The organism is Micromonospora sp. SD12, assembly GCF_052068495.1.
Taxonomy (GTDB): Bacteria; Actinomycetota; Actinomycetes; order Mycobacteriales; family Micromonosporaceae; genus Micromonospora; species Micromonospora echinofusca.
The window spans coordinates 113,841-566,092 of sequence record NZ_JBQHDF010000001.1; the positions used below are offsets into that span (position 1 = coordinate 113,841).

A 452,252-nucleotide genomic window follows, 5' to 3' on the forward strand; every position below is an offset into this window, starting at 1 on the left:
TCGCCACCTCGTACCGGCAGCTCACCGACGGGCGGCTCGCGGGCCGGGAGCGGGCCGTGCTCGCCGTGCGGGTGCTGCGCGCCGAGGGCTGGACGGCGGAGGAGCTGCGGCGGGCGCTCTCCGGGACGGTGCGCCGGATCGCCCGCCGGATCGGGCCCGTGACCGCCCGCCCGCTGGGCGGGCACGCCACGCTGCGGGTGCTGGCGGAGCTGGCCCACCACGACGACCACCCCGCGCAGGAGTCCTGGCAGGCGGTCCGGGCCGGCGACCTGCTCCAGACCACGTTCCGGCTGCGCCGCTGGCCCGACGCGCGTACCGACGCCGGTCGGCGGCTGGTGTCCCGGCTGCTCGCGCTGCCCGCGACGGCGACCACCGTCTCGCTCGGCGTGGGGCCGTGGGCCGGCGCCGACCCCGCGTCGGCGCCGACCGAGCTGGCCGTACGACTGGCCGCCGCCACCCCGGCGGAGCTCTCGACCGCGGCGCAGGCGCTGCGCCGGCTGGTGGCCGAGGTGGGCGGCGAGGTGCACCGGCTCGACGGCGCGCAGCTCGACGGGCTGGCCGGCACGCTGCCGCTCGCGGCGGCGGGCGCGGCGGGTCCGGGTCCGGCGCCCGACGGCCTGGAGCTGACCCTCGGCGCGGCGGGGCTGATGGTCGGCACCAACCGGCACGGCGGCGCGGTGACCGTCCGGCTGTTCCGGCCGGAGACCACCCGGGTGATGCTGGTCGGCGGGGTGCGCGCGGCGCAGCTGGTGGCGGTGCGGGCCATGGCGCTCGGCGCCCGGGTGGTGGTGCAGACCGCCCGCCCGCGCGGGTGGGAGCCGTTCGTCCGGGGCGTCGGCACCCCCGGCACGATGATCCCGGTGGTGCCGCCCGGCCGTCCCGTGGGCGAGCCGGGTTCGCCGCTGCGTCCGCTGCTGGTGGTGGTCGACGCCGGTGCCACACCCGCCGAGACGGAGCCGGGTTCGGCGTGGCGGACGACGTTGCTCGTACGCGACGAGCTGACCCCCGCCGACGCCGACGCGCTGGGCCGCGCCGACCTGGCCCTGTTGCAACCGCTCGACGCGGCCGAGGCCGCCGTGGCGGGCGGCGCGCTGGGGCTCGGCGCCTCGGCGGAGTGGCTGACCCGGATCCGCGACGACATGGTGGCGGTGGTCAACCGACGGGCGTTGCGCTGGGCGCTGCTCTCCCCCACCCCGATCGAGTCGCAGCTGATCGGCCGCCCCTCCCGTCGCTGAGCGGACGATCTCGCGGCTTCCGCACGTTGTCCGTCCGTGGCACGATCCCCGCCATGGGTTTCCTCAAAGGTCTGCTGATCCGGCTGGGCAGCACGGCGCTGGCCTTCTGGCTGGCCACGCTGCTCATCCCGGGCATCACGTTGGATTCGGCGTCCGCCGGCGAGGCGGTCGTCACGCTGGTGCTCGTCGCGGTGATCTTCGGCGTGGTCAACGCGGTGCTCCAGCCGATCATCAAGACGGTCGGCTGCGGCTTCTACCTGCTGACCCTCGGGCTGATCGCGCTGGTGGTCAACGGGCTGCTGTTCCTGCTCACGAGCTGGATCGCCGACCAGGCCGGGCTGCCCTTCCACGTCGACGGCTTCTGGCCGGAGGCGGTGCTCGGCGCGCTGTTCGTCGGCATCGTGACCTGGATCCTCGGCGCCGTCCTCGACCGCGACTGACGGGGCCGACCAGCGGCGGGCCGCGAACCAGGTGGGCGGGCCGCGACCAGAGGGCGGGAATTGGCCGCTGTCCGAGGCGGGTGGCCGGGTTAGCGTCGCGGCATGTTCACCCTGACCCGCGCCGACGGCTACCTGCTCAGCACCGACCCGGACCGGATCGACCTGGGCCTCGTGCACCACTGGCTCTCCACGGACGCGTACTGGGCGATCGGGCGGGACCGGGAGACGGTGGCCCGGGCGTTCGCCGGGTCGGTGCCGTTCGGCGTCTACCGCGCCGGTGACGGCCGGCAGGTCGCGGTCGCCCGGGTGGTCACCGACGGGGCCACCTTCGGCTGGCTCTGCGACGTCTACGTCGATCCCGGCGAGCGCGGCCGGGGGCTGGGCACGTGGCTGGCCGGCGCGGTCCGCGACCACCTCGCCGCCCTGGGCGTACGCCGGATCCTGCTGGCCACCGCCGACGCCCACGCGGTGTACGCGAAGGTCGGGTTCGCCCCGATGACCGATCCGCACCGCTGGATGCAGCTCGACCAGCGGGAGCAGCCCGTGAGCCGGGTCACCGGCAAGGATCCGGACGGCCGGTCGCCCCTTACGGTGGACGCGTGACGCCACTCCGCCTCGGCTACCTCTACGGCTTCGTCGCGTACCTGCTCTGGGGGTTCTTCCCGCTCTACCTGCGGCTGCTGCGCCCGACGGGGTCGATCGAGATCCTGGCCCACCGCATCGTCTGGTCGGTGGTCTTCGTCGCCCTGCTGCTGGGTGCGCTGCGCAACGTCGGCTTCCTGCGGGCGCTGCTACGCCGGCCCCGGGCGCTGGCCGGCATCGGCGTCGCCGCCGCGCTGATCGCGGTGAACTGGGGCACCTACATCTACGGCGTGAACTCCGACCGGGTCGTGGAGACCGCCCTCGGCTACTTCATCAACCCGCTGGTGGTGGTGCTGCTGGGCGTCACCGTGCTGCGCGAGCGGCTGCGCCCCACGCAGTGGGTGGCCCTCGGCATCGGCGGCCTCGCCGTGGCCGTGCTGACCGTCGACTACGGCCGGCTGCCCTACCTGGCGCTGGTCCTGGCGTTCAGCTTCGCCGGATACGGCCTGGCCAAGAAGCAGCTCGGGCTGCCGGCCGCGGAGGGGCTCTTCGTCGAGTCGGCGGTGCTGGCGCTGCCCGCGCTGGCGTACCTGGGGTGGCTCACCGCCGCCGGCGACGGCACCTTCGGGCAGGTGTCGGTCGGGCACACCCTGCTGCTGGTGTCGGCCGGGGCGGCGACCGCGATCCCGCTGCTGCTCTTCGCCGGGGCGGCGAACCGGCTCCCGCTCACCGGTCTCGGCATGATCCAGTACCTCGCCCCGATCCTCCAGCTCGGCTGCGGGGTGCTGATCTTCCACGAGCCGATGCCGCCGGCCCGCCTCGCCGGCTTCGCCCTGGTCTGGGCCGCGCTCATCGTCTTCACCGTCGACGCCGTGCGCCACTCCCGCCGTACCCGCGCCGCCGCCCTCGCCGCCCGCCGGGCCGAGGCCGTCGCCGCGACCCGCTGACCGACGCGCGGCGCGGTCAGCGGACGTCGTAGGCGAGGACGGGGGTGCCGTCGGCGCGCAGCAGTTCCAGGCGGACCAGCTCCGCGTCGGTGAACCGGGTGGCGCCGGTGATCCGCAGGTCGTCGCCGGGGGCGGCGAGCCAGGACCCGATCTGCTCCGTCGCGCCGCCCGGGCCGTGCGCCACCAGCCGGAAGGCGTACGCCTTGGCGTAGCCGGCCTTCGCGTCGTACCCGCAGCGCATCCGCACCTCGGTGCCCCATTCGGTGCCGTTGAGGGCGATCTCGGCGTGCACCGGCACCGTGCCGGCGACCGGTTGCATGGCGACCATCCGCACCTCGACCGGGGTCGGAGCGGTTGCCTCCCGGGGCAGCAGGACGGCGGTGCCGACGCCGACGAGCAGGGCCGCCACGGCCGCCGCGAGCGTGGTGAGGGCGTACCGGCGGCGGGTGGCCGAGCGGTCGCGGCGACGGCGCTCCCGCGCGGCGGCGAGCAGTTCGGGCACCCGGGGGTTCTCCGGCGGCGGCAGGAACTGCTCCAGGCCGGCCGGGTCGAGGCGGCCGAGCAGGCCGGGCAGGACGGCGATCTCGGCGACCGCCTGGCGGCAGGCGGCGCAGCCGGCGAGGTGCCGCTCGTAGGCCACCCGTTCGGCGGGAGCCAGCGCACCCAGCACGTACGCGCCGTCGTCGTGCGCGAACTCGCACCGGGTCATTCCGTCACCCCCATCTCGGCCAGGACCAACCGTAGTGAGCGCAGGGCGTAGTGGGTCCGGGACTTGACCGTGCCGGCCGGTACGCCCAGCCGGGAGGCCGCCTCCGCCACCGACCGCCCCTGGTAGAAGCACTCGACCAGCACCTCCCGGTGGGTGGGGCTGAGCCGGTTCAGCGCCTCGGCGACGGTCCACGCCTCCACCGCGCGTTCCGCCTCGTCCACGGCCTGGACGGGCTCGGGCAGCTCGTCGGTGAAGACCTCGCCGACCCGGGCGGAGCGGCGCCGCCAGGCGTCGATGGCCAGGTTGCGGGCGGTGGTGAAGAGCCAGGACCGGACCGAGCCGCGCGTCGGGTCGAGCGACTCCGGGTGCCGCCAGGCCCGCAGCAGCGTCTCCTGCACCAGGTCCTCGGCCCGCTGCCGGTCCCCGTTGACCAGCCGCAGGGCGTGCGCGTACAGCGCCTCCGCGTGCTCGTCGTGCAGCGCGCGGAGCAGTTGGGCGTCGTCGTCGCTGATGGCGGTCTCCTCGCTGTCGGCGCGAGTCCGGCGGTGGCGTTCGCCCGGGAATACGTGCCGCCGCCCGGATCGGTTCAGCCGCAGGTCACCGTGGGATTCCCGGCCGAGGTGTTCACGCCCGGTTCACGCCGCCGCCGACGGTCGCTCACCGCGCCCTCCTAGCGTCCGGCGGGTACGCACGCCAGCGGCTGGTCCGGCGTGCACCGACCCCCATCAGGAGGCTCCTTCCATGAGCGACCGTCCCCGGCTGCTCCCGTTGCTGGGCGCCACCCGCCACGGCAGCCGCGACGCCATGACCTGTCTCTACCGGTGCGGCAACGCGTGCGACCACCCGGTGCCCAACACCTCCGACAACGCGTACTTCGGGGACGTGGTGAACGCGGAGGTCTCCCGGCGCGGCCTGGTCCGGGGCGGCGCGGTCGGCGCGCTGGTCCTCGGCTTCGGCGGCGCGGTGGCCGGTGCCACCCCCGCCGCTGCCGCCCCCGCCGCCCCCGTGGTCCCCGAGGCGGCCGGCTTCGCCCGCCCGGCCGGCGGCGTCGGCAACGGCGCGCTGACCTTCAAGGCGGTCCCGCCGAACACCCTGGACAGTCTCGTCGTGCCCAACGGGTACGACCACGCGGTCGTCATGCGCTGGGGTGACCCGGTCGTGCCGGGCGCCCCCGAGTTCGACCTGCACGCCCAGACCGCCGCCGCCCAGGCCCGGCAGTTCGGCTACAACAACGACTTCGTCGGGGTGCTGCCGCTGGACGGGCGCCGGCGCGCGCTGCTCGTGGTCAACCACGAGTACACCAACGAGGACCTGATGTTCCCCGGTTTCACGAGCCAGGACGCGCTGAGCGTCGAGCAGCTCCGGATCGCCATGGCCGCGCACGGCATGTCCGTGGTGGAGCTGGAGCGGGTTGACGGCACCGGGCAGTGGCGGCCGGTCACCAAGGGCCGGCGGCCGTACAACCGGCGGGTCACGGCGCTGGCCACGAAGTTCGAGCTGACCGGGCCGGCCGCCGGTTCGGCGCACCTGCGGACGGCCGCCGACCCGAAGGGCCGTACGGTCGTCGGCACGCTGAACAACTGTGCCGGCGGGGTGACCCCGTGGGGCACCGTGCTCTCCGGCGAGGAGAACTTCAACCAGTACTTCGTCGGCGGCGACGCGGTGGCCGAGGAGGTCAAGCCGAAGCTGGCCCGGTACGGCATCACCACCACCACCCGTTACCCGAGCGGCAGCCGCAAGTGGGAGCGCGCCGACGAGCGGTTCGACCTGGCGAAGCACCCGAACGAGGCCAACCGGCACGGCTGGATCGTGGAGATCGACCCGTACGACCCGGAGAGCCGCCCGCGCAAGCACACCGCGCTGGGCCGGTTCAAGCACGAGGGCGCGAACGTCATCGTGGCGAGGAGCGGGCACGTGGTCGCGTACATGGGCGACGACGAGCGCTTCGACTACCTGTACAAGTTCGTCTCCGACAAGAAGTTCATGAAGGGCAACTCCTGGGTCGCCCGCCGGCACAACCTGACCCTGCTGGAGTCGGGCACCCTCTACGTCGCCAAGCTCGACGAGACCAGCGCCGGCGAGATCGACGGCTCCGGCCGGCTCCCGTCCGACGGCGCGTTCAACGGCCGGGGCCGGTGGATCAGGCTGGTCAGCGGCAACCGCTCGTACGTCGACGGGATGACGGCCGCCGACGTGCTCACCTTCACCCGACTGGCCGGCGACAAGGTCGGGGCGACCAAGATGGACCGCCCGGAGGACGTCGAGCCCAGCCTGCTCACCGGCAAGGTGTACGTGGCGCTGACCAACAACACCGACCGGGGCAAGGCCGGCAAGCCGGCCGCCGACGAGGCCAACCCGCGCAACCTCAACAAGCACGGCCAGGTGCTGGAGCTGGTCGAGGACCGGGGCGACAACGCGGGCGAGACCTTCGCCTGGTCGCTGCCCATCGTCGCCGGTGACCCGGCGGACCCGTCGACCTTCTTCGCCGGGTACGACAAGACGAAGGTCTCCCCGATCTCCTGCCCGGACAACGTGGCGTTCGACGCCACCGGGAACCTCTGGATCTCGACGGACGGCAACGCGCTGGGCAGCAACGACGGCCTCTTCGCCACGGCCGTCGAGGGGCCGGAACGGGGTCACCTGAAGCAGTTCCTCACCGTGCCGGTGGGCGCGGAGGCGTGCGGCCCGTTCATCACCGGGGACAACCGCTCGGTCTTCGTGGCGGTGCAGCACCCGGGCGAGCTGAGCGGGGCGTCGGTCGAGAACCCGGCCTCGAACTGGCCGGACGGCGACTTCGCCAAGCCGGGCGTGGTGGTGGCCTGGCGCCTGGACGGCGGCCCGATCGGCAGCTGACCCCTCCTCGGGCGGTCCGGCGCTGGACCGCCACCGGGGGCCCTCTCCCAGCCGGGGAGAGGGCCCTTGGCCGTCGCGGCCCGACGCGACCGGCGCCGGGGCCACAGCGGGACACGCAAGCGTGCCCCGGGGCCGCCGGAGCAGCCCGGCCGGGGGCGGGCGGGCTCAGCTGTCGGCGACCAGGTTGTCGGCGATCGTCCGGGCGGCGGTGAGCAGCTTCGCCCGCACGACCCGGGCGGAGGTCATCATCTCGCCGGCCGGCAGCGCGCAGGCCAGCACCACCCGGCGTTCCATGTCCTTGTCGGGGCTGACCAGCACCGCCGCGCAGGCCACCCCCTGCCGGAACTGCCCCAGCTCCAGCTGCATGCCCCGCCGGTCCCCGGCGGCCAGGTCGACCTCGAACGCCTCGGCGGTCGTCAGGGTCGCGGAGGTGAACGGGCGCATGCCGTAGTCGCGCAGGTAGCGGAAGCGTTGCTCGGCGGTCAGGGTGGCGAGCAGGGCCTTGCCGAGGGCGGTCGCGTGCGCCCCCTCGTCGAAGCCGGGCACCAGGTCCTCCAGGTACGGCGAGCGCGGGCCCTCGGCCACGGCCGTGACCGCCACCTGGCCGCCGACGAAGCGGCCGAGGTAGTGGCTGTAGCCGGTGTCCACGGCGGCCCGGCGCAGGCTCTCCCCGACCGACGGCGGCCCCCGGAACGCCGTCACCAGCTCGCGGTAGCGGTCGGCCACCTCCAGACCCACGATGTACGTGCCGTCCTCGCGCCGGATCACGTAGCCCTCGTAGGCGAGGGTGCGGACCAGGTGATAGGTGGTCGCCACGGTCAGCTCGCAGCGCCGGGCGATCTGCTTGACGGTGAGCCCCTTCGGGGCGCGACCGACCGATTCGAGCACTCGTAGCGCGCGGGACACGCTCCGGATGAGGTCCGAAGGTTCCGCCAAGGGGTCGCGCACAACCACCTCCGCCGCCGGGGACTTACACCATATGAAAAACAGGCGCGGTGCGAAATGCCTGTTCGGGTGGAGGATGCCAGATCGTCGTGAACGGCACGTGCCCCGACAGGCACGTTCCGTGACGTAATCGCTGCTCGCGTAGGTTTGCCGGACCATGACCGACACCGCGTTGCAGCCACCCCCGGGCCTCGCGCCGCCCCGGCCCGCCCGGGCGGTGACCGGGGCCGTCGCGGTCACCATCGCCTGCGTCCTGCCGGTCTTCCTGCTCGGCGGCCTCGCGGTGCAGATGGGCGAGGACCTCGGATTCTCTCCGGCCGGCCTGGGCCTGGCCGTGTCGGTCTACTTCGGTGTGGGCGCGCTGGCCTCCGTGCCCTCCGGCGTCCTCGCCGAGCGGTACGGGTCGACCGTGGTGGCCCGTGCCGGCATCCTGCTCTCCGCCGCCTGCCTGCTGGCCGTGGCGGGGCTCGCCCGCTCGTACGCCGTCCTGCTCGGGCTGCTCGCGCTCGCCGGCACCGCCAACGCCCTCGGCCAGCTCGCCAGCAACGCCACCCTCGCCCGGCACGTGCCGCCCCGCCGGCAGGGCCTGTCGTTCGGGGTGAAGCAGGCCGCCATCCCCGTCGCCACCCTGCTGGCCGGGGCGGCGGTGCCGACCGTGGCGCTGACGGCCGGCTGGCGCTGGGCGTTCGTGGCGGCCGCCGGCACGGCCCTGGCCGCGCTGCCGACCGTACCCGCGCGGGAGCCCCGCCCGGCGCGGACGGCCGCCCCCGCCCGCGCCGGCCGCGCCACCGCGGCCCTGGTGGTCGTGGGGGCCGCCGGGACCTTCGCCGCCGCCGCCGCGAACGCGCTCGGCACCTTCGTCGTCGACTCCGCCGCCGGCCGGGGGCTGTCCCCCGGGCTGGCCGGGCTGACGCTCACCCTGGGCAGCGCGGTCTGCGTAGCGGCCCGGATCACGGTCGGCTGGCTCGCGGACCGCCGCGCCACCGGGCACGTCGCCCTCATCGCCGGCATGCTCGTGGTCGGCGCGGCCGGGCTGGGCCTGCTGGCCGTGGCCGGGCCCGTGCCGCTGGTGGCCGGCGTGCTGCTCGGCTTCGGCCTGGGCTGGGCGTGGCCGGGCCTGATGACCTTCGCGGTGGTCCGGCTGCACCCGCGGGCCCCGGCCGCCGCCACCTCGGTCACCCAGACCGGGGTGTACGCGGGCGGCTGCCTCGGCCCGCTCGGCCTGGGTGCCGTGGCCGCCCACGCCGGCTATCCGACGATGTGGCTCGTGGCCGCCGCCTCGATGCTGCTGGCCGCCGCCCTGATGCTCACCGGCAGCCGGATGCTCGCCCGCCGCTAGCGGGCGGGTCGGGCCGAACTACCCACGACCACGCGCACCCGGACGCCGGTCTGCCCCGCTCGACCGGCGCGTCAGCTGGTGCGGTCGGCGATGTAGTCGCAGAGCGATTCGAGGGCGCGGCGGGCCGGGCCCTGCGGGAGCGGCGAGAGCTGCTCCCGGGCCTCCTCGGCGTAGCTGCGGACCGTCTCCCGGGCCCGCTTCAGCGCCGGGCTCTCACGCAGCAGGCCGAGCGCCTCGGCGTGCAGGGCGTCGTCGGTCAGCGGGCCCGTCGCCAGGATCTCCCGCAGCCGCACGGACGCGGCGTCGGCGTCGTCCGAGCCGAGCGCGTAGAGCACCGGCAGGGTCGGCACGCCCTCGCGCAGGTCGGTGCCGGGCGTCTTGCCCGACTCCACCGACTCGGAGGCGATGTCGAGCAGGTCGTCGGAGAGCTGGAAGGCCACGCCGATCGTCTCGCCGTAGCCGGCCAGCGCCTCGGTGTGCTCGGGGGCGGCGCCGCCGAACATGCCGCCGAAGCGGGCCGAGGTGGCGATCAGCGAGCCGGTCTTGCCGGCGATCACGTCGAGGTAGTGGGCCACCGGGTCGTCGCCGGGGCGGGGGCCGACGGTCTCGGCGATCTGGCCGTGCACCAGCCGGGCGAAGGTGCGCGCCTGGAGGCGTACGGCCTCGATGCCCAGGTCGGCGGCGATGTCGGCGGCGCGGGCGAAGAGGTAGTCGCCGACGAGGATGGCGACCGAGTTGGTCCACCGGGAGTTGGCACTCGGCGCCCCCCGGCGCACGTCGGCCTCGTCCATCACGTCGTCGTGGTAGAGCGTCGCCAGGTGGGTGAGCTCCATCACCACGGCGGCCGGCACGACCTGCGCGTTGGTCGGGTCGCCGAACTGCGCGCCCAGCGCGACCAGCAGCGGCCGGAACCGCTTGCCGCCGGCCTCCACGAGGTGCCGGGCGGCCTCCGTCACGAACGGGTCGGCGCTGGCCACGCTCGCGCGCAGCTCCGTCTCGACGCCCTCCAGCAGGCCCAGCACGGACGCCTCGACGCGGGGGTCGGCGAGATAGAGGCCGAGCGCGCCGAACTGACTCGTGCTCACCCTGGTCCGACGGCCGCCGGACCCGGGGGCACCTGAACGTTCGCCAGCCGGATTCACCACGCCATCAACCATGCCACACCCCTCCGACCTGCCCGGGACGGGGGATACGGCGCGGGGGCCGGCACGCCGTGGCGTACCGGCCCCCGCGGGCGTCAGCGTCGGTCATCTGACAAATTCGGCGGCGCCGCTGGCCAGGTCGAGCAGCGGCGCGGGCGCCACACCGAGCACCAGCGTGGCGAGCACGCCGATCATCAGCGCGGCCGAGGTCAGCCCGCCGGGCACGGCGACGGTCGGCGTCGACTCGCCGGGCTCGGAGAGCCACATCATCACCACGACCCGCAGGTACGGGAACGCCAGCACCATGCTGGTCAGCACGCCGGCGATCACCAGCCACGCCTGCCCGCCGTCGAGCGCCGGGCCGAAGACCGCGAACTTGCTCGTGAAGCCGCTCGTCAGCGGGATGCCGGCGAAGGCCAGCAGGATGAAGGTGAAGATGCCGGCGTAGAACGGCGAGCGCCGGCCCAGCCCGGCCCAGCGGGACAGGTGGGTGGCCTCCCCGTCCGCGTCGCGCACCAGGGTCACCACGGCGAACGCGGCGAGCACCGAGAAGCCGTACGCCACCAGGTAGAACATCGTCCCGGAGATGCCGTCGGCCCCCGGCGCCAGCACGCCGACCAGCAGGTAGCCGGCGTTGGCGATCGAGGAGTACGCCAGCAGCCGCTTGATGTCGGTCTGCGTGACCGCCAGCACCGCGCCGACCAGCATGGTCAGCACCGCCACCACGCCGAGGACCGGGGTGAAGTCCCAGCGGGCGCCGTCGAAGGCGACGTGGAACACCCGCAGCAGGGCGCCGAACGCGGCGACCTTGGTGCAGGCGGCCATGAGGCCGGTGACCGGGGTCGGCGCGCCCTGGTAGACGTCCGGCGTCCAGACGTGGAAGGGGGCGGCGGCGGCCTTGAAGAGCAGGCCGATGGCGAGCAGCGCCATGCCGGCGAAGAGCAGCACCGGGCTGGCCGGCGAGTCCGTGACGGCGGCGTCGATGGTGGCGAAGTCGACACCCGCCTGCCGGCCCGGGGTGCCCGCCGTGAAGCCGTAGATCAGGGCCACGCCGAACAGGAAGAAGGCCGAGGCGTACGCGCCGAGCATGAAGTACTTCAGCGCGGCCTCCTGGCTCAGCAGCCGCCGGCGGCGGGCCAGGGCGCAGAGCAGGTACAGCGGCAGCGAGAAGACCTCGAGCGCGATGAACATGGTCAGCAGGTCGTTCGCCGCCACGAAGATCAGCATGCCGCCGATCGCGAACGTGGTCAGCGGGTAGACCTCGGTGAGGCCGTTCTTGCCCTCGGCCTGCCGCCGGTCGTCGGCCGACTCGGCGGTGACCGCGGCCTGGGCGACGAACGCCCCGCCCCGCTCCACCGAGCGCTCGCCGATGAGCAGCAGCGCCATCGCGGCGAGGACCAGGATCGCGCCCTGGAGGAAGAGCGTCGGCCCGTCCACGGCGATCGCCCCGCCGATGGTGATCTTCCGCTCGTCGGCCGCGAGCACCACCATGGTCAGCGCGGCGAGCACCGCCAGCAGGGCCAGCGACAGCTGGACCACGTGCCGGAGCCGGCGGGGCACGAACGCCTCGACCAGCACGCCCAGCAGCGCGGCGCCCAGCATGATCAGGGTGGGCGCGAGCGCCGCGTAGTCGATCGAGGGCAACTTGAGCTCAGTCACTGCGCAAACCTTTCGTTCGCGACTGCGGGGCTCACTCGCTCCGCTCGTTCACTCCTCGCGCTCACTTTGCCGCCTCCTGGACGGTGCCGCCCGAGGTCGGGGCGGGGTCGGTTCGGCCGACGTCCTGCATGGTCGCCTGCACGGCCGGGTTGATCACGTCGGTGACCGGCTTCGGGTAGAAGCCGAGCAGCACGATCAGCGCGATCAGCGGGGCGACCACGACCTTCTCGCGAAGGTTCAGGTCGCGCTTCATGCCGTCGATCTGGGTCAGCGCCGGGTTGAGCGTGCCCTGGGTGGTGCGCTGCACCATCCACAACACGTACGCGGCGGCCAGGATGATGCCGAGCGTCGCGATCACCGCGACCGGCTTGTTCACCGTGAACGTGCCGATCAGCACCAGGAACTCGGAGACGAACGGCGCGGTGCCGGGCAGCGCGAGCGACGCCAGGCCGGCGAAGAAGAGCACCCCGGCCAGGAGCGGCACCAGCTTGCCGGCGCCGCCGAAGTCACTGATCAGCGCCGAGCCCCGCCGGGCGATGAGCATGCCCACCACCAGGAAGAGCAGGCCCGTGGCCAGGCCGTGGTTGACCATGTAGAGCACCGCGCCGGTGCCGGCCTGGGTGGTGAAGGCGAAGATGCCGACCCCGATGAAGCCGAAGTGCGCGATCGAGGTGTACGACACCAGCCGCTTGAGGTCGTTCTGGCCGACCGCCAGCAGCGCGGCGTAGATGATGCCGATCACGCCCAGCGCCAGCGCCCACGGGGCGAACCACTTGGCCGCGTCCGGGAACAGCGGCAGGCAGTAGCGCAGGATGCCGAACGTGCCGACCTTGTCGAGCACGCCGACGAGCAGCGCCGCCGCCCCCGCCGGGGCCGCGCCGCCGGCGTCCGGCAGCCAGGTGTGGAACGGGAAGAACGGCGCCTTGATCGCGAAGGCGAGGAAGAAGCCGAGGAACAGCCAGCGCTCCGTGCCGGTGGAGATGTCCACCTGGGACAGCGCCTGCCAGTCGAAGGTCTTTCCGCCGACGACCCAGAGGCCGATCACCGCGGCGAGCATGAACAGGCCGCCGACCAGCGAGTAGAGGAAGAACTTCACCGCCGCGTACTGCCGCTGGTGGCCGCCGTAGCTGCCGATCAGGAAGTACATCGGCACCAGCATGACCTCGAAGAACACGTAGAACAGGAAGACGTCGGCGGCGGCGAAGACGCCGATCATCGTGCACTCGAGGACGAGCAGCAGGGCGAAGTAGACCGGCACCGACCGCTTGGACGACTCGGCGTCGTGCCACGACGCCAGGATCACCAGCGGTACGAGCACCGCGATCAGCATCAGCATCACCAGCGCGATGCCGTCGGCGGCGAAGGTGAAGTTGACGCCCCAGTTCGGGATCCACGCGTAGGACTCGCGGAACTGGAAGCGGTCACCGCCGACCTTGAAGGTCACCCACATGACCACCGACAGCGCCAGCACCAGCAGTGACCAGCCGAGCGCCACCTGCTTGGCCAGCTCCGGCCGGCTGCGCGGCAGGAAGGCCACCACCAGGGCGCCGACCAGCGGTGCCACGGTGAGCACCGAGAGGAACGGGAAGTCGGACATTATGCGGCCTTACCTCCGTCGTCACTGCGCGGTCCGCCGGTGACGGCCGCCTGGAAGAGGTCGATCACGTCAGCCACCCCGCCTCGACGGCCAGGAACGCCGCCAGGACCAGCAGCGCGCCGGTCAGGATCGAGGTGGCGTACGACCGGACGAAGCCCGTCTGGAGCCGCCGGAGCCGGCCCGAGCCACCCCCGATGCCCGCCGCCAGACCGTTGACCAGCCCGTCGACGCCCCGGTTGTCCAGGTAGACCAGCGCCCGGGTGAGGAAGATGCCCGGCTTCTCGAAGACCGCCTCGTTGAACGCGTCGGTGTAGAGGTTCTTCCGGGCGGCGGTGACCAGCACGCCGGCCGGCTGCGGCGCGGTGGCCGTGCCGTTGCGGAAGAGGAACCAGGCCAGACCCGCACCGAGGATGGTGATCAGGATCGACAGGATCGTGATCACCGTGTGGGAGAGGACGCCGTGCGCCTCGCCGCCGGGCACCTCCCCGAGCACGGGCGTCAACCAGGAGGCGACTCCGTCGTTCCAGGCCATCAGTCCACCGGCCACCACAGACCCGATCGCCAGGAGGATGAGCGGGATCGTCATCAGCTTCGGCGACTCGTGCGGGTGCTGGATGTCCTCCGTCCAGCGCTTCGGCCCGTGGAAGGTGAGCACGAAGAGCCGGGTCATGTAGAAGGCGGTCAGTCCGGCACCAAGCAGCGCCGCGCCGCCGAAGAGCCAGGCAGTCCAGCCCTCCCGCTCGAAGGCGCTCGCGATGATCGGCTCCTTCGAGAAGTAGCCGGAGAGCGGCGGGATGCCGATGATCGCCAGCCAGCCGGCCGCGAAGGTCAGCCAGGTGATCTTCATGTGCTTCGAGAGGCCGCCGAACCGGCGGATGTCGACCTGGTCCTTCATGCCGTGCATGACCGAGCCGGCGCCGAGGAACATGTTGGCCTTGAAGAAGCCGTGCGCCAGCAGGTGGATGATGGCCAGCGCGTAGGCGCCTCCACCAAGGCCGACGCCGAGGAACATGTAGCCGATCTGGCTCACCGTCGACCAGGCCAGCACCCGCTTGATGTCGTCCTTGGCCGCGCCGATGACGCAGCCGATCAGCAGCGTCAGCGCGCCGACGCTCACCACGACGAGCTGGAGCGTGGAGTTGGCCGAGAAGATCGGGTTCGACCGGGCGATCAGGTACACGCCGGCGGTGACCATGGTGGCGGCGTGGATGAGCGCCGACACCGGGGTCGGGCCCTCCATCGCGTCCGGCAGCCACGCCTGGAGCGGGAACTGGCCGGACTTGCCGGTCGCGCCGAGCAGCAGCAGCAGGCCGAGCACCAGCACCGTGGTCGCGGTCAGCGAACCGACCCCGTTGAAGACCTCGTCGTACTGGGTGGTGCCGAGGGTGGCGAACATGATGAAGATGCCGATCGCCAGGCCGGCGTCGCCGACCCGGTTCATCAGGAACGCCTTCTTGCCGGCGGTGGCGGCGCTGGGCCGCTCGTACCAGAAGGAGATCAGCAGGTACGACGCCAGACCGACGCCCTCCCAGCCGAAGTAGAGCATCACGTAGTTGTTGCCGAGCACCAGCAGCAGCATGGCGGCGACGAACAGGTTGAAGTAGGCGAAGAAGCGCCTACGCCCCGCGTCGTGCGACATGTACTCGACCGCGTAGAGGTGGATCAGGAAGCCCACCCCGGTGATCAGCAGCACGAAGACGGCGGCCAGCGGGTCGAAGAGCAGACCGAAGTCCACCCGCAGGTCGCCGACCGTGATGAAGTCCCACAGGCTCAGCTCGACCGACTTGTTCTCCAGCCCACGGAGCTGGAGGAAGTAGGTCAGGCCCAGCACGAACGCGGCGCCGATGGCGGCCACCCCGAGCCAGTGCCCCCAGCGGTCCGCCCGGCGGCCGAGCAGCAGCAGGACCACCGCGCTGACCAGCGGGATCGCCACCAGCAGCCAGACGCTGCCCAGCAGCCCGTCCGCCGTCGCGTAGGCGACGGTGCCCACCGGCTCAGCCGGGGCGTTCGTCAGAATCGTTCCCACCGCAGGACCCCTCAGTACTTCAGCAGGTTGGCGTCGTCGACGCTCGCGGAGCGCCGGGTCCGGAAGATCGCCATGATGATCGCGAGCCCGACCACGACCTCGGCCGCCGCCACCACCATCACGAAGAACGCCATGATCTGTCCGTTGAGGTCACCGTTGATCCGGCTGAAGGTGACCAGGGTCAGGTTGGCCGCGTTGAGCATCAGCTCGACGCACATGAACAGCACGATCGCGTTGCGCCGGATGAGCACGCCGACCGCGCCGATGGTGAACAGCACCGCGGCCAGCACCAGGTAGTAGTCGGGGGTCATTTGTCCGTCCCCTTCAGGGTGGTCTCCTGGTCGGTCAGCTCGCGCAACGGCAGGATGTCCGGGGTGCTCCGGTCGGTCAGCCGGCCGTCCGGCAGGCGGGCCGGGGTGGCCACGGAGGAGGAGGTCGCGTAGACACCCGGGCCGGGCTTCGGGCCCGGGTAGTTGCCCGGGGCGAAGCGCGCCCGCATCGTCCTCGGCTGGTCCAGCTTGTCTTCCTTGCGCCGCTCGATGTGAGCCAGCACCATCGCGCCGACCGCGGCCGTGATGAGCAGCGCCGAGGTCAGCTCGAAGGCGAAGACGTACTTGGTGAAGAGCAGCCGGGCGATGCCCTGCACGTTGCCCTCGGCGTTGGCCTGCTCCAGGCCCACCGCCGTGGTGCCCTCCAGCGCGCGCCACAGCCCGCCGCCGACCAGCCCGGCGAAGCCGAGCCCGAGCACCACCGCCGCCACCCGCTGGCCCCGCAGCGTCTCGATCAACGAATCCGAGGCGTCGCGGCCGACCAGCATCAGCACGAAGAGGAACAGCATCATGATGGCGCCGGTGTAGACGATGATCTGCACCATGCCGATGAACGGCCCGGCCTGGAGCACGTAGAACACGCCCAGGCAGAGCATCGTCAGCACCAGCCACAGGGCCGAGTGCACGGCATTGCGCGCCGCGACCATGCCGATCGCGCCGATCAGCGCCAGCGGGGCCAGGATCCAGAAGGTCACCTGCTCCCCACCGGAGACCCCGCCCGCCGCGGCGAGCACCGTCTGCGTGGTCATGCTCCGTCTCCCTTGGCGGCCGCCGCCCGCTGGGCGTGCTGCTCGGCGCCGGGGAAGGTCACCCCGGGGTGTTCCTCCACCTGGTACCGGCCCGGGTTGTTGGTCGAGTGCTCCGCCCCGGCCGAGGTGCCCGGGTTGGTCAGCGCGCCGACGTAGTAGTCCTTCTCGCTGTCGCCCAGCCGCATCGGGTGCGGCGGCTGCTCCATGCCCGGCAGCAGCGGCGCGAGCAGCTGCTCCTTCGTGAAGATCAGATCCTGCCGGTTGTCCCGGGCCAGCTCGTACTCGTTGCTCATGGTGAGCGAACGGGTCGGGCAGGCCTCGATGCAGAGCCCGCAGAAGATGCAGCGGGCGTAGTTGATCTGGTAGATGCTGGCGTACCGCTCACCCGGCGAGAAGCGCTGCTCGTCGGTGTTGTCGCCGCCCTCGACGTAGATCGCGTCGGCCGGGCAGGCCCAGGCGCACAGCTCGCAGCCGATGCACTTCTCCAGCCCGTCCGGGTGCCGGTTGAGGATGTGCCGCCCGTGGTAGCGCGGCGCCGACACCGGCGGCTTGAACGGGTAGTCGGTGGTGATGACCTTCTTGAACATGTGCGAGAAGGTGACACCGAAGCCCTTGAACGTTCCGGTGATCGCGCCCACGTCACACCTCCCTGGAGTCCGGGCCGGCGGCGATGTTGGCCGGTTCCCGCTCGGCGACCACGCGCCTCGTGCGCGGGCTCGGTGGTACCTGCAGGTCCATCGGGGGCAGCGGGAAGCTGCCGTGCGGCCGGTCGTTGACCTGCTCCTGGACCGTCGGCTTCGGCTGCGGCTTGCGGCTCGGCCAGAGCAGCGTGGCGAGCAGCAGGATGCCGGCGGGGATGCCGACGGCGATCAGCTTGCCGCGCGAGTCCCAGTCCTCGATCGAGCGCAGGCCGGCCAGGACCATGATCCAGACCAGGTTGATCGGGAGCAGGACCTTCCAGCCGAAGCGCATGAACTGGTCGTAGCGCAGCCGGGGCAGGGTGCCCCGCAGCCAGACGAAGACGAACACCAGCATGACGACCTTGCCGAAGAACCACAGCATCGGCCACCAGCCGGAGTTGGCGCCCGCCCAGAATGCGGTGATCGGCCACGGCGCGTGCCAGCCACCGAGGAAGAGCGTCACGGTGAACGCCGACATCGTCACCATCGCGACGTACTCGCTGAGCATGAAGAGGGCGAACTTCAGCGAGCTGTACTCGGTCTGGAAGCCCGCCACCAGCTCCGACTCCGCCTCGGGCAGGTCGAACGGCGCCCGGTTCGTCTCACCGACGATGGCGATGAAGAACATGATGAAGCTGGGGAGCAGCAGGATCGCGTACCAGCCGGGGGCCGGAAGCTCGAAGCCCCCGATGTTCAGCCGGGTGCCGTCGCCCTGGGCGGCGACGATCCCGCTGGTCGACATGGTGCCGGCGGTCATGAAGACCGCGACGACGCTCAGGCCCATCGTGACCTCGTACGAGACCAGCTGGGCGGCGGAGCGCAGGCCGCCGAGCAGCGGGTACGTCGAGCCGCTGGCCCAGCCGCCGAGCACGATGCCGTACACGGCCAGCGAGGAGAAGGCCAGCACCACCAGCACCGCCACCGACACGTCGGTGACCTGCAACGGCGTCCGGTGCCCGAAGATGCTGACCATCGGCCCGAACGGGATCACCGACAGCGCGGTGACCGCGCAGACCACCGAGATCACCGGTGCGAAGAAGTAGACGACCTTGTCGGCGGTCCTCGGGAGGATGTCCTCCTTGAAGGCCAGCTTCAGGCCGTCGGCGAGGGTCTGCAGCAGGCCGAACGGGCCGGCCTGGTTGGGGCCGGGCCGCACCGCCATGCGGCCCACGACCCGGCGCTCGAACCAGACGCCGAGCAGCGTGGCCAGCACGGCGACGACGAACGCGAAGACGATCTTGCCGAGAACCAGCCACCAGGGGTCCCGGCCGAAGTCGGCCAGCGTCGGATCCTGGGCCAGGTAGACCGCGTTCACTGCTGTACACCCCCTGCGTTGAGGAGCGGGCCCGGACGGTCCGCCGCGTCGGCGGCGACCGCGGCGGCGGAGATCCGCACGAGCGCTCCGGACGTCGCGCCGAGGCTGCGTCGCACGGTCGAGCCGGGCGAGTTGGTCGGCAGCCAGACGACGCCGTCCGGCATCTCGGTGATCGCCGCCGGCAGGGTCAGCGCGCCGCGGTCGGTGCCCACCGTCACCGGGTCGCCGTCGGCGACGCCGAGCGCCTCCGCGGTGCCCTTGCCCAGCCGGACCACGGGCGGGCGGGCGGTACCGGCGAGGTACTCGTCGCCGTCGGTCAGGCTGCCCAGGTCGATCAACTGGTGCCAGGTGGCGAGCACCGCCTCACCGGCCCCCGGCTCCCGCACCGTGGCCGGCTCCACCGACGGGGCGGCGGGGCGGTCCGTACGGGTGCGGGGCAGCGCGCCCAGCTCGCGGCGGACGCTGAGCACGTCGCCGGTGCCGAGCTGCACGTCGAGCTGCGCGGCGAGCGCGTCCAGCACGCGGCCGTCGGTCATCGCGGCGGTGTGCAGCACCGCCTCGAAGGTGCGCAGCCGGCCCTCCCAGTCCAGGAAGCTGCCGGCCTTCTCGGCCACCGGCGCCACGGGGAGGACGACGTCGGCCCGGCGGGCCACCGCGCTCATCCGCAGCTCCAGGCTCACCAGGAACGGCACCTCGTCCAGGGCCTTCTCGGCCAGCCGCGGGTCGGCCAGGTCGGCCGGGTCGACCCCGGCCACCACCAGCGCGCCGAGCTGACCGCCGGCGGCGGCGGCGAGGATGCCGTCGGTGTCCCGGCCGGCCTGGCTCGGGATCACCCCGGCGGGGATGTCCCACGCCTCGCCCAGTTCGGCCCGCGCGGCCGGCTCGTTGACCAGGCGGCCACCGGGCAGCAGGTTGGGCAGGCAGCCCGCGTCGACCGCGCCGCGGTCACCCGCGCGCCGCGGCACCCAGGCCAGCTTCGCACCGGTACGCCGGGCCACGTCGGCCGCCGCGGAGAGGCCGCCCGGCACGCTGGCCAGCCGCTCCCCGACGATCAGGATCGCGCCCTCGGCGCCGAGCGCCTCGGCGACGGTGGCGTGCTCGGCGAGCACGGTCGCCTCCTCGCCCGGCACCACCCGGGCCAGCTTGGCGCCGAGCTTCTCCAGGCCGCGGGTGGCGAACGGCGCGATCGCGTAGACCGTCAGCTTCTTCTTCAGGTACGCCTTGCGCAGCCGCAGGAAGAGGATCGGGCACTCCTCCTCCGGCTCCAGCCCGACCAGCACCACCGCCGGCGCCTTCTCGACGTCGGCGTACGTGACGTCGGTGACCCCGGCGACCGAGCTGGCCAGGAAGTCCGTCTCCTCGCGGGAGACCGGCCGGGCCCGGAAGTCGATGTCGTTGGTGTTCAGCGCGACCCGGGCGAACTTCGCGTACGCGTAGGCGTCCTCGACGGTCAGCCGGCCGCCGGTGAGCACCGCCGTGCCGCGTCCACCTTCGCGCGCGGCGCGCAGGCCCTCGGCGGCGACGGTCAGCGCCTCGCTCCACGCCGCCTCACGCAGCTCACCGGTCTGCGGGTCGCGGACCAGCGGGGTGGTGAGCCGGTCGAAGGCGCGGGCGTACTGGAAGCCCCACCGCCCCTTGTCGCAGTTCCACTCCTCGTTCACCGCCGGGTCGTCGCCGGCCAGCCGGCGCAGCACCTTGCCCCGCCGCCAGTCGGTGCGCTGGGCGCACCCGGCCGAGCAGTGCTCGCAGACGCTGGGGGTGGAGACCAGGTCGAACGGGCGGGCCCGGAACCGGTACTGGGTGCCGGTCAGCGCGCCGACCGGGCAGATCTGCACCGTGTTGCCGGAGAAGTACGAGTTGAAGGGCACGTCGCCGGAGTCGGCCTCGTCGGCGCCGGGGCAGCCCGCGCCCACGTCCACGCCGTAGTCCTCGTCCCGGTAGATGTTGATCTCCTCGGCGGACGACCGGCCCATCAGGTCGATGAACTTGTCGCCGGCGATCTCCTCGGAGAACCGGGTGCAGCGCTGGCAGAGCACGCAGCGCTCGCGGTCGAGCAGCACCTGCGTGCTGATCGGCAGCGGCTTCGGGTACTCCCGCTTGTGCTCGTGGAACCGCGAGTCGGCGCGCCCGGTGGACATCGCCTGGTTCTGCAGCGGGCACTCGCCGCCCTTGTCGCACATCGGGCAGTCGAGCGGGTGGTTGAGCAGCAGCAGCTCCATGACCCCCTCCTGCGCCTTCTTGGCGACCGGAGAGGTGAGCTGGGTACGCACCACCATGCCGTCGGCGACGGTCTGGGTGCAGGAGGCGACGGGCTTGCGCTGCCCCTCCACCTCGACCAGGCACTGCCGGCACGCGCCGGCCGGGGCCAGCAGCGGGTGGTCGCAGAACCGGGGGATCTCGGTGCCCAACTGCTCGGCGACCCGGATCAGCAGCGCCCCCTTGGGGGCGGTGACCTCGACGCCGTCGATGGTGAGCGTGACGGTCTCGGTCTGCTTCGCTACGTCGGTCACAGTGCTTGCCTTTCGCTCGCGACTGCGGGGCTCGCTCCGCTCACTCCTCGCGCTCGCATCAGTGCGCTCCCACTAGCTGCTTGTCCGACAGCTTCGGCGCGGTACGTCCCTCGATGTAGTCGAGGTAGTCCTGCTTGAAGTACTTCAGCGACGAGGTCACCGAGCTGGTGGCGCCGTCACCGAGGCCACAGAACGAGCGGCCGAGGATGTTGTCGCACGTGTCCAGCAGGGTGTCCAGGTCCTCGTGGGTGCCCTGACCGGCGAGGATCCGCCGGTAGACCCGGACCATCCAGTAGTTGCCCTCGCGGCACGGGGTGCACTTGCCGCACGACTCGTGGTGGTAGAACTCCAGCCACCGGTAGGTCGCGTAGACCGGGCAGTCCTGGTCGGAGAAGATCTGGGTGGCCGTGGTGCCGAGGATCGAGCCGGCCGCCGCCACCCCCTCGAAGTCGAGCGGCACGTCCAGGTGCTCGGCGGTGAGCAGCGGCGTCGACGAGCCGCCCGGCGTCCAGAACCTCAGGTTGTGGCCGGGCTGCATGCCGCCGGCCAGCTCGATCAGTTCCCGCAGGGTGACGCCCATGCCGCACTCGTACTGGCCGGGGTTGGCGATCCGGCCGGAGAGCGAGTAGATCATCGGGCCGGACGACTTCTCCGTGCCCATGGTCTTCCACCAGTCGGCGCCGCCCAGCACGATGTAGGGCACGCTGGCGATGGTGCCGACGTTGTTGACCACCGTCGGGCTCGCGTACAGGCCGTGGGTGGCCGGGAACGGCGGGCGCAGCCGGGGCTGGCCCCGGAAGCCCTCCAGCGAGTCCAGCAGCGCGGTCTCCTCGCCGCAGATGTACGCCCCGGCGCCCGAGTGCACCACCAGCTCCAGGTCGTACCCGGAGCCGAGGATGTTGCGCCCGAGGTAGCCCTTGGCGGTCGCCTCCCGCACGGCGTTGCGCAGCCGGCGCGCGGCGTGCACCGCCTCGCCCCGGATGTAGATGTAGGCGCGGTTGGCCCGGATCGCGTACGACGCGATGATCACGCCCTCGACGAGGGCGTGCGGGTCGTGCGTCATCAGCGGGAGGTCCTTGCAGGTGCCCGGCTCCCCCTCGTCGGCGTTGACCACGAGGTAGTGCGGCTTGCCGTCGCCCTGCGGGATGAACCCCCACTTGAGACCGGTCGGGAAGCCGGCGCCGCCACGACCGCGCAGGCCGGAGTCCTTGATCAGCTGGATCAGGTCGTCCGGGTGCGCCTTGAGCGCCTTGCGCAGGGCCGCGTAGCCGTCGAGCTTCTCGTAGGTGCCGATGCGCCAGGCGTCCGGCGACAGCCAGCGCTTGGTGAGTACCGGCGTCAGCTTGGCCAGGGTCTCCGGCCGGGGAGTGGTCACTTCTGGACCCCCGTCTCGCTCGCGACGGCGGAGCCCGCGCCACCGGCGCTCGTCCCCGCCTCGGCTTCCTTGAGGTTGCGCTCCTGCGCCCCGGCCTCGTCGCCGGCGGGCTTGCCGTCGCCGGCCGGCGCGTTGGCCGCCACGCCGGCGGCCTCCGCCTCCCGCGCGTCGCGGGGAGCCGGCGGTGCGCCGTCCACCGGAACCTTGGTGCCCGGGGCGTCCGGCACGGCGGTCGCCGCGTCGGGCTGCCGGGTCTCGGCCGTACGCACCTCGGGCGACTTGGCGTCCGGCGCCTTCACGTCGCGGGTGGTGCTGCCGGCCGCCTGCGCCGGGGTCGCCGGCTCGCCGGTGCCCGCGTTGCCGGCGGTTCCCGGGCGCGCGGCGCCGCCGTTCGACGGGGCGGTGCCGGCCGGCTTCGCGGCGGCCTTCGCCTCGGCGGCCTTGTCCGCCTCGCTGCGGGCCTTCGCCTCGGCGGCGGCCTTGTCGGCCTCGGCCTTGCTGCGGATCGGGGTGTTCGGGTCGAAGCCCGGCACCGAGATGCCGTGCTCCTGCGCCAGCCGCAGCCCCCGCAGGGTGGGCTCGCCCGGCCCGCCGTCGGCGACCGCGCCCTCCCGCTCGTCGGCGAAGCCGGCGAGCTGCACCGCCATCTCCTTGAGGGTGCAGAGCCGGGCGCCCCGCGTCGGCATCGGCCGGCCACCGGCGCGCAGCTCGTCGACCACGCCGCGCGCGGTCTGCGGGTCGACCCCGTCGAAGAAGTCGTAGTTGACGGTCATCACGGGCCCGTAGTCGCACGCCGCCAGGCACTCGGCGTGCTCCAGGGTGATCTTCCCGTCGGCGGTCGTCTCGTCGTGCCCCACGCCGAGGTGCTCGGCGAGGGTGTCGTAGACCTCCTGGCCGCCGAGCACGTTGCACATGGTGTTGGTGCAGACGCTCACCAGGTAGTCGCCGGTCGGCCGGCGCTTGTACATGGTGTAGAAGGTCGCGACCGCCCCGACCTGGGCCTTGTTGAGGCCCAGCACCTCGGCGCAGAACGCCACGCCGGCCGGGGAGACGTAGCCCTCCTCGGCCTGCACCAGGTGCAGCAGCGGCAGCAGCGCCGACCGGGACCGGTCGGCCGGGTAGCGGGCGATGATCTCCCGTGCCCGCTCGCGGGTCTCGTCAGTGAAAACACTCATCGGTCACAACCACCCATCACGGGGTCCAGCGAGGCGCCGCCGGCGATCACGTCGGCGATCAGGCCGCCCTCGGCCATCGCCGGGAGGGCCTGGAGGTTGACGAAGCTCGGCTCCCGGTAGTGCACCCGGTACGGCCGGGTGCCACCGTCGGAGACGGCGTGCACGCCCAGCTCGCCGCGGGGCGACTCGATGCCGACGTAGACCTGCCCCGGCGGCACCCGGAAGCCCTCGGTGACGAGCTTGAAGTGGTGGATCAGCGACTCCATCGACTGACCCATGATCTTCGCGACGTGCTCCAGCGAGTTGCCCATGCCGTCGACGCCGATGGCGAGCTGCGCCGGCCAGGCGATCTTCTTGTCGGCCACCATCACCGGGCCCGGCCGGAGCCGGTCCAACGCCTGCTCGACGAGCTTGAGCGACTCCCGGATCTCGGCGAGCCGGACCAGGTAGCGGCCCCACACGTCGCCGTCGGTGTGCGTCGGCACGTCGAACTCGTACGTCTCGTAGCCGCAGTACGGCATGGTCTTGCGCAGGTCCCAGGCGAGGCCGGCGGAGCGCAGCACCGGGCCGGTCACGCCCAGCGCGAGGCAGCCGGTCACGTCGAGCACCGCGACGTTCTGCGTCCGCTCGAGCCAGATGGGCTGCCCGGAGAGGAGGTTCTCGTACTCCTTGAGCCGCTTCGGCATCAGCTTCAGGAACTCACGGATCTTGACGATCGCCTCGTCCGGCACGTCCTGCGCCACGCCGCCCGGCCGGACGTACGCGTGGTTCATCCGCAGGCCGGTGATGATCTCGAAGATCTCCAGGACGTACTCACGCTCGCGGAAGCCGTAGAGCATCATGTTGATCGCGCCCAGTTCCATGGCCGTGGTGGCCACCCAGACCAGGTGCGAGGAGATCCGGTTCAGCTCCATCATGAGGACCCGGATGGTGTTCGCCCGCTCGGTGATCTGCTCGGAGATCCCGAGCAGCTTCTCCACCGCGAGCGCGTACCCGGTCTCGTTGAAGATCGGGGCGAGGTAGTCCATCCGGGTCACGAAGGTGCTGCCCTGGACCCAGTTGCGGTATTCGAGGTTCTTCTCGATGCCGGTGTGCAGGTAGCCGACGACCGAGCGGGCCTCGCGGACCGTCTCGCCCTCCAGCTCCAGGACCAGCCGGAGCACGCCGTGCGTCGACGGGTGCTGCGGACCCATGTTGACGACGATGCGCTCGTCGTTGATCGGGTCGGTGCCCGAGACGACGCTGTCCCAGTCGCCACCGGTGACGGTGAAGACCTTGCCCTCGGTGGTGTCGCGCTCGCTGGCGTAGTTCGACGTGGTCACTGGTAGGACCTCCTCCGGTCCGGCGGCGGGATCTCAGCGCCCTTGTACTCGACGGGCACGCCGCCGAGGGGGTAGTCCTTGCGCTGCGGGTGCCCCTCCCAGTCGTCCGGCATGAGGATCCGGGTCAGGTTGGGGTGACCGTCGAAGACGATGCCGAACATGTCGTACGCCTCGCGCTCCTGCCAGTCCGCCGTCGGGTAGACCGACGTGACGCTCGGCAGGTGCGGGTCCTCGGCGGAGACCGCGGCCTCCAGCCGCACCGTGCGGCGGTAGGTCATCGAGGTGAGCTGGTAGACGACGTGCAGGCGGCGGGCGTCGGCCCCGAGGTAGTCGACCCCGGAGACCGAGGAGCAGAGCTCGAAGCGGAGCGCCATGTCGTCGCGCATCACCTGGCAGACCTCGGCGATCCGCTCGGGGCGGATGTGCAGCGTCAGCTCGCCCCGGTCGACCACGACCTTCTCGACGGCGTCGGCGAAGTCCGGGTACGCCTCCTCCAGCGCGTCGCGGACCTCGTCGAAGTAGCCCCCGTAGGGCCGGGGGGCGTCCTCGATGGTGCGGCGCTGGCGGACGAGGCCGCCGAAGCCGGACACGTCGCCGGAGCCCTGGTTGCCGAACATGCCCCGGCCGGCCGGGCTGGCCGGGGGGTACTCGGCGGGCGCGGTGCTGCTGGCGCCGGCCGGCGTGACCGGCACCGGTACGCCGCCGTCGTCTTGCCTGTCCTGAGGCGCGGTCACTTCTGGACACCCCCGTGCTGCAGGTGGTTCTGGGCCTTCATCCAGTTCTCGATCCGCAGCTGCTCCTCGCGGCCCTCACGGACCGCCTTGGTCCACTCGGCCCGCCGGGCCTTGTCGCTGCGGTACGACGACGGCATCGAGCCGTAGGGGACGACCGGGACGTCGCCGCGGGCCTGGCGTGCCTCGAGCATCTTGCGGCCGTTCGGGCCGAGCGGCTCGTGCCCGATCTTCTCGCGCAGCTTGAGGACCGCGTCGATGAGCATCTCGGGCCGGGGCGGGCAGCCGGGCAGGTACATGTCGACCGGGACGATGTGGTCGACGCCCTGCACGATGGCGTAGTTGTTGAACATGCCGCCGCTGCTGGCGCAGACGCCCATCGAGATGACCCAGCGGGGCTCCGCCATCTGGTCGTAGATCTGGCGCAGCACCGGGGCCATCTTCTGGCTGACCCGGCCGGCCACGATCATCAGGTCGGCCTGCCGGGGCGAGGCCCGGAAGACCTCCATGCCCCAGCGGCCCATGTCGTAGTGCGGGCCACCCGCGGCCATCATCTCGATCGCGCAGCAGGCCAGGCCGAAGGTCGCACCCCAGACCGACGTCTTGCGCGACCAGTTGACCAGCTTCTCCACCGAGGTGAGCAGGACACCGGCGGGGAGCTTCTCCTCGATACCCATCTGAGGTTCCTCCCTCAGTCCCAGTCCAGGCCGCCGCGCCGCCAGACGTAGGCGTATGCGACGAAGACCGCGACGATGAACAGGACCATCTCCACGAAGCCGAAGATCGGCAGGGCGTCGAAGGAGACCGCCCAGGGGTAGAGGAAGATGATCTCGATGTCGAAGACGATGAAGAGCATCGCCGTCAGGTAGAACTTGATCGGGAACCGGCCACCGCCGACCGGCTGCGGGCTGGGCTCGATGCCGCACTCGTACGCCTCGAGCTTGGCCTTGTTGTAGCGCCGGGGACCGGCGAAGCGGGCAGCGGCCACGGAGAACAGCGCGAAGCCCGTGGCGAGGGCGAACAGCCCGATGATCGGTGCGTAAGGCGAGAGCGACATCGTTTTCTCCTGCTCGTCCTTCCCTGCCCCTGGTCCTTGTCAAAAATCACACTATTCACGTCCCTCGCGACGGTTGTCGGCGGGGGTCGATCTCCCATGTCCGCGCCCGCGCCCGTCGCCGACCGTGGACGGGGCCGTCACACGCGTCTGCCCTCGTTCGCGACCGCGGGGGCTCGCACGATCACTGAGTGCTACACGGCCGGCGCCACTCTCGTCATCGCGTTGATGACGCGGTCCATGGCGTCCCCGTCCCGGGGGTCGGTCAGGTTGGCCAGCAGCTTCAGCACGAAGCGCATCAGCATCGGGTGCGGCATGCCGTGCTTCGTGGCCATCCGCATGATCTCGGGACGGCCGATGAGCTTCACGAAGATGCCGCCGAGCCGGTAGTAGCCGCCGAAGCGGGCCTTCAGCTCCGTCGAGTACGCCGCCAGGGCCCGTTCCCGGTCCGCGCCGGCGGGGCGCGCGAGCGCCTGCACGGCGATCTCCGCGGCCAGCTCGCCGGACTCCATCGCGTACGCGATGCCCTCGCCGTTGAACGGGTTGACCATGCCGCCGGAGTCGCCGACCAGCATCACGCCCCGGGTGTAGTGCGGCACCCGGTTGAAGCCCATGGGGAGCGCGGCGCCGAGGATCGGGCCCTCCGCGTTCGCCTCGTCGGTCATGCCCCAGTCGGCCGGCGTGTTGGCCAGCCAGTCGGTGAGCAGCCGACGGTAGTTGGTCTTGCCGAACGCGGACGACGAGTTGAGCACGCCGAGGCCGACGTTGACCCGGCCGTCGCCCAGCCCGAAGATCCAGCCGTAGCCGGGCAGCAGGTTGTCGCCGCTGTCCTTGCTGCGCAGTTCCAGCCAGGACTCCAGGTAGTTGTCGTCGTGCTTGGCCGGCGAGCGGTAGTAACGCCGGACGGCGACGCCGATCGGCCGGTCCTCGCGCTTGGCCAGCCCGAGGGCGAGCGGGAAGCGGCCGGAGACGCCGTCGGCGGCGACGACCAGCGGCGCGTGGAAGGTGGCGGGCTCCTTGCCGGGGCCGACCTCCGCCTCCACGCCGGTCACCCGGCCGTCGGGGCCCAGCACCGGGCCGGTGACGTTCACGCCGGTACGCAGCTTCGCGCCGGCCTCGACGGCACGCCGGGCGAGCAGGTCGTCGAAGTCGAGCCGGGTGCGCACCAGGCCGTAGTTGGGGAAGCTCGCCAGGTCGGGCCAGTCCAGCTCCAGCCGGACGCCGCCGCCGATCACCCGCAGACCGCGGTTGTGCAGCCAGCCCGCCTCGGGCGAGGTGTCCACGCCCATCCGGATCAGCTGCCGCACCGCGCGCGGGGTCAGCCCGTCGCCGCAGACCTTCTCCCGGGGGAACTCGGTCTTCTCCAGCAGCAGCACCCGTACGCCGTGCCGAGCCAGGTGGTACGCGGTAGCCGACCCACCGGGACCGGCGCCCACGACGATCACGTCGGCGTCATGTTCCACCGCGGCCATCCCGCGCCTCCTCCCGCATGCTCGTGAAATGCTTCACAAGCCAGACGGAGGGAGTCTATGACCGACGTCATGACCACGCCGGATCAGGGGTACCTAAGTTGCCCGGGACACGTCCGCCGAGGTCGGGGCCGGGGTGCCGGGCGGGGCGTCAGCGCCGGGCGGCGGTCGCCGGGTCGAGGCCGGCGTCGTGCCGGATCGTCTCCGGCAGGTGCTCGCGCAGCGCGCCCCCGGCCGCGCGGTCCAGGGCCGCCAGCACCTCGACCACCACCTGACGGACGTCGGCGGGATCCGCGCCGGCCAGCTCCTTGAGCTGGGCGATGAGTTCGGCCGCGTCGTCGTCGGTGGCCTCCGCGCCGACCGCCTGGTCTGGTCCCGTCATGGGGGCGAGCTTACGGAACAAAGTGGAGCAAAAAGGGATACTTGCGGAAATCCCGCCAGATCGGCCTATTCGCGGACGGCCCGGTGCAGCGCCGCGATCCCGCCGCTCAGGTTGCGCCAGGCCACCCTGCCCCAGCCCGCCGCACCGATCCGCGCGGCCAGGGCCGGCTGGTCGGGCCACGCCCGGATCGACTCGGCCAGGTAGACGTACGCGTCGGGGTTGCTGGAGACGGCGCGGGCCACGCTCGGCAGCGAACGCATCAGGTACGACAGGTAGACCGTGCGGAACGCCGGGTTCACCGGGGTGCTGAACTCGCACACCACCAGTCGGCCGCCCGGCCTGGTGACCCGGGCCAACTCCCGCAGGGCGGCGTCGGTGTCGTTCACGTTGCGCAGCGCGAAGGAGATGGTCACCGCGTCGAAGCTGGCGTCGGCGAAGGGCAGCTTCAACGCGTCCCCGGCCAGCAGCGGCACCCGGGGGCGGGTGCGCTTGCCGACGCGCAGCATGCCCAGGGACAGGTCGGCGCCCACCGCGTACGCGCCCGACTGGGCCAACTCCTCGGTGGAGACACCGGTGCCGGCGCCCACGTCGAGCACCCGCTCACCCGGCCGCAGGTCGAGCGCGGCGCGGGTGGCCCGCCGCCAGAACCGGTCCTGCCCGAAGGAGAGGACGGTGTTGGTCAGGTCGTAGCGAGCCGCCACGCCGTCGAACATCGCGGCGACCTCGTGCGGCTGCTTGTCCAGGCTGGCGCGCTGGCCCTGCGGGGTACGGCTCACCCCTCCACTCTGCCAGCCCCGCCCGCCGGTACGCCCGGTGGGTCGTCCCTGCGGCGCGGGCCGCTGCTCGACGCGCCGACGCCCGGGTACGCCGCGGGGGCGGGGTGGTCGCCCACCCCGCCCCCGTGTCGTCGCACGTCAGTCGGTCGACTTCTCGTCGCCGGGCGCCACCAGTACGACCTTGCGCCGCCGGGAGAGCAGCAGCAGCGCGCCGCCGGCCAGCAGCACGGCCGCGCCGATGCCGCCGATCAGCCCCGCCTGCACGCCGGTCACCGGCAGCCCGCCGTCGCCCCCGCCACCGCCACCGGTGCCGGGGGTGGTGGTCGGGCCCGCCGTGGGTACGCCGGTCGGGGTGGCCGTGGGCGCCACCGTCGGGGTCGGCGTCGGGGTCGGGCTCGGCTGCGCGGACAGGTCGACGAAGGCCTCGAAGATCGTGTGGTTGTCGCTGATGTCGACCTCGGAGAAGGCCTTCCGCTGCGCCTGGCCGGCCACCCGCGGCTCCTCCTCCGGCTCGCCCTCGGCGGCGTCCAGCCCGTACGCGAAGAGGTCGCCCTCGCGCAACACCGGCTCGGTGACGTCGTCGCCCACCTTCACCGTCACGTCGGCGGTGTAGTACTGCCCCCGGCGGATGATCGCGCCGGCGTCCTCGCAGAACGCCTGCTCCTTGCCGAGGAACACCTGCTGGACGCAGCCCTGCGGCAACGTCACGAAGCTCACACCGGGCGGGAGGGTGATGCCGTAGAAGACGCCGGTGGCGGGCCGACTGCCGTCGTTGTAGACCGCCCAGTCCAGCGGCACGGTCTCGCCCCTACGCACCGGCTTGAGGTCCGGCTCGTCGGCCACCGCGCCGTTGACCACGACGCCTGCCTGGACGTCCTGCACCCAGGCGGTGAGGTCGTAGCCGGGCTTCGTCACGGTGACCGGCACCTCGACGACCTCGTCGCCGAGGTCGCTCTCGGGCGTCGCGGTGGCGACGCCGACGACCAGCGTGCCGCCGTCGCCCCGGCCTCCCGTGCTGAACAGCGGGACGCCGAAGTCCTTGCTGGTGCCGGCGGGCAGGTCGCCGAGGGCACACTGGTAGAGGTAGCTGTCGATGGCACGGCAGCCCTCGGGCACCAGGAAGCCGACGCGCTTCTTCTTGAGGTCCCGAGTGTTCACCCGGTACGAGACGTCCTCCGCCGTGGCCGTGCCGGCGTTGGTGACGGTGAACTTGAACGGCTTGCTCCGGGCCGCGTCGACACCCTTCGCGAGCTGGGTGCTGATCGGGATCACGGCCAGGTCCGGCCCGTCGGCGGCCTGGGCGGGAACGGCGACGGCGGTCAGGCCGCCCGCCGCGAGAAGTGCCACGGCACCGGCGCGGGCCAGGGCCGAGCGATGGAACAGGGTCATCGGTCCCCCGGGGGGTTAGGGAAGAAACGGATGGTTGCGGAACCCGGGCGGACGCTATCGGAGGTCGATGCGGCGCGCCAGCAGGGAGAACGTGTTTCGTCCGTCCGTCCGGCCGATCCGGACGGACGGCCCGACGCACAGCGGGGGCGGGATGGTCACCCATCCCGCCCCCGCTGCCGTGCGTTATGTGAACGACCCTCGCGGGTCGATGGAGGACGACCGTCAGGCCGTCGGCTTCTCGTCGCCCGGGGTCACCAGGACGACCCGACGACGCCGCGCCACCATGAACATGGCCGCGCCCGCGACCAGCACCGCGCCGCCGATGCCGCCGATCAGCGTGGTCTGCGCGCCGGTGACCGGCAGGCCGCCGTCGTCGTCACCGCCGCCGCCCGCGCCGCCCTTGGCCGCGACGATCACGGCGTAGCCGTCGGAGTTGTCGGTGGCGTCCACGTCGGAGGCCTGCAGGCCGGTGACGTTCTCCGGCAGGGTGACCGCGGCCGTCCGCGCCCGGGTGGGCTCGGAGCCGACCGGCTCGACGCTGACCAGACCGCCCTTGAGGGCGCCCGGCTTCACGTCCGCCGCCACGTCGAACAGGTGGTAGAAGCCGTAGGCCGAGTAGAGCTTGTCCTCGGCGTTGGTGTCCTCGTCCTGCGGGATCAGCCCGAAGTTGGCGTAGGTGCAGGTGAAGGTGGACTTGTCGGCCGAGTACTCGCAGCCGGGCTCCACCTCCGTCGGGGTGACGCCCTTGGGCAGCTTGACGCTGATCTTCAGGCCGGCGGCGGCCTTGTCACCCTGGTTGGTGATGAAGTAGGTCAGCGCCGAGCGGCTGCCCGCGTGCAGGTCGCCGGAGTAGACCGGGTTCCCGTCGACGATCTTGACGGCCTGCTTGACGTCCTCAGCGACGACCGAGAGGTCCGGCCCGCTGGCGTCCGAGAAGTCCAGCGTGGCGGTCTTGGAGTTGTTCGCCGCGTTGGTGTCGTCCTTCGAGACGAGCTTGAAGGAGAGGGGCGCCTGGTAGGTGCCGGTGCCCTCGAACTTGAACAGGACGACCGGCAGGTCCGTGGTCTCGCCCGGGCCCGGCAGGCCCTTCTCCGTCGCGTAGCAGATGAACGCGGTCGGCTTCTCCCCGGCGAGCTCCACGTCGCAGCCGTCCTCGACGGCCGGCACGGCGGCGACCTTGTCGAAGTCGACCTTGGAAACGTCCACCCGCACGGCCAGCTCGCTCGGGGTGTTCTTGCCGGTGTTGGTCACCTTGGCGTAGGCGAACTTGCCCTGCGCGTTGGCGGCGACCCGCGTTCCGGCCACCTCGATCGCGAGGTCCGTCTCCGTGCCCGAGGCCTGGGCCGGGCTACCGAGAGCGGTCAACGCGCCGGAGGCGAGCAGCGCGCCGGCGCCGATACGCGCCAGCGAACGGTTACGGAAGATCATGGAAAGGGTCCCCCCGTTGGGGTGAAGGAAAGGTACGGCCGGGGACGTTAGCGGTAAGCGATCACGCTCGCCACCCCCAAGGTCGGGCGCGTTGAACAGCCGGGCTAAGAATCACTTAAGGAATGCCCGGATTGATATGTCTTGCTGCCCAGACCACCTCGCGGCCGACTCCGAACGGCAACCCAATCGAGATCAACGGTCCACGGGAATTCACCCGATCGGCCAGCCGGCGAGGCCGCCGACGATCACTCTCCGTACGGCGGCGCTCCACGCAGGGCCCGCGTACGACGACACCCCACCGCCGGGGACGACGATGGGGTGCCGGGGTCGTACGGGTGAGCGCGTCAGCGGGCGTCGACCAGCGGCAGGGGCTTCCCGGCGCCGCCGCCCGGCATGGCGATCGAGGAGAAGTGCGAGACCACCCGCTCGTCGGTCGGGTCGTCGGCCGGGGTGTGGTGCACGGCCAGCCGGTTGTAGAGGGTGTCGCGCTGGGCGGGGATCCGGTCCGCCGAGCGGATCATGCCGATCAGCTCGTGCAGGTTGGAGCGGTGCCGCGCGCCGGCGGAGGAGATGACGTTCTCCTCCAGCATGATCGAGCCGAGGTCGTCCACGCCCATGTGCAGGGCGAGCTGCCCGACGTCCTTGCCGGTGGTCAGCCAGGACGCCTGCAGGTGCGGCACCGTCTCGAAGAAGAGCCGGGCCACCGCGACCAGCCGCAGGTACTCCAGCGTGGTCGCCTGCGTACGGCCCTTGAGGTGGTTGTTCTCCGGCTGGTACGTCCACGGGATGAACGCCCGGAAGCCCTTCGTGCGGTCCTGCACGTCGCGGATCATCCGCAGGTGCTCGATCCGCTCGGCGGCGGTCTCGCCGGTGCCCATCATCATGGTGGCGGTCGACTCGACGCCCTGCCGGTGCGCCAGTTCCATGACCTCCAGCCAGCGCTCGCCCGACTCCTTCAGCGGCGCGATGGCCTTGCGCGGGCGGGCGGGCAGCATCTCGGCGCCGGCGCCGGCGATCGAGTCCAGCCCGGCCGTCTTGATCCGGGCGATGGCCTCGTCGAGGCTGACGCCGGAGACCTTGGCCATGTGCAGGATCTCGCTGGGGCCGATCGAGTGGATGGCGAGCTGCGGGTAGGCCTTCTTGACCGAGGAGAACAGCTCCTCGTAGTACTCCACGCCGTAGTCCGGGTGGTGCCCGCCCTGGAGCATGACCTGGGTGGCGCCCAGCTCGACCGCCTCGCCGCAGCGGCGCAGGATCTCCTCGGTCGGGTGGGTCCAGCCCTCCCGGTGCTTCGGGGCCCGGTAGAACGCGCAGAACTTGCACGCCGTCACGCAGACGTTGGTGTAGTTGATGTTGCGGTCGATCAGGTACGTGACGACGTTGTCCGGGTAGCGGCGTCGGCGCACCGCGTCGGCGGCCTCGCCCAGGGCGTGCAACGGCGCCTCGGTGTAGAGCAGCAGGGCCTCCTCGGGCGTGATCCGCCCGCCGTCCGCGCCGCGCTGCAGGATGTCGTCGATCTCCCGGCTCACACTCACCCCCCGAGCCTACGTCGCCCGCCCGGGCGGCCGGCCGATGGCCGCCGTACAGCCCGCCCGACGGCCCGTCGGGTGTGACGGCGTTCACCCTGGCTGGCGGCGCGGCGCCGCCCGTCGTCGGACGGCGCCGCACCCCGCGGTCAGAAGACGCGCGGAATGCTGCTGGCCGTCCAGCCGCTGCCCACCGCGCTGGCGCTGGTGGCGTACAGCTTGTAGTCGCCACTCAGGTCCCCGGTCGACTGGAAGCCCAGCATGACGCCGGCGGCGTCCTGGCCGATCAGATCGGTGCGGCCGTCGCCGGTGAGGTCCCCGACGAGGATGCGGGGCCGGTTCGTCGTGCCCCAGTTCGTGCCCACGTACGGGTACGGCCCGGGGAACAGCAGCCCCCCGCCGGTCATCGCACCCGACGACCGGTACGCCCGCAGCCGTCGGTCCGCGAGCTGGGCGACCAGGTCGGTGGTGCCGTCGCCGTCGATGTCGGCGGGCAGCGCCCGGGTGATCGAGGAACTCCGCCAACCGGTGCCGACGACCTTCGCCTCGGCGGTCGCCGGGAAGAGCTTCGAATTGGCGGAGAGGTCCCCGCTGGACGGGTAGCCCTTCATGGTGCCGTCGGCGTACTGCGCGATCAGGTCGGTCATCCCGTCGCCGTTGAAGTCGCCGGTCAGGATCCGCGGCACGGCCGTGGTGGTGAACCCGGTGCCGACGTCCCTCGTCGCCCCGGCGAACATCCGGGCGTCGGCCGACAGGTCGCCCGTCGACGTCCAGACCCGCAGGGTGCCGTTGAGCAGCTGCCCGAGGAGGTCGGTGCGACCGTCGCCGTTGAAGTCGCCCGGGATGAGGCGGGGGATCGAACCGCTGACGAAGGCGGTGCCGACGATCGCGGACGCTCCGGCGAAGAGCCGGTAGTCGGCGGATAGGTCGCCGGTCGACTCCCAGGCGGTCAGGGTGCCGTCGCCACTCTGCGCGATGATGTCCGCCCGGCCATCGCCGGTGAAGTCCCCGGTGAGTGCCCGCGGCCGGTTCGCCCCGCCCCAGTTCGTCCCCACGTAGCGGTAGGGCGACGGGAAGAGCGGGGCGGTGCCCGAGAGGTCGCCGCTCGACCGGTACGCCCGCAGCCGGCCGTCGGCGAGCTGGGCGAGCGCGTCGCTGCGGCAGTCGCCGGTCCAGTCGCCCAGGATCACCACACCCGCCTGGTCGGCCGAACCGTGACTCGCCCCACCGGCGTTGCAGTTGGCCGGCGTGTGCTGGCGGATCCAGCCGGCCAGGTCGTCGATGCGGGTCTCGGTGGCGTCGCGCCGGGTCTCCGTCTCGGCGAGGCAGCCGCCCTGCCAGGAGGCGTCGTGCACGGCGGCCAGCTCGGGGCGCCCGCCCACCACGCGTACCGCCGGCCCTCCGGCGTCGCCCTTGCAGGTGGTGGGCCCACCCTGCTCGTTGCTGATCGCGACCGAGGTGGCCGAGACGGCGCCGACCGTGACCGGCGCGCCGTGCAACCTGTCGGGCACCCACTCGGTGGCGGTACGGCCGAAGCCGAGCGCCTGCAACGTCTCGCCCGGCACGGGTGCCCCGGTGGCGATCGCGACCGGGGGCACGCCGGTCACCGGCACCGTGAGCCGGAGCAGCGCGAGGTTCCGGTCCGGGTGCGGCACCACCCGGTTGGCACGCTGCGCGCGGCCGTCGTTCGTGGTGAGGTCCAACCGGCCCACCGTGACCGTGGTGGGCTGCGCCGGCGCGCCCGCGACCGGGGGCTGCCCCGCGTCGGCCAGGCAGGAGCGGGCCGTCAACACCCACTGCGGCGCGACCAGCGCCCCGGAACACGCACGCACCTCGCCGAAGACGACCTTCGCCGCGAAGGCGTACGCGCTGTCGGTGACCGGGCTGCCCCCGCTGACCGCCCGGGCCGGCACGGCCGCGACGGCACCCGCCGTCAACGCGGCGGCGACACCGATGACGAGGGCTCTTCGCCGTCGTCGTACCTGCTGATCCATCGACACTCCATTCCTCGGGGCACGGCGGCCGGCCGCTCGCGTTCGGCACCGGCCATCTCGACCCGCCGATCCGCCCGGGCGCACCGGTCAGCCGCGTCACCTGCCAGTGACGGACTGGAATATAGATGTTGGACGGTCGCCGCACCGTCCCGCTCGACCGCCGCGATCAGGCCCTCCCGGCAGACCTATCGAACCATTAACATGCGTGGATGATCGTGAAGGCGCCTCCCCCCACCCGTCCTCCCCTGCCTCGCCGGGCGCTGCTGGGCCTCGTACCGCTCGGGGCCGCCGCCGTCGCTGTCGCCACGGCGGGCCGACCGGCGCGCGCGGCCACGGCGCCGGAGTGCCTCGCCGACCTGACGGCGGCCTGATGGCGACCATCCCCTGGCTCGCCGACGTGCTCCGTGCCGCCGGCGTCACCGTGGTGGAGCACGGCAACTGGCTCGGCCGGGTCTCCGGCAGCTCGTTCGCCCCCGTCGGCGTGCTCTGGCACCACACGGCGGCCACCTCCAGCGCCGGCAACCCGCACCCCGCGCTGAACATCTGCATCAACGGCCGCTCCGACCTGCCCGGACCGCTCTGCCAGGCCCTCGTCGACTACCACGGCGTCTTCCACGTCATCTCCGGCGGGCGGGCCAACCACGCCGGCGTGAGTCGCGGCAGCGGCCCCATCCCGGCCGGCGACGGCAACACCCTGATGATCGGCTGGGAGATCGACTACAACGGGGTCAACCAGGCGATGACCGGCGCCCAGTACAGCGCGTCGGTGCTCGCCACCGCCGCCGTGCTGCGCCGGCTCGGCCGGGACGCCAGCCACGCCCGGGGGCACCGGGAGACCAGCACCAGCGGCAAGATCGACCCGTCGTTCATCGACCTGCACTCGATGCGTGCCGACGTGGCCCGCCAGCTCGCCGGCAACCCACCCCTCGACCTCACGGAGAACGACATGAAGCTCATCCAGTCACCCGGCCGCGGCATCGCCCTCGTCGGCCCCGGCTACTTCCGCCAGCTCCGCAACGACGAGGAGGTGCACGCCGCCGTCGCGCTGGCCGGCAACCCGCTGGTCGGCAACGACCGCCAGTTCGACCTGTGGCGCAGCATCGCCTACGACGGCCAGGTCAAGGCCCCGAGCTGACCACCACGCAAGGGGGTCGGCGGGTGCGACGCGGTGCCTGCGCCGACCCGCCGACCCGGCTGCGCCCGCCGAGCGGCGGACGGACCGGTCAGGCGTCGTAGTCCACCGTGAGCCGGTCGGTCGTCGGGCTGGACTGGCAGGTGAGCACGTAGCCGGCGGCCACCTCGTCCGGCTCCAGCGCGTAGTTGCGGGCCATCGTCACCGCGCCGTCGACCACCTTGGCCTTGCAGGTCGAGCAGACCCCGCCCTTGCAGGCGTAGGGCAGCTCGCCGCGCACCTTCAGCGCCGCGTCCAGCACCCGCTCGTCGCGCCGCATCGTGAAGCGCGACGAACGGCCGTCCAACAGGATGGTCACCTCGGCGCCACCCCCCGGCTCGTCGGCCGGGCGTCGCGGCGGGGCCGGGGCCTCGGCGACGTGGAACAGCTCCGTGTGCACCGCCGACTCCGCCACGCCGCGCGCGGCGAGCACCTCCCGGGCGTCCACCACCATGTCGTACGGGCCGCAGAGGAACCACTCGTCGACGGTGGCGCCGGGCACGACGGTGTCCAGCAGCCGGCCCAGCCGGTCGGCGTCGATCCGGCCGGAGAGCAGCGGCGACTCGCCCTGCTCCCGGGAGAGCACGTGCACCAGGTGCAGCCGGGTGGGCCACCGGTCCTTCAGGTCGGCCAGCTCCTCGGCGAACATCACCGTGTTCGCCGTGCGGTTGCCGTACACCAGGGTGAACGTGCTGGCCGGCTCGACGGCGAGCGCCGTCGCGACCAGCGCGAGCACCGGGGTGATGCCCGAGCCCGCGACCACCGCGCCGTAGTGGCGGGCCCGCTCCGGCGCGAAGGCCGTGGTGAAGTGCCCGAGCGGCGGCAGCACCTCGATCGTGTCGCCGCCGCGCAGCGCGCCGCAGGCGTACGCGGAGAAGGCGCCGCCCGGGATCTCCCGCACGCCGATCCGCAGCCGGCCGTGCCGGGCCAGGTCGTCGGGCGTGGAGCAGATGGAGTACGACCGCCGCACGTCCTCGCCGGCGTCCGTGCTGCGCCGCACGGTGAGGTGCTGGCCGGCGGAGAACGCGAACGTCTCGCGCAACTCCTCCGGCACGGCGAAGGTGACCGCCACGGCGTCGTCGGTGAGCCGGTCGACGGCGGCGACGGACAGCGGATGGAATACCGGCCGGCGACGGACCGGGCGGGTGATCGTGACAGTCACAGCGCCTTCAGGTGGTCGAAGGGTTCACGGCAGGAACGGCAGCGCCAGAGCGCCTTGCACGCGGTCGAGCCGAAGCGGCTGACCTGCTCGGTCTCGGGCGAGCCGCAGCGCGGGCAGCGGACGGCGAGGGTCAGCGGCACCACGTTGTCGGCGCGCACGGGCGCCGGCGGGGCGATGCCGGCGGCGGCGAGCTTGGCCCGCCCGGCGTCGGAGATCCAGTCGGTGCTCCACGCCGGGCTGTAGACCGTCCGCACATCGGCGTCGGGGTGGCCGACGGCGGCCAGCGCCCGCCGGATGTCGGCGCGGATCACGTCCATCGCCGGGCAGCCGGTGTAGGTGGGGGTGATGGTCACGATGACCCGGCCCGACGCCGGGTCCTCGTCGACCGCCCGCAGGATGCCGAGGTCGTCGATGGTGACGACCCGGATCTCCGGATCCACCACCGCCGCCACGGCCGCCCTGGGGTCGGTCACCAGTTTGCCCCGGGGTGGGCGCGGTGCAGCACCTGCATCTCCGCGAGCAGGTAGGACAGGTGCTCGGTGTGCACGCCGTCCCGCCCGCCGGCCGGGGCCCAGCCGGACTCCGGCCGGGCCAGCGTGGCCTCGTCGAGGATGGCGGCGACGGTGGCGTCGAAGTCGGCCCGCAGGGTGGCCGGGTCGACCGGCGCCGCCGGGTCGGGTGCGAACAGCTCGTGGACGTACGGCCAGACCTGGTCGACCGCCGCCTGCATCCGCCGGTGCGACTCCTCGGTGCCGTCACCGAGCCGCCGTACCCACGTCGACGCGTGGTCGAGGTGGTAGGCCGACTCCTTGCGGGCCTTGGCCCCGATCGCGGCCAGCCGCTCGTCGGCGCACCCGGCCAGCGCGGTGTAGAGGGGGAGCTGGTAGGCCGCGAGGAAGAGCAGCTTCGCCATGGTCACCGCGAAGTCGCCGTTGGGCAGCTCCACCAGCAGGCAGTTGCGGAACTCGCGGTCGTCGCGGAGGAACGCCAGCGCGTCCTCGTCCCGGCCGGCGCCCTCCAGCTCGCCCGCGTACGACAGCAGGAGCCGGGCCGCGCCGAGCTGGTCGAGGGCGATGTTGGCCAGCGCGATGTCCTCCTCCATCTCGGGCGCGCGGGTGGTCCACTCGGCCAGCCGCTGCGCCGCGATCAGCGCGTCGTCGCCGAGGGCGAGAGCGAAGTCGAAGCGCTCGCTCACAGGTGGGCCACCCCCTCCGGCACGTCGTAGAAGGTGGGATGGCGGTAGACCTTGTCGGCCGCCGGGTCGAAGAAGGCGTCCTTCTCGTCGGGGCTGGAGGCGGTGATCGCGGCGGCCGGCACCACCCAGATCGAGACGCCCTCCTGGCGGCGGGTGTAGAGGTCCCGCGCGTTGCGCAGGGCCAGCTCGGCGTCGGGGGCGTGCAGGCTGCCGACGTGGGTGTGCGACAGCCCGCGCCGCGCCCGTACGAAGACCTCCCACAAGGGCGAAGGACCGCTCACGCCGCGCTGGTCCGTTCGCTCGCTACGCTCGCTCACGCCGCTACCTTCTCCTTCTGCTCCACCCGCTTGGCGGCGTACGCCGCGGCGGCCTCACGCACCCAGGCGCCGTCGGCGTGGGCGCGGCGACGGTGCTCCATCCGCTGCCGGTTGCACGGCCCCTCGCCCTTGATCACCCGCATCAGCTCGTCGTAGTCGGGCTGGGTGAAGTCGTACGCCTGGCGCGACTCGTTCCAGCGCAGGCCGGGATCCGGGATGGTCAGGCCGAGGATCTCCGCCTGCTGCACGCACATGTCCACGAAGCGCTGGCGCAGTTCGTCGTTGGAGAAGCGCTTGATCTTCCAGGCCATGGACTGCGCCGAGTGGGTGGAGTCGGTGTCCGGCGGGCCGAACATCGCCAGCGACGGGTACCACCAGCGGTCGAGGGCGTCCTGCGCCATCGCCTTCTGCGCGGGCGTGCCGTGCGCGAGGGTGTGCAGGATCTCGTAGCCCTGCCGCTGGTGGAACGACTCCTCCTTGCAGACCCGGATCATCGCCCGCGCGTACGGCCCGTAGGAGCAGCGGCAGAGCGGGACCTGGTTGACGATGGCGGCGCCGTCCACCAGCCAGCCGATCGCGCCCACGTCGGCCCACGTCAGGGTGGGGTAGTTGAAGATCGAGCTGTACTTCTGCCGGCCGTTTAGCAGCAGCTCGACCAGCTCGTCGCGGCTGATCCCGAGGGTCTCGGCGGCGGCGTAGAGGTAGAGGCCGTGGCCGGCCTCGTCCTGGACCTTGGCCAGCAGGATCGCCTTGCGCTTGAGCGAGGGGGCGCGGCTGATCCAGTTGCCCTCCGGCTGCATACCGATGATCTCGGAGTGCGCGTGCTGCGCGATCTGCCGGATCAGCGTCTTGCGGTACGCCTCGGGCATCCAGTCGCGCGGCTCGATCTTCTGGTCGGCGTCGATCACCTCGGCGAAGTACGCCTCGAGATCCTCGTCCGGGCCGGGGGCGCCGCCCCGGCGGCCACGTGCGGCGGCCTCCCGCAGGGCCGCCTCCGCTGCCTCGACCTCGCCGAGCAGGCCGCCGCCGGGTGCGTCCTCGGCGGAGAAGTCGTTGCCATACATGGGGTCAAGTGTTACAGCTCGCCTCTCGGGACACCAGAGGGTGTAACAGGTTTCCGGAGACACTTTCGGCACGGTCCGGCGACTCCCGGCAGCCGGTCAAACTATGACTTGGGTCACTATGGAAAGGTGAATCCTCCCAACAGCCGCATAGCGGCTCGATATCCCGCCTACTTGGCAAGTTGCCAGGTGTCAGGTTCTGGCGCCGCGCCGATCCGCACGTAGACTTCCCCCGTCACACCGATCGGCTGTCGACGATCGCCCGAGAAACACGGAGGGCGCATCCCCCGCCTCGACGAGCCGCCGATCCGTCCGACAACCAGCCGGTCCCCCCGGCCCTGACATCTGGAGCTCATCCACTCATGCGATCCCGCGTGACCCTGGTGCTCGCCGTCGTGGCGGTCCTCCTCGGTGGCGGCCTGCTCGTCCCGGCCGCGTACGCCCGACTCGCCGGCGACGACGCCGCGAGGGGCGGAAGCGGCGGCGGAAGCGTCGCGGCGCCCGCGCCGGTCCCGCCCCCGCCGCCGACCCTGGCCGCCGGCCCGGTGGCGGTGGACTTCAAGGGCGAGTTCTTCTCGTGGGCCCTGATGGACCGGGAGACCGGCGAGATCTCCGGGTCGAAGAACCTGGCCTCGACCAGCTCCACCGAGTCGATGATCAAGTCCTGGTTCGCGGCGGACTATCTCCGCCAGCTCGGCGACAAGCCGCTGCCGGCCGAACGCAAGAAGCAGATCACCACCGCCATCCGGGACAGCAACGACGACGCCGCCAACGCCCTGTACGGCGCGGTGGGCCGGGCCGCCACGATCAAGCGGATGATCAGCACCTGCGAACTCACCGACACCAAGCCGGGCAACGTGCCCGGCTACGTGGGCTGGTGGAGCTTCACCCGGATGTCCCCGCGCGATGCCGTCCGGCTCGGCGACTGCATCGCCGACGGCACGGCCGCCGGCCCCAAGTGGACGAAGCTCCTGCTGGACGAGATGAGCAAGGTCAGGGGCAGCACGGCAGCCAAGGACCAGAAGGCCCGCTCCGGCGGTGGCCGCTGGGGCATCATCGACGGCCTCCCCCCGTCGATCGTCAGCCAGGGCCCGGTCAGCATGAAGAACGGCTGGACCCCCCTCAACTACGACGGCAACTGGCACGTCAACTGCCTCGCCGTCACCGAGAGGTGGAGCCTCGCGGTGATGCTCCGCTACCCGCAGAAGAGCGGCCTCAACTACGGCGCGCAGGTCTGCGCCTCGGTCGCCAGCCAGCTCGTGACCTCGCAGCCGGGCGCCGCTCTCAAGGTCCCGCAGCCCGTCGGGAAGCTCTGATGGCGCGGCAGCGTCGGGCCTCCGGGCCGGCCGACGCCTCCCCCGGCAAGCTGATCGTCATCGCGGTGGTCCTCATCGGCCTGGTGCTCGTCTCGCTCCGGTTGCTGCCGGGCTCGCCGTTCGAGTCCACCGCCGCCGCGAAGTGGGGCACCCCCGCCGGCTCCGCCGAACGCGCCGCGACGGCTCCCAGCGACCGCAGCTCGCGGCCGTCCCCGACGCCGAGCCCCGCCCCGGAGCCGCTGCCGTTCGAGGCGAAGGACCTCGACCTCGACATCGAGGGATGGTACTCCTGGAGCGTCCTCGACCGCCGCAGCGGCGAGATCATCGGCTCGGACAACATGGACGAGACCAGCACCACCGCGTCGCTGATCAAGGCCTGGATCGTCGCCGACTACCTGCGCCGCGCCGACGACGCCGGCCAGACCCCGAGCGCCGCCAAGCTCGCCGACGCCACGAAGATCATCCGGGACAGCGACAACACCCGGGCCGAGCAGTTCTACAACACGGTCGGCCGGTCCGCCTCGATCAAGCGGCTGATCTCCCTGTGCGACCTGACCGACAGCAAGGTCGCCGCCGACGGCGGCTGGAGCCGTACCGCCCTCTCCCCCCGGGACACCGCCCGGATGGGCGCCTGCATCGCCGACGGCCGCGCCGCCGGGCCGAAGTGGACCAAGTGGCTGATCGGCGAGATGCGGCTCGTCCGGGGTAGCGGGGACTTCGGCATCCGCAAGGCGTTCCCGGCCGCGGAGCGCAAGACCATCGCCATCAAGAACGGCTGGATCGACCGTACGCGCGAGCAGGAGATGCACATCAACTGCCTCGCCATCGGCGACACCTGGACGATGGGCGTGATGGTCCGCTACCCGATCGGCAAGGGCTACGAGTACGGCATGAAGAACTGCCAGAAGATCACCGAAGCTCTCCTGCGCCCCACCACCTAGACCCGGCCCCGCCGGTCCGGTCGAAGGGCTCAGCCCATGAAGAAGGCGGGGCCCCCGGCGGGCAGGGACGGGGCGGCGCCGACGGCGGCGGCACGGCGGGCGAACTCGCGCAGGCCGGCCACCTGGCGCTCCCCCAGGGAGAAGTCCAGCGCCCGGAAGTACGTCGCCAGCGTCGCCGCGTCGAAGGGTTCCCAGCGGGCGGCCGCCTCGGCCACCTGGTCCAGCTCCGCCAGGCAGAGGTCCCGGGAGCGCAGGAACGCCTCGTGCACCTCCTTGACGAGGCCGGGGTGGGCGGCGGCGAAGTCGCGGCGTACCGCCCAGACGGCGAAGACCATCGGCAGGCCCGTCCACTCCCGCCACGCCTGCCCGAGGTCGGTGACCTCCAGCCCGCGCTTCGGCGCCTCGTAGAGGGCGCGCAGCGCCACGTCGCCGATCAGCACCCCGGCGTCGGCCTCCAGCAGCATCTGGGTCAGATCGGGCGGGCAGCGGAAGTACTCGGGGCTGACCCCGTACCGCTCACTGAGCAGCAGCTGGGCCAGCAGCACGCCGGTCCGCGAGGTCGAACCCAGCGCCACCTTGCCGTGGTCCAGCTCGGCCAGCGGGCGGGTGGAGACGATGTTGACGGACAGCACCGGGCCGTCGCTGCCGACCGCCAGGTCGGGCAGGAGCAGCAGCTCGTCGGCGTGGCGCAGGTACTCCACGTGGGAGATCGGGCCGATGTCCAGGTCACCGGCGACCAGCGCGGCGCTGAGCCGGTCCGGGGAGTCCTTGTGCAGGTCGACGTCGATGAGGGCACCGGAGCGCATCAGCCCCCAGTAGATCGGCAGGCAGTTCAGGAACTGGATGTGCCCGACCCGGGGGCGTGCGACGTGCTCAGCCATGCCCCGACCGTATCCCCGTCGCCGTCCGGCGGCTCAGCGGGCCGGGCGGGGAGTGGCCAACCCCGCATCCGCCGCCGGTCCGTCACGCCGCTGCGCGTTCTCTGTGCGTGCCGCACGGACTGCTGCTAGCCTGGGCTCGCAGGATGCCCTCCGAGGCTCCCGCGCCCGCCTTGAGGCCCGCTCACGCGGGCCTCTCGTGCATCCAGGGTCAGGACTGCGTGGCCATCGGGTCCCAGCACCAGCAGTGGTAGCAGCGGGGCGCGACCAACCCCCACAACTGCTCGTTCACGGCCGCCGCCCGCGGATCGGTACCGGGCAGGTCGAGCCGCTGGAACAGAAACGTCACCAGGTCGACAGCCTGCACCACCCTGCTGGCGTGCGACGGGGCGAAGTGCAGGGTGTCGACGATCCGGGTGAGCTTCCGTGACCGGTACCCCCGGTGCCCGACACCCGGTACCGGCTCAGGTCTGCCCGGTGAGTGGCCTGGTCGTGCACCTCGTCCGCGATGACCAACGCGTACTCCCCCCGAGAGGCCGCGTACCCGTCGACCCGTTCGAGCACGTGCGACAGCACCACCTCGTGCGCGGGCCGAGCGGAGTCGGCGTACCGCTTCGCCAGTTGGGCACGCCGCACCCCGCGCAGGATGATCGCCACGTCGTGGGCGCCGACAGCGGCCATCGCTGCCCGGTAGACCGCGATCCGTGCTCGGGGCGGGATGCCCTTCCACCCCCTGCGACCGTGGAAGATGTCGTATCAGTGAGCGTCAAATCAGCCGAACGTGTCGGCATGTCGCCGGACACTACGGGTGCGTAGCAAGGCCCGGCGCCACCTTCACTCCCTGTCGTTCGGCCTGGCCAATCGGCTCACTGGCGTCGCCGGGGGCGCCGGCCACCCGGACGCGGCGGACGGAACGGACGACGACCGGCACGAAGGCCGCCACCACCAGCAGACCGGCCACACCGGCGCCCGCGATCAGGGGGCGCGGCGCCAGCAGGGCCAGCAGGGCGCCCCCGATCAGGTAGCCGCCCATCGAGCCGCCCTGCACCGCCGCGCCGTAGAGGGCGTACGCCCGGCCGCGCGAAGCCTCCGGCACGCGCCGGGCGGTGAGCAGGTTGGCGAAGACGTTCTCCCCGCCGTTCGCCGCGCCCGCGACCAGCCAGAGCGGGACCAGCAGCGCGGCCGTGGGCACGGCGGCGGCGACGATCACGGTCAGGCAGATGCCGCCGAGCGTCGTCAGCACCCCGTACACCAGGGCGGCGTCGTCGCTGAGGCGGTGGGCGAGCCGGGCGCAGAGCCAGCTGCCCGGCAGCATCCCCGCCATCCAGGCGGCGCCGACCAGCCCGTACGTGGTGGGCGTGCCGCCGAGGGTCTCCCGGATGAAGAAGACCTCGATCACGTTGATGCCGCCCACGGCCGTGATGACCGCGGCCGTGCCGAGGACGACGACCAGCAGCAGCGGGTCGCGGCGCAGCCGCCACGCCGGGGCGCCCCCGGCCCCGCGCGCGGGCGTGGCGGCGGCCCGTCGGCCGCCCCGGCGGGTGCGCAGCAGCAGCCCCGCGACCACCAGCGCGAGGTAGCTCACGGCGTCGATGAGCAGCGGTACGCGCGTGCCGAACTGCCCCACCAGCAGCCCGGCGAGCACCGGGCCGCCCAGCGCGCCCAGGGTGCTGGCCGTCTGGCTGATCGCGCTGGCCCGGGGCAGGTCGGCGGGGCGCACCATCGCCGGCAGCAGGGCCGCCAGGCAGGGCTGGGTCACGGCGAGCCCGCAGGCGAGCAGCGCGACGAGCCCGATGATCAGGGCCGGGTGCTCGGCGAAGGCGAGCAGGGCGCAGACGCCGGCCTGCGCCAGGCCGGCGGTGACCAGCAGCGTCCGGCTGTCCACCCGGTCGGCGAGCCGTCCGGTGAGCGGGGCGAGCACCACCAGCGGGAGGGTGGCCGCCAGCAGCAGTCCGGAGACGGCGAGGCCGCCGGCCCCGGCGGCCTGGAGCGCGAGCGCCAGGGCGGTGGCGGCGAGGAAGTCGCCGCACATCGAGGTGCCGCGCGCGCCGGCGGCGAGCCAGACGTCGGACCAGCGCGACCCGCCAGTTGTGAAGGACATGCTTCGAAAATAATCCTTCACAACTGTGCGGGGCAACCCCTGCTACGCCAGCGGCACCGTCCGGTACTGCACCGCCACCGTGCGCGCCCCGGCCGGCGGATCGGCCTGCCGGTTGCGCTGCCGGTACGGCTCGAACAACGCGCTGACCGCCTCGTTCAGCTCGGCCAGCTCGTCGGCGGTGAGCAGCAGCAGGGTGTCGCTGAACAGCGCGACGTCGTACCACTCGGCGGGCTCGTCACCGGCGCGGCGCAACCAGTCCCGCGTCCGCTGCATGTCGCGGGCCGCGTGCGCCTCCACCAGCGCCTCCTCGGCGGCGCGCGCATCGGGGCCGGCGGAGCGGCCCGCGTCGACCATCAGGCTCCGGCCGACCGTGCGCCACAGCCGCTCGCGCGCGTCCCCCCGGCTCGGGGCCTGCTCCACCAGGCCCGACTTCGCCAGCGCCCGGAGGTGGTAGCTGGTCGCGCTCGGCGACAGCCCGGCGACCTCCGCGCACTCGGTGGCGGTCGCGCCGCCCTCCACCACGCCCAGGTGTTCCATGATCGCGATTCGGGCCGGATGGGCCAGCGCCCGCATCACCTGCGGGTCGCTGACCGTCATCCGGCGCCGCTCGGGACGCGCCTCCGTCATGCGCCCATGATTCCTGGTCGGTCCCCCGCCGCGGGCGGCCGGCCGTGCGAGGGCTCGCCGTCGGGCGGCGGCGCCACGGACGAAATCCGGTGGAGCGTGCCGCGCCGGGCGCGTAAAGTGTCAGGCCGCTGACGGCCATGGTGAGAGTGACCACCGCATCGGACGTCCCGCGCCGGGGGCCGGCCATCCGCCCGTCGGACACGCGAGCGATCGGCAGATGACCCGATGGGATCCACCGTGACCGCACTCGACCTCGACCTCGATGCCGACCTCGCCGCCGAGCGCCAGCACCTCGCCACCTCCCGGGCGGCCCTGGCCCAGATGCGGCAACGCGCCGAGGCCCTCTTCTCCACCGGGGACCAGGTCGCGGGCGACGCGTACGCGGCCGAGACGCTCGGGCGCACCCTGGCCCGCCGGGTCGCCGAACTCGCCGACGACCCCGGCACGCCGCTCTTCTTCGGACGCCTCGACTTCGGCCCGGCGACCGGCGCCCCACCCGCCGACGACCGGCCCGGGGACCCCGGCGACGGCACCGACGGGTGGCACGCGGACCACGCCGGGCGGCGCTACCACGTCGGCCGGCGGCACGTCACCGACGACCGGGGCGAGCCGCTGGTGCTGGACTGGCGGGCGCCGGTCTCCCGGTCGTTCTACCGGGCGAGCGCCCGCGACCCGCAGGGCGTGGCGGTACGGCGCCGCTTCGGGTTCAGCAACGGGACGCTGACCAGTTTCGAGGACGAGCGCCTCGACCGGGGTGAGGAACTGGGCACGGCCAGCCGCATCCTGACCGCCGAGATCGAACGGCCGCGCGTCGGGCCGATGCGCGACATCGTGGCCACCATCCAGCCGGAGCAGGACGAGCTGGTCCGGGCCGACCTCGCCGACTCCATCTGCGTGCAGGGCGCCCCGGGCACCGGCAAGACGGCCGTCGGCCTGCACCGGGCCGCGTACCTGCTCTACCTGCACCGGGAACGGCTGCGCCGCTCCGGCGTGCTGATCGTGGGACCGAACCGCACCTTCCTGTCGTACATCGCGGCGGTGCTGCCGGCGCTCGGCGAGGTGGAGGTCGAACAGGCCACGGTGGAGGACCTGGTGGCCCGGACGCCGGTGCGGGCCGTCGACGACCCGGCGGTGGCAGCGGTCAAGCACGACGCCCGGATGGCCGAGGTGCTGCGCCGGGCGGTCGACGCGTACATCGGCGAGCCGACCGAGCCGATCATGGTCTCGGACGGCTCGTTCCGCTGGCGCATCGGGCTGGACCCGCTGCACCGGGTCGTCGAGGAGACCCGCCGGGAGCGGCTGCCGTACGCCACGGGCCGCGAGCGCGTCCGGGCCCGGGTGGTGGCGCTGCTGCAACGGCAGGCCGAGGCGCGGCGCGCCGAGTCACCGAGCGACGCCTGGCTGCGCCGGATGGGCAAGGCCACCCCGGTCACCGCCTTCCTCGACGCGGTCTGGCCGGCGCTCACCCCGGAAGGGCTGGTGCACGCCCTGCTCGGCGACCCGCAGCGGCTCGCCGCCGCGGCGGACGGGCTGCTCGACGCCGAGGAGCAGGCGCGGCTGCGCGGGCTCGCCACCCCGGCCCCCGCGGCCGACCCGACGGCGGTCGGCGCCACGGAACCGGCGCGTGCCTCGGCGCGACGCCCCGCCCCGGCCGGCACGAAGCTCGGGCGCACGCCGAAGGCCACGAAGTGGACGGCGGCCGACGCCGTACTGATCGACGAGGCGGCCGGGCTCATCGAGCGGCCGGCCGGCTTCGGACACGTCGTCGTCGACGAGGCGCAGGACCTCTCCCCTATGCAGTGCCGGGTGATCGCCCGACGCAGCGAGCACGGGTCGATCACGCTCCTCGGCGACCTGGCCCAGGGCACCGCCCCGTGGGCCGCCGCCGACTGGCGCGAGTCCCTGCGCCACCTCGGCAAGCCGGACGCCGTCGTGGTGCCGCTGACGGTCGGCTTCCGGGTGCCCGCCGCCGTCGTCGCGTTCGCCAACCGGCTGCTGCCGGCGCTCGCCGTCGACGTGCCCCCGGCCGAGTCGCTGCGCCGCGACGGCGCGCTCGACGTGCGTACGGTCGAGGACCTGGCCGCCGCGACGGTGGCCGAGGTGCGCGCGGCGCTCGCGTTCGACGGCTCGGTGGCGGTGATCGCCGCCGACGACGCGGTCGGCGGGCTGCGGGCGGCACTGGACGCCGCCGGCGTCGGCACCGCGACCGTCGACGAGCCGGCCGCCGCGGCGCGCGTCACGGTGGTGCCCGCGACCCTGGTCAAGGGCCTGGAGTACGACCACGTCATCGTCGTCGAGCCGGCGGCGATCGTGGCCGCCGAACCGCGCGGCCTGCACCGGCTCTACGTGGTGCTCACCCGGGCGGTCTCCCGGCTCGCCGTGCTGCACGCCCGGCCGCTGCCCGCCCCGCTCGGCTGACCGGCGACTTGCGCCGGGGCGGTAGACAGGTGTCCGTGACACCCTCGACGAGCGTCCCGTGATCCTCGCCCGCGCCGAGGCGGTCAGCCGCCGCTACGGCGACGTGCTCGCCCTCGACCGGGTCGACCTGGAGGTCTCCGCCGGCGAGCTGGTCGGCCTGCTCGGCCCGAACGGGGCGGGCAAGAGCACCCTGCTGAACCTGCTCGTCGGGCTGCGCCGGCCCACCGCCGGCCGGGTCGAGCTCTTCGGCGGCGACCCGCGCGACCCGGCGAGCCGGCGGCGGATCGGGGTCACCCCGCAGGAGACGGGCCTGCCCGGCACGCTGCGGGTCGGCGAGGTGGTGGACTTCGTCGCCGCCCACCACCCCGACCCGGTCCCCCGGAGCGAGCTGCTCGACCGCTTCGGCCTGGGCGAGCTGGCCCGGCGGCAGACCGGCGGCCTCTCCGGCGGGCAGCGCCGCCGGCTCGCGGTGGCGCTCGCCTTCGTCGGCCGGCCCCGGCTGGTGCTGCTCGACGAGCCGACCACCGGCCTGGACGTCGCGGCGCGGCACACCCTGTGGGAGGCGATCCGGGCGTTCCACGACGACGGCGGCACCGTGCTGCTGAGCAGCCACTACCTGGAGGAGGTCGAGGCGCTGGCCCGGCGGGTGGTGGTCATCGGGCACGGCCGGGTGCTGGCCGACGACACGGTGGACGCGATCCGGGGGATCGTCGGCGTACGCCGGGTCAGCCTGGTCGCCGACGAGCTGCCCGCGCTGCCCGGCGTGGTCCGCACCGAGCGGGTCGACGGGCGCACGCACCTGCTCACCACCGACGCCGACGAGCTGGTGCGGGCCCTGGTCACCGCCGGCGTGGCGTTCGCCGACCTGGAGGTCCGCCCCACCTCGCTGGAGGAGGCGTTCCTCGCCATCACCGCCGCGCCGGGCTCGGAAGCCGGCCGTCCGACGACCGCCGTGGCCGGCCCGCCGGCCACCGCCTGAGGGGACGGATCTGATGCGCCTCGCCCTGGTCCACGCCCGCTACCAGCTCCTGGAGACGGTCCGCATCCCGATCGCCGTCGTCGGCAGCGCCTTCTTCCCCGCCGTGGCGATGCTCTTCTTCGTGGTGCCGTTCGCCGGGAAGGACCCGGTCGCCGCCACGTACGCCACCGCCGCCATGGTCACCTTCTCGGTGATGAGCGCGAACGTCTTCCAGTACGGCGTCGGGGTCGCCGAGGACCGCGACCAGCCCTGGAACCCGTACACCCGGACCCTGCCGGCGGGCCCCGCGCCGCGCTTCGCCGGCCGGGTGCTGGCCGGGCTGGCCCTCACCTACCTCTCCCTGATTCCGGTGGTGGTGATCGGGGCCACGCTCACCGAGGCGCGGATCAGCGCACCCGCGTTCCTGCTGGCCCTGGCGACCGTCACGGTGATCTCGGTGCCGTTCACGCTGCTGGGGCTCGCCATCGGCTACTCGATGCCGAGCAAGGCGGCGATCGTGGTGGCGCAGGTCGTCTTCTTCCCCCTCGCCTTCGGAGGCGGCCTGCTCTCCGCCCCGGACCAGGCGCCCGGGTTCGTCGAGGCCGTCGCGCCGTTCCTGCCGACCCGGGGCGCGGTGGAGCTGATGTGGGCGGCGACCGGCGACTACCCGGTCAACCCGCTGTCGATGGTCATGCTCGGGGTCTGGGTGGTGCTGCTGGCGGTGCTGGCCGGGTGGGCGTACCGGCGCGACGAGGGTCGACGGTTCAGCTGACGATTCCTCGGATCCGCCCCGGGGCGCGGCGGGTCGGTGCCACGATTCCGGCAGGGGCGTGCCGGCGTGGCCGTCCCCCGCCGAGAGGGGTCGTCGTGAGCACCGTCCCGCCGGGCACACCCTGCTGGGCCGACCTCGCCACCCCCGGTCTCGCCGAGGCGCGCCGGTTCTATCCCGAACTGTTCGGCTGGACCGGCCGGATCGACCCGGAGCCCGAGGCCGGCGGCTACACCGTCTTCCAGCTCGACGGACGGGCCGTGGCGGGCGCGGGTCCGCCGGCCATCCCCGACCAGGTGCCGATCTGGTCGACGTACCTGGCGACCGACGACGCGGACCTGGTGGCCGGCCGGGTGGAGCGGGCCGGCGGGCAGGTCGTGGTGCCCCCGTTCGAGGTCTTCGACCAGGGCCGGATGGCGGTCTTCGCCGACCCCGCCGGGGCGACGTTCAGCGTCTGGCAGCCGATGGCGATGCCCGGGGCCGAGGTCTTCGACGTCCCGGGGGCGCTCACCTGGACCGAGCTGGTCACCCCCGATCCGGAGGGCGCCAAGGTCTTCTACGAGCTGGTCTTCGGCTGGCACCCGGACGACCAGCGGGCGGGCCAGGTCACGTACACCGGCTGGCGGCTCGGCACCCGGATCGTGGCCGGCATGGTGCCACCGCTGGGCGACGGGTTCCCCACGGACACTCCCGCGTACTGGTCGGTGTACTTCGCCGTGGCCGACGCCGACGCGGCCGCCGCCCGCGCCGCCGAACTCGGCGGCACGATCCTGGTCCCGCCCCAGACCACCCCGGCGGGCCGCTTCGCCGCCCTGCGCGACCCCCACGGCGCCCTGTTCAGCGTCCTCACCCGCCCCTGACCATCCCCACGGCGCGGGGCGGGACGGTCAGCGACGGGGGCGGATCGGGACCACCAGGGGGCCGTGGTCTCCGTCGATGACGCGGACGGTGGCGCGGTACCAGGTGGCGAGGAGCTGCTCGGTGAGCACCTCGCGGGGCGTGCCGGCCGCCACCACCCGGCCCTCGGCCAGCAGCACCATGCGGTCGGCGTACTCGCCGGCGATCGAGAGGTCGTGCATGGTGGCGAGCACCGTCAGGCCGTGCTCGCGGCGCAGCCGGTCGACCAGCTCCAGCACCTCCTGCTGGTGGCCGATGTCCAGCGCGCTGATCGGCTCGTCCAGCAGCAGCAGGGTCGCGCCCTGGGCCAGCGCGCGGGCCAGGAAGACCCGCTGCCGCTCGCCGCCGGAGAGGGTGGCCAGCTCCCGGTCGTGGAACCCGGCCAGGTCCAGGCCGTCGAGCACCTCGTGGGCGGCGGCCAGGTCGGCGGCGGATTCCCGGCCCAGTGGCGCGATGTAGGGGGTGCGGCCCAGCAGCACGTAGTCGAACACCGACATGCCGGCCGGCACCACCGGGGACTGGGCGACCGTGGCGACCACCCGGGCGCGGTCGCGGCGGCGCAGCGCCTCGCTGGGCGTACCGAAGAGGGAGACGGCGCCCGGCGCGGGCAGCAGGCCGCCGACGGCGCGCAGCAGGGTCGACTTCCCGGCGCCGTTCGGGCCGATCACGGTCACCCACTCGCCGGCGGCGACGGTCAGGTCGACGCCGGCCAGGATGGGCGTGCCGTCCAGGCGCACGTGCAGGTCGCGCACCTCGACGGCGGGCACGGCGGCCACGTCGGGGGCCTGCACGGCCCCACCGTCCGCCGGACGCGCGGCCGGCACGCGCCGCGCGCTCACCCGAGCACCCGGCGGGAGGTACGCAGGACCAGGACGAAGAACGGGCCGCCGAGCAGCGCGGTGACCACGCCGATCGGGATCTCCGACGGGGCGGCGGCGGTACGGGCCACCACGTCGGTCAGGGCCAGGAAGGCGCCGCCGAAGAGCAGCGACAGCGGCAGGATCACCCGGTAGCTCGACCCGGCGAGCAGCCGGACGGTGTGCGGCACGATGATCCCGACGAAGCCGATGAGGCCGGACGCGGAGACGGCGGCGGCGGTGCCGAGCGAGGCGGCGGCGATGAGCAGGTAGCGGGACCGCTGCGGGTGCAGCCCGAGGCTGGCGGCCTCGTCGTCGCCGACGGAGAGCACGTCGAGCTCCCGCCGGTGCAGCAGCACCACGAGGGCGGTGACGAGGAAGTACGGCAGCACCAGCCGAACGTCGTGCCAGCCGGCGGTGGCGAGCCGTCCGAGCAGCCAGGAGTAGACCTGCTGGATGCTGTCGGAGTTGCGTTGCAGCAGGTAGGTCTGCCCGGCGGAGAGGAACGCGGAGACGGCCACCCCGGCGAGGATCAGCGTGGCGGTGGAGCGTCCGCGCCCGCCGGAGGCGCCCAGCAGGTAGGTCATCGCCACCGCGCCGATCGAGCCGACGAACGCGGCCAGCGGGATGGTGAGCGGCAGCCCGGTCAGCGCGCCGGCCGTCCCGGCGCCGAGGGTGATCACCGCGGTGACGGCGAGCCCGGCCCCGGCCGCCACCCCGAGCAGGTACGGGTCGGCCAGCGGGTTGCGGAACACGCCCTGGTAGCAGCCGCCGGCGAGGGCCAGCAGCCCGCCGACCAGCAGGCCGAGCACCACCCGGGGCAGCCGCAGCTCGGTGACGATGGCGATCTCGCGCTCGGTCAGCCCGCTGTCGAGGCGTACGCCGGGGATGAGGTTGAGCAGCTCGGCCGCGACGCTGCCCGGCGGCAGGCTGACCGGGCCGAGGGACACCCCGGCGACCAGCGCGACCAGCACCGCGGCGACGCCGGCGAGGAGCCAGCGGGGCCGCAGCCCGGCGGGCCGGGACGCGGGTAGCGTCCCGGCCGGCCGGGCGGGCGGTGCCTGCACGAGCGGACGGCTCATGGACGGTTGCGACTCACGCGGGGACCTTGGCGGTCGCGTCGACGATCACGCGGAGCAGGTCCACCACGCGGGGCCCCCAGCGGGAGGCGACGTCGTCGTCGAGGGCGACGATCTGGTTGTTCTTGACGGCGGTGACGCCGGCCCAGCCGCCGCGCGCCTTGACCGTCTCGGCACTCTGCTGGCAGCACTTGGTGTCGGCGAGGAAGACGAAGTCCGGGTCGGCCTTGACGATGACCTCCTGGGAGAGCTGCGGGTAGCCGCCCTGCTTGCCGTCGGGGTCGGACGCGTCGGCGATGTTCTCCAGGCCCACCATGCTGTAGAGCGAGCCGATGAAGGTCTTGCTGGTGGCCGTGTAGAGCTCCGGGCCCAGCTCGTGGAAGTAGGTCAGCTTCTCGGCGCGCTTCGGCAGGTCGGCGACGAGCTTGGCGATGTCGTCCTTCATCCGCTTGGTCACGTCGGCGGCCTCGGTGGGGTGGCCGGTGAGGGTGCCGAGGTCGGTGATCTGGCGGTAGGTGTCCTCCAGGGTGGTCGCCGCCGGGTTCAGCAGGACGGGGATCTTCAGCGCGGTGAGCTGCTCGACGATCTTGTTGGTGTCGTTGGCGAGCACCACCAGGTCGGGGCTCTTGCCGGCGATCGCCTCGGCGTTGGGCTGGTAGCCGGAGAGGTCGCTCTTGGGCGCGTCGGCCGGGAAGTTCGACTGGTCGTCGACGGCGGTGACCTGCTTGCCGGCGCCGATGGCGAAGAGCATCTCGGTGGCCGTCGGGGAGAGCGAGACGATCTTCTCGGGCCGCTTCTCCAGCGTCACCGAGCCGACGGTGGCCGGGAAGGCGGCGCCGGCCGAGCTGGCGCCGGCGGCGGGGGTGTCGTCGGAGCTCTTCTCGGCGCAGGCGCCGAGGGCGAGCGCGGCCACCGCGAGGGTCGCGGCGAAGATCCGGGGGGTACGTCTGAGCACGGGTCCTCCTGTCGGTCGAGGAGCGTGGTGCTTCGCCGACAGGGAGCGGTGGCGCCCGTCCGCGAGGCGCCCTTCCTCGAGAGCGCGTGTCGCGACCACGGACGCAGGCGACCTGGCTCGTCCCCGCCGCGGCCCGGCGTTCGGCCGGGGTGGCGGGACATCACAGTTGCGGGACAGCGCCGGTTTCGCACCGGCTTCGCTGCGCGTGGTCGGTAGAACGGTAGCGCACGCCCCGGACGTGCCTCGTCGATCCAGGGCGCATCGGCGTTCGTTGATCATCAACGGCGGCGATATGCCCTGGATCGACGTCTGGTGGCCGGTGGTGGGGCCCCGCCGGGGGCGGAGCGGGGCCCCACCGGTCAGGAACTGGTGATGGTGACGTTGTCCACAGCCGCCTCGACCAGGCTCGCGCCCGAGGCGTCCGCCGCCTCGACGAGGATCCGCACCGACTGGCCGGCGTACGGGGTGAGGTTGGCGTTGGACACCGCCCAGGCGCCGTTGCGGTTGGTGGCCGCCCCGGACTGGGTGAACAGGGCCGTGGTGCCACCGTTGTGCACCACGCTGACCCGCAGGTAGTCGGCCGACGACGCGTTCGAGCCGTGGGCCAGGTACCAGGCGAGGGAGAGGGTCAGCGTGCCGCTCGACGGCAGCGTCACCGCCGGCGACCGGGCGCTGGTCACGCCGCCGTCGACGTCGTAGTCACCGGCTCCCGTGCCGGCCAGCCGGCCGGTGACGAGGTCGTTGCTGCCGGCGTACGGGGCGAGCTGCTTGGCCCCGCTGGAGTTGGTCGCCTGGGCGGCGCCCCGCTCCCACGCCCCGAGGGTCGCGGTGTCGGTGCCGTTCGGGTTGATGGTCCAGCCGGTGGCCGTCTCGAAGGTGTCCGACCAGACCGTGGTGCCGCCGCCACCGCCGCAGTACTGCGCCTGCTTGCCGATGGCCCGGTACGGGCAGTCGGCATACTCGCTGAGCAGCAGGACCGCCTCCCGGTTGCGCGACGTCTGGGCGGGGATCACCTCGTCCGGCGGGTAGAAGCCGCCGCCGCCGGCCGAGCCGGGGTACATCTCGAAGGTGTACGCCCAGATGCCGTGCTGGCCCCACATCCAGTCGATGCTGTCGCCATCGGTGATGTAGAGGTCGCTGGACTGCTGCGGGGTGTAGCCGTTGGTGTTCGCCATCTGCTGGCCCAGGGTGGCGAAGGTGTTGTACTGGTCCGTCGTCATCCCCGGCGCGGTGTTGTTGTACGTGTAGCCGAACGGCCAGAGCACCAGCTCGGAGTACGTGTGGAAGTCGATGTTGGCCTTGATCTGCTGGGTGCCGCCGACGACCCGGCTGTTGACGAAGTTGCGCAGCGCCGCGGTCTCCGGGGCGGAGAACGCCGACGGGCCCCGGTAGGTGTCCGACGAGGTCGAGCCGGACGAGCCGCCGCAGCAGCCCCACTGGTAGGACCAGTTGCGGTTCAGGTCGGTGCCGACGTACGACGAGCCGCTGTTGGGCTGCCGGTTCTTGCGCCAGGAGCGGTACGAGCCGGTGGCGATGTCGTACTCGCTGCCGTCCGGGTTGACCGTCGGCACGATCCAGATCTCCCGGGTGTTCACGATGTTGGTGACCCGGGAGTCGCTGCCGTAGCTGTCGGTGAAGAGGTTGAGCAGGTAGATCGCCATCTCGACGGTCAGGTGCTCGCGGGCGTGCTGCTGCGAGTTGAACAGGATCTCCGGCTCGTTCTCGTCGGTGGCGACGTTGTCGGAGATCTTCACCGCCATCAGGTCCCGGCCCTCGTACGAGGAGCCGATGCTGATCTTCCGGGCGATCGACGGGTGGTCGGCGACCACCTTGTTCACCACGGCGGTCAGTTCGGCGTAGTCGTGGTAGTTGGAGTCGGCGGGCGGGAAGGCGGCCGCGCCGACGTCCCCGTCGGCATGGTCGTGCCCGTCGGCCGACGGGGCGGCGACCGCCTCCAGCCGGAAGCCGAGCCGGGTGATCGCCGCCGCCTCGGCCGGGGTGGCCGAGACGTTCAGCACGCCGTGCTCGACGTAGTCGATGGCGGCGCCGGTGCCGGCGACGGCGGTGCGGTCGTCGACGGTACGCGGGCCGAGCACCCGGTAGGACGTCGTCGCGGAGTCGGCCCGGTCGGGGGCCGGCCGGGCGGTGGCCGGCGCGGCGGCGACCGTGAGCAGGCCGAATGCGGCTGCTACGGCCACCGCCAGGCGACGGCGGAGGGCGGTGTTGCGGAAGGCCATGGACAACCTCCTCGGGGGGCGGGAGAAGATCCCGCTCGGTGGAGGACACTCCACCACCGCCCGCATGGTCATATCAACATCCATCGCTGCCTTGTTCCATGCCATCCTGATCGTCACATCGGCAAGGATTTTCCAACTGTCGACCTCTGGCGAAAGTTCCCTCCGAGCGGGACACTGACCCGCAACGATCCGTCCGTCCCTGCGGAGGACCCATGGCCAGAACACGCCTGCGCACGGCCGCCCTCGCGGCCGCCACCGCGCTCACCCTTCTCGGCACCGCGGCACCCGCCGTCGCCGCCGCACCCGTCGCGGCCCCGTCGACCAGTCGACCGGTGGTCCACGACGAGCAGATCACCTTCCAGGACTGGTCGCGCTACCCCGACTGGCGTCGCGGCAGCCACGCCGGCACCCGGGCCGTCCCCGGCCTCCGGCCCGGCGTGACGCTGGCCCGACCGCTCGGCACCACCGACTACACCGACCCGCACACCGGCGTGACCAGGAGCTGGGAGTACGGGACCTGGACCTCCCCGGTCACCCAGATCGGGTTCGACGCCACCGAGCTGATCGCCTCGTGGAACGCGCAGACCCCGGCCGGCACCTGGATCCAGGTCGAGATGCAGGGCACGTACAACACCGGCGTGCAGACCAAGTGGTACGTCATGGGACGCTGGGCCTCCGGCGACGCCGACATCAAGCGGACCAGCGTCAACCGGCAGGGCGACCCCTGGTCGACCATCTGGACCGACACCTTCAGCATCGACGACGCCTCGGTCGGCGTGCTGCTGCGGGCGTACCAGCTGCGGCTGACCCTCTACAAGGCCCCCGGCCAGCGCGCCGCGCCGGTCGTGCACACCGTCGGCGCGATGAGCTCCAACGTGCCCGACCGGTTCACCGTCGAGCCGAGCGCCGGCGGCATCGCCTGGGGCAAGGAACTCGCCGTGCCCCGCTACTCGCAGAACATCCACACCGGCCACTACCCCGAGTACGACGGCGGCGGCCAGGCCTGGTGCTCCCCCACCTCCACCACCATGGTGATCGAGTACTGGGGCCGCAAGGCGTCCGAGGAGGACACCTCCTGGGTCGACCCGACCTACCCGGACCCGACGGTCAACCACGCCGCCCGGATGGTCTACGACTACCAGTACGACGGCGCCGGCAACTGGCCCTTCAACACCGCGTACGCGGCCAGCTTCCCGGGTCTGGAGGCCCGGGTCACCCGGCTGCACTCCCTGGACGAGGTGGAGCGCTTCATCGCCGCCGGGATCCCGGTCGTGACCAGCCAGTCCTTCCTCGCCAGCGAGCTGGACGGGGCGGGCTACGGCACCTCGGGCCACCTGTTCGTGGTCGTCGGCTTCACCGCCGACGGCGACGTGATCGTCAACGACCCGGCCTCGTCCAGCAACGAGGCGGTGCGCAACGTCTACAAGCGTGAGCAGTTCGAGCAGATCTGGCTGCGTACCAAGCGGACCAACGCCAGCGGCGGCGTCTCCGGCGGCTCCGGCGGCGTCGTCTACCTGATCAAGCCGACTCTGAAGCCGTGGCCGAAGGTCGCCGGCTCCACCAACTGGTGACCTGACACCGACCCGGTCGTTCGAGGGGTCCGCGTCGCCCGGCTCAGCCCGGCGACCGGGCCCCTCGGCCGTTTCCGGCCACCGACCCTCTCGGGCGACCGGGCACCTGCCCACAGCGCCTGCGTCCTCCTGTGGTTCTCCTTCGTGAGGTGCTGGCCGGCTGTCTACGGGTTGGCCGACTTGCGACGTTAATAGGGCGTGACGTTCGAGGAGTACGCGTTCGCTCGCACTTCGGCGCTGGTGCGGCTCGCCCGGTTGCTGACCGGCGACGAGCATCGGGCCGAGGACCTGGTTCAGGATGTCCTCGCCAGGGCGTACGCCCGCTGGGCGCGCATCTCCCGGACGGATCGACCCGATGCGTACGTCCGTCGGATGCTCGTCAACGCCCATCACTCGTGGTGGCGCCGGCGTAGCAACCAGGAAATCTCGGTCGCCGTCGTGAACGATCGGCCGGACGCTACGGACGAGGCCGCCGGTGTCGACGAACGTGACGCGCTGTGGCGGCTCGTCTGCGCCCTGCCGATGCGTCAACGCACCGTCATCGTCCTGCGCTACTACGAGGATCTTGACGACACGATGATCGCCGAGATCCTGGACTGTTCGACCGGCACAGTTCGTACCCACGCGAAGCGGGCCCTGACGGCACTCCGCAAGCGGCAGGAAGCATCCGCCTCCGCCCTGACAGGAGGAGAGTTCTGATGTCCAGCGACCTCGATCAGCAGCTCGCCACGACGCTCAAGCACCACGCGGGCGGCGATATCGACCCCGCGCCGATCGTGGCACACGCCCGGCGGCGCGGCCACCGCCTCCGAGTGCGCCGCCGCTGGCTGACCACCGGGGGGACGGCAGCGGCATGCGTCGTCCTGGTCGCGGCGGTCATGGTGATTCCGTCCGGTCGGGCACCCGATGGCGTGACCGTGCCGGCCACGGCACTCGTGCTGCCGGACGCACCGGATCAGCCCGGCGCCATGGCCCGGCCCGAGGTCGTGGGGGCCGATCCCGGCGTGGTGCACTTCACGACCGACAGCCTGGTCAGCGGGGCCTGGTCCGCGACCTGGAGCGCCGGGCGCGGGGTCGAGAGCGTTGAGTTCCGGGGCCCGACCGAGCAGGCCCGGTTCGTGCTGGCGCGCAGCGTCGCGACGCTGGACGGGCTGCAGCAGACGTTGTCGTCGGCGGGGCGACCGCAGCCGCCGGCCGATGTGCGGGTCGGAGGCCGCCCGGGGGTCGCTTGGTTCGATCCGTCCGGCGACACGAAACTGTGGTTCGTCCGTTGGCAACCCGTTGATGGGCTCTGGGCGCAGCTCGACATCTACGCGCCCAGCCGTGACGAGGCGACGGACGCGGCCAGTCGCGTCCGGTTCGACGGCGCCCACCGCTGCGTGGTGCCGTTCCGCCTGCAGTCGCTGCCGCCAGGTGGGCGTCTGCTCGGATGCTCGGTCACGCTTTCCCGGTCGGAGCCTGGCTCCTTCATCGAGGCTTCGCTGGTGATAGGTGACGGATCCGGTCGCTGGCTGACGGTCCGGGCGCAACCCGTGCCGGGGCGCGACCCCAGGGCCGCCGACCTCGTCGCAGGGCCCTACCGGGCACGCCGGCAGGGCAGCGACGTGCTGGAGATGTTCGTCAAGCCATGCGTGGTCGAGGCGTTCCTCAAGGGTTGGGGCAACGGCTACACCGAGTCGGAGGGCCTGACGGTACTGAGCGGGTACCAGCCGGCCCGCGACCTCGACCGCCCGGACACCTGGTGACACCACCCCGGCGCCGATAGGGCATTGGAGGACCCAACCGTTCACTCACCTGCGAGGCGCATGCGGAAGTCGACATCCGACCAGGGAACTACGCGGGTGAATGCTCGTACTGCTGGGGCCGGGAGGCGGGAGATGACATGAACGCCGGCCGGTGACGCAAGTTCCCTCGCATCGATACCACACAGGTATTTTCATGCCCCTCAGGTATCAGCGTCCCGGCGGCATTGGTGCACCAGCTTCACGCGCCTTGCACGTCTCCCGTCAGCCAGAACGCCGCCAGGACTGCGCGCAGGTCCTAGTTGGGCGGCGTCTCCCCGCCCTGGTCCTCGCCGGCGAGGGCGGAGCGGAGGCGCTCCTTCTCGGCGCGGCGCCGCTCGGCGGCGGTGGCCATCTCCTCGGCCATCTCGTCCCGCCAGCCCTTGAGCAGGAAGAACGACAGGGCGGCTGAGAAGGCCAGCGCCACCATCAGCTTGATGAAGGTGTTCATCTCGACCAGCCAGAGGGCCGCCAGCACGGCGACGAACAGCCCGATCCGGCCCAGCGTGTACTTGACCGCCGCGCTCACGTTCCGCACTCCGTTCTCCGCCGCCGGGACCTCCGGCGGCAGGTTCAGCCCGTCCGGCGGGCCAGCCAGTGGACGCCGTGGAACCAGACCACCGCGTACCCGATGGTGAAGGTCGCCGCCCCCAGCCCGCCGGAGAGCAGCGGCGGGAGCCCGGCGGCGAGGCCGGCCACCACGAGCCCGGCGACCACCCCCACCGCGGCGGCCGCCAGTGCCGCCACCACCCGGGCCGCGCCGAACTCCCAGGCGCGGAAGTCGTCCCAGAACAGCCAGGCCGGCAGGATGATCGCCAGCCAGCCGTTGGCGCCGCCGAAGTCGCCGGCGCCGATCAGCTCGAACGCCCAGTCGAACAACACCACCGCCAGCACGCCGATGACGAGGCCGGCCAGGCTCACCCCGAGCAGGTCGCCCAGGGTGAGGATGCGCCCCTCGGCGTCCCGCCGGGGGAACCCGCTCCGTTGCTCGGTCATGGCCTCAGAGGGTACGTGCCGGCTCAGGCCCAGACCTGCTGCGGCTCGGCGCGGCGCTCGGCCAGGGACGGGGCGGCGTCGTACTCGCGGACCACCTCGTAGCGGGTGTTCCGCTCGACGGGGCGGAAGCCGGCGTCCCAGATCAGGTGCAGCAGGTCGTCACGGTGCATGGTGTTCGGGGTGCCGTACGAGTCGGCGTCGTGAGTGATCTTGTATTCCACGACCGAGCCGTCCAGGTCGTCGACGCCGAAGTTGAGCGAGAGTTGGGCGACCGACAGCCCGTGCATGACCCAGAAGCACTTCACGTGCGGGACGTTGTCGAAGAGCAGCCGGGAGACCGCGAAGGTCTTCAGCGACTCGGCCGGCGAGGCCATCGTCGTACGGGCCTGGATCCGGTTACGGACCTTGCCGTCCGCCGAGTCGACGAAGTCGTGCTGGTAGCGCAGCGGGATGAAGACCATGAAGCCGCCGGTCTCGTCCTGGAGCTCACGCAGCCGCAGCACGTGGTCGACGCGGTGCCGGGGCTCCTCGATGTGGCCGTAGAGCATGGTCGACGGGGTCTTCATCCCCTTGGTGTGGGCCAGCCGGTGGATGCGCGACCAGTCCTCCCAGTGGCAGGCGTGGTCGACGATGTGCTGGCGGACCTCCCAGTCGAAGATCTCCGCGCCGCCGCCGGTCAGCGACTCCAGGCCGGCGTCCATCAGCTCGTCGAGGATCTCGTCGGCGCTCAGGCCGCTGATCTTCTCGAACCACTGCACCTCGGTCGCGGTGAACGCCTTGAGCTTGACGTTCGGCAGCGCCGCCTTCAGCTCGCGCAGCACCTTCGGGTAGTAGCGCCAGGGCAGGGTCGGGTGCAGGCCGTTGACGATGTGCAGCTCGGTGAGCTGCTCGTCCTCCATCTCCTTGGCCTTGCGGACCGCCTCGTCGATGCGCATCGTGTAGGCGTCCTTCTCGCCCGGCTTGCGCTGGAACGAGCAGTACGCGCACGAGGCGGAGCAGACGTTGGTCAGGTTGAGGTGCCGGTTGACGTTGAACATCACCCGGTCGCCGTTGAGCTCGGTGCGCCGGTGGTGCGCCAGCCGGCCCAGCCACGCGAGGTCGTCGCTGTCGTAGAGGGCGATCCCGTCCTCGCGGGTCAGCCGCTCGCCGGCGTACACCTTCGCTTCCAGCTCACGCTTGAGTCCGGCGTCCATCGAAAGCCACGTCCCTTCCACCTGCGGTAGGAATCGAGCGTACGTCGGCCCGCCGACGCCGCCGCAGCACGGTCGGCCCCCGTGCGCCGGCTCACCGAACTCTCAGGCTCCTGTTACCCGCCAACGCATCGACATCGCTGCGTGGGTGCGGTAAGACAGGGTGGGACGTTCGCCACACGCTGGTAGCGTCCCCACGGCCGCGCCCACCCGGTGCGGCGAGTCACGCCGGACGGGGAGCGGAATGGTCGACAGTGGGCGCGGGCGACGACAGCGACGACGGAGCCCGGTGATCTCGCCGGTGCTGCGCCCGGCGCTCTGGTCCGCACTGCTCGGCGCCGTCGCCGCCACCGTCCTGGCCAACCCGGTCATGGCCGACCCGGCGCTGCCCACCAGCGTCCCCGACACCGGGTCCCGCCCCTCCTACTCGGGGCCGCTCCAGCTCCCCGGCGGCGCGCCGGTCCCCGGCCTGCCGGGCACGGTCCCGGGTCTGCCCGGCACGGTCCCGGGTCTCCCCGGGCCCGGCACGGTCCCCGGCATGCCCGCCGGCAGCCTCGGCACCGGCCCGCTGGCCGCCCAGATCTACGCCGCCGAGGCCCAGGTCGGGCAGCTTCGTGACCAACTGCTCTCGCTGCGGCAGAAGCGCACCGAGGCCGAGGGGCAGCGCGCCACCGCCGAGCGCAACCTCGCCCAGGCCCGGGACGCGGTCGCCCGCGCGCAGGAGAGCGCCGACGCCGCCGCCGCGGGCGCCTTCAAGGCCGCCGCCGCCCTCCCGCCCGGCGAGTTCGCCAACGACCTGCACGAGCTGAGCCGGCTCTCCCGGATCATCCGGGGCGAGAAGGCCGAGGGCGGCACCACCGCCGCCGAGGGCGAGGTGTCCCGGGCCCGCGTCGGCGAGCAGGCCGCCAGCCAGGCGATGGTCTCGGCCGAGTCCCGCCTCGCGGGCGCCAAGACGGAGTACGCCGTCGGCGAGAAGGCCCTGCGCGAGGCAGAGAAGAAGCTGGAGAAGCTGAAGCGGGACAACGCCGCACAGCTCATCCAGATCGAGCGCCAGCAGGAGGCCGCCGAGCAGCGCCTCGGCGCCGGCTACCTCGGCAACGAGACCGCCAACGGCCTGGCCGCCCACCCGACGGCCCTCAAGGCCCTGGCGTACGCGAGGGCGCAGCTCGGCGACCCCTACCTGTGGGCCGCCGAGGGGCCGGACCGCTTCGACTGCTCCGGCCTCATCTACGCCGCCTACCGGTCGGCGGGCTACTACGGGCTGCCCCGGGTCTCCCGCGACCAGTACTACGCCACCCGTACCCGCACCGTGTCCCGCACCGCTCTGCTCCCCGGCGACCTGCTCTTCTTCGCCTCCGGCACGAGCTGGACGACGATCCACCACATGGGCATGTACGTCGGCGGCGGCAAGATGATCCACGCGCCGACCACCGGCGACGTGGTCAAGATCTCCACCGTGCGCTGGTCCCGGCTCTATGCCGCCACCCGCGTCATCGGGGCGGTGCCCGCGCCGGCCAGCACTCCCTCGCCGACGCCGACGCCGAGCAAGCCGCCCACGACGAAGCCGCCGGCCAGCCCGAAGCCGCCGGCCAGCCCGAAGCCGACCACCAGCCCGAAGCCCACCTCGTCGCCGAGCCCGTCGACCTCGCCGTCGCCGACCGGGTCCCCCACGCCCACGCCCAGCACCTCGACTTCACCGTCACCGTCGGCGTCGGCGTCGACCTCGCCGTCGCCGTCGGCGAGCGCCTCGGAGGCCTCTTCGCCGAGCGCCTCGACCGGTAGTGTGGCGCCGACCACGGCGCAGAGCAGTTCCGCTCCGTCGAGCAGCACCCCGGCCAGCGCCTCGGCGAGCGCCGGTAGCTGACCAGGGCCCTCGGCGGGCCGTCCGACCGGGCCGGCCAGCCGCCGACCGGGGGCGGGTCGACAAGGCCCCGCAACGCGCTCCGGCTGTGCCGCCGGGCCGGAATGTGGCACGGTGACAGTCAGGCACGCCCGGTCCGACGTAGCGGATCCGGGCGCGAGCGTGCGCGGAGGGCGAGCATGGCCGAGCAAGATGTTCCGGCAGAGCCGGTCGACCACGGATCCGCGCCCGACCGGAGCCGTGCCGGGGCACCGCACCCCCTGACGCCCGCCGGCGCCCCGTCGGCGCCCCCGCCCGGGGGCGCAGCCGCGCCGGCGGCCGGCTCCGCGGGGCCGTCCGGGTCGTCGTCCGAGCCGCCCGCCGACGACGTACGCCGACAGCCCGCCGCGCCGGCCCGGGGCCGGGTGTCCGTGACCACCGCCGCCGCGCCCGCCGAGGGCGACGCCCCGCCGTCGACCGGCCCCAGCGCCGGCACCACCTACCGGGCCGGCGGAACGGCCGCCCCCGCCGCCGCGGTCCCCGGGCAGCGGGGCACGGCGGGGGCGCGGGCCAGCGCCGCCGTACCCGGGATGAGGCGGATCTCGGCCGACGAGGCCGGGGCGATCCGCTCCCGGACGGGCGAGGCCCGGATCTACCGGGCGGCGCCGGTCAACCCGGAACCCCCGGAGCCCGCCCAGCCCCCGGAGCCGGCTCAGCCGCCGACCCCACCGGTCCCGGAGCCCGAGCCGGCGCCCGCCCCCACGCCGCCGGTGCCGGGCCCGAACCCGCCGTCGCCGGCCCCGCCGGTCCCGACCCCCACGCCCCCGGTCCCTGGGCCCTACCCGCCCGGCCCGGTGCCCCCCGGCCCGGGGCCCAGGCCCCCGGCGCCGGTACCACCCGTGCCGGGTCCGCCCGTGCCGCCACCCGGACCACCGGTGCCCGCCCCGCCGCCTCCGCCCGGCCCGATGCCGGCGCCACCGTTCCCGCCGCCACCCCTCACGGCCACGCCCGGCGCCGGATCGGGCCCCTTCGCGGGCGCCCCGCCGTTCTCCGCGCCCCCGACGAGCGCCCCGCCGGCCTCCGGGCCGCCGGCATTCGCACCGCCGTTCTCTGCGCCCCCGGCGAGCGCGCCGCCGTCCTCAGCGCCTCCGGTGAGCGCGCCGCCGGCAGCCGCTCCGCGACCGGTCGCGGCCTCGTTCTCCGCGCCGCCGGCGTCCGCGCCGCCGTTCTCCACGCCCCCGGCGTCCGCGCCGTCGTTCTCCGCGCCCCCGGCGTCCGCGCCGCCGTTCTCCACGCCGCCAGCGTCCGCGCCGCCGTTCTCCGGGTCGACGTCCGCGCCGCCGGTCGTGCCCGCGCCCGCGCTGCCGGCCTGGCCGCCGCCCACCAGCCCCGGCGACCGCCGGCCCGGTGGTGCGGAGCCCGCCGCCGCGCCCCGCGAGGCCCGCAAGCTGGCCGGTCACGCCGGCGGCGGCTCGGCCACGCGCGCCGGGCGGGCCGAGGGCACCGCGGCGGGCCGCTACGACGGCGGGCCCGACCTGGGCACGATCTACGGTGCCGGCACCGAGGGCCCGGGCTTCAGCACGGTCTCGTTGCCGAGCAACCCGGTGGAGAACTCCGGCTCGTTGACCGGGCACATCCTGGCCCAGGGCTGGACGGAGACCCCCACCGAGGAGCGCTCCAGCACGACCAAGGTGGTGGTCGTACTGGCCGCCTCGCTGGGCCTGCTGGTGGCGATCAGCGTGCTCGTGGTGCTGCTCGCCAACGACACGGTGGGCGGGCTGGTGGGCGGCGTCCTGAGCAAGTGAGCCGCGTACGACGTCGATGGTGAGCCCGCCCACTACCCGTCCGAGGTCGGGTGGCGGGTTCGTCCCGTCGCCGTACACTGGTGAGGATCACTGACCCGGCGCGCCCCGCGCGCCCATGGGCGATCTTGCGGGCGATTCGGCGGCGTTCAGCTGCGGCAGGCCATCGCGAAGATGCGCCCCGCTCGAAAGGCATTTCTTGACGACCTTTGCTGAACCCAGCACGTTCACGCCCGCCCTCGACACCGCCGACGCGCAGACCGCCGTCGAGCGGGACGGCACCGGCCAGGACCCGGCCGCCACGGTGACGCCCGAGGCCACCGACTTCGCCGCGTTGGGGCTGCCCCAGCCGCTGGTCCACGCGCTCGCCCGACAGGGCATCACCACCCCGTTCGAGATCCAGCGCGCCACCATGCCCGACGCGCTCGCCGGCCGGGACGTCCTCGGCCGGGGCCAGACCGGCTCCGGCAAGACCCTGGCCTTCGGCCTGCCCCTGCTGGCCCTGGTGGCCGACCGCAACCGGGCCCGGCCCCTGCGCCCCCGGGCGCTGGTCCTGGTGCCGACCCGGGAACTCGCGATGCAGGTCAACGACGCGCTGATGCCGCTCGGCAAGGCCGTCGGCGTGTTCCTGAAGACCGCCGTCGGCGGCGTGCCGTACGACCGGCAGGTCGACGCCCTGCGGCGCGGGGTGGAGATCATCGTGGCCACCCCGGGTCGGCTGGGCGACCTGATCGCCCGGGGCGTCTGCCACCTGGACGACGTCGAGGTCACCGTTCTCGACGAGGCCGACCAGATGGCCGACATGGGCTTCCTGCCCGAGGTCACCGAGCTGCTCGCGAAGACGCCGGCCGGCACCCAGCGGCTGCTCTTCTCGGCCACCCTGGACGGCGACGTCGACGCGCTGGTCAAGCGCTTCATGACCGACCCGGTGACGCACTCCACCGCGCCGTCCACCGCCTCGGTGTCCACCATGGACCACCACATGCTGCTGATCCCGCCGCACGACAAGTTCCCGGTCGCGGCGTCCATCGCGGCCCGGGACGGGCGGACGATGGTCTTCGCCCGTACCCAGCTCGGTGTCGACCGGCTGGTCGAGCAGTTGGCCGCCGTCGGCGTACGGGCGGGCGGGCTGCACGGCGGCAAGACCCAGCGGATGCGTACCCGGACGCTGGCCGAGTTCCGTGAGGGCCGGATGAACGTCCTGGTCGCCACGGACGTGGCGGCCCGGGGCATCCACGTCGACGGTGTCTCGCTGGTGCTGCACGTCGACCCGCCGAAGGACCCGAAGGACTACCTGCACCGTGCGGGTCGTACCGCCCGGGCCGGCGAGTCGGGCGCGGTGGCCACGCTGGTGCTGCCGAAGCAGCGGCGGACCACGCTCGCCATGCTGGAGAAGGCCGGCGTGGCGCCGGCCGAGACCCGGGTGCGGGCCGGCGACCCGGCGCTCGCGGAGCTGACCGGCGCCCGCGAGCCGAGCGGCGTCCCGGTGCGCGTCGAGGTCGACGAGCCGCGCCGGCACGGCGACCGGCCGGGCGGCCCGCGCCGCTACGGCGACCGGCCCCAGGGTGAACGCCGCTACGGCGACCGCCCGCAGGGTGAACGCCGCTACGGCGACCGCCCGCAGGGCGAGCGGCGCTACGGCGACCGTCCCACCGACGGCCGGGGCTACGGCGAGCGGAGCTTCGCGGACCGTGGCGAGCGGCGCTTCGGTGACCGGGACGGGCGCGACGGCGGCCGTGGCTACGGCGACCGCCCGCAGGGCGAGCGCCGCTACGGCGACCGCCCCACCGACAGCCGCAGCTACGGCGACCGCCCCCAGGGCGAGCGCCGCTACGGCGACCGCCCCACCGACAGCCGCAGCTACGGCGACCGGGGCGGCTTCCGGCCCGAGGGCCGGGGGCGTGACGAGCGGCCGCGTGACGATCGACGGGGCTTCGGCGGGCGCCCACCGGCGCGTACGCACTGATTTCCAGCGTCATCGGCGAACGCCGCCTCGGGGCCCGGCTCCGGGGCGGCGTTTCCGCATCCGCTGCCGGTGTCGGCCGGGTCGCGTAACGTCCGGCTCATGCCGACCATGCCGAAGTCGCTCTTCTGGACCCGGACGGACACCGCCGGCGCGGAGCACGCGTTGTTCGACGACGGCCGTGGGTTGACCGCGCGGGGCACCCTGACCGCCGTCGACCCGATCCCCTACACCTGCCGCTACCAGCTCGCCACCGACCCGCAGTGGGCCAGCGCCCGGGTGGAGGTCGAGGCGGAGGGCACCGGATGGCTGCGGAGCGTACGCCTGGAACGGGTGGGCGACGGGTGGCGGGTGACCACGGCCGAGCAGGGTGACCTGGACGCGGCGCTGCGGGCGGCCGGCCACCCACCGGTCGGGCTGCCCGGCACCGACGACCCGGGCGGGCTGGCCGGGGCGGTGGACGTCGACCTCGGCGGGGCGGCGCTGTTCAACACGCTGCCGGTGCACCGGCTCGGGCTGACCCGTGCCGCGGCCGACGTCCCGCACCGCATCGACGTCGCGTGGGTGCTGGTGCCGAGCCTGCTGGTGGTGCCCGCCGAGCAGGTCTACACGCCGCTCGGCCCGGGCCGGGTGCGCTTCTCCAGCGACACCTTCACCGCCGACATCGACCTGGACGGCGACGGCTACGTGGTGCGCTACCCCGGGCTGGCCGAGCGCGTCGATCCGCGCTGACCGGGCTACGAGGCGCCGGCCCGTCGGCTCCGGCCGGCGGGCGGCTCAGGCCGGCCAGGCGCCGGTGGTGAGGAAGCGTTCGACCGTCGCGAGGTGCGGGGTCGGGTCGAGCCCCTGGGCGGCCAACCAGTCGTCGGAGTAGTAGGTGTCGGCGTAGCGGTCGCCGGCGTCGCAGATCAGGGTGACCACCGAGCCGGTACGTCCGGCGGCGAGCATCTCCGCGATCAGCCCGAAGGCGCCCCACAGGTTGGTGCCCGTCGAGCCGCCCACCCGACGGCCGAGCACCGCCGAGCCGGCGCGCATGGCGGCCAGCGAGGCGGCGTCGGGCACCTGGACCATCCGGTCCACCACCGACGGCACGAACGACGCCTCGACGGTCGGCCGGCCGATCCCCTCGATGCGGGAGCCCCGCCCGGTGCGCACCGACCAGTCGGCGGCCTGCCAGGCGGGATAGAACGCGGAGTTCTCCGGGTCGACCACGCACAGCTTGGTGGGCAGCCGCTGGTAGCGGGCGTACCGGCCGATGGTGGCGCTGGTGCCGCCGGTGCCGGCGCCCACCACGACCCACGCCGGCACCGGGTGCCGTTCCAGAGCGAGCTGCGCGTAGATCGACTCGGCGATGTTGTTGTTGCCCCGCCAGTCGGTGGCCCGCTCGGCGTAGGTGAACTGGTCCATGAAGTGCCCGGCCGAGTCCTCCGCCAGCCAACGGGCCTCCACGACCACCTTGGCCGGGTCGTCGACGAGGTGGCAGCGACCGCCCTGGAACTCGATCTGGGTGATCTTCTCGGGCGAGGTGGAGGCGGGCATCACCGCGATGAACGGCAGCCCCAGCATCCGCGCGAAGTATGCCTCGGAGACCGCCGTCGAGCCGGAGGACGCCTCCACGATCGTGGTCTCCGGGCCGATCCAGCCGTTGCACAGCCCGTAGAGGAAGAGCGAGCGGGCCAGCCGGTGCTTCAGCGAGCCGGTCGGGTGCACCGACTCGTCCTTGAGGTAGAGGTCGATCCCCCACGACCGGGGCAGCGGGAACGGCAGCAGGTGGGTGTCGGCGGAGCGGTTGGCGTCCGCCTCGACGGCGGCGATCGCCTCGGTCACCCAGCGCCGGCTGGCCTCGTCGCACCGGTCGAGATGAGTCACGCTCGAAACCTAGCAAGCCGTTCAGTCCCCGGAGGCCCCCACCCGACGGCGCTGGCGGCGCTGGCCGGCCCGGCCGGCCGCGAGGATCAGCGGGGCGAGCCGCACGGCGGCGCCGGGCAGCGCGTCGAGGAGCCGGACCTGCGCGCCGCGCCAGCGGGGGACGCTGACGACCGGGCGGGGCCGGCGGGCCAGCCGCGCGGCCCGCCGGGCCACCCGCTCGGGGGTCAGCAGCGTCCCGGTGAAGGAGGCCGCGGCGCCCGGGTCGTCGAGCCGGTCGTGCAGCATCGGCGTCCAGATCCCGTCCGGGCACAGGCACGACACGTGTACGCCCCGGTGCCCCGCCAGCCGCAGGTCGGCGAGGGTGCCGATGCTGAAGGCGATCAGCGCGTGCTTGCTGGCCGCGTAGACGGTCTCGCCGGGCGCGGCCACCAGGCCGGCCAGCGACACGACGTTGACCACGTGCCCGTGCCCCTGGGCCCGCATGACGGCCAGCGCGGCGAGGGTGCCGTTCATCGCGCCGAGGGCGTTGACCTCGACCACCCGGCGGCGGGTCGCCGCGTCGTGCTCCCACGAGGGGCCGGTGACGAGGATCCCGGCGTTGTTCACCCAGAGGCCGAGCCCGCCCCGGCCGGCCGCCTCGGCGGCGACGGCGGCACAGGCGTCCTCGTCGCGTACGTCCAAGGGGCGGGACCAGCCGCCCAGCGGCGCGGCGGCCCGGGCCACCGCCTCGCCGTCGTGGTCGGTGAGGAGCACCGGCCAGCCGTCGGCGTGCAGCGCGGTGGCGATGGCGCGGCCCAGGCCGCCGGCCGCACCGGTGACCACCGCCGTTCCGGGGGCTGGCTTCGTCATCGGCGCACGCTATCGCCGTCCGGCGACCGCGCGCCAGAGCCGGCCGGGGCGGCGCCGGGGACGGGTCAGGCGGCGGGCGGCACCGGGGCCTGCGGGCGGTTCTCCCACTTGGTGGAGAGGGCGATGCCGGTCCGGGTGGAGGCGACGCCCGGGGTCCGGTTCAGCCGCACGATGAGCCGTTCCAGCTCGGCGATGGTGCCCACCCGGGCCTTGAGCATGAACGACTCGACGCCGGCCATGAAGTAGCAGGATTCGATCTCGGGCATCTGCCGGAACGCCTCCAGCACGTCGTCGGTGTCGCCGCCGGAGTCCTCGACGATCCCGATGAGCGCGGTGACGGCGAAGCCGATCGCCTCGGGGTCCACCTCCGCCCGGTAGGCCCGGATCACGCCGCTGGACTCCAGCTTGCCGACCCGCTCGTGCACGGCCGGCGCGGACAGGCCGACCTGCCGGGCCAGCTCGGCGTAGGACAGGCGGGCGTTGCTGCGCAGCAGTTCCACGAGGCTCAGGTCGATGGCGTCCACGGACTGTGACCCTAGCGGTCGGGGCGTAACGTCGGGCATCCGGCGCGCGTTGGACATGACAGGGTGTAGTCGTTCGCAAACTCGTAGTCGAAGGGGCCGTGCGCAGGTAATATTTCCTAACTTCCCACTCAGTGCGTTTTTCGCGTTTGGCGGACAGGCCAGGTCGCTGGTGCTGTAATTGCCATACGTCCCTCATGACGGCTCTGGGCTCGCACCGGCCGGGGGCAGTGTGTTCAGCCGGGGGCTTCGTCGACGCGAGGAGGGGGCTGTGGACACTGGAGATCGCCTGCTGACACCGGGTGAAGTTGCCGCGCTGTTTCGGGTTGACCCGAAGACTGTGACGCGATGGGCGGCGGCGGGCCGGATAGGCAGCATCCGGACTCCAGGCGGGCATCGCCGGTTTCGGGAATCCGAGGTGCGGGCCCTGCTTGAGGGGGAGGGCATGTTGGACGAGGCGGAAGACGTCGGCAAGCCGCGTAACGCGGGGCCGGCCGCCTCGACCGGGCCCGGCCCGGCCAACGCCGGCATGTACTGAATGGTGCGGATCATCGCGCGGACCGGACACAGGCTCCGGTCCGCGTCCCGGTGAGCTGGGCCCGGGTCACTCCCGCGCCGCGCCGAGCTCGCCCGACCAACGACGGAACAGCGTGTGCGGTACGCCGAGGGCGTCCAGCACCTTGCCGGCCACGAAGTCGACGAGCTGCGGCGCGGAGGCCGACGCCCCGGCGCCGTAGAAGCCGGGACTGGCCGGCAGCACCACCGCCCCGGCGTCGTGCAGCGCGATCAGATGCTCCAGGTGGCTGCGGGTCACCGGCGTCTCCCGGGGCACCACCACCACCGGCCGGCGCTCCTTGAGGTTGACCTCGGCGGCCCGCTGCAACAGGTCCTTGGAGAGCCCGATCGCGATGCCGGCGCAGGCCGCCGTGCTCGCCGGGACCACCGCCATCCCGCGTACGCGGTAGGAGCCACTGCTCGGGCCGGCCGCCAGGTCACCGGCGGGCCAGTGCCGCACGTCGGCTCCCGTCAGGTCGCGGCCCAGCCAGGCGGCGAGGTCCTCGGCCCAGTGCCCGTCCCGGAACGGGCGGCCGGTCTCGTCGAGGACCGTCAGCCGGGCGGCCCGGGAGACGATCAGGTCCACCGGCTCGCCCGCGTCGAGCAGCGCCCGTACGACGGCAGCCGCGTACGGCGTGCCGGACGCCCCGGAGACTCCGATCACCCATGGTTCACGCATGCCTCCAGCCTGCCTGGTCGCCTCCTCCCGACGCCGGGCACCCCGCCCGCTGCGTCCGTGATGTCCCCCTCGGGTGTCGGTTGTCCTGCGGCGGGCGCGATGTCGGGCCGGGAACGCGCCCATCCCAGTGGCCTGACATGCTGCCGGTGGCAATTCGCACGCGAAGCGGATCGCACCCGGGAGGAATCGGTGATGACCGGCGAGGTCCTCTGGTCGCTGCGGTCCGAGTGCCCGATCCCGCCCCGGCTCTCGCCGTACGCCGACCGCGTGCAGGAGTGGCTGGTCGGCGACCTGCTGCCGGGCCTCGGCCTGCCCGCCGACGACGCGGCCCCGCGGCGGCTGGCGCGCGCCGGCGTCGCCCGGTACGCCGGTCGGCTCTACCCCCGGGCCGCCGAGGCCGACCTGCGGGCGTTGACGGCCCTGTTCACCTGGTTCTTCCTGGTCGACGACGCGTGCGACGGGCCGGGCCGGCTCGGCACCGACCGGATCCGGGCGCTGCGCGACGGGGCGCTGACCCTGCTGCACGCCGGTCCCCGGCTCCGGCACGCCGGCCTGACCGGGCCGCTGCGGCGGCTGCTGGTGCACGGGTGGCGGGAGCCGCGCCGGCGGATGCCGGCCCGCTGGCGGCTGCGCTTCGCCGACGCCGTCGCCGACCACCTCGACGGCACGTGGCGGGAGGCGGCGAACAAGGCGGCCGGCCGCCGCCCCGGAGTCGCCGAGTACGTGGCGCTGCGGCGCGCCACCTCCGCCGCGTACGTGTCGTATCCGCTGGTGGAGTTCGTCACCGGGCGCCCGCTGCCCGACGCGGTCCACCACCACCCGCTGCTGCGCGAGATCGCCGACACCGGCAACGACCTGCTCTCCTGGTACAACGACCTGGCCTCGCTGGAGCGCGACGAGGCCACCTCGGGCGGGCACAACCTGGTCCTCGCGACGGCGGCCGAGCAGCGGGTGCCGGTGGCGGCCGCCGTGGGGCTGACGGCCGAGCGCTGGCGGGCGTCGATGGGGCGGTTCGTCGAGTTGCGCGCGGCGGTGCCGTCGTTCGGCCCGGGGCTGGACCGGGCGGTGGCCGACCACCTCGACGGGGTGGCGAACGCCGTACGGGCCACCGTCGACTGGACCCTGGAGAGCACCCGCTACCCCGGCGCCCGCGCCGAGCCCGTCGCCCTCCGCTGAGCCGCCGGGCCTCGCGAGGAGCCAGGGCCGGCGTCGGCGACCGGCCCAGGGTCAGGCGCGCAGGCCCAGGCGGATCACCAGGTCGAGCAGGGCGAAGACGAACAGGGCGATGCCGACGAACCCGTTGGCGGTGAAGAAGGCCCGGTTGACCTTGCTCAGGTCGGTCGGGCTGACCACCAGGTGCTGGTAGCCGAAGGCGAGCGCCGTCAGACCCAGCCCGATCCACCAGAGCCAGCCGAAGCCGATCAGCGCCCCGAACCAGATGAACAGCGCGAACGTCACCACATGCGCCGCGGTGGAGGCGTGCAGCGCGAACCGCAGCCCGTAGCGGGCCGGCACGCTGTGCACGCCGATCTGCCGGTCGACCTCGGCGTCCTGGCAGGCGTAGATCAGGTCGAACCCGCCGATCCAGAGGCCGACGGCCACGCCGAGCAGCCAGGCGGGCCAGGAGCCGTCGAGGGTGCCGGTGACGCCCAGCCAGGCGCCGACCGGCCCGACGGCCTGGGCGATCGCCAGGATGGCGTGCGGCCAGTTGGTGAACCGTTTGCCGTACGGGTAGACGACCAGCGGCACCACGGCGAGCGGCGCGAGCACCAGGCAGAGCGGGTTGAGCAGGGCGGCGGCGGCGAGGAAGACCGCGAGCGCGACCGCCGCGCCGGTCCAGGCCGTCCGCACGCTCACCGCCCCGGTGACCAGTTCCCGGGCGGCCGTACGCGGATTCCGCGCGTCGATCCGGCGGTCCAGGATCCGATTGGCGGCCATCGCGAACGTCCGCGCCCCGACCATCGCCACGGTGATCAGCAGCAGGTCCAGCCACCGGACCCGCCCCCCGTGCACCTGCATGGCGGTGAGCGCCGACAGGTACGCGAACGGCAGCGCGAACACGGAGTGCTCGATCGCCACCAGCTTGAGGAAGGACTTGACCCGGCCCGGCCGCTGCGTCGGTTCGACGGCGGTGGCCATCAGATGCCGTACTCCTTCCAGCGCTTGTCGACCAGGGAGACGACCTCGGGGGCCATCCGCATCTCCTCCGGCCAACCCCGCGTGTAGCCCTCCTCGGGCAGCTTGCGGGTCGCGTCGACGCCCGCCTTGCCGCCCCAGAACTGCTGGTAGGAGGCGTGGTCGAGGTGGTCCACCGGGCCCTCGGTGAGCAGCAGGTCCCGGGCGTAGTCGACGTTGCCGAAGGCGCGGAAGGCGACCTCGTTGTAGTCGTGCACGTCGCAGTCCTCGTCGACGATCACGATCAGCTTGGTCAGCGACATCATGTGCGCGCCCCAGATCGCGTTCATGACCTTCTGGGCGTGCTTCGGGTAGCGCTTACGGATCGACACGATCGCGCAGTTGTGGAAGACCCCGGCGGCGGGCAGGTCGTAGTCGACGATGTCCGGGATCAGGAAGCGCAGCAGCGGCGCGAAGATCCGCTCGGTGGCCTTGCCGAGGCCGTGGTCCTCCTGGGGCGGCTGCGACGTGACGATCGTGTGGTAGACCGGATCGCGCTGCATGGTCATGCACTCGACGTGCATGACGGGGAAGGGCTCCACCGGCGTGTAGAAGCCGGTGTGGTCGCCGAACGGGCCCTCCGGGAGCCGCTCGCCCGGCTCGATGTAGCCCTCCAGGACGACCTGCGCGTGCGCCGGCACCTGCAACGGGACGGTCAGGCAGTCCACCATCTCGACCCGCTCGCCGCGCAGGTAGCCGGCGAACAGGTACTCGTCGATGTCGGCGGGCAGCGGCGCGCTGGCCGAATAGGCGACCGCGGGGTCGGCGCCGATGGCGATCGCCACCGGCAGCCGCTGCCCGAGCCGTTCGGCGACCGCGTGGTGCGCCGTGGAGTTCTTGTGGATCTGCCAGTGCATGCCGATGGAGTTCTGCGAGTGCTGCTGCAACCGGTAGAGCCCCAGGTTGCGCTTGCCGGTCTCGGGGTGCTTCGTGTGCGTCAGCCCGAAGTTGTGGAAGATCCCGCCGTCACCCGGCCAGACCTGGAGCCCGGGCAGCCGGTTCAGGTCGACGTCGTCGCCCCGGTAGACCACCTGCTGGCAGGGCGCGGTCCTGACCTTCTTCGGCGGCATCGAGGTGAGCTGCCTGACCTTGCCGAGGCCGTCCATCATGCCCGAGAGGCCGACCGGCAGCTCCGGCTTGAGCATGTTGCCGATCCGCTCGCCGATCTCGTCCAGCGACTCGACGCCGAGCGCCATCGCCATCCGCTTCTCGGTGCCGAAGAGGTTGACCGCCACCGGCATCTCGCCGCGCGTCGGCCGCTCGAAGAGCAGCGCCGGGCCGCCCGCGCGGACCGTCCGGGTGACGATCTCGCTGATCTCCAGGGTGGGATCGACGGGGGCGCTCACCCGCCGCAGCTCGCCCGCGCGCTCCAGCGCCGCGAGGAAGTCCTTGAGATCGGTGTACGGGAAGCCACGTGCCGCCATGCCTGCCAGTCTCCCGCACCGACGTCGGCGGCGACCACGCCGGGTGGTGTGACACCCGCGATCACCGGTCGGGCGGCGCGGGAACGGCCCGGCCGCTTCGGCCGACGGAGGGCCGGGCCATCGATAACCGGCGCTCCGACGGGCCGGACCGGACGGCCGGTGATCACTAGGATCGGGTCCGCCGATCGGACCGGTCGTGATGCCCCACCGCGGCCTTCCGGACCGGCCTCACCCACGAAGGAGATCGATGACAACTGTGCGTGTCCCGCGCAGCAGGGCGCTGCGCGCCCTGACCGTGCTGGCCATGGTCGCGACGGCAACCGGCACGGCGGCGGGTCCGGCTGCGGCGGAGACCGACCCTGGCCAGGTCAGCGGCTGGTTCAACGACCTCACCGTCGGCGCGGCCGGCGCGCCCGGCCGGACGGCGCGGCTGGACCTGAGCAGCACCGGCGCGACGGCCCCCCGGGTCACCGTCGACCTGACCGGTCTCGCCGGCGTCGCCACGGCCAGCTTCCCCGACTGGTGTGTCACCGAGGGCACCTCGGTCACCTGCCCGATGCCACCGGGGGCGACCCCGGACGAGTACGGCACCGTCAACGGCACGGTGCCGGTGGTGTTCCGCGCCGCCCCCGGCGCCGTCGACGGCGCGACCGGCACGCTGGACTACACGGTGCGGTCGGAAGGGCTGGAGCCGCACACCCAGCAAACGACCGTCAGCGTGCGCTCCGGCCCCGACCTGCTCGACCTGGTCGACGAGCGCGTCCAGGGCGTGGACGTCGGCGACGTCCGCGACGTGCCCGTGGCCGTGGTCAACGCCGGTGATCAGCCGGCCGAGGACCTCCGGCTGACCCTCCGCTTTCCGGTGGGTCTGCATCCCGCCAGCTACCGGAACTGCCGGTACGGCACCGACGTCGTGCTCGCCACGGTGGTGGTCTGCACCGTGCGGGGCACCTTCGCGCCCGGGATCCGGCACGAGCTGCGCAACGGCCTCGCCACCACGGTCGGTCCGGCCGCCCTCGGCGACAAGCGCATCACCCAGTTCGTGGAGCCGCTGGCCACCGCAGGGCCGCTGCCCGGCAACGTGCGGTTGACCCGTCGGGAGGCCGACCGCGCGCTCCGGCTGCGGCCGGTCGGCGAGCCACTCGATCCGATCGCCGCTGGCGGCGCCTACGGCAGCACCTACCTGCCCGGCATCCACGGCGCCTTCGACGTCGTCGCCGTGGGCGCCACCGTCACCGGTGCCGTCGGTGACACCGTCCGGGTGAACATGGGGATCCGCAACGACGGTCCGGGTGTGCCGGACAACACCGTCTCCGGCGGCAGCACCAGCGCGATGATCTTCACCCCACCGGCCGGAGTGACCGTGCTGGCCACCCCGCCCGGCTGCGGGCCGACCCAGGACGACGAGGGCAGCGCTCCGACGGCCTGGGTCTGTTGGCACGGAACCGTGTTCCCCGCCGGGCAGAGCTTCACGATTCCGTTCGACCTGCGGATCGACGGGCCGACGGGCACCCCCGGCGAGGTGCGGATATTCCACAACTACCCGCGTCCGGACGACGATCCGACCAACGACGCCGCCCCGGTCACCCTCGGCTGACCGGCCCCCGCGCCCGCCCTGGACCGGGGCGGGATCGACGAGGAAGGCCGGCCACGGGCGTACCGTGGCCGGCTTTCGCGCCCCCGGCCGATCAGGTGGGCCGGCCCAGCAGACGGCCCCACCTGATCCGATGGCGAGCAGCGTTCCCGAGCGAGCGGGTCGGCTCAGTCCAGGCCGCCGTACGAGTGCAGGCCCTCGAAGAAGATGTTCACCCCGAAGAGGTTCATCAGCATGGTGAGGAAGCCGACGATGGCGAGCCAGGTCGCCACGTTCCGCTTCACACTCGGGGTGGCCCGGGCGTGCAGGTAGCCGGCGTAGATCACCCAGGAGATGAACGACCAGGTCTCCTTCGGGTCCCAGCCCCACGGCCGCCCCCACGCCGCCTCGGCCCAGATCGCCCCGGCGATCACCGCGAAGGTGAAGACCGGGAACGCGAAGGCGTGCAGCACGAACGTCAGCCGCTCCAGCGCGGCCGCCGGCGGCAGCCGCTTCGCCAGCGTGTACGGGAAGCTGCGCCGACCCTGCTCGTAGCCGGAGCGCATCAGGAACGCCACCGCCGGCACCGCGCCCAGCAGGAAGATGCCGGAGGCGAAGACGATGGTCGAGACGTGGATGACGAACCAGTACGAGTTGAGGGCCGGCACCAGCGGCACGATCGGGGTGTAGAGCACCAGTTCGGCGGTCGCCACCAGCAGCACCATCACCAGCGACATGAAGAGCCCGAGGCGGCGCAGCTGCGGGAGCTTCCAGAGCACCGCCAGCCAGGCGGCGACCCCGATCCAGGTGCCCGTGAGCACGAACTCGTACATGTTGCCCCAGGGCATCCGGTCGGCGGCGAGACCGCGCGTGACCAGCGCCCCGAGGTGCAGCAGCGCCCCGAGCGCGGTGGCCGCGACGGCGACCAGGCCGCCCAGCCGGGCGCGTCGGGCCGTACGCTCGGCCGCCGCCGCGCCGGTGTCGACGGACGCGTCGGGGGTGCTGCCCCCGGCCGCGCCGACGCCGGCGCCGACCAGCTCGCGGGCGGGCGCCGCGGCGACCCGGGCGCGGGAGTTGCCCAGCGCGTACTCGACGGCGTGGCTGATCATCGCGACCAGGTACGCCAGGATCGCGAACGACACCAGCTGGTCGGAGAGTGCGGACATCACTCGGCTCCTTCTCGCGCTCCGTCGCGGCCGACGCCGGCCTCGTCGTCCGGCCGCCCGTCGCCGCCGATCGCGGCCACGAGCTGCGCGAACTCGTCGGCGAACCCAGGGTGGTCGGTGCGCGGCAGGCCACCGGCCTCGACCAAACTACTACCGCTCGTCGGAGATCCACTCGTCGGGTCGACGGTGCCGGCCGGCAGCACCCGGAAGAAGACCCGGCGGCGCCGCCCGAACAGCGAGCCCATCAGCCCGACCAGCAGCACGCCGGAGCTGACCAGCAGCAGCGTCGAGCCGGGGTCGTACCGGACCGACAGGGTGATGTACGGCACGGTGCCCAGGAACTCGACCGTGGTGCCGTCGTCCAGCTCCCAGGTCTCGCCCTTGCGGAGCAGCTTCGTGCCGACCTCCTTGACCTTGCCGGCGCGCACCTGCCGCTGGTCCAGCTCGTAGACCGAGCCGGGGATGCCGGCGTCCATGCCGAGGTTGCCCCGGTAGGCGACGAGGTTCAGCGCGGGATTGCGCTCGGTCGGGTACTCGGAGCGGGCGAACGGCGCGGCGGCCGGCGCCGTCGGCAGGTAGAGACCGGAGAAGGCCATCTGGAGGTCCGGGTCGCGGGTGCCCGTGGCCGGGTCGACGTTGATGTCCGGGAACGCCGCCAGCCCTTCGCTGGTCAGCCCGACGTCGCCGGTGGTCAGGAACGGGAAGTTGCTGGTCTGACTCTTGCCGAACCGGTCGGTGTAGCGGATCACCGGGGCGTAGCCGTGGCCGAGCAGGTAGACGTTCGCGCCGTCGAGGCGCAGCGGGGAGTTGACCGAGAAGTTGGCCTGCCGCCGCTCGCCGTCGGCGTCGTCGACGGTCACCTTGGCGTCGAAGAACTCCGGCTGGCCGGACTCCAGGAACCGGGCCTGGAAGTCGTCGAGCTGGATGCAGAAGCCCGGCAGGTCGGCGCTGCTGACGCGGGGGCCGAGCTTGCTCTCGGCGTACTGCTGGCGGGTGTTGCAGAACGCGTTGTCCTCGCCTGCCACCAGCAGCTTGTTGCCGCTCCAGCCGTACCAGGAGCCGAGCGCGACGCCGATCAGCACGACCACCATCGAGCTGTGGAAGAGCAGGTTGCCGGTCTCCTTCAGGTAGCCCTTCTCGGCGGAGACCTCGTCGCCGCGCACCACCACCCGCCAGCGCCGCCGACGCAGCGCGTCCGCGATCGCCGTCGCGCCGCCCTCGGGCGCGGCCAGCACGGCGTGCTGGGGCAGCCGGTCCAACCGCCTCGGCGCGGCCGGCGGCTTCGACCGCAGCGCCCGCACGTGGTCGCGCAGCCGGGGCGTGATGCAGCCGATCAGCGAGGTGAAGAGCAGCAGGTAGATCGCGGAGAACCAGACCGACCCGAACGCCTCGAAGGCGCCGATCCGGTCGAGCACCGGGGCCAGGTCGGGGTGCGCGGTGAAGTAGTCCCGCACGTCCTCCGGGTTGACCCCGCGCTGCGGCAGCACCGAGCCGGGGATGGCCGCCACCGCGAGCAGGAAGAGCAGCACCAGGGCCGTACGCATGCTGGTGAGCTGCCGCCACGAGTTGCGCAGCAGGGCCAGCAGGCGGTTGGGCCGGCGCCGGGGGGCCTCGGCCGGCGGTGCCGGCCGGTCGTCGACGGCGGTCATCAGATGCTCACCTCGCCCACCCCGACGGTGGTCTGCAACCAGATCACGAAGTTCGTCCAGCCGCCGGTGACCAGCGCGAGGCCGATCAGGATCAGCAGCGCGCCGCCCACCCGGGTGACCCAGCGGCTGTTGCGCCGCACGGCGCGGAACACCCCGAGCAGGCGCTCGAAGCCCAGCCCGAAGACGACGAACGGTATCCCCAGCCCGAGGCAGTACGCCACGGCGAGCACCACGGCCCGGTCGGTCTGCCCGCCGACGGCGGCCATGCCGATCACCGCGCCGAGCGTCGGGCCCACGCAGGGCACCCAGCTCAGCGCGAAGACCGCGCCGAAGACCGGCGCGCCGAGCAGCCCGGCGGCGGGCAGCCGCTGGAACCGGAACTCCCGCTGCAAGCCGGGAACCAGCCCCACGTAGCTCAGCCCGAGCACGACGATCAGCGCGCCGATGACGATCTCCAGCGTCCGCTCGTACTCGAAGAAGACCCGGCCGACGCCGGCGAAGAGGATCGCGGTGGCGGTGAAGACGGCGGTGAAGCCGGCGATGAACAGCATCGTGCCGGCCAGCACCCGGCCCTTGACCGCGACCTTCGCCGGCTCGGTGCGTTCTTGCACGGCCACCCCGCCGCCGCTGCCGGCCTCGGTTGGGGACCCCACCCGCGGCCGGCGGGTCTCCAGGTCCGCGCCGGCGAGGCCGGTGACGTACGACAGGTAGCCCGGCACCAGCGGGAGCACGCACGGGGAGAGGAAGCTGACGAGCCCGGCGAGCGCGGCCGCGCCGATGGCGAGCAGCAGCGGCCCCGACTGGGCGAGCTCGGAGAACGTCTCGCCCATCAGCGGGAACCGTTGGGGGCCGGCTTCTCGGCCGCGATCCGCTCGACGATGGGCTGGAGGCCCTCCTGCTTCACCGCCGCCCGGATCACCACGGCGATGCGGCCGTCGCGGTCCAGCACGACGGTGGCCGGGATGGTGTTCGGCGGGATGTCCAGGGCGAGCGCCAGCCGGCTCGGCGGGTCGAAGAGGCTCGGATAGGTGACCTTGAAGCTCTCCTCGAAGGCGAGCGCCTTGTCCCGCTGGTCCTGGATGTTGATGCCCAGGAACGTCACCCCGGAGGCCTTCGTGGCCTGGTAGGTGTTCTCCAGGTCGTCGGCCTCGGCCCGGCACGGCGCGCACCACGAGCCCCAGAAGTTGACCACCACGACCTGGCCCCGGTCCCTCGCCACGTCGTGGTCGCCGCCGGTGAGCAGCTCACCGGCGAGCTTCGGGGCGGCCGAACGCTGGTCGGGGGCGCACTCGATGATGCCGCCGGAGTTGTCGCAGGCCTCCTCCCCGTCGCGCGACGAGCAGCCGGCCAGCGCCACCGTCGCGACGGCGGCGAGCAGACCCGCGGTCCACCTCCGGGCGTTCATCAGGCCCCCTTGGCCGTCCTGGCTGTCGGCGACATCGCGATCAGGTGGGCGGCCGGCTCGGAGTAGCCGATGCCGACGACCTTGGCGCCGTCGAAGTGGAAGGAGGTGAGGCTCGCCAGCCCGCACTGACGCTTGCGCGGGTCGTGCCAGAGCCGCTTGCGCTCCACGTACCGGCGCAGCGTCCAGATCGGCAGCTGGTGGGAGACCAGCACGGCCTCGCGCCCCTCGGCCGCCACCCGGGCCGCCTGCAGAGCGCCGAACATCCGCTCCGCGATCGCGCGGTAGGCCTCGCCCCAGGACGGGGTGACCGGGTCCCGCAGCACCCACCAGTTGCGCGGGTCGCGGAACGAGCCGTCGCCCGGGGAGACCTTCTTGCCCTCGAACCAGTTGGCGCTCTCGATGAGCCGCTCGTCCACGCCGACCGGCAGCCCGAACTGCGCGGCGATCGGCTCGGCCGTCTGCTGGGCGCGTTCCAGCGGACTGGCCACCACGTGCACGACCTCCCGCTCGGCCAGCCCCTGCGCGGCGGCCTTGGCCATCTGCACCCCCAGCTCGGAGAGCCGGAAGCCCGGCAGCCGGCCGTAGAGGATGCCGTCCGGGTTGTGCACCTCGCCGTGCCGCAGCACGTGGACCACCGTCTTGCTCACCGTACGCTACCCCCCGTGACCCGCCGCTGCCGCAGCGTTGGCCGCCACCGGCAGGGCGGCGGCGATCTGCTCCAGAGCGGCCTCGTCCAGCGCCGCAGACACGAACCACGCCTCGAACGCGCTCGGCGACAGGTAGACGCCGCCGGCGAGCATCGCGTGGAAGAACGCCTTGAACGCCGGCACCTGCTGGGTGCGGGCGCTGTCGTAGTCGACCACGTCGGCGTCGGTGAAGAAGATCGAGAACATGTTTCCCGCGTACGACAGCCGGTGCGGAACGCCGGCGGCGGCCAGCGCGTCGGCGGCGAGTCGGCCCACGACGGCGGCCGTGTCGTCCAGCTTGCGGTAGAGCGCGTCGTCGGCGAGCCGCAGCGTGGCCAGACCGGCGGCGCAGGCCAGCGGGTTACCGGAGAGCGTGCCGGCCTGGTAGACGGGGCCGGCGGGGGCCAGGCGTTCCATGATCTCCGCGCGCCCGCCGAACGCCGCGGCCGGCAGCCCACCGCCCATGACCTTGCCGTACGTCCACAGGTCGGCGTCGGAGGGGTCGAGGCCGTGCCAGCCGGCGCGGGAGACCCGGAACCCGGTCATCACCTCGTCGACGATGAGCAGTGCGCCGTGCGCGTGCGCGATCCGGGCGAGCTGGGAGTTGAAGCCGTCGCGCGGGGCGACCACGCCCATGTTGCCGGCGGCGGCCTCGGTGATGATCGCGGCGATGTGCTGGCCCTCGGCGGCGAACGCCTGCTCGACGGCGGCCACGTCGTTGTACGGCAGCACGATCGTGTCGCCCGCCGCCGCGCCGGTCACGCCCGGCGAGTCGGGCAGGCCGAGGGTGGCCACCCCCGAGCCGGCGGCGGCCAGCAGGCCGTCGGAGTGCCCGTGGTAGCAGCCGGAGAACTTGACGATCCGGGGGCGGCCGGTGAACCCGCGCGCCAGCCGGATCGCCGACATGGTGGCCTCGGTGCCGGAGTTGACCAGCCGGACCTGCTCGACCGGGGTGCGGTCGACGATCTCGGCGGCCAGCTCGACCTCGCCGGGGGTGGGGGTGCCGAAGCTGGTGCCCCGGGTCGCGGCCGACCTGATCGCGTCCACGACCTCCGGGTGGGCGTGGCCGAGGATCAGCGGGCCCCAGGAGGAGACCAGGTCGACGTAGCGCCGGTCGTCTGCGTCGTAGAGCCAGGGCCCCTCCCCCCGGACCATGAAGCGCGGCGTGCCGCCGACGGCACGGAACGCGCGCACGGGGGAGTTCACCCCGCCGGGCACGATGGCCTTGGCGCGGTCGAACAGGGCCTCGGAGGCCGGCGCGTCGGCCGGGTAGCGGCCAGATCCGGCGGGAAACATATCGGTCACGATGCCGCCATTGTGTCAGCGTCGGACGGCGAATCGGCAGGCACCCCGCACCGGGGTTACCAGGCTCACCCGGACCGGGCCTCCCACACTCCCCCGGCGGATGCCCGGGACGCCTCCGCCCCGCCTCCCTGAGAGCGGGTCCGCCCGCGCCCCGCCGGGACGGGTCCGCTCCGCGCTCCGGGAGGGCGTGGCCGTCCCGCTCCGCACTCCGGGAGGGCGTGGCCGTCGCGCTCCGGACCCCGGGAGGGCGTGGTGGTCGCCCAGCACCGTCGGGTGGGTGTCGTCGGCGTCCTGGTGCGGGGATGTTTGCGCTGGCGGGAGCGGGGTCGCGGCACTCGGCTGGCTCGGTCGCCACCGCTCGACAGGCCGGGTCACTCGGATCGCGCTAGGCTGACCCGGTGGATCGTGCCGAACTGTCCATCACGCTACACCGGACGGGTGACGAAGCCGTGCTTCGCCTGGCCGGTGAGATCGACATGCTCACGGCCGCCCAACTGTCGACCGTCGTCAACGAGGTGCTCGCCGAGCCGCCGCCGCGGATCGTCCTCGACCTCGGCGGGGTCACCTTCTGCGACTCGCAGGGCCTCGGCACCCTCGTCGTGCTGAGCCGCAAGGCCAGTCACGCCCAGAGCCTGCTGATCCTGACCAACGTGGGCGACTTCCTGCTCCGCGTCCTGGACATCACGGGCCTGCGCAGCGCCCTGATGATCCGCAACGACCAGACCACCGGCTGACCGCCCCCGGCCCACCGGGCTGATCTCCCACCCGTTCCCGGCCCCTCCGCGCCCTGCGCACCGGTCGCACGCTCCGCGCAGGCGGCGAGACCTTGGTGGGAAACGGCCCTCCGGGGGCCGCCAGCCACCAAGATCTCGCTACCACACGGGTGGGTCAGGGGGTGTTGCCCCAGCGGGCCTCTTCGAGGAGCTGCACCGCGCGGTCGCGGGCGTCCGCCTCGTCCAGGCGCAGCATCGTGGTGGCCTCGTCGACCGCGTCCGTCAGCACCCGCAACTGCGCGTCGCGCTCCCGCACCAGGTCGGACTGGGCCGCGAGCTGCCGGGTCTTCACCCACAGCTCGACGAAGACCGACACCTTGGCGCGCAGCACCCACGGGTCGAACGGCTTGGTCAGGTAGTCGACCGCGCCGACCGCGTAACCGCGCAGCGCCAGCTGGGCGTCCCGGTCGGCGGCGGTGAGGAAGATGATCGGCACGTGCCGCGTACGCTCGCGCCGCTTGATGTGGCTGGCCGTCTCGAAGCCGTCCATGTCCGGCATCTGGGCGTCCAGCAGGATCACCGCGAAGTCGTCGACCAGCAGCTGCTTCAGGGCCGCCTCGCCGCTCTCGACGGCGACGGACTGCACCGGCAGGCCCTGGAGAATCGCCTCCAGTGCCATCAGGTTCTCCCGGCGGTCGTCCACCAGCAGCGCCTTTGCCATCTGGGTCACGAACTCTCCTCGGTTCGGCTGCCGCTGATCCAGGACGACATGAGTTCGATCAACTCGTCCAGGTCGACGGGCTTGGTGATGTAGTCACTTCCTCCGGCCGCCAGCGCCGACTCACGGTCGCCGGGCATGGCCTTCGCGGTCAGGAAGACGATCGGCAGGTCGGCGAACCGGTGGTTGCGCCTGATCTGTCGGGTCGTCTCGTACCCGTCCTGATCGGGCATCATCGCATCCATCAGGACGATGTCCACCTCCGGATGCTCGGCCAGCAGGCGGACGCCGTCCGCCCCGTTGTCCGAGTACAACACGGTGAGGCCGTGCAGCTCCAACGCGCTGGTCAGCGCGAAGACGTTCCGGACGTCGTCGTCGACGATCAGCACGGTGGCGCCCTCCAGCCGCCGGGTGGCCGGCGTGGAGGCCGGCTCGGGCAGCTCCGGCGGCGGCATGAGCAGGGACGACGGCAGCCCGGCCCGCGCCGGTGACGGCGGCAGCGGCGCCACCACCGCGTCCGGCGCGAGCACGTCCGGCACGAAGAGGGTGAACGTCGAGCCCTGGCCAGGCGCCGACGCCACCACGATGCTGCCGCCCAGCAGCCGGGCCAGGTCGCGGCTGATCGACAGCCCCAGCCCCGTACCGCCGTAGCGGCGGCTGGTGGTGCCGTCGGCCTGCTGGAACGCCTCGAAGATCAGCGACAGCTTGTCGTCGGAGATGCCGATGCCGGTGTCGACCACCGTGAACGCGATGACCTGCCGCGCGTTGGTCAGGGCCGGTACGTCGAAGACCGTGCTGTCGGGCGCCGGCGCGATCCGCAGCGTCACCGCCCCGTTGTCGGTGAACTTGACCGCGTTGGAGAGCAGGTTGCGCAGGATCTGCTGGAGCCGCTGGGCGTCGGTGACCAGCGCCTCCGGCAGGTCCTTGCTGATCCGTACCTGGAAGTCGAGGCCCTTCTCCTCCGCCTGCGGCGCGAACGCCTGCTCCACGTAGCCGCGGATCTCGTCGAACCGGACCGCGGTGGGCTCGACGTCCATCCGCCCCGCCTCGATCTTGGACAGGTCCAGGATGTCGTCGATCAGCGACAGCAGGTCGGAGCCGGCGCCATGGATCGTCCGGGCGAACTCGATCTGCTTCGGCGTCAGGTTCTGCTCCGAGTTCTCGGCCAGCAGCCGGGCGAGCAGCAGCAGCGAGTTCAACGGCGTACGCAGCTCGTGGCTCATGTTGGCGAGGAACTCCGACTTGTACGCCGACGCCCTCGTGAGCTGCTGGGCCTTCTCCTCCAGGCCGAGCCGGGCCAGCTCGATCTCCCGGTTCTTCGTCTCGATGTTGCCCTTCTGCTCCGAGAGCAGCTGCGCCTTGTCCTCCAGCTCGGCGTTGGTGCGCTGGAGTTCGGCCGACTGCTCCTGCAACTCGTGGGCGAGCCGCTGGGACTGCGCGAGCAGCTCCTCCGTACGCCGGTTGGCCTGGATGGTGTTGACGGCGATGCCGGTGGTGAGCACGAGCCGTTCCAGGAACGACAGGTGCAGCTCGGAGAAGGCCGCGACGCTGGCGAACTCGATGACGCCGAGCAGTTCGCCCTCGAAGAGCACGGGCAGTACGACCAGGTCGGCCGGTGGGGTCTCGGCGAGCCCGGAGCGGAGCATCAGCTTGCCGTCCGGTGCCCCGCCCATCCGGATCGTGCGCCGGGACAGGGCGGCCTGGCCGACCAGACCCTCGCCGGGGCCGAACGTGACCTCGTGTCCCCGGGCGACGTAGCCGTAGGAGGCCGTCAGCCGCAGCCGCATCACGCCCTCGGAGTTGTCCGCCAGGAAGAACGCGCCGAGCTGCGCGTCGACCAGCGGGGTCACCTCCATCATGATCATGCGGCAGACCTCGCCGAGGTCGCGCTGCCCCTGGAGCAGACCGCCGATCCGGGCCAGGTTCGAGTCGAGCCAGCCCTGCTCGGCGTTCTTCTTGGTCGTCTCCCGGAGGGTGACGATCATCTGGTTGATGTTGTCCTTCAGCTCGGCGACCTCGCCCTGCGCCTTGACGGCGATGCGCTGGGTCAGGTCGCCCCGGGTCACCGAGGTGGAGACCTGCGCGATGGCGCGCAACTGGGTGGTGAGGGTCGAGGCGAGCTGGTTGACGTTCTCGGTGAGGTCGCGCCATGTGCCCGAGACGCCCTTGACCTGGGCCTGACCGCCGAGCTTGCCCTCGCTGCCCACCTCGCGGGCCACCCGGGTCACCTCGTCGGCGAACGACGAGAGCTGGTCCACCATCGTGTTCACCGTCGACTTCAGCTCCAGGATCTCGCCCTGGGCGTCGACCGTGATCTTCTGCGACAGGTCGCCCTTCGCCACGGCCGTGGTGACCGAGGCGATGTTGCGCACCTGCGACGTCAGGTTCGACGCCATCGAGTTCACGTTGTCCGTCAGGTCCCGCCACGTACCCGATACGCCCTTGACCTGGGCCTGGCCGCCCAGCTTGCCCTCCGTACCCACCTCGCGGGCCACCCGGGTCACCTCGTCGGCGAACGACGACAGCTGGTCCACCATCGTGTTCACCGTCGACTTCAGCTCCAGGATCTCGCCCCGGGCATCCACGGTGATCTTCTGCGACAGGTCGCCCTTCGCCACCGCCGTGGTGACCGAGGCGATGTTGCGCACCTGCGACGTCAGGTTCGACGCCATCGAGTTCACGTTGTCCGTCAGGTCCCGCCACGTACCCGATACGCCCTTGACCTGGGCCTGGCCGCCCAGCTTGCCCTCCGTACCCACCTCGCGGGCCACCCGGGTCACCTCGTCGGCGAACGACGACAGCTGGTCCACCATCGTGTTCACCGTCGACTTCAGCTCCAGGATCTCGCCCCGGGCATCCACGGTGATCTTCTGCGACAGGTCGCCCTTCGCCACCGCCGTGGTGACCGAGGCGATGTTGCGCACCTGCGACGTCAGGTTCGACGCCATCGAGTTCACGTTGTCCGTCAGGTCCCGCCACGTACCGGAGACGCCCTTGACCTGGGCCTGACCGCCCAGCTTGCCCTCCGTACCCACCTCGCGCGCGACGCGCGTCACCTCGTCGGCGAACGACGACAGCTGATCCACCATCGTGTTGACGGTGTTCTTTAGCTCCAGGATCTCGCCCTGGGCGTCGACCGTGATCTTCTGGGAGAGGTCGCCCTTCGCCACCGCGGTGGAGACCTGGGAGATGTTGCGGACCTGGCTGGTCAGGTTGCCGGCGAGCTGGTTGACGTTCTCGGTCAGGTCGCGCCAGGTGCCGGAGACCCCGCGTACCTGGGCCTGGCCGCCCAGCTTGCCCTCGATGCCCACCTCGCGCGCGACGCGCGTCACCTCGTCGGCGAAGGACGACAGCTGGTCCACCATCGTGTTGACGGTGTCCTTCAGCTCCAGGATCTCGCCCTGCGCCGCCACGGTGATCTTCTGCGACAGGTCGCCCCGGGCCACCGCCGTGGAGACCTGGGCGATGTTGCGCACCTGGGCCGTCAGGTTCGACGCCATCGAGTTGACGCTGTCGGTCAGGTCCTTCCAGGTGCCGGCCACGTTCGGCACCTCGGCCTGGCCGCCGAGCTTGCCCTCGGTGCCCACCTCCCGGGCCACCCGGGTCACCTGCTCGGCGAAGAGCCGCAGGGTGTCGGTGAGGTAGTTCATCGTGTCGGCCAGCTCGGCGACCTCGCCGCGCGCGCTGACCGTGATCTTCTGCGACAGGTCACCCTTCGCCACCGCCGTCGCCACCTGGGAGATCGACCGCACCTGGCCGGTCAGGTTCGACGCCATGGTGTTCACCGAGTCGGTGAGGTCCTTCCAGGTGCCGGCGACGCCGCGTACGTCGGCCTGGCCGCCGAGCTTGCCCTCGGTGCCCACCTCCCGGGCAACCCGGGTGACCTCGTTCGAGAAGGACGAGAGCTGGTCGACCATCGTGTTGACCGTGCGGCCGATCCGCAGGTACTCACCGCGCAGCGGCCGGCCGTCGATCTCCAGGGCCATGTGCTGGGAGAGGTCGCCGTCGGCCACCGCGACGATGACCCGGGCGATCTCGGTGGTCGGCCGGCCCAGGTCGTCGATGAGCGAGTTGACCGCGCGCTGCCCCTCCGCCCAGGAGCCGTCCAGGCCCTCGTCGTCCAGGCGCTCGGTGAGCCGGCCGTCCCGGCCGACGATCCGGCTGATCCGCCGCAGGTCGAGGTACTGCCGCTCCTGGAGCGACACGACCTCGTTGAAGGCGTCCGCGACCTCGCCGGCCCGGCCCGCCCGGCGGGGCAGCCGGACCTTCAGGTCGCCCCGACCGACCCGCCGCAGCGCCTCGGTCAGCTCGCCGAGGAGCGCCTCGTGGTCGGGCGCGGACGGGTCCACGGTCGCCGACTGTTTCGTGGTCATCATTCCTCGCTCAGCTCGGGGCTACCGGCTCCTGCCGACGCCGGCCATGCCCTCATTGTGCCCGCGACCTCCCCCACACCAAGCCCACGCGCCCACCCACGCCGTCCCGACCCCCGCCGAATCCCGCCGCCCCCACCCCACCCGGGCGGTTGATCATGCAGTTGTGGCACGCCGCAAAGCGGGCCAATCACCAGGAGACGTCCGCCACAACTGCATGATCGACAGGGCGGGAGGTGTGGAGTGGCTTGGCAGTCGCGCGGGTGGCGGTGGAGGATACGGGGATGTCGGCGGAGACGGGGCCCGCGGCGACCGGGGGCCGAGACGAGCACGTCCGGCGCGTCAGGCTCCCCGCAGACCGGCGTACGCCCGCCGCCGCGCGGGCCCTCGTGCGGTCCGTCCTCACCGAGGCCCACCTGGACGGGTTGGCCAACGAGGCCATGCTGCTCACCACCGAGCTCTCCACCAACGCCGTGGAGCACGCCCGCACCGAACTGGACATCGAGGTGGTCGCCGACCCGGTCGGGATCACCGTCACCGTGTCCGATTTCGCCGCCGGGCCCGTGGAGGAGCTGATCGTCGGCGTCCGCAACGACGCCACCGACATCGACGAGGTCTCCGAACGCGGTCGGGGGCTGCTGCTCGTCGACCACTTCGCCAGCCGCTGGGGCACCACCTACCTGCCCACGGGCAAGGGAGTCTGGTTCCGGCTGGACCTGCCCGACCCGGCCGGGCGCGACCGGGCGGCGGGCAGGCCCGCCGCGGCGACCGCCGGGGGCGGCACGCCGACGATCCCGGAGAGCTCCGCGCCGAGCGCCGGGGCCATGAGCGAACTGATGCAGACCACCCCCGACCCGTACGCCGAGGATCCGCTGCCCGACTTCGCGACCAGCCTGCTCACCCGGGTGGCGGAAATGGTCGGCGCGGCGGGCGGGGTGGTACGGCTGGACCGGGGCGACGGGCAGGGCACCCAGGCGCTGGCCCGCTACGGCCGCCAGCCCCGGCCCGGCAACGAGCTGCTCCGGGTGCCGCTGGCCGTGCACCGGCCGTACGCCGGCGAACTGGAGCTGGACGCGGCCCCGTCGGCGTACGCGCGGCCGCTGGCCGTGCTGATGGCCGAACGGCTCTCGCTGCACCTGGAGAACGACCGGCTGCGCCGGGCGGACGTCCGCCGGCAGGCCTGGCTGACCTTCCTCGCCGAGGCCAGTGAGCTGCTCGCGCAGTCGCTCGACGTCGAGTTGACCATGGCGCTCGTCCCGCAGCTCGTGGTGCCCCGGCTCGGGCAGTGGTGCGCGGTGCACACGACCGACGAGTGGGGCCGGCTGCGCCTCGCGGCGGCCAGCCACGCCGACGAGTCGGTGCTGCCCCAACTGCACCAGGTGCTCGAGGAGACCGGGCCGGACTCGGTCCAGGCCCGGCTGCGCGAGGCGTCGCGCAACGGCACCCAGATGCCGCTCGGGGCGCCGATGGAGGGCTTCGCCGTCCCGCTGATCGCCCGGGGTCAGCGGCTCGGCACGCTGGCCGTCGGCCGGCACCAGCGGCACCGGCACGACCCGGACGAGGTCGCCGTGCTGGAGGACGTCGCCCGACGGTCGGCGCTGGCGATCGAGAACGCCCGCATCCACGCCGAGCGTCGGCGCGTCGCGCACACCCTCCAGCAGTCGCTGCTGCCGCCGGTGCTGCCCGTGGTCGAGGGCATCGGCTTCGCCGCCGAGTACGTCCCGACCGGCGGCGACGTCGACGTCGGCGGCGACTTCTACGACGTGGTGCCCCTGCCGGACGGGCGCTGGCTGGTGGTGATCGGCGACGTCTCGGGCAAGGGGGTGCAGGCGGCGACCGTCACCGGCCTGGTCCGCGACGTCATCCGGGTGCTGGTGGGCGACGGCAAGCCGCTGCCGGAGGCGCTGGCCCGGGTCAACGAGACGCTGTTCGAGCGGGGCGGCGGGCGCTACTGCACGCTGGCCCTGGCGGCGGTGGGCCCCGGCGACGGCGACCAACTCGACGTCTCCCTGCACCTCGCCGGCCACGACCGGCCGGTGCTGCTGCCCGCCGGCGGCGGGGCGCGTTTCGTCGGCACCGGCGGCACCGCGCTCGGCCTGCTCGACTCGATCGCCTCCCCGACGGCGGTGGTGCCGCTCGATCCGGGCGACGCGCTGGTCTTCTACACCGACGGGGTCACCGAGCGGCGGCGCGGCCGGGAGCTGTTCGGCACCGACCGGCTGCGCGACGCTGCCGCCCCGCTGGCCGGCTACTCGGCCGACGTGATCGCGGCCCGGCTCCGCTCGACGGCGATCGGATTCTCGACCGAGGCGCCGCGCGACGACATCGCCATCCTGGTGCTGCGCAATGACGCCAGCTGACATTTGCACTTCACCCTGAACTCGGGCCTGATCTGCCAATATTCAATTGGTACCCCGCCCACGCCGACCTCCAATTGCCACAGGCCGCAAGCAGCCATCCTTCGGGAGAGCACCACCACCATGGATGACGACTCGAACGCGGTCAGTGAGGGGTGGTCGAGCTTATGGCGGCCCTGGCCGATCACCACGAGGGCGAGCTGATCGAGAGTCTTCAATGGCATGACAGAGATCACAGCAGGCCTCGCGGCGCCCGCTATAGCCCCATTTCATGCATTCGTGGGACACACTTCTTCTCACATTTCGAGAAGACGCAGACCCACCACTCGCATTAGTGATATCCAAGAACGCGCCCACGCGCGGGTGCGCGCGCACGGGCGCACGGGCGCGCATGCACGCGCGATCCAGAAGGCGTATACGCGCGCGCACGCGCGTACGCGAACAGCGCACATAGCTACGTGCGGCCAGATGACCTTTAGGCGAATACGCACGCACGCAACGCGCGATTATCACTCCAATTGCCGCCCGGCAACCCGTTCCAATCGACCCACCCGGGTCGGAAACGGAGTGACTTGACGGCCAATCTGCCAGCCGCTCAAATTGGCACTGGTCAGACCAGAGGATGTCCAGATCGGGTTCGCCTGGACACAAAGAGAACGCCCGGCTGCCACCGGGCGTCCTCGACGACTCCGGTCACCTGACATGTCACCGCAGGCAGGAGGAGCCTTGACGACCGTAACAAGCAACGAGAAGCGGAACAACGAGACGCCGGCTCGGCACCGGTTGGTACTGGCATACCTGAGGACACTGCCCGCCACGCTGACCGGTGTGGCTGCCCTCGTCGCGGCATTGGCCGCACTGTGGAATCGCTGACGGGCTAGTGAACGTGACCGGGCCTGATCTTCAAGGGCCCGGTCACGGCGTCCGCACGTGGCATCGCGGCCCGGTCAGAGGCCGCCGGGGAGGCGGCCCGGGGCGAGGCGGTGGTGGGGGTCGAGGTGCGCCTTGGCCGCGCGCAGCCGGGCCAACCCGGCCAGCTCGCCCCACAGGTCGACGGCCCGCCGGACGGCCGGCGGCGCGGAGAGCACCACGCACCGGCCCTGCCGGGCGAGGAGCACGCCGCGGACGGCGGCCAGGATCGACGCCACCCGGTCGGGCGACATGGCGCCGGGCAGGGCCGCGTGCACCACGCCGAGGCCGGCGGAGCCGCGTACCGGAACGGGCCCGCCGGCGGCGTCGCGCAGCGCGTAGACGGCGGCGTGCAGGTCGGCGATGGGCACCTCGATCCGCAGCGCCGTGTCGCCCGGGCCGAACGGGTAGCGCCGCCACCAGTCGGGTGCGGCGTGGCTCGCGGCCGCGCCCGGGCCGAGGAGCGCGACGAGCCGGTCCGCGCGCTCGGCCACGTCGGCCGGACCGCCCTCCAGCAGCACCACCAGCCGCCCGGCACCGGCCGGGCCGCCGCGGACGCGCCCCGCCATGGACGGGTGCGCGGCCATCGCGGCGGCCCGGGTGCCCTGGCGCGGCCGGGGTCCCGCGCCGGCCGGCAGGTCGAGCTCGACCGCTGCCGGGTCGAGGCGCGAGGCGAGCACGGTGCGGATCAGGTCGTGCACCTCCAGCGGGGTCCAGACGGGTCGGCTGACCCAGATCCGGCCGGCCGGGACGGCCTGCACCCGCAGGGTCGCGGAGACCAGCACGCCCAGCGCTCCCTGCGAGCCGCAGAGCAGGCGGGCCAGTTCCAGGCCGGCGGCGCCACCCCCGGCGTCGACCAGCTCGCCGTCGGCGTCGAGGTAGCGCACCCCGACGAGCTGGTCGCAGGGGCTGCCGTGGCGGTGCCGCAGGGGCCCCGCCTCGCCGGCGGCGAGCACGCCGCCGAGGGTGGCGCCGGGCGAGGGGGCGTCGAGCGCCAGGCGCTGCCCGGTGCGCTCCAGCGTGGCCTGCACCGCGCGCAGCGGGGTGCCCGCCCCGACCTGCGCGGTGGGCGAGCCGGCCGGCTCGTGGCCGATCCCGGCGAGCCGGCCGGTGTCGAGCATGATGTCGACCCGGTCGGGGGCGGCACCCCAGTCGATCTTCGTGCCGGCCCCGCGCGGCACCACCGTCAGGTCGTGCCGGGCGGCGAGCCGCAGCACCTCGGCCGCGGCGTGCGCCCCACCCGGGACGGCGACCCAGCGGGCCGGGCGGCCGGCCACCTCGTCGGCGGGGCCGGCGAAGCGGGCGAACGGCGGGCCGCAGATCTCGGTCAACCGCCGGGTGATGTCGAGGGCTCCGGGCCGGTCGGTGGAACTCGCTGCAGCCGCCATGCCGGCCATCGTACACATGTTCGAAAGGTGTGGCGGCGGGTCGCCGACGAGGCCGCGCGGCGGGCGGCGCGCGGCCGGTAACGTGACGCCGTGACCACCGAGACCCCCGTGCCCACGGCGAAGCGGGTGCCCAGCGAGCGCACCCACCACGGCGACACCGTCGTCGACGAGTACGCCTGGCTCACCGCCAAGGACGACCCGGAGACGATCGCCCACCTCACGGCCGAGAACGCGTACACCGAGGCCCGGACGGCGCATCTCGAAGGGTTGCGCGCCGAGCTGTTCGAGGAGATCCGCCGGCGCACCCAGGAGACCGACCTGTCGGTGCCCGGCCGCAAGGGCGGCTACTGGTACTACACCCGCACGGTCGAGGGCCAGCAGTACGGCGTGCAGTGCCGCCGGGCGGTCCGCGACGGCGAGACCGAGCCGCCCGTCAGTATGGACGGCGCTCCGCTCGACGGCGAGGAGGTGCTGCTCGACGGCAACGTGCTCGCCGAGGGGCACGACTTCTTCTCGCTCGGCGCGTTCGACGTCAGCCCGGACGGGCGGTGGCTGGCCTACTCCACCGACTTCTCCGGCGACGAGCGGTTCACGCTGCGGGTCAAGGACCTCGCCACCGGCGAGCTGCTGCCCGACGAGGTGCCCGGCACGTTCTACGGCACCGCCTGGTCGGCCGACGCCTCCGTGCTGTTCTACGTGACGGTGGACGAGACGTGGCGCCCGAACCGGGTCTGGCGGCACACCCTGGGCACGGCGTCCACCGAGGACGTGGTGGTCTACCAGGAGGACGACGAGCGGTTCTGGGTCGGCGTGGAGCTGACCCGCTCGGAGCGGTTCGTCCTCATCGACGTGCACAGCAAGATCACCAGCGAGGTGCTGGTGATCCCGGCCGGCAACCCGACCGGCGCGCCGGCGTCCGTGGCGCCCCGGCGGCAGGGCGTGGAATACACCGTCGAGCACCACGGGCACCGCTTCCTGATCCTGCACAACGACGGCGCGGAGGACTTCGCGCTGGCCTACACCTCGGCGGACGCGCCCGGCGACTGGGTGCCGCTGATCGAGCACTCGCCCGGCACCCGGCTGGAGGCGGTCGACGCCTTCGCCGACCACCTGGTCGTCTCGCTGCGCACCAACGGGCTGACCGGGCTACGGGTGCTGCCCGTCGGCGGCGGCGACGCGTACGACATCGACTTCCCGGAGCCGCTCTACAGCGTCGGCCTGCACGACAACCCGGAGTACCGCACCGGGCAGATCCGGCTCCGCTACGCCTCGCTGGTCACCCCCGACTCGGTCTACGACTACGACCTGGTCACCCGGCAGATGGTGCTGCGCCGGCAGAAGCCGGTGAAGCCCGGGCCGGACGGGCGGGCGTACGACCCGGCCGACTACGAGCAGCACCGCGACTGGGCGCTCGCCGACGACGGGACCCGGGTGCCGATCTCGCTGGTCTGCCGGGCCGGCACCCCGAAGGACGGCTCCGCCCCCTGCGTGATCTACGGCTACGGCTCGTACGAGGCGAGCATGGACCCGTGGTTCTCCATCGCCCGGCTCTCCCTGCTGGACCGGGGCGTCATCTTCGCCGTCGCGCACATCCGGGGCGGCGGCGAGCTGGGCCGCAGCTGGTACGACCAGGGCAAGCTGCTGGCCAAGAAGAACACCTTCACCGACTTCGTCGCCTGCGCCCGGCACCTGGTCAAGGCGGGCTGGACGGGGAGCGACCGGCTCGTCGCCCGGGGCGCCTCGGCCGGCGGGCTGCTGATGGGCGCGGTCGCCAACATCGCCCCCGACGCGTTCGCCGGGATCGTCGCGCAGGTGCCCTTCGTGGACGCGCTCACCTCGATCCTCGACCCGTCGCTGCCGCTGACCGTCACCGAGTGGGAGGAGTGGGGCAACCCGCTGGCCGACCCGGAGGTCTACGCGTACATGAAGTCCTACACGCCGTACGAGAACGTGCGGGCGGTGGACTACCCGGCGATCCTCGCGGTGACCAGCCTCAACGACACCCGCGTGCTCTACCACGAGCCGGCGAAGTGGATCGCCCGGCTGCGGGCGGTCGCGCCGCAGGGCGACTACCTGCTCAAGACCGAGATGGGTGCCGGCCACGGCGGCCCCAGCGGCCGTTACGACTCCTGGCGCGAGGAGGCGTTCGTCAACGCCTGGATCCTCGACCGCCTCGGCCGCGCCTGAGCTTGGTCGGGCGGGGCCCCTCCGCTCGCCGGTAGGGGCCCCGCCCGACGGTCTCAGCCGAGGACGCCGGCCAGCACCGCCGGGTCGACGTTGCCGCCGGTGACCACGGCGACCGTACGACCGGGCGGCAGCTCGGCGGCGCGGAACAGCCGGGCGGCCACGGCCACGGCGCCGCTCGGCTCCACCACCAGGCGGGCGTCGCGCACCAGCCGACCCATCGCGGCCCGGATCTCTTCCTCGGTCACCGTGACGATGCGGTCCAGCCGGGCCCGCAGGTGGGCGAGGGTCAGCTCGGACGGCGGCAGACGCAGCCCGTCGGCCATCGTCCGGTAGGTGCGCTCCTCGCCCCAGACCACCACCGAGCCGGCCGCCAGCGAGTCCCGCGCGTCGGCGGCGAGTTCCGGCTCGACGCCGATCACCGTCGTCGCCGGGCGCAGGGCGGTGACCGCGGTCGCGACGCCGGAGGAGAGCCCGCCGCCGCCCACGGGCACCAGCACCACGTCGACGTCGGGCAGGTCCTCGACGATCTCCAGCCCGACCGTGCCCTGCCCGGCCACGATCCGCCGGTCGTCGAAGGGCGGCACCAGCACCGCACCCGTCGTCGCGGCGATCCGCTCCGCCTCCGGGCCGCGTCGCGGCGGCGGCACCAGCAGCACCTCGACGCCCAGCGCGCGGATCCGGTCGACCTTAGCCGCCGGGGCGCCCTCGGGCACCACGATCCGGCACGGCACACCGGCCGCGCGGGCCGCGTACGCCAGCGCCAGGCCGTGGTTGCCCGACGAGTGGGTGACCACGCCGCGCGCCCGCTCCTCGGGCGTCAGCCGGGCCACCGCGTGGGTCGCCCCGCGCAGCTTGAACGAGCCCACCGGTTGCAGGCTCTCCGGCTTGAGCCACAGCTGCGCGTCCCATCCGGTCCGCAGCAACGGGGTACGCAGCACGGTGCCCTCGATGTCGGCGGCGGCGTTGCGGACGTCGGTGATCGAGACCAGCTCCATCGCCCCATCCTGCCCGATCCGGGGCGGACGAACGGTCCCGCGCGGTTGCGGCCGGGACGGCGGGGGTGGCGCGCCTAGACTGCCGGGGTGACCGGAGCCGGCGGGGTGGAGGACGAGCCGGCCGAGGGCGTACCGGCGTCGGGCTGGCGGGCGGCGGCGCGCGACCGGCGCGTCTGGGCGATCCTCGCGGTGGTCGCGTTCCTGCTGGTGTGCTGCTGTTCCGCCGCCGCCGGGACGCTGCTCGCGCTCGCCACCGGCCTGTTCGCCGCCTGACGCGGCCCGGGCGGCCCGACGCCGGTTCGCGGGGCGAGCTGGCGGGCCTGCCGGCGGATCACGGGCTCAGGTCGTCCGCAGCTCCTCCACCGCCGTACTCGCGCGCAGGAACAGCAGGCCGACACCGACCGTCACCAGCACCGCCGTCAAGGCGCCGGCGCCGAGCATCGTGAGCTGCCCCAGGGGTACGTCGGGCGGCACGGTCACCTGCGAGGTCTCCACGACCCGGGTGTGGCGCGCCCGGGTGGCGGGGTCGGCGCAGAGCTGCGCGGTGGCGACGCAGACCTCGTCGTAGTCGGTGCCGCTCGGCGCGCGGAACAGCCCCCGGGCCAGCAGCAGGCCCACGGCCAGGGCGACCGCCACCGCCGGCACGGCCGGGGCCAGCGACTGCCAGGCGATGGACCGGCCGAGCGTGGGCCGGGGCACCCCGGTCGCCACCAGGGCCGCGTACGCGCGCCGCCGGGCGGTGATCCCCTCCACCACCGCGACGACCAGCCCACCGGCGGCGACCAGCATGGCCACCACCACCGCCAGGTCCACCAGGTCCATGGTCCGCAGGTAGAAGTCGCCGCCCGCCAGCCCGGCCCCGGTCCGCCGGCTGAGCTCGCCCGCCGCGACGAAGTACTCCCGCAGCCCGGCCGCGCCCGCGCCGAGCAGTACCGCCGCCAGCAGTGCGGCGAAGGTGCGGCTGCCCGCCCACGGGTCGGCCGTCAGCCGCCGGGCGGCGAGCAGCGCGGCCGGCCCCCGGGCGTAACGGTGCAGCAGCCGCCCGGCGGTCCAGGAGATCCAGCCGGTGCCGACGACCACCCCGATCATCGCGGCCAGCCCGCCGCCGACCAGCAGCATCGGCACCAGCCACAGCGGCGCGTCGGCGTCGCGCCGGTCGTAGAAGCGGGTGACGGGTTCGATGGCGGCGAAGGCGGCCAGCCCGGCGACGATGAGGACGCCCGCCCAGGGCCGGGGGCCGCGTTCCCGGCGGTGCGTACGCAGCACGCCGAACGGGGTCGTGCTCACCCGGCGCAGCATCAGCGCGGTGGCCAGCGCCGCGACCACCGGCAGCCCCGCCAGCACCGCCGCCAGCGCGCCCGGGGTGGGCAGCACGTCGGTGGGGAGCGCGAGCCGGCCCCGGGCGTCGGGCCGGTCCCACAGCTCCCGGCCGGCGAAGTAGACCGAGGCGCCGGCCAGCGTGCCGAGCAGGCTCGCCAGGCCCGTCTCCAACACGGCGATCCGGGTCACCTGGCCCGGGGTGGCGCCCGCCAGCCGGAACGCGGCCAGCCGGCGGTCCCGCGCCGGGGCACCGAGCCGGGCGCACTGCCCGGCCAGCGCCAGCACGGGAATCATCAGCAGCAGCAGGGCGAAGGCGGTGCCGCCGCGCAGCCCCGGCTCGACGAGCAGGGGGTTGGAGTAGTGCTGCGACCAGCGGTTGGCGTTGTCGTCCGTGGCGGGTGGGGTGGGGATCGCCAGCACGGTGAGCGCGGCCAGGGCGGCGACAGCGGCCAGGGCGGCGCTGATCGCGGTGAGGACCACCCGGACGGTGTCGGTGCGGGTGCCGGCCAGGGCGAGGCGGGCCAGGGTGGCCGGCCTCACCGGCGTACGCCCGGCAGCGGGGTGTCGAGGCCGAGCCCGTCGCGGTCGACCATGCCGTCGCGGAGGATGATCTCGCGGTCGGCGTACGCGGCGATCTGCGGCTCGTGGGTGACCAGGACGACGGTGGTCTTCTGCTCGCGGGCGAGCCGGACCAGCTGGGTGAGCACCTGCTCACCGGCGAGTGTGTCCAGCGCGCCGGTCGGCTCGTCGGCGAAGAGCACCCGGGGCTCGGTGACCAGGGCCCGCGCCGTGGCGCAGCGCTGCTGCTGCCCGCCGGACATCTCGCCCGGCCGGGCGTCGGCCAGGTCCGCCACGCCGAGCCGGTCCATCCAGGACAGGGCGGCCGTCCGCGCCTCTCGCCGCCGGGTGCCGGCGAGGAGCAGTGGGAGGGCGACGTTCTCGGCGGCGGTCAACTCGGCGACGAGCTGGCCGAACTGGAGGAGCACCCCGAACTCGGTGCGCCGCAGCCGCGACCGTGCCGCCTCCGACCAGGTGTCGATCCGGTGTCCGTTCCAGCTCACCTCGCCGGCGTCGGGGCGCAGGATGCCGGCGAGGCAGTGCAGCAGGGTGGACTTGCCGCAGCCACTCGGGCCGGTGACGGCGACGATCTCGCCCTCGGCGACGTCGAGGGTGACGCCGCGCAGCGCGGGTGTCGGCCCGTAGGACCTGACCACGCCGCGAGCCTGAAGTTGCGTCACGAGTGCACCTCCCGGTGCCAGTCGGCGACGCGGTCCAGGGTGGTCCGCAGCCACCGCAGATCGGCGTCGAGATGGGCGATGGCGAAGTCGGCCGCGACGATGTCGTCGAGGCTGGCCGAGGGCGCCGTCTTCACCGCGGTCAACTCCCGCAGTCGTTCGGTGTGGGCCTGCCGCTGGGCGACCAGGTAGGCCCGGGCCCGGTCCGCGTCATCCACCAGCAGCGCCACGACCACCTTGGCGAAGAGAGTGCTGGCGACGTACGGCATCGGCGGCTCGACCTCGGCGAGCCAGCGCTCCAGCGCGGCCCGGCCGTCGGCGGTCAGCGCGTACGCGGTGCGCTCCGGGCCGCCCTCCCGTTCCTGCCCGGCCGGTGCCACCAGGCCGTCCCGCTGCAACCGGCCGAGCGTCGAGTAGACCTGCCCGAAGGCCAGCGGCCGGGCGCGGGGCAGGCGTTCGTCGTGGGCCCGCTTCAGCTCGTAGCCGTGCCGGTTGCCGGCGGCCAGCAGCCCGAGCAGTACATGCGGGGTGGACACCGCGTCACTATTCACCGGGTGGATAGTGACTGTCAAGGAGGCCCGCGCGGCGGGTGCCGCGCGGGCCTGTGGTTGAGGTGGGCTCGGTCGGGGTCAGTCGAGCGCCGACCAGTCCGGGTCCCGGCCCGTCAGGGCGAGCAGGCGGTCGATCTCCGAGACGTCCGACGACGACGTGCCCACCGGCGCCGCGAAGACGCCCTGCTCCCGGGCCGCCGGCCCCATCTGCTCGCACAGGGCGTACAGCGGGGGCAGCACCTCGGGCGCGGGGCGGTAAGGCTGCCCGGTGGCGACGGCCAGGTCCCAGGCGTGCACGGTCAGGTCCAGCAGCACCATGCTGCCGACCGTCTCCTGCGGCAGCCCCATCCCGGGCGAGATGCCGTCCAGCGCGGCCGGGTCCGACCACGCCTCGACCAGCTTCGCGGTCTCCGCCTCGAACCGGTCCCGCCAGCCCTCGGCCAGATGGTCGGGCTTCTCCGCCCACTCCGGCTGCCGTCTGTGCGCGAGGGCCTGGAAGTTGACCACCACGTCGTGGAGGTGGTTGAGCAGGTCGCGCACCGTGTAGTCGCTGCACGGGGTGGGCAGGTCCAGTTGGTCGTCCGAGATGCCCCGGACCACCGCGACGGCACGGGGGGTCGTGGCTGCGAGCAGATCACCAGTCTTCGTGGCCATGCGCTCAGGGTACGAGGATGGCCCCGGCGTCGCCGCCCCCCGCAAGTCGCTCGCGAAGCCGTACGTGGTGAAGCCGAGGTCGACCGGGGGCCGGCTCAGTTGCGGCGCAGGGCGACCACGGCGACGTCGTCGTGGATCTCCGGCGGAGCCAGCTCGACCAGGAGCCGCTCGCAGAACCGGTCCAGGTCGTCGTCGACCCGGCCGGCGGAAGCGGCCAGGGCGGCCAACCCGTCGTCGATCGTGGCGTCCCGGCGTTCGATCAGGCCGTCGGTGTAGAACACCAGCGTCGCCCCGGCCGGCAGCACGAACTCCAGGTCGGGCGGCCGGGGCGCGCGGACCCCGAGCAGCGGGGCCGAGTGCTGTACGAACTCGACCTTGCCGTCGAGGCTGAGCAACGGCGGCAGGTGACCGGCGCTGGCCAGCCGGATCCGGCCGCTGGGCGGGTGCAGCAGCAGCACGCAGATCGTGGCCAGCTCGTCGGGCAGCAGGGTACGCATGAGTTCGTTGACCCGGTGCAGGATCTCGCCCGGCTGGTGCCCCTCCACCGCGTACGCCCGCACCGCGTGCCGCAGCTCGGCCATCACCGTCGCGGCGTGCAGCGAGTGGCCGGCCACGTCGCCGATCGCCAGGAGCAGGTGGCCGTCGAGCATCACCAGCTCGTAGAAGTCGCCGCCCACCTCGGTCTGCGCGCTCGCCGGCTCGTAGCGCACGGCCAGGTCGAGCCCGCTGACCTGCGGTATCCGGCGCGGCAGCAGGCTGCGCTGGAGGGTCACCGCGATGCGGTGCTCCTCGTCGAAGGAGCGCTGCGCCTCCACCGCCGCCGCCACCGCCTGGGCGAGCTGCCGAAGCACGGGGGTGCGGGCGGTCTGCGTGGCGGTGGGCACGACGACGTAGAGCGGCGCCCGGTCCTCGCGCAGCCGGGCGGCGGCCACCGTGACCGTGTCGTCCGCCGGCCAGCCGACCAGTCCCCAGGCGGCCGGATCGTCGACCCGGACCGTCGTCCCGGTCGGCACCCCGGTGTCGTCGACGATCCAGGGGACGATCGTGGCCGCGCCGTCGGGGAAGTCCGCGATCCCGGCGAGACAGTCGCCGTCGAACGTCTCCGCGACCACGGCGGCCGGGCTCCTGAAGATCTGCGCGGCGCCGGCCGCCGCCGCCTCCAGCAGCCTCGCGAAGTTCGGGGCGGAGTGCACCGCCATGGTCGTGTCGGCCAGCCCGAGCAGCCGTTCGGCGAGCAGTTCCGCGCGCTGCCGGGCCCGGTAGTAGCGCAGCACCGCGTGGGAGGTGGCGACCAGTTCCTCCGGCTCGATCGGCTCCGCCAGGTACGCGTCCGCGCCCCGGGTCAGCCCCTGCGCCCGGTCCACCACGTCCACCGCGTGCGCGGACACGTGGATCACCGGCATCGCCGGGTGCGCCGCCTTGATCCGTTCGCAGACGTCGAAGCCGTTCAGGTCGGGCAGCCGCACGTCGAGCACCACGAGATCGATCGGGTCCACCCCGACCCGGGCCAGCGCCTCGCCGCCGCTCTCCGCCTCCAGCACCGCGAAGCCCGCCCGGGAGAGCCAGCTCACCAGGAGGTAGCGCTTGGTGGGGCTGTCGTCGACCACCAGGACCGTCGCCGGGCCGCCCTCCACGTCACGCTCCGCCCACAGGCAGGGTGACGGTGAACGTGCTGCCCCGGCCCGGCTCGCTGGACACCACCAGGCTGCCGCCGAGCAGGGTCACCAGCCGCCGCGCGTACGGCAGGCCGAGGCCCGTGCCGCCGACCCGGGTGGCGCCGGGCACCTGGTAGAACTCCTCGAAGATCCGCTCGTGCAGCTCCGGAGGGATGCCCGCGCCGGTGTCGGAGACGGCCAGCGACCACTGGTCGTCCCGCCGCTCCGCCCGCAGCCGGACCTCCCCGCGCTCGGTGAACTTGAGCCCGTTGTGCAGCAGGTTGCGCAGGACCTGGGCGAGCAGCACCTCGTCGGTGCGCAGCGTCGCCGGCACGGGCGGCTCCTCCACCACCAGCTCGACGTCGGGCCGGGTGGCGAGGGCGCGCAGCGTGCCGCGCAACTGGCCGAAGACCGGCCGCAGGTCGACCTCACTCCAGTCGGGCTCGATCCGGCCCGACTCGGCCTTGGCCAGGTCGAGCAGCTCGTTGACCAACGTGAGGAGGTCACCCGCCGACGAGCGGATCAGCCCGACCTGGCGGGCCTGCTCGGCGGTGAGCGGGTCGGAGGCGGAGTCGCCCAGCAGCCGGCCCAGCCCCATGATCGCGGTGACCGGGGCCCGCAGCTCGTGGCTGACGTTCGCCAGGAACCGGCTCTTCGACTCGCTCGCCGCGCGCAGCTGGGCGGACTTCTCGTCCAGCTCGGCGTAGAGGGCGACCACGCCCCGGTTGGTCTCCTCCAGCTCCTCGGTGAGCTGGTTGTAGAGCGCCATCACGCCCCGGTTGGTCTCGGCCAGCTCCTCGTTCAGGACGGCCAGCTCGTCGCGCTGGCTGCGTACCTCGTCGAGGGCGGCGATCAGCTGCGCGTTCTGGGCGGCCAACTCGTCCAGGGCGCTGCCCGGCGCGTTCCGGTCGAGCTCGGCGCGCAGCTCGGCGAGACGCTCGGGGGTCAGCACCTCTGCGGTGACCGGAACACGTCGGGACATCCTCACGACCGTATCCCCCTCCCGTGGCACCACGCCCAACTTGTCCACCAACCGCGCCACCGCGCCGGACCGCGGCTCGTACCGCCCGCCGGGCAGCGGACGCACCGGGAGGAGGTCCACCCGCAGGTACCGCCTGCCGTCGGCGGGGTCGTCGACGAGGACGAACGCCACCTCCGCCCCGCCGGCCGAGTGCAGCAGGTCGCGGGCCACCTCGCTGAGCGCCGTGGCGATGCGTACCTGGTCCTGGTGTTCCAGCCCCACCGCGGCGGCGACCTCGCGGCCCCGCTGCCGGACGACGAAGATGTCGTGTTCGACCCGCAGCGCCATCGTCAGCAGGGGCGCCCCGGCGAACCCGGTCACGACCATCCCCGCGCGACCAGGACGCAGGCGTCGTCGCGGCGCGTGCCGGCGTCCCGCAGCAGCGTCGCGGCCACCACCAGGGGCGACCGGTCGACGAGACCGGGATAGTCGGCGAGCTGCCAGCGGTCGACCACCCCGTCACTGTGCATGACCAGCAGGGCGTCGGCCTCGAAGGGGTAGTCGTACTCCCGGATCGGGGGGCGCTGGTGCCCGGCGATGCCGGGCAGCGAGACCAGGCCCCGCCGCCTGCCGTCCGCGCCGATGACGGCGGCGGAGATGTTGCCCAGCCCCGAGTAGCGCAGCACCCCGGCCGACGGATCCGGCTCGGCCACGGCCAGCGCGGCGCCCCGGGTGTGCGACATCGAGCGGTGCAGGTGCGCGACGACCGCCGCCGGCGCCCCCGCCGGCGCCTTGCGGAACGCGTCGAGCGCGGCGTCGGTGGCGGCGGAGGCCAGCGGTCCGTGTCCCAGGCCGTCGCAGACCAGCACCTGGCGACGGCCCTCGACGATCCGCCACGCGTACCCGTCGCCGCTGACCGATTCCCCGGCCAGCGGCCGGCTGAGCGCGCCGACCCAGGGCCACCGCTCGTGCCCGCCGGGGCGGTTCGGCCAGATCTGCACGGCGAGCACCGTGCCGCGCTCCGGCCGGGAGTAGCCGTCGAACCAGGTGGCCTGCCGGACGATCGCGCCGAGGCCGATGCCGAGCGTCCCGGCGGTGGAGTGCCCGTCCTGCGAGGAGGCGGTGAGGTCGGCCATCCCGGGCCCGGCGTCGACGGCGATCAGCTCCACGCCGGCCTCCCCGTCGCGCCGCACCGGCCGCAGCAGCAGGACACCGTCGTCGGCGTGCTTGACCAGGTTGCTGGTCAGCTCGGCGGCGACGATGGCCAGGTCGGCGGTGCGGGCGGCGCCCAGGTCGAGCTGGGCGGCGAGCCGTTCGGCGGCCCGCCGCACCGTGCTGGCCGCGCTGCCGCTCTCGACCCGGAACCAGATTCCGCGGTCGGGGACCGCGTCGTCGTTCACCGGGACCACTTGGTGACCGTGATCCGGGTTCCCTCACCGACGGCGGTCTGGATGTCGAACTCGTCGACGAGCCGGCGTGCGCCGCTGAGCCCGAGGCCGAGCCCGCCGCCGGTGGTGTAGCCGTCGGTCAGCGCCAGGTCGAGGTCGGCGATGCCCGGGCCGGAGTCGGCGAAGACGATCCGCACTCCCCGCCGCCGGCCGTTGTCCACCGTGGCCACCTCGACCGTGCCGCCGCCGCCGTACACCAGGGTGTTGCGGGCCAGCTCGCTCGCCGCGGTGACGACCTTGGTCTGGTCGACCAGCGAGAGCTTGACGGCCACCGACACCGTACGCACCAGCTGTCGGACGCGTACCACGTCCTCGTCGCTGCGGATCGCCTGCGCCTGCGGCTGGCCCAGGTCGACTCCGGCGGTCATGACAACGCCGTCGTCTCGGCGTCCGGTTCGTCGTCGAACGCGAGCTCGCGCTCGTCGGCGTGGGCCGCCGCGATCAACTCCATGCCCCGCTCGACGTTGAGCGCCGTCCGGATGCCGTTGAGCGACAGGCCCAGCTCGACCAGGGTGATGGCGACGGCGGGACGCATGCCGACCACGACCGTCTCCGCGTCGAGCACCTTGGAGATCGAGGCGATGGTCGACAGCATCCGCCCGACGAAGGAGTCGACGATGTCCAGGGCGGTGATGTCGATGATCACGCCGTGGCAGCCGGTGGCGACGATCCGCTCCGCGAGGTCCTCCTGGAGCTGGACCGCCGTCTGGTCGGACATGTCGACCTGGATGGAGACCAGCAGGATGTCGCCGATCTTGAGGATCGGCACCCGTTCCATCAGGCCTCCCGGCGCTGGCGGCGGCCGGTCTCGACCCCGGTGAGCCGGAGCACGTGCCGCAACGCGTCGGCGAGGCTGGCCTTGGTGGCGATGTCGCCGAACTCGATGCCCAGCGCCACGATGGTCTGCGCGATCTGCGGCCGGATGCCGGAGATGATGCAGTCGGCGCCCATCAGCCGGGCGGCCACCACGGTCTTGAGGATGTGCTGGGCGACCTGGGTGTCCACCGCCGGTACGCCGGTGATGTCGATGATCGCGTAGGGCGAGCCGGTGTCGACCAGGGTCTGGAGCAGCCGCTCCATCACCACCTGGGCCCGGGCCGAGTCGAGGGTGCCGACCAGCGGCACGGCGACCACGCCCTCCCAGAGCTTCACCACCGGGGTGGACAGCTCCAGCAACTGCTCCGCCTGGTCGGCGATGAGGCTCTCGCGGGTGCGCACGAAGCTCTCGAAGGTGAACAGGCCCATCTGGTCGATCAGCCCGGAGAAGGCGACGTAGTCGCGCAGCCTCTCGGCGCCGCCCTCGGCCTCCAGCAGCTCCAGCAGCACCTCCTTCAGCGCGAACACGCTGATCGCGGTCTCGGAGGCGGAGAAGCCCTGCCGGGCGCGCCCCCGGGACAGCTCGGAGAGCACGGCGCGCAGCTCCGTGGCCTGCTCGGAGTCAAGGTCGACGGCACCCTGCTCACTCGCAGTGATCATGCTAGAGTGCAGCTCCTGCACCTGCCGGCGCAGCTCGCCCTGGCTGAGCCGCCCGCGCAGGGACGCGGCGACGATCTCCGTCCAGCGCTGCGTGACCCGCTCGGCGTGACCGGTCAGCAGACCGGCCAGCCGGTTGCCTTCCTCCGTGCTCAACGCCATGGTGAACCCCCTTCGACCTCGACGGCGGACTCTATCACCGGAGGCCGGAGCGCTAGTTGCCGCAGGGCAAACGAATGAGCACGGCCACCGGATACCGCCTCCCGTTCTGCGTACCACCCCGATGGTGGGATACCGTTTCCCCGATAACAGGAGGTCTGGCGAATGTCCTTGACGGTGCACACGGAACAGCGCGGCGACGTGGTCGTCGTCTCGGTCGCGGGCGAGCTGGACATGGCGACCGCACCGCAGTTGCAGGACCAGATCACCGACCTGCTCGACAAGGGTCGCAGCCGACTCGTCTTCGACCTGGCGAACGTCTCGTTCTGCGACTCCACGGGGCTGTCGGTGTTCGTCCGCGCCAAGAACAGCTGCGACGAGGCCGGCGGCGTGGTGCGGCTGGCCGCCCCGCAGCGGGGCGTGCTGCGCATCCTCGAGGTGAGCGGCCTCGTCGAGGTGCTGCACACCTACCCCACGGTCGAGCAGGCCGTGGCCGGCGACCCGACGCCCGCCACCTCCTGACGGTTTCCCCTCACGCCTCGTCCTCGATGTGTCGGGGACGGGCGATCACCATGCCCGCGCCGGTCTGCACGGCGAGTGCCACCAGCAGGAACCCGATCGGGACGGTCCACCCGCCGGTGGTCCCGTAGAGGATGCCCACGAGCAGCGGCCCCAGCGCGGCGATGAGGTAACCGACGCTCTGGCTGAACGCGGAGAGCGCCACCGTCCCCTCGGCGGTGCGCGCGCGCAGCCCGATGGTGGCCAGGATCATCGGGAAGGCGCTCTGCCCGATCGCGAGCAGCACCACCCAGAGCAACGCCCCGTCGTGCGGCGCGACGGCCATCCCGACGTAGGCCAGGGCCATCGCGGCGGAGAGCGTCAGCACCAGCGGGTGCAGGGTGCGCAGCCGCCCGGCCAGGGTGGGCATCAGCAGCGCGATCGGCACGCCCAGGGCGGTCACGCCGGCGAGCAGCAGGCCCGCGTCCTGCGGGCGGTAGCCGGCGTCGCGGAAGAGCTGGGCCAGCCAGCCCATGATCGCGTAGGCGCCGAGCGACTGCGTCCCGAAGTAGACCGCCATCGCCCAGCCGAGCCGGGTCCGCCCGGGCCGGATCCGCCCGGGGCGGGGCGCCGCCGCCGTCGGGGTCGCCGCCCGTCGGGCCGCGCGCGCCCGCAGCGCCAGGGGCACCCACGGGAGTACGGCCACCAGGGCCAGCCCAGCCCAGACGGCGAGCCCGGCCCGCCAGGTGCCGAAGAGGTGCGCCACGGGCACCGCCGCCGCGGCCGCCACCGTCGCGCCCACCGTCAACGTCATCGAGTACGCCCCGGTGACCAGCCCGATGCGGTGCGGGAAGTACTGCTTCACCAGGAGCGGGAGCAGGACGTTCGCCACCGCGATCCCGGCCAGCGCCAGGGCGCTGCCGGCGATGAAGACCAGCGCGGAGTCCGTACCGACCCGGACGAGCTGCCCGGCGGCGAGGATCAGCATCGCCACCACCAGCACCCGGGCCGGGGAGTTCCGGCGGACCAGCCGGGGGGTGAGCGACCCGAAGACGGCGAAGGCCACCGCGGGCAGGGTGGTCACGACCCCGGCCAGCGCCCCGGAGAGGGCCAGGCCGCCGCGTACCTCGTCGAGCAGGGCGCCGAGGCTGGTGATGGCGGCCCGCAGGTTGAGCGCCACGAGCAGCATGCCGACGAGCACGAGCAGCCCACCGGCGACCGGTCCGGCCGGGGCGGGGGTGGCGGCAGGAGCCGTCGCATCCGCCGGCGCGGGCACGTCGTCCGGCCCGGCGATCGTCTCCCGCGCGGAACGCGGCGCGGTTCCGGCGTCGACGGCGGCGGTGGTTGGCGGGGTCATGCGTCTGAACCTACAATCATGGGATGAATTCCTGGCGGGTGTTGTAACCAGTGCCACCGTCGGTTGATTCCGCCGCCCCGCCACCCCGGGGGCACCGGGTGCGGCAGACCATCGCGCAGCTCAGGGAGCGGATCCTCGGCGGCGAGTGGCCGCTGGGCGGGCGGATCCCCACCGAGCCGCAACTCGTCGCGGCGCTCGGCGTGGGGCGCAACACGGTCCGCGAGGCGGTGCGGGCGCTGGTGCACGCCGGGGTGCTGGAGTGCCGGCAGGGCTCCGGGACGTACGTGGTGTCGACCGACGAACTGGCCCCCGCGGTGGCCCGCCGGCTCACCGCCGACCGGATGGCCGAAGTGGTCGAGGTGCGCCGCGCCTTCGAGGTGGAGGCCGCCCGGCTCGCCGCGCTGAGGCGTACGGCCGAGGACCTGGCGGCCCTGGACGGCGCGCTCGCCACCCGTGAGGCGGCCTGGCGCGACGGCCGGTTCGACGAGTTCGTGGCGGCCGACGCGGCACTGCACACCGCCGTGGTCGCGGCGGCGCACAACGGCATGCTCGCCGAGCTGTACGCCTCGGTCGGCACCGCGCTGCACAGCACGATCGCCCAGTCGATGGGCGGCGCGCTGGAGCCGGAGCGCTACGCCGACCACTCCCGGCTGGTCGAGGCGATCCGGGCCGGCGACCCGGACCGGGCGGCGATCGAGGCCGGCGCTTTTCTGGAGCCCACGCCCGGGGCATAGGTTGTGCCGGACGGAAGACCGGACACCTCGGGAGTACGGATGCTCAAGGGCTTCAAAGACTTCATCATGCGCGGAAACGTCGTCGACCTGGCGGTCGGTGTCGTCATCGGCGCCGCGTTCACGGGCGTGGTCACCCAGCTCACCAAGTCGTTCCTGGAACCGCTGGTCCGGGTGCTCATCGCGCTGCTCACCGGCAGCAAGAACGGCCTCACCGGGTCCACGCCGACGTTCCGCGAGATTCCGTTCGACTGGGTGGCCTTCGTCAACGCGCTGATCACCTTCCTGCTCACCGCGGCGGCGCTCTACTTCCTCGTGGTGTTCCCGATGAACAAGCTGGCCGAGCGGCGCAAGCGGGGCGAGGAGCCGCCGCCGAAGGCCCCGAGCGAGGAGGTCAGGCTGCTCACCGAGATCCGCGACGCCCTGGTCGCCGCCGGCCACACCACCCCCGGGCAGCAGCGCGGCGCGCTCGACGACGTCCTCGGCCGCCGGGAGGAACCGCCCACCCCGCGCTGAACCCGGCGCACGCACATCGGCCCCTGCGGGAATCCCGCGGGGGCCGCACATTTTCGTACGCCTGTTCGATAGAGTCCCGCCATGGAGCAGCGGAAGCACTGGTGGAACGGGAAATGGGGCCGGCTGGCCCGGCGCGACGTCTTCCTCCGGGTGGACGGCGACCGGTGGCACGTCGAGCAGCGCGCCGGCGGCTCCGAGGGCGTCTCCCGTTTCTACGAGCACGGCACCGCCGACGAGGCCGAGGAGACCGTCCGGGCGCTGCTCCAGGGCACCGACACCTGGCGCGAACTCTCCCCCCGCCCGCCGAGCGCCTGGTCCCCGGAGGTGTGACCGGTACGCCACCACGAGATCTTGGACAGTTGCCGTTCGGCCCGAGCGACAACTGTCCAAGATCTCGACGATGGTTTAGCCGGAGCGGGGTCCGGGAACCGCGCCAGGATGGAGCAGCAGGACACCGAGCGACAGGCGACAGTTTCCCGGGTCACCACGGGCATGCGGGTGGTCGACGTCGACGGCACCGAGGTCGGCACCGTCGACCTGGTCCAGCGGGGCGACCCGAACGCGGTGACCGTGCAGGCGCCGACCGCCGACCCGGGCAGCAGCCTGGACGAGCTGATCGAGTCGACGGCCGTCGAGGAGCCGGACGTGCCGGCCGACCTGGCGGCCCGGCTGCTACACAGCGGCTACCTGAAGGTCTCCACCGACCTGGTCCGCACCGGCGCGGTCTACGTGCTCGCCGAGCAGATCGCCGCCGTCACCGACGACCAGGTACGCCTCGACGTCCCGGCCCGCGACCTGCCGCCCGAGGAGTGAACGACGCGAGGAACGGCCCTGGCCGGCGGCGCACCGGCCACCGCCGCTGATCTGGCATCCCGCCGAGCTTCGGCCTGACGCAACCCGACGGTCGTCCGGACCCGTCGAGCTTGCGGAGGAGGGAGCCCCGATGGCGGATGCCGAGCGTGAGTTCGTGGAGTACGTCTCCGCGCGACTGCCGAGACTGCACCGGACCGCGTTCCTGATGTGCGGCGACGCCCACTTGGCCGACGACGTGGTGCAGCAGACGATCACGGCGCTGTACGTGAACTGGCGCCGCGCCAGCCGGGCCGACAACGTCGACGCGTACGTGCACCGGATGCTGGTCCACAAGCTCGTTGACGAGAAGCGGTTGAGCTGGGCGAAGGTCCGGCTGCTGGGATGGATGCCGGAGCCGGAGCGCCCCTCGGTCACGCCGCACGACGACCTGGCCGAGCGGGACAGCCTGCTCGCCGCGCTCGCCCGCCTTCCTCGCGGCCAGCGCACCGTGCTGGTCCTGCGGTTCCTGTGTGACCTGTCGCTGGCCGACACGGCCGCCGCGATGGGCTGCTCCGAAGGCAACGTGAAATCGCAGACGGCGCGGGCGCTGGTGGCGGTCCGCCAGGTGCTCGACGTCACCGAGATGTCCGGGAGGAATTCGAGATGACCGCGTTGGACGACCAGCGGTTGGCCGCACTGCTGCAAGCGGCGCCGGTTCCCGAGCCTCGGGTCGACGTGGGCCGCGCGGTCCGGGACGGCCGGCGCCGCCGTCAGCGCCGCCGCGTCGGCGGGATCGCCGCGGTGACGGTGATGGCCGGGCTCGGCGTCGTGGGCGCCGTCCAGCTCGGCGGGGCCGCCAGCCGGCCGGCTCCGGCCACGCCGGCCCTCGCGGCGTCACCGGCCGGGACCGCGTCGGCCGCCCCGGTCCCGCCGGTCACCTGCGAGGCGTCGTGGTTGCCGCAGCCGATCGACGGTCCGGTCGCGGTGGCGAACCACGTCGACCCCACCGGGCGGTACATCGTCGGCGATATCGGCACCGGGCAGGAGGACGGGCGGGTCGTGCTGTGGACCGACGGCCGGGCAGCCGTCCTGCCGGCTGGCGCGCGGCACGCGGCCGCAGTCAACGCCGGCGGCGTCGTGGTCGGCACCAACGGCGACGGCACCGGATGGGTCCACCGGGATGGAAAGCTACGCTTCCTGGCCACCCCACCCGGCTACCACGCGGTCCTCGTGCACGCGGTCAACGGCCGGGGCGACATCGTCGGCACCGCCAGGGGAGCCGGCGACTCGCACCACGCCGTGCTGTGGTCGGCGGACCGCCCGCAGGAGTACCGGCTGATCGGCCGGCCGGGATCCGCAGCGACCGGGATCACCGAGGACGGCACGGTCGTCGGCGTGATGGGCCAACTGCCCTACCGGTGGACGCCGCAGGGCGTCGGGGCGGCGCTGGCGGTGCCCGACGGCTACCCGCGTGCAACGGTCGAGTCGGCGCACGGCGCATGGGCGATCGGCATCGTTCCCGGCGCCAAGCAGGGCGGTGCCGTGCAGATGCTGCCGGTACGTTGGAATCTCACGACGGGGGCGGTGAGCCTCCTGCCGTTCCCGGGGACGAGCGGCATCGCCGGCAACGGCGACCTGCTGGTCGGCGGCAGTGAGCCGCAGGTCGTCGCCCCGGACGGCACGTCCCGCCGGTTGCCGGGCCGGCCCGATGTCCGGGCGACCGAGGCGGGCACGTACACGGCCAACGGGATCAGCGACGACGGTCTGACCGTGGTGGGTGCCGTCTTCGAGAACCAGGTGTACCGGCCGCTGGTGTGGCACTGCCACCGCTGAAGGTCGCACGCAGGTCCGTGCCGCTGACGGCGGGCACCCGGAGGGGTCGTTCCGCCGACTCGGCCGCACCCGGCCCGGGCCCGCCCGGCGCAGCCGCAGCCGGCCCGGCCGGCTCGGTCACGGGTCCGGATGGCGATTCCGGCGCGGTTGGCCCGTCGGAGCGCCGGCGGAAGAGCAGGAGCATCACCCCGCCCGCGACCAGGCCCCAGAACGCGCCGCCCACGCCGAGCAGGGCCACCCCGGAGGCGGTCACCACGAAGGTGACCACCGCGGCCTCGCGGGCCGCCGGCTCCGCCAGCGCCGAGGTGAGCGCGGTGGCCAACGCGCCGAGCAGCGCCAGCCCGGCGACCGCCTCGATCAGCACCGGCGGGGCGAGCGCCACCAGCGCGGTCGCCGCACCGGCGCCCAGCCCCAGCAGGGCCAGCCCGATCCCGGCGGTGACCGAGGCGATCCAGCGACGGTCGGGGTCCGGATGGGCGTCCGGGCCGGCGGCCAGGGCGGCGGTGATCGCGGCGAGGTTGACCGCGTGCCCACCGGCGGGCGCGGCGACCACGGTGGTCAGCCCCGTGGCGCGCAGCGCGGCGCCGAAGGGTGGGCGGTAGCCGTAGCCGACCAGCACCGCCATTCCCGGTACGTTCTGCGCGGCCATGGTGACCAGGAAGAGCGGCAACGCGAGGCCGACCATCGCGGAGACGTTCCAGGCCGGGGCGGTCAGCTCGACCGCGGGGAGCAGCCGGGCGCCACCGAACCCGGAGACCGAGGTGGTCAGCGCGATCGCCGCCACCGCGACGACCAGCGCGCCGGGCACCGCCCACCGCCGGGCGAACCGGTGCAGCAGCAGCCAGGCCAGCACCACGGGGACGGCCAGCCGGGGCACCTCGACCAGCGCGCGGACGGGGGCGGTGCACAGCGGCAGCAGGACCCCGGCGAGCATCGCGCCGGCGATCGGCCGGGGGATAGCCGCGACGGCCCGCCCTAGGGCGGGGAACAGCCCGGCGGCCACGATCAGCGCGCCCGAGACGAGGAACGCCCCGACGGCGACGGGCCACCCGCCGGGCATCGCACCGGTGGCGACCAGCAGCGCCGCGCCCGGGGTCGACCAGGCCACGCTCATCGGGATCCGGTGCCGCAGGCCCAGCCACACGGCGGAGAGCCCGGAGGCCACGCACACCGCCAGCAGCCCGGAGGCGGCCTGCGCGTCCGAGGCGCCGACGGCCCGCAGGCCGGCCAGCACCACCGTGAACGAGCTGGCGAACCCGACCAGCGCGGTCACCACGCCCGCCAGCACCGGTTGCGACAGTCCCGCCATCCCACTCCCCCGACCGTTCCGTTTACGGAACAACAACCTGTAGCACCATAGCGGGGTGCCGCAGACGTCACCAGTCCACCGATCGGCCCCCGATCCGGGAGCCGAGGCCGTCGGTCGCCGGGTACGCGCCCTGCGCGAGGAGCGCGGGATGTCGCTGTCCGCCCTCGCCCGGCTCGCCGGGGTGGGCAAGGCGACCCTCTCCGGCCTGGAGAACGGCACCCGCAACCCGACCCTGGAGACGCTCTACGCGATCACCGCGCAGCTCGGCGTACCGCTGACGGCCGTGCTCTCCGGCCCGGCGGCCGGGCCGGTCGTACGCGGCGCTGCCGTCAGCGCCATCCTGCTGGAGGTCTTCGAGGACAGCGACGCCACCTACGAGCTGTACCGGATGCTGGTCTCGCCCGGCCCCGAGCAGCTCTCCCCCGCACACCAGCGGGGCGTCACCGAGCACGTCACCGTCTTCTCGGGCGTGCTACGCGCCGGCCCGGTCGACGCGCCGCTGACCGCCGCCGCCGGCGGGCACCTGCGCTGGACCTCGGACGTGCCGCACGTGTACGCCGCCGTCGGCGACGAGGAGGTCGCCGCCAGCCTCCTGCTCCGCTACCCCCGCCGCTGAGCATCCGCCGGCGATGCGGGCCGCGCCGGCCCGGTCGGGCGTGCGCTCAGCCGTCGACCGGCGTCGGCACCGGCAGCCGCCGCTGCACGGCCCAGATCGCCGCCTCGGTACGCGACGCGGACCCGGTCTTGCGCAGCAGGTTGGACACGTGCACGGTGACGGTCCGCACCGAGATGCCGAGGGCCCGCGCCACCTGCTTGTTGGACATCCCGGCGACCAGGCAGCCCAGCACCTCGATCTCCCGCCCGGTCAGCTCGGCGTCGACCGGGTCGGCGGGTCGCTGCGGCGCCACCCTCGGCGCTCGCGGGGCGGGCGGCGGCCGGAGCAGGGCCTCGGGTCCCCGGCCGGCGTGCGCGGCGAGCAGCTCGGTGAGCGCGTACGGATTGCCGCCGGTGCGCTGCCAGACGGCGCGTACCAGCCGGCCGGACGGGCGCGGGTCCGCGTACACCTGGGTCAGCACCTCGGCGACCTCGGCCGGCAGCAGCGGTCCGAGGTGTTGGCGGACGGCGCCCCGGACGCCGCAGAGCCGGGCCAGGGCGCGGACCGCGAGGTCCGGCGCGACGGCGTCCTCGGCGGGCCGGCTCGCCACCACCAGCAGCGCCGGCAGGTCGGCGGCGGTCGCCAGCTCGCCCACGAGGTTCAGGCTGGCCGGGTCGAGGGCGTGCAGGTCCTCCACCACCAGTACGGCGGGGCCGGCGCCGACGAGCAGCCGGACGACCCGCACCGCGAGCCGGAGCAGGGTGCCCGGCGCGTAGCGCTCGCGCGGCGCGGTGGGCTGCTGGGCGAGCCAGGCCAGCGCGTCGGGCGGCAGGTCGAGCCGGCTCGTGTCGCGGCCCGTGAGGACGGCGGCCAGCCAGTCGTACGGGGCGGGGCTGTGCACGCGGGCGGCGCCGGAGAGCACCACCGCCGGTCGGGGGGTGAACGCGTCCAGGGCGGCCGCGACCAGCAGGGACTTGCCCACCCCGGCCTCGCCGGTGAGCACCGCGACGGCCGGCGCGGAGCGCCGGGAATCGACCACGGTGGACCACGCCCGGTCGAGCTCGACCAGCTCACCGGCGCGCCCGACCATGGACACCGGCATCATTCCCCAACCCTACGCAGTAGTGCGTAGAGACGGCGGGAGGGTGTTCTTGGCAAGCTTGACCCCATGACGCTGATCCTCCGCTCGGCCATCATCAACGACATCGGCCTGGTCCGCACCAACAACGAGGACTCCGCCCTCGCCGGTGACCGCCTCGTCGCGGTCGCGGACGGCATGGGCGGCCTGCCCGCGGGCGAGGTGGCGAGCGAGATCGTCATCCGCATCCTGGACGAGCTGAGCCCGCCCACCACCCCCGACGAGGCGGCCGGAGCCCTGCGGGCCGTGGTGAGCACCGCGAACCGGCGCATCCACGCCGCCATCACGGTCGACCCGGCGCGCGACGGCATGGGTACGACGCTGACCGCCGCCCTGCTCGCCGGGGACGCGCTGGTGCTGGCCCAGGTGGGCGACTCGCGCTGCTACCTGCTGCGCGACGGGGAGCTGACCCAGCTCACCCGGGACGACACCTTCGTCCAGGCGCTGGTCGACCAGGGGGCGCTCTCGCCCGAGCAGGCACGGCACCACCCGCAGCGGTCCCTGGTGACCCGGGCGGTGCAGGGCTCGGACACGCCCCCGGCGATCGGGGTGCTCACGGTGGTGGCCGGCGACCGGCTGCTGCTGTGCAGCGACGGGCTCTCCGACTACGTCGAGGACGGCACGATCGCCGCCGCGCTGAGCACGTACGGCGACCGGCACCAGTGCGGCGAGCAGCTCGTCAAGCTCGCCCACCAGGCCGGCGCGCCGGACAACGTGACCGTCGTGGTCTCGGACGTCGTCGCCGTCTGAGCACGTCCCGGCTCCCGTCGCGGTCAGCCGCCGGCAGCTAGGTAGTTGTGCCAGCTAGGTAGTACCGCTATGTTCCTCGGGTGGATTCCGACCGGCGCGGGCAGTGGCTGCGCGGGGTGCTCGACCTCTGCGTCCTGGCCCTGCTGCGCGAGGGCGAGTCCTACGGCTACCAGCTCGCCCAGGCTCTGGAGGCCGCCGGCATCGGGCCGATCCAGGGCGGCACGCTCTATCCGGTGCTGCTGCGCCTGCAACGCACCGGTCTGGTCACCGCCGACTGGCGGGAGGGCGCGTCCGGTCCGGCCCGCAAGTACTACCGGCTCACCGACAGCGGGCGGGCGACCCTGCGCCAGGGCGGCAGCGCCTGGCTCGCGTTCGTCGCCCCGGTGACCGGCCTCGTCACGAAGGGGGTCGACGGATGAACGCCGACGAGTGGCTGCGGGCGTTCGCGGCCGAGTTGGACCGGCGCCGGGTCCGGGCGGACGCCGCCCGGCACGTGGTCGCCGAGGCCGCCGCGCACCTGCGCGACGGCGGGGGCGACCCGTGGGCCGTCTTCGGCCGGCCGCAGGACTACGCCGCCGCGATCGTCGAGACCATCGGCACCTCGCCCGCTGCGCGCCCCGGACCGGTCCGGCTGCACGCGCGGGGCATCACCAAGCGGTACGGGCGACACACCGTCCTGCGCGACGCGTCCCTGACCGTCCGGGCCGGTCAGATCGCCGCCGTGATCGGGGCGAACGGCTGCGGCAAGAGCACCTTCCTGCGCGTCTGCGCCGGGCTGGTCTCCCCCGACGCCGGGGACGTGACCGTCTCCGGCCGGGTCGGCTACTGCCCCCAGCAGGGCGGCACCGCCGACTTCCTGCTGCCCGACGAGCACTTCGTGCTGATCGGCGCCGGCCGGGGCGTGGCCCGGGGGCCGGCCCGCCGTGCCGGTCGGGCGGCGGCCCGCCACCTCGGCTGGGAGGCCGACGGCGACGTCCTCGCCCGCAACCTCTCCGGCGGCACCCGGCAGAAGCTGAACCTGACCATGTCCACCCTCAGCGAGCCGGACGTGCTGCTGCTCGACGAGCCCTACCAGGGCTTCGACCGGGGCACGTACGTCAACTTCTGGGACCAGCTCGCCCGGCTGCGCGACGAGGGACGGGCGATCGTCGTGGTGACCCACCTGCTCAACCAACTCGACCGGGTCGACCTGGTGCTCGACCTGACCCCGGCCACCCAGGGAGGGCGTGCGTGAACCGGCTCGTCACCGTCGCCGAGATGACCCTGCGGGAGCTGCTGCGCCGTCGGGGCGTGCTCCTGCTGCTGCTGTTGATGCCGCTGGCGTTCTGGCTGATCCGGCGGGACTCGCACGTCGGGCAGTCCGTACGCTCGCTGCTGCTCGGCATCAGCTGGGCCGTCAGCACCGCCGCCCTCTTCGCCACCGGCGCGGCCCGCGAGCTGGAGCCCCGGCTGCGGCTGGCCGGCTACCGCCCGCACGACCTCTACCTCGGCCGGATGCTCGGCCTGTGGGCGACCGGGCTCATCCTGTCCGTGCCGTTCTTCGTGCTCACCGTCGTCGACGCGCCCGAGCTGCGGCACGGCGGGGTGGCGGTGGCGATGCTCTGCTGCGTGGGGGTGGCCGCGCCCTTCGGGATGCTGATCGGCGCGCTGCTCCCCCGCGAGCTGGAGGGGACGCTGCTGCTGCTCACCGTGGTGGCGGTGCAGATGCTGATCGACCCGGCCGGCACCGGCGCGAAGCTGACCCCGTTCTGGTCCAGCCGGGAGATCGCCACCTGGGCCGTGGACCACACCGACTCCGGCTACCTGGCGCGGGGGTCGCTGCACGGGCTGGCCGTCACCGCGCTGCTGATCGGCACCGTGGCGGCCGTGTTCAGCGTCCGGCTGCGCCGCCGCCGGCACCTTCGACACCTGCCGATCGGCTGACCGTCCGCCGGTCCGGTCACCGGCGATTGCGGTTGCGGCGACCGCCGGGTCGGGATGGGATGGGCGGATGACCGTCCGCCGGGTGAACGCCGAAGAAAGACTGTCCACCAGCTTCGCGCTCGGCGCGTACGCCTTCGAGGCGTCGCCGCGCAGCGCGGCCCGGGCGGAGGAGTTCCGCGGCTACCTGCCCTACAACGAGGGCAACCGGACGCTGGTCGTCGAGGAGGGCGGCGTCACGCTGGCCGCCGCCTCGGCGATCCCGATGCGGCAGAACGTGCGCGGCGAGGTGCTGCCGATGGCCGGCGTCGCCGGGGTCGCCACCCATCCGCTGGCCCGCCGGCGCGGGCACGTACGCACCCTGCTGCACCGGCTCCTCGACGAGATGCGCGACGAGGGGCACCAGCTCAGCGCGCTCTACCCGTTCCGGCCGTCGTTCTACGCCCGGTTCGGCTACGTGGGGCTGCCGAAGCCGCGTACGGTCACGTTCTCGCCGGCCGACCTGGGCGAGCTGCTCGGCGCCGACCTGCCCGGCGAGGTCGGCTGGCAGCGCATCGGCGAGGGCTACCAGGACTGGCGCCGGTTCACCGAGCGGTGCCTGAACGAGCGGCACGGCTTCGCGATCTTCCCCAGCTACCGCGACGTGGGGTTGCGCGACCGCGACGAGCACTGGCTGTTGACGGCCCGCACGGGCGGCACGGTCACCGGTGCCGTGATCTACCGCATCGACGACCACGGCGGCACGCTCGCCGCCGGTGACCTGCTCGCCGCCGACCCGGTCGCCCGGGCGCTGCTGTTGCAGTTCTTCGGCCGGCACGTCGACCAGGTGGAGCGGGTCACGGTCCAGGTGCCCGTCGACGAGGTGCCGGAGCTGTGGCTGACCGACCTGGCCGTGCACGTCGAGGCGCAGGTGGCCCGGCCGGGTTCCTCCGCGCCGATGGCCCGGCTGCTGTCGGTCGACGCGCTGGCCGGGCTGCCCGTCGGGCCGGGCCGGGTGCGGGTGGAGCTGACCGGCGACCGGTGGCTGGCCGGGTCGTACCTGCTGGACGGCACCACCGGCACGCTGGAGCTGGTCACCGGCTCCGCCGCCACGGCCGGCTCGCCGCCAACCAGCACGCTGACCGCCGCCGGCATCTCCGCCCTGGCGTACGGGGTGCTGGACCCGGTCGAGGTGGGTCTGCGCGGGCTGGGCGACGTGTCGCCGGAGGCGGCCGCCGAGTTGCGCCGCCTCTTCCCCCGCGAGCACCCGTACGTCTTCGCCGACTTCTGACCCCGTTCCCTCCCGCCCTCCGCCTTGTCGATCAAGAGGTTTGCGTCCTCCGGGGCGTCGATTCGAGGCGCAACCCTCTTGATCGACCCGAATGGTGACGCGGGCCGGCGGGGGCGTGTCAGTAGGGGTTGCCGTGGCCGGCGGGGCGGCCACGCAGCAGGGCGGTGGGGCGGCCAGGGAGGTCGCCGGCCGCCGACATCGGCGGGCCGGCGGCGTGCGCGCCGTCGGCCATGCCGGCGAAGAGTTCCTTCAGTGCGCTGAGCGCGTCGTGGTGCGGGTGCCAGCCCAGCTCCGTCTCGGCGCGCTCGCTCGACATCAGCGGCGCGTGCAGCGCCAGCTCAACCCAACCGGCGTCGATCGGTTGCAGCCGCGCCCGCCAGGTCAGCGCGGCGGCGGCGCGCAGCACCGGGGCGGCGACGGGCACCGTCCAACCGTGGAAGTGCCGGGCCACCAGCTCCGGCGTCAGCACCGGGTCCGCGGCGACGTTGAACGCGCCGCGCGCGTCACCCAGGACCGCGCGGGCGTACGCGTCGGCGACGTCGTCGGTGTGCACCGCCTGCATCCGCAGCCGCCGGTTCGTCGGCACCAGCGGGATCCGGCCGAAGCGCAGCAGCCGGACGGGCGCGAACGGGCCGAGGAAGTAGCGGGTGATCTCGGTGGCCGCCGCCCGCTGGAAGTTCAGGCCGGGCCGCAGCCGCACCACCCGCAGGTCCGGGTGCTCCCGCTCCGCCCGGTCGAGCAGCGCCTCCACCTCGGCCTTGTCCCGGCTGTACGACGAGCCGGGCACCCCGGTCGCCGGCCAGCGCTCGGAGACCGGGTGGTCCTTCGGGCCGGACGCGTAGACGCCGACGGACGACGCGTACACCAGGGCCGGCACGCCGGCGCGGACCACGGCGTCGATCACGGCCGCGCTGCCGCCCACGTTGGTGCGGTGCAGTACGCGCTGGTCGTGGCTGGGCTGAATCTGCCAGGCCAGGTGCACCACCGCGTCGGCCCCGGCGAAGACCTCGGCGAGCTGGTCGGCGGCGCCGGGCAGGCCGACGTCGCAGGAGTGCCACTCCACCTGGTCGTACGGCTCACCGCACTCCGGCCCGGGCAGCCGGCGGGCCACCCCGGCGAGATCCACTCCGCGTTCCCGCCGCAGCCGGCGCAACAGGGCGGTGCCCGCGTTGCCGGTCGCCCCCACCACCACGATCCGCATGTCCGCCCCGTACCCGGTCAGCCCCGAGTCAATCGCCGATCACGACCACTGTCAGGAGTAGGGCGATCGGCCCGCTTCCAGGGGCCGGGCGAGTGGCGCCCGTCAGGGGCGGGGCGAGTGGCGGACCCAGTTCTTCTGCCCGCCCCGGCGACCCTGCGAGGCGGCGAGGCAGCGCGGGCAGATCCGGCCGACCGGGTCCGTCTCGGTGAGCACGTCCGTCGAGGTGTACTCGAACCGCACGTGCGGGAAGCGGCGCAGCCGGGTCCGGCTCAGGGGAAGCCCGCACACGGTCTGGTTCTGCCCCGGCAGCCAGGCGTGCACCTCGCCGGCCGGCCCCCGTACGCCGTCCGGGCCCGTCTCCTCGCTCGACGCCGCCACGGCCGGAGTGCTGCTCATCCTCATGCGGACACGGTTCCCCGCCGTCGACCGCCCATGCCTGCCGCCTCTCGGCCGCGCCGTCGGCCGGGTGCTCCGCGGCCCGCGGGCTGCCGTGGCGGCGGGCCGGCTCGGCGCGGCGTAGCTCAGCCCCGTTCGGCCAGCAGTGCGGCGATCAGGCAGCCGAACGCGGCCACCGAGGAGATCGTGCGGACGAGGTTCCCGCGCACCCAGGCCGCCTCGAACCAGGCCCGCACCTCGCCCAGGTCGGCGATCCGGTCCACCGGGCCGGCGGCCTCCAGCCGGTCGTTGAGCGGCACGTTGAGGCGGATGGTGACGCCGAAGGTGACCAGATAGCAGGCCAGCGCGGCGACGGTCCAGAGCAGGACCGGCCCGCCCCGGGTGAAATGCGTGGCGACGGCTGCGGCGAGCAGCGGCAGCGCGCCGAGGAAGGCGCTCAGGAACCAGCCGTTGAGGATCTTCCGATTGATCGACTGCATGGTGCCGACCAGCGTCCGGTCGTCGGTGGCGGCCAGCCCCGGCATGACCGCGCAGGTGAACGCGAAGAACAGCCCCGCCACCAGCCCGGTGGTCAGCGTCGCCCCGGCCAGGGCTGCGATGCGGATCGTCTCGGTCATCGGTGGTCCTCCCCCGTCGTCGTCCCACCAGTCAACCGGACGCTGTCCCGCCCGCCCATGGCAGAGCCGCTCAACATCTGCGCGACGCCCCGGGCCTGCCTCGTCCCGTACGCCCGGATACGCCCGCCCACGACGGGCGGGCGTATCCGGCGGCGGTTGCCCGCGCTCGGCCGGCCCTCACCCGGCGACACCCACGTCACGTCGGTCGGGGGTGTCCAGCCGCGAACTGATCGTCGTGAAACCCCCGCCGTCCCGGGCGGCGGCGGCGATGGCCGTGAGCACCTCCAGGACGTGGAGCCCCCGTGTCGCCGCGGCCAGCGCAGGCTGCCCCGTCAGGATGGCCCTGGCCATCTCGACCAGGCCCATCCCCATGAATCCGTCGGAGTCGCGTGGGCCGGGGAGCACCTCGACGAAGTCGGTGCTGCCCGCTCCCCTGAGCAGCACGGGGCCGCCCCACGAGTTGGCCTGCGCCGCGACGATCGTGCCCTCGGTGCCGTGGATCTCGAGGTGCGGCGTACGCGTCGCCACGACGTCGAAGCTGGTCACCAGCATGCCCATGGCCCCGCTGGCGAACTCCAGGACGCTGTTGACGTGGGTGGGTGTCTGCACGCTGAAGGTCGACCCCGCGCGGGGTCCGGCCAACACGACGCGCTCGGTACGCGCAGTCGCGCCCAGCGCCCCCACCCGGACGATGGAACCCATGAGTTCGGTCAGGACCGTGAGGTAGTACGGACCGATGTCGAACAGGGGTCCGGCGCCCTCCTGGTAGAGGAACTCCGGCTCGGGGTGGAACCGTTCCGGCCCGGCGTTCATCATGGCGGCGTTCACCGAGGTCGGGGTGCCGATCGCGCCTTCGGCGAGCAGCGCCGCGCAGGTCTGCGCCCCGACTCCCAGGAAGGTGTCCGGAGCGGTGCCGACCTGCAACGACCGCGCCCGGGCGGCCTCGACGATGCGGTGACCGTCGGCCATGGTGGTCGCGAGGGGTTTCTCCGTGTAGACGTGCTTGCCGTGCTCCAGGGCGCGCAGGGTCAACTCGGCGTGCGCCCTGGGTGGGGTCAGGTTGAGGACCAGGTCGATCTCCGGATGGGCCAACAGGTCGTCGACCGGGTGCACCTCCGGCACCGCGTGGGCGGCGCCGAGCGCCCGTGCGCGCGCCGGGTCGGCGTCGGCGCAGGCGACGACGGTGACCGCCGGTTCCCCGGCGAGGTTGGCCAGATAGCGGGAACTGACGTTTCCGCACCCCACGACCCCCACCCGCACGGTTCCTCCGATGGGGACCATGTCAGGACAGCCTGATCTCGTGGCCGGCCCGCGCCGACTCGTAGATCCCGTCGAGCATGCGCATGATCTCCGTGCCGTGGGAGACGGGGGCCACCTGCTCGGCCTCTCCCAGGCACAGCGAGACGAAGTGCGCGATCTCGTTGGCGAACCCCTCGGCGAAGTCGAAGCTGAGGTGGTCGATCTGCGGTCCCACGTTGAGGATGGTGTCGTGCATCTCGGTGGCGATCCGAAGCTCCGGTTCGAGTTCCGCGCCACCGCGCTCACCGAACACCGCCACTTCGAGGCGGTCCTCGATCGCGTGCAGGGAGTAGCTGGTCTCCAGCGTCAGGGACGCCCCGTTGTCGAACCGGATGAAGGCCGCGGCGAAGTCCTCGACGTCGCTCTGGGCCGGGTCGTAGTCCGCGACCTTGTACCGCGACAACGACGTGACGTTCGCCCGGTTGCCCAGCCGAGCGTGGGTGACCGCGCTGACCGTGACGGCCCTGGGGGTGCCCATGAAGTACCAGCAGAGGTCCAGGACGTGCACGCCGATGTCGATGAGCGGCCCCCCGCCGGACCGCTTGTGGTCCGCGAACCAGCCACCGGGGTTGCCGAGCCGTCGGATGTTCGTCGCGCGGGCGTGGTAGACGTCGCCCAGCAGCCCGCTGTCGACGAACGACTTGAGGACCTTGGCGTTCGCGCCGAAGCGCCGGACGAAGCCGACCTCCAGGTGCCTGCCGCTGCGCTCGACGGCCTCGACGAGCGCCTCGGCCTCGCCGGCCGTACGACTCAACGGCTTCTCCACCAGGACGTGCTTGCCGGCGTCGAGCGCCGCCGTGGCGATCTCCGCGTGGCTGTCGTTCCACGTGCAGATGCTCACCGCGTCGATCTCGGGGTCGGCGAGCAGGCTGTCGAGCGTCGGGTGCACGCGGGTCACGCCGAAGGTCTCGGCCTTCTGCGCGCTCCGCTCGTGGTTGACGTCGAACACCCCGACGAGGTGGACGTCCGGGTTGGCGGCGTACGCGCCCAGGTGCATCTCCGCGATGCTCCCGACGCCGATCACGCCCACGCCGAGCCGGCTCACTTGGCCGCCTCCGCCTCGGCGAAGAGCCGCTTCGCGTTGGCGAGACCGATCGGGTTGGCCATCAGGCACTCCTCGATGCCCTCGAACTCGATGGACACGAAGCCGTCGTAGCCGGCGTCGACGATGCCCCGCACGATCCTGCGCATGTCGAGGTCGCCGTAGCCGACGATGGACCCGAGCAGGTAGGTGCCGCCCGGGGTGTGGTGCCAGCCGTCGCCGGGGTACTGCGAGCGGACGTAGAAGTCCTTCAGGTGCACGATGCTGGCGTACGGGGCGTTCTCGGCGACCGCCACCACCGGGTTGTCGTCCACCGACATGAAGTTGCCGACGTCGAGGGTCGTCTTGAAGTTCGGCTCGTCGACGAGGTGGATGAGCCGGCGTACGCGCTCACCGCCGTTCATCAGCAGCCCGTGGTTCTCCACGCTGGTGGTGATGCCGTACGGGGCGGCGTACTGGGCGATCTCCTTGCACGCCTCCACCATGCGGGGCAGCAGCGCCTCGAACTCGGCGACGTCCTTGGCCCGGTGGGCCCACTTGGCGACGTCGTGGCGGAAGAGGGTGATGTCCAGCGCGGCCGCCACCTCGATGTGCCGCTTGACCCGCGCCATGTTCTTCGCCGCGTCCTCGCCGAGGAGGTCGGCCGGGACGACGAGGTTGGACAGGGTGACGCCCTGGTCGGCCGCGCGGGTCTTGATCTCCTGGACGAATCCGGGGTCCTGGTCGAGGGTGGAGGTGTCGTTGGAGATCTCCGGGGAGAGCGACACCGTCGCGATCTCCATGTGGGTGGCGTCGCTGGCGCCGATCCAGTCGATGACCTCGAGGAGGCTCATCCGGCCGGTGCGCAGGTGCTGGTAGAAGGAGTAGGAGCTGAAGCCGAACTGCACGGGTACTTCCTTCGGTCGGGTTGGAGGGGTCAGGACGAGAGCGCGGCGTACTGGCGGCGTCGTTCCGCCTGGCGTGCCGGGTCAGGGATGGGCGACGCCATGAGCAGCCGGTTCGTGTACGCATGGCGCGGTCGTGACGTGACGGTGTCACCGTCACCGGTCTCCACGATGCGGCCCTTGAGCATGACCGCGACCCGGTGGCAGATGTAGCGCACCACCGACAGGTCGTGGGAGATGAAGAGGTACGCGACGCCGGTCTGCTCCTGGATGTCGATGAGCAGGTCGAGGATGCGTGCCTGGGTGGAGAGGTCGAGGGCGCTCACCGGCTCGTCGCAGACGATGAGTCGGGGCTTCAGCGCGAGGGCGCGGGCGATGGCGATGCGCTGCCGTTGCCCGCCGGAGAACTCGCGCGGGTACCGTCGTCCGGCGTCGGCTTCCAGGCCGATCTGGCCCAGCAGCTGACCGATCCGCGCGGAGGCTTCGGCCCCGGGCACCCCCTGCGCCCTGAGCGGCTCGGCGAGGATGCTCTCGACGGACATCGCCGGGTTGAGCGACGAGTACGGGTCCTGGAAGACGACCTGGATGTCCCGGCTCAGGGCCCGGCGGGCGCGTCGGTTCGCCCGGGTGATGTCGGCGCCGTCGAACGTGACCGTGCCGGCGCTGATCGGGGCGAGCCCCAGGAGCGCACGGCCCAGGGTCGTCTTCCCCGAGCCGGACTCGCCGACCAGGCCGACCGTCTCTCCCGCCCGGATCTGCATGGAGACGTCGTGCAGCGCGTGGAAGGACGGACTGCGCCACCGGGACCCGCGATAGACGACATTGACGTCGCGGACGTCGAGCAGTGGGGCGCCGGAATCGTCGCGGGTGCTCATGACTGCGCCTCCTGAAGGTCGTCGCGCGACCGCCGGGGAGGGGCGTCCTCCAGGGTCGCGTCCAAGAGCATGCGGGTGTACTCGTGCTGCGGGTCGGCGAAGAGTTCGGCGACCGGTTGCTGCTCGACGACGAGGCCGTCCCGCATCACCGCGACCCGGTCGCAGAGGTCGGCGACCACACCAAGGTTGTGGGTGACCAGGATGAGGCCCATGTTGCGCTCCCGTTGCAGGTCACGGAGGAGTTCGAGGACCTCCGCCTGGACCGTGACGTCGAGGGCGGTGGTCGGCTCGTCCGCGATGAGCAGCTCGGGATCGCAGGAGACGGCGCCCGCGATGAGCACCCGCTGTGCCATTCCGCCGCTGAGCTGATGGGGGTAGGCGGCGAGCGTGCGGGCGGGGTCGGGAATGCCGACGCGTTCGAGCAGGTGCAGGGCCCGCTCGGTCGCGGCCTTCCTGGACAGGTTGAGCTTGCGCCGCATCGGCTTCGTCAGCTGGGCACCGATGGTGAAGGACGGGTCCAGGTTGGACATCGGCTCCTGCGGTACGTAGGCCATCTTCGGCCCGCGCAGCTTCTGCAACTCGCCCTCGCGCAGCCCGATCAGGGATTGCCCGTCGAGGGAGAGGTGTCGGGCGGACACGGAGGCGTCGGGTGGCAGGAGTCCGAGGATCGCGAAGGACGTCTGGGACTTCCCGGAGCCGGACTCCCCGACCAGGCCGAGCACCTCTCCTCGCGCGACGTGCAGCGACACGCCGCGCACCACGTCCTTGGTGGCTCCGTCCTCGGTCACGTACCGCACCGACAGGTCCTCGACGCGGAGCAGGGTGTCCGCGGGGAGGGCGGTCGCGGGCGTACGGTCGGTTTCGCCCTGGGTGACCGTCTTGTCGTCCCGGCGGGCGGACCGCGTCGCCTGCTTGGCCTTGGGTTTGCGGCTGACCCCCAGCGAATCCGCCAGGGCCGTGCCGAAGAGCACGAGTGCCATGACCGTGAGGCCGATGGCGACGCCGGGTGCGATGACCAGCTCGGGCGCGCGTTGGAAGTTCTGGAAGGCGTTGCTGAGTTCGCCACCCCAGCTGGGGCGCTGCGGGTCGCCGAAGCCGAGGAACTCCAGGCCGGACTGGACGATGATCGCCATGCCGAAGATGAACGAGGACCGTACGAGGACCGGCCCCAGCACCACGGAGAGCACGTGGCGGAAGATGATGCGCAGGTCGGACAGCCCCGCGACGCGGGCGGCGTCGAGGTAGAGCTCCTCGCGCACCGCGATCACGGCGCTCCGGGTCAGCCGGAAGATGTCCGGCGACGCCAGCACGCCAAGGGTGATCATCGTCGGGGCGAGGCCGCTGCCGAGGGAGGCGATGACCACGATGATGATGAGGATCTCCGGCAGGGACATCAGCATGTTGAAGATCCAGCTCGACACCCCGTCGAACCGCTTCGCGTGGTAGCCGGCGAGGAGACCTGCGGGAATGCCGCACAGGAGAGCGACGGCGACCATGATCGCGCCCGCCTGGAGGCTCACCCGGCCGCCCCACAGGAGGCGGCTGAGGATGTCCCGCCCGTTTCCGTCCGTGCCGAGCGGGTGGTCGCCGCTCGGCGGTCGGAGCGCCTCCGAGAGCACGACCAGGTTCGGGTCCTGCGGGGCGAGCAGCGGCGCGAGGATGCTCGCCGCGACGATGGCCAGCAGGACGCCGCCCGCCACCACGCCCATGGGGTTACGCAGGAAGGAGCGGAATCTCCTGGCTGTCAGGCCCGCGCGGGCCGTCACGTCGGCGCTCATGCGTTCCGTACCTTCGGGTTCAGTGCGGCGTAGAGGATGTCGACCGCGAGATTGACGAGCACGACGACGAGCACGGTGAAGAGCAGGACGCCCATGATGACGGGGATGTCACTGTTGCCCGAGGCGTTGATGGCGACGGCGCCGATGCCCTGGAGGCCGAACACCCGCTCGATGATGGCGGCGCCGCTCATCGCCGCGATGAACTGGAGGGAGAGCATCGTCAGCGCCGGCGGAGCCGCGTTGCGCAGGACGTGGGTGAGCAGGATGTCGCGCTGCGAGAGACCCCGGCTGCGCAGCGTACGGACGTAGTCCTGGCTGTTGACGGTGATCACGGAGTTCCGCAGCTGCTGGGCGATCGCGGCGATCGAACCGATCGACAGCGCGACGATCGGCAGGGTGATGGACCAGAGCCAACCGCCGGGTGAGTCGCCCAGGTGGACGTAGCCCGTGGCGGGGAACCAACCCAGTTGCACGGCGAAGACCAGGGCCAGGATGATCGCGACCCAGAAGTTCGGCAGACTGAAACCGAACACCATGAACACCTGGAGTACGCGGTCGAACGTTCCGGGTCGGGTCGCCGCGAGCAGCCCGAGCACGACACCCAGCACCGCGGCCACCAGGACGGCACCCAACGCGAGGGAGACGGTGACCGGCAGCCGCGTCACGATGAGCTCGCTCACCTCGGCGTTCTGCGCGGACGAAACCCCCAGGTCACCGCGTACGACCCCGCTCAGCCAGCTCAGATACTGCTCGACGAGCGGCCGGTCGAGGCCGAGTTGCTCCCGCTTGACCGCGACCTGTTCCTCGGTGGCGTAGAGGCCCAACGCGCCCCGGGCCGGATCGGAGCCGGTGAGCATGAGGAAGAAGAACATCCCCGTCACGACCGAGAACGCCAGCAGCAGGCCCGTGGCCAACCGCCGACCGATGAAGCCCAGCATGCCTGCTACCTCCTAGATGAGCTGTAGTGATCCACCGGATGGGCCGGCCCGTCGTCCGACCCATCCGGGGTTGATCGGCGGTTACTTCGCCGGGGCGAAGAAGCGGAGGCTCGGCATGAGCTGCGCCTGCTGCATGGTCACGTCGATGTCCGACTTGAACAGGTAGACGTTCTCCTGCGTGACGATCGGCGCGAACCAGGCCTGCTCGACGAGGTGGGTGTTCAGCTCCTTGTAGAGGGCGGCCTGCTTGTCACCCTGCGCGGCCGGGATCTCCTTGAGCAGCCGGGTGACGGTCTCGTCGGTGTACTTGAAGTTGTTCCACAGCGAGGTCGGGGTGAGCTTGTTCAGCACGTCCGTCCACGCCGGGATGTTCGTGGAGAACGAGAGCATGAACGCCGGCTGGCCCTTCAGGGTCTCCAGGCCGCCGTTGGCGAAGCCGTTGACCGGCACCTGCTCGACCGTGATGCCCACGTCGCCCAGGTACTGGGTGACGATCGGCACCAGCGGGGACATGAAGCCCTCGCTGTACGAAATCTTGATCTTGAAGCCGCTGCCGTAGCCCGCCGCGGCCAGCAACTCGCGCGCCTTCGCCGGGTCGTACGGGTATCGGGCGTTCAACTCCGGGACCCACGCCTCGCTGGACGGGTTGAAGGTCTGGGTGGAGACCTGGCCGAAGCCGCCGTAGTGGGTGTCGAGGATGGCCTTGCGGTCGAGCGCGTGGTTGATCGCCTGCCGCACCCGCACGTCGCCGAGTGCCGCCGACGCCTTGCCGGCACGGTCCTGGAGGATGATCCCCTGCCACTCGCCGGGCACCGTCTTGACGGTGAGCCCGTCGGTCTTGGCCTTCGGCACCATGTCGGAGGTGCCGTACATGAACTGGATCTGGCCGGTGGCGAGCGCGTTGTACCGGGCGGTGAACTCCTCGTACGGGCGGATCACGACGTTCTCGAAGGGGAACGCCTCGCGGTTCCAGTAGCCGTCGCGCGCCTTGAAGGTGTACTTGACGCCCTTCTCGGAAGCGCCGGAGTCGTACGTGTAGGGCCCGGAGCCCACCGGGTTGGAGGCGATGGTGCCCGAGCTGAGCGCCGTGGGGCTCGCCATGTATCCCAGGTACGTCGCCAGGGCGGCCAGGAGGCCGGGGCTGGGCTCGCTGAGGTGCAGGCGCACCGTGGCCTTGTCCACGACCTCGACGCGCTCGATCGCCCGGGCCGCCTCGGAGGCGCTGCCCGCCCCCTTCTTGCGCGCCTCGAGGTTGACCTTCACCGCGTCGGCGTCGAAGGCGGCGCCGTCACTGAAGGTGACGCCGTCGCGCAGCTTCAGGGTGAGCTCGGTGAGGTCGGCGTTGTACTCGTACGCGGTGGCCAGGTTGCCCTCGATCTTCGACTCGGGCGTCTTGCGGAGCAGCGGGTCGTAGACGGCCTCCGCGTAGTGGATGACCGCGCCTTCCTTCATCTCGGCGGGGTCCCAGGTCAGCACGTCGCCGTTGTTGCCCAGTACGAGCTGGGACGAGCCTGCTTCATTCGCCTGCCCGCCACCGCTACAACCGGCGAGGGCGAGAGCGACTACGGCAAACGCTGCCGTCAGCGTGCGTGTCAGTTGCACCGTGTTCCCTTCTATTGCTGCAAAGCCAGCGCCGGTCGGCGTCGCTCCAAGTGACGGGGATCGGATCGTGCGGTTCAGGCGATCCCGAGTTGTTGGCTCATGACCATGGCGGTCGCGCCGCGCAGGACGATGTCGTCGCCGAGCTCCGAGAGCCGCAGGACGATGTCGCCGTGGACCTCTGTCAGGGCGCGCTGTCGGATGGTTTCCATCGCCGCGGCGGCCAGCGGTCCTTCCAGCACCCGGTGCGGCCCGCTGAGGACGATTTCCGAGACGTTGATGGCGGCCACGATCGGGGCCAGCACGGAACCGAGGGCTTCGCCCGCGGCGGCGAGGACCCGGGTGTGCTCCGCATCGGTACGGGCTTCCGAGAGGTCTTCCTGGATGCGCCGGGTCGACAGCCAGGTCTCGAGGCAACCGAACTTTCCACAGACACAGGCCCGCTCGCTGGCGGTGTCCACGACCACGTGGCCGATCTCGCCGGCCGCGAACCTGCTGCCCAGGACGGGCGTGCCGCCGAGCAGCAGGCCCGCCCCCACGCCAACACCGACCCGCACGAGGAGGGTGTCCGCCGCGCTCTCGCCGTAACTGCGCTCGGCGAGCGCGGTGGCGTTGGCGTCGTTCGACACCACCACGGGGCAGGCGAAGCGCCCGGTCAGCACCGAGCGGAGGTCGAGGTCCTTCCACCCCAGGTTGGGTGCGCTGAGGACGACGCCACCGAGGTCCACGATGCCCGGGGTGCCGATGCCGATGCCGAGCAGCGGCGCCGTCACCTGTTCGCGCAGCGCCCCGACGAGACCGACGACCTTCGCCAACGCGTCGGCGCCGGCGCTGCCCTCGATCTCGACCTGCTGACGAGCCACCACTGAGCCGCCGAGGTTGAACACGGCGCCCCGGTAGAGCGTCGAGTGGCTCAGATCCACGGCGATCGCCTGGTAGGCGTGCTCGTTGAACTCGAGCATCATGGCCGGCTTCCCGGGCCGCGTCCCCGCCCGCGTACCCACCTCGACCACGAGGTCGTCCGCGAGGAGGTCGCTCACGACGTCCGAGACCGAGACCCTCGTCAGCCCGGTGCGCCGCGCCAGATCCGCCCGGCTGTGCGGCCCCTCCCGGTAGAGCATGCGCAGCAGCAACTCGCGGTTGTGCACACGGGCCTGCTCCGGGAGCACCTTCTCGCCGGAGCGGACCCGGGCCGGAACCCGGTCTCGCCGCACGGTCCCCACCGCGCGGCCCTGCGGCTCCGGCGGCGTGGTCCCCGTCTCATCAATGCACGTCACACGGTTAGTACAGGCGGCTAACAAACCGCCGACAAGAACGCGGCTCGCGTTGTTCCCAAGTTGTTACATTCCCATGGCCCGGTTTTTGCGGCAGCTTCGGCCAGTCAACACCCCTGGTAGAGCCGCTGGTCACGGCTCTGGGCGAGCCCAGCAGCGCGCCGACGAGCCGGCACGACGACGAGGAGGGACACCGCGGGCGCCGACTCTCCGATAGGGTCCAACCGGAGTCCCACCAGCCTGCTTCGGGATCGATCGCCGGACCACGTCCGACCCCGGCCCGCCAAGATCCAAAAGGCCCTCAGCGGGCCGCGGCCGGGAGGGCAGTTGACCTCCCGGCACCGTCCGCGCCGCCCGGCCTGACTCTTCCCGTACGCCGAAAGCCCCGCCATGGACGGCGAGGCCCGCTCCTCGCCTGAGCTGCCGGTTCCTCCTACGGCGCGAAAGCCGAGAGTCGCAACCGGCCGCCTTCCGGTAACCTGAGCGCGCGGGCCGCTAGCTCAATGGCAGAGCTGTGGACTTTTAATCCATAGGTTCAGGGTTCGAGTCCCTGGCGGCCCACTTTTCCGCAGGTCACCGGCCCTGACCGAGCTTTTGAACGCCGCGATCAGGGCCGGTACAGCAGCGAAGTACAGCAGTAGGCCGTTCACCGGTCCAGCGCGCTGCCAAGCCGCTTGAGGGCGTCGCGGGTGGCCGCTGACGACACCACCGTGTAGATCTCCATGGTGATGGCGAACTGCGCGTGCCGAAGGATCTGCATCGCCACCCGGGGATGCACGTCCAGGTCCGCCAGGAGCGAGGCGCAGGTCCGCCGGGCGTCCCGGACGGTGATGCGCCGGCCGCCGGCCGCGTCGCAGCGCCGGTCCCAGAAGCGGTTGAAGTTGCGCGGCTCGACCGGACGGCCGTAACGGGTGGTGAAGATCAGGTCGGAGGGGTGCCAGGCCGGGCCGGCGGCGTCCCGGGCGGCGTTCTGGGCGGCACGGCGGCGGTCGAGCACCACGGTGCAGATGTCCGGCAGCGGCAGGGTGGCGTCCGAGGCGGCCGTCTTCGTCTCCCGGTGCAGCAGTTCGGCACCGACCCGCTGGAGCTGCCGATCGATGGTCAACTCCCCCGCGTCGAGGTCGACGTCGGCCCAGGTGAGCCCCAACATCTCGCCCTTGCGCAGACCGAGCACCAGGACCAGGACGTACGCGGCGTAGAGCGGATCGTCGTCGGCGCGGGCCGACTCCAGGAAGCGCCGCGCCTCGTCGCTCGTCCATGCCTTCCGCTTGCGCTTGCGTACCGGTGGCAGCTTCACCAGGGACGCGACATTGCGGGTGATCAGCCCTTCGGTGATCGCATGGGAGAGCAGCGTCCGGAGCACGGTCCGCAGATGGGTGACGCTCGTTGGCGACGGCCGATCCTGGCAGCAGCGGCCGAGGGCACAGCAACGACGCTGGGCGGGTTTGCGCCGCTCGTCCTTGCCCTGGGCGCAGCACTGGCAGGTCCGCCCGACCTCGTTGATCCACGTCTGGACGTCGCTCACCCGGAGCTTGTCGAGGCGCTTCCGGCCCAGTCCCGGCACGAGGTAGAGCCGGACCACCACCTCGTAGGTGACGTAGCTGCCTGGGGCAAGGTTCGGCTTGACGATCTCGCGCAGCCAGTAGCCGGCGTACTCACCGACGGTCGGGGAGCGCGTCGCCACCGGGCCAGTCTTGGCCTGGCCGTGCAGCTTGATCCACTTGTCGTGGACCTCCTCGCGGGTCTTGCCGTAGACCCACTTCCGGCCCCGCTTGCCGTCGGGCTTCTCGACCCAGACGTACGCGGCGAAGCCGTTCCGGTACGGGAAGATGGAGCCTTCGCCGTTGGCTCGACTACGTCCCGGCATCAGGCCGCCTCCTGCCGCTCGACCTGGTCACGGATGTAGTCGTCGACCCATTCGGGGAGGATGCGGCGGTACTTGCCGTCCTTGATGGAGCGCAGCTCGCCAGTGGCGATCTTCATCTTGACCTTGGAGATGCCGAAACCGAGCAGAACGGCGACCTCGGCGGGCGAGTACCAGCGCGGGGTGAGGTCTCTGCTCATGCGGCGGCCCCGACGAGCCAGGCTTCGTGGGCGAGTTCTTCCCGGCCGATGCGTCTGGCCTGCCGGCGCTGGGCGGCTGCGGTGTTGGCCAGGAGCGCATCGCCGTCGGTGAGCCACCCGGAGCCGGCGTAGGTGAGAACGCCAACCGTCACGGTGTCGGTGGGGTCGTCGTCCTCGGCGCGGCGGAAGGTCGCGCGGATATCCCGAAGCAGGCCGAAGGTGACGGAGTAGCGGCGGGCCTTGGTGAGGAAGTGACCGCCGAAGCCGAGCATGTGCGCCCAGCGACGCAGCCCGGCGTAGGCGTTCGGTTTGGTGTCAAGGCTGCCTTGACGGTCGCCGGCCGTTGCGGCGCCGCTGGGTGTTTCGCTGCTGGTGAGCCGCCCGAGGTGCCAGCAGGCGTCGATCAGGCGGGCGAGGTGGTCACCTTCCGGATCGGCGTAGTCGTCGATCGTGGCAGGGGTGAGTCGGGTCGATTGGTGGCCGGTGGCTTCAGTGGCCTTGGTGGCGTACTTGGCCAGGTAGGCGGCCACCTTGCCGTCGGTGAGTTCGCCGCTGGCGCTGTTGATGCGCCGGACGTCGACCTGCTCGCCCCAGGCGACCGCCCAGCCCCGTGGCTGGTCGGGGTGCGGGGGCGTGGTGACGGTGATTTGGCGTGCGGCGGCGTAGACGGCTGCCTCCAGGTCGTCGGCGGTGATGCCGGCCGGCGGCGGCACGAGCGCGTCCAGGTCGTCGGAGTCGACGCCGTCGAGGCGCAGTAGGACGTGGAAGTGCACGGCTGCCCGCCGCTGCATTTCGGCGACCTTCCCGTGCGACACCCGGACCGGCGGCAGCCGGCGCACCTTTCCGGAGTCGGTGATGACCTGGGCGAAGGGGATGCCGCGTCGGCGGCACAGCGCGGCGAGGTGCCGTTCGATGGCCTGCTTGGTGCGCCGCCACAGCTCGCCCGAAAAGTAGTTCCAGACGACCTGGTGGCCGTGGTCGTAGCAGTCCAGGCACAGCGGCTGCCCAAGCCGCGGATCGTCGGCGTCGTGACGGGCGAAGCACGCCGCCGGCTGCCCGTGCCGGCAGGTGCCGGCGCTGCTCCGGGCACGGCAGGGAGCCGGACGGCAGTCGCAGCGCTGCCGGTTGGTGCAGGTGTGGCGGGGGACGTGGCGGTGGTGGACCGGGCCGAAGGACGGCGCGGTGAAGGTGGCGAAGACGACCGGGTGCCGACCGACCGAGGCGGGGACGCCTTTGCCTCCGGTCAGGCCGCAGCGCACGACCTGGTAGGCGTCGCCCTGGTAGACCCAGGCGCAGTCGGGGCAGTGCGATTCACGGCGGTTGCCGCACGCCTTGTAGAGCGCCCCGTCGGGCATCTCGTCGGTGTGCTGCTCGCCCAAGACCCGGCCGGTCTGCCGATCGACAGAGGCGATCGTGCCGGTGAGGCGAACAGGGCGGGCGCAGCCGCCAGCGGTGCGGGTGTGCTCCAGCCAGCCGGAGAACTCAGGCATGGCGGCACGGTGCAGGGCTTGGGCGTCACGGCCGCTGGCAACGCCGGGACGGAACAGGTCGAGGGGTGTGGACACGACTCTCCTCACGGGGTGGCAGGGACGGAAGACGAAGCACCACCAGCCGTGGACGTTTGTCCGCTGGTGGTGTTCGTCGTGTCTCCTGGCACCGCCGGAAGGGCGGCTCACGCCGGAGGGCGGTTGGCTGGTGATGCCAGTTCCCGCCGATAGGTCATGTCCTTTGCGCTCGTGGGCCCGGTGATGAGGGCCGGCACGGGGTGGGGAGCCTGGGATGTCGGCATTTGGCGGGTTGCCGCAGGCTGCCCCCACCCGTGGAGGTGAGCAAATCCGGGCCATCGTGGACGGCAGGGACGCCGTACTGGGCCGCTCAGCGGATTCGGGGAACCGGCACAGCGGCCGGTGCGATTGAGAGCCGGCGGGACCTGGCCCGCATCAGCGGCGGGAAGGCCGCTCGGAATCTCCGACGCCGAGTCCAGCGGTCTGGCCAGAGGGCCGCGCTGGCGTGCTCGACAAGCGCCAGAGTAGCACCGGGTACCGACACGTCAACCCACCGTGACCCAGCGGCAATGGCGGGACGGCCGGCTGCCGGCCTGTCGGGCCTCATAATCCGCGTGTCAGATCAGTCTCAGGACGTGGCTGACACGTCCGACTAGAAGACCTTGCAGGCAGGTAGTGTCCAGGCGCTTGTCCGCAGCCGACCTGGAGGAGCGACGTGGGCGCGAAGACAGCCCTGCTGGCGTTTGCCGATGGAGATCTCCGTCCCGCGCTGCTTGGGGCAACCCGCTCGGCGCGAGCCGAGACCGAGGCGCTGGTACGTCAGGTCCACCCGGGCTACACCGTCGAGCCCGCCGACGACGGCACGTTGTTTGAGGACACCTACCCCCCAGATGACGTCACCTACGCCACGGTGCTGTCCGGTGCCGAGCTGTATTGCAGCCGGCGGCTGGTGCTCGACCGCCCGTCCGAGCTGCCGGACCACCTTCGTCAAGCGGGTGAGGGCAGGCGGATCATCATGCACGGGATGCACTCGGTCTCCGACTCACTTGCCTTCGCAGTCTGGGAGGACGGCGTGCTCATCAGATCGCTGAGCCTGTCGCCTGATAGCGGCGGCATCCGCGAGAACATCGGCAAGCCGTACGACTTCGAGCTGCCCTACTGGGCGGGTGAGCATCCCGTCGAACCCGTACCTGGCTGGCCCAACCAGGACCCGTACCCCTTGCCGTTTCATCCGCTTGAGCTGGGCGAGGAAGCGCTACGCGCGCTCTTCGGCTTCGCCATCGAAGGCTATCCAGACCCGGACGACATCGACACGGAAACCGTTCATCTGCACGGCTTCCGCGTGACCGACCCGACCGGCGAGGAACAGGCCGCGCGTGAAGCCCTGTACGCGGAGGTGCTACGGACCATTGGACCGCCGCAGAGGTTCCGGATGGGACCGGACGGCACGATGCACGAGGTCAACCTCGACAGCTTGTGATCGCCCGGCCCTCGATCGGGAGAGTGTCACGCAGGCCCCGAGACCGGGCAGGCCGGCTGCCGGCCGGCTGCCGCCGGTGTGGGAGGACTTTCTATACGTCTATCAAGGCGGCCCGCAACGGGCCGCACGCGCCGCCGCCTGGGCGCGCGTCCGTCGCTCCGCTGGCGCTCCGACTCCGGCCACCCAACACGCCCGGCGGCTGGCGCGGAAAGCGGAAAGCCCAAGGGGCCGCCGCAGAACGACAGGGGTGCTGACCGGTGAAGGGTGAGCCGGCAGCCGGCCGGGCCGCGCGGCCACGAGTCTCGCGCGGCGTAGGGCAGCGCACGCCGGCCGCGTCGGCGAGCTGGCGGTGGTCACGGGGTTGCGGTTACTGCGCCTCCGGCGGGGGCGCTCCGGCTCCAGGATGGCCGGGGCTGCGTCGGCGGGGCGCGGTCCGTGGGTGGTTGCGGTAGGCCATCCCGCCTGCCAGCGACCCGGGCGAGCCGAGCAGACCACCGCCCGACCCGCCAGCGTCCGAACCTGTGTCAAGGTCCGCTTGACGTGGCGGGCCGGGCGGAGGCCCGCTCCCCAGGTGGGCGGGTCGATGGCAGACGGGATGGCACTGGTCGTGTTCGGCGATCAACAAAACGACGAAATCACGCAGGCATCAGTCGTTCGTGGGACGGGCTCGTTTAGAACTCGCCACGGCATTCTCGATACCAGAGCCGGAAAAGACTGGGTGGTCGCTGCCGAGCGTCTCCGTCACCTCGTACCTACCCAGCTCGCTGAACAGGTTGGGGGTTCCCAACGACGCATTCTCCAGTTGCTTCTTCAAATAGCCATGGAGCGACTCATCGGCATCGCCCGAGATGCTATGACGGCCCTCTTCAATTGATACCAAGGTTGTGACGGCGCTACCAGCGAAGAAATCGAGCACTACCGAGCCAGGGTATGACAGCGACTTCACGAGCCGCCGCACCAACTCCTTCGGCTTCTGTGTCGGATGGCCCACCCGCTCCTTGGCGTTCCCGTTGAGGCGTGGCACGCGCCAGACGTTGGTCGGATTTCTGCCCTTCTCCACGCTCTCCGGTCGGAGCCGCTTGTCTCGCAGGTACAGAGCCTTCGTCTCCTCGTCAAAGGGCTCACGAACAGCGTCCAGGTCAAAGAAATACTTCGAGGTCTTTCCGAACCAGGCAATCTCTTCATGGCGACTCGCGAAGAATCGGTGAGCGCTCATTCCATTTGGATAATTCCAAACGATCAGGTTGACAAGACGCATGGCGCTTCGAGTGCGCATGTCAGCTAGCAGAGTCAGCAGGTCCCCGCTACCGGCCTCCGCTTGGTACTGAAGACCGCCGAAGATTACAAGGTTGCCGCTGTTGCTCAGTACACGTTCTGCCTCTGACAGCCATTTCCGCGCCCAATCCAGGTAGTCAGCGCGTGCATCCCAATGCGCAAGCTGGATGTTGTACGGCGGGTCGCAGACGATCAGCTGAACCGACCCGGTAGGGATTGAACTAAGAAGGTCCAAGCAATCCATCGTCACAACGCTATGGCGAGTGACGTCTGGCCGACCGTGATCGATCGCTGCTTCTGAACCATGCGCCTTACCCTGCTTCCGCAGGGCGTTCATCCCAATGTGGCCGCTGTTAAAATGAGACCTATTCGGCATGCCTCTAGAGCTCCTCGTCGACTTCTAAGTCGTTCCAAGCGTAGCCTGACGTAAGGAGTCGACGCCCGAACAACTCGCGCAGAATCACCAAATCCTCGTCCGAGAGTGTAGCAGTCTTGTCGGGCCACGCAGCTTGCAGTGCCCGCAATCGCCTGACTGAGCCCGCCCGGTCTTCCGACTCATGAGACTTCACGAGTGCCGGAGTGATAAAGAGCTTATCGACTAAGACCTCTGAACGAGAGTTTCTAAGGATTCCGCAGGCGGCCAGGACGTTCAGCAGGAAAGGGCAACGCCGGCGCGACGCCTCGGGAGTCGCCTGCTCAATACCTTCTCGTTCGCAGAACCTTTGCACAAAGGGTGCATTGAAAAAGTCAGAGTAAATCATCGACTTCTCAATCACCGGCTCACGGGCTATCTGGTAGATGAAGGCCATCATTTGTTGGACTGCCGGCATTTTCAGCAACACATGGCGAACCACCCGCGCCGCCGATGCATCGCGCTGTATGGCAGCCAGGATGGCCTGGTTGTAGACTCCCTCGCCTTCTGCCATGCGGGAACTCGGCAGCCCGCTCGCATCCCTCTTGAAGGCGAGGTCGAGCGCAGCGAGATCTTTGTGTAGGGCTTGGCGGAGCTGGAGGCCAGTCGGAGTGAGAGTAGGGGACCGGTCCTCCTGGGGAGGTATAGACCTATCGTCTTCTAGAATGCCGAGTTCCATTGCGGCCTGCAACTTGTACTTTAACTGTCTTTGATAGGTGCCGAGGCGATCTTGGTCAAACCCGCCACGGAGCCGAATGTACCGATCGGCAAAGGCCGTGCCCTCCCTACTTGGCAGTCCAAAGTGCCAGAGAATGGACAGGATGTGCCCTAGGTGAGTACCTTGCGGATAGTGGTAACTGGCCTCGGTGTACTCACCGACATCACGGAGGAAGTCGCGCCAGGTCCCCCATGCCTGTACGTAGAGGCGGCTGGAAAATTGCCCCTGGCTGTCGAGTTCTGACTTCGACGGCTTGTGGTTGAGTTGCTCAGCCAAGGCGAAGTACGCTTCGCGGAGATCCTGTCTGTCCACAGCGAACTCGGCAGCATCCTGCTGGTTGAGGATCTCCTCCACGACGGGGTCGAACTTAACCACGCAACCGGGCGAAAAGTGGTATACAAGCTTCTTCTGACGGCGGCCGTCTGCCCCCGTCTCGTCGCGACGCTCGACGGACTTAGCGAGATACTTGCGAATCTGGTTTGCTCGCTTGTAGTTGCCGATGAAATCCAGAACTCGCACTCGCTCTTTGCCTGCGGACAGCCTGAGTCCGCGGCCCAGTTGCTGCATGAAAACCGTTTTCGACTCAGTCGGCCGAAGAAAGAGCAGGACTTGCACGTTAGCAAAGTCGATGCCCTCATTGAAGAGGTCCACCGTGAAGGCCACTTGAATCCGGTTGTCACGGAAAGCCTGAATTAACTCGTCACGCTGCTCACTATTCGAATGAATCGCCGCCGCGGTAACGCCTTGAGATCTGAAGAAGTTGGCCATACGATCTGCGTGCTTAATTGAAACGCAGAAGCCAATGGCCTTGTCTCCGGCTCCCAAGCCTTCGTCCAAGTAGCTCTGCAGGATCGCATCATTCCGCTCCGGAACGATCAGCAGACGTTCCAGATCGTCTACCCGGTAGCGGTGGTTCTGATACCTGATGCGGCTGTAATCAATATCGTCTGTGAGTCCGACGTACGTATAGGGAACCAGGTAACCCCGCTCAATAGCCTCCGACAAGGGAATCTCGTAGACTTTGTTGTAGTCGAAAAGTTCAAAGATGTCCTTGCGGTCGGCTCGTTCAGGAGTTGCGGTCATGCCGAGCATAAACCTGGGCTTGAAGTATTGGAACAAAGGTTCGTAGGAAGGGCTTTGGCCGTGGTGTACCTCGTCGATAACGATGTAGTCAAAGGCGCGAGGGTCGATTTCCGCTATTTCCGCGCTTCTACGCAGACTGTCTTTTGATGCGAACAGCACATCGCATCGATGCAGGTTGCGTCGCTCCTCGCCTGTCAGGATTCCTTCATCAAGGTTCCCCCACACCTGACGATATGCTTCGACGCTCTGTGCGAGGATGTCGAGGCGGTGGACAACGAACAGGACGCGTCCACCGAACCTCTTCGCGTCTAGCGCAGACAAGATTGTCTTCCCCGTACCAGTGGGTAGGACGACTATGCCCTTTTCCCATCCTCGTACGGTGCGGGAATATTCGAGGGCCTCCAAGGCTTCGAGCTGCACACGATTGGGGTTGACCGTAGTGGCTCGGAGAAGCTCTGGCGCGTGTGCAGTGAATAGTGCCTTCAAGCTGTCGACTACGAGCGGCCGCCAATACGGTGATTGCAGCTGACTGTAGGAGAACCTAAGGAGCCTGTAGCCCTGGGCGAGAATTTCGTTTTGCCTGAACAGGCTATCATCAAACTCTGAGGCAGGGATAAGGCCCTCGGCGTGATACGTCTCCCCATCTACCTCGAACGCTAGGCGCTCGCGAGGGCCGTGGTATGCGAAATCGATCCTGCGCCGCTTCCCTGCTCGGTCTAGGAACGAGTATTGGGGTACAACCTCATTGATTTGCTCCCCAAGGAGCGGATAGAGAAGCTCGTCAATAAAGAGTCGTTCGGATGGCTGCGTGAAGCTTGATCCAAACCGCCGATAGTATTCGTCGAGGGACACTCGCTCTTTCTCCCGACTCAATCTGCAAGCGACCAGCGCCCGCGTGAGCCTTTTCTAGTTGTCGAGATGTTTATGGATCGGCCCGCCGAGCTGAGGCGCAAATGTGGCCAGGGCAGAGACTAGCTGCGTCCTTCTCGCATCACATGGCCGCCTCCCGGCATGTTCCCGACCTCGATTGAGTCGAGCGTACGTAATGCGAGGGCGGGTCGCATCGACCGAAAGGCTCACGTGCGGACCGGTCCGTCCGGATTGCCCATATGGAGGCGATTCCTGGTCTCGGATCTCACCGGCCACCCATCACTAGGTTGATCAACGTCCCTGGGTAGCCGGGGCAGTAGCGCGATGCAGCACGCTGTCGGCCTGTTCGGCCCGGCTAGCAGGATCCGAGCTGTAGAAGCGTTGCATTGCCCGTCCAGCACGTCGTCCATCACTCGCTGGTCCAAGTCGGTGACCCGAATGATCTGCGGCCCGAAGACAGCGACGGCCGGGCCCCAAGTGATGGGGCCCGGCCGCGGCCGGATTAGCGTCTGCTCAGTGCTTGTGGCCCTGCTCGGCCATCTGCTTGCGCACCTCGTCCATGTCGAGCTTCTCGACCTGCTCGATCAGGTTTTCCAAGGCGGACTCCGGCAGGGCGCCCGGCTGCGCGAACACGATCACGCCGTCCTTGATCGCCATGATGGTCGGGATTGAGCTGATGTTGAACTTGATGGCCAGCTCCTGCTGCGCCTCCGTGTCGACCTTGCCGAAGACGATGTCCGGGTGCTTCTCGGACGAGCGCTCGTAGACCGGGGCGAACCGCTTGCAGGGACCGCACCAGTCGGCCCAGAAGTCGACGAGGACCATGCCGTCCTTCTCGGTCAGCTCGTCGAAGTTGCCCGTCGTCAGCTCAACCGTTGCCATTGCACTCTCCGATCGCCCGCTTCGCTTACAAGACGTCAACCTGTCCAGCCTTCCAGAGATTCCCCGAGCAGGGACAGGCTGCTGTGAGACCCAGGGCACGGCTGCTGGACGCCGACCTTGGTCTAGCGGATACCCCGCTACTGGAGCCGTGAACGGGCTGGGGGGGCGGTGCAACAGAGCTTCAGCGCGAGGTCGTAAGGCCGTTCGGCACCTTACGCCAGGCACGTCCTCCAGTACTACCTTCTCGTGCAGCGGCGAGGTGGTCATGGGCCTACCCGCAACAGCTCGTAGCGCCATCGGGGCGTGGCCGGTCGAACATGCCGGGTCCGCCGGGTGCTGTTTCACCAGCTCGCTCCCCGACCAGTCGCTACTGGTCGTCTACCGAGTAGTCGATGCGCCGGGCCCAGGCACTTACCGCGCCGAACAAGCCCAACGGTCCATCATGGTCAACCAGAACAGAGCCGGCACAACCGAGCACGAGTACCGGCGCGGCTGTCGACAGCAACGCTGACAGCAACCGCGCCGGACAGCAGCAGACTGACGAGCCCTGCCTTGGACGAAGCTCCGAGCGTGCAGCCGCCCCCGAACAAGTACGGACGGGGTGCACAGAGCTTGTAAGCGAGGCGTCAAGGTCCCGCCGGGCAGCCAAACGAGCAGCCAAACCGGCGAGCATGAGCGGACGATCGCGAACCGGGACACCGTGTCGGGCACGAGGACCAAGCGGTGGACCAGCGCCGGGCCACCGACTCGTAATGCGTAGATCGACGGCGACCGCCGACGGCCCGGAGGTGGGGCTGGGGTCAGGCCTGAGCTAGATGTGGGCCTGTACTGGCGGCGCTTCCGGCGGTCTGACGCCAACCCGGCAGCCATTAGGCTCGTCATGTCGCCCGCCCTCCTGAAGGGCGTCTTCGAACCTTGCGCCTAAAGGAGATGGGTCTTGACTAGCAGCCAGGTACGCCGAGCCCAGCTTCTCGACTGGCTATACGACTATCCGGGCGACGTAGCAAGCATCGTTGAGTTCCTGGGACAAGAGCCCGACGAGCTGGCGCAGAACCTGTGGCGCGGCACGCTCCGAGCCTTGGACGAGGAAGGGCTCATCAGGCTGGCGGAGAGCATGGGGTTCGACGGAATATCAGCGTTCATCACCGATGCGGGTCGGACAGACGTGGAGGCCCGTCGTGCTCGGAGAGACGATCCGGCTCGGCGCAGGGCCGCCGCCGCGACCGGGCTTCTCCGATGGCTGTATGAGAAAGACCCCTATGGTGAGTTTTGGTGCGAGACAGACCGCATCGAGTCCACCGACTACGCCATGTTCGAAGGCGATCGCCTGCCGAGGCGACTCTTCCGAACCGTGGTCGACCATCTTCATGCCGAAGGGCTTCTCGTCCGCCGGTACCCAACGAATGACAGACCACTCACGGCCCAGCTCACCCGGAAAGGGCAGGAGTGTGTCGAGGCAGGAGGAGACGTGGCCGCGTACGTGAACCGGGGGAAGGAACAGCCCGCCAACATCACCCACTTCCACGGGCCGGTGTCCGGTAGCAACGTCTCTTGGGCCAGCGAGCGCGTCACTCAGACCGCCACGACAACCGGCATCGCCAGCGATGAACTCGCAGCCCTGATCCAGGCCATCACAGAAGCGCTGCCTGTCCTGGGTCTGTCAGGCGAGCAAGCGGCGGCCGTGCAGCACAACGCGGAAGTCATCGAAGGGGAGCTGCAGCGGAGCCAGCCGGACAAACACATCGTGAGAACCATGCTCATGCGGACCGTGGACACCATCGTAGGCGCCGGCAACAGCGCCCTCGGATTGGTGCTTACGGGCTACGCCAAGGAGCTCATGCAGAGAGCCGGTGTACCCATCGAGTAGCCCTACACCCCGGCTTCCCAGTGCTGGATTTCGACGACGATATCGCCGAGGTTGCTGCCGTCCCTCTGCAAGACGTACCGCCACAGGGGCCATCCGCAGCCGTGGAGTTGTGCCCATCCCTGCGCTGTCGGCTCGGGTAGCTCCTCCTCGACGAGGGTGCCCACGTCGCTTGCGACGGTCCCACAAGCGAACCGGACAGGAACTCCGTCGATACTTCGCCACCGGAGGCGGAAGCGATGGTTGCTACAGCCGTTCATCGTCGCCGGATACTCAGAGAAGAACTCCCCGTCCGCGGTCCTCAAGGACGCCCACTGGTCCGCGAAGGCGCGCACCGTAGCGCGCCACTCCCGCACAAGCCGCCAGCCTGGCAGAACATCTGGGAAGATCGGCACTTGGCCGCCATGAATATCGTTGCCGATGTTGGTCGGGCTCCACTTGACCAAGGGGTTCACGCGCTGACGGTACTGCCTCCAGCAGGCACTCCCGTAGTGCCACCTCCGGCAGGGCCGGGCACAGATCCGGCACAACCGAGCGCGAGTAACGACGGAAGATGCCGGAAACCGACGGAAGGCATTTCAGCAGCTCAGAAGCCGTGCCGGGGATCGCATGGAAGGTCGGGAAGCTGGGGCCCTTACTTCCAGCGGAACTGCACGAACCGACACCCCAAGGGTCATGGGCTGGAACGACAGTCTGGGTCGGGTGGAGCTGTCGACAGCACCGGCGCAGGGGCGCCCGTCGGCGGAGGCGTGCGGACAGTCGCCCGAGGTTCACGAACGCGGACAGACGACGTCGGACGATCCACAAAGAGCGGATAGGCGAGGTGTTGAGCCTCGGTGGGCAACCGCCCTTACCGGGGAAGCGTGTTGGCGACGTAGACGCCCTTACCCTGCCGGCCGTCGATCAGCCCTTCGGCCTTGAGCACGAGCATGGCGGCGCGAATCACTGTGTTGCTGACCTTGTAGTGCTCGCAGAGGGCGGCGAACGAGGGCAGCTTGTCGCCCGGCTTCAACTCGCCGGAGCTGACCTGCTCGCGGATATCTCGGGCGACCTGTAGGTAGGCAGCTTCAGACATAGGTGGTGCTCCCAGCTTGGCGGCTGGTGCAAGCAGACCACACCTACCGCTCGACTTACAACGCTATGTGTCGCAGCTGTTGACCCTGCGCACATTGCGTCCTAAGTTGCTCGTGGGACTACCCAGCTTGGCGGCCGGGTCGTCCTGCCGTGGGTGCCCGGTCTCCGGAAACGGCTGACCGGGTGCCCACGGGACCCCAGCGTCGGCGGGAGGCATGAATGACCAGACCGAACGATGCAACTGGTTCGACCGCAGGTACCGCGCGAGATGCCGGCTGCCACCAGAGGCAGAACAACAGCCTGCGGCGTGTGTCCTACGACGAGTACGTCCTGGCGGCGGCGCTGACCCTCGCCCGCCGACACCGGCCCGTCTGGTCCTGGCGGTACTGGCGGCGCATCTGCCGCTGCGGAAGCGACCTACCCTGCCGCAACCGTCATCCCATCCCGATCAACCGCGGCCACTGGCCGAGCCAGGATGCGCCGCAATGACGACGCACCTCCCGGTCACACCGGCTTGGGCATGCGGCGGATGCGGTGCCGACTGGCCCTGCCAGACCCGAAGGCGCGAGCTACGAGCGGAGTACGACCGCGCCCCGGTGTCGCTGGCCCTCTATCTGGCCGCCCAGCTCGTCGACGCCGCCCAGGACCTGGCTGATGTCCCCGCCGGCAACCTGCACCACCGATTCGTCGGCTGGACGCGATGAGCATCCTGCGACGCGGCGACGAGAAGTTCCACTACAGCGACGGCTCCCACAAGTGGATCCCACCCGACCCCGACTACGACCAGGAGGTCTGGGACGAGCAGGTCCGCCAACACAAGCAGGGCCACCTCAGGAACGAGCAGCCCAAGGTCCGCATCCAGCGCCTCGTCTGAGCGCCAGCAGTACAGCAGCGAAGTACAGCAACCGTGCCAGCCGAATCCGGCCGAGAAGCACGCCAGCAGCCCGGATGACCTCGAACCACGCCGCAGAAGGCCGGCTCGCCGGCAATCCATAGGTTCAGGGTTCGAGTCCCTGGCGGCCCACCTGAACGGATGCCCGGACGGAGGGGTTCGGGATCCGGGTGGTCGCGGGCCATGCCGGTGTTCCGGCCGTAACCGCACCGCCCGAGCCCGACTCCCACCCGGTGCAGATGGGCGAGCGACGACGCATTTCTCCGACGGGTACTCGGGCGTGCCGGGACGACCTCGTCCGGTCACACCTTGAGGACGTCCACGTCGTACAACGCTATCGACGCGTCGCGGGTGGCCAGGGTCAAGTTCTCGGTGATCGCCTGTGCCACGAGCATGCGGTCGAAGGGATCGCGGTGATGGGGTGGCAGGCGGCCGGCGGCGATGGCGTGGGCATGAGTTACCGGGAGTTCACGGAAGCCCATGTCCCTTACCCGCTCGGCGAGGTCAGGGGGTCCTGCAAGCTTTCCCACGCTCTGCTTGATGGTGATCTCCCACAGACTGACCGGGGAGAGAGAGATGTCTGGATCGTGACGTAGCTGGTCGAGGAACTCGGTGCCGAGGGTCGCATCGCCGGTGATGGCCCAGAGCGCGACGTGAGTGTCCAGCAGGAGGGTCATGCGCCGATGCCGAAGTCAGCGGCGATCTCGGCGTTGGTCTGAGGGGAATCCCAGTCGCCCGAGAGGTCCAGTTGCCCGGCGAGGGAGCCGACTGCGGTGCGGTTGGCCCGCCGTACCAGCGGCACCACCTTCGCCACCGGAGTGCCCGCGCGGTCGATGATGATCTCTTCGCCACGTTCCACCCGTTCGATGATGCGTGACAGGTGGGTCTTGGCATCATGCATGTTGTAGTGCACGGCTTCAGCCGACATCATTCGACCTCCTCGTTTAGCTAACAGCTTAGCCAACTCGACCAGATATCGTCACCGGCGCACCGGATGAGCTGGGCAAACTCATCGATAGCAGATCGCCGACCCCAGACGAGGCTGAGCAGGCGAGAATCAGATTCCTCCTCGCCGGTACGGCGTTCTTTCGCGCCGGGCAAGTGGCTGCGTGGGTTGGGGTGGACTATGCCCTCGTAGCGTTGATTCAGCGGTTCAGCGGCTGACAGCCCGGCAACCTCAACGGCACGCACGACCGTGCCGCGCAGCCAATTTCACGATCACGAGCCTTCCGACCGAGGTAGCGCCGCGGTTCTGGTGAACCTACGGGCGAGGTGTGCGAAGGCCTCGGTCAGTTCGGCGGGGCCGACGACTTCGATGTCGGCGTCGTACCGGGCGATGGTGGCCGCGAGGCTGGGCCAGGACCAGGAACCGAGGGTGAGGCGGCAGCGGCCGGGGCCGACCTCTTCGAGGATGCCTTCGCGGGTGTACTGGGCGACCGTGGTGGCGGGCAGGTCGAGGATCACCGTGCCCTGGCAGGGCCACCCGCCCCCGTCGCCCGCTCCACGGAACGTGCCGATGAGGTAGGTGGCGACGTCTCCGCCGGGGAGTTCGCGTGGGGTGAAGCGTGGCCCGTTGGGGGTGCGCAGGGTGATCCGGTCGGCGCGGAAGGTACGCCAGTCGTCGCGGTCGAGGTCCCAGGCGATGAGGTACCAGCGTCCGTCCCAGGTGATGACGTGGTGGGGTTCGACGCGGCGCGGAGGCGTGTCCGCGCCCGTGGCGCCGTAGTCGAAGCGCAGGATCTCGCGGGCATGGGCGGCGGCACTGAGCGCGAGCAGCAGGTCGCCGTCGACCGGTGCGGTCGGTCGGGTGGTCGGCCGTTCGACGGCGGTGACCCGCAGGGCCTCGATGCGGTTTCGGAGCCGGGCGGGCATGACCTGCCGGACGGTGGTCAGCGCCCGGGCCGCGGCTTCGGCGAGGCCGTCGCCCGAGGTGGTGGCGACGATCTGTAGGGCGACGGTCAGGGCCACGGCCTGCTCGTCGTCGAACAGCAGCGGCGGCAGCTCGGTGCCGGCGCTGAGCCGGTAGCCGCCGTCCGGGCCCTTGACCGCGGCGATCGGATAGCCGAGTTCGCGCAGCCGGTCGACGTCGCGGCGGACGGTGCGCAGGCTGATGCCGAGCCGGTCGGCCAGCAGCGTGCCGGGCCAGTCCCGCCGGGCCTGCAACAGCGACAACAGGGTCAGCAGGCGGGCGGACGTCTTCGGCATGAACCTGATTCTCCCCGCAGTAGGTGTCACATCCTGGCACCTACTGCGGTGAGGGTTGGTCTCCCGGCCGGAAGCACCGGCCACCCCCTGGATTACGGAGTCTTCACCATGGCCATCACCGCCACCACGCACCTGAACTTCCGTGGCGATGCCCGTCGGGCGCTCGAGTTCTACCAGTCCGTGTTCGGCGGGCACCTGACGGTCGTCGCATACGGCGACTTCGGAATGCCGAAGGAACTACCCGACGCCGACAAGGTCGTCTTCGGCCAGGTCACCGCCGAGAACGGCTTCAGCATCATGGCGTACGACGCACCCGGCCAGTCGCCGGCCACGACCGCGCCGACCGCCACCACGCGCGAGAACGGCATGACGCTGACCGGTGAGCGGTTCTTCGTAGCCGTCGGCGGCGACACCGCCGAAGAAGTCAGCGCGCTGTGGGACAGGCTCGCCGACGGCGCTGAGGTCATCGAGAAGTACGGTCCGTCGCAGTTCGCCCCCGGCTTCGGGATGCTCACCGACCGGTTCGGCGTCACCTGGATCCTCCAGGTCAACGTCACCCCCGCCTGACCCGCGGAGCGCCCATCCCCGTCCGGGGCTGCCGTTCCAGGCCGCCCCGGACGTCGGCGATCGTGCCCGGCCCTGCCGCAGCGTCCGCCCGTCAGGCGGATCACACGAGCAGCCTTGCCCGTCAGCAATGAAAACCATTATCGTCTGACGGTCAACTCGCTATCGGAAGTGCAGGCCGTGACACGTCATCGCAACGCCCTCGCCGCCCTCCTCGTCGCCGCAGCAGTCCTGACGGGCTGCGGCAGCGCCGACCCCGCTCCCGCCACCACGCCGGACGTCCCTTCCGCGCCGCCCGTCGAGCCGGTCACGCACCGGCTCAGCGTCACCGACGTCAAGGGCGCCGCCGTCACGCTCAAGGCGAAGCCGGAGCGGATCGTCTGCCTCACGGGGTTGTGCGACGACGCCCTGGTCGAACTCGGCCTCACCCCCGCGGCGACGACCACACCCAAGCTCCTCACCCGCCCGGACTACCTCGGTGCCGCCGGTGCGGCGGTGCCGGCGCTGCCCGGCACCTTCGGCAACGAGGACGTCGCGTCGATCGCCGCCACGCGGGCCGATCTGGTCATCGGCCTGGCCGGCGTACACGACCAGCTGCGGCCCGCGATCGAGAAGTTCGCGCCACTGTGGCTGGTGGAGGTGAAGACCTACGAGGACTCGGTGCGCTACCTGCGCGACATCGCCACGCTCACCGACCGGGGCGCGCAACAGGCGGGTGCGGAGCAGAGGTTCCGGGACCGGCTCGCCGCGGCCCGGGCCGCCGCCGACCAGCGCGGCCTGCGGAAGACGACCGCGCTGGCGATGTACGGGGGCACGTCGATCGGCGTGAACACCTCCGACGACCTGCTCGGTCACCTGCTCTCCCAGGTCTTCGACTACCCGTGGCCGAGCAAGGGCGGGGGCTTCGACACCGCCCAGGCGTACAGCGTGGAGGAGATCCTGACGCGGGACCCGGACATCGTGTTCATCCAGTCGTTCACCTTCGGCCCGGACGCCAGGACCGTCACCGCCCAGTACGCCGAGAACCCGGTGTGGAAGCGGATCACCGCGGTACGCGAGGGCCGCGCCCACGAGGTTCCCGCAGAACTGTGGGCGTCGGGCCGTGGCACCCGGGCGTTGGGCCTGATCCTCGACGAGGCGGTCGCCAAGGCCACGGCGTGACGGCGCCGGCAACGGCCACCGGCGCGGCGCTCACACCGGCCCGGACGGTTCCTCGGTGGCCGGCGGCGGTCGCGTTGCCGACCACCCTGGCGGCGGCGATCCTGCTGACCCTTGCTCTTGCCCTGCCTGCCGATGCCGAGGTCGCCCGGGTGGTGCTCTGGGAACTGCGGACGCCCCGGCTGCTGCTGGCGTTGCTCGGCGGGGCGGCGGTCGGGGTGGCCGGGCTGCTCATGCAGGCCGCGCTGCGCAATCCGCTGGCCGTACCCGAGCTGCTCGGCGTCTCCACCGGCGGCGCGCTCGCCGCCGCCGTGGTGGTGGTGTGGGCGCTTCCGGTTCCGGCGGCGGCGCAGCCCGTGGTGGCCCTGGCCGGGGCCCTCGGCGGCGGGGCGCTCTGCCTGGCCGCGGCCGGTACCGGCCGTGGTCCCGGTGCGGTCCTGCTCATCGGCGCGGCGATGTCGACCGCGTTGCAGGCGGTGCTGCTGGCGGTGATGGCCGCCGCCGACCGGCTCCAGTACGACACGCTCTTCCGTTACCTGGTGGGCAGCCTCACCGGGATCACCTGGGACCATGCCCGGCTCACTCTGCCGTGGCTGTTGCTCTGCGGGCCGCTGGTCGTGGCGATCCTGCCCGCGCTCGGTGTGCTGCGCCTCGGCGACGAGGCGGCCGGCGCCCTCGGGTTGCACGTCGGGCGGGCACGCGTCGCGGTGCTCGGGCTCGCCGCCGTCCTGGTCGCCGTGGTCGTCGGCCCGTGCGGTCCGATCGCCTGGATCGGGTTCGTCGCCCCGCACGTGGCCCGGCGGGTACGCCCGGACGCGGACGCCCGGGCCCTGCTGCCCTGGGCGGCGGCGTTCGGCGCGCTGTTCACCACCGTCGCCGACCTGGCCGCCCGGCACGCGTTCGCACCGGCCGAGACCCCGTTGGGTGCGTGGACCGCCGCCGTCGGCATCCTGTCCGGCCTGGTCCTGCTCCGCCGTCGGGGCGCGTCGTGAGGTGGTGGTGGGCGGGTGCGGCGCTGATCGTCGCGGCGGCCGCCGAACTCGCCGTCGGGCGGGGCATCGACTGGCCGCAGCTGGATCCGTTGGAACAGCGGATCCTCGTCGAGTTGCGGCTGCCCCGACTGGTCACCGCGCTGCTCGCGGGCACCGGGCTCGGCGCGGCCGGGCTGCTGTTGCAGGCGGTGCTGCGCAATCCGCTGGCCGCACCGGAGTTGGCCGGGGTCAATCCCGGTGCGGTGCTGGGGGTGCTCGGCGGCATCCAGCTCGGCCTGGTTCCGGCCGACTCGGCCGCCGGGGCGCTGGTCGCGGCGCTGCTCGGCGGGGCCGTCGGCGGCTCGCTGATGTGGGTGCTGGCCCGCGACGGCTCCCCGGCACAGGTCGCGGCGTACGGGCTGCTCGGCTCGGCGGCCCTGGCCGGGCTCACCACGCTGCTGCTGGCGTACCAACCGGGCCGGTTCGGCAACGCGCTGCGCTGGCTCGTCGGCTCCGTGGACGGGCGGGTCTGGGCGCATGTGTCCATCGCCTGGCCGTGGCTGGCCACGGCGCTGGTGCTGGCCTGGCTGTGCTCCGCCGGGCTGGGCATGCTGGCGGCCGGTGACGGGCATGCCGCCGCGCTCGGGCTGTCGCCTCGGCCGGTACGTGCCCTGGGCCTGGCCCTGGCGGTGGCGCTGGCCGCCGGCGCGGTCGCGCTGGCCGGCGCGCTGGCCTTCGTCGGGCTGGTCGTCCCGCACGTCGCCCGCGCCCTCTGCGGAGCCGACCTGCGCCGGGCGCTGCCCGCCGCCGCCCTGCTCGGGGCCATCACGGTCGTCGGCGCGGACGCGGTGGCCCAGGCGCTGACCGTGCTGGTGCAGTCCGGGTCGGCGGGGCAGCGGCTCGGGGTGCCCGCCGGGGCGGTCACCGCCCTGCTCGGGGCGGCGGCGCTGGTCGTCGTCGCCCGTCGTTCCCCGCACGTGGAGGTGTCGTGACCGCACCGGTCTTCACCGTCGAGCAGGCCCGCTACCGCTACCGCGACCGGGCCGTGCTCGACGGGGTGTCGCTGACCGTCCGGGCCGGCGAGTCCGTCGCGCTCGTCGGGCGCAACGGCTGCGGCAAGTCCACCCTGCTGCGGCTGCTCACCGGTTCCGACCAGCCCGAGAGCGGCCGGGTGCTGCTGCACGGTCGCCCGGCGTACGGGCAGCGGCGGCGGGACGTCGCCCGGCAGGTGGCGGTCCTGCACCAGCAGTTGCCGCCGGTACCCGGGCTGACCGTCCGGCAGCTCGTCGCGCAGGGCCGCTACCCGCACCGGGGGCCACTGGGCATGCTCTGGCGGCCCGAGGACGCCGAGGCGACCGCCGCGCTCGCCGCGACCGGCGTGACCGGGCTGGCCGACCGGCAGGTCGACACGCTCAGCGGCGGAGAGCGGCAGCGGGTCCGGCTCGCGCTCGCCCTGGCCCAACGCACCCCGGTGCTGCTGCTGGACGAGCCGACCACCTTCCTCGACGTCCGCCACCAGTTGGAGGTGCTGTCGCTGGTACGCCGGCTGCACGCCGAGCGGGGTCTGACCGTGGTGACCGTGCTGCACGAGCTGGACCACGCCGCCCGGTTCACCGACCGTGTGGTGGCGCTCGCCGGCGGCCGCGTCGCCGCCGACGGGTCGCCGGCGGAGGTGGTCACGCCGGCGCTGCTCGCCGACGTGTTCGGCGTACGCGGGCGGGTGCTCGCCGACGCGCACACCGGCACGGTCCGCGCGCTGGCCGACGAGCCGTTGGCGGGCCGGTGATCGTCCACCGGGAACTGGTCCGGCTGGCCGGTGCCGTCACCGGACCGGTCGTCGGGTGCGCGGCGCTGGGCATGGCCGTGTCGGCCGCGTACGTCGGTCAGGCGCTGCTGGTCGCCGGCGCGCTGGCGGCGACGGCCCGGCGGGACCTCGCCGCCGCCACCACCCTGCTGGCCTGCGCGCTCGGGGTGATCGTGGTGCGGGCGGCGCTGCTCTGGTGCCGCGAGGTCGCCGGCGCCGCCGCCGGCGCCCGGATCCGGGCGCGGCTGCGCGACCGGCTGGTCGCCCGGCTCACCGAGCTGGGCCCGGCGTGGCTCGCCGGATCCCGCACCGGCCGCACCCAGGCCACCCTCGTCGACGGCGTGGAGGGGCTCGACGCCTACTACCGCCGGTACCTGCCGCAGGTGCTGGTCACCATCACCGTGCCGACCGCCCTGGTGGCCTGGCTCGCCACCGTGCAGCCGGTCGCCGCCACGCTGCTCGGCACGGCCGTGGTGCTGGTGCTGACCGTCCCCCGTGTCTGGGACGCCACCCTGCTACGTCGCGGGCGCGGCCGGTGGGCGGCGTTCACCGCGCTCGCCGCCGACTTCCTCGACACCCTCCAGGGCGCGGCGACGCTGCGCGCGTTCGGCGCGGTCGACCGGATGCGGGACCGGATCCTGGGACGCACCCACGACCTGCACACCACCACCATGGCGCAGCTGCGCCTGTCGCTGATCGAGAGCGGAGTCAGCGCCCTGCTGATCCAGGCCGGTCTCGCCGCCGCGGCCGTGGCCGCGGCGGTCGCCGCGTACGCCGGGCGGGCCGACGCGGCTGCCGTGTTCCTGGTGCTGCTCGTCTCGGTGGAGTGCTTCCGGCCCGTACGCGACCTGGGCGCGCACTGGCACGCCGGCTACCTCGGCGTCACCGCGGTCGACGGCCTGAGCGAGCTGCTCCACGCCCCGGCCGGCGTCGTGCACCGGGGAGAGGTGGACCGCCGGTTCGACCACGTACCGGCCGTGGTCTTCGACGCGGTCGGCCACCACTACTCCGGCCGGCCCGAACCGGCGCTACGGGACGTGACCCTGCGGCTGGGCCCCGGTGAGACCGTCGCGGTCGTCGGCCGTTCCGGCGCCGGCAAGTCCACCCTGGCCAACCTGCTGCTGCGGCACCTGGATCCGGACGCCGGTCGCATCACCGTCGACGGGACCGACCTGCGCGATCTCACTCGGGAGGCGCTGCGCCGCGCGGTCACCGTGGTCGCCCAGGAGACGTACCTGTTCCACGGTTCGGTGGCGGACAACCTGCGGTTGGCCCGCCCGGACGCCACGGACGCGGACCTGGTGGCCGCCGCCCGCGCCGCCGGCGCGCACGACTTCATCCGGGCGCTGCCGCAGGGGTACGCGAGCCAGGTCGGCGAACGCGGCGGGTCCCTCTCCGGTGGGCAACGGCAACGGCTGGCCATCGCCCGGGCGCTGCTCGCCGACACGCCGGTGCTCATCCTCGACGAGGCGACCTCCGCCGTCGACGTACGGCAGGAGACCGAGATCCTCGACGCCCTGGCCACGGCCGCCCGGGGGAAGACCTGCCTGATCATCGCCCACCGGCTCGACGCGGTGCGGCACGCCGACCGGATCGTGCTGCTGGAACGCGGCCGGGTCGTCGCCACGGGCCGCCACGAGCACCTGCTGGCGTCCTGCCCCGCGTACGCCGACCTGGTCGCCGCGCAGGAGGCGGCCGGATGACCGCGCCGGACCGGCCGACCGACGGTCGACGTGCCGGGGCGCTGCGCCGGCTGCTGCCGGCGATCGCCGGGCATCCCCGCGCGTTCCGGGGCACCCTGGCGGCGAATCTCCTCGGGCAGCTCGCCGGGCTGGCCGCGGCGGTGCTCGGCGCCACCCTGGTGGGTCGGGCCGTGGCAGGGGTCCCCACCCCGGTCGGTGTGGTCACGGCGGTCCTCGGCGCGTTGGTCGCGATCGTCACCGTGGCGACCTGGTGGGAGATGTACGTCTCCCACGACCTCGCCTACCGCATCCTCGCCGACCTGCGCACCCGGGTCTACGACGCCATCACCCGGATCGCCCCCGGCGGCCTCGGCGGACGTCGCTCCGGCGACCTGGCGACCGTCGCGCTGTCCGACATCGAGACCCTGGAGTGGCTGTTCGCGCACACCATCGCGCAACTGCTCACCGCCACCGTCGTCCTCACCGCGGGCACCGCGCTGGCGGCCTGGATCGACCCCTGGCTACCCGCTGTGGTGCTGCCCGCCGCGGCTCTGATCGCAGTGACCCCCTGGCTGCTGCGCCGGCACGCCGACCGGCACGGCGCCCAGGTTCGCGTCGCCACCGCCGAACTGACCGCCGACATCGTCGACACCGTGCACGGCCTGCGCGAGCTGACCGTCTTCGGAGCGCTGGAGCGGCGCCGCGCCCACCTCGCCGCCCGTACCCGGCGGCTCGGGCGGGTCCAGCGGCGCAACGCCGCCCGCGCCGGCCTGGAGACCGCGCTGATCGACGCGCTGGTCGCCGCCGCCGGCATCGGCGCGGTGCTGGTGGTTCTCGACGGCGTACGCGCGGGGCGGCTCGACGTCGCCGCCGGCCCGGTGGCGCTGGTCCTCGCCGGGGCGGTCCTCGGCCCGGCCAGTCAACTGGCCCTCCTGCTCAAGGAGGCCGGCACCCTGCGCGCCGCAGCCGACCGGATCGACGCCCTGCTCCAGGCACCCTCGCCGGTCCCGGCACCGGCTCGACCCGTACCCGCACCCACGAGCGGCGACGTGGTCTTCGACGACGTGCACTTCGGGTACCTGCCGGACCGGCCGGTGCTGCGGGGCGTGTCGTTCACCGTTCGGCCCGGTGAGACGGTCGCGCTGGTGGGCGCCTCCGGGGTGGGCAAGTCCACGTGTGCGCACCTGCTGCTGCGCCACCACGACCCGAGCGCCGGACAGATCACCGTCGGCGGCGTGGACCTGCGCGACCTCGGCGACGCCGACCTGCGGCGCACGGTCACCGTGGTGCCGCAGGACGTCCACCTGTTCCCCGGCTCGATCGCCGACAACATCCGGTTGGGCCGACCGGACGCCACCGACACGGAGGTTCGTGCCGCAGCCGGCGCCGCCCAGCTCACACCGTTCCTCGACGCGCTACCGGCCGGTCCGGACACGCCGGCCGGCGAGCGGGGGGCGGCACTGTCCGGCGGTCAACGGGCCCGGGTCGCCGTCGCCCGGGCCCTGATCACCGGCGCACGGGTGCTCGTCCTCGACGAGGCCGCCGCCAACCTGGACGCCGCGACCGAGGCGGACCTGGCCGCCGCCCTGGAGTCCACCGGAGACGGCCGGGCCACCCTGGTGATCGCCCACCGCCTCGCCACCATCATGCGCGCCGACCGGGTCGTCGTCCTCGACGGCGGGCGGGTCGTCGCCGACGACGCCCCTGAGCAGCTTCGCAGCCGGGGAGCACTCGCCGCTGCGGTCCGGGGCGGGGGAGGCTGAGCCGTAGCTCAGACGGTGCCAGTCAGCGGGCCTTCTTCGCCGCCCGCTTGCGGGGTGGCGTCAACAGGTCCGCGATCGCGGCGATCGCGGACGGCACCAGGCGGTAGTACGCCCAGACGCCACGCTTCTCACGCTCGAGCAGACCGGCCTCGGTGAGGATCCGAAGGTGGTGACTCACGGTGGGCTGGGAGAGACCGAGCGGCGCGGTGAGGTCGGTCACGGACGCCTCGCCCTCCGGCGACGACTGGATCAGGCTGAGCAGTCGCAGGCGGGCCGGGTCGGCGAACGCCTTCAGCACTCCCGCGAGCCGCTCGGCATCGGCACGCTTGATCGGCTCGCCGGCAAGGGGCGACATGGCAGGCGTCGTAGTCTTCGCAGTTCCCACGTCTTGCATCGTTGCAGCAACACCACCCATAGGCCGGTCAAACGAGGGCTGGATCACGACAAGTTCCCCGGGAGGCGAACAACAAGGGTCGCGGCGCGGCGGCTCCCCCGGGTGCACAAGGTACGGCCAGCCGGGGAGCGGACGGCGTCGTCAGCAGCAGGTCATCAGGTACGACTGGAGCTCGGCCAGCGCCGCGACTGCGCCGTCGCGGTCGGCCCGGTAGTACACGGTCTTGCCTTCGCGGCGCGAGGTGACCACGCGCCCCCGGCGCAGCAGGGTCAACTGCTGCGACGCCGTGGCCTGACTGATGCCCGCAAGCTCGGCCACCTCCCCGACCGACAGCTCGGCGCCCCGCGCGAACAGCATCATGATCCGCTGTCGCGTCGGGCTACCCAGTGCCTTCAGGAACTCCTGGGTGTCCGAACCCAACCCGGTCGGCCCGGCGCTTCGCGCCTCGGCTGCGGGTGTCGAGTGGTCCATGGCTCCACCCTCCCGCACTGTCATCATATTGTCATTCAACGAAATGACAATATGATGACGAGGTGAGCGCCTCCTCGGAACCTGTGATCATCGTGGGCGGCGGCCAGTCCGGCCTCGCCGCCGCTCGTGCCGCCCTGTCCGCGCGTCTGCGCCCGGTCGTACTCGAAGCGGGGGAGGAGCCGGTCGGCTCGTGGCCGGACTACTACGACAGCCTCACCCTGTTCTCCCCGGCGCGCTACAGCGCACTGCCCGGCAGGGCGTTCGACGAGAGGGATCCGGACCGCTACCCGACGCGCGGCGAGGTCGTCTGCTACCTGCGCCGCTACGCCCGCGACATCGATGCCGACATCCGTACCGGCGTCGGTGTCACCGCCGTGCGGCAACGCCCGGGCGGCGGCTACCTGGTGCACACCCGCGCTGGTGACGAGATCGCGGCGGCGGGCGTGGTCGCCGCCAGCGGCTCCTTCGCAAACCCGCACCTGCCGGAGCTGCCCGGCCGCGTCGACTACACCGGCGAGGTGCGGCACGTCGCGCACTACCGGCGGCCCGAGCCTTATGCCGGCAAGCGGGTCGTCGTGGTCGGCGCCGGCAACTCCGCCGTCCAGGTCGCCCACGAACTGGCACCGCTCGCGAGGGTCACGCTGGCGACCCGGGCGCCGGTCCGGTTCGTGCCCCAGCGCATCCGCGGCCGGGACCTGCATCACTGGCTCCACGTCACGGGGGCGGACCGCCTTCCGCGCCCGGCGCTCACCCGCCTGGTCCGTCACGCCGCCGTGCTCGACACCGGCGCATACCGCGACGCCATCGCCTCCGGCCTGCTCCCCCGGCGGGACATGTTCACCGCCTTCACCCCCGACGGCGTCCGCTGGCCCGACGGCGCAACCGAGCCGGTCGACGCGGTCATCTTCGCGACCGGCTACCGCCCGAACCTCGGCTATCTCGCCACGCTCGGAGCCCTCACGCCCAACGGCACGCCCCGGCAGATCAGCGGGGTCTCCACCACCCATCCCGGGCTGGTCTACCTGGGGTTGGAGTTTCAACGGTCGTTCTCGTCGAACACCCTGCGCGGCGTCGGCCGCGACGCCGCGTACGTCGTCGCCGCCGTGGCCGAGGGCCTGCGCGGTGCGGGGCGCCGACCGTGGCTCAAGCGTCGGCGGCCGGTTCGACGGTGAGCAGTGCGGCGAGTTGGCGCAGGATGGCGGGCCGGGCCCGGTAGTACACCCAGGTGCCCCGCCGCTCGGCATCGACGAGGCCCGCCTCGCGCAGCGTCCTGAGGTGATGCGAGATGGTCGGCCCGGTCAGGTCGAACGCGGGGGTCAGGTCACAGACACAGGCCTCCCCGCCCTCGGCCGAAGCGATCATCGACACCAACTGCAGGCGCACCGGATCACCGAGCGCCTTGAACGCCGGCGCGAGGACAGCGGCGGTCTCGGCCGGCACCCGGCGCTGCGCCAGCGGTGGGCAGCACGGCGTGTCGGCGGTGAGGTCGATGACGGGAAGCGACGCCGGCTGCTTTGACATTCCTCTAGGTTGACAGACGTCTAATCAGCGTGCAACTCTCTGATTCGACAAACGTCGAGACAGGCGCCACGGAAGAGGGATCCTCATGCCCGGCACGGCTCGGCGGTCGGCGGGAGTGCGGCTCTGCGACCCCTGCGCCGGCCGCCTCCGCACCCGCTACACTTCATCGCCAATCGGCGATAGACGATAGAAGGAGGCGGATGGGTGTGGACGAGCTACTCGAACGGGCGACCGCACAGCGATACGCGTCGTGGTTCCGGGCTCTCGCGGACCCGACCAGGGTGCAGATCGTCGAGTACCTCGCCCGCCACGCCAGGCCGATGAGCGTGGGAGAGATCGTCGCCGCCGTCGGCCTGGCCCAGTCCACCGTCTCACAGCACCTGAAGATCCTCACCGAGGTGCGGTTCGTCCTCGTCGACCCGGTCGGCACGGCCCGGCACTACCGCATCAACGACGCCTGCGTCGGCTGCTTCCCCTCCGCCGCCGACGTCGTCATGGGCCGACCCGCTCCTCACCCGAACGGAGCCTGCTGATGACCGACATCACCGTCCGCCCCATGGCGGCAGGCGACGCCGAGCGGGTCCTCACCATCTACCAGGCGGGCCTCGACGACGGACAGGCCAGCTTCGAGACCGACGCACCCACCTGGGCGACGTTCGACGCCGCGAAGCTGCCCGCGCACCGCTTCGTGGCCGTCGACGGCGACGACCTCCTCGGCTGGATCGCCGTCTCGCCCACCTCGACGCGCGCCGTCTACGCCGGCGTGGTGGAGCACTCCGTGTACGTCGACCCCGCCGCCCAGGGCCGAGGCGCCGGGCGGCTGCTCCTCGATGCGGTGATCGCCTCCACCGAAGCCGCCGGCATCTGGACCATCCAGTCCGGCGTCTTCCCCGAGAACGCCGCCAGCCTCGCCCTGCACCGGCGGGCCGGCTTCCGGATCGTCGGCACCCGCGAACGCGTCGGGCGCCACCATGGCCGATGGCGCGACGTCGTCCTGCTCGAACGACGCAGCCCCGCCATCACCTGACCAACCCCAGCCCGGGCAGAGCGCCCGTCCGCCCAACTGATTCGACAGTCTTCAAGACAGAGGAGTTACCTGATGAGCACGCTGACCGAACTGCCCGTCGTGGTGATCGGCGCCGGCCCGGTCGGTCTGGCCGCCGCCGCGCACCTGTACGAACGCGGCATCGCCTTCACCGTCCTCGAAGCCGGCGATACCCCGGGCGCGGCGGTGCGACAGTGGGGGCACGTGCGGGTGTTCTCCCCATGGCGGTACAACATCGATCCGGCCGCCCGCCGGCTCCTCGACGACGCGGGCTGGGTCGCCCCCGACATCGAGGCCCTACCCACCGGCGCCGAACTCGTCACCGCCTACCTCCAGCCCCTCGCGGAGCTGCCGGCTCTCAAGCCGCACCTGCGCTACGGCACCCGAGTCGAGGCGATCAGCCGACTGGGCCTGGACCGGCTGCGCACCGCCGGCCGCGACACCACCCCGTTCCTCGTCCGCCTCGCCGACGGCGAGGAGGTCCTGGCCCGGGCGGTCGTCGACGCCTCCGGCACCTGGGGCACCCCGAACGTCCTCGGTGCCTCCGGTCTGCCCGCCCGCGGCGAGCGCGACGCGGCCAGGTACCTGGAGCACGCGCTGCCGGACGTCCTCGGCGCCGACCGGGACCGGTTCGCGGGCCGGCACACCCTCGTCGTCGGCGCCGGTCACTCCGCCGCGAACACCCTGCTGTCCCTCGCCGAGCTGGCCGCCGAACAGCCGGGCACCGAGGTGACCTGGGCGATCCGATCCTCCTCGCCGGCGCGCACCTACGGCGGCGGGGACGCAGATGCCCTGCCGGCGCGCGGCGCGCTCGGCTCGCGGCTGCGCACGCACGTCGACGCCGGCCGCATCCGGCTGCTCACCGGTTTCTCCGTGCACGCCCTCACCCCGACCGACGACCGCGTCACCGTGCTCGTCCGGCACGCTGACGGCAGCGAGGAACCGGTCACCGTGGACCGCGTCGTCGCGGCCACCGGCTTCCGCCCCGACCACTCCATCGCCGCCGAACTGCGGCTCGACCTCGACCCGGTCATGGGCGCCACCCGCGCCCTCGCCCCACTGATCGACCCGAACGAGCACTCCTGCGGCACCGTCCCCCCGCACGGCGTGGACGAACTGTCCCACCCCGAGCCCGGCTACTACGCCGTCGGCATGAAGAGCTACGGCCGGGCCCCCACCTTCCTCATGGCCACCGGCTACGAGCAGGTCCGCTCCGTCGTCGCCGCCCTCGCCGGTGACTGGCGGGCAGCCCGCGACGTCCAGCTCGACCTGCCCGAAACCGGCGTATGCAACAGCAACCCCGACGACTCGGCGACCAGCGACAGCTGCTGTGGGCCAGCCCGGGACGCCGAGCCGGCGGGACGAGGGCTGGCCACCGGCGTCTCCGGTGGGCTACTGGCCGCACCGTTGCAACTGGTCACCCTCGACGCCGCACCCGCTGGCGGTCAGGCTGGCGGCTGCTGCGGCAGCTGATGCCCGCCACCACGACAGTGCCCGCCGGCCCCACGGTCGGCGGGCACCACGCCCATGGCTGGCGGATCGTCGCCGCTCTCGCCGTCACCTCGACCGTCGGCTACGGCGTCCTCTACTACGCCTACGCGGTCCTGCTGGCCCCGATGGCCTCCACCCTCGGCGTCTCCACCACCGCCGTCACCGGCGCGCTGACCGCCTCCGTCCTCGCCGGCGCCCTCACGGCCATCCCCGTCGGCCGGTGGCTCGACCACCACGGCGGACGTGCGCTCATGACCGCTGGTTCGCTCGCCGCGACCGCCCTGCTCGTGGCCTGGTCGCAGGTCCACACCATCAGCCAGCTCTACGCCGTCATGACCGGCATCGGGATCACGAGCGCGATGGTCCTCTACGAACCCGCCTTCGCCGTCATCGTCTCCTGGTTCACCCCTGACCGACGCACCACGGCGCTGCTGGCGGTGACGGTCGTGGCCGGGTTCGCCAGCACCATCTTCATGCCCCTGACCGGCCTGCTCGAGGCACACCTCGGCTGGCGCGACACGCTGCTCGTCCTCGCCGCCATCCACGGCCTGCTCACCGTGCCCCTGCACGCGCTCGCCGTCCGCCGACAGCGACGACGGCACCCGCCAGCACCACGCGGACCGGGCACGCCCAGCGGCGCGCGGTCGCCACCGCCGCGATGCGCGACGCCCGGTTCTGGATCCTCGCCGGCAGCCTCGTCGCCCACGGCGCCGCCACCAGCACCATGACCGTGCACCTCATCGGCTACCTCGTCAGCCGTGGGCACCCCACCACCTTCGCCGCCACCGCCGTCGGCCTACTCGGCGTCCTGTCCGTCACCGGCAGGCTCGTCCTCACCGCCGCCCGCCGACACCTGCGGGTCACCACCATCGTCGCCGCCGTCTTCGCCATCCAGGCCGCCGCCGTCCTCGCGATGCCCCTGCTCGCCGGCACCCGCACCGGCGCCACCGCGACCGTCGTCGGCTTCGGACTCGGCTTCGGCATCACCAGCCTCGCCACTCCCGCCCTGCTCGCCGACCGGTACGGCACCACCGCCTACGCCACCATCGCCGGGCGACTCACCGCCCCCGTCACCATCGCCAAGGCCGCCGCGCCCCTGGCCGCGGCCACCCTCCTACACACCGCCGCGGGGTACGTGCCGCTACTCGCCGCCATCGCTGGATGCTGCGCCATCGCCGCCATCGGCATCCTCGCCCGCGCCACCACCACACCACCCGCCCCGGCCGGCTGAGACGGAAACCGCGCGACACCGGCTCGCCACCCGCCAGCCCGGGCCTCAGCCGCGTTCCCGCCATCGGCTCCCTCGCCTGGGCACGGCCATGGACAGGTCAGCGACACGTCGAGACGGTGGCGGACGTGTCCGTTCGGGTGAGCCGCCGTCGTGGTGCGCGCAGAACGGAACCGCGTCGGGCAACTCAGAAGGTGCGCACCTTCGTCCGAGCGTTCAGGATCAAGGTCCTGGGATCGGGGGAGTCGCGACCGACCGCGTCCCGGGTGGCGACGACCGGCAGCACGCCGGGGATTCGCCGTCGGGACGTGCGGGTCGCAGTCCTCGCGAGGCCATGACACGACCGGGTGCCCGGGTGTGTCCATGGTCGGCGCCGCCGCGACGTGCCCGCCGACGAAGTCCGGTCCATGGGACTCACCACCCGGGGTTCGGGCCGTCGATGCCCAGCTCATCCGCTCCGCCCGAGGTCGTCCAGCCCGTTCGACCGTCACTGACATGACACAGTTGAGGAGGACAGCTCGCCCGTGAAGGGAATCGTCCTGGCCGGAGGATCCGGTACGCGGCTCTATCCGTTGACCATCCCGGTGTCCAAGCAGCTGCTGCCCATCAGCGACAAGCCGATGATCTACTATCCGCTCTCGGTCCTCATGCTCGCCGGCATCAGGGAGATCCTGATCATCGGCAAGGCCGCCGACCTGCCGCAGTTCCGGACCCTGCTCAAGGACGGCTCCCACCTCGGCCTGGACCTCACCTACGTCGCGCAGCCGGAGCCGCGCGGGATCGCCGAGGCGTTCCTGCTCGGCGCCGACCACATCGGCGACGACCAGTGCGCCCTGGTCCTGGGCGACAACATCTTCCACGGCACCGCCTTCTCGAAGCTGCTCCGCGACGAGGTCCGGGACCTGCGGGGTTGCACGCTCTTCGGCTACTCCGTCAAGGATCCGGAACGCCACGGCGTGGGCGTGACCGACGAGCACGGCAAGCTGGTCGACATCGAGGAGAAGCCGTCCCGGCCGCACTCCAACCGCGCGATCACCGGCCTGTACCTCTACGACAACGACGTGGTCGACATCGCCAAGAACCTGCGCCCGTCGGCCCGGGGGGAACTGGAGATCACCGACGTCAACCGGGCGTACGTCGCGGCGGGCCGGGCCAAGCTCATCGACCTCGGCCGCGGCTTCGCCTGGCTGGACGCCGGGACGCCGGAGGCGATGCTCCAGGCCAGCCAGTACGTGCGGACGCTGGAGGAGCGGCAGGGCGTACGCATCGCCTGCATCGAGGAGACGGCGCTGCGGATGGGCTACATCGACGCGCAGACGTGCTACCGGCTGGGCACGGGAATGTCGGGCTCGAACTACGGTCGGTACGTGATGGACATCGCCGAGGAGTTCGGGGCGTTGGTGTGACCAGGATGCTCGTCACCGGCGGAGCCGGTTTCATCGGTACGAACTTCGTGCGACACACCCTGGAGCACCACCCGGGCTACCGCATCAAGGTGCTCGACAAGCTGACCTACGCCGGTCACCGGTCCGTCGCCGAGGACGTGGAGTTCGTGCACGGCGACGTCTGCGACGCGGAACTGGTCGAGCGGCTGGTGGCCGACAGCGACATCGTGGTCCACTTCGCGGCCGAGTCGCACGTCGACAACTCGCTGCGGGACGCCGACGCGTTCGTGCACAGCAACATCATCGGGACGTACGCGCTGCTCCAGGCGGTGCGCCGGCGCGACGTACGGCTGCACCACATCTCCACCGACGAGGTCTTCGGCGACCTGCCGCTGGAGGGCTCGGAGCTGTTCCACGAGGGGACGCCCTACAACCCGTCGAGCCCGTACGCGGCCACCAAGGCGGCCTCGGACATGCTGGTCCGGGCGTGGGTGCGTTCGTACGGGGTGGCGGCGACGTTGTCGAACTGCGCCAACAACTACGGCCCCTACCAGCACGTGGAGAAGTTCATCCCCCGGCAGGTCACCAACATCATCGAGGGCCGGCGGCCCCGGTTGTACGGCCAGGGGGTCAACGTCCGCGAGTGGACGCACGTCGACGACCACAACCGGGCCCTGCACCTGATCCTGGACCGGGGCCGGATCGGCGAGACGTACCTGATCGGCTCGGGCGACACCCGCACCAACCGGGAGGTCGTCGAACTGGTGAACCAGCTCATGGGGAGGGATCCGGGCGACTTCGAGCACGTCCGGGACCGGGCCGGGCACGACCTGCGGTACGCCAACGACAGCACGAAGCTGCGCAGTGAGCTCGGGTGGGCCCCGGAGTACGCGGACTTCCGGGCCGGTCTGGCGGCGACCATCGACTGGTACCGGTCGAACCGGGACTGGTGGCAGGAGGACAAGATCTCCACCGAGGCGGGTTACGCACTCGTGGATCAGTAGAACCGCACCACCGACCAGGCGGGCGCCGATTCCCGTGGCGCTCTTTCGCTCCGATCACCCCCCGGCGGACGCGTAAGGGCTACGGGCACACATCGGCGCCCGCCTCTTGTCGCAAACGCGACACATTTCAGTCGCCGCCAGCTCTCCGCATCGGGGTGCCGACCGCCGCCCGTCCGGAAGACGGTCCGCGCCCTCTTCGGCGCGCCGGCGGATCCCCCTTTCTGCCGCGCGCAGCGGAGGGCCGTAACAACAATTACAGGGCCCCGTGAATGGTCTGCCTTCCGCTCCGCCCCGGAGTCGCACGCTCCACCCTTCGCGCCGGCCATCGGTCCCCACCTCGGGTGATCCGCCGTTCCTCGCGCCGCGTGCCGCTCCCCGCCGATCCTCCGCGAGGACGCCCCGACGCACGTGATACAAAGACAACCTCCGATGTCAGGGCGCCTTTGGCGACGCTCGGGCGCCCTCGTCCTGGGCGTACGCAGAGCGGACTAACCGTACTAATAGAACAACTCTCCCATAGTCTACAGATCCACCATAGGCAGGCTATGGCTCAAATGCCATAAAGCCCTATGAATCATCGCGAGGCGGGCGGTAATCGCACGGAAATAGTCCGCCTGAGTCTGATATGCGGACCAGTCATTCGACTACTTTCCGCAACGTTGACCGCCACTTTCCGTTGACATAGCATCGAGTTGGCCCATTGAGGCGCGGACATTGTTTTCGCAACTCGGCAATTGGCAACCAGTCACCCGACCGCACTCGCGCATGGCGAGGCGGGCCTTTCATGACCAAAATCCAAATCATTACCAACGACAGGGTCTCTCGCAACGGTAGCGTCAGGGACCTGTTCGCCGACATTTCCTCTCGTTGGGGGCATGATGGAAGATCACGTCAGAACAGCGATCCAGCGCGTCATCGAGAAAATGCACAGCGATGTGGGTGAGCAGTTCACCGTGGACGAAATGGCACGCACGGCCGGGTTCAGCAAGTTCCATTTCTGCCGGGTCTTCCACCGGATGACCGGGGTCTCCCCCGGGCGCTTCCTCTCCGCGCTGCGCCTGCAACGGACGAAGTACCTGCTCGTCTCCACCTCGTTGAGCGTCACCGAGATCAGTCACCTGGTCGGCTACACCAGCGTCGGCACGTTCAGCACCCGCTTCAGCAGCAGCGTCGGCACCTCACCCACCAACTACCGCCGGCTCGGCGGGGTGCTGCCCCGGCCCCGTACCGACCAGTGCACGCCCCCGCCCGCCGGCACGGGCCCGGCGCTGCGCGGCGAGGTGCGCACGCCGCCGGGCACCAGTCCGTACTGGATCTTCCTGGGGCTCTTCCCGAGCCGGATCCAACAGGGCGAGCCGGTGCGCTCGGTCTTCCTGCCGGGTCCGGGACCGTTCGTCCTCGACCAGGTGCCGGCCGGCGAGTGGTACCTGATGGCGCACGCGGTCGACCCGGGCGCCGGCACGCCCCCGGCCGCGGACGCGCCCCGCGACCTGCTCGTCGGCGCCCACGGGCCGGTCGTGGTCCAGCGCGGCGCCCCGCCCCGGCCCGTGGACCTCGTCCTCCGTCCGCGCGAGGCCTTCGACCCACCGGTGGTGCACGCCGTCGCCGACGCTCCCCCGGGCGAGGGGCTCCTCGACGCGCGGGCCGGCGGGCCGACCGTCGAGCCGTACGGCCCGGTGGGCGACCACGCCCGGTGCGAGGGCGCCGGTCGCTCGCTGGTGGTCTCCGCGCGGCCACGTCGCATGACCGACGGCGTACGGCCCAGCCGGCCCACCCCGACCCGGGCCCCGGGGCCGTCCCGGCCGGGACGGAACACCCGGCCGTACCTTCCGTGGCCACCGCCGCGACCCGAAGGGCCGACGCAGCAGTCCACCGACGAGGTGGACGGCGGCGACCGCGGCAAACAGTGAGGCTCACGGCCCGGCCGAGGTCCCGTCGGCCGGGCCGTGCCACCCCTACGTGTCGACCCGGTCGGCCTTGACCGGGGCCGCGGCGACCCGCTCCCGGGCAGGTGCCGCAGGCGTACGCGCCGACGGGGCCGGCATGTCCCGCGACAGCCAGAGCACCCGGGCGAGCAGCCGGAGCCGCCACAGTTCCCGGGGACGGTCGATCAGGCCGGCGAACCGCATGTACGCCCGGGTGACCTCCGGATCCTTCGTGCTGGCGTACTGCACCCGGCGCAGGTAGGCGTTGTAGATCCGGGTACGCAGGGGACGGGGCGCCACCACCCCCGGGAAGTCCAGGTCGCCCCGCGTCGAGATCTGCCAGGGGTCGATCATGAGTCGGGCCACGTCCCGCAGGAAGGGGCGCGGGTCGGCGGCGACGTCGCGGGCCAGGTGCCGCCGCAGGGCGGTGATCTGCATCGCCGCCGCCGTCATCCCCTGCCCGTAGACCGGGTTGAAGCTGCACACCGCGTCACCGAGTACGACCAGGCCGGCGGGGAACCGGGACAGCCGCTCGTAGTGCCGCCAGACGCTGGCGGGGAACGTGAACGACATCGGGGCGCTGGTCGGCTCGGCGTGCTCGACCGCCTGGTAGATGTCGGGCACCGGCAGCGACCGGACGTACTCCTGATAACCGTCCGGATCGGTCGGCGGGTGGTCGCCGAGGATCCCGGTCAGCGACAGCCGGACGTCCCCGGTGGCGGTCTGGCCGAAGAAGGCGCCCCGGGGGTGGGCCGGCGAGGCCACCGGGTTGATCGCCATCGGGCCGTCGAACGTGCCGGGCGCCCGACGGTAGGTGCGGGTGGTGTAGGCCAGGCCGATCGTCATCCGTTCCTCGGCCGGGCGCTCGTACCCCAGCTCGGCCAGCCACACCGGCAGGCGGGAACCCCGGCCGGTGGCGTCCACCACCAGGTCGGCCCCGACCTCGAACGCCTGCTTGCCCTCCCCCCGCTCCACCAGCCGTACGCCGGTGACCCGGCCCCGATCGGGCGAGGAGAGCAGCCCGAGCAGTTCCGTGGACTGCCGGTAGGTGACGTTCGGCAGCTCCGCCACCCGCGTACGCAGGTAGTTCTCCAGGACCGGGCGGTTGCCGGCGATCGACAGCAGGCCGGTCTCCGTGCGGTACATCGGCCGGCCGTCGAAGTACCACCGCATCAGACCGAAGTCGCGCACCGGCAGGCCGAGTTCCCGCGCGTCCTCCAGCAGGTTCGGAAACAGCTCCGCGAGGATGCCGTACCCCCGGGCGTGCAGGCCGTGCGCGTGCACGGCGTGCGAGGCGCCGCGCCGCGGGCCGACCGCGCCGAGCACCTCGTCCCGGTCCACCACCACGACCTCGCGGTACCACTCGGACAACACGCGGGCGGCCAGGGTGCCCGCGATGCTCCCGCCCGCCACCACGGCCCGCTCGCCGATCAGCCGGGGGGTCGGTGCCGCCGGCGGCCGTCCCCGGATCGCGGCCAGCAACCGACCGACCAGCCCGCCGTCCCGGTCGCCCGTGCCTGCTCCAACTTGGTCGCCCATCGCTCCGATGCCTCCTGTGGGGTCGCCCGGTTCGCGAGGGTGGACGTGGTCGCGTCCACCGTCGCGGCGCCGAGCCGCAGCAGGGCCACCGAATCGCCCGTGCGCACCGCCCGTGTCGTGAGGCTCGGCCGTGTGCTGCTCATGCAACCACCGGGCGTCCGGCCGGATCTTCCTCCAACGTGCCCAATCCCCGCCGCCCCGCGCGACCGGCACGCCCCAGCGCATTCTCGAAGGTGAATCCGGTGTCGGCCTCGGACCATCGTCATACCGGCGGTCGCAGTCACCGCCCCCGCCGTCGGGTGGGCTGCGAGATGAGGACGGACAGATGCCCCAGTTGACTCACAACGAGGACGGTTCCACCACTCTGAGCGTCAACTCCAACGAGTTGAAGGCCCTGCGGGACCTCGTCATCGACCGCGTACCGGAGCTGAAGCGGGTGCGGGAGATCGCCGACAACCCGGACGTCCGGACGACCCTGCGGTTCGTGAAGTCCGTCATCAGCTGACCGCACGACACCACGTGCGGTCGGTCGCCTGTGCGCCTCGCCCGCCCGACTGGAAGGACGATGACGTGAGCGTCATGACGAGGGACGTACGCCGCAGCGGGGGTGCGGGCACCGGCGGCGACCGGTCGCCGGCGATCTTCGGCATCCGGGGCCTGGCCGCGCTGGCCCTGTTGACCGTCCACGTGGCCATGTTCTCGGGGCTGCTGGGCACCAAGGCGTTCGGTACGCCACGCCCGCCGAGCAACTGGCTCGGCGCGTTCTTCGTCAGCGGGCTGCCCTCGTTCATCGGGGTGTTCTTCGTCCTGCCCGCGCTGTTCCTGTACCTGCCCCTGGCCAAGGCGATCATCGCCGGCACCGAGCGTCCCCCGCAGGGCCGCAACGTCGTACGCCGGCTGATGCGGCTGCTGCCCGCGTACTACGCCATGTACCTGGTGGTGCTGGTCCTGCTCAACCGGGACGCGGTCGACGGACTCTGGTACGTCCTGCGGCCGATCCTGCTGCTCCAGATCTACTCGCCCACCCCGTTCGCACCGAACTTCATCAACGGGATGGAGGTCAGCTGGACCGTGCCCAGCATGGTCCAGTGGTACCTGGCGCTGCCGCTGATCGCCGCGGCCACCCACCGGTTCGCGGCCAAGGGCGCCACGCCGGTGAGCCGGGCCCGGCGGCTGCTGCTCCCGGTGCCGGTGCTCATCGGCGTCGGGGTCGGCTGGCTGTTCCTGGTCAAGGGCAACGGCTGGGACAACCGGATGGTGTTCTGGTGGCCGCAGGGCTTCGCGCCCACCATCGGTATCGGCATCGCGCTGGCCGTCCTGCTGGCGTTGTCCAAGGTGTCGCCCGCCGACACCCCCCGGCTGCTCCGCGCGGCGGCGGCCCGTCCCCACCTGTTCTGGTTCGGCGCGCTGCTGGTCTACCTGGTCAACTGCGCCCGCCCGTTCAGCGTGATCGGCATGGACGCGATCTACTCGACCAGCGGCCTGTTCATGACGTACGTGATGGTCGCGCTCTTCGGGCTGCTGGCGTCGCTGCCGCTGATCTCGCCGGGCGCGGCGCCCTACCGGCCGGTCCACGCGGTGCTGACCGCCCGGCCGATCGTCCACCTCGGGCGGGTCTCCTACGGCGTGTACCTGTGGCACTTCGCCGTGATGCACTTCTACCTGCAACCCGGCAACATCCTGCGCGGCGAGGTGCGCCCCATCCGGGAGCTGTACGGCCAGGCCGGGTTCTGGGAACTGGAACTGGTCACCCTCGGCGGCGCGGTGCTCCTCGCCTCGCTCAGCTACTACCTGCTCGAACAGCCGCTGGCCGCGCGGGTCGACCGGCTCCTCGGGCGGGGGACGGCACGCCCGCGCGCGCTGCCCCGTGCCCCGCTGGTCGCGACGCCCGCCGCCGTGGTGCTCAGCGGGGACGAGGCCGCCACCACCGTGGCCACGGTGGTGGCCGACCGGGACGCCATCCAGGCCAACCTCGTCGACCTCGAGCGCGGCTTCGAGCGGCAGCCGCTCGTCGGGACGGAACTGACCGGTGGAAGCCGGCAGAGCAGGGACCGGGCGCGGGCCGATCTGGCCCGGCTGTGGGAGATCTTCAACGCCTACTCGGCGGTCGTCGACGAGGTGGCCCGCCCGCTGGCCGTCGACCGTGGGCCGACCGCCGCCGACCTGGAGCGGATCAGCGCCCTGCTGAGTCAGGCGTCGATCCTGGTCGAGGGAACGCCGCCGCCGCTGGCCCAGCGTCACATCACCGAGGACGGCCGGGTCCGGTTGACGGTCGCGGCGGCGGTCGAGCAGATGAACGAGCTGTTCCACCGGACCGCCGTGCTGGTCGCCGCGGCCCAGGCGGTCCGGACGACCGTCGTGCCCCGGCTGGAGCAGCTCGACGCCGACCTGGTCCCGGCGGGGCGTCTCGTCGCGGACCACGGCGACGAATCGCTCGCCGCCACCCTCGCCGGGGTGCGGGACGACCTCCGGCGGCTGCACGACACGTTCCGCACCGACCCGCTGGCCCGCTGGCAGGACGGCGAGGTCACCACCGCCGACCTCGACGAGCTGCGGGACCGGATCGCGGCGGTGGTGGATCGCGCCCGCGCGCGGACCCCCGAGGCGCAGGACGCCTCCAGCTGACCGCCAGCCGACCGGCTGGCCGTCCCCGACCCGGACAGGAGACCCGCATGACCGTAGCCGTGCACCGTAGCGGCGTGACCACCTTTCGCGGCCGACCGATCACCCTGCTCGGCCCGGAACTGCACGTCGGCGACACCGCACCGGACTTCACCGTGCTCGCCAACGACTTCACCCCGGTCACCCTCGCCTCGTCGGCCGGGACGACGCGGATCTTCTCGGTGGTGCCGTCGCTCGACACCGACGTGTGCGACCAGCAGACCCGCCGGTTCAACGAGGAGGCCGCCCGGCTGGACGGGGTCAGCGTGCTGACCGTCTCGGCGGATCTGCCCTTCGCGCAGAAGCGCTGGTGCGGCGCCGCCGGCCTCAGCGGCGTCGAGACGCTCTCCGACCACCGTGACCTCTCGTTCGGCACGGCCTACGGGGTGGCGGTGGCCGAACTCCGGCTGCTCGCCCGCGCCGTCTTCGTGGTCGATGCCGGGGACCGGCTGGCGTACGTCGAGTACGTGCCGGAGATCGGCCAGCATCCCCGCTACGACGACGCCCTCGCGGCGGCGGCGCGGGCCGGCGGCTGACCCGACCCGCCATCCACCGCGTCGTCGGCGACAGCCCGTACGACACGAGGTGCCCTCCGATTCGGTGACCGGATCCACGTCCGGCCTTCCGAATCGGGGGGCACCGTCCGTGTGTGCGGCGAATCGTCGACGGGTCGGCCCGCCCGTACCCGATAATCCTGGGCATGCGGACCGGCCCGGCGGGGACGCCGGGGGCAGGTGCTCCTCCGCATCCGCGGCCTGGCTGGTCCCGACGATCTCCGGCCGGATGTCGTGACCGGCGGCTCGGCTTCGACATCATCGGGACGGACGTCGCACAGCGGTTACTCCCCAGCGATCCAGGGCAAGAGGAGACGACATGACAACGCCACGGGCGACGTCCCAGCGGGTACGCGCGGCTGAGGAACTGTTCATCCCGGCCAACGACGTCGAGCTCTGCGTCGAGACCTTCGGCGACCCGGGCGCGTCGCCGGTCCTGTTGATCAGCGGTACGGCGTGCTCGATGGACTGGTGGGAGGACGACCTCTGCCGGCGGCTGGCGGCCGGCGAGCGGTTCGTGATCCGCTACGACCACCGGGACACCGGCCGGTCCACCGGCTTCCCGTCGGGCGAACCGCCGTACCGGTTCGACGATCTCGTCACGGACGCGGCGGGGCTGATCGAGCAGCTCGGGGTGGGGCCGGCGCACGTCTGCGGCGTCTCCATGGGCGGCGCCGTCGCGCAGCGTCTCGCCATCGAGCACGCCCACCTGGTGTCCTCGCTGACCCTGCTCTCCACCAGTCCGGCGCTCCGGGTCAACAAGCGTCCCCACCCCGACCTGCCGCCGATCTCGCCGGCGCTGCTCGCCAGCTTCGCCGAGGAGCGGCCGACGCCCGACTGGACCGACCGGGCGGCGGTGATCGACCACGTCGTCGCCGGTCAGCGCCCGCTGGCCGGAGCGCTCGCCATCGAGGAGACGCGGCTGCGCCGCATCGCCGGGCGGATGTTCGACCGCAGTGGCGACATCGCCGCCAGCCTCGCCAACCACTGGATGATCGACGGCGGGTCGGACTACCGCTCCTCGCTGTCCCGGATCGCCGTGCCCGCCCTGGTGATCCACGGCACCGAGGATCCGCTGTTCCCGCTCGGGCACGGCGAGGCCCTGGCCGACGAGATCCCCGACGCCCGGTTGCTGCCGCTGGCCGGGGTCGGGCACCAGATGCCCCCGGCCGCCACCTGGGAGACGGTGGTGCCCGCCATCCTGGCGCACACCGCGGGCTGATCGGCCCTGGCACTTCCGTACTCGTCGATGTCCGACCGCCGGAGGTACCACCCCGGCGGGGCCGGACCGGGGACCCCTGCCACCCGATGGGACAGTCCCTTCAGGACGGATGTACCCGCATGAGATTTCTACCGGCCAGGTTTCCACCGTTGAGCAATCGCGCGTAAGACAGCACGCCCCCGTTCTGGGAGAGTCGACACGGCTTCGCGGCGGTGATCCACCGCAGACCCGAGGCCGACCGACCTGGGAGCGTGACGCCATCACCGACGCCCGACCCGACGCGCAGAGCACCTGCTTCCCGAACCCGCAGGGCCGCGCCGTCGGAGTAACGGCGCGGACGTCGTCGGTCCCGACCCGTCCCGGAACGTACATGTAGAGGCTCGGTGGTGGCCGTGCTCCGTCTCGTCGCCCTGCGCCTCGCGTGGGCCCTGCCGATGTTGTTCGTCGTCTCCTTCTTCTGCTTCCTGCTGGTGTCGCTCGTGCCCGGCGACCCGGCCCGCTCGGTGCTCGGCCCGCTCGCCCCGCAGCAGCAGGTCGACGCGCTGCACCAGCAGATGGGGCTCGACCGGCCGCTGCTGCACCAGTACGTGAGCTGGCTGGGCCGGTCCGTCCAGGGCGACCTCGGCGTCTCCGTGATCACCGGGGCCGAGGTGGGGCCCATGCTCAACGCGCGGCTGGCGCCGACGCTCTCCCTGATCGTCCTCGCCACCCTCACCGCCATGCTGCTGGGCGTGGGCCTCGGCGTGTTCAGCGGGGTCCGCGGCGGCCCGCTCGGCCGGATGGTCGACGTGCTCTCCGTGGTCGGCCTCGCGGTACCGGGATTCTGGCTGGCCCTGATGCTGGTCTCCTGGTTCGCCGTACGGTGGCCGCTCTTCCCGGTGACCGGGTACGTCCCGGTCACCCAGTCCCCGGGCGACTGGCTGGGGTCCCTGGTGCTACCGGTGGCGGCCACCTCGCTGGCCGCCGTCACGGCGGTGGCCAAACAGACCCGCGACTCCATGCTGGACACCCTCGACCGCGACTTCGTCCGGGTCATGCAGGCCAACGGGTTGTCCCGCCGGTCGATCGTCTACCGGCACGCCCTGCGGACCGCCGCAGTGCCGGTGGTGTCCCTGCTCGGGGTCATCTCCGCCAGCCTGCTCGGCACGACCGTGCTGATCGAGAACATCTTCGGCCTGCCCGGGCTGGGCTCCGGCGCCGCCCTGGCCGCCGCCCAGCACGACATCCCGGTGTTGCAGGGCGCGGTGGTCTACTTCACCCTCATCGTGATCGTCATCGGCCTGCTGGTGGACCTCTGCCAGGCCTGGCTCGACCCCCGGGTGCGGCACCGGTGAGCGGGCCGGAGGGCTTCGCGCTGCGGCTGCTGCGCCGGCCGCTGGCCGTGGCCGCCCTGCTGTGGCTGGTCGTCGTGGCGGTGTGCGCCCTCTTCCCCGACCTGGTCACCGACCGGGACCCGCTGGAACAGGACCTGATCGCCGCGTTGCAGGGGCCCTCGGCGGAGCACCCCCTCGGCACCGACCGCCTCGGTCAGGACCTGCTCAGCCGCCTCGTGCACGGGGCCGGGACGACGCTGTGGGGCGTCCTCGTCGCGGTGCTGACCAGCACGGTGCTCGGTGTGCTGCTGGGTCTGCCCGCCGGCTACCTGGGCGGGGTGGTCGACGCGGCGATCCTGCGGGTCTCCGACCTGCTCTTCGCCGTCCCCGCGATCATCATCCTGCTGGTGGTGGTGGCGGTGTTCCCGGAGAACGTCACCATCGCGATGGTCACCTTCGGTGTGCTGCTGGCCGCCGGCCTGATCCGGGTGGTACGCACGGCGACCCGGTCCACGCGGGAGGAGCTGTTCATCGCGGCGGCCCGGGTCTCCGGGCTGTCCTCCGGGCAGATCCTGCGCCGGCACGTGCTCCCCCGGCTGCGTGGCCTCGTCATCGTCCAGGCCTCCCTGATCGCGGCGGTCTCCCTGGTCATCCAGGCGGGGCTGGCCTTCCTGGGCTTCGGGCCGCAGCCGCCGCAGCCGAGTTGGGGCGGCATGGTCGACGAGGCGCGCGACGTGATCGTGCAGCACCCCTGGGCCCTGGTCCCGCCCGGCCTCGCCGTCGCCATCACCGTCCTGGCCTTCACCCTGCTCGGTGACGCCGTACGGGACACCGCCACGCAGTCCTGGTCCTCGTCGAAGCTGGTCCGGTCCACGCCGCGGCGCGGATCGGAACCGGCGCCGAACGGCGCGGCCACCCTGGTGCCCGAGGGCGTCCTGCTGTCGGTCCAGCACCTGTCGGTGGAGATCCCGGTGCGCTCCGGACCGCCCGGCGCGCCCGCGGCCCCGGTTGTCGGCGACGTGTCGTTCGACGTCGCCGACGGCGAGATCGTCGGCCTGGTCGGCGAGTCCGGCTGCGGCAAGACGGTGACCGCGCTCAGCATCCTCGGCCTGGTGCCCGGCGGTGGGCGGGTCACCGGCGGCGCGTTCCTCTTCTCGGGCCACGACCTGGCGCGGGCCTCGGAGAGCGAGTGGCGGGAGGTGCGCGGACGCGGGATCGGATACGTCGCGCAGGACTCCATGGTCAGCCTCGACCCGGCCGTCCGGGCCGGTGCGCAACTCGCCGAGGCGGTCCGGCGGCACACCGGGGTCCGCCGGGCGGAGGCCGCCGACCGCGTCCTGGACCTGCTGCGCGACGTGGGGGTGCCCGACCCCGCACGGGTCGCCCGGCTCTATCCGCACCAGTTGTCCGGCGGGCTGGCGCAGCGGGTGGCCATCGCGTTCGCGCTGGCCGGCTCCCCGAGGCTGCTGATCGCCGACGAGCCGACGACGGCGTTGGACGTCACGGTCCAGGCGGAGATCCTGGCCCTGCTGCGCAGGCTGAGCCGGGAGCGCCGGATGGCCGTGCTGCTGGTCACGCACGACCTGGGCGTGGTGGCCGAACTGTGCGACCGGGCGGTGGTCATGTACGCCGGGCAGGTGGTCGAGGTGTGCCCGGTGTCGCGGATGTTCAGCCGCCCGCGCCACCCGTACACGATGGGTCTGCTGGCCGCGGATCCGCACCGGGCCGCACCCGACGGGCGGCTGCCGACCATCGCGGGAACGGTGCCGGCGCCGTCCGACTGGCCGACCGGCTGCCGGTTCGCCGACCGGTGCCGCCTCGTGGAGGAGCGGTGCCGCCGCGAGCCGGTCGGACTGAGCCGACCCGAACCGGGACACGTCGCGCGCTGCCTGCGTGCCGACGACGATCTCCAGCGAGAGGTTGCAGTGTGACGCGACACCCTCTGCTCGACGTCCGGGACCTGACCGTGGAGTACGGCCGGGGAAGGACCGCCTTCCGCGCGGTCGACGGGGTGAGCCTCTCCGTCGCGGAGGGCGAGACCGTCGGCCTGGTCGGCGAGTCCGGCTCCGGCAAGTCGACCATCGGCCGGGCCGTCGTGGGGCTGGCCGCCGCCACCGCCGGCTCCGTCACCTTCGACGGCGAGGACATCACCCGGGCCACCCGCCGCCGGCGGCGGCAGCTCAGCGCGGCGTTGCAGATGATGTTCCAGGACCCGTACAGCTCGCTGAACCCGGCCCGGACGGTGGGCGACAGCCTGGTCGAGCCGCTCCTGGCCCGGCGCGACGTGGAGCCGCGCCGACGCCGGGAGCTGATCGAGGCCGCGCTGCGCCGGGTGGGCCTGCCTACCGACACGGCCCAGCGCTACCCCGCGCACTTCTCCGGCGGGCAGCGGCAGCGCATCGTGCTGGCCCGGGCGCTGGTCGGCATACCCCGGCTGGTGATCTGCGACGAGCCGGTCAGCGCCCTGGACGTGTCGGTGCAGGCACAGGTCATCAACCTCCTCGCCGACCTCCAGGCCGAACTCGGGCTGAGCTACCTGTTCATCGCGCACGACCTGGCCGTGGTCCGCCACCTGTCGCACCGCGTCGTGGTGCTCTACCGGGGCCAGGTGATGGAGTCGGGCCCCGCCGAGACCGTCTACTCCCGACCCGCGCACCCGTACACCCGGGCCCTGATCGCGGCGGCGCCCGTGCCCGACCCGGCACGGGCGCGGACGGGAGCCGACTCGCCCGTCCAGCCGGACCAGCCCGTCGAGCGGTCGGCACCGGCCGGCGGGCCGGGTTGCCGTTTCGCCGCGCGCTGTCCGTACGTCGTCGACGAGTGCACCCGCCGGCGCCCCCCGCTCACCCAGGCCTGGAGTGGTTCCCAGGTCGCCTGCCTGCGGCAACGGGAGATCGCGGACCTCGCCCGGCCCAAGGTCGCATCCATGGCCCACTGACCACCACTCGCCGAACCCCCTCCGACACCGGCGGTACGCCGGGAAAGGACGACCATGTCTCGTCATGTCCTACGAGCGGGCACGCGCCGGGTACGTCTCCTGGCCGCCGCCTCGCTCTTGGCCGCCGCGGCGCTGACCGGATGCTCCGGCGCCGCCACCGACGGCGCGTCGAACGCCGACACCCAGACGCTGACCCTGGCGATCTCGGCGCCACCCAACCTCGACCCGTACAAGGCCAACATCGACCTCAACAACATCCCGACCGTCGCGTTGGCCTACGCACCCCTGATCCGGATGAACGCCGACCGCACCTTCACCGGTGAGCTCGCCGAGTCGTTCGGGTACGTCGACCAGCAGAACAAGACCTTCCAGATGAAGCTCCGCCCCGGGCTGACCTTCGCCGACGGCACGCCGTTGGACGCCAAGGCGGTGGTGGCCTCCCTGGAGTACATGCGCAAGGTCAGCCCGAAGGCGAAGACCTGGGCGGGCACGATCACCAGCATCACCGCCCCGGACGCCAGCACCGTGGTGGTGACCAACAAGGCGCCCAACCCCTCCATGCGCCAGATCTTCAGCCAGGCGGTGCTGTCCGGCTCGATCATCTCGCCGGCCGGGCTGGCCGACCCCGACCAGTTGGCCCAGCGGACCTTCGGCGCCGGGCCGTACGTGCTCGACGCGGCCGAGACCGTGCCGAACGACCACTACACGTACGTGGCGAACCCCCGCTACTGGAACAAGGCGGACCAGCACTGGAAGAAGGTGGTGGTGCGGATCATCCCCGACTCGAACTCCACCGTGCAGGCGATCCAGTCGGGTCAGGTGGACTACGCCGCGCTGAACGCCGACGCCGGCCCGGCGGTCAAGGCCGCCGGTCTGCGGCACGTGACCGCCAGCGTCGCCCTCGTCGGCGTGGTCCTCGCCGACCGGAACGGCACCGTGGCGCCGGCGCTGAAGGACGTCCGCGTCCGCCAGGCGCTCAACCACGCCATCGACCGGGCCACCATCACCAAGACGGTCTTCGGTGACTTCGCGCACCCGACCAGCCAGACCGCGGCGCCCGGCTTCGACGGCTACCAACCGGCGCTGGACGACCGCTACCCGTACGACCCGGCGAAGGCGAAGCAGCTGCTGACCGAGGCCGGCTACCCGAACGGGTTCACGCTGAAGGTCGAGGCGCACACCCCCGGCATCGGCGTGGTCACCCAGGCGGTGATCGGGCAGTGGAAGAAGATCGGCGTCAACGTGGAGCTGACCACGGACACCCAGGTGCAGCAGTGGCTGGAGAACGTGCTGTCGCGCAAGTTCCCGGTGGTCGGCTTCGGCTACGGCAACCTGCCCACCTACCTGTCGTCGCTGGACTTCATGCGTCCGGTGCCCAACCCGTTCAACCCGTTCGCGACCGCCGACGCCGAGCTGGCCCGGCTGCTCGACCAGGCCATCGCCGAGCCCGACCAGGGGAAGCAGTCCGCGCTGTTCAAGCAGGCGGTCGCCCGGACGACCGAGCTGGCCTGGTTCGCTCCGGTGGTGCGGATGGACGGGATCGGTGTGATGGGTCCGCGTACGGCCGGGGTGCAGACCACCGCGGACAACGGTCTGCCGAGCGTGGTGACGCTCCGGCCGGCATCCTGAGTCGCTGACGAGCGGATGTGCGACATCTCTGCCAGATAGGGCAATCGGGGAGATGTCGCGCATCCGCTCCTCTGTCACGATCAAGCCGCAACATCAGCAGCCGGTAGGAACCGCCGCCGGGCGGAACGGCACCGGCCCCACCTTCCTCGACCGTGGAGCTCAGATGCGCGTGCTGTTCACCACCGCACCGATGCACGGTCACCTCTTCCCGCTCGTGCCGTTGGCCTGGGCCTGCCGGGCGGCGGGGCACGAGGTGCTGGTCGCCACCACGGAGCACTTCGTACCGAGCGTCGTGCAGGCCGGCCTGCCGGCGGCGCCCGTCGGGCCGGGGATGGCGCTGAGCGAGTTGGCCGCCCCGGCCGCGGCGCACGGCATCGACAACGCCCCGTACGCCCACGGCGAGGTGTTCGGGGCGATGGCGTCGCGGAACCTGGCCGACACCCACGCCCTGGTCCAGTCCTGGCGCCCCGACCTGGTGGTCAACGAACGCTCCGAACTCGCCGGTCCGGTCGCCGCAGCCGCAGCCGGCACACCCCACGCAGAGCTCCGGTGGGGGGTGGCGGAGCTGACGGAGTACCGGGCGGCGGGCGAGGACGTCCTCCGCGACCAGCTGCGGGCACTCGGCCTGCCCGGGCTCCCGACACCCGGGCTGAGGCTGAGCCCGTGGCCGCCGAGCCTCCGGTTGCCGCACGCCCGTGCCGACCTCAGCCTCCGGCACGTGTCCTACAACGGGGCCGCCGTGGTGCCGGCCTGGGCGTCCGCGCCCGGCACCCGGCCACGGGTCTGCCTCACCCTCGGGACGGTGATCCCGCAGCTCTCCACCGACGGCGCGGCCGGGTTCCTGCGCCGGCTGGTGGACAGCCTGGGCGGGCTCGGCTGTGAGCTGGTGATCGCGGTCGACGACGCGGTGGCCGAGGAGTTGGGCACGCTGCCGGAGACGGTGTTGCACGCCGGGCGGGTGCCGCTGGCCGAGGTGCTGCCGGGCTGCCGGCTCCTGATCCACCACGGCGGCCAGGGGTCGGCGCTGACCGGCCTGGCCGCCGGGTGCCCGCAGGTCGTCCTGCCCCGGTTCGACGACGCGCTCGAGAACGCCCAGGCGGTGGTCGACGCCGGGGTCGGCCTGTCGCTGCGGCTGGAGCAGGCCACCCCGGAGGGGGTGGCGGACCACGCCGGTCGTGTCCTCGCGGACCCCCGGTTCCGCGCGGCCGCCGCGACGGTGGCCCGGGAGATCGCCGCTCAGCCGACCCCCGCCGAGGTCGTCGGCGTACTCGAACGGATGGTGGCGGGCGGAGCCGCGGCCGGACCCGGGCGGCCGGCGGAACCGGCCGTCGGCACCGCCACCTTCACCGGTCGCCGCTGAGGCCGATCACGGCCGCCGGGCCCGGCCGACCGACGGCGGGTTCGTGAACGTCGGCGCGGTCGCTGCCGTTCCCCACCACCTCCGGCCCCAGCGCCGGTCCGAGAACCACCGCGTCCGTCGCACCTTTTGTCGTGACCAGGAGAGGAAACACACCATGAGCGACCGCAAGGCCCTGCTGCTGGACGAGGTACGCAAGTACCACCAGGACGTGCAACCCGACCGGGCGTTCGAGCCGGGCGTCACCGAGATCTGGCCCTCCGGTGCCATGCTCGACGCCGACGACCGGGTGGCCCTGGTCGAGGCGGCGTTGGACATGCGCATCGCGGCCGGAGGCTACGCCCGCACGTTCGAGTCACGGTTCGCCCGCACGCTGGGCCGGCGCAAGGCGCACCTGGTCAACTCCGGCTCGTCCGCCAACCTGCTCGCGGTCACCGCGCTGACCTCCGAGGTGCTCGGGGAGCGGCGGCTCCGCCCCGGCGACGAGGTGATCACCGTCGCCGCAGGTTTCCCGACCACCGTCAACCCGATCATCCAGAACGGCCTCCTGCCGGTCTTCGTGGACGTCGAGCTGGGCACGTACAACACCACGGCGGAGCGGGTGGCCGCCGCGATCGGGCCGAAGACCCGGGCGATCGTCCTGGCGCACACGCTGGGCAACCCGTACGAGGCGACCGAGATCGCCGAGCTGGCCCGGGAACACGGGCTGTTCTTCGTCGAGGACAACTGCGACGCGGTGGGCTCCACCTACGACGGCCGGCTCACCGGCACCTTCGGTGACCTCACCACGGTCAGCTTCTATCCCGCGCACCACCTGACGATGGGTGAGGGCGGGTGCGTCCTGACGTCGAACCTGGCGCTCGCCCGGGTCGTGGAGTCGCTGCGCGACTGGGGCCGGGACTGCTGGTGCGCGCCCGGGGACTCGAACACCTGCCTGAAGCGCTTCAAGCACCAGCTCGGCAACCTGCCGGCCGGGTACGACCACAAGTACATCTACTCGCACGTCGGCTACAACCTGAAGGCCACCGACCTTCAGGCCGCGCTCGGCCTCACCCAGTTGGCGAAGCTGGACGACTTCACCGCGCTGCGGCGCCGCAACTGGCGTCGGCTGCGGGAGCAGTTGGACGGCGTACCGCACCTGCTGCTGCCCGAGGCCACGCCGCGCAGCGAGCCGAGCTGGTTCGGCTTTGTGATCACGGTTGCCCCGGACGCCCCCTTCACCCGCTCGCAACTGGTGGCCTTCCTCGAGGATCGCAAGATCGGCACCCGACAGTTGTTCGCCGGTAATCTGACCCGGCAGCCGGGATATCTGAATCAGCCGTACCGGGTGGTGGGTGACCTGACCAACAGCGACATCATCACCGAGCAGACCCTCTGGGTGGGCGTCTATCCCGCGTTGACCGAAGAGATGATCGACTACGTCGCGGCCACGGTCACCGAATTCGCCACCGGTCGCGCATGACGTCCACGCCGGGCTGATGTCGAGGCGTTCCCGTCGGTTTCGACACAGTGGTGGGATAATGGGCGAGACCCATGGAGGTACCGTGAAGTATCTACTCCTGATCACCCATAATCAGCAGACACGGAACGCCTGGCAGAACATGTCCGAGGCCGAGCGCGAGTTGGGTCTCAAGGCTCACGCCGCACTGGGCGACGAGCTGGCCGAGACCGGCGAGCTGATCGTGTCGGAGGCGCTGGCCGACCAGAGCCGCGGCAAGCGGGTCCTCGTGAAGAACGGCAGAGTGACCACCACCGACGGCCCGTTTCCCGAGGTCAAGGAGTATCTCGCCGGGTTCTATCTGATCGAGTGCGACGGCATCGACAGCGCTGTCGCGCACGCCGCCCGGATTCCGGAGGCCGCCTTCGGCCAGGTCGAGGTACGCCCGGTGCTCGGCACCGGGGCCACGGGACGGTGAGCACCGCCACGGATGTCGAGGACCTGCTGCGCGAACACGCGCCACAGGTCCTCTCCGCGCTCGTCCGCCGTCACGGTGGCTTCGACACCTGCGAGGACGCCGTACAGGAGGCGCTGCTGGCGGCGGCGGTGCAGTGGCCGGCGGACGGTGTGCCGGCCAACCCCATCGGTTGGCTGACCACCGTCGCCTCCCGCCGCTGGACCGAGCTCTGGCGCAGCGACGCGGCCCGGCGGCGCCGCGAGCGGACCGCCGCCGCGCTGGCGTCCCCGGGCTCCGGCCCGGTTCCCGAGGCCGACGACACGCTCGCCCTGCTGATGCTGTGCTGCCATCCGTCGCTCACCCAGGTCTCGCAGGTGGCCCTCACCCTGCGCGCCGTGGGCGGGCTGAGCACCGCCGAGATCGCCCGGGCGTTCCTGGTGCCCGAGTCCACCGTCGCCCAGCGGATCAGCCGCGCCAAGCAGCGGATCCGGGCCAGCGGGGCCGAGTTCCGGATGCCCTCACCGGCGGAGCGTCCCAAGCGGGTGGCCGCGGTGATGGAGGTGCTCTACCTCATCTTCAACGAGGGCTACACCGCCTCCTCCGGGGCCGCCCTCAACCGGATGGAACTCACCGCGGAGGCCATCCGCCTGACCCGGCAGTTGCACGCCCGGCTCCCCGACGACGGCGAGGTGGCGGGGCTGCTGGCGCTGATGCTGCTCACCGACGCCCGTCGCCCGGCACGCACCGGCCCGGACGGCGCCCTGATCCCGCTCGCCGAGCAGGACCGCTCGCTGTGGGACGGCCGGGCCATCGCCGAGGGGATCGCCCTGATCACGAGGACGCTGGCCAACGCCCCGGTCGGTCCGTACCAGATCCAGGCCGCCATCGCCGCCGTGCACGACGAGGCGCCCCGGGCCGGGGACACCGACTGGCGGCAGATCCTCGGCCTGTACGACCTGTGGCAGCGCATCGCGCCCGGTCCGATGGTCGCCCTCAACCGGATCGTCGCCGTCGCCATGGTGGAGGGTCCGCACGCCGCGCTGCGTCAGCTCACGGCGGCGGAGACCGACCCGGCCCTGGCCGGCCACCACCGCGTGCACGCGGTCCGCGCCCACCTGCTCGACCTCACCGGTGACCGGCAGGCAGCCCGCACCCACTACGAGCTGGCCGCCCGGGAGACCCTCAGCCTGCCCGAGCAGCGCTACCTCTACTCGCGGGCCCGGAACGCGACCAGCGGCTGACCCCCGCCCGCCCGCAGCCACCCTCCCGGTCGACCCGACCGGTCCCCCGCCACCGGCTCGCGGATGTCAACTCCGCAATTGCGGAGATGTCCGCACCCCCTCGATCAGTCCAGGATGGACGCGGCAGGTCGGTGTCGCTTGCGACCGGGGCGCCGCCGCCCCGGCGTCGAAGAGCCGGGTCTGCTCGTTGACGACATCCGACGACGGGGGCGTGCTCTCGACTGGAGCCTATTCTCGACAACGGGCGGAATCCGGCTTCGGCAATAAGCCGGGCCGCCATTCGACGCGTCTTCATTCGGCGGGCAGAGGGCATTTCCCAGCTCGTTCCGCAGCGCCATCCCTGGCCCGCGCCCAGCTCTTATCCGGATGGCGTCGGTAATCGTCCTGACGGTCGGAAGACACTCAACGGTATCGAGGATTATCTTCGCGGACGCGACCGCGTAATCTCCCCGGAAGCATTCGGCTAGCGTCGGCCACCCCGCTACTCACGGCCGTACGCGGCACCGACCGGACTGCCCTGTCGGGACCGATCGGCAACCGGTACGACGTCACGTAAACGGAGGCCGTCCCGGCAAGATTGGATAGTGGAGAGCAGAACATGGCCATCCCCACAGCAAATGTCCCCAGCACCGCCACCGGCAACTCCGAACGGCTCCACGCGCTCGACGCGGTACGGGCGGGAGCCCTACTGCTCGGAGTCGTCCTCCACACGACACTTTCCTTTCTCGAACCGCGGACCTGGGTGGTGGGCGACGTGTCCACCAGCCCAGCCATGAACGGCGTCTATTTCGTGGTGCACGTCTTCCGGATGACGCTGTTCTTCCTGATCGCCGGCTTCTTCGCGCGAATGTTGCTGCACCGCCGGGGCACCGGCGGCTTCATCCGCAACCGGGCCGTACGGATCCTCGTGCCCTTCGTCGTCTTCTGGCCGCTGATGATGGTCTCGACCGTCGTGGTGATCATCTGGGCCGCCAACCAGGCCGGCGAGGAGGTGCCCGGTCCCACGCCCATGACCCCGAGCACCTTCCCGTTGACCCACCTGTGGTTCCTCTACTGGCTGCTCATGCTTTACGTGGCGGCGCTCGTCGTGCGCGGGATCGTGGTGTCGCTGGACAAGGCCGGCAACCTGCGGTCGCGGGTCGTCGACCCGGTGATCCGGACCATCGTGAAGACCGACCTGACCCCGGTGGTGATCGGGGCGCCGCTGCTCGTGGCGTTCCTGCTCAAGGACGACTGGGAGATCTGGTACGGCGTACCGCCGGCGGAGAACGGCGTCGTCCCGAACCCGGTGGCGGTGGTCGCCTACGGCACGGCCTTCGGCTTCGGCTGGCTGCTGCACCGGCAGATCGACCTGCTCCGCTTCTGGGAGCGGCGCGGGCTGCGCAACCTCGCGATCGCCGTGGTGCTCACGGGCGTCGCGCTCGCGATGGCGGGCACCATCCCGCCCGACGAGGCCGAGCCGATGGGGACCAAGAAGATCGTCTACGCGGTCGTCTACGTGCTCGCGATCTGGGCCTGGACGATGGCGCTGATGGGGCTGGCGATGCGGTACCTGTCCAAGCCCAACCCGGCCATCCGCTACGTCTCGGACGCCTCGTACTGGATCTACATCATCCACCTGCCGGTGGTCATGGCGTTGCAGACGGCCGTCGCCCAGGTGGGCCTGCCGTGGTTCGTCAAGTACCCGCTGATCCTGCTGGTCACCTACCCGCTGACCCTGGTCAGCTACCGCTACCTGGTGCGTTACACCTTCATCGGGCGCCTGCTCAACGGGCGTCGGCGCAAGGGCGAGGCGGCTGAGAAGGCGCCGGAGACGACGCCACCGGTGGCCGCTCACTGAAGCCGGTACCCACCGAGCGAAATGCCCCGCCGCATTCGCGGCGGGGCATTTCGCGTCGCGGGCCGGGCGGCCCCGGCCGGCGGGTCGGACGCGGCGCCGGGAGACCCGGAGGCCGCGACCGGTGGACCCGGAAGCCGTGGTGCTCAGTGACTCGGCGTCGGGTCGCTGGCGACCTGCTCGGGTTCGCTCTTCCGGGGCGCCCCGGTCAGCTCCGGAGACACGGTGATCCGCTCCAGGGCCAGGAGGACGACCACGGCGCAGACCAGGAGCACACCGGCGGCGATCCGCAGCGACAGGGCGTAGCCCTCGGTGGCGGCCACCGCGGGCGCCGCGCCCTCGCCCAGCTGGCTGTTGCCGAACCGCAGGGCCAGCGCGACCAGGACCGAGAGGCCCAGGGCCCCACCCACCTGCTGCATGACGTTCTGCATCGCCGACGCCAGGCCCGTGTCCTGGGTGGTGACCTTCCACAGGGCGGTGTTGGCGGTGCCCGGCATGGCCAGACCGAAGAAGAGGCCCAGCACGATCATGCCCGGCATGATGCTGGCGGTGTAGGTCGCGTCGACATCGATCATGCTGGTGTAGATGAGGCCGGCGGAGGCGCCGACGAGACCGATGATGATCACCGGCTTCACGCCGAGCTTCGGGATCATCCCGGTGGACAGGCCGACGCCGAAGGCGATGCCGAGGCCGACCGGGATGAAGGACAGCCCGCCCTTGAGCGGCGAGTAGCCGAGCACCTGCTGCTCGAAGAGGGTCACCAGGAAGGTGAACCCGAAGAACGCGCAGGACAGTGCGAGACCGACCAGGTAACCCACGGCGCGGGTGCGGTTGGCGAAGAACCGCAGCGGGATCAGCGGCGCCGAGGCGCGCGCCTCGATCAGGACCATGAGCCCGAGCAGCGCGACACCACCGAGCAGCGGCACGAGCACCTGCCAGGCGCCCCACGACCGCTCGGCGGCCTGCAACAGGCCGTACACGATGGCCACCAGACCACCGGTCGCGGTCAGCATGCCGGTGAAGTCCAGCCGCTGGCCGCGGCGCTCCATCCTGGTCTCCGAGACCAGCCGGGGCACCATGATCAGCGCGAAGATGGTGACCGGCACGTTGATGTAGAAGATCCAGCGCCAGCTCGTGTCGTTGGCGATGAGGCCACCGACCACCGGCCCCAGGGTCCCGGCGATGCCCGAGAGACCACCCCAGATGCCGACCGCCTTGACCCGGTCAGCCGGCTCGGAGAAGAGCAGGAAGACCATGCCCAGCGCGGCGGGGGCCGCGATCGCCTCACCGACGCCCTGGAGGAAGCGGCTGAAGATCAGCATCTCGGAGTTCATCGCGGCGCCGGACGTGACCGAGGCGACGGCGAAGATCACCACACCGGTCATGAAGATGCGCCGACGGCCGAACAGGTCGGCCAGTCGGCCGCCGAAGAGCAGCAGACCACCGGCCATGAGCACGTAGCCGTTGACGACCCAGGCCAGGCCGGCCCGCGACATCCCGAGATCGTCCTGGATCCGGGGCAGAGCCACGTTCACCACGGTCATGTCGATCACGAACATGAACTGGACGAACCCGAGCAGGGCGAGCGCGCGCCACCGGCGCGGATCCGTGCCCTCCCCGGGCGCACTCGGCGCGTCGTCCCGGCGCGGTGTTGTACCGGTGCTCATGTAGACCTCCCTCGACGTCGGCGCACTTTCAAGTGCATCCGTCTGCATGTCGAAGCTGCGGGATCGGTTTCGACATGGGGGTGGAAGGTTCGTCCAGCCCCACGGGAGGCAAGCAATGAAGTACATGATCCTGATCAACCACAACAAGCAGACCCGGGACGCCTGGCAGAACATGTCCGAGGCCGAGCAGGCGGTGGGCATGAAGGCGCACATGTCCCTCGTCGGGGACCTCTCCGAGTCGGGCGAGCTGATCGTGTCCGACGCGCTGGCCGACCAGAGCCAGGCCAAGCGGGTCCTGGTCAAGGACGGTCAGGTGAGCACCACCGACGGCCCCTTCCCCGAGGTCAAGGAGTACGTCGCCGGCTTCTACCTGATCGAGTGCGACAGCATCGAGAAGGCCGTCGAGCACGCCGCCCGGATCCCGGAGGCCAACTTCGGCATGGTCGAGGTGCGCCCGGTCCTCAGCGCCGGCGGCCCGGACATGTGACGTCCGTCCGCACCGCAGGGACCCGCGGCACCACGTGCCGCGGGTCCCTGTCCGTCCGCGGCGACCACCCCCGGGCGTACGGCACGTCGGGCGGAGCCGCCTCGCGGGCGGGGTGGACACGACAGGGCCGTGGTGACGACTTCGTGCAGCCGTCACCACGGCCCCGCAACGGGTGGACTGAGCCGGTCGGCGCGCGGGCACCGACCGGCGACGGATCAGCCCTTGACCGGGCTGCTCTGGTGCGACACCAGCCTCACCTGGCCGTCCGGCTGCCGGACGATCACCCAGGTGGCCCTGATGAGGTTCTCCGACGCGATGTCCGTGTCCCCCGCCATGATGATGCCGCCCTCGGTGACGACCATGGCGACGTCCTCGGAGAGGAACGTGACCTCGATGGGCCAGCCCTTCACCCGCGCGCCCTTGAGGCCGCCCGCGAAGCCCTGGGCCATGTACTCCCGGATCTCCTCACGGCTGACCAGCTGGTTGTCCTGCATCAGCAGGCTGCCGTTGTCGGTGAACACCTCGGCGAACGCGTCCGCGTCGTTCGCCGCCCAGGCCGCCTGGACGCGCATGCACGCCGTCAGCGCCGCCTTCTCGTCCGGGGCGGTGAACTGACCGTAGTAGGAGGTGTCCTCCTGGACACCGGCCTTGGCGAGCAGCGTCGAGGCGTCGCCCCACCGTGCCTTCGTGGTCATGGACCCTCTCTCCTGTCGTGACTGTCCCGGTGGTGACGGCGGTCGATGCCACCATCGAAAGATCGATTCCGGAAATGACCCGGTGCGGTCCGCGTACCGGTCAGCCCGTCACCGGGCTGCTCTGGTACGAGGCGAGCCGCCAGTCGCCGTTCTGCTTGACGGCCACCCACATGATGCGGATCCGGTCCGCGTCGCCGAGCGATTCCTGACCGTCCGGAATGATGCCGCCGTCGGTGATGGCGATGGCGACGGAATCGGTCAGCATCCGGATCTCCCGGACGTCGGTGACCAACCTCGACCCCTTGAGTCCGCCGGCGAATGCCTCCGCCATGTACGAGCGGATCTCCTCGCGGTTCATCAGCTGCCGGTCGCCGGCGAGGAAACTGCCGTTCTCGACGAACATGTCGGCCAGCGCCCCGGAGTCGTTGGCCGCCCAGGCGGCGCGGAACCTCAGCGGCGCGGTGAGGACGGCACCCTCCTCACCGTTGGAGTAGTCCCCGTACAGCGTCGCCCACTCCTTGGCCCCGGCCACGAGCGCTGCGGCGTCGTTGCTCATCCTGCTCTCCTTCTCCTCGGATCGGTCACCAGCGCAGGGTGGCGCCCTCGCCGCGCGGGCTGTTCTGGTAGCCGGCGAGCTGCCACTGACCGTCCTTCTTCACCGTGACCCAGGTGGACCGCACGGCCAGCTCGGGCGCGATCTCGGCCTGCCCGGCCGCGAGGATCCCGCCGTGGGTACGGATGAGGGCCACGTCGTCGGAGACGATGCGCAGGTCGACGGGGTTGCCGGTCACCCCGGTGCCCTTGAACGGGCCGGCGTACGCGGCGGCCATGAACGAGCGGATCTCGTCCCGGCCCTTCTTGTAGACGTCACCGGGAAGGATGAGGATCCCGTCCTCGGTGAAGACGTCGGCCACCCCGTCGGCGTCGTTGTGGGACCACGCCCCAACCAGGCGCAGCGGCACGCTGAGGACCTCCTTCTCCAGATCACTGGTGAAGGGCCCGTAATAGGCGTCGAGGGATTTCTTCTGAGCGGTGGTCGTGGACATTTCGGTGACCCCTTCTCCTATAACGAGATGCGAGACCGGACAGCGCCGGTCGGCCGGCGTAATCCGTTTCTCCACCACCATCCTCACGCTTGTGGTGGGGACGGACATCTTTCTGCGTGCGAACCGCAGGGCGACGAGGGAGGACCCATTGTTCGGCCAATGCCGACGCGCACGGCAGCCATTGAATCGACCGGCCGCAGCGCCGGCTCCGGCACCGGTCCACCCGGCGTCGTGGCGTACGCGAAGGTCTCCGGTGGAGGGTCGAACGCAACCCTCCACCGGAGACCTCGCTACCTGTCGGACTCCGGCGCGCGGAGCCCGTCAGGTCGGTGCGGGCCCGGCACCGACCCCGACCGGGGCCCTAGGCGGCCGGGGCCCCGGCCGCGCCCGCCGGGACGGGCTCGGCGTCGGCGGCCGGCCGGAGCGCGTCGATGATGTGCTCGGCGAGCGCGGTGATGGTCGGCTTGTTCCACAGGATGTTCGGCGGCAGGTCCAGCCCGTAGCGGCGCTGGAGCCGCACCCGCAGCGCGACCGTCATCACCGAGTCCACCCCCAGTTCGACCAGCGGGCGCCGCAGTTCGAGGTCGGCGGGGGCCAGGTTGAGTTCGGCGGCGGCCTGCTCGCGTACGTCCGCCGTCACCTGCGCCCGCAGCTCCTCCTCCGGCAGGCTCCAGTCGACGACCGGTCCCTGCGCCTCGACGTCGCCGGTCTCCGACCTGGTCGCGGTCAGCTCCCGCAGCATCGGCATCCGGGGCGCGTTGGGCGGCGTCGGCAGCACCCGCAGGATGGCCTGGTACGGGGTATCGAACCGGTCCGCGAACGCCCAGGCCCGGAACGCCTCGGTCACCGAGACCGCGTCGAGGCCCCGCGAGTTGGCCTCCATCATCGTGGTGGAGATGGACTGGGACATCCCCACCCCGCGCCACGACGTCCAGCCGAGACTGGTCGTCTCGTGGTGCCCGCTGGCGTGCCGGTGGGCGGCCAGCGCGTCGAGGAACGAGTTCGCCGCCGCGTAGGTCGTCTGGCCGGTCAGCCGGGTGAACTGCCCGCAGGAGGAGAACATCACGAAGAAGTCCAGCGACCCCGGGGGGAAGAGCCGGTGCAGCACCATCGCGCCGTGCACCTTGGGGCCGAGCACGTCCCGGAGCCCCTCCCGGTCGACCTTGTCGACCATGGCGTCGCGCACCACGCCCGCGGCGTGCACGATGCCCCGGACCGGCGGCATCCCGTGCGAGGCGGGGTCGAGGGCCGCCGCGACCTCGTCGGCGTCGGTGATGTCCAGCGCCAGGGCACGGACGGTGACGCCGAGCGCCTCGAGTTCCAGCACGCCCTCGATCTGCCGGCGGGTCTGGTTGTTCTGCTCCCGTCCCCACTCCGCGCGCGGCGGCAGACCCCGCCGGCCGGCCAGCAGGATCCGGCGGGCGCCCCGGTCGGCCAGCCAGCGGGCGACCATCAGGCCGAGCACCCCGAGGCCGCCGGTGATCAGGTACGTGTCGGTCGGCCGGCACTGGAGGGCCGCCCCGTCGGAGGGGCGCTCGATCTGACTCAGCCGGGCCACCGACACCCCGTCGGCCCGGACCGAGATGACGTCCTCGCTCCCGCCGAGCTGCCGGAGGACCAGCATGATCTTCTCGACGGTGTCCCCGTCGACGGCGTCGACGTCCAGGACTCCGCCCCACATGTCCGGCTGCTCACCCGCGATGATGCGGGCGATCCCCCACATCGGGCCGTGCGCCAGCGCGCTCTCCGCGGCGGCGTCCCGGACCCCCTGGGTGACGGGCCACAGCCTGGGCAGCGGAGCGCTCGGGTCCCCGCTGGCCGCCTTCGCCTCGATCAGGGCCTGCGCGGAGCGGATCAGCGTCCAGCCGCAGCGCTCGGCCGCCTCCTCGGGTGCCTCGTCGGGCTGGCCCGCCGCCGGCACCACCAGCACCGCGTCCAGCTCGGAGACGGGCAGGAAGGCGAGGTCGTCCGGCGTGGCGACCTGGCGGGTGTCCAGCCCCGCGCCGATCAGGCGCGCGGCCAGCCCGTCGGCGCCGGCGCCGGTGCCGACCACGGCCAGCCGGGTCAGCTCCTGCGCGATGCTGTCGTCGGTCAGCTCCATCGGGCGCCACACCATCTCGTGCACCAGCTCCCGGGGCGCCGCGACCGAGCTGTCCTCGTCCGAGATCGCCGAGAAGCGCAGCCCGCGTACCTGGCAGACGACCCGGCCGGTCTCGTCGGCGACGGACACGTCCACGGTGTCCTCCGGCGAGCGGGGCGACCGCACCGAGTGCACGGTGATCTTCGCCGGCGGGTCCCCCCGGAAGACGACCGAGTCGATGTGCGAGGACATCCACTGGTGCCGGGCGTACTCGGGGGTCACCAGCACGGCGCTGATGGTCAGCGCGCCGTCGATCACGTGCGCCCAGCTGGTGGCCCGCTCCGCCGGCGGCGGCACGATGGTGATCTCCGCCAGCTGCTCGGTGCCGTTGCGGCGCAGCTCGTGCACGTCCCACGGGAAGGCGTACCCGCCGACGCCCATCCGCCGGAACATGTCGTCGACCCGCTGCCACGACCACTCCTCCGGGCAGCGGGCCTTGACCGCGCCGCCGTCCACCCGTCCCTCGACCAGGTCCGTGCTCCAGTCGATGGTCGCGGTGGAGTGCGTGATCCACTCGTACTCCTCGTCCTCGCTCGCGCTGTCGCCCTGACCCGCGATCCGGGTCGCCAGCCGGGCGGTGTTCTCCGACAGGACGATCTGGACGATCCGCGGCGGCGCCACCGCCAACGGCGTACGCAGCACGATGTCGGCCAGGCCCGGCAGCCGGCCGTCCTGCTCCGCCGCCAGGGCGAAGCTGTTGATGATGACGGCCGCCGGGGTGATCTCGACGTCCACCACCTCGTGGTCCAGCGGGTACGGCCGGCTGTCCATGTCAAGGTGGGTCTGCCACACCTGGCGCGGCGGCGCCCCGCTGACCGTCATCCGACCACCGAGCAGGCTGTGCTTGTCCGGGTCGTGGCCGCCACCCGGGCCGGCGTCGGCGTGCGCCTCCGGGAAGATCCAGTAGGGCCGGTGCTGCCAGGCCATCGCGGGCAGGTCGACCAGCTCACCGGCCGGGTGCTCCCGCGACCAGTCGACCGCCGCCCCGTGGCAGTGCAGCTCGGCGAGGCTGCCCAGCAGCGTCTCGGTCTCGTTCGTCTCCCGGCGCAGGGAGTGGATGACGGTGGCCTCCTCCACCCCGGCCCGCTCCAGGCTCTCCCGGATCGAGTGGGTCACCACCGGGTGCGACGAGATCTCCAGGAAGAGCCGGTGGCCGTCGGCGAGCGCGGCCTCCACCGCCTCGGCGAACCGTACCGGCTGGCGCAGGTTGGCCGCCCAGTAGTCGCTGTCCCGCGCGGCGGTCGACCGCGGGTCCGTCATGGCGGTGCTGTAGAGATCGACCCGGGCGGGCCGGACGGTCAGCTCGCGGGCGGCGTCGGCGACCTCCGTTACGATCGCGTCGACGTGCGGGCTGTGGAAGGCGATGTCGGTGTCGACCCGCCAGACCCCCAGGCCCTCGCCGCGCCACTCCTCGGCCAGCCGCTCGACGACCTCCCGGTCACCGGAGACGACGGTCGACTCGGGGCTGGCGGAGATCGCGGCGACGACCTCCGTACGCCCGGCGAGGCGCGCCTGCGCGTCGGCGAAGGAGAGGCCGACGAGCGCCATGCCGCCCTGTCCCTGGAGCCGCCGCAGGGCCGTGGCCCGCCGGCAGGCGAACCGCGCGGCCTCGATCATGTCCAGGCTGCCGGCCGCGACGGCGGCCGCGATCTCGCCCACCGAGTGGCCGATGACCGCGCCCGGGCTGACCCCGTGCCGCCGCCACACCTCGGCGAGACCCACCTGTGTGGCGAAGGTCAGCGCCTGCACCTCGTAGCTGCTCCACGGGCCTCCCGACGCGAGGGCCTCCCGGGGGGTCCAGCCGATCTCGTCCCGGAACACGTCGGCCAGGGCGTCGATGGTCTCGGCGAACACCGGCTCGTCGCGCAGCAGCTGCTGGCCCATGCCGGGCCACTGCGACCCGTGCCCGGAGAAGACCCAGACCACGGGGGACGACTCGCCGGCGGCGACGCGTGCCGTGACCACGCCGGGCGAGCGCTGCCCGTCGGCCAGCGCGCGGAGCCGCTCGGCCAGCTCACGGGTGGAGCCGGCCACCACGGCGGCGCGCTGCGCCAGGTGCGAGCGACGCTGGGAGAGGGTGTGCCCGACCGAGGCCAGCGCCACCGTCGGGTTGGCCTCCAGCCAGTCGGCCGTCCGGGCGGCCATCCCGGCGAGCCCGGCCTCCGACATCGCGGACACCGGGAACACCGCCAGCTCGCGCTGGAGCCCGGCCCCCTCGGACGCGTCCGTCGGCTCGGCGGTGACCGCCGGCGCCTCCTCGACGATGATGTGGGAGATCGAACCACCGACGCCGTAGCTGGAGACCCCCGCCCGGCGCGGCTCACCGCCGGTGGGCCAGGGCTTCGGCGCGCCGACCAGGCGCAGCCCGGAGCCGACCCAGTCGAAGTCCGGGTTCGGCTCCCGGTGCAGGCTCGGCGGGATCTCCTCGTGCCGCAGCGCCAGCACCGTCTTGATCACTCCGGCGATCCCGGAGCCGGCCTCCACGTGGCCGATGTTCGGCTTCACCGAACCGATCAGGCACGGGTCGTCGGCCGGCCGGTCGGCACCGAAGACGGCGGCGAGGGCCTGTGCCTCCTCCCGGTCGCCGACCGGCGTGCCGGTGCCGTGCGCCTCCACGTAGTCGACCGTCTCCGGCGCGATGCCGGCCCGCGCGTAGGTCCGCCGCAGCATGTGCTCCTGGGCCGTGCCGTTCGGGGCCATCATGCCGTCGGAGCGGCCGTCCTGGAAGACGCCGCTGCCACGGATGACGGCCAGCACCCGGTCACCGTCGCTCAGGGCGTCCACCAGGCGCTTCAGCACCACCACGCCGGCGCCCTCGCCGCGGCCGTAGCCGTCGGCATCCTTGTCGAAGGCCTTGCTCCGCCCGTCCGGCGCCGTCGCGCCGGCCGCGTCGAGCGCGACGAACAGCGCGGGGGTGGCCATGATGTTGATGCCACCGACGATCGCCACCGGCGTCTCGCCCTCGCGCAGGCTCTGGCAGGCCATGTGCAGGGCGGTCAGCGAACCGGCGCAGGCGGTGTCGACGGCCAGGCTCGGCCCGCGCAGGTCCAGGAAGTACGAGACCCGGTTCGCGATGCCGTAGTAGGTGGTGCCGTTGACCGCGTACGCCCCGGTGCGCGGGATGTCCTCCAACAGGCGCCGGCCGTAGTCGTTCGAGTTCGCGGCGACGAAGACGCCGGCGTCGCTCCCGCGCAGCGACATCGGCGGGATGCCGGCGTCCGCGAGCGCCTCCCAGGACAGCTCCAAGACGATGCGCTGCTGCGGGTCGAGGAAGTCCGCCTCGCGGGGAGAGATTCCGAAGAAGTCGGCGTCGAAACCCTCGATGTCCTTGAGGAACGAGCCCAGGCGGGTCGTCCGGCGCATGATCGCCGTCGCCTGCGGGCTGGTTGAGGCGTACGGCTCCCAGCGCTTGTCCGGCATCTCGCTAACGGCGCTGTGGCCGCCGGCCAGAAACTCCCAGAACTTCTCCGGGGAGTCAAGGTCAGGGGCGAATCGGCAACTCATGCCGACGATAGCCACTGCGTCAGAAATCTCCCGATCCTGGCTCACGTCCAGGCTCCTCTCCCAGTCACCGACCGGATCCGCTTGCAGGATCGAATCCAGTGATTACCACCGTTCGGAATTGTCATCGGTTCCGCCGTTGTCAGGGCCACGGAAAGCGTCGGTGCGGTGGCCGCCGTCCGGCGGGCGGGCCACCGGGCCCGGCGGCACCGCCCGCGCTCGCACCGGCCGCGAGCTGGTCACCGTCGAAGCAGATTCCCCCAGCCCACGGATCGCATCGACAGGGGCGGACACCGACATTGACTGCGACACATCATGTGTGCGGGCGGATCGGCCCAGCATCTTCCTGTGTGCGATGTGCCGGGCGGCCCACTTCGGCGCGAGAATGCGCACCACCACCGCCCGACCGAACGGGAGTCCGCGCCCCCATTCGATTCTTGTCGGAGATTGCGGTCACCGGGCCGAGCATTTCAGGAGAAGGCTCCGGGCGCATCGGTCCGTACCGTTTCCTCACGGAGACCGGCGCATTCGGCGCGTCGACCGGCACGCACCCCGCCGACCGCGCGGATCCCTTACGCCGCAGGAGGACGAGATGTCTACGCACCCGATCCGGCCGACCCGCGCGGACGTCGTCCCCTGGCCGGAGGACGTGGCGGCCCGCTACGTCGCGGACGGCTTCTGGTCGGGCCGCCCGCTGGGCGCCCACCTCTACGCCGCCGCGGACATCGACCCCGAGGCGGTCTGCCTGGTCGACGGCGCGACGCGGCTGACCTTCGGGGACCTGACGGCACGGGCGGACGGGGCCGCGACCCGGCTGCGCGCCCTCGGCATCGGCGCCGACGACCGGATCATCGTGCAGCTGCCGAACTGCTGGGAGTTCGTGGTCCTGATGGTGGCCTGCTTCCGGCTCGGCGCCCTTCCGGTGATGGCCCTGCCAGCGCACCGCCGGCGGGAGCTCACCGCCATGGCCGAACTCACCGGGGCCCGGGCGATCGTGGTGGCGGACGAGGTCAAGGGCTTCGACCACCAGGAGTTGGCGCACGAGGTGGCCGCCGGGTCGGACACCCTGCGGCACGTGCTCGTGAGCGGCACCCACCTGCGTCCCGACAGCGTCGACCTGGCTCGGTTGTGCCGGCCCGCCGACGACGTGGCGCGAGCGCGCCGGGAGCTCGACGGCACCGCCCCGGACGGCACGGCGGTCGCCCTGTTCCTGCTCTCGGGCGGCACCACGGGGATTCCCAAGCTCATCGCCAGGACCCACAACGACTACGCGTACATGGCGGGCCGGGCCGCCGAGATCTGCGGTCTGGACCGGAGCACGGTGTGCCTCGCCGTCCTGCCGCTCGCTCACGGCTACCCGATGGCGGGGCCGGGCATCCTCGGCACGCTCCTCGTGGGAGGCCGGGTCGTCATCCTCCCCTCCCCGGCGCCGAAGCGGGCCTTCGAGACGATCGAGCAGGAGCGGGTGACGTTCACCTCGCTGGTGCCGGCGGCCGTGCAGCGGTGGTTGGAGTACCGGGAGGAGGACGTCAGCCACGACCTCGGGTCGCTGCGGCTGCTACAGGCCGCAGGGTCCCGGCTCGCGGACAGCGTCGCCGTCCGGATCACGCCGACCCTCGGCTGCCGCCTGCAACAGGTGTACGGCATGGCCGAGGGGCTGCTCTGCATGACCCGCCCGGACGACCCGCCGGAGGTCATCTGGCACACCCAGGGCCGCCCGATCTGCCCCGCCGACGAACTCGTGCTGGTGGACGAGGACGGCGCCCCGGTGTCGCCGGGCGAGCCGGGGGTGCTGCTGACCCGGGGCCCGTACACGCCTCGCGGCTACTACCGCACGCCGGAGCTGACCGCCCTGGCGTACAGCCCCGACGGCTGGTACCGCACGGGCGACATCGTCCGCCTGCGTCCGGACGGCAACCTGGTCGTCGAGGGCCGGGACAAGGACCTCATCAACCGTGGCGGCGAGAAGATCTCGGCCGAGGAGGTGGAGAACTTCGCCTACCAGCTCGACGGCGTACGGCTGGCCGCGGCGGTGGCCATGCCCGACGCCGAGCTGGGCGAGCGGGTCTGCCTGTACGTCGCACCGCAGCCGGGGCGGCAGGTGTCGCTCGGGGACGTGCGTGCCCTGATGGAGCGCGCCGGTGTCGCCCACTTCAAGCTTCCGGAGCGGTTGGAGGTCGTCGACGAGCTGCCGGTCACCCCCGTCGGGAAGATCAACAAGAAGGCGCTCCGCGCCGACATCGCCCGGCGGCTCGCCGCCGGCTGAGCCGGGCGCCCCGGCTGCCCCCGTCCGGCTGTCAACTCCTGGAGTGCGATTCGACCGATCACCTACTGTAGTCGTCCAACTTCCGCAGGTAAGCGGGCCAAAGCCGCTCCGAGAAAGGCATTCGAGGAGATGTGCGCTCAGCGGTTGACCGAGATCATGGGACGGCGCGACGTCGCCGACCGGGCGGCGATCCCGCCGGCCGGGTGCCGCCCCCTCGCGTCGGCGCCACGCACCCGAGGCCACGCCTGTCGACGGTTGGACACCATAGTCAAGGAGACCGGATGAAGGTCCTGTTCGTACCGCACGCCAACAGGGCACACCTGCACATCATGGCGCCGTTGGCCTGGGCGCTACGGACAGCCGGGCACGAGGTCCGCATCGCGAGCCAACCCGAGATCGCCGACGCCATCATGGCCGCCGGCTTCGTTCCGACCGAGGTCGGCCAGGTCCGTACGGCGATGCCCGACTTCTATCCGGGGCGGCGGGCCGACGAGGCCCAGCCCATCGTGATGGCCCCCGGCGAGCGTCAGGAGATGCCGCTCCAGCAGGACCTGAGCCGCGACGGGGCGCTGGAGAAGCTGTCCCGGGCGTCGTGGGGGTTCGCGCTCTTCTCCACCGAGGCGATGATCGCCGACCTGGTCGACCTGATCCGGGCCTGGCAGCCGGACCTGGTGCTCTGGGACTCCATGGTCTACGCGGCACCCGTCGCCGCGAAGGTGTGCGGGGTCGCCCAGGCCCGGATCATGATGGGCCCGGACGCGATCACGCAGCTCCGGCAGGCCACCCGCGGCGAGGGCGACCCGCTGCGCGACTGGCTGGCGCCCGTGCTGGAGGGGTACGGCTCAGGCTTCGACGAGGACGTCGCGGTCGGCCAGTGGAGCATCGACCCGATGCCGCCCTGGCAGTGGCGGCCGGAGGGGCCACACTTCGTGCCGATCCGGCCCATCCCCTTCAACCCGCCCGCCCGGATCCCCGACTGGTTGCGCCAGCCGCAGGAGCGACCCCGCGTCTGCCTGACCCTCGGCGAGTCGCACCGCAACGGCCGTGGGACCGAGGCGCCCACCTCCGATCTGCTGGACGCCGTCAGCGGCATCGACGCCGAGGTGATCGCCACGTTCAACGCGAAGCAGCTCGCCACCGTGGACCGGCTCCCCAGCAACGTCCGGGTGGTCGACTTCGTCCCGCTGAGCGTGCTGCTGCCCACCTGCTCGGCGGTGGTGCACCACGGCGGCGCGGGCACCTTCTCCACCGCGCTCGACTGCGCCGTGCCACAGCTGATCATTCCCGGCACCCACTGGGGTTTCCAGTGGTGGGGTCCGGTCGCCCACGCCAACGGGCTGCAACAGCAGGGCGCGGGCCGCTTCGTGGCCGACGCGGACCACCTCACCAAGGAGGCCCTCGCCGAGGACCTGGCCCTGGTCCTGAAGGACCCGTCGTTCCGGGAGAACTCGGAGCGGCTGCGCAGGGAGATCACCGGCGTACCGACGCCGAACGACATCATTCCCGTCCTGGAGAAGCTGACCAGGGAGTACGGGGCCGGCCCGACGACCAGTTGAGGTGAGTGTTGTGACGGAACAACTGCGGATCCCGACGACGGTGGGCACCTTCGACGCGCTCGCCGCCGGGCCCGGGGACGGGCGGCCGGTGCTGCTGCTGCACGGATTTCCGCAGGGCGCCCGGGAGTGGGACCACCAGCTCGCCGCCCTGGCCGACGCCGGTCACCGCGCCGTCGCCCCGGACCAGCGCGGCTACTCGCCCGGGGTGCGGCCGGACGAGAGCGACGACTACCGGATGGACGAACTCGTCGCCGACGTGCTGCGGATCGCCGACGGCCTCGGCTGGGCGCGGTTCGACCTGGTCGGGCACGACTGGGGAGCCGCGGTGGCCTGGGCGCTGGCCGACCGGCACCCGGATCGGCTGCGGACGCTGACCGCGGTGTCGGTCCCGCATCCCCGCCCGTTCGGCGACGCGCTGCGCGACGACGAGGATCAGCAGCGCCGCTCGGCGTACCTGGCGATGTTCCGTCAACCCGGTCAGGGCGAGCAGATGCTGCTCGCGAACGACGCCGCCGGCGTCCGTCAGATGCTGGCGCGGGCGGTGCCGGCCGAGAAGCTGGAGGAGTACGTGGCGCGGATCGCCGCGCCCGGGGCGGCGACGGCGATGCTCAACTGGTACCGGGCGACCCGTCCCGAGGAGGTCGAGGCCGGCACCGTCACCGTGCCCACGCTGTACGTGTGGAGCACCGCCGACGCCGGCGTGGGGCCGGCGGCGGCGAAGGGCACGGGCGACTGGGTGTCGGCCCCCTACCGGTTCGAGACGTTCGAGGGCGTGTCGCACTGGATCCCGGAGGAGGCCCCGGAGCGCCTGTCCACCGTCCTGCTCGAACACCTGGCCGCGCACCCGGGCTAGCCCGTACGACCGGTCGGCGGCGGGGGTGTCTCGTCCTCCGCCGCCGACCGGCGTGCCGGTCGCACCCACCGACAGCCACCGCCCGGCGAGCGGCCCCCGGCCCTCGCCGTTCCGCGTTGAACCACGGCCACAGAAAGAGACGATCATGACCATCGACACACCGGGCGCCGGGGCCACGGCGTCCACCGTCGACGCGCCTGACTTCCCGATGACCCGCACCTGCCCGTTCGATCCGCCCGAGGAGTACGTGGAGCTCCGCGCCAAGGAGCCGGTCAGCCTCGTCCGGGTGCCGGACGGCCAGCTCGCCTGGCTGATCACCCGGTACGCCGACGTCCGGCGGCTGCTGGTCGACCCCCGGATCAGCTCGAACCGTCATCACCCGAACATGCCGCTGACCGAGTCGGTGACCCCGCAGACCCGGCGCAACATCGCCGCCGTCGGGCGCTCGCTGATCGGGCTCGACCAGCCGGAGCACGGGCCGCAGCGGCGGATGCTGATCCGGGAGTTCACCCTCCGCCGGGCGCAGGAGATGCGGCCGCACATCCAGCACACCGTGGACCGGTGCGTCGACGAGATGCTCGCCGGGCCGAAGCCGGCGGACATCGTGACGGCGCTGTCCCTGCCCGTGCCGTCCACCGCCATCTGCACGCTGCTCGGCATGCCGTACGCCGACCGGGAACTGATCGAGCGCAGCGCCAACGCGCAACTGCGCCGCAACGTCTCCGCCCAGGAGCGTCAGGACACCAGCAGCGAACTGCGTGACTACGTCAACCGGCTGGTCAGCGCGAAGGAGGCCGAGCCCACCGACGACCTGCTCGGCCGCCTGATCCTCCAGAACCGCGAGACGCCGCTGTTCGACCACGACATGCTGGTCGGCCTGGCCATGCTGCTGCTGGTCGCGGGCTTCGAGACCACCGCCAGCATGATCTCCCTCGGGGTGGCCGGCCTGCTGGCGAACCCCGACCAGCTGGCCGAGGTCACCGCCGACCCGTCGGCGATGGGGCTGGCGGTGGAGGAACTGCTGCGGTACTTCAGCGTCGTCGACGCCCTCCCCCGGGTGGCCACCGCCGACATCGAGGTCGGCGGGGTGACCATCGCCGCCGGGGAGGGGCTGCTGCTGTCGTTCGCCTCGGCCAACTGGGACGAGACGACCTTCCCCGACCCCGGCATGCTCAACGTCCGCCGGGGCGCCCGCAACCACATGGCCTTCGGGTACGGCATCCACCAGTGCATCGGCCAGAACCTGGCCCGGGCCGAACTGGAGATCGTGTTCCGGACGCTCTTCACCCGCATCCCCGGGCTACGGCTGGCCGTCGACGTGGACGAACTGCCGTTCAAGAGGGACTCCAACATCTACGGCGTCGACCGGGTGCCGGTGACGTGGTGACCGGGAGGCAGCAGGAGATGCGGCTCGTCGTGGACCGTGAACTGTGCGTCGGGGCCGGGCAGTGCGCCCTGTCGACCCCGGAACTCTTCGACCAGGGCGACGACGGGCGGGTCGTGCTCCGGCGGACGCTGCCCGAGGGCGAACTGGCGGCGAAGTCCCGCACCGCCGTGGACCTGTGCCCGTCCGGGGCACTGACCCTGACCGACGACTAGCGCCTGTCCCACAGGCTGAACGAGGGTGTGATGACAGGCTTCGAGGGAAGAGTCGCCGTGGTCAGCGGTGCCGGCCGGGGCATCGGGCAGGCGATCTGCCGGGCCCTGGCCCACCGGGGCGCGGACGTGGTCGCCGTCGACATCGTCGATCCGGTCGAGACCGTCGGCATGATCGAGGCCGAGGGCCGCAAGGCCGTCGGCCTCATCGGCGACGTGTCGGACCCCGACGACGTACGCCGGATCGGCCAGCAGGTCACCGAGCGGATGGGCCGGTGCGACATCCTGGTCAACAACGCCGGCATCTATCCGGCGAAGAACGTCTTCAAGCTGGACTACGACGCGTGGCGTCGGGTGATGGCGGTCAACCTCGACTCGCAGTTCCTGATGACCAAGGCCGTCCTGGACCACATGTGCGAGGCCCGGTGGGGCCGGATCATCAACATCACCTCGAACTCGGTCGGGCTCGCCCTGCCGGGCTTCACCCACTACATCGCCAGCAAGATGGGGTCCATCGGCTTCACCCGGGCGCTGGCCAGCGACGTCGCCTCGTTCGGCATCACCGTCAACGCGGTCGGTCCCACCCTGTCCCGGACGCCGGGCCTGGCGGAGAGCGTCATCGGCGACGGCGCCCTCCAGCACGTCAGCGGGCTCCAGGCGATCAAGCGTCCCGGCGAGGCCGAGGACGTCGTGGGCACCGTGCTCTTCCTGGCCGGCGACGACTCCGCGTTCGTCACCGGCCAGACGATCATGGCCGACGGCGGACTGGTACGTCTCTGACCGTGCGGCGGTGCCGGCCCGCCCGACGGGCCGGCACCGACCGCCGGGAGACCCGACGGCGCCTGCGGAGGCACACGGTCGCCGAAGGTCCCCGAAGGGTCACCATGGGTGGTGGATGATGTCCATCGGACATGGAGAGACAGCGTTGAGGAGCCACTGTGACTCTGACGAACAGGCCCACGGAGGCCCCCGGTCGGCTGCGGTTGGGAAGCGAGCTGGACGTCAACCGCCTGGGGTTCGGGGTCATGCAGCTCCCCGGGCCGGGCTGCTGGGGACCGCCGAGGGACCGACGCGCCGCGCTGGCGGTGCTGCGACGCGCCGTCGAGCTGGGCGTCGACTACATCGACACCAGCGACTTCTACGGGCCGCACGTCGCCAACGAGCTGATCCGCGAGGCCCTGCACCCGTACCGGGACGACCTGGTGATCGGCACCAAGGTCGGTGTCGTCCGGGACGGCCGGGGCGACTGGCGGCCGGCCGGTTCGCCCGACCAGCTCCGTACGCAGGTCGAGCAGAACCTCGCCCGACTGGGCAAGGACCGGCTGGAGCTGGTCTACCTGCGGGTGGGTGGTGACGGGCTCCTCCCGGCCGGTCGGGACGCCTTCGGCGAGTCCGTCGCCGCCCTGGTCGAGCTGCGCGAGCAGGGGGTGATCGGCGCCCTCGGGCTCAGCGGGGTCACCACCGGGCAACTTCGCCAGGCACTGGCCACGACTCCGGTGGTGGCCGTGCAGAACCGGTTCAACCTGCTCGACCGGGGCAGCGCGGACGTGCTGCGGCTGTGCGAGGAGAACGGCGTCGCCTTCGTGCCGTACTTCCCGCTCGCGGCGGGCACGCTCGGCCCCGGCGGGCGTGGCCTGCCCTTCGGACCGACCCTCGACCGGGCCCGGGCCAAGGTCCTGGACCGGATCGCCGACGCGCACCAGGCGACCCGGGCCCAGGTCTCGATCGCTTGGTTGTTGGCCCATTCGCCGACGATCCTGGTGATTCCCGGTACCAGTTCGGTGGCTCATCTCGAGGAGAACCTGGCCGCCGGTGGGCTGCGCCTGTCCGAGGCGGAGGTGGCCGCCCTCGACGCGCTGGCCTGAGCGGCACCGACGGCCGGGGCATGGCCCCGGCCGTCGGTGGTGCCGTTCCGGGCCGCGCCCTCAGGGCGTGTAGGGCGTGTCCGTGTGGCTGACCTCGACGAGCCGGCTGCCGCTGAGCTGGTAGACGGCCGTACGCCTGACGGCGACCTCCGCCGCGGACGCGTCCTCGGGGCGGGTCAGGTAGACCACCGTCGCCCGCCGGGAGCTGATCGAGACGGACTCGACAGGCGTCCGGTCGCCGATGTCGACCATCGTGACGTAGACGGGCCGACCGTCGATGTTGCCGTACATGACGATCTGCCAGAACTTGCCGGTCCCGCCCCCGTCCATCAGCACCGGGACCAGCGCGTCGGCCGCCTCGTCGCCGGTCAGGTCGCCGATGGCGCAGGGCTGTTGCATGTGGACGACGGTGCCGTCCTCGCCGGACCACATGCCGTCGACCAGCGGGATCGGTTCGGCGTAGCCGTTGTACCGCTCGGTCCCGTTGCCCAGTGCGGCGGTCTTGAGCTGCTCGCAGGTGAGGGCCCGCAGCGTGGCGGGCGCTCCGGGTGTGTCCGGTGCGGCCGACGGCGCCGGGTCCGCGGTCCCGTCGTCCGCCACGCCGGTGCTGACCGTCGGTTGTCCGGAGGCCACCGGCTCCGGGTCGTCCGCCGGTGCGGTGATGGTGACGCAACCGCTCAGCGCCGCCACCAGGGCGAGAGCCGCGACGGGCAACAGGGTCCTACGCATTGATCTTCCCTCTCCTTCAGGTCGCCCGGAGCGTAGTGCGCCCCCGCCACAAGACTCCTATGTGGAGCGGGACGGCGGGGACGGCGGGCCGGAGCGGGGAGAGCGGGCCGGCTCGCGGGAGCCGGCCCGGGCCGGACGAGGTCCGTTCAGGTACGCGGGCCGCCGTGCTGGTGCAGCCGGTCGCGCAGCGTGTCGGCGAAGCCCTCGGCCATGGCGAGCTGGTCGCGTAGCGCGCCGACGCGCGCGGTGGCGGCGGCGTGGAACATGCCGAGCCGGTCGAGCAGCGCCGCCCGGTCGGCGCCCTCGGCGGTGTCGAGGGCGTCAAGGACGGCGAGCAGGTCGCGCATCTCGTCGAGGCTGAAGCCGAGCGGCTTCATCCGCTTGACCACGGCGAGCCGGTCGAGGTCGGGTGCGGTGTAGAGGCGGAACCCGCCGTCGCTGCGGGCCGAGGGGACGATCAGGCCGACGTCCTCGTAGTGCCGGATGGTGCGGATGCTCAGCCCCACCCGCTCGGCGGCCTCACCGATCTGCATCAGCCGCCCTTCGGGCGCACCGCCGACGGGCTCCACCACCGCGCCCGGGCCGGGGTCGGGGGCAGCAGCCGGGCCGGGGACGGGGGCCGCAGCCGCATCGCCGACGGGCTCCGCAGCCGGGCCGCGGACCGGCTGCGGGCCGGCCGTACGGTTGCCGGCGGCCATCAGTGGCCGACGCCGAGCCGGCCGGCGAGGGTGCCGTGGATGTGGGCGCTGGGACGGTTCAGCTCGACGATCTCCAGGGTCTTGCCGCGGGCGGCGTACTTGGTGGTGACGGCGTCGAGCGCGGCGACGGAGGAGGCGTCCCAGACGTGGGCGTGCGTCATGTCGATGACCACGCTGTCGGGGTCGTTGGCGTAGTCGAACTGGCCGACCAGGTCGTTGCTGGAGGCGAAGAACAGCTCGCCGTGCACCGAGTAGATCCGGGTCGTCCCGTCGGGGTCGAGGACGCTGGTGACCTCCACCAGGTGGGCGACCCGGCGGGCGAAGACGACCATCGCGGTGAGTACGCCGACGACGACGCCGACGGCGAGGTTGTGGGTGGCCAGGGTGGTGACGACGGTCGTCACCATGACGGTCGTCTCGCCGTACGGCATCCGCCGCAGCGTGGCCGGGGCGACCGAGTGCCAGTCGAACGTCGACACCGCGACGATGACCATCACGGCGACCAGGGCGGCCATCGGGATCACCGCGACCACGTCGCCGAGCGCGACCACCAGGATCAGCAGGAAGACGCCGGCCAGGAAGGTCGACAGCCGCGTACGGGCACCGGACGCCTTCACGTTGATCATCGTCTGGCCGATCATGGCGCAGCCGCCCATGCCACCGAAGAACCCGGTGACGATGTTCGCCACGCCCTGTCCCCACGACTCCCGGGTCTTGCTGGACGGGGTGTCGGTGATGTCGTCGACCAGCTTCGCGGTCATCAGCGACTCCATGAGCCCGACCAGCGCGATCCCCAGGGCGTACGGGGCGATCAGGGCCAGGGTGTCCATGGTCCAGGGGATCTGCGGCAGGCCGAGCGTTGGCAGGCTGTCCGGCAGCGCCCCCTCGTCGCCCACCGTCGGCACCGCCAGGTGGGTCGTCGCCGTGACCACGGTCAGCACCACGATGGCGACCAGCGGCGCCGGGACGGCCCGGGTGAGCCGGGGCAGCCCCACCATGATCGCCAGCGCGACCGCCACGAGCGGGTACACCAGCCACGGCACGCCGAGCAGGTGCGGCACCTGGGCGGCGAAGATCAGGATGGCCAGGGCGTTGACGAAGCCGACCATCACACTGCGCGGGATGAACCGCATCAGCTTCGCCACCCCGAGCACGGCCAGCAGGATCTGGATCGCGCCGCCGAGGATCACCGCGGCGATCAGGTGGTCGAGGCCGTGCTCCCTGGCGAGGGGCGCCACGACCAGGGCGATGGCGCCGGTGGCGGCGGAGATCATCGCCGGGCGGCCGCCGCAGATCGCGATGGTCACGGCCATCGTGAACGAGGCGAAGAGGCCCACCCGGGGGTCGACCCCGGCCAGGATCGAGAAGGAGATCGCCTCCGGGATCAACGCCAGGGCGACGACCAGGCCGGCGAGGACCTCGGTGCGGAACACCTTCGGGGACAGCCAGGACGGGCGGGGCAGGCGCGGGCGGGAGGCCAGGGACAGCACAGGGGACATACAGCCATTTCCATTCGGAGGGCGCACGGCGCGGCGACCCGACGGACCCTACTCTTCCGTTACGGAAGAGTTCCCTCCCGCGTGGCGATCATCACCACCGGTACGTGCCGCGCGGCACGTACTCCCATGCCCGGCGGCGCGCCCCGGAGGTCAGGTCGGCCCGGCGCCCGGGGCCGGGACCGCCTGCTCGGCGGCACGGCTCACCTCTTCCCAGCCGGCCCAGACGTCCATGCGTCGCTTCGAGATGTCGAAGGCGAGGTCGTACACCATGCTGCCCAGCAGCAGCCGCAGCGGCGGGTCGTCGCTGGCGACGAGCTTCATGAGCGCCTCGGCGGCCAGCCGGGGTTCGCTGTCGATCGACCCCTCGGCCCACTGCCGCGCCAGCTCCTCCCGCAGCGGGTCGTACGCGGGGTTCGGGGCGGCCGTCGTGCTGCGGACGTAGAGGTCGGTCCAGTACCCGCCCGGCTGGACGATGGTGACCTTGACGCCGAAGCGGGCGGCCTCGGCGGCCAGCGCCTCGCTCATGCCCTCCAGCGCGAACTTGCTCGCGCTGTAGAGCCCGGTGCTGGGGAAACCGCCGAGCGCGCCGATGCTGGAGACCTGCACGACGTGCCCGCCGCCCTGGGCGCGCAGGTGCGGCAGGACGGCCTGGCTGACCCAGAGCGCGCCGAAGAAGTTGAGGTCCAGTTGGGCGCGGGCCTCGGCCTCGGTGAACTCCTCCACCATGCCCATGAAGAGCGCTCCGGCGTTGTTCACGACGACGTCGAGGCGGCCGAAGTGCCGTACCGCCCGGTCGACGACGTCGACGACCGCCGCGCGGTCGGTGACGTCGAGGCGCGCCGCCAGCAGGCGGTCGGGGTGCCGGGCGGCGAGGTCGTCGAGCGGCGAGACGTCCCGGGCCGCGCCGACGACCCGGTCGCCGGCGGCGAGCGCGGCCTCGGTGAAGGCGCGACCGAGGCCGCGGCTGGCCCCGGTGACGAACCAGACGCGCGGTACGGCGGTGACTGAGGCTTCCATGCCTGCTTCCTCCTTGGCGAGACGGACCGTCTCGTCTTGTTGAGAGGGCTGACACTACCCGACGGACCTGCACTGTCAAGACGGACCGTCTCGTCTCATCGCTTGCTAGATTGGGCCCCGTGCCCACGCCGAAGGTCGCCCCCGACTCCAGCCGACGCAGCGAGACCGCCCGCCGCGCCATCCTCGCCGCCGCCTTCGACCTCGTCGGCGAAGTGGGCTACGCGAAGCTGAGCATCGAGGGCATCGCCGCCGCCGCCGGCGTCGGCAAGCAGACGATCTACCGCTGGTGGCCGTCGAAGGGCGCGCTGCTCTTCGACGCCTTCCTCGCCCTCACAACCGACGACGGCCAGGGCGGCGCCCTACCGGACACCGGCGACCTGGCGGCCGACCTGAAGCTGGTCCTGCGGGCCACCGTCGACGAGCTGCACGACCCGCGCTACGACCTGCCCATGCGCGCCCTGCACACCGAGATCGTCCACGACCCGGCGCTGGCCGCCGACTACGCGACGCGGCTGGACGGGCCCATGCGGGAGCTGAAGAAGGAACGCCTGCGCGCCGCCCGCCGCGCGGGCCAGCTCGCCGAGGACGTCAACCTCGACGTGGCCGTCGACCTGATCTTCGGTCCGCTCCTCAACCGGTGGCTCCACCGCACCGGCCCGCTGACGCACGGGTACGCCGACCAGGTGGTGGACACCGCGCTGCGCGGCCTGCGTCCCCGCGAGGCGTAGACCTGGGCCGGCCCCGCGCCGCCGGACGGACACAACACCGGACCCCCGGTCGTCGTTGATCCGATCGTACGCGCCCCACCCGCCACGACGGTGCGGGCACCGACCGTGGAGGAGGCACGCCGATGACCAGTCAGCGCGAGACCGTGGAGGTCGACCCGGTCCTGTTCCGCGCCGTCTACGACTCGCCCGCCTCGCTGCCCGGCCGGCACCGGTGGACGACCCCGGAGTCGGACGTACGGCGGATCGAGAAGCTGCTCGGCATGCCGCTGCGCAGCATCGGCGCCCCGCTGTGGGTCAGCGGCGACCAGCCGGACTGCCCGAAGTGCAGCCGCCGGGTGAACTGGTACGACATCGTCTCCTCCGCCCTCTCGGGCGTGCACGACCGGATGATGATCGCGACGGTCATCCTGGGCGACCGCCGGTACGTCAACACGGAGGTGCCGGACGCGATCGCCGGGGTGCGCTGCACCGACTGCCGCACCGCGATCGAGGGGCTGCGCAGCTTCAAGTGCCACAACTGGGCGTACGCCTTCGAGGCGCTGGAGACCGTCCGGCAGCGGATGTCCGGCGCGTCAGTCGTCGGCCGTCAGCCCGCGGGCGAACCGCAGCCCGGGGCGCCCGTCGAGTGACACCTCGCCGACCGGCGTGAAGCCGGTACGCCGGAGCACCGCCAGCGAGCCCGCGTTGTCCAGCGTGGTCTCGGCGGTCAGCCGGCGCAGCCCGTACGCCTGGCGGGCCAGTGCCACGACGCGGCGCACGCCGTCGGTCGCCACCCCGCGCCCGGCGGCCCGCTCGGCCACCCGGTAGCCCAGCTCGGCCCCGCCGTCGGCGACGTCGACCAGGTTGAACCGGCCCAGCACCGACCCGTCCGGCTCGACCAGGACGTGGAAGTGGCAGCCGCCGGTCTCCTGCTCGGCGAGCAGCCCCGCGTGCCGCGCGGCGAAGTCGGCGAAGTACGCGTCGCCCCGGTCCGGCACCGACCGCGCGAACCACTGCCGGTTCTCGCGCTCGAATCGCAGCAGCGCGGCGGCGTGGTGGGCGGCGAGCCGCTGGAGATCCGACACCGCGCCACCCTACCCAGCCGCGCCGTCCCGCCTCAGCGGTCGCCGGCGGAGCGGCGGGTGGGGCGGCGGCCGGGCGGGGAGGGCGGCTCCGGCCCCGGATCGGGCACCTCGGGCATCGGCCGGGTCACCGGCCCGGCGCCGGTGACCCGCAGTGGCTCGCCGTGGTGCCACACCTCGATGCCGGTCCCCGGGTCGGCGTCCGGCAGCTCGTAGCGGGCCTCGCCGGAGGTCAGGGTGACCCGCAGCCGGTGGCCGTGCCAGCGCAGGCTGAAGGCCAGCCGATCGATCGCCGCCGGCAGCCGGGGGTCGAAGGAGAGCACCCCCCGGTCGTCGCGCAGCCCGCCGAAGCCCTGCACCAGGGCCAGCCACGCCCCGGCCAGCGACGCCAGGTGCAGCCCGTCGCCGGTCTTGTCGCCCAGGTCCGCCAGGTCCTGGAGCACCGACTCGGCGAACAGGTCGTACGCCAGGTCGAGGTGCCCGACCTCGGCGGCGAGCACGGCCTGCGGGGCGGCCGACAGCGACGAGTCCCGCACGGTGCGCGCCTCGTAGTAGGCGAAGTTGCGGGCCTTCTCGTCGGCCGTGAACTCCCCCGGGCAGCGCTGCATGGCGAGCACCAGGTCAGCCTGCTTGACCACCTGCTTGCGGTACAGCTCCAGGTAGGGAAAGTGCAGCAGCAGCGGGTAGTCGTCGTCGAAGGTGTTGGCGAAGTCCCACTCCGGCTGCTCGGTGAAGCCGGCCGACTGCTGGTGCACCCCGCGCTTGCGGTCGTACGGGATGAACACCGCGTCGGCCGCCGCGCGCCAGGCCGACACCTCGGCCGCCTCGACCCCGAGCCGGGCCGCCGCCTCGGGGTGCCGCTCGGCGGCGTCGGCGGCGCCGCGCAGGTTGCGCCGGGCCATCAGGTTGGTGAAGAGGTTGTCGTCGACCAGGGCGCTGTACTCGTCGGGACCGGTCACGCCGTGCAGGTGGAAGGTGCCCGTGTCGGACCAGTGGCCGAAGCCGTGCCAGAGCCGGGCCGTCTCGACCAGCAGCTCCAGCCCGGCCCCGGCGAGGAACTCCTCGTCGCCGGTGGCGGCGACGTAGCGCAGCACCGCGTCGGCGACGTCGGCGTTGAGGTGCAGCCCGGCCGTGCCGGCCGGCCAGTAGCCGGAGCACTCCCGCCCGCCGAGGGTGCGCCACGGGAAGCTCGCCCCGGTCAGCCGCAGCTCCGCCGCGCGCTCGCGGGCCTCCGGCAGGTGGGCGTGCCGCCAGCGCAGCGCCGAGCGGGCCAGCGGCGGGTCGAGGTAGGTCAGCACGGGCAGCACGTAGCCCTCGGTGTCCCAGAGCACGTGCCCGTCGTAGCCGTTGCCGGTCAGGCCCTTGGCGGGGATGGTCCGGTCGCCGTCCGCCCGGCCCGCCTGGAGCAGGTGGAACACCGAGAACCGGATGGCCTGCTGGAGTTCGTCGTCGCCGTCGAGCTGCACGTCGGCGGTCTGCCAGGCCACGTCCAGCGCCGCGCGCTGGCCGGCCAGCAGCGCGTCGAAGCCCTCCGCGCGGGCCGCGTCCGCCTCCGCCACGACCTGGCGGGCCAGCTCCGCCGGGGGCACGGCGTCCACCGGGGTGCACTCGTACGCGGCGAACTTGGTCAGTTGCAGCCGCTCCCCGGCGCGCAGCGTCCCGACCAGCGTGAGGCGCAGCCGGTCGGGGGTGCAGTCGACGCCGGGGGCGAAGCCGTCCGGGGCCCGCACGTCGTGCGCGACGGCCACGGCGACCCGCTGCTCGCTGTGCCCGGTGCGGTGGACGAGGACGCCGTCGTACCCGTCGGAGTGCCGGTACTCGGCGGTCAGCGGGTCGGTGATCACGGAGGCGGCGCGGGGGTCGTCGGAGCGCTCCGGCACCCGCTCGTTGGCGAGCAGGTCGGCGCAGACCCGCACCTCGACCGCGTCGCCCAGCGGCTCGACGGACCACCGGACGGCGGCCACCGGGCGCCGGGCCAGGGAGACGAGCCGGACGCTGCGCACGCGTACGCCGTGCCCGGCCGGTGAGATCCACTCGGTGTGCCGCTCGACCACGCCGGCCCGCAGGTCGAGCACCCGCTCGTGGGTGCGCAGGGTGCCGGTGCGCACGTCCAGCGGCTCGCCGCCGACCCAGAGCCGGATCAGGGCCGCGTTCGGCGCGCTGATCACCGTGTCGCTGAACTGGGGGAAGGCGTAGCCGTCCTCGGGGTAGTCGAGTTCGCGCCGCTCGTGGAAGCCGTTGAGGTAGGTGCCGGGCATCCCGTAGGGCCTGCCCTCGTCCAGGGTGCCGCGCCAGCCGACCCAGCCGTTGCCCAACGCGAAGATCGACTCGGTCTCGGCGAGGCGGTCCATGTCCCCCTCCGTACGCCGGATCCGCCAGGCCTCGTCGTCCCCCGTGGCCGGTCCGGTCGGCGGCCGATCGGCGATGGGGGTGTCGTGCACTGCGCCTCCAGGGAGTCCGACGTACCGGGGCCAATCGAAGCAGACCGGGCTGAGAGGTCGCTGAGACGAAGGTCGGGGTCGTCCCCCGACCAATGCACACTGCGCCCGACTTCCAGATGTTCCAGGGTTGTCTGGGAGCTAAACGAGGTATGAACGATCGGTGAGGTGAATCATGGTTGATGTGGACACGCCCGATGTTCCGGAGATCAGTGTCGAGTGGTACCAGGACATCGTCGACTTCGCCGCCGACACCCCGCAACCGGTGCAGTGGTTCGCCGAGCACTTCACCGAGGGCGCGATCCTGCTGCTCGGCGCGCTGTGGCTGATCGCCGCCGTGTCCCGGCTCGGCGGCGGGCCGCGCGACCGGGCGTACGCTCTGGTGTCGCCCGCGCCGGTGGTGCTCGCGTACGGGTGCAGCGAGCTGTTGAAGACGGTGGTCGACCAGGAACGCCCCTGCCGGGCGCTCGCCACCGAGCTCGCCATCATCGCCGGCGAGTGCCCGCCGACGGGCGACTGGTCGTTCCCCAGCAACCACTCCACCATCGCGGGCGGACTGGCGGTGGCGACGCTGCTGCTGTCCCGCCGCGTCGGGCTGGTGGCGCTGCCGTTGGCGGCGCTGGCCGCGTTCTCCCGCACCTTCGTCGGCGTGCACTACCCGCACGACGTGCTCGCCGGCGTCCTGCTCGGCGCCCTGTTCGCCGCGCTGCTCACGCCGCTGTTCGCGCGCCCCGCCGCCGGGCTGCTGCACCGCCGCGCCCGCCAGGCGGAGCGTCCCGTCCGCGACCCGGCCTCCCCGACGTCCCGCCGCTGACCGCAGCGGGTACGCGGAACCCGGGGCGGCCTGCGCCCGCAGGGCGGAGGGCGGCCTGCGGAGGGCGGATCAGAGCAGGAGGAGGGCGGCGAGGGCGCCGAGGACGAGGAACGGGCCGAAGGGGAGGTCGCTGCGCCAGCCGACGCGGCGGGTGGCCAGCAGCGCGATACCCACCGCCCCGGAGAGCAGCAGGGCGCACACCAGCCCGGCCACCGGCACGGCCCAGCCGTACCAGCCCAGCAGCGCGCCGACGCCGAGCGCCAACTTGGCGTCGCCGAGGCCGAACCCGCGCCGGCCGAGCAGCAGCGTGGTGGAGGCGAAGAAGAGCGCCAGCGCGACGCCGGCCGTTGTGGCGCGCAGCCAGGGCCCCGGGCCGGCCCCCGCGAAGGCGGCCAGCCCCAGCAGCAGCCAGGTCCCGCCCGCGGCGGGCCAGGTGAGCCGGTCCGGCAGCCGGCGCACGGCCGCGTCGACGAAGACCAGCGGGATCGCCCAGGCCAGCCACCAGGCCGTGGCCGCCAGCACGGGGGCGGACGACCCGAGCAGCACCAGCGCCCCGACGGCCGCCACGACGGCGAACTCCACCGCGCCGGGCGGCGGGCCGACGCGCGCCCCGCACCGCCCGCACCGGGCCGTCGGGCCGAGCGCCGGCCAGGGCCGGGCCAGCCCGATCGGGGCGCCGCACCTGTCGCACCCGGTCCGGACCGCCACCCCCGGCGGTACGGCGTGCCGGATCGCGACGAGTCGGAGCGCCGGGGCGAGCGCGAGCGCGGCGAGCAGCGGCCCCCCGCGCGCGGCGAGCTTCGGCGCGGTCGGCCCCGCCACCGTCGGTGGCCCGGTCAGCGCCACGAGCGCCCCCCGACCGCCGCGCCGGACACGAACACGCAGGGTAGCGGGCCAGGTGCCGACGAGTGACAGGTGAGGCGACCCCCGCCCCTCCCGCGCGCCGCACCGCGCGGCGCGCGGAAATGGCGCACCGATCCGCGCGGGAATCCCATGCGAACGGAATATCGGTGCGATTCGCTGGGGGACGGATCGGACCAGCCGCCACGTCCGGGACAACAGCCCGCCGCCACGATGCCGCTCTGCCCGCAGCGCGCGGTTTCCACGCCGTCGTCACGCCGGCCGCCCCGCCGACCCCCGCCGCACCGCCCGCCCCCACCAGCCGCCACCACCCGCCGCCACCACCCTTCATCACTCACGGTGTTCGATTGAATTGCCTCTGTTGCATCGGCGAACGTCAGCCTATGCTCGCCCCTTGGGTGTGGTGCAACCCACATCGAGACGACGAGACGAAGCGGGACATCGCATTCGTATAGATCCACAAGGGTAAATGCAGCGGCGCTTTCCGACAGGTCCGGACGACCTCTTCCGGGCGCGCCGCCGCATGCCCGGAGGTCGGCACGCCGGCCCCGGGTCCCCACCGAGGAGGCACGACGTGCGCGGACGGCGGTTCGGCCGATGGGCAACCTGCCTGCTCGCCATCGCGGCGCTCGGCGCGGCCCCGGCCTGCGGCGTCGAGCCCGGACCGGACCCGGGCGCGGCGACCGCCGGGGACGCACCCGCCCCCACCCGCCCGGCCGCCGACGAACAGGCGGCGAGGAGGGCGGCGCTGGAGGCGTACGCCGGATATCTCGCCGCCTCGCGCGCGGCGAGCGGACGCGGCGATCCCCACCATCCGGAGTTGCCCCGGTTCCTCGCCGACCCGCTGCTGACCCGGGTCCGGCTGACCATCCGCGAGGCGAAGGAGCACGGCGCGATGCGTACCGGCACGTTGGTCTCCGACCCCACCGTGACCTCGGTGAGCCTGGATTCGAGCCCGCCCACCGTGGAGATCCAGGACTGCCTGGACGCCACCGGCTACCGGCTGGTCTACGCCAGGGACAAGCGGGTCGTGCCCGGCACCGGCGGCACGCGGCACCTGGCCACCGCCACCGCCACCCGCTTCCCGGACGGTCGCTGGCTGATCAACGCCGGCGTCTCCCACGAGGACCTGCCGTGCTGACGCGGGCGGGACGGATCCGTACCGCCGGGGACGGACGCCGGACGGAGCCCGGCGATCCGACGCACGGCCGGGGCGGGGCGGCCCGCCGGTCGCTCACGGGCGCCGGCCTGGCCCTGCTGCTGGCGCTCGGGGCGGCCGTGCCCGCGATCGCCGCCGGGCGTGCGGACCCCGGCGCGGAGTGTCCGCCGGGGCAGAGCGACTGCAGCGTCTGGGACGACGACCCCGGCACCCCTGGCGACCCCGGCGACCCCGGCGGCGGGGGCGACGGCGGGGGCGGCGACCCGGGTGGCGGGGACGGCGGCGGCAAGTGCCAGTGGAACGGCCGCACCGTCAAGTGCTACGACGACGTGCTCGGCTGGTTCAACAACGGCGACGGCTGCTACTACAAGATCGCCGAGCCGCAGCCCGAGGCACCCGAGGGCCAGCGGTGGTACACGCGCACCTGCAACGGCGGCGACACCGGCACCCAGACCAACGTCCTGCGGGACACCCCGCCGCCCGGCTTCGGCGCACCGCCCGACCCCGAGGAACTCGCCCGCCGGGCGCTGGCGAAGATCACCATCGCGGCGCCCCGGATCGCGGTCGCCCCCCGCCGCAGCAACGGTCCCGGCCTGGTCGGGCTGCCGGTCTGGATGTGGGGCAGGAACGACGAGCGGAAGTACTTCGGGCCGGTCCAGCAGGCGTCGGAGACCGACCGGGGTCTGACCGTACGGATCACGGCGACGTTCGACCGGATCGTCTGGGACATGGGCGACGGCCGGAAGGTCACCTGCCGGGGCGCCGGCACCCCGTACCGGGCCGACGGCCCGCTCGCCGGTCGCCGGTCCCCCGACTGCGGTTACCACAGCGGCTACCCGAAGGCCGGCGACTACCGGGTACGCGCCACGACGTACTGGACGGTGACCTGGGAGGGCGGCGGTCAGAGCGGGGTCATCCCGGTCAACCGGACGACGGGCACGGTGCCGGTCCGGATCAACGAACTACAGGTGGTGGCTCAATGAGTGTGGCGACCCGCAACGGAACGGGACCGGTGGACGCGCCGGTCGCCCCGCCCAGGGTGGTCCGGCAGCGCCGGATGCGGCCCGGGCTGCTCGGCCTGGCCGTGCTGCTGATCGCCCTCGGCGGCCTCGGGGCGGCGTTCGCGGTCACCTCGGTACGCGCCACCGGCAGCTACCTGGCGGTGGCCCGGCCGGTCGAGGTCGGCCGGCAGATCAGCGCCGACGACCTGTTCCCGGTGCAGGTGGCCGGCGGTCAGGGGCTGTCCCCGGTGCCCGCCGGCCGGCTCGACGAGGTGGTCGGCAAGCGGGCCGCCGTGTCGCTGACCCCCGGCACGCTGCTGACCATGGCCCAGCTCACCGACGCCCCGCTGCTCGGGCCCGGTCAGCAGCAGCTCGCGCTGGGACTGGGCCCCGCCGAGGTGCCCGCCCGCAGGCTCCACCCGGGCGACAAGGTCCTGCTCGTGAGCACGCCGGACGGCAACGACGACCGCCCGGCCGGCGCCGCCACCCGGTTCGAGGCGACGGTCATCGACGCCGTCACGTCCGACCGGGACGACGAGGTGGTGGTCTACCTGGCGCTCGCCGTCCGGGACGTGCCGGCCGTCGTCGCGTTGTCCAGCCAGGAGCGCATCGCCCTCGTACTGACCGAGGCGGCCTGAGGATGGCGATCATCGCGCTGGTGTCGGCGAAGGGCTCGCCGGGCGTCACCACCACCGCCCTGGCCTGCGCCCTGAGCTGGCACCGGCGGCTGGTGCTGGCCGAGTGCGACCCGGCCGGCGGCTCGATCCTCGCCGGCTACCTGGGCGGCGCGCTCGACGGCCCCCGGGGCATCGGCGAGTTGGCGGTCGGGGAACTACGCGACGGCAACCTGGAGTCGGCGTTCTGGTCGCAGCTGGTCGACCTGGACGCGCCGAAGCGGGAGCGGCTGCTGCTGCCCGGCGTCGTCGATCCCGTCCAGGCCGGCAGCGTCATCCCGCTCTGGCAGCGGTTCGCCGACTTCTTCGGCGCCCTGGAGGGCGGCGACCCGCCGTACGACGTGGTGGTGGACTGCGGGCGGCTGCACGTCGTCGGTCCACCGTGGCCCGTCCTGCGCGCCGCCTCGGTGGTGCTGGTGGTCAGCGGCGCCCGACTCCCCGACCTCTCCGGCACCCGGGCGATGGTCAGGACGATCGAGCGGGACTTCGCCGAGCACCGGGTGCCGTCGGGCACCCTGCGCCTGCTGCTGGTCGGCGACGGCCACGGCAGCGGGGAGGTCAGCAAGGCCCTGCGGCTGCCGGTCATCGCCCGGTTGCCGCACGACCCGCGTACGGCCGAGGTGCTCAGCCTCGGCGGCACGGTGCGGGCCGGGCGGCCCCTGATGCGCGCGGCCGGGGCCCTGGAGGTGCCGGTCGGGGCGCTGCTGGAACGCCGGCGCGCCCGGCTGGCCTGGCCCGTGTCGCAGGGGGTACCGGATGCGGTTTGAACCGGTCTCCGGCGACCCCCGCCGACAGCCGCCCGGCGCCACCTCGACCGCCCCGCCGCTGGCCCCGCCCAACGGGCGCCACCATCCCGTGCCGCTTCCGGTGCCGGTCACCGCGCCGCGGCCGGAGCAGCCCCCGCCCCGCGCCCGGGTCGACTTCCAGGTGGTCCGCGAGCTGCGCCGGGAACTCAGCGAACGGCTCGCCCTGTGGCAGCGCGGGCGGGAGTTCACCGTCGACGAGGAGGACACCGAGCGCGCCCGGCTCGCGGTGACGGTGGTGGCCGAGTACGCCGACGCGGTGCGCCGGGCCGGCACCCCGATGGCGGCCGGCGAGGAGCGGATCCTGCTCGACCAGGTGACCGCCGAGCTGGCCGGGCTCGGCCGCCTCCAGACGCTGCTGGTCGACGACACCATCGAGGAGGTGCACATCCTCGGCTGCGACCAGGTGCGCGTCACCCGGCACGGCGGCGGGGTCGACTGGGTGGAGCCGATCGCCGACAGCGACGACGAGCTGGTGGAGATCCTCCAGGCGGCGGCCCGCCGGGCCGGGGCCACCGAGCGTTCGCTGTCGACCTCCAAGCCCACCCTCGACCTGCAACTGCCCGACGGCAGCCGGCTCGCCGCGGTGTTCCTGGTCAGCCACCGCCCGTACGCGGTGATCCGCAAGCACAACACCCTCGACGTGAGCCTCGACGACCTCGCCGGTGGCCGGGGCGACCTGGACGAGATGGTCGACCCGCTGGTGCGCGACTTCCTCCGCGCGTCCATGCGCGCCGGGCTGAACATCATGGTGGCGGGCCTCGCGGGCGCCGGGAAGACGACCGTGATCCGGGCGCTGATGGACGAGATCCCGGCCGACGAGCCGTACGTGCTGCTGGAGGAGAGCCGCGAGCTGCTGCCGGCCCGCCGCCGGCTCAAGCACCGGGCGGTGATGAGCTTCGAGGCCCGGGAGGGGCACGGCGAGCGCGGGGCGGACGGCCGCCCGGCCGGCGAGGTGAGCATCGCCGACCTGATCCCGGTCTCCCTGCGGATGGGAGTGCTGCGGATCATCGTCGGCGAGGTCCGGTCCCGGGAGATCGTCCCGATGCTCCAGGCCATGACGACCAGCCGCGGTTCGATGTGCACCATCCACGCCCGTACGCCCGCCGGGGTCAGCGAGCGGATCATCGAGCTGGCGCTCGCACACGGCCGGGAGATGACCGTCGACCAGGCCCGCCGGATGGCCGGCAACGCGCTCGACCTGATCGTCTACGTCACCGTCGAGGACGAGACCGCGATCGGCGGGCGCAAGCACCGCTTCGTCTCGCACGTCGAAGAGGTCATCGGCGTCGGCGACGGCAACCGGATCACCACCACCCAGGTGTTCGGGCCCGGGCCGGACGGTCGGGCCGTACCCCGGCACCTGCCCGAGCGGATCCGCGCCCAGCTCCTGCGCGTCGGCTACGACGCCCGGCTGCTCAGCCGGTGGATCGAGGCCGGCACGGGCGCGTGGCGGCGGCCCCGGCACACCCGGCTCGGACGGCGGTGACGTCGGTGCTGGACAACGTCGAACTCGTCGCGGTGGCCTCCGGGGCCGCCTGCGTCGCGGGGCTGCTGCTGGCGGTCGTCGCGCTGGTCGGCACCCGCCGACCGCCCGGCGGCGGACCCGGCGCGGGCCGGGGCCTGGGCCGGCTGTGGAAGGGCCCGAGCGCCAACCCGCGCGAACAGCGGGCCCACCAGGCACTGCTGGTCGGCGCCCTGGTCGCAGGCGCGCTGGCCTTCCTCGTCACCGGACTGCCGGTGGTCGGGCTGCTGGTCGCGGTGGCCGTCCCGGGCACCCCGTGGCTGTTCTCCGTCGGCAAGGCCGAGCAGCGGGCCATCGCCCGCATCGAGGCGGTCGGCGAGTGGACCCGCAGGCTCAAGGACGTCTCCGCCACGGGCCAGGGGCTCCAGCAGACCATCATCGGCACGGTCACCACCGCGCCGGAGGAGATCCAGGAGGAGGTGCGGCTGCTCGCCGCCCGTCTCCAGGCCGGCTGGCTGGCCCGCTCCGCGCTGCTCGCCTTCGCCGACGATATCGGCGACCCGGTCTGCGACCAGGTGGTGGCGGCGCTGATCCTGCACGTGACCGACCGGGGCGAACGCCTCGGCGACGTGCTCGGCTCGATCGCGCACGCGGCGGCGGCCGAGGTCGCCACCCGCCGCGAGATCGAGGCGAAGCGCACCCAGCCCCGCTTCGCGGTCCGCTTCCTCACCGGGATGACCCTGGCCACCGTCGCGTACGGGCTGCTCAACACCGAATACATCAGCCCGTACGGCACGCCCTTCGGGCAGCTCGTGATGGCGGCGCTCGGCGCGGCCTTCGTCGGCCTGCTGGCCTGGGTGCGGTCGATGAGCCAGCCGCGCCGGCCCGCGCGCTTCCTGCCGGCCCCGGAACCGGAAGAGGTGCTCGCGTGATCGGTTCCGTGGTCCTCAACTGGCAGCTCGCCGTCGCCGTCTGCGCCGGGGCGACGGTCGGGCTGGGCGCCTTCCTGGTGGTCCGCGAGCTGGTGCCGGCCACCCCCGCGCTCGGGCCCGCGCTGCGCCGGCTGCACCAACCGGCCGGCGTCGGGCAGCTCACCGCGCCCGCCGACCGGCGGCTGGAGTGGCTCACCGGGCTGTCCCGCTGGCTGCGGCCACCGCACCGACAGCTCGCCCTGATCGACCGGTCGCCCGAGCAGTACGCCCTGTCGATGCTGCTCTCCGCGCTGATCGGGCTCGCCGCGCCGACGCTGCTCGGCGTCACCCTGTTCGCCGTCGGCGTCCGGCTGCCGGTGGTCGTACCCGTGCTCGGCAGCCTCGGGCTGGCGCTGCTCTGCGCCCTCGTCGCGCACCGGTCGGTGCTGGACCGGGCGGACAAGGCGCGCGACGAGTTCCGCCAGGCGGTCTGCACCTACCTCGACCTCGTCGCCCTGCAACTCTCCGCCGCGCACGGGCCGGTGCAGTCGCTGGAACGGGCGGCGGCGGTCTGCGACGGCTGGGTCTTCGACCGCATCTCCGAGGCCCTGCGGATCGCGCAGATGCAGATGCACTCGCCGTGGGACGAGCTGCGCGACCTCGCCGAGCGCATCGGTATCCCGGAACTGGGCGACGTCGGGGCGATCATGCGCGCCTCGGGCAGCGAGGGCGCGCAGGTGCACGAGACCCTGCGCAGCCGCGCCGACTCGCTGCGCGACCAGATCCGCACCGACAACCTGGCCCGGGCCGAGGGGGTGACCAGCCGGCTCGACATCCCCGGGGCGCTGCTGGTCTTCGTCCTGCTCGGCTTCGCCGTCTATCCGTTCATCGCCCGCCTGTGATCCGACCCCGAGAGAAGGAGCACGTCATGTCCGTCATCACCCGCCTGCACGTCGCGCTGACGACACGCCTGGCCGAGCTGCGCGAGGACGGCGAGCGGGGCGACAGCCCCGTACCCACCGCAGTGATCATCTTCGGTCTGGTCGCCGTCGCGATGGCGGTCACCGCCGCCGCCCTCGGCGCCGCCAACGACTGGATGGACAACATCCCCACCCACCAGGACCCGAAGTAACGCCGGGCCGTGCGCCGAGCGGACCCCACCCCGGTACGCCGGGCGGCCACCGTCGCCCGGCGTACCGCCCTGGCCACCCTCCGGGGGTTCGGCGCGGACGCCGTCCGGCGGCTCGGGGCCGGCGGGGCCGAACGGGGGGCCAACCCGGTCGAGCTGGCGGTGGCCATGCCGGCGATCCTGCTGCTGCTCTTCGCCTCGATCCAGACCGCGGCCTGGTTCGTCGCCTGCTCCACGGCGCTCAACGCCGCGCAGAGCGGGGTCAACGCGCAGCGGCTGCACCAGGCGCCGGCGGGGGCCGGTGAGGCCCGCGCCGTCCGGTTCCTGCGGGCCTCGGGCGGCTGGCTGGTCGGCTGGGAGGATCCCGCACCGAGCTGCCTGACCGCCGCGACCGAGGTGACCTGCACGGTGCGTGGTCGGTCCCTGTCGGTCGTCCCCGGGGTCAGCTTCCCCGTACGCCAGACCGCGCACGGGACCGTGGAACGGTGGACGACGCCGTGAGCCGTACCGCCGAGCGGGGCTCGGTCTCGATCGAGGTGGCGGTGCTCGCCCCGGCCTTCATCGCGTTGATCGTCCTGGCCGGCGTCGCCGGGCGTACGGCCGTGGCCGCCGAGGCGATCGACGCCGCCGCCCACGACGCCGCCCGCGCCGCCTCGATCTCCCGCGACGCCCGCACCGCCCGCGCCGAGGCCCGGGACGCGGCCCGCCGGCAGCTCGACTGGCGCGGCCTGAACTGCGCCGGCGCTCCCGAGGTGACGTTCAGCGGCGCGGTGCGCGGCGCCCCCACCAGCTTCGACGCGGCGTTCCGCAGCCCGGCGGGGCAGGACGCCTCGGTCACGGTCCGCATCGCGTGCACGGTCTCCTACGGGGACCTGCGCCTGTCCGTCCTGCCGGGGATGACCGCGAGTAAGCGCGTGTCGGCGAGCTTCACGTCGCCGCTGGACCGCTACCGGAGCCGGGGATGACCGCCACGGCCGGCCGGCACGACCAGGGCCGGGTGAGCGTCTTCCTCGCCGTGGCGATGGTCGGCGTGCTCTCCGTCATCGGCCTGGCCTTCGACGGCGCGGGCCAGCTGCGTACGTTGCAGCGGGCCGACAACCTCGCGGCCGAGGCCGCCCGCGCCGGGGGCCAGGCCATCGACCGGGCCACCGCCATCGAGGGCGGGCCGACCCGGATCAACCGTCCCCAGGCCCGCCGGGCCGTCGCCGACTATCTGTCCGCCGCCGGCGCCGCCGGCCACGCCGTCAGCTTCCCGGTCGTCGACGGTGAGACCCGGGTCCGGGTACGCGTCACCGTCACGCACCGCCGAGCCATGCTCGGCCTGTTCGGCTTCGACGAGACCGTCACCGTCTCCGGCGAGGCGACCGCGCGGCCGCTCACCGGGGCACCGTAGGAAGGGAAGGCAGCCATGGCCGCATCGGGGCGTTCCGCCGTACGGCGGACCGAACGCATCCTGACCGGGTTCGGCGCGCTCGTCGTGCTCTGCGCGGTGCTGGTCGGCGCGCCGGTGGCGCTGCTCGCCCTCGCCGGCAATCCGCTGCCCGACCACCTGCCCACCCTCGCCGAGGTCGGCTCGACGCTGACCAGCCGCGACGACGGGCGGCTCTTCCTGCGGGCGCTGGCGCTGGCCGGCTGGTTCGGCTGGGCCACGTTCGCCTTCTCCGTGCTGGTCGAGCTCGGCGCGCAGACGCTGCGCCGACCCGCGCCCCGGCTGCCCGGGATGAGTCGCCAGCAGCGGGCCGCCGCCGCGCTGGTCGGTTCGGTCGCGCTGATCCTCGCGGCCAGCCCGGCGGCGAGCGCCGCGACGGCGATGACCGGCCCGTACGCCCTGCCGGCGGCGCCGGCAACGGTCGCCTCGTCCGCCCCGGTCACCTCCGACGACGCTCAGGCGGTCTACCGGGTGGCCCGGGGCGACCACCTGGGCGCCGTAGCCCGGCGTTACCTGGACGGGTTCGCCGACTACCGGGAGCTGGCCGAGCTGAACCGGCTCGGCGACCCCGACCGGATCCACCCGGGTCAGCTGCTGAAGCTGCCCGGGGACGCCGAGGACCGGGGTGCCCGCCGGCACGCCACCGGCCGCCTCGTCGCCCGCCCGACCCCACCCGAGCCCGCTCGCCCGGCACCCGCTCGCCCGGCACCTGGGCAGGCTGCCCCGGAGCGGGCGACGCCGCCTCCGCCGGCAGCCGAGGCCCCCGTGCCGCCCCCGGCGGGAACGAACGCCGGTGAGGCCCCGACCGTGACGGTGGGAGCCGCCCGGGCCGGCGACCCCGATCGGGTGAACCGGCCTCTCGCGGTCTCCGCCGTCCTGGCGGTCGCGAGCATCGTCGGCGCGCAGATCGGCGCGGTCCTGGGCCTACGTCGCCGCCCGGGTCACGTACCGGCCGGCGCGGGCCGGGTCACGACCGCCGCCCGCCGGGGCGCCACCGCTCGCCGGGGCGCCACCACGACCCAGCGCGGCGCGGGTCACCGGGGTGCCGCCATCACCGCGTACGGCAGCACGATCGGGGTCGGCCGGGGCGGTACGGGCACCGGCACCTACGTACGCCCGACCGGTCAGGGTTCCGCGCACCCCACCGGCCACGGTCGCGCGATCACGCCCGCCCCCGGTGCGGCCACCGGCGCCGACGCCTACGACGAACTGACCGCGGGCACCCGTCACGGCCCCGTCCAGCCCGTCGCCAACCCGCCGGCCGGCCGGGCCCACCCGGGCTCGGCCCGCGACACCTCGATCGGCCGTCACCGCCGCCCGTGACCCGAACCTTTTTGATCGACACCGGGAAGGCCGGGGCCGCCAGCGGCCGGGAAGCCGGGGCGCGGCGGCCGGAAGGCCGTGGCCGGAGGTGCCGGCGGCCGGGGCCGGTCAGGGAAGACGGGTCTCCAGGACGCCGTCGACGATGCGGGTCGGCAGGACCTGCTGGTCGTTGCCGGACGGGCCGTGCACCACCTCGCCGCCGTTGAGGCGGAACGCGCTGCCGTGCCACGGGCAGACCACGCACGCGTGCCCGTCGATCTCCTGCACCTCGCCCTCGCCCAGCGGACCGCTCTGGTGCGGGCAGCGCTCCAGCATGACGGTCACCTCGTCGCCGTGCCGGTAGAGGATCACCGAGACGTCGTCGACCTCCCGGGTGATCAGTTGACGCTGCGGCAGGGTGGCCATGTCGGCGAGGGAGTGCCACCCGTCGCTCATCCGGTGCAGCTCGGAGATGCTCTGGTTGACCTGGGCGCCCTGCTTGTACGCGAGGTGCCCCCCGATGTACGCCCCCATGCTGGCCGCACCGAGCCCGAGGAAGCCGAGCGTACGGCCGAGGTTGTGCCGGCCGGTCATCCGGGCGGCCACCGAACCGGCGTAGAACGCCAGGCCGACGCTGTTGGACGCGGCGTGCACCAGGCCGACCCGCCGCTGGTCGCGGGCCAGTGCCGCCCAGTCGTTGAGGCCGGCGACGGCGGCCGGGAGGGCGCTGACGGTGCCCACCGCGCAGAGCGTGGTGGCGGCCCGGCGCTGCCCCGGCATGAGGTCCAGCACCGCCGTGCTGATCCACGCCCCGACCGGCACCTGCACCATCGCCGGGTGCAGCGGATGGCCCAGCCACACGCCGTGCAGCAGGTCACGGACCCGCTGCGGTCGGAGGGTGGCCTGGACGGCGCGCTGCAACCGGTCGCCGACCCGGTCCAGACCGGATGCCTGTTCGATCTTCGTCAGGAGTGCTCGCACCCGTACCGACTTCCCGGCAGGAGCCGCCGCAAACCGGTCGGCGGTGACGGATCCGCAACGGTACGTGAGGAGCGCCCCGCCGGCCCGTAACGGGACGCCCCCACCGAGGTCAGCGCTCCCGTGCCGCCCAGCGGTCGTGGTGGATCGCCTCGACCAGCGGGCGCTTCTGCCGCCAGCCGTGCCGGGCGAGGTCGGGTACCGCCTCGAAGTGGGTGACCGGCCCGAGGCAGAGCCACGCCACCGGCCGGATCCCGTCGGGGATGCCGAGCAGCTCGGCGAGCCAGGGCTCCCGGTAGAACGACACCCAGCCCACCCCGAGCCCCTCGGCGGTCGCGGCGAGCCAGAGGTTCTGGATGGCGAGGCAGGTCGAGTAGAGCCCGGTGTCGGCGATGGCGTGCCGGCCGAGCACGGCGGGGCCGCCCCGCGCCTGGTCGTGGGTGACCACCACCGACAGCGTCGACTCCAGGACACCGTCGATCTTGATGCGGGCGAACCGCTCGGCCGCCTCCCCGTCGAGCGTCGCGGCGAAGGCGTCCCGCTCGGTGTGCACGTGCCCGTGGAACCGGCGGCGCAGCTCCGGGTCGCGCACCACGACGAAGTCCCAGGGCTGCGAGTAGCCGACGCTCGGCGCGGCGTGCGCCGCCGCCAGCACCCGGTGCAGCGTCTCCTCGGGCACCGGCGCCCCGGTGAACTGGGCGCGTACGTCCCGACGGCGGTGGATGACGTCGTACAGATCCAAGGCAGGCTCCCGCTGCGCTCGGCCCACGCCACGCCGGACGCGGGCACCGGACGCGAGGCCGGTCTTCGGACTCCCGGATCGACGCCTGGCCGTCCGCCTTCCCGGCCCGGGCGGGCCAGTGGCTGCGCGTACGCGTGGACGGTGGCTCCCCGGTCACCGCGGCGGGCCCGTGCCGGATTCGCACCGGCTTCCCGATTCTCCCCGCTCGCGCGGGGCACCTCACATGATCGTGCCGTCGGCGATGCTAGCGCCGCCCGGCCCGCCCCGGTCCGGCGGGCGGCGCACTGCACCCGCAGCAGTGAAAATCCGGTCGCGGGCCGCACGCTCCGGTACCACTGTGGTCCGCGTGTACGCACTCTCCTCCCGCCCGCTGCCGGCCGGTCGACCGGCGACCCGACTGACGCTCGCGCTGGGGCAGCCCCGGGCCGTGCCGCCCCCGCTGCTGATGCTGCTCGGCATGCTCTCCACCCAGGTCGGCGCGGCCGTCGCCAAGCAGCTCTTCGGCAGCACCAGTGCGAGCGGCACCACCACGCTGCGGCTCGGCTTCGCCGCGCTCATCCTGCTCGTCCTTGCCCGGCCGGGGCTGCGCCTGGGCTGGTGTACCGCCGGTCTGGTCGCGGCGTTCGGGCTGGCCCTGGCGGTGATGAACCTCGCCTTCTACGCGGCCCTGGACCGGGTGCCGTTGGGCGTCGCGGTCACCATCGGCTTCGCCGGGCCGCTGCTGGTGTCGCTGGCCGCCAGCCGCCGGCTCGCCGACGTGGCATGGGCGGCGCTGGCCGGCGGCGGGGTGCTGCTGATCAGCGGGCTCGGCGGGACGGGGGTGGACCGGCTGGGGCTGCTGTGCTGCGTGGCCGTCGCGGTGGGCTGGGCCGGCTACGTGCTGCTCGGCAAGGCGGTCAGCGCCCGGGTGCCGGGCAGCCGGGGCCTCGCGCTGGGGATGGCCGTCGCCGCGCTGGCCGTGCTGCCGTTCGGGGTCGCCGGCAGCGGCACGGCCCTGCTCGACCCGTGGACCCTCGCGCTGGGCGCGGCGGTGGCGCTGCTGTCGTCGGTGCTGCCGTACTCGGCGGAGATGGCGGCGCTGCGCCGGATGCCGGCCCGCGTCTTCGCGATCCTGCTCAGCCTGGAGCCGGCGATCGGCGCGCTGGTCGGGCTGGTGCTGCTGGGTGAACTGCTGGCCTGGCCGCAGGCCGCCGGGGTGGCCTGCGTGGTCGGCGCCGCGCTGGGCGCCACCCTGGTCCGCCCGGCCCGGCCCGCCCCGCGCTGACACCCCTGGCGCCGCCGGCACCGCCGGGGGCATGCTGTCGGAATGGGCGTACGCGTCGAACGCGCCGCGGCGGTGACCACGGTGATCCTGGACCGCCCGGCGGCCCGCAACGCGGTCGACGGGCCGACGGCCCGGGCGCTGGCCGACGCGTTCCGTGCCTTCGAGGCCGACCCCGACGCCTCCGTGGCGGTGCTCTGGGGGGCCGGCGGCACGTTCTGCGCCGGGGCCGACCTGAAGGCCATCGGCACGCCGAGCGGCAACCGGGTCGAGGCGCAGGGGGACGGCCCGATGGGCCCGACCCGGATGACGCTCGGCAAGCCGGTGATCGCCGCGATCTCCGGGCACGCGGTGGCCGGCGGGTTGGAACTGGCGCTCTGGTGCGACCTGCGGGTCGCCGAGTCCGACGCGGTGCTCGGGGTGTTCTGCCGCCGCTGGGGGGTGCCGCTGATCGACGGGGGCACGGTCCGACTGCCCCGGCTGATCGGCGAGAGCCGGGCCATGGACCTGATCCTCACCGGCCGTCCGGTGCCGGCCGAGGAGGCGTACGCCATGGGGCTGGTGAACCGGCTGGTCGCGCCGGGTGAGTCCCGGGCGGCGGCCGAGCGGCTGGCGGCCGAGATCGCCCGGCACCCGCAGACCTGCCTGCGCAACGACCGGGCGGCGCTGCTCGCCGGCGCCGGCCTGCCCGAGCCTGAGGCGATGGCGGGCGAGCTGGCGTACGGGATGGACTCGCTGGCCGCCGACGCCGCCGCCGGGGCGGCCCGGTTCGCCGCCGGCGCCGGCCGGCACGGCGCCCCGGCCTACTGACCAGGGCAAGGCCCGGCTGGCACGCCCCGGCCCACTGACCGGGCGAAGGTCCGGCCGGCACCGCGCCCCGCCCACTGATCGGCGAAGGCGCGACCAGCGCGCGCCACGCCGACGGCCGGGCGGGAGGCCGGACGGGGCCGGGCGGTGCGGCCACCGCGCGTTCGGTGGCCGCACCGCCCGGGGTTCCGGCCGCCACCACGGGCGGCCGGGGCGGGTCAGTTGCGGTTGATGGTGAACGTCGAGGTGGTGTTCTGGATGTCCACCGCGTTGTTGCTCAGCCGCAGGTTGTTGAAGGTGACCGACCCGACGGCCGGGCCCTGCCCCGCCTCCGGCATCTGGTTGGCCCAGATGCCGAAGCCGGACTTCGCGTCGTAGGCGTCACCGCTCTTACGGGCGCCGCTGATGGAGACGTTGGTGAAGACCGTGTCGGTGATCGGGAACTGCGGCTGCCCACCGACGTAGTTGGTCTGGAACATGATGCCGCTGTAGGTCGGGTCGACGATGTCGACGTCGCTGACCCGGATGCCCTGGAACACCTTCGAGGCGGAGAAGACCCAGATCGCCGGGAAGGTCTGCGCGCCCCAGAAGTGCCCGCCGGCCCGCACGATCGAGATGTTCTCGAACCGGGTGGGCGGGCTGGCGCCGAAGCCGTTCATCGGGTAGCCGAAGTCGAGCGAGCTGATGGTGATGCCGGAGTACACCAGCGTGTCCGCGATGTAGATGTTGCGGAACGTGTTGCCGTAGCCGCCGTAGACGGCCACGCCGGCGGCCCGCCAGGTCAGGGTCGAGGTCAGGTTCTCGTAGATGTTGTCCTTCATGTCCGCGCCGCCCGCGTCGATCGCCGAGAACAGCGCGAAGCTGTCGTCACCGGTGGCCCGGGCGTCGTTGTTGCTGACCAGGTTGTTGGTGCTCCCGTTGGTCATGTTGATGCCGTCGGCGAACATGTTCCGGATCCGGGAGTTCTTGATCGTCATGTGGTCCGTGTTCGCGCCCCAGTAGAGGCACACCATGTGCTCGTTCCAGATGTTGTCGATCACGATGTTCGACACGTTGGCGAAGTCGAACACCTTGCCCGGCCCGTCGATCCGCGACGTGTAGTTGCCGAAGTAGGCGAAGTTCGCGAAGGACGATCCGGCCGCCGAGTTCTCGGCCCGGAACCCGATGTCGGTGTTGTCCTGCGCGGACGGCGCGTTGAACCGGGTGTACCAGGGCCCCGCGCCGGTCACCTTGACCGCCTTGCCGTACACCTGGAACTTGCTGGCGGTGGAGTAGTTGCCCGCCGGCAGGTATACCCCGACCAGGTTGCCGGTGGTGTCCATCCGCACCCGGTCCAGGGCGTTCTGCACGTCGGAGTGGGTGAAGCCGGTCGGCGTGGTGTAGCGCGCCGGGTCCGGGTTCGCGATCGGCGCCACCTGCTCGGTGTTGATGAAGTCGATGGCGTACGTGGTGGTGTTGGCCGGGTCCTTCTGGAGCCGGATCCGGCTGCCGGCCGGCACCGTGGAGTTGAGCATGACGTTGGCTTCGTCGTAGATGTGCCGCGGTCCGCCCGCGCTCGGCGAGTTGCCCGGGCTGGCCTCGTTGCCGTAGAGCCAGGCGTACCGGGACGTCAGGTCGATGGCCTTGTGGAAGCTGCCGTTGACGTAGACGTTCAGCGTCGAGTTGATGCCGCCGCCGCCCGGGGCGTCCGGGATGGAGAAGCGGGTGACCAGGGTGTTCGTGCTGGCCCGGGTGGTCCACTCGACGTAGCTGCCGGTCGAGTTGAGGGTCACCGCCCGCCGGCCGGACGCCTCACCGGCGAGGTCGCCGACGGTCCGGTTCGGCCCGACGACGCTGGCGCCGCCACCGACCACGCCGTCCTCGGCCTCGTACATGTCGTACGGCATGTTGGCGCCGCGCCCCACGAAGAGCGCGCGGTCGCTGGTGTTGTTGGCCTGCTTGACCGGCAGCTCGTTGCCGTCGGCCGCGAGCACCACCCGGACGGTGTACTTGCCGTTCGCGGCCGTCCAGGTGCCCAGGTTGACCGGGCCGACCGTGGCCCCGGCGTTGATCACGCCGGAGTACGAGCCGGTCAGGGTACGGACGACCGTGCCCGCCTCGTTGAGTACGGTGAGCGTGATGCCGTGCGCGCCGGACGCGGAGGCGATGCTGCCGGCGTTGCGGATCGACACCGAGAAGCTGACCGTGTTGCCGGCGGCGGGGGTGCCGGGCGACCAGGCGATCGCCGAGGCGACCAGGTCGGAGCTGGCGACCGGGCTGACCACCAGCGGGCCCGGGTTGGTGAAGCTGTTGTTGGTGTCGTCCTGCTCGACGACGCTGTTCGACTCGTCGACCTTCGCGCTCAGCGGGTAGCTGCCCGCGTCCCGGGTGCCGATGTTGGCGGTGACCGTGGTCGAGGCGCCCGCCGCCAGGCCGCCGACCGGCGCGGTGCCCACCCGGTTGGTGCCGAGGTAGAAGTTGACGTTGGTGGCGCCGGAGGCCGCCGAGCCGGCGTTGCGGACGGTGGCCGAGAGCGTGACGGTGCTCGTCTCCACGGGCGCGGACGGGCTGAACGACATGCCGGTCACGGTCAGGTCCGGGTTCGGCGCGGGGGTGCCGATGACCTGGAACTCGGCGACCTGGCCGGCCGGGGCGCCGGTGTTCGAGGCGATCGAGAGCCGCACGTCGGCCGCCGCGCCGGAGACCGGGATGGTCACCGTGTTGCCGCTGGTCGGGTTGAAGCTGTAGTTCGCGGCACCGACCCGGGTGGTGAAGGTCGAGGAGCCCTGGTCCCGGCCGAGCACGGTGATGTTCTGGGTACGCGCCCCCCAGGCGGAGTCCGGGTTCAGCTTGAGCACGACCTGGCTGAGGTTGGCGTTGGCGCCGAGCTGCACGGTCAGCGTGCTCGGGTTGCCGTTGCCCTCCCAGTAGGTGGCCACGTTGTTGTCGTTGGCGTTGCTCGCCACGAACGTGTGCACGTGCCCGGAGGCGGTGATGGGCTTGCCGACCGCCAGGTTGGTGCCGACGGGCGGGTTGCCGGTGCCGGTCCGGGTCACGGTGTTGCTGTTCGCCGACTGGTTGCCGGCCGCGTCCCGGGCCCGGACGTGGTAGGAGACCGTGGCGCTGTCCGGCTGGCTGTCGGTGTACGTCAGCGTGGACCCGTTGACGCTGCCGCGCAGCGCGCCGTTGGCGTAGACGTCGTACCCGGTCACCCCGACGTTGTCGGTCGACGCGGACCAGGTCAGCCGGATCTGTCCGCTGGCGGGCTGGGTGTACGCGAGGCTGCCCGGGACGCTGGGCGCCTGGGTGTCGGGGTTGCCGGCGGCGCCGTAGACCTCGACCTCGGAGAACTGGGCGGCCGGCCAGCCGGTGTTGCCGGTGACCTGTACCCGGACGTACCGGGTGCTGGTCGCGGTGAAGCTGACGGTCGCGGTGTTGCCGGTGGCCGGGTTGAACGTGTACCCGCCGGACGCCTTGAGGGTGCTGAACGACGAGCCGTTGGTGGAGCCGAGCACCGACAGCGTCTGGGTGCGGGTCTGCCAGGCCGACGACGGCGGCAGCTTGAGCACCACTCGGTCGACGCTGACGGTGGCACCGAGGTCGGCCTGGATCCACTGCGGGAACGCGTTGTTGGCGCTCTCCCAGTAGGTGTCGGCGTTGCCGTCGTTGGCGTTGCCCGCCACGTAGTTCTGGTTGTGGCTGCTGGCGCTCATGGTGGCGGAGAGCCCGGCGAGCAGGGCGGCGCGGGCGGCGGTCGCGGCCGGGTCCGCCGGTGGCGCGGCGTCCGCCGGGGTCACGGCCGGGACGGCGGTGAAGAGCAGCCCGGCGAGCACGCCGGCGAGCAGCCGTCGGTTGGCCGGGCGGATGGACCGGGGGACGGGACGGCGCGCGCCGGTCGGCGCGGTCCCGGGTCTGGTGCCGAGTCTGGACATGGTGTCGCTACACCTCTTTCGGGGGTGGGGTGCGGGTGCGTTGCCCGGTGACGGGCGCAGGGGTACGCCCGTCGTGCCGCGACAGGTGGGGACGGTGCGGGAGGGGGGTCGGGGCGGCGCTGCGCCGGGCCACCGGGCTAGCCGGAGTAGACCTCGAACTCGCTGAGCTGGCCGGCGGGCCAGGCGCTGTTGCCGGTGAACGTCAGCCGCAGGTACCGCTGGCTGGTCGCCGCGAAGGTCACGGTGACCGTGTTGCCGCTGGCCGGGTCGAAGGTGTGGCCGGCGGAGGCCTTCAGGGTGGTGAACGACGAGCCGGTGGTGGAACCGAGCACCGACAGCGTCTGGGTGCGGGTCTGCCACGCCGAGGACGGCGGGAGCTTCAGCACGACCCGGGACACCGACCGGTTGGCGCCCAGGTCCACCGTCAGCGACTGTGGGAACGCGTTGTTGGCGCTCTCCCAGTAGGTGTTCGGGTTGCCGTCGACCGCGTTGGCCGCCACGTACACGTCGGCGTGGCTGGTTCCCGCGGCGGGTCGGCCGAGCGCCAGGTTCCCGTTGGTCGGCGGCGGGGTCGTCGGTGGCGGGGTCGTGGGCGGCGGGGTGGTGGGGCCGCCGCCGTACACCTCGAACTCGGAGAGCTGCGCCGCCGGCCAGCCCGTGTTGCCGGTGACGGTGACCCGGACGAACCGGCGCTCGCCGGCCGGCACGCTGATCGACACCGCGTTGCCGCCGGCCGGGTCGAACGTACGCCCGGCCGACCCGGCGAGGGTGGCCCACGAGGAGCCGTCGGTCGAGCCGAGCACCGACAACGTCTGGGTCCGGCGCTCCCAGCCGGCGGGCAGCTTCAGCACCACCCGGTCGACGGTGCGCGCCGCGCCCAGGTCGACGGTCAGCGACTGCGGGAACGCGTTGTTGGCGCTCTCCCAGTAGCTGGCCGCGTTGCCGTCCACCGCGTTCGCCGCGACGTAGTTCTGGTTGGTGCTGGACGCGGTCGCCGGCCGGCCCTGCGCCAGGTTCCCGCCGGTCGGCGGCGGGGTGGTCGGGGGCGCGGTGGTCGGCGGCGTCGTCGGGGGCGGGCTGGTCGGCCCGCCGCCCCACTGCGGCTCGGGCCACGGCCCGCAGTACGGCGTCGCCGTGTACCAGCCGGAGTTGCCGGTGCCCTGGGTGATCTGGAAGCCGCTGCCGACGCAGTTGTGCATCGGGTTGGCCTGGGCGATCCCGGTGGCCCGCACGTTGGTGAAGGACACCTGGCTGGGCGCCTGCACCTGGAGGGCGTACGTGCCCGCGCCGTCGATGCGCACGTTGGTGAAGCTGATCCCGCTGGTCTGCCCCTCGATCCAGTGCAGCGCCGCGTACGAGCTGTCCAGGATGTCGGTGTCGGTGACGTTGATCGCCGCACCCTGGATGGGCTCGTTGAGCGCGGAGAACCAGATCGCGCCGACGCCGAAGCGCCAGTTGTAGTCCGAGTTGCCGTTGCGGATCAGGGTGTTACGGGCGACGGTGATCGTCCCGGAGACGGCGGTCGGGCCGGTGACGCCGGGGTAGCGGTTGGCGACGTGGATGCCGCCGCCGTTGGTGACCGAGTCGGCCGTGACGTTGTCGGTGATCCTGATGTCCCGCCCGCCGTACGTCACCAGGTGGTTGGCGAGGATCGTCACGCCGATCGTGTTGCGGGTGAAGGAGTTGTTGACGTTCGGCACGCTCTGCGCCCACATGGCGAGGGCGTCGTCGCCCGTGTTGCGTACGAACGTGTTGGTCACCGTGGAGTTGGTGACGCCCCAGTGGAAGTTCACCCCGTCGGCGGTCTGGTCGAGGATCCGGCTGTTGCGGATGGTGAAGTTGTCCATCGGGCCGTCCATCCAGGCCCCGACCTTGGTGTGCTGCATCCAGACGTTGTCGACCACCGAGTTCGACATCGCTCCGCCGATGGCGTTGACCTGGTCCTCGTCCACCCGTTCCCGGATGTCGCCGATGATGGCGAAGTCGCGCAGCGTGACGTTGCGGCTGGGACCGCCGGCCTCGTGCGGCCGGATCTCGCCGCTGTAGCCGCCGCCGGGGACGTACTTGCCGTAGATGCCGGCGGCCCGCTTGCGGTCGGTCGGGTGCCGCCCGCCGAGCACCGAGTACCACGGGCCCGCCCCGCGCAGCGTCACCCCGTCCACCACGACGTGGTCGAAGAGGGTGAACGTGCCGGTCGGGATCCAGACGGCCCGCCCCTGGGCCCGGCCGGCGTCCACCGCCGCCTGGAACCTGGCGGTCGAGTCGGTCGCGCCCGTCGGGTCGGCGCCGAAGTCGGTGACCACGTCGAGCACGCCGGTCGGCTTCGCGACGGGGCCGCCGACCAGCTCGAAGTCGGCCAGGTCGATGGTGAACGTCGGCGACTGGGCGGTCGAGGAGACCTGGAGCCGGATCTTCGTGCCGGCCGGGTACGTGGTCCCGAACATCGTCCGGGTCTCGTCGTAGAAGTGGTGCGGGTTGGTGTCGCCCGGGTTGTTGTTGAACGGGTAGCCGCCGTAGTACCAGCCGTACCGCGAGGTGACCGGCACCGCCTTGACCAGCGTGCCGTTGGCCCGCAGGTCGATGCTGGCGTCCCGGCCGGTGCCGGCGGCGTTGTCCGGCAGGCTGTAGCGGAAGGTCACCGCGTTGGCGGGCGCGGTCAGGGTGAACTCGACGTACTCCCCGACGGCGTCGAGGGTGACGGCCTCCCGGCCGGACGCCTCGGACGGCAGCGTGCCGTAGCGCCGGTCCGGGCCGATCCTCGTGCCGGTGTGCGCGACCTCCTCCGCCTCCTGCTCGACGAACGGGACGGTGGCGCCCCGTCCCGGGATGTCGAACGGCGAGAGTCCCGCCGCGCGGGCCGGGGTCGCGGTGGTGGTCAGCGCGACGACGGAGATCGAGGCGGCGGCGAGGGCGGTTCCGGTGAGGGCGGCGAGCCCCGCGCGGATGCGGCGTCTTCGCTGGTGGTGCCCGGTGGTGTGGTCGGCCATGAGCGGCGCTCCCTTTCCTTGGATGGCCAGGTCCCCCGTGTCGTGCGGTGCGGTGCGCGTACCTCCCTGTCGGCCTCGGCCGGCGCGGGCCGGCGGGGTGGGCGGTACCGGCGGCCGGGACGGGCCGCCGGCGACCGTCGGTCAGGCCGGCGCGGGCCGCGTGTCCGTCGCGGCCGTCGGGGCGGGTGTCGCCTCGGCGGTACGCAGCCAGACGGCGGTGTCCGGGGGCAACCGGTCGTCGTCGAGCGGCCCGCTGGCCAGCAGCCGGTCGGTGTGGGGCGGCAGCGGCACCGCCGCGTCCGAGAGATTGACGAGGCAGGCGAAGCCGGGTGCCCGCCGGAAGGCGAGCACCCCCTCGGGGGCGGGCAGCCAGCTCAGCTTCCCGTCGCCGAGTGCCGACTCGGTGCAGCGGATGGCGAGGGCGGCCCGGTACAGCTCCAGCATCGAGTGGGCGTCGCCGGTCTGGGCGCTGGCGGTGCGGTCCTTCCAGTCGGCCGGCTGGGGCAGCCAGGGCGCGGCCGTCGCGTCGTCGGGGCTGAAGCCGAACGGCGGCGTCTCGCCGGACCACGGGATCGGTACGCGGCAGCCGTCCCGGCCGGGATCGACCCCGCCGGAGCGGACGTGCATGGGGTCCTGCCGCAGCTCACGGGGGATGTCCTCGACCTCCCAGAGGCCCAACTCCTCGCCCTGGTAGACGTAGGCGGCGCCGGGCAGCGACAGCGACAGCAGCGCGGCGGCCCGCGCCCGGCGGGTGCCCAGCTCCAGGTCGGTGGGGATCCCCTCGCGCTTGGCGGCGAAGCTGAACGTGGTGTCCGTCCGGCCGTAGCGGGTGACGTGCCGGGTGACGTCGTGGTTGGAGAGCACCCAGGTGGCGGGGGCGCCGACCAGCGCGTGCGCGCTCAGCGTCCCGTCGATGCTCTCGCGGAGCGCCGAGGCGTCCCAGGCGCAGCCGAGGAAGTCGAAGTTGAACGCCGCGTGCAGCTCGTCGGGGCGCAGGTAGTTGGCGAACCGCTGCCGGTCCGGCATCCACACCTCGCCGATCAGTGCCCGGTCGCCGGGGTACCCGTCGGCGATACGCCGCCAGTCGCGGTAGATCTCGTGCACCCCGTCGAGGTCGCGGAACGGGTGCGGCCGGTCCGGCAGGGTCTCCGGCAGCGTCCCGTCCTTGACCAGTAGCCCGGCCGAGTCGATCCGGATGCCGTCGACCCCCCGGTCGAACCAGAACCGGAGGATGTCCTCGAACTCCGCCCGCACCCGGGGGTGCTCCCAGTTGAAGTCCGGCTGCTCGGGGGCGAACAGGTGCAGGTACCAGTCCCCGGGGGTGCCGTCCGGGTTCGTGGTCCGGGTCCACGTCTCGCCGCCGAACTCGCCGACCCAGTCGGTGGGCCGCCGCTCGCCGTTCGGGCCCCGGCCGGGACGGAACCAGAACAGTTCCCGCTCGGGTGCGCCCGGCCCGCCGGCGAGCGCCGCCTGGAACCAGGGGTGCCGGTCGGAGCAGTGGTTCGGCACCACGTCGACGATGGTCCTGATGCCGACGGCGTGCGCCTCCGCGATCAGCGCCTCCGCCTCGGCCAGCGTGCCGAAGACCGGGTCGATGTCGCGGTAGTCGGCCACGTCGTAGCCGGCGTCGGCCATCGGGGAGGGGTACCAGGGGCTGAACCAGATCGCGTCGACGCCCAGCGCGGACAGGTGGTCCAGCCGGGACCGGATGCCGGCGATGTCGCCGATGCCGTCGCCGTCGCCGTCGGCGAAGCTCCGTGGGTACACCTGGTAGATCACCGCTCCACGCCACCACGGACCGTTGTCTGCTGTGGACACGAGCACCTGCTTTCTGCGTCAGTGCGTCGGCGGGTTCGCCGGACCTTGAGGTGGCCCCGGGTTGGACGGTCGTTGTCCGCCGCGGGGAGATTGCGCCGGGAGCTATCCCTTGAGGCTGCCCGTGGTGAGGCCGGACATGATGTTGCGCTGGAAGATCAGGAAGATGACGACGGTCGGGATGGCGGCGATGACCGACGCCGCGATCACCACGTTCATGGGCGTACCGCCGGAGAAGGCGTAGATGCCGACGCTGACCGTCCGCGTCTCGGGCGACGGCATCACCAGCTTCGGCCAGAGGAAGTCCTTCCAGACCGCCGTCACGGCGAAGATCGAGACCACGCCGAGGATCGGGCGCGACATCGGCAGGACGATCGACCAGAGCGTGCGCAGCGGGGTCGCCCCGTCCATCAGCGCCGCCGCCATCAGGTCCTCCGGGATCGAGTCGAAGAACCGCTTCAGCAGGAAGATGTTGAACGCGTTCGCGACCAGGGGCAGCCAGATCGCGAACGGCGAGTCGAGCAGGTTGACGTGCAGGATCGGCAGGTCGATCACGGTCACGTACTGCGGGACGATGAGGACCATCGCCGGGATCATCAGCGTCGCCAGCATCAGGCCGAGGATCACGTTGCCGAAGATCGGCCGGAGCTTCGACAGGGAGTACGCCGCGGCGGTGTCGAGGACGAGTTGGAACAGCACCGCGCCGGTCGCGTAGTAGAACGTGTTGAACAGCAGTTTGGCGAGGTCGAGGTTGTGCCACGCGTCGGCGTAGTTCTGCCACTGGGGGTCCTGCGGGAACAGCGACGGCGGGGTCTGCGCGATCTCCTGGCCGGACTTGAGCGCGCCGGTGACCATCCAGTAGAGCGGCCCGAGGAAGACGAGCGTGAATCCCGCGACGACGACGGCCAGCAGCGCCCAGTAGACGATCCTGCCGCGCCCCCGCCTGAGCTGGGCGTGGGAGACGAGTGTCCGGGTTCCGGAGTCCTGTGCCATTCCTCGTCCGTCCTAGTCCTGTTTCGCGGTCAGCCGCACGTAGACGGCGGAGAAGCCGGCCAGCACCACGAGCATGATCACGCCGAGCGCGGCGGCGCCGTTGAGATCGTTCTGGAAGAACCCGTGCTGATAGATGAGGTACGCGACGGAGGTCGCCGAGTCCTCCGCGCCCGCGCCGTTGGCGAGGATCAGCGGCTCGATGAAGAGCTGCATGGTGGCGACGATCTGGAGCATCGCCAGCAGCGCGAGGATCAGCCGGGTCTGCGGGACGGTCACGTGCAGGATCCGCCGCCAGAGCCCGGCGCCGTCGAGCTCGGCGGCCTCGTAGAGTTCGCCGGGGATGTTCTGCAGCGCCGCCAGGTAGATCAGCACCGCGCTGCCCATGTTCATCCACGTCGACGCGAGCACCATGGCGGGCATCGTCATCTCGGGGGACTGCATCCACTGCGACGTCGGCAGGTGCAGCGCCTTGAGGATCGCGTTGAAGAGTCCCGCGTCGCTGGGGTCGTACGCGTAGAACTTGAACAGGAACAGCGCCGAGGCCGGCGGCAGCATCACCGGCAGGTAGACCAGGATCCGCAGGTAGCCCTTGGCGTGGCGGAACTCGTTGAGCAGGATCGCCACGAAGAACGGCACCACGTAGCCCAGGACGAGCGCGAGAACCGTGAAGGTGAACGTGTTCTTCCAGGCGGTCCAGAAACTCGGGTCGTCGATGATGCGGGTGTAGTTGTCCCAGCCCACCCAGGTGGTCTCGCCGCGTCGGGTGCGCTGGAAGCTCATCACGACGCCGCGGATCATGGGGTACCAGGAGAACATCGCGAAGCAGAGCACCGCCCCGATGAGGAACGCGTGGCCGGTGAGGTTGTCCCGCACCTTGCGGCCGAGGCTCGTACGCCGCGGCCCCGCCGGCGACGGCGACGTGGGACGACCCGTGTCTGAGGTGGTGGTCCCCGGGGCGGAGAGGATCGCCAAGGCAACTCCTGGTGAATCGGTGACCGGACGTGTGCTGCCGAGGGGCGGGGGCCGGCGCACCGGCCCCCACGCCCGTCGGGTCAGCTCTCCGCGGCGAGGAGCTTGTTGACCTTGTCCTCGGCCGTCTTCAGCAGCGCGTCGATGTTCGCGTTCGGGTTGGTCAGGACCCCGGACATCGCCGCGTCGAGCACCGCGTAGATCGCCTGCGCGTTACGGGGTTCGCCCTTGATCGGGACCGGGCCGGCCTCGAAGAGCGCGAAGTTCGCGGTGTCGACGTTCGCGTTCGCCTTGCGCAGCTCGAGTTCCTGCTTCTGCGCGTCGCTGCCGTTCGCGAACAGCAGCGGCTGGGGCAGGCCGACCGGGTAGTTCTGCGGCTTGGCCCGCACGTAGTCGAACTGGCCCTTGCCCGGCGTCAGCTTCTGGTACGCGATCCACTTCAGGCCGGCCTTGACCTGCTCCGGGGAGAGGCCCTTCTTGAAGAAGTAGCCCTCGCCGCCACCGAGCGTCGCCTTCGCCGGGCCGTCCTGGCCGGGTAGCGGGGCCATCGCCCAGTCCTGGAACTTGCCCTGGAACTGGCTGACGATCGCCTGGGTGGCGTCCGGCGCGCCGATGAACATGCCCACCTTGCCGGCGGCGGCGTTGGTCAGCAGGTCGCCCCACTGCAGCAACTGGCGGCTGCCCATGCTGTTGTCGCCGTACCGCATGTCCTTGAGGTTCTGCAGGACCTGCCTGCCCATCGCGTTGTTGAAGTCGGCCTTCTTGCCGTCCTCGGTCAGCACCTGCCCGCCCTGCGAGTAGAGCAGGGAGGTGAAGTGCCAGCCGCCGGTGTTGCCGGCGCTGTACTCGGAGTAGCCGGCGATGCCGTTGCCGAGGGCGGAGATCTTCTTGGCGGCCGCCCGCACCTCGGGCCACGCCTTGGGCGGGGTGTTCGGGTCGAGCCCCGCCTGCTGGAACAGGACCTTGTTGTAGACCAGGCCCATCGAGTAGTTCTTCGCGGGGACGGCGTAGAGCTTGCCGCCGTCGCTGAAGACCTCCTTGAGCGCCGGGTCGACGCTGTCCCAGGTGGGGATCGTGTCCTTGTTGGCGTACTCGGTGATGTCCATCGCCTGGCCGGAGTCCAGCACCTGCTGGAGGTCGGTCATGTACCCGTAGAACAGGTCGGTGACGGTGCCGCCGGCCAGGCGGGCGGTGAAGTCCGGCGGGTTGTTGCACTGCTCGCCGACGCTCACGCTCCTGACGACGATGTCGGGGTTCTGCCGCTGGAACTCGGCGACGTCGTCGTTCCAGTTCTTCAACAGCTCTTTCTGGGAGCCGACCGGCTGACAGTCGACGGTGATGGTGACCTTGCCACCGGCTGCGCTCGTCGCGTCGTCGCTCTTGGTGGAGCAAGCCGCAAGGGTGAGCCCCAGGCCGGCCGCGAGCGCCAAGGCCGCGGCCTTCCGGTACTGCGGTACGGACATCTGTCCATCCCTTCGGGAACGGGTGTCTCCATGACGTGCGCCGAGCCGAGGTGGTCGTCACCCGGGCCGAGCGCCGTCATTGATCTGCGTCTGCCATGCGACCTGCCCCCGCCAGGTGCGTCGGGGCCAGGTGTGAGTGGAGTCACTGTAGCTATGTGGACTTGCTCCAGCAAGGTTTCGATTCCAATCTGAAAAGAAGCGACCGTGTGACGTCAGATTCGAACAGGATCTTGGAACGCTATCGGATTGAGAGGCTTCGCCCCTTTGATCCGCGCTGGGCCCCTGGTTCGGACCAGCGCCCAGCCCGGGGCCCGGGTTGGGCCGGCGTCCACGGGCGGACAGGGGCGGTCGGCGCGATACGCGCACCCCGTGGAGCGCGACGGCCCCCAGGCACGCGGGACGGCCCCCGGCGACGCGAGACAGCGCCAGCCACGCGGGACGGCCCCCGCCGACGCGAAACAGACGCCGGACGGACGCCGGACGGACGGCGGACAGACGCCACAGACGGTCTGCCGCCGGCCGTCGGCGGCGACGTAGCAACGCGAAGAAGCCGCCGATTGCGAGCAGCAGTCGACGGCCAAAGCGTCGTTCGGCGGCCGGGCTGGCAGCCCGCGACCGGAGGGGTCAGTCGACGTTCAGGGGGATCGGTCGGCGACGGGAACTGCGGCCGGTGACCGGGCCGGAGCGGATCCGGATCAGCGACCCGGGGCGGGCGCGGTGGAGCCCCGTACGACGAGTTCGGGCTCGAACAGCAGCTCGTCGTGCAGCACGCCGACACCCTCGATCTGGGTGACCAGCAGGTCCACCGCGGCCTGTCCCATCGTCTCGATCGGCTGGCGCACCGTGGTCAACGGCGGGTCGGTGCAGGTCATGAACGCGGAGTCGTCGAAGCCCACCACCGACACGTCGGTCGGCACCACGCGGCCCAGCCGCCGGGCGGCCCGGATGGCGCCCAGGGCCAGCACGTCGCTGGCGCAGATGATGCCGGTCACGCCCCGCTCGACCAGCTTCGTCGCGGCGACCCGCGCACCCTCCATGGAGAAGCTGGAGCGCTCGACGTACGTCGTGTCGTCGCCCCAGCCCGCCGCCCGCGCCATCGCGTCCAACTTGCGCCGGGACGGCACGTGGCCCTCCGGACCGAGCACCATCCCGATCCGGTCGTGACCGAGCGAGCGCAGGTGCCCGTACGCCTGCTCCACCGCCACGGCGTCGTCCGTGGAGACCCGGGGGAAGCCCAGCTCGTCCACGCCCGCGTTGACCAGCACCACCGGCAGGCCCCGGTCGGTCAGCCGGCGGTAGTGGTCGTGCCGGGCGTCGGCGAGCGCGTACGAACCGCCCGCGAAGATCACGCCGGAGACCTGGTGGTCCAGGAGCATCTCCACGTAGTCCATCTCGGAGACGCCGCCGATGGTGCGGGCGCAGAGCGCCGGGGTGAAGCCGCGTTGGGCGAGCGATCCGGTGACCACCTCGGCGAGCGCCGGGAAGATCGGGTTCTGCAACTCGGGCAGCACCAGCCCGACCAGCCGGGCCCGCTCCCCGCGCAGCTTGGTGGGCCGCTCGTAGCCGAGCACGTCCAGCGCGGTCAGCACCGCCGTCCGGGTCGCCTCGGAGACCCCGTCCCGGCCGTTGAGCACCCGGCTGACGGTGGCCTCGCTGACGCCCGCCTTCTTGGCAACCTCGGTCAACCGCTTCGTCACGGCCGCAATCGTACGTCATCGCCTTGCAAGAAATGAGCAGCCGTCTGTCGAGCGACTGCTTTCCGCTGCCGCGCCCTGTCCCTCAGCCGGCAGCCCGACGGTCCGGTCCGGTCAGGACATGTCGCGCAACGCGTCCTCGATCGCCCGGTGGAAGGTCGGATACGCGTAGATCATCTGCCGGAGCCGGGCGAGCGGCACGGCCGCGTGCACCGCCACCACCAGCGCGGAGAGCACCTCGCCGCCGGCCGGCCCCACCGAGGTCGCGCCGATCAGCACGCCCTCGTCGGCGTCCGCCACCAGCTTGACGAAGCCCTCGTTGCCGGCCTTGTGGATCCAGCCCCGGGCCGACGACGGCAACCGGGCCAGGCCGACCTGCACGTTGACGCCCCGCTCCCGGGCCTGGTGCTCGGTGAGGCCGACCGCGCCGACCTCGGGGTCGGTGAACGTCACCCGGGGCAGCGCCCGGTAGTCGGCACGCGGCACCGCACGAGCGGAACCGCCCGCCCCGGTACCCGCCGCGCCACCCGTCGCGCTCGCGGTGCCGCTGGGATCGGCCCCGGCGTCGGCGCGCCGGGCGTGGTCGAGCACGTCGGCGACGACGATCCCGGCCTGGTACATCGCGACGTGCGTGAACGCCCCCTCGCCGGTGACGTCGCCGACCGCCCAGATCCCCTCGGTCACGTGCAGCCGGTCGTCCACGGTCAGGTAGCGCCGGCCGGCGTCCACCCCGACGGTGTCCAGACCCAGCTCGTCCAGGTGCGCCCGGCGGCCCGTCACCACCAGCAGCCGATCGGCGGTGAACTCCGCCCCACCCGCCCCGCGCAGGGTGAAGGCGCGCCCGTCGTGGCCGACCCGCTCCGCCCGTACCCCGGTGTGGATCTCCACCCCGTCGGCGCGCAGCGCGGCGGCAGCCACCTCGGACGCCTCCGGCTCCTCGAGGGCGAGCACCCGGTCCAGCGCCTCGACCACGGTGACCCGTACGCCGAACCGGGCGAAGACCTGCGCCAGCTCCAGCCCGATCGCGCCGCCGCCCAGCACCAGCAGCGACTCCGGCAGCTCCTCGACCTCGATCGCCTGCCGGTTGGTCCAGTACGGCGTGTCGGCCAGGCCGTCGACCGGCGGCACGGACGGCCTGGTGCCCGTGCCGAGCACGATCCCGTGCCGGGCCTGGAAGACCCGCTCGCCCACGCGCACCCGGCCGGGGCCGTCGAGTCGGGCGGTGCCCCGGACGAACCGGCCGCCCTTGCCGGTGAACCGCTGCACCGCCACGGTGTCGTCCCAGGTGTCGGTGGCCTCCTCGCGGATCCGCCTCGCCACCGGTGCCCAGTCGGGCCGCACCTCGGTGGAGCCGGCGAGCCCGTCGACGCGGCGGGCCTCGGCGATCGCGTTGGCCGCGCGGATCATCATCTTGCTCGGCACGCACCCCCAGTAGGGGCACTCCCCGCCGACCAGGTCGCGCTCGACGCCGACGACGCTCAGCCCCGCCTCGGCGAGCCGCCCGGCCACCTCCTCGCCGCCGACCCCGAGCCCGACCACGACCACGTCCACCAGTTCCGGATCAGCCATGCCGCCAGCATCGCGCACCGCCCGGCGGCCGGCCAGCCGGCCGCGCCGGAATTGCGCTGCCCGCCGACGTCCCGACCTCCTACCGTGGCCGGATGCGCGCACGCTTCTCCGCCGTCCACGACCGCTTCGCCGAACTGCTCGCCGAGGGCCGGGAGACCGGGGCCGGCCTGGCGATCTGGTACGACGGCGAGCCCGTGGTCGACGTCGTCGGCGGCGAGCGGTCACCGGGACGGCCGTGGCTGCCGGACACGCTGGTGAACGTCTACTCCGTCGCCAAGCCGGTGGCCGCCCTCTGCCTGCTGGCGCTGGTCGACCGGGGCCGGCTCGACCTGGACGACGCCGTCGCCGAGCACTGGCCCGGCTTCCGCGCCCCGGCCACCGTCCGCCAGGTGCTGACGCACACCGCCGGGCTGCCGGCGTTCCCGGTGCCCCGGCCGGCCGCCGCCGTCGCCGACTGGGACCTGCTCTGCGCCGACCTCGCCGCCGCCGAGCCCGAGTGGCCGCCCGGGTCCGTCGCGGGCGAGCACGCCTGGACGTACGGGCACCTGGTGGGCGAGCTGGTGCGGCGGGTCGACGGGCGGTCGGTGGGCCGCTTCCTGGCCGAGGAGATCGCCGGTCCGTGGCGGCTGGACCTCGGCTTCGGTCTCGGCGAGGCGGACCAGCGGCGCTGCGCCGAGCTGCGCTACGGCGATCCGGGCTGGCCGGATCGGGTCGCCGGGGAGCCGGGTTCGCTCTGGGCACGGGCGCTGGACAACCCGCCCGGCGGCCGGGACCTGACGGTGGTGAACAGCCCGCTCTGGCGCGGCGCCGAGGTGCCGGCAGTCAACCTGCACTCGACCGCCGGCGCCCTGGCCCGCCTGTACGCGGGCCTGCTCGCCGGCGGCGTCCTCGACGGGGTGCGGCTGTTCAGCCGGGAGCTGGTGGCTGAGGCGACCCGGGTCCAGTACGACGGCGACGACCTGCTGCTCGGCCGGCGTACCCGGTGGACGCTGGGCATGCAGTGGGAGGAGGACGGCAGCTGGGGCATGGGCGGGATCGGCGGCAGCTCCGCCTGGGCCGACCCCGGGCGCGGCTACACCTTCGCCTACGCCACCTCGCGCCTGGCCGACCACGACCGCGTCGACACCCTGGTGGAGGCCCTGCACTCCTGCCTCTGACGGTCGCCCACCGCTGACCATCCGGTCGCCTCCGACGAACCGGGGGTGGCCGGTCAGCGGCAGGGGACCGTCACGGGGTGGACGGGATCGACGGGCCGGGCGCCAGCGCGGGTCCGGGGATCACCACGGGGGTGCCGGCGGGGGTGATCAGGGCGCGGGCGGCCACCGTCAGCCGGCGGCGCTGCGGCACCAGCGCCCGGTCGGCGAAGACGTCGTAGTCCCGCGCGGCCACCTCGTCGAGGATCCCGCCGTAGAGCGCGTACGCGGTGCGCATGCAGGCCTGCGAGGCGGGCGCCAGCAGGGTGATCCCGGGGGCCGCCGCGGTGTAGTGCGCCTGGGCGCGGCTCACCTCGTACGCGATCAGCTCCCGGATCCGCGGCGTGGCCCGGCCCCGGGCGCGCGCCTCGGCCAATTCCTCGCGGGTGACGCCGAACAGGGCCAGGTCGTCGTCGGGCAGGTAGGTGCGCCCCCGGTCGAGGTCCTCGGCCACGTCCCGGATGAAGTTGGTGAGCTGGAAGGCGAAGCCGAGCTGACGGGCCGGCTCCCGGGCCGCCGCCGGGTCCGAGCTGCCCAGGATCGGCAGCATCATGGTGCCGATCACCGCCGCCGAGCCCTCCATGTAGTCGAGCAGGTGCCCGTAGGTGCGGTACGAGGTGACCGTCAGGTCCATCGCCATGCTCTTGAGGAACGACGCGAAGTCGTCCCGGTCGAGATCGAAGACGGCGATCGTGTGCAGCACGGCCGGAAGCAGGGGGTCGTCCACCGGTTCGCCGTGCAGTCCGGCGACGAAGCGGCCGGCCCAGTCGTCGAGTCGCGCGGCGCGCTCGGCGGGGGGCAGTTCCTCGGTGCGGTCGACGATCTCGTCGGCGTAGCGCGTGAATCCGTACAGGGCGTGGACATGCCGCCGTTTCCAAGCGGGTAGGAGCCGGGTGGCGAGATAGTAGGTGCGGCCGTGCCGTTTGTGCAGCTCACGGCAGCGGCCATAGGCCGCGGTGAGATCGGTTTCCACCGGCCCTCCTCAATTTCGACGCATGAATCGACGCAACTCGTAAGCCTAGGGTACGCTCGGCCGCATGGCCAACGACGCAGTTGCGGGTAATTCGCTCCGCGTGGCCCCCGCCGGCCCGGCCGACGGGGACGATCCGGTGCGCGCGGTTCTGGCCGCGTACACGAAGGACCTGGTCACGGCGGTGGAGGACACCCTCGCCGCCTTCCTGGCCCCGGAGGTCGACGCGCTGGGCGAGATCGACGCGGCGATGGGGGAATTCGCCGCGACGGCCCGCGACTGCGTGCTGGCCGGCGGCAAGCGCGTCCGCCCCACGTTCGCCTACTGGGGGTGGCGCGGCGTGCCCGGCGGCACCGGCTCGCTGCCGCCGGTGCTGCCCGCCTTCGCCGCCCTGGAGCTGCTGCACACCTTCGCCCTGGTGCAGGACGACGTGATGGACGCCTCCGCGACGCGCCGGGGCCAGCCGAGCGTGCACGAGGCGCTTGCCGCCCGGCACACCGCGGCCGGCCATCGGGGCGACCCGCGTCGGTTCGGTGAGTCGGTCGCGGTGCTGATCGGCGACCTCTGCATGGTCTGGGCCGACCGGCTCCTCGCGCACGCGGCCCTGCCGCCGGCCCGCCTGCTCGACGTCCGGCGCTGCTACGACCAGATGCGCGTGGAGACGATCGCCGGGCAGTACCTCGACGTGCTCGGCGAGAGCGACGCCGGGAACTGGTCTGTCGACCGGGCCCTGCGGGTGGCCCGCTACAAGACCGCCAGCTACACGGTGCAGCGGCCACTGCTCTTCGGCGCCCGCCTGGCCGGCGTCGGGGACGACGCCCCGCTGACCGCCGCGTACACCCGCTACGGGCTCGCCGTGGGCGAGGCGTTCCAGCTCTGCGACGACCTCCTCGGCGTCTACGGCGACCCGGCCACCACCGGCAAGCCGGCCGGCGACGACCTGCGCACCGGCAAGCCGACCGTGCTGCTCATGCTGGCCCGGCAGCTCGCCACGCCGGCCCAGCGGCTCGTGCTGGACGGCCTCGGCGGCGGCGTGGGGGACGCGGAGGTCGCCCGCCTCGCCGAGGTGGTCGCCGACACCGGGGCCGTCGACCGGGTCGAACGCATGATCTCCGACCGGGTCACCGAGGCGCTGGGCGCGCTCGGCACCGCGTCGATCGACGAGACCGCGCGCACCGCGCTGACCGGTCTCGCCACCGCCGCCACCAACCGGCGGGCATGATGGTCAACTTCGCACAAGGAGGTGGTCGCGTGCGCACCGTTGACGGGCGTACGGACCGGGTGGTCGTCGTCGGCGCCGGGCTGGGCGGGCTCGCCTGCGCGCTGCACCTGGCGGGCAGCGGTCGGCAGGTGACCGTGCTGGAGCGCGAGCCGGTGCCGGGCGGCCGGGCCGGCCGGCTCAGCGTGGACGGCTACGAGTTCGACACCGGGCCCACCGTGCTCACCATGCCCGACCTGATCGCCGAGGCGCTCGGCGCGGTCGGCGAGGAACTGGACGACTGGCTGGACCTCACCCCGCTCGACCCGGCGTACCGGGCGTACTACCCGGACGGGTCGACGCTGGACGTCATCACCGACACCACGCGGATGGCCGCCGAGATCGCCCGGGTGTGCGGCCCGCGCGAGGCGGACGGCTACCTGCGCTTCGTCGACTACGCGCGCAGGCTCTGGCAGTGGGAACGCGCCGACTTCATCGAGCGCAACCTGGACGCCCCCACCGACCTGCTCACCGGCAACCTGGTCAAGCTGCTGGCCGGGGGCGCCTTCCGCCGACTCCAGACGAAGATCAACCAGTTCTTCCGCGACCCGCGCACCCAGCGGATCTTCTCCTTCCAGGCCATGTACGCCGGCCTCGCCCCGCACGACGCGCTGGCCATCTACGCGGTCATCGCGTACCTCGACTCGGTCGCCGGGGTCTATTTCCCGCGCGGCGGCATCCACGCCGTCTCGCGCGGCATGGCCGGCGCCGCCGAGAAGCACGGCGTCGAGATCCGCTACGACACCACGGTGACCAGGGTGGAGACCGCCCACGGCCGGGCCACCGGGGTGGTGACCGCCGACGGCGAGCTGATCCCGGCCGACGTGGTCGTGCTCAACCCCGACCTGCCGGTCGCCTACCGTGACCTGCTGCCGCCGAGCCGCCCGCGCAAGCTCACCTACTCCCCCTCCTGCGTGGTCCTGCACGTCGGGTCGACACAGGGATATGGGAAGATCGCCCACCACAACATCCACTTCGGACGGTCGTGGAAGGGCACCTTCGATGAGGTCATCAGGCGGGGCCAGCTGATGAGCGACCCGTCCCTGCTGGTCACCAACCCGAGCCGGACCGACCCGTCGGTGGCCCCGGCCGGGCGGCACACCTACTACGTGCTCGCCCCGGTGCCCAACCTCGACCGGGCGCCGTTCGACTGGCGGGGCGACTTCACCGAGCGCTACGCCGATCAGCTCGTCGGCACCCTGGAGGAGCGCGGCTATCTCGGCTTCGGCGCCGGCGTCGAGGTGCTGCGGGCCGTGACCCCGGCCGAGTGGGCCGAGCAGGGCATGGCCGCCGGCACCCCGTTCGCCGCCGCGCACAGCCTCTTCCAGACCGGCCCGTTCCGCCCGTCGAACCTGCACCGGACGCTGTCGAACGTCGTCTTCGTCGGCTCGGGCACCCAGCCCGGCGTCGGCGTGCCCATGGTGCTCATCTCCGGCAAGCTAGCCGCCGGCCGCATCACCGGTGATGCCTGATGGCCCGCCCCCTCGCAACAGGGAGACACCTGCCGTGACCAGCCGCGAGACGCACCTCGTCGAGCTCGTGGACGACGCCGGACTGGCGCGGGGCGAGACCACCGTGTCGGCCGCCCACCAGCCCCCGGGCCAGCTCCACCGCGCCTTCTCGGTGCTGCTCGTCGACCCCGGGGGCCGGGTGCTGCTGCAACGGCGGGCAGCGGTCAAGACCCGCTTCCCGCTGCGCTGGGCCAACGCGTGCTGCGGCCACCCCACGCCCGGCGAGTCCCTGGTCGAGGCCGCCAACCGCCGGCTGCGCGAGGAGCTCGGCGCCGACCCGGTCGAGCTGACCGAGGTCGGGGTGTACATCTACTACGCCGAGGACCCGGCCACCGGTCGGGTCGAGTTCGAGTACGACCACGTCCTGCGGGGCGAGTTCCGGCCGGGCAGCCCACTGCTGCCGGATCCCGACGAGGTGGCCGAGCTGCGCTGGGCCGACCCCGCCGCGCTGACGGCCGACCTCGACGCCGACCCCCGCGCGTACGCCCCCTGGCTGGGCGGGGTGGTGAACCGGCTGCTGCACCCGTCGGGGCCGGCCGCCGGCCCGCCGGGCCAGCCCGGCATCCCGTCCGGCCCGCCGGCGAACGACGCGTCGGAGCGGTCGGGTGGCCGATGAGGCGCTGAGCGCGGGAGCCGTCGCCCGACGGCTGGGCGTGGCCGTGACCACCCTGCGCACCTGGCACCAGCGCTACGGCCTCGGGCCAAGCGAGCACGTACCCGGGCACCACCGGCGCTACACGCCGGCCGACCTCGCGCGCCTGGAGGTCATGCGGCGGCTCACCGCCCAGGGGGTCACCCCGGCGGAGGCGGCCCGCTGGGCCCGCCGGGCGCCGGACGCCGTGCCCGCCGACGCGGCCGTACCCCCACGGGTGCGCGCCGTCGCCGGCCGCGACGGCGGCGGTTCGACGATCCCCGTCGGCCGGGCCGGACCGGCGGCCCGGGGGCTGGCCCGCGCCGCCATGCGGCTGGACTCGGTGGCGATCGGAGAGACGATCGCCCGGAGCCTGGAGGCGAACGGTGTGATCGCCACCTGGGAAGGTCTGCTGCGTCCCGTGCTCTTCGGCATCGGCGAGCGGCACGTCGCCACCGGCGGCCTCGTCGAGGTCGAGCACCTGATGTCGCGCTGCGTCTCGGAGGCGTTCGCGGTGGTCGCCCGGGCCGCCGCGCCCGCCGGGCCGGCGCGCATCGTGCTCTCCTGCGCCGACGAGGAGCAGCACACCCTGCCGTTGGAGGCGCTCGCCGCCGCGCTCGCCGAGGCGGGGGTCGGCTACCGGATGCTCGGCGCCCGGATGCCGCTGCCCGCGCTGCTCGAGGCCGTCAACCGGACCGGGCCGGCCGCCGTGGTGATCTGGTCGCACACCCGGGCCACCGCCGATCCCGCCCAGCTCAACGCCCTCCTCGCCGCGCCCCGCCGGCCGCTGCTGGTGCTCGCCGCAGGGCCGGGTTGGCTGGCGGACTCGCTGCCCGCCGGGGTGGTCCGGCCGGTCGACCTCACCGAGGCGGTCTCGCTGGCGCTCGCCCTGCGCGACTCGCTGGACCAGGCGTCGGCGGACTGACCGGGGATCCCGGGGCGGGACGCCGTCCACTAGCGTCGGGAGGTCCGCCGACCCCGACCCCTCCGGGAGCGAACGATGCGCCCACGCGCCGTGCTGGCCGCCGGCCTGGCACTGGTCCTCCTCCTCGGCGGCTGCGGCGACGGCACCACGAGCGGCCGGCGGGCCGCCGGGCCCGCACCCGTCGCCTCCGCCCCGCTGCCGGCCGAGCCCGCGCCGTCGGCCGGCCCGCGACCCAGCCGCCCCACCCCACCCCGGCGCCTGGTCCGCCCGCTGCCGACCAAGCTGCCGGCGGGGCTGCGACGCACCACCGGCGTACGGACGGTGGCGTTGACCTTCGACGACGGGCCGGATCCGACCTGGACGCCAAAGGTCCTCGACCGCCTCCGGGCGGCCCGGGTAACCGCCACCTTCTGCGTGGTGGGCAAGCAGGCCCGGCGCCATCCCGACCTGGTCCGGCGGATCGTGCGGGAGGGCCACCAGCTCTGCAACCACAGTTGGAACCACGATCTGGATCTCGCCCGACGGCCGGCCGCCGAGATCCGGCGGGACCTCCTGCGCACCAACGCGGCCATCCGGGCGGCGGTGCCGGGCGCCAAGGTGCCGTTCTACCGGCAGCCGGGCGGCCGGTGGACGGCCGAGGTGGTGACGGTCGCCAAGCAGCTCGGCATGCGGTCGCTGCACTGGCACGTCGACCCGCAGGACTGGGGCAAGCCGACCGCCGCGACGATCGCCAAGCGGGTACGCGCCGCGACCCGCCCCGGCTCCGTCGTGCTGCTGCACGACGGCGGCGGTGATCGGGCGGCCACGCTGGCCGCCTGCCCACGCCTGATCGCCGACCTGAAGCGCCGCTACGGCGTCGCCCGGCTCCGCTAGAGCCCCCTGACCTGCGGTTTTGCGGGGCGCTGTGGCTAGGGCCATACCGGTTTGGTCGACGGACCGATCATCACGTAAGCTATCCAAGCCTCCGGCGGGGCCGGATGGGAGCAAGTCCGCTTGAAGTTGCGAGTGTGCAATGATGGCGGGGCCGCCCTCATCGTCTAGCGGCCCAGGACGCCGCCCTTTCAAGGCGGTAGCACGGGTTCGAATCCCGTTGGGGGCACGGTCCGGCTTCGGCCGGAGGCAACAAAGCTAGGTCCTGTGGAGCAGTTGGAGTGCTCGCCGCCCTGTCAAGGCGGAGGTCGCGGGTTCAAGTCCCGTCAGGACCGCCAGCGGAGAACGCCGCGCCCTGCGCGGCGTTCTGCGTATCGGGGCATGTGACCCTCCCGGCGGAGAACCCGCCGTGCGGGTAGCATGAACCGAGCAACACGGCCAGGTAGCTCAGTTGGTACGAGCGTCCGACTGAAAATCGGAAGGTCGGCGGTTCGACCCCGCCCCTGGCCACATAGCCTTTCGCCGGGCTACTGAAGCGCCGACCAGCGGAAACGCCGGTCGGCGCTTCTGCGTACGGGTTGCTGCCGTGGGCCGCCGCCGGGTGGCGACCGGCTCCTCGCCCGCCATTGCGGTGCCCACGTGCCCGCCCGCCGGACGCTTCAGTCGTGCTCGGGGATGCCGCGCACCCGGTGCGAGGCCGCGTGCACGACCTCGGTGACCAGCCGACGCACGTGACCTCCTCTGCCGCTGTAGAGCGCCCGCCGGCCGTCGCGCCGCATCGTGACCAGTCCCGCCAGGCGCAGCTTGCCCAGGTGCTGCGACACCGCCGGCCGCGCCACTCCCAGCGCCGCCACCAGGGCAGTGACGTCGTACTCCCCGTGGACGAGCAGCCACATCAACCGCAGTCGGGTGCCGTCCGCGAGCATCCGCACCATCTCGGTAGCTGCCTCGACGTGACTGTCGACAGGGAGACGTTGTTGCAGGTCGTTGGCACCTGCATCATTGTCGCGTGCGTACATGAGCACATATTATCGCCGCCGTCGGGGATACCTGTCCCGCTGTGCCGTCAGGGACGTTGGGAGACGCGGTGGAAGACCACGAGCACGACCACGACCACCCGCACGATCACGGTCGTCACCAACGGGGCCGGCTCGCCGCCCGCTGGCATCGGCTGACCCACGCGGTCGTCCCGCACTCGCACGACTCCCGCGCGAAGGTCGACCCCGCGCTGGAGTCCTCCCGGGAGGGCCTACGGGCCCTGTGGATCTCACTCGTCGGCCTCGGGGCCACCGCCGTCGCCCAGGCCGTCATCGTCGCGCTGTCCGGCTCGGTCGCCCTGCTCGGCGACACCCTGCACAACGTCGCCGACGCCCTCACCGCCGTACCGCTGGCCATCGCCTTCCTGCTCGGCCGGCGGGCCGCCACCCGCGCCTACACCTACGGCTACGGCCGCGCCGAGGACATCGCCGGCATCATCATCGTCGCGGTCATCGCCGCGTCCGCCGTCGCCGCCGCCTGGACCGCTGTCGCCCGGCTGCTGCACCCGGCCGAGGTGACCCACCTGCCCTGGGTGGCCGCGGCCGGCCTCGTCGGCTTCGTCGGCAACGAGCTGGTCGCCCGCTACCGCATCCGCGTCGGCCGCCGCATCGGCTCCGCCGCCCTGGTCGCCGACGGCCTGCACGCCCGCACCGACGGCTACACCTCCCTCGCCGTGCTCCTCGCCGCCGGCGGGGCCGCCCTCGGCTGGCGCTGGGCCGACCCGGCCGTCGGCCTGGCCATCGCCGTCGCCATCACCCTCGTCCTCAAGGACGCCGCCCGCGAGGTCTACCGACGGCTCATGGACGCCGTCGACCCCGCCATCGTCGACCAGGCCGAAGCCACGCTCCGCGCCGTCGACGGCGTCCGCGACCTCACCACGGTCCGGCTCCGCTGGATCGGTCACCGCCTCCACGCCGAAGCCGAACTCGTGGTGGACGCCCACCTCAGCCTCGTCGCCGCGCACGGGATCGCCGCCGACGCCGAACACCAGCTCACCCACGCCGTGCCCCGGCTGACCAGCGCCACCGTCCACACCGATCCCGACTGCCATCCCGGTGCCCACCATCACGCCGACCTGTCGCACGAGCGCCGGCAGACGATCTGAACGGCCCCTGGCACCGCGCCGCCGGCCGCACCCCGTGTCCGGGGTGCCCGCGTCCCACGGGCCGCCGCGCGTTCAGCTGACGGCAGCCCCGAACCACCTCGGCAGCTGACCGACCAGCCCCGCCTGGTCGTCGCCGACCCAGGCCACGTGGCCGTCCGGCCGCAGCAGCACGGCGGGCACGTCCAGTTCGTCGCCGCCGTCGACGACGTGGTCGACCCGGTCGTCCCACCCGGCGACCGAGAGCCGACCGGTCCGGTCGAGGAGCAGCCCCCGGCCGGCGTGCAGCAGCTCGTAGAGGCGTCCCCGCTTCAGGCCCACGTCGCGCAGCCGCCTGCCGAGCAGTTCGTGGCCCTCGCCGAGGTCGTAGCGGACCCCGATCGCGGTGATCTTCTCGATCAGGTGCCGGTTCACGTCCTGGAAGTCCATCAGCTCCGACAACAGTCGACGCACCGCCTGCGGGCCCGGCTCAGTCGACAGCAGGTGCATCTGCGCCAGGGTGTTGTCCAGCACGTCGGCGGCCACCGGGCGCCGTTCGGCCCCGTAGCTGTCCAGCAGCCCCGCCGGGGCCCAGCCGTCGATCTCGGCGGCCAGCTTCCAGCCGAGATTGAACGCGTCCTGGATCCCGAGGTTGAGCCCCTGCCCGCCCGTCGGCGGGTGGACGTGCGCCGCGTCGCCGGCCAGGAGCACCCGGCCGATCCGGTAACGCTCCGCCAGCCGGGTGGCGTCGCCGAAACGGGAGAGCCAGCGCGGGGAGTGCACGCCGAAGTCGGTGCCGGCAGTCGCCCGTAGCTGCTGCCGGAACTCCTCGATGGTCGGCGGGACGGCGCGGTCCTCGGCCACCCCCGCGGCGGGCACGACGACCCGGTAGCACCCGTCCCCGAGAGGCGCGGCGCCGAACCTCAGCTGGGTCCTGCGGACCTCCGCGACGACGGCGGCAACCGTGGCCGGGTCCTCGGCCACCTCCATCTCGCCCAGCAGCGTCTCGACCCTGGTGGGCTCACCGGGGAAGCCGACGCCGAGCAGCTTGCGCACGGTGCTGCGGCCGCCGTCGCAACCGACCAGGTAGCGCGAGCGCAACCGGGTGCCGTCGGCCAGCTCGGCGTTCACCCCCGCGTCGTCCTGGCTCAGCCCGACCAGCTCGCAGCCGCGCCGCAGCTCGGCGCCGAGTTCGGTGGCGCGCTCGGCCAGCAGGCGGTCGGTGGTGGTCTGCGGAATGCCGAGGACGTACGGGTGGGCGGTGTCCAGCCGGTCCGGCGCCGGCTTGGGGATGCCGGCGAAGAAGCCGCCGAGCGGATGCTGCCCGCCGAGCGCGCGGAAGCGCCCCAGCAGGCCGCGCTGGTCCAGCACCTCGATGCTGCGCGCATGCAGCCCGAGCGCGCGGACGAACCTGGTCGGTTCCGCCTCCTTCTCCAGCACGAGCACGCGTACGTCGTGCAGCCGCAACTCGCTGGCCAGCATCAAGCCGGTCGGCCCGCCGCCGACCACGATCACGTCGATCATGGTGCCCCTCATTCACGAGATGGGAACTGGGCCAGCCGCCGCGTTGCGCCACCGCGCCGGTCTCCCGCAGCCGCGCCGCGGGTCCCGTCGGCGTCCGACGTCCCGCCTCGGCCCGTACGCCGACAACGGCACGCAACGCACAAAGCTCTGATTTCCGCAGGTTCTGGCCTCGGCCGACAATTCTGGGGCACCACCCGGGTCTTGCGGCAAGTCCCCCCGTGCGATATAGGTTGAGGGTGGCGGGGAAAGAGATCTCGCCCCTCCTGGCCCCTCCCCGCAGTCGGCTCGCTCCCTTCGGCTGTCGGACGTGGGCGATACCGTCCCGCCATGGCGACCAGGATCAGTCTGACCCTCGACTGCGGCGACGCGAAGCTCCTCGGGGAGTTCTGGAAGACGGCACTGGGCTACGTCGACGAGCCGCCGCCCGCCCCCTTCCACACCCGCGAGGAGTGGCACGCGAGTTTCGACCTGCCGGAGGACGACCCGGTGGACGACGCGGCGTGGCTCTGCGACCCCGAGGGCGTCGGCCCCGCGCTCTCCATCCTCAGGGTCCCCGAGCCCAAGACGGCGAAGAACCGGTTGCACATCGACGTCCGGGTGCCGGGCCACGGCACCCCCGAGGAGCGGTGGACGCGGATCAGCGCGGAGGCCGAGCGGCTGGTCCGGGCGGGCGGGACCGTCCTGGAGGAGGTCACCGGGCACCACGTCGTCATGGCCGACCCGGAGGGCAACGAGTTCTGCGTCGCCGCCGCCTCGGCGTGACGGTGCTCCCCGTCCGCGCGTGCCGGCCGACGCCGACGGACGGATCCGGGACAGCGGTGGAGGGCCCGGCCGTGCCACGCTGACCCCGACCCGTCCTGGCGACCGGTGTGCGGCGGGCCGGCACGACGGGGGAAGAGACGTGGCCGAACGCTCGACCGCGCGGTCGACCGCACCCCGGGTGATCAACTCGGGGCGGCTCGCGATGGGGCAGATGGTCGTGGTCGGCACGACGGCCGCCCTATTCCTGCGCGACACCACCAGCGGCGGGTGGGTGATGCTCGTGTTCCTCGTTGGCGTGCACGCCTTGCTGCTCGCCGGCGTGGCGGCGCTGCTCGCGGTGACCTACCTGCTCGGCACGCTCACCCGCCACGGATCGCGGCTGACCGAGCGCCCCGGCCCCCGGTTCGGCTGGACCCTGCTCGTCTGGGTCGGCGGCGCCGCGCTCGTCCGCTACGGGCGCACCGCCCTCGGTGACCTCGGCTTCGACCTCGACCGGCACGCCGAGGTCGGCCACTGGTTGCTGGGCCTGGGGGCGGCGCTGGTGGTGGGCGCCTTCAGCCGCTCGCGACCGATGCGCGTCGCCTCCGCCGCGCTGATCGCCGTCTTCGTGGTGGGCACGGCCACGCTGCGAGCCATCGACTGATCGCCCTGGCGGGGGCCGAGCAACAAGCCCGGCGCGGGAGACGAATTCGGTTGCGGCGGGGGCCGCGCTGCGATTGCGTACGCCCATGCTGACCGACGGCGTCGACTCGTACTTCGTCTGCGGCACCCCGCGCACCGGCAGCTCGCTCCTGCTCGGGTTGCTGGAGTCCACCGGCGTCGCCGGTCGTCCCCAGGCATACTTCCGCTCCCCCGACGAGTCGCTGTGGGCCGACCGGTGGCGGCTCCCCCGCACGGCCGACGGCGGCTTCGATCACGCGGACTTCGTACGCGCCGCCCTCGCCGCCGGCCGCACCGACAACGGCGTGTTCGGCGCGAAGCTCATGTGGGGAACGCTGGAGGAGCTGCTCGCCAGGCTCGCGGCGAGCCATCCCGACCTCGCCGGCGACGACGTCGCGTTGCTGGGCAGGGCGTTCGGCCGTACCGGTTTCGTCTTCCTGCGACGCGACGACGTGCTGGCGCAGGCGGTGTCGCGACTGCGCGCCGAGCAGACCGGCGAGTGGTTCCTCGGGGGCAGTGGGGAGATCAGCGGTGACGCCGGGACCGGGCGGGCGCCCCGCTTCGACGCGGACGGCATCCGCCACTACCTTGACGAGATCGGCGAGCACAACGCGGCCTGGGAGCAGTGGTTCGCCTCGCGGGGAATCCGACCGCACGTGGTGCGCTACGAGGAACTGACCGAGGACATGGCCGCCACCACCCGCCGCATCCTCGACTTCCTGCGGCTCGACGTGCCCGAGGACGCCTTCGCCATAGTTCCCCGGCACCGACGCCAGGCCGACGAACTCAACCGGCAGTGGATCGAGCGATACCGGGCGGAGGTGTCCGGCCGCTGACCGTCGGGCCGCCGAGGCCGGCCCAGCGGTGGGCCCGGCCCGACGAGAGTGGGCACGGCCCCGGCGCTCGCCCCGCCGGCCGCCTGGGCCGCCCCTCAGCGCCTCTGCTGGCGGTGCTGGGCCACCCCGTCCTGGATCGCCTCCCAGACGCTCCGGCCGGCCTGCCGGAGCGTCTCCCCCGCCTGCTCGGCGAGCTGCGCCGCGCTCTGCGCACCGCCCGAGATTTCGGGTCGTCGACCCGAGCCGCCCTCGGACGGACCCTCGGACGACTCGGCCCGTCCGGCCTCCTGCCCACCGCCGGGTCCCCGATCCCCGCCGGCCGTTGCGGCCGTACCGCCGCCGGGACCGCCGACCCGCTCACCGCCCGGTTGCCGCGCGCTCTGTTCCTCGCGCCCCGGCCGCTGCCCGCCGCGCTCCTCGCCGCCCGCCTCCGACGTGCCGCGCTCCGCACCGCCCGGTTGCTGCCCGCCCGGCCCGGAGGCAGCCGGCTGCCTTCCGTGTTCGCCGCCCGCTTGCTGCCCGCCGCGCTCCGGGGCGCCCTGGGCGTGTTCCTGTTCCCCGGGCCCGGTCGGCTGGCGGGCCGCCTCGCGCCCCGCCTGCTCGCGTGCGCGCTGCGCCTGCCCCTGCTCGCCCCCGCCCCCGGACCCGCTGGCGAGGCCACCACCCCGAGGAGCCTGCCCGGCTCCGGGCTCCCCGCCCGGCCCACCTCCGGGAGCCCCGCCCGGTCCGCCTTCGCGGGCCCCGCCCGGTCCGCCCTGCGCAACCCCGCCCGGCCCGGGACCGCCCCGCCCGGGACCCTGTCCCACCTCGCCCTGCCCGGGGCCGCCCGGCTCACGCAGGGACCGGTCGGCGACCGCACCGATGGCGCCGACCTGCTGCCCGAGGTCGTCGGTCGCGCCGCCGGCCCGCTCCAACGGGGGCTGCCCCGCCGGGCCGGTGAGCTGCCCCACGGGGCCGACGGCCCGCTCGCCCAGGTTGGCGATCCGCTGCGTCGCCCGGTTGACGTCGTCCAGCGAGGCCGTCGCCGTACGCGACAGCGCCTCGATGATCTGGGGGTTGCGGTCGATGGTGGTCAGCGCCCGGTCGAGGATCTCCACCAGCTTCTCCAGCCGCACCTTCAGCAGCGCCTCGGCGTGCACCCCGGTGAGGTCCAGCTCGACGCCCTTGAGGTGTACCCGGACCCCGGCGTCGAGCTGGAGGAGATTGGCCAGCCGGGTTCGCAGGGAGACGTCGGCGTCCAGCTCGTCCACCGCGAGCCGCACCGAGTCGACCGACACCTCGGGTATGTCCAGCAGGACGTCCGGCTCGGTGTCCCCGCCCCGACGGGCCGGCTCCATCCCCCTGTCGGGGCGGGGCGGCCCGCCCTCCCCGTCGCCCCGGTTCGATCGACCGCCGAGCTGGTCCGGATCCCGCTGCTGCGCGTTCTCGCTCATGCTCCCCGCTCCGCATCCTCCGGCCGGGCCGGCCGGGACCGTTCGGCGCGGGTACCCGCTATCCGGCCGAACATCCCGCCGGACGACCGCGCGAGCGGCCACCCGGGCCGGGACGAGATCGCCGTCGGGCCCGGCCGGCGGAAAGGCCCGGAGCGGGCGGTCGCGAAGCTGCGCACCCGGGCATCAGCCGGTATGGTCCGGGCCTATGGGACAGGAGATGGCTGACCCGGCCGGCATCCGGCAGGAGTCCGAACGGTTCGCGCTGCGCAGCGCCCTCCTGGTCCCCGCTCCCGCCCAGCGGGCGTTCGAGGTGTTCACCGGCGGCCTGGCGCAGTGGTGGGTGGTGGAATACACCTGGTCGGGGCCGGAGCAGCTCGCCGACCTGGGCATGGAGCCGCGCGCCGGCGGCATGCTCTACGAGATCGGCCCGTACGGCTTCCGCTGCGACTGGGGCCGGGTGCTGACCTGGGATCCGCCCGAGCGGCTCGTCTTCACCTGGCAGATCGGGGCGGACCGGGCACCGGTGCCGGATCCCGCCAGGGCGAGCGAGGTGGAGGTGCTCTTCCAGCCGGAGGGGCCGGAGCGGACCCGGGTGCAGGTCGAGCACCGGCACTTCGACCGGCACGGCGAGGCGGCGGAGGGCTACCGGCAGGCCCTGACCGCCGGCTGGCACGAACTGCTCACCCGCTACGCCGCCCGGGTGGCCGACCGCGCCGCCGACTGACCGGCCTACGACACCGCACCGCCCGTCGCCGGCCTCCGTCTGCCCCGGTGCGTCGCCGCCAGGGCCGTGGCGCGTCAGCGGCCGAGGCCGGGGCGCGCGGCCCGCGCCGTGGCGGCGTCCCGCCCGCCGAGGTCGGCGCGGCGGCCCGCCTCAGCGCCCCGGCCGAACCCGCCGCCCGCGAGCCGGCGCGGCGCGGCGGTACGCAACTGCGGGTACACCTCGGCGACGCGGTGCCGGACCCGGTCCGACCGGTCGGCCAGGACCAGTGCCACCGAGGGCGCGCCCGCCTCGGCGACGGCCCCGGCCTCCGCCGCCCGGAGCCGCACCCCGACCACGTGGGCGAACCCGGCCAGCCACGAGCGCCGGAAGGCGGCGACATGCGCGCCGGCCGGCGGCTCGGCGCCGGCAAGCCCGTGCGCGGCCTGCACCAGCAACGACGTGAACAGCAGTTCGACGCGTTCCAGGTCGCTGGCGAAGCCGAACAGGTGCATGGCGAAGCCGGTACCCTCCCGGCGGCGGACGCAGCGGCAGCGCAGCGCGTCGGCGACCGCGGCGAGCAGGCCGGCCTTGTCCCGGGCGTACGGGGCGACGACCTCGACCACCCGGTCGCCCACCGGGTCCGAGGCCGGGTCGCGGGCGGCCAGCAGCGCCCGGTCCACGCCGTAGCGGGCGATCAGCTCGGTCGCCTTGGCGGTGAACGCGGCCGACTCGGCGGGGGTGCAGGCCGGGTCCTCGGCCTGGGCCAGCAGCTTGCGCACCTTGCTGAGCATGGCGTCGGACATGCCGCTCAGCCTGTCACGCCGGCCCGGCCTCGCCGCACCGCGACCGACCGGCGGACGACCCGGTGACCGGTCACGCCGGCCCGATCTCGCCGCATGGCGGCCGACCGGCGGGTGGACGCGGTGACCGTGCCGACGACCGGCGGGCGGGCGCCCAGCGGAAAGACGGGTCAGACGGCCCGGCTACGCAGCGTCGCCACGGTCGAGCCGGCGAGCGTGAGTAGGCACTCCGGCAGCAGCCCGTCGGCCGCCGCCGCACCGAACAGCGCCTCGCCGGTGTCGTCGTCGGCGTTGGCGTACGCGCTGACGAAGCGCGCCACCCAGCGGGTGTCGTAGCCCGCCTCGTCGATGCCGGGGAAGTCCAGCGCGCACGTGCCCGGCGGAACCGGGTCGCCGACCATGGTGGCGGCGAGACACCAGGCCACCCCGTACGCGCCGGCCAGGCCGGACCGGTCGACGACCGCGTCGAACGCCCCCGCCACCGCGTCGCCGTCCCCGGCCAGCGCCGAGCGGAGCACGGCGGTCGCGTCGTCGAGCGTCTGCTGTGGTGAGTCCGTCACCCACAGCACGGTAGGGGTTGGGGTCAAGCCACCCGGCGGCGGTTACTTTCCGTAGTTAGGGCGGGCGACCTGCGGATTGAGCCGCCTCCGTGGTCCCGCGGCGCGGCCCAGCACGCTAATGTGCGCAGCGGACCTTCGCCGGAGGAAGGACGACCATGTTCAAGTCACGCGCCTCGCGGGCGGCCACCCTGGCTGCCTGCGCGACGTTCCTGCTCGCCACGAGCGCCTGCGGGACCGAAGAGCCCGAGGAGGCGACCACCCATCAGGTGCGCCTCTACGGCACCGACGGCAACATGCTGAACTCGTACCCCGCCGAGCTGAAGGATCGCGCCAGCCTGGTCGACGGCATGAAGGGCACGACGCCGCTCACGCCCCTGCCCGAGGACTTCAAGAACCGGCTCCGGTCCCTCGACCCGAAGCTGGGCGACTTTCTCTACTCCGCCGAGGCGTACGACGCGGTGGTGATCAGCGCGATCGCCGCCCAGCTCGCGGGCACGACGGACCCGGCGGCCATCGCGAAGCAGATCGTCGGGGTGACCAACGGCGGGCAGCGCTGCGAGACGCCAGCGGAGTGCCTGACCCTGGCCCGCGCGGGACGCGACGTGGAGTACCGCAGCGTCTCGCTGACCCGGGCCGGCTTCACCGACGCCGGCGAGCCGTCCACCGCGAGCTACGGCACCCTGCACTTCGACGGCCAGCGGCTCAACGACGGCAAGACGGAGTTCGTCGGGGCCGGGGACGAGTCGGCGGCGAGCACCAAGGCGCCGCCGAAGGCGAAGAAGCAGCGCGGCGGCCGCACCGACCGCAGCGACGGCTCACCGCTGGTCATGGGCGGCCTGCTGCCGCAGACCGGTGACCTGGCCCTGGCGTACCCGCCGATCTCCGCCGGCACCAAGCTGGCGATCAGGGAGATCAACGCGGCGGGCGGGGTGCTCGGCGAGCCGGTGGTCTGGATCGACGGCGACGACGGCACCAACCCGGCGGTCGCGAAGGCCACCGTGGCCAGCCACGTCGCGCGGAACGTCCACGTCATCATCGGCGCCGGCGCCTCCGGCATCTCCCGCGCCGTGCTGCCCGACGTGGTGCAGGCCGGGAAGGTGCTGTTCGCCCCGTCGAACACCGACGCCAGCCTGACCGAGTTGGACGACAACGGCCTCTACTTCCGTACCGCGCCGCCGGACAGCCTCCAGGGTCGGGCGCTGGCCGACGTGATCCTCCGCGACGGGCCGCAGAAGATCGCCATCGTGGCCCGTAAGGACTCCTACGGCGAGGGGCTCCAGAACACCGTCCGGGCCGAGCTGGAGCGGGCCGGCATCGGCGGCGACCGGCTCAAGCTGCTGACCTACGAGCCGCCGGCCGACGCCAAGGCGAACCCGGTGGACTTCGTCGCCGGCGCCAAGGAGATCAAGGACTTCGGCGCGGAGGCCGTGCTGATCATCGGCTTCGCCGAGTCCGCCCAGGTGATCCGGGCCCTCGCCGACGCCGGGGTGCAGATCCGACACTGAGCCACCTTGGAACACGGACGGCCGCACCGGTGACCGGTGCGGCCGTCGTCGTTGCGGGAATCAGCGGGGTCGGCGCCGCTCGAGGAACTCCGTCATCCGCCGGTGCTTCTCCTCGTCCTCGAAGAGCACCGCCTGGCTGACCAGGTCGAGGTGCGGGTGCGCGGCGGCCGGCGCGTCGACCGCGAGCTTGGTCAGCCGCAGCGCCAGCGCGGAGCCCTTCGCCATCTCGTCGAGCAGCCCGTGCGCGGTGGGCAGCAGCTCGCCGGGCTCGGCCACCACCCGGTTGACCAGCCCGATCCGCAGCGCCTCCTCGGCGTCCACCCGGCGGCCGGTGAAGAGCAGCTCCTTGGCCCGGGCCTCCCCGATGAGCGCCGGCAGCCGGTGGGTCGCACCCGCGCCGGCCAGGATCCCCAACCGGACCTCCGGCTGGCCGAACACCGCCCGCGCCGTGCAGACCCGCAGATCGCAGGCGTACGCCAGCTCGGCGCCACCGCCCAGCGCGGGCCCGTCCACGGCCGCCACGGTCGGCATCGGCAGCGCCCGGATCCGGGCGAAGGCCGCCGAGTTGATCGCCGCGAGGGCGTCCAGCCGGCCCCGCTCGCGCAACTGCCCGATGTCCGCCCCACCGGCGAAGATCCCCTCGGTGCCGCCGGTGAGCAGCAGCAGGCGGGGCCGCGCCTCCAGGTCCGCGCAGACCTGGTGCAGCTCGGCGATCAGGTCGGCGTCGATGGCGTTGCGCTTCTCCGGCCGGTCGAGCGTCACCACCAGCCGGTCCGGGTGCTCCTCGATCCGCAGCCCGCTCACGAGCGCACCCCGCCTTCCCAGCGGTAGAAGCCCTCGCCGGACTTCTTGCCCAGGCGGCCCGCGGCCACCATCTCCTCCAGCAGCGGCGGCGGGGCGAACCGGTCCCCGTACGCGGCCTGGAGGGTGCGCGCGATGTCCAGCCGCACGTCCAGGCCGACGATGTCGGTCAGCTCCAGCGGGCCGACCGGGTGCCGGTAGCCGAGCACCATCGCCTTGTCGATGTCGGCGGGGCTGGCCACCCCGTCGGCGACCATCCGGATCGCCTCCAGCCCGAGGGTGACCCCGAGCCGGGAGGTGGCGAAGCCGGGCATGTCGCGTACGACGACGGGGTCCTTGCCCAGCCGGCCGGCGAGCGCGACCGCCTCGGCGGTGGTCTCCGTCGCGGTGGCCGGGCCGACCACGACCTCCAGCAGGGCCATCGCCCAGACCGGGTTGAAGAAGTGCAGCCCGAGGAAGCGCTCGGGCCGCGCCAGCCCCTCGGCCAGCGCGGCGATCGGGATGCTGGAGGTGTTGCTGCCCAGCAGTGCCGGCCGCAGCGCCTCGGCCTCGCGCAGCACCGCCCGCTTCAGGTCCGGCCGCTCCGGTACGGCCTCGACCACCACGGCCGGCTCCTCGGCGACCTCGGCGAGCCCCGTGCGCAGCGTCACCCGCTCCCGGTTCGCCGCGGCCCGCTCGGCGTCCAGCTTGCCGCGCGCCACCGCCCGGTCCCACAGCTCGCCGAGCCGTTCGAGGGCCGCCGCGCCCCGCGCCCGGTCCACTTCGACCAGCTCCACGGCGTGCCCGGCCCCGGCCGCCACGTACGCGATGCCGAGCCCCATCGTGCCGGCCCCGACGACGACAAAGCGGTCGCTCATGACGCCTCCCTGTCTCCGGTGGCGGGACGGGGTCGACCCGTGCCCCGCCGCCCGCTCCACTCGCTCATGGGCCGACCCTATGCAGCGGCGATCTCCCCGGCATGCGTGGGGGCGCGACGGATCGGGTACCACGGCACCAACCGAGGGAAGGACGGGCCAGATGAGCCAGGCACCGGAGACCGTGCACGCCGCCGACACGGCGGAGACCGTGGAGACCCGCGGGGACGAGCGGGTCGACCTGCTGCGTGCCGACACCAACAACGACGGCCGCACCGACGTCTGGGTGGCCGACACCGACGGGGACGGCAAGCCCGACCTGTTCCAGTTCGACACCGACCACGACGGCAAGGTGGACATCACGATGGTCGACCTCGACGAGGACGGCACCCCGGACGAGGTGGTCGACGGCGACGGTGGCCTCCCGCCCGAGCAGCTCCCCCCGACCGTCCAGGTCTGACGCCCGCCCCGGATTCCCGCCGCGGGCGGGAATCCGGGCGCGCGACCCTCCGCCGGGGCGTCAGCCGGCGAGGCGCAGGGTGGCAAGGTAGTACGGCGCGTCCCGGTCGTCCACGTCGGTCAGTCGCCAGCCGCTGCCCCGGACCAGCTCGGCCAGCTCGTCCGGCGAGCAGACCAGGTAGTCGAACCACTCGGTGCCCAGCTCCCGGTAACGCAGCCGGAGCCGGAGCTGCCCGCCGAAGCGCCCCCGGCGCCGGTTGCGCTCGTGGTAGCCCGTGTGCACCGGGTCCCGGGTGCCGTACGGGTCGGTGCCCTGGGCGATGACCTGTGCTCCCGGCCGGGCCAGCGCGGCGAGCGCGGCCAGCAGGGCCGGCGCCCGTTCCCGCCCCTCCAGCAGGCCCACGCTGTTGCCGAGCAGCAGGAACGTGTCGTAGCGGCGGCTGTCGGCGACGTGCGCGTCGACCGTGCCGTGCACCAGGTCGCGTACGCCCCGGCGGCGGCAGACGGCCAGCGCCCCGGTCGAGGTGTCCAGCCCGGTGACGGGAACCCCCCGCTCCTGGAGCAGCAGCGCGATCCGGCCCGCCCCGACGCCGACGTCCAGGGTCGCGCCCCGGACGCGGTCCACGGCCCGGTGGTCGTACGGCTGCCAGTCCGCCGGCGGATCCAGGTAGTGCGCGGCGGGCGCGCCGTTGATGAGCCCGTCGTCGCGCTCGATGATCTCGATGACCGGTCGCGGCAGCCGTCCGCCGGCCAGCGGCCGGGGGCCGACCCCGGTGGCCACGGCGTACGCGTCGCGCAGCATCTCTCCGAACACGTCACCGATCCGTGGCTCCACCGTCACGGGCTTCACGCTATCCGGCCGGTCAGTCGACGCGACGGCCGTATCCTGGCGGGATGACCACTCTGGACCGCCTCGGCGCGGAGAAGTACATCCTGCTCACGACCTTCCGCAAGGACGGTCGGGCGGTGCCGACCCCGGTCTGGGCGGTGCGCGACGGCGACGCGCTGGCGGTGTGGTCGGCGGCGGACGCCGGAAAGGTGAAGCGGATCCGGCGCAGCGGCGACGTCACGGTGGCGCCGTGCGACGTGCGGGGCCGGCCGCACGGCGAGGCGGTCGCCGCCCACGCGACCCTGTGCGACGCGGCCGGCACGCGGCGGGTACGTGAGCTGATCAAGCAGAAGTACCGGCTGGTCGGCCGGCTCAGCCTGCTCGGCAGCCGCCTGCGTCGCGGCGAGAGCGGCACGGTCGGCATCCGGGTCGTCCTCACCGACCGGCCGCCGACCGACGTTTGACCCACCCGCCGTACGCGGGCGGGCCGAGACACGACGAAGGGCGGCGGACCGTGTCCGCCGCCCTTCGTCCACATCTGTTCACTCCCGGTCGGTCAGTCCCCCTGCCGCTGCTGCGGGATCTGACCCTGCAACAGTGCCCTGACCTCCGACTCCCGGTACCGACGGTGGCCACCCAGGGTGCGGATGGCGCTGAGCTTGCCCGCCTTGGCCCACCGGGTCACCGTCTTCGGGTCGACACGGAACATCGACGCCACCTCGGCCGGTGTGAGTAGCGGCTCTGGTTCGTGCGTTCGCGATGCCATCGGTCACTCCTCCACATGTATAGACATCGGCCGGGGTCCCGCCGGCCGACGCGTCTCCCATGGTCCGGCTAGTCCCCGATGTCCGACATGGGCCGAACGGCCGAACGTCCCTAGACGGACGGATGAACCATGCCCGATTTATGCGACTTTTACACGGCAGAAAGTACCTTATTCGGACTCATGATCACGGTTCGTGATGAGTCAACTACGAGCTCACCTCGGCTTGGGAGCGCTCCCTGGGCGTTTTCGCCTCAGTTGCACCTTTCCAGCAACTGGACCGCCCGCCAGCGCGCGACCAACCGGTCGTACGCCGCCGACGCCTCCTCGGCCTCGCCCCGGGACAGCCCGGCCAGACCGGTCGCCACCAGCTCGGGCGAGTCGTCGGCGGCCAGCGTCTCGTCCGACAGCAGCTCGACCAGGCCCCCGTAGTCCAGCTCCACCATCGAGCGGGGGTGGAACTCCTCCAGCCAGCGGGCGGCCTCCTCGACCGCCTCCGTGATCGGGGCGTCGCCGATCGACTTGCGCAGCACGGACAGGGCCCGCGACGACCGACGCCGCGCCTTGGAGATCTCCGTCCGGTAGCGCAGCGCCCGCCGCCCGGGGTGGGTCACGTGGTTCCGCTCCTCCGGGTCGAAGAGCACGAACCAGCGCAGCGGCACGCCCCACGTCGCGGTCTGCTCGTGCACCCGTGGCACGCCGTGCTCCAGCACCCGGGCCCCGCTGCGCCAGTCCTCCACCGCCGCCTTCGCCTGCCCGGCGAGCACCGGCGGGACGAAGGCGTCGGCCAGCACCGGCGGCACGCCGTCGCGGGCGTTCAGCGCCGCCTCGGCCACCCGGATGCGCAGGTTCCACGGGCAGACCAGCAGCGTCTCGTCGGTCTCCAGGACGTACGCCTCGTCCGGCAGGTCGGGCAGCCGGGTCCAGCCGGCGCCGAGCGCCTCCAGCACCGACGTCCGTTGCCGGCCCGGCCCCTCCACCGGTGCCACCGCCCGGCCCTGCTCGACGTAGCGCCGCCAGTACGACTGGCGGTCCCGGTCGAAGGCGGTCAGCGGCTCGTACACGCGCAGGTATGAAGCGAAGAGCGACGGCACGGCGCGATCCTCCCACGAATCGGAACCCGGCCGACGTCGGCGGCCCGATCACGCGCGCCTTGGGCGGCCGGACGGCGTCGGCCGATACTAGGCTCACCGGCACCGGCAGCATCCCGCCGGCGGTCCACAGGTCCGCGTCCCACAAGGACGCACCCCACACCAGGAGCGAGTCATGGGCGTATTCGCCACCACCGAAGACCCGGGGTCCAGCGGTCACGAACAGGTCGTGTTCTGCCAGGACAAGCAGACCGGCCTCAAGGCGATCATCGGCATCTACTCCACCGCGCTCGGCCCCGCGCTGGGCGGGACCCGGTTCTACCCGTACGCCAGCGAGTCCGACGCCCTCGCCGACGTGCTCGACCTCTCCCGGGGCATGGCCTACAAGAACGCCCTCGCCGGACTGGACCTGGGCGGCGGCAAGGCCGTCATCTGGGGCGACCCCGAGCGGATCAAGAGCGAGGCGCTGCTGCGCGCCTACGGCCGCTTCGTGGAGTCCCTCGCCGGGCGCTACTACACCGCCTGCGACGTCGGCACCTACGTCGCCGACATGGACGTGATCGCCCGCGAGACCTCGTACGTCACCGGCCGCAGCGTCGAGCACGGCGGCGCGGGCGACTCCTCCATCCTCACCGCGTGGGGCGTCTTCCAGGGCATGCGGGCCGCCGCCGAGCACGTCTGGGGCGTCCCGACCCTCGCCGGGCGGCGCGTCGGCGTCGCCGGCCTGGGCAAGGTCGGCAAGTACCTGGTGGGCCACCTGGTCGACGACGGCGCCGAGGTGGTGGCGACGGACGTGAACCCGAAGGCCCTGGAGTGGGCGCGCGCGACCCACCCGCAGGTCGCGCTGGTCGACGACGCCGCCGCGCTGGTCGCCGCCGACATCGACGTGTACGCCCCCTGCGCGCTGGGCGGCGCGCTCAACGACGACACGGTGCCCGCGCTGCGCGCCAAGGTCGTCGCGGGCGCGGCCAACAACCAGCTCGCCCACTCGGGCATCGAGAAGCTGCTGGCCGACCGCGGCATCCTCTACGCCCCCGACTACGTCGTCAACGCCGGCGGCGTGATCCAGGTGGCGGACGAGATCGAGGGCTTCAACTTCGAGCGCGCCAAGCTGCGCGCGACCCGGATCTACGACACCACCCGGGAGATCCTGCGGCTGGCCGACGCCGAGGGCGTGCCGCCGGCGGTGGCGGCGGACCGGCTCGCGGAGCGGCGGATGGCCGACGTCGGCCGGCTGCGCACGATCCACCTGCGCTGAGCGCCCCGGGGGCGGAGCGTCGTTCCGCCCCCGGCCCCGCAGGGCGGCCCGTCCCGTTAGGCTGGATTCACGGGGCTTTGCCCCGTGTCACGGGCGCTCCCGGCGCCGCTCCTTACCGGGTACAATCGGTGACGGCCGGATGACCGCGACGCGCGGTGTCGGTCGGCGGTAACCCGAGGTGCCGAACGATGGCATCCCCATGTACCGTAAGAGCCACGAGAGATGCCTGACGTCATCGGGGCCCGCCTTCGGGCTGCCCCGCATTCTGTGCGAGGGGGTCGAGCCATGGGGCGCGGCCGTGCTAAGGCCAAGCAGACGAAGGTGGCCCGGGAGTTGAAGTACCACTCCCCGAACACCGACCTCACCGCCTTGCAGCGCGAACTGGCGGGTGCTGGTAAGTCTGAGCACAACTTCGACGACGACTACAAAGAGTATGTCGACGACGATGATGAGGATCACGCGGACGAAGACCCGGATCCCTGGGTACGTCCGCCCCGCTGACCTCCGGTAACAGCTGAGCACGCGGTGTCGCCCGCGTGCTCACGCATGTGCCCATCGAAGCGGCGCCAAGACCGACGATCAGGGACCTGCCCGTGCCGGAGAACCGTCCGGCCGATCGGCAGGTCCCTGATCACGGTCCGGCTCAGCGGGGGCGGTTGTTCCAGTTGTAGAACGTCGGGATGTTCTCGAAGTGGTTCCAGGCACACACGGCGCTCGCGCCGTCGCCGCCCGCCACCTCGGCCCGTAGTCGCCGCGCGGCCTCGGCCTCGTGGAGAAGTGCGGAGAGTCCCGGCGCGGCCTGCCGCACCCGATCGGCGACCTCGTCCGGGGTGTCCGTCCTCCGGTCAGGCTGCCGGTGACTGGTGGTCTCGGGCATGCTCCAACACTCCCTCCAGTAAGTGGATCTTGCTGTTGCGGCAGTGCGCGGTCTGCGTACCGTCGAAGCGCCCCTGTTCGAAGTAGCGGTTGGCCGCGTGGCCCCCGCCGCAGAACCCGAAGTAGGGGCAGGACGAACGGCACGCCTCGACGCCGGCGAGGAACTCGCCGACCCAGGGCGTCCGGTCCGCGTGGGCGAGGATCTCGGCCAGCGGGGTGGTCAGCACGTTGCCGCTGCTGAAGTCGCCGTACCGGACGTCGGTGAAACCGGCCAGCTCCGGGGAGAGCACGATCACCGAGCCGTCGTGGCCGACGGTCGGGATCGGGTCCAACCGCCGGGGGAGCACGTCGTCCGCGCTGCCGTCCAGCACCGCTGCGGCGTACCGCAGCGACCACTCGACCTCGCGCAGGTGGATCCGGGGCTCCCGGCGCCAGGCCGCCACCAACTCCGCCCAGAAGGCGGTCACCAGCTTCGCGTCGTGGGAGTTGTCGCGGAGGTTGACCCCCTCGGTCTCCTCGATGTTGACCCCGAGCACGTCGCAGCCGAGGTCGAGGAAGTAGTCGTACAACTCGGTGGCCAGGCCCGGCCCGGGGCGGCCCACCACCGCCAGCGCCGAGAACGGCAGGCCGTGCCGGCGCAGCGCCGCCACCCCCCGCAGGATCCGGTCGTACGCGGGACCGCCGCCCCGGGTGACCCGCTCGCCGTTGCGCTCCCGGGGACCGTCCACGCTCACGCTCACCCGCACCCCGTGCTCGACGAAGAACGCACACCAGGCGTCGTCGATCAGCGTGGCGTTGGTCTGGACGTGGTGCTCGACCTGCGGCCCGAACGGCGCGATCAGCGCGGCGAGGTGCTCCCGGCCGGCGGCCAGCGGCTCGCCGCCGTGCCACACCACCGAGAAGCGGCCCGCCGCCGCCCAGGGATTGACCGACGCGGCAACCGCCTCGGCCACCGGCACCGGCATCCGCCGGTCGACCGCCCGCAGCGGCAGGTAGCAGTAGGCGCAGTCCAGGTTGCACAGGGTGGTGGGTTGCATGACCACGTACGAGGGGACGGCGGCCAGGCCGCGCATCCCGCTGAACGACCGTCCCCGAGCAGCCATTGCCCTCCTCAGCGCCTGAAGGGCTGTCGGGAACCCGGACGGGTGGCCCGACAGCTTGAGGGTGCCCTTCAGGCTAGGCGGCTACGGCCACTCGGGTGAAGCCCTGATCAGGTGCCCGTACGATCACCGCGAGTTGATCAACCCCGGGTGTGCTGGCCGATCATCTGCACGTTGCCCGAGCCCTCGATGATCTCGCCGGCCTGCCACGCGTCGACACCCCGGCCCGTGAGGGTGGCCAGCGCGCGGTCGGCGTCCTCGGCGGAGACGATCGCGAACATGCCGACGCCCATGTTGAAGGTGGCCTCCATCTCCGGGTCCTCGATCCGCCCCTTGGACTGGATCAGGTCGAAGATCGGCTGCGGCTTCCAGGTGGAGCGGTTGACCACCGCGTCGACGTGCTCGGGAAGCACCCGGACCAGGTTGCCGGGAATGCCGCCGCCGGTGACGTGGGCGATGGAGCGCACCTCGGCCTCGGCGATCAGCTTGAGGCAGTCCTGCGCGTAGATCTTCGTCGGGGTCAGCAGCTCCTCGCCGAGGGTGCGCTGCCGGCCGAAGTCGTCGATCACCACGTCGAGCCGCATCCGGCCCGCGCCCAGCAGCACGTGCCGCACGAGCGAGTAGCCGTTGGAGTGCAGGCCGGAGGAGCGCATCGCGATGACCACGTCGCCCACCTCGACCCGATCCGGGCTGAGGATGTCGCTCTCCTCCACGACGCCGACGCCGGTGGCGGAGATGTCGTACTCGTCCGGACGCAGCACGCCCGGGTGCTCGGCCGTCTCGCCGCCCAGCAGGGCGCAGCCGGCGTAGCGGCAGCCGTCGGCGATGCCGGCGCCGATCTCGGCCACCTTGTCCGGCACGACCTCGCCGGTGGCGATGTAGTCGAGCAGGAAGAGCGGCTCGGCGCCGCAGGCCACCAGGTCGTCGACGACCATCGCCACCAGGTCGATGCCGACCGTGTCGTGGATGTCCATCTGCTGGGCGATCACCAGCTTGGTGCCCACGCCGTCCGTGGACGAGGCCAGGATCGGGTTCTTGTACTTCTTCGTGTCCAGGCGGAACAGCCCGGCGAAGCCCCCCAGGTCACCCATCACCTCGGGGCGCCTGGTCTGCTTCACCTTCGACTTCAGCAGCTCGACCGCGCGGTCGCCCGCCTCGATCGAGACGCCGGCGTCCGCGTACGAGACCGAGCGTTTGCGCGCCGGGCGGCCGGTGCCGGCCGTCCAGGGCTGGCGGTCGCCGTTGGCGCCGGTCGGGCTGCTTCCTGCGCCGCTGCGCTCGGACACGTGCGTCACGGTTCTCCCCTTTGGTTCTGGCGCCGCGCCGGCGGTGACCGGCCGCGCCGGGTGGTGCTACGGGCGGTGTGTGGTCACGCCGCCCGGAGTGGCGACGAGCGGGGCGGTGTGCTCCGAGGTGTCGGACGCCTGCGCGGCGACCCGCCGGCCCACCCCTTCGAGCACGTGCTTGCCGATCAGGTTGCCGGCGGGGAGCTCGATCGGGTATTCCCCGTCGAAGCACGCACGGCACAGCCGGGTCTTCGGCTGCTCGGTGGCGGCGATCAGGCCCGGGAGCGACACGTAGCCGAGCGTGTCCGCCCCGATGGAGCGCCGGATGCCGTCGTTGTCCAGCCCGTTGGCCAGCAGTTCGGCGCGGGTGGCGAAGTCGATGCCGTAGAAGCACGGCCAGTTGACCGGCGGCGAGGAGATGCGTACGTGCACCTCCAGCGCGCCGGCCTCGCGCAGCATCCGCACGATCGCCCGCTGCGTGTTGCCGCGCACGATCGAGTCGTCGACCACGACCAGCCGCTTGCCCCGTACGTTCTCCCGCAGCGGGTTGAGCTTGAGCCGGATGCCGAGCTGGCGCAGCGTCTGCGACGGCTGGATGAAGGTGCGCCCGACGTACGGGTTCTTCATCAGGCCGGCGCCGTAGGTGATGCCCGACTCCTCGGCGTAGCCGATCGCGGCCGGGGTGCCCGACTCCGGCACCGGGATGACCAGGTCGGCCTCGACCGGGTGCTCCTTGGCGAGCTGGCGGCCGATCTGCACCCGCGCGGAGTGCACGTTGCGCCCGGCGATGGTGGCGTCGGGGCGCGCGATGTAGACGTACTCGAACAGGCAGCCCTTGGGCTCCGGGGCGGCGAACCGGCTGGAGCGCAGCCCGTCCTCGTCGATCGCGATCAGCTCGCCGGGCTCGACCTCGCGGACCACGCTCGCGCCCACGATGTCCAGCGCGGCCGTCTCGCTGGCCACCACCCAGCCGCGCTCCAGCCGGCCGAGCACCAGCGGGCGCACGCCGTGCGGGTCGCGGGCCGCGTAGAGGGTCGACTCGTCCATGAACACGAAGCTGAACGCGCCCCGCAGCCGCGGCAGCACCTCCAGCGCCGCCGCCTCGACCGACAGGTCCGGGCGGCTGGCCAGCAGCATCGTCACCAGGGAGGTGTCGTTGGTCGAGCCGTCGGCGAGCAGTCCCCGCTCGCTGACCTCGCGCTGGAGCTCCGCCGTGTTGACCAGGTTGCCGTTGTGGGCCAGCGCGATCGTGGTGCCGGACGTGGTGGAGCGGATGGTCGGCTGGGCGTTCTCCCAGGTCGAGCCGCCGGTGGTGGAGTAGCGTGCGTGCCCGATCGCCACGTGCCCGCGCAGGCTGGCGAGGGTCGGCTCGTCGAAGACCTGGGCGACGAGGCCGAGGTCCTTGTAGACCACCACGCCCGAACCGTCGCTGACCGCGATGCCCGCGGCCTCCTGGCCTCGGTGCTGGAGGGCGTAGAGACCGAAGTACGTCAGGTTGGCGACCTCCTCCCCGGGCGCCCAGACGCCGAAGACGCCGCACGCGTCCTGGGGGCCTGGTCGTTGGGGATCAAGGTCGTGGCTCAGCCGGCCGTCGCCTCGGGGCACCTGCGCTCCCTCATGCTGGTCTGGACCGGCCTTGCGGAATCACGCGGGGGCGGGATCCGCACTCCTCGGCCGGGACCACTGTCGTCGCCTGACAGTGTACGCGAATCCGTGTCGATACAGAAAGTCACGATCCGGCTCCGTGACGTCACCGGTCGATGGATATCGCCGCAGCTAGAGCGGCAGGTACGCGGAGAGATCAGCCCGGATTCCGCTCACCCGTACGCGACCCTGGGTGATCGCATCGGCCCATCCGAGCCGTCCGGTGGCCACCTCCAGCCAGGTCCCCGGCTCCATCTCGACGACGTTCGCGGGGGTGCCGCGGGTGTGTCGGGGACCGGGAACGCACTGAACTGCGCCGTAAGGTGGGACACGCACCTCCACCGATCGGCCGGGGGCGCGCTCCGCCAGGACGGTCAACAGGGCACGGACCGCCTCCCGGAGGACCGGTCGATCGGGCGTACGCCCCTCGTCGAGCGCCGACAACGCCGCCGCGACCGCGGCGGACTTAATGTGCGGAGAGGACACGACGGGACGATACGGCTTCAGCGCGCCACGCCTGACGCTGGCCCTGGGTCGCGCCGATCCGGTCAGACAAGGCATAGTTGCCGACGGCGTATTCGTACCGTGATGATCCCCGGCCCGGCGACCCGCCGCCGAGGGAAGTCAGTCCGGAAGGCGGTGGACGTGTCAACACACCGACGTGCCTGGAAGCAGCGGGCCGGTGTGGTCGTGGCGCTGGTTGTCGGCGCTCTGCTCGCTGCCCCCGCCACACCAGCCCTGGCCGCGGACGTCACCGTGTCGCCCGGCTCGGTCACCGTCAACGCCGGCAGCGACGCCGCCGTCACCGTGCAGGTGACTCCCCGGGACGGCGACGAGAAGGTCCAGATCAGCCTCGCCGGCCTCCCGGGCGGCGTGAGCTGCGCCGGCGGCTGCGGGACGATCGACTTCAACAACGACCGGCCGAGGTCCCAGCTGCTGCGGCTGCGGGCCAACGACAACGCCGGCGACGCGAACGTCACCGTCACGGTGGCGGCCGAGGGCGACAAGTCCGGCCCCGGCACCGCCACCTTCCAGCTCGGCGTCAAGGGCAAGGCCCAGCCGTCCCAGCCGACCCAGGTGCAGACCGTCAAGTCGGTCTCCGGCAAGGTCGTCGTCCAGGCGAACGGCAAGGCCGTGCCGAACGCCGTGGTCATGCTCCAGGACGGCGCCGGCAAGAAGATCGACACGATCAGCGACGACGACGGCAACTTCCGCTTCACCGGCAGCAGCGAGAAGCCGATCGCGCCCGGCCGGCTCGCGGTCGGCGCCAGCGTCGGTGAGGTGTACGCCACCAAGAGCTTCGACGCGTCCGCCGGGCAGAGCGTCACCGGCCAGCGCATCGCCCTGGCGATCAAGGTCGAGACGACGCCGAGCGCCACCCCCTCGGCCACCGAGGAGGCCCTCCCCACCGAGGAGCCGGTCGAGGAGACCCCCGAGGAGAGCGCCGAGGCGACCCCGGGCGCGGCGGCCAACGCCAGCAACGAGGACTCCGGCGGCATGGGCTCCTGGCTGATCATCCTGCTCGGCGGCCTGCTCGTCGCCGCCGGTGTCGGCACGATCGTGCTGCTCTGGATGCGGCGCAAGGACAGCGGCGACGAGGTCGACGACGCCCCGGCGGGCGCGGCGGCTGCCGGCGCGGTCCCGGCGGCGCGTGGGGCGTTCCGGGGCGCGGACGACCAGACCCGGGTGGTCAACCGGGTGGGCGTCACGCCGGATCCGACGATGGTCGGTGGCACCGCGCTGAGCGACGCCCCGACGATGATGCACCGCCCCGTGGTCGACGACGTGCCGCCGGACCCGTACGGCGCTCCCCCGCAGCCCTACGGCGCGGCGGGCAACCAGCAGGGCTGGGGCGGCAGCGGCTACGGCGACGAGCCGGCCGGCCCGGGTGGCTACGGCGCCGCCGGCTACGGCAACGCGCCCTCGTCCGGCGGCGGCTACGGCAGCGGCGGGTCCGGTGGCGGCTACGGCAACGCGCCGTCCTCGGGCGGCGGCTACGGCAACGCCCCCGCCTCGGGTGGCGGCTACGGCAGCAACGACTACGGCGCTCCGACGGGCGCGGCCGGAGCCGCGGGCTACCCGCCGGCGGGCGGCGGCCGGGGCTACGGCGAGCGCTACGACGAGCCGACCGGCCGCTACACCGGTGACGCCACGCAGTACCCGGCCCCGGCCGACCCGTACGCGACCGGCGTCTACCAGCCGGAGCAGGGTCAGGGCTACGGCCAGTCCGAGCCCGGGGCGTACGGCCGCGGCGGCGAGTCGACGGGCGGCTACGAGCGGGGCGGCTACGGCCAGCCGGGCGGCTACGGCGGCCAGGAGCCCCCGGCGTCGCGCGGCGGCTACGGCCAGCCGGGCGGCTACGACCAGCCCACCTCGTACGACAACCAGGGCGGCTACGGCCAGGGCGGGTACGGGCAGGAGCCCCCGCAGCAGCGTGGCGGCTACGAGGACCGTGGCGGCTACGGCGGCCAGGAGCCCTCGACGTCGCGCGGCGGCTACGGCCAGCCGGGCGGCTACGACGAGCCGACCGGTCACGGCCGCCCGGACGGCCCACCGCAGCAGGACCGGGGCGGGCGCCGGCTGGACTGGCTCGACGACTGACCCGCGCGGGGTACGCCCCGACGACACAGCACCACGGCGAGGGCCGTCCGGACTCCGGGCGGCCCTCGCCGCCGCTCGCGGCTCCATCCGGAACGGGCCGGACTCCGGGCACCCCTACCGCTTGCGGCTCCGCCGGGATCGGCCGGGTCGTCGCAGCCGGTCGACGGCTGCGCGAGCCCGTACGGCAAATCGCGTCGGGACCCGCGCGCGGCAGGGCCGTCAGGTGGCGGAGAAGACGCCCTGGCGCAGCACCGGGACCACGCCCGACACGCCGACCCGGACGGCGACCTCGACGTCCTCGCCGAAGCCGCCCTCGATCAGCTCGCGGCCCGACACGCTGCCACGGACCGCGGCGGGCACGTCGGGGGTGCTGGCGAGCGCGGCGAGCGCCATCGCCGCCTCCACGGAGAGACCGCCGGGCACACCCGACAGGGCGTCCAGCACGCAGGCCGCCCCCAGCTGGTCCTCCACGGAGGGCCGCAGCGAGCCGTCCGGCCAGCGCTCACCCGAGGCGATCACGCCGATCGGCGCGTCCGTCGCGCCGTACCCCTGGTGGGTGAGCCAACGGCCGACGGCGCGCGCGTTGCGCAGGCACGCCGCGACCACCGGCAGCCCGGTGGCGCTGGCCGCCGCGCTGATCGCCGAACCGTTCGGCGACGGCAGCACGAGGTCGGCGACGACCGGCGCGGTGCTCAGCGCCGCCGGCGAGAGCGACCACGGATGGTCCGGGCCCACCTGCCTGCGGCCCACCGCCGCGACCGCGCCGACCCGCCGCGCGTAGTCGGCCGCCTGCTCGCCCCACGGAAACGGGTGCACCCGCATGCCGCGCCCGACCGCGACGTCCACGGCGGTGGTGAACGACAGCACGTCCACCACCACCAGCACCGCGCACACCCGCCCCAGCTCGGCCGCCCCCGTCAGCCCCCAGTCGAACCGGGCACCGGAACCGGGTTGGACGTGGACGGCCGCGGCCACCGCCTCAGCGCTGACCGGGCTCGGTGTCACCGGGCTCGGGAACCGACCCGGCAGCCTCGGCCGCCGGCTGCTCCGGGCCGGGCCCGGCGGTCTCCGCCGGGGCCACCGGCTCGACGGCACCCGTCGGCGGGACCGGTGCGGCCGACGCGATCGGCTCGCTCGCGACGGCCGACGGGTCCACCGACGCCGCCTCGGCCGACTCGGCGACGGGCAGCGGCACGGCCTCCACCGCACCCGCCACGCCGGCGGCCGGCGCGGGCACCTCGACGACCCCGGCGCCCCCGAAGAGGCGCGGCAGCGTCTCGCTGTGCGCCGCCCGCAGCTCGTCCAGGCCGATCCGGAACTGGCCGTGCACCTCGAGCGCCCCGCCGGTCGGGTCGGTGACGCCGATCAGCTCGAACGGCACGCCCCGCTCGGCGCAGAGGGCGGTGAACGCCTTCTCGTGCCCGCGCGGCACCGACACCAGGACCCGGCCGGCGGACTCGCTGAACAGGTAGACGAACGGCATCGAGCCGCCGTCGAACCGCTCCGGCACCGCGATCCGGGCGCCGACGCCGCGCCGCAGGCAGGACTCCACCAGGCTCTGCGCGAGACCGCCGTCGGAGAGGTCGTGCGCCGAGCTGAGGTGCCCGACCCGCGCGGCCTCCGCCAGCAGTTCGGCAAGGAGCCGCTCGCGGGCCAGGTCGACCTGCGGGGGTACGCCGCCGAGGTGCTCGTGGGTGACCCAGGCCCACTCCGAGCCGGAGAGTTCCACGTGCGTCTCGCCGAGCAGGAAGAGCTGGTCGTGGTCGCCGCCCGGGCGGGCCACGAAGCCCATCGGCACGCGGTCGGCCACGTCGTCGAGCACGCCGAGCACACCGACCACCGGGGTCGGGTGGATCGGCGCCGCGCCCGTCTGGTTGTAGAAGCTGACGTTGCCGCCGGTGACCGGGATGCCCAGCTCGGCGCAGCCGTCCGCCAGGCCACGGACGGCCTCGGCGAACTGCCACATCACGCCGGGGTCCTCCGGCGAGCCGAAGTTGAGGCAGTTGGTGACGGCGATCGGCTTCGCGCCGGTGACGGCCACGTTCCGGTACGCCTCCGCCAGCGCGAGCTTCGTGCCGTTGTAGGGGTCGAGCCGCGCGTACCGGCCGTTGCCGTCCACCGACAGCGCCACGCCGAGGCCGGTCCGCTCGTCGATCCGGATCACGCCGGAGTCCTCCGGCTGGGCGAGCACGGTGTTGCCCAGCACGTAGCGGTCGTACTGCTCGGTGACCCAGGTCTTGTCGGCCAGGTTGGGCGACGCGATCATCCGCAGCACGGTCTCGCGCAGCGCCTCCGGGTCGGCCGGCCGGGGCAGCGTCTCGGCGCGGTCGGCCTGGAGCAGGATCAGGTCGGCCGGCTCGCGCATCGGGCGGGCGTAGACCGGACCGTCGTCGACGAGCGAGCCCGGCGGCACGTCCACCACGAGCTGGTCGCGCCAGGTGATCAGCAGCCGGCCCGGCTGGCCGTCCGGCGCCGGCGGGGTGACCTCGCCGATCGCCGTGGCCCAGACGCCCCACTTCTCGGCGGTCTTGAGCACCGCGTCGAGCTTCTCCGGCTCGACGACCAGCAGCATCCGCTCCTGCGACTCGCTGGCCAGGATCTCGTGCGGCTCCATCGAGGGCTCGCGCAGCGGCACGCGCTCCAGCCACACCCGCATGCCGGTGCCGGCCGCCGCGGCGGTCTCGGTCAGGGCGCAGGTCAGGCCGGCGCCGCCGAGGTCCTGGATGCCGACGACCAGCCGGGCGTCGTAGAGCTCCAGGCAGGCCTCGATGAGGAGCTTCTCCATGAACGGGTCGCCGACCTGCACGGACGGGCGGCGCTGCTCGCTGCCCTCGTCGAAGCTGGCGCTGGCCAGCACCGACACGCCACCGATGCCGTCCCGGCCTGTCCGCGCGCCCATCAGCACGACGACGTTGCCCGGGCCGGCGGCGGCCTTGTTCTGGAGCCGGTCGACCGGCAGTACGCCGAGGCAGAGCGCGTTGACCAGCGGGTTGCCCTGGTAGCAGGGGTCGAAGACGACCTCGCCGCCGATGTTCGGCAGGCCCAGGCAGTTGCCGTAGCCGCCCACGCCGGCGACGACGCCGGGCAGCACCCGGGCGGTGTCGGGGTGGTCGGCGGCGCCGAAGCGCAGCGGGTCCATCACCGCGACCGGGCGGGCGCCCATGGCGAGGATGTCCCGCACGATGCCGCCGACGCCGGTGGCCGCGCCCTGGTAGGGCTCGACGAAGCTCGGGTGGTTGTGCGACTCGACCTTGAAGGTCACCGCCAGCTCGTCGGAGACCTGCACCACGCCGGCGTTCTCGCCGATGCCGGCGAGCAGCCGGTCGCTGGGCGGGGCCTTCTCGCCGAACTGGCGCAGGTGCACCTTGCTCGACTTGTAGGAGCAGTGCTCGCTCCACATGATCGAGTACATCGCCAGCTCGGCCTGGGTGGGCCGCCGGTCGAGGATCTGCCGGATCCGCTCGTACTCGTCGTCGCGGAGCCCCAGCTCGGCGTACGGCTGGAGCTCACCGGGGGTGTCCCCGGCGCGCGGCACGGTGTCCAGGCCGTCGGCCCAGTCGGCGGTCGCCGGCCCGGGACGCCCGGCCGGCGGCACGACGGCGGCCGGACGCGGCTCCACCGGCTGCGCCGGCGCGGCCGGGAAGGCCTCCGGGTTATCCCGTACCTCGTCCGGATGGGTGGTCATGACGTCTCCTCGCTGCGCTCGCGTCCGCCCGACGGGCGGGTGAGCCGACCGATGATGCCGCGCACGGTCACGCCGGCGCCCCCACCAGGTGCTTGAGCACCGAGGTGAAGAAGCCGAGGCCGTCCAGGGAGGGGCCCGTGAGCGCCTCCACCGCGTGCTCGGGATGCGGCATGATGCCGACCACGTTGCCGGCGGGATTCGTGATCGCGGCGATGTCGCGCTGCGACCCGTTGGGGTTGCCGCCGACGTAGCGGGCGACGACCCGGCCCTCGGCTTCGAGCTGGTCCAGCGTCGCGGTGTCGGCGACGTAGCAGCCCTCGCCGTTCTTGACCGGGATCAGCACCTCCTGGCCGGGCTGGAACGCGTTGGTCCACGCGGTGCCGGTCGACTCGATGCGCAGGACCTGGTCGCGGTTGCGGAAGTGCAGGTGCTGGTTGCGGGTGAGCGCCCCGGGCAGCAGGTGCGCCTCGCAGAGGATCTGGAAGCCGTTGCAGATGCCGAGCACGGGCAAGCCGCCCCGGGCCGCGTCCACGATCGTCTGCATGACCGGCGCGAACCGGGCGATGGCGCCGCAGCGCAGGTAGTCGCCGTAGGAGAAGCCACCGGGCAGGACGACGGCGTCGACCCCGTGCAGCTGCGGGTCACCGTGCCAGAGGCGGACCGGCTCGGCGCCCGCGATCCGGACGGCCCGGGCGGCGTCCCCGTCGTCGAGCGAGCCGGGGAAGGTGACCACACCGACCCGGGCGGTCACGAGCGGGCGTCCACGGTCTCGTCGGCCTCGACCACGCGGACCGTGAAGTCCTCGATGACCGGGTTGGCGAGCAACTTGTCGGCGATCTCCCGGGCGCGGTCCAGGTCCGGTTCACCGGTGAATTCGATCTCGATCCGCCTGCCGATCCGAACCGAGGCGACGTCGCTGACGCCGAGCCGGGGCAGCGCGTTTGCGACGGCCTGGCCCTGGGGATCGAGGATCTCGGGCTTGAGCATGACGTCGACGACGACGCGAGGCACTGGGCACTCCTGACTGTGTACGCAGTTGGGTGCCGACCCACAACGGGCGAGCGCAGCCAGCCTACCTGGCAGATACCGCCCCGGACGCACCGGCCGGACGCGGTTCAGGCAGTGATCGACATTCCCGGCGTGGGGCCGGGAGACCGATACGGGTTCGTTGCGATCCCGATGCGTATCCGTTGCCGACCGGCCCGTTTCGCCCCGCTCCGTCGGGACGTCGGACTGCCGCCCGATCGCCCGGCCCGCCATATCACCTCATCCATCATTTCCGATGGATCCCTTGTGAACGACATCTCAGGGGCCCTACCGTACATCGTCGTACGTCGATCGGACGTGCCCGACCGTCGGGCCACCCCCGCCCGCCGGCCGTCAGCTCGACCCGGTGAACCCGGGCCCCGTCCCCGAAGGAGCCCCCATGCGCATCCGATCCATGATCGCGGTGCTGGCCACCGCAGCGGCCGGCCTGCTCGGCGCCAGCTCCGGCGCCCTCGCCGCACCCGTCAGCCCGTACATCATCGGCGGTGGCACCGTCTCGTCGGCCCCGTGGGCCGCCGCCGTGTTCAGCAACGGCTCGTTCACCTGCTCCGGCACGATCATCGCGCCGCAGTGGGTGCTCACCGCCCGGCACTGCGTGAGCGGCACGATGTCCGTCCGGGTCGGCAGCGTCTACCGCTCCTCCGGCGGCCAGACCCGCACCGTCAGCGCCAGCTACAGCCGCTACGACCTGGCCCTGCTGCGCCTGTCCAGCTCGGTGAGCACCTCGTACGTCACGCTGGCCAACAGCAACCCGCCGATCAACTCCACCAACTCGATCTACGGCTGGGGCATGACCTGCTACAGCGGCTGCTCGGCCTCCACCCAGCTCAAGACCGCGTCGGTCCGGGTGACCAGCAACAGCGCCACCGACGCGTACGGCGGGCAGGCGATCCGGAGCACCCGGATCAACGGCAACGCCTGGCGGGGCGACTCGGGCGGCCCGCAGTTCTACAACGGCGCGCAGGTCGGCGTCGCCTCCACCGCCGACGGGCAGAGCATCCAGAACTACGGCAGCGTCGCGTACAACCGGGCCTGGATCTCCCAGACGGCCGGTGTCTGACGGTTAGCGCCACGCTAGGCGCGGATGGCCGGCAGCGCGCCGGCCGTCCGCGCCGCGCCGTTTTGCAGCATCCGATCAGGTGAACAAGGCCGACGACCGGGCGCCCGCCGCCCTGACAGCATCAGAAGCGTGCTGGTCGTGACGACGGAGCAACTACCCGGGTACGAGATCCGCCAGATCCTCGGCGAAGTGGTGTCATCGATGGCCAGGACGCGGAACCCGTACCGCGAGGGGGTCAAGAACCTGCGCGGTGGCGCGTACGACCCGATGGCCCCGGACAACCTCACCAGGTGGCGTACGGACTCGGTGGCCCGGCTCGGCGAGGAGGCCCGCCGCCTCGGCGCGAACGCCGTGGTGGGGATGCGCTTCGACAGCCGCGACTGCGGCGAGATGTGGATGGAGATCTGCGCGTACGGCACGGCGGTGGTCGTGGCGCCCAAGATGCCCGACGTCATGCCGCCCGACCAGCCGCTGGTCGCAGCGGAGACCGCGCACGACCCGGCCTTCGCCGAGTCCCCGGGCGGCATCGCCGAACCGGCGAGCGCCCCCAACCTCCGCACCGCGGCGGAAACCCCCACCCGCGACGCCTGACCCATCCACCCCGCCCGGCGCCCGCCCCGACCCTGGGGGAGTGGTCAGAGGATGGGGGGTGGGGTGTAGGTAGCGGCGGCGGGGTGGGCTTCCGTCACGGCGGCGATGCGGCGGGCGACCGCCTCGACCTGGGCCGGGGCGGCACCTACGAAGGCGGAACGGTCGGCGACCAGCGCGTCGATCTCGGCGCGGGTCAGGCCCAGGCGGCCGTCCGCCGCCAGGCGGTCGAAGAGGTCGTTCTCGGCGGCGCCCTTCTCGCGCATGCCCAGTGCCACCGCGACCGCGTGCTCCTTGATCACCTCGTGGGCGACCTCACGGCCGACGCCGCGCCGGACCGCCGCCACCAGGATCTTCGTGGTGGCCAGGAACGGCAGGAAGCGCTCCAGCTCCCGGTTGACCACCGCCGGGTACGCGCCGAACTCGTCCAGCACGGTGAGGAAGGTCTGGAACAGCCCGTCGGCGGCGAAGAACGCGTCCGGCAGGGCGACCCGGCGGACCACCGAGCAGGAGACGTCCCCCTCGTTCCACTGGTCGCCGGCCAGTTCGCCGACCATCGACAGGTAGCCGCGGATGATCACGGCGAAGCCGTTGACGCGCTCGCTGGAGCGGGTGTTCATCTTGTGCGGCATCGCGCTGGAACCCACCTGGCCCGGCCTGAAGCCCTCGGTGGCCAACTCCTGGCCGACCATCAGCCGGATCGTGGTCGCCAGCGACGACGGGGCGGCGGCGATCTGGGCCAGCGCGGAGAGCACCGCCAGGTCGATCGAGCGCGGGTAGACCTGCCCGACGCTGTCGAGGACCCGGCTGAAGCCGAGGTGCCCCGCCACCCGGCGCTCCAGCTCCGCCACCCGCTCGGCGTCGCCGTCGAAGAGGTCGAGCTGGTCGGCGGCGGTGCCGACCGGGCCTTTGATACCGCGCAGCGGATACCAGTTGATCAGATCGTCCAGCCGCTCGTACGCGATGAGCAGCTCCTCCGCGGCCGACGCGAAGCGCTTGCCCAGCGTGGTGGCCTGCGCCGCGACGTTGTGCGAGCGGCCGGTCATGACCAGGTCGGAGTGCTCGACGGCGAGGCGGGCGAGCCGGGCGAGGGTGGCGACCACGCGGTCGCGGATCAGCTCCAGCGAGCGGCGCACCTGGAGCTGCTCGACGTTCTCGGTGAGGTCCCGGGAGGTCATCCCCTTGTGCACGTGCTCGTGCCCCGCGAGCGCGCTGAACTCCTCGATCCGGGCCTTCACGTCGTGCCGGGTGACCCGCTCCCGCTCGGCGATCGAGGCCAGGTCGACCTGGTCGAGCACCCCCTCGTACGCCTCGACCACGCCGTCGGGCACGGGGACGCCGAGGTCCCTCTGGGCCCGGAGCACGGCGAGCCAGAGCCGCCGCTCCATCCGGATCTTCTCCTCGGGCGACCAGAGGGCGACCAGCTCGGGTGAGGCGTACCGGTTGGCGAGCACGTTCGGGATCGTCACGTACCTCAGTCTTTCACGTCGTCCGGGACGGCCCGGACGAGGACGTCCGCCGCCCACCAGTTCGGACGCCGCGCCCAGCGCCCTGGCCGGCACGATCAAGTAGGTCCCGGGCCAAACTCATGCCCCGGGACGCAGAAAGCACTGGAACAGGACCAGGACCGCGCTGAAGAGTACGGCGACTTTCCGCAGAAGGAGGTGGGAACGTCGGCGCTCCGGCCGCCGAGCAGGCACGCCGCGCGTGCCACCTCACAATCCGCGGCCCGGGTCACCAGGCGGGGCGGGCGGCCGGGTCGAGGGCGAGGTCCCGGAGCTGCTCCGGGGTGAGCACGAACCGCCCGTCATCGCTGCGCAGCGAGATCCTGATCCAGGTGCCGTCGGGGTACAGGACGTCGACCCGCCGGAAGTGGGTCACGTCCCCGCCCTCGACGGCTTCCGAGACGTGTGCGGTCTCCCGGACGCGCGCACCGTCCGGCCCCGTCGACAGGCCGCACGAGTGGACGATCTGCTTCCCGCAGTCCATGACGTCGCGGTTCAGGCCCGGCTGCGGCTCAGCCAGGGCCAGGACGGACAAGTCGTTGCCGAACGCGCCGGTGGGGTCGACCGGATAGGCGCGCACCGAGAAACCGACGTTGCGGTAGTCCTCGGACGCGCCCCCGACCGGCGCGTCGCCGGCCGGACCCGTCGGAACGACGCCAAGGCCCACCGCGGTCGGTGGCACCCACCGGACTCCGGGCACCCGCGCCACGAGGGCCGCCACCACCCCACCCTGGTAGCGCCCGGACGCCTCCGTGGGCAGGTTCTGGTTGCTCTTGCGGTGCGGGGGGCGCGAGGCGGATGCCGGGGCTGCCGGCTGCACGTCCGGACGGTCGACCACCAGGCTCGCGCCCAGCACCAGCGCGAGGACCCCGCCGGCCGCCGAGGCGTACGCCCCGAGCCGGCGCGTGCGGACGAGCCGGCGCTGCCGCAGGATCACCCCGTCCAGGTCGATCGAGGAAGGCGGCGCGTCGCCGATCGCCGCGTCGAAGATCTCCCGGTACGTCACGCGAACCTCCCCGCCCCCAGGGCCGGCTGGTCCACGGCCAGCAGGCGTAGCGACTCCAACGCTCTGGCGGCCTGGCTCTTCACCGTGCCGGTGGTGACGCCGAGGATCTGCGCGGTCTCCTCCACGGAGAGGTCGCAGTAGAAGCGCAGCACCACCACGGCGCGCCGTCGCTCGGGCAGTTTCCCGAGCAGTTCGAGCAGCAGCTCCCGGTCGGCCAGGTCGGGCTCGGAGTCCGGCGCGGCACCGTCGGGAACCTCGTCGGTGCTGCGTTCGCGCCGCCACGGCCGCCGCCGCTCGTCCAGCCAGACGCGCGTGAGCACCCGCCGGGCGTACGCGTCGACGTTCTCCGCCGCGCAGACCCGCGACCAGGCCCGGTAGAGCTTGCCCAGCGTGATGGAGACCAGGTCGTCGGCGGTGTGCCAGTCCCGGCAGAGCAGGTACGCCATGCGGCGCAGGTGCTCCAGCCGGGCCTCGACGAACTGCCGGTACTCGTCCTCGTCCGCCCGCTTCACCCGTTCCGCCTCCGCCGCCTCATGCCCAAGGGACGGAGCTCGGGGCCGGGCAGGTTGCCCGCGCCGGCGTCAGCGTTCGAGGATGGCGGTCACGCCCTGGCCGCCGGCGGCGCAGATGGAGATCAGGCCCCGGCCGCCGCCCTTCTCCGCCAGCAGCTTCGCCAGGGTCGCCACGATCCGGCCACCGGTGGCCGCGAACGGGTGCCCGGCGGCCAGCGACGAGCCGTTGACGTTCAGCTTCTCCCGGTCGATCGCGCCGAGCGGGGCGTCCAGCCCCAGCCGGTCCTTGCAGAACTCCGGGGACTCCCAGGCGGCCAGGGTGGCCAGCACCTGCGAGGCGAACGCCTCGTGGATCTCGTAGTAGTCGAAGTCCTGAAGCGTCAGCCCGGCCCGCTCCAGCAGTCGGGGCACCGCGTAGGCGGGAGCCATCAGCAGCCCCTCGTCGCCGTGCACGAAGTCGACGGCGGCGGCCTGCGACCAGGAGAACCACGCCAGCACGGGCAGGTTGTGCTCGCGGGCCCACTCCTCGCTGGCCAGCAGCACCGTCGAGGCGCCGTCGGTCAGCGGCGACGAGTTGCCGGCCGTCATGGTCGCCGCCTCGGCGTCGGGTCCCTTCGCGCCGAAGACCGGCTTCAGCGCGCCGAGCCGCTCCAGGCTGGTGTCGGGACGCAGGTTCTGGTCCCTGGTCAGCCCGAGGTAGGGGGTGAGCAGGTCGTCGAAGAACCCCCGGTCGTACGCGGCGGCGAGCCGCTGGTGCGAGCGCAGCGCCAGCTCGTCCTGGGCCTGCCGGTCGACCTGCCAGCGCAGCGCCGTGCGGGCGGCGTGCTCCCCCATCGACAGCCCGGTACGCGGCTCCGCGTTGCGCGGGATCTCCGGCTTGAACGGCTGGGTGGGGCGCAGCCTGGCGGCGATCTTCAGCCGCTCGCCGAGGGTGCGGGCGCTGTTGAGCCGGAGCAGGGTGCGGCGCATCTCCTCGTTGACCGCGAGCGGCGCGTCGGAGGTGGTGTCCACGCCACCGGCGATGCCGACCTCGATCTGCCCGAGGGCGATCTTGTTGGCGACCAGGATGGCCGCCTCCAGCCCGGTGCCGCAGGCCTGCTGGATGTCGTACGCGGGGGTGTGCGGGTCGAGCTTCGAGCCGAGCACGACCTCGCGGGTCAGGTTGAAGTCCTTCGCGTGCTTGAGCACCGCGCCGGCCACCACCTCGCCGACCCGCTGGCCGGCCAGGCCGAACCGGGCGACGAGCCCGTCCAGCGCGGCGCCCAGCATGTCGGCGTTCGACGCGCTGGCGTACCGCGAATTGGACCGCGCGAAGGGGATGCGGTTGCCGCCGATGACCGCGACCCGCCGGATGCTCTGCACGATCCCGCCTCCTCGAAAGACTTGCCCTTACCTTACTCGCCAGTAGGCTACGCCTATGACCGACAGGTACGCGAGCTTCGTCCGATCGGGGGCCGGCCGCACGCTGGTCAAGCGCCTCGGGCTGCCCGACCCGCCGCGACTGCGCCGACACACCCCCGGCGACCCCATCGTGCCCGGCCCCGTCCTGCTGGGCGCCGCGACCGGCGGCCGGCTCGCCGAGCAGGCCGGCAAGGTCCTGACCACCGCCGGGGTCGAGCTGCGCGATCCCGGCGCCGCGGAGTCCACCGAGCGCTTCGCCGCCCTGGTGTACGACGCCACCGGCATCACCGACTCCGCCGAGCTGCGCCAGCTGTACGACTTCTTCCACCCGCGCGCCCGCTCGGTGCTGCCCAGCGGCCGGGTCGTCGTGCTCGGCACCCCGCCCGACGAGTGCGGCTCGCCCCGGGAGGCGACCGCCCAGCGGGCCCTGGAGGGGCTGACCCGCAGCATCGGCAAGGAGTTCGGCCGGGGCGTCACCGCCCAGCTCGTGTACGTGACGAGGGACCCGGACGCCGGCACCTGGACCAGCGTGGAGGCGACCCTGCGGTTCCTGCTCTCCGGCCGCTCCGCGTACGTCTCGGGGCAGGTCGTGCGGGTCGGCGCCGGCACGGCCGTCGCCCCGGGCGACTGGGACCGCCCGCTGGACGGGCAGGTCGTGCTGGTCACCGGGGCGGCCCGGGGCATCGGCGCGGCGCTGGCCCGGGTGCTGGCCCGCGACGGGGCCCGGGTCGTGGCGCTGGACATTCCGGCGGCCGGGGACGAGCTGGCGGCGGTCACCAACGAGATCGGCGGCACCGCCGTCCAGCTCGACCTGACCGCCCCCGACGCCCCGCAGCGGCTCGCCGAGCACCTGGCTGAGCGGCACGGGCGGGTCGACGTGGTCGTGCACAACGCCGGGATCACCCGCGACAAGACCCTCGGCCGGATGGACGCCGACCGGTGGGACTCGGTGCTCGACGTCAACCTCTCCAGCCAGGAGCGGATCAACGACGTGCTGCTGGAGCGGGAGCTGATCCCGGCCGGCGGCCGGATCGTCTCGGTCTCCTCGATCGCCGGCATCGCCGGCAACCGGGGCCAGACCAACTACGCCACCAGCAAGGCGGGCGTGATCGGGCTCGTCGAGTCGCTCGCCCCGGCGCTGCGCGAACGGCAGATCAGCGTCAACGCGGTCGCCCCCGGTTTCATCGAGACCCGGCTGACGGCGCGCATCCCGCTGGTGCTGCGCGAGGCGGGCCGGCGGATGAACAGCATGTCCCAGGGCGGGCTGCCGGTGGACGTCGCCGAGACCATCGGCTGGCTGGCGTGGCCGGCCTCCGGCGCGGTCAGCGGCAACGTCGTCCGGGTCTGCGGCCAGAGTCTGCTGGGGGCGTGATGGCGAGGCGAGAACAGCCGGCGCCGGACCCGGACGACCTGTCGGTGCACGAGCTGATCGACGGCCCGACCGAGATCCTGTCGCAGGACACCCTGGACGCGATCCGCGGGCCGGAAGCGTCCGGCCACGACCTGAGCCTCGAACAGACGCACGACCTCTCCGCCTCCGCCGTCGAGGCGACGCAGGACCTCTCGGGCGGGGGTCCGGCCGGGACGGGTGCCCGGGAGCGCGTCGAGCTGCCCCGGATGCCGGCGGCCGGGGCGCTCTACCGGCGGGCGCTGCTCGGCGCGCTGCCCGGCCTCGGCGGTGGGCGGCGCTCGGCGGGCGTCCCGGCGGTCGAGCTGGCCGTCGGCGGGATCGCCGTCGACCGGACGCACCTCGCCGACTACGACCGGGTCTGCGGGTTCCGGCTCACCGACCGGCTGCCCGCCACGTTCCCGCACGTCATGGGCTTTCCGCTGGCGCTGCGGCTGATGACCGCGCCGGAGTTCCCCATCCCGCTGAACGGTGTGGTGCACGTCGGCAACCGGATCACCGTGCACCGCCCGGTCACCGCCGACGAGACCCTCGACTTCCGCGCGTACGCCGAGAACCTGCGCCCGCACGAACGGGGGCGGCAGGTCGACGTGGTGCTCGTCGGCTCGGTCGGCGCGGAGGAGGTCTGGCGGGGCGTCTCGACGTACCTCGGCAGGGAGGGCAAGCGGGGCGGCGGCGGGCGGCGCGACCAGCCCGGGCGGCCCACGACGCCGGCCGGCTCGGCGCGCTGGCGGGTCGAACCCCGCGTCGGTACGGACTACGCGCGGGTCTCCGGCGACCACAACCCGATCCACACCTCGCGCCTCGGCGCGCGGCTGTTCGGTTTCCCCCGGCCGATCGCGCACGGGATGTGGAGCAAGGCGCGCTGCCTGGCCGCGCTGGAGAACCGGCTGCCGGACGCCTACACGGTCGAGGTGGCCTTCAAGCTCCCGGTGCCGCTGCCGAGCACGGTGAGCTTCCGTCTGCTGCCGGAGGGCGGTTTCGCCCTGCACGACTCGCGCGGCCGGCCGCACCTGGCGGGCCTCGTGCGCTGAGCCACCCCCGGCCGGAGCTGGGCCGCCCCCGCCGAGGTTGACGCGCCCCTGACGAAGCTGACACGCCCCTGCCGGATCCGCTCCCGGGCTTGGCAGGGGCGCCTCCGTGCGCTAGGTTGTTCTCACATCGAGATGTTCTCAGGATGAGAGAGACATGGTTGACGAGCAGGACTTCCTGGCCGCGTACGACCCCCGGGCCTATCCGTCGGTCGCCGTGACCGTCGACGTGGTGGCGCTGACCATCCGGGACGGCGCGCTGCACCTGCTGCTGATCCGGCGCGGCCAGCCCCCCTTCGAGGGCCACTGGGCGCTGCCCGGCGGATTCGTCCGCCCCGACGAGGACCTCGCAACCGGCGCCCGGCGGGAGCTGGCCGAGGAGACCGGGCTCGGCGGCGAGGGGCTGCGCCGCGTACACCTGGAGCAGTTGGGCAGCTACGGCGCCCCCGACCGCGACCCGCGGATGCGCGTCGTCTCCGTCGCCCACCTCGCGTTCGCCCCCGACCTGCCGGACCCGGCCGCCGGCACCGACGCCGACGAGGCGACCTGGCTGCCGGTGACCGCGCTGACCAGCCGGCAGCTCGCCTTCGACCACGGCCGGATCATCGACGACGCGCTGGAGCGGGCCCGGTCCAAGCTGGAATACACCCCGCTCGCCACGCGCTTCCTCGCCGGCGAGTTCACCGTCAGCGAGCTGCGCGCCGTCTACGAGACGGTCTGGGGCCACCCGCTGCACGCCGGCAACTTCCACCGCAAGGTGCTCTCCGTGCCGGGCTTCGTGGAGAGCACGGGCACCAGCACCGAACGCGGCGGCGCCCGCGGCGGCCCCCGCGCCAAGCTCTACCGGGCCGGCGACGCCCGGCTGCTGCACCCGGCGCTGCTGCGCCCCGCCCGCGAGGAGACGGTGCGATGAGGACCGCGGAAGCCGTCCGCCTGGTCACGGCGGCCCGCACCGACGCCGACCTGTTCGGCACGGACCAGCCGGCCCGCCGCTACCGCGAGCTGGTCGCGGCCCTGCACCCCGACCGCCTGCCGGCCGACCCGGCGGTACGCGCCGAGGCCACCGACGCGTTCATCCGGGTCACCACCCGCTGGCGGGCCCGGCAGGTCACCGTGCTCGGCGACTACCGCCTCGGCACGCCGGTCCACTCGGGCGACCTGGCCGACCTCTACGACGTCGACGCCGACCGGCTGCTCAAGCTGCCCCGGCGCCCCACCGACAACGACCTGATGGCCCGCGAGGCGCACGCCCTGCGCACCATCGCCGAGCGCGGCGACCCGCGCTACCTGCCGTACGTGCCCCGGCTGGTGGACTCGTTCCGGCACTCCGACGCCGCCACCGGCGCCGAACGGCGGATCAACGTGCTCGCCACCGCCCCCGGCCTGCACGACCTCGACGAGGTTCGGCGCGCGTACCCGGACGGGGTCGACGCCCGCGACGTGGCCTGGATGTGGCGAAGGCTGCTGGTGGCGCTCGGCCTGGCCCACCGGGCGGGCGTCGTGCACGGCGCGGTCCTGCCGCCGCACGTGCTGATCGAGCCGGACGGGCACGGCGTGGTGCTGGTCGACTGGTGCTTCTCCGCGCCCGTCGGCAGCACCGTCCCCGCGCTGGTGCCCGGCTACGACGCGCGGTGGTACCCCGACGAGGTCCCCCGGAAGCGACCCTGCGGGCCGGGCACCGACATCGCGATGGCGAGCCTCTGCATGAGCTGGCTGATGGGGCCACGTGCGCCCCGCGAGCTGGACGCCTTCGCGCGGGGCTGCCGCCAGCGGGCGCTGGGCGCCCGGCCCGACGACGCGTGGCTCCTGCTGCGCGAACTGGACGAGGTGCTGGAGCGGCTCTACGGGCCGCGCACCTTCCGACCCTTCACCCTCACCCCGTAAGGAGCTGTCATGGGCAGTGGAATGTGGTCCACCGACGTGTACGACGCCGCCGACCGCTACCGCCGGAAGACCGGCAAGAGCGCGTTCTCCTACAGCGACAGCGGGGCGCGCAAGGTGCACCCCGCCCTCGACCCCCGCGACGCGATGCGCGAGAGCCGCGACTCGGCCGAGCACCCCCGGTCGACGCCCATCGCGGTGCTCTTCGACGTCACCGGCTCGATGCGCAACGTGCCGCGCGTCCTGCAGACCAAGCTGCCGCAGCTGCTCGGGCTGCTGCAACGGCAGGGCTACGCCAGCGACCCGCAGATCATGTTCGGCGCGATCGGCGACGCCACCTGCGACCGGGTGCCCTTGCAGGTCGGCCAGTTCGAGTCGGACAACCGGATGGACGACGACCTGGGCCGGATCGTGCTGGAGGGCGGCGGCGGCGGGCAGATGACCGAGTCGTACGAGCTGGCCATGTACTTCATGGCCCGGCACACCGTGACCGACGCCTGGGAGAAGCGCGGCCGGCGCGGCTACCTGTTCATCATCGGCGACGAGCTGGCGTACCCGCAGGTGAAGTCCCGGGAGGTGGCCCGCGTCATCGGCGGCGACCTGCGCGAGGACGTGCCGCTGCGGCAGATCGTCGACGAGGTGACCCGCCGCTGGGACACCTACTACCTGCTCCCCGCCGGCAGCCACTACTCCGGCAACGCCAAGGTGCTCGACTCGTGGCGGGACCTGCTCGGGCAGAACGCCGTCGTGCTGGACGACCTCGACGCGGTCTGCGAGACGATCGCGCTCACGGTCGGGCTCGGCGAGCAGGCCATCGACCTGGACGAGGGCCTGCGCGACCTCGACCGGGCCGGCTCCGGCGCCACCGGCACCGTCTCGAAGGCGCTGGCCCGCCTGCGCGGAGGGCGGCGCGCCGAGGTGTCGACGCTGCCCGCGTTCCGCGACACCGGCGGCGAGGTGACCCGGCTGTGAACCACGTGACGACGGTCGCCCTCGGCTCCGGCGGCGGCTGCGGCTCCGGAGGGGAGGCCCGGTGAGCAGGCACGTGGCGGTGGTCGACCTCGGCTTCGGCGACGCCGGCAAGGGCACGGTCGTGGACTGGCTCTGCGCCACCCGGCCCGTGCACACGGTGGTCCGCTTCAACGGGGGCGCGCAGGCGGCGCACAACGTCGTGCTGCGCGACGGTCGGCACCACACGTTCGCGCAGTTCGGCGCCGGCACGTTCCACCCCGGCGTCCGTACGCACCTGTCGCGGCACGTGGTGGTGGACCCGCTCGCGCTGGCCGCCGAGGCCGACCACCTCGCCTCGGTCGGGGTGCCCGACGCGCTCGACCGGTTGACCGTCGACGGGGAGGCGCTGCTCGCCACCCCGTACCACCGGGCCGCCAACCGGGCCCGGGAGATCGCCCGGGGAGCCGACCGGCACGGCTCCTGCGGGCTCGGGGTGGGCGAGGCCGTCGCGTACGGTCTCGCCCACCCCGACGAGGCGCCCCGGGTGGCCGACTGCGCCGACCCGGGGCGGCTGCGCCGCCGGCTGACCGCCCTGCGGGACCGGCTGACCGCTGAACTCGGCCCGCTGGACGCGCCGCCCGTCGCCGACTGCCTGCCCGCGTTCACCGGTTTCGCCGCGCGGGTCGCGATCGTCGACCGGAGCTGGCTGGCCGGGGCGCTGCGCGCCGGCACCTGCGTCTTCGAGGGCGCGCAGGGGGTGCTGCTCGACGAGTGGCACGGCTTCCACCCGTACACGACGTGGAGCACCACCACCTTCGCCAACGTCGACGGCCTGCTCGCCGAGGCGGGCCAGGCCGGTACGGCCACCCGGATCGGGGTGCTGCGCGTGGTCACCACCCGGCACGGCCCCGGCCCACTGGTTACCGAGGACCCGGCCCTGCCGCTGACCGACCCGCGCAACCCGACCAACCCGTGGCAGGGGCGGTTCCGGTTCGGCCACTTCGACGCGGTCGCCCACCGGTACGCCCTCGCCGCCGCCGGCGGGGTCGACGGCCTGGCGCTGACCCACCTCGACCTCGCCGGACCCACGCTGCGGATCTGCCGCCGCTACGACACCACCGACCGGCTCGCCCCGGGCCCGCCCGGCGACCTGGACCGGCAGGCCGCGCTCACCGCCCGCCTGCTGCGCTCCCGCCCCGTGTACGACGACGCCCCGCCGCCCGACTGGACGGCGGCGGTGCGGGAGGAGCTGGGCGCGCCCGTGGTGCTGACCTCGCGGGGCCCCACCGCCGACGACAAGACCCCACACGGCCCGCTGCTCGCCCCGTGCCCCCTCCCGCCGGCCGGAACGCCGGCCGCGGCGTCGGCGTGACGCCCGCCGGAGGCCCGGGCGGGTCGATCCGGCGACTCGCCCACCGGGCGGATCGGGCCCGGCCAGCATGGGAGGCATGGAGTCCGCGCTCGACCTGCTCCGGCAGCTGGTCACCTCACCGTGGGTGTACCTGCTGATCTTCGGGCTCACCGCGGTCGACGCGTTCTTCCCCGCCGTACCCGGTGAGGCAGCCGTGATCACCGCCGCCGTGCTCGCCACCGGCGGCGACCCCAGCCTGGTGGCGGTGATCGTCGCCGCCGCGCTGGGGGCCCTCGCCGGCGACCACGTCTCGTACGCCATCGGTCGCGGCGGCGGCGCGAACCGGCTCGCCCGTTTCCCGGCCGACAGCCGGCGCCGGGCCAGCTCGGAGTGGGCCCGGCGGGCGGTGCACCGGCGCGGCGGGCTGATCCTGACCACCGCCCGGTACGTCCCCGGTGGCCGGACGGCGGTGACCCTCACCATGGGCGCGGTCCGCTACCCGCTCCGGTCGTTCCTGCTCTTCGACGCCGTCGCGGCGGTGAGCTGGGCGCTCTACTGCGCCCTGCTCGGCTACTTCGGCGGGCTGGCCTTCGAGCGCGACCCGATCAAGGGCATCCTCGCCGGCGTGGGCCTGTCGCTGGCGATCACCCTCCTGCTGGAGTCGTTCCGCTGGCTACGCCGCCGCAGGCGCCGCTGAACCGGGCGACGGGTCAGGAGGGGGTGGCCCGTGGGTGCCAGGTGGCGCCACGGAGGAGTTGGCCGGCGCCCAGCCAGGCGACGTTCATCATCCGGGTCGCGGTCTTCTCCGGGTCGGCGTCGGGGTGGTCGGCGAGCCAGTCCGCCAGCGACTCGGTCGCCCCCACGAGGGCGTACGCGACGACCTCCAGGTCGGTCTCGCCCACCTCGCGGCCCTCGGCGCGCAGCGCGTGGTCGAGCATCCCGGCGACCACGTCGACCAGCCGGGCCCGCATGCCGGCCAGTTCGCCGGCGAAGGGCTGCTCGCCCCGGGCCTGCCGGTAGAGCACCGCCCACCCGTCGCGGTGCGCCCCGACGAAGCCGAAGAACGCGCGCAGCCCCCGCCAGAGTCGCTCGTCGGCCGGCAGTTCGGGGGCGGCCGCCCCGGCGATGGCCTGCATCATCCGGGTGCCCTCCCGGTGCAGGCAGGCGACGAAGAGTTCTTCCTTCGTGCCGAGGTACGCGTAGACCATGGGCTTGGAGATGCCGGCGTCCTCGGCGATCTCGTCCATGCTGGCCGCGTGGAAACCCCTGCGTGAGAACACTTTCACGGCCGCGTCGAGCATCTGCTGCTCGCGTACGGCGCGGGGTAGGCGCTTGAAGGTGGGTGGGGTGGACACCTTGCGAGCATACCTACTCGCCCGTAAGGTTACGCACGAGTAGCCAACACCCGGAAGGTGCAGCCCCATGACTGACTTCGACCCGGCCAACTTCGCGAACGTCGGCCCCAAGGAGTTCGCCCAGCTGGTCAAGTCCACCCCGGACGACAAGATCGCCGAGGTGATGTCCGGCGACCTGCGCGGCAAGATCCTCGGTGAGGTCTTCGGCCGGATGCCGCAGCTCTTCCGCGCCGACCGGGCCGGCTCGACCAACGCGGTCATCCACTGGAACATCACCGGCCGCCCCGACGGTGGCACCGACACCTACGAGGTGGTCATCGCCGACGGCGCGTGCACCGTCAACGAGACCCCGCAGCACGACCCGAAGCTCAGCCTCACGATGGGCCCGGTCGAGTTCCTGAAGATCGTCTCCGGTGGCGCGAACCCCGTCATGATGTTCATGACCGGCAAGCTCAAGGCCAAGGGCGACCTGGGCCTGGCCGCCAACATCGCCAACCTGTTCGACATCCCCAAGGCCTGACATGGCCGAGTTCTCGCTCGACCTGAACGAGGAACAGCGGGATCTGCGCGACTGGGTGCACGGCTTCGCCGCCGAGGTCGTGCGCCCGGCCGCGGCCGAGTGGGACGCCCGGGAGGAGACCCCCTGGCCGATCATCCAGGAGGCGGCGAAGGTCGGCCTGTACGGCTTCGAGTTCCTCGCCACCTGCTGGGCCGACCCCACCGGCCTCTCCCTCCCGATCGCCAGCGAGGAACTCTTCTGGGGTGACGCCGGCATCGGCCTGGGCATCTTCGGCACCTCCCTCGCGGTGGCCGCCATCTACGGCGCCGGCACGCCCGACCAGATGGTCGAGTGGGTGCCGCAGTGCTTCGGCACCGTCGACGAGCCGGCCGTCGCCGCGTTCTGCACCACCGAGCCCGAGGCCGGCTCCGACGTCGGCGCGATGCGCACCCGGGCGGTCTACGACGAGGCCACCAACGAGTGGGTGCTGCGCGGGCAGAAGGCGTACGCCACCAACGGCGGGATCGCCGGGGTGCACGTGGTCACCGCCTCGGTCGACCCGACGCTCGGCTCCCGCGGGCAGGCGGCGTTCGTCATACCGCCGGGCACCGCCGGCCTCACCGCGACCCGCAAGCTGCGCAAGCTGGGCCTGCGCGCGTCGCACACCGCCGACGTCTTCCTCGACGACGTACGCGTGCCGGGGCGCTGCCTGCTCGGCGGCCGGGACGCCCTGTTCGAACGCCTCGACCGGGCCCGCTCCGGCAAGCGCGCCTCGGGCCAGGCGGCGATGCGCACCTTCGAGCTGTCCCGGCCCACCGTCGGCGCACAGGCGCTGGGCGTGGCCCGGGCCGCCTACGAGTACGCCCTGGACTACGCGAAGGAGCGGGTCCAGTTCGGCCGCCCGATCATCGAGAACCAGGCGGTCGCGTTCGCGCTCGCCGACATGAAGATGGAGATCGACGCGGCCCGGCTGCTGGTCTGGCGCGCCTCCTGGATGGGCCGCAACAACCGGCCCTTCACGGCCGGCGAGGGCTCGATGTCCAAGCTGAAGGCCGGCGAGGTGGCCGTCTCCGTCACCGACAAGGCCGTACAGCTGCTCGGCGGGGCCGGCTTCCTGCGGGACCACCCGGTCGAGCGCTGGTACCGCGACGCCAAGATCTACACCATCTTCGAGGGCACCTCCGAGATCCAGCGGCTCGTCATCTCCCGGGCCATCTCCGGCGTCCAGATCCGCTGACCGGCCGCCGGCGCGCTGCCGTACCGGACACGTGCCGGTCCGGGCGGCCGCCGCACCCGTACCACCGCGCACCTGATCTCCAGACCGCCCGCGTGGGGCCCCGGCCCGGGGTCCCACGCGCACCGCCTGAGGAGGTTGCGTCATGGACCTGCCGTTCGTCGTCGCCACCCTGACCCGACGCGGGTTGCTCACCCCCGGCCGGCCGATCCGCGTCGCCGCCCAGCTCCAGGCGCTGCGCAGGTGGGGCTGGAACATCGCCGGCGAGCTGCGCCAGGCCGCCGCCCGCGACCCCGACCGCACGGCCGTCGTCGACGAGCAGGGCACCAGGACGACGTACGCCGAACTGCTCGACCGGTCGGAGCGGCTGGCCCGGGGGATGCGGACGGCGCTCGGGGTGCGGCCCGGCGACCGGGTCGGCGTGCTCTGCCGCAACCACCCCGGCCTGGTCGAGTCGATCGTGGCCGCCACCCTGCTCGGCGCGGACGCGGTGCTGGTCAACACCGGGCTCTCCGCCGCGCAGCTCGCCACCGTGGCCGAGGAGCAGCGGCTGCGCGTGCTGGTGCACGACGCCGAGTTCGTCGACCGGGTCGCCAACCTCGCCGCCGAGGTGCTGCGCCTCGACGAGCGCGCCCGGGAGGAACTCGTGGTCGGCTCGCTTTCCGGCGAGCTGCGTCCCCCCGGGCGCGACGGCCGGATCATCGTGCTCACCTCCGGCACCACCGGCGCGCCCAAGGGCGCCCGGCGCCCCACCCCGAACGGCTTCGGCCCGCTGGTCTCCATCATCGACCGCATCCCGCTGCACGCCCGGGACACCGTCATGATCGCCGCGCCGCTCTTCCACACCTGGGGGTACGCCGCCCTCCAGGTCTGCTTCGCCCTGCGCGCCACGATCGTGCTGCACCGCCGCTTCGACCCGGCCGCCACGCTGGCCGCCCTGGTGGCACAGCGCTGCGACGCCCTCTTCGCCGTACCGGTGATGCTGCAACGGCTGCTGGAGGTGCCGCCGCCGGAGCCCCGCCCCCCGCTGAAGGTGGTCGCGGTCAGCGGCTCCGCGCTGCCGGGCGGCCTCGCCCCGCGGTTCATGGACGTCTACGGCGACGTCCTGCACAACCTCTACGGCTCCACCGAGGTCTCCTGGGCGTCCATAGCCGGCCCCGCCGAGCTGCGTGCGGCGCCCACCACCGCCGGCCGGGCACCGCACGGCACCCGGTTGCAGATCCTCGACGCGGCCGGCGAGCCGGTGCCACCCGGGCGGGTCGGCCGCATCTTCGTCGGCAACGAGATGCTCTTCGAGGGCTACACGTCCGGGACCACCCGGGAACACCGCGACGGCCTGCTCGACACGGGCGACCTGGGACGGCTCGACGCCGACGGGCTGCTCTTCGTCGACGGCCGGGCCGACGACATGATCGTCTCGGGCGGGGAGAACGTGTTCCCGTCCGAGGTGGAGGACCTGATCGCCCGGCTGCCGCAGGTACGCGAGGCCGCCGTGATCGGCGTACCGGACCCCCGGTACGGCCAGCGGCTCGCCGCGTTCCTCGCCCTGCACCCCGGCGAGACGCTCGACCCGGAGGCCGTCCGCGAGTACGTCCGGCACTACCTGGCCCGGTTCTCCGTACCCCGGGACGTGGTCTTCGTGAAGTACCTGCCCCGCAACGCCACCGGCAAGGTGCTGGCCCGCGAGCTGCACCGCTACTACTACAGCTGACCGTTCCCCGGCCGTTACTGCCCGGATGCTCCCCCGCCCCTAGGCTGGCGGCACCATGATCGGTTCCGGACCGCGCCGCCGTGCCCGACACCGCCACCATGCCCGTCACCGTCAGCCACGACCCCGGATGGCACCGCTCCTGCTGGTCGAGGCGGCGACACTGCTCTCCAACACCGGCAACGGGGTGGCCAACGTGGCCCTGCCCTGGCTGGTGCTCGAACGCACCGGCAGCCCCACCGCGGCCGGCGTGGTAGCGGCGGCCACCGCCCTGCCGCTGCTGCTGTCCGGCCTCGTCTCCGGCACCGTCGTGGACCTGCTCGGCCGGCGGCGTACGGCGCTGGTCTCCGACACGCTCTCCGCCGTCTCGGTCGCCGCGATCCCGGTGGTCGACGCGCTGCTCGGGCTGAACCTCGGCTGGATCGTGGCGCTGGCCGTGCTCGGGGCGGTGTTCGACCCGGCCGGCCTGACCGCCCGGGAGACCCTGCTGCCGGCCGCCGCACAGGCCGCTGGCTGGCGCATCGAACGCGCCAACGGGGTGCACGAGGCGGTATGGGGGCTCGCCTTCCTCATCGGGCCCGGCGTCGGCGGCGTGCTCATCGCCGCGATCGGCCCCGGCTCGACGCTCTGGGTCACCGCCACCGGCTTCGCGCTGGCCGTCGCGATGATCGCCGCCGTCCGGCTGCCGGGGGCCGGCCGCCCCGAACGCCCCCCGTCCGGGCTGTGGCGCGGCACCGTCGAGGGGCTGCGGTTCGTCTGGCAGGACCGTCTGCTGCGGACCATCGCGCTGCTCACGATGGTGCTGGCCGCGCTCTACCTGCCGGTCGAGGGGGTGCTGCTGCCGGCGTGGTTCGTCGGCCGGGGGGAGCCGGCCCGGCTCGGCGCGCTGCTCATGGCGATGAGCGCCGGCGGAGTCGTCGGTGCGCTCGCCTCCGGGGTGGCGGGCCGGCTGATCCGGCGGCACACCCTGATGGTGATCGCCCTCGTCGTCATCGGAATGGCCCTCGTGGGGCTGGCCACCCTGCCGCCGTTCCCGGCCATGATCGGCTTCGCCGTCGCGATCGGGCTCGCGTACGGGCCGGTCAACCCGCTGTCCAACTACGCCATGCAGACCCGCACGCCCGAACGGTTGCGCGGGCGCGTGGTCGGGGTGATGACCTCCTTCGCGTACGCCGCCGGCCCGGCCGGCTACCTGCTCGCCGGGCCACTGGTGGAGTGGCTCGGCCTGCGTACCGCCTTCCTGGTGCTGGCCGTGGCGCTGCTGGTGGCGACCCTGGGCGCCGCGCCGCTGCCGGCACTGCGGGCGCTGGACGAGCCACCCCGCTACCCGCCCGCCCCGCCCGGCGGCCCGACGAACCGGGTGGAGGAACGCGTCCCGCTCAACGGGCAGTACGCCCCCGCGTCGCACCGGGACGCGCCCCGCGTACAGGGGCGCGTCCGGGTCGAACAGCTGTGGCCGCCCGCCCCGCACCGGGACGCACCCGTTCGAGGCTGACTTCCCGCGTCAGGGATGGAGCGTCAACCCGGGCGTGGTGGCGATGGCCGTCAACTGCGCCACGGTGAGCACCGGCGGCGGACCGAACCGGAACGTCGGCGGCACACCGTCCCTGTCGCCGCCAAAGTTGTCCGTCGTCACCGTCACGGTCGTGCCGTCCGTCCGTTGCACCTGCGCCCAGCGCTGCTCAGCGCCCTCCTTACCGGGCTTGGCCCCGCCGATGGCGAGGGTCCCGCCGTCCGGCAGGCGCCTACTGGTGCAGGTACGGGAATCGGGAGCAGCGGCGCAGCCGACGGGCTCATCGGCAGCCGTCGGGACAAGCGTCACCGTAAGGTTGTCGGCCTGTCCGCCTCGCGTCAGCCGGGCGTGGGCGTAGTAGTGCCAGTGGCTCTTCTCGTAGGTGAACTGGACCAGGTCGCAGCCGGGGATCGTGCCGTCGACCGACAGCCCCGCCGGCACGACGGCCGACAGCGCCGGACGCAGCACGAGAGTCAGCCGGGCCACGCCGGCGTCGGGGCGCTCGGTCGGCCGGTCGCGCTTCGTGTCGTACGACTGCTGGGGCGCCGGCGGACCACTGGGCTCCGGTTCCACCACCGGACAGAGCGACGCGTCGGCGGACGGCGAGTCACCACCGACCGGCAGGGTGAGTCCTGCCGGCCCGGCGGCCGGGCCAGCGAGCAGCGCCGGTGTCACCGCGACTGCGGCTACCAGCGCGACCCCGGTGCCCGCCGCCGCCCAGGTCCGATGACGGCGGCGCTGCCGGTCGGCGGCGATCAGGTGGTCCACGTCGATCCGGGTCGGCGGCGGCGACGCCACCGCGGTGCGTAGCTGCCGGGCGAGTTCATCCATCGGTGCGTGCCCCCTCGGGTCGGGCCGGCACATCGACGAGGCGGCCCCGCAACGCCTCGATCGCGCGCGCCGACTGGCTCTTGACGGTGCCGGTGGTGCAGCCGAGTTCCCGGGCGGTCTCCTCCACGGACAGGTCGCAGAAGTAGCGCAGCACCAGGACCGCGCGGCGGCGCGGCGGCAGCTCGGCCAGCAGGGCGAGGATGGTCAGCCGGTCCGCGGCACCGTCGGTGGCGGAACGGACGGCGCCGTCGGGGACCTCGGCCCAGGCGGCCTCGCGCCGCCACGGCCGGCGCCGCTCGTCGAGCCAGACCCGCAGCAGGGTGCGCCGGACGTACGCGTCGGGGCTGTCCATCCGCGACACGCGCCGCCAGTGCCGCAGCAGCTTGACCAGCGCCGTCGACACCAGGTCGTCGGCCGTGTGCCAGTCACCGCAGAGCAGGTACGCCGTGCGGCGCAGCGGTTCCAGCCGCGCCCCGACGTACTCGCGGTAGCCCTCGATGTCGGCAGGCAATCCCGCCACCTCCTCGCCTCACCGCTCAAACGGAGGCGGGGAGGGTGGAGGTTGCCCGGTCAGCCCGGAATGCTGATCCGCCCCTCGACGGCGGCGGAGGCGATGTCGGTGCGGTGCTGCCCACCGGCCAACTCCACCCCACCCACCAGCGCGTACGCGGCGTCCCGCGCGGCGGGCAGGTCGGTGCCGGTGGCGGTGGCGCAGAGGACCCGGCCACCGGCGGAACGCAGCGCCCCGTCGGCGTCCCGGCGGGTGCCGGCGTGGATGATCCCCGCCGCCTCACCTCCGTTGATCACGTCGCCGGTGCGCGGGGCGGCCGGGTAGCCGTCGGCGGCGACCACCACCGTGACGGCGGCACCGTCGCGCCAGCGCAGCGGCGGGTGCCCGGCCAGCGTGCCGGTCGCGGCGGCGTGCAGCAGCCCGGCCAGCGGCGTCTCCAGCAGCGCGAGCACCACCTGCGTCTCCGGGTCACCGAAGCGGGCGTTGAACTCGATCACCCGGGGGCCGTCGGCGGTGATCGCCAGCCCGACGTAGAGCAGCCCCGCGAACGGGGTGCCCCGGCGGGTCATCTCCGCCAGGGTCGGGTGCACGACGTCGCGCATGACCTCGTCGACCAGGCCGGACGGCGCCCAGGGCAGCGGCGCGTACGCCCCCATGCCGCCGGTGTTCGGGCCGGTGTCGCCGTCGCCGATCCGCTTGAAGTCCTGCGCGGGCAGCAGCGGCACCGCCGCCTCGCCGTCGGTGACCACGAAGAGGGAGACCTCCGGGCCGGCCAGGTATTCCTCGACGACGACCCGGCCGCACTCCTCGGCGTGCCGCAGCGCGGCCGCGCGGTCGTCGGTCACCACCACACCCTTGCCGGCGGCGAGCCCGTCGTTCTTCACCACGTACGGCGCGCCGAACTCGTCCAGGGCCCTGCCGGTGCTCTCCGCGTCCGTGCAGGTGTACGCGCGGGCGGTCGGTACGCCGGCGGCGGTCATCACGTCCTTGGCGAACGCCTTCGAGCCCTCCAGCCGGGCCGCCTCCCCGGACGGCCCGAAGGCGGCGATCCCCTTGGCCCGTACGGCGTCGGCGACCCCTGCCACCAGCGGCGCCTCCGGCCCGATCACCACCAGGTCGGCTCCGGTCTCCACCGCCAGCGCGGCGACGGCCGCCGGATCGCACGGATCGACGGCCCGCAATGACGCGAGCGGAGCGATGCCGGGATTACCGGGCGCCGCGATCAGCTGCTCGACGGCCGGATCCGCAGCCAGCCCCAGCGCGAGCGCATGCTCCCGCCCCCCACCACCAAGAAGAAGTACGCGCACACCCGCATCCTACTGACCCCCTCCCCCCGCCCCGTTGATCAAGATGTTCGCGTCCCATTTCCGCCCCGGGAAGGACCAGAACCTCTTGATCACCGCCGAGCGGGTGGGTCAGTAGGGATGTAGGGCCGCTTTAACCGTGTGGGGGATGTAGTCGGGGCGCAGCGTGTCGGCCCAGGTGAAGCGGAGGATCCGCCAACCGGCGTTGACCAGCCGATTCTGCCGCGCCCGGTCCTCGAAGACCGCCCCGGGCGTGTGGTGGGGTGCCTGCCCGTCCGCCTCGGCGATCACCCGCGCCGCCCGCCAACCGAGGTCGCCGATGCCGAGCAGGCAGCCGTCCCCGTCGCGGACCTCCAACTGAAGTGCGTCGGGCGGTACGCCACCGTCGACGCACCGCAGCCTCGTCCGGGTCTCCAGCGGGGACTGCGCCCGCCCGTCGGCCTCAGCCAGGTGGCGGCGGGCCGCGACGGCTCCTCTACGGCCCACGAGAAGGGCCGGCATCCGGGCCAGGTCGGGCTCGGTGACGACCTGCCGGTTCAGCGCGGAGTCAAGTACGCACACCGCCGAGTAACGGTCCGCCCGGAGGATGACATCGGCCAACGTCCGCAGCGGGGTGGTCACGGGCATCCCGGCGACCTCGCCCACGGCGTGGGGATCGATGGTGAGCTGGTGCACCACGACGTCGGGGTCGGTGATCCGCTGTGGGCGTGGCCGGTTCGGCGGCAGCGACACGTGGATGGCGGACGCCGGACGGAGCCCGGCGATCCGATGAAGCTCCGCTGCGGTGTCGAGAACGACGACGGCGCCCGGCCCCAGGCTGGCGACAACGGCCCGGATGCGGGCTCTGCGGAGCGCGGCAGGGCTCAACTCGAGGGCCAGCACGAAGCAACCCCTCGCCACCCGGAGCCAACGACCCGAGCGACACAGGTGCCGGATCTGGCTCCGACTGAAGCCGGCGGACAACGCCTGCGCCGCCGTCACCATCCCGTCCTGGCGACCGGCGATGCGGCGGAGAACATCGACACTCACCCCACCACGATGGCGACCCGCCCGCGCTCCGCACCCCTCCTGTGGACAACTCCCACCCTGTTCCCACGCTGTCCGTGTTGATCAAGAGGTTTGCGCCCGAATCCAGGCCGGACCAGGACACAAACCTCTTGGTCAACGCGCAGGTTGCCCGGGAGGGGCGGGGGTTAGAGGAGGGGGTGGCGGAGGACGTTTTCCTCGCGGCCCGGGCCCACGCCCACGACGCTGACGCGGGTGCCGCAGAGTTCCTCGACGCGGGCGATGTAGCGGCGCGCGTTCTCGGGCAGCTCGTCCTCGGTGCGTGCCTTGGTGATGTCCTCCCACCAGCCGTCGAGCTCCTCGTAGATCGGAGTCGCGTGGTGGAAGTCGGTCTGGGTCATCGGCATGTCGTCGAAGCGCTCGCCGTTGATCTCGTACCCGACGCAGATCGGCACCTTCGGCAGGCCGGTGAGCACGTCGAGCTTGGTGACCACCAGGTCCGTGACGCCGTTGAGGCGGCAGGCGTACCGGGCGACGACGGCGTCGAACCAGCCGCAGCGGCGCTCCCGGCCGGTGGTGGTGCCGTACTCGTGGCCCACCTTGCGCAGGTGCTGCCCGTTGTCGTCGAACAACTCCGTCGGGAACGGCCCGGAGCCGACCCGCGTCGTGTACGCCTTGCTGACCGCGATCACCTTGCTGATCGCCGTCGGCGGGATACCGGCGCCCACGCAGGCCCCGCCGGCCGTCGGGTTCGACGAGGTCACGAAGGGGTACGTGCCGTGGTCCATGTCGAGCATGGTGGCCTGGGCGCCCTCCAGCAGGACCGTCTCGCCGCGGTCCAGCGCGTCCCAGAGCATCACCCGGGTCTCGGCGATGTACGGCTTGAGCCGCTCCGCGTACCGCAGGTATTCCTCGACGGTCTCGTCGACGTCGATCGCCTTGCGGTTGTAGATCTTGAACAGGAGCTGGTTCTTCTCGCGCAGCGCCAGTTCCAGCTTCTTGCGCAGGATGCCCGGGTCGAGCAGGTCCTGTAGCCGGATGCCCATCCGGGCGACCTTGTCCCCGTACGCGGGGCCGATGCCCCGCCCGGTGGTGCCGATCCGGGAACTGCCGAGGTAGCGCTCGACCACCCGGTCGAGGGCGCGGTGGTGGGGCATGATCAGGTGCGCGTCGCCCGAGATCCGCAGCCGGCTGACGTCGACCCCGCGCTCGGCGAGGCCGTCGATCTCGGCCAGCAGCACCTTCGGGTCGACCACGACACCGTTGCCGATGACGATCATCGCGCTCGGGGAGAGCGCGCCCGACGGCATCAGGTGCAGCGCGTACTTCTGGCCGTCCGGCGTGATCACCGTGTGGCCGGCGTTGTTGCCGCCGGAGTAGCGCACGACGTAGTCGACCCGCTCACCCAGCAGGTCGGTAACCTTGCCCTTGCCCTCGTCGCCCCACTGGGCACCGAGCAGCACGATCGCTGGCATCTTCTCGCCTCCAGAAGGCTCGGGTGCCAGGTGGCGACCGGTCGGCGAGCCCGGGGTGTCAGGCTAACAAGTAGTGGCGGCGCGGCCGGCAGGGGTCGCGTCGGGAGGCAGGAGGCCTTTTCGTGTACGACGTGGTGCTGCTCACCCTCGGCTCGGAGCGCGACGCGCCCGGCGGGGCCTGCGGCAGCGGCGGCTGCTGCGGCGCGGCGCCTCACGAGGGGACAGCGCCTCACGAGGGGGCCGCGCCTCAGAAGGGGGCCGCCTCGGTCGGCGCCCACGCGACCGCCAGCACCACGGCCGGTGCCAGCGCCCCCGCCGGCGGCACGACCACCGACGCCTGCGTCCCCGGTGCCGGCACCACGGCCGACGGGCGCTGCGACACCCCACGGGTGCCGGTGCTGGCCTGCGCGGACGCGCTCACCGCCCGGGGCGCCCGCGTCGAGACGGTCACCGCCCGCTCCGACGCCGAGATCGACGAGGTGCTGGCCCGGTTCGACGGCCCGACCCGCCCCGACGGCCTCACCTGGCCCGACCCGGACTCCAAGACCCGGCTCGTGGTCGCCTCGGCCAGCGACGCCCAGTTGCGCGCCGTCGTGCGCCGGCTCGTCCGGCGGTACGCCCCACCGCCGAGCCGCCGCCCCGACGACCTGCCCGGCAACCGGACGGTGCCGGACCTGCCGCCGATCGGCGTACTCCCGCTCGATCCGGCGCGGAGCACTACGCACCGTGACCTGGCGGCGCAGCTCGGGCTGCCCCGGGATCCGGCGGCGGTGGCCGCCGCGGTGCTGGACGGCACGCCCCGCCGGCTCGACCTGCTGCGCAACGACGGCGGCTCGGTGACCCTGGACGGCGCGCTCGTCGGCGCCGCCGACGACGACGGCCGGCCGCTGCACTGGCGCGGCCGGGTGGAGGTGGACGACGCCGTGCTCTCCAACGGCGACGACCCGCTGCTGGCCTGCGCGATCGGCAACGCCGGCGGGTACGCCCGGCTCGACGACGTGGCCCTGCTCGGCGCCCCGGACCCGACGGACGGCCTGGTCGAGGTGGCGGTGGCCGTGCCCGTGGTGACCCGCTCGGCGTTGGGCAGGAAGCGGGTGCGGCTGGAGGTACGACGCGCCCGGGGGCGGGCCGTGGCCGTGCTGCCCCGCGAGGGGAAGGTCCCGTTCCTCGACGACGGAGCCGAGGGCGAGCTGAGCCGGAAGCGGTCCTGGTGGACCGAACCGGGCGCCTGGGCGGTCTGGGCGAGCTGACCTCGCCCGTCCCCGACGCGACCGACGCGACCGGCCCGTGACGGCCGGCCGGGCGCGGCCACTGGGCCTATCCTCGGCAGGAGGAATGGGGAGGAACCGTGGTGGACGAGAACGTCGACCGGGTCCACGCGCCCGGCCAGCAACCGATGCCGGAGCGGGACATCGAACCACTCTGGCCGCCGGACCAGATCGGCGCCGGCACACCGCCCTGGGCGTCGACCGCCTCACCCCCGGCCCCCGTACCGCCCCCGGTCCGGCCGGGTCAGCCGCCCTCGCCGGCCGACTATCCGTCCCTGACCGGCGGCGTGCCGATCCCCGGCGCGGCACCCGTCTCCGGCGGGGCACCCGTCTCCGGCGGGGCACCCGTCCCCGGCGGGGCCTCCATTTCCGGCGAGGGGACGCCCGCGCCACAGGGCCCGGGCGCCGGGTGGTCGTCCCCACCGGTCACGACCTCGGGGACCGCATCGGCCACGGCATCGGGGCCTCCGCCGACCGCGATCCCGTTGCCCCCATCGGTCGACGCCTCGGGAACCGCATCGGTCGCGGCCTCGGGGGCCTCGGCGGCCGACGCCGCGTGGGGGCCGGGCGCCTCGGCCTGGGCGCCGCCGACGCCCGCGCAGGGCAGACCGGCCACGCCGGAGACGGCCGCAGGCGTGCCCGCTCCCCGGGCCCCGCAGACCGGCCCCGGCCGGGTCGACCTCGACATGCCCTTCAGCCTCGACCAGCCAGTGGCACCCGTGCCCGTCACGTCCCCGCGCCCGCTGACCGCCGCCCGGACCTCCCCGGGTGCGGGCGAGCCCGCCGGAACTGACCACCTCCGTGCGACCGCCGACGCGACGACGCCCGACGGCCTCTCGACGGGAGGGTACGAGACCGGCGACCGGGCGAACGGAATCACGGCGACGAACGACAACTCCCCGGACGAAAGCGCCGGCGGCCCGGCCACCAGGAGTGCCGGCAGTCCTCCGAACGGGAGTGCCGGCGGCCCGGCCAACGGAAGTGCCGGCGGCTCGGGGAGCACCGTTGGCGGCGGTCCGGCCAACGGGAGTGCTGGCGGCGGGGTGACGAGCGGCGGTCCGGTACCGGGCGGCGGTTCGCGGATGCCGGCGGAGTCGCCGTGGGCGCAGCCGCCACAGCGCCCCGCCGCTGCGGCCGCCGAGCCCGGGCCGGGGCCCGGTGCCGCCGGCCCGACGCCCGCGTCCCAGGCTGCCGAACCCCGACAGGTCGCCCAGCAGTACCCGAGCCAGCGCGGCCCGGCCGACCAGGGCCCGCACCCGTGGCACCCGGGCGAGCAGGCCCCGCCCCGGACCGACGCTCTCCACGGCCCGGGCCCGCAGGGCCAGGCTGGGCAGGACCCGCACGCTGGGCAGGACCCGCCGGTCGGGCCCGCCACGGACCTCGGGACCGACCCGGCAGCGCCCGGGCACGATCCCGGACCCGACCCGACAGCACCCGAGCCGGACTTCGGGGCCGCCCCAACGACGTCCGAGCCCGGCCCCGGGGCCGGCCCGGACTCACCCCAGCCGGGCTTCGGAGCCGACCCGGTCGCACCGCAGCAGGCCGCACCGCCCGGGCCCTACCCGCCGCAGCAGGGCAGCCCGTACCCGCCGCAGCAGGCCGGGCCGTACCCGCCATCCCAGGCCGGGCCGTACCCGCCGCAGCAGGGCGCGTCGCCGCCCGGGCCGTACCCGCCCGGGTGGTATCCGCCGCCCTGGCCGCAGGCCGCCCCGGGCGGCCCGGCTCCGCAGCAGGCGTACCAGCCTGCGGAGGGGGTCACCGCGGTACCGCCGGCGCAGCCCGACGCCACCTGGCATCCGGCGATCACCGACCCGCCGACCGCCGAGGACTTCGCCCGCCGCCGGCAGGTGCGGCCCGCCGAACCGGTGGCCACGATGGGCGTACGGGCGGTGGTCAACCGGATGGGGCTGCGGCTGCCGCCCGGCCGCCACGAGCAGGAGGTGCGACGGGACATCGAGACGGTACGCCGCAACTTCGGCGGGCTGCGCCAGGTGACCGTGGTGAACCCGAAGGGCGGCGCCGGCAAGACGGTGGCCATCCTGCTGCTGGCGATGACGTTCGGCCAGAAGCGCGGCGGCTACGTGCTGGCCTGGGACAACAACGAGACCCAGGGCACCCTCGGGATGCGCGCCCAGCAGGACTTCCACTCCCGTACGGTGCGGGACATGCTGCGGGACCTGGGCCAGTTCCAGGGCGCGCACGGGCGGGTGGGTGACCTGTCGCAGTACGTCCGCTCGCAGGGTGAGGGGATGTTCGACGTCCTCGCCTCGGACGAGTCGGCCACCGGCGGCGAGATGCTCACCGCCGCCGCGTTCGCCGAGATCCGCGAGGTGGTCAGCCGGTTCTACAAGCTGATCTTCGTGGACACGGGCAACAACGTCCGGGCCCAGAACTGGCAGGCCGCGATGGACGCCACCGACCAGTTGGTGGTCACCATGTCGGCCCGCAACGACTCGGCGGAGACGGCCGCGCGGATGCTGGACCACCTGGAGCAGAGCGGCCGGCAGCGGCTGGTCCGGCAGGCGGTCACCGTGGTCTCGATGCCGCCGTCACGCAAGGAGATCGACCTGCCGGCGATCCAGGAGCACTTCGCGGCGCGCACCCGGGCGGTGCTGCTCGCGCCGTACGAGCGCCTCATCGACACCGGCGAGCCGATCCGGTACGGCGGGCTCTCCGCAGCCACCCGGGACGCCTGGCTGAAGATCGCCGCCGCCGTCGCGGAGGGGTTGTAGGGCGTCGCCGGTGTCCCCGGTCACGCCACCGGGCGACCTGGGGGCCGCCAGGTGGACGGCCAGAGGCTTGGACGAGCCGACGGCCGGGGCGGGCTGAGCCGCGCCGGCCGTCGGACCCGACGTCAGTTGCTGGCCAGCGCGTCCGCGGCGGCGGGGTCGCAGTCGCGGAGGAACTGGGCGCAGCGGGCCGCCTCGTCGGACTCGCCGATCTCGTCGGCCGCCCGCGACAGCACGTAGAGGCAGCGCAGGAAGCCCTGGTTCGGCTCGTGCGACCACGGCACCGGACCGAAGCCCTTCCAGCCGCTGCGGCGCAGCTGGTCCAGGCCCCGGTGGTAGCCGGTGCGCGCGTAGGCGTACGCCGGGACGACCTGGCCGGCGGTGAGGGCCCGCGCGGCCAGCGAACCCCAGCCGGCGCTGTAGGTCGGGAAGCGCGCCGCCACCTCGGCGTGGGCCTCGTCGCTGCCGGCCTTCTCAGCGGCGGCCAGAGCGGCGTCGGCCTCGTCGTGCGCGGGGAGGAGGGTGGCCGGTGGTTCCGGCAACAGGTTCTGCATCGCCCCATTCAACCCGCTTCGCACCGGGGTGCGCGAGGGGGTTGGGCGAGCCGGCTGGCTGAACGGCTGAGGAGTTGGTCACGCCTGCGGCCCATGCCCCCGGCCGATACTTTCGACTACAACTATTGGTCCGGAGCCTCCCCAGGACCGGGTACTGCGGAAGCCCGGCGGCCACGACCGCCGGGCTTCCGTCGGTCCGGCCCGGATCGGGCGGCGGGCCGGCGCAGGTTTGGCCGGTTGACGCGGCGGGGCAGGATGGCCAGGGTGCCGACCCCACCTCCCGCGGACGTCATCGAGCCGCACACCTGCACCGACGAGATCGAGACCCGCGCCGAGTTCGACCGGCGGCTGACCACCGGCAGCCTGGTCGGGCTGACCGTGCAGGGGCTGCGGCTCGACCTCGATCCCGTCCCCGACCTCACCGCCGCCGAAGTGACCGGCACCCTCTTCGTGGGCTGCCGCTTCGCCTCCCGCGAGGTCGGCGCCGACCTGGTCCGGCGCGGCGCGAACGTCGTACCGCCGTTCTCCGGACTGCCCTACCCGACGCAGCCGTCCCACCTCTACACGCCGGAGGACCTGGCCGCCGGCTTCGCCGAGGGCGGCTTCGCCGGGATGTACGACACCCGGGTCTACGAGCACTTCCGGGCGCACGGCGGGGCGCTGCCGGACGTCCGGGAGGCGCTCGGCCAGCGGCTGCACGACCACGGCGTGGACAACGCGCTGGCCGACGCCACCCGCGCCTGGCTGGCCACCCACGGGCCGCAGTCGGTGGTGGGAATCATGGGCGGGCACGCGGTGCCGCGCGGCAGCGCGCCGTACCGGATGGCGGCGGTGCTGGGCTGGGAGCTGGCCCGGGCCGACCGGCTGGTGGTGACCGGCGGCGGCCCCGGGGTGATGGAGGCCGCCAACCTCGGCGCCCACCTCGCGCTGCGGCCGGTCGAGGACCTGGACGCCGCGATCGACCTGCTCGCCACGGCGCCCGACTTCACCGACCACGACCGTTACACGGCGGTGGCGCTGCGGGTCCGGGAACTCTACGGCCGGCCGGTGGCGCTGCCCCGACCCGAGGCCGCCGACCCCGGCAGCGTCTCCCGCGCCGACTCCGCGGAGCTGGCCCGCGGCGACGTGGACTGGGCCCGCGCGGGCGGGCTGGCCATCCCGACCTGGCTGTACGGGCACGAGCCGGCGAACCTCTTCGCCGGTCGGATCGCCAAGTACTTCTCCAACGCCATCCGCGAGGACACCATCCTGCGGCTGGCCCGGGGCGGGATCGTCTTCGCCCCGGGGCGGGCGGGCACGGTGCAGGAGGTGTTCCAGGCCGCCACGAAGACCTACTACGGCACCGACGGCGCCAGCGGCGCGTACGTCTTCCTGGACCGCGCGTACTGGACGCACGAGCTTCCGGTGGAGGCGCTGCTGCGGCCGCTGCTGGGCGCCTCGCCCTTCGGCGACCTGTCGTCCTCCGTGCACCTCACCGACGACGTCCACGAGGCCGTCCGGGTGCTCACCGCGACGCCCTGACGGCCCCGGACACGCCGACGGCCGGCTCCCGGGGCGGGGAGCCGGCCGTCGGTCGTACGCGTCAGCGCGTCACTTCGCCAGCGTGGTGCCCGTCGAGCGCAGGTGCTCGCAGGCCTCCGCGACCCGGGCGGCCATGCCGGCCTCGGCGGCCTTGCCCCAGACCCGCGGGTCGTACATCTTCTTGTTGCCGACCTCGCCGTCCACCTTGAGCACGCCGTCGTAGTTGCGGAACATGTGGTCCGCGACCGGCCGGGTGAAGGTGTACTGGGTGTCGGTGTCGATGTTCATCTTCACCACGCCGTAGTCCAGCGCCTCGCGGATCTCGGAGAGCAGCGAGCCGGAGCCGCCGTGGAAGACCAGGCTGAGTGGCTTCTCCTTGCCGTACTTGGCGCCCACCGCCTCCTGGATCTGGTTGAGGATCTCGGGGCGGAGCTTGACGTTGCCCGGCTTGTAGACGCCGTGCACGTTGCCGAAGGTCAGCGCCGCCATGTAGCGGCCCTTCTCGCCCAGGCCGAGCGCCTCGACCATGGCCAGGCCGTCCTCGACGGTCGTGTAGAGCTTGTCGTTGATGGCGTTCTCGACGCCGTCCTCCTCGCCACCGACCACGCCGACCTCGATCTCAAGGACGATCTTGGCCTCGGCGGCCCGGTCGAGCAGCTCGGCCGCGATCTGGAGGTTCTCCGCCACCGGCACGGCCGAGCCGTCCCACATGTGCGACTGGAACAGCGGCTCCTGGCCGGCGGCCACCCGCTCCTTGGAGATCTGCATGAGCGGCCGGACGAACTTGTCCAGCTTCTCCTGCGGGCAGTGGTCGGTGTGCAGGGCGATGTTGACCGGGTACTTCTTGGCCACCTCGTGCGCGTACGCGGCGAACGCCACCGCGCCGGTGACCATGTCCTTCACGGAGGGGCCGGAGAGGTATTCCGCGCCACCGGTCGAGACCTGGATGATGCCGTCGCTCTCCGCGTCGGCGAAGCCCTTCAGCGCCGCGTTCAGGGTCTGCGAGGACGTCACGTTGATCGCGGGGTACGCGTACCGGCCGGCCTTGGCGCGGTCCAGCATCTCCGCGTAGGTCTCGGGGGAAGCGATGGGCATGTCGAACGCTCCTTACTTACCGCTGTCGGCCGTCACCGGCCGCTGTTGTCCCTGGGTGCGCCGGACCGCGCTGTCCACCGTCGGCAGTATCCCGTAGAAGACGGGGGCCGGCACAACCGACCCGGTACGCGCCCGGTCCCTGGCCGCCTCGTCACCGCCCCTCCCACCTGTCGGGCACGACGACGCTGATCAGCCAGGTCACCACGGCCATCACGATGGCACCCCAGAACGCGGCCCAGAAACCGTCCACGTGGAACGGCAGGTCCAGCGCCCGGGCGATCCAGTCGGTCAGCAGGAACAGCAGGGCGTTGACCACCAGCGCGAACAGGCCGAGGGTGAGCAGGTAGAAGACGCAGCCGACCACCTTGATCAGCGGCTTGAGCACCGCGTTCACCACGCCGAAGATCAGGGCCACGACGACCAGCGTGAGGGCGGAGCTGGTGCCGGACCGGCCGCTCACCTCCACCCCGGGCACGACCAGCGTGGTCACCCACAGCGCGACGGCGGTGATCACCAGCCGGATCAGGAAGCCCACCGTCCCATCCTGGCACCGGGGGCACCGGCCGGTGGGCCGATTCGGTCGACTCGGCTTCCGAGCGGCGGGCGGGTGCAACCCGTACGGTGTGTGGGGAACTGTCCGCCGAGATCCCGGGAGGGACTGATATGGGTCAGCCCGAAGAGGACTTCGCACCCAGCGACCACCTCAGCCCCGAGGAGCGCGACATGGAGGCCGAGCCGGCCGACGCGGTCGAGCAGGCCGCCGTGGTCGATCCGGGCGACGCCGACACCGAGCCCCACCGTGGCCTGGAGGTCGGCGACTGGGACGCGATGGAGCAGGCGCGGGTGGTCGCCGCCGACGAGGACGACTACCGCTGAGCCGTACGCGGGCCGGACGACGCCGGACGGTCCCGGTGGCGTCCGGCCCGCGCGTCAGCGGGTGCGGTTGACCCGGTCCGGATGCCGCGCCGCCCACTGCGCCAGCCGGTCCTCCCGCAACGCCGCGAGGAACGCCGGGGCTTGCTCCGGATCCGGTGACAGCCGCCAGCCGAGGCCCTCCGGCGGCCCGACCGGGAAACTGAGCCCGACCGGGTCGACGGACTTCAGATCCGGAAGCACCCTCAGCAGGTCCACGAGAGTCGTGCCGTCGCCGTCCGTCATCAGGTCCGCGGCGACGATGTCGGACAGGGTGAGAAGCCTGACCGGGTTGGTCAACACCCCCTGTTCACCGGCCTGCCGGATCAACCCGGCGGCGAAGAGCTGCGTGTGCCGGTCCCGGTCGAGCCCGCCCTCGGGCAGTCCCCGCCGCTGCCGCAGCAGGTCGACCGAGGCGGCGCCGTCGAGCCGCTGGCAGCCGCTCGGGAAGACCCGCTTCGTGTGGACGGAGCGCACCTCGCGCGGCAGGCAGACCTCCACGCCACGGACCTCGTCGGTGAGCCGGCGCAGCACCGGGTAGGTGAGCACCGCGCCGGCGTCCACGCGTACGCCGGTCAGGTCGGTGACCACCCGGCGGGTCAGCTCGTAGCCGCCCTTCGGGTCGGGCCGGCCCTCGCCGGCGCCGTGCAGGAAGGCGGCGTTGAGCTTGTCGGTCCCGTGCCCGGGAATCGACACCGCCAGGTCGCGGGGCAGGGAGATGAGGTACGGCCGGCTGCGGTCGGCCGGGATGTGCACCAGCAGGATCGAGTCCGCCATCCGGGCGGGCTCCTTCGCCGAGCCGTCCGCGCCGAGCAGCAGGAAGTTCAGCGCGTCCGTCGGTGCCGGTCCGGTGGGCTCGGCGAGCAGGGTGGCGTCGCCGGCGACCCGGTCCGGCGTGAGCTGGGGTACCCCGATCCCGAGTACGCCGAGCAGGGCCAGCGCGGCACCGCCGGCCCGTAGCCGCAGCCGACGACGGCGGCGGGCTGCCGCGAGCCGGTCGATGGCCGACCGCAGGGGGCCGACGGGCGGAGCCAGGGCTTCGTGCCGGGCGAAGGCGGCACGCAGGTCGTCCTCGATCACGATCGGGCCTCCACGTATTCGGCGCGCAGCGTGGCCAGGGCGCGGGAGATGGACGAACGCACGGTCCCGACAGCGCAGCCGAGGATGTCGGCGATCTCCGCGTCGGGCAGGTCCTCGTAGTAGCGCAGCACCAGCGTGGCCCGTTGCCGGCGGGGCAGCCGGGACAGCCAGGACCAGACCTGGTCCCGCTCCACTGCGTGCTGGGCGTGGTCGGCCGGCGCCGGCACCGCGTCGTCGGGATCGGCGCGCAGCAGCACCCGCCGCATCCAGGAGCCCCGTCGCCAGTCGACGTACTGGTTGGTCAGCATCCGGCGGACGTAACGCTCGGGCGAGTCGGCGCGGGCCACCCGACGCCAGTTGAGCTGGACCCGGACCATGGTGTCCTGCACCAGGTCCTGCGCCTGGTGCGGATCGCCGGTCAGCATGACCGCGTACCGCAGCAGCGCGGCCAGCCGCGAGTCGGCGAACTCCTCGTACGTCACTGCACCTCCCGGACTCCTGCTCCTGATGACGGATGCGGGCGGCCGGAACGTTGCGGCGGTCCTGGTCAGCTGTTCGGTCGATGTTTGCCCCGGTGGGGCGGACCGGGCAGCGGCAGCTCTTAAGGAGTCCTTAAGATCCGCTGGCCACTCCTGGCATTCCCACGGGAGGAACCCCCCACATGCTCACGCACTCCACCCGGCGCTGGCTGGCCGGGCTGGGCGTCGCAGGCGCGCTCGTCGCCGCCTCCGCCAGCCCCGCCGCCGCCGCGCCGGACGACATCGAGCTCTACTTCCCGGACACCACCGTCGCGCTCGACGCGCCGGGGAAGGTCCGGACGCTTCAGCTCTACACCGAAGTGCCGACCATGCTCCACGACGTCAGCGTCCGGTACGACTACCGGTCACTGGCCGGCAAGGTCACGCTGGACCCGGTGTTCGACGGAAACGACTGCGAGACCCCCGAGGCCGGCGTGCTCGTCTGCCGCGAGCACCTTCCGGTCCAGGTGGACGAGTACTACGGCGCCTGGCTGAACGACCTGGAGATCGTCGCCACCGACAAGGCGAAGCTCGACGACGCCGGCAGCCTGAAGATCAGCTTCCAGGTCGGCGGCAAGGAGCGGGCGACCTACACGGCGAAGATCCGCGTCGGCGAGGGCGTCGATCTGGCAGGCGGCCCCGAGCAGCAGTTCAAGGCTGCGGTCGGCGGCTCGTTCGAGGCGGACCTGACCGTCGCCAACATCGGCCAGACGACCGCCAAGGGTGTGGTCGCGCTGTTCGACAACGACTACCCGGTCCGCGCCAGGGACAAGTTCAGCAACTGCCTCTACGCCGAGGACTTCGTCATCGCCTGCAAGTTCGATGAGGAGATCCCGGCCGGTGAGGGACGCACCACCACGCTGAACTACCGGATCGCCGAGGACGCCTACGCGCCGTCGAACGCGTACGGCAACACCCGGTTCATGACCCCCAGTGACTTCGAGGAACTCTTCGCGGTCCGCGAGGCCTCCGGGGCGAAGGCCACCCGAGGTGGCGCCGGCGCGAAGCTGACCCTGGCCAAGGCCTCCGCCATGGCCGCCCGGGCCGCCCAGACGGACACCGATCCCAACAACGACTTCTCCCCGATGCTGATCGAGATCACCGGGAAGAACGGCGCCGACCTGGAGGCGATCGGCGACAAGCTGGACGGCGCGGCCGGCAAGGTGGTGACGGCCACCGTCGGTTTCCGGAACAACGGTCCGGCGACGCTGGAGAACTTCCGCACGGACTCAGACGTCACCTACGTGAACGTCACCGTGCCGGAGGGCACCACCGCCGTCGAGGTGCCCGGCGACTGTGCGCCCCGCGTGGGCGACAGGACGGACTACTCCGAGGCCGGCACGCCTGGTGCCCGCGAGTACCGCTGCTACCCGGGCCCGTTCGCGCCCGCCGGGGAGGCGCTGACCGTGGAGTTCCGGCTGCGCATCGACAAGGTGATCGACAACGCGACCGGCGCGGTCAAGGTCAACGTCCCGTGCGAGTGCGAGGGCGGCTTCCACGACGACCTCAAGCCCGCCAACGACGCCGCCAAGATCCTGGTGAACGCGACCGGCGGCAACGGCGGCGGTGACGGTGACGGTGACGGCGGCACCCTGCCGATCACCGGTGGGTCCACCGGCCTGATCGCCGGCATCGGCGGGCTGCTGCTCGTCGCCGGCGTCGGCGGCTACGTGGTGACCAAGCGCCGCAAGACCCGCTTCGTCGCCTGATCCACCCGCACCACCGGTGCCCCGCCGACCCCAGGCCGGCGGGGCACCGCCACATCCACACCCGCCCATACACCCACCCCCGGACCCCCACCCCGACAGCACGCGCCCCACCCAGACACCCACCCGACCGCACGCGCCCCCACCCCAGCTGGCCGCAGCCACCGGACGAACCGGGTCCACGACGGGTTTCCGGGGGAGCCCCGCCCGCGCAGGGATCAAGCCTGACCGCCCGGAGCGGGCGGGGCTCCCCCGGAAACCCCACCCGTCGAGCACCCGAAAACGGGACGACGCAAGATCGACGAGGCTGAGACCATGGGCGCGTGCTGCTCACCCTGACCACCACGCACCGCCCGGCGACCGACCTCGGACACCTGCTGATCAAGCACCCCGACCGCGCGCACTCCTTCGACGTGCCCGTCGGCACCGCGCACGTGTTCTACCCGGAGGCCGGCGAGCAGCGCTGCACCGCTGCCCTGCTGCTCGACGTCGACCCGCTGCGGCTGGCCGGCGCGCGGGGCAAGGGCCGCGGCCGGCAGCAGGCCCCGACCCCCGACAGCTTCACCCTCGGGCGGTACGTCAACGACCGGCCGTACGCGGCGTCCAGCCTGCTCTCCTCCGCGCTGTCCAAGGTGTACCGCTCGGCCCTGCGCGGCGAGTCCCGCGAGCGCCCCGAGCTGGCCCGCACACCGATCCCGCTTCAGGTGCGGGTGCCGGTGCTGCGGTGCCGGGGCGGCGCGGACGTGGCCGTCCGGATGTTCGGCCCGCTCGGCTGGGCGGTGACCGCCGCCCCGATCCCGCTCGACGAGCGGCACCCGGAGTGGGGCGACAGCCGGTACGTCGACCTGACGCTGACCGGCACGGTGCGCGTCGCCGACGCGCTCAACCACCTCTACGTGCTGATGCCGGTGCTGGACGACGCCAAGCACTACTGGATCGCTCCGGACGAGGTCGACAAGCTGCTCCGGGCCGGCGAGGGCTGGCTGGCCGCGCACCCGGAGCGTGACGTGATCACCCGCCGCTACCTGGCGCACCGGCGGGCCCTCGCCGGCCTGGCCATGGCCCGGCTCGCCGAGCGGCGGCCGACCGACGAGCCGGCCGCCGAGCCGACGGTGGAGGCGACCGGGAACGAGGCGACCGGCGACGCGACGAACGGCGACGAGGCGAGCGGCGGGGACGGGGGCGTGCAGGTCGCCGCCCGGCGGGCGTCGCTGGCCGCGCGACGGCGGGAGGCGGTGCTCGGCGCGCTGGCCGAGGCGGGTGCGAGCCGGGTGCTGGACCTCGGCTGCGGCGGCGGTGCCCTGCTCGCCGCGCTGGTCGGCGACCGCCGGTTCACCGAGATCGTCGGCACCGACGTGTCCACGCACGCGCTGACCCTGGCCGGCCGGCGGCTGCGGCTGGACCGGCTGCCCGAGCGGCAGCGGGACCGGATCCGGCTGTCGCAGTCGGCGCTGACCTACCGGGACGACCGGCTGCGCGGGTACGACGCGGCGGTGCTGATGGAGGTGATCGAGCACGTCGACCCGTCCCGGCTGCCGGCGTTGGAGGACGCCGTGCTCGGTCACGCCCGTCCGGCGACCGTCGTGGTGACCACGCCGAACGTCGAGTACAACGTCCGCTACGAGGGGCTGCCCGCCGGGCGGTTCCGGCACGCCGACCACCGCTTCGAGTGGACCCGCGCGGAGTTCACCGCCTGGGTCGACCGGGTGTGCGCCACGTACGGCTACACCGCCGCGATCGGCGGGGTCGGCGACGACGATCCCGAGGTCGGCGCCCCCACCCAGCTCGTCGTGCTGACCCGGAAGGAGAACCCGTGACCACCCTCGACATCCCCGAGCTGGCCCTGGTCGCACTCGTCGGCGTCTCCGGCTCCGGCAAGTCCACCTTCGCGCGCCGGCACTTCGCGCCCAGCCAGGTGCTCTCCTCGGACACGTTCCGGGCGATGGTGGCCGACGACGAGAACGACCAGTCCGCCTCCGCCGACGCCTTCGAGGCGCTGCACCACGTCGCCGCCACACGGCTGCGCCGGGGCCGGCTCACCGTCGTCGACGCGACCAACCTCCAGCCGCACGCCCGGGCCGCCCTGGTGCGGGTGGCCCGCGAGCACGACGTGCTGCCGGTCGCCGTCGTGTTGGACGTGCCGGAGGCGCTGGCCTGGGAACGCACCGAGGGCCGCGCCGACCGCACCTTCGGCCGGCAGGTGCTCACCCGGATGCAGCGCGACCTGCGCCGCTCGTACGGGCAGTTGGCCCGGGAGGGCTTCCGGAAGGTGCACGTGCTGCGCGGCGTCGAGGAGATCGACGCCGCCGAGATCCGCTGCGAGAAGCTGTTCAACGACCGGCGCGAGCTGGCCGGCCCGTTCGACATCGTCGGCGACGTGCACGGCTGCCGCGCCGAACTGGAGGCGCTGCTCGTCCGGCTCGGCTGGGAGCTGCGCCGCGACGAGCGGGGCCGGCCGGTGGACGCGACGCACCCGTCGGGGCGTACCGCCGTCTTCGTCGGTGACCTGGTGGACCGCGGCCCGGACTCCCCCGGCGTGCTCCGCCTGGTGATGGGCATGGTCGCCGCCGGGCACGCGATCTGCGTGCCCGGCAACCACGAGCAGAAGCTGCTGCGCCGGCTGCGCGGCCGCGAGGTGCGGCTCACCCACGGGCTGGCCGAGACGATGGAGCAGCTGGCGGCGGAACCGGACGCCTTCGTGGCCGAGGTGGCGAGCTTCATCGACGGCCTGGTCAGCCACTTCGTGCTCGACGGCGGCCGGCTGGTGGTCGCGCACGCCGGGCTGAAGGAGGCCTACCAGGGCCGCGCGTCGGGCCGGGTGCGCTCGTTCGCGCTCTACGGCGAGACCACCGGCGAGACCGACGAGTACGGGCTGCCGGTGCGCTACCCGTGGGCGCGGGAGTACCGGGGCTCGGCGATGGTGGTCTACGGGCACACGCCGGCCGCCGTGCCGGAGTGGGTGAACAACACGATCTGCGTCGACACCGGCTGCGTCTTCGGCGGCCGGCTCACCGCGCTGCGCTACCCGGAGAAGGAGCTGGTCTCGGTGCCGGCCGAGCGGGAGTGGTACGCCCCGGTCCGCCCGCTGTCCGCCGCACCGGCCCGGCCGGACCAGGTGCTGGAGCTGACCGACGTGACCGGCCGGCGGCACATCGAGCACGCGTACGGGTCGCTGACGGTGCCGGCGGAGAACGCCGCCGCCGCGCTGGAGGTGATGAGCCGCTTCGCGGTCGACCCGCGCTGGCTGGCGTGGCTGCCGCCGACGATGGCGCCCTGCTCGACGGCCACGGCGGGCGGCTTCCTGGAGCACCCGGCGCAGGCGTTCGCCGACTACCGCGCGGCGGGGGTGGACCGGGTGGTCTGCGAGGAGAAGCACATGGGCTCGCGGGCGGTGGTGCTCGTCTGCCGGGAGGCCGACGGCGGGCCGTTCGGGCCGGGCGGCGGAGTGGTGCACACCCGCACCGGCCGCCCGTTCTTCGGGGCGCCGCTCGACGCGGAACTGCTCGACCGGGTACGCACGGCGGTCGGCGGGGCGGGGCTCTGGGACGAGCTGGGCACCGACTGGCTGCTGCTCGACTGCGAGCTGCTGCCCTGGTCGGCGAAGGCGGGCGGCCTGATCCGCGAGCAGTACGCCGGGGTCGGCGCCGCCGGCCGGGCCGCGCTCCCGGCGGCGCTGGCCGCGCTGGAGGCGGCGGCCGGTCGGGGCCTGCCCGTGGACGGGCTGCGCGACCGGATGGCCCGCCGCCGCGACGAGATCCTGGCCTACTCCGAGGCCTACCGGGCGTACGTGGGGCCGACCGACGGGCTGCGCGGGGTGACCCTGGCCCCGTTCGCGGTGCTGGCCGGCGCGAAGGCCAGCTACGCCGACCGGGACCACGGCTGGCACCTGGGGCTGGCCGACCGGCTCTGCGCCGCCGACCCGGAGTTCTTCACGCCGACGCGCCGCGAGGTCGTCGACCTGGCCGACCCGGCCGCCGAGGTGGCGGCCACCGAGTGGTGGCTGGCGCTGACGGCGGCCGGCGGCGAGGGCATGGTGGTGAAGCCGTACGCCGGGCCGGCGGCCCGCACCGAGCGGGGCTCGCTGCTCCAGCCGGGCATCAAGTGCCGGGGCCGGGAGTACCTGCGGATCATCTACGGGCCGGGCTACGACGAGCCGGAGCAGCTCGCCGCGCTGCGCCGCCGGTCGCTGGGGCGCAAGCGGGGGATGGCGCTGCGCGAGCACGGGCTGGGGCTCGCGGCGCTGGACGCGCTGGTCGCCGGTGCTCCGCTGTGGCGCCGCCACGAGCTGGTCTTCGCGATCCTGGCCTGCGAGTCCGAGCCGGTCGACCCCCGGCTGTGACGTCGAGCACCGGCGTGGGGGGCAGCCACCTAGACTACGGACGTTCCGTCACCGACCGGCATACTTCGGAGGTCGCCTCGTGCCGACGCCCACCACCACCCTGGCCCTGGGGCCGAGTTGGCTCGATCCAGAGGTGTTGATCTCGACGTTCGGGCTGATCGGCATCCTGGTGATCGTCTTCGCCGAGTCCGGCCTGCTGATCGGGTTCTTCCTGCCGGGCGACTCGCTGCTGTTCACGGCGGGGCTGCTCACCGCGGACGGGAAGTACATCACCTACCCGCTGTGGCTGGTCTGCCTGCTCATCACCATCGCGGCGATCGCCGGCGACCAGGTCGGGTACGCGTTCGGCCGCAAGGTCGGCCCCGCGCTGTTCCGCCGGCCCAACTCGAAGCTGTTCAAGCAGGAGAACGTGCTCAAGGCGCACGACTTCTTCGAGAAGTACGGCGCGCGCTCCATCGTGCTGGCCCGCTTCGTGCCGATCGTGCGGACGTTCACGCCGATCGTGGCCGGGGTCAGCCGGATGAACTACCGCACGTTCGTGATCTACAACGTGATCGGCGGCGTGCTCTGGGGCACGGGTGTGACGGTGCTCGGCTACTTCCTGGGCCAGATCCCGTTCGTCAAGGCGAACATCGAGGCGATCCTGATCGCCATCGTGTTGATCTCGGTGGTCCCGATCGCCGTCGAACTGCTCCGGGCACGGATGGCCGCCAAGCGGGGCACCACCCCGCAGGAGATCGCCGCCGCCGAGGAGGCGATCCGGGAGACCCGCGAGCACTACGGCAAGCACTGACCGCCCGGCCGTCCGGTGCCGTTCCCGTTCGGGAATGGCACCGGACGATCGGTGAAGGTCAGCGCGCCTTCTTGGTGGCGCGCTTGCGCGGCGGCGTCAGCAGATCGGCGATCGTGGCGATCGCCGTCGGCACCAGCCGGTAGTAGGCCCAGACACCACGCTTCTCCCGCTCCAGCAAGCCGGCCTCGGTGAGGATGCGCAGGTGGTGACTGACCGTCGGCTGCGAGAGGCCGAGGGGTGCGGTCAGGTCGCACACGCACGCCTCGCCCTCGGGCGCCGACTGGATCAGGCTGAGCAGCCGCAGTCGAGCGGGGTCGGCGAGGGCCTTGAGGACCCCCGCGAGACGCTCGGCATCGGCACGTTCGATCGGCTCGCCGGCAAGCGGCGAGATCTGAGGCATAGTCATTTCAGCCAACGCAGTTCCCACGAATTCCATCCTTCCACCAGCAGCATCGATCCGCCTGCATATCGGCGGATCCGAATCGGCAGACTTTTACGCCACAAGGCCGAGGTCAGCCAACGTAAAGGCCGCCCGATACGGCAATCCGGCGGCTCGCACCGCGTCGCCGGCGCCTCGATCAACAATAACCGCCACACCCACGATCTCGGCCCCGACCTCGCGAAGGGCCTCGACCGCCGTCAACACGCTTCCCCCGGTGGTGGACGTGTCCTCCACCGCCAACACCCGCCGGCCGGCCACGTCCGGCCCTTCGATCCGACGCTGGAGCCCGTGCGTCTTTCCCGCCTTGCGAACCACGAACGCGTCCACCGGGCGATCGGTGTCGGACGCGGCGTGCACCATCGACAGCGCCACCGGGTCGGCGCCGAGGGTCAGCCCGCCCACCGCTTCGTATTCCCAGTCGGCCGTCAGGTCACGCATCACGCGCCCCACCAACGGAGCCGCCTGGTGATGGAGCGTCACGCGACGTAGATCGACGTACCAGTCGGCCTCGCGGCCCGAGGAGAGCACGACCCGGCCGTGGACCACAGCCAGGTCAGTGATGAATTTACGCAGGTCGTCGTGGTCCCCCATGCCGATAGAGGGTACTGCTCAAGTCTGTACGTCGTGTGTGGGGTCCACCCGGATCAACCCTGGGAACGACCTCGGGTGGCGAGGACCGGCTACGCTGAGCGACCGTTCAGCCGGACATAACGGGCGATCGACGGGGGCCGACGCGACGAGCCGTCGTCGAGCCGCCGCTCAGCCGACGTCGCGGCCGATCCGCCCCCGGGTGTCGCGGGACACCGCCTCCAGCAGTCGCCTGGGCGCGTGCCGCAGCCCCGCCACGGCGAGCTTGTACTTCCACGCCGGAACGCTGACCAGCTTGCCTTTCCGCAGGTCACGCAAGGCTTCGTCGACCACGTCGTCGGCCCGCAGCCACATCCACTCCGGCGTCTTCGACATGTTGATGCCGGCGCGCTCGTGGAACTCCGTACGCGTGTAGCCAGGGCAGAGCGCCATCACGCGTACGCCGTAGGGGCGGGCGGACTGGCCGACGGACTCGCTGAAGTTGGTGACCCACGCCTTGCTGGCGGAGTATGTCGAGCCCGGCATGACCGCGCCGAACCCCGCCACCGAAGAGACATTTATCACTGCCCCGGAGCGCCGCTCGGTCATCGGACGCAGGGCCGCGAGGGTCAGCCGCATCACGGCGTGCACGTTGAGCCGCAGCAGCCGCGCCTCGTCCTCGGCGGACGACCGCAGGAACGGGGTGTTCAGGCTGATCCCGGCGTTGTTCACCAGCAGCCCGATCGGCGTGCCCCCGGTCAGCCGCCGCTCCACCGTCGCGCAACCGTCGTCCGTGGACAGGTCGGCGGGGATCGTCTCGACCTCCCGGCCGTGGCGCCCGGTCAGCTCGTCGGCCGTCGCGGACAGCCGGGCCGCGTCGCGGGCCACCAGCACCAGGTGCCAGCCGTCGGCGGCCAACCGGCGGGCGAAGGCGGCACCGATGCCGGCGGTCGCTCCGGTGATCAGGGCCCGCCGCTCGCTGGTCGGCTCGTCGAGCGTCACGGGCGGTCCTCACCTCGGCGGGTACGGGGGCGCGGGCGGCGCCCCGGGCGGCTGCTGCGGGGGCTGGACGGGTGGCGGCGCGGGGTGCTGCGGGGCGGCCGGCACGGGCCGCCGGCGGAACCAGGCGCTCGCCGCCGGCAGTGCCAGCAGCACGGCTACCACAAGGTAACCGAGCACCTGGCCGACGGAAAGCCCCGCCCCCAACGGGATCCACCAGGACGGGTAGGCGTCGGCGAGGAGGCCGAAGAGTTCCGCCGTCGCCCGGTCGTCCTCCCCCGAGCCCAGCGGGGTGGCGCGCTGGCCGATCAGCAGCGCCAGCCCACAGCATCCGGAGACCAGCCCCAGCCCCGCCACCACCCAGGTCGCGGTGCGGGCGCCGTCGCGGCCGGCCCGCAGGCCCGCTGCGAGACCGGCGAGGAGCAGCCCCGCGAGCAGGCTCACCACCGCCGTCAGCACGGTGGAGACGCCGAGCAGGCCGACCACCCGGTCGACCTGGTCCGGGCCCGCCGAGGTCTCCGCGGCGTCGGCGCGGAACCGGTCGACGGTGCCGCCGCGCGTCGCCACGCCGGCGACGGCGTACGCGAGGGCGGCGACCGCCATCAGCGCCAGCACCGCCACGGCCGCCGTGACCACGGCCGGGCGACGGGCCGGTGCCCGATCGGGGTACGACACGACGAGTCCCTCCGGTAGGCGTTCGGGTTGCAACCTACTCGGAGGGACCGTCGGCGTCGCTGTTATCGACCGGTCAACTCACCGGCGGCGGGGTCGGGCCGGGACGGTCCGACCCGGGCTGCTCGCCACCCGGGTTCGACCCCGGCTGGTCCCCGCCGGACGGCGTGGACGGCGGCGGGTAGCCCGGCTGGTGGGAGCCCTGCGGCTGCCCCGGCGTCGGCGGGTAGCCCGGCGTGGCCGGGTAACCCGGCTGACCGGTCTGCGGGTAACCGGGCTGGCCGGTCTGCGGGTAGGCCGCACCCGGAACCGGCGGCTCCCAGCCCTGCTTCGGCTTGCGGAAGAACTCGTTGGCCTTCGGCAGGGCCAGCAGGATCAGCGCGGCGAGCAGCGCGAGCAGCCCGAGCACGCCGAGGAGGGTGGTGACCGGGGTGACCCAGCCGGGCAGCGCCTCGTCGAGACGACGCTGGATCTCCTCCGGGCTCGGCCCGTCGCCGGTCGTCTGACCGGTGCCGATGCCGCCGCCCAGCCCGCTGACCAGCCCACCGCCCGTGCAGCAGACCATGATGCCGCCGAGCACCCAGGTGGTGATCCGCGATCCGTTGCTGCCCCGGTTGTTGAACACCCCGAGCACGGCGAGCACGACCGCGAGCAGGAGCACGAAGACGGAACCACCGATGGCGAACATCGTGGTGATGTCCGCCAGGTTCTGCGTGCCGTTGGCGTCGGTGCCCCGGTACGCCTCGTCGAGCATCTCCGAGATGGTGCCGATGGTGGACAGCGTGATGATGAGGCCGATCAGCTGGGTGAGCGCGAACAGCCACAGCAGATACGTCGAAATGGTCACCACACCCGGCCGGGTGCGGGCCGGCGTGTTGTGGGAATCGACCATGATTCTCCTTCCCTAGATCGCGGTCACACCGTATCCAGGTCGGGCCACTCCGGCACGTCAGACGGACATCGACCCGCCGTACGACGGGTGGCCGGAGGGCCGGAGAGCGACGCCTCAGTAGCCGCGCCACTCCGCGCGGGCGTACTCCAGCACCCGGGGCTGGAGCAGGGTGGAGGCCGGCACGTCCACCCGGCGGCGGTCGGCCGGGAAGTTGCCGGCGGCGGCCAGGGTCGCCGCGTCGAGGAAGCGCAGCCCGGAGGTGCCCGGCGGCAGGGCCAGGGCGGGCGCGGTCGGCCCGGGGGCCGCCAGCAGGAAGCCCCAGTCGCCGAAGGACGGCACGTCGACGTGGTACGGCGTGGTCGCGAAGCCCGCCTCGCGCAGCGACGCCTCGATCGACCAGTACGACCGGGGCGCGAAGTACGGCGAGCCGGACTGCACCACCAGCCGGCCGCCCTCGGCGAGCACCGTACGCACCAACGCGTAGAACTCGACGGTGTAGAGCTTGGCGGTGGCCGTCTCGTCGGGGTCGGGCAGGTCGGCCACCACCGCGTCGAACCGGTCGGCGGCGGTACGCAGCCAGGCGAACGCGTCGGCGTGCACCACCCGCACCCGGGGGTCGTCGAGCGCCCCGGCGTTGAGCCGGCGCAACTGCGGCTCGCTGCGGGCCAGCGCCACCACCGCCGGGTCCAGGTCCACCACGGTGATCCGCCGGACGTCGGGATAGCGCAGCAGCTCGCGTACGGCGAGGCCGTCCCCGGCACCCAGCACCAGCACCTCGCCGCGCGGGCCGTTCAGCACCGGATGCACCAGCGCCTCGTGGTAGCGGTACTCGTCGACGGAGCTGAACTGGAGGTCACCGTTGAGGAAGAGCCGCAGGTCTGTGCCGGCGCGGCCGGTCTCGGCGACCGAGCGGGTGAGCACGATCTCCTGGTACCGGCTGCGCTCGGCGTGCACCACCGGGTCCCGGTAGAGCTGCTGGCGGGCGGTCAGCTCGAAGTCGTGCGCGGTCACCCACGCGTACCCCAGGCTGAGGAAGACCACGACGCTGCCGGCGCCGAGCGCGACGCGCGCCCGGCGGCTCAGCTCCCGCCGGAACACCGTGCAGACCAGCGCGAGCCCGGCGACGGCGTTCACCGCGCCGACCACCAGCGCCCCCTTGAGCTGGCCGAAGACCGGCAGCAACAGGAACGGGAAGGCCAGCCCGCCGAGCAGCGCGCCGACGTAGTCGGCCGCGAACAGGTCGGCCACCGCGCTGCCGGCGGCCTGCTCCCGGATGCGTTGCAGCAGCACCATCAGCAGCGGGATCTCCGCGCCGATCAGCAGGCCGAGCACGAACGCGGTGCCGATCAGCGCGGGGCCGTAGAGGTCCAGCCACGCGAAGGCCGCGTAGAGGCCGAGCACGGAGAGGCCACCGAGCAGGGCCAGGGCCAGCTCGATCGCGGCGAACGCGGCGGCGGCCCGGGGCTGCAACGGCTTAGCGGCAAGCGCGCCGACGCCCATCGCGAACACCATCACGCCGAGCACGATCGACGCCTGCCCGACCGTGTCCCCGATCAGGTAGCTGCCGAGGGCCACCAGGGCCAGCTCGTAGACCAGGCCGCAGGCGGCGCAGACGAAGACGGCGACGAGCACCGCCGCGCGGGACAGCCGCCACCGCGCGGGCGGTGCCGGCGCCTCGACGGTCACCGCCCCTCCGGCGTACGCCCGCGAGCCGGGACGCCCCTCGCCCGCGCGGTCCCCTCGGCGCCCTTGCGGCGCTGGCGGCCGCGCTGCCAGAAGCCGGCGGCGAACAGCAGCGCGGTGAACAGCAGCAGGCCGATCGCGGCGAGCAGGTAGCCCCAGCGGTCGCGCCAGAGGTCGCTACCCGCGTCGGGCAGGGGCGCCGGCTCGGCGGTCGCCGCCGCCGGGGTCGGCGCCGGCTCCACCACCCCCGCCTCGGCGGCGAGCAACGGCAGCGAGACGGCCGCCCGGGTGACGGCCCAGCCGGGCTCGTCGACGAAGGCGTCCTCGGTCAGCCCGAGCCGTTCCAGCCCGTTCCGCATCCGTAGGCGGGCGGTCGCGGGGACGTCGTCGGACGTCTCCACCGTGACGCGGGCGAAGTCGTTGCTCTCGCTGCTCTCCGAGGTGTATGCGACCCGCGCGACCACCTGCACCCAGCGCGGGCAGGCCGCGTTCTCCTCGACCGCCACCCCCTCGCCGAGGTTCGACCCGACGCTGAGGTCGGTGTAGCGGTAGTAGTCCTGCAGCACCCAGCCGTAGCAGATGCCCTGGCTGTCGCTGGAGCGTTGCAGGATCGGCACGGTGTCGCCGCGTTCCTGAGCGGTCGGCGGCAGCACGTCGTCCCCGCCGTCGCGGCCGTTGACCACACCGATGCCCACGCAGCACAGGACGACCACCCCGATGACCACCCAGACGATCCAGGTGCCCTTGGTCGCGTTCGCGCCCGCCGCCTTCTGCCCGCCGGTGGTCTTCGCCCCGGTCATCAGCTGATCGCGGCGGCGATGATCGCGCCGGTGGCGAGGTGCACGACGGCGGAGACCCAGACCGCCGGGTGCGGCTGCTGGTCGACCAGGATCTCGCCGAGCTTGCCCGGCGTGGCCACGTCGAGCAGCACGAACGCCGCCGCCATGATGACCAGGCCCAGGACCCCGTACGCGGACGCGCCGACGATGCCGAGCACGAAGTCGTCGTCGCTGGCGGCGATCGCGGCGACCACGATGATGCCGACGCCGGCCAGGTTGGAGGCGAGCAGCAGCGCCGCGTTGCGGTTGCGCTCGGTCCAGATCAGCTGGTTGAGCCGGCCGGGGGTGGCGAGGTCCACCAGGACGTAGCCGATACCCATCAGCAGGACGCCGACCGCCCCGTAGGCGAGGGTGACCAGCAGATCGGTGACGAGGGTCTGCACAGGAGGCTCCAGGGTGAGGGGGGTCGGTGCGTCACTTGCCGCTGCCGGGGCCGCCGCCCCGGACGGTGCTGCCACGGCCCCAGCCCCAGTGGGAGCCGACCGTGGAGTGGTAGCGGGGATAGGCGGTGCTCATGCGCTCCAGCAGGATCACCGAGCCGGCGGCGATGGGCAGGATCACCACCGAGTCGTCGTCGTAGCGCAGGTACACGCCGCTGCCGTCGACGTACTGGTCGGCCGGCTGCCACGCGTCGGTGACCTCCTTCGCCACCTGACTCGGCGAGCGGGGCGAGGTGTAGGCGATGGCGTTGCGGCCGATGTCCTGGCTCGCCGCCCGCTTGTACTTGTCCTCCACGAAGCCGCGCGGGGAGAAGCTGCCGTAGAAGATGGCGAAGGCGGCGACCAGGGCGCCGATGACGGCGAACGCCACCCCCACCACGAACCAGCGTCGGTACGTCATCGCAGTGCCACCACCGTCTCGGTCAGGACCAGCTCGTTGGTCTGGGGATACGCGTGCCAGGTGCGCCAGGCGAGGGTGCCGGCCGGCGGGTCGGGGCGGACCGCCAGCGCGGTCACCGCGTCGGCGTCGCCGGGAAACACGCCCACCAGGGCGTACGGGTCGTCGGCCAGGTCGGCGCGGAGGGCGGCCACCTGCTCGCTCAGCCCCGCGCCGGCGGGCCGCAGCACGGTCGCCGTGAAGTGGTAGCCGCTCGCCTCGTCCCGCACCGCACCGGGCAGCTCGGGCGGGCGGCCGGGCAGGCAGGCGACCGTCTCGGTCAGCGTGGCGTCGGGCGCGTGCAGGACCACCTGGTGCGAGGCGCCGAGCAGCCGCAGCCGCAGCCGGACGCCGTCGGGCAGGTCGAGGTCGAGCACGTGCAGCGCGGGCCGCTCGACGTCGTCGAGCGCGAGGCTGAGGTCGGCGGCGCTGGTGTCGACGTACGGGGCGTCGAGGGTGACGAGCATCAGCCCACCTCGGACTGCGGATAGATCATCACGTCGCCGCGGTGCAGCAGCTCACCGAGCGCCACCTCCCAGCCCGCCTCGCCGTACGCCTCGAAGGAGAGCCGGGCCCCGCCGGGCGCCTGGTAGTCGTGGTACCGCATGGTGCCGGTCGGGTCGAGGCCGGTGTTGCCGACGGCGGTGAAGCGCGCCTGGCCGGACTCGTTCCAGTTGTAGCGGCGGCCGGCGAAGTCGATCGTCGGGGCGCCCGGGGTGACGGTGGCGCCCTGCTCGGCCCCCCAGAGCACCAGCTCCAGCTCCGGGTCCTCCTCCACGGAGAGCCAGCGGCGCACGCCGGCGGCGTCGTCGAGCAGGTGTTCCGCCCAGCTCCAGCCGCCCTCGACGAGGCGGATCGAGCCGCGCACCGCGTACGAGGTGCCCCGGATCTCGACGATGTCGCCGGGCTTCAGGCGGCGCGGGTCGCCGCGCAGCGCGTCGGCGTCGCGGTCCCGCAGCGGGTCGCCCGGCCCCTTGGCCCGTTGTTGCGGGCGGGACCGCGTCCGGTTCCAGGCCACCACGGCCACCACCAGACCCGCGACCCCGACCAGACAGCCCACCGCCGCCAGCACGTATGCGATCGTCCCGCTCATCCCGACCACCTCCCCAGGTACGTCGGCGGAGACGGTAACAACCCCGCGCACCTGGGGAAACTGCTTGGCCAGGGAGTGAGAGCGCGGTTACGCCACGTGCCCGGGCGCCGGGGCCGGCTCAGCCCTCGGCCGGGCCTGTTCCCGGGGCTTCCGGCCGCTGCGGAGGCTGATGCGCCGCCGGGTCGGGGCAGCGGAGATGACCGGGCAGGGCGGCACCGTAGGCACCGGGCACGGTCGGCGAGGCGTAGGCGGGATACAGGGGGTACGCGCCAGGCGGCAGCGGTACGACGGGTGACTCTGTCCGGGGCACGAACCACCGGTGGGCGGGCGGCAGCGCCAGCAGCAGCACCACCGCGACGGTGAGCAGCAGCACGCTCAGTACCCCGAGCCCGGCCAGCGGGAACAGCACGGCCTCGAAGGGGTCGGGCCGGGCGTAGAGGGCCTCGATGAACTTCGACTCCGCCCAGATCTCGGCCTCCGCGCCGGCAGGACCCTCCGGCGGGTATTCGCCCTCCACGTACGGCCCGTCATCGAAGCCGAAGGCGAAGAGCAGCGGGAACACGAGCACCCCGACGAGGCTCTGGGCGCAGCAGAGGACCAGCTGGACGCCGCCGGCCACGAAGACCATGACCCGGGCGACGTTGCCGCCACGACGCACCGGCCGCGCGGTGGCGGCGAACCAGCCCGCGAGCAGCAGCGTGGGCAGACCGAGCACCACCGCCATGGTGACGTTGCTCCACCGCTCGCCGCGCACCTCGTCCGGGTCGGCGTCTGGGACCGCCCGCACCGCTCGGTCGATCTGGCCGTCCCACTGGATCGCCTGGGTGACCACCAGTGCCACCAGGCCGAGCAGGACCAGCACGATGACGAGCTGTGACCAGAAGGCGATGGTGACGGTGACGGGTCGAGGCGGGCGTACCGGGGCGTCGGCAGGCGGCGTCATCTCACGGAAGCTACGGAACTGAGGGTCGCCACCGGCACGCCCGAACGGGCAGCGCCGGACGGCGGACGGATCATGCTCCGCCGCGCCGCCGCGCCGCGTACTCGCGCAGGGTGGTGCGGTCCATGACGCAGCCGGTGAAGGTGCCGACCTCGGCGGGATCGTCGCCCAGCGCCACCCACGCGGCCCGCCCGGCCGACGGGTCGGCGCGCTCCAGCAGCGTGGCGGCGTAGACGCGGCCGGCCGGGGTCGCCTCGGCGAGCAGCCGGTCGAGTCGCGGGCGTACGCCCTCGGGGTCCTGGGCGAGCGCCGCCTCGACCCGCTGGTACGCCTCGGTCACCGGCAGCATCGTCCCGGCGATGCCCACGCCGCCGAACGCCACAGTCTCGGCCTGCCGCAGTTCGTCGAGGGCCGCCTCGATCTCGCGGTCCCGCTTCTTCCCGATCCCGAACATGTCCCTGTTCCTTCCCCGTCGCGCCCACGCCCACCCTGTCGATCAAGAGGTTCGCGTCCTCGGCGGCGCTCCCGCGACGCGAACCCCCCGATCGACGAGGGCGGTCCTCAGGCTGCCGAGACCACCAGGGCGTCCTTGGTGTCTGCCAGGTCGACCCTGACCGTGTCGCCGTCGCGGATCTGGCCCGACAGGAGCGCCTTGGCGAGCTGGTCGCCGATCGCCGTCTGGACCAGGCGACGCAACGGGCGGGCGCCGTAGATCGGGTCGTAGCCGTGCTCGGCGAGCCACACCCGGGCGGCGTCGCTGATCTCCAGTGCCAACCGACGGTCGGCGAGACGGGCTCGCATCCGGTCGAGCTGGATGTCGACGATGGCCCGCAGGTCGTCCCCGCGTAGCGCGGCGAAGACCACGATGTCGTCGAGGCGGTTGAGGAACTCCGGCTTGAAGTGCGAGCGGACCACCGCGAGGACGCCCTCCCGGCGCTGCTCCTCGGCCAGCGTCAGGTCGCCGATCACCGACGAGCCCAGGTTGGAGGTGAGGATCAGGATCGCGTTGCGGAAGTCCACCGTGCGGCCCTGCCCGTCGGTGAGCCGACCGTCGTCGAGCACCTGGAGCAGGATGTCGAAGACGTCCGGGTGGGCCTTCTCGACCTCGTCCAGCAGGATCACCGAGTACGGCCGGCGGCGCACCGCCTCGGTGAGCTGGCCGCCCTCCTCGTAGCCGACGTAGCCGGGCGGGGCGCCGACGAGCCGGGCGACGGAGTGCTTCTCGCCGTACTCGCTCATGTCGATGCGGACCATGGCCCGCTCGTCGTCGAAGAGGAACTCGGCGAGCGCCTTGGCCAGCTCGGTCTTGCCGACGCCGGTCGGGCCGAGGAAGAGGAAGCTGCCGGTCGGGCGATCGGGGTCGGCGACGCCGGCCCGGGCGCGGCGTACCGCGTCGGAGACGGAGCCGACCGCCTCGGCCTGACCGACCACCCGGGCGCCGAGCGACTCCTCCATCCGCAGCAGCTTGGCGGTCTCGCCCTCCAACAGCCGCCCGGCGGGGATGCCGGTCCAGGAGGCGACCACGGCGGCGATGTCGTCGGCGCCGACCTCCTCCTTGAGCATCGCGCCTTCGGCCTGGAGGCGGGCCAGCTCCTCCTCGGCCTGCTTCAGCTCGGCCTTGAGGGCGGGGATGCGGCCGTAGCGCAGCTCGGCGGCGCGCTCCAGCTCGCCGTCGCGCTCGGCCCGCTCGGCCTCGCCGCCGAGCCGCTCCAGCTCCTCCTTGGCGGTGGAGAGCTTGGTGATGTGGCTCTTCTCCAGCTGCCAGCGCTCCGACAGGGCGGTGAGCTGCTCGCGCTTGTCGGCCAGCTCCTTGCGCAGCCGCTCCAGCCGCTCGGCGGAGGCGGCGTCCGGCTCCTTGGCCAGCGCCATCTCCTCGATCTCGAGCCGGCGCACCGCCCGCTCGATCTCGTCCACCTCGACCGGCCGGGAGTCGATCTCCATCCGGAGCCGGGACGCGGACTCGTCGACCAGGTCGATCGCCTTGTCGGGCAGGAACCGGTCGGTGATGTAGCGGTCCGACAGGGAGGCGGCGGCGACCAGCGCGGCGTCGGTGATGCGTACGCCGTGGTGCACCTCGTAGCGCTCCTTCAGGCCGCGCAGGATGCCGATGGTGTCCTCGATGGTCGGCTCGCCGACCAGCACCGGCTGGAAGCGGCGCTCCAGGGCCGGGTCCTTCTCGATGTGCTCGCGGTACTCGTCCAGCGTGGTGGCGCCGACCATCCGCAGCTCGCCGCGGGCCAGCATCGGCTTGAGCATGTTGCCGGCGTCCATCGAGCCTTCGCCCTTGCCGGCGCCGACGACGGTGTGCAGCTCGTCGAGGAAGGTGATGACCTGCCCGTCGGAGTTCTTGATCTCCTCCAGGACGGACTTCAGCCGCTCCTCGAACTGGCCCCGGTACGACGCCCCGGCGACCATCGCGCCGAGGTCGAGGGAGACGAGCTTCTTGTCCCGCAGCGACTCGGGCACGTCGCCGGCGACGATCCGCTGGGCCAGGCCCTCCACGATGGCGGTCTTGCCGACGCCCGGCTCACCGATGAGCACCGGATTGTTCTTGGTGCGGCGGGACAACACCTGGATCACCCGGCGGATCTCCGAGTCCCGGCCGATGACCGGGTCGATCTTGCCGTCGCGGGCGCTCGCGGTCAGGTCCACGCCGTACTTGGCCAGGGCCTGGTAGGTCTGCTCGGGGTCGGCGCTGGTGACCCGGCGGTCCCCGCCGCGTACCGACGGGAACGCGGCGACCAGCGTCTCCTCGGTGACGCCGGCGGACTTGAGCGCGTTCGACACCGTCCCGCCCACGCGGGCCAGGCCGGCGAGCAGGTGCTCGGTGGAGGTGTACTCGTCGCCGAGCGGCCGGGCGATCTGCTCGGCGGCCCCGATGGCGTTGACGAACTCCCGGGCCAGGGTCGGCTCGGCGATGCTGGAGCCCCGGGCGGCGGGCAGGTTGTCGACCGAGCGCTGGGCGACCCGGCGCAGCTCGGCGGGGTCGGCCCCGACGGCGCGCAGCAGGCCGGCGGCGGTCGAGCCGTCGGTGTCCAGCAGTGACAGCAGCAGGTGCCAGGGCTCCACGGTGGCGTGCCCGCGCTGGTTCGCCAGCGCGACGGCACCGGTGATGGCTTCGCGGCTCTTGGTGGTGAGACGTTCCGTGTTCATGGGCTCCCCCGGATCGGCGTGTCCACTGAGAAGGACACAACCAGAGTTGAGCCTATTCCGCTCAACCCTGGTGGCGTGAGCCGGATCACACCTACCACCCCGGGCATCCGCCGGGCGGTCGCGGCACACCCCGATGCCGTACGCCATCCTCGCGGCCGGGCACGGGCGTCCGTCCGTGGCAAACGGATACCGGCGGATCACTCAGCGGCAACCGGCCTCCTGACGATATTCGCAGGTGACAGCGGGGAGTAGCCTGACCGCCGTGCGCGTACGTGTCGAACAGACCGCCCTGCCCGGCATCGGGGTCCGTCACGATCTACTGACGGAATCCGGCCGCCGCCTCGGCGTCGTCTCCCACCGCAATGGCCGCCGTGACCTCGTCCTGTACGACCCGGACGATCCCGACTCATGTCAGCACGACATACCGCTGACCGACGACGAGGCGGAGGCGCTCGCCGACATCCTCGGCGCGTCCCTGATGCTCGGCCAGCTCTCCGGGCTGCGCGACCAGGCCGCCGGGCTGCTCACCGAGCAGATCGCCATTCCGGCCGGGTCGAAGTACGTCAACCGCAAGCTCGGTGACACGCAGGCACGCTCCCGCACGAGCGCCTCGATCGTCGCGGTGCTGCGCCACGGCGAGGTGATCGCCTCGCCGGATCCGTCCTTCCGCTTCGCCGCAGGCGACGTGGTGGTCGTCGTCGGGACCCGCAAGGGTCTCGACGGAGTGACAGCCATCCTCGCCGACAGCGACCCGGACGGCTGAGGCCCGGATGCACGAAACGACAACCCTGCTCGTCGAGGTCGGCGCGCTGCTGTTCCTGCTCGGTCTCCTCGGCCGGCTGAGCCGCCGGATCGGCCTTTCGCCCATCCCCCTGTACCTGCTCGCCGGCCTCGCCTTCGGGCACGGTGGCCTGCTCACCCTCAACGCCAGCGAGGAATTCTTCGCGGTCGGCGCGGAGATCGGCGTGATCCTGCTGCTGGTGATGCTCGGTCTCGAGTACTCGGCCAACGAGCTCGTCGGCAACCTGCGCGCCGCCGCCCCCGCCGGGCTGATCGACGGGGTGCTGAACGCCCTGCCGGGGGCGGCGTTCGCGCTGCTGCTCGGCTGGGACTGGGTCGCCGCCCTGGTGCTGGCCGGCATCACCTGGATCTCCTCCTCCGGGGTGATCGCCAAGGTCCTCTCCGACCTGGGCCGCCTCGGTAACCGGGAGACCCCCGTGATCCTCTCGATCCTGGTGATCGAGGACCTGGCCATGGCGTTCTACCTGCCCCTGCTGACGGCGGTGCTCGCCGGCAGCGGCCTGCTCGGGGGTGGCCTCACGCTCGTCGTCGCGGTCGGCACCGTGCTCCTGGTGCTGGTGGTCGCCATCCGGTACGGCAACCTGATCTCCACCGCCATGTCGGCGAAGGACCCGGAGGCGCTGCTGCTCGGCGTACTCGGGATGACCCTGCTGGTGGCCGGCATCGCGGCGAAGCTCCAGGTGTCGGCGGCGGTCGGGGCGTTCCTGGTCGGCATCGCGCTCTCCGGGCCGGTGGCGCACCACGCCACGGAGCTGCTCACGCCGCTGCGGGACCTCTTCGCCGCGGTCTTCTTCGTCTTCTTCGGGCTGGTCACCGACCCCCGGGACATCCCGCCGGTGCTGCTGCCCGCGCTCGCGCTGGCCATCGTCACCATGGGGACGAAGACGCTCACCGGCTACCTGGCCGCCCGCCGGGTCGGCATCGGCGAGCCCGGTCGGTGGCGCGCCGGCCTGGCCCTCGTGCCACGGGGTGAGTTCTCCATCGTCATCGCGGGCCTCGCGGTGGCCGCAGGCAGCGTCGAGCCGAAACTGGCGGCGCTCGCGACGGCGTACGTGCTGATCACCGTGGTGACCGGACCGATGCTGGCACGCCTGCCCGACTTCGCGTGGTTCAAGCGCTGGCTGCGGCAGCGCGGCGCCGCCCAGCAGGCCAGGCCGGCAGCCGTGCCGGACTGACCGTCATCGGCCGAGGGCCGAGGGCCGAGCCCGCAGCCGTGGGCCGTGGGCCGTGGGCCGTGGGCCGTGGGCCGTGGGCCGAGTGCTCGGGCCGGGGGCCGGATCGACCGTACGGTCGGCCCGGCCCTCAGCCGACGGATGTCGAATTGCTCCCCGCGGGGTCTACCGCCGAACAGCGCTCCGGGTTACCGTTTCGCCCCAGCAGCCAGAGCTCGCGGGTGGCCGACGCCCCCTGCGGACGAGAGCGGAAGGTTGGCCGTGAGCGTGCAGGAGTCGACGTTCCACGGCTTCGCCAACCCCGTCGACCCGAGCCCCACCGAGCTGCGCGCCTGGGCCTACCAGCCCGACTCCGTACCGCTCACGTCGATGCCGCCCGACTGGGACCTGCTGGTCTCCGGCGACCGGCTGGTGGCGGTGCTCTTCGACCTGGCGATGGACCAGTCCTGCCCGGCGCGCCGCTTCGCGCTGCACTGCCTCTACATCTACGCCGCCGACGGCATCCGGACGAACTTCCGCGCCCACCCGAAGCGGCGCTTCCGCAAGCTGGTGGAGCAGGCCGAACGCAACGGCGACGACCTGATGCGCACCTGGGCGTACAACAGCCGGGCGTTGCTCGCCCGCCCGGAACTCTTCGTCTACCGGGACTGGTGCGAGGGCGGCCTGGTCCGGGAGAACCGCCGCATCGCCTGAACCCCGGATCGGGCGAACGGGCCGGAACCCCCGCAGGGAACCCCACGGCGTCCCGGCCCCGAAACGGCGAACAAGCCGCGACCCCCGCAGGGAACCCCACGGCGTCCCGGCCCCGAAACGGCGAACAAGCCGCGACCCCCGCAGGGAACCCCACGGCGTCCCGGCCCCGAAACGGCGAACAAGCCGCGACCCCCGCAGGGAACCCCACGGCGTCCCGGCCCCGAAACGGCGAACAAGCCGCGACCCCCACAGGGAACCCCACGGCGTCCCGGCCCCGAAACGGCGAACGGGCCGGGACCCCCCGTGGGTCCCGGCCCGCACGTCGGCGGATCGTCAGTGTTCCGATCCGCCCTGCTCGCGGCGTCCCGCCCGGTCACGCTCCTGGTCGGTGCCGTGGTCGGCCCGGTCGGCGAACGCGCCGTTCTCGACCTTGTCGGTGAAGCGGCCCTCGGTGACCCGGTCGAACCTCTCCCGGGCGTTCTTCGCCACCTCCCGGAGCCGTTCCTCCGTCTGCTCGGCAACCTTCCGCGCGGCTTCCGTCATGGCTCCCCCTGCCATTGGAGTCCGGATTAAGCGGGTTGGACCTGATTCGCAGGTTAGCCGATCCGGCACCTTCCGCGCGGGCGAACCCGCAACCGCGCGCGAGTGGAACACCACGGCTGTCATCCGAGGGCGGTGACACCCGTGGTGTTCCACTCGACGACGCCCGACCGGCGCAAAGGCCTGGGGCAAAGGCCCGGGGCAAGGCGCGCCGAACCCTCATGGGACGGCGCAAGCCGTGCGGAGCCGCCCGGCCGGCACAAGCGCCCGCAGAACCCGCCGGGGCTGCGCAACCGCGCGGGACCGACGGGTCGGCCCGCAGACCGCGCGGGGCCGCCGGGCGGGCCGGGAAGACGGTCGCGCCCGGCCGCGAAAGGGCGGCCGGGCGCGATGCGGTGCGGTGTCGTCAGCGCTCGGGGCGGCGCGGACGCCAGACCACCAGCGCGGTGGAGGTGCGGTTGGTCGGCACCAGGTCGCTGCCGGGGAAGCGGGCCAGCGCCTCCAGTTCGGCGATCCGGCGGTACGCGGCGTCCAGTTCCGCCTCCAACCGGGCCACCCGCTGCTGCGCCTCCTCCAGCAGCCGCTCCAGCCCGATGATCCGCTTCACCCCGGCGAGGTTGATGCCGTCGTCCTGGCTGAGCCGCTGCACCTCGCGCAGCAGCACCACGTCGCGGACGCTGTAGCGCCGCCCGCCGCCGGCTGCCCGTCCCGGCTGGACGAGGCCCAACCGGTCGTACTGGCGCAGGGTCTGCGGGTGCATCCCCGCCATCCGCGCCGCCACCGAGATCATCAGCACCTTGGCCTCGTAGGCAGGGTCACTCGAGCCGACGAACTCGTCCGACATCCCGCTCACCTCCGCGTGCGCTCCACCGAGCCGACTGAACACCGGGTCAACTGAATCGACGTACCCGCGCCTCGAGATGTTCCCGGGCGGCCGGCGGGGTCTGCGCGGCGAAGCTCTCCAACGCCGCACGCGCCTCGTCGGACACCTTCGCGGGCACCACCACGTCGAGCGTCACCAGCAGGTCGCCCGCCTGGCCGTCCCGGCGGACCACCCCCTTGCCCCGGGCCCGCAGGATCCGACCGCTCGGCGTGCCCGGTGGCACCCGCAGGGTCACCGTGCCGTCGAGGGTGGGCACCCGCAGGTCCGTGCCGAGCACGGCCTCCGCGAAGGTGACCGGCACCGTCAGCGTGAGGTCGTCGCCGGTACGCCCGAAGAGCTCGTCCGGCCGCACCTTCACGTGTACGAAGAGGTCGCCCGCCGGGCCACCCCGCGCGCCAGGCTCGCCCCGCCCGGCCAGCCGGATCTTCTGGCCGTCCGCCACGCCGGCCGGGAAGCGGACGTTCAACGTGCGGGTCTTGGTCACCCCGCCGGTGCCCTGGCACTCGGGGCACTTCTCGTCCACGACCGTGCCCACGCCCTGGCAGTTGCGGCACGGTTCGGAGAAGCTGAACGACCCCTGGTTGCGGTTGGTCACCCCGGCCCCGTGGCACACCTGGCAGGTGCGCGGCGAGGTGCCGGGCTTCGCCCCGTTGCCGTGGCAGGTGTCGCACACCCCGGGGGCGCGCAGCGTCAGCGGGAACGTCACCCCGCGTACGGCGTCGCCGAAGTCGAGGGCCACCTCGGCCTCGATGTCCCGCCCCCGGGCCGGGCCACGGGCCGCCGCCCCACCGGCGGGACCGCCGGCACCGCCCGAGAAGATCGAACTGAACAGGTCCTGGAAGCCGGCCCCGCCGAAGCGGCGGTCACCGCCTCCGCCGGCGGCGCCCCCGAACAGGTCGGAGACGTCGAACGGCACGCCGCCGGGCTGGCCGGCGCCACGGGCGCCACGGCGGAAGGCGCCCGAGCCGAACAGCGACCGCAGCTCGTCGTACTCCCGCCGCTTGGCGTCGTCGCCGAGGACGGCGTACGCCTCGGAGGCGGCCTTGAAACGCTCCTCGGCCTTCGGGTCGCCGGGGTTGTGGTCCGGGTGCGAATCCCGGGCCACCTTCCGGTACGCCTTCTTGACGTCGTCGGCGGAGGCGGCCTTGTCCACGCCCAGCACGGCGTAGAAGTCCTTCTCGATCCAGTCCTTGGAACTCACCGGTCCACCCCCTTCCCTAGCTGGGGACCGACCGTCCCGCCTGCCCTCGACGGGCGGGCGGGACGGTCCGGTCGTCGTACGGCACTACTCCGGGTCGGCGACCGCGACCATCGCGGGCCGCAACAGCCGCTCACCGACCTGGTAGCCCCGACGCATCACCTGTACACAGGTGGGCTCGGTGACGTCGGCCGACGTCTGGTGGGCGACCGCCTCGTGCCGGGTCGGGTCGAACGGGTCGCCCTGCTCGCCGAACGGGGTCAGCCCGAACTTGCCGAGCGCCGTGACGAGCTGTTCGGCCACGGTGCCGAACGGGCCGACCAGGTCGCCGTGCTCGCGGGCCCGGTCCAGGTCGTCGAGGATAGGCAGCAGCGCGGCGAGCACCGCGCCGGTCGCCTGCTCGGTGACCAGGCCCTTGTCCCGGTCCACCCGCTTGCGGTAGTTGGCGTACTCCGCCGTCACCCGCTGGAGGTCCCGGGTCCGCTCGTCGAGATCCTTGCGCAGCGCCTCGAGTTCGGCGCCGAACGCGGTCGGACCACCGTCGACCGGCTGCGCCGGGGCGTCCACCACCGGCGGGCCGGTCACCTCGGCCGCCTCGACCTCGATCTCGTCGACGACGACCTCGGACTCCTCGACCAGGCCCTCGGCGGGGGCGTCCGAACCGGCGTCGGCGGCGGCCGGTTCGGACGTCTCGCTGATCTTGCGGTTGTTACGGATGACGACCCGCGGCCCGTCGCCGGCCTGCTCAGCGGGCGCGGAGCCACCCGGCGCCGACCCGGTCGCACCCGGGTCGGCAGCTCGTGGCTTCTCCGTCATGGGGCTACCTCATCCCTCTGCCGTGGTTTCGTGTCCGGGACGAACCGTCACTTCTTGTCCTTGTCCTCGTCCACGATCTCCGCGTCGACCACGTCGTCCGCGCCACCGGCGGAGCCGCCGGCCTGCGGGCCACCGGTCGCCCCGGCGCCGGCGGCACCCGCCGCACCCGGGCCGGCCTCGCCCGGCTGCTCGCCCTGCTGGTTGTAGAGCAGCGAGCCGGCCTGCTGGGAGACCTGCGCCAGCTTCTCGTGCGCCGACTTGATCTTCTCGATGTCCTGGCCGCCGAGCGCGCCACGCAGTTCGCCGAGCGCCTCGTTGATCTGGTCACGGGACTCCGACGGCAGCTTGTCGCCGCTCTCGGCCAGGAACTTCTCGGTCTGCCACTGGAGCGCCTCGGCCAGGTTGCGGGTCTCGGCCTCCTCGCGGCGACGCTTGTCGTCCTCGGCGTGCTCCTCGGCGTCGCGGCGCATCCGCTCGATGTCGTCCTTCGGCAGCGAGGAGCCGCCGGTGATCGTCATCTTCTGTTCCTTGCCGGTGCCGAGGTCCTTGGCGTGGACGTTGACGATGCCGTTGGCGTCGATGTCGAAGGTGACCTCGATCTGCGGCACGCCGCGCGGCGCCGGCGGGAGGCCGGTCAGCTCGAAGGTGCCGAGCTTCTTGTTGTAGGCCGCGATCTCCCGCTCGCCCTGGAACACCTGGATCAGCACCGACGGCTGGTTGTCGTCCGCCGTGGTGAAGACCTCGGAGCGCTTGGTCGGGATGGTGGTGTTGCGCTCGATCAGCTTGGTGAAGATGCCGCCCTTGGTCTCGATGCCCAGGCTCAGCGGGGTCACGTCGAGCAGCAGGACGTCCTTGACCTCGCCCTTGAGCACACCGGCCTGGAGGGCGGCGCCGACGGCGACGACCTCGTCCGGGTTGACGCCCTTGTTGGGCTCCTTGCCGGTGAGCTGCTTGACCAGGTCGGTCACGGCCGGCATCCGGGTCGAGCCGCCGACCATGATGACGTGCTCGACGTCGGAGACCTTGATGCCGGCGTCCTTGACGGCCTGCTCGAACGGGCCCTTGCAGCGGTCCAGCAGGTCCTGCGTCATCCGCTGGAACTCGGCCCGGCTGAGCGTCACGTCGAGGTGCAGCGGGCCCGCCGCGCCGGCGGTGATGTACGGCAGGTTGATGTTGGTGGTGGTGGCGGCGGACAGCTCGATCTTGGCCTTCTCGGCCGCCTCGCGGAGCCGCTGGAGGGCCATCTTGTCCTGGCCCAGGTCGATGCCGTGCTCGCCGCGGAAGGTCTTCACCAGGTGGTCGATGATCCGCTGGTCCCAGTCGTCGCCACCGAGGTTGTTGTCACCGCTGGTCGACTTGACCTCGACGACGCCCTCGGCCAGCTCCAGCAGCGACACGTCGAAGGTGCCGCCGCCGAGGTCGAAGACCAGGACGGTCTGCTCCTTGGAGCCCTTGTCCAGCCCGTACGCCAGGGCCGCCGCGGTCGGCTCGTTCACGATCCGCAGCACGTTGAAGCCGGCGATCTCGCCGGCCTCCTTGGTGGCCTGGCGCTGGCCGTCGTTGAAGTAGGCCGGGACGGTGATCACCGCGTCGGTGATCTGCTCGCCCAGGTACGCCTCGGCGTCCCGCTTGAGCTTCATCAGCGTGCGGGCCGAGATCTCCTGCGGGGTGTACTTCTTGCCGTCGATGTCGACGGACCAGTTGGTGCCGATCTCCCGCTTGACCGAGCGGATCGTCCGGTCCGGGTTGGTCACCGCCTGGCGCTTGGCGACCTCACCGACGAGCACCTCGCCGTTGCGGGCGAACGCGACGATCGACGGGGTCGTCCGCGAGCCTTCAGCGTTGGCGATGACGGTGGGCTCACCGCCCTCCAGGACGCTGACGCAGGAGTTCGTCGTGCCGAGGTCGATACCGACCGCACGTGCCATCTTCGCTTCCTCGCTTCATCACGTTGTGGGCAGGTGACGGGCGACGCCCGTCGAGCTGCCCGGCGGGCGTCGCCCGCAGCGACCCCACCACAAGTTGAGTGAACTTGACTCAATAGTGCCACGCCCCGCGAAATCGTCAAGTCGAGGTTGAGCCGACCCGACGCAACCCCAGGTTCTTACCGATCGGTTGTCTTCCCTTGCGTCGGTCGGGCACGCTTTAGCGGTGACGACGCACGGCGATCCCGCCACCCCGGCCGGCACGCCCACCGTCGCAGCCCGCACCGGCCCCACGGACGCCGGGGAGGACCGGCCCGCCACCACCGGGGACGACAGCCTGCCCGCCGCGCTGGCCGGCCTGCGCGCCGCGATCGGGGCGGCCCGGTTCCCCCTCGCGCTGCCCTCCGCCGAGCCCGCCCGGCGCGCCGGCGGAAGCCTCACCGACCAGCTCGACGACTACCTGCTGCCCCGGCTGCGCCGGCTCGACGCGCCGCTGCTCGTGGTGGTCGGCGGGTCCACCGGCGCCGGCAAGTCCACCCTGGTCAACAGCCTGGTGCAGGCGCGGGTGAGCGCCGCCGGGGTGCTCCGCCCGACCACCCGATCCCCGGTGCTGGTCTGCAACCCCGCCGACTCGGGCTGGTTCCGCAAGGGCGAGCTGCTGCCGGGCCTGACCCGCACCACCGAGCCCAGCGAGGACCCGCGCACCCTGCAACTGGTCACCGCCCCGGCCCTGCCCGCCGGGCTGGCCTTCCTCGACGCCCCCGACATCGATTCGGTGGTCGACGCCAACCGGGCCCTGGCCGGTCAGCTCCTGGCCGCCGCCGACCTCTGGCTCTTCGTCACCACCGCCGCCCGCTACGCCGACGCCGTGCCCTGGGAGCTGCTGCGCAGCGCCCGCGCCCGGGGCGCGGTCATCGCCATGGTGCTGGACCGGGTGCCCCCGGAGGCGGCCGACGAGATCGCCGCCCACCTGTCGGAGATGCTCGCCGCGCAGGAACTGGGGGCGGCCCCGCTCTTCGTACTGCCGGAGACCTGGGTCGACGGGCAGGGCCTGCTGCCCGACCGGGTCACCGCGCCGCTCGCCGCCTGGTTCGCCCGGCTGGCCGCCGACGCCGACGCCCGCGCCGCCGTGGTCCGGCAGACCCTGGACGGCGCGCTCGGCGCGCTGCACCCCGCGGTCGAGGGGCTCGCCGACGCCGCCGAGGAGCAGGTCACCGCCGCCGACGCGCTCGACGAGCGGGTGCTGGCCGCGTACCGGGGGGCGCACCGGACCGTCGAGCAGGGGCTGAAGGACGGTCGGCTGCTCCGCGGCGAGGTGCTCGCCCGCTGGCAGGAGTTCGTCGGCACCGGCGAGTTCTTCCGCACCCTGGAGGCCCGCATCGGGCGGCTGCGCGACCGGGTGGTGGCGGCGGTCACCGGCCGGCCCGCGCCCGCGTCCGAGCTGCGGGACGCGATCGAGTCGCAGCTGGTGACCCTGCTGCGGGGCGTCGCCGCCGAGGCGGCCGAGAACGCGTACACCGGGTGGAAGGCGCATCCCGCCGGGGCGGCGCTGCTCGAACCGGAGCTGGCCCACCCCTCCGCCGACCTGCCGGAGCGGGCCGAGCGGCTGGTCCGGGAGTGGCAGCGGGGCGTGCTGGAGCTGGTCCGCGCCGAGGGTGGCGACCGCCGCTTCGTGGCCCGCACGGCCGCGTACGCGGTCAACGCCACCGGGCTCGCCGTGATGATCGCGGTGTTCGCCTCGACGGCGTTCATCCCCACCGGCCTGGAGGTGGCCACCGGGGCCGGCACGACCGTCGCCGCGCAGACCGTGCTCCAGGCGATCTTCGGCGACCAGGCCGTGCGTACGCTGGCCGCCAAGGCCCGGGCCGACCTGCTGGACCGGGTGCGGGCCCTGCTCGACGACGAGGCCGCCCGCTACCTGGACCGCACGGCGCAGGCCCGGCCCGCCGCGGACACCGCGGAGGCCCTGCGCGGCGCCGCCAACCAGGTGGAGATCGCGCGCAACCGCAGCGGCCTCGCCGGCGCGGCCGTCGCGGGCCTGCCCGGCACCGAGGGTGGAGGGTCATGACCAACATCGTCGGGCGGATGCGCGAGGCGTTCCGCGGAGACCAGCGGGTGGACGCCGAGGCGCTCATCGCTCGCCTCGACGCCGTACGCCGGTTCCTCACGGTCGTCGACGGCCACCTGCCGGACGCGCAGCTCGTGCCGGCGCACACCCTGGTCGAGCGGGCCGGCACCCGGCTGGCGCTCTCCCGCGACCACACCGTGGTGGCCCTGGCGGGCGCGACCGGCAGCGGCAAGTCCAGCCTGTTCAACGCGCTCGCCCGGATGGAACTCTCGACGGTCGGGGTGCGCCGCCCCACCACCGGCGTCGCCCACGCCTGCGTCTGGGGGCCGCTCGACGGCGGCAACCGCCTGCTCGACTGGGTCGGCGTGCTGCCCCGGCACCGTTTCGTCCGGGAGAGCGTGCTCGACGGCGACGACGAGTCCGCCCTGCACGGGCTGATCCTGCTCGACCTGCCCGACTTCGACTCGGTGCAGCGGTCCCACCGGCTGGAGGTGGACCGGCTGCTCGGCCTGGTCGACCTCGTGGTCTGGGTGGTCGACCCGCAGAAGTACGCCGACCGTGTCATCCACACCAGCTACCTGCGCGAGTTCCACCGGCACCGCGACGTCACCCTGGTCGTGCTCAACCAGGCCGACCGGCTGCCCCCGGCCGAGCTGCCCCGGGTGCTGGCCGACCTGCGCCGGCTGCTCGACTCCGACGGCCTGGACGGCGTACCGCTGCTGGCGACGACCGCCGTCGACCCGGCGGGCATGGCCGGGCTGCGGGAGGCGCTGGAACGCACGGTCGCCGAGCGGCAGGCCGCGCTGCGGCGGCTCCAGGGCGACGTGGACGCGGTGGTGGCCGGGCTCGACGAACTGGTCGGGGATGCCTCGCCGGCCGACGGGCCGGACGACGCCGCCGTCACCGCGCTGCACCGGGCGCTGGCCGGCGCGGCCGGGGTGCCGGCGGTCGCCGAGGCGGTCGAGCGGGCGTACCGGCACCGGGGCGCCGCCACCACCGGCTGGCCCCTGGTCCGGGGCTGGCGGCGGCTGCGGCCCGACCCGCTGCGCCGGCTGCACCTGCCGGGCCCCGCCGCCGACCGCGACGCACCGGCGGAGAGCCTCGTCGCCGCGACCTCGGTACCCGACCCGACCGCCGCCCAGCGCTCGGCGCTCGGGCTGGCGATCCGTTCGGTGGCCGACCGGGCCGGGGCCGACCTGCCCGCCTCCTGGCCGACGGCGGTCACCGCCGCCGCCCGGTCCCGCCTCGGCGACCTGCCGGACGCGCTGGACCGCGCGGTGGCCGGCACGGACCTCGGCATGGACCGGCGACCGCTCTGGTGGCGGTTCGTCGGCGGCCTCCAGTGGCTGGTGACCCTGGCCGCGCTCGCCGGGCTGGGCTGGCTGGCGCTCGGCTACGCGCTGCGCGCGCTGGGCCTGCCGGCGCTCGAACACCCGATGGTCGGCGAGGTGCCGCTGCCCACCCTGCTGCTCCTGGGCGGCCTGCTCGCCGGGCTGCTGGTGGCCGCCCTGACCAGGCCGATCGTCCGCTGGGCGGCGCGCCGGGCCCGGCGCCGGGCCGAGCGGCGCCTCACGGCCGCGGTGGCGGCGGTCGGCGAGGAACACGTGCTGACCCCGGTGCGGGGAGTGCTCGCCTCCTACGCCGAGGCCCGTACGGCGCTGGAGGAGGCCGCCGGGCGCTGAGCCGGAAATCCGGTTCCGTCGGCAACCGCAGGTCGGCGGCGTGCCGCCGCGACGCGGGCCGGATGCTCGGGTCGCTCGTACCGTCCCGGGGCGGGTGGCGGCGTAGGGTCGGTGGATGGGAACGCCTCAGACCCCGTACGACGCGGTGCTGCACGCCGCCCGCGACGTGGCCAAGCTGGACAACGCCCTCGACGCGGAGATGCTCGGCGCGGCCCTGCTCGGCAGCGTCTACTCGGTCGCCGAGACCGAGCGTGACGCCGCCGTCCGGGACTTCGTGGCCGGCTTCCTGGCCGCCACCTCCCGCCGCCGCTCGGCCGCGGCGACCACCATCCGCTCCGTCTTCGCCGCGCTGGTGCCCGACGCCGAGGGCGCCGGCCGCGTCCGGCCGGGCGCCGCCACCCCCGCCTGGGCCGCCCAGCTCGGCCGCGTGCACCTGACCGGCTGCTGGTCCTACGGCGACGTGTACGGCGACCAGACCTCCTACCTGGCGACCTTCGCCTACGACGACCCGGCCGGCGGCTCGGCGCACGCCGTGGTGACGCTGCTCGACCACAACATCGGCATCACCAAGGACGTCTTCGTCGGCGGGCCGCCCGACCGGATCCTCGAGCAGGTCCGGCAGATGTGCTCGGGGGACGAGCTGACCTGGTTCCGCGACGAGGAGCCGGCCAGGATGCGCGTCGAGGTGACCCGCCACCTGGCGATCACCGACGGCCTGACCGAACTGCCCGGGGAGGGCTCGCTCGCCACCGACCGCGCCCTGCTCGGCGCCCGGCTGGCACTGCTGCCCCGGGCGGCCGGGGCGGCCCCCGCGCCCGCCGAGCCGCTCTCCGCCGCCGAGCGTACGGACCTGGTCCGCCGCTTCCTCGCCTCGCCCGAGGCGGCCCGCTTCGGCCTGGACGCCATCGACGGGGCGGAACTGGCCTCGCTGCACTTCTGCCTCAGCCTGCTGCTGGACCACGCGGCCAGCTTCCCGGACGCCGACCCGATGCGGTGGAGCCCCACCGTGGCCGGGCTGTTCCTGCTCGACTGGGTGCACCGGCGGGCCGTGCTGGACATGGACGACGCCGCGCTGCTGCCCCGGGTGCTGCGCGCCTGGGCCGGGTACGCGGCCCGTAAGCGCGGGCTGCCCGAGCAGGCGGCGACCCAGATCGACACGGCCATCGAGGAGATGGTGCCGGAGTTCGCGCGCCTCTACAGCACGGGCGAACGCCGCAGCCCCGCCACGGCCGCCGTGGCGCAGCTCATGGCCGACGGCGTCGACCCGGACGACCCGGCCGCCCTGAACGCCTGGATCGAGGCCAACCGCCACCGCCTCACGGACGACCCGGCCTGACCCGCGCCCGCACCTGTACGCGGTTCCGTCAGCGGAGGGGGGCGAAGGTCAGGGCGGCCACCAGGGCGCCCAGGGCCAGGCCCGCGAGCACCTGGGGCACCGTGTGGTCGCGCAGGCGGACCCGGGACCAGCCGACCAGCACGAGCAGCGGTGACGCCGCCAGCGACCCGGCACCGAACGTGACCACCAGTACGACCAGGGCGCCGGCGGCCACCGCCGAGTGGATCGACATCTTCCACCAGTGGCTGACCGTCACGGCGACCACCAGGCCCACGAGCCCGGCGGCGGCCAGGGCCAGCACCGGGCGCGGCGCGCCGAGCACCGCGAGCAGGGCCAGTCCGGCGGCGACCGAGCAGAGCCCGAACAGCAGCGGGACCCGACGCTGCTCCCGTACCCCCACGTGGTGGTCGGTCAGCCGGCCCCGACGCACCCCGCCGAGGATGTACGCGAACGGGATGCCACTGACGAAGAGCGTGGCCAGTAGTCCCCAGGCCAGGCCGTGCGCGCCCCGGGTGCTGTGCCAGCCGACCGCCAGCGTCAGCGCCGAGACCAGCACGGCGGGCGCGGTCATCTCGGTGACGAACCGGGCGAGCCGGAGGGTCGGGCCGGGCCGGGGCACGGCGGTCTGCCGGGTCTGGGGCCCCGCGTCCGAACCGCCCGATCCGCTCAGCGTCCCGCCTCTGCTCCGCCCCGGGCCGCCGCCCGGGACCGTCCCCGTCCGCATCCGGCGCGCCGGCGGGACCGGGCCCCGTCGTGGATCACGTGCCGTCGACGTCACGGTACCCGCGACGAACCGTCCCGGTGCCCGGTCCCGGCGGTACCGCCGGTCAGGCCGGGTCGACGACGCGGCTGGCACCGCCGGTCGAGCCGACCCCGCCGGTCGGGCCGAGGTCGACGCGCCGGCCGGGAGCGCCCGTCGAGCCGGAGCCGGCCTGCGGGCCGTCGGCGGCGGTCGGGCGGGGACCGGCGGTGGAGCCGGGAGCGGCGGTCGGGCCGGGGCCGACGGTCGCGCTGGCGGTCGGACCGTCCGGTGACGGGGGCGCGGGCGTCGCCGTGGGCCCGGGCGGCGGTAGCGAGAGGCTGCTCGTCGGCTCCACCGAGGTCGGCTCGGCGGTCGGCGTGGGCGCCGGACTCGGGCTCGGGCTCGGCGACGGCGACGGACTCGGCGACGGGGAGGGCTTCGGGGACGGGCTCGCCGGGGGCCGCGGGACCGGTCGCCCGCCGGGCCGGGACGGCGGCGGGGGCTTTGGGCGCTGCGCCGGGGGCGGGGCCGGCGCGGCGACGATCGGCGTACGCGGGAAGGGCACGACGGTCCGCCAGTCGCCCGGGGCGGGCACGGCGGGGGACGGGGTCGACGGGGCGGCCGGGGGCTGACCCGTCGCCGGCACCGGGATGACCACCGGGCCGATCGAGGGGGTCGGCAGGAACGGGGTGCTGGTGTCCGGCAGGGCGGTGCTGCCGACGGTGGCGGAGCCGGTGCTGATCGCCGCCAGGATCGGCATCGACGCCGTGCCGGCGAGCAGCGCCACCGTGAACAGGTAGCCCCGGGACGGTCCGCCCTGGCCGGGCGCCCGGTGCGCGCCGACCAGGCGGCGGTAGCCGCCGGCGGCACGGTGCCGGCCGAGGAAGGGAGTGGCGGGATCTCGACCTGGCTCGGACACCACGCACTCCTCCTCGTCGCTCCGGCGGCGGACGGGTCGTACGGGGACCGCCCCGACCGTCCGGGGCGCCGCCCCGACGCGCGGGAGCGGCAAACCGCCCGACGCGGACGATCCCGTGCCAAACAGCCTGGACCAGTGACGCTGGGTCAGCCAACCCTGCACAGCGTGTCGACACGCGTATATGGCCGAACGGTGACGAACCACCGCCGGATCGGCCGGGCGTCGATGCAACGGACACCGGGCACTTCGTGCGACGAAGCGGGCCGCCGCCCCTGCCGGGGGAAGCCGCACTGTGGGCGCGCTCACGTGTGATGCGAATATGGACCACGACGGCAACGCAGCCACGACCTCCGCGCACCCACGCGGCAGGCGCGGCTGGGCGCCGGCGCTCCCGAACCGGGTTCGGCCAGAATCCGGCTCACGCCGCGCGGCAACCCCCACCGGGGCTAGGCGCGGCCGCCAGGAACCCGTCCGGCACCAGCCGGGCAGGCGCACGAGTTGCGCGGCCGGGTGACCCCCCGGTGCCGACGCAGACAGACAGGGAGAGACGGATGGCAAAGGGCGACCCCGGGGTCTCCAGTCGCGGCCGACGGGCCGCACCCCGGTCCAGAAAGGGTGCGACCGGCGACCCGCAGCTGGTGCAGCTGCTCACCCCGGAGGGTGAGCGGATCGAGAGCGCGACCGGCCCGGACGGGACCGAGTACCGCGTCGACTTCACCGACGAGGAGTACCGCGGGCTCTACCGCGACCTCGTGCTGGTCCGCAAGCTCGACGCCGAGGCCACCGCGTTGCAGCGCCAGGGCGAGCTGGGCCTGTGGGCCAGCCTGCTGGGCCAGGAGGCCGCGCAGGTGGGCTCGGGACGCGCGCTGCGTACGCAGGACATGGCCTTCCCGACCTACCGGGAGCACGGCGTCCTCTACTGCCGGGGCATCGACCCGATCATGCCGCTCGGCCTGTTCCGGGGCGTCGACCAGGGCGGCTGGGACCCGAACGAGTTCAAGTTCAACATGTACACGATCGTGATCGGGGCGCAGACCCTGCACGCGACCGGGTACGCCATGGGCGTCCACATGGACGGCAAGACCGGCACCGAGGACGGCGAGGCGGTGATCGCCTACTTCGGCGACGGCGCCACCAGCCAGGGCGACGTCAACGAGGCGTTCGTCTGGGCCAGCGTCTTCAACGCCCCGCTGGTGTTCTTCTGCCAGAACAACCAGTACGCCATCTCCGAGCCGCTGGAGCGGCAGACCCGCGTGCCGCTCTACCAGCGGGCGGGCGGCTTCGGCTTCCCCGGTGTGCGGGTGGACGGCAACGACGTCCTCGCGTCGTACGCGGTGACCCGGCACGCGCTGGACAACGCCCGGCTCGGCCAGGGCCCCAGCCTGATCGAGGCCTACACCTACCGGATGGGCGCGCACACCACCTCCGACGACCCGACCCGCTACCGGATCGCCAGCGAGGTCGAGGCCTGGCAGGCGAAGGACCCGATCGCCCGGATGAAGGCGTTCCTGGAGAAGCAGCAGATCGCCGACGCGGACTTCTTCGCCGCCGTCGACGAGCAGGCCCGCACCGAGTCGGTGCACCTGCGCGAACGGGTGCTCGCCATGCCCAACCCCGATCCGGTGACGATGTTCGACCACGTCTACCCCAACGGGTCCCCCGAGCTCGACGAGCAGCGGGCGCAGTTCACGAAGTACATGGAGTCGTTCGAGGGGAGCGCCCACTGATGGCCACGGAGACGCTCACCCTCGGCAAGGCCCTCAACACCGGTCTGCGCAGGGCCCTGGAGAACGACCCGAAGGTCGTCATCATGGGCGAGGACGTCGGCAAGCTCGGCGGCGTCTTCCGGATCACCGACGGCCTCCAGAAGGACTTCGGCGACCAGCGGGTGATCGACACGCCGCTCGCCGAGTCCGGCATCATCGGCACCGCGGTCGGCCTGGCCATCCGGGGCTTCCGGCCGGTCTGCGAGATCCAGTTCGACGGCTTCGTCTACCCCGCGTACGACCAGATCGTGTCGCAGGTGGCGAAGATGCACTACCGCTCGCAGGGCAAGGTGCGGATCCCGATGGTCATCCGGATCCCGTTCGGCGGCGGCATCGGCGCGGTCGAGCACCACTCGGAGTCGCCGGAGGCATACTTCGCCCACACCGCCGGCCTGAAGGTGGTGTCCTGCGCCAACCCGCAGGACGCGTACACGATGATCCAGCAGGCCATCGCGTCGGACGACCCGATCGTCTTCCTGGAACCGAAGCGGCGCTACTGGGAGAAGGGCCCGGTCGAGCTGGACGCCCCGCTCTCGGGGGCGTACCCGCTGCACTCGTCCCGGGTCGTGCGGACCGGCACGGACGCCACGGTGCTGGCGTACGGGCCGATGGTGCGGACCTGCCTGGACGCGGCGACCGCCGCCGCCGAGGACGGCCGGGATCTGGAGGTCATCGACCTGCGCTCGATCTCCCCGCTGGACCTGGCCGCCGCGTACGAGTCGGTGAAGCGCACCGGTCGCTGCGTGGTCGTGCACGAGGCCCCGGGCAACCTGGGCCTGGGCTCCGAGATCGCCGCCCGGATCACCGAGGAGTGCTTCTACTCCCTGGAGTCCCCGGTGCTGCGGGTGACCGGCTTCGACACCCCCTACCCGGCCGCCCGGGTGGAGGAGGAGTACCTGCCCGACCTCGACCGGGTGCTCGACGCCGTCGACCGCACCTTCGGCTGGTGAGCGGCATGTCACGGATCAAGGAGTTCAACCTGCCCGACCTGGGCGAGGGCCTGACCGAGGGCGAGATCCTCGCGTGGCTCGTCAAGGTCGGCGACGTGATCGAGCTGAACCAGCCGATCGTCGAGGTGGAGACGGCCAAGGCGGCCGTCGAGATCCCGGCGAAGTGGGCCGGCCAGGTGCAGGCGATCTTCCACCCGGAGGGGAGCACGGTCGAGGTCGGTACGCCGATCATCGCGATCGACACCGACCCGGGCGCCGGGCCGATCGAGGAGTCGACGACCGGTGCGCCGGCCTCCGCCCTGCCCACCCCGTCGGCGGCGTCGCTGGCCGCGGTCGAGGTGGCGCCGGCCGAGGGCGCGGTCGAGCCGGGCCTGATCGGCGGTCCCGCCCCGGGCGGCCGTACCGCCGTGCTGGTGGGCTACGGCCCGCGCACCGCGGCGGCCAAGCGCCGCCCCCGCAGGGGCGACACACCGGTGCCGGCCCAGGCTGCGACGCCGGTCGCACCGACGCAGCCGGCCCCGGTGGTCACCGCGCCGTCGAACGGTCACGGACCGTCCGGTGGGCCCGTGCTGGCCAAGCCGCCGGTACGCAAGCTCGCCAAGGATCTCGGCGTCGACCTGTCCACGCTGACCGGGTCGGGGCCGCTTGGCTCGATCACCCGGGAGGACGTACAGCGGGCGGCGAGCGCGGCCGCGACGGCGGCCGAGCCGCTCGCGGTGTCGGCGCCGGCCACGGCGGCCGCGAGCTTCGGCGCGGACCGCGAGCAGCGCATCCCCGTCAAGGGGGTACGCAAGCTCACCGCCGAGAACATGTCCCGCTCGGCGTTCACCGCTCCGCACGTCACGGAGTTCCTCACCGTCGACGTGACCCGGGCGATGAAGGCCCTGGACCGGCTCCGCAACCGGCGGGAGTGGCGCGACGTACGGGTCTCGCCGCTGCTGCTGGTGGCCAAGGCGGTGCTGCTGGCGGTCAAGCGTCACCCGATGGTCAACTCGACCTGGGCCGGCGACGAGATCGTCGTCAAGGACTACGTCAACCTGGGCATCGCGGCGGCCACCGAGCGCGGGCTGATCGTGCCGAACATCAAGGACGCCGGCCGGCTCTCGCTGCGTGAACTGGCGGACGCGATGACCGACCTGGTGCAGACAGCCAAGACCGGGAAGACCTCGCCGGCCGACATGTCCGGCGGCACGCTGACGATCACCAACGTCGGCGTGTTCGGAGTGGACACCGGTACGCCGATCCTGCCTCCGGGCGAGTCGGCGATCCTGGCCTTCGGCGCGGTCCGCGAGATGCCCTGGGTGCACAAGGGCAAGGTGAAGCCGCGCCAGGTCACCACGCTGGGCCTCTCCTTCGACCACCGCATCATCGACGGTGAGCTGGGCTCGAAGTTCCTGCGCGACATCGGGGAGTTCCTGGCCGATCCGGAGGCGGCGCTGCTCGCCTGGACCTGAGGGTCCTGACGCCAGCCGAACGGCCGGTGTGCGACGGGTTGACGCCCGGCACACCGGCCGTGTCCGTTTGGGGGCGTGCTCACGCCGGGCATCGGACCGACTCCAGGGACAGAGGAATGCGTCGGTCACAGCCCCTCCACACCTTCGATTATTCGGCCCGTGTCCCAGCTCACCTAACAATCGATGGAAGTTGGCGCCATCTTGGGGTTCAATGGAGACATCAAGGGCTGACAACCGAATAGCCAGGAGGAGAGACCCGTGAGCATGATCGAGCGAATCCGTAACCGCCGCGACGCCAACCGCCGCGCCCGTGCCATCGAGCACGCGCTGCGCTCCGCGAACTCGCCCGCGGTCCGCGAAGAGATCCTCGCCATCGCCCAGCGTCACATGAGCTGACGCCCGGAACCTTCCTCACCTCCTCCAGATCGATGACCCGCCCGGTCCCCCCGGGCGGGTCATCGGCGTTTCGCAGCGGTTGGCACCGGGATTCCACCTCGCCCCAGCGCCCGGTACGGTGGGCTTCGGTCGTCGCCCGCCGACCCGGAGCAGTCGAGTCGATAGAAGCCGCTCGACACCGTCCGGCCACGGGGAGTGACGGCCGTGCTCCCCGGACGCCCTCGGGTGGTCACCCGATACGGTGCGGGGAGCCGGCACGGCCGGTACACCGGCGACGCCGGCCACCCTGCCGAGAAGACCGATCGGCAGCGGCGGCCGACAGGTGATGGAGGAGGCGCACGCATGACGTCCGAGGGCACGCACCACCCCGGCCAGCAGCCGGACGAGGTGTCGCCGGGCGCCGGCGGACCGGCGCCGTACGGCGACCGCCCGGCACAGCAGGACAACGGCTACGGCGCCGGCGCCCCCGACCTGGGCTGGGCGCCCCCGCCCCCGGCGGGCCGACCGAACCCGCCGGCCTGGGGCGCGCAGGGTGAGCAGCAGGCCCCCGCGTGGGCCGCCCAGGCACCACAGCAGACCGACCCGGCCCAGCCCGGCCAGTGGGGGCCGCCCAGCGGATCGCCGCAGCCGGCGTGGCCCGGCGCGCAGGAGCAGTCCGGCCCGGCGTGGGCCGCCGCCGCTCCGCCCCCGCCGCCACAGCCGCCGCACGCCGGCCCGGAGCAGCCCGCGTGGGCGCCGGCCGAGCAGGCGTCCCCCGCCTGGGCCCAGCCCGAGCCCGCCGCCCGCGGCGCCGCCCGGGTCCCCCAGGCCACACCCGCCCCCCAGCCCTGGCCCGCCCAGGACGACCCCTCCCGCTCCGGCGGCTGGAACGCCGCCGAGCAGCAGCAGGGCGAGCAGGCGCGTCCCGGCGCCTGGGCCGACGGTGCCACGCCGGACGACCGGCCCCCGCAGGCCGACTGGGCCGCACAGCAGGACGACCCCAACCGCTCCGGCGGCTGGAACGCAGCCGGCCAGCAGCACGACGACCCCAACCGCTCCGGCGGCGGCCAGCAGCAGGACGGGCAGGCGTCGCCCGCCTGGGCCGCCCAGCCCGAGCCCGCCGCCCGTGGCGCCGCGCGGGTCCCCCAGGCCGCACCCGCCCCCCAGCCCTGGCCCGCCCAGGACGACCCCTCCCGCTCCGGCGGCCGGAACGCCGAGTCCCCTCAGGACCCGGCCGGCAGCTGGCCCCCCGCAGCGCAGCAGGACGACCCCAACCGCTCCGGCGGCTGGAACGGCGCCGAGCAGCAGCAGGGCGAGCAGCCCGGCTGGGATGCCGGTGCGGAGCAGCGTCCGGACGGGAACTGGACCGCGCCCCGCGACGACCAGCCCCAGGGCGACGAGTGGTCGGCCCGGGACGAGCGCTCCGCACGGGGTGCCGCCTCCGTCCCCCCGCCGCAGCCCGACGACCGGGACGCCAACGGCTGGGGCGCCGCGCAGCCCGCCTCCACCCCGCCCGGCCGCGCCTCCGTCCCGATGCCCGGCGACGGCGGGCAGCAGCCGTGGGGTTCCGCCCCCGAGAGCCTGCCGCAGCGGGGTGCCAGCGGCGAGCGCCCGGCCGTACCGGACGTCGAGCCCTGGTCGGCGGACGAGGCGTGGGGTCGCGCGGAGACGGGCGAGCCCGCACCGGCCCAGGCCGGCAACGGCTGGGAGCCGGAGCGGGCCGAGGAGCCGCCGATCTACCAGCCCGCACCGGGGCCCGGCATCTCGCCGGCCAACGCCGTGCCGCTGCCACCGCAGGAGCAGCGGGTGCCCGGCGCGAGCCTGGCCGCCGCGCCGCCCGCCGACTACGCCCCGCCGGCCCAGTTCGCCCCCGAGCAGCCGGGCCGCGACGGCACCCCGCAGGCGTACGAGCACGAGCAGCCGGGCTGGGCCCAGGCCGGCTCCCGGCACGACGAGCCGCAGTCGCCCGCCGGCCCGGTCGTCCCCGCACCCCGTACCTCGCCGGAGGCAGGCGGGCGGGCCTCCGTACCGTCGCCGGAGGCTGCCGACCCGGCGGCCGGCAGCGTGTCGGCGAGCGCCTCGGTGCCGCTGGCCAGCCGGGTCATGCCACCCACCGACCAGGCCCTGCGGCCGGTCGGCACGCCGGCGCCGCAACCCCGGGTGTACGGCAGGCCGGCACGCCCCGAGCCGGCGGAGGAGCCGGAGCAGGACGCCCCAAGCGGGCACCGGCCCGACCACCCGCCGGCGCCCAGCTTCAACCAGGGACCGGAGCCGCGCTTCGGGCAGGGGCCCGACCCCCAGTTCGACCAGGACCCGCGCTTCGGCCAGGGGCCGGATCCCCGCTTCGACGAGCCGCGCTTCGGCCAGGGCCAGGACAACCGCTTCGGCCAGGGACCGGACGAGCAGTTCGGCCAGGGCCAGGACAACCGGTTCGACCAGGGTCCGGACAACCGGTTCGACCAGGGTCCGGAGGCTCGCTTCGACGACCGCGACCGGGCGCCGAGCGGGACCGCCGTCTTCGGCGCGGTCGCACCGATGGCGCCCGCCTCGCCCCCGGCCTTCCCGCCGGGCGTGCCGTCCTTCGTCGACCCGCCGGCCAGTGACCGGCCGGTGAACGGGGTCCGGCCGCACGACAGCGCGGACCGGCCCGCCGACCCGTTCGGTACGCCGTCCGCCGGCGGCGCGGCACCCGGCTACGGGCCCGCCCCGACCGCCGCGCCCACGTCGGGCGGCGCGTTCCCGCCGCCCCCGCAGCAGCCCGGCCCCTGGGACCAGGGCGGCCCGGAGCAGGAGCAGAACCGCTTCGACTCGTTCAAGCCGATCGCGGAGCCGAAGGCCGAGCCGGCCCCCACGCCCAAGGTCCGCAACGGCCGGGTGCTCGCGGCGGTGCTCGTCGCGGCGGTGCTCATCCTGGCGGTACCCCTGGGCCTGCTCATGCTGCTCGGCAAGGTCGGCGGCGACGACCCGGCCCCGGCGTTCGACCCGGCGGTCGGCAGCTGCGTGAAGAAGTCGGGCGAGAGCGCGGCGGCGGCGCAGTGCGGCGAGGCGGGCGCCTTCACCGTGGTCTCCAAGGTGGACGCGAAGGACAAGTGCGCCGACCCGACCCAGCCGTACGTGGAGCTCCAGGGCGGCGGGACCAACCGGGTGCTCTGCCTCAAGCCGGCAGGCCAGTAGCTTCAACGACGACGGCGGGGCCCCGGGAAGCCGTGGCCCCGCCGTCGTCGTTCCGAACGGCGGCGCGTGCGGACGGCCCGGGCGCGTGAGCGACGTCGTTCCCGCGTCGCGCTGGTCGGCCCGGCGGAACGGGAGCCGCTGGTGACCGCGCGGACGCCGCCACCCGTACGGATGCTGCGGGCCGGCGAGGTCCTCAGCCTGACCCGGGCCGCGTCCCCTCAGTTCGTGGTCCCGATGCGCGTCCGCGTCATCCGTGAGCTTTCCGACCGCTTCCCGCCGTACGGCTGGCTCTGGTTCGAGGGTTACCAGCTCGACGCCAAGGGCCGTGCGGTGGCGAAGCGCGAGCTGTTCGTCCTGCGCGAGGGCCTTGAGTGGGTCGTCACCGCGCCGGCGCCTGCCCGGCCCGCCCTCTCCCGCCGGCCACCGTCTCGCTCTCGCCTGGCGGTGGGCTGATGGCCCACGTCCGCGCCCACGTCCCCAGCCGGCCCACTTGGCGCTGTGCCGCCTGCGGGGTGGCGTGGCCCTGCTCGACGGCGAAGCTTCTCCTCCTCGCGAAGTACCGCGAGAACCGCGACGCGCTGATGGTCCACCTTGCGGGGCTGCGCGAGGAGGCCGCCGGGCAACTCGCCGAGTTGGACCACGGCAATCCGCCGGCGGACCTGACGGAGCGCTTCACCGGCTGGGCACGCGCCCGCTAAGGGACCTCTCGTAACTCGGGTGCCGACGGGTCCATCGGGCGACCACCGAGCAGCCTCGTTCAGGCATCTAGGCGCTACACCTTGACCCACGTGGTCCCAGTACTCTGATTCGATGGTTGTTTCGCCGCCTGGCTCGCGTCCGGAACCCTTTGCGGGGCTGAGCTCGGTTGGCTGGGCGAGGTTTCGACCGCGCAATCCCAGAGACGCCGAACGCGACGCGTGTGAGATCCCAGACCTGATCCGCGGCTTGGCGACGGCGGAAGGCCAGGCGGCACGCGAGTGGGGCGAGGCGCTGAGGGGCGCCCTGATCCACGGCCATTCCGGCCTGTACTACCGCACCGCCGAACCGGCCGCTCCGTTCCTGATCGAACTGTGTCGCGGTGAAAGGCCCGAGGTGGCCGCCGAGGCGCTCGCCCTCCTGCTGAGCTGTGTCGGCGATGACGGCCCATTCCACCCCGAGCCCCTGCGCCCTGGTGACACGCACCTGTCCGAGTTCGTCACCCGGACCCGGGCCGTCATCCACAGCGGTCGGGCGGCCTACTACCCCTGGCTGTGTTCATCACATGTCGGAGCCAGGATCGGCGCGTTGGAACTCCTGGGCGTCCTCGAGCCCAGGGCACCAGAGTTCCAGCGAGAGCTCGCACGGTTGGAAGCATCCGACGGGAACCTCCGGATTCGGCAGGCGATCCGGGAGATCCGGCTCGACCTCTAACGGTGCCGCCATGGGAGGTCCCGCACCCAGTGCCTGTTCGACAGGGGCAATCGCCCGATCGGGTGTTGCTGGTGGCCGCGTTGCCGGGCAACGCCTTCACCGAGTTTCGAGACATCCTTCAGTTCAGGCTCGCCGCTGTCGTCCGGGTCACGGAGCCCGGCTCGGCCCAGCGCGACATGGCAGGCTGACAACCATGGGAACGACACCGCGCGTACGTGCTCCCGAGCTGCGGGGCCGGCAGTGGCTCAACACGGGTGGACGAGAGCTCAAGCTGTCCGATCTGCGGGGCAAGATCGTAATCGCTGACTTCTGGACCTTCTGCTGTATCAACTGCCTGCACGTGCTCGACGAGCTGCGCCCGCTGGAGGAGAAGTACGGCGACGTGCTCGTCGTGATCGGCGTGCACTCGCCGAAGTTCGAACACGAGAAGGACCCGGACGCGCTGGCCGCCGCCGTGGAGCGGTACGGCGTGCACCACCCCGTGCTCGACGACCCCGAGCTGGACATGTGGCAGCAGTACGCGGCCCGCGCCTGGCCCACCCTGTCGGTGATCGACCCCGAGGGCTACGTGGTGGCGACCATGGCCGGCGAGGGTCACGCCGAAGGGCTCGCCCGCCTCGTCGACGACCTGATCGCCACCCACGAGGCGAAGGGCACCCTGCACCGGGGCGACGGCCCGTACGTCCCGCCGGCCGAGCCGGATACCACGCTGCGCTTCCCGGGCAAGGCGGTGCTGCTGGAGAGCGGCAACCTGCTGGTGTCCGACTCCGCCCGGCACTCGCTGGCTGAGCTGGCGCCCGACGGCGAGACGCTGGTCCGCCGCATCGGGGCGGGCACCCGGGGCCGGGCCGACGGTCCCGCCGGGGCGGCCACCTTCTCCGAGCCGCAGGGGCTGTGCCTGCTGCCGCCGCACACCGCCGAGGTCGCCGGCTACGACCTCGTCGTCGCCGACACCGTCAACCACCTGCTGCGCGGCGTACGGCTGGCGGACGGTGAGGTGGTGACCGTCGCCGGCACCGGCCGGCAGTGGCGTTCCACGGTCGACGACCACTCGCACGACGCGCTCTCGGTCGACCTCTCCTCCCCCTGGGACCTGGCCTGGTACGACGACAAGGTCGTCGTCGCGATGGCCGGCATCCACCAGCTGTGGTGGTTCGACCCGGTGAAGCGCACCGCCGGCATGTACGCGGGCACCACCGTCGAGGCCCTGCGCGACGGCCCGCGGGCGGAGGCGTGGATGGCGCAGCCGTCCGGCCTCTCCGTCTCCGCCGACGGCGCCCGGCTCTGGGTGGCCGACAGCGAGACCAGCGCGATCCGGTACGTCGAGAACGACGTCATGGGCACCGCCGTCGGGCAGGGCCTCTTCGACTTCGGGCACGTCGACGGGCCGGCGTCGGAGGCGCTGCTCCAGCATCCGCTGGGGGTGTGCGCGCTGCCGGACGGCTCGGTGCTGATCGCCGACACGTACAACGGGGCGGTCCGCCGCTTCGACCCGGAGAGCGACCGGGTCTCGACGGTCGCCGACGGGCTCGCCGAGCCGAGCGACCTGCTGCTCACCCCGGACGGCGAGGTGCTGGTGGTGGAGTCCGCCGCGCACCGGCTGACCCGGCTGGCACCGGGCGCGCTCTCGGCGGCCGGCGCCAGCACCGTCGACGGCCCCCGGCACCGCACGGAACGCAAGCCCACCGACGTGGCGGCCGGCGAGGTGACCCTGGACGTGATCTTCACTCCCGCGCCGGGGCAGAAGCTCGACGAGACGTACGGCCCGTCGACGCGGCTGGTGGTGTCGGCGTCGCCACCGGAGCTGCTGGTGGAGGGGGCGGGCACCGGCACCGACCTGTCCCGCCGGCTGGTGGTCGACGGCACGGTGGCGGGAGGCGTGCTCCAGGTGACCGCCCAGGCGGCGACCTGCGACGCGGACGTCGAGCACGCGGCCTGCCACCTGACCCGTCAGGACTGGGGCGTGCCGGTCCGGGTCGTCGAGGGCGCCGCCGCACGGCTCCCGCTGGTGCTCCGCGGCCTGGACGACGCCTGACGCCCGGCCACGGCCCGACGCCGGGCGGGTCCCGTCCTTCGCGGGACGGGGCCCCGCTCAGGCGAACGGAGTGAGCGTCACCCCCGCGTCGATCAGGGCGGCGCGCACCAGTTCGGCGCAGCGCACCGCGCCGGGCGTGTCGCCGTGCAGGCAGATCGACTCGACCGGGCACGGGACGACGCTGCCGTCGACCGCGACCACGGTCCGCTCGACGGCCATCCGTACGGCCCGGGCGGCCACCTCCTCCGGGTCGGTCACCAGCGCCCCGGGTGCGGTGCGCGGCACCAGCGAGCCGTTGGGCAGGTAGCCCCGGTCGGCGAAGCCCTCGGCGACCACCCGCAGCCCGGCGCCGGCGGCGAGCTGGGCGAGGACCGAGCCGGGCGGGCAGAGCAGCGGAAGCTGGTCGTCGTAGTCGCCGGCCGCCGCGACCAGCGCCGCCGCCTGGGCCTCGTCGCAGGCGGCGGCGTGGTAGAGCGCCCCGTGCGGCTTCAGGTAGCGGACCCGGGTGCGGAACAGCCGGCAGAACGCGTCGAGGGCCCCGAGCTGGTAGGTGACCTCGTCGCGCAGCTCCGCGAAGGCGTACGCGATGTGCCGCCGGCCGAAGCCGGCGAGGTCCCGGTAGCCGACCTGGGCGCCGACGGCCACCCCGCGCGCGGCGGCGCCCTCACAGACCCGGCGCATGGTGGACGCGTCGCCGGCGTGGAAGCCGCAGGCCACGTTGGCGGAGGTGATCAGGTCCAGCAGCGCGGCGTCGTCGCCGAGTTGCCAGATGCCGAATCCCTCGCCGAGGTCAGCGTTGAGGTCCATGGAACCTGACCGTAGTCCCTGGCCGGGCCTGCGCGAGCGGGGTCACGTCGTCCACCACCCCGACGACGGGGTACCCGCCGGTGGTCGGATGGTCGGCGAGGAAGACCAGCGGTTGACCGTCCGCCGGCACCTGCACCGCGCCGAGCACGATGCCCTCGCTGGGCAGTTCCCCGGCCACCGCGCGGGGCAGCGCCGCGCCGGTGAGGCGCGCGCCGACCCGGTTACCCACCGGGCTCACCGTGTACGCGCTGCCGAACAGCCGCTCCAGCGCGGTGGCGGTGAACCAGTCGTCGCGTGGGCCGAGGCGCAGGGCCAGCCGCAGCTCGGTCGGGACGGGCGCGGTGACGGTGGCGTCCACGCCGGCGGGCGGACCGGTCGGCGTACCGAGGGGCAACCGGTCGCCGTCGCGCAGCGGGGGCGGGCCGAGCCCGGAGAGGGTGTCGGTGGCGCGGCTGCCGAGCACCGGCTCGACGGCGATCCCGCCGCCGACGGCCAGCCAGTTGCGCAGGCCCTCGCGGGGCGGGCCGATCCGCAGCACGGCACCCGCCGGCACCCCCAGCGGCCGGCCCACGTCGCCGGGGCGGTCGTCGATCCGTACGGCGGCGTCGGCACCGGTCACGGCGACCGCCGTCGCGCGGAGGAACCGCAGGTCGCAGCCGGTCATCGTGATCTCCAGGCCGGCGGCGGACTCCGGGTTGCCGACGAGCCGGTTGGCCAGCCGCAGCGCGGTCGGGTCGAGCGCGCCCGACCGGGGTACGCCCAGGTGTGCCCAGCCGGCCCGCCCCAGGTCCTGCACGGTGGTCAGCGCCCCGGCGCGCAGCACCTCGACGGCGCGGGTCACGTGGCCACCAGGCGTACCCGGGTGCCCGGGGTGAGCCGGGCCGGCGGGTCGGCGTGCACGTCGAAGAGTTCCATCCCGGTGCGCCCGACCAGCAGCCAGCCGCCGGGCGAGGCCGCCGGATAGATTCCGGCGTACGGGCCGGCCAGGGCGACCGCGCCGGCCGGCACCCGGGGGCGCGGGGTGGGCAGTCGGGGCACCGCGAGTTCGGCGGGGAGCCCGGTCAGGTACGCGAAGCCGGGGGCGAAGCCGCAGAAGGCCACCCGGAAGGGGGTACGCCGCAGCCGGTCGACCACCCCCGGCACGTCCACGCCCCAGTGGCCGGCGACGAGGGGCAGGTCCTCCCCGTCGTACGTCACCGGGACCTCGACCGGCCCGTCGCCGGCTGCGGCGGTCGTCGGGCCGGGTGCCTCGGGCGGGCCCGGCCGGGGCTGCCAGGCGGCGATCCGCGCGGCCGTCGTGGCCGGATCGGGTACGCCGTCGAGCAGGACGGTGGTGGCCGCCGGCACGATCTCGACGGCGCTCAGCTCGCCGCGTTCGCGCCGCCGCCACAGCTCGGCCCGCCACGCCTCCACCTGGTCGGCGCCGGCACAGTCGATCAGCAGGGCGTGCGCCCCGACGGGTCGGATCCGCATCCCGCCATACTCCCCGACGGGCGCGGGGCGCCAGGGACGGTCGACCGCCGTCCCACGTGACCGAACGCTCTACTTGAAAGTAACCTACGGTGCCGTAACCTAGTTGCGTGACCACCTCCGCACCGCTTCGACTGAAGCCGGTCGACATCGGTAAACCCCGGATGCGCGGCTGGCTGCACACGTACGCGTTCTTCGTCGCCGTCGTCTGCGGCATCGTGCTCAGCGCGGTCGCCGCCACCCGGCCCGGCTGGGCCCCGCTGGTCAGCTGCCTCATCTACAGCCTTACGGTGTGCGGGCTCTTCGGCACGAGCGCGCTCTACCACCGGCGGGTGTGGTCCGAGCGCGGCTACCAGATCATGCGCCGGATGGACCATTCGATGATCTTCGTGTTCATCGCCGGCACCTACACGCCGTTCTGCGTACTGCTGCTGGAACCCCGGCCGGCCGCGATCATGCTGGCGCTGGTCTGGGGCGGTGCACTCGCCGGCGTGGCGCTCAAGCTGGTCTGGCCGCACGCCCCGCGCTGGGTCTCCGCGCCGCTCTACCTGGCGCTCGGCTGGGTCTCGGTCGCGATGCTGCCCGACATCCTGCAGCAGGGTGGCGTCACCGCCCTGGTGCTGCTCGTCGTGGGTGGCGCCATCTACAGCGTGGGCGCGGTCTTCTACGCGCTCCGCCGACCCAACCCGTGGCCCACTGTCTTCGGCCACCACGAGTTCTTCCACGCCTGCACGCTGCTGGCGGCGCTCTGCCACCACATCGCCATCTACTTCGCACTCTTCGCCTGACGACACGCACCGGGGGCCCCGCCCTGCGGCGGAGCCCCCGGAAGAAGATGTCGCGGATCTCAGACGGTGCGGCGCGGTCGACGCACCTCGCGGTACTCCTCCACCACGCGGTCGTCCTGCACCGGCACGACCTGCTCGGCGACGACCCGCTCACCGCGCACCGGGGCGACCACCGCCCGACGGCGCGAGTTCCAGAAGTGGAGGGTCAGCAGCAGGCCGGCCACGCCGGCGAGCATCAGCACCCAGCCGACCACGGCCAGGTTGAGCCAGCCGAGATCCGCCTCCACGGCGAACGCGAAGATCGCACCCAACGCGATCAGGAAGATACTGCCACCAAAGCCCATCTCGTCGCCTCCTCGGCTGTCCCCTGGCGTTTCCTTCCGCCGCGGCCATCGATGAGGTTGCGGCATCCATCGACTTACCCAGGCGCTCTGATCGCCAATCGGGCAAGCTGAGAGCATGACGGACGCTTCCGCCCAGGGGCGCACGCTGGTGCTGCTCCGGCATGCCAAGGCCGAGCCACCCGGGGAAGGGCCGGACGCGCGGCGTCCCCTGGCCGCGCGGGGCCAGGCCGACGCGGCCGCCGCCGGGGTGTGGCTGGCCAAGCACGACCTGCTGCCGGACGTGGTCGTCTGCTCGACCGCCCGGCGCACCCGGGAGACCTGGCACGGCGTGGCGATGGGAATGACCGGATCTCCGCCGGAGGGCGGTTCGGCCGGTCCCGCCCCCGTCGTGCGCTACACGGCCGAGGCGTACGAGGCACACCCGGAGGATCTGCTCACGCTGCTCCGGGCCGTGGACCCGACCGTCCGTACGGTGCTGCTGATCGCACACAACCCGGGCATCTCGCTACTCTCGGTGCTGCTCGACCCCGAACGGGCGGACCAGGACGGCATGCGCACCAGCGACGTGGTGGTGCACCGGCCCGACGTCGACTGGCCGGAACTCGCCCCGAACCGGGCGCCGATCACGGACCGGCACACCGCACGCGGCTGAGCCACCCGCCGACGCGTGACGGGTGGCTCAGCTCGCCGCTCGCGGTCCGCTGGCTCGCGGCCCGGCCGGCTCGCGGGCCCGGCTGGACCGGCTGGACCGGCTGGACCGGCTGGACCGGCTGGACCGCGGACCCGGCTGGACCGGCCCGGCCGGCTCGCGGGCCGTAGACGGTGGGGCAGGACCGACGGCGAAGTCGACGCCGGTCAGGAACGGCCGCGCAGTCGACCGTGGGTCAGGACGGCGGGTGCCCTCTGCGGTGGGTCAGGACGGCGGCGCCGTCGGCGGCGGCGGGTCGGGCGGCGGTGGCATCATCGCGGTCGGGTGCGAGAGCCGGTTCTCCTCGACGATGAGGGTCCGCGCCCGCTTGCGGCGGTCCTGCCAGAACCAGAGCGTGGTGAGCAGGACGCCCAGCCCGGCCAGGATGAACACCCAGCCGACCGCGCGCAGGTCGACCCACCAGACGTTGGCTCTGATGGCGAAGGTCAGGATGGCGCCGATGGCGATCAGGAAGATTCCGCTACCAATGCCCATGTGCGCTGCACTCCCCCGTGCGGTGGCTCTGGGCGTTCTCTGACGTGGCCTCGCGACGGTTACCCGCCACACCGCCCGGCTACCCGGATGAGGTCTGCGAATAGCACCCGCAGGGCCCGCCCGCTGCGGTACCGCATCCGCCGTCCTCGCCTCGGCCGCCCCCGCGTTTCCCTTACGCACGGTGACCACACCCGGAGGGGGCGGCACAACTACCGACGGTCACACAGTTCTGATGCATCGAATCGGACTATCAGCCTTAATGCTGCATTAGCGGCCACCCACAGCCCGATTCACGTTTCACCGCCCACACCCATACGGCCGCTTTGCTCTGCAGCCACGGACGCACCGGTAACTCCGGGTGCCCGGTGCGTCCGTGGCTGCAGAGCAAAGCGTGGGAAGGGATGGGGTCGAGGGATTGCTTGACGTGACTTTCCGTGAGCGATCTTCGCCACTTGCACCGGTGAGTTGGGGGAGGTCGACGTCCGGCACCGCCTCGGCTCGCCAGGCCGGCATACCGCCAAGCCTGCTAGGCGGGCAGGCGGGCAGGCGGCGAGCCTGCACCGGCGCTGCGGCTGAGCTGCGTCCGGTTCAGGGACGGACGACGACGGCCGGCGGGCTGTCGCCCACCGGCCGTCGTGCCGATCATCGTCGAGTCACCGCCGGGTCGCCCCGGCTGGCTCCGTCGCCGCGCCGAGGCGCGCTACGGCGTACCTCAGAATGCCTCCTCCGGGAGGTCCATGATGTCCAGGTCGGTGCCCTCGATGATCCGCCGGTCGGCACCGATGCGGGGCAGCACCTCGCGGGCGAAGAACCGGGCGGCGGCCACCTTGCCGGTGTAGAACGCCTTGTCGGCGGCCGAGACCTCGCCGGCCAGCGCCTTCAGGGCCACGTCGGCCTGCTTCTGGAGCAGCCAGCCGACGACCAGGTCGCCGATCGCCAGCAGGAAGCGGCGGCTGCTCAGGCCGACCTTGTAGAGCGCCCGGGTGTCGCCGCCCTGCGCCTCGCCCAGCCAGCCGGTCATCACGCCGACCATGTTCTGGATCTCGGCGAGCGCCTTGCCCAGCGCCTGCCGCTCCTCCTTGAGCTGGCCGTTGCCGGCCTCGGTGGCGATGAACTCCTGGATCTCACCGGCGACCGCCATCAGGGCCTTGCCGTTGTCCCGGACGATCTTCCGGAAGATGAGGTCGAGGCTCTGGATCGCCGTGGTGCCCTCGTAGAGGGTGTCGATCTTGGCGTCCCGGACGTACTGCTCCAGGGGGTAGTCCTGGAGGAAGCCGGAGCCGCCGAAGGTCTGCAACGACTCGTGGCCGAGCAGCTCGTACGCGCGCTCCGAACCGACGCCCTTGACCAGCGGGAGGAGGAGGTCGTTGACCCGCTTGGCGAGCTTGGTCGCCTTCTCGTCGCCCGCCGCCTCGGCGATGGCGACCTTGTCCTGCCAGGTGGCGGTGTAGCAGACCAGGGCGCGCAGGCCCTCGGCGTACGACTTCTGCAGCATCAGCGAACGGCGCACGTCCGGGTGGTGGGTGATCGTGACGCGCGGCGCGGTCTTGTCCGCCATCTGGGTGAGGTCGGCGCCCTGCACCCGGCTCTTGGCGTACTCGAGGGCGTTCAGGTAGCCGGTCGAGAGGGTGGCGATGGCCTTGGTGCCGACCATCATCCGGGCGCTCTCGATGATCATGAACATCTGCCGGATGCCCTCGTGCTTCTCGCCCAGCAGCCAGCCCTTGGCCGGTACGCCGTGCTCGCCGAAGGTCACCTCGCAGGTGTTGGAGACCTTCAGGCCCATCTTGTGCTCGACGTTGGTGGCGAAGACGCCGTTGCGCTCGCCCAGCTCGCCGGTGTTCTCGTCGAAGTGGTACTTCGGCACCACGAAGAGGGACAGGCCCTTGGTGCCCGGGCCGCCGACACCCTCGACGCCGACCGGACGGGCCAGCACGTAGTGGATGATGTTGTCGCTCAGGTCGTGCTCGGCGGACGTGATGAAGCGCTTCACGCCCTCGATGTGCCAGGAGCCGTCGGACTGCTGGATGGCGCGGGCCCGACCGGCGCCCACGTCCGAGCCGGCGTCCGGCTCGGTGAGCACCATCGTGGAGCCCCACTGCTTGTCGACGAAGAGCTTCGCCCACTTCTTCTGCTGCTCCGTGCCCTCGACCTGCAACACGTGCGCGAAGGACGGGCCGGAGGCGTACATCCACACGGCGGCGTTGGAGCCGACGATCAGCTCGGCGAGGGACCACACCAGCGCCCGGGGCGCGTTGCTGCCGTCCAGCTCGGTCGGGAGCTCCAACCGCCAGAACTCGGAGTTCATGTACGCGCGGTAGGACTTCTTGAACGACTCCGGCAGCGGTGCGGTGTGCGTGGCCGGGTCGAAGACCGGCGGGTTGCGGTCGCTGTCCGTGTAGCTGGCAGCCAGATCCTCACGGGCGAGGCGGTCGACCTCGGCGAGGATGTCGCGCGCGGTGTCGACGTCCAGGTCCGTGTACGGCTCCTGGCTGAACGCCTGGTCCGCCCCGAAGACCTCGAAGAGGTTGAACTCGAGGTCCCGAAGGTTGCTCTTGTAGTGGGTCATGCTCGCTGGCCCCGCTTCCGGACAGGTGTTACCGATCAGTAACCCCGACTGTATTACCGATGGGTAGGCAGCGACAAGCCGATCTCGGAAGTGACGGCGATTACACACTTCCCGTTCAGGTTGCGAACGGGCGTGCGTACCCACACCCGGCGGGCCCGCATGACGCAGCCGAGCGGGGTCCGCACGACGCCCACCGCGCCGGTCGGCTCAGCTCTCGGCCGCGCCGACCTCCCAGCTCGGCACGGCCACCGTCGCGGCGCTACGCGAGCCCGTGTACTCCATCAGGACCAGGGCGATGTCGTCGTCGAGCCGGCCGTGCACCCACTCGACCAGGGCGGTCTCCAGTGAGGCGAGCCCGTCGCCGACGGTACCGTGGCCGAGCAGCCGCCAGGCCCGGTCGGCGGTCGGGAAGAACTCCCCGTCCCGGCGCGCCTCGCCGAGGCCGTCGGTGAAGAGCAGCAGCCGGTCGCCGGGCTCCAGCCGCTCGACCCGGGGGCGCACCACCGGCATGAAGCCCAGCGGCGGGGCGGGGGCCGGCGGTTCGAGCGGGATCACGGCGCCCCGGCGCAGCAGCAGCGGCGGCGGGTGGCCGCAGTTGACGATGGTGAGCGTGCCGCCCCGCTCCTCGACCAGCGCGGCGGTGACGAAGTCCTCGTCGCCCACGCTGCGGGCCACCGCCCGGTCCAGGTCGGTCACGACGGCCCGCAGGTCCGCCCGCTCGTACGCCACGTGCCGGTACGAGCCCAGCACGATGCTGGCGAGCCGCACCGCGTCGAGGCCCTTGCCCCGCACGTCGCCGATGATCATCCGCACCCCGTACGGCGTGTCGACCGCCTCGTACAGGTCGCCGCCGATCTCGGCCGTGGCGGTGGACGAGATGTAGCGGGCGGCCACCGAGAGCGAGCCGACCTGTGGGCCGAGCGGGCGCAGCACGGCCTGCTGGGCGACCGAGGCGAGTCGGGACAGCTCGGCGATCCGCTCGGCCTGCCGCTGTCGTACGGCTGCCGTGGCGACCGCGATCGCGGTGCCCAGCGCGATGCCCGCGACGGCGACCGTGGTGGGCAGCGCCACGGTCTCCTCCCAGAGGGCGAAGCCGGCCCCCAGGGCCGTGGCGGCCAGGCCCACGCCGAGCGTGATCCGCCACGACGCCAGCGCCGCGGTCAGGAAGGGCGCGGCCACCATGAGCGCGATGTAGTTGGCCGGACGGCCGTCGGCCAGCTCCACGGCCGAGACGATCGCGAGCAGGACGAAGGCCGCGCCGAGGCCGGCGCGGGATCCGGGGCTCAGTGGGCCGGGGCCCGACTGGAAGGGTCGCGTGCGTACGAGGGACAGCATGCCTGATTGACGTGAGCGGGTGAATGAACCTGGCCCGTCGTCCGAGAATCTTCTGGCCGGCCGGATCGTGTCCGCGGGCCGATCGCCACCCGGCGCGTGCCGATCGCCACCCGGCGCCTGCTCAGCCGAGCACCTCGTAGCGGACCTCGACGTGGCCGGCGTCGAGCGAGGCGATGTCGGCGAAGGCGGCCCGGGACAGGTCCAGGCAGCGCCCCTCGATGAACGGGCCACGGTCGTTGATGCGTACGGTCACGGACTTGCCGTTCGCCGGGTTGGTCACCCGGACCCTCGTGTCGAACGGCAGCGTCTTGTGGGCGGCGGTCAGCGCCGACGGGTTGAAGTTCTCACCGTTGGCGGTGAGCTGCCCCTCGGAGTAGAAGGACGCGCCGCACGAGCCGCTGTCGACGACCGGGCGGGCGGTGCTGCTCTTCTTCGTCGCGGTGGGCTTCGGCGCGGCGGTACGCGGCTTGCTCCGGGACGGTGCCTGGGTGGACCGGCTGGCCTTGGGGCTCGCGGTCGCGCTCGGCGACACGCTGGCGCTCGGTGAGGCGCTCGCGCTCGGCACGACCGCCGGCGAACTGGGAGCGCCGGTGGGCAGGCCGGTGGGCGCGAGGTCGACGGCGGCCGGCCGGGCGCTCTGCGCGCCCGAGGTCAGCTGTACGGCGCCGACGGTGCCACCGACGGCGAGGGCGACTCCGACCGCCGCGGTGGCCGCGATGCCGGCCGGCGAGGAGAACATGCGGGTACGGGAGTGCCTGCCAGTCACCGGTGCGGTCCTTTCGTCTTCCGAGCAAATCGGGTCGGACCGTAACGAGAGAAGCACTTCCGAAGTCAACGTGATCATGATGGTATGGCCGGAATTGCAATGATACGTGTAGCCGATCATCCGACCCGTGGTGGCCCGGGCGGCCCGGGTATGGCTGCGGCTCGGCGCCCTGGAGCCGGATGCGGGGTGAGGGCCGGGGCGCCCGGGTCGCTCCCGTGGCGGAGGATGGGTGCATGCCATCCGAGCTGAGCGGACGCCTCGCCGCGCTGGTCAGGTGGATCGACCCCGGCCCCGGCGCCAGCCACCTGGTCAGCGACGTCTCCGGCTGGTGGCGGGACGCGGAGGTCCTCGCCCGGCTGGGACCGGCCCTCGTGGCGCCGTTCCGGGCCGCCCGGCCCACGGTGGTCGTCTCGCCGGCGGTCACCGGCTACCTGCTCGGCCCACTCGCGGCGACGGCGCTCGGGGTCGGCTTCGTACCGGCGCACAAGCCGGGCGACGGGCGGCTGCCCGCCGGGCCGCTCACCTGGGCACAGAGCCCGCCGGACTTCCGGGGCCGGCGGGTCGACCTGGCCGTACGCGACCACGGGCTCGGCCGGGGCGACCGGGTGCTGGTGGTGGACGACTGGGTGGCCACCGGGGCGCAGGTCCGCGCGCTCTACGAGATCTGCGCCGCGCGCGGGGCGGAGCCCGTCGGCACCGCCACCGTCGTGCTCGACTGCCCCCCGGCGGTCGCCACCGAGCTGCGCGTCCGGGGACTGGTGGACGGCGCGGACCTGACGGCTTGACCTGAACCTCGGCTCGACTCCGAGGATCGCCCCATGGGTGAGATCCTGCCGCCGTGGCGGCGCTGCGGCCGGCGCGCGTGGCCGCCACCGGACATGCCGGTCAGCTGATCTGAACGAAGTCCTCGACGGCCGTGCAGACCCGGCCGAGCGCCTCCGCCGAGCGGGCCAGCGGGCCCGGCACCATCAGCGCGTGGTCGGCCTGCTCGATCTCCACGACGTGCGGGGTGAGCCGGCGGGCGAGCGAGCCGTCCCAGGATGGATCCGCCGTGCCGCCCACCAGCAGGAACGGCGCGGTGGCGCGGCGCAGGCCGTCGACCACGGCGGGCACGTGCAGCAGCGGGGTCAGCCAGACGGCCGGCAGCCGGCGGTCGGCCGCGAGCGGCGTGGCCATCGAGCCGAGCGACTTGCCGACCAGCAGGTCCGTGGGCTCGGCGAGGGTCGGGGCAACCTGGTCAATCACCCATTCGACGGCCCGCCCCGGCCCCTCCCGGTCGGGCGCCAACCGCTCCGGCACCTCCCACGTGACGGCATGCAGGGCGTAGCCGGCGCGGCGCAGCGCCTCGCCGGCGTAGACGAAGAGCGGGAACCGGGTGTCGTAGCCCCGACCGGGGATGAGCACCACGCGCCTGTCCGCCATGCCGCCTCCCGATCGTCGCCCCACCCACCGTAACGCCCGCCGCACCCACGGTGGGGGCGGAAATGCCACGGCGGGTGGCGGGCGGCGCCGGTACCGTCGGCAGGATGTGGCCTCGGATCGGTGGACTGCGCACCCTCGCCCTCGGCACCCCAGGTGAGCTGCGGACGCGGCTCAACACCCTGGTCCTCGCCGGGGTGAAGACGGCGACCGCCGGGCTGACCACCGAGTACGCCGAGGAGGGCGAGGAGCTGGAACACGTCGGCGAGCGGCTGACCCTCGTCGACGACGAGGACGTGCTGGTCGGCGTCGTGGAGGTCACCGGCGTCGAGGTGGTCCGCTTCGCGGACGTGCCGTGGGACTTCGCCCGCTCCGAAGGGGAGGGTGACCGTTCCATCGAGGAGTGGCGGGCGGGTCACGCCGCCTACTGGGCGCGCGTGGGCACCCCCGTGACCGACGACAGCGAGGTCGTCTGCATCCGGTTCCGGCTGGTCTCGGGCGGCGACGGCGGCATCGCCACGGGGGACCTCGGCACCTGAGCGCGCCCGGCCACGGCCGACCACGACCGGGCAGTGCGCGTGGGCGGCCGCGATCCGCCGCACCGGCCGGGACACCCCGTCCCGCCGCTGCCCGACGCGACCGTCGGCGTGCTCAGGCGCGACGCAGCTCGGGCAGCAGGCGGGTGGCCACGTCCACCAGGACGGCCTCGTCGCCCGCGTACCAGCTGCTGTCGCGGGGCCAGTGCGTGACCACGTCGGTGAAGCCGAGGGCGGCGGCCCGGCCGACCTGGTCGGCGAAGAACTCGGCACTGCTCAGGGAGAAGACCGGCGCGGAGTCGAGCGAGAGGTAGCGGTCCAGGGTGCCCGGGTCGCGGCCGGCCGTGGCGAGCGTCGCGTCCATCCGGGCGGCGGCCTCGGCCACCTCGTCCCACCAGCTCTCCAGGTCTTCCACGGCGGGGCCGGTGGTGACCCAGCCCTGGCCGAAGCGTGCTACCAGCCGCATCGACCGGGGCCCGTTGGCGGCCACCACGAACGGCACCCGGGGCGTCTGCACGCAGCCCGGGTTGCTCCGGGCGTCCACGGCGGAGAACCACTCCCCACGCCAGGTCGTGCCGTCCTCGCGCAGGATCAGGTCGAGCAGCTCGGTGAACTCGGCGAACCGGTCCACCCGCTGGCGGGGCGGCAGCGTCTCTCCACCCAGCACGGCCGAGTCGAAGCCGATGCCGCCCGCGCCGAGGCCGAGCAGCAGCCGTCCACCGGAGACGTCGTCGAGCGCGGTGACCTGCCGCGCGAACGCCGCCGGGTGCCGGAAGTTCGGCGAGGCGACCAGCGTGCCGAGCCGGATCCGGGAGGTCACCGTCGCGGCGGCGGTCAGCGTGGTCACGGAGTCGAACCAGGGCCCGTCGACCAGGTCCCGCCAGCCCAGGTGGTCGTACGTCCAGGCGTGGTCGAAGCCCCACTCGTCCGCCTGCCGCCAACGGCGCCGGGAGTCGGACCAGCGCTGGTCGGGAAGGATCACGATGCCAATCCGCATGACCGCCAGCCTAGGACCGCCGTCGCCCGGCCGCCCGTACGGGCCTTGACCATATATCGATGATCTGACTATCGTGTCGCCCGTGACCGCGATGCGTGAGCCGACCTTCCTGATCCTCACCGCGCTGGCCGGGGGTCCACGGCACGGCTACGGCATCATCCGGGAGGTCACCGCCCTGTCCGCGCAGCGCGTCACCCTGCTGCCGGGCACCCTCTACACGGCGCTGGACCGGTTGCACGCGCAGGGGCTCGTCGCACCCGACCGCGAGGAGACCGTCGACGGCCGGCTCCGCCGCTACTACCGCCTCACCCCGGACGGGATCCGCGCCCTGGACGCCGAGACCGTCCGGCTGCGCCAGCTCACCACCGCCGCCGAGACCCGGCTGCGCGCGCTGCGCCCCGGCACCGCCTGACCGCCCGCACCAGCGGGAGCCCGTGCGCCGCACCGCCTGCCACCTCCCGCACCGGCGCGCCGGTGCGTACCGATCGGAAGGACAGCCATGCCGACGACCGGCGACCCGCTCGCCCGCCGCTACCGGCGGCTGCTGTTCTGCCATCCCCGCGCCTACCGGCGGGCCCGGGCCGACGAGATCGTCGGGGTCCTGCTCGACGCGGCGCCGGCGGGCCGCACCCGCCCCACGCCGCGCGAGGCCGCCGACCTGATCCGGCACGGCCTGCGCTGCCGGCTGGGCCGACCGGCCAGCCGCACGGTCGGCGTCTGGGCCACCCTCACCGCCGTCATCTGCGGCCTGTTCACCGCCGCCCTCGCCACCCGCGCCGCCTGGGAGACCTCCGCCCCGCAGCCCGACCGGGCCGAGACCGCCGCCGTCTTCGCCGCCGTGCTGCCCGGTCACGAACTCGGCGACGTCGACCTGGCGCCGGCGCTCTTCACCTTCTACAGCCAGCCGCTCACCGTGCGGGCACTCGACAACCTGCTGCTCGGCGACGGCGGCGAATACCAGCAGAGCGCCGTCGTGGCCGGCCCCGCCGGACCGCCCCGGATGTCCGCCGACGAGACGCTCGCGCTGGCGCAGCGGCGCCTGCGCGAGACCGGCTGGCAGGTGTACGAGCCGATGGTCCGCAACAACCCGGGCTGTGTCGACAAGACGTGCGTCCCGGTCGTCACGTTCACCGACACCACCCTGCTCGCCCGGCGTGGCGACACGGTCCTCCAGCTCCAGGTGGCCGCCCCGCCCTCGCCCGACGGCAACCACCTGTCGCTGGCCCTGAGCCGCACGGCCCCGCCGGCCGTGCTGCCGGCCGGTGTCGCCGGCGGACTGCTCGGGGCGGCCCTCGGCTGGCTGGTCTTCGGTTGGGCCAGCCGGCGCACCGAGGCGGCACACCCCGCCCGGGGAGCGGTCGGCGTCCTGCTCGCGATCACCCTGTTCCTCTGGTGGACGCCCGTCCTGCTGACCGTTCCCGGCCTGCTGCGACACCACCGCGCCGAGCCGCACCCGACCTGGCACCCGCTGTGGGAGTGGCTGGGTCAGCCGGCGGCCTCCCTGCTGTTCGTGGTGGGTACGGCGAGCGCGCTGCTGACGCTGGCGCTGGCCGCCGTACCCCGACGCAGCCCGCTGCCCACGGCCGCCGTCGGCTGACGCCGCCCGACGTGGTCCGAGATCAGTCCCACCAGAACGACCAGGAGTGCACGCCGAGGAGTTCCTCGGCGTAGGCGGCCAGCGATCCGGCGCCCTGCCAGACGTTGTCCGGGCAGAAGGCGAAGTGCTCGGCCGCGACCGCCAGGGCGTGCCCGGTGGTGGTCGGTGGCGCGGCCACGCTGACGTACAGGGTCGCGAACCCGACACCGACCACGCGCACGCCGAACCGGTCCTCCCAACTCCGCAGCACCGCCGAGATCTCCCCGGCGTCGCCGGTGTGGTTGGTCGGGCCGGACCAACCCGCCACGGCGAGGGTGTCCGCGCCGCGGACAGCCGGCACGAGCCCCAGACGCGTCCGCCCGTCCACGAGAAACTCCGCGCACTCGTCGGCGAGCTGGGCGGGCGGCTCCGCCTGGTCGCCGGGCATGGCGAGGCCGGGCCAGTCCTGGCCGAACGGGGCCGTGACGACCGACCCACCGTCCTCGTCGGTCGTCGCACAGTCGGCCCACCACCGGGCCAGCAGCTCCGCCACGTCGTGCAGCTCCGGCGACGACATGTCGGCCGGAGACACCTCGCCGACGACCCACGGGCGCCTCTCGTCGCTCGACAACCCGGTCAGCAGCAGCGGCCAGAGCCCGGACTCCGGGTGCCGCGACCGCAACCGCGCCCACAGCCCCGGATCAGGTGGAGCGTCGCTCAGCCAGTACGGCGGAGGCCCGCCGTCCTCCGGCTCGACCGTGCGGCCGGACGGCAGCGTCGTAGGCGGTAGCGAACTCAGCAACTGGGAGAGGTCCGGGATCACGGCGAGAGCGTAGGCGGCCCGTACGACCTAACCGGCCCTCCTGCGACGCCCCGGGCCCATGCGGCTCGTCCTGTCGGCGGAGCCCGCCCGGTCGGCCCCGGTGGACCCGGCGGCCTCGCCGCTGGCCGACCGACGTAGGTCGGCACCTGGCCGGGCGTGCCGGACGCCCGGGCGGTCCAGGGCGGCATCACACGCACGCGGCGGCCTCGCCGCCGCCGGACCGGCCGTGGGTCTCGGCGGTGTCGACGGCGCGCAGCGGTACGGGTGTCAGGCCGGCGTCAGGATCAGCCAACCGAAGCCGACGACGTCGCGGTAGCCGTCGAGGTATTCGGCACGCCGCTCGTCGGCGAACGCACGCGCCTCCGGCGTGCCGAGGCGTTCGATGCCCGCACGCCAGTCGGACTCGAAGTCGTCCCACTCGGCGATCGTGGACACGGCGATGTGCAGCGGCCGGAATCCCGCGTCCACCGCGAGCTGGGCCAGGGTCGCCAGGTCGGGCAGGTCGCCGAAGGTCTCACGGACCTGCTCGCCGGGTCTGGTCTGGTAGAAGCCGTCGGCGAACAGCAGTTTCCCCCCGGGGTTGGTGAGCCGGCGCAGCGCGGTGAGGGCTGTCGCCGAGTCGCCCCAGATGTGGCCGGCGCCGACGTTGACGACGAGGTCGGCGGGCCGGTCCCAGGTGGCCGCGTCCGCGCTGTGGAACGTGACCCGCTCGGCGGCTCCCCGTTCCGTCGCGCGTCGCCGGGCCCGTTCACCGTCGTCGGCGTGCCGTTCCACGCCGTCGCCGGCGATGCCGTGAGCCTCGCACAGCCGCAGGAGCAGCTCGCCGTTGCCGCAGCCCAGGTCCAGGGCTCGCCAGCCCGCCCCGGTGGGGGCCAGTCGCCGGACCAGGTCCGCCACCCGATCCTCGCCCAGCGGCGCGTTGTAGGTCAGGTTGGCCGCGGCGGCGGCCAGGTACGTACTGCGGTCCTGGTTCTTCACCGGGCCACGGTACGACAGTGTGCGGTTGCCCGAGGGACCTCGAAGGCGGTGGCCGGGACTCCCCGGTTACACGCAGGGCCCGGAACCGGGGTGGTGCCGGGCCCTCGCGCGCTGGTGAGGTTCAGCCGGCCGTGATGGTGAACGAGGTGGTGTCGTCCGCCGGGTCCACGTCGGTCAGGCTCACCACGTAGTCCGAAGTGGGCGTGTATGAGCCCGTGCCCAGTTCACCCGCCGGAGTGCCGGCCGGCGCGGTGAGGATGACGTCGAAGGTGCGCACCTCACCGGGTACGAACCGGCCGCCCGGTACGGTGAACCAGTCCCCGGAACTCGGCATGTCCTGCGGCTCGATGTGGTCCACCACGACGCCGGCCGGCAGGTCGGCGATGACGTTGAGCCCGAAGGAGGGCGCGTCGTTGCCGTACCGGACGGTCAGCGGCATGCGGCCCTGGAGGCTCCCGTCCGGGAGCCGGTCGAGCCTGACCTGGTTCGCGCTCAACGAGACGTCGGTCTGGGTCGCCTGCACGTAAGGCCGGGGCTTGGTGATCTTGCCCTTCGTGGAACGGAAGAGGGTCGTGAACGGGGCGCTCTGGACCGGCTCCTGATCGCCGTTCGGCACCACGCCGATCCAGCTGCCGTCGACGACCATCGGGTAGTCCCGAGGGGTCGTCCGGACGTGGAACCGGACGCTGTGCGCCCGGCTGGCACCGGACGCCAGCTCGCCGCTCCCGCTGCCGCAGTTCACCAGGGTCCGGACGCCGACCGCGCCCTGCCAGACGCAGGCGTCCTCGGGGAATACGTGGCCCTCCGCGGCGCCGGCCGGTTCGAGGAAGCTCAGGCTGTAGTAGCTGGCGGTCGGGCCGTTGTTCGTGACCGTGGCGTTGAGCGTGCCGACGTAGCCCTGGTCGGTCGGCTCCAGGATCAGCCGCTGCGCCGTGATGGACAGCGTGCCGGTGCTGTGCGGCGCGGCGACGGCCGGGGCCGCGCTGGCGACCGCGGCGGCTGCAACGACCGCCAGGCCGAGCGCGGCAGCCGAGACGCGACGCCCTGTGGACAGAGTGATGGACATGCTGGACGCACCTTCCCCCGTGGTTCATCACGCGCCGTAGCGGACGCATGCTGCCCGAGCAACATAACCAGGCTCGTCCCGTCCACGCTGTCCCCGGGGACGAAACGGACCAGCCGCCTCGATCTGCCCTGCCGGCGCTGGCTCTGCCGCCGGTCCACTCGGGACGAACGCAGCGGCACGTAGCCGGAAGGGACGCGGGGGCGGCCATCTTCTGGCTCCCCACTGACATGCTCGTCGCATGCACCCTCACCAGCCCCGCTACGAGCCGATCATGGTTCCGCCCGTCCGCCCGGGCCGATGGCGGGTGTGGCTGGGGGTCGCCGCCGGGGCACTCACGCTGTCCTACGCCCTGTTCACCATCGGTCAGGTGCGCTACCTCGACGCGAACGGCGTCACCACTCGGGCCGAGGTCGTGGACAGGCAGCTCGGTGGCCGCTCGGACTTCGTGCGCGTACGCGTCAGTTCCGGGGAGGAGACGAACCTCTGGGCGTGGGAGGGCGCTCCCGAGGTCGGCGAGACCATGACGGTGGTTCACCTTCGGGAGTCGAACTGGGCCAAGGACACCCGCGCGTTCGCGCCGGAGGGAACTGTCTGGCAGAACCTGTGGCTGGGCGCCCTGTTCCTCGGCGGAGCGCTGTGGCAGCACCGCCGCACCCGGCGCGCGTCCGAACCGGGCGGGTACTGACGCGGAGAGTGATTCCGGCAGGCCGGACCGGCACCACTCGGGCAGGCTCTCCGGGCGCCACCGGCCGTCGCGCTTGATCGACTGCCGTTGCTGGTTGGCCGGTACCGGGGCAGACCGGGGTTCGATGCCTGGCCAGGACGGCACTTGGCCTGCCGCCCCGGTCCCGGGGCGGCAGGCCAAGGGGTATTCGACCGACGGACGGCGGTCAGGAGTTCTTGGGGAGTTCCTGGGGCCACCGCTGGCGGTCGACGCTGTCCCGCCAGTCGGCCACCGGGCCCGATCGCCCAGCAAGGGCCGCTTCCCGGTCGACGACCGGGAAGTCCGCCCCGCCAACCAGCTGGTGCGTCCCACTCCCCTGCTCCGTCTTCGCCGCCAGCACATAGGTCGTGCCGGGCCGCAGCAAGGGCTCGCCCTCCACCCGCCAGGTGTCCTTGCCGAGGGTCCCACCCAACTGGACCACCCGCAGCGTCTTGACCGGCTCGCCCTTGAGGGTCATGTCCACTGTCACGTCGAAGACGGTGTAGGGCGCGCCGTCGCGCTCCTGCACCTCGGCGACACGGTCCACCGTTGCAACGACGACGTAGTCGGCGAACCCGGCCACCTTCGTCTCATCCTTCACATCGAACGCGTAGGACGAGTGCACCGAGTGCATCTCACCCGCGCGCAGCGAGTCGTAGGCCAACCACCCACCAGAGGCCACCGCGACAGCGACGGCGCCTACGACCAGCGGTCGAACAAGGCGGCGGTTCATGCTCAGGACCCCCATACGCTGTGATACGAGTTGATGTCCCACGACTGCAGGTTGTTGCTCATGTTCGGGTTGTAACAGGCCGGGCACGAGTCCATCACCGCGATCTCCGGCCCGTGACCGGCTGACGCCGCCGATGCGATCATGACCAGCTGGCACGGGGCACCACCGCCGTCTCGACGGGCCCTAGCATCTCCGGCATGGCAACGCGGCTCGTACAGATCAACATGAAGGCTCGGGACGACTCGGCCCTCGGCGGCTTCTGGGCGGAGGTGCTCGGCTGGGGAGTCTCCAGCGAGGGACCCGGCGTGACCAACCTCGAACCCGAGGGCTTCGTCTACCCCGACCCCGTCGCCGTCTGCCTCGACCTCGTCGTCTCCCCGGAACCGAAGACGGTGAAGAACCGCGTGCACGTCGACCTCGCCACCACCTCTGCGGCCCATCAGGCGGAGATGGTCACGCGCCTGAAGGAACTCGGCGCGGCACCCGCCGACGTAGGCCAGGGCGACGCCCCGTGGACGGTCATGGCCGACCCGGAGGGCAACGAGTTCTGCGTCCTGGACCCCCGTCCGCTCCACCGCGACACCGGGCCGATCGCCGCGGTGGTGGTCGACTGCGCGGATCCGCGAGCCATGGCCCGCTTCTGGGGCGAGGCCACGGACTGGACCCTGCACGAGGTGACCGACCACCACGCGGTGCTGCGCTCCGCCAAGGGCGTCGGCCCATACCTGCGGTTCCTCCGCACACCCGACGTGAAGACCGTGTGGAACCGCGTCCATCTCGACCTCCGCCCGTACCCGGGTGACGACCTGGCGGCCGAGGCGGCCAGACTGCGAACCCTCGGCGCCACCGTCATCGACCTCGGCCAGGACGATGTCCCGTGGACCGTCCTCGCAGACCCGGAGGGCAACGAGTTCTGCCTCCTCACCCCCGGCTGACCCGACCCTCGCCAGCCGCTTGCAGAGGGGCGCGGCGACAGGTGGAGCTAGGCGATCGGCTGCTCCGTCCAGGGAACGGACCGCGGAGCGATCGGCCGATAGGCGCTGGCCGTGGAACTACGAAGGCCCCGACCGGATTCAAGTCCTGGTCGGGGCCTTCGCGCTGGAGCGGGTGACGGGAATCGAACCCGCACTGTCAGCTTGGGAAGCTGATGTTCTGCCATTGAACTACACCCGCAGGCGGCACCACTGTACCTGAGTCGTCACGCCGGTGCACCCAGGTACCCCTCCGCCGCTCCCCGGTGTCCCAACCTTGGCAGCGAACGGCCCCACAGGGGCGTGAACCCACCAAGATCTCGCCGCGGCCTCGTCGGGCCGCCGGCCGCCCACCAGCAGACGTCAGCCGCGCCGCCGCCAGGAAAAAGTTTCACCGCGGCAACATATGGGCGTTCTCAAATCCTTCGATCAGTTGTAACGTCTGCCCAACGTTCTCAGCCACGGCGTGACATACCCCCTGTCGCGTCGCCAGAAAGAGGTGGGCCCATGGGACTCCGTCCCAACCTGCTGACCCGGCGTACGGCCGGCGTCGCGTCGACGACCCTCGCGCTGCTGCTCAGCACCGCCGCCGTCGGCGTCGTGCCGGCCGCTTCGGCCTTCTCCGCCGCCCCGGGCGAGGTCTGCGTCGAGCCGGCCGACGTCCACTCGGACGCCCGCATCAAGCCGGGCGGCGGGGCCAAGCACGAGCCGAACGAGCTGACCCTCGCGGAGACCCGCGAGCGCGAGGCCGACCTCGCCGCCGCCCTGCGCGAGCGGGCCCGGTTCCGCGCCGGCGCCGGCGCCACCACGATGGCGGCCAGCGTCACCATCCCCGTGGTGGTGCACGTGATCCAGGAGAACAGCACCCGGGCCGGCGGCAACATCCCCGACTCGATGATCAACTCGCAGATCAGCGTGCTGAACCAGTCGTTCAGCGGGGCGACCGGCGGCGCGTCCACCGCGTTCAGCTTCCAGCTCCAGAAGATCAACCGGGTGACGAACCCGTCCTGGTACCCGATCGTGCAGGGCTCGTCGGCGGAGCGGTCGATGAAGACCTCACTGCGTACGGGCGGCAAGAACACCCTCAACATCTACCTGGGCGAGCTGAGCGACAGCCTGCTCGGCTGGGCGACCTTCCCGACCCGGAAGCTCAACAGCATGGACGGCGTCGTCGTGCTGAGCGAGTCGCTGCCGGGCGGCACCGCCACCAACTACAACCAGGGCGACACGGGCACCCACGAGGTCGGCCACTGGCTGAACCTCTACCACACCTTCCAGGGCGGCTGCTCCGGCTCGGGCGACAGCGTCAGCGACACCGCCGCCGAGGCGTCTCCGGCCTCCGGCTGCCCGATCGGCCGGGACACCTGCACCGCCCCCGGCGTCGACCCGATCACCAACTTCATGGACTACAGCTACGACTCCTGCATGTACCAGTTCACCGCCGGGCAGGCCAGCCGCATGCTGACCGCCTGGAACGCGTACCGCGCGGCGTAGTTCCGCCGTACGACCGCACCGGTGCCGGCCTCGCTCGACGGGGCCGGCACCGGCGTCTGCGCGGCCGGCTGGGCGCGCGGGAGCGGGACGGTGGTCACGGTGTGGCGCCCCGGGCGGGGGATGGCCCGGGGCGCCACACCGCGTCTCAGGCGGCCGGGCGGGCGGCGTGGCCGCCGGCGCTCCCCGACCGCGTCTCGGGCAGCACGGCGGTGCCGGCGGCGGCCGCGCCGGGGTCGAGCCACACCTGGACGGCGGGCCGGCCGTGCGACTCGGCGGCACCGCCTGCCACGCCGGACTCGCGGCGGGCCAGCATCGCCACGTCGACGGTGAACTCGAAGACCCGCCAGTCGACCTGCGGCGCGGCCCGGTGGCTGCGGGCCAGCCGGGCGACCCGGGCCGGATCGGTCACCGGCCGGGCGTGGCCGGCGACGTAGGCCTCGTCGTCGCTCTCCTCGGGCGGGAAGGAGTGCAGCGCGTAGCGGCCGTCGCGTTCGAGGTCGCGCCGCTTGGGCGAGTCGACGACGAAGCAGAAGAGCCCCTCGTCGGTGATCACGGGGGAGACCGGGTGCACCCGGGGACCGCCGTCGGCGCGGACGGTGGCCAGGTAGCCGAAGCCCGGCCCGTACTGCTGCATGAGGAGGCGGATCCCGTCGGCGAGGCGGGGCTCGTCGGCGGCGAATTCGGACCAGGAAGCCATGCCGGCATTCTATCGAACAAACGTACGAAGACGCACTCCGACACGCAGGTCACGCGTGTCGCTCGCTAAGGTGTGCGGATGCTGCTCTCCGACCGCGACCTGGCCTCCGAGATCGAGGCGGGGACGCTCGCGCTGGAGCCGTTCGAGCCCGCGCTGGTGCAACCGTCCAGCATCGACGTACGCCTGGACAAGCTCTTCCGGGTCTTCAACAACCACCTCTACACCCACATCGACCCCGCGCAGCAGCAGGACGACCTCACGTCGATGGTCGAGGTGCCCGAGGGCGAGCCGTACGTGCTGCATCCGGGCGAGTTCGTGCTCGCCTCGACGCTGGAGGTGATCTCGCTCGGCGACCAGCTCGCCGGCCGCCTGGAGGGCAAGTCGAGCCTGGGCCGGCTGGGCCTGCTCACCCACTCCACGGCGGGCTTCATCGACCCGGGCTTCTCCGGCCACGTGACCCTGGAGCTGTCCAACGTAGCGAACCTGCCCATCACCCTCTGGCCAGGCATGAAGATCGGCCAGCTCTGCATCTTCCGGCTCTCGTCGCCGGCGCAGCACCCGTACGGCTCGGCCGTCTACGGCTCCCGCTACCAGGGGCAGCGCGGGCCGACCCCGAGCCGCTCCTGGCAGCACTGGCGCACCTGGCCGACGCGCTGACCCGACCCTCGGCCGCGCGGAGGGCCCCCGCCGGGCAGGGACCCCCCGGGCACGTCAGCCGGGTCGGCCGTAGCTGTGGATCGGGCCGTCGTCGACCTTCTTCATCCTGACCGGCACCCCGGCGCGGGAGGCGTGCACCACCCAGCCCCCGCCGACGTACATGCCGACGTGGTGCAGGTCGCTGTAGTAGAAGACCAGGTCACCCGGGCGCAGTTCGCCCCGGCTGACGGACGCGGTGGCCCGGCGCTGCTGCGCGGCGTTGTGCGGCAGCGAGACCCCGGCCTTCGCCCAGGCGGCGAGCATCAGGCCGGAGCAGTCGTACGAGTTCGGCCCCTCGGCGCCCCAGACGTAGGGCTTGCCGATCTGGGCACAGGCGAACTTCACGGCGGTGCCGGCCGGACCGCCGGGATAGCCGGCCGGGCACGGGGCGGGACGCAGCGGCCCGCCGCCGCCGTTGCCGTAGACGCGCAGCCGCAGCTTCTGCAACCGGTCGATCTCGGCGTTGATCTGCTTCTTCTTCGCCGCGAGCTGGGCCTCGGTGCGGCTGAGCTGGGCGACCATCTCGTCCAGCGGCGCCTTCTTCGCGGCCAGCCGGTCGCGCAGCTCGGCGACCTGCCGTACGTCCTGCTGCTGATGCTGGGCGAACCGGTCGAGCAGTTCGAGCTGCCCGACCATCTCGCCGGGCGACCGGCTGCCCAGCAGGGCGTTGACGACGGAGACGTTCTCGCCCTTGTAGGCGCGGGCGGCCAGCGCGCCCACCTTCTCCATCGCCTGGTCGACCTGCTTCTCCAGCGGCCCGATCTGCGCGGCGAGCGCGTCGGCCTGCTTGCGCCTGGCGGCCAGGTCCTGCCGGGTGGCGTTGTGCCGTTCGATGACCGGTTCGAGCTTGTTCCAGTCCTCGTCGATCTGCCGCTCGATCTCGGCGACCGTCGGTTCGGCGTGGGCCGCCGTGGCGCCGCCGGTCAGGACGACGGCGAACGCGGCCAGGGCGGCGAGGGCGGTGGTGCAGCGGTACCAGCGTGGGCGCGGCGCAGCCGTCGTCGGATCGGCCGGGGCCGACCGGACCGACGGTGGCCGCGGGGCATGGTGTGCCACCGGGTTCCGTACTCCTTCTTCCGGACCGCCTACCGGGTTAGCTGACGGGTTCGGGCGGGAAGGGGCGCCCTACCGCAGGGGCTGCGGATTCACCCCGGGTACCTGGGTCCCCGGCTCGCTCGTGAGCGACTCGGCGGTGTCGGACCGTCACCGCCCTGGGTGGACGGATTGTCACCGGCCGACGAATGACCAGAGTAGAGACGACCGTTATCGATCCGCAACCCTCCGGGCGGTGACACTCCGTACTCACCAGGACCCGGCGGATCCGCAACCCGGAGGACGAAGATTTTCTTCCTTCTGAAGTGTCTGACGGAAAGGTATTGACCGGAGGCGGTGGACGGGGCGAAGGTGGCCCCACCTTTGCCCGCCCGAACTGGGGGTCTGATGCACCTGTCAGCGACATCGAGGAGCAGACGCGTCCTGCTGGCCGCCGCCGTGGCCGCCGCCCTGGCGGCAACGCCGCTCACCGCCGCCGGATCCGCCGCCGCCGCGGCGCCGACGACCGACCGGCAGCAGCAGTACGCCGCCGCGGCGGCCGAGTACGGCGTGCCGGAGAGCGTCCTGCTCGGGGTCTCCTACCTGCAGTCCCGCTGGGACACCAACGCCGGCACGCCGAGCACCAGCGGCGGGTACGGACCGATGCACCTCACCGACGCCGAGCACGTCGCCGCCTCCGGCGGCACCCACCACGACGAGGGAACCGAGGACCCGCGCGGGGACGACTCCCGCCGGTCCCTGGCCGAGGCCCACGAGCCGCCGGCCGCCGCCCCGCCCGCCGAGGCGGCACTCCGTACGGTCGACGCCGCCGCGGAGCTGACCGGCGCCAGCGAGGAGGCGCTGCGCACGGACGTCACGACGAACATCCGGGGCGGCGCGGCGCTGCTGGCCGCGTACCAGAAGGAGATCGGCGCCCCGGTCGGCGCCGGCACCGACCCCGCGGCCTGGTACGGCGCGGTGGCCCGGTACTCCGGCGCGGACAGCGCCGACGCCGCGGCGGCCTTCGCCGACGAGGTGTACGCCACCATCGCCACGGGCGACAGCCGGCTGACCGACGACGGGCAGCGGGTCACGCTCGCCGGCAGCGCGGTCCGGCCGGAGCGCTCCTGGCTGGACCGGCTGCGCCTGCGCAAGCTCGCCCGGCCCGACGGCCTGGAGTGCCCGAGCGACATCTCCTGCGAGTGGATTCCGGCCCCCTACCAGCAGTACGGCCCCACGCTCGGCGACTACGGCAACCACGACCTGGGGAACCGGCCCGTCGAGCAGAAGATCGAGTACATCGTCATCCACGACACCGAGGGCTACTTCGGTCCCAGCGTCAACCTGGTCAAGGACCCGAAGCGGGTGGGCTGGCACTACACCCTGCGCTCCGTGGACGGCCACATCGCCCAGCACATCAAGACCAAGGACGTCGGCTGGCACGCCGGCAACTGGTACGTGAACTCGAAGTCCATCGGTCTCGAGCACGAGGGCTTCGCGGGGCACGGCACCTGGTACACCGAGGCGATGTACCGCACCTCCGCCAAGCTGGTCCGCCACCTGGCGCGGGCGTACAACATCCCGCTCGACCGCAACCACATCATCGGGCACGACAACGTCCCCGGCACCGTCGCCTCGACCGTGCGCGGCATGCACTGGGACCCGGGTCCGTACTGGAACTGGTCGCACTACTTCGACCTGCTCAAGGCGCCGTTCAAGTCGACCGGCACGCACCGCACCGGGCTGGTCACCATCGACCCGGACTTCGCCACCAACCAGCCGCAGTTCACCGGCTGCAACCGGCAGCCGCCGGGCGTGCCGAACCCGCCCCCGGCGACCGCCCCCTGCCCGCTGCGCGGCTCCTCGGCGCTGTTCCTGCACAACGCGCCGAGCCACGACGCGCCGCTGCTCAACGACATCGCGCTGCGGCCCGACGGCACCCCGAACACCATGTACGTCTCCGACCACGGCGCCCGCGTCTCGGCCGGACAGACGTACGCGCTGGCCGAGGTGCGGGGCGACTGGACCGCCATCTGGTACCTCGGCCAGAAGGGGTGGTTCCACAACCCCGCCGCCAAGCCGACGGCGAAGTGGTCCGTCGGGCTCGTGGTGACCCCGAAGGCCGGCAAGGCCACCATCCCGGTGTACGGCCGCGCCTACCCGGAGCAGGCCGCGTACCCGGAGGGCGTGCCGTACCAGGCGATCTCGCCGCTGCAGTACACCCTCTCGGCCGGTGAGCGGTACGCCGTCGGCAACCTGCTCCCCGGCGAGTACTACCGGGCCGTGACCTTCGACGGCTCCGCCCCGGGTGACCGGACGGTCGTCCGCGGCGACAACCGGTACGTGCAGATCCAGTTCGGTCACCGGATCATGTACGTCAACCTGGACGACGTGAACCTGGTGCCCTCCCCGCTGGGCGCGCCCCGCTGATCCACCCGCACGAGAAGAGCCCCCGGTCGATCCGACCGGGGGCTCTTTCGTCGCGTACGCGGGATCAGCCGGGCCTGCGGAACCCGGCCACCGGCATGGTGTTGATGCTGGAGACGTTGACCGGCTTGCCGGCCCGGGGCGCGTGCACCATCTTGTCGTTGCCGAGGTAGAGGCCGACGTGGTGCAGGTCGCTGAAGAAGAAGACCAGGTCACCCGGGCGCGCCTCGGAACGCGGGATGGCCTTGCCCTCGTTCCACTGCGCACCCGTGAAGTGCGTCAGGTGGATCCCCGCCGCCTTGTAGGCGTACTGGGTGAGACCGGAGCAGTCGAACGAGTTCGGGCCGGTGGCACCCCAGACGTACGGGTCGCCGACCTGCGCGCAGGCGGTACGGATCGCGGTGCGGGCCGCGTCGCTGACCACGCCGTTGATGGTCGGGCACTTCTCCGTCTTGACGGTCGTGACCGGCAGCGACGCCTCGAGCTTCTTGATGTCGGCGTCGATCTGCTTCTTCTTGGCAGCCAGGTCGTTCTGCTGCTTCGTCTGCGAGACGATCAGCGTGTCGAGCTTCTGCTTCTCCGCGTCGAACTTCTGACGGACCTTGGTCACGCCCTCGAGCTGCTTACGCTCCTGAGCGGCCAGCCGGTCCAGCAGCGTCAGCTGCTCGGTCAGCGTGTGGGGCTTGGCGCTGACCAGCAGCGCGCCGATCTCCTGCGACGGGCCGGAGATGTAGTAGCGGGAGGCGAGGTCGCCGACCCGGTCCATCGCCAGCTCGCTCTCCAGCGCCAACGGCTGGATCTTCTTCTGGAGATCCTCCGACTTCTTGCGGTTGACCTTCAGCTGCGCCCGCACCTTGTTGTACTGCTCGATGGTGGGCTCGAGCTGCCGCCACTTCTGGTCGATCGCGGCCTCGATCTCGTCGACCGAGGGCTCGGCGTGGGCGGGCGCGGCGAGCATGCCGGCGCCGACGACCGCCGCGGCGACCAGGGTGAGCAGACGGTGGGCGGCCCTGCGTAGGCCACCCGGACGAGCAGACCGTCGAGGTGCGTGACGATGAGGGGGCATGGTTGCCACCGGCACCGACTCCTTTTGCAACCCGGCCGCTTGGCGCCTCGCGCGAGGGAAAGAGGGGCGAGACAGACGACCCACAGCGGCCGGTGCCCAACATTAGGGAAGGCCGGCAGCGGAATCAAGGCGACCGAGGTCCACTTCACGCCTGCGCAACCGCTTGCACACCAAGGGTATCGGCCCGCTGCTCAACGAGGGCAGTCGATGCAGCGGGGGACGTGACGACGCCCGGGAGGGTGATGGCGACCCCGGGCGCGGCGCGAAGGCCGCCCGCTTCACCGGGCCCGGCTACCGTCGGGACATGGCACCGCTCACGCTCGCCCACGAACTCGCCCTGCTCGGCTACGACGACGCGGGCGTCAACCGGCTCGGCCGGCCCACGCTCGACTACGGCCTGGCCGGTGCCCTGCTGCTGGAACTGGCGCTCGCCGGCCGGGTCGAGATCGCCGACGGCCGGCTGGTGGTGACCGATCCGACCCCCGTCGGGCAGCGGCAGCTCGACGACGCGCTGACCCGGATCGCCGCCGACGAGAAGCGGCGCAAGCCGACGGACTGGATCAGCCGGCTCGCCAAGGACCTGCCCGAGCAGGTGCTGGACGGGCTGGTCACCGCGGGCGTGCTCCGCCGCGACTCGGACAAGGTGCTGTGGGTCTTCCCGCGTACCCGTTATCCCTCGTCCACCGGCGCGGAGCCGGCGGTGGAGACGCAGGCCCGGCAGCGGATGGTCGCCGCCGTGGCCGGGGACGGCCCGGTGGACGGGCGTACGGCCGCCCTCATCGGCCTCGCGCGGGCCGTCGGCCTGGATCGCAAGCTCTTCGCGGAACTGTCGAAGGAGCACGTCAAGCGCCGGCTGACCGAGATCGCCGCCGGCGACTGGGCGTCCGCCGCCACGCGGAAGGCCATCGAGGAGACCCAGGCCGCCGTGCTGATCGCCACCACCACGGCGACCACGGCCGTCATCATCACCACCACGAGCTCCTGAACGCCGACGGCGGCGGCACCGGGAGGGTGCCGCCGCCGTCGGGCGTCGCAGGGGGTACGCGTCAGCCGGCGACCGGCAGCCGCTCGGTGTCGGTGCCGCCCGGCGCATCGGGCTTGACCGACCGGAGCAGCACGCTGGCCACGTCGACGACCTCGACCTCTTCCCCGGCGCCCTTGCCGTTCACGCCGTCGTTGAGCATCGTCGAGCAGAACGGGCAGCCGACGGCGACCGTCTTCGCCCCGGTGGACATGGCCTCCTCGACCCGGTCCACGTTGATCCGCTTGCCGATCTTCTCCTCCATCCACATCCGGGCGCCGCCGGCGCCGCAGCAGAAGGAGCGCTCGCTGTTGCGGGGCATCTCGGTCAGCTCACCGGAGATGGCCGTGCCCAGCACCTCGCGCGGCGGGGCGAAGACCCGGTTGTGCCGACCCAGGTAGCAGGGGTCGTGGTAGGTGACGCCGCCGTCGACCGGCTGCACCGGGGTGAGCTTGCCGGTGGCGACCAGGTGCGCCAGGAGCTGCGTGTGGTGGACCACCTCGAACTCGCCGCCGAGCTGGCCGTACTCGTTGCCGAGGGTGTTGAAGCAGTGCGGGCAGGTCGCGACGATCTTCCGCTTGCTCTTCTCCCGGCCCTCGAACGCCTCGTTGAGGGTCTCCACGTTCTGCTGCGCGAGCATCTGGAAGACGAACTCGTTGCCGATGCGACGGGCCGGGTCGCCGGAGCAGGTCTCGCCCTCGCCGAGGATCGCGAACTTCACGCCCGCCTCGTTGAGCAGCGTGGCGACCGCCCGCGTGGTCTTCTTGGCCCGGTCCTCGAACGCGCCGGCACAGCCGACCCAGAAGAGGTACTCGAAGTCGTCGACCTCGCCGACCCGCGGCACCTCGAAGTCCAGGCCCTTGGTCCAGTCCTCGCGGGTGTTCTGCGGGGCGCCCCACGGGTTGCCCTTGTTCTCCAGGTTGCGCAGCATCACGCCGGCCTCGGACGGGAAGCTCGACTCGATGAGCACCTGGTAGCGGCGCATGTCGACGATGTGGTCGACGTGCTCGATGTCGACCGGGCACTGCTCGACGCAGGCGCCGCAGGTGGTGCAGGACCAGAGCACGTCCGGGTCGATGACGCCGCCCTCCTCGGCGGTGCCGATCAGCGGCCTCTCGGCCTCGGCGAGCGCGAGGACGTCCATGTGGGCGAGCTGGGCGGCGGTCGCCTTCTCCTCGCCGGTCAGGTCCTTGCCGCCGCCGGCCAGCAGGTACGGCGCCTTGGCGTACGCGTGGTCGCGCAGGCTCAGCACCAGCAGCTTCGGCGACAGCGGCTTGGCGGTGTTCCAGGCGGGGCACTGCGACTGGCAGCGGCCGCACTCGGTGCAGGTGCTGAAGTCCAGCAGGCCCTTCCAGGTGAACTGCTCGACCTGGGCGACACCGAACTGGTCCTTCTCGGGGTCGGCCTCCTCGAAGTCCAGCGGCTTGCCCTGGCTCGTCATGGGCCGCAGGGCGCCGAGGCCGGAGACGTTGGCGCCGGGGTCACGCTTGAAGAAGATGTTGAAGAAGGCCAGGAAGCGGTGCCAGGCGACGCCCATGGTGACGTTGAGCGCGATCACGATGAGCCAGGTCATCGAGATGGCGATCTTGATGAGCGCGGCGATGCTGACGCCGGCCTCCCAGTTCGGCAGCACGCCGCCGACGGCGTGGCTGAGCGGGGTGGCCCAGACCGGGTACTCGAAGTGGTCGGTGGCGACCTTGAAGCCCCGGATGACGAAGCCCATGATCAGTACGGCGAGGATGATGCCCTCGACGAAGTAGCCCTGCCACATGGTGGAGCCGGTGAACCGGGAACGCCCACCCGGCCGGGTCGGCCGGTTACGGAGCCGGATCGCGATCAGCACCAGGATGCTGACGAGGCCCAGGATCGCGAGCCACTCGGTGACCAGCCCGTAGATCGCCCAGTTGCCGACCAGGGGCAGCCCGCCGGTCGGGGAGACGACCTCGAAGTACGCCTCCAGCACCAGCAGTGACAGCACGATGAAGCCGACCATCACGAACCAGTGGGCCGCACCCACGACGCTCCAGCGGAGCATGCGGGTGTGGCCGGCGGTCTCGGCCAGCATGGTCTTGGTGCGGGTGCCCTTGTCACCGAAGCGGGTCGGATCCGGCTGACCCAGCCGGATGACGGCCACCATCTTCATGACCGCGCGTACCGCAAGCCACACCGCCACGGCGGTGATGGCGAACGCGAGGATCGTGGTGACGATCTGGACGCTGCCCATCGAGTTGGCCTCCCCGGTCTGCTGCCTGTCGAGCGGCTCGGCGACCGGGGCCGGGTCAGGGCGCGATCGGCGAGCCGCAACTGCCGCACCCTCGACCGGACCGGTCGATGACCTCGCTCCGCTCGGTCATGCAGTGCAGCCTACGCGCAAGGTTACCCAGGAGTAACGTGAGTCATCTCGCATCCAGGCCGCGCCGCCCTGCGCACACCATAGGGCGCGGGCACCGTCACCGCCGGGTAGGGGCTCCACGGGGTGACATGCATTGCCGGCAACGGCCGGGCCGCGCCACCGTCGACGGCAGGGGCGGTCGCGCTCGGCGGCCCCGCCGCCGGGCCGGCGGCGGGGCCGCGACGCTCAGCGCCAGCGGGAGAGCAGGATCAGGGAGGCGACCATGGCGCCGAAGCCCACCGCGAGGTTCCAGTAACCCCACGCCATGACCGGGTACTCCTGCTCGGAGAGGTAGTAGACCACCAGCCAGCCGATGCCGAAGACGATCAGGGCGACCGCCGAGACCGGCAGCCAGACCGGGCTAGGCTTGCGCGTCGCCGCCGTCGCCGTCGGACGGACGTCCGTCGGCGGGGTGTACACCTTCTTCTTGCGGACCTGAGACTTGGGCACGACGCTCTCCAGAGGGGTTACGACCTCGTCCGGCCTGACAACCGGGCGCGGGGGCGACGGTCCATGGCCAATAATGTTCGACAGCTAGCGTAGTCCCGAAGGCCCGTCCAATCCACGAATGGGGCGAGGCCGATGCAGCCAGTGACCGAAAAAGGCGGGACTGTTCGGGTCGCCGCAGCGGTCCGCGGCTCCGCGGGCTGAACCAGACGACGGGGAAGGAACGCTCGGTGGAGTACACATCCGGCGCGGCCTCCTGGCAGAAGGTGCTCCGGCGGGCCGTCGCCGGGCTGCTGCCTCGGCGCCCACGGCAGCGACGACCGGGCTGGTCGATCGGGGTGCCGCTGATCGCCGCCGCGGCCGGGCTGCTCTTCACCACCACGGCCACCACCGCCGGCGGCACCGCACTGCGGGAGGACCGCCGGCCCCAGCTCAACCAGTTGATCGAGGACCGGCGCGCGGAGGTGGCGGCCAGCGAACAGCGGGCGGCCAACCTACGCGCCGAGGTCGAGGGCCGCACCAACGCCCTGGCCAGCTCCGACGGGCCGATCAGGGAACAGCAGAACCGGGCCGCCGCCAGCCGGGACGACGCCGGCTTCACGGCGCTCGCGGGCCCCGGGGTGACGGTGGAACTCGACGACGCGCCCCGCCGCAACGACGGCGCGCTGCCCGCCGGGGCCACCAACGACGACCTGGTCGTCCACCAGGGGGACGTGCAGGCGGTGGTGAACGCGCTCTGGGCGGGTGGCGCCGAGGCCATGTCCATCATGAACGTCCGCGTGCTGTCGACCAGCGCGGTACGCTGCGTGGGTAACACCCTGCTGCTGCACGGCCGGGTGTACTCCCCACCATTCAAGATCGTAGCAATCGGCGATCCCGCTGCCCTCCAGCAGGCCCTCGCCGACTCTCAGGGAGTCCGGTTGTTCAGGGACCTGGTCGACGACTACAAGCTCGGTTACAAGGAGACGGTCTCCACGGTGACCGTGCCGGCGTTCGAGGATTCGACCACGCTGCGCTCGGCGACGGTGCCACGGTGAGTCGCCCCCTGGACGACTGGTCCGAGGACCGCGACGGCCACCACCGCGACCAGGGTGACGGGCCGACCGCCTTCCTGCCCAAGATCGACCGGCCCGGCCCCGCCCCCGCCCGTCCCGCCCCGGCCGGCGCCTGGCCGGAGCCCACGCTCCCGCCCCAGTCCCCGGCCCTCCGCCCGCCCCACGTGCCCGGCCCGGCTGCTACCGAAGCCCGCCCGGGCACCGAGTGGTCGCGCGACGCGCCGGGGCCGGGCCGCCCGACGTCGGAGCCGGGTCGTCGCGCCAACCCCGGCCGGTTCCCGAGCGCCGACCAGCCCCGTCATGCCGGCAACCCCGCCCGGCCCACCGAACCCGGCCGTCCCGGTCACCCGGACTTCGACCGGCCGAGCCCTGCCGGCTTCGGCCGCCCCGGCCCGGACCAGCAAGGGTCGGGCTTCGACCGGCGCGGAGCCGACTTCGACCAGCGCGGGTCGGACTTCGACCAGCGTGGGTCGGACTTCGACCAGCGTGGGTCGGACTTCGGCCGGCGCGGGTCGGACTTCGGGTCCGCTGACCTTGGCCGACCAGCGTCCGCCGACTTCACCCGGTCCGCCGGCGGCGACCGCCCCGGGCCCGCCGGCTTCGGCCGGTCGGGTGCGGACGACCCCCGCCGTCCCGGCCCCACGGGCGTCGACCGCCCGGACTCCGCCGACTTCCGCCGGTCCCGCCCGGCCGGTTCGGGCCCGTCTGCGGGACCCGATGCCGGCCCGCCGCCGCCGCCGTGGTCCGGTGCCGGCCCGGTCCGACCGGCCGCTCCGGCCCATCCCGCTCCGCCGTCCGACGACCGCCGACGCCCGGGCGCCGCCGAGGCCGGTGGCGGGCAGCAGCACCCGCCCCGCCCGCCGGTCGATCGCGCCGCCGCCCGGGAAGGCCTGCCGACCGGCGACGCGCCGACCGCCTTCATCCCCAAGGTGGGCGCGTCGGCCAACGGCCCGTCGGCCCCGATCTCCCCGGCCGCCCCGCGCGACGTCGATCCCGGGGCCACCGCCCTGATCCCGGCCGTGCCCGGGCGTACGCAGGCCGCCCCGGCCGCGCTCGTCGAGTCGACCGCGCTGATGGGCGCGGTGCCGCGTCCCCCGAAGACGGACGAGCCGGAAAGCGCCCCTGCCGGCGAGCAGCCTCGGCCGCGCCGGGGCGAGCGGGTGGTCCAGCTCCGCCCGGAGCAGACCGGGGAGGGTTACAAGAGCGTCTACTCGGAGCTCACCCGGCCGTCGCTGGGCTCCCGGCTGCGTACCGGCATCCGGATCAGCGGCGAGCTACTGATCACCTTCGGTCTGGTGGTGCTGCTCTTCGCCGGCTACGAGGTGTGGGGCAAGTCCGCGATCGTCGACGCCCACCAGACCGACCTCAGCCAGCAGTTGGCGCAGGCCTGGGGCCCCGAAGGCGATCCGACGGTGGCACCGTCGGCGAGTGCGTCCGCCAAGCCGAAGCCCCCCGTGCAGGGCAAACCCATCGCCGGGCTCTACATCCCCAAGCTCGACAAGAACTGGGTCGTCGTCGAGGGCGTCACGCAGAAGGACATCCGGTACGCGCCGGGCCACTACCCGTCCAGCGCCCTGCCGGGCCAGGTCGGCAACTTCTCCGTCGCCGGGCACCGCAACCGCGCCACCTTCTGGCGGCTCGACGAGCTGCACGACGGTGACGCCATCGTGGTGGAGGGCAAGAACGACTGGCACATCTACAAGGTGACCGACAACCACATCGTCAAGCCCACCCAGGTCGAGGTGGTGGCGCCGGTGCCCGGCAAGCCCGGGAAGAAGCCGACCAAGGCGATGCTCACCCTGACGACCTGCAACCCCAAGTTCGACAACTACCAGCGCCTGATCATTCATGCCGAGCTGGCCCGCAGCCAGCCGAAGTCGGCGGGACGCCCGGCCGAGTTGGGGGCCTGACGGTGTACGGCTGGATCTGGCGCAAGCTCCCCTTCGGGCTGCCCGGCAAGCTCGTCGGCAGCCTGCTGATCGCCAGCGCGATGGTGGCCCTGCTCTGGTACGTGGTCTTCCCGTGGGCCGAGCCCCTGCTGCCCTTCGACGACGTGCAGGTCACCCAGGATTCCGGCGACCCCGGCAGTGACGCGGTGCCGGGCAGCGGGGAGGGCGACGGCGCCCCCACCGGCGACGAGCACGACCTGCCGTACGACACCGAGCAGAACAACACCCCTCCCGCCTCCCCGGACGAGTGAGCCCCTGATGCGTGTCCTGGTGATCGACAACTACGACTCGTTCGTCTTCAACCTGGTGCAGTATCTGGGCCAGCTCGGCGTCGACTGCGACGTCCGGCGCAACGACGAGATCGAGGTCGCCGAGGTGGGCAGGGTCGGCGCGGCCGGCGTCCTGCTCTCGCCCGGCCCCGGCAGCCCCGACCGCGCCGGCATCTGCCTCGATGTCATCCGCACGTACGCGGGCGAGCTGCCGATCTTCGGCGTCTGCCTGGGTCACCAGGCGATCGGCGAGGCCTTCGGCGCCACCGTGACCCGCGCCCCCGAGCTGCTGCACGGCAAGACCTCCGAGGTACGCCACCGCGACGTCGGGGTGCTCGCCGGCCTGCCCGACCCGTTCACCGCCACCCGCTACCACTCGCTCGCCGTACTGCCCGAGACGCTGCCCGAGGAGCTGGAGGTCACCGGCTGGACGGGTTCCGGGGTGGTCATGGCGGTGCGGCACCGTACGCTGCCGATCGAGGGCGTCCAGTTCCACCCGGAGTCGGTGCTGACCGAGGGCGGTCACCTGATGCTGGCCAACTGGCTGGCCGCCTGCGGCCACCCGGAGGCGCTGGAGCGGGCTCCTGCGCTGGCCGCCGAGGTGGACGCGCGCCGCCGCGCCGCCTTCGCCACGGCCTGACGCGAGGGTCTGGCTCCACCGGCCGGTGTCCGCGCGGTTCCGTCTGTCCGGGCCACAGCCGCCCGGGTCAGCCCTTGAGCGCGTCCTGGAGCGCCGGGTCGGCGGGCGAGCGGACCGCGGGCGGCCGGCCCCGCACCGCGTCCCAGGCCGCCTTGCCGCTTGCGAAGTAGTCGCGGACGCCCTTGCCGACGAGCAGGACGGGTCCGCAGCCGGTACAGCGGGCGGTCACCCCGTCGACGTCGAGGCCGAGGTGCCGGCAGAGCGTCACCGCACGGGACAGGTGGTAGGACTGGGTCACGATCAGGGCGCGTTCGATGCCGTACACGTCCCGCGCCCGGGCGCAGGTGTCGTAGGTGTCCAGGCCGTACGGGTCCGCCACCACACGGCGCGCGTCGACCCCGAGCCGCTCGGTCAGGTGGGCCGTCATCGCCGCCGTCTCGTCGCCGGACGCGCCACCCCCGTCGCCGGACACGAGGACGACCCGGGCCCGCCCGCTGGTCACCAGCGCGGCAGCGGTCTCCAGGCGGCCGGTGAGCCGGTCACCCGGCTGGCGGCGGTCCGCCGCCACCGCCGTGCCCAGGACGATCACGACGTCGGCGGCCGGCGCGTCGGCCTCGCCGTAGACATGACCACGGGCGGCCGTCGTCGTCCAGAGCCAGGGAAGGCTGGCCAGGAGCAATGCCACCAGGCCCAGAGCCGCCGTACGGGTCAGGCGTCGCCGCCACCGGCTCGCCGCGCCGGTCGCCGGCCGTCCGTCGTCGTCGGCAGCCGGAGGACGCCGCCCGGCGGCGCCGGCAGGACGCTGCCCGCCGGCGTCGACAGGGCCCTGACCGGCGGGATCCGCTGGGCGCTGCCCGGCCGGGTCCTCCGCACTCACGAGCGCGTCAGCGCTCGGGGAGCCGGATCGGCGGGGTGGTCGGCAGCGGGAAGCCTCCGCCGCCACCGCCGTCCCCGGGGGTGGTCGGCGTGACGCTGGGCGTCGGGCTCGGCGTTTCGGTGGGCGTCGGCTCGGCCTGCGGCACGGTGACCACGATCGTCACGGTCTTGCCCCGGGCGAGGTTGCTGCCGGCGGGCGGGTCCTGCTTAGTGACCCGGCCGGCCTCCTCCGGCGGCACCTCCCGGCCCTGCTTGACGTCGAACTTGTAGCCGGCCTCGTCCAGCTCCTCCTTGGCGTCGTCCTCACTGTCGCCGACCACGTTGGGCACCTTGCCGACGTTGCCCCTGGAGACGGTGACGACGACCTGGCTGTTCTCGGGCACCCTCGTGCCCGAGGCCGGAGACACCTCCAGGACGATGCCCTCCTGCTGTGGGCTGTCCTTCGACTCCTTCTTGACCTTGAAGCCCTCGTTCTTGAGCCGCTCCTCCACGTTCTCGAAGGTCGAGCCCACGAGGCCGGTCGGGATGACCTTGGTGGCCGGGCCGGCGCAGACCTGGACGATGACCTCGCGGTTCGGCTCCAAGGCGGAGTTCGCGGGCGGGGTCTGGTTGACCACCTGCCCCTCCTTGCAGCTGTCGTTCGTGACCGGGTCGCCCACCCTGGGCACCAGGTTGGCCTGCGAGATCCGGGCGAACGCCTCCTGCTGGGTCAGGCCGGTCACCGTGGGCACCGTGACCCGGTCGTCGCCGTCGCGCTGGCTCAGCAGGGCGGCGGCCAGGGCGATCACCGCGAGGACGCCCACCGCGGCGAACGTCGCGATCAGCCAGGAGGACGCCTTGCGTCGGCGTGGATCGCCGACCCGGGCCGGCATCTGCCGGGTCTGCGGGGCGCCGGGGGCGCCCGCGTAGCCGGCGCCGGCCGGGGCGAGCTGCGTCGTCTCCTCCTGCGGCAGCACCGGGGTCGCCATCACCGGGCGGCCGGCGGCCGCGCGGAGCAGGTCGGCGCGCATCTCGCCGGCGCTCTGGTAGCGGTTCAGGGGGTTCTTCGACAGCGCCTTGAGCACGATCGCGTCGACAGCCGGGTTGACGTCCGGGTTGATGTCGCTCGGGGTCGGGGGCGTCTCGCGTACGTGCTGGTAGGCCACGCTGACCGGGCTGTCCCCGACGAACGGCGGGTGCCCGCAGACCAGCTCGAAGAGCACGCAGCCGGCGGCGTAGACGTCGGAGCGGGCGTCGACCGCCTCGCCGCGCGCCTGCTCCGGCGAGAGGTACTGCGCCGTACCGATGACCGCGCTGGTCTGGGTCATGGTGGTGGCACCGCTGGCCAGCGCCCGCGCGATGCCGAAGTCCATCACCTTGACCTGGCCGGTCTGGGTGAGCATCACGTTGCCGGGCTTGATGTCGCGGTGGATGATGCCGTGCCGGTGGCTGAACTCCAGAGCCGCGCACATGTCGGCGCAGATCTCCAGTGCCCGGCGCGGCTGGAGCCGCCCCTCGACCCCCAGCACCTCCTTGAGGGTCCGCCCGTTGACGAACTCCATGACGATGAACGGCAGGGTCTCGCCGGTGGGCGCGGTCTCCTCGCCGGTGTCGTAGACGGCGACGATCGCCGGGTGGTTGAGGGACGCGGCGTTCTGCGCCTCCCGGCGGAACCGCATCTGGAAGGTGGCGTCCCGGGCGAGGTCGGTGCGGAGCATCTTGATCGCGACGTCCCGACCGAGCCGGAGATCGCGACCGCGGTGCACCTCGGCCATACCGCCATAGCCGAGCAGCTCGCCGACCTGGTACCTGCCACCGAGCAGGCGGGCCTGCGCTGTCATCGCGTCTGTCGTCCTTCGCTCGTCGTCTCGTCGCTGCCCGACCGGGGCAGTTCCTGTCGACGGTACGACGTCCCGGCCGGATCGTCGCGTCCGTCGGGCCACAGCGCGCCGGACGTCACCGTCGGCGGAGTGACCGCGCTCGACTTCGTGCTCTCCCGCACGCTGTAGGAAATCACGCCGGAGCAGACGAGGACCAGTACGGCCACGATGATGGCGAGGAACACCATCCCGGGCCGGGACCGCTGTCCACCCGGCTGGTGCGCCGGCGGGACGGCGTGTCCCGCGTACGACATCGGCCGGGCCTGCTGCACGGGCGCCGCGCCGCGCGGGTAGCCGGTCGGTGCCATCTGCGGGTGCTGGGCCGGCGCGGCGGGCGCGACCGAGGTGGGGCGGTGCGGCGCGGCGGCCGGCCGGGGGTTCGCCACCGGCGGCCGATGCGCCGCCATGGGCGGACGCGGCGGCTGCGCGGCGACGTTCGGCTGCCGGTGGGGCGGCGACACCGGCGGACGCGGCGGCGGCACCTGGGCCCGGCCGGGCGGGCCGGCCGGCGACGCCGGGGCGGCGGAGATGGGCTGGCCTGCCGCCCGAGCCTGCTGGGAGAGCTGGGCCTTCAGCTGGCGGGCGACCCCGGCCAGCGTGGCGGCGCTCGGCCAGCGTGCCGCCGGGTCCTTCGCCAGTGCCCGCTCGACCACCGCCCGGACCTGCGGCGGAATGTCGGCCGGCAGCGGCCGGGGCGTCTCCCGCACGTGCCGCATCGCGATGTCGAGGGGATTGTCGCCCTCGAAGGGGCGGCGGCCGGCGAGGCACTGGTAGGCCACCACGCCGAGCGCGTAGACGTCGGACGCGGGCGTGGCGACGCCGCCGGTGGCCTGCTCCGGAGAGATGTACGAGGCCGTGCCGAGCACCGAGCCGGCCGCCGTGAGCTGGGCGACCAGCTCCGAGCGGGCGATGCCGAAGTCGGTGAGCACCAGGGTGCCGTTGGGCCGGACCAGCAGGTTGCCGGGCTTCACGTCCCGGTGCACGATGCCCTTCACGTGCGCGGCGTGCAGCGCGTCGGCGGCCTGGGCGACCAGCGCCATCGTGCGGGCCGGGGTGAGCCGGCCGACCCGGGCCAGGGTGGCCGACAGCGCGTCGCCCTCGACGTACTCCATGACCAGGAAGGCGATCTGCTGGTCGTTGCCGAAGTCGTAGACGTCGACCACACCGGGGTGGTTGATCGTGGCCATGGTGCGGGCCTCGCCCCGGAAGCGCTCGGCGAAGTCGGGGTCGTCGAGCAGCGCGGGGAGCAGGCTCTTGACGGCGACCGTCCGGCCGAGCACCTGGTCGGTGCCGCGCCAGACGTCGCCCATGCCGCCGCTGGCGATCCGCTCGTCCAGGCGGTAGCGGTTGCCGAGCTGCACCCCGGGGCTCAACATGTCAGCGGCCCCCCGGGTCGGTGATGGCGGCGCGCATGACCTGCCCGGCGATCCGGGCCGCCTCGGCGCTGCCACCGGGGCCGGCCTGCTCCAGCACCACGCAGACGGCGGAGACCGGCGTGCCGTTCTTGTCCAGGGCGAAGCCGATGAACCAGCCGTGGTCCGGCCGGTCCGGCGCGGACTGGGCGGTGCCCGTCTTGCCGCCGACCGTGTAGCCGTTGATCCGCGCGTTCTCGCCCGTGCCGTTCTTGACGACGCTGACCATCATGTCCCGCAGGTCGCCGGCGACCTGGCCGCTGATCGGCTGCCGCAGTTCCTTGGGCTTGGCCGTGTAGTAGCTGGTGGTGCGGTCCGGGGCGAGCAGCTGACGGACCAGGTACGGCCGCATCTGGCTGCCGTCGTTGGCCACCGCCGCAGCGATCATGGCGCCCTGGAGCGGGGTCATCCGCACGTTGTTCTGGCCGATCGAGGACTGCGCCAGCGCGGCCGGGTCGGTGCTGCCGTCCGGGTTCTGCATGTCCCCGGTCCGGCTCGCCGCCACCGGGTGACCGGCCTCGTTGAGGTGGCCGACGGTGAGGTCCTCCTGCTCGAAGCCGAACTGCCGGGCCTTCTCCTTGACCTTGTCCGCGCCGAGCCGTACGCCGAGCTGCGCGAAGCCGGTGTTGCACGACTCGGTCACCGCGTTCATCAGGGTGACCTCGTCCTCCGGGCAGATGGACGGCGCCGCGTTGCGGATCTGGGAGCCCGAGGTGGGCGGCGTGTAGCTGGCACCGGCCGGGATCCGGGTCTCCTGACCGACGCCGTTCTCCAGCGCCGCGGCGGCCACCACGATCTTGAAGGTGGAGCCCGGGGGCAGCACCTCGCCGAGGGCCCGGTTCTTCAGCGGACCCGCCGGGTCCTGCTCCAGCTTGTTGTACGCGGCCGTGGCCTCGCTGGTGCTGTGGCTGACCAGCGGGTTCGGGTCGAAGCTGGGCATGGAGACCAGCGCCTGCACCGCCCCGGTACGTGGGTCGACGGCGATCGCCGCGCCCTTGGCGGCGTTGACCCGGTTGTTGCGCAGCTGCTCGAACGCCGTGTTCTGGGCGCCCTTGGAGATCGTGAGCAGTACGTTGCCGCCGCCGGTCTGGTCGCCGGTGAACATGTCCTTGACCCGGTTGGCGATGAGCTGGTCGCTGGTGCCGGCCAGGAAGTCGTTCTCGAACTTCTCGATGCCGGTCTCGGCGAGGTTGACCGGCTTGTAGCCGAGCACGTGCGCGTACCTCGCCCCGCCGGGGTAGGCGCGCTGGAACTTCAGCTCGCCGCCGGTCTCCTTGCTCAGCGCGAAGGCGGTGCCGCCGGCCTCGATGTTGCCGCGCTTGCGCTCGTACTCGGCGACTTGGACCCGACCGTTGTAGTCGCTCGTGCGGTATTCGTCGGCCTTGTAGGCCTGGATCCAGTTCAGGTTCGCGAAGAGCAGGCCGAAGAGAACCATGACGACGACGCCGACGCGGCGCAGGGGTGCGTTCACGGCCTGATCACCTCCGTGGGGGCACCGTGCAGTTGCTCCGGCGGGCCGCCGGACGGGCGGGCCGCCTTGCCGCCACCGCCGGCGACGGGGCGACGGGCCCCGTCGGAGATCCGGAGCAGAGCCGCGATGAGCAGCCAGTTCGCCATCAGCGAGGAACCGCCGGCGGAGAGGAACGGGGTGGTCTGCCCGGTCAGCGGGATGAGCTTGCTGATCCCGCCCACGATCACGAAGACCTGGAGGCCGAGGGTGAAGGCCAGGCCGCCGGCCAGCAGCTTGCCGAACGAGTCCCGGACCGCCAGTGCCGCCCGCAGCCCCCGCTCGACGATCAGCAGGTAGACCACGAGCAGGGCGGAGAGGCCGAAGAGGCCGATCTCCTCGCCGATGCCCGCGAAGATGAAGTCGTTCTGCACCTCGGGCAGCAGGCCGGGCTGGCCACCGCCCGGGCCGGCGCCGAAGAGGCCACCCGTGCCGAGCGCGAGCAGCCCCTGCACGAGCTGGTAGCCGTCGTTGTAGGGGTCGGCGAACGGGTCCAGCCAGATCTGGGCCCGCAGGTAGAAGTTGGCGAACGGCCCGCCGACCACGTCGCCGAGCACGTACGCCAGGTAGACGCCGCCGAAGAAGAGCACCAGACCGATGAGCAGCCAACTGACCCGCTCGGTGGCGATGTAGAGCGTCACCACGAACATGCCGAAGTAGAGCAGCGAGGTGCCCAGGTCCTTCTCGAAGACGAGGACCAGGACGCTGACCAGCCAGACCGCGACCACCGGGCCGAGGTCTCGCCCGCGCGGGAAGTCGATGCCGAGGAACCGGCGGCTCGCCAACGACAGCACCTCGCGCTTGCGCACCAGGTAGTAGGCGAAGAAGACCAGCAGGGCCAGCTTCGCGAACTCGCCCGGCTGGATGGAGAAGCTGTCGCCGAACTTGATCCACAGCTTCGCGCCGTTGATCTCGGAGAACCGGCTGGGCAGCACCGCCGGGATCATCACCAGCACGATGCCGGCCAGCCCCAGCGTGTACGCGTAGCGCGACACCGAGCGGTGGTCCCGCATGATGGCGAGCAGCCCGGCGGCGAGGATGACCGAGACGAGCGTCCAGGCGAGCTGCCGGCCGCCCGTGCCGGCGAAGATGGCCAGGTCCTCCCGCTCGGCCGGTGCCGCCTTGCCCAGGTCGATCCGGCGCAGGAAGCCCACCCCGAGCCCGTTGAGCAGGGCGACCGCCGGCAGCAGGGCCGGGTCGGCGAAGGGCGCCAGGAACCGGATCACCAGGTGCAGGCCGAGGAACACGGCGGTCAGCGCGGCGGCCGGCATCCAGAAGTCGGCCGTGACCGTGTCGAGCACCTTCGCCTCGACCATCGCCCCGTACGCGGCCACCAGCACCATGGCGACCAGCAGCAGCGACAACTCGGCGTTGCGCCGGGACCGGGCCAGGCGTACGCCGGGCTGCTCGCCCGTGGTGGCGGGCGAGGGTGCCGGAAGGGCCGCTGCGGTCACGGAACGTCCTCGGATCGAGCCGCGCCTACTCCGGCGACCGGCACGCGGCGGGGTCGAGCGCCGGCGAGTCGGTGTCGGAGGGCGGGGCGTCGGGCGTGGTGGTCGGCGCGGCCGGCGTGCTCGGTCGACCGCTGACCGGGGCGCTCGCGCTGGCGGTCGGGGCGGGCGACACCGGGCCGGTGGTCGGCGTCGGGGCGGTGGTGACCGCCACGGCGCTCGGGCTGGGGCTCGGCGGGCAGATGGGCTTGAGGTTCGGGTTCATCGGGTTGTCGCTGGTCAGCTCGGCCAGCCGACGCTCGGCGTCGGGCTCGCTCTTGGCCGGGATGCCCTGCTTGACCTGCTCCTGGGCGGCCAGCGTCAGGTCTTCGAGATCGGCCGGGCTGGTGGAGTGCACGGTCGACAGGTCCATGCCGGCGATCTCGCCCTGGATGCCCCGGAACACGGCGACCTGGCCGTTCTCGGTCGCGCCCACGTAGTACTGGCGCTGGGTGTAGCTCCAGCCGCCGAAGACCGCCCCACCCACGAGGACCAGCAGCGCCACCGAGATCGCGGCGGCCCGCACCGGGCGACGCCTCGGGCGCTCCGGCTCGTCGTCGGCGCCGGCCGACGGCTCCTCGGGAGCGGGCGGGCGGGGCGCGGAGAGGGCGGACGCGCGGGCGGCCGGAGTGGAGACGTCGGCGGAGGTCGCCATGCCCCGGTCCCGGGCGGCCGCACCGCCGACGATCGGGCTCGCCTCGACGATGTCCTGGTCGGTGGCGTCCGCGATGATCACGGTGATGTTGTCCGGGCCGCCGCCGCGCAGGGCGAGCTGCACCAGCCGCTCGACGCACTGCTGCGGGTCGGCGTACTCGCGCATCGTCTCGCCGATGGTGTCGGCGCTGACCACACCCGAGAGGCCGTCGCTGCAGATCAGGTAGCGGTCGCCGGGGAGCACCTGGCGGACGCTGTATTCCGGGTCGATGTCGCGGCCGTCGAGCGCGCGGGTGAGCAGCGACCGCTGCGGGTGGCTGCTCGCCTCCTCGGCGCTGATCCGGCCCTCGTCGACGAGCATCTGGACGTACGTGTCGTCCTTGGTGATCTGCGCGAACTCGCCGTTGCGCAGGAGATAGGCCCGCGAGTCACCGATGTGGACCATGCCCAGCTTGCTGCCGGAGAAGAGGGTCGCGGTGAGCGTGGTGCCCATCCCCTCCAGCTGGGGGTTGGCGTCCACGGTGTCGCGGAGCTGCTGGTTGGCGGTGCCCACGGCCGAACGCAACGCGTCGACGAGGGCGTCACCTGGGACGTCCTCGTCGAGCGGCGCCATGGCACCGATGACGATGTTGCTGGCGACGTCACCGGCGGCCATGCCGCCCATGCCGTCGGCGACGGCGAGTAGCCGCGGCCCGGCGTAGACGGAATCCTGGTTACCGTCTCGGATCAGACCGCGGTCGCTGTGGGCCGCATAGCGCAGGGTCAGAGTCATGGCCGTAATTCGAGAGAAGTGCGGCCGATCCGGATCGGCACGCCGAGGGGGACGGGGGTTGGTCCGGTGACCTTAGCGCGATCCAGGTAGGTGCCGTTAGTCGAGCCGAGGTCCTCGACGAACCACTGGCCGTCGCGGGGCACCAGACGGGCGTGCCGCGCCGAGGCGTAGTCGTCGGTGATGACGAGGGTCGAATCCTCGGCCCGGCCGATGGTGATCTGGGCTTCGCCGAGGGTGATCCGGGTCCCGGCCAGTTGACCGGCGGTCACCACGAGCTGGTGCGCCGCCCTGCCCCGCTTCGCCTTCGCCGGCTTCGACGCCTGCCCGAGCGTGGCGCCGACCGCCCGGGGGGCGGCCACGAGCCGGCCCGACCGGGCACCCGCGAAGAGGTCCCGGCGGATCACGCCGACCACTGTGAACACGAAGATCCACAGCAGGATGAGGAACCCGAACCGGGCGACGGTGATGACGAGTTCCGGCAACGCGGGTCAGCCGTCCACGCGGAAGGTCAGCGTCGTGGTGCCGAGCTGGATCATGTCGCCGGGGTTGAGCGCGACGGCGGAGACCCGCTGGCCGTTGACCATGGTGCCGTTGGTCGACCCGAGGTCGGTCAGCACGACCTGACCACCGTCGAAGTCCAGCCGGGCGTGTCGCCGCGAGATCCCGACGTCGGGCAGGCGCAGGTTGGCCTGGTCGCCGCGGCCGATCACGGTCGAGCCCATCTGGAGGGGGTAGGTGCGGCCGTCGCCGGAGACCAGCCGCACGTTGCGGCCGCCGCCATGACCGGGCGGGGGACCGTAGCCACCCCCCTGGTCGTACGCGGGGTAGGCGGGCTGGCCCGAGTCGTAGCCGGGCGCCGAGACCGGGGCGACCTCGCCGCCGGTGTAGACCTCGGCGGTGACCCGGAACATGCCGGTGTCCAGCCCCTCGCCGCGCTCGATCTCGACGATCACGTCGCCGTAGACCGTCCAGGCCTGCTCGCCGATGAACTCCGCCTGCGACTGGGCCAGCTCCTGGGCCAGCGCGGCGGCGTACGGCGCCAGACGACTGTGGTCGTAGGGCGAGAGATCGATCACGTAGCGGTTGGGCACCAACGTGCGCCCACCGGCCAGGATCGCCTTGTGCGCCTCGGCCTCCCGCTGCATGGCGTTGAGGATCTCCACGGGGTGGACCACCCCTTTGAAGACCTTGGCGAAGGCCCCTTCGACCAGGCCTTCCAGACGCTTCTCGAAGCGTTGCAGCACGCTCACCGGCTCCTCCTCGGGTCCCGAGGACATGATGGTATCCGGCCGGCGCGCGCGCAGCTCACACGCCGCTCGGCCGTCTGACGGCGGCCCGTTCGGACGGGCCGATACTGCCGTGCTACTCTTTCGTCCGCCACGAACGGTAACCGCTCCTCGGACGGTAACCAATCGTCGCAACGATCACGGACCGGTAAGATGTCCGGGCCCGCTGGAGACAGCAGGACCGGCACAGACTACAGTGTTCGAGGTCAAGCCACGGGGAAGTGGCGGAATGGCAGACGCGCACGGTTCAGGTCCGTGTGCCCGAAAGGGCGTGGGGGTTCAACTCCCCCCTTCCCCACCAATACGCGAGGGCTCCGCAGCGATGCGGGGCCCTCGCGCCGTATCGGGGCGTGCCGTACGTCACGCTATGCTCCGATGGTTTCTGCCTCCGACGGACCAGGAGTGTCGTGTGAGTGTCGCGTTCGTGACCGGGTCGGGCGGTCTGATCGGCTCCGAGGCGGTCCGGCACTTCGCCGGCCTCGGTCTCGAGGTCGTCGGCATCGACAACGACATGCGGCAGGAATTCTTCGGCGAGGAGGCGTCCACCGCCTGGAACGTCCGCCGGCTGACCGACGAGCTGGGGTCCGCGTACTCGCACCACAGCATCGACATCCGGGACCGGGCCGCGCTGGCCAAGCTGTTCAAGCGGTACGGCACCGACGTCGCCGTGGTGATCCACACCGCCGCCCAGCCGTCGCACGACTGGGCGGTGCGCGACCCGTTCACCGACTTCGACGTGAACGCCGCCGGCACGCTGAACGTCCTGCAGAACGTGCGCGAGCACTGCGTCGAGGCGCCGGTAATCCACTGCTCGACGAACAAGGTCTACGGCGACCGGCCGAACAGCCTGCCGCTGGTGGAGCTGGAGTCGCGCTGGGAGATCGAGCCGGGGCACCCGTACGAGCAGGGCATCCGTGAGGACATGTCCATCGACGCCTGCCTGCACTCGATCTTCGGTGCGTCGAAGGTGGCGGCCGACGTCATGGTGCAGGAGTACGGCCGCTACTTCGACATGCGTACGGCCTGCTTCCGGGGCGGGACGCTGACCGGCCCGGCGCACTCCGCGACGGAGCTGCACGGCTTCCTCGGCTACGTGATGCGCGCCAACATGGAACGCCGGACGTACAAGATCTTCGGCTACCAGGGCAAGCAGGTCCGCGACGCGATCCACAGCTCGGACGTGGTCTCCGCGTTCGAGGCGTTCTTCCGCAACCCGCGCTCGGCGGCGGTCTACAACCTCGGCGGCGGGCGGCACTCGAACACCTCCAACCGCGAGGCGTTCGCGCTCGCCGAGCAGATCACCGGCCAGGAGATGATCACCGAGTACGTCGAGGCCAACCGGATCGGCGACCACAAGTGGTGGATCGGCTCGAACGAGGCCTTCCACGCCGACTACCCCGAGTGGAAGCAGGTCTACGACGTGCCCATGATCATGCGGGAGATCTACGAGGCCAACGTGGACAAGTGGGTGCCGGGGGCATGACCGGCAAGGGCAAGCGGAACGTCCTCGGGGTCCTGGTCGACGCCACCGACTACGCCGCGGCGACCGAGCAGGTGGTGGCCGCCGCGCAGGAGCGCCGCCCGCTGGCGCTGACGGCGCTGGCCGTGCACGGCGTGATGACCGGGGTGCTCGACCCGGCGCACAACGCCCGGCTGAACTCCTTCGACGTGGTCACCCCCGACGGCCAGCCGGTGCGCTGGGCGCTCAACCTGCTGCACGGCGCGGGGCTCACCGACCGCGTCTACGGCCCCACCCTGACCCTGCACGTGCTCTCCCGGTTCGCCGACGAGGGCCTGCCGGTCTACCTCTACGGGTCGACCGAGGAGACCCTGGCCAGGCTGATCCCGGCGCTGGAGCGGATGTTCCCGGCTCTGAAGATCGCCGGCGTCGAGCCATCCAAGTTCCGGGCGGTGCAGCCGGGCGAGGACGTGGAGATCGCCGACCGGATCAGGTCCAGCGGGGCCCGGCTCGTGCTGGTCGGCCTGGGCTGCCCGCGTCAGGAGGTCTTCACGTACGCCATGCGGCCGCTGCTGGACATGCCGCTGATGGCGGTCGGGGCGGCCTTCGACTACCACGCCGGGCTGCTGCGCCAGCCCCCGCCGTGGATGCAGCGGGCCGGCCTGGAGTGGTTCTGGCGCCTCGGCCTGGAGCCCAAGCGGCTCTGGCGACGCTACGTGATCCTCAACCCGGCCTACCTGACCCGGCTCGCCGGGCAGAAGACGGGGCTGTGGAAGGCGCGGCCGCCGGCCCCCGCCACGGAGCGGCCGGCGACCTTCGCCGTCTGACTACCGACAGACACCGAGAGGGGCCCCTTCCCACGCACGAGGTGGTGGGAAGGGGCCCCTCTCGTCACTCCGTCAGAGGGTGAGGGTCCAGGTGTTCAGGTACCCGGTGTCGCCCGAGTAGACGTCGCGCACCCGCAGCTGCCAGGTGCCGTTCGCCGCCTCGCTCGACAGGTTCGCCGTGTAGGTGGTGTTGATGTTGTCGGCGCCGTCCCAGAAGCTGCTGTTCTTCAGCCGGTAGGACGAGCCGTCCGGGGCGACCAGGTCGATGACCAGGTCACCGCGGTAGGTGTGCACGATGTTCACCGCGACGGTGGAGGCCGACGAGGCGTTGCGGGCGCAGCCGGAGATCACGATCGAGCTGCTGGCCGTGGCACCCGTGTCCGGGATCGCGACGTCGGTGCCGTTGGTGCCGGAGCAGCCGCCGCCACCGGTGCCGGTGACCGTCAGCGAGTAGGTCGCGGTCCTGCTGCCGGAGGCCGCGGTGCCCGTCACGGTCACGGAGTAGGTGCCGGGCGGGGTGCTCGCCGAGGTGCTGATGGTCAGCGTCGAGGAACCGCCCGAGGTGACGGTGGCCGGGCTGAACGAGGCGGTGGCCCCGGACGGCAGGCCGCTGGCCGACAGGCTCACCGACTGGGCGGAGCCGTTGGTGGTGGCGGTGGCGACAGTGGCGGTCACCGAGCCGCCCGGCGCGGTCGAGCCCGAGGTCGGCGAGACCGAGACGGAGAAGTCGTTGGTCGGCGGGGTGTCGCCGTTGACGACGTAGAGCAGCTTGTTGGGCGAGCCGGTGCCCGGGTTGGTCACCACGTTGCTGGTGGCGTTGTTGACCAGGTAGTCGCGGACCTGCTGCGGCGTCCAGGCCGGGTTGGCGCTGGCCACCAGGGCCGCCGCGCCCACCACGTGCGGGGTCGCCATCGAGGTGCCGCTGATCGTGTTGGTGGAGGTGTCGCTCGTGTGCCACGCCGAGGTGATCGACGAGCCCGGCGCGAAGATGTCCAGGCAGGTGCCGATGTTGGAGAACGACGACCGGGCGTCCGTGTTGGTCGTCGACCCGACGGTGATGCCCTCGGCGGTGCGGGCGGGCGAGGTGTTGCAGGCGTTGCCGCCGGAGTCGTTGCCGGCCGCCAGGCCGTAGCTCACGCCGGAGTTGATGGAGTTGCGTACGGCGGTGTCGAGCGTGGTGTTCGCGCCGCCGCCGAGGCTCATGTTGGCCACGGCCGGCTTGACCGCGTTGGCGGTCACCCAGTCGACACCGGCGATGACGCCGGCGTTCGTGCCGCTGCCCTGGCAGTTCAGCACCCGCACGCCGACCAGCTGGACGCCCTTGGCGACGCCGTACGCCGAACCGCCGACGGTGCCGGCGACGTGCGTGCCGTGCCCGTTGCAGTCGTCGGCCGAGCCGCCGTCGACGGCGTCGTAGCCGGAGACCGCCCGGCCGCCGAAGTCGCTGTGGCTGAACCGGATGCCGGTGTCGATGATGTAGGCGTGCACGTTGCTCGCCGTGTTCGGGTACGTGTAGGAGCTGTTCAGCGGCAGCGCGCGCTGGTCGATCCGGTCGAGGCCCCAGGAGGGCGGGTTGGTCTGGGTGCCGCTGATGGAGACCGTGTGGTTCTGCTCGACGTACGCCACGGCGGGGTCCGCGGCGATGCGGGCTGCGGCCTTCGCGCCGACCCGGACCTCGAAGCCGCGCAACGCGGCGCCGTAGGTGCGGGCGACGGAGCCGCCGTGCCGGCCGACCAGCCGCTGCGCGGAGTCATCGACCCCACCGCGGGCGACCGAGCTGTCCTTGAAGACGACGATGTAGCTGTCGGCCACGGCGGTGGCACCGCCCGCGGCGCGGATCGTGCCCACCGGTTCGGCGGCCATGGCCGGCGTGGCGGTGGCCACCATGGCCAGCGCGGCCACCCCGACGAGTACGGACCTGCGTGGAAGACCCATCTTCTACTCCCTCCGACCGGCACCGACCGTCCAACTGTTCGTGACGAGTGAATCGATGAATGCCGATCAAGCTGAGGGTAGGTGGGGATAAACGGGAATTCAAACATGTCGACTTCCCCATACCATCGGGAAGATGGCCCCTAGGGGAGGCGGCTGCGGGACGAACCGGGGACCTGCCCGGATTCACGATCGTCGAAAGCGGGCAAGGCTGTGGGTCATGGAGAGTCACCTCGCCGTGCTGCTGTCGCTGACCGCCGTCTGGCTCGCCGCCGGATGGCTCGCGGACGGGCTGCCCCGGCTGGACCACGCCCGCGCCCTGCGACGGCGCACCGGCTGGGTGCTCGCCCTGACGCTGACCGGCCTGGGGCTGACGGCCGTCGTGCTGGTCGCGGGGCTCTCCAGCGCCGGCGCGACCGCCGCCGACCGGGCGGCCGCCGGGCTCACCCTCGCCGCGCTCCCCGCCCTCGTGGTCGCCGCCTGCACGGTGCGTCGGGTACGCCGGCTCCGGGCGGGCGCGGGCGCGCTCTCCTCGGCGCCGGAGACCCCGGCGCCACACGGCCTGCGGGCCTCCGCCGCCCACCCGCTGATCGGGCTACCGGTGCAGGTCACCGGCCTGGCGATCCTGCCCGCGGTGATCGCGGCGAGCACCCCGGACCTGCTGTTCGGGCCCGGCGTGACCGGGCCGGCGATCACCGTGGGCGTGCTGGGCGTCGCCGCCATCGGCGTACGCCACGCGCTGCGCCACAACCGGCTCGCCGAGCGGGCCGTGCCCGCCCGGCCCGCGTCAGCGCGAGCGGCCGGGCCCCTGCACGTATAGCAGCTCCAGGATCGCCCGGGTGGCCTCGAACCACCGGTCGAGCCAGCCGGGCGGCGGGACGCTGCCCTTCGGCGGCAGCTCCATCAGCAGCCCGCGCAGGAGCGGGTGGTCGACCAGCGACTCGGCCGGCTCCACCGACCAGCCACCGGGCGGGAACGACGGCTCCGTCAGCGGGTTGGGATCCAACGAGGGCAGGGAGAGCGGCGGGCCGGCCTGCTCCGGCGGGGCGGCCGGGGCCTCCCGGGCGCCGATCTCGGCGTCGGTCGACACCACCTCCGTGAGGACGGTGTCCCGGCGTGCCCCCCGGTACTTGCCCCCGAACCGTTCCGGCTTGCCCGGCCCGTTGGTGAGGTTGTCTGACCCGATCGTCGTCATCGTCTCGCCTGCCTCGCTCGGTTGCCGTCCGTGCGGCGGGTCGTCGACCAGCGCCGTACCGAGGGGTACAACGACACGGGACCCGATGTGGCGACGCCGACGGCGGGACGTCTTCGTCGGCCCGGGCGGACGCGGGCACGACGAAGCCCCCGCCCGGCTCCCAGCCGGACGGGGGCACCCCGTCAGATCACGGTCAGCCCTTGTCGAACACACCGCCCCTGGTGCCGGCGACGAAGGCGTGCCAGTCACCGGGAGCGAAGACCAGGGCCGGGCCCGTCTTGTCCTTCGAGTCCCGCACGCCGACCGCCCCCGTCACGTATGCCACCTCCACGCAGTTGTCGCAGTTCGGCCCGCTCTTCGAGCTCTTGAACCACGTCGCCTGCGTCAGGTCCACGGGGAACCCATTGGTCGCCATTTCCACAACGGCTCCTCTGCCAGTTTCGCGATGTGTGCGATGGACTCCTCCGGACGAATGGCCGCCGCTCGGACGTGATCGAAGATGAAGCTGTACTTCTGCAGTTCGTCACTCTTCTCGAGGAAGAGCCCACCCGTGGCATTCTCCGCGTACACGACATCCGGATCACCGGGCTCAGGGAAGCTGAGGATCGTGAAGGTGCCGTCCATGCCGGCGTGCGCCCCCACCGCGAACGGCAGGATCTGGAGCGTCACGTTCGGCAGTTCCGCCACCTCGACCAGGCGTTTGAGCTGGTCACGCATTACCTCGTCCCCGCCCACCGGACGGCTTACCACCGCCTCATCGAGCACCACCCACAGATCGACCGGATCATCCTGCGTCAACAACGACTGACGGCCCAGACGGACACGCACCCGTTGCTGCACCTGCTCCGGCGTGAAGTCGGGCCGGGCGGCCCGGATCATCGCACCCGCGTACTCCTCGGTCTCCAGCAGCCCGGGCACCACCTGCTGCTCGTACGCCCGGATCGAGCTGGCCGCGGCCTCCAGCCCGACGTACGCGCCGACCAGCACCGTGCTGTAGGGGTGCCACCAGCCCTTCTGCCGCGCCTCCCGGGCGATCTGCACCAGCTCGTCGCTCTCGGCACCGACCACGCCGTAGATCCGCAGCATGTCCCGCACGTCGCGCGGGGTGGCCGTGGTGTGGCCGGTCTCGATCCGCGAGACCTTCGACGCCGAGCACTCCAACTGCTCGGCGACCGCCTCGATGGTGATTCCCGCCGTCTCCCGCTGCCGACGCAGTTCGGCGCCGAGGCGACGACGTCGGATGGTGGGGCTGCGCCGCTCGCTCACGGGGCCACCTCGGTCCGTGACCGCGGGTCGGGCCCACTTGTCGCGGTCACGGGATCACCGGCCCCGCTGGTCGGGACCACCGGCTGTCAGGCCTCACCGGTCCACCTCCGCCTCGCCGTGCGCCACTGTCGTCACCCGCCAGGGGCGCGACCGTCGTACGGCGGGCGTCGTTCGCGGCGTGGGGTGGTGCCGGTCATCGGCCGGCCGCGACGGGCGAAACCGGACCCCAGTGTGCCGGGCGGACGTGAACCCCTTCAAGCGCTGCTTCGCGCGAGCCGCTCATGTATCGGCAAAAGTCGACGTGCAACTTGCATGAAGCACGTCGCTGATGCACTCTGTCCGTATGGCACGGGTTACTCACCGTCTCCGTCCGCTTCCCCGCCGTGGTGACCCCACGGGGCGCGGGGCGCGCGGCGGTGGGGCCGCCCGTCAGTCGACAACCAGACCTGCCCCGGGTTGATGACCTCGCCGCTGCACGCCAGTTGGCTGCGGCGGCGGGAGCGGTACCCGGAGCAGCCGGGTGTTGGTCGGGTGGCGGTTCGCCACCAGCGGGTACGGCCCGACCACCACCGCCCGCGACACCGGTCCACGAGGCACGACCCCGCCACCGGGCCACCGACGTCCCCCGACCCGCACCGCCGGCCCGTGCGCCGGCCGACCCTTCCCAGGAGCCCATGTGCTTCCCCGCTCCGGTGACGTACTGCACGTGACTCGCGCGGCGAGTGTCCAGTTCCTCAGTCCCATCATGTTCCGGGTCATCCGGGTCCTCGACTGGCCGACCTACGACGGCTGGATCTGGCTCGAAGGCTACGAGCTGAACGCATCGGGGGACGCGGTCAGCCGGCGCTCGATCTTCGTCCAGCGGGAGGGGCTGCGCCACCTGCGGTCGGCCCCCGAGCCGCGCCCGCACACCGTGCGCGCGCCGCGGCGGCCCGTCGCCCGCACCCCGGTCCGGGTGGGCTGACCTGCGCGATCGGCAGCCGGGGGGCGTGCCGTCGCCATAGAATGAGGTACGCCCACCCCGGCACGTTCCACCCCGCGCGTCCAGGACCCCGAACCTGGGATGGCCATGGTCCTTCAGCCCGCCGCGCGGCGGCACCACCGCTCCCGTATCGCCTACGCCTTCGGACTCCTGGCGCTGATCGGCGCCGCCACCCTGCTGGTGGTAGTGGTCCGTGATCCCGCCCTCTCGTCCACGACGCGGCTGACCACCCCGGTCCCCGCACCGGAGATCACCGTGGTGGACGAGGACCCCGACGACGACGAGCCGGACGCCCTTGACGCCCCGTACGCCTGGGGCGGGCCGGAGGAGCCGGACGCGCTCGGCGCCGCCGACGAGCCCGAGCCGGCCGTCGCCGGGACCGACGTACCCACCGACGCCCAGGCCGGCGCGGCGCAGGCCGCCCGTCCCGCACCGGACGACGTCCGCCGTTCCCTCTTCTGGTCCGGCATCTTCGGCCTGGCCATCTCGCTGGCCGGGCTCGGCATGGTCGGCACGAGGCGACGTATGTGGTGACGCGGCGGCCAGCGGGGCCCACCGGTCAACGGCTCACCGGGTGGCGGTCGGTTCGACCGACGGCGTGACCCCGTCGGTCGGCGAGGCGGCCTCGCGGGCCACCACCAGCGTGACCTCCTCGTCCCGCGGCACCAGCTCTCCCGCCTCCGGCTCGCTGCGGATCACCGTGCCGGCGGGACGGTCGGACGTCTCGTACTCCACCCGGTGGCCCAGCCCGACGTCGTCCAGGATGGCCTGCGCCGTCGCCAGCGGCAGGTTCGCCACCGGCGGCATCGGCAGTTCCGCCGGCACCGAGGGCGACGGGGACGCCGAGGGCGACGCGCTGGTGGGGGCGGCCGAGGTCGGTGCGGGGGTGGTCGGCGACGCGCGGGTCACCGACGGCGAGGGCGACGGCTCGGGCCCGCTCGGATCGTCGTCGCCCGGCTGGAGGGCCAGCCACAGCCCGACGCCGAGCAGGCCGACCAGCAGCAGCACGATCACGCCCCACAGGATCGGCAGCCACCAACGCCGCGCGCCCTGGTCCTCGGCGTACCACTCGGCCTCCGGCTGGTCGGCCGGACCGGCGGGGCGCACCTCCGCCCGGCCCGACCACGCCGCCGGCCCGGACCGCTCCGGCGGCATGGCGGCCGTACGGTCCAGCGGGGCGGTGCCGTCGACGGGCACCTGCCGGCTGGCGTCTCCGGCATCCGCGGCACGCCGGTCGGGGCGGGGCAGTGGCTGCGTACGGTCGGGTTCCGCCCCGGTCGGGGCGTCGCCCGACGGAGGCAGCGGGCGGGTCCGGTCGTCGTGTTCCCCGGCGGGCGGTTCCCGGCGATCGTCGCTCATGCCGGCACTCCGCTCCGCTGCGTGCCGACCCGAGACACCACCGCACTGTGCCGATGACTCGCTCGCTGACGCTCGCTCATCGCACGTCCTCTCCCGGCCCGGGCGGGCGCGCGGGCCCCTGACCGCCAACCTAGCGGTTCCCGGGGCCATCGGCCGGGATCAGCGTGCCGGAGCCGTCACGGTGTCGGGGAGGCCGATCCGTCGTCCTCCGGCACGTCGCCGCACCAGATCGACACCTGGTCGTTCCACCGGCCCGTGCCGTCGCCGGCCGGATCCTGACGGCTGACTTTGCCCGTCTTGCCCGTGCGGTACTGCGGGTAGAAGCCCTCGTCGACGAGTTCGTCCGCCGCCTCGTCGCAGTCGTCGCCCACCACGTCCGGCACGGTGGCGGCCGGCGCCGGACCGCTCACGTAGAGCGTCACGGTGCGCCCGGGCTGCACCTCCGTACCCACCTCCGGCGAGGTGCGCTCCACGGTCGTCCCGGTGCCCCGGCCGAAGACGAGCCGCCAGCCCAGCCGCTTCTCGCGCAGCTCGTCGCGGGCGTCCGTGAAGTCCTCGCCGACGACCGCCGGCACCGTCAGCCCGGCGGAGCGGCTCGGCCCGGTCGTGCGGGGAGCCGCTGGTGCGGACCGGCCCGGGGTCGACCGGGCGGCACCGGGGGTGCCGGTGGCGGAGGGCAGGCGTTCCGCCGCCGCCGGCGGTGTCGCCGGTGGCTCGTCCTCGCCGGCCAGCAGCCAGCCGCCGGTCGCGCCGACGGCGGCCAGCAGCACGACCGCCAGACCGCCCCTGAGCAGCACCGCCGACCGGTCCGCTGCGGCGTCGTTCCGCTCGCCCGTGTCGCCGTCCGTCATCCGCCCACCCCGCCTCGATCACCGGCGACCGTACCCGTCCGCGCCGGCGTCGGCGTCATCGCGGTCCACCCTGTTGGACCGTCACGACTCGCCGCGCCGACCTCGGGACGTTACGCTCCCCCGCATGGCCAGACGGGGCTGGGGAGGATCGATCGCGACCGCGGTCGGCGTCGCTGCCGGCGCGGGCGCGGCCCAACTGGGCTTCGGCTACGGGCTGGGCATCATCAACTGGGCGCCGGCGGACGCGAACGCCGGCGCGACCGCCTGGGTGGCGGGCCTGATCTGGGCCACCTGGATCGCGGCCACCTCGACGGTGTTCGGCGCGGTCTGCGCGCAGCGGCTGCGAGACCGCGCCCCGGCACCGGACGCCGATCCGGCTCCGGCCGGGCCGGGCGGCGGCGCCCTCGGCTCCGCCGCGCTCGCCGTGGCCGCCGGGGTGGGCGCGCTGATCACCGTGCTGCTGGTGGCCGTACCGGCCCGCGAGGCGGTGGCGGTGGCCGACACCGGCTCGCCCCGCAACGTCGCGGCGGCGTACGCGGCCGTCGGCGTGCTGGTCGGCGTGCTGACGGCGGTCTGGGCGCTGCGCTCGCGGGCCGCCGCGACCAACGTCATCGCCACGGTCGGCTGGCTCTGGCTGCTCGCCGTGATCGCCGTCGTGGACGGTGTACTGGCCGGGCGCGGCCTCACCAGTGCCCAGCTCGGGATCTGGCAGCTCGGTCCCGACGACGGGCGCTACTGGATCCGCGACTACTTCTACTGGCCCGGCGCGCTGCTGTCCCTCGGCTCCGCGCTGGTGATCGGTGCCCTCGCCGCCCGCCGGGACGCCCGCGACCCCGACCGTCGGGTCGGGGCGGCCGCCTCGGGTGCGGCCGGGCCGCTGCTCGTCGCGACCGCGTACTTCCTGGCGGTGCCGAGGCTGACCGCGATCAGCCCGGAGCAGGTGTCGGCCCACCTGATCGCGCCGTACGCGGTGATCATCGGGGTCGGCGGTGCCGTCCTGGTCACCGGCCTCGCCCAGCGGGCCGCCCGACGGGCCGCGGCCCGGGGACCGGTGCGGGTGCCCCGCCAACGCGCCGGCGAACCCGCCGACCAGCAGAGTGTCCCGGCCCGTCCGGACGGTCCTGGTGCCGGCGACCCGTCGTCGGGGCGGCACACCCCACCGGCCGGAGACACCGCCGCCACGCCGGGCGGCACCGACACCGTCGCGGCAGCGCCCGGCTCCGGCTCCCTCGCGGCGCCGGGCGGGTCCGGCTCTGTCGCGGCGCCGGGCGGGTCCGGCTCTGTCGCGGCGGCGGGCGGCTCCGGTGACCACGAGACGCCGGTCGGCACCGCGCCGAGCCGGGACGCCGTCGCGGCGGGCGGGGGGACGCCCACGGGCCTCCCCGCCGACCGGGGACCGGTGCCGGCTCCCGCCGCCAGCTTCGCGGCCACGTCCGGCACCTCGACCGGAGAGCCGGCCACCCCGTCCGCCGGCACGCCGGCGTCGGCGCCCGCCGGAGAGCCGGCCGAGCCGGGGGCCGACGAGCCGACGGAACCGCAGGCCACCGGCCGTCGCCCTCGTTCCGGTCGCCGCACGCGCTGAGCGCCGGACCGGCCCGGGTCAGTCGACGGGCCAGGTGTGCACGGGTTCGTTGCCGCGTTGCAGTTCGGCGTAGCGCTGCACCATGTGGTGCAGGGCGGCGTCCCGGTCCATGCCCCGGTGCCGCTCGGCCGCCCACACCGCCTCGGTCTGCCAGACCGCGCCGTTGCGGCCCGTACGGCAGCGCTGCTCGATGATGCCGAGCAGCCGGTCGCGTTCGGCCGGGGCCACCCCGAACCGGTCGAGCCCGGCGGCGGCCGTGGGCAGCAGGACGTCCAGGACCAGCTTGGTCACCGGCACCTCGCCGAGGCGGGGCCAGTGCAGGACGGCGTCCATGCCGCGCCGGGCGGCGGCGTGGAAGTTCTCCTCGGCGGAGCTGAAGGTGAGCTGGCTCCAGATGGGTCGTTCCGCCTCCGCCAGCCCCCGCGCCAACCCGAAGTAGAAGGCCGCGTTGGCCAGCATGTCGACCACGGTCGGGCCGGCCGGCAGGACCCGGTTCTCCACGCGCAGGTGCGGGCGGCCGTTCATGATGTCGTAGACCGGCCGGTTCCACCGGTAGACGGTGCCGTTGTGCAGGCGCAGCTCGCCCAGGACCGGTACGCCGCCGCCGTGCAGGACCTCGACCGGGTCCTCGTCCTCGCAGATCGGCAGCAGCGGCGGGAAGTAGCGGACGTTCTCCTCGAAGAGGTCGAAGATCGAGGTGATCCAGCGTTCGCCGAACCAGACCCGGGGGCGTACGCCCTGCGCCTTCAGCTCGTCCGGCCGGGTGTCGGTGGCCTGCTCGAACAGGGCGATGCGGGTCTCCGCCCAGAGTTGCCGCCCGTAGAGGAACGGCGAGTTGGCCCCGACGGCCACCTGCACGCCCGCGATGGCCTGGGAGGCGTTCCAGTAGTCGGCGAAGCTGTCCGGGGCGACCTGGAGGTGGAACTGGAGGCTGGTGCAGGCCGCCTCGGGGGCGATCGAGTCGGTATGGGTCTGGAGGCGTTCGACGCCCCGGATGTCGAGTTCGATGTCCTCGCCCCGGGCGCCGACGATCTGGTCGTTGAGCACCCGGTACCGCTCGTTGGTGGAGAGGTTGTCCTCGACCAGGTGGCGCTCGGTGAGGGTGGGCAGGATGCCGACCAGGACGATCTTCGCGTCCGACTTGGCGGCCCGCTCGTCGGCGCGCGAGAGGCTGCCGCGCAGGTCCTGCTCGTAGTCGGCGAACCCGTTCCCCTCGATCAGCCGGGGCGGCGCGTTCAGCTCGAGGTTGAACTGGCCCAACTCGGTCTGGAAGAGCGGATCGGCGATGTCGGCGAGGATCTGGTCGTTGCGCATCGCGGGCTCGGCCGCCGAATCGACCAGGTTCAGCTCGATCTCCAGCCCGGTCATCGGGCGGTCGGCGTCGAAGCCGAAGTCGTCCAGCATCAGGGCGAAGACGTCCAGGCAACGCCGGACCTTCTGTCGGTAGCGGACCCGGTCCTCCCGGGAGAAGGCGCCCTGCTCGACGTCCCTGCCCATGTTTCCTCCCGGCGCGAGGCGCAGTCGGGCCGTGCCGGCCCGGTCAGCGCGTGGTGAACCCTCCACGTTAGGAGTGTCGGCATCGTCGGGACCAGAGGAGGTCCCGGCGATCCCACGGCCGGGACGACCCTGTTCCGGTCGGCGGACGCGCTCCCGGCCGCATCTCTACCCAGCCGGTGCCGCCGGCACCGGGCCGGACCGCGAATGAGTCGTGACAAATTACACCCGCCCGGCGCTCCGCACCCCGCATCGGCCCGCGCTTCGCGGTGCCGCTTCCGGGCTCGCACCCCGCGTACACGCGTCACGCCCGCGCTTCGCGTCAACGCCCAGGCCCGCACCCCGCGTACACGCGTCACGCCCGCGCTTCGCGTCAACGCCCAGGCCCGCACCCCGCGTACACGCGTCGGGCCCGCGCTTCGTGTCAACGCCCAGGCCCGCACCCCGCGTACACGCGTCGGGCCCGCGCCGTGGTGCGGCGCGGGCCCGGAAGCGGTACGACGGATCAGGCCTGGCGGACGGCCTCGCCCTCGATCTCGATCTTGATCTTCTTGCCGACCAGCACGCCCCCGGTCTCCAGGGCGACGTTCCAGGTCAGGCCGAAGTCCTCGCGGTCGATCTCGGTGGTGGCGGAGAAGCCGAAGATGTCCTGCCCGAACGGGCTGCGGCCGACGCCCTCGAACTCGACTTCGAGATCGACCGGGCGGGTGACGCCCTTGATGGTCAGCTCGCCGGAGAGGACGAACTCGTTGCCGTCGCGGGACTTCACGCCCGTGCTGCGGAACTCCAGGGTCGGGAAGCTCTCGACGTCGAGGAACTCGGGGCTGCGCAGGTGCGTGTCGCGGTCGGCCTGGTTGGTGTTGATGGTGGCCGCCTGGATGGTGGCGCTCACCGCCGACTGCATCGGGTCCTCGGCGACGGTGATGGTGGCGCTCGCATCGGCGAACTCACCGCGCACCTTGCTGACCATCATGTGCCGGGCGACGAAGCCCACGCGCTTGTGTGCCGCGTCCAGCAGGTAGGTGCCGGCGGTCGGGATCGTGAGGCCGTCCCAGTCGCGGGTGACCGGTGCGGTGCTGCTGGTCATGGAAACTGCCCTCCGTGGGGAAATTGGTTTAGTAGCCCAACGACTGCCACAGCAACTATAGGCATAACAACATTCCCGGTGTCAAGTACTGCTACGATGGACGGGTGGACCAGAACGTGTTCGACGACCCCCGGATCACCGCCGTCGGCCTGCTCGTCGAGGCGCACGCCGGGCTCTCGGCCCGGTTCGCCGCCCAGTTCGAGGAGCACGGCCTCTCACCGGTCGAGTTCGAGGTACTGACCAGACTCGCCCGCTCACCCGGCAACCAGTTGCGGATGACCGACCTGGCCGCGCAGACCTCGCTGTCGACCAGCGGCGTCACCCGCGTGGTGGACCGGATGGAACGCGACGGGCTGCTCACCCGCCGCGCGTGCCCCTCCGACCGGCGCAGCTCGTTCGCCGTGGTCACGGGCTCCGGCCTGCAACGACTCGACGAGACCCTGCCCGGGCATCTGCGGATCATCGAGCAGTGGTTCACCGGCCAACTCGACCCGGCGGCGCTGGGCGCCCTGCTCGACGGGCTGCGCCGGGTCCGCGACGCGGTGCACCCCGGCGCCACCGCCGGAAGCACCGGATTCGTCGCCGATCAGGACGAAAACGGCACCCCGTCCTGACCCGTCCCCGAGGCCCACTCGGCACCGGCAGAAAGAGCGGCAGAACTGCCGCACCCACGCGCCGATAGACGATCAAACCGGACGAGGCCGCGTGCGGGCGGTGGCTAGTCTTCGGGCAGTGGGGACGCACCGGGGGGTGACGGCGCGGACGACGAGCGAGGGGTAGCAAGAGGGGCTCCGTCGTCCGCGCCACCCCCGGTCCGGTCCGCTGACCAGCCCCTTCGCCGACCCGGCCGCCACCGCCGCGGCCCGCCTTCTCCGCGCTATCCGTTCCGGCTAGCGGTCGACGCGCGCAGCAGCTCCTCCTCGTGCGGCAGCAGCCGTACGCCGCTCTGCCGGCAGGCCCGCTCCAGGTGGTCCATGACCGCGGGATCGCCCGAGCTGGCGGCCAGGCCCACCAGCGCCTCCACCACGTCCCGCCGGTCCTGACCGCCAGCGCCCGCCGCCGCGGCGGCCGCGAACCACTCCGCCGCCAGCTCACGATCGCCCCGGTGCAGGGCCAGGTTCCCCTCGATCAACGCGCAGATCCCGTCCTCGGGTCGCACCCCCGGCGTCACGCCCGGAAGGCGCCCCGACGGCCAGGCCTCCCCGAGGCGCGGCGCGGGCGGCCCCGGGGGCGGGCGCAGCTCGGCCAGCACCGCGACGGCCTCGGCGGAACGGCCGGCACGGGCCAGTGCCAGCCCCACCGTGCCGAGCACCCGACGGCGGTGGCCGGGATCGCCGAGGTCCGCCAGCGCCGCCACCACCCGCCGCCCCTGGTCGACGGCGTCGGCGTACCGGCCCTCCAGGCGGGACACCTCGGCCAGGTTGGCCCGGGCGAGGACGCGCAACCGCTGTTCACCGCTCTGCGCCGCGAGCCGGTCGACCGTGGCCAGCCGGCGCCGGGCAGCCGCCAGGTCGGCGACCCGGATGTCGTGCCAGGCCAGGTTGTTCTGCGCCACCGCCATGTCCCGGACCCGCCCGTGCCGGACGGCCAGCGTGAGCACCGTCTCGGCCTGCGTGCGCGCCTCCCCGTACTCGCCGAGGGCGATCAGGAGGGCGCAGAGCACCGTACGCGCCTCCAGCTCGCCCGAGACGTCGCCGGCTTCCCGGAACGCGGCCAGCGCCTCCCGCGCCGCCGGCAGCTCCTCGGCCCCGGCGCCGTGCTCGGCCGCGAGCCGGGCCACCCCGAGCGACGCCCACGCCCGCAGCACCGGGTCGACATCGGCCGTACGCGGATCCGCCAGCAGGCGCCGCAGCCACTGCCGGCCCGGCACGTCGCGCCCCCGGAACCGCCACCAGCGCGACAGCGCCGCCGCCAGCCGCAACGCGGTCAGCGGGTCGTCGACGGCGGCGTGCGCCAGGGCGGAACTGATGTCGCCGCTCACCTCGTCCAGGCGGTGCACCGCCGCCGGCAGGTCGGCGCCGACCAGCTCCGGTGCGGTCCGCGCCACCAGCCGGGCGACGACCTGCGCGTGCCGGCGCCGGATCGCGGTCAACTCGCCGGCGCCGGTCGCCTGCTCCGCGGCGAAGTCGCGTACGGCGTCGAGCAGGCGGAACCGGAACGGCCCGCTGCCCCGGACGCTCAGCAGGCCGAGTTCGACGAGCCGGTCGAGCAGCGGCACCGGGTCCACGACCACCGTCCCGTCGGTGTCGGCGGGGTCGGCGAGCATCTCCTCGGCCAGCGCGACCGACCAGCGGTTGCCGAACGCGGCGAGCCGGCGCAACGCGGCCCGCTCGTCCGGGGCGAGGAGGCGGTAGCTGACGGCCACCGCGTCCCGCAGCGTCTCCGCCACCGCCGCCCGGGGGCTCTCCGGGCGGCCCGGATCCCTCGTGTCCCAGCCCGGCCGCTCGGCCGCCCCGGACGAGGTGGCCAGGTCGAGGACGCGGTCGCCGTACCGGTCGAGCAGCTCGTTGAGGTCGAGGATCCGGCCCCGGGCCGCCATCAGCTCGATGGCGAGCGGGAGCCCGCCGAGTCGGCGTACGAGGGCGGCGAGGGCGGGCAGCTCCGCGGGACCGGGCGGCTCGCGGCGCACCTGGGTGAGGCGGGCGATGAAGAGGGCCACGGCGGGGTAGTCGCCCAGCGCCAACGGCCCTTTCCGCTCGCTGCCCGGCGGCGGTACGTCGAGGGGGGCGACCGGCCACACCCGCTCCCCGGGCAGGCCGACCGGGTGCCGGCCGGTGACCAGCACCCGCAGCGACGGCACCGCCCCGGTGAGGCGGTGCACCGTCTCGGCGACCGCGTCGGGGGCCCGCTCGGCCGCGTCGACGAGCAGCAGCGCCGCTCGGCCGTCGAGGCGGGCGGTCAGCTCGCACAGCCGGGCGACGCCGAAGACGGCGACCGAGGCGGAGAGGACGTCGGCGGCGTCCGAGCCCTCGCCGATGAGCACCCCGGCCGCGCCGCCGGGATGGTCGCCGGCGACCGCGTGGGCCACCGACAGGGCCAGCGCGGTCTTGCCCACGCCGGCCAGCCCGACCAGGCTGACCAGCCGGGGCCCGTGCCCGTCGGTGAACAGCCCGGCCAGCTCGGCCAGGTCCCGGTCGCGGCCGACCAGCGCGACCGGGGGCGGGAGCGTGGCTGGCGTACCGGCGTGGTGGTCGAGGTCGACGCGGGCCGGCGGGGCGCCTCCGGGGGTGACCGGCCCGGCGGCCGGCACCGGCCCCCGGGCGGCGGCCAGGAACGCCGACCGGGCGGCTCCGGCCAGCTCCAGCGCGTTGGCGAGCAGTTCGACGGTGGTGCGCTGTGGCCGGGACGAGTGGCCCCGTTCGAGGTCGCGGACGGTCCGGACGCCGACGCCGGCCCGGCTCGCCAGCTCGGCCTGGGTCAGGCCGGCGGCGAGCCGGTGCCCGCGCAGCAGTGCAGACAGCCCGGTCCGACCGCCCGGTTGCGGCGAACGATCATGATCCGGAGTCATGGCCAGGAAGGGTACGGACGGGGTACGACCGGCGGCAGACGATCGTCGCCCTGCCGACGCACCGGTGCGGAAATCCGACAGGGGCCCGGAGGGACGACGACGCGCGACGGGCCCGGTGGCGCGGAGGGGGCCGCCCCACGCCACCGGGCCCGAGCCGGGTCACATGCCCAGGTCGCGGGCGATGATCATGCGCTGCACCTCGGACGTGCCCTCGCCGATCTCCAGGATCTTGGAGTCGCGCCAGAAGCGCGCCACCGGGTACTCGTTCATGAAGCCGTAGCCGCCGTGGATCTGGGTCGCCTCGCGGGCGTTGTCCACGGCGATGGTGCTGGCGTGCAGCTTGGCGATGGCGGCCTGCCGCTTGAACGGCTCACCGGCGAGCATCCGCGCCGCCGCGTCGTAGTAGGCCAGGCGGGCGGTGTGCGCCTTCATCTCCATGTCGGCGATCTTGAACTGGATCGCCTGGTAGTTGCCGATCGGCTGGCCGAACGCCTGGCGCTCCTTCGCGTACCTGACCGACTCGTCGACGCAGCCCTGGGCGAGGCCGACGGCCAGGGCGGCGATGGCGATCCGCCCCTCGTCGAGGATGCGCAGGAACTGGGCGAAGCCCCGGCCGCGCTGGCCGAGCAGGTTCGCCGCCGGCACCCGGCAGTCGTCGAAGGTCAGCTCGTGGGTGTCCGAGGCGTTCCAGCCGACCTTGGAGTAGCCCGGCGCGACGGTGAAGCCCGGGGTGCCGGAGGGCACGATGATGGTGGAGAGCTCCTTGGAGCCGTCCGGGCGGGTGCCGGTGACCGCGGTGACGGTGACCAGCGCGGTGATGTCGGTGCCCGAGTTGGTGATGAACGCCTTGGATCCGTTGATCACCCACTCGCCGGTCGACTCGTCGAGCACCGCGCGGGTCTGGGTGCCCCCGGCGTCCGAGCCGGTGCCCGGCTCGGTCAGCCCGAAGCCGGCCAGCGCCTCCCCGCTGAGCAGCTTCGGCAGCCACGTCGCCTTCTGCTCCTCGGTGCCGAAGCGGTAGATCGGCATCGCGCCCAGCGAGACCGCCGCCTCCAGGGTGATCGCCACGCTGGAGTCGACCCGGGCCAGCTCCTCCAGCGCGAGGCAGAGCGCGAAGTAGTCGCCGCCCATGCCGCCGTGCTCCTCGGCGAAGGGCAGGCCGAACAGGCCCATCTTGCCCATCTGCCGGATCACCTCGTACGGGAAGGTGTGCTTCTCGTAGTGCTCGGCGATGACCGGGGCGACCACCTCGCGCGCGAATTCCCGCACGCTCTCCCGCAGCGCCTCTTGCTCCTCGGTGAGCCGGAAGTCCATGGAATCCTCCTGTGTGGATGGGCCGCCGGGCGCTCGTGACGCCGGGAACGGACGGGTCGCTGGTGCGCGGTGCGGATCCGGGCCGGCCGGGTGGGCCGGCGACGGATCAGACCGGGGTGACGCCGTGCCGGCGCCGGGAGAAGTGCCGCTCCTTGGTGCGGGCGGCGGCGAACCGGCGGACCAGCTCGACACGCAGCTCGTGCGGCTCGACGATCGCGTCGACGACCAGCTCGCTGGCGAGCCGCACCACGTCGATGTCGCGCTCGTACTCCTCGCGCTTCGCGGCGACGAACGCGGCCCGCTCGGACTCGTCCCCGATCGCCGCGATCTTGTTCGCGTAGACCGCGTTGACCGCCGCCTCCGCGCCCATCACCGCGATCTTGGCGGTGGGCAGCGCGATCGTGGCGTCCGGCTCGAAGCCCGGCCCGGCCATCGCGTAGAGGCCGGCGCCGTACGCCTTGCGGACCACCACGCAGATCTTGGGTACGGTCGCCTCCGAGATCGCGGTGATCATCTTGGCGCCGTGGCGGATGATGCCCTGCTTCTCCACCGCGCTGCCGACCATGAACCCGGGCACGTCGGAGAGGAACAGCAGCGGCACGTTGAACGCGTCGCAGAGCTGCACGAAGCGGGTCGCCTTGTCGGCCGAGTCGACGAAGAGCACGCCGCCCTTGAACATCGAGTTGTTGCCGACCACGCCGACGACCTCGCCGTTCAGCCGGCCGAAGCCGATCGTGAGCTCCTTGGCCCAGAGCGCCTGGATCTCGAAGAAGGAGCCGTCGTCGAGCAGGCCCTTGACGTACCGCCGCATGTCGAACGCCTGCCGCTCGCTCGCCGGCACCAGCGCGGCCAGGTCGGCCGTCTCGGGCGCCTCGACGGCGGGCGCGGCCGGCGGCTGCTGCGTCCAGTTGGTCGGGAGGTAGGACAGGTAGCGCCGCACCACGTCGAGGGCGTCGGCCTCGGTCTTGCAGAGGAAGTGCCCGACGCCGGACTCGGCGCAGTGCACCTTGGCCCCGCCCATGGCCTCCAGCGTGGTCTTCTCGCCGGTGACCATCTCGACCATCCGGTCGGAGCCGAGGTACATGCTGGCGTTGCCGTCGACCATGGCGACCACGTCGCAGAACGCCGGGATGTACGCCCCGCCGGCCGCGCTCGGCCCGAACAGCGCGCAGACCTGCGGGATGGAGCCGGAGGCGCGGACCTGGTTCCAGAAGATCTTGCCGGCGCCGCGACGGCCGGGGAAGAGGTCGACCTGGTCGGTGATCCGGGCGCCGGCCGAGTCGACCAGGTAGACCATCGGCACGCTGGTCGAGTAGGCCCGCTCGATGATCCGGATGATCTTCTCGACGGTGCGGGCGCCCCAGCTGCCCGCCTTGACCGTGGAGTCGTTCGCCATCAGGCAGACCGGGCGGCCGTCGATGGTGGCGGTGCCGGTGACGACGCCGTCGGCCGGGAGCCCTTCGGCCATCGCGTTGGCGTAGAGACCGTCCTCGACGAAGGAGCCCTCGTCCACCAGGAGCGCGACCCGCTCCCGGGCGAAGAGCTTGCCCTTGGCGGCGTTCGCCGCGTGGTACTTGTCCGCACCGCCGGCCCGGGCCCGCTTGCGCAGCTGCTCCAGTGCCTCACCGTCGAGCGTCACGCCGACTCCCTCGCCACCTGAGCCGGTCACCTCGCGGCGGACCGACTGACCTGAACGATCGTTAGGCTAGCGCATCCGCACGGTGCTCGGCGAGCCGCGGGCGCGGAGGAGTCGGCACCGGGTCGCAACCGTCCGCAAGACATTGAAAATCATGGATTTGTGGGGCTACGCTCCGGACACCCCTCCTCCCGGATCGGAGTCAGCGATGACCTCACGACTCAACCGGCTCGCGGCCGCGTTCGCCGCGACGGCGCTCGCCACCCTCGGCGTCACGGTCGCCAACCCGACGCCCGCCTCGGCTGCCATGACCATCTGCTACAACACCAGCCAGGCGGGCAGCTTCGCCGGCACGGCCAACCAGGCCGCCTCGATCTGGAACAACGCCACGTCGAACCTGACGCTCACGGCGAACTGCGGTTCCAACCTGCGGATCTACCAGATCACCGGCGGTGGCTCGTACGCCGTCCGGACCAGCCTCGGCAACGGGCGGGTCTACATCGACACCCAGCAGGCCCAGCAGTACAGCCCGCTGCGGATCATGACGCACGAGATCGGGCACATCCTCGGCCTGCCCGACAACTACAACGGCAACTGCGCGCTGCTGATGTCCGGTGGCAGCGCCGGCACCAGCTGCACCAACCCGTACCCGAGCACCACCGAGGCCAACCGGGTGTCCAGCCTCTTCGCCGGCACTCTCAGCACGAACCGCGTCGGGTCGCAGATCTTCCGCGACAGCTGGCCGGCCACGCCCGCCACGGTGGGCTGACCGACCGGGCACGTCGGAGGGGCCGGCATCGTGCCGGCCCCTCCCCGCGTGCGGTCACCCCGGCAGCGGCGTCTGCGTGTGGTCAGCCCGGCAGCGGCGTCAGCCGGGTACGCGGGCCCGCGCGGAGCACCCCGGACGGAAGCTGCCTGCCGACCAGTTCCTCGGCCAGCTCGGCCACCTCGATCAGGGCGTCCAGGTCGATGCCGGTGTCGACGCCCATGTCGTGCAGCATGTGCACCGCCTCCTCGGTGGCCAGGTTCCCGCTGGCTCCGGGCGCGTACGGGCAGCCGCCGAGACCGCCGACGCTGGCGTCGAACTCGGTCACCCCCAGCTCCAGGGCGGTCAGCATGTTGGCCAGCGCGGTGCCCCGGGTGTTGTGGAAGTGCAGCAGCACGGGAATGTGCGCGTTGCGGTCGCGTACCGCCGTCAGCAGCTCGCGCACCCGCCGGGGCGTACCCATGCCGGTGGTGTCGCCGAAGGCCACCCGGTCGGCGCCGTCGCGGACCACCCGGTCCACGATGGTGGCCACCCGGGCCGGATCGGTGTCCCCCTCGTACGGGCAGCCGAAGCTGGTCGCGACGATCACCTCGGCCTGCGCGCCGGCGCCGTGCAGCAGGTCGATCAGCTCGGCGATGTCGTCCAGCGACTCCTCGGTGGAGCGGTTGACGTTGCGCCGGTTGTGCGTGTCGCTGGCCGAGACCACGACCTCGATCTCGGTGAACCCGGCGGCCAGCGCCCGCTGCGCTCCCCGGGTGTTCGGCACCAGCGCCGAGTAGCGCACGCCGTCGGCCTTCGCGGCCCGCTGCCACACCTCGTCGGCGTCGGCCATCTGCGGGATCGCCTTCGGGTGCACGAAGGAGACGGCCTCGATCCGCTTCACCCCCGTGCCGGAGAGGGCGTCGAGCAGCCGCACCTTGGCCTCGGTCGGGATCGGCTCCTCGTTCTGGAGCCCGTCGCGCGGCCCGACCTCCCGGATCGACACGGAGTTCGGCATTTCCGCCATAAGGGGTCACCTCACTGTGACGCAGTGCTTGTGCTGGGTCCCTCCAGCCTCCCACCCACCCCGCCCGTTCCGCACCCAGCCGCGTCGATCATGAGGTTGACCGCGACAACAGCGACGAATCGCACGGCCAACCTCATGATCGACGCGGCGAAACCGGGGCCGGGGTGGGTCAGCGCATGCGGGAGACGATGCCCGTGTCGTAGTCGCCGGAGAGGAACTCCTCGTTCTCCAGCAGCTCGGCGAAGAAGGGGAGGTTGTTCTTGGGGCCGGCCAGGTCGAAGGCGGCCACCGCCGCCCGCGCCCGCTCGATCGCCTCGGCCCGGGTCGCGCCGTCGACGATCAGCTTGGCCATCAGGCTGTCGTAGAACGGGGTGACCGTGTTGCCCTCGACGTAGCCCGAGTCCACCCGTACGCCCTCGCCGGTCGGCTCCACCCAGGTCTTGATCACGCCGGGGCCGGGCAGGAAGCGCTTCGGGTCCTCGGCGTTGATCCGCAGCTCGATGGCGTGCCCGCGCGGGGCGAGCGCGTCCGGGTCGAAGGTCGGCGCCAGGCCGGCGGCCACCCGCAGCTGCTCCTCGACCAGATCGACGCCGTAGACCAGTTCGGTGACGGGGTGCTCCACCTGGAGACGCGTGTTCATCTCCAGGAAGAAGAACTCCTGCGTCGCGGGATCGAGCAGGCACTCGACCGTGCCCGCGTTGCGGTATTCCACCGCCTCGCCGGCGCGCACGGCGGCGGCCAGGATGCGCTCGCGCAGCTCCGGGGAGACCGCCGGCGACGGCGACTCCTCGACCAGCTTCTGGTTGCGCCGCTGCACCGAGCACTCCCGCTCGCCGAGGGCCACCACCCGGCCGTCGGCCAGGCCCAGGATCTGCACCTCGACGTGGCGCACCCGGGGGAAGTACCGCTCGATCAGCACCGAGCCGTCGCCGAACATGCGCTCGGCGAAGGAGCGCACCTTGTCGTACTCGGTGCGCAACGCGGCCTCGTCGGTCGCCACGCCCATGCCCATGCCGCCGCCACCGGCCGCGGCCTTGACCATCACCGGGTAGCCGATCTCCGCCGCCGCCGCGACCGCCGCGTCGAGGTCGGCCGCCGGGTCGGTGGTGCCGGGCGCGACCGGCACGCCGGCCGCCGCCATCAGGTTCCGGGCGTTGATCTTGTCGCCCATCGCGGTGATCGCGTCCGCGCCGGGCCCGATCCAGACGAGACCGCTCGCCTCGACGGTACGGGCGAAGTCCGCGTTCTCCGACAGGAAGCCGTAGCCGGGGTGGATGGCCTGCGCACCGGTCGACTTGGCGGCGGCGAGGATGGCCTCGACGTTGCGGTAGCTCTGGGCCGGGTTGGCCGGTCCCACGCACACCGCCTCGTCGGCCTCCGTCACGAACGGCAGGTCGGCGTCGGCCTCCGAGTGCACCGCGATCGCGCGGATGCCGAGCCGCCTGGCGGTCCGGATGATCCGGCGGGCGATCTCGCCCCGGTTGGCGACCAGCAGCGACTCGATCATGTTTCCTCCCAGCGTCCAGGGGTCGGGACGGTGCTAGGGAACCATGGCCGGAAGGTTACTGACGAGTTGGCCCGGGGTCAGGAGCCGGGATGGGCCAGGAGGGCGGCCAGGGTGGCGGCGCGGAGCAGCTCGGCACGGCGGCGCCGGTCCACCTCGCCGCCCAGGAACGGCGTCGAGTTCATCAGGCCGAACGCGGCGTGGGCCAGCACCCGTGCCTCGCCGTCGGGCATGCCCGGGTGCAGCGCGGTCAGCACCGTCACCCACTGCTCGACGTAGAGCCGCTGGAGCCGGCGGATCCGGCGGCGCGGCTCGTCGGGGAGGCGGTCCAGCTCGTGCAGGTGCAGGGCGATCACCGCCGGGTTGGCCAGCGCGAAGTCGACATGGAAGTCGATCAGCGACTCCAGCGCGCCGCGCGGGTCGTCGGGGTGGCCGGCGGACCGCTGCTGGCCCCCGGCCAGCAGCTCCTCGCTGACCGGGATCAGCGCGGCGACCAGCATGGCTTCCTTGCCGGCGAAGTGGTGGTAGAGCGCCGGGCCGGTGACGCCGGCGGCCGCGCCGATGTCGTCCATCGAGACGCCGTGGTAGCCCCGGGAGGCGAAGAGGCCGACCGCGATCTCCAGGATCTCGTCCCTGCGGGACCGGCGCCGGCCGGACCCCGCGGCACCGTTCGCCCTGCCCCGTGCCTGCTGCTCCACCGTCACCGGGCAAGCGTAGACCTCGACCGGCCCGGCGTGGAGCCTCCGTTACCCGTCGGTTGGCTCACGTCCGCCGCCCGTGATGCCAGGTCCGGGGCCCCAGGGCGGGCATGCGGTCCTGCGCGCGCAGGAGGAGCGGCGGGGCGGCCGGGGCCTCGCCCCTACGGCGCCGTGGCCCTTGACCCTCGACCGGGTCGAGCCCCGAGGGTCGCCGCATGACCGCACCCCCGCTCGGCCGCGACTACCGACTGCTCTGGTCCGCCGCCGTGTCCTCGCGCCTGGGCGACGCCCTGCGTACGCCGGCACTGGCGCTGCTGGCCGCGACGCTGACCCGCGATCCCCGGGTGATCGCGGCGGTGACCGTGGCCGGGCAACTCCCGCCGCTGCTGTTCGGCCTGCTCGGCGGCGTGTACGCGGACCGCTGGGACCGCCGTCGGACGATGGCGGTGGTGGACGGCCTGCGCGCGGCGGTGGTCGGCGGACTCGCCGTCGCGGTCGCCCTCGACGGGGCGGGCGGCGCCGCGCTGGTGACGGTGGCGTTCCTGCTCGCCGCGCTCGGCACCCTCTTCGACTCCGCCTCGTTCGCGCTGCTGCCGTCGGTGGTGCCGCCGGCCGCGCTGCCCCGCGCCAACGGCCGCCTCCAGGCCGGGTCGGCGGTGGCGGGTGGCTTCCTCGGCGCCCCGGCCGCCGGCGTGCTGTTCGCCCTCGCCGCGCCGCTGCCGTTCGCCGTCGACGCGCTCACGTTCCTCTGCGCCGCCCTGCTGACCCTCGCCCTGCGCCCGACCCCGCCGCGCCCCCGCCGCCCGGAGACGCGACCCCGTCGCCCCGAGACGCAGCCCCTTCGCCCCGATTCGCGATCTCGTCGCCCGCAGAGGGGCCCGGAGAGGGGCCCGGAGCGAGGGCGGGCGGTGTGGCGGGAGGCCGTCGAGGGGATGCGGTGGGTACGCGGCGACGCGATGCTGTGGCGGCTGACCGTGGCGACAGCCGGATGCAACCTGGCGATCAGCGGACTGATGGCGGTGCTGGTGCTCTACGCGCTCGACGTGCTGCGGGTGCCGCCGGCCGGGTACGGCCTCTTCGCCGCCGGGGCCGTCCTCGGTGGGCTCGCCGGGGGACTCGGGGCTGGCCGGCTGGCCGCCCACCTCGGCACGGTGCCCGCGCTGCGCCTCGTACTCGCCGGCCAGGCCGTCGCGCTGACCGGGCTGGCGCTGGCCCGGCACCCCGTGCCCGGCGGGCTGGCGCTGGCCGTGTTCGCGGCCGGCACGACGGTGTGGAACAGCCTCTGGGCCTCGTACGGGCAGCGCCACGTGCCGGCCGCCCTGCTCGGTCGGGTGGGCGCCGCCCAGCGGCTGGTCGGCCTGCTCACCGCGCCGGTCGGGGCGACGCTCGCCGGGCTGGGCGGCGCGGCGTACGGGGTGGGGCCGGTGGCGGCGGCGCTGGCCGGGGTCTTCGTGCTGGTCACACTCGCGGTGTGGCGGTTGCTGCGGCCGGTCCCGCCGGCACCGGCCGCCGCGCCCACCAGCGCCGGGACAGCAGCCCGGCCAGGGCGGCGCCCGTCGCGTTGAGCAGCACGTCGTCGGCCGAGGACACCCGGCCGAGGTCGAGCGCGTACTGGAGCGCCTCGACCAGCACGGAACCGGCCGCCCCGAGCAGGAAAAGCCGGCCGACGCCGGCCAGGGCGGCCACGCGTACCGGGGCGAAGAAGCCCAGCGCGGCGAAGACCAGCAGGTTGCCGACGACCTGGACCACGGCGGTCGTCGGCGGCCCGGTCGGCAGGTCCGCCAGGTCGCGCAGCGGCACCGGGTCGACCTGCCGGGGCGCGGGCCGGGGAGTGAGGATCATCCACACCCACGGCACGGTGCCGGCCACCGCACCGGCAGCCTAGCCGCGCGCCCCGTCGCGGTGGTGCAGGCCGGAGAGGCGCATCGCGACCCGGTGCCGGGCCGGCGGCACGGCGCCGAGCAGCCGGAACAGCAGGTTCCGGGCCGGCCGGGCGGCCGGCGGCAGGGTGGCGAGCCGGGTCAGCCGGGCGGCGAGGGCCACCACCTCCTCGGCCATCGGGCGGCGCCGGGCCGCGTACGCGTCGAGCAGCGTGTCCGAAGCGCCGGCCAGCACGTCGGCGAGCGTGGCGCCGAGGTCGACCGCGTCCACGATGCCGAGGTTCATCCCCTGGCCGCCAGCGGGGCTGTGCACGTGCCCGGCGTCGCCGGCGAGCAGCACCGGCCCCCGGCGGAAGGTGTCGGCGATCCGGTGGTGGATCCGGAACCGGGAGCCCCAGAGCACCTCCGTCACCCGGTCCGGCCGGCGGCTCGGCCCGCGCTCATCGAGCAGCGCCTGGAGGTGTGCCCGGTCGGGGACGGCGGGGGCCTCGGCAACCGCCGCGACCAGCCGCACCACCCCGTCGGGCAGCGGCGCCCAGACCAGCGGGCCGGAGCGGGCCAGGAAGAGGGACACCCGGTCGCGGGGCAGCGCGCTCTCCAGCCGGACGTCGGCGAGGACGAACGACTCCTCGCCGCCGGCCGCACCGGAGAAGCCGATCCCGGCCCGCTCCCGCACCGTGCTGTGCATCCCGTCGGCGCCGACCAGGTAGCGGGCCCGGACCGTCGCGCCGCCTGCGAACGTGGCGACCACGCCGGCCGCGTCGGGGGCCAGCCCGGTCAACGCGTACGGACGCAGCACCGGGACGCCGAGCGCGGCGAGCTGCCCGGCGAGCACCTCCTCGGTGACCGACTGGGACACCATCAGCGCGTAGGCGTGCCGGGAGGGCAGCGTGTCGAACGGCACGGTGAGCAGCGCCCGGTCGCGGTCGCGGACGGTGAAACCCGGCGACCGCAGCCCGCGCGCCACCAGCGGGGCGCCGGCACCGATCCGGTCCAGCGTCTCCAGGGTGTACGCGTGCACCACCGCCGCCCGGGAGGTCTGCGGCGGCCGGTCCAGCCGGTCGACCACGGTCACGTCGACCCCGCCCCGGGCGAGGGTCAGCGCGGCGGTGAGCCCCGTCGGGCCGGCACCCACCACCAGGACGTCCGTGTTCGTGGGCAGCATCGTCGGCCTCCGTCCGTCCATGCCAACGCCTGTTGGCAAACGCTTGTTGGCAACGTTAGGCCGGCCGCCGATGGATTGTCAACAGGTGTTGGCATACGGTCGTGGGCATGACCGACGCCGCGCCGACCCGTACCCGCCGCTCCGACGCCACCCGGGCGGCGATCCTCCGCGCCGCCCGCGAACGCTTCGCCGCCGACGGCTACGACCGGGCGACCATCCGGGCCATCGCGGCGGACGCGCGGATCGACCCGTCGATGGTGATGCGCTACTACGGCAGCAAGGAGGGGCTCTTCGCGGCGGCGGCCGAGTTCGACCTGCGGCTGCCCGAGCTGGCCGACGCGCCACCCGAACGGCTCGGCGAGCTGCTGGTCCGGCACTTCGTCGACCGGTGGGAGACCGACGGGACGATGGCCGCGCTGCTGCGTACGGCCGCCACCAACCCGGCGGCGGCCGAGCGGATGCGGGGCATCTTCGCCGACCAGCTCACCACGGCGGTGGTCCGGGTCGTGCCGGAACCGGCGCAGGCCCCCCGGCGGGCGGGGCTGGTCGCCAGCCAGATGCTCGGCCTGGCGCTGACCCGGTACGTGCTCCGGCTGCCCCCGGTGGTCGACGCCGACCCGGCTGAGCTGGTGGCCTGGATCGCGCCGACCGTCCAGCGCTACCTGCGCGACGCACCCGACGCCTGACCGGCCCCCGCCCATCAGGGTGAGATCCGTCCACCCGGCGCGTGGTCGTCGGTCGCGCCGACGCCGTCCGGCACTCGGGCGAACGGCCGCCCAACCTTTCGCGGGCCCGGTGCGTCTCACTTGTGACACACGACGGCCGGCCGGAGGGAGGGCGGATGGGACCGCCGACGACCGACGACGGGCGCGACGGCTACGTCACCTTCGTCGAGTGCCACCAGCACCGGCTGCTGCGCGCGGCCTACCTGGTCTGCGGCAACCGGCACCAGGCCGAGGACCTGCTCCAGGAGGCCCTGCTCAAGCTGGCCCTGTGCTGGCCCGTCGTGCGGCAGGGCGACCCGGCCGCGTACGTGCGGACCATCCTCTACCGCGACGCCGTCTCCTGGTGGCGACGGCGCCGCCGGGAGTGGCTGAGCGCGTACCCGCCGGAGCGGGCGACGGCCGAGGGCGACGGGACGCTGCGGCTCGCGCTGCGCGACGCGCTCGGTCACCTGCCGCCCCGGCAGCGGGCCGTGCTCGTGCTGCGCTACTTCGAGGACCTCACCGAGGCCGCCACCGCCGAGGCGCTCGGCGTCACCGTCGGCACCGTCAAGAGCCAGTGCCACGCCGCGCTGCGCCGGCTCCGCGAGGTGGCACCCGAGTTGGCGCGCGACGAGGGTCGCTCCGGCGACCTGGTCACCGGCATGGAGGTGAACCCGTGAGGGAAGAGGATCTGCACCGGCTGCTCACCGTCGCCGCCGAGGACGTCCGGCCGGCGCATCCGGCGGCTACCGGCTGGGAACGGGCCCGCCGGGTGCGTCGCGCCCGCCGCGCCGCCGGCGCCACCGCGCTCGCGGTCGCCCTGCTCACCGGCGGTACGGCACTCGCCCTGCGCCCCGCCGACCGGCCACCACCGGCCACCACCGCGACACCGCACCGGAACCCGACCCCGCACCCCGTACCCGTGCAGACGCCCCCGGCCGACCTGGCCTATCCCGGGCACCCGCTGGGCCGCCTCGGCGACCCGGTCGGCGCGACGCTCTCGGCCCGCCCGGTACGCAAGGCGCTGGCGCTGCACCAGCCGGTCGACCCCGAGACCGGCGCCGCCGGCCGGATCCGGGTGCTCGGCGACGACGGCGTCGTACGCGACCTCGACGTGGTCACCCCCGCCCCGACCCGCGACGCCGGGGGCAACGAGGCGGTACCGCTGAAGAGCGGGAGCCTCTCCCCGGACGGGCGGACCGCCGCCTTCGCCCAGACCGACGAGGTGATCGTGGTCGACCTGACCACCGCCGCCGTGCGCCGCCACCCGCTCAAGGGCTACCTGGAGCACGTCCTCTGGTCCGGCGACCGGCTGCTCGTCGGCGACGACGACACCACGTACGAGCTGGACCGGGCCACCGGAACCGCCCGGAAAGTGCCGGTGTCGCCCTGGAACGTCGTCGCGCCCGACCCGACGGCCCCGCCGAACGTCCTGCTCGAACTGGGTGGCACGCCGCCTGACCTGACGGCGGTCCGGTGGAGCGACGACGAGACGCACCGCAGCTACGGCGCGGTCGACTTCCGCGCGCTGCCACCCGGTCACCGGGTCGACGAGTTCTACGGGCGTGGCTGGCAGCGCGGAGACCGGGTGGCTCGCGCCGGCTGGATCACCACGGACACGATGGGCGGGCTGGAGGGCGTCGCGCTGCTGAACGCCCGGACGCGCGTGGTGACTCACCTGCTCGACCTGGGCCGGGACCGCTGGAAGGGCTGCTGCGAGGTGCTCGGCTGGGACTCCGACGGCGCGGTACTGCTGCGCCACAACCCGGGCGGGCTGCTGCGCTGGCGGCCGGAGACCCGCGAGATCACGGGCGTGACACGGAACCTGTTCGGGGCGGTGTCGCTCGCCGCCGGTTGAGCGGGCGGCCGGCAAGCGCCGGGCCGGGAGGTCGACGACGGTCCTGCCGTCGTACGACAGCGGGGTCGGTCCCCGCGCGACCGCGACGGGCGCGCGGGGACCGGCCGACGCGTCAGCCCGCCAGGCCGCCGGGCTGGTCGCCCTTCACGACGGGGGCCCGGACCAGGTTGCCCCACTCGGTCCACGAGCCGTCGTAGTTGCGCACCTGCGGGTAGCCCAGCAGGTGCCGCAGCACGAACCAGGTGTGGCTCGACCGCTCGCCGATGCGGCAGTAGGCCACGATGTCGTCGTCCGGGCTCAGCCCGAGCTGGTCGGCGTAGATCGCGCGCAGCTCGTCCGCCGACTTGAACGTGCCGTCGTCGTTGGCGGCGGACTTCCACGGCTTGCTGACCGCCCCCGGGATGTGCCCGCCGCGCAGCGCGCCCTCCTGCGGGTAGTCCGGCATGTGCAGCATCTCGCCGGTGTACTCGCCCGGCGACCGGACGTCGACCAGCGGGCGGCCCGCCGCCACGTGCGCCATGACCTGCTCGCGGTACGCCCGCACCGGCGCGTCGTTGCGCTGCGGCACCGGATAGTCGGCGTGCGGCCGGGCCGGCTTGTCGCGGGTCAGCTCGCGCCCCTCGGCGACCCACTTCTGCCGCCCGCCGTCGAGCAGCCGCACGTCCGGGTGGCCGAAGAGGGTGAACACCCACAGGGCGTACGCGGCCCACCAGTTGAAGTTGTCGCCGTAGAAGACGACCGTGTCGCCCCGGCCGATGCCCTTGGCGGCGCACAGCTCGGCGAAGCTCTTCGCGTCGAGGTAGTCGCGGGTGACCTGGTCGTTCAGCTCGGTGTGCCAGTCCACCTTCACGGCACCCGGGATGTGGCCGGTGTCGTAGAGCAGCACGTCCTCGTCGCACTCGACCACGACGAGGCCCTCGTCGCCCAAATGCTCGGCCAACCATTCGGTGGTGACCAACCGCTGCGGGTCCGCGTACGACTGGAGTCGGGGATCGGGATCGCTCGGCACAGACATGATCCCCAAGGTACGCCGCATCGCGGGCCGGCGGCCGGTCATCGGCAAGCGGCGTCGCCCGACGGTCAGGCGCGGCGGTGGGCGATCCGGCCGGCGACCACGGTCACCAGGCAGGCGCCGTCGGCGTCGACGACCGCCAGGTCGGCGCGCCCGCCGGGTGCCAGCGTCGGCGGTGCGGGGGCCGGCAGCACCAGGAGGTCGCTGCGCTCCACGGCGGCCCGCAGCGCCGGATCGGTCAGGTGACCGGCCAACACGGCGGTCACCCCGACGCGCAGCAGCGCGTGCACCCGCTCGCGGGGAGTGTCGGCGACCGGCAGCGGCCCGTCGTGCAGCAGCCCCGGCCCGAGCGTGCCGGGCCAGCGGCGGATCCGGGCTTCGGCGTACGCCTCGGTCAGCTCGGCCAGCGGGCCGACCGCGACGATCCGGTCGGCCCGGACCGCGACGGCGGCCCCGGCGACGGGTGCGGCGTCGGGCGCGGTCCGCAGCAGCGGCGCGGCGTGCAGGGTGAGCACGACTCAGTCGGCGATCGGGTCGAGCGACGGGCGCTTGGCGGTGACCGTGTCGCCGGAGGAGCGGCCGGTGAGGCGGCGCTTGATCCACGGCGCCAGGTGCCGCCCCGCCCAGCGCAGGTCGGCGGCGCGGGCGGCCAGCCAGGGCGTGGGCGCCGGATGCGGCGGCACCATCAGCCAATCCTCGTCGCAGCCGACGCCCAGCGCGGTGAGCACCTGCGCGGCGACCCGACGGTGCCCGACCTCCGACAGGTGCAGCCGGTCGGTGCTCCAGAGCATCGGGTTCAGGTACGCGTCGTCGGCGTACAGGTCGACCAGGATCGCGCCGTGGCGCTCGGCGGTCTCGCCGACGGCCCGGTTGAGCAGCTGCACCCGGGGCGCGACGAGCCGCTGACCGGGCAGCCGGGCCATCACGTCGGCGAACCGGAAGAGGACCACGTCGGCGCCGCCGGAGCGCAGCCTGCGCACCACGTCGTCGAAGCGGGTCACCAGGGCGTCCGGGTCGAACGTGCGGCGCAGCACGTCGTTGCCGCCGGCGGCGAAGCTGATCAGGTCGGGCTTCATGGCGAGCGCCGCCGGCACCTGCTCGGCCACCACGCCGGGGAAGAGCCGGCCCCGGATGGCCAGGTTCGCGTAGCGGAAGTCGGGGCCGGTCTCGGCGGCCAGCCGGGTGGCCACCAGGTCCGCCCAGCCCCGGTAGCTGCCGTCCGGGTACGCGTCGTCCATGCCCTCGGTGAAGCTGTCCCCGACCGCCACGTAACTGCGCCAGCGCACCTGATCATCCCTCCGACGTGCGGCGGGGAAGGGCGCCTCGTCATCACTTCCGGTGGAGGAAGGGGCCCTTCCCGACGCGGGACAGTCTTCACCAGGAGGGCCGGTGCCGGGGGGCACCGACGGACAAACGTGGCGGAGGTCATCGTGGAGGGCGGGGCCTGATCTTCGCTCCGCTCGGGATCATGGAGTTCGATGGCGCTGTCGGCCATCCGTCGGAGCGTTCCATTTGCGGGAACTGCCGGCCGGCCGGCACCGTCCGGTCAGGTGGATGGGGGCGCCAGCAGGTGCGCCGCGGTCCCCGGTGTGCGAGCCTCGTCCAAGCCCTTTTTACGAGGTCACACCACTTGTCACCGCCGGATCACCCTCTGCACCGCAGACGGCGACGCCGCCCGTACGTCCTGGGAGAAACACCGTGCCGAACCTCGACCTGGCACTGAAGACCGCGATGAGCATCGACGGCGCGATCGGCGCCGCACTCGTCGACTACAACAGCGGGATGACCCTCGGCGTGGCAGGCGGAACCGGGGAGATCGACCTGACCGTCGCCGCCGCCGGCAACACCGATGTCGTCCGCGCCAAGCTGCGCACCATCGAGATGCTCAACCTGAACGACGAGATCGAGGACATCCTCATCACCCTCGGCACCCAGTACCACCTGATCCGCCCGGTGACCAGCCGCACCGGCAAGGGGCTCTTCCTCTACCTGATGGTGAGCAAGAGCCGCGCCAACCTGGCGATGGCACGCCACCAGCTGCGCAGCATCGAGGAGAGCCTGGAGCTGTGAGCGGGATCGACGACACCGAGACTCCCCTGCCGCGCCGTACCGCACGCGGCACGGGAACCCTCCCGCCGCCTCGACCGTTGCCCCCGTCGCTCGCCGGGAGCGCGTCGCTGCCGTACCCGGCGATCGGGCACGAGCTGTCGGAGCTGCGACTACAGATCCCGGGGGTGCACGGCTGCGTCCTCGGCGGCGTGGACGGTCTGCTCATCACCCACAACCTGCAGACCGACGTCGACCCGAGCGACCTGGCGGCGCTCGCCGCCACCACGTACGGGCTGGGCCGACAGGTCGGGCTCCGGCTGGGGCAGGGCGACTTCCAGCAGTCCACCGTCCGCAACGCCAGCGGCTACCTGAGCGTCTACGCGGTCAGCTCGCAGGCGCTGCTCGCCGTGGTCGGTGAGGACACCATCAACGTGGCCCGGCTGCACCTGCACGCCCCGGCGGTGGCCAGGCGGCTCGCCGCCCTGCTGGATCAGGTCACGTCCCCCGCTGGCGACAGGTCTTGACGGTCAGCGGTTGTTCCCGATCGCGGTGGCATTCCGCCGCCGGAGACGGGCAACCGCTGAGCCGGCTGGACGGAACGTAGTCACCACGGCCCAAGTGCCCGGGATCAGGGGAGGGGTCGGCATGATCTGTGCGAGTACCGCCGCGCCGATCACATTCACCGACGCCGCTTACGGCATGGCCACCTTTACCGCACCGCTTCGGCCGGACCGACGCCAGCACCGGTGGCCGTCAACGCCCGGGCCGGGCCGCGAGACATCCATTAGGATGTCGACGGCCCACGGACACGGAACCGTCCATGGCGTCGGCGCTGTCGATTCCGCCTGGAGGGCGCGATGCGGTACTCACCCCCGGCTCTAGCTCCACAACTCCGTGACGATGTCCGGGCACAGGCCGCCTATCTCCTGGCGGACGGATTCACCGAGCTTCCCGAGGGTGGATTGGAGAGCAAGCTCGCCAGGGGCGTGCCCCTGCGGGTGAAGTTCGGCGTCGACCCGACCGCCGTCTCGGTCACCTGGGGCTGGTCGGTCCCGCTGCGCCGGCTACGCCGGTTCCAGGAATTGGGCCACACGGCGGTCTTGGTGATCGGGGATTTCACCGCCCAGGTGGGCGACCCGTCCGGCAAGTCGGCCACCCGTCGCCGGCTCTCCGCCGACGAGGTGGAGACCTACGTCGCCGCCTGCACGGACGCGTTGCTCCGAATCCTCGACCCGGAACGGCTGGAGATCCGGCGCAATTCGGAGTGGTTGGGCGCCATGCAGATGCCGGACGTGCTCGAACTCGCCGCCAGCGTCACCGTCGCGCAACTGCTGGAACGGGCCGATTTCCACAAGCGGTTCGTGGAACACCGCCCGATCTCGTTGATCGAATTCCTCTACCCGCTGTTGCAGGGCCACGACTCGGTCGCGGTCGAGGCGGATGTCGAGCTGGGCGGGATCGACCAGCAGTTCAACTTCGTCCTGGCCCGGTCCCTGCAACAACGCGCCGGTCAGGACCCGCAGTCCTGCGTGTGCGCTCCACTGCTGGTCGGCACCGACGGCGCGCGCAAGATGAGCCAGAGCTACGGCAACTACATCGGCGTCTCCGAACCGCCCCAGGAGATCTTCGGCAAGGCGATGTCGATCCCGGACAGTGCGATGCCGGACTACGTACGGCTGGCCCTCGATCTGCCGACGGCCGAGAAGAACCGGCTGCTGGAGGAGTTCGGCGGAGTCAAGCTCAAGCGGACCCTGGCCCGCTCCATGGTCGAGATGTTCCACGGCCCGGAAGCCGCCCAGCAGGCCGAGCAGGAGTTCGACCGCCGATTCGTACACCGCCAGGCGCCCGAGGACATCCCGGAGTCGAGCACCACGGAGGCGTACCTGCCGAAGATCCTCGTCGAACTGGGTTGGGCCACGTCGCAGAATGACGCGCGTCGCTCGATCAAGGGCAACGGGGTCCGGATCGACGGTACGACCGTGACCGACGAACAGCAGACTCTGCAACCGGGCACCTTCGTCCTGCAACTGGGCAAGCGCCGCTTCCATCGGATCACCGTCAAGTAGTCGCACCGCCCCGCGAGCCGGGGGCGGCGGAAGTCGTTCCGACGGCCCGCAGAGGCTCCGGACATTTGTCCTCATCAGGGTGCCGCCCGAACTGTTCGGTCAAGGACAGGTGGCATGACGGACTATCGGGACTCGGGTAGCGTGCTTGCGACGCGCACCGGCGTAGCGGGACGCAACATCTCACACGGGGGTGGATCATGCACGTCACACACGTCATGGTTGGCTTCAGCGGCCAGCTTCTCACCGATCTCGATCGACTGCTTCCCGCCAATTCGGTAATGGTCATCGAGGAACCGGAAATCAGCGCCATCCGCGATGTTCCCGCGCTCCTGGCGGGTCACCCGTGCGTGGCCTCGTTCGTCACCGCGCCCACCCAGGCGGAGGGCACCCCCGAACGGCTGGTCGAGGCGATCGAGCGACCGGCTCAGGTGTCCGCGGTGCTCCCGAGCACCGAGTACGGCGTCGTCGGGGCGAGCGCGTTGGCGCAGGCATGGGGTCTGCCCGGTGCCGGGCTCGCCGCCGCCACGGTGTTGCGGGACAAGGCCCGGCTGCGGACGGTGGCCGCCGGGGCGGGAATTCCTCAACCCGATTGGATCCTGGCGGACGGCCCGGAGGATCTGTCGGCGTTCCGTCAACGGCACGGTGGTCGGTGCGTGTTGAAGCCCACCACTCTCCAGGCGAGCATCGGCGTGCAGCGGCTTGCGGAGTCCGCCGACTCCGCGCAAGCCTGGGCGATCTCCGCCGGCGCGGACGAGGTGGAACGCCGCGCCCGGTACGCGGCCGGCGGACGGATCCTCGTCGAACGGTGGCTGACCGGCTCCGAGGTCAGCGTCGAGTGCCTGGTCCACGAGGGTCAGATCGGTTTCTTCAACGTCACCGCCAAGACCGTGCAGGACGGCCGGTTCCCCGTGGAGATGGCCCACGTCGCGCCCGCACCACTGCCGGCCGAACTCATCGATCGGCTACGGCTGAGCGTCGAGGAGCTGATCGGCGCGACGCAGTTCCGTACCGGGGTGTTGCATTCCGAGTGGATCATCGAAGCCGGGGTGCCGCATCTGGTCGAGTGCGCTGGCCGGCTTCCCGGTGACTACATCGATCAGCTGTTGGACTTCGCCTACGGTGGCAGCCTCGTCGCCCGGCTGCTGGAGGTGCTCGCCGGCGGCAAGACGGAGGCTCCCGCGGCGGAGCAGGGCGCGGCGGTCCGTTTCCTCGGCGCCTCGCCGGGTCGGGTCAGCGCCATCACCGGGGTCGACCAGGCCCGCGAGCGGCCGGGCGTGCTCCGCGTCGCGATGACGGTCGACGTCGGCGATGTCATCGCTCCCATCACCGACTCCAACAAGCGTTGCGGCTATGTGATCGCCCGCGGCGCCGACGGCGCGGCGGCCGCCGCCCTCGCCGACGAGGTGGCCCGGGGCATCCAGATCCAGGTAGAGGGCACATGAGCTTGGGGACCCGGCTACGTGCCAGTCTGCCGACCCAGCCTGCGGTCAGGCTCTTCACCCTGGCCTCGCTCCTGGACGCCGTCGGCACCGGCCTCTACATGGCGACCGCGGTCATCCTCTTCCTCCGCGTGCTCGAGCTGAGCCCGCAGCAGATCGGCCTCAGCTTCACCATCGCCGGGATCGTCCGCTTCGCCAGTGTCCCGCTCGGCGCGCTCGGCGACCGGTTGAGTGTCCGGACCGCCCTGATCGGGCTCTACACGTGGCGCGCCGGCTGTTTCGTCACGCTGGCCTTCGTCGACGGTTGGCTCGCCCTCACCCTGGTGCTGGCCGCCGCAGCCTTCGCGGAGGGCCCGTCCGGCCCGCTCACGCAGGCTGCGGTCGCCGGGCTCAGCAGCCCCGAGCAGCGGGTACAGGCGATGGCGGTGGTCCGCACGGTCCGCAACCTCGGCTTCGCGGTCGGCGGCGGGATCGGTGCGGCGCTGCTGATCGATCCGGGCCGGTTCGCGCTGGTGGCCGCGGTCCTCGGCAACGCGCTCACCTTCGTCGTGGCCGCCCTGTTGTTGCTTCGGATCGGTGCCTTCGGCGCCACCGCGCCGAAGTCGACCTCGGTCACCGCCGGCATCCGCCGGGCGGCGCGGAACGTCCGCTACATGGGACTGGCAGGGATCTGTGGTTTCCTCAGCATCCACATGACCCTGCTGGCGGTCGGCATACCCGTCTGGCTCGCGACCTCAGCGGCGGTGCCCACGTGGACCCTGCCGCTGCTGATCGTGCTGAACACCGTGCTGGCCATCCTGCTGCAGGTGCCGCTGACCAACATGACCGCCGGCCGGGGAGTCCTCTCGGTACGGCTCGCCGGAGCCGCACTGGCCGCCTGCTGTGTGCTGCTGGCCGTGGTGACCAAGGTGCCGACCCCGGTGGCGGTCGCCCTGGCGGTGGCCGGCATCGTGCTGCTGACCCTCGGCGAGATCTGGCACGCGACCGGCGAGTGGGAGTTGGCCTACGACGGCGCGCCGGAGGAACACCGCAGTTCCCACCTGGCCCTCTTCTCGCTCGGTACGGCCACTCAGGAGATGGTCGGCCCGATCATCCTGACCGGGATCGTGCTGACCGCCGGTGTCCCGGGCTGGCTCGGACTGGCCGCCCTGCTGCTGCTCGCCGGTCTGGCGTCCGGCTGGTTCCGGCTCACGCCGGGGTCGGGCCCGGCCGGTCGAACAGCCGAGACTCGCACTCCAGATAACGGCGAGCCAGTTCCCGGTGCCCCGCTGCGGACAGATGCAGACCATCCGGAAACAGTGCCGGGTCGTCCAGCAGGTCAGTTGTAGCCACCTGGTGCAGCGCCGCGTCACCTCGGCGGCGGCGCAGTTCGACGACCTGTGCCAACTGGGCACGGATCTCGGCCAGGGCCAGTCCGTGTTCCGGTTGGGTCGCCTCGTGGGCCGGGCTCAGGAGCGGGGGTACGACAACGACCGGAGCCGCCGGCTGGTGCAGCCGGATGCGGTCGAGGAAGCCGTGCACCGCCGGCGCGAACGTCCGGCCGGTGAACGAGCCGGCCAGGTGCACGTTGATGCCGATCTCCAGGGTTATCACCTCGACCGGGAGTTCCCCGATCGCGGCGGCCACCTGTGGGTCGAGATGCGCGCCGCCGTCGTAGCCGAGACAGTACGACCGTCGCCCGGCGGCTCTGGCGGCCAGCGCCGTCCATGTCCGGGCCGGGCTCAGCCCGACTCCGTGCGTGAGACTGCTGCCGTAGACGGCCCAGCCCGGCTGTCGGTCCGGCGGGAGTGGATCGACCCGCGCCCCCCGGTCCACCTCCACCGAGATGATCCGTAGGGCCGGGGCGGTCGGCAGCCACACCTCGAGGCCCGCCGTGGTCCCGTCGAGGCCGCCGAACTCGATCTCGCCGCTCGGCGGCATGGCGCGGGTCGTCCGAAGCTCGCCGTCGACGGCCAGGTCGCAGAGTGGAACCACTCGGGGATGCGGGCCGGGAACCGACTCGCTGGCGGCGAGCCGGAGCCGGAGCCGGGTGGTGTCGCAGCGCAGCCGCAGCCGCACTCCGGCGGGGCAGGCCCCGGGCCCGAGCAGGGACGGGTGGTAGAGGTCGAGGTCGCGGTGCTGGAGCCGCCATGGTTGCAGGCCCCCCGGACCGTGCCGGGTACTGACCGCGCCGACAATCTCCAGCCGGTCGTCGGTCAGAGCCAGCCGGCGCCACCCGCTGCCGGCCGATGGCGGCGGCTCCAGCCGCACCGCGCCGCCGGTCACGCGTCCGTCAGTGCCGGCAGCACCTCGGCAGCGAACAGGGTCAGGTTCTCCCTGGCCTCGTCGACCGGCATGCCGCCGTAGCTGAACTCACCGATGAACTGGCCGATGTCGAACCGCTCACCCAGGCGGGCGAGTTTGTCGACACACTCCTGCGGCGTGCCGACCACATGCTTGGCCATGAACTGCGAGACGGCGTCGGTCGTCTCCTCCGGATCCGGGTCGGCCGGGGACAGGATCTGGTGGGGGCGGGCCCGGTAGTGGCGGGCGAGTGACTCGACCATTGGCGTCATGTACCGGCGGGCCCGATCGAAGGCCCGCCGCCGATCCGTGTCCACGCAGACGTAGAGATGGGCGCTTGACGGTCCGGGCTGGTGCCCGTTGGTCGCCGCGGCATCCCGGTACGCCCGCAGCAACCCGTCGGTGAATTCCTCGTCGGTCTCCGGCGAGAAGATCAGACGGAGTCCGGCGGCACCGACCAGGGTCGCCGACGCGGAGCTGTGCGCGGCACCGTGGAAGCCGCGCTCGGGCTGGTGCAGCGGCCGGGGCCGGATGGACAGCCCGGCGCAGTGGTAGAACTTCCCGGCATAGTGCAACGGGTCCTCGGTGAGGGCGCGTCGCAGGAAGTCGATGCCCTCGGCCAGCCGGGCATGTCCTTCCTGTGGATCCACCCCGAACCCCGCGTACTCGATCTCACTGCGGCCACGACCGAATCCGATGGTCGTCCGGCCGCCGGAGAGGATGTCCAGGACGCTGATCTCCTCCGCCACCCGCAGCGGGTCGTGCCAGGGTAGGACGAGGATCGCCGTACCGAGTTCGATCCGGGTGGTGCGGGCGGCGACGTACGCCAGCAACTGCAGCGGGTTCGGCACCGGTGAGTGGCCGGTGAAGTGGTGTTCCACGGTCCAGATCGAGTGGAAGCCCAGTGGCTCGGCCAGATCTGCCAGGGCCAGCGAGTCCCGGTAGACCTCGTGATCGGGGCGGTTGCCGGGGTTCATCAACGCCAGACCCATGCCCAGCCTCATAACTGGCCTCCCAGTGTCGCGATAGGTGGAGATGGAGAGTAGGTGGTCACCCGGCCGACTGACCGGCCGGCCGGGAGCCGGCGGCGGCGACCTCGGCGAGCAGGCGGGATCGGATGTGCAGGATCAGGCGCTGGAGCGCGGAGCAGTAGACGCTCGGATTGTCGAGCCCCTGACTCTCGGAGTACCGGTGCGAGACGTGCCCGCCCCGACAGACCTTGACCAGGGCGCAGGCACGGCAGGTGGGACCGAGTCGGGCGATCTCGGCCCGTAGCGGCAACAGCCGCTGGTCGGCCGCCACCACGTCGAGGTCGTCCCGGGCGATGTCGTAACCCAGTTTGGACGCGCCGTCGAAGGCCGTCTTGAGCGTGTCGTCCAACTCCAGCGTGCCGTCGGTCTCCATGACCAGGTACTGGCGGTCGGAGTCGCCGGCGCCGTGCCCCAGCAGTGCCAGCATGATGTCGTCGAAGATGCGTACCCGCATCGGCTCGGCCAGCGACATGACGTGGTCGTAGCAGGCACGTAGCCAGTCGGCGTACTCGTCGACACCACGCACGGGCGGGTTGTCGTGGTTGTTCAGCGGTAGCAGGAAGTCGACCATCGGCGGGCGGAAGGTGGCCAGGTAGTCCACCACCGCACGCGGGTCGGAGGTCGGGTCCACGACGCAGAGGATGCCGGCGAAGATCCGGTCGTACGGCGGCGCCGAGATCTCCTTGAGCTTCTCCGCGACCCGCGCGCCGGTCGGCTGCCCGCGCAGGTCGAGGCGGTACCGATCGTTGATCTCGGGAGGCCCGTCGAGGCTGACGTACAGGGCGATGCCGCGCTCGATCAGCAGGTCGCCGATCGCCGGCTCGAACAGCAACGCGTTCGTCTGCGCCGCTGTGCTGACCGCGACTCCGCTGCCGGCGAAGCTCTCGGTGATGGCCGAGTGGATCAGCTCCAGGTGTCGGCGGCCACCGAGGAACGGCTCGCCGCCGTGGAAGTTGATGTCCACGCGATCCAAGCCGTGCTGTACGGCGTGGTCGCGGATCCGCACCGCCGCGGTCCGGGCGACCTCCTCGCTCATCAGCCGAGGCTGTTGCCGCCAGGACTCGTCGCCGAGGTTGTAGACGTAGCAGTAGGTGCAATTGAGATTGCACCTACTGGCGATCTTCCAGACGTAGGTGTCAAAAGGCATGGTTCTCCTCCCGGCTTCCGCAGGACGAGGGTGATTGCGGACAGGGATTCGTCTATCGCCCGTGCTACCTCGGGGATGCGATCACCCGCACAGGCCACCAACGCGGCCCGGCCGCCGACCTGCGCGGACGGCAACAACCATTGCCCGGGCTCGGCCAACGGGTCGAGGCGCATCACCTCGCGGGGCAACCGTTCCTCGTCGACCACCAGGGCTTCGAATTCGCCCGGCTGGTCCGGATAGACGAACCGGACGGCGGCCGCGCCAAGGCTCCGCGAGGTCAGGTCGGGCCGCCGGCCGAGTGCCACCTCGGCCACGATCACCGCTGGTCGCAGGCCGGTGGCGAGCCCACCCAACTGGGGAATCAGGTCACCGCCCAGCCGCGAGTTGATCTCTACCAGTTCTGGGCCGTTCCGGGTCAGCCGCCACTCGGTGTGGGTCCACCCCTGATCGAAGCCCACTCCGGCGTGCACGTCGCGCAGCCGGCTCAAGAGTTGTTCGTCGCGAAGCAGGGCGTCCCCCGCCTCCACCCAGTGCCCGGTCTCCTCGAAGAAAGGCGGAGGCCCCAGCTCCTTGTGGGCGACGAACAACGGATGTACGACTCCGTCGAAGCACACGCTGTCCACGCTGATCTCGGGACCGTCCAGGTAGGTCTCCAGGACCAACGGCTCGGCCAGGTCGACCCGGACTCCAGGCAACCGCGCGCCGAGCACGTCCGGAAAGACGCGAACCAACTCGTCGGGAGAGCGGACCAGCATCGGACCGACGCTGCCGGCCAGTGCCCGCGGTTTGAGCACCGCCGGATACCCGGTCTGCGACGCTGCCGCCAGCGCCTGGTCGATGCCGGACACCGGCACCGACGCCGGCATCGGCATGCCGTACTCGGACAGCGCCCGCCGGGTCAGATACTTGTCACGGCACACTCTCACCGCCTCCGGGCTGGGACCCGGCAGGCCGAGCGCCCGGGCGGCCCGGGCGGTGGGGTACGCGCTCAGCTCGTCCCAGCTGATCAACGCGTCGACCCCGGCCGCGCCGGCGGCCCGAATCAGCTGCTCCTCGTCGTACGGATCGATGGTCGACTGACCGACCACGTAGCGATCCACCCAGTTCCGCCGCTGGTCGTCGAACGCCCAGACGTCGAACTCCCCCGCCAACGACCTGAGCAGGTACTCCCGCTGAGCCTGCCCCATCGGGCTCACCACCCCGACCAGTGGGCGCGCGTTCATCCTCGATCAACCCCCGCGGTCAACGCCGACGGCGCGCTGCCGTCCTCGACCCGGCGCAGCCAATCGGTCAATTCGTCCAGTCCATCCGTCCAGCACTGTAGCGAATGGACACCCACACCGAGCTTGCGTAAAAGTTCGGGCACCGGAGCCGAACCGCCGGCCCGCAGCGCGTCGATCAGATCACCGGCGTGCCCCGCCGCCGAGAGGTGCCGGGCGGCCGAGAACGCGAGCAACTGCCCTCCGACGTAGCTGTACAGATAGCCGGGCGCATCGACGAAGTGCGGGATCAGCGCCCATCCGTGCCGGTACGTCCCGGGCAGGTCGACCGCGTCTCCGTACAGCTCGGAAAGGCATCCCGACCACATCCGATCGAGGCGGTCCGCGTCGAGTCGACCGTTCGCCCGCACCACCTCGTGCACCTGCTGCTCGAACCGCCAGAGCGCCCGTAGCCGGAAGATCGTCGAGACCGCCCGGTCGAGCAGCCAGTTGGTGATCGCCCCCGACTGGCCCGGTGCCGCACCGCTGCGCACCGCGTACTGGACGACGACGGTTTCCGCCAACAGGGCGATCGTCTCGGCGAAGAGTTCCGGCACCTGGTAGTGATGGATTCCGGCCGCTCGGGCGAGCATGCCGTGCACCCCGTGACCGAGTTCGTGCGCCAGGGTGACCAGATCCTCGACACCGCCGTGCCAGCTCAGCATCACGTACGGGTGCACGGACGGCACGGTGAAGGCGCAGTGGCCGCCGGACCGCCGGCCGTCCTCGGCGCCCACGTCGATCCAGCCCTGCTCGAAGAAGTCGGCGGCGGTACGCCCCAGGAGGGGATCGAGGTCCCCGAAGGCGGCGAGCACCAGGTCCCGGCCGCTGGCCCAGCTCAGCGGTTCCCCGGCGGACGGACCGACCGGCGCCGACCGGTCGTACTCGGTGAGCCGGTCGACGCCGATCAGCCGCGCCCTGTGCCGGTACCAGCGCCGAGCCACGTCGTAGCGCGCGTCGACCGCCCGGCCCAGGGCGTCGACGGCGCTGTCCGGCAGGTCGTTGGCGCTGTTCCGGGCGCTCAACCAGTGTCCGCGCCGGCGCAACCGGTCACTGGCCGCCGCGTGCCGTACCACCGCCGTGAGCACCGTGGCCCGCACCTCGGCGGTGTCGGACAGGGCAGCGGAGATTGCCGTGCCGGCGGCGTGACGCCGGGACCTCAGGCCGGACGCGAGCTCGTTCTGCGCCGCGTCGATCGGTAGCTCCACTTCGCCGACCTCGACGCGCAGCGTGGACACGAGCTGGTGGTGCAGCTGGCGCATGGCGTCGATCCCGGACGAGGCCATTTCGGCCAGGACCCGCTCGGCCTCCTCCCCGAGCCGGGCACCCGCCTCGACCCGCAGCCTCCGCAGCAGTTCCCGGCAGCCGGCCAGCTCCGGCTCCGCCAACAACGACTCGGCCCGGTCCGCCGGCAGCCCGCACCACTCATGGTCGAAGAACGCCAACCGGGACTCGATCTCGCGCGCCCGGTCCTGGACGGCGGCGCATCGGGCCCGCGAACCGGCATCCGCCGGGGCCACCATCAGCGGTAGCTCGACCAGAGCGCGAGCCCGCCCGATCAGATCGTCCACCGTCGCCCGGTGGGCCATGAACCGGGCTATCCGCGTCGCGTCAGCCGTCCAGTCCTGGTCCGGTCTGGCAACCAACTCCGCCGCGTGCCCGCTGGCCCGGTCCAGCAGGTCGTCCGGTCCCATCCGGTGCTCGCCCACCAGGGTCAGGTCCGTCAGATCCCAGTGGAGCGGGCCGTCGGCCGCGTCGTCCACCTCGCTCATCGGCAAGCCTCGGGCAACGGCGAGCCGACCAGCTGGAACGACACGCCGGCAGCCCGGGCCGCCTCGGCGTCGCACGCGGAGTCGCCGACGAACAACGCGGCGGGGACCGGGGTGTCCAGCAGCCGGCAGGCCAGCAGCAACCCTTCGGGGTGCGGCTTGGGTTGCTGGACGTCATCGACGGTGACCACGACGTCGGGCGTCAGCGCGCACCGCCGCAGTGCGAGATCGGTGAACGCCCGCGAGGAGTTGGTCACCACCGCGACCCGACCCCCCTGGCGTTGGATGGAGCGGGCCCGGTCGACCGTCTCCGCACGCGGGGCGATTGATCCGGCGTACGCCGTCATCCGCGCGTCGTAGTGCCGGGTCACCTGCTCAACGGTCCAGTCGGGAAAGAACTCCGCCTGGTCCTCGCGCCCGCTCTGCCCCCAACTGCGGGCCAGGGCGTCGGCGTCGATCTCCCGATGGCCGGACGCCCTGGCGCAGTCGTTCATCAGCACCAGCCAGAACGCGAAGCTGTCCACCAGGACACCGTCGAGGTCGAAGATGACAGCCGTCACGAGAGCCACGCGGCATGGTCGTAACGGCTGTTCGACAACTCGTCGTTGAAGCAGCGGGTCCGCAACAGCAGCCGGCGGTCGTCCGTGAAATCGGTCCGCGCGTGCAGCATCTTCCGGTTCATCAGCACGAGCGCTTCCCCGGCCTCCAGCCGGTAGCGGTACGGGGTGGTGCCGGAGACCGCGTCGAACAGTGCTCCGATCGCCGCGCGCTGTTCCTTCGTCGGCGGCCTGCCGGAGACCTCGCCGGCATCCTGCAGCGAGCCGAGCCGGAACCGGATTCCGTCGCCCGGGAAGAGGATCGGCGCCCGGAGCACCCTCGGCGGATTGCGCAGTTTGCCGCCGAAGAGGAACTGGTCGCGGCCGAGTTCCTCGATCAGGGCGGCACCGCCGGCGGTGGCCCCGATCGTCCGCCGCAGCTCGTCCGCCGGCCAGAACAGGCTCTCCCCACCCTCCTCGGCCGGACGCACACACCACAACAGGACGACGTCCTCGGGCCTCGGCTTCGAGCTCTCGTCGGAGTGGGCCTCACACTCGCCGAGCGAGAAGGTCGGATCCGCGCTGCCCGGTTCGGTGGGCGCGACCATGTCGACGAACACGTTGCTGGTCTCGCTGAACCGGTTGCTGTCCGAGATCCGGCCGAACAGTCCGGTGAGCCGGCGGATGTAGGCACCCCGTTGCGGATCGTCGAGGGTTTCGAAGCCGGTGCCCCGCAGCACGAAGCCGAACGGCGTCCGGTCCAGGGCCGCCAGCCCCTCGCGCTCGGCCCGCCGGTAGTTCGCGGGCACCGTCCCACCGGCCTGGAAGATCTCGATGTCGTGGCGGTCGGCGGCCACGTCGACGATCGGTACCTCGCGGTTCTCCGGCATCACTGCCGCCGGAGGGTGGCCGCGACGTCGTCGATCGCCGTGGCGATCTGATCGACGTCGGACTTGGTGTAACGCTCGTTCCAGGGCAGCACCACCACGCTGGCCCGACCGGCCAGGGTGCCCGGGTACCGCTCCGGCGAGTAGTCCAGAGCCTCCGGTCGGGCCAGGGTGAACGGGTACCGGCTGGTGCCGAACGTCCGCTGATGGGCGATCACGCTCCAGGTCCAGGCTGGCCGCTGGTAGCCGGGTGCCGATCCGACACCCCGCTCGGCGAGTCCCGCGCCGAACGCCGCGCCGCCTCCGTCGAGCACCGCTGGGTCCACCTGGAGCGGGATCTTCCAGTACGAGTGCTGCGCCCCGGGCAGCGGGCCGGGCACCGAGACACCGGCGACCCCGTCCAGGGCCGCGACCAGGCGAGCGGCGTTCTCCCGACGTGCCCGGACCACCTCGGGCAGCTTCTCGAGCTGCGCGACCCCGACGGCACCCTGCAGCTCCGTCATCCGGTAGTTCATCGCCAGGAAGTGGTGCTCGGGCTCCGGATCGGAGTAGATGCGCGCCTTGTTCACGAACTGGTGGGCTCGGGCGACGAGCTGCGCGTCGGCACCGCACACCAGACCACCCTCGCCGGTGGTGATGTGCTTGGTCTGCTGCAGGCTGAAGCAGGCGAGGTCGCCGAGGGTGCCCACCGGCTGGCCCGCCGTCTCGGCGCCGAAGGCCTGGGCGCAGTCCTCCAGCACGTACAGGTTGTGCTGCCGGGCCACCGCGAGGATGCCGGAGACATCGGCCGGATTCCCGAAGAGGTGGGTCACGATCACCGCTCTGGTCTGCGGGGTGATCCGCGCCGCCACCGAGTCGGCGGTGATGTTGAGGGTGTACGGGTCGACGTCGGCGAAGACCGGGATGCATCCCTGCCACAGCACCGGCGCCACCCCGCCGACATCCGTCAACGGCGAGACGATGACCTCGTCTCCCGGTTCGAGATCGAGGGCCGCCACCGCCGTGTGTACCGCGGCGCTTCCCGAGTTGCAGGCGATCGCGCTGCGGCCATGGCCGAGCAGCTCGCCGAAGGCCTTCTCGAAACGGGCGGTCTGGGTGCCGCGCGTGGAGTTGAGCACGCCACTCGCGATGACCTCACCAAGCAGCGCCAGTTCCTCGGCGCCGAGCGTCCGACCGCTGGTGTCCTGGTCGGAGGGGAGCGAAGTCACCGTGCCTCCTCGGAACTGACCGCCGGACCGGTCGCCTCCGCCGGCGCCCCGGACGCGGCGGCCTGGACCACGTAGGTCTCGTGGTACGCCCGCATGGTCTCCTGCAGCGTCGTACGCAGGCTCTTGCGCGGGGTCCAGCCGAGCAGCGCCTTGGCCTTCTCGATGCTGGGCATACGACGGTCGCAGTCCTCGTAGCCCGCCCCGTAGAAGTCGGCCGCGGAGACGTCGTGGATGGGATGTTCGAGATACGTCTTGTCGTCGGTGATCTCGGCGTACACCGTCCGCATGAGTTCCGCCAGCTCGCGAACCGTCACCTCGTTGTCCGGATTGCCCACGTTGAAGAACTGGTTCTGGGAGCGTTCCGGCTGCTGCAGGACGGCCATGACAGCGTCCATGGCGTCGTCGATGGAGACGATCGTGCGACGCGCCCAGCCGCCGTCGACGAGTTGCAGCGGCTTGCGGTCGATCAGGGCCGCCATGAAGGAGGCCAACACCCGCGGCACGCCGTCACCGTCGTGGCCGGGGAGGTAGTCCATCCTGGGCCCGAAGAAGTTGAGCGGGCGGATGACGGTGAACGGCATCCCGCGCTCCCGGTGATACGCGTAGACCAGCCGCTCCACCACCTGCTTGGCGGCCGCGTACGTCCACCGTTGATTCCGGATCGGCCCCATGATGAGGGGAGTCTCGTCCTCCTTCAGGACGTACAGATCCGGATCGTCGAAGGACTCGTCGGGCAGGTAGCTCGAGATCGTCCGCCCATAGATCTCGCTGGTCGAGAAGTGGATCAGCCACTTCCGCTGCTCGGCGCACATCCGCAGGACCGGCTGGAGGTCGAAGAGGTTGGCGTCGAGGACGCGAAGCGGCTCGGTGTTGTATTCGGCGGGGTTGCAGATCGCTGCGAGATTGATCACCACGTCAGCGGACGCGACCTGTTCCTCGAGTCGCTGACGGGCGTACGTCGAGCCGATGTTCGACTCTTCGAAATTCAGCGCCGGATTACCCAGGTGATGCTCGATCTTCCGATGTTCGAGATCCCACCCGAAGATCTTGTTGCCCGGTTCTCTCAGAAGTCGATCCAGCAGATGACTACCTATATATCCGCCACATCCGAGAATCACGATGTTACCAATTGGCATGAGCGGACACCCCCTAGCCGAAAATGGTTCAGCAAAAGAAGATCTCAGGGTGGATGGGGTCGTAAACGAATCCATCCACCCTGAGATACGACGACCGAGCCGACGTTACGAGGACATCGTGTGCTCGGCGATCGAGCCCTTCGGCGGCGAGGTGTAGGTGCCACCGAGGTGGCTGGCCAGCCGATTGGTCACCGCGTGGTTGATGAGGTCCTTCAGGGAGTTGTTCTCCAGGCTGCTGATGTCGCTGATGCTGATTTCTTCGATGTCAGCAACAGTCAGCGCCTGAACTGCGTTGTACCACTCGTCGGGAGCCACTTTGGCTTCGATGTCTCGGACCACCTGAGGAAGCATGCCAGTCCCTTCGGGAGATCGGTTGGTTTCGACACGTTAACACCGGCCAAGGAAACGCGTCAATGCCACGTCTGCGAATCCCCACAGCTCAGATTCGCACGCTTTTGGTCCGTTATGCGAGCGACCGCCGACGATGATGTATAATCACTGAGCGGAACGGAGAGAGGCAGACCAGTTGCGTGGTTGCCCGACGATCCTCGTCAATATCGGACACCGTGACCGACTCCGGCTCGGCCGGCCGCACCTGGGCGCGTGGACGGTGGACGCGCCGGCGACGACCGGCCACGAGATGCCGTGGTCGCGGGCCACCTGCGCGATCGTGGGGGCCGGCGGGCGGCAGGCTGATTCGGTCGTCGGGAACAAATCGGATCGCTGGTTGCCGGCCCCCGCCGTACGCTGCGCCAATGCTGCTACGCATGTCGACCCTGCTGCTCCGGACCCTGCGCGAGGACCCGGCGGACGCGGAGGTGCCGAGCCACCGGCTCCTGCTGCGCGCCGGCTACGTCCGTCGCGCCGCCCCGGGCGGCTACACCTGGCTGCCGCTGGGCAAGCTGGTGCTGGACCGGGTCACCGAGGTGGTCCGACAGGAGATGGCGGCGATCGGCGACCAGGAGGTGCACTTCCCGGCGCTGCTGCCGGCCGAGCCCTACCGGACCAGCGGCCGGTGGACGGAGTACGGCGACGACATCTTCACCCTCGCCGACCGGCGCGGCGCGGAGCACCTGCTCGCGCCCACCCACGAGGAACTGGCCGCGCTGCTGGTCAAGGACCTGTTCAGCTCCTACCGGGACTTCCCGGTGACGCTCTTCCAGATCCAAACGAAGTTCCGCGACGAGGCCCGGCCCCGGGCCGGCCTGCTGCGCGGGCGCGAGTTCCTGATGAAGGACGCCTACTCGTTCGACCTCGACGAGGCGGGCCTACAGGCCGCGTACGAGCGGCACCGGGGCGCGTACCGGCGGATCTTCGACCGGCTCGGGCTGGAGCACACGATCGTGCGCGCGACGTCCGGGGCGATGGGCGGCTCGGCGTCGGAGGAGTTCCTGGCGGCCACGCCCGTCGGCGAGGACACCTTCGTCGGCTGCACCGCCTGCGACTACGCGGCCAACACCGAGGCGGTGACCACGCCCGCCCCGCCGGCCGGCGACCCGGACGCGCAGCCGGCGGCCGAGGTGCACGACACCCCCGAGACCCCGACCATCGCCAGCCTGGTCGCCTTGGCCAACGCCCGAAGCCTGCGCGACCGGGCCGACTGGACCGCCGCCGACACCCTGAAGAACGTGGTGCTCGCCCTGCGCCGCCCCGGCGCGGAGACCACCGAGCTGCTGGTGGTCGGGCTACCCGGCGACCGCGAGGTCGACCTGAAGCGGCTCGGCGCGGCCGTCGCCCCGGCCACGGTGGACGTCTTCGACGGCTGGGACGACCACCCCGAGTTGGTCCGGGGCTACCTCGGCCCGCAGGTCATGGCGAAGCTCGGCATCCGCTACCTGGTCGACCCCCGGGTGGTGCCGGGCAGTGCGTGGCTGACCGGCGCGAACGAGCCGGGCCGGCACGCGACGGGGGTGGTCTGCGGCCGGGACTTCGTCCCGGACGGCACGATCGAGGCGGCCGAGGTGCGCCCCGGCGACCCCTGCCCGGCGTGCGGCACCGGCGAGCTGACCATGCGGCGCGGCATCGAGATCGGACACATCTTCCAGCTCGGTCGCCGCTACACCGACGCGTTCGCCGTCGACGTGCTCGGCCCCGCCGGCAAGCCGGTCCGGCCGACCATGGGCTGCTACGGGATCGGGGTGTCCCGCGCGGTCGCCGCGATCGCCGAACAGCACCACGACGAGCGGGGGCTGGTCTGGCCGGAGGCGGTCGCGCCGTGCGACGTACACCTGGTGGCCGCCGGGAAGGGGCCGCAGCTGGAGGCGGCGCTGGAGCTCGGCCGGCGGCTCGCCGCCGCCGGCCTGCGGGTGCTCGTCGACGACCGGACGCACGTCTCCGCCGGGGTGAAGTTCACCGACGCCGAGCTGATCGGCATCCCGCGCGCCGTCGTGGTCGGCCGCCGTCTCGCCGAGGGGTACGTGGAGCTGCGCGACCGGGCGTCCGGCGAGCGCGACGAACTGCCGGTCGACGAGGTGGCTGACCGACTCGTCGAACGGGTACACCGGGAGCGCGGGAGCGTGGTGTAGCGAACGTGTCACGGGGTACCGCAGTCCGATCGGCGCAAGTGTTCTGGAGGCTCTCATGACCGGTTACCGGGTCAGCGACGTGATGACGAAGCAGGTCATCTACCTGCCCGCCGAGACCAACCTGGACGAGGCGGCCCGGGTGATGAAGGAGGCGGACATCGGCGACGTGGTGGTGACCGACGGCGCCACCCTCGCCGGCATGCTCACCGACCGGGACATCGTCGTACGGGCGGTGGCCGAGCGCAGCGACCCGGCCACCACCACGATCGGCTCGATCATCACCCGTGAGGTGGTGATGATCGAGCAGCACTCGACCGCGGCCGAGGCGGCGGCCCTGATGCGGGAGCGGGGCATCCGGCGGGTGCTGGTCTGCGACAGCGAGCGCAAGCTGGTCGGCATCGTCTCCCTCGGCGACCTCGCGATGCAGCTCGACCCCCAGTCGGCGCTGAGCGAGATAAGCGAGCAGGCGCCCACCGTCTGAGGTGTACGGAAGGGCCCTTCCCCAGGTTCCCGGTAGCGGAGGGGTCCCTTCCCGACGGCGGTAGCCTCGGGGCATGTCATCCATGCCGGCCAGGCTTTCCGAGATCGTCGACGAGTTCGCCGCCGCGCCCCGCGACGTGGTGCTGGAGATGCTGCTGGAGTACGCCGACGTCGTCCCGCCGCTGCCCGCCGGCTCCGCCGACCGGGAGGGCATGGAGCAGGTGCCGGAATGTCAGACGGCGTTCTTCCTGCGCGCCCGGGTGACTCCGGAGAAGACGGTGGAGACCCTCTTCGACTGCCCGCCGGAGGCGCCGACCACGCGCGCGTTCGCCGGCATCCTCGCCGAGGGGCTGGCCGGGGCGAGCGCGGACGAGGTGCTCGCCGTGCCCGACGACCTCTACCAGCGGATGGGGTTGGCCCAGGCGATCAGCCCGCTGCGGGTGCGCGGCGGCACGGCCATCCTGGCCCGGCTCAAGCGCCAGGTCCGGGAACAGACCAGCTAGACGGAGGGTTGTCACCCGACATGGAGATCGAGATCTACGCCGACGTCGTGTGCCCCTGGTGCTACATCGGCAAGCGGCGGCTGGAGCAGGCCCTGGAGTCGTACGACGGTGAGGTGACCGTCCGCTACCGGCCGTTCCAGCTCGATCCGTCGCCGGTGGCGCAGCCGCGTCCGCTGGTGGAGGCGATGGCCGCGAAGTTCGGCGGGCCGGACCGGGTCCGGCAGATGTTCGGTCAGGTGACGGAGGTGGCGGCCCAGGTCGGCCTGAAGCTCGACTTCGACCGCGCGGTCGCCGCGAACACCTTCGACGCGCACCGCCTGGTCGCCTGGGCCACCGACCGGAGGCGCGCCGCCGAGATGGTCGACGCACTCTACCGTGCCCACTTCACCGACGGCGTCGACGTGGGCTCCCGGGACGCGCTCGCCGGGCTCGCCGCCGAGGTGGGCCTGGACGCCACCGAGGCCCGCCGCTTCCTCGACTCCGACGAGCGGGTGGCGGAACTCTCCGACGAGCTGGCCACCGCCCGGCAGATCGGGGTGACCAGCGTGCCCACCTTCGTGCTGGCCGGCCGGTACGCGGTCACCGGCGCCCAGGAGCCGGAGACGCTCCTCGCCGCCCTGGCCGAGGTGGGCCGC

The 452,252-nt window shown here is 72.8% G+C and carries 417 protein-coding genes, 6 tRNA genes, 3 pseudogenes and 3 riboswitches (2 of these 429 cut by a window edge); of the genes and pseudogenes, 195 read left to right on the forward strand and 231 right to left on the reverse strand.

Annotated features, from left to right (window positions below):
- The 4 genes from eccE to rarD all read left to right on the forward strand — a co-directional run.
- A protein-coding gene (gene eccE / locus ACTMS2_RS00535) for a type VII secretion protein EccE (protein ID WP_441174065.1) crosses the window boundary here: on the forward strand, positions 1-1,235 show its 3' portion. Its footprint begins 562 nt before the window's first position; only the last 1,235 of its 1,797 coding nucleotides appear in the window; its start codon lies beyond the left edge, outside the window; its stop codon occupies positions 1,233-1,235.
- 53 nt (positions 1,236-1,288) lie between these two features.
- The gene (locus tag ACTMS2_RS00540; RefSeq protein ID WP_132232082.1) at positions 1,289-1,675 is read left to right on the forward strand and encodes a phage holin family protein; all 387 of its coding nucleotides are present in this window, start codon (positions 1,289-1,291) and stop codon (positions 1,673-1,675) included.
- Positions 1,676-1,777: 102 nt separating this feature from the next.
- Complete coding sequence (locus tag ACTMS2_RS00545; protein ID WP_441173529.1) at positions 1,778-2,278, forward strand: GNAT family N-acetyltransferase; 501 nt, start codon at positions 1,778-1,780, stop codon at positions 2,276-2,278.
- Positions 2,275-3,204 carry an EamA family transporter RarD gene (gene rarD, locus ACTMS2_RS00550; RefSeq protein WP_441173530.1) on the forward strand — a complete coding sequence of 310 codons (930 nt, stop codon included), beginning with the start codon at positions 2,275-2,277 and terminating at the stop codon, positions 3,202-3,204. The genes ACTMS2_RS00545 and rarD overlap by 4 nt, the downstream gene beginning before the upstream one ends.
- Before the next feature lie 16 nt (positions 3,205-3,220).
- Here rarD and ACTMS2_RS00555 read toward each other — a convergent pair whose 3' ends face one another.
- Both ACTMS2_RS00555 and ACTMS2_RS00560 read right to left on the reverse strand, forming a co-directional pair.
- Positions 3,221-3,913, reverse strand: coding sequence for an anti-sigma factor family protein (locus ACTMS2_RS00555; protein ID WP_089002416.1), 693 nt, complete (start codon positions 3,911-3,913; stop codon positions 3,221-3,223).
- Entirely contained in the window at positions 3,910-4,404 is a 495-nt protein-coding gene (locus ACTMS2_RS00560; RefSeq protein WP_231926244.1) for a sigma-70 family RNA polymerase sigma factor, read from the reverse strand. Before ACTMS2_RS00560 ends, ACTMS2_RS00555 begins: the two co-directional genes overlap by 4 nt.
- Here ACTMS2_RS00560 and ACTMS2_RS00565 point away from each other — a divergent pair.
- Both ACTMS2_RS00565 and ACTMS2_RS00570 read left to right on the forward strand, forming a co-directional pair.
- Positions 4,378-4,587, forward strand: a complete 210-nt coding sequence (locus ACTMS2_RS00565; protein WP_441173531.1) for a hypothetical protein — start codon at positions 4,378-4,380, stop codon at positions 4,585-4,587. The genes ACTMS2_RS00560 and ACTMS2_RS00565 overlap by 27 nt on opposite strands.
- A gap of 67 nt (positions 4,588-4,654) precedes the next feature.
- Positions 4,655-6,766, forward strand: a complete 2,112-nt coding sequence (locus ACTMS2_RS00570; protein WP_441173532.1) for a PhoX family protein — start codon at positions 4,655-4,657, stop codon at positions 6,764-6,766.
- A gap of 165 nt (positions 6,767-6,931) precedes the next feature.
- On the opposite strand, the gene ACTMS2_RS00575 is transcribed toward ACTMS2_RS00570, so the two are convergent.
- Positions 6,932-7,714, reverse strand: a complete 783-nt coding sequence (locus ACTMS2_RS00575) for an IclR family transcriptional regulator (protein ID WP_089002419.1) — start codon at positions 7,712-7,714, stop codon at positions 6,932-6,934.
- Between the two features lie 154 nt (positions 7,715-7,868).
- Here ACTMS2_RS00575 and ACTMS2_RS00580 point away from each other — a divergent pair, with 154 nt between their 5' ends.
- Positions 7,869-9,050 carry an MFS transporter gene (locus tag ACTMS2_RS00580; RefSeq protein ID WP_441173534.1) on the forward strand — a complete coding sequence of 394 codons (1,182 nt, stop codon included), beginning with the start codon at positions 7,869-7,871 and terminating at the stop codon, positions 9,048-9,050.
- Between the two features lie 71 nt (positions 9,051-9,121).
- Here ACTMS2_RS00580 and ACTMS2_RS00585 read toward each other — a convergent pair whose 3' ends face one another.
- From ACTMS2_RS00585 to ACTMS2_RS00690, 22 genes are all read right to left on the reverse strand, one after another.
- Positions 9,122-10,207 (reverse strand): polyprenyl synthetase family protein, encoded by a 1,086-nt coding sequence (locus ACTMS2_RS00585; protein WP_441173535.1) that lies wholly within the window; start codon positions 10,205-10,207, stop codon positions 9,122-9,124.
- Between the two features lie 90 nt (positions 10,208-10,297).
- Positions 10,298-11,851, reverse strand: coding sequence for an NADH-quinone oxidoreductase subunit NuoN (gene nuoN / locus ACTMS2_RS00590; RefSeq protein WP_441173536.1), 1,554 nt, complete (start codon positions 11,849-11,851; stop codon positions 10,298-10,300).
- A 61-nt stretch (positions 11,852-11,912) separates the two neighbouring features.
- Positions 11,913-13,448, reverse strand: coding sequence for an NADH-quinone oxidoreductase subunit M (locus ACTMS2_RS00595; RefSeq protein ID WP_089002423.1), 1,536 nt, complete (start codon positions 13,446-13,448; stop codon positions 11,913-11,915).
- Positions 13,449-13,512: 64 nt separating this feature from the next.
- Positions 13,513-15,474, reverse strand: coding sequence for an NADH-quinone oxidoreductase subunit L (nuoL, locus tag ACTMS2_RS00600; RefSeq protein WP_441173537.1), 1,962 nt, complete (start codon positions 15,472-15,474; stop codon positions 13,513-13,515).
- 11 nt (positions 15,475-15,485) lie between these two features.
- A complete protein-coding gene (gene nuoK, locus ACTMS2_RS00605) occupies positions 15,486-15,785 on the reverse strand; it encodes an NADH-quinone oxidoreductase subunit NuoK (RefSeq protein WP_089002424.1) in 300 nt (99 codons plus the stop codon).
- Positions 15,782-16,552, reverse strand: a complete 771-nt coding sequence (locus ACTMS2_RS00610; RefSeq protein WP_441173539.1) for an NADH-quinone oxidoreductase subunit J — start codon at positions 16,550-16,552, stop codon at positions 15,782-15,784. The genes nuoK and ACTMS2_RS00610 overlap by 4 nt, the downstream gene beginning before the upstream one ends.
- Complete coding sequence (gene nuoI, locus ACTMS2_RS00615) at positions 16,549-17,190, reverse strand: NADH-quinone oxidoreductase subunit NuoI (protein WP_363892641.1); 642 nt, start codon at positions 17,188-17,190, stop codon at positions 16,549-16,551. Before nuoI ends, ACTMS2_RS00610 begins: the two co-directional genes overlap by 4 nt.
- A gap of 1 nt (position 17,191) precedes the next feature.
- Positions 17,192-18,547, reverse strand: a complete 1,356-nt coding sequence (gene nuoH, locus ACTMS2_RS00620; RefSeq protein ID WP_089002427.1) for an NADH-quinone oxidoreductase subunit NuoH — start codon at positions 18,545-18,547, stop codon at positions 17,192-17,194.
- A complete protein-coding gene (locus ACTMS2_RS00625) occupies positions 18,544-21,057 on the reverse strand; it encodes an NADH-quinone oxidoreductase subunit G (RefSeq protein ID WP_358167462.1) in 2,514 nt (837 codons plus the stop codon). Before ACTMS2_RS00625 ends, nuoH begins: the two co-directional genes overlap by 4 nt.
- Before the next feature lie 58 nt (positions 21,058-21,115).
- Positions 21,116-22,432, reverse strand: a complete 1,317-nt coding sequence (gene nuoF, locus ACTMS2_RS00630; RefSeq protein ID WP_089002429.1) for an NADH-quinone oxidoreductase subunit NuoF — start codon at positions 22,430-22,432, stop codon at positions 21,116-21,118.
- Positions 22,429-23,607 (reverse strand): NADH-quinone oxidoreductase subunit NuoE, encoded by a 1,179-nt coding sequence (gene nuoE, locus ACTMS2_RS00635; RefSeq protein WP_441173540.1) that lies wholly within the window; start codon positions 23,605-23,607, stop codon positions 22,429-22,431. The genes nuoF and nuoE overlap by 4 nt, the downstream gene beginning before the upstream one ends.
- Positions 23,604-24,929, reverse strand: coding sequence for an NADH-quinone oxidoreductase subunit D (locus tag ACTMS2_RS00640; protein ID WP_089002431.1), 1,326 nt, complete (start codon positions 24,927-24,929; stop codon positions 23,604-23,606). Before ACTMS2_RS00640 ends, nuoE begins: the two co-directional genes overlap by 4 nt.
- Positions 24,926-25,663, reverse strand: a complete 738-nt coding sequence (locus tag ACTMS2_RS00645) for an NADH-quinone oxidoreductase subunit C (protein ID WP_441173541.1) — start codon at positions 25,661-25,663, stop codon at positions 24,926-24,928. Before ACTMS2_RS00645 ends, ACTMS2_RS00640 begins: the two co-directional genes overlap by 4 nt.
- Positions 25,660-26,337, reverse strand: coding sequence for a NuoB/complex I 20 kDa subunit family protein (locus ACTMS2_RS00650; protein WP_089002433.1), 678 nt, complete (start codon positions 26,335-26,337; stop codon positions 25,660-25,662). Before ACTMS2_RS00650 ends, ACTMS2_RS00645 begins: the two co-directional genes overlap by 4 nt.
- Positions 26,338-26,351: 14 nt before the next feature.
- Positions 26,352-26,717 (reverse strand): NADH-quinone oxidoreductase subunit A, encoded by a 366-nt coding sequence (locus tag ACTMS2_RS00655; RefSeq protein WP_089002434.1) that lies wholly within the window; start codon positions 26,715-26,717, stop codon positions 26,352-26,354.
- 191 nt (positions 26,718-26,908) lie between these two features.
- Positions 26,909-28,186 carry a geranylgeranyl reductase family protein gene (locus ACTMS2_RS00660; protein ID WP_357716699.1) on the reverse strand — a complete coding sequence of 426 codons (1,278 nt, stop codon included), beginning with the start codon at positions 28,184-28,186 and terminating at the stop codon, positions 26,909-26,911.
- A 148-nt stretch (positions 28,187-28,334) separates the two neighbouring features.
- Complete coding sequence (locus ACTMS2_RS00665) at positions 28,335-28,565, reverse strand: hypothetical protein (RefSeq protein ID WP_357716702.1); 231 nt, start codon at positions 28,563-28,565, stop codon at positions 28,335-28,337.
- Between the two features lie 65 nt (positions 28,566-28,630).
- On the reverse strand, positions 28,631-29,341 hold the full coding sequence (locus ACTMS2_RS00670) for a demethylmenaquinone methyltransferase (protein WP_441173542.1): 711 nt from the start codon (positions 29,339-29,341) through the stop codon (positions 28,631-28,633).
- Positions 29,342-29,479: 138 nt separating this feature from the next.
- Complete coding sequence (locus ACTMS2_RS00675; RefSeq protein WP_441173543.1) at positions 29,480-30,730, reverse strand: LPXTG cell wall anchor domain-containing protein; 1,251 nt, start codon at positions 30,728-30,730, stop codon at positions 29,480-29,482.
- Positions 30,731-30,952: 222 nt separating this feature from the next.
- Positions 30,953-32,158: an LPXTG cell wall anchor domain-containing protein gene (locus tag ACTMS2_RS00680; protein WP_441173544.1), complete on the reverse strand. Its 1,206-nt coding sequence runs from the start codon at positions 32,156-32,158 to the stop codon at positions 30,953-30,955.
- Positions 32,159-32,502: 344 nt separating this feature from the next.
- Complete coding sequence (gene mqnC, locus ACTMS2_RS00685; protein ID WP_441173545.1) at positions 32,503-33,693, reverse strand: cyclic dehypoxanthinyl futalosine synthase; 1,191 nt, start codon at positions 33,691-33,693, stop codon at positions 32,503-32,505.
- Positions 33,694-33,833: 140 nt separating this feature from the next.
- Positions 33,834-35,678, reverse strand: coding sequence for an FG-GAP-like repeat-containing protein (locus tag ACTMS2_RS00690; RefSeq protein ID WP_441173546.1), 1,845 nt, complete (start codon positions 35,676-35,678; stop codon positions 33,834-33,836).
- A 209-nt stretch (positions 35,679-35,887) separates the two neighbouring features.
- On the opposite strand from ACTMS2_RS00690, the gene ACTMS2_RS00695 reads away from it, so the two are divergent.
- Complete coding sequence (locus tag ACTMS2_RS00695) at positions 35,888-36,049, forward strand: hypothetical protein (RefSeq protein ID WP_441173547.1); 162 nt, start codon at positions 35,888-35,890, stop codon at positions 36,047-36,049.
- The gene (locus ACTMS2_RS00700; RefSeq protein WP_441173548.1) at positions 36,049-36,813 is read left to right on the forward strand and encodes a peptidoglycan recognition protein family protein; all 765 of its coding nucleotides are present in this window, start codon (positions 36,049-36,051) and stop codon (positions 36,811-36,813) included. The genes ACTMS2_RS00695 and ACTMS2_RS00700 overlap by 1 nt, the downstream gene beginning before the upstream one ends.
- 88 nt (positions 36,814-36,901) lie before the next feature.
- Here ACTMS2_RS00700 and paaE read toward each other — a convergent pair whose 3' ends face one another.
- From paaE to paaA, 5 genes are read right to left on the reverse strand one after another with little or no spacing between them, the layout of a single operon-like run.
- Positions 36,902-38,011 (reverse strand): 1,2-phenylacetyl-CoA epoxidase subunit PaaE, encoded by a 1,110-nt coding sequence (paaE, locus tag ACTMS2_RS00705; RefSeq protein ID WP_441173550.1) that lies wholly within the window; start codon positions 38,009-38,011, stop codon positions 36,902-36,904.
- Entirely contained in the window at positions 38,008-38,484 is a 477-nt protein-coding gene (gene paaD / locus ACTMS2_RS00710) for a 1,2-phenylacetyl-CoA epoxidase subunit PaaD (protein WP_441173551.1), read from the reverse strand. The genes paaE and paaD overlap by 4 nt, the downstream gene beginning before the upstream one ends.
- The gene (gene paaC, locus ACTMS2_RS00715; protein ID WP_441173552.1) at positions 38,481-39,206 is read right to left on the reverse strand and encodes a 1,2-phenylacetyl-CoA epoxidase subunit PaaC; all 726 of its coding nucleotides are present in this window, start codon (positions 39,204-39,206) and stop codon (positions 38,481-38,483) included. The genes paaD and paaC overlap by 4 nt, the downstream gene beginning before the upstream one ends.
- On the reverse strand, positions 39,203-39,523 hold the full coding sequence (gene paaB / locus ACTMS2_RS00720) for a 1,2-phenylacetyl-CoA epoxidase subunit PaaB (protein WP_089002444.1): 321 nt from the start codon (positions 39,521-39,523) through the stop codon (positions 39,203-39,205). Before paaB ends, paaC begins: the two co-directional genes overlap by 4 nt.
- The gene (gene paaA, locus ACTMS2_RS00725) at positions 39,520-40,587 is read right to left on the reverse strand and encodes a 1,2-phenylacetyl-CoA epoxidase subunit PaaA (RefSeq protein ID WP_441173554.1); all 1,068 of its coding nucleotides are present in this window, start codon (positions 40,585-40,587) and stop codon (positions 39,520-39,522) included. Before paaA ends, paaB begins: the two co-directional genes overlap by 4 nt.
- 359 nt (positions 40,588-40,946) lie before the next feature.
- On the opposite strand from paaA, the gene ACTMS2_RS00730 reads away from it, so the two are divergent.
- A complete protein-coding gene (locus tag ACTMS2_RS00730) occupies positions 40,947-41,900 on the forward strand; it encodes a hypothetical protein (protein ID WP_441173556.1) in 954 nt (317 codons plus the stop codon).
- A complete protein-coding gene (locus ACTMS2_RS00735) occupies positions 41,900-42,841 on the forward strand; it encodes a hypothetical protein (protein WP_441173558.1) in 942 nt (313 codons plus the stop codon). The genes ACTMS2_RS00730 and ACTMS2_RS00735 overlap by 1 nt, the downstream gene beginning before the upstream one ends.
- Positions 42,842-42,870: 29 nt before the next feature.
- Here the strand turns inward: ACTMS2_RS00735 and ACTMS2_RS00740 are convergent, their stop codons facing one another.
- The 4 genes from ACTMS2_RS00740 to ACTMS2_RS00755 all read right to left on the reverse strand — a co-directional run bounded on the left by ACTMS2_RS00740 (position 42,871) and on the right by ACTMS2_RS00755 (position 46,447).
- Positions 42,871-43,722, reverse strand: coding sequence for a menaquinone biosynthetic enzyme MqnA/MqnD family protein (locus ACTMS2_RS00740; RefSeq protein ID WP_441173560.1), 852 nt, complete (start codon positions 43,720-43,722; stop codon positions 42,871-42,873).
- 208 nt (positions 43,723-43,930) lie between these two features.
- Positions 43,931-44,068 (reverse strand): hypothetical protein, encoded by a 138-nt coding sequence (locus ACTMS2_RS00745; RefSeq protein WP_441173562.1) that lies wholly within the window; start codon positions 44,066-44,068, stop codon positions 43,931-43,933.
- 453 nt (positions 44,069-44,521) lie between these two features.
- Positions 44,522-45,820 carry an MFS transporter gene (locus ACTMS2_RS00750; protein ID WP_441173563.1) on the reverse strand — a complete coding sequence of 433 codons (1,299 nt, stop codon included), beginning with the start codon at positions 45,818-45,820 and terminating at the stop codon, positions 44,522-44,524.
- 42 nt (positions 45,821-45,862) lie between these two features.
- Positions 45,863-46,447 (reverse strand): ArsR/SmtB family transcription factor, encoded by a 585-nt coding sequence (locus ACTMS2_RS00755; protein WP_441173565.1) that lies wholly within the window; start codon positions 46,445-46,447, stop codon positions 45,863-45,865.
- A 237-nt stretch (positions 46,448-46,684) separates the two neighbouring features.
- Here ACTMS2_RS00755 and ACTMS2_RS00760 point away from each other — a divergent pair, with 237 nt between their 5' ends.
- From ACTMS2_RS00760 to ACTMS2_RS00775, 4 genes are all read left to right on the forward strand, one after another.
- The gene (locus ACTMS2_RS00760) at positions 46,685-48,865 is read left to right on the forward strand and encodes a HelD family protein (RefSeq protein WP_441173567.1); all 2,181 of its coding nucleotides are present in this window, start codon (positions 46,685-46,687) and stop codon (positions 48,863-48,865) included.
- A 58-nt stretch (positions 48,866-48,923) separates the two neighbouring features.
- Entirely contained in the window at positions 48,924-49,844 is a 921-nt protein-coding gene (locus tag ACTMS2_RS00765) for an ABC transporter ATP-binding protein (RefSeq protein WP_441173569.1), read from the forward strand.
- 13 nt (positions 49,845-49,857) lie between these two features.
- Complete coding sequence (locus ACTMS2_RS00770) at positions 49,858-50,595, forward strand: ABC transporter permease (protein ID WP_441173571.1); 738 nt, start codon at positions 49,858-49,860, stop codon at positions 50,593-50,595.
- Positions 50,596-50,690: 95 nt separating this feature from the next.
- Positions 50,691-51,452 (forward strand): VOC family protein, encoded by a 762-nt coding sequence (locus tag ACTMS2_RS00775; RefSeq protein WP_441173573.1) that lies wholly within the window; start codon positions 50,691-50,693, stop codon positions 51,450-51,452.
- 27 nt (positions 51,453-51,479) lie between these two features.
- Here ACTMS2_RS00775 and ACTMS2_RS00780 read toward each other — a convergent pair whose 3' ends face one another.
- The 4 genes from ACTMS2_RS00780 to ACTMS2_RS00795 all read right to left on the reverse strand — a co-directional run bounded on the left by ACTMS2_RS00780 (position 51,480) and on the right by ACTMS2_RS00795 (position 56,617).
- Positions 51,480-52,280, reverse strand: a complete 801-nt coding sequence (locus tag ACTMS2_RS00780) for an ABC transporter ATP-binding protein (RefSeq protein WP_441173575.1) — start codon at positions 52,278-52,280, stop codon at positions 51,480-51,482.
- Positions 52,281-52,324: 44 nt separating this feature from the next.
- Positions 52,325-53,428, reverse strand: a complete 1,104-nt coding sequence (locus ACTMS2_RS00785; RefSeq protein ID WP_441173577.1) for a FecCD family ABC transporter permease — start codon at positions 53,426-53,428, stop codon at positions 52,325-52,327.
- A 13-nt stretch (positions 53,429-53,441) separates the two neighbouring features.
- Positions 53,442-54,380: an ABC transporter substrate-binding protein gene (locus ACTMS2_RS00790; RefSeq protein ID WP_441173579.1), complete on the reverse strand. Its 939-nt coding sequence runs from the start codon at positions 54,378-54,380 to the stop codon at positions 53,442-53,444.
- Between the two features lie 111 nt (positions 54,381-54,491).
- A riboswitch (cobalamin riboswitch) is annotated at positions 54,492-54,575 on the reverse strand.
- Positions 54,576-54,739: 164 nt separating this feature from the next.
- Positions 54,740-56,617 carry a M14 family zinc carboxypeptidase gene (locus ACTMS2_RS00795; RefSeq protein ID WP_441173581.1) on the reverse strand — a complete coding sequence of 626 codons (1,878 nt, stop codon included), beginning with the start codon at positions 56,615-56,617 and terminating at the stop codon, positions 54,740-54,742.
- Between the two features lie 212 nt (positions 56,618-56,829).
- On the opposite strand from ACTMS2_RS00795, the gene ACTMS2_RS00800 reads away from it, so the two are divergent.
- From ACTMS2_RS00800 to ACTMS2_RS00810, 3 genes are all read left to right on the forward strand, one after another.
- Complete coding sequence (locus ACTMS2_RS00800) at positions 56,830-58,188, forward strand: C39 family peptidase (RefSeq protein WP_101413741.1); 1,359 nt, start codon at positions 56,830-56,832, stop codon at positions 58,186-58,188.
- Positions 58,189-58,386: 198 nt separating this feature from the next.
- Entirely contained in the window at positions 58,387-58,887 is a 501-nt protein-coding gene (locus ACTMS2_RS00805) for a SigE family RNA polymerase sigma factor (RefSeq protein WP_441173583.1), read from the forward strand.
- Positions 58,887-59,933, forward strand: a complete 1,047-nt coding sequence (locus ACTMS2_RS00810) for a hypothetical protein (protein ID WP_441173585.1) — start codon at positions 58,887-58,889, stop codon at positions 59,931-59,933. Before ACTMS2_RS00805 ends, ACTMS2_RS00810 begins: the two co-directional genes overlap by 1 nt.
- A gap of 295 nt (positions 59,934-60,228) precedes the next feature.
- Here the strand turns inward: ACTMS2_RS00810 and ACTMS2_RS00815 are convergent, their stop codons facing one another.
- The 3 genes from ACTMS2_RS00815 to mqnE are packed head-to-tail and all read right to left on the reverse strand — an operon-like array spanning position 60,229 to position 62,158.
- Positions 60,229-60,498, reverse strand: a complete 270-nt coding sequence (locus tag ACTMS2_RS00815; protein WP_441173587.1) for a DUF4229 domain-containing protein — start codon at positions 60,496-60,498, stop codon at positions 60,229-60,231.
- 44 nt (positions 60,499-60,542) lie between these two features.
- Positions 60,543-60,965, reverse strand: a complete 423-nt coding sequence (locus ACTMS2_RS00820; protein ID WP_101413738.1) for a hypothetical protein — start codon at positions 60,963-60,965, stop codon at positions 60,543-60,545.
- 23 nt (positions 60,966-60,988) lie between these two features.
- Positions 60,989-62,158: an aminofutalosine synthase MqnE gene (mqnE, locus tag ACTMS2_RS00825; RefSeq protein ID WP_441173589.1), complete on the reverse strand. Its 1,170-nt coding sequence runs from the start codon at positions 62,156-62,158 to the stop codon at positions 60,989-60,991.
- 241 nt (positions 62,159-62,399) lie between these two features.
- Here mqnE and ACTMS2_RS00830 point away from each other — a divergent pair, with 241 nt between their 5' ends.
- The 4 genes from ACTMS2_RS00830 to ACTMS2_RS00845 all read left to right on the forward strand — a co-directional run bounded on the left by ACTMS2_RS00830 (position 62,400) and on the right by ACTMS2_RS00845 (position 68,492).
- Complete coding sequence (locus ACTMS2_RS00830; protein WP_441173591.1) at positions 62,400-64,019, forward strand: NlpC/P60 family protein; 1,620 nt, start codon at positions 62,400-62,402, stop codon at positions 64,017-64,019.
- A 1,127-nt stretch (positions 64,020-65,146) separates the two neighbouring features.
- On the forward strand, positions 65,147-65,800 hold the full coding sequence (locus ACTMS2_RS00835; protein ID WP_441173593.1) for a hypothetical protein: 654 nt from the start codon (positions 65,147-65,149) through the stop codon (positions 65,798-65,800).
- Between the two features lie 196 nt (positions 65,801-65,996).
- Positions 65,997-67,763: a DEAD/DEAH box helicase gene (locus tag ACTMS2_RS00840; RefSeq protein WP_441173595.1), complete on the forward strand. Its 1,767-nt coding sequence runs from the start codon at positions 65,997-65,999 to the stop codon at positions 67,761-67,763.
- A 108-nt stretch (positions 67,764-67,871) separates the two neighbouring features.
- Positions 67,872-68,492 carry a putative glycolipid-binding domain-containing protein gene (locus ACTMS2_RS00845; RefSeq protein ID WP_441174068.1) on the forward strand — a complete coding sequence of 207 codons (621 nt, stop codon included), beginning with the start codon at positions 67,872-67,874 and terminating at the stop codon, positions 68,490-68,492.
- A 45-nt stretch (positions 68,493-68,537) separates the two neighbouring features.
- On the opposite strand, the gene ACTMS2_RS00850 is transcribed toward ACTMS2_RS00845, so the two are convergent.
- The 3 genes from ACTMS2_RS00850 to ACTMS2_RS00860 all read right to left on the reverse strand — a co-directional run bounded on the left by ACTMS2_RS00850 (position 68,538) and on the right by ACTMS2_RS00860 (position 71,002).
- Positions 68,538-69,629 carry a PLP-dependent cysteine synthase family protein gene (locus ACTMS2_RS00850; protein ID WP_101413734.1) on the reverse strand — a complete coding sequence of 364 codons (1,092 nt, stop codon included), beginning with the start codon at positions 69,627-69,629 and terminating at the stop codon, positions 68,538-68,540.
- Between the two features lie 21 nt (positions 69,630-69,650).
- The gene (locus ACTMS2_RS00855) at positions 69,651-70,478 is read right to left on the reverse strand and encodes an SDR family NAD(P)-dependent oxidoreductase (protein ID WP_441173597.1); all 828 of its coding nucleotides are present in this window, start codon (positions 70,476-70,478) and stop codon (positions 69,651-69,653) included.
- A 65-nt stretch (positions 70,479-70,543) separates the two neighbouring features.
- The gene (locus ACTMS2_RS00860) at positions 70,544-71,002 is read right to left on the reverse strand and encodes an Lrp/AsnC family transcriptional regulator (RefSeq protein ID WP_350820975.1); all 459 of its coding nucleotides are present in this window, start codon (positions 71,000-71,002) and stop codon (positions 70,544-70,546) included.
- Between the two features lie 268 nt (positions 71,003-71,270).
- Here ACTMS2_RS00860 and ACTMS2_RS00865 point away from each other — a divergent pair, with 268 nt between their 5' ends.
- Positions 71,271-71,537, forward strand: a complete 267-nt coding sequence (locus ACTMS2_RS00865; protein ID WP_089002465.1) for a BldC family transcriptional regulator — start codon at positions 71,271-71,273, stop codon at positions 71,535-71,537.
- A gap of 66 nt (positions 71,538-71,603) precedes the next feature.
- Here the strand turns inward: ACTMS2_RS00865 and ACTMS2_RS00870 are convergent, their stop codons facing one another.
- Positions 71,604-72,233, reverse strand: a complete 630-nt coding sequence (locus tag ACTMS2_RS00870; RefSeq protein WP_441173598.1) for a UbiX family flavin prenyltransferase — start codon at positions 72,231-72,233, stop codon at positions 71,604-71,606.
- A 192-nt stretch (positions 72,234-72,425) separates the two neighbouring features.
- Here ACTMS2_RS00870 and ACTMS2_RS00875 point away from each other — a divergent pair, with 192 nt between their 5' ends.
- Positions 72,426-73,409 carry a terpene synthase family protein gene (locus tag ACTMS2_RS00875; protein WP_441173599.1) on the forward strand — a complete coding sequence of 328 codons (984 nt, stop codon included), beginning with the start codon at positions 72,426-72,428 and terminating at the stop codon, positions 73,407-73,409.
- Between the two features lie 51 nt (positions 73,410-73,460).
- Here ACTMS2_RS00875 and mqnP read toward each other — a convergent pair whose 3' ends face one another.
- Complete coding sequence (gene mqnP / locus ACTMS2_RS00880) at positions 73,461-74,372, reverse strand: menaquinone biosynthesis prenyltransferase MqnP (RefSeq protein ID WP_441173600.1); 912 nt, start codon at positions 74,370-74,372, stop codon at positions 73,461-73,463.
- Positions 74,372-75,832, reverse strand: coding sequence for a menaquinone biosynthesis decarboxylase (locus ACTMS2_RS00885; RefSeq protein WP_357661310.1), 1,461 nt, complete (start codon positions 75,830-75,832; stop codon positions 74,372-74,374). Before ACTMS2_RS00885 ends, mqnP begins: the two co-directional genes overlap by 1 nt.
- Positions 75,833-76,079: 247 nt before the next feature.
- On the opposite strand from ACTMS2_RS00885, the gene ACTMS2_RS00890 reads away from it, so the two are divergent.
- Positions 76,080-77,429 (forward strand): hypothetical protein, encoded by a 1,350-nt coding sequence (locus tag ACTMS2_RS00890; RefSeq protein WP_441173601.1) that lies wholly within the window; start codon positions 76,080-76,082, stop codon positions 77,427-77,429.
- A gap of 164 nt (positions 77,430-77,593) precedes the next feature.
- Here ACTMS2_RS00890 and ccsB read toward each other — a convergent pair whose 3' ends face one another.
- From ccsB to hemL, 6 genes are read right to left on the reverse strand one after another with little or no spacing between them, the layout of a single operon-like run.
- Positions 77,594-78,571 (reverse strand): c-type cytochrome biogenesis protein CcsB, encoded by a 978-nt coding sequence (gene ccsB, locus ACTMS2_RS00895; protein ID WP_441173602.1) that lies wholly within the window; start codon positions 78,569-78,571, stop codon positions 77,594-77,596.
- Positions 78,571-80,220: a cytochrome c biogenesis protein ResB gene (resB, locus tag ACTMS2_RS00900; protein ID WP_441173603.1), complete on the reverse strand. Its 1,650-nt coding sequence runs from the start codon at positions 80,218-80,220 to the stop codon at positions 78,571-78,573. Before resB ends, ccsB begins: the two co-directional genes overlap by 1 nt.
- The gene (locus ACTMS2_RS00905) at positions 80,220-81,050 is read right to left on the reverse strand and encodes a cytochrome c biogenesis CcdA family protein (RefSeq protein WP_441173604.1); all 831 of its coding nucleotides are present in this window, start codon (positions 81,048-81,050) and stop codon (positions 80,220-80,222) included. Before ACTMS2_RS00905 ends, resB begins: the two co-directional genes overlap by 1 nt.
- Complete coding sequence (locus tag ACTMS2_RS00910) at positions 81,050-81,625, reverse strand: TlpA family protein disulfide reductase (RefSeq protein WP_441173605.1); 576 nt, start codon at positions 81,623-81,625, stop codon at positions 81,050-81,052. Before ACTMS2_RS00910 ends, ACTMS2_RS00905 begins: the two co-directional genes overlap by 1 nt.
- A complete protein-coding gene (locus ACTMS2_RS00915; protein WP_089002476.1) occupies positions 81,625-82,272 on the reverse strand; it encodes a histidine phosphatase family protein in 648 nt (215 codons plus the stop codon). Before ACTMS2_RS00915 ends, ACTMS2_RS00910 begins: the two co-directional genes overlap by 1 nt.
- Before the next feature lie 6 nt (positions 82,273-82,278).
- Positions 82,279-83,616, reverse strand: coding sequence for a glutamate-1-semialdehyde 2,1-aminomutase (gene hemL, locus ACTMS2_RS00920; protein WP_441173606.1), 1,338 nt, complete (start codon positions 83,614-83,616; stop codon positions 82,279-82,281).
- 398 nt (positions 83,617-84,014) lie between these two features.
- On the opposite strand from hemL, the gene ACTMS2_RS00925 reads away from it, so the two are divergent.
- Positions 84,015-84,350 carry an STAS domain-containing protein gene (locus tag ACTMS2_RS00925; RefSeq protein ID WP_089002478.1) on the forward strand — a complete coding sequence of 112 codons (336 nt, stop codon included), beginning with the start codon at positions 84,015-84,017 and terminating at the stop codon, positions 84,348-84,350.
- 154 nt (positions 84,351-84,504) lie between these two features.
- Here the strand turns inward: ACTMS2_RS00925 and ACTMS2_RS00930 are convergent, their stop codons facing one another.
- Complete coding sequence (locus tag ACTMS2_RS00930; RefSeq protein ID WP_089002479.1) at positions 84,505-85,059, reverse strand: response regulator; 555 nt, start codon at positions 85,057-85,059, stop codon at positions 84,505-84,507.
- A complete protein-coding gene (locus tag ACTMS2_RS00935; protein ID WP_441173607.1) occupies positions 85,056-89,423 on the reverse strand; it encodes a HAMP domain-containing protein in 4,368 nt (1,455 codons plus the stop codon). The genes ACTMS2_RS00930 and ACTMS2_RS00935 overlap by 4 nt, the downstream gene beginning before the upstream one ends.
- 278 nt (positions 89,424-89,701) lie before the next feature.
- Between ACTMS2_RS00935 and ACTMS2_RS00940 the strand changes: the two genes are divergently transcribed.
- Positions 89,702-91,777, forward strand: coding sequence for a SpoIIE family protein phosphatase (locus tag ACTMS2_RS00940; protein WP_441173608.1), 2,076 nt, complete (start codon positions 89,702-89,704; stop codon positions 91,775-91,777).
- 944 nt (positions 91,778-92,721) lie between these two features.
- Here the strand turns inward: ACTMS2_RS00940 and ACTMS2_RS00945 are convergent.
- Complete coding sequence (locus tag ACTMS2_RS00945; protein ID WP_441173609.1) at positions 92,722-94,071, reverse strand: FAD-binding oxidoreductase; 1,350 nt, start codon at positions 94,069-94,071, stop codon at positions 92,722-92,724.
- Positions 94,072-94,161: 90 nt separating this feature from the next.
- On the opposite strand from ACTMS2_RS00945, the gene ACTMS2_RS00950 reads away from it, so the two are divergent.
- The gene (locus ACTMS2_RS00950) at positions 94,162-96,258 is read left to right on the forward strand and encodes a S9 family peptidase (protein ID WP_441173610.1); all 2,097 of its coding nucleotides are present in this window, start codon (positions 94,162-94,164) and stop codon (positions 96,256-96,258) included.
- Between the two features lie 53 nt (positions 96,259-96,311).
- On the opposite strand, the gene ACTMS2_RS00955 is transcribed toward ACTMS2_RS00950, so the two are convergent.
- Positions 96,312-97,253: a threonine ammonia-lyase gene (locus tag ACTMS2_RS00955; protein ID WP_441173611.1), complete on the reverse strand. Its 942-nt coding sequence runs from the start codon at positions 97,251-97,253 to the stop codon at positions 96,312-96,314.
- Positions 97,254-97,340: 87 nt separating this feature from the next.
- Between ACTMS2_RS00955 and ACTMS2_RS00960 the strand changes: the two genes are divergently transcribed.
- Complete coding sequence (locus tag ACTMS2_RS00960; protein ID WP_441174103.1) at positions 97,341-97,526, forward strand: hypothetical protein; 186 nt, start codon at positions 97,341-97,343, stop codon at positions 97,524-97,526.
- 66 nt (positions 97,527-97,592) lie between these two features.
- Here ACTMS2_RS00960 and ACTMS2_RS00965 read toward each other — a convergent pair whose 3' ends face one another.
- From ACTMS2_RS00965 to ACTMS2_RS01010, 10 genes are all read right to left on the reverse strand, one after another.
- Positions 97,593-99,113, reverse strand: a complete 1,521-nt coding sequence (locus tag ACTMS2_RS00965) for an FtsX-like permease family protein (RefSeq protein ID WP_441173612.1) — start codon at positions 99,111-99,113, stop codon at positions 97,593-97,595.
- The gene (locus tag ACTMS2_RS00970) at positions 99,110-99,811 is read right to left on the reverse strand and encodes an ABC transporter ATP-binding protein (RefSeq protein ID WP_441173613.1); all 702 of its coding nucleotides are present in this window, start codon (positions 99,809-99,811) and stop codon (positions 99,110-99,112) included. Before ACTMS2_RS00970 ends, ACTMS2_RS00965 begins: the two co-directional genes overlap by 4 nt.
- Positions 99,808-100,344 carry a PadR family transcriptional regulator gene (locus ACTMS2_RS00975; protein WP_441173614.1) on the reverse strand — a complete coding sequence of 179 codons (537 nt, stop codon included), beginning with the start codon at positions 100,342-100,344 and terminating at the stop codon, positions 99,808-99,810. The genes ACTMS2_RS00970 and ACTMS2_RS00975 overlap by 4 nt, the downstream gene beginning before the upstream one ends.
- 93 nt (positions 100,345-100,437) lie before the next feature.
- Entirely contained in the window at positions 100,438-101,013 is a 576-nt protein-coding gene (locus ACTMS2_RS00980) for a TIGR03086 family metal-binding protein (protein WP_441173615.1), read from the reverse strand.
- Between the two features lie 95 nt (positions 101,014-101,108).
- On the reverse strand, positions 101,109-102,647 hold the full coding sequence (locus tag ACTMS2_RS00985; protein WP_441173616.1) for a SpoIIE family protein phosphatase: 1,539 nt from the start codon (positions 102,645-102,647) through the stop codon (positions 101,109-101,111).
- 1 nt (position 102,648) lies between these two features.
- Positions 102,649-103,977, reverse strand: coding sequence for an ATP-binding protein (locus tag ACTMS2_RS00990; protein WP_441174069.1), 1,329 nt, complete (start codon positions 103,975-103,977; stop codon positions 102,649-102,651).
- A gap of 29 nt (positions 103,978-104,006) precedes the next feature.
- Positions 104,007-105,029: a SpoIIE family protein phosphatase gene (locus ACTMS2_RS00995; RefSeq protein WP_441174070.1), complete on the reverse strand. Its 1,023-nt coding sequence runs from the start codon at positions 105,027-105,029 to the stop codon at positions 104,007-104,009.
- Complete coding sequence (locus ACTMS2_RS01000; protein WP_089002490.1) at positions 105,026-105,445, reverse strand: ATP-binding protein; 420 nt, start codon at positions 105,443-105,445, stop codon at positions 105,026-105,028. Before ACTMS2_RS01000 ends, ACTMS2_RS00995 begins: the two co-directional genes overlap by 4 nt.
- Entirely contained in the window at positions 105,442-105,855 is a 414-nt protein-coding gene (locus ACTMS2_RS01005) for an STAS domain-containing protein (protein WP_357576874.1), read from the reverse strand. The genes ACTMS2_RS01000 and ACTMS2_RS01005 overlap by 4 nt, the downstream gene beginning before the upstream one ends.
- Positions 105,855-106,712 carry an STAS domain-containing protein gene (locus tag ACTMS2_RS01010; RefSeq protein WP_441173618.1) on the reverse strand — a complete coding sequence of 286 codons (858 nt, stop codon included), beginning with the start codon at positions 106,710-106,712 and terminating at the stop codon, positions 105,855-105,857. The genes ACTMS2_RS01005 and ACTMS2_RS01010 overlap by 1 nt, the downstream gene beginning before the upstream one ends.
- 162 nt (positions 106,713-106,874) lie before the next feature.
- On the opposite strand from ACTMS2_RS01010, the gene ACTMS2_RS01015 reads away from it, so the two are divergent.
- Positions 106,875-107,231: an STAS domain-containing protein gene (locus ACTMS2_RS01015; protein WP_089002493.1), complete on the forward strand. Its 357-nt coding sequence runs from the start codon at positions 106,875-106,877 to the stop codon at positions 107,229-107,231.
- A 10-nt stretch (positions 107,232-107,241) separates the two neighbouring features.
- On the opposite strand, the gene ACTMS2_RS01020 is transcribed toward ACTMS2_RS01015, so the two are convergent.
- A complete protein-coding gene (locus ACTMS2_RS01020) occupies positions 107,242-108,396 on the reverse strand; it encodes an MFS transporter (protein ID WP_441174071.1) in 1,155 nt (384 codons plus the stop codon).
- Positions 108,397-108,614: 218 nt separating this feature from the next.
- Between ACTMS2_RS01020 and ACTMS2_RS01025 the strand changes: the two genes are divergently transcribed.
- The 6 genes from ACTMS2_RS01025 (at position 108,615) to ACTMS2_RS01050 (ending at position 112,436) form a co-directional block, all read left to right on the forward strand.
- Positions 108,615-109,298 (forward strand): FadR/GntR family transcriptional regulator, encoded by a 684-nt coding sequence (locus ACTMS2_RS01025; protein ID WP_441173619.1) that lies wholly within the window; start codon positions 108,615-108,617, stop codon positions 109,296-109,298.
- A gap of 39 nt (positions 109,299-109,337) precedes the next feature.
- On the forward strand, positions 109,338-109,811 hold the full coding sequence (gene mscL / locus ACTMS2_RS01030) for a large conductance mechanosensitive channel protein MscL (RefSeq protein ID WP_357716862.1): 474 nt from the start codon (positions 109,338-109,340) through the stop codon (positions 109,809-109,811).
- A gap of 81 nt (positions 109,812-109,892) precedes the next feature.
- Complete coding sequence (locus ACTMS2_RS01035; protein ID WP_441173621.1) at positions 109,893-110,141, forward strand: hypothetical protein; 249 nt, start codon at positions 109,893-109,895, stop codon at positions 110,139-110,141.
- A gap of 108 nt (positions 110,142-110,249) precedes the next feature.
- On the forward strand, positions 110,250-110,624 hold the full coding sequence (locus ACTMS2_RS01040) for a hypothetical protein (RefSeq protein WP_441173622.1): 375 nt from the start codon (positions 110,250-110,252) through the stop codon (positions 110,622-110,624).
- 130 nt (positions 110,625-110,754) lie between these two features.
- Complete coding sequence (locus ACTMS2_RS01045; protein WP_441173624.1) at positions 110,755-111,270, forward strand: SigE family RNA polymerase sigma factor; 516 nt, start codon at positions 110,755-110,757, stop codon at positions 111,268-111,270.
- Positions 111,267-112,436, forward strand: a complete 1,170-nt coding sequence (locus ACTMS2_RS01050; protein WP_441173625.1) for a hypothetical protein — start codon at positions 111,267-111,269, stop codon at positions 112,434-112,436. The genes ACTMS2_RS01045 and ACTMS2_RS01050 overlap by 4 nt, the downstream gene beginning before the upstream one ends.
- Here the strand turns inward: ACTMS2_RS01050 and ACTMS2_RS01055 are convergent.
- Positions 112,354-113,745, reverse strand: a complete 1,392-nt coding sequence (locus ACTMS2_RS01055) for a benzoate/H(+) symporter BenE family transporter (RefSeq protein WP_441173627.1) — start codon at positions 113,743-113,745, stop codon at positions 112,354-112,356. The genes ACTMS2_RS01050 and ACTMS2_RS01055 overlap by 83 nt on opposite strands.
- A 148-nt stretch (positions 113,746-113,893) precedes the next feature.
- Between ACTMS2_RS01055 and ACTMS2_RS01060 the strand changes: the two genes are divergently transcribed.
- A complete protein-coding gene (locus tag ACTMS2_RS01060) occupies positions 113,894-114,361 on the forward strand; it encodes a helix-turn-helix domain-containing protein (protein ID WP_441173628.1) in 468 nt (155 codons plus the stop codon).
- A 46-nt stretch (positions 114,362-114,407) separates the two neighbouring features.
- On the opposite strand, the gene ACTMS2_RS01065 is transcribed toward ACTMS2_RS01060, so the two are convergent.
- Positions 114,408-115,445: a LuxR C-terminal-related transcriptional regulator gene (locus ACTMS2_RS01065; protein ID WP_441173629.1), complete on the reverse strand. Its 1,038-nt coding sequence runs from the start codon at positions 115,443-115,445 to the stop codon at positions 114,408-114,410.
- A 63-nt stretch (positions 115,446-115,508) separates the two neighbouring features.
- On the opposite strand from ACTMS2_RS01065, the gene ACTMS2_RS01070 reads away from it, so the two are divergent.
- The 5 genes from ACTMS2_RS01070 (at position 115,509) to ACTMS2_RS01090 (ending at position 119,418) form a co-directional block, all read left to right on the forward strand.
- Positions 115,509-116,228: a PP2C family protein-serine/threonine phosphatase gene (locus ACTMS2_RS01070; protein WP_441173631.1), complete on the forward strand. Its 720-nt coding sequence runs from the start codon at positions 115,509-115,511 to the stop codon at positions 116,226-116,228.
- Between the two features lie 80 nt (positions 116,229-116,308).
- Complete coding sequence (locus tag ACTMS2_RS01075) at positions 116,309-116,647, forward strand: PadR family transcriptional regulator (protein ID WP_101413693.1); 339 nt, start codon at positions 116,309-116,311, stop codon at positions 116,645-116,647.
- The gene (locus ACTMS2_RS01080) at positions 116,644-117,462 is read left to right on the forward strand and encodes an ATP-binding cassette domain-containing protein (RefSeq protein WP_441173632.1); all 819 of its coding nucleotides are present in this window, start codon (positions 116,644-116,646) and stop codon (positions 117,460-117,462) included. Before ACTMS2_RS01075 ends, ACTMS2_RS01080 begins: the two co-directional genes overlap by 4 nt.
- Complete coding sequence (locus ACTMS2_RS01085; RefSeq protein ID WP_441173633.1) at positions 117,459-118,151, forward strand: hypothetical protein; 693 nt, start codon at positions 117,459-117,461, stop codon at positions 118,149-118,151. The genes ACTMS2_RS01080 and ACTMS2_RS01085 overlap by 4 nt, the downstream gene beginning before the upstream one ends.
- Before the next feature lie 82 nt (positions 118,152-118,233).
- Positions 118,234-119,418, forward strand: coding sequence for a GNAT family N-acetyltransferase (locus ACTMS2_RS01090; protein ID WP_441173634.1), 1,185 nt, complete (start codon positions 118,234-118,236; stop codon positions 119,416-119,418).
- Between the two features lie 118 nt (positions 119,419-119,536).
- Here ACTMS2_RS01090 and ACTMS2_RS01095 read toward each other — a convergent pair whose 3' ends face one another.
- From ACTMS2_RS01095 to ACTMS2_RS01145, 11 genes are all read right to left on the reverse strand, one after another.
- A complete protein-coding gene (locus tag ACTMS2_RS01095; RefSeq protein WP_441173635.1) occupies positions 119,537-120,619 on the reverse strand; it encodes an NAD-dependent epimerase/dehydratase family protein in 1,083 nt (360 codons plus the stop codon).
- A gap of 102 nt (positions 120,620-120,721) precedes the next feature.
- Positions 120,722-121,021, reverse strand: a complete 300-nt coding sequence (locus tag ACTMS2_RS01100; protein ID WP_441173636.1) for a hypothetical protein — start codon at positions 121,019-121,021, stop codon at positions 120,722-120,724.
- 119 nt (positions 121,022-121,140) lie between these two features.
- The gene (locus ACTMS2_RS01105; protein WP_441173637.1) at positions 121,141-121,632 is read right to left on the reverse strand and encodes an anthrone oxygenase family protein; all 492 of its coding nucleotides are present in this window, start codon (positions 121,630-121,632) and stop codon (positions 121,141-121,143) included.
- Between the two features lie 177 nt (positions 121,633-121,809).
- On the reverse strand, positions 121,810-122,886 hold the full coding sequence (locus ACTMS2_RS01110; RefSeq protein ID WP_441173638.1) for a Gfo/Idh/MocA family protein: 1,077 nt from the start codon (positions 122,884-122,886) through the stop codon (positions 121,810-121,812).
- Positions 122,887-122,914: 28 nt separating this feature from the next.
- The gene (locus tag ACTMS2_RS01115; RefSeq protein ID WP_441173639.1) at positions 122,915-123,976 is read right to left on the reverse strand and encodes a Gfo/Idh/MocA family protein; all 1,062 of its coding nucleotides are present in this window, start codon (positions 123,974-123,976) and stop codon (positions 122,915-122,917) included.
- On the reverse strand, positions 123,973-124,860 hold the full coding sequence (locus ACTMS2_RS01120; RefSeq protein WP_441173640.1) for a sugar phosphate isomerase/epimerase family protein: 888 nt from the start codon (positions 124,858-124,860) through the stop codon (positions 123,973-123,975). Before ACTMS2_RS01120 ends, ACTMS2_RS01115 begins: the two co-directional genes overlap by 4 nt.
- A gap of 29 nt (positions 124,861-124,889) precedes the next feature.
- Positions 124,890-125,732: an ATP-binding cassette domain-containing protein gene (locus ACTMS2_RS01125; RefSeq protein ID WP_357661266.1), complete on the reverse strand. Its 843-nt coding sequence runs from the start codon at positions 125,730-125,732 to the stop codon at positions 124,890-124,892.
- The gene (locus ACTMS2_RS01130) at positions 125,729-127,510 is read right to left on the reverse strand and encodes a dipeptide/oligopeptide/nickel ABC transporter permease/ATP-binding protein (protein ID WP_441173641.1); all 1,782 of its coding nucleotides are present in this window, start codon (positions 127,508-127,510) and stop codon (positions 125,729-125,731) included. The genes ACTMS2_RS01125 and ACTMS2_RS01130 overlap by 4 nt, the downstream gene beginning before the upstream one ends.
- On the reverse strand, positions 127,507-128,448 hold the full coding sequence (locus ACTMS2_RS01135) for an ABC transporter permease (RefSeq protein WP_441173642.1): 942 nt from the start codon (positions 128,446-128,448) through the stop codon (positions 127,507-127,509). The genes ACTMS2_RS01130 and ACTMS2_RS01135 overlap by 4 nt, the downstream gene beginning before the upstream one ends.
- A gap of 81 nt (positions 128,449-128,529) precedes the next feature.
- On the reverse strand, positions 128,530-130,050 hold the full coding sequence (locus ACTMS2_RS01140; RefSeq protein ID WP_441173643.1) for an ABC transporter substrate-binding protein: 1,521 nt from the start codon (positions 130,048-130,050) through the stop codon (positions 128,530-128,532).
- A gap of 74 nt (positions 130,051-130,124) precedes the next feature.
- Positions 130,125-131,348, reverse strand: coding sequence for an ROK family transcriptional regulator (locus ACTMS2_RS01145; RefSeq protein WP_441173644.1), 1,224 nt, complete (start codon positions 131,346-131,348; stop codon positions 130,125-130,127).
- A 462-nt stretch (positions 131,349-131,810) separates the two neighbouring features.
- Here ACTMS2_RS01145 and ACTMS2_RS01150 point away from each other — a divergent pair.
- Positions 131,811-131,882: transfer RNA gene (locus ACTMS2_RS01150), tRNA-Lys, on the forward strand.
- 85 nt (positions 131,883-131,967) lie between these two features.
- On the opposite strand, the gene ACTMS2_RS01155 is transcribed toward ACTMS2_RS01150, so the two are convergent.
- Genes ACTMS2_RS01155 through ACTMS2_RS01165 form a run of 3 tightly spaced genes read right to left on the reverse strand, consistent with a single transcriptional unit; the run spans position 131,968 to position 134,950 of the window.
- Complete coding sequence (locus ACTMS2_RS01155) at positions 131,968-133,188, reverse strand: tyrosine-type recombinase/integrase (protein WP_441173645.1); 1,221 nt, start codon at positions 133,186-133,188, stop codon at positions 131,968-131,970.
- Positions 133,188-133,385 (reverse strand): excisionase family DNA-binding protein, encoded by a 198-nt coding sequence (locus ACTMS2_RS01160; RefSeq protein ID WP_113973362.1) that lies wholly within the window; start codon positions 133,383-133,385, stop codon positions 133,188-133,190. The genes ACTMS2_RS01155 and ACTMS2_RS01160 overlap by 1 nt, the downstream gene beginning before the upstream one ends.
- Positions 133,382-134,950: a replication initiator gene (locus ACTMS2_RS01165; RefSeq protein ID WP_441174072.1), complete on the reverse strand. Its 1,569-nt coding sequence runs from the start codon at positions 134,948-134,950 to the stop codon at positions 133,382-133,384. The genes ACTMS2_RS01160 and ACTMS2_RS01165 overlap by 4 nt, the downstream gene beginning before the upstream one ends.
- Before the next feature lie 655 nt (positions 134,951-135,605).
- Between ACTMS2_RS01165 and ACTMS2_RS01170 the strand changes: the two genes are divergently transcribed.
- Positions 135,606-136,370, forward strand: coding sequence for a DUF6928 family protein (locus ACTMS2_RS01170; RefSeq protein ID WP_441173646.1), 765 nt, complete (start codon positions 135,606-135,608; stop codon positions 136,368-136,370).
- 646 nt (positions 136,371-137,016) lie between these two features.
- Here the strand turns inward: ACTMS2_RS01170 and ACTMS2_RS01175 are convergent.
- From ACTMS2_RS01175 to trxA, 3 genes are all read right to left on the reverse strand, one after another.
- On the reverse strand, positions 137,017-137,889 hold the full coding sequence (locus ACTMS2_RS01175; protein WP_441173647.1) for a DNA-methyltransferase: 873 nt from the start codon (positions 137,887-137,889) through the stop codon (positions 137,017-137,019).
- Positions 137,890-138,025: 136 nt separating this feature from the next.
- A complete protein-coding gene (locus ACTMS2_RS01180; RefSeq protein WP_441173648.1) occupies positions 138,026-140,710 on the reverse strand; it encodes a DEAD/DEAH box helicase family protein in 2,685 nt (894 codons plus the stop codon).
- 531 nt (positions 140,711-141,241) lie between these two features.
- A complete protein-coding gene (gene trxA, locus ACTMS2_RS01185; RefSeq protein ID WP_441173649.1) occupies positions 141,242-141,610 on the reverse strand; it encodes a thioredoxin in 369 nt (122 codons plus the stop codon).
- Positions 141,611-142,547: 937 nt separating this feature from the next.
- Between trxA and ACTMS2_RS01190 the strand changes: the two genes are divergently transcribed.
- Positions 142,548-143,477, forward strand: coding sequence for a hypothetical protein (locus ACTMS2_RS01190; RefSeq protein ID WP_441173650.1), 930 nt, complete (start codon positions 142,548-142,550; stop codon positions 143,475-143,477).
- A gap of 2 nt (positions 143,478-143,479) precedes the next feature.
- Here the strand turns inward: ACTMS2_RS01190 and ACTMS2_RS01195 are convergent, their stop codons facing one another.
- Positions 143,480-143,929: a hypothetical protein gene (locus ACTMS2_RS01195; protein WP_441173651.1), complete on the reverse strand. Its 450-nt coding sequence runs from the start codon at positions 143,927-143,929 to the stop codon at positions 143,480-143,482.
- A gap of 395 nt (positions 143,930-144,324) precedes the next feature.
- Positions 144,325-144,549 carry a winged helix-turn-helix domain-containing protein gene (locus ACTMS2_RS01200; RefSeq protein ID WP_441173652.1) on the reverse strand — a complete coding sequence of 75 codons (225 nt, stop codon included), beginning with the start codon at positions 144,547-144,549 and terminating at the stop codon, positions 144,325-144,327.
- A 484-nt stretch (positions 144,550-145,033) separates the two neighbouring features.
- Here ACTMS2_RS01200 and ACTMS2_RS01205 point away from each other — a divergent pair, with 484 nt between their 5' ends.
- Complete coding sequence (locus ACTMS2_RS01205; RefSeq protein WP_441173653.1) at positions 145,034-145,252, forward strand: flavin reductase; 219 nt, start codon at positions 145,034-145,036, stop codon at positions 145,250-145,252.
- Positions 145,249-145,422, forward strand: a complete 174-nt coding sequence (locus tag ACTMS2_RS01210) for a hypothetical protein (protein ID WP_441173654.1) — start codon at positions 145,249-145,251, stop codon at positions 145,420-145,422. Before ACTMS2_RS01205 ends, ACTMS2_RS01210 begins: the two co-directional genes overlap by 4 nt.
- 320 nt (positions 145,423-145,742) lie before the next feature.
- Here the strand turns inward: ACTMS2_RS01210 and ACTMS2_RS01215 are convergent, their stop codons facing one another.
- The 3 genes from ACTMS2_RS01215 to ACTMS2_RS01225 all read right to left on the reverse strand — a co-directional run bounded on the left by ACTMS2_RS01215 (position 145,743) and on the right by ACTMS2_RS01225 (position 147,645).
- Complete coding sequence (locus ACTMS2_RS01215) at positions 145,743-146,117, reverse strand: type II toxin-antitoxin system VapC family toxin (protein WP_441173655.1); 375 nt, start codon at positions 146,115-146,117, stop codon at positions 145,743-145,745.
- Positions 146,114-146,368, reverse strand: a complete 255-nt coding sequence (locus ACTMS2_RS01220; RefSeq protein WP_132405220.1) for a type II toxin-antitoxin system Phd/YefM family antitoxin — start codon at positions 146,366-146,368, stop codon at positions 146,114-146,116. The genes ACTMS2_RS01215 and ACTMS2_RS01220 overlap by 4 nt, the downstream gene beginning before the upstream one ends.
- A 290-nt stretch (positions 146,369-146,658) precedes the next feature.
- Positions 146,659-147,645, reverse strand: coding sequence for a helix-turn-helix transcriptional regulator (locus ACTMS2_RS01225; RefSeq protein WP_441173656.1), 987 nt, complete (start codon positions 147,643-147,645; stop codon positions 146,659-146,661).
- 108 nt (positions 147,646-147,753) lie between these two features.
- On the opposite strand from ACTMS2_RS01225, the gene ACTMS2_RS01230 reads away from it, so the two are divergent.
- The 7 genes from ACTMS2_RS01230 to cydC all read left to right on the forward strand — a co-directional run bounded on the left by ACTMS2_RS01230 (position 147,754) and on the right by cydC (position 155,587).
- On the forward strand, positions 147,754-148,212 hold the full coding sequence (locus ACTMS2_RS01230; protein ID WP_441173658.1) for a VOC family protein: 459 nt from the start codon (positions 147,754-147,756) through the stop codon (positions 148,210-148,212).
- 177 nt (positions 148,213-148,389) lie between these two features.
- On the forward strand, positions 148,390-149,370 hold the full coding sequence (locus tag ACTMS2_RS01235) for an ABC transporter substrate-binding protein (RefSeq protein WP_441173660.1): 981 nt from the start codon (positions 148,390-148,392) through the stop codon (positions 149,368-149,370).
- Positions 149,367-150,359 (forward strand): FecCD family ABC transporter permease, encoded by a 993-nt coding sequence (locus ACTMS2_RS01240; RefSeq protein WP_441173661.1) that lies wholly within the window; start codon positions 149,367-149,369, stop codon positions 150,357-150,359. The genes ACTMS2_RS01235 and ACTMS2_RS01240 overlap by 4 nt, the downstream gene beginning before the upstream one ends.
- Entirely contained in the window at positions 150,356-151,330 is a 975-nt protein-coding gene (locus tag ACTMS2_RS01245; protein WP_441173662.1) for a FecCD family ABC transporter permease, read from the forward strand. Before ACTMS2_RS01240 ends, ACTMS2_RS01245 begins: the two co-directional genes overlap by 4 nt.
- Positions 151,327-152,124: an ABC transporter ATP-binding protein gene (locus tag ACTMS2_RS01250; protein WP_441173663.1), complete on the forward strand. Its 798-nt coding sequence runs from the start codon at positions 151,327-151,329 to the stop codon at positions 152,122-152,124. The genes ACTMS2_RS01245 and ACTMS2_RS01250 overlap by 4 nt, the downstream gene beginning before the upstream one ends.
- Positions 152,121-153,845: an ABC transporter ATP-binding protein/permease gene (locus ACTMS2_RS01255; RefSeq protein ID WP_441173664.1), complete on the forward strand. Its 1,725-nt coding sequence runs from the start codon at positions 152,121-152,123 to the stop codon at positions 153,843-153,845. Before ACTMS2_RS01250 ends, ACTMS2_RS01255 begins: the two co-directional genes overlap by 4 nt.
- Entirely contained in the window at positions 153,842-155,587 is a 1,746-nt protein-coding gene (gene cydC / locus ACTMS2_RS01260) for a thiol reductant ABC exporter subunit CydC (RefSeq protein ID WP_441173665.1), read from the forward strand. The genes ACTMS2_RS01255 and cydC overlap by 4 nt, the downstream gene beginning before the upstream one ends.
- Before the next feature lie 22 nt (positions 155,588-155,609).
- Here cydC and ACTMS2_RS01265 read toward each other — a convergent pair whose 3' ends face one another.
- Positions 155,610-155,981, reverse strand: coding sequence for an ArsR/SmtB family transcription factor (locus tag ACTMS2_RS01265; RefSeq protein WP_441174073.1), 372 nt, complete (start codon positions 155,979-155,981; stop codon positions 155,610-155,612).
- A 141-nt stretch (positions 155,982-156,122) separates the two neighbouring features.
- Entirely contained in the window at positions 156,123-156,452 is a 330-nt protein-coding gene (locus tag ACTMS2_RS01270) for an ArsR/SmtB family transcription factor (RefSeq protein ID WP_363892475.1), read from the reverse strand.
- Positions 156,453-156,514: 62 nt separating this feature from the next.
- On the opposite strand from ACTMS2_RS01270, the gene ACTMS2_RS01275 reads away from it, so the two are divergent.
- Positions 156,515-157,624, forward strand: coding sequence for a flavin-containing monooxygenase (locus ACTMS2_RS01275; protein ID WP_441173667.1), 1,110 nt, complete (start codon positions 156,515-156,517; stop codon positions 157,622-157,624).
- On the opposite strand, the gene ACTMS2_RS01280 is transcribed toward ACTMS2_RS01275, so the two are convergent.
- On the reverse strand, positions 157,596-157,973 hold the full coding sequence (locus ACTMS2_RS01280) for an ArsR/SmtB family transcription factor (protein WP_441173668.1): 378 nt from the start codon (positions 157,971-157,973) through the stop codon (positions 157,596-157,598). The two genes, ACTMS2_RS01275 and ACTMS2_RS01280, sit on opposite strands and share 29 nt — an antisense overlap.
- A gap of 200 nt (positions 157,974-158,173) precedes the next feature.
- Between ACTMS2_RS01280 and ACTMS2_RS01285 the strand changes: the two genes are divergently transcribed.
- The 8 genes from ACTMS2_RS01285 to ACTMS2_RS01320 all read left to right on the forward strand — a co-directional run bounded on the left by ACTMS2_RS01285 (position 158,174) and on the right by ACTMS2_RS01320 (position 166,036).
- On the forward strand, positions 158,174-158,506 hold the full coding sequence (locus ACTMS2_RS01285) for an ArsR/SmtB family transcription factor (RefSeq protein ID WP_101413673.1): 333 nt from the start codon (positions 158,174-158,176) through the stop codon (positions 158,504-158,506).
- Positions 158,506-159,000 carry a GNAT family N-acetyltransferase gene (locus tag ACTMS2_RS01290; protein ID WP_101413672.1) on the forward strand — a complete coding sequence of 165 codons (495 nt, stop codon included), beginning with the start codon at positions 158,506-158,508 and terminating at the stop codon, positions 158,998-159,000. The genes ACTMS2_RS01285 and ACTMS2_RS01290 overlap by 1 nt, the downstream gene beginning before the upstream one ends.
- 72 nt (positions 159,001-159,072) lie before the next feature.
- Positions 159,073-160,491 (forward strand): FAD-dependent oxidoreductase, encoded by a 1,419-nt coding sequence (locus ACTMS2_RS01295; protein ID WP_441173669.1) that lies wholly within the window; start codon positions 159,073-159,075, stop codon positions 160,489-160,491.
- A complete protein-coding gene (locus ACTMS2_RS01300; protein ID WP_441173670.1) occupies positions 160,491-161,237 on the forward strand; it encodes an MFS transporter in 747 nt (248 codons plus the stop codon). Before ACTMS2_RS01295 ends, ACTMS2_RS01300 begins: the two co-directional genes overlap by 1 nt.
- Positions 161,168-161,740, forward strand: a complete 573-nt coding sequence (locus tag ACTMS2_RS01305) for a hypothetical protein (RefSeq protein WP_441173671.1) — start codon at positions 161,168-161,170, stop codon at positions 161,738-161,740. The genes ACTMS2_RS01300 and ACTMS2_RS01305 overlap by 70 nt, the downstream gene beginning before the upstream one ends.
- Before the next feature lie 521 nt (positions 161,741-162,261).
- Positions 162,262-163,143 carry a glucose-1-phosphate thymidylyltransferase RfbA gene (gene rfbA, locus ACTMS2_RS01310; protein ID WP_441173672.1) on the forward strand — a complete coding sequence of 294 codons (882 nt, stop codon included), beginning with the start codon at positions 162,262-162,264 and terminating at the stop codon, positions 163,141-163,143.
- A 5-nt stretch (positions 163,144-163,148) separates the two neighbouring features.
- On the forward strand, positions 163,149-164,126 hold the full coding sequence (gene rfbB, locus ACTMS2_RS01315) for a dTDP-glucose 4,6-dehydratase (RefSeq protein ID WP_441174074.1): 978 nt from the start codon (positions 163,149-163,151) through the stop codon (positions 164,124-164,126).
- 923 nt (positions 164,127-165,049) lie between these two features.
- Positions 165,050-166,036, forward strand: a complete 987-nt coding sequence (locus ACTMS2_RS01320) for a helix-turn-helix domain-containing protein (protein WP_441173673.1) — start codon at positions 165,050-165,052, stop codon at positions 166,034-166,036.
- A gap of 45 nt (positions 166,037-166,081) precedes the next feature.
- Here ACTMS2_RS01320 and ACTMS2_RS01325 read toward each other — a convergent pair whose 3' ends face one another.
- Positions 166,082-167,590: an FAD-dependent oxidoreductase gene (locus tag ACTMS2_RS01325; RefSeq protein WP_441173674.1), complete on the reverse strand. Its 1,509-nt coding sequence runs from the start codon at positions 167,588-167,590 to the stop codon at positions 166,082-166,084.
- Positions 167,591-167,915: 325 nt separating this feature from the next.
- On the opposite strand from ACTMS2_RS01325, the gene ACTMS2_RS01330 reads away from it, so the two are divergent.
- The 13 genes from ACTMS2_RS01330 (at position 167,916) to ACTMS2_RS01390 (ending at position 184,240) form a co-directional block, all read left to right on the forward strand.
- Positions 167,916-168,095 carry a hypothetical protein gene (locus ACTMS2_RS01330; protein ID WP_357716943.1) on the forward strand — a complete coding sequence of 60 codons (180 nt, stop codon included), beginning with the start codon at positions 167,916-167,918 and terminating at the stop codon, positions 168,093-168,095.
- 74 nt (positions 168,096-168,169) lie between these two features.
- Positions 168,170-170,215, forward strand: coding sequence for an acyltransferase family protein (locus ACTMS2_RS01335; protein ID WP_441174075.1), 2,046 nt, complete (start codon positions 168,170-168,172; stop codon positions 170,213-170,215).
- Between the two features lie 74 nt (positions 170,216-170,289).
- A complete protein-coding gene (tpx, locus tag ACTMS2_RS01340; RefSeq protein ID WP_231925821.1) occupies positions 170,290-170,787 on the forward strand; it encodes a thiol peroxidase in 498 nt (165 codons plus the stop codon).
- Between the two features lie 337 nt (positions 170,788-171,124).
- On the forward strand, positions 171,125-172,027 hold the full coding sequence (locus ACTMS2_RS01345) for an alpha/beta fold hydrolase (RefSeq protein ID WP_441173675.1): 903 nt from the start codon (positions 171,125-171,127) through the stop codon (positions 172,025-172,027).
- A 386-nt stretch (positions 172,028-172,413) separates the two neighbouring features.
- The gene (locus tag ACTMS2_RS01350; protein ID WP_197697772.1) at positions 172,414-173,361 is read left to right on the forward strand and encodes an ABC transporter permease; all 948 of its coding nucleotides are present in this window, start codon (positions 172,414-172,416) and stop codon (positions 173,359-173,361) included.
- Positions 173,358-175,271, forward strand: coding sequence for a dipeptide/oligopeptide/nickel ABC transporter permease/ATP-binding protein (locus ACTMS2_RS01355; protein ID WP_441173676.1), 1,914 nt, complete (start codon positions 173,358-173,360; stop codon positions 175,269-175,271). Before ACTMS2_RS01350 ends, ACTMS2_RS01355 begins: the two co-directional genes overlap by 4 nt.
- A complete protein-coding gene (locus tag ACTMS2_RS01360) occupies positions 175,268-176,278 on the forward strand; it encodes an ABC transporter ATP-binding protein (RefSeq protein ID WP_441173677.1) in 1,011 nt (336 codons plus the stop codon). The genes ACTMS2_RS01355 and ACTMS2_RS01360 overlap by 4 nt, the downstream gene beginning before the upstream one ends.
- A gap of 54 nt (positions 176,279-176,332) precedes the next feature.
- A complete protein-coding gene (locus ACTMS2_RS01365; protein WP_441173678.1) occupies positions 176,333-177,907 on the forward strand; it encodes an ABC transporter substrate-binding protein in 1,575 nt (524 codons plus the stop codon).
- 163 nt (positions 177,908-178,070) lie between these two features.
- A complete protein-coding gene (locus ACTMS2_RS01370) occupies positions 178,071-179,267 on the forward strand; it encodes a nucleotide disphospho-sugar-binding domain-containing protein (RefSeq protein WP_441173679.1) in 1,197 nt (398 codons plus the stop codon).
- Positions 179,268-179,421: 154 nt separating this feature from the next.
- On the forward strand, positions 179,422-180,726 hold the full coding sequence (gene rfbH, locus ACTMS2_RS01375) for a lipopolysaccharide biosynthesis protein RfbH (protein WP_089002561.1): 1,305 nt from the start codon (positions 179,422-179,424) through the stop codon (positions 180,724-180,726).
- 82 nt (positions 180,727-180,808) lie between these two features.
- Positions 180,809-181,180 carry a YciI family protein gene (locus ACTMS2_RS01380; RefSeq protein WP_441173680.1) on the forward strand — a complete coding sequence of 124 codons (372 nt, stop codon included), beginning with the start codon at positions 180,809-180,811 and terminating at the stop codon, positions 181,178-181,180.
- Positions 181,177-182,400 carry an RNA polymerase sigma factor gene (locus ACTMS2_RS01385; protein ID WP_441173681.1) on the forward strand — a complete coding sequence of 408 codons (1,224 nt, stop codon included), beginning with the start codon at positions 181,177-181,179 and terminating at the stop codon, positions 182,398-182,400. Before ACTMS2_RS01380 ends, ACTMS2_RS01385 begins: the two co-directional genes overlap by 4 nt.
- 598 nt (positions 182,401-182,998) lie before the next feature.
- Positions 182,999-184,240, forward strand: coding sequence for an acyltransferase family protein (locus tag ACTMS2_RS01390; RefSeq protein ID WP_441173682.1), 1,242 nt, complete (start codon positions 182,999-183,001; stop codon positions 184,238-184,240).
- 143 nt (positions 184,241-184,383) lie between these two features.
- Here ACTMS2_RS01390 and ACTMS2_RS01395 read toward each other — a convergent pair whose 3' ends face one another.
- Positions 184,384-185,904, reverse strand: a complete 1,521-nt coding sequence (locus tag ACTMS2_RS01395) for a DHA2 family efflux MFS transporter permease subunit (RefSeq protein WP_441173683.1) — start codon at positions 185,902-185,904, stop codon at positions 184,384-184,386.
- A gap of 115 nt (positions 185,905-186,019) precedes the next feature.
- Here ACTMS2_RS01395 and ACTMS2_RS01400 point away from each other — a divergent pair, with 115 nt between their 5' ends.
- On the forward strand, positions 186,020-186,391 hold the full coding sequence (locus ACTMS2_RS01400; RefSeq protein WP_441173684.1) for a YciI family protein: 372 nt from the start codon (positions 186,020-186,022) through the stop codon (positions 186,389-186,391).
- Positions 186,392-186,606: 215 nt separating this feature from the next.
- Here ACTMS2_RS01400 and ACTMS2_RS01405 read toward each other — a convergent pair whose 3' ends face one another.
- From ACTMS2_RS01405 to ACTMS2_RS01420, 4 genes are all read right to left on the reverse strand, one after another.
- Complete coding sequence (locus ACTMS2_RS01405; protein ID WP_357716977.1) at positions 186,607-187,086, reverse strand: SgcJ/EcaC family oxidoreductase; 480 nt, start codon at positions 187,084-187,086, stop codon at positions 186,607-186,609.
- A 100-nt stretch (positions 187,087-187,186) separates the two neighbouring features.
- The gene (locus ACTMS2_RS01410; RefSeq protein ID WP_357716980.1) at positions 187,187-187,642 is read right to left on the reverse strand and encodes an SgcJ/EcaC family oxidoreductase; all 456 of its coding nucleotides are present in this window, start codon (positions 187,640-187,642) and stop codon (positions 187,187-187,189) included.
- Between the two features lie 25 nt (positions 187,643-187,667).
- A complete protein-coding gene (locus ACTMS2_RS01415; RefSeq protein WP_357716983.1) occupies positions 187,668-188,132 on the reverse strand; it encodes an SgcJ/EcaC family oxidoreductase in 465 nt (154 codons plus the stop codon).
- Between the two features lie 361 nt (positions 188,133-188,493).
- On the reverse strand, positions 188,494-193,821 hold the full coding sequence (locus ACTMS2_RS01420; protein ID WP_441173686.1) for a type I polyketide synthase: 5,328 nt from the start codon (positions 193,819-193,821) through the stop codon (positions 188,494-188,496).
- A gap of 544 nt (positions 193,822-194,365) precedes the next feature.
- Between ACTMS2_RS01420 and ACTMS2_RS01425 the strand changes: the two genes are divergently transcribed.
- The 7 genes from ACTMS2_RS01425 (at position 194,366) to ACTMS2_RS01455 (ending at position 201,909) form a co-directional block, all read left to right on the forward strand.
- Positions 194,366-196,039 (forward strand): (2,3-dihydroxybenzoyl)adenylate synthase, encoded by a 1,674-nt coding sequence (locus tag ACTMS2_RS01425; protein WP_441173687.1) that lies wholly within the window; start codon positions 194,366-194,368, stop codon positions 196,037-196,039.
- Between the two features lie 281 nt (positions 196,040-196,320).
- Positions 196,321-197,595, forward strand: a complete 1,275-nt coding sequence (locus ACTMS2_RS01430; protein WP_441173688.1) for a nucleotide disphospho-sugar-binding domain-containing protein — start codon at positions 196,321-196,323, stop codon at positions 197,593-197,595.
- A gap of 22 nt (positions 197,596-197,617) precedes the next feature.
- Complete coding sequence (locus tag ACTMS2_RS01435; RefSeq protein ID WP_197697916.1) at positions 197,618-198,448, forward strand: alpha/beta fold hydrolase; 831 nt, start codon at positions 197,618-197,620, stop codon at positions 198,446-198,448.
- Positions 198,449-198,593: 145 nt separating this feature from the next.
- Positions 198,594-199,835 carry a cytochrome P450 gene (locus tag ACTMS2_RS01440; RefSeq protein WP_357716998.1) on the forward strand — a complete coding sequence of 414 codons (1,242 nt, stop codon included), beginning with the start codon at positions 198,594-198,596 and terminating at the stop codon, positions 199,833-199,835.
- 17 nt (positions 199,836-199,852) lie between these two features.
- Positions 199,853-200,047 (forward strand): ferredoxin, encoded by a 195-nt coding sequence (locus ACTMS2_RS01445; RefSeq protein WP_089003763.1) that lies wholly within the window; start codon positions 199,853-199,855, stop codon positions 200,045-200,047.
- 30 nt (positions 200,048-200,077) lie between these two features.
- Positions 200,078-200,824, forward strand: coding sequence for an SDR family NAD(P)-dependent oxidoreductase (locus tag ACTMS2_RS01450; RefSeq protein WP_441173689.1), 747 nt, complete (start codon positions 200,078-200,080; stop codon positions 200,822-200,824).
- A gap of 158 nt (positions 200,825-200,982) precedes the next feature.
- A complete protein-coding gene (locus ACTMS2_RS01455; protein WP_441173690.1) occupies positions 200,983-201,909 on the forward strand; it encodes an oxidoreductase in 927 nt (308 codons plus the stop codon).
- 60 nt (positions 201,910-201,969) lie between these two features.
- Here ACTMS2_RS01455 and ACTMS2_RS01460 read toward each other — a convergent pair whose 3' ends face one another.
- The 4 genes from ACTMS2_RS01460 to ACTMS2_RS01475 all read right to left on the reverse strand — a co-directional run bounded on the left by ACTMS2_RS01460 (position 201,970) and on the right by ACTMS2_RS01475 (position 205,852).
- Positions 201,970-202,638, reverse strand: coding sequence for a hypothetical protein (locus tag ACTMS2_RS01460; RefSeq protein WP_441173691.1), 669 nt, complete (start codon positions 202,636-202,638; stop codon positions 201,970-201,972).
- 146 nt (positions 202,639-202,784) lie between these two features.
- Positions 202,785-203,171: a MerR family transcriptional regulator gene (locus ACTMS2_RS01465; RefSeq protein WP_363624220.1), complete on the reverse strand. Its 387-nt coding sequence runs from the start codon at positions 203,169-203,171 to the stop codon at positions 202,785-202,787.
- Positions 203,172-203,335: 164 nt separating this feature from the next.
- The gene (locus ACTMS2_RS01470) at positions 203,336-204,835 is read right to left on the reverse strand and encodes a SulP family inorganic anion transporter (RefSeq protein WP_441173692.1); all 1,500 of its coding nucleotides are present in this window, start codon (positions 204,833-204,835) and stop codon (positions 203,336-203,338) included.
- A gap of 150 nt (positions 204,836-204,985) precedes the next feature.
- Positions 204,986-205,852, reverse strand: coding sequence for an SDR family NAD(P)-dependent oxidoreductase (locus ACTMS2_RS01475; protein WP_441173693.1), 867 nt, complete (start codon positions 205,850-205,852; stop codon positions 204,986-204,988).
- A 119-nt stretch (positions 205,853-205,971) separates the two neighbouring features.
- Here ACTMS2_RS01475 and ACTMS2_RS01480 point away from each other — a divergent pair, with 119 nt between their 5' ends.
- Positions 205,972-206,580 carry a TetR/AcrR family transcriptional regulator gene (locus ACTMS2_RS01480; protein ID WP_441173694.1) on the forward strand — a complete coding sequence of 203 codons (609 nt, stop codon included), beginning with the start codon at positions 205,972-205,974 and terminating at the stop codon, positions 206,578-206,580.
- A gap of 122 nt (positions 206,581-206,702) precedes the next feature.
- The gene (locus ACTMS2_RS01485) at positions 206,703-207,209 is read left to right on the forward strand and encodes a hypothetical protein (RefSeq protein ID WP_441173695.1); all 507 of its coding nucleotides are present in this window, start codon (positions 206,703-206,705) and stop codon (positions 207,207-207,209) included.
- Here ACTMS2_RS01485 and ACTMS2_RS01490 read toward each other — a convergent pair.
- Positions 207,153-207,644, reverse strand: coding sequence for a GNAT family N-acetyltransferase (locus ACTMS2_RS01490; protein WP_363892412.1), 492 nt, complete (start codon positions 207,642-207,644; stop codon positions 207,153-207,155). The genes ACTMS2_RS01485 and ACTMS2_RS01490 overlap by 57 nt on opposite strands.
- Positions 207,645-207,676: 32 nt before the next feature.
- The gene (locus tag ACTMS2_RS01495) at positions 207,677-209,992 is read right to left on the reverse strand and encodes a glycoside hydrolase family 65 protein (RefSeq protein ID WP_441174076.1); all 2,316 of its coding nucleotides are present in this window, start codon (positions 209,990-209,992) and stop codon (positions 207,677-207,679) included.
- A gap of 262 nt (positions 209,993-210,254) precedes the next feature.
- Here ACTMS2_RS01495 and ACTMS2_RS01500 point away from each other — a divergent pair, with 262 nt between their 5' ends.
- Positions 210,255-210,893: a phosphatase PAP2 family protein gene (locus tag ACTMS2_RS01500; RefSeq protein WP_441173696.1), complete on the forward strand. Its 639-nt coding sequence runs from the start codon at positions 210,255-210,257 to the stop codon at positions 210,891-210,893.
- A gap of 69 nt (positions 210,894-210,962) precedes the next feature.
- On the opposite strand, the gene ACTMS2_RS01505 is transcribed toward ACTMS2_RS01500, so the two are convergent.
- A complete protein-coding gene (locus ACTMS2_RS01505; RefSeq protein ID WP_441174077.1) occupies positions 210,963-211,715 on the reverse strand; it encodes a prepilin peptidase in 753 nt (250 codons plus the stop codon).
- Positions 211,716-212,328: 613 nt separating this feature from the next.
- On the opposite strand from ACTMS2_RS01505, the gene ACTMS2_RS01510 reads away from it, so the two are divergent.
- The 12 genes and pseudogenes from ACTMS2_RS01510 to ACTMS2_RS01565 all read left to right on the forward strand — a co-directional run.
- A complete protein-coding gene (locus ACTMS2_RS01510) occupies positions 212,329-212,895 on the forward strand; it encodes a hypothetical protein (RefSeq protein ID WP_441173697.1) in 567 nt (188 codons plus the stop codon).
- A 107-nt stretch (positions 212,896-213,002) separates the two neighbouring features.
- Positions 213,003-213,896, forward strand: a complete 894-nt coding sequence (locus tag ACTMS2_RS01515; RefSeq protein WP_441174078.1) for a hypothetical protein — start codon at positions 213,003-213,005, stop codon at positions 213,894-213,896.
- Positions 213,893-214,552, forward strand: a complete 660-nt coding sequence (locus tag ACTMS2_RS01520) for an SAF domain-containing protein (RefSeq protein ID WP_441173698.1) — start codon at positions 213,893-213,895, stop codon at positions 214,550-214,552. Before ACTMS2_RS01515 ends, ACTMS2_RS01520 begins: the two co-directional genes overlap by 4 nt.
- A gap of 2 nt (positions 214,553-214,554) precedes the next feature.
- A complete protein-coding gene (locus ACTMS2_RS01525; protein ID WP_441173699.1) occupies positions 214,555-215,355 on the forward strand; it encodes a ParA family protein in 801 nt (266 codons plus the stop codon).
- On the forward strand, positions 215,345-216,880 hold the full coding sequence (locus tag ACTMS2_RS01530; RefSeq protein ID WP_441173700.1) for an ATPase, T2SS/T4P/T4SS family: 1,536 nt from the start codon (positions 215,345-215,347) through the stop codon (positions 216,878-216,880). Before ACTMS2_RS01525 ends, ACTMS2_RS01530 begins: the two co-directional genes overlap by 11 nt.
- Complete coding sequence (locus ACTMS2_RS01535; protein ID WP_441173701.1) at positions 216,841-217,788, forward strand: type II secretion system F family protein; 948 nt, start codon at positions 216,841-216,843, stop codon at positions 217,786-217,788. Before ACTMS2_RS01530 ends, ACTMS2_RS01535 begins: the two co-directional genes overlap by 40 nt.
- 8 nt (positions 217,789-217,796) lie before the next feature.
- Positions 217,797-218,669 carry a type II secretion system F family protein gene (locus ACTMS2_RS01540; RefSeq protein ID WP_441174079.1) on the forward strand — a complete coding sequence of 291 codons (873 nt, stop codon included), beginning with the start codon at positions 217,797-217,799 and terminating at the stop codon, positions 218,667-218,669.
- 26 nt (positions 218,670-218,695) lie between these two features.
- Positions 218,696-218,899: a hypothetical protein gene (locus ACTMS2_RS01545; protein ID WP_250102226.1), complete on the forward strand. Its 204-nt coding sequence runs from the start codon at positions 218,696-218,698 to the stop codon at positions 218,897-218,899.
- A 69-nt stretch (positions 218,900-218,968) separates the two neighbouring features.
- Positions 218,969-219,397: a TadE/TadG family type IV pilus assembly protein gene (locus ACTMS2_RS01550; RefSeq protein WP_441174080.1), complete on the forward strand. Its 429-nt coding sequence runs from the start codon at positions 218,969-218,971 to the stop codon at positions 219,395-219,397.
- Complete coding sequence (locus ACTMS2_RS01555) at positions 219,382-219,861, forward strand: TadE/TadG family type IV pilus assembly protein (protein ID WP_441173702.1); 480 nt, start codon at positions 219,382-219,384, stop codon at positions 219,859-219,861. Before ACTMS2_RS01550 ends, ACTMS2_RS01555 begins: the two co-directional genes overlap by 16 nt.
- Entirely contained in the window at positions 219,858-220,289 is a 432-nt protein-coding gene (locus tag ACTMS2_RS01560; protein WP_441173703.1) for a pilus assembly protein TadG-related protein, read from the forward strand. The genes ACTMS2_RS01555 and ACTMS2_RS01560 overlap by 4 nt, the downstream gene beginning before the upstream one ends.
- Positions 220,290-220,304: 15 nt before the next feature.
- Positions 220,305-221,312, forward strand: a pseudogene (locus tag ACTMS2_RS01565) (LysM peptidoglycan-binding domain-containing protein); the annotation flags it as partial.
- 444 nt (positions 221,313-221,756) lie between these two features.
- On the opposite strand, the gene ACTMS2_RS01570 reads toward ACTMS2_RS01565, so the two are convergent.
- Positions 221,757-222,608 (reverse strand): Rieske 2Fe-2S domain-containing protein, encoded by an 852-nt coding sequence (locus tag ACTMS2_RS01570; protein ID WP_441173704.1) that lies wholly within the window; start codon positions 222,606-222,608, stop codon positions 221,757-221,759.
- Between the two features lie 109 nt (positions 222,609-222,717).
- Positions 222,718-223,347 carry a 5,6-dimethylbenzimidazole synthase gene (gene bluB, locus ACTMS2_RS01575; RefSeq protein WP_441173705.1) on the reverse strand — a complete coding sequence of 210 codons (630 nt, stop codon included), beginning with the start codon at positions 223,345-223,347 and terminating at the stop codon, positions 222,718-222,720.
- A gap of 50 nt (positions 223,348-223,397) precedes the next feature.
- Positions 223,398-223,572: riboswitch (cobalamin riboswitch) on the reverse strand.
- A gap of 121 nt (positions 223,573-223,693) precedes the next feature.
- Between bluB and ACTMS2_RS01580 the strand changes: the two genes are divergently transcribed.
- Positions 223,694-224,611, forward strand: coding sequence for an EamA family transporter (locus tag ACTMS2_RS01580; RefSeq protein ID WP_441173706.1), 918 nt, complete (start codon positions 223,694-223,696; stop codon positions 224,609-224,611).
- Positions 224,612-224,653: 42 nt separating this feature from the next.
- On the forward strand, positions 224,654-225,418 hold the full coding sequence (locus ACTMS2_RS01585) for a crotonase/enoyl-CoA hydratase family protein (RefSeq protein WP_441173707.1): 765 nt from the start codon (positions 224,654-224,656) through the stop codon (positions 225,416-225,418).
- A gap of 215 nt (positions 225,419-225,633) precedes the next feature.
- On the opposite strand, the gene ACTMS2_RS01590 is transcribed toward ACTMS2_RS01585, so the two are convergent.
- The 8 genes from ACTMS2_RS01590 to ACTMS2_RS01625 all read right to left on the reverse strand — a co-directional run bounded on the left by ACTMS2_RS01590 (position 225,634) and on the right by ACTMS2_RS01625 (position 240,816).
- Positions 225,634-229,326 carry a discoidin domain-containing protein gene (locus ACTMS2_RS01590; protein WP_441173708.1) on the reverse strand — a complete coding sequence of 1,231 codons (3,693 nt, stop codon included), beginning with the start codon at positions 229,324-229,326 and terminating at the stop codon, positions 225,634-225,636.
- A 137-nt stretch (positions 229,327-229,463) separates the two neighbouring features.
- On the reverse strand, positions 229,464-232,313 hold the full coding sequence (locus tag ACTMS2_RS01595; RefSeq protein ID WP_441173709.1) for a galactose-binding domain-containing protein: 2,850 nt from the start codon (positions 232,311-232,313) through the stop codon (positions 229,464-229,466).
- 141 nt (positions 232,314-232,454) lie between these two features.
- Positions 232,455-234,131 (reverse strand): glycoside hydrolase family 13 protein, encoded by a 1,677-nt coding sequence (locus tag ACTMS2_RS01600; RefSeq protein WP_441173710.1) that lies wholly within the window; start codon positions 234,129-234,131, stop codon positions 232,455-232,457.
- 102 nt (positions 234,132-234,233) lie between these two features.
- Positions 234,234-235,121, reverse strand: a complete 888-nt coding sequence (locus ACTMS2_RS01605; RefSeq protein WP_441173711.1) for a carbohydrate ABC transporter permease — start codon at positions 235,119-235,121, stop codon at positions 234,234-234,236.
- A gap of 12 nt (positions 235,122-235,133) precedes the next feature.
- On the reverse strand, positions 235,134-236,093 hold the full coding sequence (locus ACTMS2_RS01610; protein ID WP_441173712.1) for a carbohydrate ABC transporter permease: 960 nt from the start codon (positions 236,091-236,093) through the stop codon (positions 235,134-235,136).
- 80 nt (positions 236,094-236,173) lie between these two features.
- On the reverse strand, positions 236,174-237,553 hold the full coding sequence (locus ACTMS2_RS01615; protein WP_441173713.1) for an ABC transporter substrate-binding protein: 1,380 nt from the start codon (positions 237,551-237,553) through the stop codon (positions 236,174-236,176).
- Between the two features lie 695 nt (positions 237,554-238,248).
- The gene (locus ACTMS2_RS01620) at positions 238,249-239,250 is read right to left on the reverse strand and encodes a LacI family DNA-binding transcriptional regulator (RefSeq protein ID WP_363892374.1); all 1,002 of its coding nucleotides are present in this window, start codon (positions 239,248-239,250) and stop codon (positions 238,249-238,251) included.
- Between the two features lie 111 nt (positions 239,251-239,361).
- Entirely contained in the window at positions 239,362-240,816 is a 1,455-nt protein-coding gene (locus ACTMS2_RS01625) for a dihydrolipoyl dehydrogenase family protein (RefSeq protein WP_441173714.1), read from the reverse strand.
- Between the two features lie 92 nt (positions 240,817-240,908).
- Here ACTMS2_RS01625 and ACTMS2_RS01630 point away from each other — a divergent pair, with 92 nt between their 5' ends.
- On the forward strand, positions 240,909-241,973 hold the full coding sequence (locus tag ACTMS2_RS01630; RefSeq protein WP_441173715.1) for a serine hydrolase domain-containing protein: 1,065 nt from the start codon (positions 240,909-240,911) through the stop codon (positions 241,971-241,973).
- 70 nt (positions 241,974-242,043) lie between these two features.
- Here the strand turns inward: ACTMS2_RS01630 and ACTMS2_RS01635 are convergent, their stop codons facing one another.
- Positions 242,044-242,982 (reverse strand): phytoene/squalene synthase family protein, encoded by a 939-nt coding sequence (locus ACTMS2_RS01635; RefSeq protein ID WP_441173716.1) that lies wholly within the window; start codon positions 242,980-242,982, stop codon positions 242,044-242,046.
- Between the two features lie 64 nt (positions 242,983-243,046).
- On the opposite strand from ACTMS2_RS01635, the gene ACTMS2_RS01640 reads away from it, so the two are divergent.
- The 8 genes from ACTMS2_RS01640 (at position 243,047) to ACTMS2_RS01675 (ending at position 248,684) form a co-directional block, all read left to right on the forward strand.
- On the forward strand, positions 243,047-244,201 hold the full coding sequence (locus ACTMS2_RS01640; protein WP_441173717.1) for a polyprenyl synthetase family protein: 1,155 nt from the start codon (positions 243,047-243,049) through the stop codon (positions 244,199-244,201).
- Complete coding sequence (gene crtI, locus ACTMS2_RS01645; protein WP_358166185.1) at positions 244,201-245,709, forward strand: phytoene desaturase family protein; 1,509 nt, start codon at positions 244,201-244,203, stop codon at positions 245,707-245,709. The genes ACTMS2_RS01640 and crtI overlap by 1 nt, the downstream gene beginning before the upstream one ends.
- Before the next feature lie 34 nt (positions 245,710-245,743).
- Positions 245,744-246,364: an isopentenyl-diphosphate Delta-isomerase gene (idi, locus tag ACTMS2_RS01650; protein ID WP_441173718.1), complete on the forward strand. Its 621-nt coding sequence runs from the start codon at positions 245,744-245,746 to the stop codon at positions 246,362-246,364.
- The gene (locus ACTMS2_RS01655) at positions 246,354-247,304 is read left to right on the forward strand and encodes a MerR family transcriptional regulator (RefSeq protein WP_441173719.1); all 951 of its coding nucleotides are present in this window, start codon (positions 246,354-246,356) and stop codon (positions 247,302-247,304) included. The genes idi and ACTMS2_RS01655 overlap by 11 nt, the downstream gene beginning before the upstream one ends.
- A gap of 75 nt (positions 247,305-247,379) precedes the next feature.
- Complete coding sequence (locus tag ACTMS2_RS01660; protein ID WP_441173720.1) at positions 247,380-248,177, forward strand: polysaccharide deacetylase family protein; 798 nt, start codon at positions 247,380-247,382, stop codon at positions 248,175-248,177.
- A 153-nt stretch (positions 248,178-248,330) separates the two neighbouring features.
- A tRNA-Glu gene (locus ACTMS2_RS01665) sits at positions 248,331-248,403 on the forward strand.
- A 32-nt stretch (positions 248,404-248,435) separates the two neighbouring features.
- Positions 248,436-248,512: transfer RNA gene (locus tag ACTMS2_RS01670), tRNA-Asp, on the forward strand.
- Between the two features lie 98 nt (positions 248,513-248,610).
- Positions 248,611-248,684: transfer RNA gene (locus ACTMS2_RS01675), tRNA-Phe, on the forward strand.
- Positions 248,685-248,833: 149 nt separating this feature from the next.
- Here ACTMS2_RS01675 and ACTMS2_RS01680 read toward each other — a convergent pair.
- Positions 248,834-249,193 carry an ArsR/SmtB family transcription factor gene (locus ACTMS2_RS01680; RefSeq protein ID WP_441173721.1) on the reverse strand — a complete coding sequence of 120 codons (360 nt, stop codon included), beginning with the start codon at positions 249,191-249,193 and terminating at the stop codon, positions 248,834-248,836.
- Between the two features lie 68 nt (positions 249,194-249,261).
- Here ACTMS2_RS01680 and ACTMS2_RS01685 point away from each other — a divergent pair, with 68 nt between their 5' ends.
- Positions 249,262-250,317 (forward strand): cation diffusion facilitator family transporter, encoded by a 1,056-nt coding sequence (locus tag ACTMS2_RS01685; RefSeq protein WP_441173722.1) that lies wholly within the window; start codon positions 249,262-249,264, stop codon positions 250,315-250,317.
- Positions 250,318-250,389: 72 nt separating this feature from the next.
- Here ACTMS2_RS01685 and rox read toward each other — a convergent pair whose 3' ends face one another.
- Positions 250,390-251,817, reverse strand: coding sequence for a rifampin monooxygenase (rox, locus tag ACTMS2_RS01690; protein ID WP_441174081.1), 1,428 nt, complete (start codon positions 251,815-251,817; stop codon positions 250,390-250,392).
- Between the two features lie 327 nt (positions 251,818-252,144).
- Between rox and ACTMS2_RS01695 the strand changes: the two genes are divergently transcribed.
- From ACTMS2_RS01695 to ACTMS2_RS01705, 3 genes are all read left to right on the forward strand, one after another.
- Entirely contained in the window at positions 252,145-252,579 is a 435-nt protein-coding gene (locus ACTMS2_RS01695; RefSeq protein ID WP_441173723.1) for a VOC family protein, read from the forward strand.
- A gap of 139 nt (positions 252,580-252,718) precedes the next feature.
- Positions 252,719-253,222 (forward strand): hypothetical protein, encoded by a 504-nt coding sequence (locus tag ACTMS2_RS01700; RefSeq protein ID WP_441173724.1) that lies wholly within the window; start codon positions 252,719-252,721, stop codon positions 253,220-253,222.
- An 85-nt stretch (positions 253,223-253,307) separates the two neighbouring features.
- Positions 253,308-254,075 (forward strand): Stf0 family sulfotransferase, encoded by a 768-nt coding sequence (locus ACTMS2_RS01705; RefSeq protein ID WP_441173725.1) that lies wholly within the window; start codon positions 253,308-253,310, stop codon positions 254,073-254,075.
- A 95-nt stretch (positions 254,076-254,170) separates the two neighbouring features.
- Here ACTMS2_RS01705 and ACTMS2_RS01710 read toward each other — a convergent pair whose 3' ends face one another.
- Positions 254,171-255,508 carry a hypothetical protein gene (locus ACTMS2_RS01710; RefSeq protein WP_441173726.1) on the reverse strand — a complete coding sequence of 446 codons (1,338 nt, stop codon included), beginning with the start codon at positions 255,506-255,508 and terminating at the stop codon, positions 254,171-254,173.
- 205 nt (positions 255,509-255,713) lie between these two features.
- Between ACTMS2_RS01710 and ACTMS2_RS01715 the strand changes: the two genes are divergently transcribed.
- Positions 255,714-256,232 carry an SRPBCC family protein gene (locus ACTMS2_RS01715; RefSeq protein WP_441173727.1) on the forward strand — a complete coding sequence of 173 codons (519 nt, stop codon included), beginning with the start codon at positions 255,714-255,716 and terminating at the stop codon, positions 256,230-256,232.
- Between the two features lie 74 nt (positions 256,233-256,306).
- On the opposite strand, the gene ACTMS2_RS01720 is transcribed toward ACTMS2_RS01715, so the two are convergent.
- Complete coding sequence (locus ACTMS2_RS01720) at positions 256,307-257,014, reverse strand: DUF2786 domain-containing protein (RefSeq protein ID WP_441173728.1); 708 nt, start codon at positions 257,012-257,014, stop codon at positions 256,307-256,309.
- A gap of 167 nt (positions 257,015-257,181) precedes the next feature.
- Positions 257,182-257,571: a hypothetical protein gene (locus ACTMS2_RS01725; protein WP_441173729.1), complete on the reverse strand. Its 390-nt coding sequence runs from the start codon at positions 257,569-257,571 to the stop codon at positions 257,182-257,184.
- A 155-nt stretch (positions 257,572-257,726) separates the two neighbouring features.
- On the opposite strand from ACTMS2_RS01725, the gene ACTMS2_RS01730 reads away from it, so the two are divergent.
- The gene (locus tag ACTMS2_RS01730; RefSeq protein ID WP_441173730.1) at positions 257,727-259,076 is read left to right on the forward strand and encodes an ABC transporter substrate-binding protein; all 1,350 of its coding nucleotides are present in this window, start codon (positions 257,727-257,729) and stop codon (positions 259,074-259,076) included.
- A 60-nt stretch (positions 259,077-259,136) separates the two neighbouring features.
- Here ACTMS2_RS01730 and ACTMS2_RS01735 read toward each other — a convergent pair whose 3' ends face one another.
- Together ACTMS2_RS01735 and ACTMS2_RS01740 are read right to left on the reverse strand one after the other, a co-directional pair.
- Positions 259,137-259,880: an enoyl-CoA hydratase/isomerase family protein gene (locus ACTMS2_RS01735; protein ID WP_441173731.1), complete on the reverse strand. Its 744-nt coding sequence runs from the start codon at positions 259,878-259,880 to the stop codon at positions 259,137-259,139.
- The gene (locus ACTMS2_RS01740; protein ID WP_441173732.1) at positions 259,877-260,734 is read right to left on the reverse strand and encodes a 3-hydroxyacyl-CoA dehydrogenase family protein; all 858 of its coding nucleotides are present in this window, start codon (positions 260,732-260,734) and stop codon (positions 259,877-259,879) included. The genes ACTMS2_RS01735 and ACTMS2_RS01740 overlap by 4 nt, the downstream gene beginning before the upstream one ends.
- Before the next feature lie 160 nt (positions 260,735-260,894).
- Here ACTMS2_RS01740 and ACTMS2_RS01745 point away from each other — a divergent pair, with 160 nt between their 5' ends.
- Positions 260,895-261,191 carry a hypothetical protein gene (locus ACTMS2_RS01745; protein WP_441173733.1) on the forward strand — a complete coding sequence of 99 codons (297 nt, stop codon included), beginning with the start codon at positions 260,895-260,897 and terminating at the stop codon, positions 261,189-261,191.
- 60 nt (positions 261,192-261,251) lie between these two features.
- Here ACTMS2_RS01745 and ACTMS2_RS01750 read toward each other — a convergent pair whose 3' ends face one another.
- The gene (locus tag ACTMS2_RS01750) at positions 261,252-262,031 is read right to left on the reverse strand and encodes a class I SAM-dependent methyltransferase (RefSeq protein WP_441173734.1); all 780 of its coding nucleotides are present in this window, start codon (positions 262,029-262,031) and stop codon (positions 261,252-261,254) included.
- A 53-nt stretch (positions 262,032-262,084) separates the two neighbouring features.
- Here ACTMS2_RS01750 and ACTMS2_RS01755 point away from each other — a divergent pair, with 53 nt between their 5' ends.
- Complete coding sequence (locus tag ACTMS2_RS01755; RefSeq protein WP_441173735.1) at positions 262,085-262,483, forward strand: PPOX class F420-dependent oxidoreductase; 399 nt, start codon at positions 262,085-262,087, stop codon at positions 262,481-262,483.
- A gap of 92 nt (positions 262,484-262,575) precedes the next feature.
- Here ACTMS2_RS01755 and ACTMS2_RS01760 read toward each other — a convergent pair whose 3' ends face one another.
- Together ACTMS2_RS01760 and ACTMS2_RS01765 are read right to left on the reverse strand one after the other, a co-directional pair.
- A complete protein-coding gene (locus ACTMS2_RS01760; protein WP_007073996.1) occupies positions 262,576-262,785 on the reverse strand; it encodes a BldC family transcriptional regulator in 210 nt (69 codons plus the stop codon).
- 251 nt (positions 262,786-263,036) lie between these two features.
- Positions 263,037-263,876 (reverse strand): hypothetical protein, encoded by an 840-nt coding sequence (locus ACTMS2_RS01765; protein WP_363624159.1) that lies wholly within the window; start codon positions 263,874-263,876, stop codon positions 263,037-263,039.
- Positions 263,877-264,048: 172 nt separating this feature from the next.
- On the opposite strand from ACTMS2_RS01765, the gene ACTMS2_RS01770 reads away from it, so the two are divergent.
- Both ACTMS2_RS01770 and ACTMS2_RS01775 read left to right on the forward strand, forming a co-directional pair.
- On the forward strand, positions 264,049-265,131 hold the full coding sequence (locus ACTMS2_RS01770) for a Glu/Leu/Phe/Val family dehydrogenase (protein WP_441173736.1): 1,083 nt from the start codon (positions 264,049-264,051) through the stop codon (positions 265,129-265,131).
- Between the two features lie 285 nt (positions 265,132-265,416).
- Positions 265,417-265,632, forward strand: a complete 216-nt coding sequence (locus ACTMS2_RS01775) for a DUF3073 domain-containing protein (protein WP_089002617.1) — start codon at positions 265,417-265,419, stop codon at positions 265,630-265,632.
- A 142-nt stretch (positions 265,633-265,774) separates the two neighbouring features.
- Here the strand turns inward: ACTMS2_RS01775 and amcA are convergent, their stop codons facing one another.
- From amcA to ACTMS2_RS01800, 5 genes are all read right to left on the reverse strand, one after another.
- Entirely contained in the window at positions 265,775-266,008 is a 234-nt protein-coding gene (amcA, locus tag ACTMS2_RS01780) for a multiple cyclophane-containing RiPP AmcA (protein ID WP_089002618.1), read from the reverse strand.
- A complete protein-coding gene (amcB, locus tag ACTMS2_RS01785) occupies positions 265,977-267,080 on the reverse strand; it encodes a cyclophane-forming radical SAM peptide maturase AmcB (protein ID WP_441174082.1) in 1,104 nt (367 codons plus the stop codon). Before amcB ends, amcA begins: the two co-directional genes overlap by 32 nt.
- Before the next feature lie 167 nt (positions 267,081-267,247).
- Positions 267,248-268,402 (reverse strand): phosphoribosylformylglycinamidine cyclo-ligase, encoded by a 1,155-nt coding sequence (gene purM, locus ACTMS2_RS01790; RefSeq protein WP_441173737.1) that lies wholly within the window; start codon positions 268,400-268,402, stop codon positions 267,248-267,250.
- A 57-nt stretch (positions 268,403-268,459) separates the two neighbouring features.
- The gene (purF, locus tag ACTMS2_RS01795; protein WP_089002621.1) at positions 268,460-269,998 is read right to left on the reverse strand and encodes an amidophosphoribosyltransferase; all 1,539 of its coding nucleotides are present in this window, start codon (positions 269,996-269,998) and stop codon (positions 268,460-268,462) included.
- 171 nt (positions 269,999-270,169) lie between these two features.
- Complete coding sequence (locus tag ACTMS2_RS01800; RefSeq protein WP_363892308.1) at positions 270,170-270,523, reverse strand: sterol carrier family protein; 354 nt, start codon at positions 270,521-270,523, stop codon at positions 270,170-270,172.
- 112 nt (positions 270,524-270,635) lie between these two features.
- Here ACTMS2_RS01800 and ACTMS2_RS01805 point away from each other — a divergent pair.
- Positions 270,636-272,638 (forward strand): annotated as a pseudogene (locus ACTMS2_RS01805) (carboxypeptidase-like regulatory domain-containing protein); the annotation flags it as partial.
- A gap of 219 nt (positions 272,639-272,857) precedes the next feature.
- On the opposite strand, the gene ACTMS2_RS01810 reads toward ACTMS2_RS01805, so the two are convergent.
- The 4 genes from ACTMS2_RS01810 to purS all read right to left on the reverse strand — a co-directional run bounded on the left by ACTMS2_RS01810 (position 272,858) and on the right by purS (position 277,334).
- A complete protein-coding gene (locus ACTMS2_RS01810; protein ID WP_357659914.1) occupies positions 272,858-273,613 on the reverse strand; it encodes a 2-phosphosulfolactate phosphatase in 756 nt (251 codons plus the stop codon).
- Positions 273,614-273,617: 4 nt separating this feature from the next.
- The gene (gene purL / locus ACTMS2_RS01815; RefSeq protein ID WP_441173738.1) at positions 273,618-276,323 is read right to left on the reverse strand and encodes a phosphoribosylformylglycinamidine synthase subunit PurL; all 2,706 of its coding nucleotides are present in this window, start codon (positions 276,321-276,323) and stop codon (positions 273,618-273,620) included.
- Between the two features lie 67 nt (positions 276,324-276,390).
- Positions 276,391-277,074 carry a phosphoribosylformylglycinamidine synthase subunit PurQ gene (gene purQ / locus ACTMS2_RS01820; RefSeq protein ID WP_363624149.1) on the reverse strand — a complete coding sequence of 228 codons (684 nt, stop codon included), beginning with the start codon at positions 277,072-277,074 and terminating at the stop codon, positions 276,391-276,393.
- Positions 277,071-277,334: a phosphoribosylformylglycinamidine synthase subunit PurS gene (purS, locus tag ACTMS2_RS01825; RefSeq protein WP_089002625.1), complete on the reverse strand. Its 264-nt coding sequence runs from the start codon at positions 277,332-277,334 to the stop codon at positions 277,071-277,073. Before purS ends, purQ begins: the two co-directional genes overlap by 4 nt.
- 415 nt (positions 277,335-277,749) lie before the next feature.
- Between purS and ACTMS2_RS01830 the strand changes: the two genes are divergently transcribed.
- Positions 277,750-278,430 carry a S1 family peptidase gene (locus ACTMS2_RS01830; RefSeq protein WP_441173739.1) on the forward strand — a complete coding sequence of 227 codons (681 nt, stop codon included), beginning with the start codon at positions 277,750-277,752 and terminating at the stop codon, positions 278,428-278,430.
- 24 nt (positions 278,431-278,454) lie between these two features.
- Complete coding sequence (locus ACTMS2_RS01835) at positions 278,455-279,021, forward strand: YbjQ family protein (protein ID WP_441173740.1); 567 nt, start codon at positions 278,455-278,457, stop codon at positions 279,019-279,021.
- 44 nt (positions 279,022-279,065) lie between these two features.
- Here the strand turns inward: ACTMS2_RS01835 and purB are convergent, their stop codons facing one another.
- The 4 genes from purB to ACTMS2_RS01855 form a co-directional block, all read right to left on the reverse strand.
- Positions 279,066-280,487 carry an adenylosuccinate lyase gene (gene purB / locus ACTMS2_RS01840; RefSeq protein ID WP_441173741.1) on the reverse strand — a complete coding sequence of 474 codons (1,422 nt, stop codon included), beginning with the start codon at positions 280,485-280,487 and terminating at the stop codon, positions 279,066-279,068.
- A gap of 265 nt (positions 280,488-280,752) precedes the next feature.
- Positions 280,753-281,529 (reverse strand): hypothetical protein, encoded by a 777-nt coding sequence (locus ACTMS2_RS01845; RefSeq protein ID WP_441173742.1) that lies wholly within the window; start codon positions 281,527-281,529, stop codon positions 280,753-280,755.
- A complete protein-coding gene (locus tag ACTMS2_RS01850; RefSeq protein WP_441173743.1) occupies positions 281,526-282,041 on the reverse strand; it encodes a SigE family RNA polymerase sigma factor in 516 nt (171 codons plus the stop codon). The genes ACTMS2_RS01845 and ACTMS2_RS01850 overlap by 4 nt, the downstream gene beginning before the upstream one ends.
- 69 nt (positions 282,042-282,110) lie before the next feature.
- Positions 282,111-283,403: an acetyl-CoA C-acetyltransferase gene (locus ACTMS2_RS01855; RefSeq protein WP_441173744.1), complete on the reverse strand. Its 1,293-nt coding sequence runs from the start codon at positions 283,401-283,403 to the stop codon at positions 282,111-282,113.
- Positions 283,404-283,458: 55 nt separating this feature from the next.
- Between ACTMS2_RS01855 and ACTMS2_RS01860 the strand changes: the two genes are divergently transcribed.
- From ACTMS2_RS01860 to ACTMS2_RS01890, 7 genes are all read left to right on the forward strand, one after another.
- Positions 283,459-284,814, forward strand: a complete 1,356-nt coding sequence (locus ACTMS2_RS01860) for a 3-oxoacyl-ACP reductase (RefSeq protein WP_441173745.1) — start codon at positions 283,459-283,461, stop codon at positions 284,812-284,814.
- Positions 284,815-285,059: 245 nt separating this feature from the next.
- Positions 285,060-285,884 (forward strand): MaoC/PaaZ C-terminal domain-containing protein, encoded by an 825-nt coding sequence (locus tag ACTMS2_RS01865; RefSeq protein WP_441174084.1) that lies wholly within the window; start codon positions 285,060-285,062, stop codon positions 285,882-285,884.
- 154 nt (positions 285,885-286,038) lie between these two features.
- Positions 286,039-286,794 (forward strand): NUDIX hydrolase, encoded by a 756-nt coding sequence (locus ACTMS2_RS01870; RefSeq protein WP_441173746.1) that lies wholly within the window; start codon positions 286,039-286,041, stop codon positions 286,792-286,794.
- The gene (locus tag ACTMS2_RS01875) at positions 286,791-287,765 is read left to right on the forward strand and encodes a serine/threonine protein kinase (protein ID WP_441173747.1); all 975 of its coding nucleotides are present in this window, start codon (positions 286,791-286,793) and stop codon (positions 287,763-287,765) included. Before ACTMS2_RS01870 ends, ACTMS2_RS01875 begins: the two co-directional genes overlap by 4 nt.
- Positions 287,766-287,774: 9 nt before the next feature.
- Positions 287,775-288,734, forward strand: a complete 960-nt coding sequence (locus ACTMS2_RS01880) for a hypothetical protein (protein ID WP_089002635.1) — start codon at positions 287,775-287,777, stop codon at positions 288,732-288,734.
- 61 nt (positions 288,735-288,795) lie between these two features.
- Positions 288,796-290,085 carry an adenylosuccinate synthetase gene (locus ACTMS2_RS01885; RefSeq protein WP_441173748.1) on the forward strand — a complete coding sequence of 430 codons (1,290 nt, stop codon included), beginning with the start codon at positions 288,796-288,798 and terminating at the stop codon, positions 290,083-290,085.
- A gap of 76 nt (positions 290,086-290,161) precedes the next feature.
- Positions 290,162-290,761, forward strand: coding sequence for a DedA family protein (locus tag ACTMS2_RS01890; RefSeq protein ID WP_441173749.1), 600 nt, complete (start codon positions 290,162-290,164; stop codon positions 290,759-290,761).
- A 13-nt stretch (positions 290,762-290,774) separates the two neighbouring features.
- On the opposite strand, the gene ACTMS2_RS01895 is transcribed toward ACTMS2_RS01890, so the two are convergent.
- Positions 290,775-291,419, reverse strand: a complete 645-nt coding sequence (locus tag ACTMS2_RS01895) for a TetR/AcrR family transcriptional regulator (protein ID WP_357717140.1) — start codon at positions 291,417-291,419, stop codon at positions 290,775-290,777.
- A 67-nt stretch (positions 291,420-291,486) separates the two neighbouring features.
- Between ACTMS2_RS01895 and ACTMS2_RS01900 the strand changes: the two genes are divergently transcribed.
- From ACTMS2_RS01900 to ACTMS2_RS01915, 4 genes are all read left to right on the forward strand, one after another.
- A complete protein-coding gene (locus tag ACTMS2_RS01900; protein WP_089002639.1) occupies positions 291,487-291,939 on the forward strand; it encodes an SCP2 sterol-binding domain-containing protein in 453 nt (150 codons plus the stop codon).
- A 1-nt stretch (position 291,940) separates the two neighbouring features.
- The gene (locus tag ACTMS2_RS01905) at positions 291,941-293,155 is read left to right on the forward strand and encodes an acyl-CoA dehydrogenase family protein (protein WP_441173751.1); all 1,215 of its coding nucleotides are present in this window, start codon (positions 291,941-291,943) and stop codon (positions 293,153-293,155) included.
- A gap of 142 nt (positions 293,156-293,297) precedes the next feature.
- A complete protein-coding gene (locus ACTMS2_RS01910; RefSeq protein ID WP_441173752.1) occupies positions 293,298-294,863 on the forward strand; it encodes an AMP-binding protein in 1,566 nt (521 codons plus the stop codon).
- A 127-nt stretch (positions 294,864-294,990) separates the two neighbouring features.
- Positions 294,991-296,355, forward strand: a complete 1,365-nt coding sequence (locus ACTMS2_RS01915) for an MFS transporter (RefSeq protein ID WP_441173753.1) — start codon at positions 294,991-294,993, stop codon at positions 296,353-296,355.
- Positions 296,356-296,364: 9 nt separating this feature from the next.
- Here ACTMS2_RS01915 and ACTMS2_RS01920 read toward each other — a convergent pair whose 3' ends face one another.
- From ACTMS2_RS01920 to ACTMS2_RS01940, 5 genes are all read right to left on the reverse strand, one after another.
- Positions 296,365-297,204 (reverse strand): hypothetical protein, encoded by an 840-nt coding sequence (locus ACTMS2_RS01920; protein ID WP_441173754.1) that lies wholly within the window; start codon positions 297,202-297,204, stop codon positions 296,365-296,367.
- Positions 297,197-297,724: a SigE family RNA polymerase sigma factor gene (locus ACTMS2_RS01925; protein ID WP_441173755.1), complete on the reverse strand. Its 528-nt coding sequence runs from the start codon at positions 297,722-297,724 to the stop codon at positions 297,197-297,199. Before ACTMS2_RS01925 ends, ACTMS2_RS01920 begins: the two co-directional genes overlap by 8 nt.
- A gap of 50 nt (positions 297,725-297,774) precedes the next feature.
- Complete coding sequence (gene purD, locus ACTMS2_RS01930; protein WP_441173756.1) at positions 297,775-299,022, reverse strand: phosphoribosylamine--glycine ligase; 1,248 nt, start codon at positions 299,020-299,022, stop codon at positions 297,775-297,777.
- 108 nt (positions 299,023-299,130) lie between these two features.
- Positions 299,131-300,048 carry a type IV toxin-antitoxin system AbiEi family antitoxin domain-containing protein gene (locus ACTMS2_RS01935; RefSeq protein WP_441173757.1) on the reverse strand — a complete coding sequence of 306 codons (918 nt, stop codon included), beginning with the start codon at positions 300,046-300,048 and terminating at the stop codon, positions 299,131-299,133.
- A gap of 164 nt (positions 300,049-300,212) precedes the next feature.
- Positions 300,213-301,499 (reverse strand): adenylosuccinate synthase, encoded by a 1,287-nt coding sequence (locus ACTMS2_RS01940; RefSeq protein ID WP_441173758.1) that lies wholly within the window; start codon positions 301,497-301,499, stop codon positions 300,213-300,215.
- Between the two features lie 122 nt (positions 301,500-301,621).
- Between ACTMS2_RS01940 and ACTMS2_RS01945 the strand changes: the two genes are divergently transcribed.
- Both ACTMS2_RS01945 and ACTMS2_RS01950 read left to right on the forward strand, forming a co-directional pair.
- The gene (locus ACTMS2_RS01945; RefSeq protein ID WP_441173759.1) at positions 301,622-302,749 is read left to right on the forward strand and encodes a hypothetical protein; all 1,128 of its coding nucleotides are present in this window, start codon (positions 301,622-301,624) and stop codon (positions 302,747-302,749) included.
- Between the two features lie 1,100 nt (positions 302,750-303,849).
- Positions 303,850-305,499 (forward strand): chromosome partitioning protein, encoded by a 1,650-nt coding sequence (locus ACTMS2_RS01950; protein WP_441173760.1) that lies wholly within the window; start codon positions 303,850-303,852, stop codon positions 305,497-305,499.
- A gap of 122 nt (positions 305,500-305,621) precedes the next feature.
- Here the strand turns inward: ACTMS2_RS01950 and ACTMS2_RS01955 are convergent, their stop codons facing one another.
- Positions 305,622-306,050: a DUF3151 domain-containing protein gene (locus ACTMS2_RS01955; RefSeq protein ID WP_441173761.1), complete on the reverse strand. Its 429-nt coding sequence runs from the start codon at positions 306,048-306,050 to the stop codon at positions 305,622-305,624.
- A gap of 264 nt (positions 306,051-306,314) precedes the next feature.
- Here ACTMS2_RS01955 and ACTMS2_RS01960 point away from each other — a divergent pair, with 264 nt between their 5' ends.
- Positions 306,315-307,571 carry an LOG family protein gene (locus ACTMS2_RS01960; protein WP_441173762.1) on the forward strand — a complete coding sequence of 419 codons (1,257 nt, stop codon included), beginning with the start codon at positions 306,315-306,317 and terminating at the stop codon, positions 307,569-307,571.
- A 69-nt stretch (positions 307,572-307,640) separates the two neighbouring features.
- Here ACTMS2_RS01960 and fbaA read toward each other — a convergent pair whose 3' ends face one another.
- The gene (gene fbaA / locus ACTMS2_RS01965; protein ID WP_089002651.1) at positions 307,641-308,666 is read right to left on the reverse strand and encodes a class II fructose-bisphosphate aldolase; all 1,026 of its coding nucleotides are present in this window, start codon (positions 308,664-308,666) and stop codon (positions 307,641-307,643) included.
- A 151-nt stretch (positions 308,667-308,817) separates the two neighbouring features.
- Complete coding sequence (locus tag ACTMS2_RS01970; RefSeq protein ID WP_441173763.1) at positions 308,818-309,201, reverse strand: phage holin family protein; 384 nt, start codon at positions 309,199-309,201, stop codon at positions 308,818-308,820.
- A 128-nt stretch (positions 309,202-309,329) separates the two neighbouring features.
- On the opposite strand from ACTMS2_RS01970, the gene ACTMS2_RS01975 reads away from it, so the two are divergent.
- A complete protein-coding gene (locus ACTMS2_RS01975; RefSeq protein WP_089002653.1) occupies positions 309,330-309,542 on the forward strand; it encodes a hypothetical protein in 213 nt (70 codons plus the stop codon).
- A gap of 54 nt (positions 309,543-309,596) precedes the next feature.
- On the opposite strand, the gene ACTMS2_RS01980 is transcribed toward ACTMS2_RS01975, so the two are convergent.
- Together ACTMS2_RS01980 and ACTMS2_RS01985 are read right to left on the reverse strand one after the other, a co-directional pair.
- Positions 309,597-310,658, reverse strand: a complete 1,062-nt coding sequence (locus ACTMS2_RS01980) for an LCP family protein (RefSeq protein WP_441173765.1) — start codon at positions 310,656-310,658, stop codon at positions 309,597-309,599.
- Positions 310,655-311,140, reverse strand: a complete 486-nt coding sequence (locus ACTMS2_RS01985; protein WP_441173766.1) for a SigE family RNA polymerase sigma factor — start codon at positions 311,138-311,140, stop codon at positions 310,655-310,657. The genes ACTMS2_RS01980 and ACTMS2_RS01985 overlap by 4 nt, the downstream gene beginning before the upstream one ends.
- A gap of 179 nt (positions 311,141-311,319) precedes the next feature.
- Between ACTMS2_RS01985 and ACTMS2_RS01990 the strand changes: the two genes are divergently transcribed.
- The 4 genes from ACTMS2_RS01990 (at position 311,320) to ACTMS2_RS02005 (ending at position 318,014) form a co-directional block, all read left to right on the forward strand.
- Entirely contained in the window at positions 311,320-312,885 is a 1,566-nt protein-coding gene (locus tag ACTMS2_RS01990) for an LPXTG cell wall anchor domain-containing protein (protein ID WP_441173767.1), read from the forward strand.
- Positions 312,886-313,205: 320 nt separating this feature from the next.
- Positions 313,206-314,699 (forward strand): 3' terminal RNA ribose 2'-O-methyltransferase Hen1, encoded by a 1,494-nt coding sequence (locus ACTMS2_RS01995; RefSeq protein ID WP_441173769.1) that lies wholly within the window; start codon positions 313,206-313,208, stop codon positions 314,697-314,699.
- Entirely contained in the window at positions 314,696-317,221 is a 2,526-nt protein-coding gene (locus tag ACTMS2_RS02000; RefSeq protein ID WP_441173770.1) for a polynucleotide kinase-phosphatase, read from the forward strand. Before ACTMS2_RS01995 ends, ACTMS2_RS02000 begins: the two co-directional genes overlap by 4 nt.
- 79 nt (positions 317,222-317,300) lie before the next feature.
- Complete coding sequence (locus ACTMS2_RS02005) at positions 317,301-318,014, forward strand: DedA family protein (RefSeq protein ID WP_441173771.1); 714 nt, start codon at positions 317,301-317,303, stop codon at positions 318,012-318,014.
- Positions 318,015-318,072: 58 nt separating this feature from the next.
- Here the strand turns inward: ACTMS2_RS02005 and ACTMS2_RS02010 are convergent, their stop codons facing one another.
- From ACTMS2_RS02010 to clpB, 14 genes are all read right to left on the reverse strand, one after another.
- The gene (locus ACTMS2_RS02010) at positions 318,073-318,450 is read right to left on the reverse strand and encodes an ArsR/SmtB family transcription factor (RefSeq protein ID WP_089002658.1); all 378 of its coding nucleotides are present in this window, start codon (positions 318,448-318,450) and stop codon (positions 318,073-318,075) included.
- A gap of 57 nt (positions 318,451-318,507) precedes the next feature.
- Positions 318,508-319,047 (reverse strand): orotate phosphoribosyltransferase, encoded by a 540-nt coding sequence (pyrE, locus tag ACTMS2_RS02015; RefSeq protein WP_089002659.1) that lies wholly within the window; start codon positions 319,045-319,047, stop codon positions 318,508-318,510.
- A gap of 168 nt (positions 319,048-319,215) precedes the next feature.
- Positions 319,216-320,025, reverse strand: a complete 810-nt coding sequence (locus ACTMS2_RS02020) for an SDR family NAD(P)-dependent oxidoreductase (protein WP_441173773.1) — start codon at positions 320,023-320,025, stop codon at positions 319,216-319,218.
- A 9-nt stretch (positions 320,026-320,034) separates the two neighbouring features.
- Positions 320,035-320,697 carry a hypothetical protein gene (locus ACTMS2_RS02025; protein ID WP_441173774.1) on the reverse strand — a complete coding sequence of 221 codons (663 nt, stop codon included), beginning with the start codon at positions 320,695-320,697 and terminating at the stop codon, positions 320,035-320,037.
- 73 nt (positions 320,698-320,770) lie between these two features.
- Positions 320,771-321,586, reverse strand: a complete 816-nt coding sequence (locus tag ACTMS2_RS02030; RefSeq protein WP_441173775.1) for a hypothetical protein — start codon at positions 321,584-321,586, stop codon at positions 320,771-320,773.
- 114 nt (positions 321,587-321,700) lie between these two features.
- On the reverse strand, positions 321,701-323,272 hold the full coding sequence (locus ACTMS2_RS02035) for a polyamine aminopropyltransferase (protein WP_441173776.1): 1,572 nt from the start codon (positions 323,270-323,272) through the stop codon (positions 321,701-321,703).
- Positions 323,269-324,069 carry a hypothetical protein gene (locus ACTMS2_RS02040; protein WP_441173777.1) on the reverse strand — a complete coding sequence of 267 codons (801 nt, stop codon included), beginning with the start codon at positions 324,067-324,069 and terminating at the stop codon, positions 323,269-323,271. Before ACTMS2_RS02040 ends, ACTMS2_RS02035 begins: the two co-directional genes overlap by 4 nt.
- On the reverse strand, positions 324,069-324,491 hold the full coding sequence (locus ACTMS2_RS02045) for a DUF350 domain-containing protein (RefSeq protein WP_363622600.1): 423 nt from the start codon (positions 324,489-324,491) through the stop codon (positions 324,069-324,071). Before ACTMS2_RS02045 ends, ACTMS2_RS02040 begins: the two co-directional genes overlap by 1 nt.
- A gap of 31 nt (positions 324,492-324,522) precedes the next feature.
- Positions 324,523-324,948 carry a DUF4247 domain-containing protein gene (locus ACTMS2_RS02050; protein ID WP_441173778.1) on the reverse strand — a complete coding sequence of 142 codons (426 nt, stop codon included), beginning with the start codon at positions 324,946-324,948 and terminating at the stop codon, positions 324,523-324,525.
- Positions 324,945-325,451, reverse strand: coding sequence for a DUF2617 family protein (locus ACTMS2_RS02055; protein ID WP_441173779.1), 507 nt, complete (start codon positions 325,449-325,451; stop codon positions 324,945-324,947). Before ACTMS2_RS02055 ends, ACTMS2_RS02050 begins: the two co-directional genes overlap by 4 nt.
- Positions 325,451-326,077, reverse strand: a complete 627-nt coding sequence (locus ACTMS2_RS02060) for a DUF4178 domain-containing protein (protein ID WP_441173780.1) — start codon at positions 326,075-326,077, stop codon at positions 325,451-325,453. Before ACTMS2_RS02060 ends, ACTMS2_RS02055 begins: the two co-directional genes overlap by 1 nt.
- 118 nt (positions 326,078-326,195) lie before the next feature.
- Positions 326,196-327,020 (reverse strand): hypothetical protein, encoded by an 825-nt coding sequence (locus ACTMS2_RS02065; protein ID WP_441173781.1) that lies wholly within the window; start codon positions 327,018-327,020, stop codon positions 326,196-326,198.
- Between the two features lie 70 nt (positions 327,021-327,090).
- Entirely contained in the window at positions 327,091-327,471 is a 381-nt protein-coding gene (locus ACTMS2_RS02070) for a hypothetical protein (protein WP_441173782.1), read from the reverse strand.
- Between the two features lie 107 nt (positions 327,472-327,578).
- Entirely contained in the window at positions 327,579-330,170 is a 2,592-nt protein-coding gene (clpB, locus tag ACTMS2_RS02075) for an ATP-dependent chaperone ClpB (RefSeq protein WP_441173783.1), read from the reverse strand.
- Positions 330,171-330,432: 262 nt separating this feature from the next.
- Between clpB and ACTMS2_RS02080 the strand changes: the two genes are divergently transcribed.
- From ACTMS2_RS02080 to ACTMS2_RS02090, 3 genes are all read left to right on the forward strand, one after another.
- The gene (locus ACTMS2_RS02080) at positions 330,433-330,933 is read left to right on the forward strand and encodes a cation:proton antiporter regulatory subunit (RefSeq protein ID WP_121397280.1); all 501 of its coding nucleotides are present in this window, start codon (positions 330,433-330,435) and stop codon (positions 330,931-330,933) included.
- A 7-nt stretch (positions 330,934-330,940) separates the two neighbouring features.
- Positions 330,941-332,146, forward strand: a complete 1,206-nt coding sequence (locus tag ACTMS2_RS02085) for a cation:proton antiporter (protein ID WP_441173784.1) — start codon at positions 330,941-330,943, stop codon at positions 332,144-332,146.
- Between the two features lie 258 nt (positions 332,147-332,404).
- Complete coding sequence (locus ACTMS2_RS02090) at positions 332,405-332,836, forward strand: hypothetical protein (RefSeq protein ID WP_441173785.1); 432 nt, start codon at positions 332,405-332,407, stop codon at positions 332,834-332,836.
- Positions 332,837-333,169: 333 nt separating this feature from the next.
- On the opposite strand, the gene ACTMS2_RS02095 is transcribed toward ACTMS2_RS02090, so the two are convergent.
- The 5 genes from ACTMS2_RS02095 to dnaK all read right to left on the reverse strand — a co-directional run bounded on the left by ACTMS2_RS02095 (position 333,170) and on the right by dnaK (position 338,201).
- Positions 333,170-333,379 carry a hypothetical protein gene (locus ACTMS2_RS02095; RefSeq protein ID WP_441173786.1) on the reverse strand — a complete coding sequence of 70 codons (210 nt, stop codon included), beginning with the start codon at positions 333,377-333,379 and terminating at the stop codon, positions 333,170-333,172.
- Positions 333,380-333,782: 403 nt separating this feature from the next.
- Positions 333,783-334,220: a heat shock protein transcriptional repressor HspR gene (locus tag ACTMS2_RS02100; protein WP_089002673.1), complete on the reverse strand. Its 438-nt coding sequence runs from the start codon at positions 334,218-334,220 to the stop codon at positions 333,783-333,785.
- Positions 334,221-334,266: 46 nt separating this feature from the next.
- Complete coding sequence (gene dnaJ, locus ACTMS2_RS02105) at positions 334,267-335,460, reverse strand: molecular chaperone DnaJ (RefSeq protein ID WP_441173787.1); 1,194 nt, start codon at positions 335,458-335,460, stop codon at positions 334,267-334,269.
- 84 nt (positions 335,461-335,544) lie between these two features.
- On the reverse strand, positions 335,545-336,273 hold the full coding sequence (gene grpE / locus ACTMS2_RS02110) for a nucleotide exchange factor GrpE (protein ID WP_363892215.1): 729 nt from the start codon (positions 336,271-336,273) through the stop codon (positions 335,545-335,547).
- Between the two features lie 47 nt (positions 336,274-336,320).
- Positions 336,321-338,201, reverse strand: a complete 1,881-nt coding sequence (dnaK, locus tag ACTMS2_RS02115) for a molecular chaperone DnaK (RefSeq protein ID WP_441173788.1) — start codon at positions 338,199-338,201, stop codon at positions 336,321-336,323.
- Between the two features lie 223 nt (positions 338,202-338,424).
- On the opposite strand from dnaK, the gene ACTMS2_RS02120 reads away from it, so the two are divergent.
- The 3 genes from ACTMS2_RS02120 (at position 338,425) to ACTMS2_RS02130 (ending at position 343,284) form a co-directional block, all read left to right on the forward strand.
- Entirely contained in the window at positions 338,425-340,266 is a 1,842-nt protein-coding gene (locus ACTMS2_RS02120) for an ABC transporter (protein ID WP_441173789.1), read from the forward strand.
- Positions 340,263-341,948, forward strand: coding sequence for a GTPase (locus tag ACTMS2_RS02125; RefSeq protein WP_441173790.1), 1,686 nt, complete (start codon positions 340,263-340,265; stop codon positions 341,946-341,948). The genes ACTMS2_RS02120 and ACTMS2_RS02125 overlap by 4 nt, the downstream gene beginning before the upstream one ends.
- A gap of 115 nt (positions 341,949-342,063) precedes the next feature.
- Positions 342,064-343,284: a hypothetical protein gene (locus ACTMS2_RS02130; protein WP_441173792.1), complete on the forward strand. Its 1,221-nt coding sequence runs from the start codon at positions 342,064-342,066 to the stop codon at positions 343,282-343,284.
- Positions 343,285-343,312: 28 nt separating this feature from the next.
- Here the strand turns inward: ACTMS2_RS02130 and ACTMS2_RS02135 are convergent, their stop codons facing one another.
- Both ACTMS2_RS02135 and ACTMS2_RS02140 read right to left on the reverse strand, forming a co-directional pair.
- Complete coding sequence (locus ACTMS2_RS02135; RefSeq protein ID WP_441173793.1) at positions 343,313-343,903, reverse strand: phosphatase PAP2 family protein; 591 nt, start codon at positions 343,901-343,903, stop codon at positions 343,313-343,315.
- Between the two features lie 208 nt (positions 343,904-344,111).
- Positions 344,112-344,945, reverse strand: a complete 834-nt coding sequence (locus tag ACTMS2_RS02140) for a hypothetical protein (protein ID WP_441173794.1) — start codon at positions 344,943-344,945, stop codon at positions 344,112-344,114.
- 551 nt (positions 344,946-345,496) lie between these two features.
- Here ACTMS2_RS02140 and pdhA point away from each other — a divergent pair.
- The 9 genes from pdhA (at position 345,497) to ACTMS2_RS02185 (ending at position 356,109) form a co-directional block, all read left to right on the forward strand.
- A complete protein-coding gene (gene pdhA, locus ACTMS2_RS02145) occupies positions 345,497-346,672 on the forward strand; it encodes a pyruvate dehydrogenase (acetyl-transferring) E1 component subunit alpha (RefSeq protein ID WP_089002685.1) in 1,176 nt (391 codons plus the stop codon).
- Positions 346,672-347,661: an alpha-ketoacid dehydrogenase subunit beta gene (locus tag ACTMS2_RS02150; protein WP_441173795.1), complete on the forward strand. Its 990-nt coding sequence runs from the start codon at positions 346,672-346,674 to the stop codon at positions 347,659-347,661. The genes pdhA and ACTMS2_RS02150 overlap by 1 nt, the downstream gene beginning before the upstream one ends.
- 5 nt (positions 347,662-347,666) lie before the next feature.
- Positions 347,667-349,115: a dihydrolipoamide acetyltransferase family protein gene (locus ACTMS2_RS02155; protein ID WP_441174085.1), complete on the forward strand. Its 1,449-nt coding sequence runs from the start codon at positions 347,667-347,669 to the stop codon at positions 349,113-349,115.
- A gap of 258 nt (positions 349,116-349,373) precedes the next feature.
- Positions 349,374-349,511: a hypothetical protein gene (locus ACTMS2_RS02160; protein WP_165947779.1), complete on the forward strand. Its 138-nt coding sequence runs from the start codon at positions 349,374-349,376 to the stop codon at positions 349,509-349,511.
- A gap of 342 nt (positions 349,512-349,853) precedes the next feature.
- Positions 349,854-352,664, forward strand: a complete 2,811-nt coding sequence (locus ACTMS2_RS02165; RefSeq protein WP_441173797.1) for an LppU/SCO3897 family protein — start codon at positions 349,854-349,856, stop codon at positions 352,662-352,664.
- A 141-nt stretch (positions 352,665-352,805) separates the two neighbouring features.
- Positions 352,806-353,117, forward strand: a complete 312-nt coding sequence (locus ACTMS2_RS02170; RefSeq protein WP_308220822.1) for a hypothetical protein — start codon at positions 352,806-352,808, stop codon at positions 353,115-353,117.
- Entirely contained in the window at positions 353,117-353,362 is a 246-nt protein-coding gene (locus ACTMS2_RS02175) for a flavin reductase (RefSeq protein WP_441173799.1), read from the forward strand. Before ACTMS2_RS02170 ends, ACTMS2_RS02175 begins: the two co-directional genes overlap by 1 nt.
- 112 nt (positions 353,363-353,474) lie before the next feature.
- On the forward strand, positions 353,475-354,074 hold the full coding sequence (locus ACTMS2_RS02180) for a hypothetical protein (protein ID WP_441173801.1): 600 nt from the start codon (positions 353,475-353,477) through the stop codon (positions 354,072-354,074).
- Between the two features lie 193 nt (positions 354,075-354,267).
- Positions 354,268-356,109, forward strand: coding sequence for an NHL domain-containing thioredoxin family protein (locus ACTMS2_RS02185; RefSeq protein WP_441173803.1), 1,842 nt, complete (start codon positions 354,268-354,270; stop codon positions 356,107-356,109).
- Positions 356,110-356,166: 57 nt separating this feature from the next.
- Here the strand turns inward: ACTMS2_RS02185 and ACTMS2_RS02190 are convergent, their stop codons facing one another.
- The 3 genes from ACTMS2_RS02190 to ACTMS2_RS02200 are packed head-to-tail and all read right to left on the reverse strand — an operon-like array spanning position 356,167 to position 358,389.
- Positions 356,167-356,916, reverse strand: coding sequence for a LamB/YcsF family protein (locus tag ACTMS2_RS02190; protein WP_441173805.1), 750 nt, complete (start codon positions 356,914-356,916; stop codon positions 356,167-356,169).
- A complete protein-coding gene (locus ACTMS2_RS02195; RefSeq protein ID WP_441174086.1) occupies positions 356,900-357,856 on the reverse strand; it encodes a biotin-dependent carboxyltransferase family protein in 957 nt (318 codons plus the stop codon). Before ACTMS2_RS02195 ends, ACTMS2_RS02190 begins: the two co-directional genes overlap by 17 nt.
- A complete protein-coding gene (locus ACTMS2_RS02200) occupies positions 357,754-358,389 on the reverse strand; it encodes a 5-oxoprolinase subunit B family protein (RefSeq protein ID WP_441173807.1) in 636 nt (211 codons plus the stop codon). Before ACTMS2_RS02200 ends, ACTMS2_RS02195 begins: the two co-directional genes overlap by 103 nt.
- A gap of 107 nt (positions 358,390-358,496) precedes the next feature.
- On the opposite strand from ACTMS2_RS02200, the gene trhA reads away from it, so the two are divergent.
- A complete protein-coding gene (trhA, locus tag ACTMS2_RS02205; protein WP_441173809.1) occupies positions 358,497-359,174 on the forward strand; it encodes a PAQR family membrane homeostasis protein TrhA in 678 nt (225 codons plus the stop codon).
- 59 nt (positions 359,175-359,233) lie between these two features.
- Here trhA and ACTMS2_RS02210 read toward each other — a convergent pair whose 3' ends face one another.
- A complete protein-coding gene (locus ACTMS2_RS02210) occupies positions 359,234-359,518 on the reverse strand; it encodes a DUF6458 family protein (protein ID WP_089002696.1) in 285 nt (94 codons plus the stop codon).
- 115 nt (positions 359,519-359,633) lie between these two features.
- On the opposite strand from ACTMS2_RS02210, the gene ACTMS2_RS02215 reads away from it, so the two are divergent.
- Positions 359,634-360,170, forward strand: a complete 537-nt coding sequence (locus ACTMS2_RS02215) for a SixA phosphatase family protein (RefSeq protein WP_441173810.1) — start codon at positions 359,634-359,636, stop codon at positions 360,168-360,170.
- Positions 360,171-360,431: 261 nt separating this feature from the next.
- On the opposite strand, the gene ACTMS2_RS02220 is transcribed toward ACTMS2_RS02215, so the two are convergent.
- From ACTMS2_RS02220 to ACTMS2_RS02235, 4 genes are all read right to left on the reverse strand, one after another.
- Entirely contained in the window at positions 360,432-360,701 is a 270-nt protein-coding gene (locus ACTMS2_RS02220; protein WP_013730795.1) for a DUF6458 family protein, read from the reverse strand.
- Between the two features lie 712 nt (positions 360,702-361,413).
- Positions 361,414-363,270, reverse strand: a complete 1,857-nt coding sequence (locus tag ACTMS2_RS02225; protein ID WP_441173811.1) for an acyl-CoA dehydrogenase — start codon at positions 363,268-363,270, stop codon at positions 361,414-361,416.
- A 207-nt stretch (positions 363,271-363,477) separates the two neighbouring features.
- A complete protein-coding gene (locus tag ACTMS2_RS02230; protein WP_363892184.1) occupies positions 363,478-364,605 on the reverse strand; it encodes a PP2C family protein-serine/threonine phosphatase in 1,128 nt (375 codons plus the stop codon).
- Positions 364,606-364,726: 121 nt separating this feature from the next.
- Entirely contained in the window at positions 364,727-365,371 is a 645-nt protein-coding gene (locus tag ACTMS2_RS02235) for a septal ring lytic transglycosylase RlpA family protein (protein ID WP_441173812.1), read from the reverse strand.
- Between the two features lie 233 nt (positions 365,372-365,604).
- Between ACTMS2_RS02235 and ACTMS2_RS02240 the strand changes: the two genes are divergently transcribed.
- Entirely contained in the window at positions 365,605-366,156 is a 552-nt protein-coding gene (locus ACTMS2_RS02240; RefSeq protein ID WP_441173813.1) for a phosphoribosyltransferase family protein, read from the forward strand.
- A gap of 100 nt (positions 366,157-366,256) precedes the next feature.
- Here the strand turns inward: ACTMS2_RS02240 and ACTMS2_RS02245 are convergent, their stop codons facing one another.
- Complete coding sequence (locus ACTMS2_RS02245) at positions 366,257-366,793, reverse strand: alpha/beta hydrolase (RefSeq protein ID WP_441173814.1); 537 nt, start codon at positions 366,791-366,793, stop codon at positions 366,257-366,259.
- Between the two features lie 104 nt (positions 366,794-366,897).
- On the opposite strand from ACTMS2_RS02245, the gene ACTMS2_RS02250 reads away from it, so the two are divergent.
- Positions 366,898-367,329, forward strand: coding sequence for an ASCH domain-containing protein (locus tag ACTMS2_RS02250; protein ID WP_441173815.1), 432 nt, complete (start codon positions 366,898-366,900; stop codon positions 367,327-367,329).
- Between the two features lie 112 nt (positions 367,330-367,441).
- On the opposite strand, the gene ACTMS2_RS02255 is transcribed toward ACTMS2_RS02250, so the two are convergent.
- Positions 367,442-368,323 carry an LLM class flavin-dependent oxidoreductase gene (locus ACTMS2_RS02255; protein ID WP_441173816.1) on the reverse strand — a complete coding sequence of 294 codons (882 nt, stop codon included), beginning with the start codon at positions 368,321-368,323 and terminating at the stop codon, positions 367,442-367,444.
- 91 nt (positions 368,324-368,414) lie between these two features.
- Between ACTMS2_RS02255 and ACTMS2_RS02260 the strand changes: the two genes are divergently transcribed.
- Both ACTMS2_RS02260 and ACTMS2_RS02265 read left to right on the forward strand, forming a co-directional pair.
- Positions 368,415-368,735: a PadR family transcriptional regulator gene (locus ACTMS2_RS02260; protein ID WP_089003778.1), complete on the forward strand. Its 321-nt coding sequence runs from the start codon at positions 368,415-368,417 to the stop codon at positions 368,733-368,735.
- An 87-nt stretch (positions 368,736-368,822) separates the two neighbouring features.
- Positions 368,823-369,920 (forward strand): hypothetical protein, encoded by a 1,098-nt coding sequence (locus tag ACTMS2_RS02265; RefSeq protein WP_441173817.1) that lies wholly within the window; start codon positions 368,823-368,825, stop codon positions 369,918-369,920.
- Between the two features lie 22 nt (positions 369,921-369,942).
- Here ACTMS2_RS02265 and ACTMS2_RS02270 read toward each other — a convergent pair whose 3' ends face one another.
- The 3 genes from ACTMS2_RS02270 to ACTMS2_RS02280 form a co-directional block, all read right to left on the reverse strand.
- A complete protein-coding gene (locus ACTMS2_RS02270) occupies positions 369,943-370,722 on the reverse strand; it encodes a DUF4253 domain-containing protein (protein ID WP_441173818.1) in 780 nt (259 codons plus the stop codon).
- A 267-nt stretch (positions 370,723-370,989) separates the two neighbouring features.
- Complete coding sequence (locus tag ACTMS2_RS02275) at positions 370,990-371,700, reverse strand: class I SAM-dependent methyltransferase (RefSeq protein WP_441173819.1); 711 nt, start codon at positions 371,698-371,700, stop codon at positions 370,990-370,992.
- A gap of 121 nt (positions 371,701-371,821) precedes the next feature.
- Positions 371,822-372,766, reverse strand: coding sequence for a hypothetical protein (locus ACTMS2_RS02280; protein WP_441173820.1), 945 nt, complete (start codon positions 372,764-372,766; stop codon positions 371,822-371,824).
- A 238-nt stretch (positions 372,767-373,004) separates the two neighbouring features.
- Here ACTMS2_RS02280 and ACTMS2_RS02285 point away from each other — a divergent pair, with 238 nt between their 5' ends.
- Entirely contained in the window at positions 373,005-373,451 is a 447-nt protein-coding gene (locus ACTMS2_RS02285) for a hypothetical protein (protein ID WP_441173821.1), read from the forward strand.
- 205 nt (positions 373,452-373,656) lie between these two features.
- On the opposite strand, the gene ACTMS2_RS02290 is transcribed toward ACTMS2_RS02285, so the two are convergent.
- Entirely contained in the window at positions 373,657-374,133 is a 477-nt protein-coding gene (locus ACTMS2_RS02290; RefSeq protein ID WP_441173822.1) for a hypothetical protein, read from the reverse strand.
- Positions 374,134-374,399: 266 nt separating this feature from the next.
- Between ACTMS2_RS02290 and ACTMS2_RS02295 the strand changes: the two genes are divergently transcribed.
- Positions 374,400-375,137, forward strand: a complete 738-nt coding sequence (locus ACTMS2_RS02295) for a VOC family protein (protein WP_441173823.1) — start codon at positions 374,400-374,402, stop codon at positions 375,135-375,137.
- Positions 375,138-375,301: 164 nt separating this feature from the next.
- On the opposite strand, the gene ACTMS2_RS02300 is transcribed toward ACTMS2_RS02295, so the two are convergent.
- A tRNA-Gly gene (locus ACTMS2_RS02300) sits at positions 375,302-375,375 on the reverse strand.
- Positions 375,376-375,680: 305 nt separating this feature from the next.
- Between ACTMS2_RS02300 and ACTMS2_RS02305 the strand changes: the two genes are divergently transcribed.
- The gene (locus ACTMS2_RS02305; RefSeq protein ID WP_441173824.1) at positions 375,681-376,667 is read left to right on the forward strand and encodes a zinc metalloprotease; all 987 of its coding nucleotides are present in this window, start codon (positions 375,681-375,683) and stop codon (positions 376,665-376,667) included.
- Positions 376,668-376,812: 145 nt separating this feature from the next.
- Here ACTMS2_RS02305 and ACTMS2_RS02310 read toward each other — a convergent pair whose 3' ends face one another.
- Positions 376,813-377,364: a pyridoxamine 5'-phosphate oxidase family protein gene (locus ACTMS2_RS02310; RefSeq protein WP_441173825.1), complete on the reverse strand. Its 552-nt coding sequence runs from the start codon at positions 377,362-377,364 to the stop codon at positions 376,813-376,815.
- Between the two features lie 78 nt (positions 377,365-377,442).
- Here ACTMS2_RS02310 and dcd point away from each other — a divergent pair, with 78 nt between their 5' ends.
- On the forward strand, positions 377,443-378,021 hold the full coding sequence (gene dcd / locus ACTMS2_RS02315) for a dCTP deaminase (protein WP_363622692.1): 579 nt from the start codon (positions 377,443-377,445) through the stop codon (positions 378,019-378,021).
- 54 nt (positions 378,022-378,075) lie between these two features.
- Here dcd and ACTMS2_RS02320 read toward each other — a convergent pair whose 3' ends face one another.
- Positions 378,076-379,116 carry an NlpC/P60 family protein gene (locus ACTMS2_RS02320; protein ID WP_441173826.1) on the reverse strand — a complete coding sequence of 347 codons (1,041 nt, stop codon included), beginning with the start codon at positions 379,114-379,116 and terminating at the stop codon, positions 378,076-378,078.
- A gap of 12 nt (positions 379,117-379,128) precedes the next feature.
- A riboswitch (cyclic di-AMP (ydaO/yuaA leader) is annotated at positions 379,129-379,262 on the reverse strand.
- 238 nt (positions 379,263-379,500) lie between these two features.
- Between ACTMS2_RS02320 and ACTMS2_RS02325 the strand changes: the two genes are divergently transcribed.
- Positions 379,501-381,522, forward strand: a complete 2,022-nt coding sequence (locus tag ACTMS2_RS02325) for an N-acetylmuramoyl-L-alanine amidase (RefSeq protein ID WP_441173827.1) — start codon at positions 379,501-379,503, stop codon at positions 381,520-381,522.
- Positions 381,523-381,586: 64 nt separating this feature from the next.
- On the opposite strand, the gene ACTMS2_RS02330 is transcribed toward ACTMS2_RS02325, so the two are convergent.
- The gene (locus tag ACTMS2_RS02330) at positions 381,587-382,585 is read right to left on the reverse strand and encodes a C40 family peptidase (RefSeq protein ID WP_441173828.1); all 999 of its coding nucleotides are present in this window, start codon (positions 382,583-382,585) and stop codon (positions 381,587-381,589) included.
- A gap of 304 nt (positions 382,586-382,889) precedes the next feature.
- Here ACTMS2_RS02330 and ACTMS2_RS02335 point away from each other — a divergent pair, with 304 nt between their 5' ends.
- Positions 382,890-383,570: a GOLPH3/VPS74 family protein gene (locus ACTMS2_RS02335; RefSeq protein WP_441173829.1), complete on the forward strand. Its 681-nt coding sequence runs from the start codon at positions 382,890-382,892 to the stop codon at positions 383,568-383,570.
- Positions 383,571-383,631: 61 nt separating this feature from the next.
- On the opposite strand, the gene ACTMS2_RS02340 is transcribed toward ACTMS2_RS02335, so the two are convergent.
- Both ACTMS2_RS02340 and ACTMS2_RS02345 read right to left on the reverse strand, forming a co-directional pair.
- Complete coding sequence (locus tag ACTMS2_RS02340; protein WP_441173830.1) at positions 383,632-385,830, reverse strand: (Fe-S)-binding protein; 2,199 nt, start codon at positions 385,828-385,830, stop codon at positions 383,632-383,634.
- 354 nt (positions 385,831-386,184) lie between these two features.
- Positions 386,185-386,448 carry a cell division protein CrgA gene (locus tag ACTMS2_RS02345; RefSeq protein ID WP_089002723.1) on the reverse strand — a complete coding sequence of 88 codons (264 nt, stop codon included), beginning with the start codon at positions 386,446-386,448 and terminating at the stop codon, positions 386,185-386,187.
- Between the two features lie 227 nt (positions 386,449-386,675).
- Between ACTMS2_RS02345 and ACTMS2_RS02350 the strand changes: the two genes are divergently transcribed.
- Genes ACTMS2_RS02350 through ACTMS2_RS02365 form a run of 4 tightly spaced genes read left to right on the forward strand, consistent with a single transcriptional unit; the run spans position 386,676 to position 390,358 of the window.
- A complete protein-coding gene (locus ACTMS2_RS02350) occupies positions 386,676-387,482 on the forward strand; it encodes a DUF881 domain-containing protein (RefSeq protein ID WP_101413513.1) in 807 nt (268 codons plus the stop codon).
- On the forward strand, positions 387,479-389,410 hold the full coding sequence (locus ACTMS2_RS02355; RefSeq protein WP_441173831.1) for a class E sortase: 1,932 nt from the start codon (positions 387,479-387,481) through the stop codon (positions 389,408-389,410). The genes ACTMS2_RS02350 and ACTMS2_RS02355 overlap by 4 nt, the downstream gene beginning before the upstream one ends.
- 2 nt (positions 389,411-389,412) lie before the next feature.
- Positions 389,413-389,700: a hypothetical protein gene (locus ACTMS2_RS02360; protein ID WP_441173832.1), complete on the forward strand. Its 288-nt coding sequence runs from the start codon at positions 389,413-389,415 to the stop codon at positions 389,698-389,700.
- A 7-nt stretch (positions 389,701-389,707) separates the two neighbouring features.
- Positions 389,708-390,358 (forward strand): aminodeoxychorismate/anthranilate synthase component II, encoded by a 651-nt coding sequence (locus tag ACTMS2_RS02365; RefSeq protein WP_441173833.1) that lies wholly within the window; start codon positions 389,708-389,710, stop codon positions 390,356-390,358.
- A 67-nt stretch (positions 390,359-390,425) separates the two neighbouring features.
- On the opposite strand, the gene ACTMS2_RS02370 is transcribed toward ACTMS2_RS02365, so the two are convergent.
- The 8 genes from ACTMS2_RS02370 to ACTMS2_RS02405 all read right to left on the reverse strand — a co-directional run bounded on the left by ACTMS2_RS02370 (position 390,426) and on the right by ACTMS2_RS02405 (position 400,205).
- The gene (locus tag ACTMS2_RS02370; protein WP_441173834.1) at positions 390,426-391,043 is read right to left on the reverse strand and encodes a SanA/YdcF family protein; all 618 of its coding nucleotides are present in this window, start codon (positions 391,041-391,043) and stop codon (positions 390,426-390,428) included.
- 199 nt (positions 391,044-391,242) lie between these two features.
- Entirely contained in the window at positions 391,243-393,054 is a 1,812-nt protein-coding gene (pknB, locus tag ACTMS2_RS02375; RefSeq protein WP_441173835.1) for a Stk1 family PASTA domain-containing Ser/Thr kinase, read from the reverse strand.
- Positions 393,051-394,469 carry a protein kinase domain-containing protein gene (locus tag ACTMS2_RS02380; protein ID WP_441173836.1) on the reverse strand — a complete coding sequence of 473 codons (1,419 nt, stop codon included), beginning with the start codon at positions 394,467-394,469 and terminating at the stop codon, positions 393,051-393,053. The genes pknB and ACTMS2_RS02380 overlap by 4 nt, the downstream gene beginning before the upstream one ends.
- A gap of 1 nt (position 394,470) precedes the next feature.
- Positions 394,471-395,976: a peptidoglycan D,D-transpeptidase FtsI family protein gene (locus ACTMS2_RS02385; protein ID WP_441173837.1), complete on the reverse strand. Its 1,506-nt coding sequence runs from the start codon at positions 395,974-395,976 to the stop codon at positions 394,471-394,473.
- Complete coding sequence (locus ACTMS2_RS02390) at positions 395,973-397,466, reverse strand: FtsW/RodA/SpoVE family cell cycle protein (RefSeq protein ID WP_441173838.1); 1,494 nt, start codon at positions 397,464-397,466, stop codon at positions 395,973-395,975. Before ACTMS2_RS02390 ends, ACTMS2_RS02385 begins: the two co-directional genes overlap by 4 nt.
- A gap of 25 nt (positions 397,467-397,491) precedes the next feature.
- Entirely contained in the window at positions 397,492-398,928 is a 1,437-nt protein-coding gene (locus tag ACTMS2_RS02395) for a PP2C family protein-serine/threonine phosphatase (RefSeq protein WP_441173839.1), read from the reverse strand.
- Positions 398,925-399,410 (reverse strand): FHA domain-containing protein FhaB/FipA, encoded by a 486-nt coding sequence (locus ACTMS2_RS02400; protein ID WP_089002732.1) that lies wholly within the window; start codon positions 399,408-399,410, stop codon positions 398,925-398,927. Before ACTMS2_RS02400 ends, ACTMS2_RS02395 begins: the two co-directional genes overlap by 4 nt.
- A 6-nt stretch (positions 399,411-399,416) precedes the next feature.
- Positions 399,417-400,205 (reverse strand): FhaA domain-containing protein, encoded by a 789-nt coding sequence (locus tag ACTMS2_RS02405; protein ID WP_089002733.1) that lies wholly within the window; start codon positions 400,203-400,205, stop codon positions 399,417-399,419.
- Between the two features lie 224 nt (positions 400,206-400,429).
- On the opposite strand from ACTMS2_RS02405, the gene ACTMS2_RS02410 reads away from it, so the two are divergent.
- The 3 genes from ACTMS2_RS02410 (at position 400,430) to ACTMS2_RS02420 (ending at position 402,500) form a co-directional block, all read left to right on the forward strand.
- Positions 400,430-400,515 (forward strand) — tRNA-Leu (locus ACTMS2_RS02410).
- 66 nt (positions 400,516-400,581) lie between these two features.
- Entirely contained in the window at positions 400,582-401,697 is a 1,116-nt protein-coding gene (locus ACTMS2_RS02415; RefSeq protein WP_441173840.1) for an NAD-dependent epimerase/dehydratase family protein, read from the forward strand.
- Complete coding sequence (locus ACTMS2_RS02420) at positions 401,694-402,500, forward strand: WecB/TagA/CpsF family glycosyltransferase (RefSeq protein ID WP_441173841.1); 807 nt, start codon at positions 401,694-401,696, stop codon at positions 402,498-402,500. The genes ACTMS2_RS02415 and ACTMS2_RS02420 overlap by 4 nt, the downstream gene beginning before the upstream one ends.
- A 72-nt stretch (positions 402,501-402,572) precedes the next feature.
- Here ACTMS2_RS02420 and ACTMS2_RS02425 read toward each other — a convergent pair whose 3' ends face one another.
- Complete coding sequence (locus ACTMS2_RS02425) at positions 402,573-404,435, reverse strand: S8 family peptidase (RefSeq protein ID WP_441173842.1); 1,863 nt, start codon at positions 404,433-404,435, stop codon at positions 402,573-402,575.
- 217 nt (positions 404,436-404,652) lie between these two features.
- Between ACTMS2_RS02425 and ACTMS2_RS02430 the strand changes: the two genes are divergently transcribed.
- Complete coding sequence (locus tag ACTMS2_RS02430; RefSeq protein WP_441173843.1) at positions 404,653-405,252, forward strand: hypothetical protein; 600 nt, start codon at positions 404,653-404,655, stop codon at positions 405,250-405,252.
- On the opposite strand, the gene ACTMS2_RS02435 is transcribed toward ACTMS2_RS02430, so the two are convergent.
- The 3 genes from ACTMS2_RS02435 to ACTMS2_RS02445 form a co-directional block, all read right to left on the reverse strand.
- Positions 405,220-405,627: a hypothetical protein gene (locus tag ACTMS2_RS02435; protein ID WP_441173844.1), complete on the reverse strand. Its 408-nt coding sequence runs from the start codon at positions 405,625-405,627 to the stop codon at positions 405,220-405,222. The genes ACTMS2_RS02430 and ACTMS2_RS02435 overlap by 33 nt on opposite strands.
- A gap of 193 nt (positions 405,628-405,820) precedes the next feature.
- On the reverse strand, positions 405,821-406,042 hold the full coding sequence (locus ACTMS2_RS02440; protein WP_089002739.1) for a DUF397 domain-containing protein: 222 nt from the start codon (positions 406,040-406,042) through the stop codon (positions 405,821-405,823).
- Positions 406,012-406,893 (reverse strand): helix-turn-helix domain-containing protein, encoded by an 882-nt coding sequence (locus ACTMS2_RS02445; protein ID WP_101413499.1) that lies wholly within the window; start codon positions 406,891-406,893, stop codon positions 406,012-406,014. The genes ACTMS2_RS02440 and ACTMS2_RS02445 overlap by 31 nt, the downstream gene beginning before the upstream one ends.
- 676 nt (positions 406,894-407,569) lie before the next feature.
- On the opposite strand from ACTMS2_RS02445, the gene ACTMS2_RS02450 reads away from it, so the two are divergent.
- Entirely contained in the window at positions 407,570-407,857 is a 288-nt protein-coding gene (locus ACTMS2_RS02450) for a hypothetical protein (protein ID WP_441173845.1), read from the forward strand.
- 99 nt (positions 407,858-407,956) lie between these two features.
- The gene (locus ACTMS2_RS02455) at positions 407,957-408,409 is read left to right on the forward strand and encodes a hypothetical protein (RefSeq protein WP_441173846.1); all 453 of its coding nucleotides are present in this window, start codon (positions 407,957-407,959) and stop codon (positions 408,407-408,409) included.
- Positions 408,410-408,442: 33 nt separating this feature from the next.
- Here the strand turns inward: ACTMS2_RS02455 and ACTMS2_RS02460 are convergent, their stop codons facing one another.
- Positions 408,443-409,234, reverse strand: coding sequence for a PASTA domain-containing protein (locus ACTMS2_RS02460; RefSeq protein ID WP_441173847.1), 792 nt, complete (start codon positions 409,232-409,234; stop codon positions 408,443-408,445).
- Between the two features lie 176 nt (positions 409,235-409,410).
- A complete protein-coding gene (locus tag ACTMS2_RS02465) occupies positions 409,411-410,085 on the reverse strand; it encodes a PASTA domain-containing protein (protein ID WP_441173848.1) in 675 nt (224 codons plus the stop codon).
- A gap of 124 nt (positions 410,086-410,209) precedes the next feature.
- On the opposite strand from ACTMS2_RS02465, the gene ACTMS2_RS02470 reads away from it, so the two are divergent.
- Positions 410,210-411,667, forward strand: coding sequence for a hypothetical protein (locus tag ACTMS2_RS02470; protein ID WP_441173850.1), 1,458 nt, complete (start codon positions 410,210-410,212; stop codon positions 411,665-411,667).
- Positions 411,668-411,685: 18 nt separating this feature from the next.
- Here the strand turns inward: ACTMS2_RS02470 and ACTMS2_RS02475 are convergent, their stop codons facing one another.
- Together ACTMS2_RS02475 and ACTMS2_RS02480 are read right to left on the reverse strand one after the other, a co-directional pair.
- Positions 411,686-413,164 carry a glutamate--cysteine ligase gene (locus tag ACTMS2_RS02475; RefSeq protein WP_101413496.1) on the reverse strand — a complete coding sequence of 493 codons (1,479 nt, stop codon included), beginning with the start codon at positions 413,162-413,164 and terminating at the stop codon, positions 411,686-411,688.
- Between the two features lie 502 nt (positions 413,165-413,666).
- Positions 413,667-414,248 (reverse strand): YceI family protein, encoded by a 582-nt coding sequence (locus ACTMS2_RS02480; protein WP_101413495.1) that lies wholly within the window; start codon positions 414,246-414,248, stop codon positions 413,667-413,669.
- A 104-nt stretch (positions 414,249-414,352) separates the two neighbouring features.
- Between ACTMS2_RS02480 and ACTMS2_RS02485 the strand changes: the two genes are divergently transcribed.
- Positions 414,353-414,862: a MarR family winged helix-turn-helix transcriptional regulator gene (locus ACTMS2_RS02485; protein ID WP_441173851.1), complete on the forward strand. Its 510-nt coding sequence runs from the start codon at positions 414,353-414,355 to the stop codon at positions 414,860-414,862.
- A gap of 263 nt (positions 414,863-415,125) precedes the next feature.
- On the opposite strand, the gene ACTMS2_RS02490 is transcribed toward ACTMS2_RS02485, so the two are convergent.
- From ACTMS2_RS02490 to ACTMS2_RS02500, 3 genes are all read right to left on the reverse strand, one after another.
- Positions 415,126-417,756 carry an ATP-binding protein gene (locus ACTMS2_RS02490; RefSeq protein ID WP_441173852.1) on the reverse strand — a complete coding sequence of 877 codons (2,631 nt, stop codon included), beginning with the start codon at positions 417,754-417,756 and terminating at the stop codon, positions 415,126-415,128.
- 159 nt (positions 417,757-417,915) lie between these two features.
- The gene (locus tag ACTMS2_RS02495) at positions 417,916-419,070 is read right to left on the reverse strand and encodes an acyl-CoA dehydrogenase family protein (protein WP_441173853.1); all 1,155 of its coding nucleotides are present in this window, start codon (positions 419,068-419,070) and stop codon (positions 417,916-417,918) included.
- Positions 419,071-419,176: 106 nt separating this feature from the next.
- Positions 419,177-420,709 (reverse strand): acyl-CoA carboxylase subunit beta, encoded by a 1,533-nt coding sequence (locus tag ACTMS2_RS02500; RefSeq protein WP_441173854.1) that lies wholly within the window; start codon positions 420,707-420,709, stop codon positions 419,177-419,179.
- A gap of 205 nt (positions 420,710-420,914) precedes the next feature.
- On the opposite strand from ACTMS2_RS02500, the gene ACTMS2_RS02505 reads away from it, so the two are divergent.
- On the forward strand, positions 420,915-421,475 hold the full coding sequence (locus ACTMS2_RS02505) for a snapalysin family zinc-dependent metalloprotease (RefSeq protein WP_441173855.1): 561 nt from the start codon (positions 420,915-420,917) through the stop codon (positions 421,473-421,475).
- A gap of 82 nt (positions 421,476-421,557) precedes the next feature.
- Here the strand turns inward: ACTMS2_RS02505 and ACTMS2_RS02510 are convergent, their stop codons facing one another.
- The 3 genes from ACTMS2_RS02510 to ACTMS2_RS02520 all read right to left on the reverse strand — a co-directional run bounded on the left by ACTMS2_RS02510 (position 421,558) and on the right by ACTMS2_RS02520 (position 424,686).
- Positions 421,558-422,478: a hydroxymethylglutaryl-CoA lyase gene (locus tag ACTMS2_RS02510; RefSeq protein ID WP_441173856.1), complete on the reverse strand. Its 921-nt coding sequence runs from the start codon at positions 422,476-422,478 to the stop codon at positions 421,558-421,560.
- A 169-nt stretch (positions 422,479-422,647) separates the two neighbouring features.
- Positions 422,648-423,985, reverse strand: coding sequence for an acetyl-CoA carboxylase biotin carboxylase subunit (locus tag ACTMS2_RS02515; protein ID WP_441173857.1), 1,338 nt, complete (start codon positions 423,983-423,985; stop codon positions 422,648-422,650).
- A 77-nt stretch (positions 423,986-424,062) separates the two neighbouring features.
- Positions 424,063-424,686 (reverse strand): TetR/AcrR family transcriptional regulator, encoded by a 624-nt coding sequence (locus tag ACTMS2_RS02520; protein WP_089002753.1) that lies wholly within the window; start codon positions 424,684-424,686, stop codon positions 424,063-424,065.
- 209 nt (positions 424,687-424,895) lie between these two features.
- Here ACTMS2_RS02520 and ACTMS2_RS02525 point away from each other — a divergent pair, with 209 nt between their 5' ends.
- Positions 424,896-426,245, forward strand: a complete 1,350-nt coding sequence (locus tag ACTMS2_RS02525; RefSeq protein WP_441173859.1) for an MFS transporter — start codon at positions 424,896-424,898, stop codon at positions 426,243-426,245.
- On the opposite strand, the gene ACTMS2_RS02530 is transcribed toward ACTMS2_RS02525, so the two are convergent.
- Both ACTMS2_RS02530 and ACTMS2_RS02535 read right to left on the reverse strand, forming a co-directional pair.
- A complete protein-coding gene (locus ACTMS2_RS02530) occupies positions 426,139-426,549 on the reverse strand; it encodes a VanZ family protein (protein ID WP_441173861.1) in 411 nt (136 codons plus the stop codon). The two genes, ACTMS2_RS02525 and ACTMS2_RS02530, sit on opposite strands and share 107 nt — an antisense overlap.
- 12 nt (positions 426,550-426,561) lie before the next feature.
- On the reverse strand, positions 426,562-427,725 hold the full coding sequence (locus tag ACTMS2_RS02535) for an FAD-dependent oxidoreductase (RefSeq protein WP_441173862.1): 1,164 nt from the start codon (positions 427,723-427,725) through the stop codon (positions 426,562-426,564).
- A 107-nt stretch (positions 427,726-427,832) separates the two neighbouring features.
- On the opposite strand from ACTMS2_RS02535, the gene ACTMS2_RS02540 reads away from it, so the two are divergent.
- The 3 genes from ACTMS2_RS02540 (at position 427,833) to ACTMS2_RS02550 (ending at position 430,287) form a co-directional block, all read left to right on the forward strand.
- The gene (locus ACTMS2_RS02540) at positions 427,833-428,411 is read left to right on the forward strand and encodes a TetR/AcrR family transcriptional regulator (RefSeq protein WP_441173863.1); all 579 of its coding nucleotides are present in this window, start codon (positions 427,833-427,835) and stop codon (positions 428,409-428,411) included.
- Between the two features lie 155 nt (positions 428,412-428,566).
- Positions 428,567-429,109 (forward strand): SigE family RNA polymerase sigma factor, encoded by a 543-nt coding sequence (locus ACTMS2_RS02545; RefSeq protein ID WP_441173864.1) that lies wholly within the window; start codon positions 428,567-428,569, stop codon positions 429,107-429,109.
- Positions 429,106-430,287, forward strand: coding sequence for a hypothetical protein (locus ACTMS2_RS02550; RefSeq protein WP_441173865.1), 1,182 nt, complete (start codon positions 429,106-429,108; stop codon positions 430,285-430,287). Before ACTMS2_RS02545 ends, ACTMS2_RS02550 begins: the two co-directional genes overlap by 4 nt.
- 112 nt (positions 430,288-430,399) lie before the next feature.
- On the opposite strand, the gene ACTMS2_RS02555 is transcribed toward ACTMS2_RS02550, so the two are convergent.
- The 3 genes from ACTMS2_RS02555 to ACTMS2_RS02565 all read right to left on the reverse strand — a co-directional run bounded on the left by ACTMS2_RS02555 (position 430,400) and on the right by ACTMS2_RS02565 (position 432,585).
- The gene (locus ACTMS2_RS02555; protein ID WP_441173866.1) at positions 430,400-431,302 is read right to left on the reverse strand and encodes a sulfurtransferase; all 903 of its coding nucleotides are present in this window, start codon (positions 431,300-431,302) and stop codon (positions 430,400-430,402) included.
- Between the two features lie 65 nt (positions 431,303-431,367).
- Entirely contained in the window at positions 431,368-431,814 is a 447-nt protein-coding gene (locus ACTMS2_RS02560; protein ID WP_441173867.1) for an imidazolonepropionase-like domain-containing protein, read from the reverse strand.
- A 3-nt stretch (positions 431,815-431,817) separates the two neighbouring features.
- On the reverse strand, positions 431,818-432,585 hold the full coding sequence (locus ACTMS2_RS02565) for an SGNH/GDSL hydrolase family protein (RefSeq protein ID WP_441173868.1): 768 nt from the start codon (positions 432,583-432,585) through the stop codon (positions 431,818-431,820).
- Between the two features lie 412 nt (positions 432,586-432,997).
- Here ACTMS2_RS02565 and ACTMS2_RS02570 point away from each other — a divergent pair, with 412 nt between their 5' ends.
- The 5 genes and pseudogenes from ACTMS2_RS02570 to ACTMS2_RS02590 all read left to right on the forward strand — a co-directional run.
- Positions 432,998-433,369: a hypothetical protein gene (locus ACTMS2_RS02570; RefSeq protein ID WP_132235405.1), complete on the forward strand. Its 372-nt coding sequence runs from the start codon at positions 432,998-433,000 to the stop codon at positions 433,367-433,369.
- The gene (locus ACTMS2_RS02575; RefSeq protein ID WP_441173869.1) at positions 433,366-433,872 is read left to right on the forward strand and encodes a roadblock/LC7 domain-containing protein; all 507 of its coding nucleotides are present in this window, start codon (positions 433,366-433,368) and stop codon (positions 433,870-433,872) included. Before ACTMS2_RS02570 ends, ACTMS2_RS02575 begins: the two co-directional genes overlap by 4 nt.
- A gap of 438 nt (positions 433,873-434,310) precedes the next feature.
- Complete coding sequence (gene tyrS, locus ACTMS2_RS02580; RefSeq protein WP_441173870.1) at positions 434,311-435,414, forward strand: tyrosine--tRNA ligase; 1,104 nt, start codon at positions 434,311-434,313, stop codon at positions 435,412-435,414.
- Between the two features lie 278 nt (positions 435,415-435,692).
- Positions 435,693-436,856: an ATP-grasp domain-containing protein gene (locus ACTMS2_RS02585; protein WP_441173872.1), complete on the forward strand. Its 1,164-nt coding sequence runs from the start codon at positions 435,693-435,695 to the stop codon at positions 436,854-436,856.
- Positions 436,853-437,875: pseudogene (locus tag ACTMS2_RS02590) on the forward strand (MFS transporter); the annotation flags it as partial. The gene ACTMS2_RS02585 and the pseudogene ACTMS2_RS02590, both read left to right, overlap by 4 nt.
- Before the next feature lie 166 nt (positions 437,876-438,041).
- On the opposite strand, the gene ACTMS2_RS02595 reads toward ACTMS2_RS02590, so the two are convergent.
- The 10 genes from ACTMS2_RS02595 to ACTMS2_RS02640 form a co-directional block, all read right to left on the reverse strand.
- A complete protein-coding gene (locus ACTMS2_RS02595; protein ID WP_441173873.1) occupies positions 438,042-439,118 on the reverse strand; it encodes a GDSL-type esterase/lipase family protein in 1,077 nt (358 codons plus the stop codon).
- Positions 439,115-440,128 carry an LLM class flavin-dependent oxidoreductase gene (locus ACTMS2_RS02600; RefSeq protein WP_441173874.1) on the reverse strand — a complete coding sequence of 338 codons (1,014 nt, stop codon included), beginning with the start codon at positions 440,126-440,128 and terminating at the stop codon, positions 439,115-439,117. Before ACTMS2_RS02600 ends, ACTMS2_RS02595 begins: the two co-directional genes overlap by 4 nt.
- Before the next feature lie 58 nt (positions 440,129-440,186).
- A complete protein-coding gene (locus tag ACTMS2_RS02605; protein WP_441173875.1) occupies positions 440,187-441,314 on the reverse strand; it encodes a radical SAM protein in 1,128 nt (375 codons plus the stop codon).
- The gene (locus ACTMS2_RS02610; protein ID WP_441173877.1) at positions 441,203-442,537 is read right to left on the reverse strand and encodes an ATP-grasp domain-containing protein; all 1,335 of its coding nucleotides are present in this window, start codon (positions 442,535-442,537) and stop codon (positions 441,203-441,205) included. Before ACTMS2_RS02610 ends, ACTMS2_RS02605 begins: the two co-directional genes overlap by 112 nt.
- Positions 442,534-444,345, reverse strand: coding sequence for a M3 family metallopeptidase (locus ACTMS2_RS02615; protein ID WP_441173878.1), 1,812 nt, complete (start codon positions 444,343-444,345; stop codon positions 442,534-442,536). Before ACTMS2_RS02615 ends, ACTMS2_RS02610 begins: the two co-directional genes overlap by 4 nt.
- Complete coding sequence (locus tag ACTMS2_RS02620) at positions 444,342-444,902, reverse strand: HAD family hydrolase (RefSeq protein WP_441173879.1); 561 nt, start codon at positions 444,900-444,902, stop codon at positions 444,342-444,344. The genes ACTMS2_RS02615 and ACTMS2_RS02620 overlap by 4 nt, the downstream gene beginning before the upstream one ends.
- Complete coding sequence (locus tag ACTMS2_RS02625) at positions 444,899-445,768, reverse strand: TauD/TfdA family dioxygenase (RefSeq protein WP_441173880.1); 870 nt, start codon at positions 445,766-445,768, stop codon at positions 444,899-444,901. Before ACTMS2_RS02625 ends, ACTMS2_RS02620 begins: the two co-directional genes overlap by 4 nt.
- Positions 445,768-446,973, reverse strand: coding sequence for a DegT/DnrJ/EryC1/StrS family aminotransferase (locus ACTMS2_RS02630; protein ID WP_441173881.1), 1,206 nt, complete (start codon positions 446,971-446,973; stop codon positions 445,768-445,770). Before ACTMS2_RS02630 ends, ACTMS2_RS02625 begins: the two co-directional genes overlap by 1 nt.
- Positions 446,970-448,109 carry an NAD-dependent epimerase/dehydratase family protein gene (locus tag ACTMS2_RS02635; protein WP_441173882.1) on the reverse strand — a complete coding sequence of 380 codons (1,140 nt, stop codon included), beginning with the start codon at positions 448,107-448,109 and terminating at the stop codon, positions 446,970-446,972. The genes ACTMS2_RS02630 and ACTMS2_RS02635 overlap by 4 nt, the downstream gene beginning before the upstream one ends.
- A gap of 105 nt (positions 448,110-448,214) precedes the next feature.
- Positions 448,215-448,460, reverse strand: coding sequence for a hypothetical protein (locus ACTMS2_RS02640; protein ID WP_441173883.1), 246 nt, complete (start codon positions 448,458-448,460; stop codon positions 448,215-448,217).
- Between the two features lie 404 nt (positions 448,461-448,864).
- On the opposite strand from ACTMS2_RS02640, the gene ACTMS2_RS02645 reads away from it, so the two are divergent.
- From ACTMS2_RS02645 to ACTMS2_RS02660, 4 genes are all read left to right on the forward strand, one after another.
- Entirely contained in the window at positions 448,865-450,634 is a 1,770-nt protein-coding gene (locus tag ACTMS2_RS02645; RefSeq protein WP_441173884.1) for a proline--tRNA ligase, read from the forward strand.
- Positions 450,635-450,689: 55 nt separating this feature from the next.
- On the forward strand, positions 450,690-451,115 hold the full coding sequence (locus ACTMS2_RS02650) for a CBS domain-containing protein (protein WP_089002765.1): 426 nt from the start codon (positions 450,690-450,692) through the stop codon (positions 451,113-451,115).
- A gap of 73 nt (positions 451,116-451,188) precedes the next feature.
- On the forward strand, positions 451,189-451,617 hold the full coding sequence (locus ACTMS2_RS02655) for a SufE family protein (RefSeq protein ID WP_357866730.1): 429 nt from the start codon (positions 451,189-451,191) through the stop codon (positions 451,615-451,617).
- A gap of 20 nt (positions 451,618-451,637) precedes the next feature.
- Positions 451,638-452,252, forward strand: the 5' portion of a protein-coding gene (locus ACTMS2_RS02660) for a DsbA family oxidoreductase (RefSeq protein ID WP_441173885.1). The gene runs 21 nt beyond the window's last position; only the first 615 of its 636 coding nucleotides appear in the window; its start codon is at positions 451,638-451,640; its stop codon lies beyond the right edge, outside the window.

Excerpts from the sequence above, each read along its gene's own strand:
- rfbH (WP_089002561.1), top strand. The coding sequence starts at position 179,422 with ATGAGCGACCGCAAGGCCCTGCTGCTGGACGAGGTACGCAAGTACCAC.
- ACTMS2_RS00740 (WP_441173560.1), bottom strand. The coding sequence starts at position 43,722 with ATGGCTGAGCACGTCGCACGCCCCCGGGTCGGGCACATCCAGTTCCTG.
- ACTMS2_RS02335 (WP_441173829.1), top strand. The coding sequence starts at position 382,890 with ATGGCACCGCTCACGCTCGCCCACGAACTCGCCCTGCTCGGCTACGAC.
- ACTMS2_RS02515 (WP_441173857.1), bottom strand. The coding sequence starts at position 423,985 with ATGATCGAGTCGCTGCTGGTCGCCAACCGGGGCGAGATCGCCCGCCGG.
- ACTMS2_RS02220 (WP_013730795.1), bottom strand. The coding sequence starts at position 360,701 with ATGGGCATTGGTAGCGGAATCTTCCTGATCGCCATCGGCGCCATCCTG.
- ACTMS2_RS02470 (WP_441173850.1), top strand. The coding sequence starts at position 410,210 with ATGGCCAGACGGGGCTGGGGAGGATCGATCGCGACCGCGGTCGGCGTC.
- ACTMS2_RS01345 (WP_441173675.1), top strand. The coding sequence starts at position 171,125 with ATGACAACGCCACGGGCGACGTCCCAGCGGGTACGCGCGGCTGAGGAA.
- ACTMS2_RS01095 (WP_441173635.1), bottom strand. The coding sequence starts at position 120,619 with ATGCGGATCGTGGTGGTGGGGGCGACCGGCAACGCGGGCACCGCCCTG.
- pknB (WP_441173835.1), bottom strand. The coding sequence starts at position 393,054 with ATGACAGCGCAGGCCCGCCTGCTCGGTGGCAGGTACCAGGTCGGCGAG.
- ACTMS2_RS01465 (WP_363624220.1), bottom strand. The coding sequence starts at position 203,171 with ATGCAGATCGGTGAGGCCGCCGAGCGGGTGGGGCTGAGCATCCGCACC.
- ACTMS2_RS02065 (WP_441173781.1), bottom strand. The coding sequence starts at position 327,020 with ATGACGCCGCCTGCCGACGCCCCGGTACGCCCGCCTCGACCCGTCACC.
- ACTMS2_RS01015 (WP_089002493.1), top strand. The coding sequence starts at position 106,875 with ATGTCCTTGACGGTGCACACGGAACAGCGCGGCGACGTGGTCGTCGTC.
- ACTMS2_RS01915 (WP_441173753.1), top strand. The coding sequence starts at position 294,991 with ATGGCACCGCTCCTGCTGGTCGAGGCGGCGACACTGCTCTCCAACACC.
- ACTMS2_RS01955 (WP_441173761.1), bottom strand. The coding sequence starts at position 306,050 with ATGCAGAACCTGTTGCCGGAACCACCGGCCACCCTCCTCCCCGCGCAC.
- ACTMS2_RS00650 (WP_089002433.1), bottom strand. The coding sequence starts at position 26,337 with ATGGGTATCGAGGAGAAGCTCCCCGCCGGTGTCCTGCTCACCTCGGTG.
- ACTMS2_RS01630 (WP_441173715.1), top strand. The coding sequence starts at position 240,909 with ATGCGCGCACGCTTCTCCGCCGTCCACGACCGCTTCGCCGAACTGCTC.
- ACTMS2_RS02255 (WP_441173816.1), bottom strand. The coding sequence starts at position 368,323 with ATGCGGATTGGCATCGTGATCCTTCCCGACCAGCGCTGGTCCGACTCC.
- ACTMS2_RS02325 (WP_441173827.1), top strand. The coding sequence starts at position 379,501 with ATGCACCTGTCAGCGACATCGAGGAGCAGACGCGTCCTGCTGGCCGCC.
- rox (WP_441174081.1), bottom strand. The coding sequence starts at position 251,817 with ATGATCGACGTGATCGTGGTCGGCGGCGGGCCGACCGGCTTGATGCTG.
- ACTMS2_RS00570 (WP_441173532.1), top strand. The coding sequence starts at position 4,655 with ATGAGCGACCGTCCCCGGCTGCTCCCGTTGCTGGGCGCCACCCGCCAC.
- ACTMS2_RS02240 (WP_441173813.1), top strand. The coding sequence starts at position 365,605 with ATGCCATCCGAGCTGAGCGGACGCCTCGCCGCGCTGGTCAGGTGGATC.
- ACTMS2_RS01585 (WP_441173707.1), top strand. The coding sequence starts at position 224,654 with ATGGGCGTACGCGTCGAACGCGCCGCGGCGGTGACCACGGTGATCCTG.
- ACTMS2_RS00935 (WP_441173607.1), bottom strand. The coding sequence starts at position 89,423 with ATGATGACCACGAAACAGTCGGCGACCGTGGACCCGTCCGCGCCCGAC.
- ACTMS2_RS01105 (WP_441173637.1), bottom strand. The coding sequence starts at position 121,632 with ATGACCGAGACGATCCGCATCGCAGCCCTGGCCGGGGCGACGCTGACC.
- ACTMS2_RS02085 (WP_441173784.1), top strand. The coding sequence starts at position 330,941 with ATGCACGAAACGACAACCCTGCTCGTCGAGGTCGGCGCGCTGCTGTTC.
- ACTMS2_RS01205 (WP_441173653.1), top strand. The coding sequence starts at position 145,034 with ATGACGACGCACCTCCCGGTCACACCGGCTTGGGCATGCGGCGGATGC.
- rfbB (WP_441174074.1), top strand. The coding sequence starts at position 163,149 with ATGCTCGTCACCGGCGGAGCCGGTTTCATCGGTACGAACTTCGTGCGA.
- ACTMS2_RS01125 (WP_357661266.1), bottom strand. The coding sequence starts at position 125,732 with ATGAGCACCCGCGACGATTCCGGCGCCCCACTGCTCGACGTCCGCGAC.
- dnaK (WP_441173788.1), bottom strand. The coding sequence starts at position 338,201 with ATGGCACGTGCGGTCGGTATCGACCTCGGCACGACGAACTCCTGCGTC.
- ACTMS2_RS02305 (WP_441173824.1), top strand. The coding sequence starts at position 375,681 with ATGGGACTCCGTCCCAACCTGCTGACCCGGCGTACGGCCGGCGTCGCG.
- ACTMS2_RS02340 (WP_441173830.1), bottom strand. The coding sequence starts at position 385,830 with ATGGGCAGCGTCCAGATCGTCACCACGATCCTCGCGTTCGCCATCACC.
- ACTMS2_RS01335 (WP_441174075.1), top strand. The coding sequence starts at position 168,170 with ATGACGAGGGACGTACGCCGCAGCGGGGGTGCGGGCACCGGCGGCGAC.
- ACTMS2_RS00555 (WP_089002416.1), bottom strand. The coding sequence starts at position 3,913 with ATGACCCGGTGCGAGTTCGCGCACGACGACGGCGCGTACGTGCTGGGT.
- ACTMS2_RS01470 (WP_441173692.1), bottom strand. The coding sequence starts at position 204,835 with ATGTCCCCTGTGCTGTCCCTGGCCTCCCGCCCGCGCCTGCCCCGCCCG.
- ACTMS2_RS01270 (WP_363892475.1), bottom strand. The coding sequence starts at position 156,452 with ATGGACCACTCGACACCCGCAGCCGAGGCGCGAAGCGCCGGGCCGACC.
- ACTMS2_RS01400 (WP_441173684.1), top strand. The coding sequence starts at position 186,020 with ATGAAGTACATGATCCTGATCAACCACAACAAGCAGACCCGGGACGCC.
- ACTMS2_RS01425 (WP_441173687.1), top strand. The coding sequence starts at position 194,366 with ATGTCTACGCACCCGATCCGGCCGACCCGCGCGGACGTCGTCCCCTGG.
- ACTMS2_RS01525 (WP_441173699.1), top strand. The coding sequence starts at position 214,555 with ATGGCGATCATCGCGCTGGTGTCGGCGAAGGGCTCGCCGGGCGTCACC.
- ACTMS2_RS01920 (WP_441173754.1), bottom strand. The coding sequence starts at position 297,204 with ATGGATGAACTCGCCCGGCAGCTACGCACCGCGGTGGCGTCGCCGCCG.
- ACTMS2_RS01495 (WP_441174076.1), bottom strand. The coding sequence starts at position 209,992 with ATGGACCGCCTCGCCGAGACCGAGTCGATCTTCGCGTTGGGCAACGGC.
- ACTMS2_RS01770 (WP_441173736.1), top strand. The coding sequence starts at position 264,049 with ATGGGCGTATTCGCCACCACCGAAGACCCGGGGTCCAGCGGTCACGAA.
- ACTMS2_RS02055 (WP_441173779.1), bottom strand. The coding sequence starts at position 325,451 with ATGCTCGTCACCCTCGACGCCCCGTACGTCGACACCAGCGCCGCCGAC.
- ACTMS2_RS01475 (WP_441173693.1), bottom strand. The coding sequence starts at position 205,852 with ATGGAAGCCTCAGTCACCGCCGTACCGCGCGTCTGGTTCGTCACCGGG.
- ACTMS2_RS01625 (WP_441173714.1), bottom strand. The coding sequence starts at position 240,816 with ATGGCTGATCCGGAACTGGTGGACGTGGTCGTGGTCGGGCTCGGGGTC.
- ACTMS2_RS00795 (WP_441173581.1), bottom strand. The coding sequence starts at position 56,617 with ATGGCCTTCCGCAACACCGCCCTCCGCCGTCGCCTGGCGGTGGCCGTA.
- ACTMS2_RS01660 (WP_441173720.1), top strand. The coding sequence starts at position 247,380 with ATGCGCCCACGCGCCGTGCTGGCCGCCGGCCTGGCACTGGTCCTCCTC.
- ACTMS2_RS02625 (WP_441173880.1), bottom strand. The coding sequence starts at position 445,768 with ATGCCGGAGAACCGCGAGGTACCGATCGTCGACGTGGCCGCCGACCGC.
- ACTMS2_RS01890 (WP_441173749.1), top strand. The coding sequence starts at position 290,162 with ATGGAGTCCGCGCTCGACCTGCTCCGGCAGCTGGTCACCTCACCGTGG.
- ACTMS2_RS01775 (WP_089002617.1), top strand. The coding sequence starts at position 265,417 with ATGGGGCGCGGCCGTGCTAAGGCCAAGCAGACGAAGGTGGCCCGGGAG.
- ACTMS2_RS02250 (WP_441173815.1), top strand. The coding sequence starts at position 366,898 with ATGTGGCCTCGGATCGGTGGACTGCGCACCCTCGCCCTCGGCACCCCA.
- fbaA (WP_089002651.1), bottom strand. The coding sequence starts at position 308,666 with ATGCCCATCGCTTCCCCCGAGACCTACGCGGAGATGCTGGACCGCGCC.
- ACTMS2_RS01910 (WP_441173752.1), top strand. The coding sequence starts at position 293,298 with ATGGACCTGCCGTTCGTCGTCGCCACCCTGACCCGACGCGGGTTGCTC.
- ACTMS2_RS01640 (WP_441173717.1), top strand. The coding sequence starts at position 243,047 with ATGGCCAACGACGCAGTTGCGGGTAATTCGCTCCGCGTGGCCCCCGCC.
- trxA (WP_441173649.1), bottom strand. The coding sequence starts at position 141,610 with ATGGCAACGGTTGAGCTGACGACGGGCAACTTCGACGAGCTGACCGAG.
- ACTMS2_RS00665 (WP_357716702.1), bottom strand. The coding sequence starts at position 28,565 with ATGACGGGACCAGACCAGGCGGTCGGCGCGGAGGCCACCGACGACGAC.
- ACTMS2_RS01440 (WP_357716998.1), top strand. The coding sequence starts at position 198,594 with ATGACCATCGACACACCGGGCGCCGGGGCCACGGCGTCCACCGTCGAC.
- ACTMS2_RS01975 (WP_089002653.1), top strand. The coding sequence starts at position 309,330 with ATGGGTCAGCCCGAAGAGGACTTCGCACCCAGCGACCACCTCAGCCCC.
- ACTMS2_RS01080 (WP_441173632.1), top strand. The coding sequence starts at position 116,644 with ATGAACGCCGACGAGTGGCTGCGGGCGTTCGCGGCCGAGTTGGACCGG.
- ACTMS2_RS00730 (WP_441173556.1), top strand. The coding sequence starts at position 40,947 with ATGCGATCCCGCGTGACCCTGGTGCTCGCCGTCGTGGCGGTCCTCCTC.
- ACTMS2_RS01900 (WP_089002639.1), top strand. The coding sequence starts at position 291,487 with ATGACTGACTTCGACCCGGCCAACTTCGCGAACGTCGGCCCCAAGGAG.
- ACTMS2_RS01760 (WP_007073996.1), bottom strand. The coding sequence starts at position 262,785 with ATGGCATCGCGAACGCACGAACCAGAGCCGCTACTCACACCGGCCGAG.
- ACTMS2_RS01835 (WP_441173740.1), top strand. The coding sequence starts at position 278,455 with ATGGCCGGCAGCGCGCCGGCCGTCCGCGCCGCGCCGTTTTGCAGCATC.
- ACTMS2_RS01035 (WP_441173621.1), top strand. The coding sequence starts at position 109,893 with ATGGAGCAGCGGAAGCACTGGTGGAACGGGAAATGGGGCCGGCTGGCC.
- ACTMS2_RS02585 (WP_441173872.1), top strand. The coding sequence starts at position 435,693 with ATGGTCATCGAGGAACCGGAAATCAGCGCCATCCGCGATGTTCCCGCG.
- ACTMS2_RS02380 (WP_441173836.1), bottom strand. The coding sequence starts at position 394,469 with ATGTTGAGCCCCGGGGTGCAGCTCGGCAACCGCTACCGCCTGGACGAG.
- ACTMS2_RS01450 (WP_441173689.1), top strand. The coding sequence starts at position 200,078 with ATGACAGGCTTCGAGGGAAGAGTCGCCGTGGTCAGCGGTGCCGGCCGG.
- mscL (WP_357716862.1), top strand. The coding sequence starts at position 109,338 with ATGCTCAAGGGCTTCAAAGACTTCATCATGCGCGGAAACGTCGTCGAC.
- ACTMS2_RS01905 (WP_441173751.1), top strand. The coding sequence starts at position 291,941 with ATGGCCGAGTTCTCGCTCGACCTGAACGAGGAACAGCGGGATCTGCGC.
- ACTMS2_RS01590 (WP_441173708.1), bottom strand. The coding sequence starts at position 229,326 with ATGTCCAGACTCGGCACCAGACCCGGGACCGCGCCGACCGGCGCGCGC.
- mqnP (WP_441173600.1), bottom strand. The coding sequence starts at position 74,372 with ATGGCCACCGCCGTCGAACCGACGCAGCGGCCGGGCCGGGTCAAGTCC.
- ACTMS2_RS02600 (WP_441173874.1), bottom strand. The coding sequence starts at position 440,128 with ATGGGTCTGGCGTTGATGAACCCCGGCAACCGCCCCGATCACGAGGTC.
- ACTMS2_RS01070 (WP_441173631.1), top strand. The coding sequence starts at position 115,509 with ATGACGCTGATCCTCCGCTCGGCCATCATCAACGACATCGGCCTGGTC.
- ACTMS2_RS01720 (WP_441173728.1), bottom strand. The coding sequence starts at position 257,014 with ATGTCCGACGCCATGCTCAGCAAGGTGCGCAAGCTGCTGGCCCAGGCC.
- ACTMS2_RS00755 (WP_441173565.1), bottom strand. The coding sequence starts at position 46,447 with ATGACGGAGGCGCGTCCCGAGCGGCGCCGGATGACGGTCAGCGACCCG.
- ACTMS2_RS02070 (WP_441173782.1), bottom strand. The coding sequence starts at position 327,471 with ATGTTCGGGATCGGGAAGAAGCGGGACCGCGAGATCGAGGCGGCCCTC.
- ACTMS2_RS01200 (WP_441173652.1), bottom strand. The coding sequence starts at position 144,549 with ATGTCTGAAGCTGCCTACCTACAGGTCGCCCGAGATATCCGCGAGCAG.
- ACTMS2_RS02165 (WP_441173797.1), top strand. The coding sequence starts at position 349,854 with ATGACGTCCGAGGGCACGCACCACCCCGGCCAGCAGCCGGACGAGGTG.
- cydC (WP_441173665.1), top strand. The coding sequence starts at position 153,842 with ATGACCGCGCCGGACCGGCCGACCGACGGTCGACGTGCCGGGGCGCTG.
- ACTMS2_RS02480 (WP_101413495.1), bottom strand. The coding sequence starts at position 414,248 with ATGACCAGCAGCACCGCACCGGTCACCCGCGACTGGGACGGCCTCACG.
- ACTMS2_RS01695 (WP_441173723.1), top strand. The coding sequence starts at position 252,145 with ATGGCGACCAGGATCAGTCTGACCCTCGACTGCGGCGACGCGAAGCTC.
- ACTMS2_RS02460 (WP_441173847.1), bottom strand. The coding sequence starts at position 409,234 with ATGAGCGACGATCGCCGGGAACCGCCCGCCGGGGAACACGACGACCGG.
- ACTMS2_RS00610 (WP_441173539.1), bottom strand. The coding sequence starts at position 16,552 with ATGACCACGCAGACGGTGCTCGCCGCGGCGGGCGGGGTCTCCGGTGGG.
- ACTMS2_RS02525 (WP_441173859.1), top strand. The coding sequence starts at position 424,896 with ATGACCGCACCCCCGCTCGGCCGCGACTACCGACTGCTCTGGTCCGCC.
- ACTMS2_RS01175 (WP_441173647.1), bottom strand. The coding sequence starts at position 137,889 with ATGGATTGCTTGGACCTTCTTAGTTCAATCCCTACCGGGTCGGTTCAG.
- ACTMS2_RS01135 (WP_441173642.1), bottom strand. The coding sequence starts at position 128,448 with ATGCTGGGCTTCATCGGTCGGCGGTTGGCCACGGGCCTGCTGCTGGCG.
- ACTMS2_RS02505 (WP_441173855.1), top strand. The coding sequence starts at position 420,915 with ATGACCTCACGACTCAACCGGCTCGCGGCCGCGTTCGCCGCGACGGCG.
- ACTMS2_RS01680 (WP_441173721.1), bottom strand. The coding sequence starts at position 249,193 with ATGTACGCACGCGACAATGATGCAGGTGCCAACGACCTGCAACAACGT.
- ACTMS2_RS02435 (WP_441173844.1), bottom strand. The coding sequence starts at position 405,627 with ATGACGACGATCGGGTCAGACAACCTCACCAACGGGCCGGGCAAGCCG.
- ACTMS2_RS02405 (WP_089002733.1), bottom strand. The coding sequence starts at position 400,205 with ATGTCCTCGGGACCCGAGGAGGAGCCGGTGAGCGTGCTGCAACGCTTC.
- ACTMS2_RS01880 (WP_089002635.1), top strand. The coding sequence starts at position 287,775 with ATGGGCAGTGGAATGTGGTCCACCGACGTGTACGACGCCGCCGACCGC.
- ACTMS2_RS02655 (WP_357866730.1), top strand. The coding sequence starts at position 451,189 with ATGTCATCCATGCCGGCCAGGCTTTCCGAGATCGTCGACGAGTTCGCC.
- ACTMS2_RS01040 (WP_441173622.1), top strand. The coding sequence starts at position 110,250 with ATGGAGCAGCAGGACACCGAGCGACAGGCGACAGTTTCCCGGGTCACC.
- ACTMS2_RS01045 (WP_441173624.1), top strand. The coding sequence starts at position 110,755 with ATGGCGGATGCCGAGCGTGAGTTCGTGGAGTACGTCTCCGCGCGACTG.
- ACTMS2_RS01225 (WP_441173656.1), bottom strand. The coding sequence starts at position 147,645 with ATGCCGAAGACGTCCGCCCGCCTGCTGACCCTGTTGTCGCTGTTGCAG.
- ACTMS2_RS00910 (WP_441173605.1), bottom strand. The coding sequence starts at position 81,625 with ATGAACGCCCGGAGGTGGACCGCGGGTCTGCTCGCCGCCGTCGCGACG.
- ACTMS2_RS02615 (WP_441173878.1), bottom strand. The coding sequence starts at position 444,345 with ATGAGCGAGGTGGACGACGCGGCCGACGGCCCGCTCCACTGGGATCTG.
- ACTMS2_RS01595 (WP_441173709.1), bottom strand. The coding sequence starts at position 232,313 with ATGGCCGACCACACCACCGGGCACCACCAGCGAAGACGCCGCATCCGC.
- ACTMS2_RS01305 (WP_441173671.1), top strand. The coding sequence starts at position 161,168 with ATGCGCGACGCCCGGTTCTGGATCCTCGCCGGCAGCCTCGTCGCCCAC.
- ACTMS2_RS01060 (WP_441173628.1), top strand. The coding sequence starts at position 113,894 with ATGTCGCTGTCCGCCCTCGCCCGGCTCGCCGGGGTGGGCAAGGCGACC.
- ACTMS2_RS02130 (WP_441173792.1), top strand. The coding sequence starts at position 342,064 with ATGGGAACGCCTCAGACCCCGTACGACGCGGTGCTGCACGCCGCCCGC.
- ACTMS2_RS02535 (WP_441173862.1), bottom strand. The coding sequence starts at position 427,725 with ATGCTGCCCACGAACACGGACGTCCTGGTGGTGGGTGCCGGCCCGACG.
- ACTMS2_RS00655 (WP_089002434.1), bottom strand. The coding sequence starts at position 26,717 with ATGTCGCTCTCGCCTTACGCACCGATCATCGGGCTGTTCGCCCTCGCC.
- ACTMS2_RS02050 (WP_441173778.1), bottom strand. The coding sequence starts at position 324,948 with ATGACGTACCGACGCTGGTTCGTGGTGGGGGTGGCGTTCGCCGTCATC.
- ACTMS2_RS02295 (WP_441173823.1), top strand. The coding sequence starts at position 374,400 with ATGGCAACGCGGCTCGTACAGATCAACATGAAGGCTCGGGACGACTCG.
- dcd (WP_363622692.1), top strand. The coding sequence starts at position 377,443 with ATGCTGCTCTCCGACCGCGACCTGGCCTCCGAGATCGAGGCGGGGACG.
- ACTMS2_RS02095 (WP_441173786.1), bottom strand. The coding sequence starts at position 333,379 with ATGACGGAAGCCGCGCGGAAGGTTGCCGAGCAGACGGAGGAACGGCTC.
- ACTMS2_RS02175 (WP_441173799.1), top strand. The coding sequence starts at position 353,117 with ATGGCCCACGTCCGCGCCCACGTCCCCAGCCGGCCCACTTGGCGCTGT.
- ACTMS2_RS00800 (WP_101413741.1), top strand. The coding sequence starts at position 56,830 with ATGGCCAGAACACGCCTGCGCACGGCCGCCCTCGCGGCCGCCACCGCG.
- ACTMS2_RS01005 (WP_357576874.1), bottom strand. The coding sequence starts at position 105,855 with ATGGAACGGGTGCCGATCCTCAAGATCGGCGACATCCTGCTGGTCTCC.
- ACTMS2_RS02395 (WP_441173839.1), bottom strand. The coding sequence starts at position 398,928 with ATGACTCTGACCCTGCGCTATGCGGCCCACAGCGACCGCGGTCTGATC.
- ACTMS2_RS01220 (WP_132405220.1), bottom strand. The coding sequence starts at position 146,368 with ATGTCGGCTGAAGCCGTGCACTACAACATGCATGATGCCAAGACCCAC.
- ACTMS2_RS01500 (WP_441173696.1), top strand. The coding sequence starts at position 210,255 with ATGGTTGATGTGGACACGCCCGATGTTCCGGAGATCAGTGTCGAGTGG.
- pdhA (WP_089002685.1), top strand. The coding sequence starts at position 345,497 with ATGGCAAAGGGCGACCCCGGGGTCTCCAGTCGCGGCCGACGGGCCGCA.
- purL (WP_441173738.1), bottom strand. The coding sequence starts at position 276,323 with ATGACCACCCATCCGGACGAGGTACGGGATAACCCGGAGGCCTTCCCG.
- ACTMS2_RS01740 (WP_441173732.1), bottom strand. The coding sequence starts at position 260,734 with ATGAGCGACCGCTTTGTCGTCGTCGGGGCCGGCACGATGGGGCTCGGC.
- clpB (WP_441173783.1), bottom strand. The coding sequence starts at position 330,170 with ATGAACACGGAACGTCTCACCACCAAGAGCCGCGAAGCCATCACCGGT.
- ACTMS2_RS01210 (WP_441173654.1), top strand. The coding sequence starts at position 145,249 with ATGAGCATCCTGCGACGCGGCGACGAGAAGTTCCACTACAGCGACGGC.
- ACTMS2_RS02280 (WP_441173820.1), bottom strand. The coding sequence starts at position 372,766 with ATGTCCATCACTCTGTCCACAGGGCGTCGCGTCTCGGCTGCCGCGCTC.
- ACTMS2_RS00660 (WP_357716699.1), bottom strand. The coding sequence starts at position 28,186 with ATGGCCGCGGTGGAACATGACGCCGACGTGATCGTCGTGGGCGCCGGT.
- ACTMS2_RS01730 (WP_441173730.1), top strand. The coding sequence starts at position 257,727 with ATGTTCAAGTCACGCGCCTCGCGGGCGGCCACCCTGGCTGCCTGCGCG.
- paaA (WP_441173554.1), bottom strand. The coding sequence starts at position 40,587 with ATGTATGGCAACGACTTCTCCGCCGAGGACGCACCCGGCGGCGGCCTG.
- crtI (WP_358166185.1), top strand. The coding sequence starts at position 244,201 with ATGGTCAACTTCGCACAAGGAGGTGGTCGCGTGCGCACCGTTGACGGG.
- ACTMS2_RS02640 (WP_441173883.1), bottom strand. The coding sequence starts at position 448,460 with ATGCTTCCTCAGGTGGTCCGAGACATCGAAGCCAAAGTGGCTCCCGAC.
- ACTMS2_RS01460 (WP_441173691.1), bottom strand. The coding sequence starts at position 202,638 with ATGCGTAGGACCCTGTTGCCCGTCGCGGCTCTCGCCCTGGTGGCGGCG.
- ACTMS2_RS01705 (WP_441173725.1), top strand. The coding sequence starts at position 253,308 with ATGCTGACCGACGGCGTCGACTCGTACTTCGTCTGCGGCACCCCGCGC.
- ACTMS2_RS01130 (WP_441173641.1), bottom strand. The coding sequence starts at position 127,510 with ATGAGCGCCGACGTGACGGCCCGCGCGGGCCTGACAGCCAGGAGATTC.
- ACTMS2_RS01330 (WP_357716943.1), top strand. The coding sequence starts at position 167,916 with ATGCCCCAGTTGACTCACAACGAGGACGGTTCCACCACTCTGAGCGTC.
- ACTMS2_RS02210 (WP_089002696.1), bottom strand. The coding sequence starts at position 359,518 with ATGGGCTTTGGTGGCAGTATCTTCCTGATCGCGTTGGGTGCGATCTTC.
- amcB (WP_441174082.1), bottom strand. The coding sequence starts at position 267,080 with ATGCGCGGCCTGGCCGCCGTCCCCTCGTACGTGGTCATGCAACCCACC.
- resB (WP_441173603.1), bottom strand. The coding sequence starts at position 80,220 with ATGACCGCCGTCGACGACCGGCCGGCACCGCCGGCCGAGGCCCCCCGG.
- ACTMS2_RS02415 (WP_441173840.1), top strand. The coding sequence starts at position 400,582 with ATGCTCCGATGGTTTCTGCCTCCGACGGACCAGGAGTGTCGTGTGAGT.
- ACTMS2_RS01405 (WP_357716977.1), bottom strand. The coding sequence starts at position 187,086 with ATGACCACGAAGGCACGGTGGGGCGACGCCTCGACGCTGCTCGCCAAG.
- grpE (WP_363892215.1), bottom strand. The coding sequence starts at position 336,273 with ATGACGGAGAAGCCACGAGCTGCCGACCCGGGTGCGACCGGGTCGGCG.
- ACTMS2_RS02455 (WP_441173846.1), top strand. The coding sequence starts at position 407,957 with ATGGCCATGGTCCTTCAGCCCGCCGCGCGGCGGCACCACCGCTCCCGT.
- ACTMS2_RS02285 (WP_441173821.1), top strand. The coding sequence starts at position 373,005 with ATGCACCCTCACCAGCCCCGCTACGAGCCGATCATGGTTCCGCCCGTC.
- ACTMS2_RS01990 (WP_441173767.1), top strand. The coding sequence starts at position 311,320 with ATGCTCACGCACTCCACCCGGCGCTGGCTGGCCGGGCTGGGCGTCGCA.
- ACTMS2_RS02060 (WP_441173780.1), bottom strand. The coding sequence starts at position 326,077 with ATGAGCGGGACGATCGCATACGTGCTGGCGGCGGTGGGCTGTCTGGTC.
- ACTMS2_RS01615 (WP_441173713.1), bottom strand. The coding sequence starts at position 237,553 with ATGTCCGTACCGCAGTACCGGAAGGCCGCGGCCTTGGCGCTCGCGGCC.
- ACTMS2_RS01940 (WP_441173758.1), bottom strand. The coding sequence starts at position 301,499 with ATGCCAGCGATCGTGCTGCTCGGTGCCCAGTGGGGCGACGAGGGCAAG.
- ACTMS2_RS00830 (WP_441173591.1), top strand. The coding sequence starts at position 62,400 with ATGGTCGACAGTGGGCGCGGGCGACGACAGCGACGACGGAGCCCGGTG.
- ACTMS2_RS02555 (WP_441173866.1), bottom strand. The coding sequence starts at position 431,302 with ATGTCTGTGCCGAGCGATCCCGATCCCCGACTCCAGTCGTACGCGGAC.
- ACTMS2_RS01865 (WP_441174084.1), top strand. The coding sequence starts at position 285,060 with ATGCCGGCGGCCGGGGCGCTCTACCGGCGGGCGCTGCTCGGCGCGCTG.
- ACTMS2_RS01050 (WP_441173625.1), top strand. The coding sequence starts at position 111,267 with ATGACCGCGTTGGACGACCAGCGGTTGGCCGCACTGCTGCAAGCGGCG.
- ACTMS2_RS01745 (WP_441173733.1), top strand. The coding sequence starts at position 260,895 with ATGAGCCAGGCACCGGAGACCGTGCACGCCGCCGACACGGCGGAGACC.
- ACTMS2_RS02465 (WP_441173848.1), bottom strand. The coding sequence starts at position 410,085 with ATGACGGACGGCGACACGGGCGAGCGGAACGACGCCGCAGCGGACCGG.
- ACTMS2_RS02490 (WP_441173852.1), bottom strand. The coding sequence starts at position 417,756 with ATGACTCCGGATCATGATCGTTCGCCGCAACCGGGCGGTCGGACCGGG.
- ACTMS2_RS02150 (WP_441173795.1), top strand. The coding sequence starts at position 346,672 with ATGGCCACGGAGACGCTCACCCTCGGCAAGGCCCTCAACACCGGTCTG.
- ACTMS2_RS02185 (WP_441173803.1), top strand. The coding sequence starts at position 354,268 with ATGGGAACGACACCGCGCGTACGTGCTCCCGAGCTGCGGGGCCGGCAG.
- ACTMS2_RS01605 (WP_441173711.1), bottom strand. The coding sequence starts at position 235,121 with ATGGCACAGGACTCCGGAACCCGGACACTCGTCTCCCACGCCCAGCTC.
- ACTMS2_RS02540 (WP_441173863.1), top strand. The coding sequence starts at position 427,833 with ATGACCGACGCCGCGCCGACCCGTACCCGCCGCTCCGACGCCACCCGG.
- ACTMS2_RS02510 (WP_441173856.1), bottom strand. The coding sequence starts at position 422,478 with ATGGCGGAAATGCCGAACTCCGTGTCGATCCGGGAGGTCGGGCCGCGC.
- ACTMS2_RS02100 (WP_089002673.1), bottom strand. The coding sequence starts at position 334,220 with ATGTCGGACGAGTTCGTCGGCTCGAGTGACCCTGCCTACGAGGCCAAG.
- ACTMS2_RS01860 (WP_441173745.1), top strand. The coding sequence starts at position 283,459 with ATGACCGACAGGTACGCGAGCTTCGTCCGATCGGGGGCCGGCCGCACG.
- ACTMS2_RS02180 (WP_441173801.1), top strand. The coding sequence starts at position 353,475 with ATGGTTGTTTCGCCGCCTGGCTCGCGTCCGGAACCCTTTGCGGGGCTG.
- ACTMS2_RS02645 (WP_441173884.1), top strand. The coding sequence starts at position 448,865 with ATGCTGCTACGCATGTCGACCCTGCTGCTCCGGACCCTGCGCGAGGAC.
- ACTMS2_RS02650 (WP_089002765.1), top strand. The coding sequence starts at position 450,690 with ATGACCGGTTACCGGGTCAGCGACGTGATGACGAAGCAGGTCATCTAC.
- ACTMS2_RS00990 (WP_441174069.1), bottom strand. The coding sequence starts at position 103,977 with ATGGCGCTGCGGGTCGAACACGACATCTTCGTCGTCCGGCAGCGGGGC.
- ACTMS2_RS01520 (WP_441173698.1), top strand. The coding sequence starts at position 213,893 with ATGAGTGTGGCGACCCGCAACGGAACGGGACCGGTGGACGCGCCGGTC.
- ACTMS2_RS01950 (WP_441173760.1), top strand. The coding sequence starts at position 303,850 with ATGCCGGCGGAGTCGCCGTGGGCGCAGCCGCCACAGCGCCCCGCCGCT.
- ACTMS2_RS02610 (WP_441173877.1), bottom strand. The coding sequence starts at position 442,537 with ATGAACGCGCGCCCACTGGTCGGGGTGGTGAGCCCGATGGGGCAGGCT.
- ACTMS2_RS02215 (WP_441173810.1), top strand. The coding sequence starts at position 359,634 with ATGACGGACGCTTCCGCCCAGGGGCGCACGCTGGTGCTGCTCCGGCAT.
- ACTMS2_RS00870 (WP_441173598.1), bottom strand. The coding sequence starts at position 72,233 with ATGCGTGAACCATGGGTGATCGGAGTCTCCGGGGCGTCCGGCACGCCG.
- ACTMS2_RS00875 (WP_441173599.1), top strand. The coding sequence starts at position 72,426 with ATGACCGGCGAGGTCCTCTGGTCGCTGCGGTCCGAGTGCCCGATCCCG.
- ACTMS2_RS01430 (WP_441173688.1), top strand. The coding sequence starts at position 196,321 with ATGAAGGTCCTGTTCGTACCGCACGCCAACAGGGCACACCTGCACATC.
- ACTMS2_RS02225 (WP_441173811.1), bottom strand. The coding sequence starts at position 363,270 with ATGACCCACTACAAGAGCAACCTTCGGGACCTCGAGTTCAACCTCTTC.
- ACTMS2_RS02475 (WP_101413496.1), bottom strand. The coding sequence starts at position 413,164 with ATGGGCAGGGACGTCGAGCAGGGCGCCTTCTCCCGGGAGGACCGGGTC.
- ACTMS2_RS00890 (WP_441173601.1), top strand. The coding sequence starts at position 76,080 with ATGACAACTGTGCGTGTCCCGCGCAGCAGGGCGCTGCGCGCCCTGACC.
- ACTMS2_RS00675 (WP_441173543.1), bottom strand. The coding sequence starts at position 30,730 with ATGACCCTGTTCCATCGCTCGGCCCTGGCCCGCGCCGGTGCCGTGGCA.
- ACTMS2_RS02605 (WP_441173875.1), bottom strand. The coding sequence starts at position 441,314 with ATGCCTTTTGACACCTACGTCTGGAAGATCGCCAGTAGGTGCAATCTC.
- ACTMS2_RS01100 (WP_441173636.1), bottom strand. The coding sequence starts at position 121,021 with ATGAGGATGAGCAGCACTCCGGCCGTGGCGGCGTCGAGCGAGGAGACG.
- ACTMS2_RS00940 (WP_441173608.1), top strand. The coding sequence starts at position 89,702 with ATGTCGGCGGAGACGGGGCCCGCGGCGACCGGGGGCCGAGACGAGCAC.
- ACTMS2_RS01155 (WP_441173645.1), bottom strand. The coding sequence starts at position 133,188 with ATGCCGGGACGTAGTCGAGCCAACGGCGAAGGCTCCATCTTCCCGTAC.
- ACTMS2_RS01365 (WP_441173678.1), top strand. The coding sequence starts at position 176,333 with ATGTCTCGTCATGTCCTACGAGCGGGCACGCGCCGGGTACGTCTCCTG.
- ACTMS2_RS01485 (WP_441173695.1), top strand. The coding sequence starts at position 206,703 with ATGACCAGTCAGCGCGAGACCGTGGAGGTCGACCCGGTCCTGTTCCGC.
- ACTMS2_RS01390 (WP_441173682.1), top strand. The coding sequence starts at position 182,999 with ATGGCCATCCCCACAGCAAATGTCCCCAGCACCGCCACCGGCAACTCC.
- ACTMS2_RS02440 (WP_089002739.1), bottom strand. The coding sequence starts at position 406,042 with ATGGCGACCAATGGGTTCCCCGTGGACCTGACGCAGGCGACGTGGTTC.
- ACTMS2_RS01710 (WP_441173726.1), bottom strand. The coding sequence starts at position 255,508 with ATGAGCGAGAACGCGCAGCAGCGGGATCCGGACCAGCTCGGCGGTCGA.
- ACTMS2_RS02545 (WP_441173864.1), top strand. The coding sequence starts at position 428,567 with ATGGGACCGCCGACGACCGACGACGGGCGCGACGGCTACGTCACCTTC.
- ACTMS2_RS01325 (WP_441173674.1), bottom strand. The coding sequence starts at position 167,590 with ATGGGCGACCAAGTTGGAGCAGGCACGGGCGACCGGGACGGCGGGCTG.
- ACTMS2_RS01215 (WP_441173655.1), bottom strand. The coding sequence starts at position 146,117 with ATGACCCTCCTGCTGGACACTCACGTCGCGCTCTGGGCCATCACCGGC.
- ACTMS2_RS01530 (WP_441173700.1), top strand. The coding sequence starts at position 215,345 with ATGCGGTTTGAACCGGTCTCCGGCGACCCCCGCCGACAGCCGCCCGGC.
- pyrE (WP_089002659.1), bottom strand. The coding sequence starts at position 319,047 with ATGGGGGACCACGACGACCTGCGTAAATTCATCACTGACCTGGCTGTG.
- ACTMS2_RS02190 (WP_441173805.1), bottom strand. The coding sequence starts at position 356,916 with ATGGACCTCAACGCTGACCTCGGCGAGGGATTCGGCATCTGGCAACTC.
- ACTMS2_RS02430 (WP_441173843.1), top strand. The coding sequence starts at position 404,653 with ATGGAGAGTCACCTCGCCGTGCTGCTGTCGCTGACCGCCGTCTGGCTC.
- ACTMS2_RS02230 (WP_363892184.1), bottom strand. The coding sequence starts at position 364,605 with ATGCTGTCCCTCGTACGCACGCGACCCTTCCAGTCGGGCCCCGGCCCA.
- ACTMS2_RS02635 (WP_441173882.1), bottom strand. The coding sequence starts at position 448,109 with ATGCCAATTGGTAACATCGTGATTCTCGGATGTGGCGGATATATAGGT.
- ACTMS2_RS00545 (WP_441173529.1), top strand. The coding sequence starts at position 1,778 with ATGTTCACCCTGACCCGCGCCGACGGCTACCTGCTCAGCACCGACCCG.
- ACTMS2_RS01875 (WP_441173747.1), top strand. The coding sequence starts at position 286,791 with ATGAGGACCGCGGAAGCCGTCCGCCTGGTCACGGCGGCCCGCACCGAC.
- ACTMS2_RS02040 (WP_441173777.1), bottom strand. The coding sequence starts at position 324,069 with ATGACCGGGGCGAAGACCACCGGCGGGCAGAAGGCGGCGGGCGCGAAC.
- ACTMS2_RS01230 (WP_441173658.1), top strand. The coding sequence starts at position 147,754 with ATGGCCATCACCGCCACCACGCACCTGAACTTCCGTGGCGATGCCCGT.
- ACTMS2_RS01415 (WP_357716983.1), bottom strand. The coding sequence starts at position 188,132 with ATGTCCACGACCACCGCTCAGAAGAAATCCCTCGACGCCTATTACGGG.
- ccsB (WP_441173602.1), bottom strand. The coding sequence starts at position 78,571 with ATGTCCGCACTCTCCGACCAGCTGGTGTCGTTCGCGATCCTGGCGTAC.
- ACTMS2_RS01285 (WP_101413673.1), top strand. The coding sequence starts at position 158,174 with ATGGGTGTGGACGAGCTACTCGAACGGGCGACCGCACAGCGATACGCG.
- ACTMS2_RS01755 (WP_441173735.1), top strand. The coding sequence starts at position 262,085 with ATGACCACTCTGGACCGCCTCGGCGCGGAGAAGTACATCCTGCTCACG.
- ACTMS2_RS00905 (WP_441173604.1), bottom strand. The coding sequence starts at position 81,050 with ATGGGCGAGACGTTCTCCGAGCTCGCCCAGTCGGGGCCGCTGCTGCTC.
- ACTMS2_RS00845 (WP_441174068.1), top strand. The coding sequence starts at position 67,872 with ATGCCGAAGTCGCTCTTCTGGACCCGGACGGACACCGCCGGCGCGGAG.
- ACTMS2_RS01445 (WP_089003763.1), top strand. The coding sequence starts at position 199,853 with ATGCGGCTCGTCGTGGACCGTGAACTGTGCGTCGGGGCCGGGCAGTGC.
- ACTMS2_RS01055 (WP_441173627.1), bottom strand. The coding sequence starts at position 113,745 with ATGGCGGGACTGTCGCAACCGGTGCTGGCGGGCGTGGTGACCGCGCTG.
- ACTMS2_RS02425 (WP_441173842.1), bottom strand. The coding sequence starts at position 404,435 with ATGGGTCTTCCACGCAGGTCCGTACTCGTCGGGGTGGCCGCGCTGGCC.
- ACTMS2_RS02030 (WP_441173775.1), bottom strand. The coding sequence starts at position 321,586 with ATGGTCGATTCCCACAACACGCCGGCCCGCACCCGGCCGGGTGTGGTG.
- ACTMS2_RS01300 (WP_441173670.1), top strand. The coding sequence starts at position 160,491 with ATGCCCGCCACCACGACAGTGCCCGCCGGCCCCACGGTCGGCGGGCAC.
- ACTMS2_RS00585 (WP_441173535.1), bottom strand. The coding sequence starts at position 10,207 with ATGGTTGATGGCGTGGTGAATCCGGCTGGCGAACGTTCAGGTGCCCCC.
- ACTMS2_RS01320 (WP_441173673.1), top strand. The coding sequence starts at position 165,050 with ATGCACAGCGATGTGGGTGAGCAGTTCACCGTGGACGAAATGGCACGC.
- ACTMS2_RS00540 (WP_132232082.1), top strand. The coding sequence starts at position 1,289 with ATGGGTTTCCTCAAAGGTCTGCTGATCCGGCTGGGCAGCACGGCGCTG.
- ACTMS2_RS00855 (WP_441173597.1), bottom strand. The coding sequence starts at position 70,478 with ATGACGAAGCCAGCCCCCGGAACGGCGGTGGTCACCGGTGCGGCCGGC.
- ACTMS2_RS01295 (WP_441173669.1), top strand. The coding sequence starts at position 159,073 with ATGAGCACGCTGACCGAACTGCCCGTCGTGGTGATCGGCGCCGGCCCG.
- ACTMS2_RS01410 (WP_357716980.1), bottom strand. The coding sequence starts at position 187,642 with ATGAGCAACGACGCCGCAGCGCTCGTGGCCGGGGCCAAGGAGTGGGCG.
- ACTMS2_RS01290 (WP_101413672.1), top strand. The coding sequence starts at position 158,506 with ATGACCGACATCACCGTCCGCCCCATGGCGGCAGGCGACGCCGAGCGG.
- ACTMS2_RS02420 (WP_441173841.1), top strand. The coding sequence starts at position 401,694 with ATGACCGGCAAGGGCAAGCGGAACGTCCTCGGGGTCCTGGTCGACGCC.
- ACTMS2_RS00945 (WP_441173609.1), bottom strand. The coding sequence starts at position 94,071 with ATGGCGGCTGCAGCGAGTTCCACCGACCGGCCCGGAGCCCTCGACATC.
- ACTMS2_RS00770 (WP_441173571.1), top strand. The coding sequence starts at position 49,858 with ATGCGCCTCGCCCTGGTCCACGCCCGCTACCAGCTCCTGGAGACGGTC.
- ACTMS2_RS00580 (WP_441173534.1), top strand. The coding sequence starts at position 7,869 with ATGACCGACACCGCGTTGCAGCCACCCCCGGGCCTCGCGCCGCCCCGG.
- ACTMS2_RS00820 (WP_101413738.1), bottom strand. The coding sequence starts at position 60,965 with ATGACCGAGCAACGGAGCGGGTTCCCCCGGCGGGACGCCGAGGGGCGC.
- ACTMS2_RS00750 (WP_441173563.1), bottom strand. The coding sequence starts at position 45,820 with ATGTCCTTCACAACTGGCGGGTCGCGCTGGTCCGACGTCTGGCTCGCC.
- ACTMS2_RS01870 (WP_441173746.1), top strand. The coding sequence starts at position 286,039 with ATGGTTGACGAGCAGGACTTCCTGGCCGCGTACGACCCCCGGGCCTAT.
- ACTMS2_RS01545 (WP_250102226.1), top strand. The coding sequence starts at position 218,696 with ATGTCCGTCATCACCCGCCTGCACGTCGCGCTGACGACACGCCTGGCC.
- ACTMS2_RS02155 (WP_441174085.1), top strand. The coding sequence starts at position 347,667 with ATGTCACGGATCAAGGAGTTCAACCTGCCCGACCTGGGCGAGGGCCTG.
- ACTMS2_RS00810 (WP_441173585.1), top strand. The coding sequence starts at position 58,887 with ATGTCCAGCGACCTCGATCAGCAGCTCGCCACGACGCTCAAGCACCAC.
- ACTMS2_RS02260 (WP_089003778.1), top strand. The coding sequence starts at position 368,415 with ATGCGTGAGCCGACCTTCCTGATCCTCACCGCGCTGGCCGGGGGTCCA.
- nuoE (WP_441173540.1), bottom strand. The coding sequence starts at position 23,607 with ATGAGTGTTTTCACTGACGAGACCCGCGAGCGGGCACGGGAGATCATC.
- ACTMS2_RS01010 (WP_441173618.1), bottom strand. The coding sequence starts at position 106,712 with ATGGCGTTGAGCACGGAGGAAGGCAACCGGCTGGCCGGTCTGCTGACC.
- ACTMS2_RS00595 (WP_089002423.1), bottom strand. The coding sequence starts at position 13,448 with ATGTCCGACTTCCCGTTCCTCTCGGTGCTCACCGTGGCACCGCTGGTC.
- ACTMS2_RS02330 (WP_441173828.1), bottom strand. The coding sequence starts at position 382,585 with ATGCCCCCTCATCGTCACGCACCTCGACGGTCTGCTCGTCCGGGTGGC.
- ACTMS2_RS02200 (WP_441173807.1), bottom strand. The coding sequence starts at position 358,389 with ATGCGGATCCGACCCGTCGGGGCGCACGCCCTGCTGATCGACTGTGCC.
- ACTMS2_RS02310 (WP_441173825.1), bottom strand. The coding sequence starts at position 377,364 with ATGGCTTCCTGGTCCGAATTCGCCGCCGACGAGCCCCGCCTCGCCGAC.
- nuoK (WP_089002424.1), bottom strand. The coding sequence starts at position 15,785 with ATGACCCCCGACTACTACCTGGTGCTGGCCGCGGTGCTGTTCACCATC.
- ACTMS2_RS01160 (WP_113973362.1), bottom strand. The coding sequence starts at position 133,385 with ATGAGCAGAGACCTCACCCCGCGCTGGTACTCGCCCGCCGAGGTCGCC.
- ACTMS2_RS01000 (WP_089002490.1), bottom strand. The coding sequence starts at position 105,445 with ATGACCGCCGGAGTCGACCTGGGCCAGCCGCAGGCGCAGGCGATCCGC.
- ACTMS2_RS00700 (WP_441173548.1), top strand. The coding sequence starts at position 36,049 with ATGGCGACCATCCCCTGGCTCGCCGACGTGCTCCGTGCCGCCGGCGTC.
- ACTMS2_RS01715 (WP_441173727.1), top strand. The coding sequence starts at position 255,714 with ATGGGACAGGAGATGGCTGACCCGGCCGGCATCCGGCAGGAGTCCGAA.
- ACTMS2_RS01830 (WP_441173739.1), top strand. The coding sequence starts at position 277,750 with ATGCGCATCCGATCCATGATCGCGGTGCTGGCCACCGCAGCGGCCGGC.
- ACTMS2_RS00695 (WP_441173547.1), top strand. The coding sequence starts at position 35,888 with ATGATCGTGAAGGCGCCTCCCCCCACCCGTCCTCCCCTGCCTCGCCGG.
- ACTMS2_RS00680 (WP_441173544.1), bottom strand. The coding sequence starts at position 32,158 with ATGATCTTCCGTAACCGTTCGCTGGCGCGTATCGGCGCCGGCGCGCTG.
- ACTMS2_RS00955 (WP_441173611.1), bottom strand. The coding sequence starts at position 97,253 with ATGGAGCTGGTCTCGATCACCGACGTCCGCAACGCCGCCGCCGACATC.
- ACTMS2_RS00885 (WP_357661310.1), bottom strand. The coding sequence starts at position 75,832 with ATGGCGGCACGTGGCTTCCCGTACACCGATCTCAAGGACTTCCTCGCG.
- mqnE (WP_441173589.1), bottom strand. The coding sequence starts at position 62,158 with ATGGACGCCGGACTCAAGCGTGAGCTGGAAGCGAAGGTGTACGCCGGC.
- ACTMS2_RS01265 (WP_441174073.1), bottom strand. The coding sequence starts at position 155,981 with ATGCAAGACGTGGGAACTGCGAAGACTACGACGCCTGCCATGTCGCCC.
- amcA (WP_089002618.1), bottom strand. The coding sequence starts at position 266,008 with ATGCCCGAGACCACCAGTCACCGGCAGCCTGACCGGAGGACGGACACC.
- ACTMS2_RS02365 (WP_441173833.1), top strand. The coding sequence starts at position 389,708 with ATGCGTGTCCTGGTGATCGACAACTACGACTCGTTCGTCTTCAACCTG.
- ACTMS2_RS00785 (WP_441173577.1), bottom strand. The coding sequence starts at position 53,428 with ATGAGCCGTCCGCTCGTGCAGGCACCGCCCGCCCGGCCGGCCGGGACG.
- ACTMS2_RS01395 (WP_441173683.1), bottom strand. The coding sequence starts at position 185,904 with ATGAGCACCGGTACAACACCGCGCCGGGACGACGCGCCGAGTGCGCCC.
- ACTMS2_RS02125 (WP_441173790.1), top strand. The coding sequence starts at position 340,263 with ATGACCAACATCGTCGGGCGGATGCGCGAGGCGTTCCGCGGAGACCAG.
- ACTMS2_RS01280 (WP_441173668.1), bottom strand. The coding sequence starts at position 157,973 with ATGTCAAAGCAGCCGGCGTCGCTTCCCGTCATCGACCTCACCGCCGAC.
- ACTMS2_RS02265 (WP_441173817.1), top strand. The coding sequence starts at position 368,823 with ATGCCGACGACCGGCGACCCGCTCGCCCGCCGCTACCGGCGGCTGCTG.
- ACTMS2_RS02495 (WP_441173853.1), bottom strand. The coding sequence starts at position 419,070 with ATGGACTTCCGGCTCACCGAGGAGCAAGAGGCGCTGCGGGAGAGCGTG.
- ACTMS2_RS02245 (WP_441173814.1), bottom strand. The coding sequence starts at position 366,793 with ATGGCGGACAGGCGCGTGGTGCTCATCCCCGGTCGGGGCTACGACACC.
- ACTMS2_RS00690 (WP_441173546.1), bottom strand. The coding sequence starts at position 35,678 with ATGGATCAGCAGGTACGACGACGGCGAAGAGCCCTCGTCATCGGTGTC.
- ACTMS2_RS01370 (WP_441173679.1), top strand. The coding sequence starts at position 178,071 with ATGCGCGTGCTGTTCACCACCGCACCGATGCACGGTCACCTCTTCCCG.
- ACTMS2_RS00980 (WP_441173615.1), bottom strand. The coding sequence starts at position 101,013 with ATGGCCACGAAGACTGGTGATCTGCTCGCAGCCACGACCCCCCGTGCC.
- ACTMS2_RS01065 (WP_441173629.1), bottom strand. The coding sequence starts at position 115,445 with ATGATGCCGGTGTCCATGGTCGGGCGCGCCGGTGAGCTGGTCGAGCTC.
- ACTMS2_RS02010 (WP_089002658.1), bottom strand. The coding sequence starts at position 318,450 with ATGGAATTCGTGGGAACTGCGTTGGCTGAAATGACTATGCCTCAGATC.
- ACTMS2_RS01020 (WP_441174071.1), bottom strand. The coding sequence starts at position 108,396 with ATGCTGCTCGTGGCGCTCAACCTGCGGGCCGCCATCACCAGCCTCGGC.
- ACTMS2_RS00735 (WP_441173558.1), top strand. The coding sequence starts at position 41,900 with ATGGCGCGGCAGCGTCGGGCCTCCGGGCCGGCCGACGCCTCCCCCGGC.
- ACTMS2_RS01560 (WP_441173703.1), top strand. The coding sequence starts at position 219,858 with ATGACCGCCACGGCCGGCCGGCACGACCAGGGCCGGGTGAGCGTCTTC.